The organism is Acetobacter sp. (assembly GCF_022483985.1).
In the GTDB taxonomy this organism is placed as follows: domain Bacteria; phylum Pseudomonadota; class Alphaproteobacteria; order Acetobacterales; family Acetobacteraceae; genus Acetobacter.
Map to the genome: position 1 here is coordinate 1 of NZ_JAKVME010000002.1, position 461,373 is coordinate 461,373.

Genomic DNA, 461,373 nt, shown 5'->3' on the forward strand with positions numbered 1-461,373 from the left:
GTCGCCAATGCTGAGCGCAGCCGTGATCGACACCTCCACCGAGGCCGGTCGGACCGCACCCGTGCCGGACAGGCCGACCGTCACAAGCATGGCATGGTACCCGATCATTTCCCGGCACGACCAGACCCACGCCGAGTGCCGGTATGGAAGAGAACCTGACCGCCATGGAGCGATCAGGTCCAAATTCTGACGATGTCATGCTCCCCGATGTGCCATCAGGGAAGCGATCAATGCGTCGGGCGCCTTGAAACGTCCTCGCCGGAGTGACGGCGGTAACACAGCCTCGACTGCTTCGAGTTTTTCGGATGGATCTATCCGCAGATAAACCTCGGTCGTTCGGATATCCGCATGCCCCAGCCAGAGCGCAACCTTGCGAATATCCCGCGTGGCCTGAAGCATGGTCACCGCGCAGCTATGCCGCAAGAGATGAGGTGTAATCACGCGATCTGATAAAGTGGGACATTGACTTGCGGCTGAAGCCGCATGTTTTTCCAGGATATATTCGAAGCCTGCGCGCGTCATCGTCCGGCCTTGTGCGTTGGTAAATAATTCCGGTGTTGGTGCCGTGCCTCTGACAGCGAGCCATGCCCGGATATCACGCGCGGTATCCTTCCAGAGTGGCAGACAGCGTTCACGTCGTCCCTTGCCCAAAACCGTGACGCTGGGTGCGGGATGCAGGACGACGTCTTCAAGGCGGACACCAACCAGTTCAGAAACACGTAATCCCGCTGCGAAGCAAAGATGCAGCATGGCCCGATCCCGTATTCCTGCGCGGGTCTTGAGATCGGGAGCATCGAGAACGGCACGTATTTCGATCAGAGTCAGATGTTGAACGAGCTTCTGCTCGTGCCGTTTGCTTGGGATCGCCCTGATCTGGGCAACCTGTTCCAGCGCTCTGGGATATTTCAATTCGACATAGCGCATAAAGGTCTTGATCGCCGCGAGCCGCAGATTCCGCGTGGAAACACTGTTGCCGCGCTCCCGTTCGATATTGGTGAGGAATGCTATGACCATGTCGGCATCGATCTGTTCGAGCATGATCTGGGATGGCTGCACACGTAATCTCGCAGAGACAAAAGCAAAGAGCAGCATGAAACTATGGGCATAGGCATCGCAACTATGCGGGCTGAATCCACGCTGATTGGGCAGATAGTCACGCAGAAAACCGACGATAAGAGGTGCAATCGGGGTCATGACAGCCTCTCCCCGATCAGGTATTCGGCCATTCCCGCGATATCCCTCATCAATTCGGGTGTCGCCTGTAGATACCAATAGGTATATCGGATATGTGCGTGCCCGAGATATGTCGACAGTGCGATAAAATCGCGAGCGACATCCTCCCGCCGGGCTGAGCATTGTTCGAGCACCCGTGTCGCGAAGGTATGTCGGAGATCATGGATGCGGGGGCGACGGGTGCGCCCCTGACCGATACCTGCTTTGCGCAGGATGACATGGAATGCTGCATACAAGGTTCCCACGCCCATCGGCTTTCCACCAACGGACAGAAACATATGATCGTCCTCCCCTGAGAACTGCTCACGGATAGCAAGGTAGTCGCGCAATGCGGCAGCGACGCTCGGATGCATCGGAACAAGTCGGCTTTTATTGAATTTCGTCTGACGGATATGCAGCACGTCGCCCAATAACAGATCACACAACCGAAGATTCAGCGCCTCGGAGACCCGCAGACCGGTCGACGCAAGCAATCCGATCAGCATCACGTATATGTGCTGCCTGAGCGGACTGGGCTTCTGCCGACGCAAATTACCTGCCGCAGCAAGCATGCGGGCAATCTCGTCCCGGGAATAGATATAAGGCGTCGGTCTCGATACCGGGCAATAGAATATGTGGTGGTCAGGAACTTCATGAAGAGGATCTTCCGCGCGCAGAAAACGTGCAAAATGCGCAAGCTCCTGAAGTTTTCGATATCGGGCGCGTTGGGTTGACGAAGTAGAAGACGACCAGTCCAGCGCGCTCTCGATACGAATATGGGTATCGGCGCGTTCCGCCGCATAGCGGGCAAATGCCTCGAGATGACGGGCTGTTTTTTCAAGTTTGAACCCCTGTGAGCGGCGCAGGGTTATATAGCGGTTCACGTCGTCAATCAGCATGGTGCCCTCCCACCCCAGGGCTGGGCAATGACAGAGAGAAGGGTCTGGTCGACCTTGGCATAATGGGCTGTTATCGCTGTATCGCGATGACGGAGCACTGAGCCGACATCAGCCAGGCTCACCCCATGACGCAACATGGCTGTTGCCGCCGAATGACGCAGAATATGTGCGCCGCGATGCGGGCTATCTATGCCGGCCCGCGTCAAGGCACGATTGACCAGACATTTTACGACGATCCGGTTAATCTCATGGACCGGAGCGACCACCGTGACGAACAACGCGTGTGTTGGCAGCGGCGGTCTTTGACGCGTCACATAGGCAATGATGGCGTCGCCTATTTCCTGAGTCAGGGGCAGCAGTTCAAGTCGGCGGCCTTTCCCATGGATCCGGATATGACCCTGACTCCAGTCGAGATCGTCAAACGTCAGGCGCGCGACCTCGCTGGCACGCAACCCGAGACGGGCCAGCAGCAGGATGATGGCCCGATCCCGGAGATACTGTTCGCCATCGCACGCATCGATAATGCGCCCAATCTCCGTGTCCGGAAGAAATCGCGGGATGGAGGTCAACTGCCAGTTTGCTGATCGGGGCAGTGCATGCACCAATCCCGACGGACAACGCCTTGTCGCAACCAAAAAACGCAGAAATGACCGTGTTGAAACAATGATGCCCTTTACTCGACACTGTGAGACATTCTGTCCCCGTTCCAGGACGAAGGCACGGATGGTGGCTGCCGTATAAGTGGTCGGATCTTCACCCATGTAGGCAACAAAAAGACGAATGACGTGAAGGTAAAAACCGAGCGTTGTCTCTGCCAGACCATGCTGTTCCAATGCCCAATGTCTGAATTCCACGAGGAGAGCAGGTTCGGCAGGAGCAGGCAAAGAATCCAGCACTTTGCATGTTTCCAAATAGATAATGAATAATTTGGCACATCCCACGACATCCTGACGGAGATCGCCGGGAAATCGCGCTCGATATCCCGACGCGATCAGCGTAGATGAAGCCATGTATGCTTGGCGAATGGTCGCGAGCGTATAATCTGCCGCGCGTGCCCAATGCGTCCAGCATGCCAGCAGCCGCTCCAATTCTATAACGGTCAAAGGTGTGTATTGCTTCTCGCGAAGCCACTGAAGAAAACCCTCGACATGATTTGCTGCAAGTCCAGCTGCCAGTCGTGCTTTAACCGAATTCTGGCGGATATAATTACCCGTTGGCATGATGCCTCCTCCTGTTGGGTGGAAGCAGAATTATGACCATGGGATCTATCGATCAGGACGACCGAAATGGCGTGCCGCGATATGATCGGGGACCATGTCATGCTTGTGACGATCGGCCTGTCCGGCACGGGTGCGGCCCGACCGGCCTCGATGGAGGTGTCGATCACGGCTGCGCTCAGCATCGGCAGCACCTGGTCGATCGTCCGTCACACCGGCATCGAACGGTCTGACCCCGCATCGGCGCTCACGTCGTGATCAGGTGACTGGTTTCCATCGTGCCGCACCTGCCCTGTCGTGACGTCTGAGCAGGGGACGGCCTGTCTGTTGCCACGGTTCAATGCGTCCGGCGACCGTCGTGCGGCATCGGATCCCCGGATGTCTGTTGCTCCCACCCCAAACGGCCTCTCTCAAAGGCGTGTCTGGCACCATGCCGGCTTTGCTCCCGCAACGGCTTGGCCAGGCTTTTTCCCCTGCGCTGACGCGCATTCCTCGCGAGGCAAAAACCCTGGCTGACGCCGTCCTCCGCTGCGCTGCGGCCCTGCGGGTGCGGGCCAGCCGTCCCGTTGCCTGCAGACCGCCATCGAGGCCGCATGGGGCGGCGTCGATACACTGACAGGAGATACGACAATGGCACAGATCGGCACCTTTACCCGCACCGAAGACGGCATCTTCAACGGCACGATCCGCACCCTCAACATCAACGTCAAGGCGACCATCCGGCCCGTAACCCGGGAGCATGACCGGGCTCCCGACTACCGGGTCGCCGCCAACGGGGTTGAACTCGGGGCCGGGTGGAGCCGGACCGCCAAGGACAGCGGTGCCGAATATCTCTCGCTCAAGCTCGATGACCCCTCCTTTAACGGACCGGTCTACGCGAGCCTCGTGCAGGGCGATAACGGCGAGCACAAGCTCATCTGGTCGCGCTGACCACCTCCCGGCGCCTCGCCCAACGCGGGGCGCCGGTCTCTCACCACCCCGATATTATGCGGAGCAGAAACCAGCCCAAACCCGCAGAAAACCGCCATCCCGGATCACCCGCTCCGCATAATCACGGACTCCACATAATCGACCTTATGCGGAGCGCCGCATAAGGTCGAGATCGGGGCGGCCTGGTCCCGGCGCTCCAACGAGGGGCGCGACTATCTGAGCCTCAAGCTCGACGATCCGAGCTTCAACGCCCCGATCTTCGCCAATCTCTTCGATGACGAGGACGGCGAGGGTTACAGCCTGATCTGGTCCCGCCCCAATGGTCGCCGCAACGGCGACTGAAGTGCCCGCGATCCCCGCCCGGCCGGTCCGGGCGGGGCCTTCGCATGACCGGTTGGAAACCAGCGGGCGTGCGCAGCAGTCGCGCTCCTCTCGATCTGCCGGGGTGCGGGCAAGAAAGGGGAACAGGGCTTCCCTCAGTCTTCCCATTATACCATGCCCGGCGTGAACCGCCTCAAGGACGCGCGGTCCCCCCAATTTTGCCCGGCGCACCCTACGGGCACACCGGACAAAATCGGCTCCCCCGGGCGCCGCTGGCGCGGTCGCCTGCGGCGATCCCTGACCCGGCTCCCGCGTGCATGAGGCGGAGTCCTGTCTTCGAGAAACGAAAGGAGCAGGACGATGACCACGCTACACGACCATATCCAGATGCTGCGCGCCGAACTGACCAGCTTTTACCTGAGCCACGGGGAGCGCCGACGGATCGAACGAGAACTGAAGCTGGCATGCGCGCAATTCGCGGCGGACCGATACGACGAGACCCCCCCCGCATAGAGCGGGGGGCTTTTCGTATGGTCGCCCGTGCCATCGGATATCCAGGCGCCGATTCCACTTTGCCATCCTCCTGAAAGAACGTTGTTGAATCTCTCTAACACGACTATTATAGTCGTATTACTGGTGTGCATGCCCCGCGTGTCGGATGTGATCATGGATGATCACTGGCCGACAGGTAAGGGCGGCACGGGCACTCCTGAACTGGACACAGGAGATGCTCGCTGAAAAAGCCCTCGTAGCACTGACCGCGCTCAAGCGCCTTGAATCCGAACGCGGTCTCGGCGTTCATGAGGGCACGACCGACCAGGTTCGCCGCGCGCTGGAAGCGGCGGGCATCCTGTTCATCGAGTCCGGACAAGGGCGTGGCGTCATGTTTCTTAACGAGACTTCCGGCATCGAAACGCGGCAGGCTAGGGTGCGTCGCGTTCGTTCTCCGACCTGATCGACTCCATCATGCAGAAGCCCCCGCTCGACCCGTCTGTCGCCGACAGCGCTCCGGAAGCGTCCTGTCTCACCGGCTACGACGAACAGCATCTGATTACCTATCTCCGCCTGCTGGATGCCGAGGCCGACGGCGCCGACTGGCGCGAGGTCGCCCGCATCGTGCTCCACCGCGACCCGGTGGTTGACCCCGAGGGCGTCCACCGCTGCTGGCACAGTCATCTGGCGCGGGCGCACTGGATGACCGAGCATGGCTACCAGCATCTGCTGCGCGGCGGCGCGCCCCACTGACACCCTGAATCGTTGCGTGACCTGCAAGACCTGTTGCAGGTGCGGGGCGTAGCGGGCAACGGGACGGTCTGGCATACTCTCGCGAGCAAGTACTTGCCCTGTTCCCACCCGTTACGCATCGGAGACGACGCCATGAGCCGCGCCAACTGGCGGTCGGCGGGCGCGTACGAGGGCCTGCGGTCGCTCGACGCTCCTGCCTTTGCCTTGCAGTTTGTCAGTCGCAATCGGGACTTTATCCGTGATCGTGCCGCCCTTCAGCGCGCCGCGCTCCGGGCCGCGCTGTCCACGTCAGACGCCGAAGCCTTCGCCCGGCGCTGGGGGTTGCGATTTCGAGAGTGTCCGCACGGCCCTCAATCCGCGTACCGCCCGCTGGACTGTTGCGGTATCGCCGGCCGTGATTGCGGTTGTCCGCCTGCCGACAGCACTGGCTGACGCGGCGTATCATCCGGTCTCCCTCGCTCGGGCAGAACTGCCGCCTGATATGGCGGGAGAAGTGCTGGTCGAGCAGGGGGAGATGATCCTGCGGCTGTACGTCTTGCCGCCTGACGGGGCTCAGCTCGGCGTGCTCCTGCCGCTCGACGCGCTGTTCGAGGTGCGTGTCCAGGCCGCCCTGCGGCTCTGGCGCGTGCTGATGGATCGGCGTCCCGGTCGTGATCCGGCCTGCCTGTCATCCGATCGCATCCGCAGGCTGATCCTGGCGCTCCGGACGCTCGATGGCCTGGACGACGGGGTGTCGCAGCGCGAGATCGCCGGCGTCCTGTTCGGTCGGGAGGTTTCCGCAGGGGACTGGCTCTCCCATGATCTGCATTTCCGCATGAAACGGCTGGTGCGTTTTGCGCGGGGACTGACTGACGGAGGATATCGGCGCCTGCTACTGCACCCGTTTCGGGGACGATAGTGGATGATGAATGTCTTGTAGGGCCGGAAGAACAGAACAAGGAGGCTGATAGTATCCATGGCCTCACTGCTGGCCGCTCCGGTGCTTTGTGTCGAGGAAAACCGAAAATGGTCCGCTATTGGAGACGCGTGACGGTTCGTTGAAAAGAAGAAGTGAGGCTTCAGATACATAAGGAGAAAATAGTCCATTCCTGAACATTATACGTCAAAAGATAACGTTGACACGAGCCATCGCATGTTTGCATCGGGAATGTTTCTGCAGGGGCAGTTATTTTGTAATCGAATACCGCAACCCAGATATGGAAAACCTGCCCGGAAAAATTGGCCTGACGGCGAATTTTTCCGGACATTTATTCGAAGTTTATCAGGTGGTCAGGAGCTTTTCACTGGTCAACCGCATGACGATGCCATGCCGGAGCGCATGCAAGCCCTCGATTTCAACTTCAATGTCGCGAGCCTTGAGTTTGGATACGATCTTCTCAATCATAGCCACCGAGGTCACGTCCCAGAAATGGGCGTTGTTCAGCCTGATGACGACCCGGCGCGCATTGGTCCTGAAGTCGATCTGATCGTGAAGAAGGTCAGACGAAGCAAAGAAAACCTGTCCCTCAACCTCGTAGATATCCGTACCCTCTTCTCTGATCTTTTTGACGTGCATCAAATGCGTCATAGACCAGGCAAAGAACACACCACTGAGCAGAACACCGACGAGCACACCTAGAGCCAGATCCGAGGATGCGACAGTCACGGCAACGGTTACGACCATGACGAGGCTTGAGAGCTTTGGAAAACGCGCAAGATCACGCAGGGATGACCACGAGAATGTGCTGATTGAGACCATGCACATAATGGCGACAAGGGCAGCCATTGGAATGCGGGCGACATAAGTATGCAGCATGACCATCAGAAACAGCAGGAAAGCGCCGGCAGTAAAGGTCGACAGACGTCCTTGGCCGCCGTACCGAAGATTGCCGACTGTCTGCCCTACCATACCGCACCCGGCGATGCCGCCGAACAGTCCTACAAACACATTCGAGACACCAAGACCTACGCATTCCATTCTGGGATCACCGTGCGTGTCGGTCTCATCATCCACGACACCTGCTGTCATTAGAGATTCAAGGAGGCCCACAGATGCCATCGCAAGGGCATAGGGAAACACAATTTTCAGTGTGGCCAGATTGAATGGTACGTGGGGGATCGTAAAAGCAGGAAGGCCTGTCGGCAGCGTGCCCAGATCAGAGACAGTGTGCACCGGCATTGGATACCACATCGTGATGCCTGTCAGAACTACGATACAGATCAGGGGCGACGGTATCAGGGTTGATATCCGTGGCATGAGATAGATGATGGCAAGCCCAAGGGCAATCAGTGCATACGTGTGCCACGTCACATGAAGCATTTGTGGTAACTGTGCCGAAAAGATCAGGATCGCGAGAGCATTCACAAAGCCGGTGCGGACCTCAGCCGATACGAAGCGCATAATGACCTGAAAGCCAAGCGCACCGAAAATGATCTGTAGTCCGCCAGCCAGTAATGTCGCGACGAGAAGGTATTGAAGCCCGTAGCTATGCACGAGGGCCGCGGCTACGAGGGCCACGGAACCCGCCGCCCCTGAGATCATTCCCGGGCGGCCACCGGTGATGGAAATGGCGACGCTAATGACAAATGACGCGAAAAGGGAGACGGCGGGAGAGACGCCGGCAACGTAGGAGAAAGCAATGACCTCGGGAATGAGGGCGAAGGTGCCGACCATTCCGGCCAGCACTTCGCGCAGCGGGTTATAAGCCCACTGCGACCGATAAGTCGCAAAGTTCATGGCGTTTTTTCGAAACCTCTCTAGGTAGTAAGCACGCTCAATAAGGTTTCGTCGTATTGTGGCCCGACGCGGCAATGGTGCTTGCAGGGTAGTCAGGTCGTGAGGTCGATGCAACCCGAGAAGACAGACCAGCCAACACAACGTTGACTGCTGCAATGGCGTGATCGTCTTGTGAGGACCGACATCCCAACGTCCCAGAACGTATGGACTGTAGACCGCTGCCCCACTGTTGAACCCGGCTTTCTTTCTCTGTTGGCTGAACCGGACGGCGACACGATGCAGTAAGCGGTCCAGGCCCCATGTCCTTGGCTACTGGGTCATGGGGCCCGGCATGGGCTAAGTTCGCAATTTGCTGAGAGCAGACCATATGGCATGGGTTATGGTTCAGAAACTGGCAGACTGGCTCGTGTCATCGCAGCATGATGTCCGCTTACCGAAACCTTCAGCAGAACTTTGTATGATTGGGACGAGGGCGAAAGCCGAAATCCAGTTGGTTCGGTCGCCCGGTTCGAGGCGGCCGCGTCGCCATCTCCCGCCAGTCAAGGACCGATCTCGCCCCCCGATGAGATCGGTCCTAGTCCCGGAAGACCTCGCTCCGCCACGCTGATCCCTGCTGGCCGCATCTGTCCCGCGGCCCCAGCCAGCGACCACGGAGCCACCTCATGTCCGCCAATTACAGCGATCTGCCGCCGCGCTATCTGCGCACGCCCGACGCCTCGCGCTTCGTCGGACTATCTATTCGCACACTGGAGAAACACCGGATCTACGGCACCGGACCGCGCTACTCGAAGCTCGGTGGCCGCGTGGTCTATCGGGTGGATGAGTTGCAGGCCTGGGTCGAGAGTGGTGCCCGCGCCCATACCTCGGACACCACTGCCGGCGTCGTGCCGGCGGCCGCGCGGCAAAGTCCGCTGATTCCGCCGACATCACGCGGGAGCCGTCGCTGATGCCTCCGCCCGGCAGGGCGCGCTCCGAGCGCGAGCAACTGGAACTCTTCCACGCTATCGCGGGAGATTTCGCTCCTCGTGACGCACAGGATCTGATGGCGTTTCCGTTCTTCAGCCTCGCCAAATCCCCCCGCATGGTCCCGATCGATTACCGGACCCCGGACGTCACCATCCGGGTCGAGGCGTCTGCCGAACATGGCATGGCCACGATCTGGGATGCTGACGTGCTGATCTGGGCCGCCAGCCATCTCGTTGCCGCGCGTGACGCCGGTCGGCGCACGTCGCGGCTGATGGTGGCCAGCCCGCGCGAGATCCTGACCTTCATCGGTCGGGGCGACAGCGCGCGGGACTATGAGCGGCTGGAAGCGGCCTTCGACCGGCTGCAATCCACCACGATCAAGACGTCGCTGCGGCAGACTGAATTGCCCCGGGTTTTGTGGAGACGTTTTTATCTGAACTACGCAGCTAATGCATGTGATTTCTGTTGTGCATAAAAGCGTGCCTCAGCTTCTGCTGGGGGGATGTTTCCAATGGAGGACAGGATCCGTCGATTGTTGAACCAGTCGACCCATTTAAGTGTTGCCAGTTCAACCGCTTCCCTGTTTTTCCATGGCCCCTGCCGATAGATGAGTTCGGTTTTGTAAAGCCCGTTAATGGTCTCCGCCAGGGCGTTATCATAGGAATCTCCGACACTGCCGACAGAGGCGACCAGTCCGGCTTCAGCCAGTCTTTGCGTGTAGCGAATGGACACATATTGACAGCCGCGGTCGGAATGGTGGGTCACTTTTCCCTCAGGCCGCCTCTGGCACAGAGCCTGCTCGAGAGCATCCAGTACGAAGTCGGTATGGGCAGTGGACGAGACGCGCCAGCCCACAATAACCCGTGCGAATACATCAATGATGAAGGCCACATAAACAAAGCCCTGCCATGTGGAAACGTAAGTAAAATCCGAAACCCAGAGCCTGTTGGGGGCTGGGGCATGAAACTGGCGCTGCACCAGATCCCGTGGACAGGGCCGTGCCGGATCGGGCCGTGTGGTTCTGATCCCCTTGCCACGAATGACGCCTTTCAGTCCCATCCGGCGCATCAGCCGCTCTACCGTGCAGCGGGCGACATCCAGACCTTCACGTCTGAGCTGATGCCAGACTTTGCGCGCTCCATAGACACAGAAATTATCGGTCCAGACCCTGCGGATTTCATGATACAGTTCTTTGTCTTTCTGGCTGCGCACACAGGGATTTTTCTGTCTCGCCCGATAAGCATAATAGACAGATGGTGCAATCGACAGAACCCTGCAGATTGACCCGACACCATATGTCTGCCGATGCTCCTCAATGAAGCGTGTCATGGCCTGAACCGGCGGTCGAGTTCCGCCTGGGCAAAATATGCCGACGCCTTGCGCAGGATTTCATTGGCCTGCCGCAGTTCGCGGTTCTCTCGCTCCAGTTGCCTGATCTTCTCTCGATCTGGCAGTTCACTCACCGCAGGCGCATTGGCACGTTCATGCAGACGGGTCCATTTTGACAGCGTGTCAGGATGAATATCCAGCTTTGGCGCTATCATCATCACCGCGGACCAGCGTGATGGATGGTTCTTCTCTTCCTCCAGAACCATGCGGGCTGCACGCTCGCGAAATTCAGGCGGAAAACGCTTCGATTTGTTGCTCATGAATTCTTCTTACCTTACGGGTCGTTCTGTCTCCACAAAACCCGGGGCAATTCAACGCGCCTTGGTTGGTTCTTCACCACGTATTTCGCAATACTCGGTGTTGGCACGTCAGTGGCGATTCATCCGGCGCCCCGGCTGATCTGGAATGCCACCGCCAGTACACCGGTCGGATTGTATCGCCTGCAATCGGTAAGCACCCTGCATGTCGACGACCTGATCGCGATCCGACCACCGGCCGACATTGCCACGATGCTGGCGCACGGCGGCTATCTGCCCCTCGGTGTGCCGCTGCTCAAGCCGGTTGCCGCACTGCCGGGGCAATTGGTCTGCCGGATCGGTACTGCTGTTTCGGTCGACGGCAAGGCGCTTGGCGAGGCACTCGCCTACGATCATCGCGGTCGTCCGCTGCCGATCTGGCAAGGCTGTCGGCACGTCCTGCCCGGCCAGATTTTCGTCATGAACGCAGCAGTCCCGACCAGTCTTGACGGTCGCTATTTCGGCATCCTGCCGGTCGCTGCGGTGCTCGGCCGCGCGCAGCCGCTGTGGCTCGTGCCGTCACCGATGTCTCCCACCCCCAAGCAGAAACGAGGCTGACATGGCCCAGATCGGAACTTTTACACGCACGGCTGACGGCTTCGCCGGTCGGCTGCGCACGCTCGCCCTCGACGTCGAACTAACGATCGTGCCGGCGACATCGTCGGACGCCGAGCATGCGCCCGATTATCGCGTCCATCTCGGTGACGCCGATGCCGGACCAGAGGTCGGCGCGGCCTGGAAACGCACCGGCGAGAAGGCGGGCACCTATCTCTCGCTGGTTCTCGACGACCCCATGCTGGCGCAGCCGATCCGCGCCAATCTGTTCCAGTCCGATCGTCAGGGGCGTGCCTTCCATCTGGTCTGGAGCCGCCCGGTGAAGCGTGATGACCGGCGGTAAGGCGGCGCTCCGTCTGCTCGGTGTCGTGCTTCCGGCCGTCGTTTCATTGACGGTGCCGACGCATAATGCGGTTGCCGATCCCTACGCCGACATGATCGCGGAAGCCGCCACGCGCGCGCAGATTCCGGCCTCATGGATTGCTGCCGTGCTGCACGCGGAGAGCAGGGGCGATGCGCATGCCGTGTCGTCGGCGGGTGCGATGGGGCTCATGCAGGTGATGCCCGGAACATGGGCCAGCCTGCGTACGTCGCTCGGCCTCGGCGACGATCCGTTCGACCCGCGTGACAACATTCTGGCTGGTGCGACCTATCTGCGCTGGATGCGGGATCGCTATGGCGAAGCCGGATTTCTGGCTGCTTATAATGCCGGTCCCGCGCGCTATGACGAGCATCTCGCAACCGGCCGACCACTGCCTGCCGAGACGCGGGATTACGTTGCATCGGTCAGCGCGCGGCTGGCTCTTCCGCCTGCCGATGACATCGTGATCGGTGCTTCGGAGACACCGTCCTGGCAGAGATCTTCACTCTTTCCGGCGTCATTCCTGCGCACAGGAAATGCCCCTCGGCATGGCGAGAGCGCGCATGATCCGGTGCATGCCGATGACGCTCGCCCGACAGACTGGACGGCACTCGCACCGCAGTCGGTCGGGCTGTTCATCGCCTCAGGGCATGGGGAAGCACGTCGATGACCCCCGTTCCGGTCCATCGGGCGTTGGCGGGCCATGGGTGCCTTTGGGAGGGGGCGCTGGGGGGAGGCTGGCAACGGAGGGAAGGACGGCAAGGTAAAAGCAGCGCCCGTTCGGGTCTGCATGTGGTTGGTTTGATTGGGGAATTTGTCCACTCACCACGAACCACCTGCGGCTGTCCACCCGATTTTCCCCATGTTTTCAATGCTTCGGGAGCCGTCAGGGGCAAAGCGGAGCGGAGAGCGGGCCATGCCGACACGCGATGACAGTCTGAATGTCCGGCCCGGACGCATCCGGCACGGCAATCAGGGCGCACGACCGAAATCCTTCGTCGGCGAGGTCATGCGGGCCGCGAAGAGAGCCGGTCATACCGGCACCCGCTTCGGAGCGAAGGGCAACGGCGGAGGTGGTTCCCGCTTCGGGCGGGGCCGACGCGCGGCGCTGTCCATGAGGATGCGGAGCAATGGCCGCCGTGTCGTGGTCAAGGCGCGTGTCGTTCGCCAGCAGGGCACACGCTTCCGCTCGGCACCGCTCGCCCGGCACATCGCTTATCTCAGACGAGAGGGCGTGACCCGCGACGGCGCCAAGGCTCATCTGTTCGATGCTGGCTCCGACGAAGCGGACAGCAAAGCGTTCGCGGAACGCGGCAAAGACGACCGTCATCATTTCCGCTTCATCGTCTCCCCCGAGGATGCCGCGAAGATGGAAGATCTGCGAGGCTTCGCGCGCGAGCTGATGCAGGACATGGAGCGCGACCTGGGCACAAAGCTGGACTGGGTCGGGGTGGATCACTGGAACACCGACAACCCGCACGTCCATATCCTAGTGCGCGGCATCGCCGACGACGGCAAGGATCTGGTGATCAGCCGTGCCTATATCAGCCAGGGGCTGCGCGACCGTGCGGCAGAACGGGTGACGCTGGAGCTTGGCCCGCGCAGCGAGCAGGAAATCCGCACCGCCCTGGAGACCGAGATCGGCGCCGACCGCTGGACCAGCCTCGATCGCGCGTTGCAGGACATCAGCGACGAGCGCGGCGGCATCGTCGATCTGCGGCCGGGCGCGGGTGCTGAAGATCCGGAATTGCGGCGCCTGCTGGTCGGAAGGGCGACCAAGCTGGAAGGGCTCGGCATGGCCGAGCGCGTCGGCGTGGCGCGCTGGACCCTCAAGCCGGGGCTGGAGGCCACGCTGCGCGATCTTTCGATCCGGGGTGACATCATCAAGACCATGCACCGCGCCATGTCCGGCGGCGGGACGGAGCCCGACATCGCGGGCTTCGCGATCCACGGTGAGAAGCTGGCCGATCCCGTCATTGGTCGGCTGGTGGAGCGCGGGCTGGATGACGAACTGAAGGGCTCGGGCTACGTGGTGATCGCCGGGACTGACGGGCGGACGCACCATGTCCGCTTCCCCGATCTGGATCTGACCGGCGATGCAAGGACCGGTGCGATCGTCGAGACCCGGAGCTGGGAGGACGCGAAGGGCATGCAGCGCCTGTCGCTGGCAACGCGCTCGGACTTCGCGCTGGCCGAGCAGGTGACAGCGCCGGGTGCGACCTGGCTCGATCGGCAGCTGCTCGCCAAAGACCCGGCCTTGGCCAATGCGGGGTTCGGCGCGGAGGTCCGCGAGGCGATGGCACGACGGATCGACCATCTGGCATCCGAGGGGCTGGCCCGGCGGCAGGGCGAGCGCGTTACGTTCGTGCCCGACCTGATCGGCACCCTGCGTAGCCGCGATATCGATCAGGCGGCGGCCAGATTGGCGGCGCAGACCGGGTTGGAGCACCGGCCCGCGAAGGACGGCGAGATCGTCTCGGGAGTCTATCGCCAGAGGGTAGTCCTGTCCTCGGGGCGGTTCGCGATGGTTGATGACGGCTTGGGCTTCCAGCTCGTGCCGTGGCGTCCGGCGCTGGAGCAGAAGCTCGGACGGCAGGTTTCCGGCACCCTGTCGCCGGGTGGATCGGTGGACTGGAATTTGGGGCGGAAGCGCGGGCTCGGGATTTGATAGCGGGCTAACGTGAAATCGGAATCTGAGCCGCCTCTATAGTGGAAGAGACTTGACACCACTGGAACGATTAATAGGAATCTCGAACAGAGCAGCACCCGAAATGCGAGAGATGAGTTGTTCCAGATCAGGCCAGCGCCATATCAGCACTGAGGCCGTCTGATGAAGCGGGGTCTTTTGGTATGCGGGAGCAAAGACAAATCCACGCAAATTAGCCCGTCGGAAGGCTTCTCGCTCTGGTTTGTTCTTATAGATCCGGCCGTCCCCGGTCATCACGATCCAAACGTCTGAGGATTCGCCCAACATCGATATCCATTCCAGATCGCTCGCGTGACGTCCACAGGGGAGATCCGCAATATGATCGACCGAATGGCCGAGGTGCTGGACGAAGCCGTTCAGCGTTCGCGCCAGAACCGGCGACGTGCAGTTGTCGAAGAAGACTCTCACGCCGCCAGAGCGGAAGCCGCGAGTTGCTTCTGGAATGCAACTGCCCGCTTGACGGCGCGTACAGGGACATCCCAAACGCGGGCCGCATGTTCAACGGAACCTTCGGCAATCGCGGCGTTTGCAAGCTGTTCTGCCGGCACAGAAGTTTCGTGCTCGATCGGCTTGCCGAAGGAACGGTGAGGATCGATCAAGACGCCAGCTTTTTGACCCTGTGGCCACCAAAGGTTGGGGAGCTTGTCGGTAAATTCGATATCACGAAGGCTTTCTCGAACAATACGCGCGAACGCATATTGGTTGCGGAAGAGATCGAGGCATTGAGGCTCGATCTCTGGGTCTTCGTTCGCGATCTGAAGGAACACGGACCGACCATCGGTTTTGAGCCATTCAGTCGAAAGGGGACGTTCCCCGACAATCGACTGGGCGATCTCGATTGCCCGACGAACCCGTTGCGGGCTCAGGCCAGCCTCAATAAACTCGGACGCGACGCGCGCTTCCAGCATGTCGCGGAAACCAAGGTAAACCTTATCGTCGCCCAGATCCACTTGGGGGTGCCAAAGAGGTTGGTAGCGGCGTTCACCGATCTGATATCCATGTAACCAGCGCCGCAGTTTCCCTGGCCGCACCCCGATCAGGAGACCAGCTTCAGCAGGCGTATAAAGCCCGATTCCCAGCAGTGTTTGTGTTGCCTGATTCACGTCAGTCACTTTCTCTCCTTTGCGGAGTATGCGCGGAAAACGGCTTCCTGTCACCGGCCTTGGACGTATGGGCTACGACCGCCGGGCCATATCGTGCGCCCGAGGTGAGCGAAATCGTATCTTCGATAATTTAATTCTCTATGGGCGAATAATATTCTTGACGGGACGGCGCGATCCAGCTTATCTGAGTTTGTCAGCAACTGAGGGGTATCTGTCATTATTGGGGTCGCTTGCGACCCGTGGGGAGCGGAAGCTCCCTCCCATCCGTCAGCGTCAGTCGGCGCAGACGGGGGCGCGGCCCGGAGGAAGCCGCGCCCTGTAGGATAATCGGGCTTAAAGCGTTGTCACCCGCGCAATCCGTCTCGGCGGGCCGCCACAATTCCGTGGCGGTGATGGAGAGCAAGCCGATGAGTGATCGGTCAGGTGTTGACAGGCAGCGTGGGGTTTCTAAGCGGGCACAGTCGAAAGTGACATTTTGGCGCTTTTTCTGTAATCCGCTCGTGTTGAAGGCGGTCATCGCAGTGGCTCAGATGATACCCGAGCTTCTGCGGTTCGTTGAGAGGCAGTGAGACCCAAGGCCCGATAATCCAACCTTTAGTCTCTAATCAATCAGGAGGAAGGCAATGATAGGAGACGCTCTGCGCATGATCCGAGTCTTCCATGATCTTTCGCAAAAAGATGCGGCGGAGAAACTTGAAATCGCGCCGTCGTTCCTTTCTGAAATCGAGAAGGGAAAGAAAAAACCAACGCTTGATTTGCTAAAACGCTATGCAAACGAGTTTAAGATGCCCGTCTCCTCGATTATGTTTTTCTCAGAGGAGATGGCTAATGCCTCGAGGTCAGAAAAACTTAGGTTAACTGTTTCTTCCAAGGTGCTCTCACTGTTGCAGATGGTCGCAGCTCGGGCGGGCAAGGACGCTGCCTGATGCCCCGTATGTCGCCGAAGAGGCACCCGCTCAATCAATCAAGGCTGTTTCGGATTCGCTCCCGGCGCCGATTGGCTGATGTGCTTGGCATAACGCCGCCGCTTCTCGAATCGGTTTTGGCGGTGGAACGCCCATATAGCGAACGTTCTGTGGAAACGGGTAGTGGTGAAAAGGTAAAAGTGCGAGAAATTCAGGAGCCGCGTGGCGCGCTGCGGCCGATTCATGAGCGGGTGGCCACGCTACTTTCTCGAATTGATCCCCCTGATTTTCTGTTTTGTCCGGTAAAACGCCGCTGTTATGTCTCCAATGCCGCTCATCACGTTGGCTCCAGGCACGTATCAACTCTTGATATAAAGACCTATTTCCCAGCTACGCCTGAACACCGAGTTTTTTGGTTTTTCAATCATGTTCTCCAGTGCGAAAGAGATGTGGCATCCATTCTTGGGCGATTGCTTACAGTGAATGGTCATCTTGCGACAGGAAGCCCCGTCAGCCCAATTCTGTCATTCTTTGCATTCTATGACATGTGGAACAGCATTGCTCGTGTAGTCGTCGAGAACGGCTGCAAGCTGTCTGTTTACATAGATGATATTACTATTTCAGGGGGCGTGGTACCAAACTGGTTGCTTTGGGAAGTTAAAAGGCAGATTCACTCGCGCGGGCTAATTTACCATAAAGAACATAGATATTATCAAGGAGTTTCTGAGATAACGGGGGTTATTGTTCAGAACGGTGGTCTAAGCCTGCCAAATAGGCAGCATCAAAAAGCCTATTTATTGCAAAAAGAATTGCGAAGACAGGCAGATGTAGAGGCGAGGGGCGTCCTTGAACGAAGGATTAAAGGTATGTCTGCACAAAGAAAGCAGATAGAAGGCATGATTATCTAAAAATTGTAACGACAACACTGAAATGTCGGGGCGCAACGTTCGGCACGCGACCGTTTTGCCGCCGCGTGGCCTTCCGCACCGTCGGAATAGACATGGGCATGGTAGCTGCCGGTGGGCGCTATCGGGCGGGTGGTGTCGATTCATGTTCATTCCCTGCGAATAGACCGTCCGTTTATTATCCGCTCCCGTCCGGCGGCCCGAGGCGCTTTAATTAGGCCTTGAGTATCGGGAAATCGAGCCGTTTCGTCGATTCCTATCATGAACCAGACCAAGATTCTCTGGGGTTCGGTGTTCGCTGTCGGCACCGTGATCCTCGCCTTCACCTGGGCCGCGACGCAATGGACCGCGTGGCGGCTCGGCTTCCAGCCGCAGCTTGGTGGTCCGTGGTTCACGTTGCTCGGCTGGCCGGTCTATTACCCGCCGGAGTTCTTCTGGTGGTGGTTCGCCTACGACGCCTATGCTCCGGACATCTTCGCCACCAGCGGTTATATCGCGGCGGCGGGCGGGATCGCCGCCGTCATCGTGGCGATCACGATGGCGGTGTGGCGTGCCCGCGAAAAGAAACGCGCCACCACCTATGGTTCGGCACACTGGGCCGACTCGCGCGAGATGCGTCGTGCCGGGCTGCTCGTGCCCGATGGCGTGGTGCTGGGCCGCTCGGCCGATGCCTATCTCCGTCATGACGGGCCGGAGCATGTGCTGTGTTTTGCGCCGACCCGTTCGGGCAAAGGTGTCGGGCTGGTGGTGCCGACGCTGCTGACCTGGCCGGGCGCGGCCATCGTCCACGACATCAAGGGCGAGAACTGGACGCTGACCGCCGGCTGGCGCTCCCGCTTCGGCCGGGTGCTGCTGTTCGATCCGACCAACCTTGCCAGCGCCGCCTATAACCCGCTGCTGGAGGTCCGGCGCGGCGAGCGGGAGGTCCGCGACGTGCAGAACATCGCCGATGTGCTGGTCGATCCCGAGGGGGCGCTGGAAAAGCGCAACCATTGGGAAAAGACCAGTCACGCCCTGCTGGTCGGCACCATTCTGCATGTCCTCTACGCCGAGGAGGACAAGACCCTGGCCGGGGTGGCCAATTTCCTGTCCGACCCAAAGCGCGCGATCGAGACCACGCTGCGTGCCATGATGACCACGCCGCATCTTGGCAAAAAGGGCGTCCATCCCGTGGTTGCCAGTTCCGCGCGGGAACTGCTGAACAAGAGCGACAACGAGCGCTCCGGCGTGCTCTCCACCGCCATGTCGTTTCTGGGCCTCTATCGCGATCCGGTCGTGGCACATGTGACCCGGCGCTGCGACTGGCGCATCCGTGATCTCGTCGCCGGCAGCCATCCGGCCACACTCTATTTGGTGGTTCCGCCTTCGGATATCAGCCGCACCAAGCCGCTGGTAAGGCTGGTGCTGAACCAGATCGGCCGTCGGCTGACCGAGGAACTGGAGGCGAAGCGGCGTCATCGGTTGCTGCTGATGCTCGATGAGTTCCCGGCGCTGGGACGGCTGGATTTCTTCGAGAGTGCGTTGGCCTTCATGGCGGGCTACGGCATCAAGAGTTTCCTGATCGGCCAGAGCCTGAACCAGATCGAGAAAGCGTATGGCCAGAACAACTCGATCCTCGACAACTGCCATGTCCGGGTCAGCTTCGCGACCAACGACGAACGGACCGCCAAACGGGTTTCCGATGCGCTCGGCACCGCGACCGAGATCCGGGATGCGAAAAACTATGCCGGGCATCGGCTGTCGCCGTGGCTCGGGCATCTGATGGTGACGCGCCATGAAACCGCGCGGCCGTTGCTGACGCCGGGCGAGATCATGCAGCTTCCTCCTGACGAGGAACTGGTGCTGGTCTCCGGCTGTTCTCCGATCCGGGCGAACAAGGCGCGGTATTTCGAGGATGCCGAACTGGCCGCGCGCATCCTTCCGCCGCCCCGGTTCGAGCCGCCGCCGTCCCCGGCGGGAACGCCGCCCATAGAGCCGCAGCCGTCAGGGGACTGGGCCGACGTGGTGCAACCGGCGACGCCAGACAGCGGGGACGACGACCTAGCCAATAGCGGTATCCGCCGCGAGCCGGAGTTGCCGGAACAGGAGGAGGTGGCACCGGAGCCGAGAAAGCCGGTGCATGAGTTCGAGCCGCCGGAGGATGAGCCTGAAGATGACAGGACACGGGCGCAGACCTTGCGGCGCGGGGCGCGTGCCTACGCGCGGCAGGTCTCGCTCGATCCCGGCGACCGGATGGGGCTATGACCGCGATACGGATCAAGCACACTGTCCGGCTACCCGCCGATCTCAGCGCGCGGCTGGCCGACTACGCCGCCCGCAAGAAGGTGCCGCAAGCGCTGATCGTGGAGACGGCGCTGACGTCATTTCTGTCGCCGGACGGGCCGGAGCGACTTGAGGCCGCGCTGGCCCGGCGGCTGGACCGGATGACGCGGCAGTTGGAACGTATGGAGCGACGTGTGACGATCGCCAATGAATCGCTGGCCGTGTTCGTGAAGTTCTGGCTCACCAGCACGCCGCCATTGCCCGACGCTGCTCTGGCTGCGGCGCAGAGCAAGGGGCGGGAGCGGTATGACGGCTTTGTCGAGGCTGTCGGCCGCAGGCTCGCGCGCGGGACGACGCTGGATGACGAGGTCAGGCTGGATATTCCGGCGGACGGTGATGGCCAGGATCTCTGACGCTCTGATCGGGACAGTCTGGTTCCCATTCCGGAGGCGCCATCTCGAAGCCGGAGAACGTAAAGCCCGGAGCAACCATACAGGCAACGAGTACCCATGCCGCGTCAGTGTCGGCAGCCTGCCATTCTCCGGGTTCGACGCCGGCCTGAAGAACCTCACCATTGGCGAGATCCTGCCCGAGACAGCGTGTTGTCACCTCTCCGCGGGACCATGTGTGCAGGCATAATGTGCCGCCAGCCTGATGCAGCCAGATCTCGGTCGCGTCGATTCTATGCCAGTGCGAGCGCTGACCGCGCTCCAGAAGGTAGTAGATGAGCGACGCATGTCCGCGCTCGTCGGCGTCGGCGGCCCGATCCCGCCAGGTCTCGCGATACCAGCCGCCTTCCGGATGGGGAACGAGTCCAAGCCTGTCTATCATGTCCTGCGCGATCATGTGTTTTCCGCTTCTCAATGGAAGTTACGGGATTTCACGAAAATGGGGGTGTCGGAACAATCCGTTTCCGCGGTCGCATCTCCTGCCGACCGGTTCCCGACATCCGCGAGCAGGGGAGAGCGATCCATGATCTCCAGCGCGATGAGATGCACGACTTCCCCCTCTTTCTGGAGCCGTCCCTTCACCGCCAGCATGGTCGCGGACAGAACGATGGAGCGGAATTTCTCGAAGATGTCCGGCCAGACGATGACATTCAGCGTCGCGGTTTCGTCCTCCAGCGTCAGGAAGATCACGCCCTTTGACGAGCCGGGACGCTGGCGGACCAGCACGATCCCGGCGGCGGTCAGGCGCTTGCCGTCTCTGGATGCCACAGCCGCACGGCAGGTCAGGATATTGTCTTGCCGGAGATCGTCGCGCAGGAAGGCAACGGGGTGAGCGCGCAGGGTCAGGCCGACGCGGTTATAGTCCCGGGCGACTTCGGCACCCGCCCGCATGGGCCGGAGCAGCACGTCCGGCTCCTCCGTCTCGCGCGTGACGTCGGCCGCAGCGAAAAGCGGCAGCGGTTCGTCCCGCAATGCCTTGATGGCCCATAGCGCCTCCCGCCGCGCCAGCCCGAAGGCCTCCCGAAAGGCGTCGGCCTCGGCCAGCGTTACCAGAGCCTCCTGCGGCACGGCGGCACGGCGCCATAGATCGTCGATCGAGGCGAACGGGCGACTTCGTGCGGCGACGATCGCGGCCGCGTGGCTATTCGCCATTCCCTTGACCAGACTCAGGCCCAGCCGCACAGGGAAATTACCCTGGTCGTTTTCCTCGCCTTCCAGATTGCTGTCCCAGCGAGACGCGTTGATACAGACCGGTCGAACTTCAATCCCATGAGCGCGAGCATCGCGGACGAGTTGCGCGGGGGCATAGAAGCCCATGGGTTGCGAATTGAGGAGTGAGGTCAGAAACACATCCGGGTGCCGGCATTTCAGCCATGACGAGGTGTAGGCGAGGATCGCGAAACTGGCGGCGTGGCTTTCCGGAAAGCCATAGGAGCCGAAGCCTTCGAGCTGCTGATAGATCCGCTGGGCGAATTCCTCCGGGTAGCCCTTCCGCGTCATCCCTTCCAGCAACCGGGTCTGGAAGTGCGACACCGTGCCGGTGTTCTTGAAGGTCGCCATCGCCCGGCGCAGCCCGTCCGCTTCGGCGGCGGTGAAATCGGCGCAGACCATCGCGACCTGCATCACCTGCTCCTGGAAAAGCGGCACGCCCAGCGTGCGCTTGAGCACCTCTTCCAGTTCCGGCGTCGGATAATCCGGCTCTTCCAGCCCCTCCCGGCGGCGCAGATAAGGATGGACCATGTCTCCTTGTATCGGACCCGGTCTGACAATCGCGACCTCGATCACCAGATCGTAATAGGTCCGGGGTTTCAGCCTCGGCAACATCGACATCTGGGCGCGGGATTCGATCTGGAACACGCCGATCGTATCGGCCTTGCGGATCATCGCATAGGTGCGCGGGTCCTCGGCCGGGATGGTCTGGAGCGTGAAATGCTGGCCCTTGTGCGCGGCCAGCAGGTCCAAACCCTTTTTCATGCAGGTCAGCATGCCAAGGGCCAGGATATCGACTTTCATGAATTTCAGGGCATCGATATCGTCCTTGTCCCATTCGATGATCTGACGGTCATCCATCGCGGCCGGTTCGATCGGCACCAGTTCGTCGAGCCTGTCACGGGTCAGCACGAAGCCGCCGGGATGCTGAGAGAGGTGGCGGGGCACGCCGATCAGGCAGCGCGCCAGATCCAGCGTCAGGCGGATACGCCGGTCGGAGAGATCAATTCCCGTCTCGGCGAATTTCTCCGCATCGACATTGCGTGACCAGCCCCAGATCTGCTTGCTCAATAGTGCGATGACATCTTCCGGCAGGCCCATCACCTTGCCGACGTCGCGCAGCGCGCCCTTGGCGCGATAACGGATCACCACGGCGGTCAGCGCGGCACGATCGCGTCCGTAATGGTCGTAGACCCACTGGATGATCTCCTCGCGGCGCGCATGTTCGAAATCAACGTCGATATCAGGTGGCTCAGCCCGTTCTTCGGAAATGAACCGCTCGAACAGCAGCGTGGTGCGCGAGGGATCGATGGCGGTAATGCCGAGCACGAAACACACCGCGCTGTTGGCAGCCGAGCCGCGTCCCTGACAGAGGATGTCACGCCGCCGCGCCTCCCGGACGATCGAGTGGACCGTGAGAAAATACGGTGCGTAATTCATGCGCCCGATCAGAGCGAGTTCGTGGCGAAGAACCTTTGCCACATCCGGAGGCGCGTCTGCGCCATACGTTTCCCGCGCCCCCTGCCAGGTCAACGCTTCCAGCGCCTGTTGGGGCGTCTGGCCGGGGATTTCGATCTCGTCGGGATACTGATAGGCCAGATCGTCGAGAGAAAACCGGCAACGCTCCACGATCTCCATCGCTCGATCGATCGCGTCCGGATAGCGGCCGAACAGGCGTGCCATTTCTTCCGGCGGTTTGAGATAGCGGTCGGCATGACGCTCGCGCGCGAAACCTGCCCGGTCGATCGTCGTGCCGCGCCGGATGCAGGTGACGACGTCCTGAAGGATGCGCCGGTCATGGGTGTGGAACATCACGTCGTTGGTTACGACGGTCTTCACGCCTCGCGCATGGGCGAGGTTGGCCAGTTCGTAGAGGCGCATCTGATCGTTCGGGCGGCGGCGCAGGGTGAGCGCCATATAGGCACGGTTGCCGAAGGCATCATGCAATTTCCGCAAATGCGCGGCACACTCGTCATCCGCGACATCCGGCACCAGCACGGCGAGCAGCCCTTCGCCCCACTCTAAGAGGTCGTTCCAGTGCAGCAGGCATTTCCCCTTTCCGGCCCGCGCCTTGCCGAGCGACAGTAGGCGGCACAACCGCCCATAGGCCGCCCGATCGGTCGGATAGACCAGCACGGGCGGCGCGTCTTCCAAGTCGAGCCGACAGCCGACGACCAGCCGGATGCCGGTTTCCTTCGCCGCAATATGTGCCTGCACGATCCCGGCCATGCTGTTGCGATCCGTGATCCCCAGCGCGGAGATGCCCAGCGCCTTGGCCTGCTCGAACAACTCGATCGGTGAGGACGCGCCGCGCAGGAAGGAGAAATACGTCGTGACCTGAAGCTCGGCGTAGGGCGCCGTTCGGGCACTCATGCGAAAAGCCCATGCAGAAACCACGCCTGCGATCCGGTCTCGCCATGCTCGCCGTCACCCTCGCGGAACAGCCAGAAGCGTTCCCCGGCCGTATCTTCCACCCGGAAGTAATCGCGTGCGATCGTCAGTTCGGCGTCACCTTTCCACCACTCGCCGAAGACGCGCTCCGGCCCGTCGGCGCAGCGTACCCGATGCCGCACACCTCGCCAGATGAAGAAAACCGGCGGCTGATCGGGCAGTTCCGCCATGGCCTGCACCGGCTCGGGTCGCCCCAGAAGGCGCGTCGGGCGCGGCCATTGCACGGGCCATGTCGCCCCGTCGTCGGGGGCGAGCGCCGGCACGCGGCAGACCGACCGCTCGGGGATGTCGCTTTCCACGGCGGCGAAGCGATAAAGCGCCTCGCTCCCGATGCGATTGGCGAGCGTGTCGATCAGCCCGGCAATGTCCGCCTCTTCCTCTTCGATCAGGGACGAGACGCGCTGCCGCACTTCCATGGGCTCCGCGAGGACGGCCACCAGTTCCATGCGCTCGATGCCGAAGCCGGGGTCGATGGTCTCGATCTTTTCGCGGAGAAGGCGGGTGAGGTGCTTCGGATCGCGCACCGGCCGGGCGGTGGCGACGCGGATCGCCTGAACGGCGTTGTCTACCCGGTGCAGGAGCAGGTCGAGCTGACGCACCCCGTCGCCCCGCGCGTCCAGCCCTTCGCAGAGGACGGGGACCAGCCTGCCGATGTAACGCGCGATGGTCTCGGCGGCGCCGATCGGCTCCGCGAAGTTGCGCGCGGCGGCAACCGGATCGACCGGACGCACGGCCTGGACCGGTTCGGCGATTCGCCCATAGGCCTGATCCAGCCGCCTCTCCAGTTCCGGACCGAAGCGCAAGGTCAGCGGGCCGCGCGGCATCGTCGCCAGTTTGCCGATCCGCGAGACGCCGAGCGTCCGCAATCCGTCCACGATGGATGCGGACAGCCGCAGCGCCTCGACCGGCAGATCGGTCAGAGCGTCGGCGGTCTCGCCCTGCGGCACGACGAGGACACGACCGCGCCCGTAGCGGGCCAGCGCATGTGCCGCGCCCCAGGTGTCGGCGACAGCGGCCTTGGCCGTGAAGCCGGACTCCGCCAGCCGCCGGACGATGGCGTCGAGCATCGCCGCCTCGCCACCATGCAGATGATCCGTGCCGGTCGTTTCCAGCACGATGCCGTTCGGCTGTCCGGAAGACGAAGATGAATCCACCGCGACGATCGGCGCGATCCGCTGCTGGAACCAGAGTGAATTGCCCCGGGTTTTGTGGAGACAGAACGACCCGTAAGGTAAGAAGAATTCATGAGCAACAAATCGAAGCGTTTTCCGCCTGAATTTCGCGAGCGTGCAGCCCGCATGGTTCTGGAGGAAGAGAAGAACCATCCATCACGCTGGTCCGCGGTGATGATGATAGCGCCAAAGCTGGATATTCATCCTGACACGCTGTCAAAATGGACCCGTCTGCATGAACGTGCCAATGCGCCTGCGGTGAGTGAACTGCCAGATCGAGAGAAGATCAGGCAACTGGAGCGAGAGAACCGCGAACTGCGGCAGGCCAATGAAATCCTGCGCAAGGCGTCGGCATATTTTGCCCAGGCGGAACTCGACCGCCGGTTCAGGCCATGACACGCTTCATTGAGGAGCATCGGCAGACATATGGTGTCGGGTCAATCTGCAGGGTTCTGTCGATTGCACCATCTGTCTATTATGCTTATCGGGCGAGACAGAAAAATCCCTGTGTGCGCAGCCAGAAAGACAAAGAACTGTATCATGAAATCCGCAGGGTCTGGACCGATAATTTCTGTGTCTATGGAGCGCGCAAAGTCTGGCATCAGCTCAGACGTGAAGGTCTGGATGTCGCCCGCTGCACGGTAGAGCGGCTGATGCGCCGGATGGGACTGAAAGGCGTCATTCGTGGCAAGGGGATCAGAACCACACGGCCCGATCCGGCACGGCCCTGTCCACGGGATCTGGTGCAGCGCCAGTTTCATGCCCCAGCCCCCAACAGGCTCTGGGTTTCGGATTTTACTTACGTTTCCACATGGCAGGGCTTTGTTTATGTGGCCTTCATCATTGATGTATTCGCACGGGTTATTGTGGGCTGGCGCGTCTCGTCCACTGCCCATACCGACTTCGTACTGGATGCTCTCGAGCAGGCTCTGTGCCAGAGGCGGCCTGAGGGAAAAGTGACCCACCATTCCGACCGCGGCTGTCAATATGTGTCCATTCGCTACACGCAAAGACTGGCTGAAGCCGGACTGGTCGCCTCTGTCGGCAGTGTCGGAGATTCCTATGATAACGCCCTGGCGGAGACCATTAACGGGCTTTACAAAACCGAACTCATCTATCGGCAGGGGCCATGGAAAAACAGGGAAGCGGTTGAACTGGCAACACTTAAATGGGTCGACTGGTTCAACAATCGACGGATCCTGTCCTCCATTGGAAACATCCCCCCAGCAGAAGCTGAGGCACGCTTTTATGCACAACAGAAATCACATGCATTAGCTGCGTAGTTCAGATAAAAACGTCTCCACAAAACCCGGGGCAATTCATTGCGCGCCGCCAGATCGGCGGCCGTAACGACGCGGCGGTTGCCGTCCCGCCCGCCGAGCGCCAGCGGCGCGTCAGGCGCGGGCGCGGCGTGCCCGAGCTTCCTGCGCAGCCGCTCCGTCGGCCAGAGAGGCAGGGTGAGCGACACCAGCCGGGCCGAGCCTTCCTTTCGCATCGCATCCCCCCACCTCGAAATCCGCGCACTCCCCCGAGCGCGCACGCAGCAGCTCCAGCAGCCAGCGCGGCCGCTCTACTCCCGGAACAGGGAGAGAGGCCGATGGCAGTACCGACACCCGCCAGCGCGTGGTGCTGGCCGTGGGCTGGCCGAAATCGGCGGCCTCCGTCTGACGGCGCCAGCGGCGCAGGGCGATACCGATCGTCCCGGTTCCTTCGGCAGCAATCTGCAACCGGCGTGAGGCCGTCATCGTCAGCCGTCCGACCTCGGCGACCACGATGCCAAGCCCGCCGTGCCGCAGCCCCTCCTCGAAACAGGCCAGCGCATCGGCCTCCGATCCCGCTTCGACATGGATGACGCGCCGTGCCGCCAGACCCGCCTGATCCAGCGCGGGCGCGAAGAGGTCCTGCCGCATGACGATCCAGAGCACTTTTCCCCGTGTGCGGGCCGCGATGCCTGCGGCGAACTGCCCGGCAGCGGCGGTATTGAGCGCGTCGTTGCCCCCGCCCGCGACCTCATGCAGCGCACCAAGCGTCAGGCCGCCGCCGGGCAGCTTCCCGTCGATCTCGCGCACACCGAACGGCAGCACCGCGCGCTTGCGGTCCTTGTGCCCTTCCAGCCGGGCGATCGTTGCCTGGAGCGCCTCGACGGCCGGTCTTCTCTTCGCCGGCTTGCTGTCCTCTGCGGTGGTCATCCCGGTCCTCTGCCCTGCCTCCCCGATCACCCTCACTTGCGATGATATGTTCGTGCTTTGTTCTGGATCGGCGGCGAGAGTCAAGGCATAATTCCGTCTTCCGTGCCATGATGGCCGACGAAGCGCGGGCCGGGCCGCGAACGAGGATGGCGTAAGGTTTTGACTCCAAAGATTTCCAGTGACGCGATCACGGACGATCCGCTCGCCCGCCTCAATCCCGCCCAGCGCGAGGCCGTCACGCATGGCGCCGGAGTCGCGGCCGGATCGCCCCCGCTGCTGGTCATCGCGGGCGCCGGATCGGGCAAGACCAACACGCTGGCGCATCGGGTCGCCCATCTGATCGCCACGGGCACCGATCCGCGCCGCATCCTGCTGCTGACCTTCTCGCGGCGTGCGAGCACCGAGATGACGCGGCGCGTGGCGCGCATCTGCCGCGCCGTCCTCGGCGACAGGGCGGCGACGCTGGCCGACGCGCTGGCGTGGTCCGGCACGTTCCATGCCATCGGCGCGCGGCTGCTGCGGGAGTATGCCGAGCAGATCGGCATGGACCCGTCCTTCTCGATCCATGACCGGGAAGATTCCGCCGATCTCATGAACCTGATCCGTCATGATCTCGGCTTTTCCAAAACAGAGAAACGCTTCCCCGCCAAGGGGACGTGCCTGGCCATTTATTCCCGCGTCGCGAACTCCGGCGCACCGCTCGGCGACGTGCTGATGAAGCATTACCCGTGGTGCGCGGGATGGGAGGCCCAGTTCAGGCAGCTCTTTGCTGGTTATGTTGCGGCCAAGCAGGAGCAGGGCGTGCTGGATTACGACGATCTGCTACTGGCCTGGGCGCAGACGGTCGCGGAACCCGTTTTGGCCGCCGATCTCGGCGGGAAATGGGACCATATCCTCGTTGACGAATATCAGGACACCAACCGGCTTCAGGCCGACATCCTGCTCGGGATGAAGCCCGACGGGCGCGGGCTTACGGTGGTCGGCGACGACGCGCAGTCGATTTACGCCTTCCGCGCGGCGACGGTGCGCAATATCCTCGATTTTCCGGCGAGTTTCGTTCCCCCGGCGCGCATCGTGACGCTGGACCGGAATTATCGCTCCACGAAACCGGTCCTCGCCGCCGCCAATGCGGTGATCGGCGAGGCCGTCGAGCGCTTCACCAAAGACCTCTGGACCGAACGGGACTCAGACGAACGCCCGCGTCTCGTGGCGGTGGCCGACGACACCGCGCAGGCGGATTATATCGCGACACGGGTGCTGGAAGAGCGCGAGGGCGGCACCGCGCTGAAGGAACAGGCGGTGCTGTTCCGGGCCTCGCACCATAGCGCCACGCTGGAGGTCGAGCTGACCCGGCGCAACATCCCGTTCGTGAAGTTCGGCGGGCTGAAATTTCTGGACAGCGCGCATGTGAAGGACGTGCTGGCGATCCTGCGCTTTGCCCAGAATCCGCGCGACCGGATCGCGGGGTTTCGCGTGTTGCAGCTTCTGCCGGGCGTGGGACCGACCTCGGCGCGGCGGGTGCTGGACGCGCTGGGCGAGACCGACCGGCCGTTCGAGGCGTTGGCAGGCACGAAGCCTCCCGCCCGCAGCGGCGAGGCATGGCCCGGCTTCGTGGAGACGCTTGCGGTGCTCGGCAGTGGCAAGACCGGCTGGCCGGGCGAGATCGCCGCCGTGCGCGCCTGGTATGAGCCGCATCTGGAGCGGCTGCATGAGGATGCGACCATGCGGCAGGCCGACCTGGTGCAGCTTGAACAGATCGCCGGGGGTTATCCCTCGCGGGAGAAGTTTCTCACCGAACTGACGCTCGACCCGCCGGACGCGACTTCCGATCAGGCGGGGGTGCCGCTGCTGGACGAGGATTATCTGGTCCTCTCGACCATCCATTCCGCCAAGGGGCAGGAATGGAAGAGCGTGTTCGTGCTGAATGTGGTGGATGGCTGCATCCCGTCGGACCTTGCCACCGGCGAGCGCGACGACATCGAGGAGGAACGCCGCCTGCTCTATGTCGCCATGACGCGGGCGAAGGACTCCCTCGACCTCATGGTGCCGCAGCGTTTCTACGTCCATGGCCGAGGGCTGGGCGACCGGCATGTCTATGCGACGCGGACTCGTTTCATTACGCGGGAGATGCTGCCACTGTTCCACCAAATCGCGTGGCCGGTCGTGGCGCCGGAGGAGCAGGCCCGGCAGGAGGCGGTGAAATCCGTGCGGATCGACATGGGCGCGCGGCTGCGCTCTATGTGGTCGTAGGAGAACGGGCGTGTGCAATCTCTACAGCATGACGACCAGCCAGCAGGCCATCCGCGAGGCGGCCGATGTCATGAACGACCGCACGGGCAATCTTCCGCGCCTGCCGGAAATCTGGCCGAACACGATGGCGCCGATCGTGCGGAATGCCGCTGACGGGCGTGAACTGGTCATGGCGCGCTGGGGCATGCCGACACCCCCCGGTGCGCTCAGGGGCCGGAAGGTCGATCGGGGTGTGACCAATATCCGGCATACGGTCTCGCCATGGTGGAGGCGCTGGCTGGGTGTGGAACATCGCTGCCTCGTGCCGCTGACGGCCTTCGCCGAGCCGGAGCGTCTGCCGGACGGCAAAACCCGGCAGAAATGGTTCGCCCGCGCCGACGGCGAGGAACTGGCGTTCTTCGCGGGGATATGGTGTCAATGGTCCTCCGTCCGCAAGCTGGCGGATGGAGAGACGACGGACGATCTGTTCGGCTTCCTGACCACCGACGCCAATCGCGAGGTTGCCGCCGTTCATCCGAAGGCGATGCCGGTGATCCTGACCCAGCCTGGGGAGTTCGACACATGGATGGAAGCGCCGGTGGCGGAAGCTCTGCGGCTTCAGCGGCCGCTACCGGATGAGGCGCTGATCATGGCGGCAGCGCCTTCGGCCGATGGGTGATGTCGGCAATCGGGGGGTAAGCGGGCTGTCTGCTTCGAAACACAACCCACCCGCGAGCAGACATATTCGCTAATTCCAAGGCTGTTTTTATCGCCGCGCCCGCCGGGATGCGGCTTTTGAAACGGGTCTGTCAGAAACACATTCCTGACGCTCTGCCCATGATGCTTCATTCTGGTGAGGGATGAAGATTTTAAGCCAAAAATTTAGCCATAGGGAGACGCAGATTTACCTTGAAATCGGTTTGGCCATCGGTCTAAGAAAGCTTGCTGTTTATGAAAACAGTATCAGTTCTTTATGAGGGTGAGCAGATATGATTAGCCCCGGACTAGGCTTAGGCTTTGGTATACACGCTGAAGTCACAAAAGAAATGTTTAATATGATGCCGAGAAGAGACCAAAACACTCTTCTTCAGAGGATATACGACAAAGGGTACACTGCCAAGGAAACTGGCGGTTTCTTCGGAATTCCGACCCCTACTGTCTACTCTAGAATCGATGCCCATAGAGGGCGTCAGGGCAATCCGGAGCCTGCTACCTGATCGAAATTTTTTATGAACTCCTCTTTTGGGAGAACCTTGAAAGGAGAGTTCATTACACGACAAATTGCCACTCATCTTGAGTGGCAATTTGTCGCGCAGAAAAGCATATCAGTTTCAAAAAGCTTAGGACTAACGCCCGCTCCGGCGATAAGGTCAAAGGTTGCGTTCGTCGGAATACTGTTTCCGGTGGGCCTCCTTCTTGACCCACTCTTGCGCTCCGCGCCGTTCTTGCACCCAGTCTTCCGTCGCTTTTGCTCAGCCCGTTCTTTTTACTAAATGTTGCCCGCCCCACTCCATCAGCCAAATCGGCAAACTGAACCGCCCCGGGATTAGCGCCAGCTCATCCCCGCAGTCCGCTTCAGGGAAGCAAGGAGCGACGTTCGGGCGTCCGCAAAGACGGCGGTTCCGGAAACCGTAGGAGCGCCCCTTCGTCCCGTCACCGCCCAAACGGCAGCCCACCCCTACGCAAGTTCTTCTATCCCGGCGCCCTACGGCCCCAGAGACTTGTTGCGCTCCCGTGTTTCTGCCTCTTTTTAATCAACCCCGCTGATCCACAGCCTCTCACGGGAGGCCAATCGCGGGGTTCATAGTGTCCGTCGCTCCCTTCCGTTCCGAAGCCATCGCCCGAGGCATGCGCATGCTGCGCACCGCGCTCGGCCCGGCGATTGCCGGGCATCTCGATGATCCGTCGATCGTCGAGGTGATGCTCAATCCCGACGGTCGGTTGTGGATCGACCGACTGGCCGGCGGGATGGAGGACACCGGCACCCGGATCGCACCTGCCGATGCCGAGCGGATCGTCCGCCTGATCGCCCATCATGTCGGGGTCGAGGTGCATCCCGGCAGCCCGCGCGTCTCGGCCGAACTGCCGGGAAGTGGGGAGCGGTTCGAGGGGTTGGTGCCCCCTGTGGTGGCTGCACCGTGCTTCGCCATCCGGCGTCCGGCGGTCGCGGTGTTCTCGCTTGACGATTATGTGGCTGCCGGCATCATGACCGCCGCACAGGCAGAGTTTCTGCGCGGCGCCGTCGGCGAGCGGAAGAACATCCTGGTCGCCGGCGGCACCTCCACCGGCAAGACCACGCTGGTCAACGCCCTGCTGGCCGAGATCGCACAGACCGGCGACCGGGTGGTGCTGATCGAAGACACGCGCGAATTGCAATGCACGGCCCCTAATCTGGTCGCCCTGCGTACCAAAGACGGCGCCGCCTCGCTCTCCGACCTGGTGCGCTCTTCGCTGCGCCTGCGCCCCGACCGGATTCCGATCGGCGAAGTGCGCGGAGCGGAAGCGCTCGACCTGCTCAAGGCCTGGGGCACCGGCCATCCCGGCGGTGTCGGCACCCTGCACGCGGGGTCCGCTATCGGGGCGCTGCGTCGGTTGGAGCAGTTGATCCAGGAAGCCGTCGTCACTGTCCCGCGCGCCCTGATCGCCGAGACCATCGACGTGATCGCGGTGCTGTCCGGGCGCGGCAGCGCGCGTCGGCTGGCCGAACTCGCCACGGTCCGGGGCCTGACCCTGGAGGGCGATTACATCCTCACACCCGCCGGAGATCCGTCATGACCCGCATGATCACTGTGCGCCGCCATCTCGCCATGGTCGGCTCGACTCTGTCGCTCGCCCTGCTGTCGGCCCCGGCCTACGCGGCAGGCTCGAACATGCCCTGGGAAGAACCGCTCAACCAGATCCTGGAATCCGTGCAGGGGCCGGTGGCGCGCATCGTGTCGGTGATCATCATCACTGTAACCGGCCTGACCCTGGCCTTCGGGGAAACCTCTGGCGGCTTCCGCCGTCTGGTGCAGATCGTCTTCGGCCTGTCGATCGCTTTTGCGGCGTCCAGCTTCTTCCTGTCCTTCTTCTCCTTCGCGGGCGGGGCGCGGACCTGATGGAGCCCGACGCCATCCCCGGCTTCACCGCCCCGGTGCATCGCGCTCTGATCGAGCCGATCCTGCTCGGCGGAGCGCCGCGCACGGTGGCCATCGTCAACGGCACACTGGCCGCCGCGATCGGGCTCGGCCTGCGGCTGTGGATCGCAGGCGGGATCTTCTGGTTGGTGGGTCATTTCGCCGCCGTCTGGGCGGCAAAACGCGATCCCGCCTTCGTCGACGTGGTGCGACGGCATCTGCGCTATCCCACCCATCTGGTCGGGTGAGGGCGCGATGATGAACCTCGCCGAATACCGCCATCGCCGCGACCGGCTGGCCGATTTCCTGCCCTGGGCGGCGCTGGTCGTCAAAGGCGTGGTGCTGAACAAGGATGGCGCCTTCCAGCGCACCGCGCGCTTTCGCGGTCCCGACCTAGACTCCTCGACCGCCTCCGAACTGGTCGCCATCACGTCGCGGCTAAACAACGCCCTGCGCCGGCTCGGCTCCGGCTGGGCGCTCTTCGTCGAGGCACAGCGCCGGCAAGCGCGCGGCTATCCGTCCGGCCCGTTTCCCGATCCCGCGTCCGAACTGGTGGATGCGGAGCGCCGGGCACAGTTCGAGGAAGAAGGCGCGCATTACGAGAGCCGTTATTTCCTGAGCCTGGTGTGGCTGCCGTCGGCGGACGATGCCGCCCGCGCGGAAGCGTGGCTCTACGAGAACCGCGCCCGCGGCGGCTCGGACTGGCGGGCGGTGGTCGCGGGTTTCATCGACCAGACCGACCGGGTGCTGGCCTTACTCGACGGCTTCATGCCGGAAGCCGACTGGCTCGATGACGGCGAAACCCTGACCTATCTCCATTCCTGCATCTCGACGCGCATGCAGCGGGTGCGGGTGCCGGAAATCCCGATGCATCTCGACGCCATCCTGGTGGACGAGGAACTGACCGGCGGTCTGGAGCCGCGCCTGGGTGACGCCCATCTGCGCATGCTCACCATCACCGGTTTCCCGACCCAGACCTGGCCGGGGCTGCTCGACGAGCTGAACCGGCTGGCCTTTCCCTATCGCTGGTCGACGCGGGCGATCTGCCTCGACCGCACCGATGCGACCAGGGTGCTGGGCAAGATCCGGCGGCAATGGTTCGCCAAGCGCAAATCCATCATGGCCATCCTCAAGGAGGTGATGACCAATGAGGCCTCGGTGCTGCTGGATTCCGATGCCGCCAACAAGGCTGCCGACGCCGATGCGGCGTTGCAGGAACTCGGCACCGATCAGGTCGGCCAGGCCTATGTCACCGCCACCGTCACGGTGTGGGACGAGGATCCCATCATCGCCGCCGATCGGCTGCGGCTGGTGGAGAAGACCATCCAGGGCCGCGACTTCACCTGCATGCGCGAGACGGTGAATGCGCTCGAAGCCTGGTTCGGCAGTCTGCCGGGCCATGTCTACGCCAATGTCCGCCAGCCCTGCGTTTCGACCCTGAACCTCGCGCACATGATCCCGCTCTCCGCCGTGTGGGCGGGGCCGGAGCGTGACGGGCATTTCGACGCGCCACCGTTATTTTATGCCCGTACTGAAGGCTCGACCCCGTTCCGCTTTGCACTCCACGTCGGAGATGTCGGCCACACGCTGATCGCCGGGCCGACCGGGGCCGGCAAGTCGGTGCTGCTGGCCTTCATGGCGATGCAGTTCCGTCGCTATGCAAACGCCCGGATCTTCGCCTTCGATTTCGGCGGCTCGATCCGCGCGGCGACCCAGGCAATGGGCGGGGACTGGCACGATCTCGGCGGCGCGCTGGCGCAGGACGGGAACGATCCCGTCGCGTTGCAGCCGCTGGCGCGGATCGACGAGCCGGGCGAACGGGCCTGGGCGGCGGAGTGGGTGGCGAGCCTGCTGGAGCGCGAGGGCGTCACTGTCGCGCCCGATCTCAAGGAGCATCTGTGGTCGGCACTGACCTCGCTGGCCTCGGCCCCGGTTGCGGAACGCACCATCACCGGCCTGTCGGCGCTGCTCCAGTCGCTGGCCTTGAAGCAGGCATTGCAGCCCTACTGCGTTGGTGGCCCGTGGGGCAGTCTGCTCGATGCTGAGCACGAGCGGCTGGGCGTCGCCGATATCCAGGCCTTCGAGATCGAGGGGCTGATCGGCTCACGGTGGAACTGCCTGCCGCGGTGCATCGCGATCTGGTCGAATACGGGCGCCTGTTGGCAAGTGAGAGCGGTCAGGCCGAAATCGTGCCGGCAAAGCTGATCCCACCGATGCTTTCACGCTTCATGGAAGGGGATAGGGCCTTTTCCAAAGCCAGACGTCTTCGAATCAGCGCTGCCGAACAAAATCGCGGATAAAGGCAACGAAACGGCCCGTAACCGCATCTTGGCGATCGGCATCCCAGCCGAGGCGAATGGGCAGGTGGGCATCACGTTCCCGAAGCGGTCTGAAAATGACGCCTGGAAAGCCTCGTTCCGCCTGACTCTGGACGGCAAGCGTCATGCCATATCCTGCGCTCACCAGCGCGAAAACGGATTGCTTTCCCGCAGGATGCGTTTCGATGGTCACATCCGTGCCAAGAATCTTCGTATAATGGTCCCTTACGCTATGATTGCGCCCCCAGTCCTGGACCAAGAAAATCTCATTTTGCAATTGTCCCGGCGTAATACTCTGATATCGATGCAAAGAATGTTCGCTCGACAGCGCTACCATCAAGCTCTCGCTGCAAAATGGAAGTGTTTCAATCGCTTCTGATTTAGCAAAAGGCGTAGAAAAAATCACGTCCACTCGACGACGAAACAAGGCGGATCGAAGATCGCATGTTCCCATCTCGTAAAAAATTACTCTTATATCAGGATTTTTCGACTTCCAGACCGATAGGGCAAGCCTGAACTGGACACCAACCGGAGGGAGTAGGGTACCGATCCGAACGATACCACGGCGACCTGCTCCAAGCATTTGGCATAAGGTCCTGACTTCGTCCAGATCATCAAGCAGGGTGACGATTCTTTGGAATAGCAAGTCACCAGCTACTGTCAGGCGAACACCGGCGTGGCTTCGCTCCAGTAAGGTAACACCAAACTCATCTTCGAGTTTATTGATGGCGCGAGCCAATGTCGAAACCCTCACGCCGTGAAGTCCGGCAGCCCGCGTCAGGCTGCCAGCCTCTACAGCTAATCGGAAATATTCAAGATTTGCGCTGTGCATGATTTGAGCAGAGCTTTTCGAAAATTTCTTCCCCACGGACAAGAAATACGATAAGCCCGCCCAGGAAAAACAAGCCAAGCTTCCCGCGTATTCGCCTGATCATCGTGGTCACGTAGGCCTCCTTTTTCTCTGTGCTGTATTTTATGTCTTTCACTGGACTGTCATCTGCGTCACGCGCTCGGATTTTTCCTACAGTCAGGCTGCTGTGAATTTGTTCAATGATTGCGATAATGGCTCTTCCACGGTCGTGTGTACGACTGTCTTATTCCCTAAATTTAATTTCGGCTTTTACGTTGTATTTTTATCTACTTTAAATTTCCTATAGATCCTGTTGATTCCTGAATATTTGTGGCTGGTTTCTTGGATAGGCTCTCCATTTTTCTGATGAGATGATGGGCTCCAATGCGCACGCCTTCTCGCGCCGCGTCCAGATAGCCAAAGCTTGCCGTGAAATCCAGAGCGTCTGGGGTTTGCAAAGTCACGTGAGCGTAGAGAAGGCGTGATGTCGCGGCATCATAAACCTCGACCGCATAATAAACCGCACCGTAGGCCGTGCCATTTTCACCGGCTGCCTGCAGGCCAGCGTTCGCAACAAGACCCACGCTCGATAGATGAGAAAGCGTCGAGAGAACGGGGATGCTTTTTTTGACGCCTGTCAGTGTGATGTGAAAACGAAGAGTATCGGGTCCAGGCGACTGCACCAGATTATAGTCCCTTGATATTTCCTTAGGGAATATTTTGTCGATATAATCAGCGATGTAACGCTGATCTTTTCCTGATGTGTCGCCAAATTGAGCATCGTCTCCATGATATATCTCAACCGGATCAATGATTGCCGACTTATATTTGGAGAAATCAGCGTCTGAAGCGGTATATTGGTATTTAAATTCCCCTTTTTCCTTGGGGGACAATTGGGAAGAGGATTGCAAACTGGTATATTTTACCGGATCAGCGGTTGTGCATCCGTCAAGCATTAGGACAGCACCAATTCCACATAGGGCCATCAAAGCGTGTCTATAGTGCTCTATATTTAATCTGTACCACATTTTTCGTTATCCTCTGAAGATGTGCCGCTATATCTGTTGCCGATGACAGGTCGTGAAAGATGGTGAGATTTTTGAATGCGTCGACGATCATACTTTCTGTTTGGGGAGCCTTTCCCGGCGTCGTGTATTCTGTTGCAGATCAAACTGACGGTGTTGACCCTGAAGCGGGGGCTCACGGGATCGCCGAAGTGCCGCCAGCTATCGATCACCTGTTCGGAGACCTGCGGCTGACGCTTGTTGTAATCGCAACGCGTCGATGCGCTGGCTCGCGATCAGCATTGAGATTCCCGTCAGTGCACTTGCGACAGGAACGACCAGCAGTCCAAACCCAAGCCCATTGGGCACTTTGGCCGCCGTCGCCGCATCACTCACCGCGCCGACGATCACGGGGCCGAGTGCCGGTCCCAGCAGGCCGGAGCCGATCAGCACGAGGCTGGACGCCATTGCCTGCCTGCCCGGTCCGGCAACCAGATGCGCGGCGCCGAAAGACCACGGCAGCATGAAGGCGAAGGACAGCATCCCCGGCACCAGCAGGGCGATGGACAGCCAGCCGGTTCGGACAAACAGCGCCGCTGCCGTCGTCACGCTGGCGATGAGCAACAAGAAAGCGGGGGGAGCGAGCACCCGTCCCGTGCCGGAACGGACCGCGCGGTCGAAGCCCGGTCCGCCTATGGCTGTCCCGATCAGGCCCATCAGCCCTTGTAGCAGCCCGAAGGTCAGTCCGACTTCGCTGGCGGTGTAGCCGTGGGTGCGCATGAGAAAGGGGGCCGCGAAGGCATAGAACGGCGTTGCGGCGAAGCCGACGATAACCGCGCCGATGAACAGCCAACGAAACCCCGGGGATGACAACAGGTGCAGGCTTGATTGCAAAAATGGCTCTCTGTCTATTGCTTCGCGCCTGAGCGGCTGCGTGGATCGCGTGATGGCAATCGTCAACATGACGAGCAATCCGCCGATGACGCCCGCTCCCAGCAACACCGCGCGCCAGCCCAGCCTGTCGCCGATCGTTCCGCCGCCGGCGAAGCCCGCCATCGTGCCGAGCGGAATGCCCATCGAGAAAATGCCGATCGCAAGCCCACGGTGTTCGGGCCTGATCCGGCGAGCAATCAATGCATGTGCTGCGGGAGTCGCGCCAGCCTCACCGAGAGCGACGCCGAACCGGGTAACTGCCAGAAAGAGGAAACTCGCGGCGAGACTACCGAGTGAGGACATGACGCTCCAGATGAGGATGCACAGGATCAGAACACGCCTCGGCGAGCCGCGATCGGAGGCACGCGCAAGCGGCAGTGACATGAGTGCATAGCAGACAGCGAAAGCGATGCCGGTGACGAGGCCAAGCTGGGTGTCACTCAGGCCGAGCTCGCGTTTAATCGGCTCCGCGAGGATGAAGGGAAGTATCCGGTCAATCTGGCAAAGCATGTTGACGATGAGCAGGATCGACAGCAGCGCCCAGCTTTCCCGACCGGAAGCATAACTTTCCGACGACGGGACGGACGCGGGAGGCGCGCGCTCCAGAGAAGGAGACGCCCAGGGCAGGAGATCGCCCTTCATTTGACGCCCCGCGCATCGCCGGAGCCGAACACCACGCCGGTGAGCCGTTCGGACTCGACCCACAGCCTTGCGGCGACGCTCTTGTCCAGCGCGCGGGGAGGCACCTTGGCCGGGCCGGGATAGCCGCGCGTTTCACTCACCCGGTCCGGCCCGTAATACCCGCCCGGCTTCGCATCGGGCGAGGTTGCGGCGAAGAGAGTCGGCAAGGCGCCCTGCCAGACGGGTTGCGTCATTACGGGGCGCAGGAGCCGCAGAAGAACGCCGATACGCCCGTTTCTACCCGGAGCACTAGCCAGAAGATCGGTGCGGGAAAGGCCGGGATGCGCGGCCATGCTGGTTACACCCCAGCCGCTGGCCTTGCTCCGTCGCTGCATTTCAAAGGCGAACATTAGGCAAGCGAGCTTCGACTGGCCGTAGACCTGCATGGGCCTGTAGCGCCGATGTGCCTGCAGATCGTCGAAATCGATCGCCCCGCCCCGTGCGGCGATGCTCGACAGCGTGACGACGCGCGCATCCTTTCCACTTCGCAGCAGCGGCAGGAGATGGGCGGTGAGTGCGAAATGGCCGAGATAATTGGTGCCGAATTGCAGTTCGAAGCCGTCCTCGGTTACCAAGCGCTTTGGCGGGTTCATTACGGCCGCATTGTTGACGAGCAGGTCCAGGCCGTCTCTCTGATGCCGCAGCCGTGCCGCGAACGCCGCCACGGATTTGAGGCTCGCGAGATCGACTTCTTCGAAGCTGATATTCGCCGATGGAATTTCGGCGCGGATAGTAGCGACCGCCTCCATGCCCTTCTGAGGATTCCGGCCCGCGAGGATCACCTCGCCGCCCGCTCGCGTCAGTGCCCGGGCCGTCTCTAAACCAAGTCCCCTCGTGCCGGTGATGACGGCCGAGCGGCCTTTTTGCGACGGGATGTCGGATACAGTCCATCGTGTCATGATCAGCCTTTCCACAGATTCGCACTTGGTGTAAAATGACACTACACCGAGTGCGTTTTTACACCAAGGGAAATTTATGACTCAAACCAAGGATAGGAGTCCGCCCGGCGAAGGGCTGCGGGAGCGCAAACGCCGCGAAACCGCTCGACGCATCAAAGAGGCCGGAATCCGCCTGTTCATTGAGAAGGGCTATGATGCGACGACGCTTGATGACATCGCGGCGGCTGCGGACATTTCGCGGCGAACGTTCTTCTATTATTACAAGTCCAAGGACGATATTCTGCTGACCATGCAGGCGGGCACGGGCGATATTCTTGCGGCTGCGGTGAGGGACGAACCACAGGACAAGCGCCCTTTGGACGCCGTGCGCGATGCGATCGTGAAGGTTTGTGCACCGATCCCGGCTGACGAGATGATTGTCCTCGATCGGTTGATGCGCTCCAGTGACGCTGTCCAGGCGCGCAAGGCGGTCATATATATCCAGCATGAGGGGACGCTGTTCGCGGCCCTGCGTGAAAAATGGCCTGAGCCGGGTCAGGGGGCTGCTCTCAGGCTGGTTGCCATGCTTTCCATCGGGATTATGCGTCTTTCGCTCGACACCTTTAGTCGAGAGGGGGGCAAGCGCTCCCTCGTGGCGTTGGTGCGTGAAGCATTCGACGCGCTGGAGGCCGAAGTCTGATTTTCGTTGGTGGCAATTTCCGGCAGACCGAGTGCTTCATCCTGAAACTAAACATAGTTTCTAGGTTGGGGCTTTTCTCGGACAGCGGTGCGATTTTCGGAAACGGTGTCGCACGATTGGACCGATGTAGCTACCAGTTTACCGGTTATGATGTGCTTTCGTGATCTGCCCCGAGGGGTCAAAGGCGTCGGAGAGAGATGCTGACACAAATATGAGGTAGGACGCCTTTAACGAGGATATCGATAGGCTTTGCACTTTGGTATGATTGTTAGGTTATGCGGCGAGACGGGGTATCTCGCGGTCCACCAATCGCAAGTATCGTTGGCTGCCTTCCCCCGCAACCATCTGAACTTGCGATGCGAACGCATCATGAACCCCAGTCCGGAAACGGCCTGGGGTTTTCGTTTGTCCGCCTGACGCGACCGTCAGGATGCCGGCAAGGTCGCCCCGGACGTCGATCTGTAGTCCCTTGTCGGATGGCGTGAGGATGATGGCTTCGATCAGTGAGCGGATCACCTCGGCCGCCTCCTGGCGCTTCTCGCCCAGTTCGGAATGCAGCATGTCGTGCAGGCGTGCGAGTTGCCGATGATAGAACTCCGCCATCTGGGGATGGAGCAGGGGCGGGGGCGCCTCGGCGGTCGCGAGGAAGTCCGTCAGTTCCACCTTCCGGGCTTCGAGTTTCGATCCGCGTTCCTTGACCGTCTCGATGGAAATAGCTTCCGAGAGGTAGAGATCCATCAGGCGCTGGATGTCGCGTTCCACCCGCTTCAGTTCTGACTCGCTCGCGCCGATGTCGGCCGATGCCTCCATGCGCAGCCGGTTCATCTCGGTGGTGAAGGCCGTGCAGAATTCGGCGAACAGGTCGGGGTTCATGAGATGGTGGCGCAGGGCGTCGAGGACGCGGCGCTCCAGCTCCTCGCGGCGCATATTGGTCCGGTTGTCGCAGGTGCCCTTGTTGCGCGCCGTCGAGCAGCCAAGCAATGCGCCGGAGATCATGGAATAGCCGCCACCGCAGCAGCCACATTTGCTCAGGCCGGAGAACAGGTAGCGCGGGCGGCGTTTCTCGCGGAAATGATCGGGCGAGGATGTGTCGCTTGTATTCCGGCTGGCGCTGACGCTGGCCTGTCGCGCCTTGACCGCGTCCCACAACTCCTGGTCGACGATCCGCAGTTCCGGCACCTCCTGGATCACCCATTCGGATTCCGGATTGGGTCGCGCCTGGCGCTTGCCGGTATCGGGATCCTTGATGAAACGCTGCCGGTTCCACACCAGCCTGCCCACGTACATCTCATTATTGAGGATACCGGTACCGCGCAGCCGGTTGCCATTGATGGTCGAGAAGCCCCAGGCACCGCTGCCAGGGGCAGGGATGCCTTCGTCATTGAGGCGGAAGGCGATCGCGCGTGGTCCCAGCCCGGCCGCGAAATCGCGGAAGATGCGACGGACCACGTCGGCTTCCGCTGGATTGATGGTGCGGTCGCCCCGGATCGGCTCCCCATTGGCGTCGAGCCTGCGCACCACGTCATAGCCATAGGCGTTGCCGCCGCCGGACTTGCCCTGTTCGACGCGCCCGCGCAGGCCGCGATGCGTCTTCTCGGCCAGGTCTTTCAGAAACAGGGCATTCATCGTGCCCTTGAGACCGACATGCAGATGCGACACCTCACCCTCGGAGAGGGTGACGATCCGCACACCGGCATAGTTCATGCGCTTGAAGACGCCAGCGATGTCCTCCTGGTCACGGGAGAGGCGATCCATCGCCTCGGCCAGCACGATCTGGAACCGGCTGCGCTGTGCGTCCGCGATCAGCGCCTGGATGCCGGGCCGCATCAGGGAGGCGCCCGAGATCGCGTGATCGGTATACTCCTCGACGATGCTCCAGCCCTGTTTTTCCGCGTGGGTGCGGCAGACCCGAAGCTGGTCGGCGATCGAGGCATCGCGCTGGTTATCGGAGGAATAGCGGGCGTAGAGCGCGACCTTCATGACGAGGCATCCCTTACGGTCCGGAGCGGCGGCGCTGCTCCTGTTGCTGCGACCGGAACCAGTCCCGTGCCGCACGACGGGCCATGAGGCGGACCAGCGTTACCAGGCGCGGGTCGGGGGCATTGGGCCTCAGGACGAGCCGTAATTCGGGCTCGGGCGGCCGATACGCCGGGGCAATGAACTGGCTGGGTCTGTCCGTCATCGTCGCTCTCTTCCGACCGCAAGGCAAGGAAAACAGACACACGATCCGGACAGATGACTGTTATTTCAATGGAAATACGCAATATGGAAAGTCGCGCTTGTGCGTGTTCCAGCGTACGGAATCGTAGTTATGGGTAGTCCCGGATACAGGCGCGTCGTACAAATACTGGTGTATGGCGGTGGCACGGAGAGAAAATTTGAACCCCTTCTGCTTTGGCCTGTCCATCGTAAATGATTTTGGAAGATTAGGACCGCCTGATATTGTGGCAGATGGGGGAGGGACACATGTACTACCAATGGTCTTTTTGCGAGTTGGCTGGTCCAATGTTCTCAGGTCATGAGGACCGTGAAATTATGGAAGACCTCAAGCTTCGGTCGCCGCCACCTGAGGATATTTTCTGCTTTCCTCTCGTTGACATTTGGCGTGCGCGTGTATGGAATTTGCTGAGTGACTACGTTACCGCTGATGTGAAAGCGGCATTCGTTCAAATGTCTCCTGAATGGATTGCGTCCGACGATCTCAGTTGGCTGGATGACCTGATCTTTGATGTTACTGGCAAAATCTGTCAGACGAAGGATCTACTCGGCAGTCGCTTACGCCAAGAATATCGTGCTTTCCGAGTTGGGCACGCGACAAGAACGAACGATTTGTCATCCTTCTATAAACATGGATTGCGCTTTCTCAGGGCGGGAGAAATAGAGGATCGTGCGCGATCAATTTTTCTTAATGGCCAGTCGCTAGATGCGACAGAGGACCGGCTTCAGAAGGCTATCGACGACCTTCATGCGCGTGACACACCAGGCGGCCGGGAAGGCCATCTTTACTTCTGCGCAAACGAGCGCAGTCTCATCACACGACCTGGTGGTTCCGGCCACTATCTCATCTATGGCAGCGAATATCTTTATTGCTTGGGCATGCGCATGGCCAGTACTTGGGAGACCAAGAGGTTATTAAAAGGGATAGGGCGACCGACAATGTTCGTCTGCGATATACCGATGGCGTTCATACCTGCCTCGACGTTGCAGGAATTCGCTGGGATAATCATCGCTCATCTTTTTTGTGAGCTTGTCGATGAGCTGAATTCGGATGCTCTACACTCCAGCGCAGGGTCTGCTTTAAGCCTTGCTGTGGATATCTCTGCTGACCATATTGTTGGCCATTACCATCCGCAAAAGATCTACGACCCATTGTGGTCGGCATAACAAACGGCCAAGAGATAAATATTCGCGCGGTATTTTGTGGGGCGATACTTCTTCTGTTGGGGAAGTTGGGCCATTTAGAGCTTAAATTCTAGGTGGCATATGCGCGGTGTCCAAACGACGATGAATCAGGGAAACCATGGTGAGCAGGTCCTCTGCATCTTCCTTCGACATGGACCAGTGGATCCGTGCCTCGTGTGCGGTGGGGTTGCGGAACATCCCGAACGTACCGCGCACCAAATTGGCAAATCCGCTCTGTTCGCTACGCTCGCTTGCAGTCGCCCGTGTATTGATCGCTAGAAGGGGAGGGTTGCCACCAAGCACACGATCCACCAGAACTGCGCCGTCGTCCGTCAGGCCAGTACGATTACGCATTTTATCTGCGACACTTTTCACGGCTTCCTGGACCGCGTGGAAATAATTGTCGGCGAGAAGTTCGCTTCGGCAAAATGCCAGCACGTCCGGGTGCAGACCTCGCCCTTCAAGGTCAGCTCTCAGCTCTCGTGCGCGACGTTGGGCTTCGGGCAAAGTCTGAGCGGCTTCTGTAGTGGTGAGTGTGCCACTCTGATCGACCACCAGTCCAGAAAATGCCAGAGCCCGATTTAGCAGGGCTCTCATTGGCTCATATCGTTGAGGTTCACGGCTGTAACGCGCTGGCTTCATCGCAAGGCGGATGAACTCCAGAACATTCGTTCGATTTTGCTTACGGTTCTGACAGTCGACGAAAGCATTGTAGATGCGGATGCGTTTCGTCAGTGGGCCGGGGTCAACCATCTTGCTGGATACGAGGAGGTGTTGGATTTCAGAACCTGAAAGGCCGTCGGTCGTATCGCCTAGGGCATCCGCGATAGCTTCTAATTGATCTTGAGAGAAAAGAGCCATGTTCAACCTTATAGATCACAGGCAGTGGGTGGTCCGATAATAGATTCTGCATTTGTGCAATAATTTCGTTAAATCGTAACGGGTTATGTAATGTAGCACAAACTTAAACGTCATCGAACTGACGATCCTAAAACAATAGAGAAGACTTGGGGCGCTGCCCCCGGCGCACTTCGCAACGTCTTCCGCCCAGCTTCCTTCGCTGCGCTCCGTGCAGCCGGTTCCCCGCGAAGCCGTCACTCCGTTTGCACCCCCGCTGCTCGCCGCGAGGCAGAGGAACAGCGGGGGCTGTTCCTCGCGGAACAAAGGGCAAAGACCATGACCGGCAACACGAACACGGCGACCGATTTCCGCAATACCATCCTCAACGGTGATAGCGTGCAGCTTATGCGCACACTCCCCCGCAATGCGGTGGATTTCATCCTGACAGACCCGCCTTACCTGGTGAACTATCAGGGCAGGGACGGGCGGAAGGTGCGCAACGACGATAATGCGCGCTGGCTCCGGCCGGCCTTCAATCAGATGCACCGTGTCCTGAAATGGGGCGGGTTCGCCGTTTCGTTCTATGGCTGGAACCGTATCGACCTGTTTGCCGATGCCTGGAAGGCGGCCGGGTTCCGCATGGTCGGGCATATCGTCTTTCGCAAGTCCTATTCATCTTCTTCCCGGTTTCTCCGGTATGAACATGAAAGCGCCTACCTGCTGGCCAAGGGGAACGTGACACCCCCGGCAAGCCCCATCCCGGACGTGATCGACATGCCCTATTCGGGCAATAAACTGCACCCGACGCAAAAGCCGGTGGCGGCGCTCCTTCCCCTGGTGGAAACCTTCTGCCCGGTGGGTGGGCTGGTTCTGGACCCGTTCGCCGGTTCGGGTTCATCTCTGGTGGCGGCGCAGCATATGGGGCGTGACTGGCTGGGTATGGAACTGGACCCGGACCACGCCGCGACGGCAATCCGCCGGCTAGCTTGGCACGGGACGGGGAGGGTAGCGGCGTAAGCTGCCCCCTTCTTCACCTCACCGAATGGCCGGAAAATCGCGCCGGTCCCGATGGACCGGCGGCGGGGCGCGCCGCTGCCCGGCGCGTGCGGCGCTCGCCAGCGGGGCCGGCTCGCAGATGGCCTGGCCGGAAAGACGGCATTTCTGGTACCGGGGCCGCAACGCTGCCTGGGCAACGCGCCGCGTCCACGGCGCGAGCGGAAGGCGCCAACAGGGGCGCCTCGGTCATAGTCCGGCGCGCTCCGCGCGCTGCCCTGATCGTGAAAACAGATCCAGAAACCCCACGTCTATTTGATGGATATTCCTGAATCGTTGCGGCATGTGTGTGGTGTTCCCCCTCGTGGAAAGGACGCGATCCATGCTGCTCGGTCTCGGTATTATCCTCGGCTTTGCCAGTATCGGCTTCCTGTGCTGGCTTCCTGTGCTGGCTTCTGTCTCTCTGCGCGGTGTATGCCGCGCCTCTGTTCGTGGCGGCGATGGTCTGCACCATGCTCTACGACCATGCCATGATGTCCGGCGCCCATGCTATCCTCGCGGGCATCGCCGCCGGGATCGTGGTGCTGGCGACCGGTCAGGCGATCCTCGCCTCCTCGCGCGATCCCGCCCTGCGGGTTTCCGTGTCCGCGCTGCTCGCCCTGCCGGCCGCGCTGGCGGGATTTGGCATGACGCTGGGTTTCAGTGGTGTGGACGATATGGGCACTATCCCGGCCTACCTTTTCGCGACCTTCGGGGCGCTGTGCGTCGGCGGGGCGGCGTGGACACGGCTCTGTGCCATCCAGCCCGCGTAAGTTGCCGGTGGCAGGATCCCTGATCCGACCGGGTCAAGAAGGTCAGCGTGGGGCGGTCAGTCCCCGTTGCGCGAGTACGGGCGGACCAGGGTTCAGGATAGGCAGCGCCTTCCTTTCAGCGAGAGATGCCCGGCACAGTCCCAACCGGAGTAAAACGGCGACCAGCTTCGGTGCGGAAAACGCATGTCGTTCTGCCGGCGTGACTGGCGGCCTAGCGTCAACGTCCGGTCTGTCGAGCAGGAAGGGCAGGGAACATGGTACCGGCCAGCGGGTTCTCCCGGCGACGGATACGGTTCGACCCGTATTTTGTCTGGAAACGGATGTCCCCCGACACCCTGAGCCCCTGTTACGGAACACGACGGACTGACCTGTCTCTCCACTGGGCTGACGGTGCCGCACACCATGGCCTCTCGATATGGCCGATCTGCCCGAAGACCGGCTGCGCCTCGCCCGGCTATGGCGCAACGGCGTCCCGCAACTTTCTTCCCCTGGGCTGCGCCCATTCCTCGCGCATCAACAAAGTTTCGTACCGCCGTCCTCCGCGTTGCTCCGGCCTGCAAGCAGGTGCGCCGCCGGTCGCCTCCGGGCTGTCGATGGCCATCGAGGCCGTGGTGGTCGCGGCCCGATACAAGCCAGGAGACAGGACAATGATCATCGGTTCTTTCAAAAAGGTCGGCGAGGGTTACGAAGGCGAAATCGTCACCCTGACACACAAAATCCGGGGTATCCGCTTCGTGCCCGAAGCCAACCGGGCCAGCGACAATGTTCCCAACTTCCGGGTCCAGATCGGCAAACTCGAAGCCGGGGCAGCCTGGATCAAACACACCACGGACTGGCGCGAATATCTCAGCGTGAAGCTGGACGATCCGACCCTTCCCGGTCCGATCTTCGCCAGCCTCTTCGAAGAGGAGGGCGGCGCCTACAACCTGGTCTGGAGCCGTCAGCGTCCGCGCAACGGGGACTGACCACTCCCGGCCCCTCCGGTTCGCCGGAGGGGCTTTCTTCTTCAGGCCAGTTATGGCTTCCCGCCGGTCGGTGCCTCTTCTGTCGCGACAACGTGGCTTTCATCCAGTAACGCCGCCGGCCGCACGCCCAGCGCCTGCGACGCATGCCACAGCGAGAGCAGCGTCGCGTTCTGGCGCCCGGTCTCGATCCAGCTGATATAGGCGCGGTCCACGCCCATCCGTTCCGCCAGGGCTTCCTGGCTGAGACCGGCGGCGCGTCGCAGGCGCCTCACGTTCGCGCCGAAAAGTCCTCGGATGTCCATCCGCAGGATAGGAACGATTTGTGTATTATCGCGCTACGTATTATAATACACGGATGGTTTCTCTCCCGCCGGAGTGATGTGCCGAGCGCATCACGTAATGCCGGAAAAACCGACATTTCCCGCCCGCGTAGCCTGAATCTTCCTCCCTCCTCCAAATAATCCCTATCTGGTCAAAGATTTTCGGGATCACCTCCCTGAGTCTTCGGGACTACCCGTTTCGGTCCTGCACCGGATACTGGGTCGAATCCATGACATATCGGGGGAGGGGGACGTGCCGACAATCCGGCCGTGGGATGCCGCACCCCTTCGTCGCGCCTACGCCGGGCTCGACCCTGCCGGTCTCGCCCAGGAATGGCTGCGACACAATCCGGCCTATCGGCGCGATCATGCAGCAACCATGACGATGGGCAAGGTTGACGCCGAGGCATGGCGCGCCTTCGCCCGTCGCTGGGGGTTGCGTTTTCCCTGTCGATCCTGATCTCCCCGCCTGGCTTGCCCCCGCATTCTGGGATCCGGACATCGCGCCGGAGGTCGCCGTGCGTGGCGACGGGGGTGACATCCTGTCCCGTCTCGCGCCATACGCGCGGGCACGACATGACGGTCCCGATGGTATCCATCTTGTGCTGGACAGCGCAGCGGGTCCGCTGCGCATCGTCATTGTCGTCGATCGGCAGCCTGATGTGGCGGGAACCTGGTTCGTCATCGATGATGGACACCTCGCGACCCGTCTGGCCTGCGTTGCGCGCTTCGGCCGCCTGCTTGTCGGCCAGGCGCCCGGTCCTCCTCCCTCCACCGTGCGCCTGAGCCCACCGAAGAAACTGCGTCAGGTCCGCATGCTCTGCATCGCGGACGGCCGGCGCATGGGTGTGACAGTGCGCCGGATCGCGGCGGGCATCTACGGCGAGCGCATCCTGCACCTGTCCCGCAACGAATGGCGTGCCAGCTCATGGCACCGGGCTTTCTATCGCGATCTCGACGGTGCCGCGTTCTACCAGAACGGCGGTCACATCGCCCTCCTTCAGGGGCTGAAGCAGGGGGGTGACATTTTGGCGGCCTGAACTTTGTCATCCCTCCCCAGAGCACGTCTTCCGGCAGCGTCCCCTCATGGGCCGCAGCATCCCGCCAGTGGCCCGATCCACCGGGAGGAACACCCCATGCGTGTCCAGCCGACACTGCCACCGCGCTATCTGCGCACCCCGGACGCGGCCAATTTCGTTGGCCTGTCGATCCGCACTCTCGAAAAACACCGGAGTTGCGGCACCGGTCCGCTCTACCGCCAGCTTGGCGGCCGGATCGTCTATGCCGTGGAAGATCTCTGTGCCTGGGCCGACCTGAACGTCCGGCTCTCCACGGGTGACGGTGGCGGCATTCCCATGCCGTCCGATCCCCGCGCTTATATCATCCGCTTGCAGGCGAAAGCCATTGAGTTTTCATACTCCCGAAAGGACTTCTCTCATGAGCCAGATCGGATTTTTCACCCGCACCCCTGATGGTTTCGCCGGACGGGTGCGCACCCTGTCGCTGGACGCGGAACTGACCTTCGTGCCGGCGGAAAACAATGGCGCGGAACATGCCCCCGATTACCGCATCCATCTCGGTAATGGCGATTCAGCATTGGAGATCGGTGCCGGGTGGAAACGCACCGGGGAACGTGCTGGCGAGTACGTGTCCGTGCTCCTGGACGATCCCTCGTTCATGCAGCCAATCCGCGCCACGCTGTTCCAGGCCGGGCGCGGCGGGCGTGAATGGCAACTGGTGTGGAACCGACCTACGAAACGTCCGGGAGGTCGGGAATGAGTCGCCGGTTTTCCATGTCCGCCGGCATGCTTGCCATGCTCGCGCTGCCGCTCTCGCCAGCCATCGCCCGCGCGCAGGATTTCGACGATCTGGTGCATCAGGCGGCGGAACGGAACGCGATCCCGCCAGCATGGGTGAGGGCCGTCCTCCATGCCGAAAGCGCTGGCGATCCGCACGCGGTCTCCAGTGCGGGCGCGATGGGCCTGATGCAACTCATGCCGGGTACATGGAAGGACGTACGGCGCACGCTCAATCTAGGTGCCGATCCCTTCGATCCGCACGACAATATTGCGGCCGGGGCAACCTATCTGCGATGGCTGCACGACCGCTACGGCGATGCCGGATTTCTCGCCGCCTACAATGCCGGTCCCGGTCGTTATGACGACCATCTGGCGACCGGCCAGCCATTGCCAGCCGAGACGGTTTCATATGTCGCGTCTGTCTCCCGGCTGATCAATGACCCGTCGTTCAGCGTGCATTTTTCCATCACTCCAGCACGTGACTGGGCCTCTGCTTCGCTCTTCATTTCCGGCAGCGAGAATGCGTTTTCATCGTCATCCCGGGGCATTTTTTTAAGCCGATCCGGGCAGGGGATTTTCACCCCGTCCGCGCTCTTCGCAGGTCATGTCCGTAGCGCGCCGGGAGTGGGTTCGGCACAGGGGGCGGTGCAGAGGAAGTGAATCACGAAAACCCCGGAAAAGGACTGAAAAAGTTAGGGCTGGATAAAAGGCCGCACATCGCGGCCCGGTCGGGGTGGCTGTTTTCCGGGGTTTTTGAGGTTTTGACGCGAGGTGCGTGGATTTCCCGCACCTCGCGTCAAGGTGTCATCTCTTTGATCCGACGTGATATTCCGCGCGGTGCAGGACATTTTTCATGAATAGGGGTGAGGAATTCCGGGTTCGACCGGGGCGCATCCGCTCCACCCGCGCCCGTCAGGCGCGGCCCTTCGTGACGCAGGTGCTGGCGTCGGTGCAGCGGGCCGGTGGCCGGGTGTCGCGTACGGGGAAAATCACCTCTGGCCGCCGCTCCAGTTTCGGGCGCGGCCGGGCCGCTGCTCAAGCCACCAATCGCCTGCTGACCAGCCGTTCGCGGGGCGTCGTGATCAAGGCCCGCGTCGTGCGACATGCGCCGCGCGCCACACCATTGGCGGCGCATCTTTGCTATCTCCGCCGGGAGGGTGTGACGCGGGACGGTGAGGATGCCCACCTGTTCGGGAAGGACAGCGACGACATACGGGCCCCGGACTTCGCCGAACGCTGCGACGGCGACCGCCACCATTTTCGTTTCATCGTCTCCCCTGAGGACGCACCGGAGATGTCGGACCTGCGGGCCTTCGCTCGCGATCTGATGAGGCAGATGGAAGCCGATCTCGGCACGAAACTCGACTGGGTCGCCGTCGATCACTGGAACACAGCACATCCCCATTTGCACGTCATCGTCCGGGGCGTTGCGGAGGACGGTTCCGATCTGGTGATCGCCCGTGATTATATCCGCGAAGGCATGCGCGCCCGTGCCCAGGATCTCGTGACGCTGGAACTCGGGCCGCGTACCGATCACGACATCCACCTGGCGGTCGAGCGGCAGGTGAATGCCGACCGCTGGACTCAATTGGACCGTCAGCTTCAGAGGGACGCTGGGGAAGATGGTGTCATCGTTCTCGGGCGCGCGTCGGGCAAAACGCCGGACGCTTTCGCCACCGTGAAGCTGGGTCGCCTGCGCCGTCTGGAGACCATGGGGCTGGCGCACCAGGTCGGGCCGGATCGCTGGCAGATGGACGAGAGCGCCGAGGCAACCCTGCGGGAGATCAGCGAGCGCAACGATATCATCAAACGGATCCATCGGGGGCTGGCGGAACAGAAGATCGACCGTGCCGCGTCATCCTGGGTAATGGCCGCCGAAGATACCACCGATCCCGTCATCGGCCGGCTGGTTGATCGCGGCCTTGATGATGAGCTGCGCGGCACGGCCTATGCGGTGATCGATGGGATTGATGGACGCACGCACCATGTCCGTCTGCCGCATCTCGAAGCCGCAGGCGACGGGGCGGTCGGTTCCATCGTGGAACTGCGACATTTCACCGACAAACAGGGACGTGACCGTGTCGCGCTGGCCGTCCGTTCGGACGTCACGCTGGAGCGGCAGGTGATGGCGCAGGGGGCCACCTGGCTCGACCGGCAGGCCATCGCGCGGGAGCCTCTTGCCCTGGCGTCCACGGGGTTCGGCGCCGAGATCAAAGAGGCGATGGAAAAGCGGACGGATCATCTGGTGGAGCAGGGGCTGGCCAGCCGCGACGGCGGAAGCATCCGCTACGCCCGGAACCTGATCGCCACGCTGCGCCAGCGGGAGCTGGAAACGCTGGGCCGGAGCCTCGCCGTGACGTCAGGGATGCCGTTCCGGCGGAGCAGCGAAGGCGATCCCGTCACGGGCACCTATCGTGAGCGTTTCAACCTGGCGTCGGGCCGGTTCGCCATGATCGACGACGGACTGGGCTTCGAGTTGGTGCCATGGTCGCCGTCACTGGAAAAACACCGTGGGCGGGAAGTATCGGGCATCATGCGCGGGGATGGAGGGATCGACTGGTCGTTTGCGCGGAAACGTGAGCTTGGGCTGTGATGACCATATGAAGTGAAAAAACAGTTATCAGAGAAAAGCCATTAAATTTTTATCATCAGGACCGAGTGCCTCAATTATTCTGCATTCCCTTATGTTTCCGCCATCGCATGAGTCGATCAGGATATGTAGTTCTCGTCGCAGGGCAGTGAGATCGGCAATCTTGCGATCGATTTCATCAAGATGCTCTCTGGCGATATGATCGACGCTTGCGCAGTCCTGGCTCCCATTGCTCGATAGAGTCAGAAGGTTGCTTACCTGATCAAGCGAAAACCCGAGATCCCGCGCCCGGCGGATAAAGGAAAGCCGCCCCAGTTCAGACGGGCCATAGACGCGGTAATTGCCAGCCGTGCGGGGAGGGGCCGGTAGCATGCCGATTTTCTCGTAATAGCGGATCGTCTCGACTTTTGTGCCGGTCGCCTTGCCCAGTTCCCCGATCGTCAGTGCCATCCCGTTGCTCCGCTGCTATTCCTGTCCGCCAAAATGGTAGCGGATCCCACCGTTGATGACCCGTCCGTCCAGCGGCGCCCAGGCTTCGACCGTCCAGGCACCATCGGGCTCCCGGCGGGACAACAGGAGCGGATCGTAATGTGTCTGGCGGACATTCAGCAGGTTCTCCGCGTTCACGAACAGGGTGACCCGGCCCAGGATCAGTTCCCCCATGGCACCGATCAGAACATAGGGATGGCCACGTGTGCGATAGGGATTGTCCTCAAGGAGTTGCGTGCCTGTGTAATAGGCCTCAAGACCGATCTTCCCGCGATCTTCCTTCTCCCACATCGCCGTGAGACCGCTGGTATGACGCGGCGTCAGGGGCACCATCCTGCGCCCGATTCCCGAAGGTGACGGTTCGGTCGCGTTGACATAGACATAATTGCCCGTGACCGAGAATCCCTCCCATCGATAACGCAGCAGCAATTCCGCGCCGCGTGTGCGGGTCTGGCCCGCCACGTTGACCAGTCTGGCCCGGTCTGCGCCGTCGTCGTCCAGCCGGACGGCATTCCTGATGTTCGAGCCGAACAGGGTAATGTCCCCCTCGAACCCTCCGGCTTTGTAACCGGCCTCGACGGAAGCCGTGTTGGCCGTTTCCGCCTTCAGTCTTGCCAGCGGTTCGAGGCGGGAAAGTCCGACTTCCTCGATTTCCTCGACAAAGGGTGTCGGCGCGTAAAAGCCACGGGCGACGGTACCCCTGAAGGTCCAGTGTCCGGGACGATAGAGCAGCGACAGGCGTGGGCTGACCCGCGAACCGTAACGATTATGATCGTCCCATCTGAGACTGCCGGCAAGCGTCAGGTTTCTGGTGATATCCTGCTCCACCTGCCCGAAAAGTGCCGGCACGGTGTAGCTGTAGTTGAAGTTCTGGAATTCGTGAGAACGGAACAGATCCGCCTGAAACGCCGCCCCGGCAAGCCATGATGTATGGCCGGTCCGGGCGGTGAAAGTGCCTTCGGTAAAGTAGCTTTGTCGCTGGTCGTGCTCGACGGTCTGGCCGAAGCGATAATCGCTATCCTGCGTCATTCCTGATGCACGCAGATGGATGGCACCTAATCCAAGTGGAATCTCCGCGACCATGCCGCCATCGATACGCCTGCTATCGAGTGTCTCCGCAAATGCCTGACCGTCCGGCGCGTCATGTCCCGGCATCGTGCCGCCCTTGCGCTGTTCGGTCATAGCGCCGAGCGTCATCAGCAGCGAGGCACCGCCCGATCCAGACCAGAAGAGGCGTGGTCGGACATTCCACCGGTCATAGCCCGGCATGTCGGCCCAGCCGTCATGATTAAGGTCCTGTCGTGCCTGCCGGTCATAGCCAGCGATGATGGAACCGCTCCAGTTCCACTTGAGTGGCGTGGCCGCATAGATGGCGGCGTCCTGGCCATTGCGGCTGGTGCCGTTGACGATCATGTCGGCTTCCGGCTTTGAGCCCGGCCGTTTTGCGACGAGATTGATCACACCACCCAGCGCGGACGGGCCATACAGGGCTGACGCGGCACCCTTGATGATTTCAACCTGTCCGAGATCAAGCGGCGGGATCTGAAGCAGGCCGATACCGGGCATCTGGCCGCCGTAAAGCGGCAGGCCATCGGAGAGAAGCTGGGTGTAGCGTCCCTTCAGGCCCTGGATGCGGATATTCGCAGCACCCAGGGTGGGGGAGGTAATCTGCGTTCTGATGCCCGGCGTCTCGCTGACCATCATGGCGATATTGCCCGGGGTCATCATCAGTTTCTCTTCGATTTCCTCCCGATCCAGCACCTCAACCTTGATAGGTTCCTTTTCCGCGCTGCGCCCGGAACGGGTGGCGTGGACGACAATCTCCTCGCTTTTCTCGTTGTCACCTTTTCCAGGTTCACCTGCTTCGTCCGCTCTTGACGGCTTTGTCGATAGCGTCAGTAGGGCAATAATGGCCCACAGCACCCGACAGTGAAAATGAGCGTTTCGTGCCAACCAGCTACTCCGGGACGAGACAGAGGGGGATCCCCGTATCGTAGAGGTTTTAAGGGTTGTAGCTGCTACAGGGTCAAGCGGGCGGGTTATTCCAGGTATTGACCTCTGAGTGGTTACAATTTTCCACGATGGCTACTCCCGTGGGGTCTGCCGCAGGCTTCGATCTTTCTGATGCGCGATGATCCCTCGTTTGACCGCCGCGAATATGTCTACCGGCAGGAAGCCCCAGGCAAAACAGTCGGGTTGATTGCGTGAAACGGGCCGCAGATCATAGCCCGGCCACACGAAGCGGTTGAGTTCGGCGGTTATGATCCAGGACGGTTCGTCATCCAGCCCAAGGCGTCGTTTGACGTTTGCCGGGAGTGCCACTGCATGTGGGTCGTCCGGTTGGGAATGGGTGATCGGCACGACATAAACCTGGCAGTCGCCGTCAGTATCGGCGGCAGCAACCACGATGGCACAGGGCCGGGCTTTCCGGCCTTCCTCGGCACCGGCGCGATGCTGGTCATGCCAGAGATAGGAATACGAGATGACCAGGCCAGGCGTCGGCTCGGGAATGGGCACGATGCGCGCTTACTGACCGACAGTGTAGCGGTGTTCCTCGGGGATCTCCGCAGCTTCGATCAGGGCAATCTCATGATCGTTGAGATCGGTCGCGGCGATGGCTTCGCGCTGGGCCTGTTTCAATGCGTGAAAGGTCTGGGCCGAGACGATATAAACCGTCTCCCGACCATACTTCGTGACTTTCACCGGTTCGGTGAGCGCACGGTCATGATAGGCGCCGAAATTCTTCTGCACGTCGGATGAGGTCACGGTCGTGGACATGGAAGCACCCTTCCTTTTTATCTATCTTCCGTAAGATACGGATTTCTGGTCGGGCGTGCAAGACCGGATTCCGCAACGCGCAAGTATTTCTTCGCTCCAGCCCGCTCTGGTACGATGGGTGCCGGATCATGCTTGCACGCGGGAAAACCCCGGTTCTTCGCTGTCTCCCATGACAAGGGGAGGGATCGATGGACCAGCCGGGAACACGTATCCAGTGGGGGCAGGCGCTCATGGTCCTGTCCATGATCGTGCTGTCCTGGTGGACGGCGACACAATGGACGGCCTGGGAACTGGCGTTCCAGCCAGAACTTGGCCGCCCGTGGTTCACCATCCTGCACCGCTGGCCGGTCTATGCCCCGCCGCTGTTCTTCTGGTGGTGGTACGAGTTCGACGCTTACGCCCCGGCGGTCTTCGCGCGCGGCGCCTGGATCGCGGGTTCGGGCGGGGTGCTGGCTTTTGCAGCGGCCGTAGCGCTGTCCGTCCACCGCGCCCGCGAGGCGAAGCGCGCCGCGACCTATGGGTCCGCTCGCTGGGCCGAGGATGCGGAAATCCGCGCGGCGGGGCTGCTGGGCGAGGACGGCGTCGTGCTGGGCAAATACCGCCGCTCCTATCTCCGGCATGACGGTCCCGAACACGTCCTGACCTTCGCACCGACACGCACCGGCAAGGGCGTGGGCATGGTGATCCCCACACTCCTGACCTGGCCGGGGTCGGCCATCATACATGACATCAAGGGCGAGAACTGGCAGATCACCGCCGGTTTCCGGAATCGCTTCGGGCGGGTGCTGCTGTTCGATCCCACCAACCCGGCCTCCTCGGCCTACAACCCGCTGCTGGAGGTCCGGCGCGGGGCGTCGGAGGTTCGCGATGTCCAGAACATCGCCGATATCCTGGTCGATCCCGAGGGGTCGCTGGAACGGCGCAACCACTGGGAGAAGACATCCCATGCCCTGCTGGTCGGGGCGATCCTGCATGTGCTCTACGCCGAGGACGACAAGACGCTCGCCGGGGTGGCGAAATTCCTCTCCGATCCGAAGCGGTCGATCGAGGCGACCCTGTCGGCCATGATGCGGACATCGCATCTCGGGAAGGCAGGGCCGCATCCCGTCGTGGCGTCGGCGGCGCGGGAACTGCTGAACAAGTCGGACAACGAGCGCTCCGGCGTGCTGTCCACCGCCATGTCGTTTCTCGGTCTCTACCGCGATCCGGTGGTGGCCACCGTGACCAGCCGCTGCGAATGGCGGATCGGTGATCTGCTGGAGGGCGATCAGCCTGTCTCCCTGTATTTCGTCATCCCGCCGTCGGATATCAGCCGCACCAAGCCGCTGATTCGCCTGATCCTCAACCAGATCGGGCGGCGGCTGACGGAGGATCTGTCTGGTCGGGAGGGGCGGCGTCGCCTGCTTTTGATGCTGGATGAATTTCCTGCCCTTGGCCGGCTGGATTTCTTCGAGAGCGCGCTGGCCTTCATGGCGGGCTACGGGATCAAGGCGTTCCTGATCGCGCAATCCCTCAATCAGATCGATAAAGCCTATGGCCAGAACAACAGTATCCTGGACAATTGCCATGTCCGGGTCAGTTTCGCGACCAATGACGAGCGCACCGCGAAGCGCGTGTCCGACGGGCTGGGCGTGGCGACCGAGATCCGGTCGCAGAAGAACTATGCCGGGCACCGGCTGTCGCCCTGGCTCGGGCATCTCATGGTCTCCCGTCAGGAAAGCGCGCGGCCCCTGATGACAGTGGGGGAGGTCATGCAGATCCCGGCACGGGAGGAAGTCGTCATGGTGGCGGGCTGCCCACCGATCCGCGCACGGAAAGCGCGGTATTTCCGGGACCGCCGTTTTGTCGAACGTGTCCTACCGCCGCCCGATCCGGCACAATTGCCACGGCCTGTCCGGCCTGATGACTGGAGTGGTCGCGCGCTTCCCGCCACCCTGTCACCGGAGAAAACGTCGGCGGCGGAGCCCGACAAGCCCGACGATGCCGATAGTGATGAATCCCTCGGCACAGGGCGGAAATGGTCGCGCGAGCATGACCCGGCGGAAACCGGCAAGCACAGGGCGCGCACCGCACCCGATCTGTTTGGTGAGGAACCGCCACCGGATCCGGAAGCACGGGACCGTGCCGACCTGACGCGGATCGCCCGGCAGGCCGGGCTCGACCGTGGCAACGATCTGGGTCTGTGAGGGCGTGATGAGGACATCCCCAAAGAAGGCGCGGCTGTCGGTCTATCTGGAACCGAAGCTGCTGGACGCCCTGACCGCTCATGCGGCGCGGCGCGATCTGTCCCTCTCCCTGGTGGCGGAAGCGGCCATCGCATCCTTCCTGTCGCCCGATGCTGACGAGCGACGGGAAGTGAATTGCCCCGGGTTTTGTGGAGACGTTTTTATCTGAACTACGCAGCTAATGCATGTGATTTCTGTTGTGCATAAAAGCGTGCCTCAGCTTCTGCTGGGGGGATGTTTCCAATGGAGGACAGGATCCGTCGATTGTTGAACCAGTCGACCCATTTAAGTGTTGCCAGTTCAACCGCTTCCCTGTTTTTCCATGGCCCCTGCCGATAGATGAGTTCGGTTTTGTAAAGCCCGTTAATGGTCTCCGCCAGGGCGTTATCATAGGAATCTCCGACACTGCCGACAGAGGCGACCAGTCCGGCTTCAGCCAGTCTTTGCGTGTAGCGAATGGACACATATTGACAGCCGCGGTCGGAATGGTGGGTCACTTTTCCCTCAGGCCGCCTCTGGCACAGAGCCTGCTCGAGAGCATCCAGTACGAAGTCGGTATGGGCAGTGGACGAGACGCGCCAGCCCACAATAACCCGTGCGAATACATCAATGATGAAGGCCACATAAACAAAGCCCTGCCATGTGGAAACGTAAGTAAAATCCGAAACCCAGAGCCTGTTGGGGGCTGGGGCATGAAACTGGCGCTGCACCAGATCCCGTGGACAGGGCCGTGCCGGATCGGGCCGTGTGGTTCTGATCCCCTTGCCACGAATGACGCCTTTCAGTCCCATCCGGCGCATCAGCCGCTCTACCGTGCAGCGGGCGACATCCAGACCTTCACGTCTGAGCTGATGCCAGACTTTGCGCGCTCCATAGACACAGAAATTATCGGTCCAGACCCTGCGGATTTCATGATACAGTTCTTTGTCTTTCTGGCTGCGCACACAGGGATTTTTCTGTCTCGCCCGATAAGCATAATAGACAGATGGTGCAATCGACAGAACCCTGCAGATTGACCCGACACCATATGTCTGCCGATGCTCCTCAATGAAGCGTGTCATGGCCTGAACCGGCGGTCGAGTTCCGCCTGGGCAAAATATGCCGACGCCTTGCGCAGGATTTCATTGGCCTGCCGCAGTTCGCGGTTCTCTCGCTCCAGTTGCCTGATCTTCTCTCGATCTGGCAGTTCACTCACCGCAGGCGCATTGGCACGTTCATGCAGACGGGTCCATTTTGACAGCGTGTCAGGATGAATATCCAGCTTTGGCGCTATCATCATCACCGCGGACCAGCGTGATGGATGGTTCTTCTCTTCCTCCAGAACCATGCGGGCTGCACGCTCGCGAAATTCAGGCGGAAAACGCTTCGATTTGTTGCTCATGAATTCTTCTTACCTTACGGGTCGTTCTGTCTCCACAAAACCCGGGGCAATTCAAAGCGGCGATGAGCCGCAGGCTGGATCGCCTTGACCGACAGGTCGCCCGCATGGAGCGCGATCTCGGGATCAGCCTTGAGACGCTGGCGCTGTTCATCCGCTACTGGATGACGGTCAGCCCGCCCTTGCCGGAACCAGCGGCAGCCGCAGCGCGGGCGCAGGGCGCGGAACGGTATGAGGCGTTCGTGGCGGCCCTTGGCCGACGACTCAGCCGGGGGCCATTCTTCCGGCAGGAGATCCCGGAGGATGTGCCTCCCACATCGGAATCATGATGTCCGCGATCCGCAAGTAAAAACCGCATCCGCTACGATCCTGCACGATCGCAGGAAAATGCTGTTGAAAACGGGAGAAAACAGCACTCTCTAATGATCCCCGTCGTCGTCCGGGCAGGCCGGACGGTCCGTAAAGACGGGGATTCCCATGGTGGTTATGCCGATCGAAAACGGCGCCCGGTTGCGCGGTATCTCCATGCTGCGCACGGCGATGGGGCCGGCGATCGTCACATATCTGGCCGACCCGGCTGTGGTCGAGGTCATGCTCAACCCAGACGGGCGGCTGTGGATCGACCGGCTGTCGCACGGACTGTCCGACACGGGCGACAGGATTACGCCCGCCGATGCCGAGCGCATCGTGCGGCTGGTCGCACACCATGTCGGGGCGGAGGTGCATGAAGCGGCACCGCGCGTATCGGCCGAACTGCCGACCAGCGAGCGCTTCGAAGGGCTGTTGCCACCCGTGGTGACGGCCCCGAGTTTTGCGATCCGCAAGCCTGCCGTGTCGGTCTTCACCCTCGACGATTATGTCGCCGCCGGGATCACGAGTGCGGGTCACGCCCGTTTTCTACGTGAAGCGGTTGCGGCCCGCAAGAACATCCTGGTCACAGGCGGGACCAGCACGGGCAAGACCACTCTGGTCAATGCCTTGCTGGCCGAGATCGCGAAGACCGACGACCGGGTCGTGCTGATCGAGGATACGCGCGAATTGCAATGCGCGGCGCCGAATTTGGTATCGCTCCGTACGCGCGACGGCATCGTGACCCTCTCCGAACTGGTGCGGTCCGCGCTGCGCCTGCGGCCTGACCGTATTCCCATCGGCGAGGTGCGGGGCCCCGAGGCGCTGGACCTGCTCAAGGCGTGGGGCACCGGCCATCCCGGCGGGATCGGCACGCTGCATGCCGGCACCGCCATCGGTGCCCTGCATCGCATGGAGCAACTGATCCAGGAAGCGGTGGTGACAGTGCCACGCGCCATGATTGCGGAAACCGTCGACGTGATCGCGGTCCTGTCCGGACGGGGCACGGCCCGTCGGTTGTCCGAACTCGCCACGGTGGACGGGCTCGATCCCGCCACAGGCGCCTATCGCATTCATCCAGCTCATACCGATGGAGATTTCCAATGAACCTGACGCTGTTGCGCATGCGTCGGCACGCGCCTGTCCTTTCCGCCATGCTGCTGCTTTCGGTCGCATGGTGCTCCTCGGCCCTGGCGTCCGGGTCCGATATGCCGTGGGAGGAACCGCTCAACCAGATTCTGGAATCCGTGCAGGGACCGGTGGCGCGCATCGTGTCGGTGATCATCATCACCGTGACCGGCTTGACCCTGGCCTTCGGGGAAACATCCGGCGGCTTCCGTCGCCTGATCCAGATCGTTTTCGGCCTGTCCATCGCTTTTGCGGCGTCCAGCTTCTTCCTGTCGTTCTTCTCCTTCTCCGGGGGAGCACTGATCTGATGGCGGGATATGACGATGATGCGGTGCCGGGCTTTCATGTCCCGGTGCATCGCTCCCTGACCGATCCGATCCTGCTGGGTGGGGCGCCAAGGACTCTGGCGATCGCCAACGGCACGCTGGGCGCTGCCATCTCGCTGGGTCTGCGGCTCTGGCTGATCGGGGCGGTGTTCTGGATCGTTGGCCACAGCCTCGCGGTCTGGGGGGCGAAGCGCGACCCAATGTTTGTCGAGGTGGGGCGGCGGCATCTCCGCTACCCCGCCTGGCTGCGGGCGTAGGGAGGGCAGGGCGATGATGTCCCTTGGCGAATACCGCAATCGGAATTCCCTCTTGTCGGATTTCCTGCCCTGGGCGGTGCTGATCGAAAAAGGTGTTGTCCTGAACAAGGACGGTTCCTTCCAGCGCACGGCAAAAATACGCGGTCCGGATCTCGATAGCGCCACGCCCGCCGAACTGGTGGGTGTCACGGGACGCCTGAACAATGCCCTGCGGCGTCTGGGCTCTGGCTGGGCGGTGTTCGTGGAAGCGCAGCGTGTACCCGCGACGCTCTATCCTGAGGGTGATTTCCCCGATGCGGCCAGCCAGATGGTCGATCTGGAGCGCCGGGAGCAGTTCGAGGATGAGGGCGCGCATTTCGAGAGCCGCTACTTTCTCACGCTGCTGTGGTTGCCGCCTGCGGAATCTTCCGGTCGTGCCGAGCATTTTCTCTACGAGGGTAGGGAGCGTGACGACCCTGACCCGCACGGCATATTGAATTCCTTCATTGATCGCTCCGACCGGCTTCTGGCCCTGTTGGATGGCTTCATGCCCGAGGCCGCATGGCTGGATGACGGCCGGACGCTGACCTATCTGCATTCGACCATTTCGACACGGAACCAGCGGGTCCGGGTGCCGGAGATTCCGATGCATCTGGACGCCCTGCTGGTGGACCAGCCGTTGTCGGGCGGTCTGGAGCCGAAACTCGGCGATGCCTTCCTCAAGACCCTGACGATCACCGGCTTTCCGTCACGGACCTTCCCCGGCATCCTGGACGACCTGAACCGGCTGGCCATGCCCTATCGCTGGTCGACGCGCGCCATCCTCCTGGACAAGATCGACGCCACGAAGGTTCTGACGAAAATCCGGCGACAGTGGTTCGCCAAGCGCAAGAGTATCTCAGCCATTGTCCGGGAAGTCATGACCAACGAGACCTCGGTGCTGGTGGATAACGATGCCGCCAACAAGGCAGCCGATGCCGATCTCGCGTTGCAGTCCCTTGGTGCTGACGATGTCGGGCAGGCGTATATCACGGCCACGGTCACGGTGTGGGATGGCAGCGCCAGCATAGCGGCGGAAAAACTTCGCCTCGTGGAAAAGATCATTCAGGGGCGGGACTTTACCTGCATGGCGGAAAGCCTCAACGCCGTTGAGGCGTGGCTGGGGAGCCTACCCGGTCACGTCTACGCCAATGTGCGTCAGCCCCCGGTCTCGACGCTGAATCTGGCGCATATGATCCCGCTCTCCGCCGTATGGGCCGGTCCTGAGCGGGATGTGCATTTCAAGGCGCCGCCGCTGTTCTATGGCAGGACGGCGGGGGCGACACCGTTCCGGTTTTCCCTGCATGTCGGGGATGTCGGCCATACGCTAATCGCCGGACCGACAGGAGCCGGCAAATCTGTCCTGCTGGCGCTGCTGGCGTTGCAGTTCCGCCGGTATATGGGGGCGCAGATCTTCGCCTTCGATTTTGGCGGCTCCATGCGCGCGACAACACTTGGCATGGGTGGCGACTGGCATGACCTCGGCGGTGGACTGGCTGACGGCGACACAGAAACTACCGCCGTTTCGCTCCAGCCGCTGGCAGCGATCGATGATCCGGATGAACGCAAATGGGCCAGTGAATGGCTGGGGCAGATTCTTGTCGGCGAAGGGGTAACGCTTACTCCCGAGGTGAAGTCTCACCTCTGGTCGGCGCTGAATTCCCTGGCGTCTTCACCAATACAGGAACGGACCCTATCGGGGCTGGTCGCGCTGCTCCAATCCAACGCCCTGAAGCAGGCGCTGGCCCCGTACTGCCTTGCTGGCCCCTACGGCCGCCTATTGGATGCGGACGCCGAGCGGCTGGGCGATGCCGATGTCGTGGTGTTCGAAACCGAGGGGCTGATCGGCTCCGGCGCGGCATCATCCGTGCTGTCCTACCTGTTCCACCGCATCGAGGGCCGTCTGGACGGTCGCCCGACGCTGCTGGTCATCGATGAAGGCTGGCTGGTGCTGGATGACGGGGACTTTGCCGGCCAGCTTCGGGAGTGGCTGAAAACCCTGCGTAAGAAGAATGCATCGGTGATTTTTGCCACCCAATCCCTGTCCGACATCGCCAACAGTCCGATTGCGCCGGCCGTGGTGGAAAGCTGCCCGACGCGGATCTTCCTGCCGAACGAGCGGGCGATCGAGCCGCAGATCATGGCGCTCTATCGGGACTTTGGCCTCAACGACCGACAGATCGCCATCATCGCCCGTGCGGCCTCGAAGCGGGAATATTACTGCCAGACGCAGCGCGGCAACCGGCTGTTTGAACTTGGCCTCGGGCCGGTCGCACTTGCCCTGTGCGCCGCGTCCGGAAAGGACGACCACCGGCTGATCGACACGGTGTTGGCGGAACACGGGCGGGACGGTTTTCTCCCTGCCTGGTTTGACGCGCGTGGCGTCAAGTGGGCTGCCGACCTTCTGCGGGAAGGGGGCGTGTCATGAGATATCGTCTGATTCCTACCGTTATGATCATTACTTTTACGGTTTCATCTTCTCCACCTGCTCAGGCGCAATGGGCGGTGTATGACGGCGCGAACCATGTTGAGAATGTGCTGATCGCGGCCCGGACGCTCCAGCAGATCGACAACCAGATCACCTCGCTGGCCAATCAGGCGCAGATGCTCGTCAACCAGGGTCGAAATCTGGCGAGCCTGCCGCTGTCGACCTTATCGACGCTGCAAGCAACGATTTCCCAGACGACGGCACTGCTCGCGCAGGCGCAGAATATTGCCTACAGCGTGCAGTCGGTCGAACAGCAATACCAGCACGCGTACACGTCAGTATCCTCCGGGATGTCCGACAGCGCCCTGTTCAGCCAGGCGCAGACACGCTGGCAGAATTCCGTCGGTGGGTTTGAAGATGCCCTGAAATTGCAGGCGCGGGTGGTGGGCAACATTCCGAGCGACAGTTCGGCCATGACGCAACTGGTCTCGGCCAGCCAGAGTTCCACGGGTGCATTGCAGGCGGCCCAGGCCGGAAACCAGCTTTTGGCCCTGCAATCCCGGCAGCTCTCCGACATCCAGGCCGAACTGGCCGCCAATGGTCGGGCCACGGCCATGCAACAGGCGCGCGACGCCGCAACGGAAGCGGAAAGTGACGCGCAGTATCAGCATTTCTCGCAGCATGACGCCTACGTGCCCGGCACCGTGTCCATGTTCGGCGGCAGCGGGAACTGACGATCATGGCCACGAACGATGTCGGCGTTATCGACACTTTCCTGAATACCTTCACGATCACGATCGACAGTGGCTTCGGTCTGCTGAAGGGAAATGTCGTTTCTCTGACTGGGTCGTTGTCCGTGCTGGACGTCACCCTTGCCGGACTGTTCTGGGCTTGGGCTGCGGATGAGGACATCATCCAGCGTCTGGTGAAAAAGACGCTCTATATCGGGTTTTTTGCGTTCCTGATCAACAATTTCGACCATCTCGCGAAGGTGGTGTTCGACAGTTTCGCCGCCATGGGTCTCAGGGCCGGTGGCGGCAGTCTGGCTCTGGGTGATTTCCTGCGACCCGGCCGACTGGCTTCCACCGGTTTCGATGCGGCCCAGCCCTTACTGGACTCTGTCCACAACCTGCTGGGTCCAGTCGCCTTCTTTACGAACTTCATCCAGATCTTCGTGCTCTGCCTGTCATGGCTGATCGTGCTGGCGGCGTTCTTCATTCTGGCCGTGCAGCTTTTCGTGGGGCTGATCGAGTTCAAGCTGACCACGCTGGCAGGGTTCGTGCTGATCCCCTTCGCCTTGTTTAACCGCACGGCCTTCCTGGCCGAGAAGGTGCTGGGCAATGTCGTATCATCGGGCGTGAAGGTGATGGTGCTGGCGGTGATCAGCGCCATCGCCTCCGTTCTGTTCAGGCAGTTCAACACCTCGTACGGCGATGCCGTGCCGACCATCGGCCAGGCGGTTTCGGTCGTGCTGGCGTCGGTGTCGATCGTCGGTCTGTCCATCTATGGCGGCAGCATCGCCAATGGGCTGATCTCCGGCGCCCCGCAGCTTGGTGCGGGAGCGGCCGTAGGGACCGGCATGGCCGTCGGCGCGATGGGCGCTGCCGCTGCGGCCGGTGTCGGGGCTGTCGCATCCGGTGGTGCCGCAGCCCTCGGCGCCACGGCTGCCGCCGCGCGGGGAGGGGCCGCGATCGCGGGGGCGGCTACGTCCGCCTATTCGGCCGGAGCCGCAGGCGCGTCTGGCGGCGCGGGTAGCATGGCTGCCGGGATCGGAGGCATGGGCCGGGCCGTCGGCGGGAACGTCGCGAATGCCGTCAAAGGGGCGGCCTCGCGTGCAGGCTCCTCCCTCAGAGAAAGCTACGCCGCCGGTGGACGCTGGGCCGAACGCGGGATGGGTGGAAACGACGCTGGGAATGGCGGTGGCGGTCGTGACCCAGGTGCTGGGCCAGGCGGCGGCAATCCCGGAGCCGGTGGCCCGGCTGGCGGCGGCGGCCCCTCGGGAGGCGCTCCCGAGGGCGGTGCCGGTTCCGCATCCGACGGCGCGCCACCGCGCTGGGCGCAAAAGATGAAGCGCCGCAATGCCGCTGCCCATGCCGCCGAGGCGGCGCATGTCATCCGCTCCGCCGATGGCAGGGGCGGAAGTTCGAGCATTGATCTCTCGGAGAAAGAATGATGTTCCGTCGCTCCACCTCACGCTACGGGATCACGCCCGAACCGGTGACACCCTATCAGAAAGCCGCCCAGGCGTGGGACGAACGGATCGGTTCCGCCCGCGTCCAGGCCCGCAACTGGCGACTGATGGCCTTTGGTAGCCTGTTCCTGTCAGCGGGGCTCGGGGCCGGGCTGGTCTGGCAATCCGCGCGCGGCACCATCACGCCGTGGGTGGTGCAGGTAGACAGGCTGGGGCAGGCGCAGGTCGTGGCCCCCGCGACAGCAGCCTATATGCCTGCCGATCCGCAGATCGCCTGGTATCTGGCACAGTTCGTTCATGACGTGCGCGCCCTGTCGTCGGACGCGGTGGTGGTCCGGCAGAACTGGCTGCGTGCCTATGATTTCACCACCACGTCGGGCGCGCAGGCGCTTAACGATTATGCCCGCCTGAACGATCCGTTTTCGCGGATCGGCCGCGAGCAGGTCGAGGTGGACATCGCCTCGGTGATCCGGGCCTCGCCCGGCAGTTTCCGCGTGGCCTGGACCGAGCGCCATTATCGTGACGGCGCGTTCACTGGCACCGAACGCTGGACCGCCATCGTCTCGGTCGTTCTGCGCACGCCACGCGATGCCGATCATCTCAGGAAAAACCCTCTGGGCATATACGTCTCCGCCATCAACTGGTCGAAGGAGCTTGGCCAATGATCCGTCGTGCTCTTCGTTTCCTCCCGCTGCTTGTGCTGCCCCTGTCCGCCTGCGCGGGGCAGTATCATCCGCCTGTCATTCACTACGATGACGCCGCGCAGGCGACACCTCTGCCGGACCCGCCGAAACCGGTGCGAGTGGTGGAGGTCGTGAAAGCGCTTCCCCTGCCTGGGCAACTGAAGCCGCTGCCGTCAGCGCGGCGCGTCCACCCTGCGCCTGAGGCGGTCGATCCGACAGCACGGGTCACACAGGCCAATCTGGCGGCCCGCATCCAGCCCACGCGGGCCGGGTTCATCAATGCGGTGCAGGTCTACCCCTACAGTCCGGGTGCGCTTTATCAGGTTTACACTTCGCCGGGCGAGATCACCGACATCATGCTCCAGCAGGGTGAAAAGCTGGTGGGCACCGGGCCGGTGGCCGCCGGTGATACGGTACGCTGGATCATCGGCGATACCGAAAGCGGGGCAGGGGCGACCAAGCGCATCCATATCCTGGTCAAGCCGACGCGGCCAGACCTGACTACCAACCTGATCGTCAATACGGACCGGCGGACCTATCTGGCGGAACTGCGCTCCACGCCCGCCACGTATATGGCGTCGGTGTCGTGGGATTATCCCGAGGATGACCTGATTGCCCTGCACCGGCAGGACAGTGCGGCCGATGACGCTGCCCCGGTGGATGTGGGGCTGGACCTGAACGCGCTGAATTTCCGTTATGCTATCCAGCTGGTGAAAGGGGGTACACCGCCCTGGCTGCCCGGCAGGGCCTTCGATGATGGTCACAAGGTCTATATCGCCTTTCCGGCCGGCATAGGGCAGGGCGAACTGCCGCCGCTGTTCGTGCTGGGGGCGGATGGTGGCCCGGAACTGGTCAATTACCGGGTCCGTCAGAACTGGATGATCGTGGACCGCCTGTTTGCCGCCGCCGAACTGCGGCTGGGTGATAAGCATTCCGAGCAGCGTGTGCGCATCGTCCGCACCGACGGGCGGCCGTCATGACCGGGCAGGCGCCGACAGCCGGAAACTACTCTGCAGGTGCTGCGCGTGAGTCACTCCCCCCACCCGATCTGCGCCTGCGGGCCGATCGGCCGCGCGTAGTACGTCTGTCGCGCACCGTGGTCTGGTCGCTGGGCGGGGTCGGCATGGTCGCGGTGGCCTTCGCTCTGGGTTACGCCCTTCAGGCAAGCCATCGGGCGCCGTCCACGCCTACAGCGCAGGACACCGATGTCCGTCCCTCAGCCGATGGACTGGCGGGGCTGCCCTCCGATTATATCGGCAAGGACGTGCCGAAGCTTGGTCCCGCGCTGCCCGGTGATCTCGGACGCGCCATCCTGCATGCGCAAGGGCAGGGGAAGGTGCCCGCCGGCACCGAAGACCACCGCGCCGCGCAAGAGGTCGAGGCGGCGATCGCGAGTCGGCTGTTCGTGCAGACGGGGGAACGTGACCGCGCCAGCGAACAGGCGATGCCGCCCGCGCCGGGCGCTCCTGCCACTCAGGGGCCGGCGTCCATCACGGCCGGACCACAGGCCGGAAACCTTGCCTTTCTGGAAGGGCAGCCGGATCGCGCGACAACCAGCCCCGATCGCATCATGCCGCTGGTCTCGCCCTACGTCCTCCAGGCGGGTACCGTGATCACGGGTGCGCTGAACACGAAGATCAGCTCCGACCTGCCGGGGCAGATCGTGGGGCATGTCACCCAGAACGTCTATGACAGCCCGACCGGCCGTTATCTCCTGATCCCGCAGGGCAGCACACTGTTCGGGGCCTATAACAGCAGCGTCTCCTTCGGACAGCAGCGGACCCAGATTATCTGGACGCGCCTGATCTTCCCCGATGGCGAGAGCCTCGTGCTGGAGAAACTGCCGGGCGCGGACGCTATCGGCCAGTCCGGGTTGTCCGACGAGGTCGACAATCATTGGGGCCAGCTTTTCAAAGCCGCCCTGGTGACGACCCTGCTCAGCGTGGGGTCAGAGGCGGGTACCAGCCAGAGCGAAAACAATCTCGCCCAAGCCGTCCGTTCCGGTGCCAGCAACGGCTTCTCCATGGTCGGCAACCGCCTCATCGATCGCAGCCTGAACGTGCAGCCGACGCTTACCGACCGGCCGGGGCTGCCGTTCACAGTCATTCTCAGTCGCGATCTGTTGCTCAAACCCTACCAGAATGGAGGAAATCCAAGATGACAGAGCTGAAGATCACGGAAATCCCCGACGAGAAACCGGTGAAAATGACCGTGGCGTTACCTCCCGATATCCATCGCGATCTGCTTGCCTATGCGGCACTTTTTTCCGGCAACGATGGGGCGATGGACCCGGCCCGGCTGGTCGCACCCATGCTCCGGCAGTTCATGATGTCGGACAAAGGGTTCGCTAGGGCACGGAGGCGGGTAAAAGCAGCACCGCCGAAAAAGTAGTCTCATGTCCACGGACGATGAGCTTCTACATATCGGGCGAAGCTCCGGGCGCAGGGATTTTCATTGTCGGGTCGCCAGACAATCCCGAACTCCAGATGGGAGGAACCGCCGGCGTCGCGGATTTCCGTGATCGCGATGTCATGGCCATGCCGATCGCGGATCAGCGGCAGCCATGAGGCGGGAAGCAGGGCGATGCCTTCGTGATTCTGGACGAGCGCGACGATCCTGTTGCTGCCGATATCATGACGCCGGATCTTCGGGCCGATATCTGTCTCCCCGAGCTTGCGCTGCATGAGCGTCTCGAAGTCCTGACCAGCGTTGTCTCGTCCGATCAGGAATATTTCATGACGCAGGTCCGCCCAGGACACTTCCGGTTGTGTCGCGAGAGGATGACCGGTGGGGAGTGCGGCTACGATGCGGTCGCTCCACAGAGGCGTGACCCGTAACGCAGGGACCAGATTGCGGCGGGTGACGACCGCGAAATCGATCTGCCCGTGCTGGAGGCGACGCAAAAGCCTTTTGCCTGTGCCCTCGGAATAACGAAAGACGATATCGGGATATGTGGTGCGGAACTCCGCCGTGAAGGCGGAAAGCCTTCCAGGCAGGACGCAGGTCTGGATGCCGACGGAGATCTGGCCGTTCTCGCCCTTGCCCGTTCGCCGTGCGCGGGCGTTCATGCCGGCCACATTGTCCAGGATCGTCTGGCTCCAGCGGATGAATTCCTGGCCGAACGCAGTTGGTGCGGCACCGACCGGGGAGCGGGTGAACAGCCTGACATCAAGCCGCTCTTCAAGGTTGTGCAGGGACCGGCTGATGGCCGATTGTCGGGTGTTCAGGAAACGCGCCGCGCCGTGGATACTGCCGTGCTCGGCGATCGCCCGCACGCACAGCAGTTGCCACAGATCGAATGGCGGGCGGCGCACGGCCCGTCACACCGTCTTGCTGCGGCGCGGCCTGATGACCGTATAGACCGAGGGCAGCACGAAGAGCGTCATGGTCGTGCCGACGATCATGCCGACGACGATCACCGTGCCCAGTCCGAAGCGGCTGTTGGCTCCGGCGCCCGACGCCATGACCAGCGGCAGCAGCCCCACCACCATCGCGCCGGTGGTCATGATGATCGGCCGGAAACGAATGCCGGCCGCAGTCCTGATCGCCGTCACCCGGTCCAGATGGTCGCGATGCAGAAGCTCGTTGGCGAACTCGACCATCAGGATGCCGTGTTTGCTGACGAGGCCGATCAGCGTGATCAGCCCGATCTCGGTGTAGATATTCAGCGTCGTCACGCCGAGGGCGAGCGGGATCAGGGCGCCAAAGACCGAGAGCGGCACGCTGATCAGGATGATGACCGGATCGGTAAAACTGTTGTACTGGACAGACAGGACGAGATAGATCGCGATCAGCGCGAATGCGAAGGCAAAGACCAGCGCCTTGCCTTCCTGCACATATTGCCGCGCGTCGGACTGCCAGTCGTAGCTGTAACCGGCCGGAAACTCCGCTGCCCGTGCTTTGAGGAAGGCCACCGCATCGCCCATCGTGGCCCCCTTCGCGAGAATGGCCTGGAACGTGGCGGAGTTCTGCTGGCCGAACTGTGGCAGGCGGTTGGGTTCGACATCGACGCGAATGCTCGCCAGCGCCGACAGGGGCACCTGATGTCTGTCCCTGTCGCGGACGTAGTAGGTTTTCAGCGCGTCGGGGGAGAGGCGCGCCCTTGGCACCGATTGCGGGATCACGTCATAGGAGCGGCCGTAATAGCCGAAACGGTTGACGTAGTTCTCGCCGATCATGGCGTTCAGGGCATCGCCGATCTGCTCCATGCGGATGCCCATGGCGTTCGCCTTCGTCCGGTCGACCGTGACCCGTACCACAGGGTTGTCGAAAGCGAGGTCGCTGTCCACCACTGCGAACAGCCCGCTTTTCTGCGCTTCCTCCCGCAGATGGGAGACGACGCCGAAGACGTTGCGGTAGGAGTCATCACTGCGGATGACCATCTGGACCGGCAGGCCACCGGTCGATCCGGGCAAGGAGGGGAGCTGGAACACGAAGACGCTGGTGCCTTGCAGGCCCGCCACGCGCTGCTGGAGGTCCATCTGGATCTGGTCGGCATTGCGTCGGCGTTCACCCCAGTCGTCGAGATTGACCCCGCCGACGCTGTTGGCGATCCCTTCGATGCCGTTCATCATCCAATGACTGTGCCCTTCCGGGATTTCGTCCATCTTGTCGTAGAGCGCCTGGGCGTAGGTCTCGACATAGTGGAGGTTGGCATATTGCGGCGCCTTCACCGCCGTCAGGACTAGGTCCTGGTCCTCGTTGGGCGCCAGCTCGCTCTGCGAGACATGCAGCATCACCGGGATCAGGAGGAAGATCACGGCGGCCGAGCCGAGGGGGATCCACCGATGGTGCAGCGAGAAATCGAGAACGGCCTCGTAGCGCGCGTTCATGAAGCCGAACACATGCTCCGCCATCCGCTCCATGAAGCCTTCCTTGTCCTTCGCTTTCAGCAGTTTGGCGCTCATGATCGGCGAGAGGGTGAGGGCGACCACGCCGGACACGACAACGGCACCAGCCAGCGTCAGGGCGAATTCCTTGAACAGTGTTCCGGTCAGCCCGCCCATAAAGGCGATGGGGGTATAAACGGCTGTCAGGGTGAAGGTCATCGCGATCACCGGGCCAGCGACCTCGCGCGCGCCGAGCAGGGCGGCGTCGAAGGGCGATTTGCCCTCCTCGATATGGCGGTGGACGTTCTCGATCACCACGATCGCGTCGTCGACCACCAGCCCGATCGACAGCACCATGGCCAGCAGGGTGAGCAGGTTCAGGCTAAAGCCGAAGGTGTACATCAGCCCGACCGCGCCAAGCATCGAGAGGGGTATGGTGGCGATCGGCACGATCACCGCCCGCACGGTACCGAGTGAGAGGTAAATCACAAGAATGACGATGAGCAGCGCCTCGATGAAGGTCTCGGTGACTTCGTCGATCGAGGCCTGAATGAAATGCGCGGTCTCGTAAGGAACGCGGACATCAATTCCCGGCGGGAGCGTCGCCTTGAGTTTCGGCATGATCTCGTTGAGACGCGAGATGATCGTCAGCGGGTTGCCCGTTGGCGACGGTTCCAGACCCACGAAGATCGAAGGACGTGGTGTCGGCTTGCCATTCGGTGGCCGAAGCGTGCTGGTCTGCGAACTGGTGTCCGTATTGTCCGGCCCCAGTTCTGCGCGCCCGATGTCCCGCACCCGGATGACCCGGCCACCAGTCGAACGCAGTACCATATCACGGAATTCCTCGACCGTTTTCAGATCCGTGTTGAGGTTGATATTGCTGATTGTATAGACGCCACGGATCCTGCCGGGTGCGGCCTGGAAATTGTTTTCCCGGATTGCCCGTGCCACGTCCTCGCCCGTCATGTCGTTGGCAGCTAGCTTCTCTGGGTTGAGCCAGAGCCGCATTGAAAGGCGCTGCTCTCCGAAATAACTGATCTCGGATACACCCTCTATGCCCGAGAGCATCGGTGCTGCGACCCGATGGATATAATCCGAGATTTCGTAGAGAGGCCGCGTCGTGCTGGCAAAACCGATATAGGCGACTGCGGTAAAGCCGCCCGATGTGCGTTTGATGACCGGGTCATACGCGCCTTCCGGCAGCCGGTATTTGACGGCATTCACCTTGGACATCACGTCGGTCAGGGCGCGCATGGAATCATAATTCAGCATCATGCGCACCGTCACTACGCTGAGGCCCTGCGTCGTGGTGGAGGAAAGATAATCAATGCCCTCGACGGACGCGACGGCCTCGCTGATCGGCTGGGTCACGAAGCCCTGCATGAGGTCCGACGACGCGCCCGGATAGCGGGTCGAGATCAGGATCGTGGAGGTTTCGAGGGTTGGATATTGACGTGTTGCGATGGAATTGAAGCCCTTGATCCCGAAGAGAACAATCAGGATCGTCACGACAATCGCGAGGACAGGCCGCCGAAGGAAGCGATCAGTAAAACTCATTGTGCCAGCTCTCCACTCCGGTGCGGATGAGAGAGCGGGCACGGGCGAGATCAGCTTCGGCCGCGCGCAATTCGCCGCTCTGGCGGATCAGTTCGCCCTGTTCCGGTGCGTCATTGAGGACCAGGAGCAGCTGGCCTTTCCGGACGATCGCCCCGGAATCGAAATCCAGCTCGGTGATCCGGCCGGCGATCTCGGGGGAGAGTGTTACCCCCTGGAACGGTTCGACCTGACCGATCGTCTCGATATGGGCGGCGAAAGGGACGGGTCTGACCGGCCAGACGGAGACCGCCGTTGCCGGAGTGTCAGCAGCCCTGCCGGCGGCGGGCAGGGACATCAGCACCGCGAGAGCGGTGGCATGGTGCCAGGGGACGAAGAAGCGTCGCACAGATATCTCCCGAAGTTATTGTTATACGCGGATATACGTACCTATAGGACTGGAAAGTCCGGACATTGGAGGCCGAACGTGCATTAGATGCCGGTCATCGCGCCGCGAGCCGGATGGATCGCCACTGATCGGGTGCGACATGGGCGTCGGCGAGGCCACCGCCCGTCGCCACCATGATCCGCACCGTCTGACGGAACATCTCGGTCTGTGCCCGCACTGTGTTCTGGCGCGCGAGCAGAAAGAGCCGTCGGGCGTTGATCGGCTGAAGGATGGTCTCCCGGCCCGCCTGATAACCGGCCTGGCTCAAGGTCAGCGCGTCATCGGCCGAGGTCAGGGCCTGTCGCTGGTTATCCAGTTCCGTCGAGGCGTTCTTCAGGCCGTTCAGGCCATCGGCGACTTCGCGGAAGCCGTTGATGACCACCAACTGGTAATGATCGAACGCGATCCGGTAGTCCTCTTCCGCCTGTTTTTTCCGGGCCATGAGGGTTCCCCCATGGAACAGCGGCAGAGCAGCCCCTCCGATCAGGCGCCACGCCGCACCGGCGGGGCCGCCCATCAGCCCCTCGGCGGCGACGGCCGCGCTGAGGGTCAGTCGGGGATAGAGGTCGGCGGTCCGGACGCCGATTTCGGCATTCGCCGCGCGCATCATGGCTTCGGCGCCGATGATGTCCGGGCGGGCATGAACGAGTTCGGATGGCACGACCACAGGGATGTCTGACGGAAGGCTGAAATCCGCGAGGGTCAAGGTCGGTGCGGTCCAGTTTGCCGGCGAATGCCCGGTCAGGACGGCCAGCGTCGTTCGCGCGGCTTCATGGGCATTGACCAGCGGCGGCAGGAGAGACTGGTCGTGCGCCAGTTGTGCTTCGGCGGTCACGACATCCAGCCGGGGCTTCCTACCCGCCTGCCAGGCGAGCGTCGCCAGTCGGAGCGTTTCCCGGTCGGTGTCGATCACGCTGCGGACCACGGCGATCTGGTCTGCTGTCGAGGCCGCTTCGAAGGCGGTCAGGACCGTGTCGCCGATCACCAGCAGCATCGTGACATCACGGCGCTCCCGTTCGGCATCCTTCTGTGCGCCGGCCATCTGGATCAGCCGGTGATTGCCGCCGAAAATATCGGGGTCATAGGAAACGTCGAGACCGGCCGAGTAGGCGGAAAAGGCCGGGAAGGTCCAGGCCCAGGGACCGAACAGAGCGGCCCCGTATTCCTGTCGCCCCTCGCTACCGGTGGCGTCGATCTGGGGCATCAGGCTGCCTTGGGCAGCATGGAGTCCCTCGGCCGCCTTGCGCAGGTTGGTCTGGGCCGCCTGGATCGACCAGTTGTTCCGAAGCGCCTCGGTGACGAGAGCGTCCAGCCGAGGCGAGCGAAAAAGACGCCACCAGTCGGAACCCGGCTTTCCGGCGGCCTGATACGGGAAGTTGGCCGAAGCGATGGTTACTGTGGCTGCTGTTTCCGACCGGGTTTCGCCGAATGTAGCGGCGTCCGGTGGCGGGGGAGCCTTGTAGGTCGGGCCGACTGTACAGCCTGCTAGGCCCGGTAACAGAGCGAGGAGAGCCAGCCAGGTCGGGCGTGGTGCGGCGGCGACCCGCTTTGGACTATGGGGATGGGGCAGGAAATTGGGTGGCAAGGCGGCCTCCGGTCGTCATGAACGAGTCTCATTGATACGAACATAGACGTACATACGGATTAAAAACCAGTCTTATTGAGACACAGGCTTACGACGGGGCTTGGAAGCAGCGTTTTCTTGACCCGCTCCCATGATACGCGTACCAATCCACGCATGATCGCACGCCATCCGAAACGCGAGGATATCCGGCTCGAAGCCGTGCTGACGGCATTGGGTAATCCCATCCGCCTGGCTGCGGTGCGGACGATTGCTGTGGGGGGCGAACATCCCTGCTGCGACGTGCTGCCGCAAATTCCAAAGTCCACCATGACCCATCACTGGCGCGCCCTGCGTGACAGCGGCGTAGTCTGGCAGCGCCATATCGGTCGGGAATACCGTCTTGAACTGCGACGCGAAGACCTGGACAGTCGGTTTCCCGGTCTGCTGGATTCCATCCTCAGCCCGCTTGTCAGCGACCCGCTGACGCAGGAGACGATCTCCGAATACGACCGGTCCCGCCAAGGCGCGCCTGCCTGACGGGAACACCGGCGGGACGGCTTTTGCTCAGAGAGCCCCGGAGCCGGAAGGCGGAATAATGCATCCCGTGCTGTCGCAGGTCATGCCGGTGGTGCGGTTCTCGGACGCCGTTTTGCGTGCCTCCTTCCATGACTGGCGCAGGGCGGCCAGCAATTGTGCTTTCGGCTGCGCCCCCGAAAGACCGTAGGCACCGTCGAAGACAAAGAAGGGCACGCCATGAACGCCCGCCTGTGACGCACGGGTTTCATCACGCCTGACATCTTCGGCGAAGTCGCTGCCCGTCAGCGTAGCGCGCACGGCGTCGCCATCAAGACCGAAATCCTGCGCAAGGCCGACAAGTATGTCATGGTCGGCGAGGGGGGAGTTGTCGGTGAAATAGGCCCTGAACAGCCGCTCCGTCATGTCCGCGCCGTGACCGTGCTGTTCGGCGAATTTGGTCAGCCGGTGTGCGTCGAAGGTGTTGGTGTAGCGGACCGAGGCATAGCGCATGTCGAGACCGCATCGCTCGCCCATGGACGTGATGTGGTCGATCATGGCCTGGGCATCGCTTCGGCTTTTGCCGTATTTCCGCATGATGCGGTCAAGCGTTGTGGTGGTCACTGCCGGACCCGATGTCGGATCGAGTTCGAAGGCCCGGAAGACGATCTCGACTTCGCGGGCATGCTCGAACTCGGCCAGGGCGGATTCGAGAAACCGCTTGCCGATATAACAATAGGGGCAGGCATAGTCGGACCAGATTTCGAGTTTCATGACAGCCTCCGCATGCTTGATAATGTACGATTATACCCGTACCATGGTTTCATCAAGCATTACGAACGCCGATGGTGAAGGGAGCAGGGGATGAAGCCGCTGAAAGCGCTGGAGGTCGAAACCGGGAAAAATCCCGTCGCGTCGATCATCCTCATTCACGGCCTGGGGGCGAGTGGCCGGGATCTGGCGCCCATGGCCCAGGCGCTCGACCTGCGCTCCATCGGCGCGGTCCGGTTCATTTTTCCCAACGCGCCCGTCCGGCCGGTTTCGGTCTGTGGTGGTGAGCGCATGCCGGCATGGTATGATCTTCTCGCGCCAGATTTGCTTCTGCAGGAAGATGAGCCGGGGCTACGTGATGCCCAGACCTATCTGGCGAGCCTGATCGACCAGGAAGTCGCGCGCGGCATTCCGTCCCGGCGCATCGTGATCGGTGGGTTTTCCCAGGGCTGTGCGATGTCACTGATGACCGGGTTGCGTTACCCGTTGCCCTTGGCTGGGATCGCCGGTCTGTCCGGCTATCTGCCGCTGGCCGGGCAGACGGGGAGGGAGGCAACGGAGGCGAACCGCGCGACGCCGGTCTTTCTGGGGCACGGTGAAGGTGACACGGTCGTGCCGCTGGCGGCGGCCCGCCTCGCGCGGGATTGGCTGCGTGCCGAGGGGCATGATGTTGCTTGGCATGCCTACCCGATGGCCCACGAGATCATCGGTGAGGAGATTGCCGATCTCAACGCATGGTTGGTGGAGCGCCTCGTATCGTAATGACTTTGAGCAAGGGGAAGCCGTGTGAGGTAATTTCAGACTTTGTAATGGTTCATCAGGCCGGGTTAGCAGGCAGGTTTAATATCGAGTTCTCAACTTCTAATGATTCCCTTCGGATTGTCCGGAACGTGGGGAGAGCGGTGAACGGAATGTCAAAGGTGGAAAATAACGGGCATCCTTTGATGGCTTGCCTGGCTGCGAATTGTCGGTTCCTGACATCTTTGAACAATAAGCTTCCCGGTTGACATGCAGCAAGACGACCATGCCAGAATACGGCAGCATCGACCATCTAGATAAATTAATAAAATATGATAAAATTATCTAAATAGAATCTACAATATTTGTTCATGAAGCCGGAATAATAGGCGTGTTCGGATCATGTGGGCCGGGAACATGGCCGGATGGTACTACGGTCGAAGCACTCAGAACATGTTTCTCTTGGTCGTCGAAGAAGATGTGTGCGCCGAAAGCGTGTAATACAGGCGCTTTATTCCAGATTCCTACGAAATGGGCTTCGTCGGCCGGCGTGTCCCAAGCGCGTAATGTGCGGACGACACGTTCATGGGCCGGTGCGTTCCGCGCCGTTACCAAGGCAATGCGAACCTTGCTGATATTTCCGTCATTGAGATAGACCTTACGCAACGCTGACAGCTTGTGGAGGAACTTGCCGAACGGTCCACGTTTCATTGGATTGGCCGCGTTCGTGGTTTCATGTGCCAGAAAAGCTTCAAGGCCATGTTTTTGATAAATCTCATCGGATTCCGGCCCGAAGACGACGGCGTCGCCATCGAACGCGATACGAACCTCGCCGACGCGGGCGTCTTCAACTCCCGGCGGCGCGATGCCCAGACGCGCAGCGGCGGCTCCACCCTTCACTGCTCCCCTGACGTCGGCGTCCTCGTTCGAGAGAAACAGATCGATCTTCCACGCCGGGATGTAGGGAGACAATGATCTCCCGCTGGTGAAGCTTCCGGTTTTGATGTCCAGCCCATAGCTTCTGATGGATTTGAACGCTCTGAGCGACAGGTCAGGCGAGTTCCGCGAGAGAAGCACGACCTCCACACACGGCTTCGCTCCTGCCTCATTCAAAGCTAGAAGCCGCTCCACCACATCGAAGCCGGCGCCTTTGTCGATGATGACGTCTTCCCGATCAAGTTGCATGGCGGCGTAGGCGTGAACGCCTTGTTCCCGGAAGACGTTGTGCTCCTCCTCGAGATTGAACAGCGCCCGGGTCGAGACACCGACCCTCAAGGGTTCGGCGCGGAGCATGTCGACGGCGGCCTGTCGATTAGGGAGCATCCGATTATATCTCCAGTCTCGGGAGGTCACGGACGACCCGTAGCGTTTCCAGGCTTACGGTGATGACGCGAAGGAAGAGGTCCAGCGGGTAGCGCGGGTCGTGCATGGTCTCGTTGGCCCAGGCGTTGGCGTTCTTGACGAGATGGCTTTTCGTGTCCGTCTTCACACTCTGGCGTTCCATGACCCATTCGAGCGCGGGCTTGCCGTTCACCACATATTCATAGGCTTCGAGCGGAATGCCGGTGATGGTGATGTTGGCGTTGTAGATCACGGTGGATTTGTCGAGCGTGGGGCGCTTGCCCGCGAATTTCATCTGCTCCACCCGGTAGAAGCGTTCGGGATCGGAAGGCGGCCCGAGCGACGGGCCGCCGTGTGTGAAGATGACGGGGTAAGGTTCCACCTGCTCATAGTTCACATGCAAAGCGGCCAAAGCACGGCCAGCCTTAGAAAAAGCCCAGAAATCGGAGGCGGTTTTCACGCGGGGAATGCGCGGCAACTGTTTGGACAGGTTGTCAGCGAAACGGGCGCGATAATCCTCCGAATGAAGTAAGCCGTAGACATAATAGAACAGGTCTCTTTTGGTAATCGCCTCTTCGGGATAGGCGGCCTGAAAATGGGCCAGCCCTTCATCCGTGATACCGTCGCGGCGAACGAGTCGTGATTGAGACGGTTTCTCTTCAAAGAGGCTGCCTTGCGGATCGTTCATTGTCCATGCTCCGTTTCGTAGAGAAACATCGGGAAGCATTGGCTGCCGTCGATATCCACCATGTGGAGGCTCGGAAGAGCGCTGCACATCAGCACACTGAAGGCGGCTTTCTGCCCTCCGCCTGACGTGCAAATCACCAGATTTTTCTCTTGATCTTCTGTTAATTGGCGTGTATAATTCTGCTCTGCTCTGCTCTGCTCTGCTCTGCTCTGCTCTGCTCTGCTCTGCTCTGCTCTGCTGAGTCAATCTCATAAAGATACTCTGGAAAGCACTGCGTTCCGCCATCGCTTTGCAGTTCGGGGATGCATTTACTCATCAGCGCAAACTGACTGTTCTTGTGCGGCCGTTGCTTGATCATGATGACTTGATTTTCTGCCTCGGCCTTATCTATCGGGAAAATTCGGGGCATCTGATAGACGCGCTCGTTTAGGCGGCGGCTAAAATACAGCCATTGTCGCGAAAACGGGCGGTAAATCGCCGGAACGAGGCAGTCCTCGAATTGCAGTTCTCTGTCTCGGGCCAATTCCTGTTTGAGATTGTGCGTCCAACTGATTTTTGTTGGATCGGTGTCGATAAATTTGTCAATCGCCGCCTCGCGCGCCTTCCTGGGAAGATCGGGAAAAGCCGCATTGAACCGCGCTCGTTCATGTTCATAAAAGCCGATCATCTCTCGCATGTTCCGGGCCAGCGTATCGCGGGATGGATCCCAGCACCAAACATCGCGATTGGTCACAACGCCAAGAGAGAAATTCTCGAATAGTGGTGTGCTTTCGCCCTTTTTTGCACCCAGTGGGATGAAGTTGGCAAAGTTATCGTCGCGCTGGCGGAGCCAGTCGCCATGCGCGTCCGGCGTGATTTTGGTCCAAAGACCGGCGTCGCGGATGCCCCGGATGCTCCCGAATTCCATCACGCGCGCCAGCTTTTGCTCCCGCGTGAGATAGTCGCCGATATCGTGGAACAGGATTTCGCCCTGTTTTGCGCTTTCCGGGTTTTTGACGAGGATGGAGATAGCGATCGGCGCGCGGCTGCCTGCGCCGAAAATCTTACCACCCTCACGGCGAGAAGTTTCGCCTGCCGTGCGCTGATTGCCTCGCAGGTGGAAGATGTGAAGGGAGGAGAACTCCTCCGCAAGGCATTTCCGCAATCCGTCCGCCGTATTCGCGTCCAGAAATCCGGCATTGGTAACGAAGCCGATCACGCCGCGATCGCGAATCCGGTCGCTTGCCCAGCGGATGGAGCGAACATAACTGTCATAAAGCCCTTTTGCGAGCATCGCATTGGACCTTGCCGCGTAAGTGTTCCTGATACGCTGGTCCAATGCGGGATATTCGACGTTGTCGTTATTGTCGTTTTCGCTCTTTTGTCCGACTGAATAGGGTGGATTACCCATGATGACGCGGATATCGAGCGTCTGCTGATGCCGCACGCGGGCGTTGTTGTCCGCCAGAAGCCGTGAGGCGAGGTCGTGACCCTCGTTGAGGCGGAACGTATCAGTCAGACAGATACCCTCAAAAGGCATGTAGTCGCCCTTCATCAGGTCATGATACGCAGCCTCGATATTGATGGCGGCAATGTAGTAAGCGAGCAGGACGATCTCATTGGCGTGAATCTCATGCCGGTATTTATGCGCCAGTTCGTCTTTCGTGATGAAGCCGCTCTGGAGCAATCGCGTGATGAAGGTTCCGGTGCCCGTGAACGGGTCGAGGATATGCACGCCGGGACTGCCGAGCGTCTGGTCGAATTCGTCCTCCAGCACGTCATTGACCGAGCGGATGATGAAATCGACCACCTCCACGGGCGTATAGACGATGCCGAGCCGCTCGGTCATTTTCGGGAAGGCGGAGCGGAAGAAGCGGTCGTAGAGCTCCACCATGATCTTCTGGCGGCCATAGGCAGTGTCGATCCCCTCGGCCCGCTCGTGGACGCTGCGATAGAAGGCGTCCAGCGTGTCGGTCTCCTTGCCGAGACTGTGCTCGTCCAACACGTCCAGCACGCGGCTGAGTGCTTTGGAGATCGGGTTGTCGGCGGCGAAGCTGTGGCCTGCGAACAGCGCCTCGAAGACCGGGCGGGTGATGAGATGCTGGGCCAGCATCTCGATGATCTCGCCGTCCGTGACGCTGTCGTTCAGATCGGCGCGCAATTCGGCGGCGAAACGGGAGAACGCCTCGTGGGATTTGGTGTTTTCGGGGTTGTCGAGGATGGTTTCGATGCGGGCGATATGGGTACCCGCGATCTTGGCTATGTCGTTCGCCCAGTCTTCCCAATGATGGCGGTTGCCGACCTTTTTAACGATACGTGCATAGATCGCGCGTTCGATCTCGCCGATCTGGAGCTGAAGCTCCTCCTGGCCGTCATCGCCGTCCGGCCCCCGTACCGTGCCAATCCCGTACGTCTTGCGGGCACGGGAGGTGAGACCGGTCGAGGAGGCGATCGTCCGTTGCGTGATCTTGTGCGTGATCGCGATGACTTCCATACGCGACGTATCGGGCTGCTCCCGAAGATCCATTTTGTTGACCATCGCGTCGAAGCGGTCGTCATGCGAGCGCAGGGCCTGAAGCACCTCCCAGACGACGCGGTAGGTCTGGTTGTCGTCCAGCGCCTCGTGCGGTTCCTTTCCGGCGGGGATGACGACTGGCAGTACGACATAGCCGCGCGTCTTGCCGAGGGCCGCGCGCATCACGCGACCGACTGACTGCACGACATCCACCTGAGAATTGCGCGGAGTCAGGAAGAGGACCGCGTCGAGGGCGGGTACGTCCACGCCCTCGGATAAGCAGCGAACATTGGAGAGGATGCGGCAGGTCTGCTCGGGAGCCTCTTCCTTGAGCCAGGCGAGCTTTGCTTCCTTCTCGGAGGCGTTCATGCCGCCATCCACATGCTCGGCCTCGCAGGTGAGGCGGGCTTGGGGCTCGATATCCTCCTGTTTCTGGTATTCCTCCACGACCTGTTGGAACATCTCGGCGATGCGGATGGAACTGACCTTGTGCTTCTTGCCGCGATACTCGGGCGCAATGACCTGACAGAAGGCGACGGCGCGCTTCATTGGAGCGGGGTCGTTCACGCCATCCTGCGAGAGTCCGATCTTGGCCAGCGCCTTCCAGCAGCCGACAATCTTCGCCGCATCGTCGACTTTCAGCCCGTTGCCTGAATCATCGAGCAGCTTCTGGAGTGTCGCGCTGATGGCCTTTTCCTCAACCGCGAGGACGATGACCTTGTAATCGACGAGCAGCTTGCGTCGCACGGCTTCGGAGAAAGTGATAACGTGAAGATCGTGGCCATAGATCGCTTCGTCATTCATGGAGCAGACGAGTGCGCCTTCCTTTCCGGCCTTCTCTTTCGCCACGTCGCCATAGATGCGCGGCGTGGCAGTCATGTAGAGGCGGCGGCGGGCGTGGAGATAATCCTGATCGTGAACGCGGACGAATGCGCTGCCGTCGCCATCACCGGGGAACGTCACGCCGGTCGTCCGGTGCGCTTCGTCGCAAATCACGAGATCGAAGTCCGGCATCCCGTATGCGTCTTGCGCGCGGGCGATGACGTCGATCGAGTGATAGGTGGAAAAGACGACGCTCATGTGGCTGTCGTCGTGCCGTTTGCTGAACTCCTCCGCCAGCCGCGCGGCGCTGGTCGTCGCCGGGTAGCGCAGCTCGTGCGTCTTGATCTTGATCTCGTCGTCATCGGCGCTTTTCTTGCCGACGTCGCTGTCCGAGCAGACGGCGAAACTGTGCAGCGGAGTCCGGCTCTCCTGCGTCCATTCCGTCAGGGTCTGGGACAGCAGTGACAGGCTGGGGACGAGGAACAACACTCGCCCGCCGCGTCCGGCCTGTGCTTCGGTGATCTTCAGGCTGGTGAAGGTCTTGCCGGTGCCGCAGGCCATGATGAGCTTCCCGCGTTCCTGCGTTTCGAACCCACGTAGAACGCGCTCGATGGCGGTTTTCTGATGCGGGCGTGGCGTCTTACGCGGGCGCAACGCGGGAGGCGTCTTCGGCTGGTAGCGTGTCCAGTCGATCAGGCTGCTGTCGAGATCGAACAGGTCGATCTTGCTGACCGGAGGATTTTGGTTGTCGAGTGAGGCTTCGGCGTTCTCTGTCCAGTGGTTCGTACTGGCGATGATGAGGCGGCGAGTGAAGTGGGTCTTGCCCGAGGCTGTGAAGAAGCTGTCGATATCCTTCTTAGCGATGACGTGATCGGCGGCATAGAGCTTGCACTGGATGGCGTGGAATTCGCCTGTGCCGCGTGTTCGGGCGACGAGGTCGATCCCCGTGTCCTTGCTGGTCAGACCCAGGTCGGTAGCCCATTCGCCGTAGGTCCAGACGCCGTCATAGAGGTCGGCATAGCTGGGCTCGGTCCGCAGATAGCAGACCGTCAGCTCCTCGAAATAGGTGCCCTTTTCGCGCTCGGTGACGGCAGCATTACGGAACGTGTCGAGTAGAGTGGTGAGAGCGGACATCAGACAACCGGATCAGCGCGTTACAATCTCGTTTCATCTTGCTCTCTAGCAGGAGCAGAGGCAAGCAATTGACAAGCATAACACTTGACCAACGGCACTGGGTCTGCGGACCTGTCGCGCACCATCATTACGCGGACTGGATATGATGGAGGGTTACGAATTCAAGTAATGTGGCACAAGTTCCGGACGCGAAGCGACTACGAATTCGGGCAGTCCGATGTCTGCTTCCAAGAACCGCAAACGACGGTTGATCGACCAGTGTGAGACGTAAGTGGACATAGTTGTATGTTTGATGCAAAAAAAATTCCCTTTGACAAGGATCGAGGCGATCAGGATGAGATTAGGCGCAAGCAGAAAAAAGTCTGTCGAAGCATATATTTAAAGCCATTTTGTTCTCAACTTGCGATTGTCGCAAGTTGAGCAGCAATCCTGCCCCCGCAACCACTTGCAATTTCTGAGACCCCGCTAAATCAAAGGCTTAACGGCGCTTTGCTTTGTGTAAATTGAGGTCATCTTCTGCGGAACTGTTTAATTTCAGAGCTTTAGAGAAAGTGGGTTCAAATCGGGGATGTCATAGCTCGCAACCACTTGCGATTAGCGGTGACGCAGTTGAAGGTTTACGCTGGGATGTAATACCACCGGTTATAGGGACTGACCTGTGTGAGCCCACTTTCTGAGACCGATGGATCGGATGGTGTCAGGCAGGGCGGCAAGATTGTTCCAGGCGGAACAGGCGGCGTCGATGATGTGATCGACGCCGTCGAAGACGGTGTTGGAGAGCCAGTTGGCGCGTAGGAACTGCCAGATATTCTCGACCGGGTTCAGTTCGGGAGCGCGGGACGGCAGGAAGATCAGGCTGATATTGCGGGGCAGCTTCAGCTTGTCGGTGGTATGCCATCCTGCGCGATCAAGCAGCACGACGGCGTGGGCGCCGCGGGCGCCGCAGCTTGAGATTCCCTCGATATGCAATTGCATGCTGGCGGTACCGATGAACGGTAGCGTCAGGCCGTCGGCTTTGCCGCGCGCCGGGCAGATCGCCCCGAACAGCCAGCCAGGCATTCTCGTAGCGCTGATCGGCCGGCTGGCGTGGCCGCGTGCTGCGCCGGGCCCATTGTAGGACGATCCCGTTCTTCTGGCCGATCCGGGCCTCGTCCTGGAACCAGATCTCGATCGGCTTGCCCTTGGGCAGATGGCCGATATGGGCGTTCAGGATGCGGGGGAAGTTTTTTTGAACGCCTCCATGACGCCAGTGTCCTGTCCCGGATGGCGTGGCCGGGCGCTGACATAGGAAAAACCAAGCTGTATCAGCAGGGTAGAAACGTGCCGCTCGTGATAGACGACGCCGAAGCGCCTCTCGCTCACGCGTTGCAGATCAACCCGGCGCCAGCGCACCACGCCATCGCGCTGCCGATCCGTGCCCGCCTCGACCAGGGCCTTCAATTCGGCCTGCTGTGCCCCGTTCAATCGGCAGGCTGGTCCCGCGTGCTGATGGTCGCGCACGCCATCGGGTCCTTCCGCATTGAAGCGGTGAACCCAGTCTCGCAATGTCTGGCGGTCCATGCCGCCTACCCGGGCCGAATCCGTCTGGCTGGCCCCGTCGCGGATCGCCGCCAGGGCCAGAAGCCGGCGCGCAGCGTTCGCATGCCGGTTGCTTACCGCAAGCCGCCTCAGCTCAGAGGCCGAATAGTCATCCCGTAGCTTCACTGTCCTCATCATCAGTCAGATCCTCCCAAAATCAAGAGAATCAGAGCCGACGGCGCTCGTCACTTCACACACGAGTCAGTGGCTGCGTCCTTTGGTATAACGTCTGAAACTGCGCAGAACGGCCAGCGTCGAATTGATGCAAGGTAATCAGAAATCGATGCTATAAGCATTCCGGCATGGGGTTTTGAGATTGGGCAATCTATTTGATGCAAGGTAAGAGATATGTGTATCAATAAATCTTCTAAAGAAGATTTATTTCTTATTATATGCTGCACGTTGTTGGGTACTGCCTTGATGTGATGACATATATTGCCAAATTTGGCTTTTCCAACTCCAGTATGGCTTGCATCGTTTCCTTTATCTGTAAGCGCATTTAATGGTTTTTTTTGCGAGTTCATCCGTTTGCGCATCTAACTGGAGCTAATCAATCGAATGCTAAACAAGGAAATTACAGGCATGGCTAAATTACAAAGATTCAACAATCGTAAAATTTGCAAATATAATGAAGTTGAAACCATATCAGATATGCCGTCTATGGTAGCGAAAATCTCGCCGTGGCATGTTTTTTTTCATAAACCCGGAGGAAATCTTTAGGACGATTTTCAATCGGCACCATTGCGGGTTGCTTTCATTGGCAACGCTTTACCCCGTCGCTGTGGTATTGCTACCTTTACCACCGATCTTGAATTGGCTGTCCGTAATCTTGATGACGTGACACAAGCGGCGATCATCGCCATGTGCGATCCGGGTAGTCAATATGCTTTTCCCCCGCACGTTTGTTGCTCGATCGAACAGGATGATCCCGGCAGCTATCTTGCGGCGGCGAATTTCATCAATGTGCATGGCTTTGACGTCATTTCGCTCCAGCATGAATTCGGCATTTTCGGCGGGGAAGCGGGCAATTATCTACTCAGTCTTATCGCATTAATCCGCGTCCCGCTGGTTACGACGCTGCATACGGTGCTCGACAAACCCACCGATGCCCAGCGAGACGTCATGCTGGCGCTTCTGGCAGCCTCTGTGCGCGTGGTGGTGATGGCTCAAAAGGGGCGCTCCATATTAATTGAGACCTATTCAGCAGATCCCGCCAAGATTATCGTCATTGCGCACGGCATCCCGGATGTCCCACTAGTCAGCTCCCAAAGCGCGAAAGAAAAGCTGGGCTTTGCCAACCATCGCGTCATCCTTACTTTCGGTCTGATCAGCCCGAACAAAGGCATAGAGACGATGATCGAGGCAATGCCTCAGGTTCTCGCGGCCGCTCCTGACGCGGTCTATGTGGTGATGGGTGCCACGCATCCCTCTCTGCTACGGGATGCGGGCGAGGCTTATCGCGATGGTTTGATCGCCCGCGTGAACGCGCTGGGTCTAAACGGGCACGTGGTGTTTCTCAACCGTTTTGTCGATCGACCAGAATTGCTCGAGCATATCGCCATGTGCGACGTTTATGTTACGCCTTATCTTGTTGAATCGCAGATGACATCAGGCACATTGGCCTATTCGCATGGACTGGGACGGGCAGTGGTATCGACCCCCTATTGGCACGCGATGGAATTGCTGGCCGATGGCTCGGGCGTGTTGGTACCGTTTGGAAGTCCCGATGACCTCGGCAAGGCGGTGGCCGCTCTGTTGATCAACGAAACCACACGGCTCGCTATGGGGCGCAAGGCCTATGTGACCAGTCGTGCAGCGACATGGACCAATATCGCGCAACTTTATCGCCATGTCTTTCGCATAGCGTGCCGGAAGCCGAAGCCCCTATTGTCAGGATTGCCCCTGAGTCATTTCGCCGCCATGTGCGATGATACCGGTATGTTGCAGCATGCGGTTTACGGTGTGCCTGATCGCAATCACGGTTATTGCGTCGACGACAATGCCCGGGCGTTGCTAATGTGCTGCGGCATCGACGCAAATACACGGCCAGAAATTATCGCGACGATGATGCCACGTTTTGCGGCCTTCATCCAGCACGCTTGGAACGCCGATACCGGCCGTTTTCGCAATTTCCTGAGCTATGATCGCCGCTGGCTGGAGGATTCCGGTTCAGAAGACAGCCACGGTAGAACACTCTGGGCATTGGGTGCCTGCAGCCATGATCCGAGACTCAAGCAATGGGCTACGGCACTGTTCGCACGGGCACTTGGAACGGTCGAGGCGTTTACCTCACCGCGCGCTTGGGCTTTCACGCTTCTTGGACTTGATGGTTACTGTGCCGTGTGCCCGGGGGATAACCATGCTCGAGAATTGCGACTTGTTCTTTCTAAGCGGTTACACAACCAGTTGCTGATCTGTGAGAGCCCAGACTGGGTGTGGTTCGAGGATCGGCTGACCTACGACAATGCTCGCCTGTGCGAGGCGCTGATTACGACAGGTATCGCCGTCGGCGTGCCCGACCTTGTCGATGCCGGCGTGCGCACCCTATGCTGGCTGCTAGATCAACAGACGTCGCCCGCTGGTCATTTCCGTCCGGTTGGCTCGGAGGGCTTTCTGTTGGTGTCGCGCGAAGCACCGCAATGCTTCGATCAGCAACCGGTCGAGGCTTGCGCCACCATTGCCGCTTGCCTGAGCGCTCTGGTTGTCGAGCGTGCGCCATTTTGGCTAGCCGAAGCGCGTAAGGCTTTTGCATGGTTCGTTGGTGCCAATGATTTGGGCTTGCCCATTGTCGATGCGATTACGGGCAGTTGCCGCGACGGGCTGCATCCGGATCGCGCCAATGAAAACCGTGGTGCCGAATCTCTTCTTGCCTACCTGCTCGCCCTGTTGGACATGGAGCGGCTGGGGCGTAACGAGTCTGATTCTGCTACAATTTGTCCACCGAGTGCGGTGTTATCCCACACCTTCATGGAAGAGAGGCATATCGTAGCCGATCAAGCTTATTAAGCTACAAGTTTATGTAATGTCTGTCCCAGTCGGTAACTTAAGATCGGGATCAGAACCAAGTCGAGTTTTGCCCTCATAAATAGGAGGGAGTTAATTGTGATATTTATGCCCGTTACGATGATTAATTAATCACATTGATATAGATAATTCGAATGTTGCAGCGACATTGATTTCAACAATGATGAGACGGTTTGGTCTTTCAGTTATAGATATAAATGAAATTTACTTTAGGTAGGAAAATTGTCTCGACTATGAAAGATGTCACCATCGGCAATTTTTTTCAAACCCCTGACCCAGTTTGTAGTCAGCTTTTTTCGGAGATGTAGCTACGATGGAGTGCGCGTTAGAGTGGAGGTAGGCCGTAAAGCTGAGTATGAGGAATAACCACATATTAATGATCATAAATAATTTTAGATTTATATTGAAGAATATAAAATTGACGCAGCGAAAATTTCGTCGTAATATAAATGTTCAGGAAAAAATTACTTAATTAATTTTACAATAATCGGAATTTCTTGGGCACCCGTCGAGGCGGGTGCATCACGATGCCCAAGCAGACGTCGCCGATATTTCTTCCTCCTCCTCCTCCTCCTCTAATCAAGGAATTTATATTATGGCCAAAGGCCAAAAGCGCGGTAATCGCGAGATCAAAAAACCAAAAGCAACAAAGAAACCGAGCATAGAAGCCCAAGTTGCCTTGCAGCAATTGCAAGGGAAAATGCTGCCTTCCAAAAAAGTAAAAAAATAGATGCATGTTTTCGTCATTGGTTGATTTATCTGAATATTTTCGCTTGATAGTCAAGACTGTTGGGTTCAGTCTCAAGTGCTGCGTGAACATGCTGGCGGATGCCGTCGAGGTTACACTCGGCCCGAAGGGACGAGCCGTGTTGATCGACAAAAAGTTTGGAGCCCCACGCGTCACGAAAGTTGACGTGACTGTTGCATGCGATATCGTGCTTGAGGACAAATGCACGGATATGGGGACACATCTTGTTCCCGATGTAGCGAAGCATGCCAATGATAAGGTTGCTGGCGACACCTCTACAGCATCATGCCTGCCCGCAGCACCATGCTTTTTGACAGAACAGCGATCGCAGGGGGTATTCCGCCGGCGGAACAGAAGCGCGGGATCAATGCGCACTGTGCACGCACCTGTAATTGAATTGACGCACCCGACCTAGATTTCAGTCTGGTTTAGAGGTAGTATGCGCCATTTAAACATAGGGATCGTAAAAAGATCAGATTCAGAAAAAGGCTTCGCCGTCTTCCCCAGACACTGGCTCGTCGAGTGGACATTTGCCTGGCTCAACCGTTGCCTACGCATCAGCTTCACTGATTTTATACTCAGAAAGCTATGCTAAAAGTCGTAATTTTTCTGGATAGAATCGTAGGAAAATACTCATGACATTACCTCAATCGATGACAAATCCATTATCTGCTGGTTATATTGGATTCGAGATCTTCGTCGGAACACGGCGTGTGAGTTGTGGTGTTTCGAATGATGCTTTAGACGCGATTTCCTGTTTAGCATTGCCTTCTACGCCTACGGCTCGAAACCGCTCTTTCAATAGATTTCGAGTTCTAATTCATAAAGCTGCAGAAAGAAAAGTGTTGGAATGTCATGATAATAGCAATGACTATATCTTGATTCAAAGCGAGGATCTTCGTCGTATTCCACCGGAAAGCGGCAATCCAGCTTTCACGACAGGAATCCGATAACCGGGTGACTATTTTTTTACGGTATGGTTTTGGAAGTCCGTCTTCAGAAGATGCCAAAATCTGGGTCGGGTAATTTTTGAGGTTTTATATATCGTGAGTTACCTCTCCAGAGGGATTTGTAATATGGAATTGTTATCTCGATTTGCGTTTAGTGTTGCAAGTATCATGCTTATGCTGCTCGCTCTTGGTCTTATGGGTTACGGTATTCTTGATCTTGGCTCCGCGTTGTTCAAATCTTGGCGTTCTGGTCGAGATGCGGTGATTCTTGCGATCAGTTACGTCGTCATAGCTGTTGCCGTGTTCGACGTCGCCAAATATTTTATAGAGGAAGAGGTGCTTCAAACTAGGAACAATATGTCTGCCACTGAAGCGCGTGCCAGCCTGACGAAATTTATCACGACTATCATTATCGCGATTTTCATTGAAGGACTCGTTTCGATATTTGAGGTCAGCAAAGAGGATATTGAGAAAATTTTCTACCCCATCGGATTGCTCGTTACGGCTACGTTTATGGTGTTGGCTCTGACAGTTTACCAAAAATTCAGTGTCAACACGGAGAGGTTATGAATAATGTTGATGGGCTGATCGGTTTATCAAGAGTGGTTTTCTATTTGAGTGTAATGGGTTTGCACGAGATACCGTAGGATGAGCATCGAAATTGAGGTGATCTGCCCCCTCAGAGTGGCTCAGAGACTATGACAGTCTGAAGCACGAAAGGGGCATTGAATGCAGCGCAGGAAACATACAGCTGAAGAGATTATTGGCAAGCTGAGAGAAGTTGAGATTGTCCTTGCACAGCGCGCGTCGGCTGCGGAAGCCTGCCGCCGGATATCGGTCAGCGAACAGGCCTATTACCGGTGGCGTAAGGAATATGGCAGCCTGAAGACCTACCAGGCAAGGCACATGAAGGATCTGGAGAAGCAGGGCCAGCGTTTGCGCTGGGCGATTTCGGATCTGACGCGGGACAAGCGGATCCTGCAGGAGGCGGAACGGGGATCTACGACGTACTGATCTCAGGCCGCCCTTAGCATCCGCGTGGAGCTCCTTCAGAAGACTCGCATCATAAACTAATGGCTCTACTTGAAAGTTCTAGTATAATTGACAATAGGCAGATCGCTCTTCTGGAGAAGCAGGCTGCAGCCGAAGATGTCCAGCATCTCAAGCATGAGGTCGATAGGTTATTGGCCATCAGGGCTGTTCTAATACCCGAGCTGATCCAGCAGGTCCGTATGGGTTGCCCCCCAGCGATAGAGCATCTCCAGGGGCTCGACGAGTTTCTGTCCCATTGAAGTCAGTCGATACTCGACGACCGGAGGCATGACCTGCATGACCTCTCGTTCGATGAGCTGCAGTCGTTCGAGTTCCCGCAAGGTCTGGGTCATCATTTTCTTGGACAGGCCCGGGATACTGCGTTGAAGCTCTCCAGGCCGGGAAGAGCCGCCAAGCAAGTGTAGCGTGTGAAGGATCATGGAGGTCCATTTCCCGGAGAACAACCGCAGTAGCCGTCTCGGCGCACAATCCTCCGCGAAAGGTGCCTGGCGGTAGTCATCAGGCAATCGGGCCAGTATCAGATCGTGCTTCATGGGAACCTTTTGGTATCCAGGGCACAAAATAGTGCCGGATTGTCATTTGTATCCGCGCCAGACAGGTTGTGAAGCCTGAGCATGGCTGTTTAGCGGAGGAACCAATGTCAAAAAGAGCTCTGATCGTTGGCGCAACAGGGATTGTCGGCCAGAACCTGACCAACAGGCTCGTTGCCGAAGGGTGGACCACCTATGGCCTTGTCAGGCGAGTGGAGAGCTTGCCTGGCTCAGTCATTCCCGTGGCGGCTGATACGTTGGATCCGTCTGCACTACGTGAGGCGCTCGCTGGTATCCTGCCGACGCACGTCTTCTTCACGACCTGGACACGCAGGGCGACCGAGAAGGAGAACCGTGTCGTCAATAGCGTCATGCTTCGCAATGTCTTCGAGGCGCTACCCAAGCCGGAAAGGCTGGTCCATGGCAGCCTTGTCACCGGATTGAAGCACTATCTTGGACCGTTCGAGGCCTATGCGGCCGGGGCGCCGCCCCAGACGCCATTTCGTGAAACGATGCCCCGACTGGATCTGGAGAACTTCTATTACGATCAGGAAGACGTCCTGTTTGGGGCTGCGGCAAAACATGGATTTGCCTGGACGGTTCATCGTCCACACACCGTCATCGGCCATGCGATCGGCAATCTTATGAATATGGGCACCACACTCGCGGTCTATGCGAGCCTTTGCCGGGAGACCGGCCTGCCATTCGTGTTTCCAGGGTCACCTACACAGTGGAGTGGTCTGACCGATGTGACGGATGCCCGACAGCTCGCCAGCCAGATTTTCTGGGCGGCAACCAGCCCTGCGGGGCGGAATGAGGCCTTCAACGTCGTCAATGGTGATGTATTTCGTTGGAACTGGCTCTGGCCAGAGATTGCGGGCTGGTTTGGTATCAAGGCCGCCCCCTATCTCGATCATGTCACGTCTCTGGAGCATATGCTGGCAGGAAAAGGGGCAGACTGGGCTGAGATCGCGAAGAAACATGGCCTCAAGGAGGAGCGCCTCGACCAACTGGCGTCACCCTGGCATACAGATGCGGATTTGAGCCGTCCGGTTGAATGCCTTACTGATATGAGCAAGAGCCGCAGGCTTGGGTTTACAGATTACCGCTATACGCCCAACTCATTCTTTGATCTGTTCGAGCGGCTGCGCGCCGAACGCTACATTCCCTGAGAGCACTCATCGGTTAGGCATGAGCAGAAAACAGATTGTCAAAACAATTAGTTAAACCCGCTTCATTCTGAACTTGCGGATTCCGCAAGTTCAGAAGCAATCCTGCCCCCGCAACCACTTGCAGTTTCTGAAACCCCGCTAAGTCAACGGCTTAGCGGGGTTTTGCTATACGTAAATTGAGGTCATCTTCTAGAGAACTGTTTAATTTCATAGGCTTAGGGGAAATAAGTTCAAAGCGGGGGTATCATACCGCGCAACCACTTGCGATTATCGTTATTGACGTGAGCCGCTGTTACAATCAGGCTCAGAAGCGAATGTAATCTTAGTTTCCGGATTGATGACCGACCTTATTCGAGACCTTATCCTTCGCTGGCGGGACGATCCGACAGGGACTTATCAGAGCTGGTTTCTGTGGGACGAGCGTATCAAGAATTTCCGGTCTATCCGCCGTGGTCTGCAGCAGGTCGTTGCCGAGATTACCGCTGGCACATTCGGGGTCGCTTATCGCGGCTCCTCCCTAGAAACGGTCGTCCATTCGATTGCTGAGCAGCGCCAGATATTCAAGGGAGCGGATCATGCGTTCCTGTGGAAGCCGAAGCTACGCATTCCCGATATCTACGAAAATCCCGCCAATCAGAAAGCATTCGGGCAGCTTCTTGATACCTGTCTGTGCTGCAATACCGAAGAGCATGTGGTTTCGGCCATTCATGCAATCGATGCCTGGAAGATAAAAGGACTAGGACCAGCCGTCGCCAATCTGCTGTATTTCCTGCATCCCACGATCATGCCGCCTTTCAATACGGCGATCGTGAAGGGCTATAACGCCTTGACCGGATCAAAGGTGAAGCTGGGGCGATGGGAGGAATATCTTGCCATGCGGCAGGGTATCCTGAAGCTGAATGCGACCTATCGTTCGCTGCTGTCCAATGATCTGGGCGCCATTGGAGGACTGCTATTTGACCTCGGAAGCGGACGCTATTCAGCGCCGCCTCTCGAGGATAACGAAACAGCACGGAAACTCTGGGAAGCCGATCTTCACCAGGTGAGGGAGCAAAGCGCAAAAGAGGCCCGAATCCTGGCAGCAGAGCGGGAAACGGATCACACCCATACCAAGATTCAGGGTTGGCTTCGCGATCTGGGGCTTTCCCTGGGTTACGATGTCTGGATTGCGGCCAATGATCGCAGTCGTCCATGGCGGGACGGTAAGCTGGGAGATGGCTGCCTGTCGGTGTTGCCTGGGTTCACAACAGAAACGCAAGGGGCGCAATCCGTGCGGCTGATCGATGTTCTGTGGCTGGACCGGGAAAGCCACAGGATTGTGGCAGCATTCGAAGTCGAGCATTCAACGACCATTTATTCCGGCATCGTGCGGATGCTGGATCTTGCTCTCGGGTCAGAGGCGCAGGCCTTGGATGGCCTGTTTCTTGTGGCACCAGACAAGCGGGAAGCTGATGTGCGGGAACAGTTGAGGCGGCCGGCCTTCAGCAGGATTGCAGATTTGAAAGTCCGGTATCTGTCTTATGGGGCGCTTGAGAAAGACCGCGAGGCAATCAGGCGCTTTGGTCAGGGATTGAAGCCTATCCAAGCCATATCCCATCTCCCATCTCCTTATCCCAGCATGACAGTGATGACAGGCATGGCAGGAGAGCGGGGTGTCTACTCTCGAGCAGTGATAAGGAAAAGCAACCATTCATACTGCCGGTACCTTTGACAGCATCATATGCACTGCCTCCGGCTGCAAGTCAGGTCAACCTAGAAGTGTTCTATAAATCATGGCCTTATAGACTCATTTAACTGTGCGTCTTGTACGCTCAGAACTACCTCTTTGGCCGAATGCTTTTTAAGAAGATATGATGATGGAAAACATTAACAATCAGGTTCTTTCGGTGCGTCAACTTTTGGCTTTGACGCGACTTTCTATTCCGACGTATCAACGCCCTTATCGCTGGGGAGCGCGGAATATCACTGATCTCCTTGCCGATCTGGTTATCCATCAGAACAAGAGCGCCTATCGATTGGGCTCTGTGGTGTTTCATCAGCACACAGATAAAGACGGAATGCTCGATATCGTCGATGGTCAGCAACGAACCCTGACTTTGATGTTGACTGTCAAGGCGCTGATTGAGGTGTTGGACGAAGAAAGTCGAGACAGAAAGGAGAAAGTAACCAAATGCCAGCGCCAAGATATTCGGCAACAACTTGAGGCATTAAGAGAGCCCATCCATGATTTTATGAAGCGGACGCATTTCCCTAGCCGCGCTTCAGAGGTAAACCTCCGACGAAATTATCTAGAGTTGCATCGAACAGTGGCCCGCTCCGAATTTGATGAGCAGAAAATCGATTTTCTACTCAATAAATGTCAAGTGGTCTGCTTTGTCCTCGAGGATATTTCCGAGGCATTTCAGTTCTTTGATTCGCAAAATGCCCGAGGGCGCGATTTGGCACCTCACGATCTGCTTAAAGCATTCCATCTGCGCGAATTTGCCGAGCATGAGGCGTGTCGCAAGGCAGAGGCCGTTGATCATTGGGAGCGCCTGCCCAGCAACGAACTGGCCCATTTATTTGCCTTCTATCTTTATCGAGTGCGTCAGTGGGCCGAGGGTAAGTCTGCGCGCTACTTTGGGAAAGAGGATGTGGATATTTTCAAAGGAGTCAATCTCGAACGCGTGGGTCAATTTCCTTATGTAAAATCACTTCGTATCGCCCACCATTTTGTTGATGATTACAATAACCAATATCAGCGCAAGATAGATGGCCAGCGCATGGTTTTCCCGTTTCATCTCGACCAGATGATTATTAATGGCCGGCGCTTCTTTGAGATGGCCGAGCACTACCAGAAGCTTGTGGCTGCGATCGCAGTTGAGGAGTCTGCCTCTAAACTGGCTATGCTGCACGATAAGGCCCTGACGACGAGGGCGGTCAAGATACTTTCTACCTTGAACATTTACAAAAATCGTCATCGCACAGGTGATCGCTACGTGCGTGCCATGTTTGACTGTGCTCTAATCTTCTATATCGACAAGTTTGGCAGCCAAGAACTGTCGCTGGCTATTGAGAAGTGCTTTATCTGGGCCTATCGCTGTCGTATTCGTCAGCAAGTGGTCCAACTGGCAACCATGGATAATTATGTGCTGGAGCACAATTTGATCCGTGCCATTCGTGATGCTCACCAGCCTGCTGATTTGCACGCGTTCTATTTGCCAAACATGAGCAGCAAAGAAAACAAGAATAATCGCACCGGCTCTAAAGATGAGTTGGTCGAGTTGTTTCGGGAAATGAATTACTATGTCTGAAGCGATTGTTCGTCCGCTCTCCATCCAAGCATTGTTGGAAGATAGTGCCCGTTATGTGGTCCCCATGTACCAGCGCAATTATGCCTGGGGTGAGGGGGAAATTACCCAACTGTTGCAGGATGTGATCGATTACCAGAGCAAGAAAAATAGCGAAGGTAAACATCAGACTTACTATATCGGCACCTTGGTAGTTTTCGCTCGGGCCGACGGCACCTTTGAGGTAATTGACGGCCAGCAGCGCTTCACGACCCTTTCCCTTCTGGCGATTTGGCTCAAAAACCAGAAGAATGGGGCGGTAGATATGAGTTGGTATCGAGATCTCAACCTCGGCTTCGAAAGTCGCTTGGTCTCGAGGCAAACTTTCGAGCGTTTATGGCAGGGTGCCGAGCCCTACTGCTTGCGTGGGAACACCTTCAATGAAGGGTTGGTGAACGGTTTTGAACTGATTGGTAAAGCTTTATCTGAGCTTGGGCTGATCGGCACAAAATTGATAACCTTTTGTGAATATTTATTCAAGCACGTGCAGATATCTCGTATCGAAGTGCCCAAGGATACTGACCTCAATCACTTTTTCGAAGCGATGAACAACCGCGGTGAGCAGTTGGAAAAGCACGAGGTGGTTAAGGCGAAGCTGATGGCGGTGTTGAACCAGATTCCTGAAGTGGAAACGCGTCGCCAGAACATCTATGTGCTAGGTCGGGTATGGGATGCCTGCGCCAATATGGAACGCTATATTCAATACGGTTTTACGCCTGCTGAACGTCATAGCCTGTTTGGCGAAAATGACTGGGGGCAGTTTATACCCCAGGATTTTGATCATCTATGTAATCTGCTGCCGTCCTCTTGTAGTGCGAACTCAGAGTTCAAAACGGAGGATAGTGTCTCCACTGGTAAACATGGACGAACCTTGTTGGCTATTTTGCACGACGACACGCTCGACGTGGTGAAAAATGTAGAACAGGAAAGTGCTGGCTCAGAGCGATTTAACAGCGTTATTAACTTTTCTAATTTTTTACTTCATGTATTACGGATCGTAAGTCGTCGTCCCGCTAATACGGAGGGGGTGCCGCTTGATGATAAACAACTGATCGATCAGTTTGAGTTGCGCGTAATGCAGCAGGCTGATCCGGTAGCGGCTGTCCAGTGTTTTACCCACGCCCTGTTGAAAACTAAATACCTGTTTGATCAGTTCATTATCAAGCGCGAGTTTGCGGATGGTAAGGATGCTTGGAGCCTTAAACGGTTGCATTGGTATTCAAAAGATAGTGTCAGCTATATCAATACATTTGATGATAAAGATGGTCAGTTTATAGGTATTAATAGGCGTATATTGATGCTGTTGTCGGCATTTCATGTATCAGCTCCTACTTTGGTTTACAAGCACTGGCTTAATGGTGCCCTACGCTATCTGTTCGATAACTTTAATCCGAAGAATACAGTAAGGGCAGATGCCTATCTTGGCTATCTGGAGTGTCAGGCGCAACGCTTTGTCTTCCAGCGTTTTTTGGTGCCAGGCGAATCAGCTTCCTATTACCAAATGATTTACGGCGATCTTTCTACTTTGCCTCAGATCGTAGTTGATGAGCAATGGCGGGAGATGGTCCAATCCAAATTATGTTATGGTCATATTGAAAACAATTTTGTCTTTAACTTCCTTGACTACCTTTTGTGGGTAAAAAAGCGTGGCAAAGATAAAAATTCCGATCAAGTGATTAATTTTTTTGAGTTCACTTTCCGAAGCTCGGTGGAGCACTTCTCACCCCAGCATCCTATGGATGGTTATAAAACGGTAGAGCGTGTTGCACTTAATTCTTTTGGCAATCTTTGCTTGATTAGCCATAGCAAGAATTCGCGCCTGAGTAATTTTCAGCCTCAACAGAAGCTGGAGCATTTTGAGGCAAGTCTTGGCAATGGTCAGATCGACAGTCTGAAACTGCTCTCGATGATCGAGTTGATGAAAGCAAGAGGACGCTGGCAAGAGGCCGAAATTGCAGAACATCAGGACAAAATGATTGACATACTGGCTGAGTCGCTCCGGCATTTGATATCATTCCAAACGACAGGGTCGCTTTGAGTCGATTAGAAAACAGTGCCTTGAGCGAGACAGAATGTCAGAAAAGCCACCTGACTATCCTTCGGGGCGTGAGCAAGAATATTTACTTCTGTTGTGAAGTGTAAGCGAACATGGCTCTGAATAAACAAACACTCCGTTTGACGAGGGCAGGGGGTATTGACTCCAGTGATGGAGTTAAGCGCAGGCAGAAAAAAGTGCATCAAAACAGCTTATTAATCCCGCTTTGCTCTCAACTTGCGATTGCTGCAATTTGAGAGCCAATCCTGCCCCCGCAACCAAAACTTATACAATATAATCAGCATGTTAAGCCGTCCGTAAGGGCGGCTTTCTGCGTTTGGGAAACACTCGCAGGATGCGTATAGGATGCAAATGGGAGTGAAAGCGCAGCGTAGGTTGGGCTGAAATCGGGGATATTCACGATAACGCGAGCTTTATCGGCGGCCTTATTGATCAGTGGAAATTACGCGATCTGACGACGATACGCTCACCGGCGGAATCGCTGTCATGGATGCTCTCAGCAGAGGAGCGATTACCGACGTCCGCGAGCAGCCCGGAAAGGTCGGTGATCTCTTTTGCTACCAGATGCACGACCTCTCCTTCCTTCTGGAGCATGCCTGTCACCGCCAGCATCTGCCCACCTAGCACCACACGTCGGTTCGCATCGAATAGATCCGGCCAGATGATGACGTTCATGTTGGCCGTTTCGTCCTCCAGCGTCATGAACACCACGCCTTCGGCGGAGCCCGGTCGCTGCCGGACCAGCACCAGCCCGGCCACGGTGAGACGTTTCCCATCCTTTGCCGCCAGTGCCTGCCGACAGGACATAATACCCCTTGCCTGAAGATCCTCGCGCAGAAAGGCCAGGGGATGGTCCCGCAGGGTCAGGCCAAGCCGGTTATAATCGCGCACCACTTCCGCACCGTCGCGCATGGGTTGCAGCAGCACATCCGGTTCCTCCGCTTCCCGCGTGACCTGCGCTGCCGCAAACAGGGGCAATGGCTCATCGCGCAGAGCCTTGATCGCCCAGAGCGCCTCGCGGCGTGCCAGCCCGAGCGAAGGACGGAACGCGTCGGCCTCAGCCAGATGGGTCAAGGCTGACGCTTTCACACTTGCGCGTCGCCACAGATCATCGATCGAGGTAAACGGGCGTGACGCTCGTGCTGCAACAATCCGGGCCGCATCGTCATTGGCCAGCCCTTTCACCAGACTCATGCCCAGTCGCACGGCAAACATTCCGTTCGTGCTTTCCGGCCCTTCCAGAGTGCTGTTCCAGCGTGAGGCGTTCACGCAGACAGGCCGGACTTCCACGCCGTGTTCCCGCGCATCACGGACCAGTTGTGCGGGCGCATAGAAACCCATCGGCTGGCTGTTCAGGAGTGATGCCAGAAACACGTCCGGATGGGTACATTTCATCCAGGATGATGAATAGGCCAGAATGGCGAAACTGGCCGCGTGGCTCTCAGGAAAACCGTAAGAACCAAAGCCTTCAAGCTGCTGGTATATCCGTTCGGCGAATTCTTCCGGATAACCGTTGGCGCGCATGCCCTCGATCAGCCGCGTCTGAAACTGCGAGACCGTGCCGGTATTTTTGAACGTCGCCATGGCCCGCCGAAGCTGATCGGCCTCGGCGGCTGTAAACCCCGCACAGATCATGGCGACCTGCATCGCCTGTTCCTGAAACAACGGGATCCCGAGCGTCTTTTTCAGAACCTTTTCCAGTTCCGGAGTGGGATAGTTTTCCGGTTCGATCCCTTCGCGTCTGCGGAGATAAGGGTGGACCATATCACCCTGTATGGGGCCGGGGCGGACGATGGCCACTTCAATGACAAGGTCATAGAACACACGCGGTTTGAGCCGTGGCAGCATGGACATCTGGGCGCGGGATTCAATCTGGAACACGCCGATCGTGTCGGCCTTGCGGATCATGGCGTAGGTGCGCGGATCCTCGGCCGGAACGCTCTGGAGGGTAAAATGCTGGCCCTTGTGCTCCGCCAGAAGGTCGAGTCCCGTTTTCATGCAGGTCAGCATGCCCAGGGCCAGAATATCGACCTTCATGAATTTCAGGACGTCAATATCGTCCTTGTCCCATTCGATGATCTGGCGGGCTTCCATCGAGGCCGGCTCAATGGGCACCAGTTCATCCAGCCGGTCATGCGTCAGCACAAAGCCGCCGGGATGCTGTGACAGATGGCGGGGCACGCCGATCAGGCAGCGTGCCAGGTCGAGTGTCAGGCGGATGCGCCGGTCGGACAGGTCAATACCCGTCTCATTCAGGGCGTCATCGTCCAGCTTGCGGCCCCAACCATGAATCTGGCCCGAGAGCGTGCGGATGAGATCTTCCGGCAGGCCCATCACTTTGCCGACATCCCGCAAGGCCCCCTTGGCGCGATAGCGGATCACCACGGCCGTCAGGGCCGCGCGGTCACGGCCATAATGCTCATAGACCCACTGGATGACCTGCTCACGTCGTGCATGCTCGAAATCCACATCGATGTCCGGCGGTTCGCCGCGCTCTTCAGAGACGAAGCGTTCGAACAGCAGGGAGTTGCGGGCCGGATCAATGGCCGTGATGCCGAGCACATAGCAGACAGCGGAATTGGCCGCCGAACCACGGCCCTGGCAGAGAATATCCTGACTGCGTGCATAGCGGACGATACTGTTTACGGTCAGGAAATACGGTGCGTATTGCATGCGCCCGATCAGGCCGAGTTCGTGGTACAGGCTTTTGCGAACCTCATCCGGAATCCCCTCGGGATAGGTGCGTGCGGCCGCTTCCCATGTCAGGGTTTCCAGAGCCTGTTGGGGCGTCTGGCCGGGCACGGACACTTCATCAGGATACTGATAGGCCAGATCGTCGAGCGAGAAGCGACAACGCTCCACAATGTCCATGGTGCGGGCTACCGCTTCAGGGTAACGGCTGAACAGCCGGGCCATTTCCTGCGGGGGTTTGAGATAGCGATCGGCATGGCGCTCGCGGACAAACCCCGCCTCATCGATGGTGGTGTTGTGCCGGATACAGGTGACGACATCCTGCAGGATGCGGCGGTCATGGGTGTGGAACAGCACGTCATTGGTCACGACGGTCGGTACCCGCGCCTGATGCGCCAGGTTCGCCAGTTCATAGAGGCGCATATGGTCATTGGGGCGGCGAAGGAGGGTGAGCGCCAGATAGGCCCGGTCAGCAAAGGCGTCCTTCAGCTTGCGCAGATGCAGGGCGCAGGCATCGTCCGCCGTATCCGGGATCATGACGACGATCAGACCTTCACCCCAGGCGACCAGATCCTCCCAGAGCAAATGGCATCTGGCCTTGCCGGCACGCGCCTTGCCCAGGCTGAGCAGACGGCACAGGCGGCCGTAAGCTGCACGGTCGGTTGGATAGACCAGCATCGGCGGGAAATCGGCCAGGTCGAGGCGACAGCCGACGACCAGCCGCAGCCCGATCTGCTTCGCCGCGACATGGGCCTGCACCATCCCGGCCAGAGAATTGCGGTCACAGATACCCAGTGCCTCAATGCCCAGCGCCCTGGCCTGTTCAAACAGTTCGATCGGCGAGGAGGCTCCACGCAGGAACGAGAAATACGTCGTCGCCTGCAGTTCGGCGTAACCCAGTGCCGCCGGGCCGTTCATCCGAAAATCCCGTGCAGAAACCAGCCCTGCGAGCCGGTCTCGCCATGTTCGCCATCACCGGCACGGTAAAGCCAGAATCGCTCGCCGCTGGTATCCTCCACCCGGAAGTAATCCCGGGCGATGGTCAGTTCCGCGTCATTCTTCCACCATTCGCCAAAGACACGCTCCGGGCCGTCAGCGCATTTCACCTTCCGTCGCACACCCCGCCAGATAAAGAACAGCGGCGGCTGATCCGGCAGTTCCGCCATCGCCTGCACGGGTTCCGGCCGCGCCAGCAGGCGTGTCGGACGTGGCCAGTGGTCTGGCCAATCCTTTGTTTCTTCCGGGGACAGCGCGGGCACGCGGCAGAAGGAGCGTTCGGGCAGATCGCTTTCCACCGGGGCAAACCGGTACAGCGCCTGCGTGCCGACACGGTTGGCCAGGGTGTCGATCAGGTCGGACACACCGGCCTCTTCCTCGGCAATCAGGGAGGACACCGTCTGCCGTCGGTCCATGGGTTCCGCCAGGGAGGCAACCAGCACCATGCGCTCAATGCCGAACCCCGGATCGAAGGTCTCGATCTTCTCGCACAGCAGCCGGGTCAGGCGTGTGACGTCCCGCACCGGCATGGCCGTGGCTACGCGGATCGCCGCGGTGCGGCTGTCGACCCGATGCAGCAGCAGGTCGAGACGGCGCACGCCCTGTCCGTGCTCGTCCAGCCCCTGACACAGTAGCGGCACCAGCTTGCCGATATAGCGCGCGATGGTCTCGGCCGCCCCGATGGGTTCGGCGAAATTCCGGCTGACCGCGACCGGATCAACCGGGCGGACTGGCACGATTGCTTCCCCGATGCGCCCGAACGCCTGATCCAGCCTGCGGGCCACATCCGGGCCGAACCGCAGCGCCAGAGGGGCGCGGGGCATGGCGGCCAGCGGCCCGATGCGCGATACCCCCAACGTGGCCAGCCCCTCGACGATCGTAGCGGGCAGGCGCAGCGCTTCAACCGGAAGATCGGCCAGAGCAGAGGCCGTACCCCCTGAGGGCACAACGGCAATCGGCGCCCGACCATAGCGGGCGATGGCGTGCGCGGCGCCCCACGTGTCAGCCACCACAGCTTTTGCCCGAAAGCCGGCGCCCGCCATGCGATGAACCATGTCCTTGAGCATGGGAAGTTCACCGCCATGCAGGTGATCCGCTCCCGTCGTGTCCAGCACCAGCCCGTCCGGCGTATCGACGGCCACGATGGGCGCGATCCGGTGCTGGAACCACAGCGCCAGCTTTTCCAGTCCCAGCCGGTCGCCTTCGGGATCGGCGTCCATCAGCACCAGATCGGGATACAGCGCCTGAGCTTTGGCGACCGGAATGCCGAAGCGCAGTCCCAGCTTGCGGGCAGCCAGATCGACCGACAAGACAACCCGTCGTCGCCCTTCACGCCCGGCCAGCGCCAGCGGCGTTTCAGGCGCGGGCGCGTCTTTGCCCAGCCGCTTCCTGATCCGGTCGGTCGGCCAGAGCGGCAGGTAAAGAGAGACGACCCTTGCCATCACAGGCCTCCACTTCAAAATCGGCACATTCGCCCGCACGGGCGCGGATCAGTTCCAGCAGCCAGCGCGGTCTTCCCACACCGGGCACCGGTAGCGGCACGGATGGCAGGACGGAGACCCGCCAGCGGGTAACGGAAGCCGTGGGCTGACCAAAATCCGCCGCATCCGTCTGCCGCCGCCAGCGTCGGATGGCGATGCCAAGCGAGCCGGACGTTTCGGCCGCCAGTTGCAGACGGCGTGAGGCGGTCATTGATAATCGGGCGACCTCGGCGACAACGGCCCCGAGCCCTCCATGCCGCAGCCCCTCCTCGAAACTGGCCAGCACATCGACGTCCGATCCCGCCTCGACAAAAATGGTCCGCCGTGCCGACAGACCGACCTGTTTCAGGGAAGGGGCGAACACGTCCTGACGGGTGACGATCCAGAGCACCTTACCGCGCGTGCGTGCGGCAATCCCGGCGCAGAACTGACCGGCGGCGGCACTGTGCAGGGCATCATTCCCGCCGCCCGCCACCTCATGCAGAGCCCCCAGCGCCAGACCGCCACCGGGCAGGCGGCTGTCGATCTCGCGCACACCAAAGGGCAGCGTCTTGCGGCGTCGGTCACTATGGCCTTCGAGACGGCTGATTGTGGCTCGCAGGGTTTCCAAGCCGGGTTTTTTCCAGGTTTCAGCGGTCATGTCACGGCTCGATGTCCCTTGTGCAGGCGGTTTTCCTGATTATATGTTCCTGATTTGTTCCGTGTAGTCTGTCGGCGTCAACATTTATCTGTCGGGAGAGCGTATCGCTTCAAGTTTGTGGTAATTCGCAATCCGGGAAGATACCGTCCTAAGAAATTGAAAACAGGAAGCTTTGTCGGAAGAGGACAGGCTGTTATCATCCGGCCCATAAAAAAGATCGCTGTCCGGGGAAACCGACAAACACGGAGTCTCCCTCATGCGGTCAGTCACGACGGGAGGCACAGGTGCTTGTTCACGAGGGAGCGGAGCGCAACGCCAGCATCGACAGGCGTCTGGGCTGCTCGCTGGCGGCTATCGCCGGTGCCGTGAACGCCGCCGGGTTTCTGGCCGTGGGCTATTATTCGGCCAATATGACCGGCAATGTCTCAGCACTGGCGAGTGGTCTGCATGAAGGCCATCTGGAACTGGTCCTGTCCTGCTGCGGTCTGATACTGGCCTTTGTCGCCGGCGCGGTGCTGTCGGCGCTGCTGGTCAATGCGGGCCGTCGCCACAACCTGCCCTCGATCTACGCACGGAGCATCCTGCTGGAAGCCTGTCTGCTCGGACTTCTGGGGACCGTGGATTTTCTGTTTTCGGCCCAGCCACGGGATCCGGTGCTGGCCTTTGGGCTGAGTTTCCTCATGGGGCTCCAGAACGCCACGGTCACACGCATTTCCGGGGCGCGTGTCCGCACCACCCATATGACGGGAATGCTTACCGATGTGGGGCTGGAACTGGCGGACTGGCTGGAGAGCTTTTTTCATCCGGTTGACCCGGCCCGGCGGACCGGTACGCGCGAGCGTCTGGGGCTGCATGCCGCCATCGTGCTGTCCTTCACGCTGGGCGGCGTGGTCGGCGCCTTTCTGTATGGCTGGTGGTCTGCTCTGTTTCTTCTGGCGCTGGCGGGGCTTCTGGCCTGCCTTTCCCTGCCGGGCGCGCTGTCGCATGAGTCTGTGTCGGCACAGGAACCGGCCTCGGTTCCGGCTTACGGGGAGAAGCATCCCTGATGTGCAATCTCTACGCCATGACGTCGAACCAGAAAGCGATCCGGGAGATTGCAATGGTTCTCGATGATCTGACGGGCAATCTCCAGCCTCTGCCGGAGATATACCCGAATACAATGGCCCCGATCGTGCGGAACGGCGGAAACGGTCGTGAACTGGTCATGGCACGCTGGGGCATGCCGACACCGCCCGGTTACCTGAAGGGACACAGGGTCGACCGGGGTGTAACCAACATCCGCAATCCGTCCTCGACATGGTGGAAACGCTGGGAGGGCGTGCAACATCGTTGTCTGGTGCCATTGACGGCGTTCTCCGAGCCGGAGCGTCTGCCCGACGGGACATCACGACTGGTGTGGTTTGCGCGGAATGATAGAGAGCCGCTGGCCTTCTTTGCCGTGATTTGGTGTCGATGGACGTCCGTGCGCAAGCTGGCGGACGGAGAGACGACGGATGATCTGTTCGGTTTTCTGACCACGGACGCCAATCTGGAGGTGGGTGCGATCCATCCGAAAGCCATGCCTGTGATCCTGACGCAACCGGACGAGCTGGAGCGCTGGATGACGGCACCGATAGCAGGGGCTCTGGCGCTTCAGCGGCCGCTCCCCGATGGGGTTTTGTGTCGGGTGCAGGCGCCCGCTCTGGCTGACTGAGGGGCGGGGTCAAACTGCCCTGTTCGTGACGTTTGATGCATCGCAACGACAGATCGGCTTATCGGGTGTTGTGTGGCTGAAGAGATTTCCCGCCATCAGCCCTTTCCACAAAAAGGACATGCGCCATGAGATATGCTCACAGCAATTACGAGGCTTTTGTTCACCCTCGAGCACCGCAGGGTATGGAAGGGCGGTCAGCATGGATCGTGGGCGGTGGACTGGCGGGCATGGCGGCGGCGGCGTTCCTCATCCGGGATGCGGGAATGACGCCTTCAGCCATCACCATTCTTGAGGCCTCGGGCAACGACGGTGGTGCGCTGGACGGAGCGGGGAATGCGGAGACTGGCTGGCTGATTCGTGGCGGTCGGGAAATGGAAGAGCAGTTCCAGTGTCTGTGGGATCTGTACCGTTCCATTCCCTCTCTGGAAATTCCCGATGCATCGGTGCTGGATGAAGTCTGGCAGGTCAATCAGGCCGATCCGTCCACAAATCCGGTCCGCGCCATGTGCAACCGTGGGCAGCCCCTCGCCGATCGTGACAGGCTGACACTCACGGGAAAGGCGCGGCGCGAGATCATTGCCCTCATTCTGACCGATGAGGATGAGCTGGCGGGGAAGACGATCGCGGATGTGCTGTCCGGCGATTTCATGGCGTCGAACTTCTGGCTGTTCTGGCGGTCGATGTTCGCTTTCGAGACCTGGCACAGCGCTATTGAGATGAAGCGCTACCTCGCGCGGTTCGTGCATCAGATTCTCGGACTGAAGGATCTGCATACGCTGAAGTTCACCAGATACAACCAGCAGGAATCCCTCAGCCGACCACTGGCCACATGGCTTGCCGATCAGGGGGTCGTGTTCCGTCATGGCGTGAAGGTGACGAATGTTACCGTTGATGTTTCTGGCGGAAAGAAAGTTGCGACCCATCTCGACTGGCTGGAAAATGGCGCGTCCGCCGGTGTTGACCTGGGTCCGGCGGAGCTGGTGTTCGTGACCAACGGTTCCATGGTGGAGAATTCACGCTGGGGCGATCACCATACACCAGCGCCGATTGACACGGTTATCAAAGAGGGGAGTGTCTGGCAGCTCTGGCGCAATATCGCAGCACAGGATGCCGCATTCGGGCATCCTGATGTTTTCTGTGGCGATACAACAAAATCCCGCTGGCTGTCGGCAACCGTTACGACCCGGGATGCGCGGATACCGGAGCTCGTAAAGCGGGTTACGGGGCGTGATCCGTTCTCGGGGAAGATTATCACGGGTGGTCCGGTCACGATCGCGGATTCATCCTGGCTGATGAGCTGGGTGGTCAGCCGTCAGCCCCATTTCAAGGGGCAGCCCGAAGGGCAGATGGTGGCCTGGCTCTATGGTCTGTTCAGTGACGTGCCTGGCGATTATGTGAAAAAGCCCATGCAGGATTGCACAGGGGGGGAAATCACCCGTGAGTGGCTGTTCCATATGGGCGTGCCGGTGGACCAGATCGACGATATGGCAGCAACAGGGGCGACGACGCATCCGTGCATGATGCCGTTCATCACGGCGCAGTTCATGCCGCGTGCACCGGCGGACAGGCCGAACGTGGTGCCGCACGGGAGTGTCAATCTCGCCTTCCTCGGGCAGTTCGCCGAGACGCCGCGTGATACGGTCTTCACCACGGAATATTCCGTCCGCACGGCGATGGAGGCGGTCTATACGCTGTGCGGCGTCAGGCGGGCTGTGCCGGAAGTGTCAGACGGCATTTTCGATGTCCGGATGCTGCTGCAGGCGGCAGCGGAACTGCGGGACGGAGAGAAGGTACCGGCGTCGGGGCTGATCAGGCACCTGACGCATGGAACGGAGATTGACGATCTGCTGGAGCGCTACGGGCTGGTTTGATTTTATTGTCAGAAGCCAAGGCGGACTACTGCTTTCGCCGTTAACTCAGACATTTGTGCATTCGGAAATGATTCGTATTATGGACACAGAGTGATCGATAGTCACGGTGTCATACTGCGTTTTCTATGATCGAATGCCTTGTCGACTAAAGTGTTGGCTATAATTTCTGAAGAAAAGAGGAAACAATGAACAGGCGCATCCTCATTATCGCTACTGCTATTTCACTAATCTCGGCAGGCTCGGCAAGTTTTGCACAGAGCCATAGCCATGACGGGGCAAAGGTTATTTCTACTCCCGAAGATGTTCAATGGCAGCCAGCACCAGCTATCTTTCCACAGGGAATGAAAATTGCCTATCTTTATGGTGATCTAGCGAAACATGAACCTTTCACTATCCGGGTCATGATGCCTGCCCGCAGCGTCATTGCACCGCACACGCATAATCTTGACGAAATGCTCACGATTATATCTGGCGATCTCGATCATTATACAGGTCCGAAAATGAATCCGTCAGAGGGACTTCATATGGAAGCGGGCGGGTTCGTGCATCTTCCGGTGAATATGGGGCACGCCCTGAAGGCTGGAGATAGCGGGGCTATTTTGCAGGTTTCCGGTGTTGGTCCTTTTGGCATGACCTATGTCGATCCAAAAGATGATCCGCGACACAAGTAATAGTCAAGGAACTGATGTTTGAGGCATACGGTGGCGCAGGCTGCCCGGGAGCTCGACGTTGCGGAGAGCGTGTTGCGCCGCTGGATATGGGAGCTGACCGCCACCCCAACTGTGGCGTCTTTCGGGAATGGGCAGATGGGGACCGGCCTGGCCGAGATTGCGGCTCTGAAGAAAGAGGTCGCCCGCCTCCGGGGGCCGAGCGTGATATGGGGACGCGCTCTAGCTCATGGATCATGGCCAACTGGTTCCAATCTTCTCGTTCCAATGAGAACAGTGGTCCACGTTCAAAGTGAACGAACCAGCGGCATACAGCCTACAGTTGCGGGAGCAGCCTCCGACTTTGCATCTGGCCAATTGTCCGACCAGAATGTTACGGAGTTCTCTCTTAGCCCGCTCGCGCGAGACCATTGAAGCGTCTACTCCTGCAGTAGGCGGCCAAACGCATCCTACTGCAAGCTTGAACATCATGGAACGGCCGAAGGCAGATATCAGTTTTTCGCATGTAGAACGTGCGTCTGATTGATCTGCTGCCCTGAAAACCAACAATACACTGATCAGCCTTTGATAATGTTTTTGCTAAGGTAAGGCTGCCACATTGGTATATGAACAATATTGATGTATTTATGAAATCAAATCATTTCTGCTCACAGGTTCGTTCAGGCATAAAACTGCCATGACGATGACCACCACCGCCTGAAAAACTCGGAAGCCAAACCTGGGGACGCCTTGTCTCCAGTGCTCGCATTCTGGCTTGAGGTGGTAAAAGGGACGCAGGACAACAATGATTCAGGACTCGACATTCAGCATCCATCGGCTCCGCTTCGATGAGAACTATCACCCTTCAGACAGAACGCGCCTTACGACCAATTTTGCCAATCTGGCGAGAGGGGAAAGTCGTCAGGAAAATCTGCGCAACGTTCTGCAGATGATCGACAATCGGTTCAATGATCTGGCGCATTGGGATAATGCCACCAGAGATCGCTACACTCTTGAACTTGAGATCGTGTCTGTCGAGATGGATCTCGCCTTTGCTGGCAAAAGCGGCAGCTTTCCTCTGATCGAAGTCCTCTACACAACAATTGTTGATAAAAACACAAACAAACGAATAGAGGGCCTCGCCGGGAACAGTTTTTCCTCGTACGTGCGGGATTACGACTTCAGCGTGTTGTTGCCGGCTTACAATAAAGAGAAAGCCGAATTCAGTGTCCCCCATAATTATGGAGACCTACATGGAAATCTCTTTAAAAGCGTCATGAACTCGTCTGCGTACAAACAGAACTTCAAAAAACTGCCTGTCATCTGCCTGAGTGTCTCGACTAATCGCACCTATCATCGGACGGAAAATCAGCATCCTGTTCTCGGTGTTGAATATGAGCAGCGTGAGTTTTCCCTGACAGACCAGTATTTTGAAAAAATGGGTATGAAGGTCCGCTATTTCATGCCCCCCAATAGCGTCGCACCTCTGTCATTCTATTTTTTTGGTGATCTGCTTTCCGATTACTCTACCCTTGAGCTTATTAGCGTCATCAGCACGATGGAATCTTTCCAGAAGATCTATCGGCCTGAAATTCACAATGCCAATTCTGCTGCGGCTGACTGTTATCAGCCGAGCCTGAAATATCAGGACTATTCCAACACCCGCATTGTCTACGACCGTGAGGAGCGTACACAGCTCGCGATTTCACAGGGGAAGTATACAGACGAGCATTTCATCAAGCCATATCACGATATTCTCGAAAAATGGTCTGCCAGTTACACCGCCTGAGCTATCAGAAACACAAGGTCATCTCTCATGAAAACACTGCTCCCCACCTCAACGGCTGGTAGTCTGCCCAAACCCTCGTGGCTCGCACAGCCTGAAACACTCTGGTCTCCCTGGAAATTGCAGGGGGAAGAATTGGTCGAAGGCAAACAGGATGCGCTTCGCCTGACACTGGACGATCAGGACCGCGCTGGCATTGATATTGTCAGCGATGGTGAACAGACGCGTCAGCATTTCGTCACGACATTTATTGAGCACCTTAGTGGCGTCGACTTCGAAAACCGTCAGACAGTTAAAATTCGCAATCGCTATGATGCGAGCGTGCCGTCCGTTGTGGGCGCTGTAGCACGTGAAAAACCGGTCTTTGTCGAAGACGCGAAGTTTTTACGCACGCTGACGAAAAAACCTATCAAATGGGCGCTCCCCGGTCCCATGACGATGATCGATACGCTCCATGATGGCCACTACAAAAGCCGCGAAAAACTCGCCTGGGAATTTGCGAAAATTCTCAATCAGGAGGCGAAAGAGCTGGAAGCGGCAGGGGTCGACATCATCCAGTTCGATGAACCTGCCTTCAATGTCTTCTTTGACGAGGTCAATGACTGGGGCATTGCCACGCTGGAGCGGGCCATTGAAGGCCTGAAATGCGAAACCGCGGTTCATATCTGTTATGGTTACGGCATCAAAGCCAATATCGACTGGAAAAATGCTCTTGGGGAAGAGTGGCGTCAGTATGAGGAAATCTTTCCCAAACTGCAGAAATCCAATATCGATCTGATCTCGCTTGAATGTCAGAACTCCCGCGTTCCGATGGATCTGATCGAACTCATCCGTGGGAAAAAGGTTATGGTTGGCGCCATTGACGTGGCCACCAAAACGATTGAAACGCCTGAGAAAGTCGCAGATATTCTACGAAAAGCGCTTCAGTTCGTGGATGCTGACAAGCTTTATCCCTGCACCAATTGTGGTATGGCGCCGTTGCCGCGTGATGTAGCGCGTGGCAAGCTGAATGCTCTTGGCGCGGGTGCGGCAATTGTTCGAAAAGAACTCTCGGCCTGACAGGCAGCCCGGCAAGTTTCTATCGTGAAGGACAAGACACAGGTCTTGCCCTCCACGATGCCAGAATTTCTGGAGACATCAGCAGTCTCGCCACGTCTTCCGCGCTGTATAAAGTCAGCGAGAAACGCCCACGATCCTGTATCATTTTCGTTCCAACTGGCCTGAGCTTGCCGTCGCGCGTCCATCTGATGCGCTCCCGACTGGAAATTCCCAAGGCGTCCTGAAGATTGGCCGGTGTGAAAGGACGTGTGCAGATTTGCTCCACCGTCATGATCAGCTTTTCAATATCGCGCGTCTTATTTGGCAGGGAGCAGGCTGTGCCCAGTATGTGGTTGAACCGACGCAGTCGCTTCCGACATTCCTGTTTTCGGCAACCGATAATCCTGTGACGGTCTGAAAGGAAATCCACAAAACGTGTGAGACTTTCACCCTTTGAGAAATTCAGACGTTCAGATGCCTGAAGATAAGAGAGAATATCCCTGACAAGGACATCGTACATAATTCGTTTCACCGTTTAAACAGCATAATGCCCGGATCAACGGAACCATGGGTTCATACAGCACGGGCAGCCGAACAGGCTTTCCTCATCCGGAACGCTGTTCTTCGGCGCATCGCAGGCCAGAGAGGTTTCGTGCTGCTTATGATCCCTTGTGGTGATGGGGATCGATGCATCGTCGGGTAAACAAGCTCTCTCATCTGGTGTGTGATCAGGCCTCATCATCAGTTCCATAATAGAGCTTGCCAAGCGCGATCGGTGGACGCCCCTGACTGCGGCGATGAGCATTGGTGTCACGCAGCGAATAGGCGCACCCGCAATATTCCTGCTGGTAGAACTTCTCCTGTTTGCTGATCTCGATCATCCGTGCGGACCCGCCGCCTTTGCGCCAGTTGAAATCCCAGTAAGATAGTCCTTCATAAGGAGATACAGCGCGCTGGCCGCAGTCATTGATCTGCGCCATGTTCTTCCATCGTGAAATGCCGAGCGAACTGGTCATCACGGGGAAATCATGTTCATGAGCGTAAAGTGCTGTGCGCTCGAAGCGCATATCGAAGCACATGGTGCAACGGACACCGCGCTCCGGCTCCCATTCCATGCCTTTGACACGGACAAACCAGTTATCTTTATCGTAATCGACATCGACGAAGGGAACGCCATGTTTATCGGCGAACCGGATGTTTTCGTCCTTACGGAGAAGATATTCCCGCTCGGGATGAATGTTCGGATTGTAGAAGAAGATCGTGTAGTCGATACCCGATGCGGTCATCGCCTCCATCACCTCACCCGAACAGGGTGCGCAGCATGAATGGAGGAGCACCTTCCTGTGTCCGTTCGGTGGCATTAAAATCTGCCGGGGTTTCTCGCTCATCGGGAATGTCCGTTGTTTCCAAAGGGTGTGTCAAATTATGAGATGCGCCCGTTTGTATCGGACGCACCCCAAGAATATGAGCGATCGCGTAAGTCAGGTCAGAGCGGTTCAACGTGGAGACATGAAACTCGTTAAGTCCATAGGTCTGCAAGGTGCGGATCTGTTCCACCGCCACCATACTGGCGACGATACGACGAAGTTCAGGATTTTTTGCAGTCCCATCGAACAGATGCCTCAGCCATCCTGGCACCGTGACCCCACACACAGCCGAAAAGCGCACGATCTGCTCGTAGTTCGAAACCGGCATAATGCCGGGAATGATCGGCGCAGTAATGCCAGCCGCCAGACACCGGTCCAGAAAACGCAGATAGATTTTACTATCAAAGAAATACTGCGTGATGGCCCGTGTAGCCCCCGCATCAAGCTTGCGCTTGAGATTGTCCAGGTCGGCTTCCGGACTTGACGCTGTCGGATGGGTTTCAGGATAGGCCGCCACACAGATATCGAAATCTGCGATGCGACGCAGACCGGCGACAAGATCACTGGCATAGGCATAGCCACCGGGCAGCGGACTGTAGTCAGCCGCACCTGCGGGAGGATCACCACGCAGGGCCACGATATGATTGACACCAGCATCCCGATAGCGACGGGCAAGGTCATCTACCTCATCTCGGGTCGCGCCGACACAGGTCAAATGGGCGGCGGGGGTGAGGTCCGTCTCCCGCTTCAGACGCAACACCGTCGAGAGAGTGCCCGCCTGCGTGGTTCCGCCAGCCCCATAGGTGACCGAAACAAATCGGGGTGCAAGTGGTGCCAGACGCCGGATGCAGTGCCAGAGCCGCTGTTCCATTGCATCAGTTCGCGGTGGGACAAACTCGAAGGACAGGATGGGGACTTCGAAAGTCCGCGACAACAGTCCGTCGGTACGTTTTTCCGACAGCCATTTGCTCAGCCTGTCTGTCATATCAGTCACAAACGCTCACAGCGTCAGATCTTTCCTTGAAAGTTTCGGGAGAGAGAGTTGAAGCCACATTCCAGTCCACAGTGAAAGCGGTCGTGAATGTCGTTGGAGACCATGGGCTTCGTCCGCATGAATGATTGGCCCTTCATAATAGAAGTTTATAAAAATGAACTGAAATGATATATTTTTATGGCTATATGAATTTTGTGCATTTATCGGGCAGGACATGGCCATTCTGGAACGCAGCCATCTGACAATCATTCGGGAAGTCGCACGGGAAGGTTCGCTGACGGCTGCGGGAGCGCGTCTGAACCTGACACAACCCGCGCTCAGCCATTCCATTCGCAAGATTGAACAGCAGCTTGGCGTCAGGATATGGCGGCGAGAGGGACGATCCCTTGTGCTCACTCAGGCCGGGGAGTGGTTTTTGTCCCTGGCGAACCGCCTGCTCCCGCAGTTTGAACTGGCGGAAAGCCGTCTGGAGCAATTCGCAAATGGCGGGCGTGGCACATTACGTATCGGGATGGAATGCCATCCCTGTTATCAGTGGCTTTTGAAAGTCGTTTCACCCTACCTGGAGAGATGGCCGAAGGTTGATGTGGATGTGCGACAGAAGTTCCAGTTCGGCGGGATCGGCGCATTGTTCAGTAATGAGATTGATATTCTGGTGACCCCTGACCCCCTTTATAAACCTGGTCTGAAATTCACGCCGGTATTCAATTATGAACTGGTGCTGGCTGTTGGTCCGGACCATCCTCTTCGGAAGGAAAAATTTGTTTTACCAGAGCAGTTGGCAGATGAAACATTGATTACGTATCCGGTTCCGTCTGAACGGTTGGATATTTACACCCAATTCCTACAACCGGCAGGTATCGGACCACGGCAGCAGAAGCAGATCGAGACAACAGACATCATGCTGGTGATGGTGGCCCATGGCAGGGGCGTTGCGGCGCTCCCACGCTGGCTTGTGGAGGAATATGCCGCACGTTTCGAACTTTATCCGGTGAAACTTGGCAAAACAGGCATTGCGAAACAGATATTCCTTGGTCACCGAGAAACAGATGAAGATATTAAATATCTTGAAGATTTTATAACGTTTGCTTCAGAATCAGAGCAATAGAGCGGGAAAAGTCGGATTACTATATCGTTGTATTGTCTCACGCCGAAAATTCGATGATCTGACGCACCACCTCGGCGGCATTCAGACAATCGAAGGCAGCGTTGATGTCCTCCAGCGCGATACGTCCGCTCAGCAGCTTATCCACCGGCAGGCGGCCCGCGCGGCGTGAAGCTGGTGGTGGCCGACGCTCATGCCGGGCTGCGCGTCGCTGCCGGTCGCGTGTTCAACGCGACCCTGCAACGTTGCCGGGTGGGGCTTGTTGAAAAATGTTGGGTGTAAGGCCGCATGCGCCTTCTGACGCTCAGCTTTTTGCGCGATCAGAGTGTTATTGCGGGGCAAGGCGTGGGAAGGCGCAGATTCGACAGTCAGACTCGCCGCATGCTGGTCTCATATGCGGCGCAAATTCTACGATCGGCACAAGGCAGGCTCTCCCAAGACAACCGAGGCGCTGTCCCGCGGTGCCGCTCTTTATACGATCGAAGCGGAAATCCGTGGGCAGCCGCCCGATGCACGCAAAGCCGTTCGTCAGGATCGGGCCGGGCCACTGGTGGAGGCGCTGCGATCACCATGGACTCTTGCCAACCAGAAGCCGTCTGGCCGAGGTCATACGCTACGCACTGAACCGGTGGCACGATCTAATCCGGTTTCTCGACGATGGACGGATCGACCTCGATACCAATCCTGTCGAGCGCGCCATTTGCCCCATCGCATTGGGTCGTAAAAATCCCCTGTTCGCCGGCAGTGAGGGCGGCGCCGACCGGTAGGCGGTCGTCGCCTCCCTCGTCGAAACCGCGAAACTCAACGGCATCGAACCGTTCACATGGCTGCGTGGCACCCTCGAAAGTATGGTTTCTGGGCATCATGCCGCACAACTCGCGGATTTACTGCCGATCAAACTAACCGGGCAGAACTAATCTGCATGGGCTTTGCAGACGTTGTGTGTCTCAGGCCCTACCTCACTGCAAGAGCGCATATCTCATGGGCAGATTCGCGCGGCGACAGTATCAAGCTGACGATCATAGGTGGCTCGTTCCGCTGCGCTCAGGAAACCTTGTTTGCGCGTAAAAACATCAGCGTCCGCACGGACCCGTTGCACTTCTTTCCATAGCTGATCCGCAGTAGGTTGGCTCACTCGGCGTGCCTTACGTGCGGTGCTGATATCCGCCTGGAGAATATTGGCACGCATGGAAATATGGGCTTGCCCCGGGTCTCTGATCGTTCCGCTGAGGTCCCCAGCCAAAGAGCGTTGCTCGGCAAGATTACAGCTCGGATAGGCATTCGCCGAAGGTTCCTGCGCATGCGCAGAGGAAAGACCAAAAGCCAGAACAATAAAACACAATATTTTCACCGATAAATCCTTTCCTACGCCGCGCAGGTTGAAATATATCACGTCAAGCGTGTCGTATCCGAACACTTACGATCATTCTTGTGACGGAAATGACCGATACGCCCAGCCTGCTGCTTCCGCTGCTTCCGCTGCTTTCGGGCAGTTTTGCCGCGATGTTCGTTGCCGACGGCATGGGTGAAGCGCCGATTTATGAGGCTTTGCTTACCCGCGCCGCGGCTGAAAAGCGTTAGGCTCAGTCTTTTCCCCGACTGAGCCTGAGCGCGTTGGCGACAACTGTCACGGACGACAGAGCCATCGCAGCGCCCGCGATCATCGGAGACAGAAGAAGCCCGCAGATCGGGTAGAGCACGCCGGCCGCGATCGGAATTCCGATCCCGTTGAACAGGAAGGAGAAGGTCAGGTTCTGCCGGATGTTGCGCATGGTCGCATGGGCGAGCCGTCTCGCCCGGACCAGTGCTTCCAGACTGCCATGCGCCAGAGTGATCCCGGCGCTTTCGATCGCCACGTCAGTACCGGTTCCCATCGCGACCCCGACGGATGCGGCCGCAAGGGCCGGAGCATCGTTCACGCCGTCGCCCGTCATGGCGACATGCGCGCCCTGCGCTGTCAGGTGCTTCACGATATCGGCCTTGTCCTGTGGCTTCAGACCGGCATGGACTTCCGCGATATTTCCCGCCTGCGCCGCCACAGCCTTCGCCGTCGCTTCGCTGTCACCCGTGAGCATGATGATCCGCAGACCATCAGCGTGGAGCGCCGCAAGAGAGGCCCGCGTATCCGCGCGCAGAGGGTCCGCCACGGCGATCAGTCCGGCGAGCCTGCCGTCCACCGCCACGAACATCACACCCGCTCCGGCTTCACGATGCGCCGTCGCGCTAGCTTCAACAGGGGAGACATCAGCACCGGCCTGTTTCAGACACTCGGCATTGCCCACGACGACGGCATGACCCTCAACACTGCCGCTCACGCCCAGTCCGGGCTGCGACTCGAAATGGGTAAGAGCGCCAGGCTCCCCATGGCGGTCTTTCAGGCCCTGAACGATAGCCTGCGCCAGAGGATGCTGGGAGCGTGTCTCCACAGAGGCGGCATAACGCAGCACATCGTTTTCCTGCCATCCGGTGGCCACCTCAACGGCGATGAGCTTCGGGTGGCCTTCCGTCAGCGTGCCGGTCTTGTCCACAACCAGCGTATCCACCCTGTCGAGCGCCTGAAGCGCTTCGGCATTGCGGACCAGAACGCCCTCGCGTGCACCCCGCCCTGTGCCGACCATGATTGACATGGGCGTGGCCAGCCCAAGCGCGCAGGGACAGGCAATGATCAGCACCGAGATGGCATTCAGAAGAGCATGCCCGAAGCGCGGAGCCGGTCCGACGGCGTACCATACGATGAAAGTCAGCACGGAAATGGCCAGCACCAGCGGGACGAACCATCCGGCCACCCGGTCGGCCACGGCCTGAATGGGCGCGCGGCTGCGCTGGGCGGAGGCGACCATCTTCACAATCCGCGCCAGCATGGTATCGCTGCCGACAGCCTGCGCTTCGATTTCGAGGCTGCCATTACCGTTGATCGTGCCGCCAGTCACCATGCTGCCGACCTTTTTGACAACGGGTGCTGGCTCCCCGGTAATCATGGCTTCGTCAACGCTGGACGTGCCGTCGAGCACCCTGCCGTCGACAGGGATCGACTCTCCGGGCAGCACCCGCAGTCGATCTCCGACCACGACAGCGTCCACAGCTATGTCTGTCGGCTGCCCGTTCTCTCCGATGCGGTGAGCCTGTTTTGGTGTGAGATCCAGCAGGGCGCGGATAGCGTTACCGGTGGCCGCACGTGCCCGGAGTTCCAGAACCTGTCCCAGCAGAACCAGCGCAACGACCACGCCCGCCGCCTCATAATAGACCGGCAGGGCTCCGTCGGGCATCCTGAAACTGGCCGGGAACGCACCCGGCGCAAGCGTCGCGGCCAGACTGTAGCCAAACGCGGCGCCGACGCCGAACATGATCAGCGTGAACATGTTGAAGTGACCGGTCCGCAGTGAGGCGAGGCCTCGCTGGAAGAAAGGCAGCCCCGCCCAGCAGACAATCGGAGTGGTCAGCGCAAGCTGAACCCAAGGAGACCATGAGCCCGGAACAAGGTGGAGACCGACATCCCCACCCATGGCGATGAGCATCAGCGGAACGGCGAGAAACACGGAGATGATCAGGCGATGTCTGAAATCATGCAGTTCGGGGTTTTCCGTCTCTGCTCCCGTCGGTTCCTCCGGCTCCAGCGCCATGCCACAGAGCGGGCAGTTGCCTGGGTGATCCTGCCGGATCTGCGGATGCATCGGGCAGGTCCAGATCGTCCCCGGCTTGCCCTCTCTGGCTGCGGAACGCTGTTGGGGCGCATGATGGCAGCTCATGCCCCGCATGGAGGGCGCAGCCTTTTCCTGCACTTCCTTCACAGGTTCCAGCGTCATGCCGCATTTGGGGCATGTGCCGGGATGCGCCTCCCTGATCTCGGGGTGCATGGGACACGTCCACATCGTGGGAGGCGTGCTGTCAGCCTTGATGAAGGAGGCCGGATCGGCCTCAAACTTCTTCTGGCAGTGGGCGCTGCAGAAAAAAGAGATGTGGCCATTGCGATCACTTTTGAACCGGCTGGTAGCCGGATCAACCATCATGCCGCATACGGGATCGCGTGTCTTCATGGTGGCTGACGGGTTCGTCGGCATTGTTTTCGTTCCGAACGTGAGAGGTGAATATCCTTTAGGTGTCGGCAAGCCGCCGGAAGATGCGCCAGCGTCTTTTTACGCTCTGATTCCCTGATGGGCGTGATTGAGAGTCTGAGCAAGCATAAATCCGAGAAAGACTGCGATCATGCCAAGCACGAGTGAAATCCCGACATTCAGGCAGGCCCTGCCGGGATGACCGTTCTGGAGCAGGTCAAAGGTCTGGAGGCTGAATGAGGAAAAAGTGGTATAACCACCGCAGATCCCGACCATGAAAACAAGGCGGGCCGTGTCAGAAACCTGCACCCGCCCTCCTGCCGCCGTCAGTGCTGCAAACAGGGCTATGGCGAATGAACCGGTGAAGTTGATGAAGATCGTGCCCCAGGGAAGACTATGGCTCCAGCGGGCAGTGGTGAGCCCCACCCAGTATCGGAGCAACGTCCCTGTGGCGCCTCCCGACGCAATCAGGAGTGTCGGCAGAATGTTGGGCAGCATGACGTATCTTACCTGCGGTCAATGATGGGTCAGGATAGGAAGCGTGGTGTGTGACAGGATATCCTGCGTCGGCCCGCCAAACAGCCACTCGATGAAATGGGGGCGGCTATAAGCCCCCATGACCAGCAGATCGCCTCCGGCCTTCAGGGCGTGCTGTCGGATTTCTTCTCCCACGTCGGATGAGGCAATGACAAAGCGATCAATGCTGACAGTCACACCTTTTTTCCGGAGTTCTTCCGCGATGGGCGGCTCCGCTACCTCGTTTTCACGATCCTCGCCGATTACAATGCTGACATGGGACGCCCGGTCCAGAAAGGGCTGAGCAGCGGCCATGGCCCGCTCAAGTGCTGAGGACGGATGCCAGGCGATCACCGGATGCCCCCCAACGGTCTCATGATGCTGAAGCGGTGCCACGACCACCGTGGCGCCCGCGTCATATAACGCCCCGCTGAACGCCTGTGAGACCGCCTCGGGGTCTGACGAACGTGGACGGCTGAGAACGGTCATATCAGCATTCATGGCCTCACGCGCGACGGTTTTGCGGATATCCCCTGCGATTTCGATCCATTCGGCAGCCTGCCCGCCGGTGAGTCCGGCTTTCCATTTCTGGAAGATATCGCGCAGAGCATCCGATTTTGCGGAGACTTCCTGCGCGAAACGTCTTTCTTCTTCAGGGCTGGGCATTCCCTCATCAGGCGTCTGATAATCGGGATTGTCCTGAAGTTCCGGATGGAGAACCCTGATCGGTGGATGGCCAAGGCGTGCGGCCAGTTCCCCGGCAGTTTCAAGGGTATAGGTCGCTGTTTCGATGCGATCGAGGATGGCAAGAATACGCATGGTCTTCCTCCTGAAATGATGGTGTTGCGTTCTCTGTCAGGGCGTTGACTGTGTGGCGAAATGCCAGGATTCAGCGGGTTTGAAATAAAGCGACGTATCTCTCAGCAGTGCCTCGTGGGAGAGGCAAAATGCCTGAAGCTGCTCATGGTCGCCCAGAATATCGACATAGACCGACAGAAGCGTATTGGGGATTTCCCCCAGTGTCTGCTGGATTTCCCCACTTCTCCAGAAGCCGTAATGTGCAAAGTGGGCATTCGAGCAGGTGAAGCCTGCTGCACGGGCCGCATGGACGATGTCACGATAGAGAGGACGGCGCTGGAACAGGCGGGCAAAAGGTTTCTGTTGTCCGCTTTGCGCCCGTGATGCGGACGTCATGAAAATCCGGAGAATACCGGCAGGTTCTGTCAGTAGGGTGGGCGTCTCGTGCATGGCTTATTTTCCGGTTTGTGTTGCTGGGTCAGAGGAGGTCTGGGTGCCGGTTTTCCGGACCCGCCGCCCGATGAAGCCACGGGCCTGCCGGAGCGCCATGCCCGCCGTAATGTAGGGATGTGCGGCCTTTGGAACGCCGATGCGCTGGGAAAGGTAGATCCCGGAATGACCGGAGCAGAGATAGGCAATGAAACAGCCCGTCGCGAGGTAAATGACGTCCGTGGCGCCAAACAGCTCGACCCCCATGAAGGTACAGGCCAGAGGGGTGTTGGCCGCTCCCGCGAAAACAGCGACAAATCCGACAGCCGCGAGAAGATCGGTCGGCACGCCGAGAAGGGTGGACAGCGTATGGCCCAGACCGGCGCCAATGAAGAAAAGGGGCGTGACTTCCCCGCCCTTGAAGCCGGTCGACAGGGCGGCGGCCGTGAAGACAAGTTTCCACAACCAGCTCCACGTATAGTCACCCGGATGGAAGAAATTGAGAATTGAAGCGCCATCCGGGGTGGCTGCCACCACACCGAAGCCGAGATAGTCCCGTGTTCCGGCGATGAAGACGAGCGCGATGGTCAGTACGCCGCCAATGGCGGGACGCAGCCAGGCAATGGGGCAAAGCGTGCGGAAAACCGGGCTGAGGCGGTGAACGGACTCTGCAAACAGCAGGCTGGTCAGGCCGAAGCAGACGGATGCCACACCGACCTTCAGCAGAAGCACCGGATCCGTATGAAAGATCTGGCCGGAAAGATCAGGATAACCGGCAAACGCGACCTTGTAAGGGACGTGATGAATGCCCCAGGCATGACACACCATATCCGCGAGGATTGCGGCTGCCGCGACCGGAACAAGGGCACGGTAGTCAATACGACCGATACTCAGCACCTCCATGGCGAACACGGCACCTGCGACGGGTGTTCCAAAGACCGCGCCAAATCCTGCCGCAATCCCGGCCATCAGGATGATGCGGACTGCACTGTCGTCCAGACGGAACAGGCGGGCAAACCCGGATGCGATACTGCCGCCGATCTGAACGGCTGTTCCCTCGCGGCCCACCGAGGCTCCGAACAGGTGGCTGATGACGGTGGCGATCAGGACAAGGGGCGCCATGCGCAGCGGCACACCGCCACCCGGTTCATGGATCTGATCGACGATCAGATTGTTACCCCCTTCGGCGGAACGCCCGAACCAGTGATACGCCAACCCAACAGCTACACCCGCCACCGGCAGGAACCACAGCAGGCCGGGATGGGCGAAGCGATAGTCGGTGACATGATCGAGCGCCCAGAGGAAGACGGCGCATAACGTGCCGACGCAGGCTGCCATAGGCAGCAAAAGCCCGCTCCAGCGCAGAACGGCGAGAATATTTACTACGATGGAATTCTGAAACAGCGGAAAACGACCCATGACCCTGAACACACTCCTCCCTCACGTGCCATTACGGCGAGGTAGGAGTCATCAGCCCTTCAGGCGGTTCGACTTCCAGAGGAAGTCAGGCAGAGTCCATTGCCGTTAAGCGATACTACGACTTATCTGTCGCCTCATGTCAATGATAAGTCTGTCAGTGGAAAAGAAATTTTGATAGCTTGACGAATAGGCCCAGACATTCCGCTTCCGCCCTCGTGTCGGACCACGGCAACTTTGTACAACCCTTTTGCAAAGCAGACATCGCAAGTTTGCGATTTGTGTGGCCGCTTGAGCCAAAAACTCCCTGTCTGCCTGTGAGCTGTCGCGCGCGAGATATCGACGTCTAAAGTAATACCAACCGTTGTTTGCTGAAATCCATATCAATAACGCGAACCTATTGGTTCTCCACATTGGCAGCAACACCCATATCCCCTTATGAGTTCGAGCAGTCAACAGTTGGTATAAGAATCCCCACCGCTGGAACCCGGCAACAGCAGCGAGGGAGAAACCTCTGTTTAAGAGTTTAAAATAATTAGATGACGAATTCGTAAGTATAAATCGCTTGTCCCCAGTGAGATAGTGGTTATACCTACTGTTCCTCTAGAATCTCGACATAGTTTGAAAGCTTTCGGTTCAAGTAGGTTTGTAGCGAGGGCAACGTAAGGTCCTTCGATGCGGTGAATTCGCATACTAATGACTTTCGCTTTATTGCTAGGTTGATTGAACTGTCATTATCGTTAGGACTTAGAGACAATTCGCATACGTTATAAGGTTCTATAACTAGGTCAGGACGATAAGAGAGAAAGCCCGTACTGTTGGTATTGTAGCCAGGAAAAATCTCTCTAAGTGCCTGCTCGTATTGCGATGAACGAGGCTGCCCTGCGGCCCAGAACTGCTCCAACGGAATGTAAGGGGTTCTACCGCAAATCGTCACCAAACCATCGAACTCGGCTCGATATGTATCAAGAGTTGTAATTTGGGTACCAGGGCCGTGATACTTAAGAGACTTCTCTATGATGGCTTTTGCATTCTCTGGTGACTGTTTAGACAATAGAAGCGAGGTGAACGGGTTCCCAGCGACAACAATTCTGAAATTCCATTCCGACTTGAGTAAGCTTGCTTTTCTTTGGTCACCCACATCAAAAAGATCCGTCCATCCATCTTTAAACGTTACAACATCAATAAATTGATTCTCGTTAACATTGTGCTCCACCTCTCCCAGTTCTAATGAATCGACGAGACCCCTTATATCGTCGCGGTTTGTTAGAACGAAAAGTGTTAATAGACACTTCTTGGGAGGTCGTCCAATTCTTGTTGGTGATGCCTTTTGAATGGCCTGATCTACTGCTTCAAATACTTCCTTGAATCCTTTTGCACTTAATATTGTATGAAACACATTCTTTTTTTCGGGGACGCCAGCACGATCTAAGCAATACCAGTAGGAAAATGGATTAAGACGGTTGGTATTGACTCGGACAACGGTTTCTTTCTCACGAGCTCCTGGCATGGGCATCTGTGTTGTTTCAACTAGCCCCTTGTGTTGTTTATTAACTTCTTCTTGGAACGCTAAAGCAAAAATATCGTCATTGGTAAACATGACAATTACAGCACCACGTAATTCTGTACGACATAGAGCAACAAAGCGTTGAGCGGACGCCACTATCATCTCTTGTGTCCGGCCAATTTGAAGAAACTGTTCGTCTGTCATTCCACGTATACCTTGGACGAAATAGTCTCTTTCGCAATTATCAGCAATAATTAGGCACGTTCTACTGGAATTATGTTTGCAGAATTCCTTTACTTTATTCACCCAGTTAGAGTCATCTTCAATCTGTATGAGTGCTGAATTTGTAGTATTTTCACGTATCAGATTGACATTTTTTCCGAACCCAGAAACAATTTGATGCCAAATGTTTCCTTCATCATAATCAATTGTAGTACCTTGAGATACTTGCGATGTTTTTATAAAATCTTGAGTGATTTTATTGGCAAAAAGAGTCTTTCCGCTACTCTGCTCCCCAAACACAATAAGTGTCTTACTTACTCTACGGAGAAGTGCTTCTTCGAAATTTGATTTTAATTTCGTTGATAAAGTTTGCCAATGGTTCAGGAATATTTTGTAGGATCTGAACGTGCCCTCATTCAAATATTCCGCACGCTCGGGATAAATAATTCGATTAAAATCCATTTCTTTTACACCCAAGTGAAAACCAAAATCTTAAGATTTCATATTATCGTGGGTATATAAATTAGGCAATAATTTGACCCTAATATCCAGAGAGCACTCGATCTCGCTATGAATCATTTCATAATTGTTGGGAACCTATTTTCCTGAAAAGTAGTGCCGATGATGTAAAACAGTGTTCAGACAGTTCGACTGTGGCGATTGATTCGGCGGCATTGGATACAAAGTTGTCGTGAATTTTGGAGGCACGAACGGCGGCTTGTCTACGTTATCTCTCTAACAGCAGACCTTCTCTTATCCCCCCATTGCCGTCGTTTCCTGCCGGGAAAGGGCTGCGGATTTCGGGTGCGTCCGGGGCCTTCAGAGTCAGAGGGCTGCGCGAATTTTCGTGACGGGTTAAGAGGATGGGAGAGAGTCTCCTGTCCGCCCGTCATGGAGTTTTCGCCATGGCGACCACTATTCCCAAAATCAGCCTGAGTTCGTCCCGTGACATCCCCTTCAACCAGCTGGTGCTGTCCCAGTCCAACGTGCGGCGTGTGAAGTCCGGCCTGTCGATCGAGGAACTGGCCCGCGACATCGAACGCCGCGGGCTGCTGCAGAGCCTGAATGTCCGTCCCGTTTTGAATGACGAAGGGACCGAGATCGGCACCTATGAAGTGCCCGCTGGCGGACGGCGCTTCCGTGCGCTCGAACTGCTGGTGAAGCAGAAAAAACTGGCGAAGACTGCACCGGTGCCGTGCGTCGTGCGCGAGGCCGGGTCGGCCATTCTCGCCGAGGATGATTCCCTGGCCGAGAATGTCCAGCGCGTGGCCCTGCATCCGCTGGACCAGTTCCGCGCCTTCCGTGACATGCTTGAGAAAGGCATGTCCGAGGAGGAAATCGCCGCCGCGTTCTTTGTCGCTCCGGCCGTGGTTAAACAGGCGCATCGAACACTGGCTGCGCTTCGGGCATTGCAGTGACGAGCAGATCCTTGATGACCGCCGTCGCATTTCCAGCTTTGCGCCAGGAAGTGTTTTCGCCTTCGTGCGCTGGGCGTCCAATGACCTCGGTATCACCGTCTCCCGGCTGGATATCGTGCGCGCGGTCAGGGCTGGCGAAGTGTTCCAGACTTTGCCGTTCGTGCGTCCTGGCGGGGAAATCCTCCTGCGTGTCGATAGCTGGCCGAGGGTCGAACATGTGCTCCGGGCGGTCGACGCCATTGAGGCACTGGGTCTCGACCCGGCGGACGCGGCGCCCGAATACTGGCGGCATCTCCACCATCGCATCACTGCCGGACATGAACGGAGCGGGCCTTGAATGCTGATGGATCGCTGAGCATCTCGGTCGATCGCAGCAACCTGAATTATTTACTAATGCAGCCGTACAGCTTCTACGCCTGCTATCATCTGCCGACGGATTCACTACGTATTTGCCTCGTTGACAGTGTCCTTCGCCAGTATGAACATGGCGGGCAAGTCTGGACCGAACAGCGGTCGGTCACGATCTCTTTCAAGGAAGAAATGACACTCGATCGTCTGTGTCAGGTGGCTGAACTGGCACAGTCGGGAGCAAGGTCCTTGCGCGACCGTCGGATCGTGCAAATCTCCGCAAATCCCAACGACCTCCCTAGGACGATCCTCGAGTCCGTGCCGGAGGTGCATGTCCCAACGGATCCACGCCAGGCCGCAATGCTCTTACAGCAGCTTTACGACACGAACGCCGATGATGTGATCAGCGCGAGCTTTGACCGGTTTGCCGCCGCGCTCGGGGTCGATCACGATTTCATGGGCATTGCGTACATGTCCGAGATCAATCTTGGTATGGCAGGCCGAAGCCAACTTCCAAAGCGTATAGAAGATGCCATCGCATTTTTTCAACTCCGGCTCAGTGCTGGCGGCCATATGCCGGGGAGTCTGCACTACACGATCGGCAACGCCTATTCTGCCATTGCGGACGACGAGAAGGCGAAGATCGGGGAACTGCTGACCAGCACTGCCGAACTGCTGGAGGTCGGCGTCCCTCTGATCGAAACAGCCCTCGCGCTGGAGCTGGAAGCGGGTGTCTGCGCATGCGCTGCGCCAGCGCAACGAGGGCTGGAAGCATGATCTACCGGATGATGAGGATGCGCTGTGGCGATGGATCGACGGCTTGGACGATGCCAGCCGTATGGCAGTGCTGGCCCATTGTTTACCCGTAGCGCCCCATCATGCTGGCAATGACGTGCAAGAGAAGAAGGTTATTGCGCCTTAGTAATGATCCAATCTTGCTGCATCAAGCTTGAACCTGCCAAACCAACAGTCGCGAATTTTTCCGGAATTATTATTCAGTAAAGGAGGACAGTTTCATTCTTCTGATAAAGCTGGGTCAGACCGGCATGAGCGACCCGGAATTGACTGCGCCGCTTGATGTCCGGCTTTGCCGACGAAGCCTTTTCGATTTTAACAGCCGGGTCATAATACACCGTCCCCGTCGAAAAAGCCTTGAGGAACAGCAGAAAATCGGTCTGCTCGCAAAGGAGAACCTGTGCCCCGTAGCTATATTCCGGCGGCGATGTTCGGGATAAGGAGGGCACGTAGGCCGCCTGCGCATGCTTCCGGTTCCAGTGTGCCATCAGGCTCTTGAAAGTCCACGACGCAGCAACAGCGTCGGTCGCACTGACCAGAACATAACTCGTCCCTCATCGCGAACGGTGAGGAGCTTTGAAGGTGCCCCCTTGCAGCCCTTTAGAAAGCCGGACATCCTCACTTCGGGATATTTGGGATAGAGGATCAGGTTTGCGTCGGGTGCGCGGTGCCTGCCTTCTTCATTGACCCAGTAAAATTCGACATCGGCCTTAGCGCGGTCGCGCACGCTGCCGGCCTTTTCAGAAGCGTCAGTGTAGACTTCGCCATGCGGAATGACATTCAGTGCTGCAAAACCACCACCCAGATATACTTGGTTCTTCGAGTTATCATTGGACGACAAATGTTTTGCATAAATACGATGAGCGCCATAGTAGCGCATCAGATCTAAAAGTTGCTCCAGTGATGCGACCAATTATCCGCCCCTAACAGTCATAGTCTTCTCCGCCGATCTTATCTAGGCGACCAAGTGCTGCATAGCCTCGGAAAAGTCGGGCCGGGTCCGGCCCTTTAGTGCACATTCCCAAACCGTGGCGACCCGCTAGCCAGAGGCCGGCAGGGCCCGGATTGCGCGGCTATCATTTTCCATATTCCGCTCGATCTTCGTCCGCCAGAAATCCTTCCGCGTGGACAGCCAACGCCGCTTAACAGATAACCAATGGTCCGGAACTAAACCGTGACACGTCCAGTATGCAGAACGCGGCGGGCATGCCGACATCCTGCCAACATATCTGATGGATGCTTGGTACCGTGTTGCCGCATTTGGAACATATAAGGAACATGGGTTGCTTTCGGGGACAGATTCTGCCATCAGGGCAGAGATAAACCTCGTGCGATCCTGATCTGAAAGAATGCCCATGCCATCGCGGACCGATTTCAGCCTGCTGCGTGATAGGGCGGGCCTTACGCTGCATCAGGCGGCTGAAGAGCTGGGGTTGGGGGAGCGGACGGTGTACCGTTATGAGAATACCCCCGGCACGGCGAGCCGGACGGCTCTCAATTTCCTGCGCCGCATTGCCGATGAACGCCTCCGGGCAAAAGAGAAAGACAGGGTCGATTTCCGTTTTATCGATCTGTTTGCCGGTATAGGCGGTCTGCGGATCGGTTTTGAGGAAATCGGCGGTCGATGTGTCTTTACATCCGAATGGGACAGGTTCTCACGGCAGACCTATGCCCTGAACTATCCGGACAATCACGAGATCAGTGGTGATATCCGTCCGTTTGCGGAGGATCCCTCCCTGATTCCGGAACATGATATCCTGCTGGCAGGTTTCCCCTGTCAGCCGTTTTCAATCGCAGGGGTTTCCAAGAAGAATTCGTTGGGGCGACCTCATGGCTTCCTGTGTGATACGCAAGGAACCCTGTTTTTCGATACAGCCAGAATCATTGCCCATCACCGGCCGGCAGCCTTTCTTCTGGAAAATGTCAAAAACCTTGAACGGCACGACAGGGGGCGTACTTTTGCCACCATCATGCACGTTCTCGAGGAAGAGCTTGGTTATCATGTGCAGACGCGCGTGATCAGCGCTGCATCATGGGTGCCACAGAAACGTGAGCGTATTTTTATTGTTGGATTCAGGGAAAAAACAGATTTTGATCTGAAATCTCTGGTTGTGCCACCGGTGGAAAAAGGCCCGAGACTGAACTCAATCCTTCTGCCGCATGCAGAGGTGGAGCCAAAATATACCCTTACGGAACATCTGTGGAATTATCTTCAGAATTACAAGGCCAAACATGCTGCTGCGGGTAACGGTTTCGGCTTCGGACTGTGCGGACTGGATGATGTCGCACGGACACTCTCCGCCCGTTATTTCAAGGACGGGTCCGAAATCCTGATCCGGCAGGAGGGTAAACGGCCACGTCGTCTCACGCCACTGGAGTGTGCGCGTCTTATGGGTTTTGATCGTGGTGACAGGCGGTTCCGTATCGGCGTTTCAGATACGCAGGCCTATCGCCAGTTCGGAAATGCGGTTGTGGTTCCGGTTATCGAGTTTCTGGCCAATGCCATGAAGCCCCATATACGCTCGGCCCTGGCACGGGAGTGTCGGGACAGCAGAGACGGGACTTCAGGCATGAGACCTGCTCATGATCAGAGCATGGCTGTTGCCTGATATCGTTTCACCGGAACAGCGCAGCCGGATGATGTCCGGCATCCGGGGGAAAGACACAAAACCCGAGATGATGCTGCGGCGGGGGCTGCATGCTCTTGGTTTCAGGTTCAGGCTGCATGACAGGAAACTGCCCGGAACCCCTGATTTGGTTTTCCCGAAATACCATGCTGTCATTCTGGTACATGGCTGCTTCTGGCATGGACATGACTGTCATCTTTTCCGTCTTCCCGGCAGCCGGACAGAATTCTGGCGGACGAAAATTGACCGGAACAGGGCTGTTGATGTGCGGACGGAGCTAGCTTTGCATGATGCTGGCTGGCGCGTGGGAACCGTATGGGAATGCACGATGCGGGGGAAAGGACGTCTTTCCATGGAAAACATCCTTGAAGTCTGTTCAGAATGGCTGAAATCGGATGCATCCGACCTTGAAATCAGAGGACAGTAACTGGTGAGACGGGGACAGCTTTCGGATCAGTTTGAAGGGGGCGTGGTAAAAAGACTGACCGAGGTTGAAACCCATCCGGAAAGATCCAATCAGCACGAACTGAATGGCTCTATCCGTCAGATGCTTGTCTCACTAGGGCCGCGATCGATCAGTCGCACCTCCCGATTGGTCCGCCTCAACGTGGTCCAATTCAGCCCGACCCTCTCTCTTCACGGCGCTCGCTAGTTATGATCAGCAGGCGACCGATCGGGCTCAACGGTTGCAGATGAGGCGTTTTCCCATCAACTGTCGTTTTCTCAATGGGAGGCTCTAGTTGGGTGAAAATTAACCATGAGCCTTTCATGGCTTGCCTCATTAGGAATTTGATATTGTACAATTATATTGCTGTTTGAAGTGAATGTGGGCATCGGTGCTTGCGTGTCCCCGCAACCAGAATTTATACAATATAATCAGTATGTTAATTCGTCAGGAAGGGCGGCTTTATGCGTTCGTGTCCGATGAAAGTTTCATGCCGTGTGTCGTTCAGTGGCGTAGACATAATTGTAAAATATTCAATTAAATATATAAGACGGATTGATCGATATTATTTCCATGCGTTCGTGGGGATAGTAAGGAACTGTCCTGAGCCCCACCAAAAGGTTACATTTCAATTTGAAAATTCTTTATCTAATTACGAGCCTTGAAAATGGCGGGACTCAGTTCGTTATTCCAAAAATTGTTGAAGTGTTTCAGCGCCTTGGGCATAGCGTCGAGATCGTTAGCTGTGAAGCGCGTGACATGCTGGGAGCGTGCCGTCTCGATGAAGCCGGACTTTCCTATACAGTTATGGCCAATCGAAAACGCAGCAAGATAAGAAATATCATCAGCCTCGTTCAGATGGTGCGTAAATCAAGGCCGGACGTTATCTGGACTTCCTTAAGCGCAGCTACTTTCGTTGGCCAGATTGCTGGTAAACTGACAGGCGTCCCTGTTGTGAGTTGGAAACATAGCGCGACTGTCCGTTCCTATACAAAAGCTATTCAGAATTTTTCAGAATTGTGGATAGCAGATTCCGCTACTGTCGCACGCTTTCTGGAAACCGATGTGGGTGTGCAGAAAAGCCGTATCATGACGTGGCCGCTTTATTGCTGCGATGTTTCGGTCATGGTGCCTGAATACTGGAAGGGTGATGGAGTGCTGCGGCTGGGCAGCATTGGCAGGCTGGCCGAGCAAAAGAATTATTTCGTCTTATTGGAAGGGTTGCGTCTCTTCAGAGAAAGAAACCCGGCCAGGGCGGAACGTGTGTGTCTGGCAATCGTCGGCGAAGGGCATCAGAGAAATGAACTTCAGAGCATGATCAATCGCCATGATATGCAGAGAGAAGTGTCTCTGCTTGGCCTTTTATCCAAACAGGATACGGCAGCTTTCCTCGGGAATCTGCACCTATATCTTCAGCCGTCATTATTTGAGGGAATGTGTCTGGCGGCGCACGAAGCCATGGCGGCAGGCCTTCCTGTCATGGCCACCCCGGTCGGCGAGCTTCAGAAAAGCGTGCGTGAGCATGAAACCGGGTTTGTCCTGACAGAGGCTTTGCCTGAAATGATATGCGCCAGCCTTGAAAAAATCTTTTCCGACCCTTCCGTTCTTGAACGTATGGGAAAGCAGGCCATGCATGAGGTGAGGACACTTTACGGCCCAGAGACGTTTCAGAAAAACGGTGCTCTCATTCTCGAAAAAATCAGCAAAGAGCTTGTTCGTGCTTGAGGTGGAGGTCGCCTCCACCTTCTGGAGACTGTCAGCCAGCGTGTAGTGACGTATCTCTTAAAATGAGAGAGCCATCACTACAGAGGCAGGAGCCCTGAACCCCAGTGGCGTGTGAGGTCGGGTCTCGTCGACATTCCCGCGTCACGTTTCAATCTTGCTTCTGCGGTTGCCGATCTGACCGTTAATGAGCCCGGCGAAAACGGATGATGCTGCGCGACATCCTGCCACCACCCCAGTTCGGCATTTTCCGCCACGGCGTGATGACGCTGGCGAACTCGCCTTCCACCGTTACAGTGCGGCGCTGTTCGGTGCCGACCCATTGTGGTGCCCAGGCGGTCTCTACCGTGGTGACCCACTGGTTCCCTTCAATACGGTAACGCCCGATATAGGCAACCAGCGTGTTCAGAAGCGCCATATGGTCGTCTTCTGTCTCTGCCGGTGCGCGGTTGCTGCCTTCCAGATTGAAGGCCACCCAGTTATCGGCGGTGAAGATGACGCGGCCACGTGGTGTGGCGCCCATCGCGTTGATGAATTCTCCGGTTTCCTGAAGCTCGACCTGATAGGAAACGAGCTGCCATGTGCCGAGCAGGGCCTTTTTGAGGTCTTCGCCAACCAGCTCAGACAAATGTTTGTTTTTTTCATCCGAAACGCTAGCGTCTGTCGCGGCATACCGGATATCTGCCGTTCTGGGACTTTTCTCCTGAGCGATATTCACGTCATAACTCCTCTGATTTGAGCGGAGTATGCGCTCAAGAAATGGTGATCCGGTAGCAGCCTTAAAAACAAAACGCTTTTTCATCTGACACAACAATGGACCAGTGACATGCAGGGTGAAGCCAGCGATCTGAGATTTTTCATCAACCTCGTCGATGCTGGAAGCATAACGGCTGCCGCGCGTGCCGTGGGCACATCACCGGCGGTCATCTCCCGAAGACTGGCCAATATTGAAGCCCGACTCGGCGTGACGCTCATCATCAGAACCACACGCGTCTTTCGTCTCAGCGAGGCCGGACAGGTCTATTATGAGCGGGCGCTGGTGATTGTCGCCGACATCGACACGCTTGAAAATGAAATCGCCTCATCCAGCAGCGAGCCGCAGGGCAGTCTGATCGTCGGGGCGCCGATGGAGCTGGGGCGACGACAGATCGCCCCGTTTATCGAGGCCTTCAGCGAACGTTACCCCAAACTTCAGGTCAGTCTCGTGTTGGCCAGTGAAGGCATACACGATCCCGGCGACGGTCTTCTGGATATCAATATCCGTCTTGGTCTGCCCGACACGCCCGGCTCGATCGTCACGCTTCTGGCCACCACGCGGCGGGTGCTCTGCGCTTCTCCCTCCTACTTCGAGAATCGGCCAACGCCGCAAATGCCGGATGATCTCACCACTCATGAATGTCTGTGTATCAGGCGGCAGAAGACAATGACCGTTCTCAACAAATGGGCCGTGGGCAACGAGAACGAGAAGCATGTGGTGACGGTGAACCCGAAGCTCTCCAGCACCAACTGTGAGATTATCCACGACTGGGCGGTCTCCGGACGGGGAATCGCCTATAAGCTGCTCAGTGACGTTTATCGGGACATCGCCAGCGGACGACTGGTCCGAATTCTGCCGGATTTTTATGGTGAGAAAGTCGATCTCTACGCCGTCATGCTGCCGCGTCAGCAGTCCAACGCCAATGTGCGGGCCTTTCTGGAACTGCTGCGGGAGTTTTTCCGTGACGCAGGTGGGTTCGGCGATGAACTGGCAACCGATCAGAGAGGCTGAAACGCGTCACCCTTTCGATTCTGCCGCAGTCGCGTTTCCCGTCATTGCGCTGTATGACGGCATCCGCTGTATCGAAAGACGCGGCCTCAACGCACGCCAAACACAATAAGGGGGGAGCCCGCACGCATGTCTGACTGTCTGTTCCAACGTTACCGCGCACATGTACTGGATGTTCTGCGTCGCATCGTGCCGGATATCGGCGAGGATCTTCTTGCCCGAGTGGAACTGACCCCGACACGCGACGTCGCTCATGGCGATATGGCAACCAACGCGGCGTTGATCGCCGCCAAGCCTGCCCGCCGCAAGCCTGCCGATATCGCCGCCGATATCGCAACATCCTTGCTCGGTGTCGAGGGTATCGCCTCCGCCGAGGCTGCTGGTCCTGGCTTCGTCAACATCACCCTCAACCATTCCGTTCTGCAGAACGTTATTCCCTCCGTGCTGAAAGCTGGCGAGGCCTTTGGTGACTCGCAGATCGGGACGGGTACGAAGGTCAATGTCGAATACGTTTCCTGCAATCCGACTGGCCCGATCCATGTCGGTCACTGCCGCGGTGCGGTCGTCGGCGACGCTCTGGCCAACCTGCTGGACAAGGCTGGCTACGCCGTCACCAAGGAATTCTATATCAACGACGCGGGCAATCAGGTCGCGGCGTTGGCCTGGGCCACCTACTGGCGTTACCTTCAGGCGATAGGCTCGACGCTGGATGCCGAGGCGTTCAACGCCATCACTCCGAATGGTCTGCAATATCAGGGCGAGTATCTGATCCCCATCGGGCAGGCTTTGGCCGAGACGCACGGCGCTTCGCTCGCAGAAGATGGCGCAAAGCCTGCTCCTGCCGAGAAATGGTTTGCGCTGGTCAAGGATTTCGCCGTCGCCCGCATGATGGACGGTATTCGCGAGGATCTGCTGACACTCGGTGTGAAGCATGATGTCTTCACCTCCGAAGCGAAGGTGCTTGCGGACGGCGTTACCGACCGCGCCATCAAGGCGCTCGAAGACAAGGGCCTGCTGTATGAAGGCGTGCTGGAGCCGCCCAAAGGCAAGCTGCCGGACGACTGGGAAGCCCGCCCGCAGACCCTGTTCCGCTCGACGGAGTTCGGTGACGACGTGGACCGTCCGCTCCGCAAATCGGATGGCACCAACACCTACTTCGCCAACGACATCGGCTATCATCTCGACAAGGTCGAGCGGGGCGAGCAGGTGCTGGTGGACGTGCTGGGCGCGGATCACGGCGGTTATGTCAGCCGCATGAAGGCGGCAGTGAAGGCGCTGACCGACGGCAGGGTGCCGCTGGAGGTGCCGCTGTGCCAGATCGTGCATATCGTACGCGACGGCCAGCCGGTCCGTATGTCCAAGCGCGCCGGAACCTTCGTGACGCTGAGTGACCTGCTGGATGAAGTTGGCAAGGACGCCGTGCGCTTTACCATGCTGACCCGCAAGAGCGACGCGCAGATGGAGTTCGATCTGGACGCCGTGGTCGCGCAGACCCGCGACAATCCGGTGTTCTATGTGCAGTATGCCCATGCCCGCTGCCGCTCGGTGCTGCGCGCTGCGGAGGAGATGCTCGGCGCGGATGCCGTCACATCGGCCGCGCTGGAAACGGCGTCTCTCAAGACGCTCACTGCCGATGCCGAGATTGCGCTGCTGCGTCGGATCGCGAGCTGGCCTCGTACGGTCGAGGGCGCGGCGGCGGCTCGTGAGCCGCATCGCATCGCCTTCTATCTGGGCGATCTTGCCGCCGACTTCCACGCGCTGTGGAACCGGGGTCGCGATGAGACAACCCTGCGCTTCCTGCAGGAAAACGACCGTGAAGGAACACTGGCCCGTGTGGCGCTGGTAGCGGCGACGGCCATGGCCATCCGCTCCGGTCTGGCTGTCATGGGTGTCGAGCCCGTCGAGGAAATGCGATGACCGAGACCGATTCACCACCACCCAACCCGCATGAAGACCGTCTCAGCCGCGCCCGTGAGCGCATGGCGACGGATTATGATGATGACGTCGCACCGGCCCGACGTCGGGACCGGAGCACAAAGACATTTGCGCTCGCCTCGCTTCTGCCAGCCGACAGGACAACCCGCGCGCTGACCTATGGCGCGGTGGGGCTTGGCGCCCTGCTGCTTGTCGGTGTGGGGGGCTGGTCGCTGATCGGGCATCATCAGAGCGGTATTCCCGTCTTTGGACCGCCTCCCGAGCCCATTCGTGAGAAGCCTCTCGATCCGGGCGGGATGGAACTCAATGACATGATGCCGCCGCCGATGGAGACGGAACAGCAGGGCGCGACACATCTTGCGCCGTCTCCCGAGCAGCCTGACCCGGCAGCGCTGGCGGCGCGTTATGGCGCGGCGGCGAAAGAGGACGCGATCAAAGAAGGAACGCCGAAAGACGCAGCATCAAAAGACGGGGCATCAAAAGACGTGCCCCCGAAAGATGGACCTTCGAAAGACGCCGCCCAGCCGGAAGACAGGGCAACTGCTGCCAGTGAGACCGCCGGGAGCGGGCAGTCTTCTGCACAGGAAGAATCCAGCACGCCGGTCGACCCGGAGAAAACGCCTCCCGGCGCTGCGCTGCCAAGCGAGGACAGCACAGCCAGCTCTTCCGTAGCTGACAAGGAAGCGCCAGCTTCAGAGGCCGCGAACGGCGCGATTGAGGAAGCTGCGCCGGAAACGAGAAAGCCGGTTGCGCCACCCACCAAATCCACCAGCGCTGAAGCAAAGCCAACCGTGGAGAAATCTGAAGCGTCGAAGGCGACCCGTGTCGTGCCTGCCGTGACGTCCGGGCCTTACGGTGTCCAGCTTGCTGCTCTCAACTCGCAGGACGCGGCCCTCAAGGAATGGGACAGGATCAGGAGCGTTTCACCCGACCTGTTCGCCGGACGCTCTCCGGTGATCGAGAAGGTGACTCACACCAACGCGGTTTTCTATCGCCTGCGTACCCGGGGGTTCGACAGTGTCGCGTCCGCAAGGGCGTTCTGTGACAGCCTGCGCGAACACGGACATGCCTGCAACGTCCTGCGCCCCTGAGGGATGTGTCTGGGAGATGCGTCTGACTGCGGAGCCCGTGGCGTGAGCAGCCCGGAAACCGGTGACGGAGCAGCGGAGACGCAACAGGAGGGGGGAGAACTTCGGTCTCCCCTGCTGCATCTGGAGGGATTCGAGGGGCCGCTTGATCTGCTGCTTGATCTTGCGCGGGCGCAGAAGGTCGATCTGGCCAGAATCTCGATCCTTCAGCTTGTCGAACAATACCTCGCCGTCGTGGAATCCGCCCGATCGATCCGTCTGGAACTGGCCGCCGACTGGCTGGTGATGGCGGCATGGCTGGCGTGGCTGAAATCACGCCTGCTCCTCCCGCCGGAAGATGGTCCCGACGAGGAAGCCGAGGACGCGGCGGAACTTCTCGCGGCGCGGCTGGAAGAGCTGGCCCGGATCGGGGCGGCGGCGGAGTGGATGGCGGCCCGCCCTCAGCTTGGACGCGATGTTTTCTCGCGTGGCGCGAGCGAGACGCTTGTGGAGATCGACCGGTCCGGTCTGGCGCTCGATGTGCCGCAACTGATGCGGGCCTATATGGCGGTCATCCGTCGTTCGGCGCGACACCGGGTCTACACGCCGCGTACCATCCGGTTCTGGTCCGTGCAGGACGCGCTGGCCCGCCTACGCAAGCTGCTGGGCAGTACGCCCCCCGGCTGGAACGCGCTGGATGATTTCATGCCGGACCTGCCTGATGGCACTGACGAGGTCGAAGGGGTGCGTATCCGCCGCGCGGCCATGGCCGGAACGCTGATCGCGGGGCTGGAACTGGCCAAGAGCGGTATGCTGGAATTGAAACAGGACGAGGCGTTCGGGCGGATCATGCTCAGGCCGCAGGGGGAAGAGGCATGAATGATACCGTGCAGCCACCGGATGAGGACAACGTCGCTTCGCCTGAAACGCTTTCTGAAAGCCAGCACCTGGCAGAGCGGACGGTTCCTGTTCAGGACCATGTGCTGACGGAAGAGAGCGCTTCAGGAGAAAATCTTTCTCCTGAAACCAACGGATTCATGGATAAAGAAGCTGCCGTGATCGCTGCATTCATGCAGGACGAAAGCCAGTCTGCGACTCCCATAACGCCGTCTGACGAAGCGGTTCGCCTTGTGGAGGCGATGATTTTCGCCAGCACCGATCCCGTGAGCGCCCGCGCCATTCTGGGACTGCTCGAAGGACAGGGACTGATCCCTGATGCGGTTGATGACATCGGGGCTTATGTCCGGGCTGTGGTGACGATCCTTGAGACCCGTTATGAAGGGCGTGGCGTCGTGCCGGTGGAAGTCGCCGGAGGCTGGCAGTTCCGCACCGCCGCCGATCTCGCTCCCCGGCTGACACGGGTCATGCCAAAGCCGCGGCGTCTTCAGCGCGCGACCATGGAGACGCTGGCGATCATTGCCTACCATCAGCCCTGCACCCGTGCCGAAATCGAGGAAATCCGGGGTGTCAGCGTCAATCAGAACACGCTGGATACGCTGATCGAGGAATCGCTGATTGCGCCGCGTGGCCGCAAGGAAGTGCCGGGACGCCCGGTGTTGTGGGGCACAACGCCCGATTTCCTGCGCCATTTCGGCCTGAAAAGTCTCAATGACCTGCCACGCCGGGAAGAGCTGATGGGCGACATGCCGACATCACCACGACACCCGGCGGAAAACACAGTCGATCTTCTGGCGCCTCGTCCGATGCCGGTCGAGGAGGCGGAGGGCGTTATTGTCGAAGAGGAAGCGTCTTCAGACGACGTTTCGGCGGACTTTTCCATCGGTCTCGCAGAAGACTGATACCAACGGCCCTTCTGCCTGATCTGTTTGCCGGGGAGATTGACGGGGCGCTGCCTCGGACCCCGCCAAAGGTGCGCCTTTGGAAACCGTTTGTTATCCATAAATCGGGATGAAGGGGCATACGGTCCCTTCCGGGTGCGGACAGCGCCCGCATCGACCTCTGCAAAGATCAGCGTCGGCGGCCAAGCGAGGCTTTCACGGCGATGGCGGCCAGATGACGACGGCACAGCAGGATATCCATTGAGCCAGTCTGTTTGCAGGCGAATTCGAACGCCTGTGTCCGGCTGGCCAGATCAAGCAGGGCCGGAAGCGACCAGACATCCAGCGCCCGTTCGAAGGACTGCTGCTTCTTGAAAAAGACAGGGGGGCGGAGCGTTTTCATCGCTTCCACCCGGCTCTGTCCACGTTCGAGCTCGGCCTTCACCCGGCGCAGCCGTCCGATGTGGCTGAGCAGGACACGCGCCACCGCCACCGGGTTCGCGCCCTCCGACAAGGCTCGTTCCAGTGCGAGATCAGCGCCCGCCTTGTCGCCTTCCATGGCGAGGAAAACGGCGTCATCAACCGAGGCTGATCCGGAATCGCCAATGCAGAGCATCAGATCGTCGAGATGCAGTTCGCCGTTTTCTCCGGCGTAGAGCGCCAGTTTCTCCACTTCATTGCGAACCCCGGCCCGGTCGGCTCCAAGTCGTCCGGCCAGCCAGGCCAGCGCTTCGTTGCTGATCCGGACGTGCCGTTCTTCCAGCATCCGGCGGACTGATCCTTCCAGCGCCCGGCCTTCTTCCGGATAACAACCGATCGAGGCGGAATCCGGCCGGGTTTCCGCCAGCTTGCGGAGCTTGCCCCGGGCGGGCAGGGCCCCGGCTTCCAGAATGATCAGGCTGTTGGCCGGACTGTCGAGAACGGATGTGACGGCGGCGGCCAGTCCGTCCGTCGCTTCCCGCACCCAGACAACCCGGCGACCGCCATCAAGGGACAGCGCGGTCGCCTCTTCCTCAAACCGGGGATGATCATCGCGGGCAAGCAGGGAGACCCGGAACGGATCGTCCAGCGAACCTGCGGCCTGACGTGTCATGGCAGCCGCATGTTCCCGGATAAGGCCACTATCGTCACCGTGCAGGAGCACAAAGCGCCAGTTGTCGGGCGCGCCCAGCACCTTGCCGACCGAGCGGGCGTCGATCTTCACCACGGCAGGAAGGGACGTGGCGACGAAAGCCTCGCATTCACCCGCTCAGGTGACGTCCGGTCGTCTGGCATTGGATCAGTTGGTCGGGTCGTCATTGTTGGGATCAAGACGCCCGGTGGCCATGGCCGGAACACCGTCCGGACCTGCCCGATCAACAGGCTGCTCCGTATCCGAACGTGGCATCAGGTCGGTGTTGGGATAGAACACCGCTGGCGGTTTGCTGCTGGACGCACCGGCTGTCTGTGTCTCGAACCAGATGGCAACCTGTTGCGTGACGCCTTCCGCCAGTGTTTTCGCGATGCGGGCCTGAAGCGTTTCCATGTTCAGGTTCTGGGTGAAATACTGTTCGAACGTGTTGTTCATGCCATCCATGGTGGTGGCTTCCCCTTCCGCGAGGAGGCGGGGCGACTGTTCCATCGTGTAGAGGGACCAGTGCGCCCGTCCGACAGCCCGCATCCGTCCGGTCGTATTGTCTTCATGCACATCGATGGATTCGATGTTGAGGCTGGGATTGACCTGCAAGGTATAGCCATCAGGATCTTCAGGCCCCGCGCCAGCAAATTCCTGCTGCAACGCCAGACGGGTCAGTTGTCCAAAGCGCTCGGGGATACTGGCGATATAGACCCGCTTCATCTTCTCGCTGACGCCGGGATGCTGTCGCGTATCCTCGTAAAGCGCATGGAAGCCGCAGCCACTCAAAAGGAGCGGGAGGCCAAGCAGGGCCGGAGCAGCCTGCCTGCGCAACCAGCGGGAGAGAGAACTGCGGTCGGTCATCATCCTGCCTTTGCCACCACGAAATTGACGATGCGGTTCGGCACATGGATGCGCTTGACGATCTTCTGGCCTTCCAGCAGCCGTGCCACGTTCGGCTCAGCCTCGGCGCGGGCGATTACCGCATCCGCCGCCTCGTCCGGCTCGGCCTCGATCGTGCCGCGCAGCTTGCCCATGATCTGCACCGCCATCTGTACGCGGGTCACGGCCAGCAGTTCCGGCAGCGCTTCCGGCCATGCCTGTTCCACCACAAGCCCTTTGCCGGACTCCAGTGTGGCGAACAGTTCTTCCGCCAGATGCGGCATCATCGGTGCGGTCAGCAGGCAGAGCGTGCGGGCCGCTTCCCGGCGGGCGAACGCCATGCCGTCTTCTCCGGCTTTCTTCTCGGCGTCGGCCAGAGCGGAGGTCAGTTCGTGCAGACGCGCGACGGCGACATTGATTGTAAAGGCTTCAAGCGCTTCTGTGACGGCGACGATGGTGCGATGCGTCGTGCGACGGAGCGTATCGACCGCTTCCGGCATGTCACCAACAGACGGCGCGGCATCGACCGGGCAGCTTGCTGCCACCTGCTTCACAATGCGGAACAGACGCTGCACGAAACGGCCGGACCCTGCGACCCCGGCCTCGGTCCATTCCATGTCGCGTTCCGGCGGGCTGTCGGACAGCACGAACCAGCGGGCCGTATCCGCGCCGAAACGGTCGATGATGGCGACCGGCGCGACCGTGTTGCGCTTGGATTTCGACATCTTCTCGATGCGACCGATGGTGACCGGCTCGCCCGTTTCGTGGTGCGTCGCACCCGCGCCGGTCCGGATGACCTCTTCCGGATAGAGCCACGCACCGTTCGCGTCCTTGTAGCTCTCGTGGTTCACCATACCCTGTGTGAACAGGCCGGAGAACGGTTCGGAAACGTCGAGATAGCCGGTGGCCTTCATCGCCTTGGTGAAGAAGCGGGCGTAGAGCAGATGCAGGATCGCGTGCTCGATGCCGCCGATATACTGGTCCACGGCCAGCCAGCCGTCAGCCGCCGCCTTGTTGGTCGGCGTCGCGGCGTGCGGCGCGGTGAAGCGGGCGAAATACCACGAACTGTCCACGAACGTGTCGAACGTGTCGGTTTCGCGCGTGGCGGGTTTGCCGCATTGCGGGCAGTTCACATGCTTCCATGTCGGATGATGATCCAGCGGATTGCCCGGACGGTCGAACGTCACATCCTCCGGCAGTTCGACCGGAAGCTGCTCGTCTGGCACGGCGACCGCGCCACAGCTTTCGCAATGGATAACGGGGATCGGGCAGCCCCAGTAACGCTGACGGGACACGCCCCAGTCGCGCAGACGCCAGTTCACCACACCGGTCCCGACCCCGAGTCCTTCAAGGCGCTGGATGGCTTCCTTACGGGCTGCATCCGTGGTCAGGCCATCGAGGAAACCTGAATTGATCATGGTGCCGTCGCCGGTCCACGCCTTCTCGGCGATGGCGAAGCTGTCCTGTGTCTCGCCGGCAGGCAGAACGACGGGGACGACCGGCAGGCCGTATTTGTGGGCGAAGTCGAGATCGCGCTGATCGCCGGAGGGGCAGCCGAACAGGGCGCCGGTGCCGTAATCCATCAGCACGAAATTCGCGATCCAGACGGGGAAGGTAGCGTCCGGCAGGAAGGGGTGGCTGACCTTCAGGCCAGTGTCGAACCCGCGTTTCTCGGCGGTCTCGACGGCTTCCACCGATGTCCCCATACGGCGACATTCGGCGATGAACTCAGCGGCTTCCGGGTTGGTCTCAGCCACTTTCGCCGCCAGCGGGTGATCCGCCGCGATGGCGAGGAACGACATGCCGAACAGAGTATCCGGACGGGTGGTGAACACCTCGACCGCATTCAGGTCTTCGTTGTAACCGGCAGGTGGATGGGCCAGCGGGAAGCTCAGGCGTGCGCCGTCGGAACGTCCGATCCAGCGTTCCTGCATGGTGCGGACACGCTCAGGCCAGCGATCCAGCGTCTTGAGGCTGTCCAGCAGATCCGGCGCGAACTGCGTGATCTTCAGGAACCACTGCGAGAGCTTCTTCTTCTCGATGGGCGCGCCAGAGCGCCAGCCCTTGCCGTCCACGACCTGCTCGTTGGCCAGAACCGTGTTGTCGATCGGGTCCCAGTTGACCCACGACTCACGGCGGTCAACGAGACCGGCTTTCAGGAAGTCGAGAAAGATTTTCTGCTGCTTGCCGTAATAATCCGGCAGGCAGGTGGCGATCTCACGGTCCCAGTTCAGGGAGAAGCCAAGGCGCTTCAGTGTCTCGCGCATCGCCGCGATATTGGCGAGCGTCCATTCCTTGGGGTGCACGCCACGCTCGCGGGCGGCGTTCTCGGCGGGAAGGCCGAAGGCGTCCCAGCCCATCGGATGCAGCACGGAAAAACCACGGGCACGCTTGTAGCGCGCGACGACATCACCAAGCGCGTAGTTACGGACATGGCCCATGTGGAGTTGCCCAGACGGATAGGGGAACATCTCCAGTACGTAATATTTCGGCTTGTCGGCAGGCGGCACGTCGGGGACGGCGAACACGCCATTCCTGTCCCATTCCTGTTGCCAACGGGTCTCCACCGAGCGGAAATCGTAGCTTGCGGGGGTATCGTCGGCAGTCATGATGGCATCGGTCCAGAATGGCGGAAAGAATGGAGGAGGAGCGCCCGGCTGGGCGTTCCACAGGGAAAAGCCGGACTCAGGAGAGCCCGGCGATAACGGACAACCGTCTGTAATCAGTTGTCGTTATTGCCGTTATCGGCGCGAAGCTGACGCGCCCGAGCAAGAATCTTGGAGGTGATGTCGGAGGAAGTGTTGGCGGCAGGCGGCACGTCGGCCCACTCGTCGCCTTCACGGACCTGACGGAACACGCTCACGCGCAGGGCGTCGGAGCGGAGACGCTTGTCCAGCACATAGGCCGTGATCTTGAAGCGTTCACCGTGGGCTGCGGGAGGGGTGTACCAGTCTGTCAGGATGAAACCGCCGACAGCGTCAGCCGTGGAAATCGGCATGAAGGACAGCGTATCCAGCGCGCCACGCCACAGATAGGCGTTCACACCGCCGCCCAACTGGTCGTCACCGCCCGTAGCGCTGCGATCTTCCTTGAGAAGCTGGTTCCGGGGGGCGGTCAGATCACTGGCCTTGTCACCAGCCGAGCAGGCGGTCAGCCCGAGCAGCAGGGCCATTGCAGGCGTCAGAAAAGCGATGCGGGTGGGTAGCGACAAGGACTGACGAACGTGCGTGGTGGCCATTTGGTGTTGCAACTCCTGAAGCAAGACCCGCCAGCCGCCCCCACCCGGTGCAAGACCTTCTGGTATTCAGGGCACGGAGGAACTGGGTACGACTGAGGAGCTTTCATATCCCGTTGAAGAGGTTCCGCCAAGCGCTGGCTTTGTCTGGGGCGTAAAGGGTCTGGGCGTTGAGGGAATTCCTGCGCGTTCCAGCAGCGCCAGAAGGGCCGAGAGCTGGGCCGGCGGGAGGCAGGCATAGTGAGCGCTCACGGTTTCAAGAGAAAAATCCGGCATCAGCCGCAGAATCTGGGAACGGACCTCGGCCTGTTCATCCACGCACGATTCAGTGTCGGTTTCCTCAAGCGCCGCAAGACCGGCCAGATGAAGCGTCAGCATGGAGAGGCGGGTCGGTGACATGCTGCAGGCGATGCGGGACCGTTCCACGGCTTCCCGGGCATTGTCTCCCAGCAGGAAGATCAGCACGATGTCCGTGTCGAACAGATCGATGAACGGATGTGTCGGATGACTTCTGCGGAACGTCTTCAGACTGGCTGCCGCCTCACGGGGCCTGTCTTTCACCAGCAGGGCATAGGCTTCCATGGTGATGGTGATGCCGAGTGACGGCGCGAAGGGTTTTGCTTCTTCAATCAGACGGAGCCCGGCTATCCGTTCCGCTGGCCGATCCAGCAGAAGGCGGGCCAGTATCAGGCGTCCGATAAGCGTTTCCGGAATGACACGGATCAGGCCGCGCGCCGCCTCGATCGCGGCTGTACGTTCACGGTCAATCCTTTCTGGCAGCCACTGTTCGTAGGATCGGATCAGGCCGAAAAGGGCGGTTGTCAGAAGCAGGAAAGGGTGCTGGGGATCACGCCGAAGGGCGCTGTGCAGCAACTTTTCCGTCGGAAGGAAGCTGGTAGGCTCCTTGCGATTGATGAAGGCGAACGCCCTCAGTCCGGCTTCCAGAGGTGTCAGCTCGTCAGCATGACGGTTCGCTGAATTCCGCGCCTCCGCCAGCGCGATTCGCCAGCTGATTTCGGATGTCAGCAGAGCGGCGATCGTGTCGGAGTTTTCGGGGAGAACCGGAAAGCGCTCTGCCCAGACAATCATGCCGTCCCGCCGCTGGTCGATCACGCGGACAATCAGCCGGATCTGATGATTGAGCGTGCCTTCCGTGGCGCCGGGTAGAAGGCTGGTCTGTATTTTGGTCTGGACCAGATAATCGCCGGAGGCTCTGGTTTCGAGCTTGGAGGATTCACGTAAGGGGGGTGTCTGAAAAGGCGGAAACACCGCCAGAAACCCCTGATTGGCAAGACCGACGGCTGTCTGGTCCAGAATGGTCTCAAGCGCTGGCGTGACGGCGGTCAGCAACTCGGGTTGCAGAGGCGAGAAACCGACGCTGGCGATGGTCAGACTGCCTGTGCCCCAGCCTTCCGCTGTGTGTGTGACGTTGTTCGGGACGCCATGAAAGGCGCGTTCGGACGAAAAACTGGCTTCGCGGGAAGAGCTTCTTTCCGACAGAATGTCGGCATGCGAGCCGGGGCGGCCAGCACCCTGAGAGGCGCGAAGTTCATCTATCAGCAGCTTGGTTGAGGCGGATGGTTCATTCGCAAGGGAGTCCCGGAATGTCGCAAGACATTGTTCTGCCGCAAGAAGCGCCGCACTGGTGTCCGCTGTCCTGACCAGCTCCCGCATCAGGGTTTTCCAGGCATTTTCATTCAGTCGGTCGAGGCGGAGCAGCCTGTTCGCGGCGGCAATCCGCTGCTCCGGATCGGGAAGCGATGTCTGGGCCTGCTCCAGAACCGTTGTCAGATGCTGCGTCAGGCGGGCGCGCTGCTGTGTCAGCCATTCATCCAGCGCGGGATCGACGGCCTCAAGATCGGTCAGAAGGGTGGAATCTGTTTCGGGAAGCTTCAGAATGCCGGAAGGAGAAGCGTTCAGGTAGCGCTCGGCGTCAACCGTGGTGAGAACGGGTTTCAGCGTCAGGGCATGGCGCTGGATATCAAGGATGTCCGTGCCGAGAGGGCTGAGAGCCTCCGAAAGTCTGTGGATTTCCTGCCGCAGGGATGCGCGCGCCTGTTCATCGGAGCGTCGGCTCCAGAGCAGGTGCGCAAGGGTTTTCCGTGTAACAGGGCGGCGATCCGACAGGGCGAGTATGGCCAGCAATCCGCGTGTCTTGGCGCCTGTTGGCGTCAGGGCTGTTCCATCAAGCATCTGGACAGCCATGGACCCCAGCAGATCAAGATGCAGAATGGCCGCCTGAGATTTCCTCAGTCCGGGTTTAATGGTGCCGAACAGACCCATGTGTCCCTGATCCCTCCTGTGTCGCCGACCCTTTTTTCCGGTTCGGACACGCGCCTCCGATAGTGGGGCTTCCGATAATGGGTAAGTGTGCAGCGAAACAGTTTCGCGGAAATGAACGTGACACGCAGGACTATGTTTTGACTGTTGCTCGGAAACTGATGGATAGGCTGTAAAAGAGGCTTTATTTTGGTAGGAATCATTTCATTACAAAAACAGCTTTGACTGCCCATGTCAGGCTGTGGGCGATTTCCTCCCGTTCTGCATAACGAAAGAGATCCCTATAAATACGAATCAGAAACAAAAAAAACCGTTTCAGGAAGAAAGGGTCGAAACCTGATTCGTCTCTTTCCTGAGAATATCGGTCAATAAAAAAAGGGAGGCAATGCCCCCCTTTCTCAACCCTGATCTTTGATCAGGGGTATGCCCGTCAGAAACTCCGGATCGGGTCAGGCAACCTGAACAGCAGCCTGTTCCGCATCCGCCGTGCGATAGGGGCCAGCCACCAGAACTTCGATTTCCACCATGCGGGCAAACAGGCCCTCACTGGCGGAACCCAGTGACAGAAGGGCATTGCCGGAAGTCCAGCGACCCACGCCACCTTCGTAAGCCTGCCAGCCGCTGATCTCGGTTTCGCTCAGATGGCTGGTCAGAATGGAGCGGTCACGACCATTGGTGACAACCACTTCACCCACGACCACGCCGAGATCACGACGGTCATCGCAGAAGGGACCAATCATCTCGGACGGACGTGCCGTGCGGGAGACGATGCGGACATCGGCGACGGTCGAGGGAACCATGAAGCTGTAGGTGTTGCCCGTGTGACGGACAGCGCGGATTTCACGGCCATCTTCGGCGACGAGGCGGATATCCGGGTCGTTGGTCGTTTCCGCAGCGTTGTCTGCAACGGACAGGCCAAGCGTCTCGGCGCGGGCGGCAACGGTCTTCCAGATCGGTTCGACGGTTGCCTGATCCGTCACCAGCGGCGCGCCGGCGTCGTTTTCCCAGGTCTTGCCGCCTGTAATGACAAAACCACCGGCGAAGTGGGGACGCAGTGCGCGGACCGTAGAGTTTTCAAACGTGCCGCGGTTGCCCGTGTCGAGATAGCTTTCCGTTTCCAGACCTTCGGAGACGATCACGCCATGCTGTGCAAGCTCGACATGATAGAAGTCGAAGGCGGTGATGGAGCGGTCGATCAGGATCGATGCGCCGTTGACCAGCATGCGGACCGGAACAAACTTGCCATCAACATGGACGCAATGCTCGGAGGTGACGAGCAGGTCGCGGTGCGGCGCGCCCTCACCGAAGGCGTCCTTGCGGATGCGGACCGGATAGGCGTCGACGTCGAAGCCGAGGGCGGCGACATCAGCGTGCGAACGGCCAAGCCATGCGAGCGGACGGAAAACGGTCTGGCCGTTCTCGATGACGGCGATTTCGTCGCCCTCGACCAGCGTCTCGACCGGCTTCTCTCCGTTGCGTGTCAGGATATGCGTGCCCGGCAGGAAGCATCCGTCAATGCAGTTTGTGCCGCTCTGCGGATAGAAATACTGCGTTGATGACGGGTTGGAGAACGTGCCGCCAACACCCGTGACGGACACACCGTAATAGCCGGATGCGTTGTTGCCGTGGGGATTTGAGTCGCTGGGGTTTGCGGGAATCGAGCTGCTCTGCTTCACAACCAGTGTGGAACTGTCTGTATAGCTGCCCTCAATACCGATGGTTTTGCCAAATCCGCCCGGAATGTCGTTGGTGCACAGGGAAGCGCCGGAACCGAAATTGGTGATCGTCGCGTTCTGAAGGGCAGGATAGGTGTAATACTGGTCGCCACCGGCGGAGATGTCTTTACCCACGAGATTGGCTTCGTAGGACCATTTGCCCGTGTCGTTGTTCAGAACCAGAGACGAGCCCTGACCGCTCATGTCGATCTTGCCAGCGACGCTGGTGCCCTTGCCGTCGGATTCGATCGTCAGATGAGCGCCGTTGACGTTGATACCGCCCGTGGAACCGGAAGCGTTGTACTCCTTGATGACGGCTGTGCCGATCGTCGCGCCGCCTTCGAGAACGTAGTATTTGCCGGTCTCAAGGGTAATGGTGCCGGAATTGGAAGCGAGCACATATGGATCGCTCTCTGTGCCGCTGCCTGCTGTGTATGCGGCGTACTGTGTCGTGGTCGCTGCTGTAACCATGATGTCTGATCACTCCTGATCGTTTGTCCGGTCGTGCCGGTGTTTGTTTTTGATTAACGACAAGGCGAAAAATCTGTCAACAAAATAAAACGTAAATGTTTGTAAAATACAAACATTCGTCTGACAATTTGTTGCTGCCCTCTGGAGGCGTAAGATGTGCGGATCAAAAGATTCACCAATATGCTGACGGTTTAAGGATTTATCTGATTTATTGTGGCGATGTAACAAAATGCGTTAACGGTTTTGTTAATGATTTATTCGCTGGAAGAAATGTTGAAAAAACATTAACAGAAAGTCAGCGTGATGGGCGGCGTGGCCTTGCATCGCTCTAGAACCGGTCGGAAAGGTCAGGCACAGCCCGGTCGCGGTCGGTTTCATTATTACGGAGATCGAATAGACATGCGTGAACTTACAACGACAGAAATGACCGAAGTGTCCGGCGGCTGCTGGAACTATAATCCCTGTGGTTACCAGCCGGTCGTTTGTGGTCCGAGCGCTGCCACCATCGCAGCCTATGCCGGTTATCTGGCTGGCGAATACAACATCCGCGCAGACATCTTCAACGGCGCAAGCTGCTCGACCATCCAGTCCGCGATCAGCAACATGTACGCTGACACCAAGCTGGGCTACACCGAAGGTCTGAGCATGACGGTCGCACAGGCGAAGACCCTGCTGGGCAATGTCCAGTCCGCGATTCGTGGCGCTGTGACCACAAACCGCTGGGGATGCATTACTGCAATGACCACAATTACATTCCCGCCTTCAGCCAGCGGCGGTCTGGGCTAAAAAGCAGACGCTATATGGGGAGGCTTCAGGCTTCCCCATATTTTTTGTGCATGATTTCTTTTTTTTGGTTTTTCTTTATTGTTTTGATGTGAGGTTGTAAGACCACCCCCTCGGCACCTTAAGGTCTCCTCTCTGTATGTCTTCTCTCTACCGTCAGGAAGCGCTTGACGCCCGTCGACAGGCGTGGCTGGGGCAGGTGCAGGCGAGCCAGTCCCTTTCCATACGCGTTATTTCCTGGGTCACGCTGGCGTTGGTCGTTCTGGCCATTCTTTATGTCTATTTCGGCCTTTATACACGTCGCGTCCATGCTACGGGCTACATGCTCCCCCCTACAGGGCTGATCACCATTGACGCCAGCGCGGCCGGTATCATCAGCAACCGGTTGGCGGAAGAAGGCCAGCATGTCAGCAAGGGCCAGAAGCTTTTTACCATTGATCTGGAAGCCCGCTCCTCAACCGGTCCGACGCAGGAACAGGTTCTTGGACAGCTCCGCAGACAGCGCGAGTTGCTGGAGCGTCAGAAAGAAATCCGTATTGCGGACGCGCCCGTGGAAAAGCAGGCGCTGATCAACCAGATACGCAATCTTCAGCAGCAGCATAATCTGACCGGTCTTCAGCTTTCCAACGACGCCAAGGTGCTGCCGGTGGTGGAAGCCGCCGTGAACCGCATGAAAAACGCCCAGAGCGCGCATCTCGTCACGGAAACACAGTTCCAGAGCCAGCTCTATACCTATGCGCAACTGCTCAGCAGCCATGCCCAGTTCATGCAGACCTATACGGATACTGAAGGCAAGATTTCAGACAACACGTCCAAGCTGATGCGCTACGACCGTCAGACGGCGCATGACATCAATGATCTGGACCGACAGATTTCCGATATCGACAAGCAGATCGACGAGAGCGAAAGCCATCGCACCATTATCGTCGAAGCGCCCGATGATGGCATTCTTTCCGCCGTGCGCGGCAATCTTGGCCAGCAGGTCTCTGCCGGAACGCCGCTTGTCACGCTTCTGCCGACGGGCCGGTCGCTTGATGCGGAACTGTATGTCAGCAGCGCTTCCATAGGCTTTCTGCGTGAGGGCGAGCCTGTGCTCATGCATTACGCCGCTTTTCCCTATCAGCGTTTTGGTCTGGCGCGTGGCCGGGTTGTGGAAATAACCAGAGCGCCGATTACGGAATCCCAGCCGGGCAAGGGGCAGCAGCAGTCCGCGTCCGGCGGTCAGGACAAGAAAGACAGTGGCGGTGGATCGGGTGGCAGCGATCTTTATCGTATCCGGGTCAAGCCGGATCAGCCCTACATCATGGCTTATGGTGAGAAAAAACCGCTGGAAGCCGGAATGGAAGTCGAGGCGGATATCGCCATCGATTCGCGTCGCCTCTATCAGTGGATATTCGACCCCGTGATCAGCATGCGCGAAAGCATCGTCGCCATCAGTGGGGGGCTCGTCGACAAATGAGCGAGGCCTTCAATTCCCTCCAGTTCGGTTTCGGCAAGAAAACACCGGTGATTCTTCAGGTCGAGGCCGCGGAATGCGGTATCGCCTGCCTCGCCATGATCATGGCCCATTATGGTCATCAGATCGATCTGGCGACCCTGCGTCGGCGTTACTCGGTTTCGATTCAGGGCGTGACGCTTCGCAGCCTTGTCCAGATTGCAGACCATATGGGATTCTCGACCCGCGCCGTCAGGCTCGATCTCGACGATCTCGTTAATCTCAAAAAGCCCTGCATCCTGCACTGGGGCATGAATCATTTCGTGGTGCTCACGCAGGTCAAGGGTGACAGGATCACCATCAATGATCCTGCTGTCGGAAACCGCACCATCACCATGGACGAGGTTTCCCGCGAGTTCACAGGCGTCGCGCTGGAAGCCACTCCCAACGAATCCTTCGAAAAGAAGGATGAGCGCGAGACGATCCGTCTGGGCGATCTGTTCCGTCATGTCGCGGGACTGCGCGGCGCGCTCATGGGATTGTTCTTCCTGTCCCTCGGGCTGGAAGTCATCGCGCTGATCTCGCCGATGGTCTCTCAGGTCATGATCGACGAGGTCATTGTCACAGCCGATCATGACCTGCTGAAAACCATCACCTTCGGACTGGCGCTGCTGCTTCTGTTGCAGATGTTCATCGGCTCTGTCCGTACATGGGCGGTGACACTGTTCAGCACCAAGGTCGGTCTGGAGTGGAACACCAGCCTGTTCGATCACCTGACCCGCCTGCCGCTGGATTACTTCAGCAAGCGTCATGTCGGCGACGTGCTGTCGCGCTTCGGGTCACTGGGCACCATCCAGCAGACCATGACGACGGACATGGTGCAGACCGTCATGGATGGCATCATGGGTGTCGGCATGGGCATCATGCTGTTTATCTATGGTGGCTGGCTGGGACTGGTCGCCTGTATCGCTCTGGCGCTCGATATCCTGCTGCGTCTGGTGACATACAGCACCTACCGCGAAGCTTCCGAGGAACAGATTGTCGTCAGCGCCAAGCAGCAGAGTCATTTCATCGAGACTTTGCGCGGCATGGCCAGCGTCAAGCTGCTCGGGCTGCGGGAGCGTCGGCGCGCTACCTGGCTGAACATCGTTATCGATAGTATCAACATCAAATTGCGGCTACAGCGCTTCGATCTGATCTATGGCCGTCTCGGTGACTTCATCTTCGGCGCGGACCGTCTGATCATGATGGTGCTGGGAGCCTATCAGGTCATGGACGGTTCCATGTCTGTCGGTATGCTGGTCGCCTTCCTGTCTTACAAGGACCAGTTTGCGAGCCGCGTCGGCTCTCTGGTCAACACAGGTTTCAAGCTGCGTATGCTGAATATCCAGACTGACCGTCTGGCTGACATCGTCATGACCGAACCCGAGCCTGTGTCGGAAACGACGCCCGGCACGCATTACGAGGGTTCCGCAGCACTTTCCAGTCGGGGGGTGTCGGTGCGGTATGCTGCTCAGGAACCCTGGATTTTCCGTGGACTCGATCTGGATGTTCCTGCCGGCTCCAGCGTCGCGATCATCGGTCCGTCAGGCTGTGGCAAGACAACGCTGCTCAAGGCCATGATGGGACTGCATGCGCTGGATGAAGGCAATATCTACATCGACGGCGTGGATACGGCGGTGTTGTCGATGGAAACCTACCGCGAGCGTATCGCGGGCGTGTTGCAGGATGATGGCCTCTTCTCGGGTTCCATTGCTGACAATATCAGCGGTTTTGCGGATGATCCGGATCAGGCCCTGATTGCCGACTGTGCGTCGAAGGCCGCCATTCTTGAAGATATCAAGCGTATGCCGATGGGTTTCGAGACTCTGGTGGGTGATATGGGCGGTGCCCTGTCGGGCGGCCAGAAGCAGCGTGTCATTCTGGCGCGCGCGCTCTACAAACGTCCGCAGATCCTGTTCCTAGATGAAGCCACCAGCCATCTTGATGAACACACGGAATCCATCGTGGCGCAATCCCTGCGGGCGATGAACGTTACGCGCGTCATGGTTGCACACAGACCTGCGACCATTGCCCATGCTGACTACATCTACTCCTTTGAGCCGGGTGGCACGCTGACGCTTCGCAAGGCTCCGCAAGAGCAGCCGGTCCAGCAGCCCGCGCCACAGGCGGAGCAGCCAGCACCGCAGCAGACAGCGCCCGTCGCTCCGCCGTCCTATGGCAGCTCGTTCGGCTATGGTGGTGGCTGGCCTGCGAGGCCTCAATAGGAATGGTTTGACCGGGCTGCTCTGATTTACAGAATATCTTGAAACCGAGAATCTTCCGTATGTCTTGGTTTTCGAGCAGGCGGTAGGGGCTGAGTGAAACGGTCGGGCATCCATCTGCCAGAACGGGATATGAAGTGTTCTGTTCATGGTTTTTAGGGTTTGGTGACAACCGCATGTTATGAAACGCGGATGACACAGTCGTCCCCACAGTCAAATCATATCTATTCAGTGGAGTTTCGTTTTTTTGGCGGTGATCTGGACCCCGCCGAAATATCCACGATTATAGGTCTTCAATCGACCAGGTCGTCGAAAGGTGAACTGATCGGCAGACGACGAACGCCCAGATTCTGGGGCTACAATGCAAGTGATGTTTCGCCGTTTCGGGATGAGTGGCATTCTCTGGAAGACGGTTTGATGCTGGTTTCCCGCCAACTGACGCCTTATCGAGCGATCATCATTGAATTATCGAAACGCTTTGAAGGGGTATGGTGGTGTGGTCACTTCCAATACAGTGCTGATGGCGGCCCAACGTTATCGCCGGAGGTTCTCGCCGCTATAGCGGGTTTTGGATGTCCGCTCTTTATTGACTGTTATCAATTCTGCGACGATGGCGATGAATAGGCTTTTCTGCTTTAGGCTATAAAAATTTCCATCGATGCCAGACGGAACTGCTTCACGGAGTCAGTGTGGAACATGGGCGGAAACCTTGCGCCCGCCTCCGCCAGCGTGATGCAGTGAAAAGCTAAAACATACCCGACAACTCAGCTCCTCCCCATAAAGCACAGGTCAGAACCGGTCTTTTCTGATAGTGAAGCCACATAACGGAAGAGAAGGCGGCGTGATGCGGTTTGTGCACAGTTCGGACTGGCAGATCGGAAAGACGTTCAATTTCGCAAGCGACGATGTGCTTCGTGTCCTTCAGGCCGAACGGCTTGAGGTCATTAACCGGCTTGGCGAACTGGCGCGGACGCAGGGGGCTGCGGATGTGCTCGTGGCCGGGGATATCTATGATTACGAGACGCCCTCCGACCGCACCCTGCGTCAGCCTCTGGAGCGGATGCGTCAGTTCCCGGACCTGCGCTGGCATCTGATCCCCGGCAATCACGATTTTCTCCAGCCCAATGGGGTGTGGGACCGTGTCAGACGCTCGGCGCCTCCTGAAAATATCCGTCTGTACCTGGAGCCAAAACCGGTTGCGATGACATCCGACAGGTCTGTCTGGTTGCTGCCGTCCGTGCTGAACCGCCGCCACACCATGAATGACCCGACTCTCTGGATGGATGCGGCGGAAACGCCGGAAGACGTCATGCGGATTGGACTGGCGCACGGGTCAGTCCGTGAGTTCGGAAGCCAGCCCGGCGAGCAGCCTAACCTGATCGCGCTCGACCGAGCCGCGCGTGCCGGACTGTCCTACCTCGCTCTCGGCGACTGGCATGGTTTCAACAGAATCAATGAGCGGTGCGCCTATTCCGGAACGCCTGAAATCGACGGGTTCGACAAGGGCGGTGACGGCGGCGGTTCGGCGCTGGTCGTCTCGATTGACGGGCCGAACGCCGTACCGACCATCACACCTCATCGGGTAGGGCGGTTTTCGTGGAAACGGATGCAGGCCACGCTCACGTCACGCGAGGAGATCGCGGCGCTGGAAAACCGGCTGCGCTCGCTTGACCCGCAGAATCTGAGTTCCCTGTTAGTCTGGCTGGACGCTGAAGGGCATCTGACGCTGGAAGACATGACGCTTTTCGACGAGATAATCCTGACCGGCGTCGAGGCCGCTCTCTGCCTGCTGCGTCTGGGCAGGCGTCCGGAACTGGTGGCGTCCGAAGCGGATCTGTCCACATTCGGCGAAGCTGGTGTCGTCAGTCGGGCCGCCGCCCGCTTGCAGACCCTGAGCGCAACGCCGGGACCAGAACAGCAGCACGCCATGGCGGCCCTGCAAAGGCTGGCGGTTCTCTGGCGGAGTGAGCGAAGCGCATGAGCACGAACGGACTGATCTTTACGGCTCTGGAAGTCGAAAACTTCCGTCGCTTCAGCGGAATCCACAGGCTCGATGGGCTGGGACCCGGGCTGAATCTGCTGGCTGCCTCGAACGAGTCCGGTAAATCGACCCTGCTCGCGGCTCTGCGGGCGCTGTTTCTCTACAAGCCGGGTTCTTCCACAAAAATCACCAGATCGTTCGAGCCATATAGTGGCGGCGCGCCCCGTATTCTGGCGGAGTTCATACTGAACGGTCAGGCCTATCGTTTTGAGAAACAGTTTCTGAAAAAAAGCTTTACCCGTCTGACAGGCCCCGCCGGACTGAAGGAAGGTGATGACGCGGACGCGGAGGTGCAGACGCTTCTCGGCCTGAGCGCCACGAAAAAGAATGAGACCGACGGCCTGCTTCCCGCGTTGTGGGTGGAGCAGGGGCAGAGTTTTACCCAACCTGAACTGGGCGATACGGCGCGGCAGAGCGTGCAGTCCTGCCTGAACGCTGATTTCGCGGAAATCACCGGAGGCGCGGACGCAGCCCGGATTCTGAAACGGGTTCAGGATGATCTGGGCAGGCTGGTCAACGGTCACAATAAACGGCAGGGCCGGTATGCCGATGCCGTGACGGGAGAGGAAACCGCCACCGTCCGGCTGACTGATCTGGAAAACAGACAGAATGCTCTCGATCAGGATCTGAAAGAGCTGGTTCACGCCCGTCTCCAGTTGGGGCGGGAGCAGGATCCCGTCCGCCAGCAGGCGGAACAGGCCGAGCTTGAGCAGGCCAGAACCCGGAAAAGCGACCTGTTGCGTTTTGGAAAGCGCGAGGCCGAGGCCAAGGCGACCGTCGAGGCTACGCAGCGTGACTGGAACCGTCTGCGGGACGAGCGCACGCTCCGGGCAGACCGACGGCAGCGTCTGGCGGACGCCCGGCAGAAGGTTCTTGAGGCTGAGGAAGAGCATCGTCAGGCGGAGGCGCGCCTGCAAAGGGCCGAGACCGCGCTCGCGGAGCGAAGCGATGCGCTCGGCAAACTCGATGAGCGTCGGATGGCGGCGGGCGGGGCCGTCAGCCGTGCGGAGCAGGCGCTCGTCTGTCTTCAGCAGCAGGAACAGCGGGATGAGGCTGTTCGTCAGCAGCAGCATCTTGAAAGCCTGATCACGCAGGTCGAAAAAACCCTTGCAGCTTTCACGGTCTTCCGGGTGGATGAAAAACGTCTCCGCGCCATTCAGGTGGCGGACAAGGCGGTGTTCGAGGCCGAGACCGCGCTGGGCGCTCAGGCGACAGGGCTGGAGGTCACTCTGGAGCCGGGTGCGGCGGATCGGGTGCGTCTCAATGGACGGGTGCTGGAGGCCGGACGTCTCGATCTGGTTGATCCGGCCGAACTGAAGATCGAAGGTGTCGGCACAATCCGCATTGTTCCGGCCATACGTGATCGCGCTGTCATGCAGGAAGCGATCGACCGGGCACGTCAGGTGTTCCGGGTGGCGCTGGAGGCGGCTGGCTGCGCGGATATGGCGGCGGCCCACGCGGATATGGAGCGTCGGCGTCAGGCTGAAGCGGCTTGCAGAGCGGCGGAAGAGGGGCTGAAGGCGGCGATGAAGGCCTTTCAGGCCGACACGCCCGAGCGTGCGTTGGCGATGCTGCGGCAGCGTATCGCCGATGCGGAAGCGGGGCTGGTTCAATGGCGGGAAGCGCGGGGGAAAGACGCACGGGGCGATGAAGCCGCTGCACTTCCGGCTTCCGTGGAGGACGCCAGAGCCGGACTGGCGGCAGCCCGGCGGACTTTGCAGGAGGTGGAGCAGGATATTGTCCGCACGCGGGAAGCCCTGCGTGATCCCCTCGCCGAACAGGAAGTCGCCCGGAAACTGCTGGAGGAACGTCGGTCTGACAGCCGTGTGCTCAGGGATCGGCAGGACAACCTGCAGGGCGAGGAAGACGCGGCGCAGGCGGGAGAGCCGGATGCGGTGCTCAATGAGCGCTTCGACAGGGCAGGTGAGGCGCTGAACACGGCGGAGCGGGTGCTGGATCGTCTGAATGAAGAACGGCCCGCCGAGCCGGAGGCTCTCGTCGATGCCGCCATCAGCCGTCTGGAGGCCCAGATTGCGGGGCGGAGGGAGCGTCTTGCCCGTCTGCAACAGGAGGTCGCGACCCGCGAGGTGCGGATTCAGGCGGCGGAAGGAGCCGGACTGGATGAGGCGATTGCCGCCTGCAAACGCGACATCGAGCGTCACCGGACGGAACGCGAGTCCTGTGAGCAGGAGGTCGCCGTTCTCCGACTGCTGAAGGAAACGCTTGTGGAAGCGGAAAGGGAGACGACCGAGCGCTATCTCGCTCCGCTGACCCGTGCGATCCAGCCGACGATCGAGATGCTGTTCCCCCGGGCGACAGCCAGCGTGCAAACCGATTTCACCGTGTCGGGTCTGACCCGTGGACGTGATGAGGAAAGGGTCGAGAATCTTTCGGACGGGACTCGGGAGCAGATTGCCGTGCTGGTCCGCTTGGGTTTTGCGGATATCCTGCATGCGCAGGGTCGCCCGGCCATGCTGATTCTCGATGATGCCCTGTGCTTCTCGGACGTGGTAAGGACGAGGACGCTTTTCGACATTCTGACAGATGCCGCCAGCCGGATGCAGATTATCGTCATGACCTGCCGGGAGGATCAGTTCGCTGAATTGTCGGCAAGGCCACTGCGTATCGTGCCGGATGGCGCTCCCGTGCTCCCGGCTGTGTGATCAGGACACACCTGATGCGAAATGGACCCATTCTGCCGTTGGTCGGATGACAGGAGGCCCCGGCGTTGCTAGAAGGCCCGGCAATACCCGGGTTGCGGGTCGTGTGGTGCAGTTTCACAGGAAAATCGGCCGATGAAGATCGTCGCTTGTAACAGCAACCTACCGCTCGCCGAAGCTGTGGCGGCTGAACTCAATATGTCGCTCTGCAACGCCTCCGTGCGTCGCTTCGCCGACATGGAAGTCTTTGTCGAGATTTTCGAGAATGTGCGTGGTGAGGATGTGTTCGTCGTGCAGAGCACCTGCATGCCGACGAACGACAACCTCATGGAACTGCTGATCATGCTGGACGCGCTGCGGCGTGGCTCGGCCCGCCGGATCACGGCGGTCATGCCGTATTTCGGTTACGCCCGTCAGGACCGTAAATCCGGTCCCCGCACGCCGATCAGCGCCAAGCTGGTGGCGAACCTGCTGGTCGAGGCCGGTGCTGACCGTGTGCTGACCATGGACCTGCACGCCATGCAGATTCAGGGCTTCTTCGACGTGCCGGTGGACAATCTTTATGCCGCGCCGCTGTTCGTGCGCGACATCAAGGAGCGGTATGGCGATCGTGACCTGATGATCGTCTCGCCGGATGTCGGCGGCGTGGTGCGCGCGCGTCAACTGGCGCAGCGCCTGAACACGGACCTGGCCATCATCGACAAGCGCCGCGAGCGGGCCGGTGTGTCCGAGGTCATGAATGTGATCGGTGACGTGAAAGGCCGTCATTGCCTGCTGGTTGACGATATCGTGGATAGCGGCGGCTCACTCTGCAATGCGGCGCAGGCGATCATCGACAATGGCGCGGCGTCCGTCGGCGCCTATGTCACGCATGGTGTGCTGACCGGAAAGGCCGTCGAGCGGATCGGTGCTTCTCCGATCGAGATGCTCACACTGACGGACAGCATCAAGGCGACGGAAGCGGTCAAGGCGGCCCACAACATCCGTCAGATCACGACAGCAGAGCTGCTCGCACGGGCCATGCGGGCCGTGTCCGACGAGAGTTCCGTATCGTCGCTGTTCGACTGAGAAAGCAGAGGACTGCCCTGTGATTACCCCCAAACGGTACTGGTATCTCCGTCATGGTGAGACGGACTGGAACAGGCAGGGTCTGTCGCAGGGTCGGACCGATATCCCGCTGAATGAAACCGGTCTGGAGCAGGCGCGACAGGCGGGGGGGCTGCTGGCGCAGGAAGCGTTGGGAGATCTGCGGATCAGCCGTATCGTGTCGTCCCCACTGGCCCGCGCCCTGCGCACGGCGGAGGTTGCGGCTGACGCACTGAAGGAGCGTTACGGCGTTCGCCCCGTGCTTACAATGGATGTGGGACTGGAAGAGGTCTGTTTCGGCGAGCAGGAAGGTTGCCCGATGGGCGACTGGTATGACGACTGGGTCGAGGGGTTTTACACGCCGCCCGGCGCCGAGCCGTTTACTTTTCTGCGTGACCGCGCTGTTGCCGCCCTGAATCGGGCGCTGACCGGGCAGGGTACGGTGCTGGTGGTTGCCCACGGCGCTCTGTTCCGCGCCTTGCGGTCAGCCATGCATCTCCCGGCGAATGTCCGGCTCCCCAACGCCGTGCCACTTGTGGCTGAGCCGCCCACTGCTGCGGGAACCCCCTGGAATCTGAAGCCGTTCGGATAAGGGAAGCTGATCTGTTCAGCCGAACAGGTCGACGGCTGCGGATTTTACGGTTTTTCCATCCTTGCCCGCGTTACTCTTGGTGAGAACATTGCCTGTGGCGTCGAGCCCGATTGAAAGACTGCCGCCATGAGAGCGCTGGCCGACCGCATTGATGTTGGTATCGGCGATTTTGGTTGGCGCGGCGGAGGTGCGGCCGCGATGCTGGAGAGCCAGCAGGGCGTAGCCGGTGCCGCTCAGGGATGCTGAACTCGTCATGACGATGTCCTTCAATAAATCGGCCTGATCGTAAGACGGGAGTGTTAGCGCACGGTAAATTTATGTGTGCTATCAAACAGAGACTGTTCTTCGGCGTTGTGCGCTGTATCGTAGCCGCCTCACGAACCGGAGATCAGCCAGATGACTTTCAAAAAAACGATCAGGAGCGCCTTTCTGGCCTCTGCTGTTTTTGCCGCCTCGACCTCCTTGGCGTCCGCTGCGGGAATGGATGGGATGTTTATGGGAAATTTCTCGCCTGAACATGGTGCGAAATCCCATCCCACCGGCATGATCGACGCCACCCTTGATGCCAAGACGCATGAACTGACCTACAGCATCCAGTGGTCCGGCCTGTCCGGTCCGGTAAATGCCGCTCACTTCCACGGCCCTGCCAACTTCGATCAGGATGCCGGTGTCGTCGCACTCATCGATGGCCCCTACACCAGCCCGCTGAAAGGCAAGGTCAAGCTCGACGGCAAGCAGATCGAGGCGCTTGAAGCCGGAAAAGTCTATGTGAACCTGCACACGGCCGAGCATCCCAATGGTGAAGCCAGAGCGCAGCTGATCAAAAACTGAGCCTCCGTCCGCAGGGAGTCATCCTCGCCCCTGTCGCGAGACGATGATCCCCTGTTGACTGGATGGGGTCCGGCAGGCGTCATCGTCATGCCGGATTTTTGTCTGCGGGCAGGATTTCACTGCACGGCCTGCCGCCAGAGCAGCGAGGACAGGTGAGATGTTTGACGCCGTCATCATTGAAAAGAACGACGGGGAACAGACCGCATCTTTTCGTCAGATAGCCCGGGACGCGTTGCCTGCGGGCGACGTGCTGGTGAAGGTTGAATGGTCCACCCTGAACTACAAGGACGCGCTCGCCATCACAGGCAAAGGGCCGATCGTGAAATCCTGGCCGATGGTGCCGGGAGTCGATTTTTCCGGCACGGTCGTTGAATCCCGTTCGCCGGCTTTTCGACCCGGAGACAAGGTGCTGCTCAACGGCTGGGGGGTGGGAGAGAAACACTGGGGCGGTCTCGCTGGTCTGGCTCAGGTTAGTAGTGACTGGCTGATAGCGCTTCCCTCGGCGTTCTCCACCCGACAGGCGATGATTCTCGGCACGGCTGGTTATACGGCCATGCTCTGCGTCATGGCGCTGGAAAAAGCCGATGTGAAGCCCGCCGATGGGCCGGTTCTGGTGACGGGCGCATCCGGCGGTGTGGGCAGTATTGCCGTGATGCTGCTTTCTGAACTGGGTTATGAGACCGTTGCTGTCACCGGGCGCATGGCGGAAAAGGACTATCTCGAAAGCCTTGGCGCCAGCCGGGTGATCAGGCGTGACCTGTTCGCTGGTAAAACGCGCCCGCTGGAAAAAGCCGAGTGGGCTGGCGCGGTTGATGTCGTCGGCGGGCAGGTGTTGGCGTCGATCTGCGCCGCCATACGCCTGCGTGGCGCCGTGGCGGCATGCGGTCTTGCCGGCAGCATGGACCTGCCCCTGACCGTTGCGCCTTTTATCCTGCGCGGTGTGAGTCTGCTCGGAATCGATAGCGCGTTATGTCCCCGCGAAGAGCGGATCAGGGCGTGGGATCGGCTTGCCGGTCTGATTGACGTGACGCGTCTGGAGGATGTTGTCAGCGAATATCCGCTGTCGAAGGCCATCGACGCGGCGCATGTGTTGATGGACGGTCGAACACATGGGCGAATACTGATCAACGTAGCGGGGTAGGGGAGAGCGGGGAAATGCGTTTCTGAAGCCTGTCCCCGCCCGGGGATATGTAAAGAGATATTTTCCCGTATCAGGAAATAACGGCGATCCCGGTGATTTCCACTTTCCAGTCCGGGTTCGCCAGCTTTGCCTCGACCGTGGCGCGTGCGGGCTTGTTGTCACGATCCAGCCAAACGTCCCACGCCCGGTTCATGGCGGCCATATCGTTGATATCGGCAAGGAAGATCTGCACGGAGAGAAGGTTGCTCTTGCTGGTGCCGGCTTCGGTCAGAAGTGCGTCGATCTGGCGCAGAATGTCGGCGGTCTGTCCTTCCGCGTCCAGCGTTGCGTCATCGGCGACCTGCCCGGCGAGATAAACCATATTTCCGCAGACGGATGCTCCGCTGAGACGTTCTTCGGGTGCAAGGCGCTTGATGGTCATGATGTCTCCTTTTGCCGTGTGTCTGTTGATCTGTCTGCAAGGATCATATCCGTTCTGATCTGGAGAATGTAGCCTTCTTGTATGCAGATCGTCTCTTTTGGGGACTGTCCTGTCTGTTTTGTCTGGCGAACGGTAATTTTATGCTGGCGCTGAACAGCATCATATTCATGGTTTTAAGGAAAGGCGCACCTTTGGAAACCGTTTGCTCTCAATAAAGCGGGGTTAAGGGGCCTGTGGTTCCTTGCGGGAGCGGGCAATGCCAGCACAAGAAACAGACCATGAAACCATTGGTCTTATTTTGCAAAAATCTTCGCCAGACCTTCAGAAAGAGCCATGGGAGTTACACCCAGCTTTTCTTTCATGGCCGTAATATCGAAATCCTTGTCTTCCGTCAGTCGGCGGATTTCAGCGTCTTCAATCCGAGGAACACCGGGAAGCTTTCGCAAAATACAGGCTGCCATTCTGATGCACCAGTCGGGGACGGAAATGATGCGTATTTTTCTGTTTTCAGAAAAATGAGCGATCATACTAACGAATTTTCTGTAAGTAATGGCTTCGGGGCCCGCGATAACCAGAGTTTCCGGTGTTTTGATCACGTCGGATAGGATCAGGGGAATTGCAGCGACAACGCAGCGTGTGACATCGCGCTGTTCGATGGGCTGCACAAGAAAGCGGCCTCTACCCGGCAGGGGAACAACAGGCAGTTTCCTTAAAAGAGCTGCGAGACGTTGAACATTGTTTTCACCCTGAGCGCCGTAGATCATTGTCGGGTGCAGCAGGATAGAGGGTCTCCCATCTTCCTTGAGCGCACGCTCTCCGGCAAGAACCCCGTTGCCGTGAGCATCCGGCCAGCGTGTGAATTTTCTGGTGCTGCCCAACGCCACGACAGGCGCAGGGGTAACGGCAAGGATCGAAGAAAGATACCGTGCGTGAGCTGTGTTTACGACGATGAGGGCGTCTTTCAGGGCTGCTGAAAGACGGTCACGGTCCGTAAGATCCGCTTCCCGGACTGCGTAACAGACCGTGGCGAGTTCAGGAGCGAGATTGTGCCTGTTTCTGACGACTGCGATCACTTTGTAGCCTTCCGAAAGAAGGCTGTGACACAGAACTGATCCAGACCGGCCACTTGCTCCGATGACGGCGATAATCACTTCAGATGCTGAGAACGGCATTTCATATCCTTTTTTATTGATATCATTTTGTGGAAAATATTACGGAGCGGACTTTGTGAGGATATCATCCAGACCGGAGATGAAACCGCTTGTGAAATCCGGACGCAGATGCATCTGATCCGCGAATTTTGGCGTGCCGTCCGGCATAAGTGGAAAACAGGTCTCGGCTGATCCGCAGATGTTCTGTGTTAGATCGAGAGTGGAACTACCCGTGTCCCGGGCCATACTTGCCAGAAAAGCGGCCATGTCTGCATGTTCGGCCATAAGGGGTGCGAGGGGAATGCCGTTCTGCAAGGCGTCCTTGTCCAGAGTCAGATGCGTGAAATGCCGTGTCACCATATGAGCAGGGTCGAAACGGATACTTGTCGGGGTTGGCATGATGAAAACAATCCTGCGTTTCCCATTGTCGGATAACGCTTTTATTCTCTCCTCGGCCCTGATTTTTTTCGTGGGCCATTCTGAGCGTGGATCGAAAACACGTTCCCAGAGAGCGCCCATGACAATTGTCTGTACCGGCCATTTCGTCAGAATATGATCCTGCACTTCAGACATCGCATTACAGTAGGTGAAGCTTTTGGCGGGTGTCTCGACGGGAAGAGGAGCACAACTCGGCCCGGATATAAAAATGATGGTTCGTTTTAAGAGACCTTTGGCAAAAAGGGCGTCCACGCGCGGAGCCCACTGGAACAAAAGGCTGTCTCCCGTAAACAGGATTGAATTTTGTGGACCGGAGCCGATGATGCCGACAGTCAGTCCTTGCATATGTTCGACACGCATATGGGTAGTGATCGGAAAAATTCCGTTCTGCTCGGCTAGATTTATTTTTTCAAGATTAATACCGGGGGTGTCGCTGCCCATTGCAGTGCTGTATCCGGGCCATGCCCAAAGTGTCAGGCCCAGAGCGGCAGTGATTGTCAGGGCGGTGAGTAGCCCTATGATGGTGCGTCGTTCGGGGGTTTTCCACCGGAGAGGGGCTTCTACAAAACGCGTTGTCAGAGTAGCAAGTGTTACGGACAGTGCGATGATGGCGTAGCCTGTGCTCCTGTGTGTGTGGCTGACGCCGTGGATAAGATGTTCATAGGCGATGAGCGGCCAATGCCAGAGATATAGCGGATAACTGATTGAGCCCAACCATCTAGCAGGAGTGGAGGACAGTATTCGCCGTGCCAGCAGAGTTTCAGGTCCGGCGGCGATCACCAGAGCCGCACCCAGCACAGGAAAAAGAGCCGAAGGTGAAGGGAAAAACCAGTCTTGTCTGAGCTGGAATACGGAAATCAGAAGGCAGAGCAGCCCTCCTCCATTGTAAGTGGCACGCTGGCGGATAGAGAGTTTTCCGAGCCTGCACTCGCCAAGAGCAAGAACTGCTCCGATCATGAATTCCCATATGCGGGAAAACGGTAGATAGAAATCTGCTGCCGGTGAGAAAAATGCACATCCCAGCCCGATAACGAAAGATGCCAGCCCTGTGGCAAGGGCTGTTTGTGTGAGGGAAAATGCTTTTCGACGGGACAGGGCAATGAGGGCAGGCCAGAAAAGATAGAACTGCTCTTCCACACCAAGAGACCAGAGATGTAGTAATGGCTGGAGGCTGGATGCGCGATCGAAATATCCCTGTGTCTGCCATGAAAAAAAATTGGACAGAAAAGTGGCTCCAGCGAAGCAGGCCAGACCGAGGGTGCTGAGTTCATTGGGAAGTAGAAAGAGCATCCCGGCGATGACTGTGGCGAGCAGTACGCAAAGAAGTGCTGGAGCGAGGCGGCGTAGTCGGCGGGTGTAGAATGACGCGAAACTGATGTCACGTTGATTGAGCTGACGTGTGATCAGAAACCCGGAGATGACGAAAAATACGTCCACACCGCAGAAGCCGCCGGGTAACCAGCGGGGAAAGACATGATATACCACGACGGCAATGACAGCGACGGCACGCAGGCCATCGATATCCCCGCGATATGGAAGGGTAGGAACTTTCATCCGGGTTAAAGAACTCATACTCATGCAGAAGACACTGGTGTCATGTCCTTTAAGACACAATCTGCACCTGATTCCAATTCTCCATGAACGGTTGCAAAGCAGATTGCTGATGTGGAGAAGTTGGACAGGACAGGTTGGTCCCATCGCTTTGCGAGCGTATGTGTTGATGGCGATGATGAACGGGTTCTATGGTTGATGGAGTATCATCTTCCGCAAGCTTCATCAGAGCGTTGCAAGTGGTATGAATCTTGCTGGCCCGTTTTGGAAGTGGCTGATGGTCTGATCAAGGTCTTTTTTCAGAACTTTCATGCTGTGCTGTTATTCGGACTGTGTTACGGCACCCGGATGCTCCCCCAAAAAGAGCGGGAGGCACCACCGAAAGCCTGATGGCACAAATCTCATGATCGTCGTGAGTGTGAGAGTCGGATGGGAACTCAATTGCTCGTGATCTTCCACGACGCTCGGGATGCGGCGCCCGTGGGCAATCTGTTCCCATTCCTTGCCGTTATGTCAGATGGTAGCGTTTCGCCTGAGGGATGATGCTGATTATCCAACTGTTCAGCTCTGACGCCCACATTCAGCGCTTGAATCGCGTTTGTTGATTTCCAACCAGAGGGTATAGTGCTCTCCAGAATATATGATTTTCAAGAGTCGGTGCATATAATCGTAATGCTCACAACATTTATATCAATATTTTTTGTTTGAAAAAACTTCCTTATTTCGTTTTTCAGGTTTTCATTTTTGGAGGTTATTTCTTTTTTTGTTTTTTGATTGACAAATAGAACCGGAAATTCTGACTGCGGTATTTCAGCAAGGCTGTATCGAAAAATACGATCTTCTCCCACCTCGCGCCAAATAAAGCCATGTTGCAGTAAAATATTCAGGGTTCTCTGAATGGAGGCAATGTTGGGTGAATGCGATTCAACCATTCCGATGATTGTTTTCCAAATATCGAGTGCGGTAGCTCTTGAGCCTGCCTGGAAAATACCATGGAATATCAGACTCCGGTGATCCGTTATTTTTATTCCACTTTCACGACAACGGCTTTCAAACTGGCGGATTGCCGTCTGACTGGCTCTCTTTCCGGGTCGAATTTGAGCTGTTCCGGAGACATGCCGCCGACGTTGATGATTGGGAGTTAAAAGAGTTTCCATCAAAGAGAATCCTCGAAAATTTGATAGCCTTCTCGACAGTCTGTTCCTCGTTGGATGCATCTTATTACTGGTGCATTCATAATTGTCATTTTTGCATCAAGTCATAATAAATATTGATCAACGAGAGCTAGTCGTTAAATAATGAGTCGAATGGGATCTGTGATACGCCCATTGATCTGTTCTGCGGCGACCAATTTCTTACGATAATCTGGTCTTCTCCACATGGACTGTGGAGAAGATACAGATGAAAAGTTCCAATTTTTCTAATAAGTTGCAGCAATATTGAACAGGAATGACCGGCCGATCGCAGGTGTCACCCGGTTTTGAAACAGATTGCTGTAATTCAGACGATTGGCAAGGTTGTATCCATTCATTGCTATACGCCAATGTTCTCCAAATTTATGGGCAACCATGGCATCGAAATCGAGAGTTGCTGGCACACGTGCCGTGTTCGGGGCGTCAAGCCACACACCTTCACGCCATGTGACTCCCCCGCCGATGCTCAAGTTGTAAGGTTTTTTCGGTGCTATATTGTAGGTCGTCCACAAGGTTGCCGAGTTCTTTGGCACAAACTGTATACGTTTTCCTACATCTGCCGCCGTTTGTGAACCGGTCACTCGGCTATCATAGAACGCATATGTGCCAATAATACTCCAGTTTGAGGTAATGTTCCCCGACGCGCTTAGTTCAAGACCCTGATTGCGTTGTTTGTCAGATGATGCAGAGACGTCGCCGGTTGAAGGGTCCGTAATCGTTGAATTGTTTTTCTCAAGACGAAATAGCGCCGCTGTAAAACCCATACGTCCCTTGAAAGCATTATATTTTGCGCCCACTTCGTACAAGCGGCTACGCTCTGGTGAATATCCTGATCCCGTTATGAAAGGCGCATTGCTATTTGTGACATATAAACTTGTTGGTGTAGTGGACTCCGCCCAGTTGAAATATACCATCAGATCATCATTGGGGGTATACATAAGATTCACTGTCGGATTAACAGTTGTTTGTGTTTGTTTGAAATGCGTATCTGGATTGGACTTTAGACCACCTGTCGCAGAATAAGAGCTATACCATTGATCAAGGCGGAAACCACCTTTAATCGCGAACCATTTGGTGAGCCAAATCTGGTCAGACAGAAAAACACCAATATCGGTGGCGCTCCCGTCCTTATAGCATTTACGTCCCACCCCGTTCGGGATCGAAGCCAGACCGGCCGGATTGTCTGCACAATTGACCCGTTCCAAACCGGGCACGTTCATTGAAGGATTAACCAGATTCGTTCCCTGACGGGTTTCATTGTATGGATAATTTTTTCTATGATCTTCGATATGTTCGATATCGAATCCACCGATCACTTCATGACGAAATCTTCCGGTATTAAAATGTGCTATTCCGGAAAATACATTCTGTATAGACCAGTCATCCTGTTTATAAGGGTTCGGTCCTCCCAGACCGCCATTTCTGCCTATGGACGCGGTGGGATCTCCCGCAAAATATTTAGTGACACAGGTGGCGTTACAGTTTGGCTGAGATGCTGAATAGTAACGATGGTAGATACCGCCTTTGGTGTCATTATACAGACTGAGCCAGGGAGCGACTTTCGCGGTCAAACGGCCAGTAAGCATGTCCGTGCTGATAGCGTCCTGATCAAAGGTCGTGCCATACCAGTTTTTACGATTGATACCGTATTCTGTAATCGGTTTTGCGATTGTGGTTCCGGGTTTTTGGACGACCCAGACGCCATAATCCGGTATCCGGTTATCATTTTGATGAAAATAGTCTATTGTATAAGAGATTTTCTTGTTTAACCCGAAAGTTATGGACGGTGCCACGCCCCATCTATGAGAATAGATATAGTCGCGGCCGACCATATTGTTCTCGTTGCCCATCGCGGAAAGACGAACGGCAATGCTGTCGCTGATCTGTTTGTTGATATCAAGCGTTCCGCGATAATAGGAGCCTGATCCTCCGGAAAAACTACCCTGGTATGAATCTCCTTTATGCGGTGTCTTGCTGACGACATTGATGGCGCCGCCAGTCGTGCCGTTACCGAAGACTTCGGAGGATGGTCCTTTGATGACAGAAACGTGGTCATAGTAAAAGCTGTCACGAGCATAGACACCGAAATCTCGAAGTCCATTCTCATAGATATCATTCTGTGCCTGAAAACCACGTATCAGAAACTGATCGCCCGACATGCCTCCCTCTCCCTCACCAACCGAGGCAGTGATGCCTGGGACGTTGCGTAGGGCTTCATCCAGAGATTTCACATTCTGCTGTTCCATCAGAGCGCGTGGGACAACATTTACTGTCTGTGGTGTATGCATGACATCCTGTGGCATGCGACTCAGTCCGATATCCTCATGCAGGATATTCATGCGGCTACCAAGGACAGTGATATGCTCCTCCGCCGAATTCACCGCCAGATGCGCATTGCGGGCTGATGGCCCATTGATGGGTTGGGCAGCGGTCTGGTTTTTGGTCTTATCCGTGGTTGCCAGCCTTTCCGATAGTTTGTCTTCCGTTTTGCGTGCCTTGGCTGGCTGCGGACGAGGCTTGGGTGTTTTGTCGCTCGCAGCATCAGCGCAGTTGGGATGCAGGCCTGAGCAAAGCAAGGCAAACCCTGCCATAAGGGGAGTTGATCGAACCCTGTGATGAATGTGTCTGACTGTCATCTCATTAGCCTTGTGACAAGAAATATCGGCCACAGAGAGCATAAATGCGAATTACTCACAATTGCATATATGGGATCCGGCATGGTATACTTAGGTATATATTCAAAATATACGATAGAAATGTTATGATAAAATTTTCATGTAAAAAATAATGTAGTTAGTGCGGTAGTGTGTTATTTCTTTGCGGGATATTGTTGGTTGGAAGTCGGAATATGAATTACCTTTCAACGGTCTCTATCATAACAATAATAGCTCTTGTGTTTCTTACAACGCTTATTCCTTCGCATAATGCGTTTGGAGTTCTGTATGTTATCGTTATTGTTTTTATCAATGAACGTTGCACCGCGAGAACGCTGCGTATCGTTGCGGCTGTTTGTCTGATGCTCGATTGCAGTGCTTTCCTTATCGTGCATTGGAGCACTCCCTATGGAGACGGCATCTCCCGTCTGTCATTAAGCGTTATTGCCATTATTATTGTTACTTTCATTATAGAACGGAGCAGAAGCGCGCGGGAAACATTGGAAAAACAATCGCAGATTTTGGCTCATGCTGATCGAATCAAAACTCTTGGTCAGATTGGCATTGCCATAGCGCATGAGATAAACCAGCCTCTCTCGGCTATTGCGACTTTTGCCCAATCGGGCAGTCGATGGTTACGACGCCCAAATCCGGACATCGAAGAGGCCTTGTCCTGCCTGAGGCAGATTGACGAAAATGCGAGACGTGCTGGAGACATTATCCGCAATTTTCGTGAACTGACCCGAATCGAGCAGGTTGAGCGTCGTACATCTCTCGATCTTAAGAAGCTGACGCAAGAGGCTATCGCCATTGTAAACTTTGGTGAATATTCAGGTAAAGTCGAGATCCAAAGAGCTATGGGGGGGGAATACCCTTAATATATGGCAACAAAATAGAGATACAGCAGGTCATAGTGAATCTGTTGCTGAATGCGATAGATGCAACGCTGGTCACAAAAAATCGACCTAAAATTATCATGATATCTATCTGTAGTGCAGAAAATAGTAGAAAATACGTTGATTTCTCGGTGAAAGACAACGGAAACGGGTTTCCGCAATTCGAAACGGAACAGTATTTTGAGCCCTTCTACACGACGAAAGAGAGCGGAATGGGGATGGGGCTTTCCATTTGTCAGACAATCGTCGAAGCGCATCATGGCATGATTAAAGCAGAAAATGTGGAACCCTATGGCGCTCTGGTTACCGTCCGTCTTCCGGCCATAAGAGCATCGTCATGACGTCGTTCCTCAGTGGGCTTGGTCATGTCATCATCGTTGATGACGATGCTGGTATTAGGGCAGCGTTGGACAGTCTGCTCAGGGCCGAAGGATTCTCGGTCAGGACTTTTGCTGATCCATTTGAATTTCTGGCATCGGAAATCCCGCAGGAACCAAGCTGTCTTCTCCTTGATGTGAAACTCGGGAATGTCAACGGGTTGGATATTCAGGATGAAGTGCGCATGAGAGACGGTTGCCTCCCTGTGATCATGATGACGGGTCATGGAAACATGCCAATGGCTGTCAGAGGCATGAAGGCTGGCGCGATAGATTTCCTGGCCAAACCTTTTTCTGATGATGATCTGCTACAGGCTGTAACAGATGCTTTGATGTTCTGGAAAAATGAAAAAGAATCAGTGCAGCTTTTGTCCATTGTGAAAAATAAATACTCAGCTCTTTCTGTCCGGGAGCAGGAGGTCATGATTTTGGCGATTTCTGGCCTCATGAACAAACAGATAGCAAGCCGCCTATCATTGAGTATCATATCTGTAAAAGTTCACAGGGCTCACGTTATGAAGAAAATGGGAGCACGATCTTTTGCGGATCTGGTCCGGTACGGAGAGTTGCTCGATATCAGGGACCCATCAGTAACGCGCTATCAGCAAGGATGATCTGAAATTTCATGAGTTTTACAAATTGTGAGCAGTAGAAAAACTCCCGAAATTGGGAAAATCCCATCTGAGAGTTCTGTCGAGATAAATGCGGTAATGCCTTTTTCTTTGCCGCTACGAGCCAGTCAGAGACTGCGCCAGATCATGTAGCTCGCGACACAGAAGATAACGCCCGAGAAAAATACGGTCAGCGCACCGGTCGTGCCGGAGAGCGCCTTGGCGGTCCGCATGCCCCCAAAACTGCCGATGATACCACCAAGAATGAACAGCAGAGCCAGATTCCAGTCGATCAGTCCGGAGAGCATGTAGCTGACGGCGGTGCTGGCGCCGAAAGCGGCGACCGCGACCAGTGATGTCCCGATGGCGTTCAGAATCGGCATCCCGGTGGAAGCGACCAGAGCCGGCACAATCAGAAATCCGCCGCCGATACCAAAAAAACCCGACAGCGCGCCTGTTCCCAGACCGTACATCATGACGCGCGGCGCATTCTGACGATTGCAGGCCGCCCCCACGCATCCCTGATTGTTTCGTCCTTTCAGCATCAGGACTCCCACCACGATCATCAGTAATGCGAAACACAGCAGCAGGCGTCCGCCGTCCATCGCCTTGCCCAGAGTGGCGCCGACAAATGCGCCCAGCACGCCGCAGGGTGTAAAGAGGCCGGCGCAGCGCCATTTGATCGTGCCGAGACGCGCATGTTGCGCCAGTCCCGCCAGCGCATTGACCGCGACAGCCAGCGCACTGGTGCCGATGGCGACATGCGGGTTCTTCACGCCGACGACATAGACCATCAGCGGCACTGCCAGAATTGATCCTCCCCCGCCGATCAGCCCCAGCGTGAAGCCGATGAGGGAGCCGGAGAAAAGCTCCAGCAACAGATGGGGAAGATCAATGGCCATGCTGCTCAGGCTCCCGGCGCTTTCCGAGGAGCAACCAGCAGTTCGTGACCACGTAGCATGCCGTTCCAGTAGAGTGGCGGCATGACTCTTTCCTTAAGGAACCAGGCAAGACGTGTCGGTTCCGTGCCGCGCAGGAGCCACAGCGGAAGAGTGGGTTCCAGTCTGCCGCCATAAGCGAATTCGGCCAGCACGATCCGTCCGCGTTCGACCGTCAGCGGACAGGCGCCGTAACCGTCATAAATAGCGGTGGGAGCCTTGCCGTCCAGAGCCGCCAGCGCATTGACCGCCACGACGGGCGCCTGCTTGCGTATGGCGGCTGCCGTCTTGGCGTTCGAGGTGCCAGCGACATCGCCCAATGCAAAGACATCGGTGAATGCGGTGTGACGCAGGGTCGCGGGGTCCACGGTCACGAACCCGTCGGCTCCGGCAAGCGGGCTGGTTCTGACCACTTCCGGCGCGACCTGTGGCGGGACGACGTGCAGCATGTCGAAGGAACGCTGGACCTGCGTCGTGCCGTTCTCCGTGACGCGCTCGAAAGTCGCTACACGCTGCGGCCCATCCACGGCGACCAGTTTCGAGCGCAGATGCAGGTCAATGCCGTAACGCTCGATATAGGTCATGAGTGCGGGCACAAAGGCCGCCACGCCGAACAGGGCTGGCGTCGTGGTGTCGAATTCGACGGAGATATCCTTGAGCACACCGCGTCGCCGCCATGCGTCACAGGACAGATACATCGCTTTCTGGGGCGCGCCAGCGCACTTTATGGGCATCGGAGGCTGGGTGAATAGGGCCGTGCCATGCGACAGATCCTGCACCAGCTTCCATGTATATGGAGCGAGGTCATAAAGGTAGTTGGACGTAACACCGTTCCTGCCGAGGGTCTCCGGCAGACCGGCTATGCCTGTCCAGTCCAGCGACAGGCCGGTCGCCACGATCAGGATATCGTAGGACAGGACTGCATCATCATCCAGCAGAACCTCCCGCTTGTCAGGATGGAACGCCGCGACCGACTGGCGAACCCAGGTCGCGCCCGCCGGAATCAGCTTCTCTTCCGATCGACATGTCTGTTCGGGTTTGAAAACGCCACCGCCCACCAGAGTCCAGCCGGGCTGGTAATAGTGAGTGGCTGAAGGTTCCACGATCGCCACCGAAACGCCCGGTCGGCGTTTGAGGATGCTGGCGGCTGTGGACAGGCCAGCCGCGCCGCCTCCTGCAATGATGACGTTGAAGCGTCGGGATGAGGCTTTTCCCATCGAAGGGAGGGAAGGATGCGAGGCCACGGTCAGGCGGTCCCCCAGCACGGACAGATCCATGCCTGCGGCCTTTCCCGCCGTCAGAATGGCGTCTTTCGAGAGGCTGCCTGCCTGAGCGAGCGCCCAGAGCCGGGCGGCCCGGTTCCCGCTCTGGCAATAGCCCAGCACCGGGCCCGGCATCTGTTGCAGCGCCGCACGCATGGCCGCCACGGCGTCTTCATCCGGCAGAGCGCCGGAGCGGACGGGGATCGCCACAAATTCCAGCCCCCGACAGCGGGCCGCCTGCTCGATCTCCGAGGAGGGTGTCTGCCCCGCACCTTCGCCGTCGGGACGGGCGCAGAGGATGGTCCTGAAGCCCTGTGACGCCGCGGCATTCACATCGGCGACGGAAATCTGAGGGGAAATGGAAAACTCAGGGGTCAGACAACGGAAGGACATGAGGTAGAGTTCCCGGTCTTTGAATGGGGGAGAGACGGATATCAGAGCGTGTCGATCGGGATCTTGATATAGCGTGTTCCGTTGGATTCCGGTTCGGGCATGTGTCCGCCACGGATGTTGACCTGCACCGAAGGCATGATCAGGTTGGGCAGGGACAGAGTGGCGTCCCGTGCGGTGCGCATGGTGACGAACTCATCTTCGCTGACGCCATCATGGACGTGAATATTTCCCTGTCGCTCCGCGCCGATTGTGGTCTCCCATGCGAATCGGTCACGACCGGGCGCCTTGTAGTCATGGCACAGGAACACGCGGGTCGCATCGGGAAGCGCCATGAGGCGGCGGATCGAGCGGAAAAGCTGACGGGCGTCGCCGCCCGGAAAATCCGCCCGGGCCGTGCCGTAATCTGGCATGAACAGGGTGTCACCGATAAAGGCGGCGTCTCCGATGATGAACGCCATGTCGGCGGGCGTATGGCCGGGCACATGCAGGGCGATGGCTTCGATGCCGCCGACTGAGAAACGATCGCCATCCTGAAACAGGTGATCGAACTGGGAGCCGTCGCGGGCGAATTCCGTTCCCGCGTTGAAAATCTTGCCGAAGACGTTCTGGACGCGGGTGATTTCGGCTCCGATGGCCAGCTTGCCGTCCAGTTGCTGCTGCAACCAGGGTGCGGCGGACAGGTGGTCCGCATGGGCGTGTGTCTCAAGTTGCCACTGCACCGTCAGACCTTCCGTGCGCACGTAGTCCACGAGCTTCTGCGCCGAACTGTGGCTGGTGCGCCCGGAGGCCGCCTCGTAATCCAGCACGCTGTCAATGATGGCGGCGTTCCGTGTAACCGGATCATGAACAATGTGGCTGGCGGTGAACGTCGCTTCGTCGAAGACGGTATGGACGACCGGAGCGCGCGCCTGTCCCAGCTCGACTTGACGGATCTGGGCGGTTACAGCGGCCAGGGCGGGATCGGAGGAGGAGACGGGATCAGACATTGCAGCCCCTATATTTAAGTAAATATATTAAGTATTGTCTGTCTGTTTATTTAATAATGAAACCTTGTTGCGTCAAGGCGGGAGTTGGATTTATAAGGCTGGCAATGAGCAGCTCCGTTTCGATGGCCCGCGATGAGGCCTCTGAAGTCTTTCCGCGCATTGGTGACAGGGCGCCGGATTTCGTGGCGCGCACGACGCATGGCCGCCTACAGTTGAGTTCGCTGCGTGGCCACTGGGTCATGCTGTTCTCTCACCCCGCGGATTTTACGCCCGTTTGCACCAGCGAGTTCCTCGCCTTCTCAGGGGCGTTTGGTCGTTTCAGGGCGCTGGACTGCGCTCTGCTGGGGCTCTCCGTGGATAGCTTGCCCGCGCATCTGGCGTGGATCGAGGCCATCCGTTCCCAGTTCGGGGTGACGATCCCTTTCCCGATCATCGAGGATCCGTCCATGGCGGTGGCCCGCGCTTATGGGATGCTCGACCTTACGGCGCAAAGCAGCGCCACGGTCCGCACGGTGCATGTGATCGACCCGGAAGGGATTATCCGCGCCATCACTTGGTATCCGATGTCCGTCGGTCGCTCCGTGACGGAGATGCTGCGTCTGGTGGCGGCGCTGCAGAAGGTTGCGCAGGATGATGTGCTGACGCCTGAGGGGTGGCAGCCCGGAGATGACACCGTTCTGCCGGCCGTGCAGACTCAGGAAGATGCGGCGGCGGCGGGTCCGGCCTGGTTCATGCGGGTCTGGCAGGAGGCTGGTTCGTGAGTGGCGGCATGACGCCGGAAGAGGCGCGGCGGCTGACCGAGCATCTGAAGCTTTTTGCCCAGCCGCAGAGGCTCATGATTCTGGCGCAACTGCTGAACGGCCCCTGCGCTGTCGGGCTGCTGGAAAGCAGCACGGGAATCGGCCAGCCGACACTCAGTCAGCAGCTCGGAATCCTGCGTCGCGCTGGTATTCTGCGTACCGAGCGTGAGTCGCGCACGATTGTTTATCGTTTTGCGGATGTGCAGGGAGAGAACTGGCTGCGCTCCCTGCTGGGCATGTGGAATACGCAACCCCATGAAGAAATAACGTCCAGTGTGAAGACGTCCTCGAATCATCGTGGGGGAGTGGAGGAAGCCGGGGCGGTGTTTGCCTGGGTTGGTCCTGCCGGAGGGCGGGAATAGCGCTTTTCCCCGCTTTGAGGCGCGTTAAGCCGGATTGTTTCCAGAAAAAACTGTGTTGATGGGAGGGCTTCAGGCCCTCTTTTTTTATGTCGCCTTCATGGAAGGCGCTGCGGTTGCGCGAACTCTGCGCTGCGTCGCTTGCAGATGGCTACTCTTGACGCTTAATAATTTCATAATTATTTTAAGTTATACTTTCATTTATATTGAAAGTAATTAAATCCCTGTCATGCGGCAGGTGGAGACGCACAGTCGATGCAGACGGAACAAGGACAGGCAGGACACGGAACGCTGAAAGGGCTGGCATCGCGCGCCGGGCTGTGGCTGGGCGTGGCGGTGAGTCTGAACGCCGCATCAGCGGCGTTTCTGGTGCTGCAACTGCTTGCTTTCGGTGGAATCGTCGATGACCTGACCTTCAGAGGGCGGGGTCTTCATGACGAAGCCGGACATCTCGGGTGGCTGGCGCTGCTGCTGACAGGGCGGGCGGTTCTAGTCTGGCTGGCTGACATGGCGTCGGCGACGGCAGGGATGAAAGTCACGACGGCTCTCCGGTCGGACGTGCTGTCCCATCTCCTGCGAACCGATTCCGTCCGTCTTGCCCATCGGGGCGCCGGAGAAACCGTGACGACCATGGTGACTGGCATCGACGCGCTGGAGCCCTACATCGCCCAGTATCTGCCGCGAGCCGCGATGATGGCCATCCTGCCCCTGATGATTCTGGCCTGCATCGCAGGGCTTGATGGCTGGAGTCTCCTGATTCTGGCCTGCACCGGCCCCCTGATTCCCCTGTTCATGGCGCTGGTCGGTTACCGCGCGCAGGCCATCATGGACCGGCAATGGACGCGGCTTCTCCTGCTCGGGTCCGGTTTTCTTGATTTTGTTCAGGGACTGACAACCCTGCGGCTTTTCGGTCACGCGCGTCAGGCCGTGGATGTGGTCGCAACCATGGCGGATGATTATCGGCGCTCCACCCTGTCGGTCATGCGTGTCGCCTTTCTGACCTCAGCCACGCTCGAATTTTTCGCAAGCCTGTCGATTGCCCTGATTGCGGTTGTGTTCGGCTCCCGACTGCTTGCCGGTCACGCGGATTTCCGCACGGCTTTTCTCGTGCTGCTGCTGGCTCCGGAATATTTCATGCCGCTTCGGGCATTTTCCGCCAGCTATCACGCACGGCAGAATGCCACGGTGGCGATGGAGCGGATCACCTCTCTCATGGCGCTCCCCGAATTGCCGAAAAAAGTGAGGACGCCGGAGGATGAGGTCCGGTCGATCAGTTGCCTCGTCTGTGATGATCTTTCCGCAGGGTATGACGACGCGGGCACGGCGGTCCTGACGCATGTGTCCTGCCGGTTTGCGCGCGATGAACTGACGGTTGTGGTTGGCGAAAGCGGAGCCGGCAAGACGACCCTGATGCGGACACTGCTTGGATTGCACGTCCCGGCGGCAGGGCGTGTTGTCGCACTTGATGATCAGGGACAAGAGGTTGAAAGCGTCTGGCCCCGGATGGGATGGGTGCCGCAGCGACCCTGCCTGCCTTACGGCACCATTGCTGAAATCCTGCGTCTTGGCGCACCGGATGCCGACATGGACTGTCTCCGTGCGGTGGCGGCGGAAGCGGACGCTCTCTCATTCATCGAGGCGCTGCCATGCGGTTTCGATACCGTTATCGGTGAACGAGGCGCGCGTCTGTCCGGCGGTCAGGTCCGGCGGCTGGCTCTGGCGCGGGCGTTGATCCGTGAGCCCGACATCCTGCTCCTCGATGAACCCACGGCGGGTCTCGACCCGGACAGTGAGCAGCGTGTGATGGATGCGATCCGACGTTGCGTGGAAGGGCGGATCGTCATCGTCTCAACGCACCGGCAGGTTCTGATGAAAGGCGCGGACCGTCTCCTTGCGGTCGAAGGCGGCACGATACGGGCTGTGTCCTGCGAAGAAAGAGTTGCGGCATGAAACAGGCTTTTTCCCTGCCGCCCCGTTCGACCGAACGGCAGATGCTGCTGGGGCTTGTTCTCGCCTCTGTCGCAGCACTTGCGAATTTCGGTCTGCTGTTTCTGTCCGGCTGGCTTCTGGCCAGCGCGGCTGTCGCGGGTTTGGCGGGTCTGGCGGCGCGGGACGCCTTCAACATGTTTCTCCCTGCTGCTGGAGTCCGTTTTCTGGCGACCCTTCGCATTCTGGCCCGTTATGGCGAGCGTGTGGTCACACATGATGTGAGCCTGCGGCGTATCGGACAGGTTCGCACATGGAGTTTCGGACGTCTGGTTGCGCTTCCTCCGCGCCTGCTGGCCCGTCAGCGCAGTGGTGAGCAGCTTTTCCATTTTGTCACCGACACGGAACGGGCTGGAAATGCCTGGCTGGATGTTCGGGTGCCGCGTGTCACGGCGGCGGTGTGTGGTGTCACCTGTGTCGCGCTCACGACATTCTTCGTGCCGCAGGCGGGAATTGTGCTGGCTCTCGGGCTGCTGCTCTCCGGTCTGATATTGCCGATGGTCACGGGATGGCTGTCGGACCGGGCCACTGCCCGCATCGCCGCGCATCAGGACGCGATGCACGGTGATCTGGTCGAGGTTCTGCAAAGTCTGGATGAAATCACCTTTCTTGGCGCGGGCGATGTCCTGTTGCAGCGTCTGGACATTCGGCAGGCAGCCGTCCGGCAGGCCCGGATGCAGCTTGCGATGATCGAGGGGGCTGCCCGGGCGCTGGTGGGCGTGCTGGCTATGCTGACCGCCGTTGGTGTTCTGGCCTGCGCCGCGACGGCCAGAGAGGGCGGCTTTCTGTCCGCCGCCTGTCTGCCGATGTTGGCGCTCGGTGCTCTGGCCGCGTTTGAAAACATGGCTCCACTGTCTGCGGCCCGGCAAATGGCGCGACAGGCTCATCTGGCGGAGCAGCGTATCATGACACTGTGCGCGCCGGTGCCGGATGCCGTGACAGACGAAAGACAGGCGTTACCACAGGCGCCTTTCGATCTTGAACTGTCTGATCTCGGCATGTGCTACGGGCCCGGTGAAGGCTGGGTGTTGCGTCACGCCGACCTGACGATCAGACAGGGCGAGCGCGTGGCGCTGGTGGGGCCATCCGGTTCCGGAAAAAGCACGCTCATCAATCTCCTTTTCCAGTTCAATGAGTATCAGGAAGGGGTGATGCGTTTCGGGGGCGTTGATGTCAGCCGGCTGAACGCGGATGCCCTGTCCCGGACGGTTGGTGTGCTGTCGCAGGATGCTCATCTGTTTCAGGGAAGCATCCGTCGCAATCTGGCAATGGCCTGCCCTGAGGCGGACGAAGCCGCGATGTGGACGGCTCTGGAGACCGCGCAACTGGCGTCCTTCGTGCGTCAGACGCCGGAGGGGCTGGATACTTTGGTGGGAGAAGCCGGTCTCCGCCTGTCAGGCGGACAGAGGCGACGGCTGGCTCTGGCCTGCGTGCTGCTGCGCCGTCCGTGCTGGTTGATTCTCGACGAACCGACAGAGGGGCTGGATGCGGCAACGGAACAGGCGCTGATGACCGCTCTGACGGATGCCCTGCCTCCGGATACGACGCTCCTGTGCATCACGCATCGTGAGCCCGTCCTGCCTTTTCTGGATCGGACGGTGGAAATTGTGAACCGCCAGTTCCGTGAAAACACGACAGATCGCGGGAGGCCGCGATGAAATGACGACGGCTGCGTGCCGAACGGCACGACCATGATTCCGCACAGGAAACGTGCGGGTCAGATTACAGAGATCAGGAGAAATGATCGTGGACCTTATCAATCCGGACGTCGTCGATCTGTCGCGATTTCAGTTCGCGCTGACGGCGTTATATCACTTCATGTTTGTCCCGCTGACACTGGGGCTGACTTTCATGCTGGCGGCGATGGAGACGGTGTACGTCGTCACCGGACGGCAGATCTACAAGGACATGGCCCAGTTCTGGGGCAAGCTGTTCGGTATCAATTTCGCCATCGGCGTCGCCACCGGCATCACCATGGAGTTCGAGTTTGGCACCAACTGGTCGATGTATTCCCGTTTTTTCGGAGATATGTTCGGCACGCCACTGGCCATTGAGGGGCTGATGGCCTTCTTCATGGAATCAACCTTTGTTGGTCTGATGTTTTTCGGATGGGATCGTCTGAGTAAGCAGGGGCATCTGGCGATCACCTATCTGGTGGCTCTGGGATCAAACCTGTCTGCGCTGTGGATTCTGGTGGCCAATGCCAGCATGAACATGCCCGAAGGCGGGCATTTCGATCCGGACACCATGCGCATGCAGTTCGACAGCGTGGTAAAGGTGATCTTCAATCCGGATGCACAGGCGAAGTTCGTGCATACATCGGTCGCGGGTTACGTTTCAGCGGCCATGTTCGTGATGGGAATTAGCGCCTTCTATATCCTGCGTGGGAAACACAAGGCGTTTGCCGCACGTTCGTTCCGCATGGCGGCGCTGTTCGGTATCATTTCGACTGTTGCCGTGATCACGCTGGGCGATGTGCTCGGACGTCTTGATTACGAACACCAGCCCACCAAGATCGCCGCGATCGAGGGACTCTGGCACACCAGCAAGCCCCCATTCGAGCCCTGGCTGGCGTTTGCCTTGCCTGATGACGCAAAACAGGAAAACCATTTTGAAATCGGTGTTCCTTTTGTATTGACGCCACTGGTGTCACACTCTTTCGAAACGCCGATCACCGGCATGATTGAACTGGAAGAGCAGGCCGGACCACATATTGTGTCAGGTATTCAGGCTGTTTCAGCACTGCATCAGTATGGCAGAACCCATGATGCTGTGGATCTGGAACGGTTCAGGGCGCATGAAGCCGATATGGGCTTTGGTTTTCTGGCCATGCGTCATGCCCCGAATCAGGATGTCACGAACATCCCGGATGACCAGCTCAATACTATCGTGCAGCAGACCAAGCCAGATATTCTTCCGAATGTTTTTGTCACCTTCTGGGCTTTCCGGATCATGGTGTTTCTGTCCCTGTGGTTCTTCGCTGTCTTCGCGCTTTCCGCCTATGTCAGTCTGAAGAACGAACTGGAAAAGAACCGGCTTTTGCTGAAACTGTGCATGTGGTCGATTCCGCTTCCCATTCTGGCAACAGAATTCGGGTGGATTACGGCAGAGGCAGGCCGTCAGCCCTGGACCGTGTTCAACCGTCTGCCGACCTTCCTGTCCGCGTCCAGCCACGGTGTTGGCTATATGATCTTTTCACTGGCCGGTTTCGCGCTGCTCTATTCCATCTTTATCGCGGCCGAACTGTTTCTGATGTTCAAATACGCCCGGCTTGGTCCCGATCATGACTCACACGCTACGCACGACGGACATCTGAGTGTCATCGCGGACAGAAAGGATGCTTTTTCCGCTGCATCCTCCCTGTCTTCGTAAGGGGTTATCTGAAATGGATACTTACGCGATTCTAAAACTTGTCTGGGCCGGTATTCTGGGTGTCCTGTTTATCGGGCTGGGCGTGATGGTCGGCATGGATATGGGTGTGGGCACATTGCTACGCTTTGTCGGTCGTAATGACGGTGAGCGTCGGACCGCGCTCAACATCATTGGCCCACACTGGGACGGCAATCAAGTCTGGTTCATTCTCGGCGGTGGCGCGATTTTCGCTGCTTTCCCGACACTGTACGCCACCTCGTTCTCAGTCTTTTACGTTGTCATGATTCTGCTGCTGTTCAGCATGATTCTACGGCCGGTGGCTTTTGAATATCGCTCCAAGGTTGATTGCAAACGCTGGCGTGCAAGCTGGGACGGTGTTTTCCTGATCTCGGGTGCTCTGCCGATGTTCATCTACGGCGCGGCCTTCGGTAATGTGCTTGAAGGAGTGGGTTATCATTTTGGCTGGACCGGTCAGTATTATCAGGATGAATCGTTTTTTTCCTATCTGATCAATCCGTTTGCGGTTCTGTGCGGACTGATGTCGGTGGCTCTCAGCGTCTATCAGGGCGGTGTGATGCTGATGCTGCGTTCCGAAGAGCCGATTCATGGCCGAGCCCGTCGTTATGCGATGCGCGGCGGCGTGGTTGCTGCCGCCCTGTTTCTAATCGGTGGTGTCTTCATAAGGCGTCTGAACGGTTTCCATCTGAATGACGCCAATCCCGGCATGCCCGCCAATCCGGTGCAGGGTCAGCATGTGACCGTCAGTGTCGGCGGCTGGCTGGATAATTTCCAACTCCATCCGATCCTGTGGCTTTTACCGCTGCTTGGCGTGTTCTGCATGCTGTTCGGTACGGCAATGGTGAAGGCCGATCGTCCTGTTGTCGCCTGGTGGACGGGTGTCGGTTCATGGATCGGCACGATTGGTACTGTTGGCGTCGCGATGTTTCCGTTTCTTATGCCCTCGTCCACGGCGCCTGATCAAAGTCTGACGATCTGGAACAGCACAGCCAGCGCCTATGGTCTGACCTGTATGCTGGTGGTCGCCTCAATCTTTGTGCCGCTGATCCTTTGCTACACATCCTGGTGTTATTACGTCATGCGCGGCAAGGTCCGGACTGCTGACATAATTCACGATAGTCATAGTTACTGAAAGGAATGTCATGAATATCATACGTCTGGCTGGTCTGGCTGCGGTTCTGGTCGTGGCGCTTCTGTTCGCCGTTTTCGTCGGCGATCAGGGGCCGTGGTATTTCGCATGGGTCGTCGGGACGGTGATGATCATTCTCATCTCCGGCGCTGGCGCTATTTTGCTGGATGCTCAGGATGAAAGCACTTCGGAAAAGGAAATCTGATCATGATGGGTGATCTGGAACGAATTATTTTCTTCATTCCCGCGCTCTATCTGACGTTTTACATTGCAGCGGTCATCTACGTACGACGGCTGTTTCCCTGAGAACTGAAGGAAGCGGGCGTATGAGCTGGATGCACATCCTTCAGGCAACGGGCGGCGGAATGATGATCGGTCTTTCCGCCGCGATCTTTCTTCTGCTTGACGGGCGTATTGTCGGCATCAGTGGTATACTCGATGGTCTGTTAGGTCCTCTTGACCGGACGACGCAGGCGAATATTGCATTTGTTGCAGGGCTTCTGGTGGCGGTTCCGCTCTGCTGTGTTGTGACCGGCATCTGGCCATCGGTCCATGTCGTGACGCCCTGGCCGATGCTTGTGCTCGCGGGGCTGCTGGTCGGTTTCGGCACGCGCATGGGTTCGGGCTGCACCAGCGGTCATGGTGTGTGTGGTCTGGCACGGCTGTCGCCCCGCTCGGCTGCGGCCGTCGCCACGTTCATGCTCACGGCCTTCATAACGGTTTTTATTGTTCATCACCTCGGAGGATAAGACCGATGAATATTCTGGTTGCTCTGGGGTGTGGCGTCCTGTTCGGACTGGGTCTTGTCTTTTCAGGAATGGTCGATCCGGTCAGAGTGCTCGGCTTTCTCGATCTGGCTGGCAAGTGGGATCCCACGCTGATCTTCGTGCTGTGTGGCGCGGTATCCGTTTCTTTTGTGGGGTACCGTCTGTCTCGGCGGATGAGCAAACCTGTTTGCGCCGAACGATTTAATCTGCCGACCGGAACTGCGATAGACAGCCGCCTGCTGGGTGGTGCTGCGCTATTCGGCATTGGCTGGGGGCTGGCGGGAATCTGCCCCGGCCCGGCTATTGTCATGCTGGCGATCGAACCAGGCCCTGCCTGCCTGTTTGTTACTGCCATGATAACGGGAATGCTTCTGCGAAGAGTGCTTGCCGATTCTTATTGAAGTATAATGGTGTAAATAGACTTTCTCCTGTGCTGATTTTCAAGGGCAACTGATACGTCTCTGGTATTGCTCCGGTTGCCATGACCTGAAATTATAGAGCAATCCATAGATCATGCTTTCATGCTTGCTGAGCATGGGAGACGAGGCAGCATTGACTACTATGGCAACGCACGCTAGGCCGATCCTGCTCGCAGAACAGCACGCTTTTTTTGAAGCTGATCCCTTCGGATTGAAAAAAGCGCAACAGCATCACCGTGCCGGCCTGAACGCCATGCGCGTCGCGCAGGCGGACCGACAGCGCCTCTACAGTTCAGAGAAAAATACAATAATAGTGGCAAAGAACGGTCAAATTTTTCTCATCGAGGCATAAAGCTCGAAGAGACGTTCGAAATGATGCTCCATGCTGCCAAGACGCAGGCCCGCTTGGTAAGCCTGTTCCGACAGCGATGTGCGCTCTCTGGCAGCAAGTCGGAGCAGGGCATTTGCGGCATCGGAGGCAGAGCCCGGTTTGTAGATCTCTGCCCATTGTGGAGAGGAGAGTTCACCAGCACCTCCTGCACGAGGTGTAATCACAGGAGTTCCAGAAACAAGAGATTCAGCAACAACAAATCCAAAGGTTTCTGAAGTCGAACCATGGAGAAGCGCATCGGCACTTGCTGTCATGCCAGCAAGCAATTCACGATCATCTACACGTCCCGCGATATGGACGTGTTTTGTCTGTGATGCTTTTCGACAAATGCGCTTGTGAAATAAACCATCTCCAATAATGAAAAGTCCAATCTGTCTGGTTCGCTGTGCCAGTGTCACAGCGTCTATCAGCATTTCCACCCGTTTTTCCGGATGATGTCGACCTATAATGATGACGAGAAGAGCTTCTGGTCCAAGACCGCATTGAGTCAGCATCTGTTGGCGTAAAGACTCGTTCCGGTAAGCCGGAGAAAAACGTTCACTGTCGATACCAAATGGTACAGTGTGCAGGTTTTTTAAGCCATATTTTGAAAACCGTGAAGCTAGCCATTGACCCGCAACGATACAACCATTGTAATGATCGTTCAGACGGCGGAGATAACGCCAGAAAAAGCTGAACATCGTATCAATCGTGTCGGGTGCAAAGTAACTCTCAAGCATCATCTGTGGATAGACGGCTACAGGATCAGCATGCATGAAAAGCGCACGTGGGGCAGATCCTGGCCACGTTCCGGCAATCCATCCTCCACGCCAGGGGGATGAGCCTTCCAGAAAGTCCGGTTTCAATTTATCAAGAATACGCCAGACAGGCGCTTTTTTTATGAACATATGATAATTGGTATCAAAGGGAAGTTGAGGGCTTTTAACCCATATCAATTGGCCCTCTCCCCGGCGTTCGATGCTGTCTTCCGGTCCGGGGGCGATAACAGCTAGGCTGTGGCCATTTCTTTCTGCGGCCTTGAACTTCTCTTCAACATATGTACGGACACCGCCACTCGTTGGTGAATAGAACTCTGAAATATCAACTATTTTCAATGGAATATCCGTACAATGGTTTTATATCTGGCTAGAAGGTTTTTCATGGTTTCATCCCATGAGAAGGTCAGCGCCCGGGCACGTGCGGCAGCACTCATGCGACCGCGTTTAATCGGGTCAAGGGCAAGATCAGCCACATGAGCGGTAAAATCCTCCACGTCGTGAGGTCTGGCAAGGAAACCCGTAAGGCCATCTTGCACGAGAGACTGGCTCCCTGTGGCGTTCGCACAGATGCAGGGCAGTCCGGACGCCATGGCCTCCAGAGTCACATTTCCAAAAGTCTCTGTTTCACTCGGAAAGAGAAATATGTCTGATGAGGCATATGTGGTTGCGAGATCCTGGCCCTGCTGAAAGCCAAGGAATATTGCGTCAGGAATTTCCCGTTCCAGTTCTGCGCGCGCTGGGCCATCTCCTGCAACAACGGGTCGAACGGGAATATTGCGTGCTCTGAGAGCCTTGATGGTGGCGGCGAAAATGCCAAGCTGTTTCTCACGCACAAGACGAGAAACAAACAGAACGATTATTTCATCAGGGGAAATTCCATGCATTGCTCTCCAGTCTTTTGAACGGTGGACCGGATTGAACATTTGCGGGTCAACACCGCGAGACCATAGAATGAGATTGCCTTTCTGATTGTCGGTAATAAGTGTGTCGATCATAGACTGTGTTGGAACGTAAATTTCCTGACAATTTGAATAATATTTTGAAAGATATCGTTTGAGGGGTGATTTGAAAATTGAAAGGCCGGGATAATATTTGAGATAAGTCTCGTAGCGCGTATGATAGGAAGCAACGAGAGGAATTTTCAGTTTTCGTGCAATCCTGAGTGCCGAATATCCGAGCGGATCAGGAGCCAGCGCGACATGCATTAAATCAGGCTTGAATTTTTCGATTTCTCCCCGAGGCAGACCAAAGGCGAGCCGGTATTCGTTTCGTCCCGGAAGGGCGACCGAAGGAACAGGAACGACGGTTCCTTTATAATCGAATGCAGGTTGTTTTGAAACAGGTGTATATATGCGGACTTCCACGCCCTGACTTTCCAGATAATCGACCAATCGATTCATCGTCAGCGCGACACCGTCTCGTATGTAGTTATATGAACTGGCCACAATTGCTACCCGAAGTGGCGACGATTTTACTTCGGAAGAAAATAGACCACATTCTGGTAATATTGTGTCTGGTTCCCGGATTGCCATGCGACGATGGGAAGTCATGACAGTGTTCATGCGTTTCAATCACCAGAGAGGTTGTGTCGCAACGCTATATCGTACGAAAATGGATGTTTTGAAGTTAAATTGCCACAATTTCATTAAATTATAACAATAGAGTTGACGAAATTCAATTACGTTGGCATGTCTTTAATAAGAACTTTGTGTGTATGCCCTGTATATATAGAGAGAAATTCGGAAAAAAGTGTTTTCGTTTATACAATCAATAATCCATCGCATTCAGCTCACAGTTCGGTGGATTATTCCCGTAATTTTTCTGATTTTGCTTGTCAGGAACCTGTCGAAGATTGGCTGGCTAGAGGTCTGGTATGCCCGGCCTGAAAATCCGTTTTTTTATCTTCTTCAGATTCTTGCCTATGTTCTTTTGCCGATTTCAGAGTGGATCATTTATAGACGGCTTTTGACAAGCGATTCTCGACTGACGCCGGCAGTATTTTTTCAGAAGCGCTATCTCAATGCGATGGTAGTAGAATATTCCGGTGAGGCATATTTCTTCCTATGGGCGAAAAATACTCTTGGAATAGAGACAAAAAAACTGATGCAGGTTGTCCGGGACTCCACACTGCTTTCAGGAGTGGCTGGTCTGGCTTTGTTATGTGTAGTCTTTCTATTTTTTATTTTTCTTGGTCACAATAATGTTCAGGAAATTTTGAGGAATTGGTACGGCTCAATCCTTGCTGTAGCCCTGCTGCCACTTGTTCCCTGTCTTGTCATCGTTTTCGGACGCAAACACCTTACATATCTGACGCATCGCGAAATGGCATGGACATTTTGTATGCATCTGTCGCGAAGTATCATCAATTTCTTTCTGGAGGTTCTGGCGTGGTGGTTGTCGGGAGCCCTGAATGGGCTGATATTGTGTTTTGATTTTGTTGCTCTGCGTTTCGTTCTGTCCCGTCTGCCTTTCATCCCCGGTAAAGAACTGATTTTTCTCGGGGCTGGCTTGGAGTTGTCTGGAGCGTTGGATTTATCCCGCCCGCACGTTGCAGCGGTTCTTATCATTATGACAGTTTTTCCGCAGATTCTGGACTTTCTGTTGGTTATGACGTCACGGGTCAGGGGAGCATGGAGGAGTCGAGGGCAGAATAAGCCTGGGCGTAGCCCTGAGACATTGTTTCGATCCGACCCTGATCTTCAATAAATGCTCTGGCTGTTTTTCCCATGCGGGCAATCAAATCCTGTTTATCGACGAGATGGGATATCTGTATGACGAGCGCCTGTGTTGTCCGATGATCGAGAAGCCAGCCGGTACTGCCGTTCTGCACGATTTCCGGAATGCCTCCACCTCTGAACGCGATGACGGGACGCCCCATTGAAAGGGCTTCCATGACGGACAAGCCCAACGGTTCATCATATGATGTGTTAACGGCCAGATGACATGAAGCGAGAACGGGACGTGGATCAGGCTGGTACCCCATAAAGGTGATTCGATCGTGCACACCGAGGGAGATGGCGAGTTTTTCGAGTGTCTGCCGTTGACTCCCATCGCCAGCAATTTTCAAATAAACCCCGGGTACACGGGCAACAGCCTTAATCAGAAGATGCGCCCCTTTCCATGGTTCCAGGCGGCAGATCAGGGCGAGAGTCAGGGGTGTTTTGTCAGATGGCGGGAGGTGTTCAGAGAAATACTCTGAGTCCACGCCGTTTCGGATGGTATAAAGATGCTTTCGGACGAAAGGCGCACGCAGAGCGACAAAATTGCGCACGTAATCACTGACCGCAACAATACTGTTTGTGTGGCGTAACGCCCAGTTTCTGAAAAGTGAGCAACTGATATCGGTATAATGCTGGATACCGTGCTCGGTTCTTAAAACAGGAAGGTGAAGTCGTCGTGCCGCCCTGACCCCAATAATATGGGAAGCGTAGGTATGTACATGGACAATGTCTGCGTTTTCTTCCTGCAGGATGCCTGTTAACCAACGGACATCACGTGGCCCAAAAGCGCGCCACAGATAGGATAAGGGATCGTCGTGTACGATGCCTCTATCCCTGACCCTTATGCCATGGTCGGTTAACATTGTCCGTAAAGCAGGATTGGATGTCATAAGAGCGACTGAATGCTGTGCATTACTCTCTGTTGGCCGGGTTGCCAGATCGACCAACAGTCGCTCGGCCCCGCCAATGGAACCTGCAACCACGACGTGAACGACTTTGCGTTGAAGAGTCATGTCTTTTCCTTCGCGGCAAGACTTAACAGAAGGTTCTGTATGGTCGTAGCGTGAGGCTGGGCATCAAAATCCCGCTTGATCCGCTGTCGTGCGGCCAGACCACGAAGGCGCCACTTTTCCGGCTCGACCAGAGCGTCGTGACATGCTCGTACCATGCCTGAAATATCGGCGGGTTTACCCTGAAGCAGTACACCATCCTGTCCGTTTCGGACCATTTCTCCAATACCGCCCATATCAAAACCGATAATGGGCTTGCCCATTGCCATTGCCTCCATGACAGACAGGGGAAGTGGGTCGGGATAAACACTTGGCACCATAGCGATGTCGAAGTCAGCCACATAAGGTCGCACATCCGCACGAAATCCGATGAAATGCATGAAGCCTTCCATTCCCAGCGCTTTGACTTTTTCCCGACAGAGAGTGAGGTGATCGAGAGGCGAATCCTGTGGTGTATCGCCCAGCACGACAAACTGACATCGTGAGGCTGCATCAGAGCCTAATGTCGTGAATAAGAGCCGAGCTACTTCGATCAGTTCATAAAATCCCTTATGCGGAAGAATGCGACCATGTGCGCCGAACAGCACGACGTTGTCGTCAATTCCAAGTTCTGCACGTAATGATCCTGTTGTGGCTAGGTCCGTCTCGGCTGACATGCCTGAAACGCCAAGATCTATGGCGTCATGCAGAACCTGAAGCTTTCTGTCCGAAATGCGAAACTGGGGTGTTACAGCCCGAGAAACACAGATGATCGCTTTGACGCCGCTTCGGGAGGCGAGCCATCGATGCACTGAGCGGAGGCAAGGTGGGACTCCCGGATAAAAAACGTGCCAGACAACAGGGGGGGATTTGGGTAGCACGGCAAGCAGCCCACCGATAAAACATGCTGTCGTTCCATTGCAGAAAATGACATTGTAGCCTTCTCGTCTGACACGACAGGCGAGCCGTACCATACCCAAAATGGCGCGTCCGATATTCCCGGCCGCTCTTGTCCAGCGCAGGATGAAGGGCGCTTCGAAATCATGACGTGTCATGACGCGGGAAAGAGGCTGGAAAAGATTTTCGAGCATCGCAGGCTCGATGATGATGATCTCGGCAGCTCCGTTTTCTCTGATCCGACGGCTGACAAGTTCTTCCTGCGGAAGCATCACGCTACGTTTTATCTTATCTGAATCGAGATATTTCAGAATATTGAGCAGTGTCTGTCCCGGACCGCCATTCCGGGATGTATCATTGATGAACAGGACGTTCAAAGGTCTGTCTTTTTCAGGAAAACAGGAGCGGAGAGCAGGATCTGGCACGGTTGCGATGGCTTCAGTTGACAGCGGGCTGGTCAAACAGAGGGAAGGTAATCAAAACACGAAGACCCGGCATATTGTCTTCCAGAATGAATACGCCTCCCAGATGCTCAGTGATAGCATTGGCCAGACTGATACCGAGACCTGTTCCCGGCGTGGAACGGCTACGGTCAAGCCGAAAAAAGCGTTCAGCCAGCTTTGGTAGCAGATTCACAGGAACTCCCGGACCGTTATCAGCTATACAGAGTTCTGCCTGGTTGGTTGTCCTAGTAACAGAAATGGAAATTACTGTATCAGGCGGGGTATGGATAAGGCCATTGTCCAGAATATTACATACGAGTTGTTGTAATAGGACAGCATCAGCACGGATCAGGATGTGAGGAGCAAAAGATGCCTGAATTTTGTGGTGACTGTCTTCAGCGATGGATTCGAAAATTTCGAGACATTTCTGGACCTGGAGGGTTCTAAAAACCTCTTGGTATTGAGGCCTACGCTGTGATTCCATTTTTCTGGTTCTGGTTGGAGGAATGGCGCTATGAAACAGGCGGGATTTTTTGACGTTGAAGAGCGGCTTGCTCGGTTAAGCGGTCTTGGCGACCAGCTTGAAGCGTTTTCCCGGACTGTGGATTTTGAGGTGTTCCGCCCGGAACTGGACAAGGCACTGGCCTATTCAGACGGGAGCAAAGGCGGGCGTCCACCGTTTGATCCGGTGCTGATGTTCAAGATCCTGGTGATCCAGACACTCAACAATCTGTCCGATGAACGGACGGAATACCTGATCAACGACCGTCTCTCCTTCATGCGCTTTTTAGGTCTGGGGCTGTCGGACCGTGTACCTGATGCCAGAACGGTATGGCTGTTTCGAGAGCGTCTGACCCAGGCTGGTGCGATTGGTGGTCTGTTCAATCGCTTTGACGCAACCCTGCGTAACGCTGGTTATCTGCCGATGTCAGGCCAGATCCTGGATGCCACGCTGGTAGCGGCTCCGAAGCAGCGCAATACCAATGCGGAGAAGGCGGATCTGCGTGAAGGACGGATCCCTCAGGACTGGCAGGACAAGCCGTCAAAGCTGTCCCACAAGGACAGGCATGCGCGCTGGACCCTGAAGTTCACGAAAGCGAAGCGACAGGAGGACGGGAGTATCCCTGCAACAGATCTGGCCATCCCGTTCTTTGGCTATAAATCGCACATCTCCATCGACCGGAAATTTCGGCTGATCCGCAAATGGAAGACGACAGATGCCGCCGCCAGTGATGGCGCGCGATTGAGGGAGGGCCTGCTTGATAAAAGCAATACAGCTTCAACGGTCTGGGCAGACACAGCCTACCGCTCAAAAGCCAATGAGGACTTCATGGAAAAGCAGGGCTTTGTCTCGAAGGTTCACAGGAAAAAGCCGCATCTCAAGCCTATGCCACGCCATATCCAGAGATCCAACGCAGGAAAGTCCGTTATCCGGTCGCGTGTCGAGCATGTCTTTGCCGATCAGAAATCACAGACGGGGCTGTTCGTCCGAACCGTAGGCATAACGCGGGCCACCATGAGGGTCGGGCTGGCCAATATCGTCTATAATATGCGCCGCTTTCTCCTCTTGGAGCGGATTAACGCCGCCGCGTAGCAATCCAGAGCAGGAAACCATCGCTCTGCTCAAAACCCAGAGTAAAAGTTAGACCAGGGAAGCAGCAGTCAACACGCTAAAAACCTGAAATCAGGCACAAGAGAAGTCAATCAAAGGTTTTTCGAACCCTCCACCTCATCGGATAGATCGACGTAGGAAAATGTTCTCGGGTCACAGATGGCTTCAATTTCTGCAAGCTGTAGTAATGATGAAAATATTTCAAGAGATACGTCCAGATCTCCGATCGCCAGTTGCGTTTCAGATTGCACGTCATCCTGCGGACCTGAAACAACCCGTTGCAGTCGATGCCTGAGCCGGGTGAGGGGGGTGCGCATATCGTGCGCTATGTTGTTGCTGACCTGTCGTATTTTTTCTATGAGGAGCTCGTTCTGCTTAAGAACATCGTTGAACATTTCGCAGAGATCGTCCAGTTCATCCCGTCCTGAAGCAACAGGCAGGCGTGCTGTAAGATCACCTTTCTTTATGTCCTGTAATGTCTGTCCGATTACGATCAGACGTCGGCGGACAAGCGCACCCATGAATACGCCACCGCCAAGGCCACAAAGAAGAAAGGCTGCGGAGCCTATGAGGGCGGTTTCCAGAATACTGTTTCTGAGTGTGTCGATTGATGTAGTGTCATGAGCAACAAAATAATAACCGCCGTCAACAAGCTTTATTCCCAGACCGTAAAGGCGCTGGCTGTGCCCAGAGTCTGCCCCGGGGTCTTCAATCCAGCGAAATCCTGCAACCGGGGGCAGCGGTGAGAGATTGCCAGCGATGGCATGTCCCTGACTGTCCTGAAGAAGATAGTGATACTCCCGGTCTGTCAAAGTAAAAATCTTAACATTTGGCGCAAGATGGGCGACGTCGTGCAATCCCACGTTGTTGCCGTACGCTTCAGTCACTTCACTGGTGAGGTTCTCATTGATCTGTCGCATGAAAACGGAGCGCATCTCGTATCCGAGCGAGAGTGTCACGCAGGTACCGAGCAGCAGAAAAAGCAGCGTGAAGATGTAAGCCAGCCTTACGGCTGACAGCTTGTTGATTTTCATGACAACCGTAGCGGTTTCAGGTTCCGAATACTTTATCTGGACGGTAGCTGCCGAGCACATACCCTTCGCCCTTGATCGTGTGGATCACCGGACCGCTCGGCTGCTCTGTTTTCTGCCTCAATCTGGAAATATGACTTTCGAGGAGATTGCTGCGTACGGGAAATTCGATACCCCACACGGATGAGAAGATCATATCACGTGTAAGAATCCTCCTTGGATGCTTCATAAAAAATTCAAGAATCTTGAATTCCTGTGGTTGGAGGTGGATGCGGTGTCCGTTCTTGCTCAATTTTCTGCTCACGACATCCAGCTCCAAGTCTTCAAATGTCAATTTCGTGCAGTCAGGCAATCTGCGTTCTGTTGACTGGAGCAGGATGTGCGCGCGGGCCGTCAGTTCACGCAGGTCGAAGGGTTTGGCGAGATATCCATCAGCTCCGAGGTTGAGACCGCGGACTTTTTCAAGAATACTGTCTATGGCAGTCAGAAGGAGCACTGGGTCTTTTCGTCCGATCCTCCGTAATTCGCACAGGAGGGAAAGCCCGTCGAACCCCGGCAGCATGCGGTCCAGAATGATAAGGTCCCAGAAGTTTTCCTTGAAAGCATTCAGTGCCTGAACACCATCAGATACAGATGTTGTGGCAATATTACTGTCTTCAAGACTGCTGCAAATCGCCGCTGCCGTGTGCAGGTCATCTTCAACGACCAGAATACGCGTTTTTTGCGAAGGAAGGCCAGTCATGTGAAAGACGATAGCGGACGTACCAGAAGATTGGTAGGTGGCGGATACGGGACTCACGGAAAAAGACATTCATGTTGTGAATATTTAATGAGAAGTCCGGGTCTTTCATCTGGTTTTTAGAGTATCATGATATATCCCGATTTCGGGGTTTATGCTTGATCAGAATATCGGGTTGCATGCTGTCGGCTTTCAGTCTTTCAAAGAATATTGCTGACCGGACGGTGGTAAGGGACATCAGTCTGGAAGTGGGGCGTGGGGAGATTGTTGGTCTTCTTGGCCCCAATGGGGCTGGAAAATCCACGACGTTCGGAATGCTGACAGGATTGTTGTCTCCAGATCTGGGACGCATAGAACTCGACGGATTCGATATAACTTTACTAACCGTTTATGAACGTGTTCGTCGTGGTATTCTTCTTTTGCCACAAAACAGTTTTTTGCCGGGTAATCTGAGCGTTCAACAGGCTTTGATGATTGTGATGGAAACACGCAAAGGAAGCAGGCGAGGGTGTCATGACGAAATCGTCCGTATCCTGAAGCAGTTCGGGCTTGCCTCATTGGCCGACAGCCGGATTTCTACCTTATCAGGTGGGCAGAAACGTCGATGTGAAATTGCCGTTACAATGGCATGCAGGCCGTCATTTACATTGCTTGATGAGCCGTTTGCTGGAGTTGATCCTGTAAATCTCTCCGAAATGATAAGAATAATTCGCAGAATCGTAGATTCAGGAACAGGGGTTCTGATTACGGATCACAGTGCGGTTGAACTCCTCCGTCTTGTGGACCGTGCTTATATCATTCACGACGGATGTGTACTGGCGCAGGGGACCCCAGCAGAACTCGTCAGGAATCCCACTGTTCGCCTGATCTACCTGGGTGAGATGTTTCATTTATGATTCGTGACTTCAGTTGGCTGCGGAGGTTATTTTCCGCGCGAATATGGCTTTTTGTGGGTGATGTGGCACGCATTACGGGCCTCGTCATGCTGCTGATTGAAGCGATGTTTCTGTCTGAACGGTTTCCGATGATATTTCGCGACGTTCTGCGGCATCACGCCGGATTCTATGAAGCATTTTTCATCTTTGTCCTCAATATACCACAGATTTTTGACCTCGCTCTTCCAATCGCTTTTCTCGTCGCGACTTACAGGGCCGTGATCGATATGCGGGAGGGGAGAGAGCTTCTTGTCATGGGCGCAGCAGGCATGGGGCCGCGGGGGCTGCTGGCTCCATGTTTTGGGCTCGCATGTGCGGCGGCGATGACATCTTTTTTCGTGGCGGGTGTCATCAACCCTCTGTCGCTTTATGCGCAGCGCGTGGTTCTGTTCAACGCGCAGAGTCTGGCGCTTTCAGGAGGAAGCGCCACAGGACAGTTTTATGTTTTGGAAAAAAATGTCGTTTTTGCGCCTGCGACACGTGAGAGGGCGGAACTTCCCGGACAAAAAAGGAATCTTTTTATTTATGAACCGAATGGAGACAGTTGCGTAAAAATTATTCTCGCAGGCAGCGCCAGATCGGAAACTCCTGAAATCAGGGGCGTGCTGTCTCTGTTTTTTGACAACGTATCGTGGCGTATTTTCGATATGAGGCTGAGTTCGGCAGCAGCCAGTCCCTGTCCGGTCGAGGCAGAGTCCTTCACTTCGGGTGACAGGCGGGTACGGTTGTCCGAGCTTCTGTCCTTTCAGCCTCGCGGCTTTGATGGCAGCGAACTGACATCTCCGGAACTGCTGGGGATGCCGTCGGAGCCCGGTTTGCCTGACGCAGGCAAACTGTATCAGATACAGGCGGAACGGATCGGGCGGATATTACTGTGTTTCATGGCGCCAGCACTGGCCTGCGCCGCAGTCTGTCTCACGTCGCGGCGGATGCAGTATGTGGTGTTGCCGGTTGCCTGTGGCGGCCTGATGTCGCTTGATCTTGGCTTTGAATGGATCGTGCATGCCGGGGCGTTTCTCCATGAAAAAAGGGTGATTGCAGAACTCGTTCTCATGACCATCGGGGGATGTGTTTCCCTGATTTTTCTGACATGGCGTTTGCAGAACACGCTGTTTCGCCCACAGTTTGGCAGGGCCTGAAAAAATGTTTCTGGCACCTTTCGGGTCTTACACACGCTATCTGTTGCGAACCTATCTCTGGCAGGTCGGCTCGATCCTCGCCATTCTCTGGCTTGTGGCGCTGACGATTGATATTCTGCCCCAGATCGGTCTTCTGCTGGATGGTGCACCGGCTCATCCCGTGCGCGTTATTCTATGGTTCTGCGTTTTGCGGACGCCGTGGCTTCTTGTGCCTCTCATCCCGTTTGCGACCTTTCTGGGTGTTCTGACTGCCGAATATCTTCAGACCCGTTCCGGCGTAAGGATTCTCATCTGGAACAGCGGTCGTTCACCGATGGGCTGCCTCATGCCGGCGCTTCTTCTCGGGCTTCTTCTTGGATCGGTCGATACGGTTCTGGATGCCTGGGTCGGGCCGGTTTCGATGGCGATTCAGGCGCGGGACAGGCTGGGGCGCGACGGTCAGCGTCTCGATCGCTCACGCGCAAGCGACTTTCAGTGGATCGCATTGCCTGAGGGCCTGCTGCGTACAAGGGTTTTTCAGGCAGACGGTATTGTCCATCTGAAAGATCTTTCATTTTTTCATTTTAAAGGTCCGGAAAAACTCGTCGAACTCGTTCATGCAAAAGAAGCAAGGCAGATTGAGGAGAGTTCTTTCTGGCGTGTGAGCGACGGTATGCTCTGGGGAGGTGGCGTGGATGATCCCAGGATGACTGAAAGCATTCTTTTCGGCGGTCCATCGACAGGATTTCTGAAGCATGATCTTCAACTATCTGTCGATACGATATGGCTCAGCGTGATCGGAATGGAGCCGCAATATGTGCCGTTCCGTATTGTCAGGACATTGGCCGATCGACCTTCGCGCGGTTATGACCCTGCCGTTTATCGGACACGTGAACAGGCAGTTTTTGCGGATGCGATGTTTGTGGTGATGATGGCTGTGGCGGCTAGCGTATTTTCGACTGTTCTGCTGACCGGTTCAGGCATGTTGACCAATGTGACAAAAATTCTACTGGTCGGCTATGCCGTCCATTCAATCGGACGCGCATGCATTCTTTTTGGCGAGAATGGTCTGTTGCCTGCTGCTCTTGCCGCATGGTCAGTGCCTGTCATGCTGTTTTGCGGAGTGACTGTTTTCCTGAAATGTCAAAAAGGAAGGCAGGGATAGGAAACGGTCTGAAACGCATCTTGGTGAGCGGTCCTGTGATGAATTTTCTTCTGATGTCCGGTCAGAAGTTACTCGATAAACAATGATTTAGAGCGGTATCCATGATCCAGCCTGAACGGATGCCGCTCTAAATCTCTTGTTTTGTAGAAGAAGCTGTCAATCAGGCGACGTTATTTATACAGCTTTTCAGGCATCGCTCATTGAGCGCCCGTCAGTAGGGGATATTCCATTCGGAAGCTGAGTGCCAAGCGAGAGACCGTGCGAATTCCAAGAAATTTCAAAAAATGAATATCAACTTTCTATGGTAAAACCGCCTTGATTACAAGGGGCACGGTATTGCGTGTCGTACGAGGGAGATTGTCATGACGTGCGAGGAACAGTTCGCTTTCGCCTCCCATCCACCGCCGAGCGCCTTTATCAGACTGACATTGGCAAGTAACTGGCGCATCCGGATATCACGCTGGCTTTGCTGCTCCTGAAGGAGAGAAGCCTGTGCCGTCACGACGTTGAGGTAGCTGTCGGCACCTTGCCGGTAAAGTGTCATCGCAGCATCAAACGTACGACGGGCGTCTTCAGCAGATGCGTTTCGGGCAGCCGCCTCCTGCTCAAGCCATCGTAGTTCGGCCAGAGCATCTTCGACATCGCGAACTGCCGCCAGCACAATGGAGCGGTAATTGGCTTCGGCTTCATGCAGCTGCGCGTAAGCGGCCGATTTCTGGGCGTTGAGCCGCCCACCTTCGAAGAGCGGGAGCGTCACCTTCGGACCGAGGGACCAGAGGGTATTATGCACGGAAAGCATGTCGATCTGGGCGCTCTGGAAACCGCCCACCACCCCCAAAGTCAGGCTGGGGAAAAAAGCAGCCTTGGCTGTCCCGACTACCTTGGCGGCTGCGGTGATCCTGTGTGCCGCCGCCGCAATGTCCGGCCGCCGTTGCAGTAGGGTCGAGGGCAGGCCGGCAGGCACGGCGGGTGGAGCGGAAATCTGCGTTGCCGGGGGGAGTGAAAAGCTGCTTGCCGCCGTGCCGGTCAGGACGGCAATGGCATGTTCTGTCATGGCACGTCTGGCAGCGATAGCGGCGCTCTGGGCGCGGGCGTCTTCAAGCTGCGTCCGGGCGCGAAAGACATCCATGCGGGGGATCAGCCTGGCGTCGAACAGGCGCTGCGTCAGGTCCCGGGCTTTCTGGTAGGCTGCGATGCTGTCATCCAGCACGGCCATCTGATCGTCGAGACCACGAAGCTGGAAATATATGGTTGCCAGCTCCGCCTGTAGGCTGAGGCGCATGGTCGCCAGATCGGCGGCGCTTGCCTGAGCGGAAGCTGTGCCCGCGGCGGCCTGATTGCGGATGCGCCCCCAGAAATCAACTTCATAGCCGACAGATGCTCCAAGCTGGTTAGCGCCATAATATGTTGGCTGTTTGCTGGGAAGGATGCGTAAGGGCCTGTTCAGCGACTGCTTGTTGTCGCTCAGGCTTCCCTCCGCAACGATTTGCGGCATCAGCCCAGCGGCAGCCTCGGCAGCGAGAGCGCGTGCCTGATCGTAACGCGCCACGGCTGCCGCCAGATCCGGGTTGGCGTTCTCAATCCGCGTTTCCAGACTGCTCAGGACCCTGTCGCCAAAGTGCTCCCACCATGGCCCACGTGCGGAATCCACCGCCGCTTGCGTTGGTTGCGCCGGTTGTCTCGTGTCGGCTTCCTTGTAGCTGGCCGGAATGTCGATTTTCGGTGGCCGATCATCAGGCGAGAAATTGCACGCCGGAAGGCTGCCACACAGCAGGACAGCAACGACAATACGGGGATATGGGGAGGGCACGTTTCAGTTCTTCCCGACCATCATACTGGCAAGCTGGACGGTATCGCCGTTCTGGATCGTCTCCGGCGGGTTGTCGATCACCATATCCGTAGCCGCGAGGCCGGACACGACTTCGACATGATCGCCGAAATCTCGGCCAAGTTTGATCGTCCGCAACGTGACCTTCCTGTCGGCGCCAAGCAACGCAACCTCAATGCCGTGATCCGATGGCATCAGCGCCGTCGCCGGTAGTTCCATACTGCCGGGATGGCCGGGGAGTTGCAGATGCACCTGACAATAGGAACCGGCGGACAGCGCACCGTCGGTATTGTCGGCCTGAAGCTCGACCGTCATGCTGCGTGACGCCGCATCCATGGCGTTCGTGCTGGCGGTCACCCGTGCGTCGAACTGACGGTCAGGATATTGCGGCAGATAGAATGTCGCTTTGCGCCCCGGCTTCACATCCGCCGAAAAAAGCTGAGGAACCTGAATATAGAGACGCACCCGGCGCAGGTCGGAAACCTCGAACAGTTCCTGTCCCGCGCTGCTGCCGCCGTTGATCAGGGCTCCGATATCGATCTTGCGCGCTGTGACGGTGCCGCCGAACGGAGCGACGACGTTTCTGAATACCTGCAAGGTTTGCAGACGCCCGAAATTGGCCTGAGCCGACGCGAGGGCGGCCTTTTTGGCCGCCGCGTCGCCCTGTTTTTCGTCGATCGTCTGTTGCGCCGCCGCGTCCGAGCCGACCAGACTGCGCCAGCGTCTGGCGGTCAGTTCCGCCAGATGGAAATTGGCCTGCGCCGCCGCCAGATCCGCTTGCGCCTGAGCAGCCTGTCTGTCGAGGTCCGGCGTATCGATCGTGGCCAGCACCTGACCCGCATCCACGTGCGTGCCAATATCCACGTTCCAGTTCTTGAGATAACCGGGAACGCGGGCGTAGATCGCCGCCTGCCTGATCGGCTGGATCGTGCCCGGCAGGACGAGCGGCACGGTATCGGCGGCTGGTGTTATTCTGGCCAGCGACACGATCGGCACGGCCTGCGCCTCGGTCCATTGCCTGCGCGAAACGGCGGCATTGCGCCGTTCGGCGAGGCCCGCCGCGACGATCAGGACTGCGCCGCTCGCAGCGGCTATGCCCAGCAGGCGCAGGCGTCTGCGGCGGGTCGTCGGCGAAAGGTTGGCGCGCATGTCGGACTCAGTCATGTCAGGAATGGGAAGGTGCTGTCGCACCTGATGCGGGGGGGCGTGTCCTTGGCGTGGATCAGGCTGAACAGAATCGGCACGAGAAACAGCGTGGCGCAGGTCGCGAAAAGCAGGCCGCCGATCACGGCCCGGCCGAGCGGTGTGTTCTGACCCGGTTCGAGCGCCATCGGCACCATGCCGATGATCATCGCGAGCGCGGTCATCAGGACCGGTCGGAAGCGTGTGGCGCCGGCTTTCATGGCGGCGGTGACGGCGTCATCACCTTCGGCCATGCGCTCGCGGGCGAAGGCGATCACCAGATTGGAATTGGCGGTGGCCACACCCATGCACATGATCGCGCCCGTCAAGGCTGGTACCGAGATCGTGGTGCCGGTCGAAAACAGCATCCAGACAATACCTGCCAGAGCCGTGGGCAGAGCCGCGACGATAATGAACGGGTCACGCCAGGACTGGAAGTTCACGACCAGCAGCAGGTAGATCAGAATGATCGCGAAACCGAGGCCGGTGAAGAGCTGCTGGTAGGCGCTGTTCATGGTGGAGACCTGTCCGCGCAGGTCTATCTCCGATCCGCGCGGCAGGTCTCTGGCCGTCATGGCCATGAGCGCACGGATGTCCGAAGCCACGCCGCCGAGGTCGCGGTCCTGCGTCGTCGCATAGATGTCGATGACCGGACGTACGTTATAGTGTGACGCCACGGCGGAAGCAGGTACGCGCGTGATCGTGGCCAGCCCGCCGAGCAACTGAGATGCCGCACTCTGAGAGCTCTGGGTGAGAGCGCCTGCGGTGAGGGGGATATTCAGGAGGCCGCTCATACTGTCGAGGTCGTATTGCGGGGTCTGTATTGCGACGGGGTAAGAGCCGCCGTTTGCGGGATTCAGCCAGTAGGTGGGATAGGTCTGCGTGCTTCCCGCCAGAGTGGTGAGCATCGCGGTTGCGGCATCGCGCTCGCTGAGGCCCACCAGTCCCGCCAGAGTGCGGTCCGTTTCTACGTGCAGCGTCGGCTGGCTGAAGGCCTGCTGAATCCGGGCATCGGCGATGCCGGGCACGTGGCGGATGCGGGCGAGCAGCGCGTTGGCATAGACCCGGTTCTCCGCCAGCCTGTTGCCGGCGATCTGTAGGTCGATCGTGGCGGGCGTGCCGAAATTCAGGATCTGGCTCACCATATCAGCCGGGAGGAAGGAGAAGGTCGCTCCCGGCAATTGTCGGGGCAACTGCTCGCGCAGGCGTTTGATGTAGTCCGCTGTTGCTCCATGCGATGGTTTGAGCGTGATCAGAATATCGGCATCCTCGACGCCGATGCTGCCGGAGTTATTGTAGGCGGTATTGATCGGGCTGATGCTGCTGCCGATGTTATCGACGATGCCCGCAAGCTCGGTTGCCGGGATAACGGTCCGCACGACAGCATTCACCCTGTCACAGAGCTTCGTGGTTTCCTCGATCCGGGTGCCGACCGGGGCGCGTACGTGAAGCTTGATCTGGCCGGAATCGACGGTCGGGAAGAAATTCTGACCAAGAAAGGGCATTAACCCGAAAGAGAGCAGCGAGAAGCCGAGGAAGCCGCAGACAAGGCGTATGCTTCGCCGCAGGCTCAGTTGCAGGAGTTCAGCGTAAACTGTCCGCACCCGCTCGAACCCGAGTTCGAACGTCTGCTGGAATCGCGAAAACCGGTTGCCGCCGCTGGTGTCATGCCCTGACGGACGCACCAGCAGGTAATTGGCCATGGTCGGTACCAGCGTGTAGGTCAGCAGATAGGATGCGGCCAGAGCGAAGATGAATGCCTCGGCCTGCGGACGGAACAGGTATCCGGCGATACCTCCGAGTGCGAACATCGGCATGAAAGCCGTGGTTATGCACAGAAGCGATACCGTTGCCGGTAGCATGATCTCGTGCGCGCCATGCAGAATGGACGTTTCCACATCTTCGCCGAGATCCAGATGTCGGTTGATGTTTTCGATGGTGACGGTCGCATCGTCCACAAGAATGCCGACCGCCAGCGCCAGCCCGCCAAGGGTCATGACGTTGATCGTCTCACCCAGCGCCGATAGGACGGTGATCGATGAGAGGATCGCAAGCGGGATCGAGACGACAATGATCAGGGTCGATCGCCAGCTTCCTATGAAGATCAGGATCATGGCGGCGGTCAGCAGGCCCGCGATCAGGGCTTCCCGCAGTACGCCCGTGATCGCTGAGGTGACATAGGGTGACTGGTCCCCCACTGCGCTCAGACGCAGGCCCGGCGGCATCGTCTGTGCGACCCGGGGGAGCAGCGCCTTGATCTGGTTGATGATGGTGAGCGTCGAGGCAGAACCGGATTTGACGATAGAGAGCAGCACCGCGTTCTTGCCATCGACGCGTACGATATTGAGTTGAGGCGGGTGGCCGTCATGCACGAAGGCGACATCCCGCATGGCGATCACCGCGCCATTGACGGTCTTGACCGGCAGGTCGTTGAAAGCCGCGATTGTGGCAGGAGAATCGTTAAGCTGGACCGTGTATTCGTAGGTTCCGATTTTCTGTGTCCCAACCGGTGTGATCATGTTCTGCTGGGACAGGGCCGTGATCACGTCGTTGGCCGAGAGGCCGTACGTGTGAAGCGCCTGCTGGTCGAGGTCCGCCTGAACCTGACGAACCTTGCCGCCATAGGGCAGGGGGATGGAGGCGCCGGCCACGGAGGCGAGCTGGGGGCGGATGAAGCTGGTTGCGTTGTCGAACAACGCCGTGTCGGACAGTGTGTCGCTCGACAGGGCCAGTTGCAGGATCGGCACGCTGGAGGCGTCGAAGACCAGAATGGTCGGCGGCATCATTCCGGGAGGAAACTGCTTGAGCACTGTCTGTGACATGCTCGCGACTTCCGCTTCCGCTGACTGAATGTTCACGGAGGGCTGGAAGAAGAGCTTGATGACTCCATAGTTTGGAATCGACTGTGATTCGATATGCTCGATATTATTGACGCTGTTCGTGACGGCCCGCTCGTAGAATGAGACAACGCGCCCCGCCATGTCGTCGGGCGGCAGTCCGGTATAGCTGAAGACGACGCAGATCACGGGAATTCTGATGTTGGGAAAGATATCCGTGGGTGTCCTGAGTGCCGACGCCACGCCAATGATCAGGATCAGCAGCGCCATGACGACGAAAGTATAGGGCTGCCGCAGCGCTATTCGTACGATTCCGATCATGGTTACTCCACAGTGCCCGGAGGGATGAAAGAGCGCGCCGCGGATATCTCGCCCCCGTCGCTTCCTTCGGGTCGGGCGTCGATTTCTCCTTGATGCTGGATTCCGGTCAGACTGAACCGATTGTCGTCAGCGCTGTGCTGGGTGGACCGGATACGCGCCATTTTCGATGGGAGAGGGTGACTGCCGACGCTACGATGATCCCAGCTTGATGACGGCGTCGTTGCGCCACCTTATGGTCTGGCTATGTGTCTTCATGGGATGGTGATCTCCTTCTCGCCTGAAAGATCGACCAGACAATGCCATAAAGCAAATGCATGTTTTGTGGTATTATATGCACAATATGAATACACAAAAAATGGGGTAATTTCTTGAAGCTCTCCAGTTTTGATCTCAATCTTCTGGTTGTTTTCGATGCGGTGCTGCGTGAGCGCAGTGTCACAAAGGGGGCGGAGCAACTGGGTCTCAGCCAGCCGGCGACAAGTCATGCTCTGAACCGTCTTCGGCAACTGATGAAGGATAAGCTGCTCATCCGCACGCCCAGTGGAATGACGCCCACCCCCCGAGCGGAAGAACTGGCCCGGCATCTCCACCAGACGTTGATCGCCCTTCAGGGGCTTCTTCAGCCGGATGTATTCGAACCGGCCACAAGCCAGCATAATTTCCGTGTTGCGATGAATAATTACGCCGCGGTGGTTCTGGCCGGTCCCGTTGTTCTGGAGTGTGCGGCGTCAGCGCCCGGCGTGACATTGTCCCTGCTGCCGAGCGGCACGCTTGACCTGCCGGGGTTGCTGGATCGTGGAGATCTGGATCTGGTTGTTTCGGATCGGCCCATTATCGGTGATCGTTTTTCGCACCAGACATTGTTGGAGGATCATTACGTGGTCGCGATGCGGCGAGGCCATCCGGTTAGTCCGAAGAAGCTTGATATGCGGACCTTCGCCAGTTTGCCTCATCTGGTCATTTCGTCGAGTGGAGAGGATATGCGCTTCGTGGATATCGAGATGGAGAACCGGGGCTATGTTCGTCACGTCGCTGCGGAAGCACCTTTTCTCTCAGCGGGGACGCTTCTGGTTCAGTCACAGATGGTAGCCGTTCTTGGTCGCCAGATTGCTCAGGAGTTCCAGAATAATTATCCGATCGAGCTTGCCGAACTTCCTTTCAAATCGCCATCCCTGCATTCCGTCATGACGTGGCACAAGCGTCTGGAAGATCAGCCAGCTCATTGCTGGCTACGGAAATATGTCGTTTCTGTTGCAGAAAATTTATAATTTGAGTGAATAATAATTAATTGGCGTGAGATTTTTTATCGGATTCAGAAATATTTTTAATACGAAAAAAGATTTTATGGAACCGGTTTGCGATCGTGCGGCAAGGCACGCTGCTGCGGCTCAATCGGTCGGGTCGTCATCGTGAGAAACTGTAGAATACGGCACGTCGAATGGGTGAACCGGCTCAACAGCCGCCGTATTCCTGAACCAACCGGTAACATCGCGCCAGCCGAGACCGGATAGCCGTTTTACGCCGCTCTGGGCTGTATCCCTATCGCCGCGCAGCTTACGTCACTCGGCTCCGCCACTTCTTGGGCGGTTCAGGTCAGGACGGAACGGTTCAAAATCCATGTCCGGGGGGAAGTTTCGCGTTGGCTGTCCAGCCCGTTTGGACGAGCAAGCTACTCCTCACCATCAAAGAAACCGCGCTGTTGCACGCCATTTCTCCAATCGAGGGAGGAAAAATGGAATCGCAGAGAGGCGCTTGAAACCGAGAGATTCTTCGCCCTTCCGCCCACCCGTTGTAACGAAACATTAATCAGTTGTTCATTTTTAATGTGGCTGGAATTTAACTAAGTGTGTCGTGACAAAGAGAGAAGGCGCTTGGTGACTTTGTGACACATAAGGCGAATTTTCGATTTGCTTCAATATCCGCTTTTCTGACTTTCCAGATTGTATCTCCGAAAACCATGATAACATGGAAGGTATCACAATGTCTGCTCCCGTGTGGAAGCGCCTGAGAAAGCCGCTGACGCGTTCAGTCGCTCATCTCACCGCGGCGTCAATGGCCGTGTCGCCTGTTATGGTCACGGCCCCGGCTTTCGCCAAGGTGTCAACCGTTAAAACGGCGACACCGATCGAACATATCGTCCTTATCATTGGTGAAAACCACTCCTTTGATAATCTGTACGGAACGTACATCCCGAAAAAAGGGGAGACGATCGATAACATTCTCTCGAAGAAGATCGTCAATGTAGACGGAACGCCGGGTACGAATTTCTCGAAGGCTGCACAGCGTCAGTCGGCCGGTTCCGATACATACTCAATCGCACCGCCGAATCCAAAGGGATACAGCAAGCTTCCTGCTCCAGCCCTGTCCGGCACACCGGCCAAAGCGTCCGACACTGATCCGGCGCCTTTCGCCACCCTTGCGGCTGTCGAGGCTTTCGAAAAACTCGTTGGAAATAACGGAATCAATCGCACAGACTGGGCGAAGCTGACCACCGGCGCCAGCGGACTCGGTTCATCCGGTGTCGACACGCGCATCACAAACGCGAACAACCTGCCCAACGGTCCCTTCCAGCTTACGGGGGCCTCGCTGCCATATGACTCCTATGTCGGAAGTCCGGTTCATCGCTTTTTCCAGATGTGGCAGCAGGTCGACTGTTCGACCGCGCATGCAACGACGAAGAATCCGTCCGGATGCCTGAACGACCTGTTTCCGTGGGTGGAAATCCAGAGCGGCACGGGTGGAAACGGCGGAGCTCAGGCGGCAAACTTCAATGATCTGAGCACGGGCGAAGGCTCGATCGCGATGGGCTTCTACAATATGGCGACGGGTGACGCGCCATATTTCAAATCCCTGTCCGACAAATACACGACCAGTGATAACTTCCATCAGTCCGTGATGGGCGGGACAGGCGCGAACCATATCGCGCTCGGCACTGGGCTTGGCATTTACTACACGGACGGCAACGGCAATATCGCCACACCGCCGGAAAGCCAGATCGAAAACCCGAACCGTCAGAGTGGCACAACCAACTGGTTCACCCAGGACGGCTATTCAGGTGGTTCCTATGTCAAGTGCGCCGATGACTCGCAGCCCGGCGTCAAGACAATCACCAGCTACCTGAAAGCACTTCCGGGTAAGCACCCGTCGCGCTGTAAGTCCGGCGCCTATTACATTGTCAACAACTATAGCCCCGGCTATTTCGGTGATGGCACCGTGAATACGGGAACGTTCGTTATCCCGCCGTCAAATGTCCCGACAATTGCCGACCGTCTGAACGACAAGAAAGTCACATGGCGCTACTATGGCGCAGGCTGGAACAACTACGTCAAGGACCCGACCAGCCAGCTTGGCGGCGTCTATTGCGATATCTGCAATCCGTTCCAGTATGAAACGAAGATCATGGCGGATGCCCGTCAGCGTCAGGAACACATCAAGGACATCACTGATCTTGAAGCCGACCTGTCCTTGGGCAACCTGCCGGCAGTTTCCATTGTCAAACCGGACACCTTGCTGGATGGTCACCCAGCTTCCTCCAAGCCTTCACTCTTCGAAGCATTTACCAAGCGCGTGATCGAGAAGATCAAAGCCAAGCCGGAAATCTGGAAAAAGACCGCTATTCTGATCACCTTTGACGAAGGTGGTGGTTCCTGGGATTCGGGCTATATCCAGCCGCTGGATTTCTTCGGCGACGGCACCCGTATTCCAGCGATCATGGTTTCTCCTTACTCCAAAGGCGGTCATATCAACCACACTTACGGAGACCATGTATCCTTCCTGAAATTCGTCGAGAAAAACTGGGGTCTTCAGGTCGTCTCCCCCACGGGTCGTGACAATCTGCCCAACCCGGTCACATCCGGCAGCAACCCGTATGCGCCGACCAATAGCCCGGCCATCGGCGACCTGATGGATATGTTCGATTTCTCATCCGCCTCCGACACAACCGGTAACGACAGTTCCACCACTGGTGGCAACTCCTCCTCCGGTTCTTCCGGTTCGGGTTCCTCGTCATCGGGTTCATCAGGCTCCGGCTCCACGTCGGAAACCGGTCTGGTCCAGCAGCTCCTGAAGCAGATTGAAACTGCGCTTCAGAACATCTGGTCCTCAATCTCGTCGCTCCTCTTTGGATAAACGAGCAGGAAGTATCATCCGGACCCGCGTGTCCGGATGATACAGCCACCATAACCGCCGTCGTCTTTCTCTTTGAAAGGCGGCGGCATTTTGTGTTTTCAGCCCTTGCAGTCACAGGAAGCCCCGATGCCCGTCCATATCGAAAAAATCCTGAATCCTGATGAAATTTCGGAATGCCGGAAACTTCTGGAGGAAGGGCGCTGGATCGACGGGCGCGAAACAGCCGGTGTGCAGGCCATCCATGTGAAAAAGAACCGGCAACTCGATGCGGAATGTGAAAAAGCAGCAAAAGCCCGGCAGATTGTCGTCGCAGCACTCGGGCGCAATCTTCTGCTGCGAAGCCTCGCCTTGCCGCGTATGATCTGCCCGCCGATGTTCAACCGCTATGAAACTGGCATGACCTATGGTGCGCATGTCGATAATTCAGTGCAGATCATCCCGGGAAGTAACGGTCAGATGATGCGTGCTGATCTGTCCGCCACCCTGTTTCTCAGTGAGCCGGACGAGTACGACGGCGGTGATCTTGAGCTTGAAATGAATGCGGGCGTCGAGCAGATCCGTCTTCCGGCGGGAGACCTGATCGTCTATCCCACCACTATGATCCACTCCGTGGCGACCGTTACACGCGGCGTGCGTCTGGCGTCGTTTTTCTGGATTCAGTCCCTCGTTCCGGAGGCGTCATGTCGCGCCATCCTCTTCGATCTCGACCGCGCAATCATTGACCTGCGTTCCCGCACGGAAGAGGGAGATCCGGCGATCCTGACGCTCACCAACAGCTATCACAACCTGTTGCGTACATGGTGTGAGATCTGACTGTGGCTTTCATAATATCTTAATAAACAACTCGGCTCCCATCCGTATAACGCAGAAAGATTTCTGGGCAGAGTGGAGACGTACGGTAATCGTGGCGGGATATGAAAGCCGAAAGCCGGAGTCCGTCTCCCAGATCAACGCAGCGCGGCGGGGTTTGCTCCTCACCGGCACGATAGCGTTCATCGTTCTGTCGCTTGTTTCAGGCATCGTTCTGGTTGCCCGCAGGCATGCAGCCAGCCAGACCAGCTTCGCAGCACTGCTTGCACAAACACCCCTGTCCGGCGTCCTGACCGCCGATCTTTGTCTGGTCATTGCAGGAGCCATCAGTACGCTGCTCTGCCTCCATCACCGACAGAATGTGACGCCTGATGCAATCGCTGCTTCCAACTGGCTCCCGGGCCTGTTGATGGCGCCACTCTCTCTCTCCGCTCTCGTGCTTGCTGGTCGTGCGACAGGAACTGTGGTCGATATGGCCCGGTTCAGTCACAATGCGCTCAGTGTTGCCTCAGGACTCAGTCTGCTTCTGGCTTTTATCGTCCTGTTTCAGGAACGGGCCCTTGCCACCACGCTACGCGACAGTATTCCGGAAGTGCGCGGTCTGGTGGCTCTTCTGCGGAGCGTTGTCAGCACTCTGGCTTTCGCCGGATTTCTCACCGGCTGTGCCGCAGGGGGCATGATGCTTCCTGCATGGTTATGGAAAATTCCCTGCTGGCTGGTGGTCTGCGCCGCCTGCGAACTTCTTGCCAGATATGTCATCCGCTGGTTCTTGCCCACCGGTCAGGCCCCAACCGCAGTCGGCAATCTGCTCTTTGATGACCCCCGCGTCCTGCATCCCGCTCACATTGCTCTGCTTCTGAAAACACAGTTCGGGGTGGATTTCGAACGAAGCTGGGCGCTCAGTTTCGTTCGTCAGGCTTTCCTGCCTGTGACCGTCACGATGGTCCTGCTCGTCTGGTCGTTCAGTGGTGTTGTGAAAATAGGTCAGAATCAAAGAGGTGTTTACGAATTTTTCGGAGCGCCTCGCGCGGTCCTGAGCCCGGGGCTCCATCTTATTGCGCCTCGCCCATTCGGTTATGTCAGACTGACTGAGTTCGGCACCATCCGTTCCATCATCATAGCGGATACGTCTGACGCCGCGAAAACCGTTACCGACAGCTCCACAGCGGAAGGCGAGGCGCCCGACAGCGCAAACCACCTGTGGGAAAACTCGCCTGACGACGCATCCTATCTTGTCGCGCGCAGCAATGACGGTCGCGCCGGGTTCGAGATTCTTACAGTCAACCTGCGTATTCTCTACCGTGTCCGCCTTTCTGATCAGGGTGTCATGGACGCGTTGTATAACGTCTCTTCGCCCGACGATCTGCTCCGCTCGCTCGCCCGACATGATCTCGTCACCTTTTTCGCGTCGGAGACTCTGGATGGGGTCATGGCGACGCGTCGTGATAAAATTGCCGAAATTATCTCGATGAAACTGCAACAGGCTCTCGACAGCCGTCACTCCGGAATAGAAGTCGTCGCCGTCCTGATCGACTCCGTGCAGCCCCCCGCTGCTGCCGCGAAATCCTGGCGGGCCGTACAGGCAGCGGAGGTCAGGGCGCGGATGAGCATCGCTGAAGAACGGACCCGAGCGGCAGGAACAGCAGCACTGGCGCGACGTGACGCCTACACCGCGCAGTCATTCTCTCTGGCGGAAGCAGAGACAATCCGGAACACCGCCCGCGCCGATGCGGCCAGAATGACAGGTGACGACAAAGCCTGGCAGGCAGGGGGGCGCGCTTTTTTGTTCGAATATTATCTCGCGGCCCTGAAAACCAACCTCCGTGACGCAGCCATCACCGTGGTCGACAGCCATATTCCCCGCAGCCTTCTGGATCTGCGTGAAACGCAATCCGGCCAGCTTCCTCCTGATGACAGAATGGCTCCGAAATGAACGCACCATTAACAGGTCTTCGCCCCGGAGCGGACGAGGCTCCTTTCTCTCATCTTCCCGCAGCCGGAACGGAGCCTGCGAAGAAAAAGACTCTTTCCGGCCTGATCACCCGCTTCGGCATCGCTGGACTGGTCTTCTGCGCCGCCCTGTCCACGGCCACATCCTTCACGGTCGAGACTGGAAAAGCCGTTGTCGTCACACGGTTCGGTGCGCCGGTCCGGGTTCGCACGGAGCCGGGTCTTCTCTGGAAACTTCCAGCCCCGCTTGAGTCAGGGCAGGTTGTCGACCTTCAGACACGCACCACTTCTGGCGGCTTGCAGGATGTTGGCACCCGTGACGGCCTGCGTGTGCTGATTCAGGCCTATCTGGCATGGTCCGTCTCCAGTGATCCTGAACATATCAGACATTTTCTGAGAGCAACCGGCAACGAACCGGATGAGGCAGCACGCCAGCTCAGATCCCTGCTTGGTTCGATGCTCCAGATCGTCGCCAGCGATTTTCCCCTGCGGAATCTCGTCAACACCGATCCGCATGAAGTCAGGATCGCCGAATTCGAGACAAAACTCCTGAACGCGCTTCAGACTCAGGCCGAAGCGATTTACGGCATTCATATCGACCAGATCGGGATCGAACGGCTGAGTCTGCCCGCTGAAACCTTGAGCGCGACAGTGGCCCGCATGCGGGCGGAACGTGAAACCGTCGCCGCCGCGCGTACCGCCGAAGGGTTACGTCAGGCGGCGGCTGTGAAATCAGACGCGGAGCGTGACGCCCGCATCATCGTTGCGCAGGCAAAAGCCGAAGCTGCGGCCACGGAGGCCCGCGCCCGTGCGGACGCAGCCCGGATTTATGCTGAAAGTTACGCCAGAAATCCGGATCTGTACACCAGCCTGCGCACACTCGACACGCTGAACAGCCTTGTCGGACGGAACACGCGCCTTGTGATGCGCACCGACGCCCCGCCATTCAATGCCCTGACCGGTCTGCAAAACGCGGCTCAGAGCATTCCGGCATCATTGTCCGCTCCCGCCGCTGGTCCACATCCATGACACCGGACAGCCCAGTTCTCTCCGATGTGAATCCCCCAGCGGACGGCGCGCTGGAACAGTCCGTCCGCCTCGCTTTCACAGTGCTGAGCGGTATTACGATCCTGCTTGGCCTGATCTGGCTGACGGGCAATATCCGCTCTGTCCCGGCTGACAGCAATGCGATTGTCGTGCGCTACGGAAAGATCGTCTCCGTCCGTCAGTCCGGTCTTGTCGCGGCGCTGCCAAAGCCCTTTGAAAATGTCTATTTCCTGCCAGCGCGGGACAAACAGCTTTCCCTGCATGTCACCCGCGACAACACCGATTACAACAGCGACGAAACGGATCTTGAACTTCAGGAATCCGATGATTTCTACCACATGGAAAAAAGTCGGGACGCGGCGAATTCCAGCTATCTGCTGACCGGTGACGGCAATGTCGTCCGTCTCGACGCAACGCTGTTCTACCGCATCGTCCGTCCGGTATCCTATGTGCAGGCCCGCAGCCATGTCCCGGCTGCGTTGAGACGCCTCTTTTACGCCGCCGCAACGGATGTCGCCGCTTCCCATCCCGTGGAAGATTTTCTCGTCGTGCATACGCCGCTCAACGCAACCGACGCCGACGAAGCCCTGTCGATCCGACGCACCGCCCTGCGGGAGCAGCTTCTTTCGGCGGTTAACGCACGTCTTGCCGCGCTACGCGGCCGCTATGCCGATCCCGGTATCGAGATCGCCCGCATCGACCTGATGGTCGTCCTGCCGCCCCGCGCCAAACAGGCGTTCGATCAGGTGCTGACCGCCGAGCAGGCGGCCGCGCAGAATATCGCCTCCGCCCGCACGGACGCGGAACGGATTTTACAGGAAGCCGGACGCGAACGGGACCGCATTACAGCGGATGCGACCGCCACCGCCGTTGAAATGGTCCGTCAGGCCGCCGGACAGACCGCAGGGATTACTGCCGTGGAAAGCGCCGCACGTAATGCCCCGGCGAACGCCCGCAACGCGGTCGCGATTCAGGCATGGCGCGGGAAAGTCACCGAGGTCTTCGCAAAGGCCGGTCAGATCACTGGTATCGCTCCGGATACCGGACAGATCATCCTGCCCGGCCCGGCCCTGACTCCGCCTTCTGCTCCACAGGACGGAGAAGCCAGCCAATGAGTGCAACCACCGCTTTTTCCTCCGCCCCCAGCGTCGGGCGCGGTCTCAGCCAGCATGCACAGAATGCAGCGCCGTCCGGGAACCCCGGTGCTCTGATGAGCCTCACCGAACGCTGGACGCTCGGGACGCAGCTTGTGCTGGCGATGGTGGCCTGCTGGCTGCTCATGATTGCGCTGGTCTGGAAATATCTGATCTCCGCCGGTAGCGCCGTACCCGACCTCGCCGCTACTGGCGCGGCCCTGCTCGTCGCGCCTCCGGTCCTGAGCGCCGCTCTGACCAGCCTGCGCCATCCCTCGCTGCACGGACTGACCGACCAGATCGTCGCCGTGGCCATGCTGGCCTCATGGGCGTCCGGGGATCTGCTCACTGCCGCCCTGCTGCCCATAGTGATGATCATCGGACACGTCTTCGAGGAGCGCTCCCTGCTCGGCTCGCAGGAGGCCATCCGGGCGTTGGAGCGTCTTGTCGACACCACTTCACTCCGTCTGAACCCGGACGGCACGACAGAAGACGTCACCGCCTCGCAGCTTGTCCCCGGAGACTGTGTCGAACTCCGTCCCGGCGACCGTGTGCCGGCTGACGGCCTGATTCTCGCCGGTCACTCATCGCTCGACATGGCGTCTCTGACCGGCGAGTCCGTGCCTGTCGAAGTCGTGCCGGGTGAGCGTGTTCTGGCTGGAACGATCAGTCTTTCGGGTGTGCTGACCGTGGAGATAACGCGCGTTGGCGGTGAGACGGCGCTCGGGCAGATCATCGCCCTGATGGAAGTCGCCGAAGAGGCCAGACCGCCGTTGACCCGCCTGCTCGAACGCTATGCGGGTCGGTACATGGCGCTCATCATGACCATCTCCGCCGCCGTGTGGTTCGCCTCCGGCTCCACTTCCGCGATGCTTGCCGTGCTCGTCGCCTCCTGTCCCTGCGCCGTCGTGCTCGCCGCCCCCGCCGCATCCATCGCCGCGATCGCCGTCGCCGCCCGGCACGGAATCCTCATACGCGGCACGGCGTTTCTCGAACATCTTGCCGATGTCACCTCCCTCGTCATCGACAAAACCGGCACACTCACTACAGGCCGCCTCTCTCTGGAACGCGTCATCACCGCACCCGGTGTTGCGGAGGCGGACCTCCTGTCCCTAGGCGCCACGCTCGGCAGCCTCAGCGCCCATCCCGTCAGCCGTGCGCTCGCCAGAAGCGCCGTCCCGCTGTCGAAATCCACTTTCAGCGACGTGCAGGAAGAGCATGGCCTCGGGCTCCGCGCCGTAGCACAGGACGGTAGTCTCTTTCTCATGGGTCGTCCGGCCCTGCTGACAGGGGAGGGAATCGATCCCGGCCCTACGCCGGATCATGACGGGCCGGTCGTCTGCCTCAGCAGGAACGGAGGTCTGATGGGCTGGTTGCTGCTGTCAGACACTGTCCGTCCGGAAGCTCCGGAAGCCATGCGGACGTTGCGCGATCTCGGTCTGTCCCGTCAGATTCTTCTGACCGGCGACCGTCTGTCCGTCGCGCAGCGTGTCGGCGAAAAAGTCGGGATCATCGCAATCGAGGCTGAAGTTCTGCCTGCTGGAAAAATGAGCTGTGTTCTGAATGATATAGAACAGGGTCATCTCCCGCTTGTCGTGGGCGATGGCATCAACGACGCGCTCGCGCTGCGCGCCGGGGCCATCGGAATCGCCATGGGGGCCGAAAGCACCGATGTCGCGCTCAGTTCCGCCGATATTGTGCTGATGCAGCCCGACCTCCGCCGTCTCGGCACCGCAATCCGGCTCAGCCGTCGCTGCCGCCGTACCATCCAGACCAATGTCGCCATGGGCGTCGGCTGGACCGGTATCCTCATCATCTGTGCGGCGTTCAATCTGCTCGGCGCACAGGGCGCCGTCATGGCCGCCGTGCTGCACAATGCGTCCACTCTGGCCGGACTGGCAAATGCTGGACGCCTGCTGCGGTTTGACGAAACAGGCCTGCCGGAACGAAAGCCTTCATCATGAAGATCGGCGTGCGGTCCGGACTGCTACCGATCCTGATGGTCGTGTTGCCTCTTGTCATGGCTGCTGCCAGCGCCCGGGCGCAGACTGTTTCTCCCTCAATGGAAACCGGTGAACAGAGCGGCTTGGTTCACAACATTCTTGCCCGTCCGCTATTCGAACCTGATCGCCATCCGAAAGAGGGGCCTCATTCAGAGGAAAGCGGTTTTCACATCTCTGGAATAGTAGGAAAAAATCAGGATTGGCGTGCGATTTTCAAACCTGAGAAAGAGGACGTGAAAAGCCGCGTCGTCAGGGTCGGGGATGAAGTGGATGGATGGTCCGTCACGGCCATCACCGCCGCCGCCGTCATTCTCGACAGATTCGGCGAAATCAAAAAAGTCGCACCGGCCTTTTCAAAATATATAGCGCCACAGGTGGCGCCAGTATTGTCGGAAAAAGAAAAAATAGACAGCGTTCATGTCCTCAGCCACAAGCGCGTGGACCCGCATCTCGCTTGGTGAGCAGCTCACCAATGTCATGGAAATCTCACTGATATCTTCACGCGGAAAACCAGACTGCTTTTATAAAACCTGCCAGTAAATCATACAGTCTCGTCCGTATCTCCTCTGGTCACACTGTCCATTCAGATGGACCAGAGAATATTCGACATCGAAGAGATTAGACGCCTCATTCCATCCTCCTCATGCAGGACAAGAAGGATGGAATTGCAGACAAATTTTCATGAACAAGAGGTTTTCGAATTATCGATCTATGCCGTAGTGACGTTCATCGATGAGAAATCCGGAATCGTTTCGATCACCCGTTTGACATGTTCCACAGTGATGAGGCGCGTGCATTCAAACTGTCGCCCTGTGCCTGCATGACGCGGACACCACAGAAAATCCTTGTGATCGAAACGACAGGCGGGATCATGCCAGCAGGAATTACAGGCATGCCAGTTGATGATGCGCCATGGGGTATGAAACTCGTTCGTTGGATGGGTGAAACCCGAAATCATGACCACCTTGCAGCGTGCTGCCCAGGCCAGCCAAGACAGACCACTGGACAGCCCCACGAAAAACGCTGCATGACGCAGCCATCGCACCCGTTCGGCCAGAGACCGGTTGCCCGTCTGGTCTTCTGCTCCGTAGGGAATATGATTCCAGACAATTCCAGTGCCATGCACCGGTTTCTGGTCAATGCAGATCACGCGGTAGCCGCTTTCTCGCAGAAACGCCACGAGCTGCCGCCAGCCATCGGGATTGTTCCAGTATTTGCACTGTGAACTGCTCTGCGCCGCAATGCAGACATAGGGCTCCTCGATCGGTCGTGACGGGTCCTCGTCCGGAGCAATCTCGGGCGGCTCTTCTGTCGGATCGACACCCAGAATATAACCCGCCGTGCGATGCAGACCGACAAGCCGGAAATCGCTCGGCTGCCACACATGCGCTGAATCCTCGAAAAACAGCCCGAGCGTATAGGTGGCGTAAAACGTCTTCAGACGATCGCTGCCTTCCAGTTCTTCAGGCGTGATGAAGACGATCTGCGGATAGGTCGCACGAAAGAGCGGAATGATCGGTGCCGCCATCACGCAGGTCAGACGGCAGCCGCGAACCTCGCCCAGACGCGCAACATAGGGAAACCAGCCCAGAGTGTCGCCCAGTGTGCCAACAGGAAGCTGCACCAGCACCTCACGGCCCCGGCAGTCGAACTCGTGCGTGAAAACAGTGCCTGCCGCGTCCTTCACCTCGATCCCGAAGCGGACATAAAACCGCTTGGCGCTGTTTACCGTCGCTTTGCCCGCCTTGGTCTCGAACAGAATGTTGCCCGTGTCCAGATCAGTCAGGCGGATTGTCCACTCTCCTTCAGGAAGCTGAACCCGACAGCCAAGATTGAAATCATACCGGATGCCGCCCGGCCCCTCCTGTGTTGGAAGCGTGGCTGGGTTCACGAACGCCTTCTTCTCATCTTTCGCGGCGGTGGATGCGGAAGGTTCTGTGGAGGGTGTCTCAGAGATTTCGCCGCTGACAGGGGAAGCGGGAGTGTCCGAAATCACATCATTTGAATCTGTCATGCTGTCCGTCTGCAAACCTGTTTATGCTGCAAGACAATGTCCTGCATGCGTTCCGAAAACCACCCAAGACCCCAGAGAGCGTCGATCCGCCAGTATCCCCGAAGGGGGTATCAGACTTCACGATGTCTTCCGGCAACAAAGGAACCTGGGGAACCGAGAAACCGACAGCGACCAAAAGTAAAGAGACAAAAAACAATGACATAAATCCGTCATTGAAACGTCACTTGCTGATGGGGCGCTGTCGAAAGTAGTTAACAAAAAGTTTCTGTGTGGCGTGATGTGTCTGAATCGTTAAACATCGCGTCAAAAACACAGCCGATCAAAAACGATGTTTGTCGATGGATTGAAAGCCGGATTGTCCGTTCTGGGTCGAAGTGGTTTCCGTCGCACACGGACAGCCAGTTCTTGCCATGCGGCCAATCCTGTCGAACACCATGCGGCCGGGTGCGCGGAGTAGACTGTTCATGACTTCCTCGACGCTTTCTTCAACGGAAAGTTCCGTCTCCATCCAGTCTGGAGACACGCTGACGCTCCAGTCCGGTGGTTCCATCCTCGGCGGTACGGTTGCGGGGGGAGGGAAACTTGTCATCTCCGCCAGCGGTAGCGCGGAAAATATCGTGATTGCATCAGGTGCAGTCGGAAGCGTCCTGTCCGGTGGCGTCATCGAGGACGCCCAGCTCACCGATGGCGGCAAGCTTTACGTCTATAACGGCGGCGTCAGCAGCGACAGTCTCGGCGCCCTCATAATCAGCTCTGGCGGTCTCTCCGTCTCCGCTTCGACAACCTCCGGCACCACCATCTACGTCTACAAGGGCGCGATCGCGTCAGACACCACAATTCAGGGCGTCTCAGGCATCGTGCGCGTCTCTTCCGGCGGCGAAGCCCTCGATACAACGGTGAAAAGCGGTGCCTATCTCTGGGTCTCTTCGGGCGGCTATGTCAGCGGCGTCGATGTCATAGAAAGTGGCGGTTACGTCGGCATCAGCGCCGGGGGCACCGCTTCGGACGTCACGATCAACGGCGGATCCGGACGCATCTCCGGCACCGGCGAGGATTATACGCTCACCAACAGCGCCTACCTCTGGATTTCCTCCGGCGGGCTGCTCACCGACGCCACATTCGACAACGGCGCCTACGCCATGATGAGTAACGGCGCCACCATCAATGACGCCACCGTCCTCAACAGTGCGGTCCTTTATGTTTCCGCAGGCGCCACCACCAGCAATGTTACCGTCAGTGCAGGCGGCCAGCAGCAGGTCGCTGGCACGACGGTCAGCGCCACCATCGCCTCCGGGGGGCTCGACATCCTCACCAGTGGCGCGACGGGCAGCGGTGACATCATCACTGATGGTGGTCTGGAAATCGTCAGCGCAGGTGCCAGTGTTTCGGGAGAAACCGTCTCGTCCGGTGGCGAACTCGTCATCGTGGCTGGCGCTCAGGGCACGGACCTCACCAATGCTGGCGGCACCATCGTCTCGGCAGGGGCCATCCTTGAATCCGGCGGTCAGTTCGTCAGCGCGATCGCGCTCGACAGCGATTTGAGCAGCCTCACTGTCGCCAGTGGCACAACCCTCGACGTCTTCTCCGGCATGACTCTCTCTGGTGTTAAGGACGCAGGCAGCGTCATCGTCGAAAGCGGCGCGGACATCACCAGCGCCGTCCTCACCTCCGGTGCCGAACTGGATGTCAGCGGCACCGCATCGGGCACTACCGTACAGTCTGGCGCGATTGAGAATGTCGGCTCGGGCGGCCAGTCCGTCAGCGCAACGGTGCAGACCGGGGGAATCGAAATCGTCACTGGTCAGGTCAGCGGCCTGACCATCCAGTCCGGCGCTTCCCTCAACGTCAGCGCCGGTGGAGTGGCCGAGAATGACACGTTCACTTCTGGCGCTGTCGAAATCATCTGGTCTGGAGGTTCGGCCAGCAACGAAACCCTTGAGGCTGGCGCTACCCTTGTCGTCATGTCCGGCGCTTCCGTTTCGGACATGGCTCTTGCCTCCGGCGCGCGGATCATCTCCGCAACCGTGGTTGTGACTTCCAACGGTGGGATCGTTGACGCCGCCGAAAACGTTCTCTCCCGCATCGCGGTCGGCAGCGGAGGCGAACTGACCGTCTATGACGGCGGCAACGCGCAGAACATCAATCTCGACGACAATGCCAGCGCCACGATCCTGTCCGGCGGCAAGGCCACGAACATTCAGGGCGGAACCCTCACCGTCCTGTCCGGCGGCCAGCTTTCGGGCGGCTCGGAAATGACCGGCTCCAGCCACATCTCTTCTGGCGGCGACGCCATCGGCGTCACCATCGGCAGCTCCGGCGTCCTTCGTATCTGGACAGGCGGCACCGGTGAAGATCTGACCGTCGAGGACGGCGGCAACATATGGGAACACTCCGGGGGCGTACTCTCCCACATCGTGCTTGAAGACAATGGCTATCTCGGCGTCAGCGCCGGTGCGACTGCCACTGACGTCGCAATCCACGGCGGCTCGGGACGCATCTCGGGCGTCGGTTCGAACTACGAACTCGATAGCGGCGGCTACGTCATCGTCTCCTCCGGCGGCATCCTGAACGGCGGCACCTTCTCCGGCTCGGCCTACGCCAATATGAGTGGAGGCGCCCTGATCGAAAGCGCCACGCTCACCGATGGCGGGACCCTCAACGTCGCCAAAAACGCCACAACTTCCGCCATCACGGTCGGCTCCGGCGGTGTTCAGAAAATCAACGGAACAACCATCAGCGGCATCGTGGAAAGCGGTGGTCTGAACATCGTCTCTGCCGGTGCGACAGCCGAATATGACGTGATTGAAAGCGGCGGTATCGAGGTCATCTCCTCCGGCGCGACCGCCATCGGTGAAATTCTTTCCTCAGGCGGGACCCTGCTGGTTCTCCCCGGCGCCAATGTCAGCGGTACGGTTGATGATGGTGGCAGCGTCGTGTCGGCTGGCGTGTTTCTCACTTCCAGCGGCGCTGTCGTCTCGGCCACAGCGGGAATCGTCTCCGGCATCATTCTCGACAGCGTCGCGGAAAGCGCCGTCGTCATGGCTGGTGGTGAACTTGACGCCGCTGTTCTCACGTCCGGCGGCACGCTCGACGTTCTGTCCGGCGGCACAGCAGTCGGCACGCAGGACGGTAGCGTCGTCAGTGTCGATGCAGGCGCTACGGCCAGCGGCACCATTGTCAAAGGCGCTTACGCTACACAGGATGTTTCAGGCACCGCCATCGGCACGCAGATCGGCAGCGGCGGCACAGAAATCATCGAGAGCGGCGCAATCGGCTCCGCCAGCACCGTGCTCTCAGGCGGCACGGAAAAGGTTGCGGGCTCTGTCACCGGTCTTGTGACATCCTCCGGAGGCATCACCGAATTCCTTTCCGGTGGCAGCGGCGTAAATGACACCATCGCTTCCGGCGCCTTCGAAATCGTTGACTCCGGCGCTACTGTCTCGAACGAAACCATAGAGGATGGCGGCACTCTCATCCTCCAGAACGGCGCCTCGGTCGCGGATATCACCCTCGCCAGCGGAGGCCAGATCATCAGCGCCGGTGTGCTCGTCCTCTCCGCAGGCCGCGTCATCTCCGGTATCTCCACCCTCGCATCCGGCCTCGATATCGAGGATTACGGTGAAAATGCTCAGGTTCTTTCCGGCGGTGCGATCGAAAATTCCACGATCGGGCAAGGAACGGTTCTTACCATCTCGTCAGGAGCCATCGCCGTCGCGACACAGGACGCAGGCGATGTCGAGGTTCTCTCTGGCGGTGTCGCCGCAGGGACCGTCGTCAGCGGTTACAGCGCCATCGAAGTCATCCAGAGCGGCGGAGGCGCTTCCGGCACGCAGGTCATGAGTGACGGTTACCAGATCGTCTCCGCAGGCGGTGCCGCAATCGAGACAACCGTTTCAGCCGGTGGCGACCAGATCGTCTACGGCGTCGCCAGTGGTACCGAGATCGAAAGCGGCGGTCAGGCCGAAATTCTGGGTGTCATCACCGGCGCCACGGTCGAAGACGGTGGTATTCTCAACGTGCAGATCGGTGGCACCGCCATCGGCGACACGCTCAATTCCGGCGCTATCGAAATCGTCTCTTCCGGCGCTCTGGCTTCCGGCGAGACCGTCAACTCCGGCGCAACCCTCGTGGTGCTCGACGGCGGTTCCGCCACCGACATCATCGAGGCCGGAGGCACCGTCGTCACTTCCGGCATGGTGATCTGGTCCGGAACCACCATCGTCTCCGCCGTCTCGGGCATCGCCTCCGGCGTTCTGCTTGACAGCGCCCATACCTCGGCGACTCTTCAGTCCGGCGGACAGGCCGCCGGCACCGTTGTCACCTCTGACGGTATTCTGACAATCGCGTCCGGCGCTGTCGCCGTGTCCGACGCCGTGACCGGCCTGGAAGACGTTCAGGCGGGCGGCACCACGGACCTCACCCTCGTCCTCGCTGGTGAACAGACCGTCGAGGGCGTCGCCAGCCGCACAGTCGTCAGCCTGACAGGTCAGCAGATCATCTCGCAGGGCGGCACCGCCATCGAGACCGCTGTCCTCGCCGGTGGCCAGATCATCGACTCAGGCACACTCACCAGCGCCCACGAAAAATCCGGTGGCGTCGTCACCGTCCTGTCTGGCGGCATCGCCAGCGCGGATACCATCTCTTCCGGAGCCATCGAACTCGTCAGCGCCGGCGGCACGGCCACTGGTGAAACCGTGGAAGAGGGCGGCACGCTCATCGTCATGGCCGGAGCGACAGTGACCGACACCGTCGATTCCGGTGGCGCCGTCATTTCCTCGGGCGAAGTCCTTTTCGACAGCGCTGGCAGGCCGCTCGCCGCTGTCGCCAGCCCCGTCAGCGGCTTCACGCTCGATGACGGCAGTTCCTCGCTCCTCATCCTCTCCGGTGGTGGCACGCTCTCAGCCACGATTGGCTCCGGCAATACGCTGGACGTCGCCAGCGGCGGCATCGCGGCAGGCACCACCGTCTCCGGCACGCTCACCCTTGAAACTGGTGCAGGCGCGAGCCTCACCACCCTGACCGACGGCGGCACCGAAACCATCGCGTCCGGCGCCGTGGACGCCTTCGCCACCATCGGCGAAGACGCCTTCCAGAACGTCATCGCCGGTGGGAAGGTCACGAGCGCCCACATCCTCGAAGGCGGCAACCAGTCGGTCTACGGATCAGCCACCAGCACCGTCCTCGAAGGTGGTAATCAGGCCGTCTATGGCACCGCCAGCGGAACCATCATCGGTTCGGGCAGCGAACAGACCATCGCCGCAGGTTCCGTCAGCGTGACCATCAACGCCGCCAATGCAGGCCTCACCGCAACAGGCGGCGGTGGTTCGGGTGACGCGGGCTATGCGGCCGATGTGGAAATCCAGTCCGGCGGCACCCAGATCGTCGGCGGCGCAACCTCCGGCGTCACCATCGATCAGGGCGGCACCCAGACCATCGGTTCGCGCGGTGGCGCGGTCAATGAAACCATCGCCGGTACCGTCAGCATCGCTTCCGGCGGCTATGTGCAGGAAGCCACCATCACATCCGGTGGCCTCCTCTCCCTCGCAAATGGCGCTTCCGCCGATGACGTGACGCTGCTCTCGGGCGGCATGATCGACCTTTCCGGTCTTGTCTTCGGCTCCGATGTCAGCCTGTCGCTCACCAGCGGCCACGACCTGAGCATCACCGGCGCTAACAGCCATATCGACATCACCCTCGATGGAACCTACGATCTTTCGCAGTTCTCTCTGTCCGATGACGGTCAGGGCGACACCCTGCTTACGGTCGTGCAGGACGGCACTCCCTGCTATGGTCGCGGCACGCTTATCCTGACCGAACGTGGCGAAATCCCCGTCGAACACCTTTCCATCGGCGACACCGTGCTGACGGCGGAGAATGGTCTCCGCGCCATCCGCTGGATCGGTCGTCGTGCCTATTCCGGCCAGTTCGCGCACGGAAACCGTGACATTCTGCCCGTGATCTTCCGCAAGGGCGCGCTCGGACAGAATCTGCCGCACACGGACCTCTCGGTCTCGCCACTGCACGCGATGCTGCTTGACGGCCTCCTTATCCCGGCCGTCACTCTCGTCAATGGCACGTCCATCCTTCAGGCCGAGCGCATGGACGAGGTGTCCTATTTCCACATCGAACTGGACAGCCACGACGTCGTCATCGCCAACGGCGTCCAGTCCGAAACCTTCATCGACGACAACTCACGCGGCATGTTCCATAATGCCGCGACCTACACCGCGCTTTATCCGGACGCAAAAAACGGCCCGGCCATTTACTGTGCTCCGCGCTGCGAACAGGGACTGGAACTTGAAGCCATCCGCACCCGTCTTGCGGTCATCGCCGGTCTGACCCTGCCAGTCAGCGAGGAGCAGCCCCTCGAAGGCTACATCGACACAGTCACCCGTACGGAAATCTCCGGCTGGGCGCGCACCCCAAACACGGACGACGCCGTGCGTCTGCAGGTGCTCGATCGCGGTGTGGTGCTGGGTGAAGTGACGGCCCGCCAGCTCCGTCCGGACGCAGGCGGAACGGTCGGCTTCTCCTTCACCATTCCCGGTGGGCTCTCACCCTTCGAACGTCACGTCATCGAAGTCCGTCGCACGACAGACCACGCCAGCCTCGGCAACAGCCCGTGGGTGCTCGACCAGACAGCTTCCGTCGCTCCAGCCACCATCACGCGCATCCTGCCCTCCACAGGCATGGCGGAAGGCAATGACACGCTCGAAGGTTATGTCGATATCGCCACACGTGACCGGATTGGCGGCTGGGCCTGGGAGCCGCAGACTCCTGACCAGCCGGTCGCCCTGCAAATCGTCGATAACGGCACGCTGATCGCCACCACCGTCGCCAACGGTCACCGTCCGGATGTCGCCACAACAGGGCGCGGCCTGCGCTGCGGCTTCGATGTGCTGCTGCCGGAGGGTCTGTCCCCCTTCAACCGTCACGTGATCGAGGTCCGCCGCGAACATGACGGCGTTCTCCTCGGAGCCCCGGTCGTCATCGAAGCCATTGCGGCTCTCGATCCGGAAGCAGAAACCGCCATCAGCCGCGTCATCGAGGCCGCCTCTGAAGCCGAAGATCAGGATCATGTCCTGTCCTTCCTGATGGGTCAGCTTGACCGTCTGACACGACAGCGCGCCGACCGTCTTGGTGGTGACACAGCCGCGGCGCTCACCGGCATCCGCCGTCGCCGTGGTCTGCCGGTGGCTGAGACTGCCCGACGCCCTCGCGCTCTGGTCATCGACGGACTGCGTCCGGACGCTCAGCGGGATGCTGGTTCCTGTGCTCTTCTGTCACACATGCGGGCTCTGACCGCCCTTGGCCACGACGTGTTCTTCATCGCCGCGGACGACATCGGACGCCAGGAAGCTCTCGAAGCCGCTCCGGACATCACCGTCCTTACAGCACCTTTCTACACCGGGGTTGAAGACGCTCTCCGCAAGCATGAAGACGCCTTCGCAATCGTTTATCTTCACCGCGAAGAGATGGCGACCCGCTATCAGGCTCTGACCCGGCGTTTCCAGCGCAATGCCCGTGTCGTCTACAGCATGGCCGACCTCCACTTTCTCCGCATGGCCCGGCAGGCTGTAGTGCAGCAGCGTCCCGAACTGGCGGCCCGCGCCCGACTGATGAAACAGGCGGAATATACAGCCGCCATCAACGCCGACACTGTACTGGTCCATTCAGGCGTTGAGGCTGACCTGCTGCGTCGTGACCTCCCTCAGGTCAACGTGCATGTCGTTCCGTGGGACATTGCGGCGGCTCCGGCCGTGCGGTCGTTCAGTGAACGGAACGGCGTTGTTTTTCTCGGAAACTACGCTCACGCTCCCAATGTGGATGCCGCCCGCTGGTTGATCGAAGAGATCGCTCCTCGCGTGCGTCAGCTCGACGCTTCGATCCACTTTCGTCTTGCGGGCGCTGCCATGCCTGAAAGCATTAAGGCTCTGGCTGGGGAGGGAGTTGAGATCATCGGGCACGCCCCGGATCTCGACGCTCTCTTCGCCTCGGCCCGTCTCAGCATCGCTCCTCTGCGTTTCGGTGCCGGCATCAAGGGGAAGGTGCTGGAAAGCCACGCTCGCGGCGTTCCTTGCATCATGACGCCGATCGCAGCTGAAGGTCTGGATCTGGCCGCAAACCTGACTGGTCTTGTCGCTAAAACAGCCGACGAACTGGCGAAAAAAATCGTAGAAATTCATGATAATTCTATTATTTATCATGAATTGTCTAAATATATAATTTACGAAAATCAGGACATTGCCACCGTCGAGAAGGCTCTGAGCCACGCACTCGCTCTTCCCACTGAGACAGGCTTCGAAAAAGCCCGATTGCTCCGTTAAAAAGGAGTGGTGTCCTCATACGGTTCTGGGTGGGCGCTCATCTGATGAGGAATGTCATACTGCGTCAAACGTTCTGGTCTGGAGGTAACTCCGGACCAGAGACCAACAACTCTGCTGTCAGAATGGCGGTATGACATCAATCGGGATAGCTACTCAACCTGTCAGCCATCTGGCGGATTATTACTGTCTCGGTCTTCGATAAGTGTGGTCGCGCGGCAGACCATCCCGGCACACTTGAAGGTCCTGATGAGCCTGTCCCTGCATCACCGTGACCTCTTTGATCATCAGCTTATGGCGCAAGCACTGAGTGAACAGATGTCTTGCCTGTGTAATGACGACAATACGTCCAATTATCAGTCCCCATCATCCGATGGTCTGGTTGACCATACCAACTGTATAACAAAGGTTATTTTTGCTGATGGCGTCACAATAAATATCTGACGGAAGAAGGAGATGGTGGAACAGGCAGGTCATTTCGCTTTTATGGCAGAGTATGCGCCAACACTGATCAGGCTGGACCTGCTCCACAGACGATGCACCCTGTAAAGGGAGCGGCGTGACCCAGCAAACAGGAGGAGCGACAACGCGTCATTCGGAATTACCGAAGGACGGTTGACAGCTCCAGTTACAGCATCGTCGAAATCTTCAGTCCAACGGAAGATATTTCAGAGCGGCTATCAGAACGCACCGCAGTTCTTTTAGGATTTTCCTTTCCGATACGGCACGCTGAAGATCCTCACGTTCAGATAGTTTCAATACAGCCATCGTGACTTCATCGGAATGCCGCATCAGAACGACAAGACTTGATCCGTTGGGTCCGTTCTTCGCGCTCAACCAGTTCCCGACCGTTCGCATGTTGGCGCCCGTTAGCCGGGCAATGTGTTTCACATGCGCCGGTGTGCTCCCGAAGTCGCGCCTGAGCGCATCCGCAATAATGACCGCGAACGTAGCTTCGGTATCGGCAGACGGGTCGACAGGAAAATTATTTCCGTCCTTCGCGTGAATTTTTCGGTCTTTGTTTGAAAACGACATTCCACTCTTCCTTGAAGTAGGAAGGAGAGTGTCGGGGCAGGACGGATGCAGGCCGAACGTGACTGGATCGTGGATCAAAATTTGAGCGGACGGAATTCCGTCCGAAGCGTAGAGCCGGGGATGACAGTGGAAGCATCTGGAGGGACAATCACGGTACGCGCTGCCCAATATGTGCGGATGTCAACAGATCATCAGAAATACTCAACGGAGAATCAGGCGGAGATCATCGCCGCGTATGCCGCGCGCCGAAATTTTCAGATCGTACGGAATTACGCTGACGAAGGGCGGAGCGGTCTCAATATCGCCGGGCGCGACGCGCTCCAACGTCTGATCGGGGATGTGCAAAGCGGAAACGCCGATTTCGAGGCTGTTCTCGTGTACGACATCAGTCGCTGGGGACGCTTTCAGGACGCCGATGAGAGCGCCTATTACGAGTTCATCTGCCGCGAGCGCGGAATTAACGTCCATTATTGTGCGGAGCAATTCGACAATGATGGAAGCCTCCCGTCGAACGTCATGAAAAGCATCAAGCGCGTGATGGCCGGCGAATATAGCCGTGAATTGTCAAGCAAGGTCTTCACGGGGCAATGCCGCCTGATTACGCTCGGCTATCGTCAGGGCGGCCCAGCCGGTTATGGATTGCGCCGTTTTCTCGTGAATGAGAACAATGAGCGAAAGGCCGCTCTTGCGCGTGGAGAGCATAAAAGCCTTCAGACCGACCGTGTCATCCTCGTCCCCGGTCCAGACGAGGAAGTCGGGACGGTGCTCCGGATTTATCGGCTGTTTGTTCTGGAACGCCGATCGGAGCGGGAGATCGCCACCATCCTGAACAGTGAAGGACGAGTGACCGATCTTGAAAAACCTTGGACGCATGCAATTGTCCGTCAGATTTTGACGAACGAAAAGTATATTGGAAACAATGTCTACAATCGTGTTTCCTTCAAGCTCAAGCAGAAGCGCGTGGTAAACGACGCCGATATGTGGGTTCGTGGCGACGGTGTCTTCGAAGCGGTCGTCGATCCCGCGCTATTCGAGGCAGCGCAGACAATTTTCGCCGAACGGTCGCGCCGTTTCTCTAATGATGAATTGCTCCGGATGCTGTCCGATCTCCTGTCCTTGCGGGGAACACTCTCGGGCATGATCATCGACGAAGTCGAGGATATGCCCTCCACGGCCGCCTATCGGCGCCGCTTCGGCAGTCTTCTGCGCGCCTATGAACTGATCGGCTATCAACCGGCCCGCGACTATCGGTATATCGAGACGAACCGTCAGCTTCGGTTGATGCATCCTGAGGTGGTCGCCAGCACCATAGCGGGCATTGAGGCTATCGGCGGAAGCGTCATCGCCGACCCGCGCAACGATCTGCTTTTGGTCAATCAGGAGGTTACGCTCGGGCTGGTCATTGTCCGGTGCCAGACGACCGCCGCAGGATCTCTTCGCTGGAAGGTCCGTCTGGATGCAAGCCTTCGTCCTGATGTGACGATCGTGGTCCGGCTCAACCCGGACAACAAAACCGTGAAAGACTATTACCTTCTACCGTGGCTGGATGTCGGCGACAGACCACGGCTTGGAATGGCCGAGGAGAACGGGATCGATCTGGATTCCTATCGGACTGACGATCTCTCCCCTCTTTTTCACATGCTGCGTCGCCATACGTTGGAAGAACCGCTTTGATGTCCGAAATCGTTATGATTCCTATTGCTGCGATCGAGGTTCTGAATCCGCGCTCCCGAAACCGGAAGATCTTCGACGAGTTAGTGGAGAGTATCCGCAGGGTAGGTCTCAAGCGGCCGATTACCGTCCGGCGCTCAGCGGACGGGACGCGTTACGAACTGATCTGCGGACAGGGCAGGATGGAAGCCCTGCTGAAGCTCGATCAGACAGAGATACCGGCCATGGTCATCGAAGCCACACGTGACGAATGTTTCGTGATGAGTCTCGTAGAGAATCTGGCACGGCGGAACCTCACGTCACTCGAACTGATCCGTGAGGTCGGCTCCCTTCGCGAGCGGGGATACAGCAATGCCGAAATCGCCAAGAAGATCGGTTTCAGCACCGAATATGTCTATTCTATCAACACTCTTCTGGAAAAGGGCGAGGAGAGATTGCTTGATGCCGTTGAGCGCGGGATCATCCCTCATACGATTGCAGCAGAGATCGCCCGCGCAACGGACGCCGAGGTCCAGAAGGCGCTGACCGAGGCTTATGAAGCCGGTGAACTTCCCGGCGACCAGATTCTGGCCATCCGTCGGATCGTGGATGATCGGAATGCTCTGGGCAAAGGGATCAAAGGGATGAGGTCAATCCGTGAAGGCGGTAAAAGGGCTCAACCGACGACTGCGGCTGCACTCGTTCGAGCCTATCAAAAGGAGGTCGAGCGACAGAAGATGCTGGTGAAGAAGGCGCATCTCACACAAGGCCGACTCACATTCATCGTTGGTGCGATGGGTAAGCTGCTCGCAGAGGATCACTTCATCCAACTGCTTCGGGCCGAAGGGCTCGCGCATCTGCCGCAGCCTATTGCCGCGCGTCTTGGCATTGAAGAGGCTCGGTCATGAGCAAGCCGATCCGCATTTCTTTCGAACGAAAAGTGTATCAACTGCCTCTCGGCGCGATCCTTCCGCTCAGACCGATGACGAAACGGATTATCGTTTCAAAACGTTATGAACGCATTGCGACGACCGTCGGCGTGGTCGGCGTCATCGAGCCGCTTGCTGTCGCCAAGGCCGATCGGGAAGGACGGCATATGCTTCTCGATGGGCATCTGCGGTTGCATGCGTTGCAGGAACAGCAAGCGGATAGCGCGCCCTGCATCATCTCGGATGACGATGAAGCCTTCACTTACAACAAGCGGGTCAATCGTCTGGCGACAGTTCAGGAACATTACATGATCTCTCGTGCAATCGATCGGGGGGTGCCACCAGCCATGATCGCCACCGCCCTCGGCATCGAGGAGAAAATGGTGATGCGTCGGCGCAGCCTGCTTGACGGTATCGCCCCCGGCGCGGTGGAGATTCTCAAGGATCGACCGGTTAACATGCAAGTGTTCGATATCCTCCGTAAGATGAAGCCATACAAGCAGACCGAGACGGCTGAATTGATGGTAGCGATGAACAATCTCACCGCCGCCTATGCAAAGGCGATCTTGGCGGCGACAAGGCAAACTGATCTCGCGAAACCTGACCGGCCAAAAATCACGGCTGGCATAACGCCGGATCAGATGGCCAGAATGGAACGCGAGATGGAGAAGCTCACGAAGGACTACCGCGCCATTGAGGCGACATTCGGCGATGATGTTCTCCAGCTTGTCCTCGCTGGCCGTTATCTTGAGCGGTTGATAGAGAACACGAAGATCATCAGCTATCTTGAGGCGCGCTATCCGGAAATTATAGCTGAGTTCCGAGTTATTGTGTCTGCAACATCGCTTGATGCGGGCTGATGTGTTTATTCCAGATGTAATATGGAATTACCAATTGCTGTTGCCTCAAATCGGGATTTACGCCTGACGCTGCTTTGGCAGGTTTTTGTTAGGCGGTTCGTTGGGTTTTTACCCGCAATGCGGACATGGTTTGTCTTGTCGTCTAGTGAAACGATCAATGATGGCCTTTCTGACGCACAGCCTGTGTCATCGTCCCAGTTCGCATGTGACCTGAAGAATCCAGTGTCATCACGCGGTGCAGATAGAGACGGAGAAGGCATCACGATAAACGCTTTTCTCCCAGCAGTGCATCTTGTCTACGCCATCATCGGTACTAACTGACGACATGCCCTATTGATATGATACTCAGGGATGCATATATTTTCTTTTAAGGAAAAATATTTTCCTTAAAAAGAAACGCTGCTGTCGCGGGAATCAGTAATGTGCGGAAAAATGTGACTACGCTGGCGGACTTGGCACAAGGGCATGTTACCGACCTTGCCATGCAGCCTTACTGGTGGCGATTGATGCCACCGGAGACTGCGGGGCTGGAACAGCTTCCGAAAAAAACTGATGTAGCCATTGTCGGATCAGGTTTCACTGGGCTGTCGGCAGCGTTGACGCTTGCGTGCGAAGGTCGTTCCGTGACTGTTCTCGAGGCAGGACGCCTGGGCTTTGGGGCTTCCACACGCAATGGCGGGCAGGTCGGATCAGGCAACCAGAAATTCAGAGTGGCGACGCTCATTGAAATGATGGGTATCCAAAAAGCGGAGGCCATGCTGCGTGAGGGCGTCGCGATGCTTGATCATATCGATGCGCTTGTTCACGAATTGAAGATTGAGTGTTTCTTTGTACGCTGCGGACGGTTTCGTGGCGCTGTAAGGCCCGAGCATTACGAAGCTATGGCTCGGGATATGGAAGATTTGCGACGGCATGCGCGGGTCGAGTCCTTTATGGTCCCCAGGTCTGAACAGCACAGGGAAATCGATACCGATTATTTCTTTGGTGGCTCGGTGCTGCCGCAGGATGCTTCATTGCATCCCGGTCTCTATCACGCAGGGTTATCGGAGGCAGCGGCAAAGGCAGGCGTACAACTTATCGGTGAGACACCTGTAAGGGCCGTACAACCCGAAACGAATGGGTTCAGTGTTCATACGGATCGGGGAATAGTGCGGGCACGCAATGTCATTATTGCGACCAACGGATATCGTCAAGATTTCAATACGTTCTGTCGCAAGCGGATTGTTCCGGTGACATCTTCTCTGATTGCTACAACGCCAATGAACAGAGAGCGGCTGGAGGCGCTTTTTCCGGCCGGACGTGTTTACGGTAATTCCGCCCGTGTTTTTTCTTATTTTCGTAAGGCGCCCGATGAACCGCGCATCATCTGGGGCGGTCGTGTGGGAAGGAACGCGGGGGAAATGGAGCCCCGGGCTTATGCGCATCTTGCAAGAGATATGCTCAAGGTATTTCCACAGATTGCGGATGTAGGTGTCGCCCACGCCTGGTCAGGGCGCATCGGTTATACATTTGACGAATTTCCTCATCTTGGCCGTACGCCAGATGGCATTCATTATGCGATGGGGTATTGCGGAACAGGGGTGTCACGCTCCACTTGGTTCGGCCGAAAGATCGCTCTGCAACTCATGGGGAAACCTGAAGGGTTTTCAGAATTTACCGGATTGCGATTTCCTTCACATTTCTTTCAGGCATTTGCGCCGATGGCCGTTCCATTTGTCGAACAGTGGTATCGGTCGAAAGATGCATTGGAAAAATAATCGGATAAAACAGTGATAATCTGAAATTTATTTTGTGAAACTGAAGCGGAAAGGGCCACATCACAGGATGTGGCCCCATGTCATATCAGACGTGAAGGGTTTCCCCATGTTCCGCGAGGTCAAGACCTTCAAGTTCGACATCGGGTTCAACACGCAACCCCATGGTCTTGTCGAGAATGAAGAGCAGAGCGCCTGTAACCGCCATGGTGTACACAGCCACAAGCAGGGTATCCTGACTCTGGACGATGACCTGTTTCCAGTTTCCGTAAAGCAGGCCGTTCTTGCCTTCTCCACCAATCGCCGAGGAAGCGAAGATACCGGTCAGGATGGCGCCAAGACCACCGCCTACACCATGAATGCCCCAGACATCCAGCGCATCGTCATATCCGAAGCGATGCTTTAGTCCGTTCACGGCCCACAGGCAGACCACGCCTCCGATTGCGCCCATGATCATGGCGCCCGTAGGTGTGACAAAGCCACATCCGGGTGTGATGATCACGAGCCCTGCAATGGCTCCCGAAATGGCTCCAAGAAGGCTTGGTTTGCCGTGCAGTTTCCATTCGGCCAGAACCCACGCCACAAGCGCGGCGGAGGCCGCGATCTGGCTGTTGAGAAGCGCCATGCCGGCCGTTGAATTGGCGCCCAGAGCGGAGCCGCCATTGAAGCCAAACCAGCCGCCCCAGAGAAGACAGCCTCCCAGCACGGTAAGGATCATGTTGCTTGGCGCCATACTGTTGATGCCATCGGATTTACGGCGTCCCAGCATGATGGCGGCGATCAAGGCCGAGGAACCGCTTGTAACATGTACGACAAGGCCACCGGCAAAATCCAGGGCGCCAGTGGATGCGAGGAAACCGTCTGGTCCCCACGCCATGTGGCCGACTGGACAGTAGATCAGGAGAGCCCAGAGAGCCATGAAAACCATGGAGGTGGAGAATTTGAAGCGTTCAACCGTAGCGCCAAGCACGATGACGGGCGTGATGGTGATGAAGGTCAGTTCGAACATGGCGAACACGACTTCCGGCAGATTGGGAACGCTGGGCAGGAAGGATGTGAGCGTCACACCCTGCATGAACGCTTTACCAAAACCACCAATGAAGGGGGTGCCTGCGGTAAAGATCAGGCTGTAGCCGCAGATAAACCAGATGAGACTGATGATTGCGCCAGCGGTGATACCCTGCATGCACATGCTCAGCACGTTTTTCTTGCGAATCATACCACCATAAAAAAGGCAGATACCCGGGAAGAGCATAAAAAAAACAAAAATTGTCGAGCTGAGAAGCCAGGCCATGTCACCAGCACTGAAAGCCGGTTCCGTATCAGCCGCGAACGCCGCCGGCATGAGGAGGAATGAACAGGACAGAAAGAACAGGAAAGATCGTAAGGGCATGGCGCGTCTGTGGTCCTATGTCTGGAAGGAATAAGACGTGACATCCTGATGCATGAAATGCTCAGGATCTGAGGGAACTGCATTATTGCTCACGAGAATTGAGAAGCCTCATGACTCATGAAAGGCGTCTCAATTCGTGAACGGAACATTCCTTATCTGCAACAATAAAAATACAGAACAGAAAAGAAAGTGCGGATTCAGGCAAGATGTTTCGTCGTAGAGTTTAAAAGAATGGAGGACAATCAGCAGTCGAGAGTTGAAGTGCGTTCCCATTCTGACAGATGACCACAATGAGCATTCCATTCGGCGGTTTTCAGTTTGAGATAAGGATCAACAAGACCATCATCCAGCATGGCGCGCAGTGCTGTTGATTTGTCGAGAGCCCTCATGGCGTCAAGAAGGTTCAAAGGCAGACGCTTGGCGTCCTTGATCTTGTGACCATCCGTATACATGTTGATGTCGAGTGATTTTCCCGGATCACGCTTGTTTTCAATTCCATCCAGTCCGGCGGCAAGAAGAGACGCCTGAAGCAGGTAGGGATTGGCGGCGCCATCGGGAAGACGCATTTCGAACCGTCCGCCGCCAGGCACGCGGATCATGTGAGTGCGGTTATCACCCGAGTAGGTGACGGTGTTGGGAGACCATGTGCTTCCGGAAACGGTACGCGGGGCATTGATACGCTTGTAGGAATTTACAACGGGATTGAGAATCGCACACAGTGCGTCGGCGTTGTGGATCAATCCGCCAACGAAATTGTATCCGCTCTCGGAAATTTCCAGGGGGTCCTGCGGATCGTAACAGATGTTTTTTCCCTCTTTCCACAGGGAAATATGAGCGTGGCAGCCATTTCCAGTCAGATGCATGAACGGTTTCGGCATGAAGGTCGCACGCAATCCATGCTTTTCGGCGATAGCGCGGGCCATGAATTTGAAGAAGACATGTCGATCCGCAGTAACCAGAGCGTCCGCATACTTCCAGTTCATCTCGAACTGGCCGTTGGCGTCTTCATGATCGTTCTGATAGGGCTCCCAGCCCAGTTGCTGCATGGCGTCACATAATTCTGCAATGATGTCATAACGACGCATGAGAGCAGAAGCGTCATAGCAGGGTTTGTTTGAGGCGTCATGCTCGTCCGCTACCTGCTCCCCATCCGGGGTAATCAGGAAGAATTCACATTCGACGCCTGTTTTTACTTCAATTCCACGTTTTGCCGCCCGGCTGATGAGGCGTTTGAGCGTATTGCGTGGCGCCTGAGTAACGGACTCTCCATGCATCATCAGATCGGAAGCCAGCCAGGCCACTTCCGGTTTCCATGGCAACTGTATCAGGGAATTGGGATCGGCCATCGCGATAAGATCGGGATCGGCCGGAGACATATCAAACGAGGCTGCGAAACCTGCGAAACCTGCGCCATTTTTCTGTGTGCTGGTGATGGCTGCGGCTGGAACGAGCTTGGCGCGTTGCGAGCCTAACAGATCAATAAAAGAAATAAGAAAATAACGGATGTTCTTTTCACGGGCAATTTCCGCAAGATTATCCGCGTTCTGCTGACTGTTGGTCATGGGGATAGTCCATTTCTTCTGACGGCCCCGCATTGACGGTTGCGGGGCGCATATATGTGGAAACTCCTCAGAAACCCGCTTTTCCGGGATACCAGTTGGTTCCCGCGAGCGGTAACTGCGTCATGGCGGCAGCTTCCATGTTGAGGGCGACGAGGTCTTCCGGTTCCAGATTGTGCAGGTGACTCTTGCCGCAGGCCCGGGCGATCGTCTGGGCCTCCATCGTCATCACGGACAGATAGTTCGCGATACGACGGCCGCCGAGGATCGGATCAAGCCGTTTGGCAAGTTCCGGGTCCTGTGTCGTGATACCTGCCGGATCGCGGCCATCCTGCCAGTCGTCATAGGTGCCAGGTTTTGCGCCGAGTTTTGCATATTCGGCCGCCAGATCAGGACTCTGGTCTCCCAGTGCGATCAGAGCAGCCGTGCCGATGGCCACCGCGTCGGCACCCAGTGCGAGCGCCTTGGCCACATCGGCTCCGGTGCGGATGCCGCCCGAGACGATGAGTTGCACTTTACGGTGCATCCCCAGATCCTGAAGCGCCTGCACGGCCGGACGGATGGCGGCCAGAATGGGCAGGCCTACATGTTCGATGAAGACTTCCTGCGTGGCGGCTGTTCCGCCCTGCATGCCATCGAGCACGACGACGTCAGCACCAGATTTTACGGCAAGGGAAATGTCGTAATAGGGGCGGCTGGCACCGACCTTGACATAAATTGGCTTTTCCCAGTTGGTGATTTCGCGGATTTCTTCAATCTTGATTTCAAGATCATCCGGTCCGGTCCAGTCAGGATGGCGACAGGCCGAGCGCTGGTCAATGCCTTCTGGAAGATCACGCATCTTCGCAACACGCGCCGAGATTTTCTGACCGAGGAGCATGCCGCCGCCGCCCGGTTTGGCGCCCTGGCCCACGACGATTTCAATCGCATCCGCCTTGCGGAGATCGTCCGGGTTCATGCCGTAACGCGAGGGTAGATACTGATAGACCAGTGTTGAGGAGTGACCACGCTCTTCCGGTGTCATTCCGCCGTCACCCGTCGTGGTGGACGTGCCCACAGCGCTGGCACCACGTCCCAGCGCTTCCTTGGCTTGGGCGGAAAGCGCACCGAAAGACATTCCGGCGATGGTGACGGGTGTCTTCAGGTGAATGGGTTTCTTTGCAAAACGTGTGCCAAGAACAACTTCCGTTCCACAACGCTCACGATAGCCTTCCAGCGGATAACGCGACATGGAGGCGCCAAGAAACAGCAGGTCGTCAAAATGCGGCAGTTTGCGTTTGGTGCCGCCACCACGGATGTCATAAATGCCGGTCGCGGCTGCACGCTGGATCTGGGAGATGGTGAATTCGTCGAATGTTGCCGAATACCTTGGAAAAGTCTTCGTCACATCATGATGATTTTCGGTCATGGCTGCCTCAGTAAGCGGATGCGTTGTCAACGCGGAAATGGTACAGCTTGCGAGCCGAACCATAACGGCGGAATTCATCGGCCTTGATGTCGATGACGCCACCTTTTGAAAGCAGCTTCGTGAGGTTCTGGATGTCTTCGGGCGTCATTTCCTTTTCCTCACAGTCCGCGCCGAGACTTTTTACCGCTCCTCTGACAAAGATATTCGTTTCGTAAAGAGAGTCGCCAAGCGCTTCGCCAGCGTCGCCGCACACGACCAGATTTCCGCTCTGGGCCATGAAGGCGCTCATATGGCCAACGGAACCCCGTACGACGATATCCACGCCTTTCATCGAGATGCCGCAACGCGCCCCGGCATCTCCGTCAATGACCAGAAGGCCGCCATGGGCGGTGGCGCCAGCGCTTGAACCAGCGTTGCCTTTCACATGCACGCTGCCACTCATCATGTTTTCGGCGACACCCTGCCCGGCATTGCCGTTGACTACGACGTTCGCGCGTTGATTCATGCCCGCGGCATAGTAACCGGCATGACCGTCAATGGTGACGGAAACGGGCTGTGTCAGCCCGACCGCCAATGAATGGCGTCCTGCCGGGTTATGAATTTCCCATGCCCCCTCAGCGCCTTCCTGCTGAAGCGTGCTGTTCAGTTCACGCAGGGTTGATGCGCCGAGATCAAAAATCCGGGTGTTGCGAGCGCAACTCATGCAGCGTGCTCCCAATGATAGACGCGCTGGGGTTCGGGTTCGAAAACCCTGGCGTTTTCAATGCCGGGCAGGTCAGCGAAGGCGCGATATTCCGATGCGAAAGCCACGTAATCGTCCGTTTCGGCCATGACGGCTGGCTTGCAGGCGACAGGGTCACGCAAGACCGCAAAACCTTCACGGGTTCCGACAACGAAAGTGTAGAAACCATCAAGTTCTTTCAGGGAGGATTCAAGAGCCTGATCGAGCTTGTCGCCCTGCGAGAGACGCCACGAGAGATAACCTGCGGCGACTTCAGAGTCGTTTTCTGTCTCGAAGGTCAGACCTTCATTGATGAGACGACGACGCAGCGTGTTGTGGTTGGACAGCGAGCCATTATGCACAAGGCACTGGTCAGGACCGGTGGAGAAGGGATGTGCGCCTGCAATGGTGACTGCGGATTCTGTTGCCATACGGGTGTGACCGATTGCGTGCGTGCCCTGCATTTTTTCAAGATCGAAGCGCGCCGCCACCTCTTCCGGAAGACCCACGCCCTTGTAGAGTTCGATGCTTTCGCCGCTTGCGGCGAAATGCACGCCATGCCCAAATCCGTTGACGAAGGCGCGGATGGCGGGTTCCAGATCGGAAGCATAGGTCAGGACGACGTGATCCTGATGTTTGACGACATTGGCACTTCCACCGGCAGCTTTGAGAAAACCGGCTTCAAAGTCACCAATATTGTCCGCTGAGATGCCACGGACAGTCATCTTGCGCTGACCTGAAGCCGGAGAGCCGTAGACGGCAAAACCGGCGCTGTCCGGCCCGCGTTCTGTCATGGTTTTGAGCATGAGGGACGTAAGACGTCCAAGTTCGGGCTGAAGAGCCGGGTTTTTAATGAAGAGACCGACGATGCCACACATCGTGAAAACCTCCGAAGAGTGTTTGATGATGGCGATCCTAAACAGAACGATTACGAAACTGTCAACTTAAAAGAATAAAGTTTTCTTATAAAGAAAGTATGTCTCTGTCAGTCGGTATGTCGGGAATAAGTAATAATGGAAAGATAGCTTATTGATCCTGTGAGAAATTTTTCAGGACCATGGGGAGCCTGACTGTCAAACATCAGGGTATCTCCCGGACCCATTTCGTAGGTCTGGTCACCGTGTCGATAGATCAGACGGCCGGTGAGCATGTAGATCACCTCGATTCCATCGTGGCGAAAACTGACGTAGGGTTCGGCGCCTTCATGGAGGCTGATGAGGTAAGGCTCCACCACGACAGGACCGCTGAGCAGATGACCCAGCAGATTGTACTGATGGCCGGCTTTCGTGCCGCGTCGTTCGATTGTCACGCCCTGACCCGAACGTACAAAGGAGCAGTCACGCTGTTCCTCCGCCGTGGCGAACAACTGACTCAATGAGATGTTCAGGGCGTGGGAAACAGACTGGAGCGTCGCGAGAGAAGGCGATATCTGGCCGTTCTCGATCTTGGAGAGCATCCCAAGAGAAATGCCCGCCGCATTGGCCAGTTCGGTGCCTGTCAGATCAGCCTTACGCCGTTTTTCCCTGATCTGTGCGCCCAGTGATTCCTCAAGAGTGAGTTCGCGCGCCGGAGTGGCGGAAGACCCTGTGGCAAGATCATCGGTCTGGGTAATTGCTGTCTTGCGTTGAGAGGTCCGACGGGGTGTTGCCATTAAGCTCAGTTCTCCAGCGACTTGGATCTATCAATCTCAGGATAGAATCCGTATCTGATCGCTGAATTCAGGAAAGAGAGCAATAAGATCCGTCATCATTCTTGTGTGCAGACGCTCCCGCAAATGGAGCATCAGATCAAGCGGAAGCCGTCCGAACTCGCGCCGTCGTCCGACAAGCGTCAGATGCCGATGGAAAGATCCAACTGGCAGAGGATGGCAGATCATGCCCGAACTGGCGCGGAAGCCGGCTTCATAAAGGCAGAGAGGGGTGGTAATGGCGACGCCTCCGGCCCGACACGCAGAGAAAACTCCATAAGGAAGATCGTATTCCTGCTGGAAGGGCACGTCTATCCGAAGCCGACGCAGATAGCGCTCCACTTCCGAACCGGTCCGTGACCGCTGTGAAAAACGGATAAAGGGATGGCTGAGAAGGAGCGCACGCATGTCTTCCGTCGTTTTTGGCGGGGCAACACCGTCCGGACACAGCAGGAGATAGGGCTCCTCGATCAGCGGCCAGCGCTCCAGCCCGGCGACATCTTCCATTTCATCGACACCGATCACGAGATCGATCTGGCGCGTGAGAAGGGATGTGCCGTGAGATTCGGTCAGCCCTGCATGCACGACGAGGCGACCGACCCGTTCATACATGAATTCCGAAAGATGAGGTAAAATGGCCCGTGAGAGTGAATCCACCACACCAAGCCGCAACTGAGGGACGCGGCCATGCTTCATTTCCTGAATGCCAACCGCGATATGGCGCATTTCGGCAAGGAGACCGGTCGCATTCTGACGCAGGACAGCCCCTGTGGCGGTCAGAGCGAGCGGACGCACATTGCGATCGAACAGTCTGGTGCCGAGACGGGTTTCCAGTTCGGAAATGGTTTGTGAAATGGCTGGCTGTGTCACGGACAATGCCCGGGCTGCTGCTGCCATGCTGCCGTTTTCACAGACCGCAAGGAAGACGTTCAGCGAAGAAAGATCGAAAGGCAGATCTCTGAGAGTCATAGCCTATTATAAGAAAAAATTATTCTATCACAAGCCATATCGTTTTCTAAACGATATGAAGCACAGAGCGTGGGACGATCATGCAGACCAACCGTTACTCCCTGTTTTCCCTGTTGAGGGAAGCGTGCCGTGGGAACACGGGCTGGAAACCCGCATGGCGCAAGATCGAACCGTCTGGCCCATATGACTTCGTCATCGTGGGCGGCGGCGGTCACGGACTGGCGACGGCGTATTATCTTGCAAAGCGCTACGGCGGCAAACGGATTGCCGTTGTGGAAAAGGGCTGGATCGGCGGCGGCAATGTCGGGCGCAACACGACGATCGTGCGTTCCAACTATCTGCTGCCGGGAAACGAGCCTTTCTACGAATGTTCCATGAAGCTCTGGGAAGGTCTTGAGCAGGACATCAACTATAACGCCATGGTCAGCCAGCGTGGCGTGTTGAATCTTTTCCATAACGACGCGCAGAAGGCGGCCTATATCCGTCGCGGCAACTCCATGATCCTGCATGGCGCGGACGCCGTGCTGCTGGATGTGGAAGGCGTGCGCAAAAAAGTTCCTTTTCTGAACTTAAACGACGCGCGGTTTCCCATAAAGGGCGGCCTGCTTCAGCCCCGGGGCGGCACGGTGCGTCATGACGCCGTGGCATGGGGTTACGCACGGGCGGCGGATCGTCTTGGCGTGGACATCATTGAAAACTGTGAGATGACGGGTCTCCGGATCGAGCAGGGCAGGGCTGTCGGTATCGAGACGACAAAAGGTTTTATCACGGCTGGAAAAATCGGTCTGGCCTGCGCGGGAAATTCCTCACGTGTCGCTGCGATGGCGGGACTGCGACTGCCGATCGAAAGTCACGTGTTGCAGGCGTTCGTCAGTGAAGGTCTCAAGCCCTTCATAGACTGTGTCGTCACTTTTGGAGCTGGACATTTCTATATCAGCCAGTCCGACAAGGGTGGTCTTGTCTTCGGAGGCGATATTGATGGGTACAACTCCTACGCCCAGCGCGGTAATCTTCCCGTGATTGAGGATGTCTGTGAAGGCGGCATGGCTCTGATGCCACGGATCGGTCGCGTCAGGCTGCTGCGTCACTGGGGCGGGCTGATGGACATGTCGATGGACGGGAGTCCGATCATCGACCACACGCCAGTAGATGGTCTCTATCTGAATGCCGGCTGGTGTTACGGAGGGTTCAAGGCCACTCCTGCCTCTGGGCTCTGCTTCGCTCACCTTCTGGCCCGGGACGAACCGCATCCCGTGGCGACGGCATACCGGCTGGATCGCTTCGCACGCGGCGCCGTGATCGACGAAAAAGGTATGGGCGCGCAGCCCAACCTGCATTGAGGTTCCTATGCGTCTGACCTGTCCTTTCTGTGGCTCTCGTGGCCTTGAGGAATTTACCTACCGGGGCGATGCCTCTGTCCGGCGACCGGCCGCAGACGCCAGCGAGCAGGCGTGGGTGGACTATGTCTATTTGCGTGACAATCCCTGCGGGCGTCATCAGGAGTTATGGTATCACGGTGCTGGCTGCCGCTCCTGGCTTGTGGTGACACGTGATACGCGGACCCATGAGATTTTCGATGTCCGCAATGCGCGAGACGTGGCTGTGGCTGAACGTCAGACAGAAGCAGGCAAGGGAGAGAACTCATGAGCGCTGCTCCTGTGCAAACTTTTCGTGTCAGAAGCGGCAACGGTGTCGATACCAGTCGATCCCTTCATTTCTCTTTTGACGGGAAAATCTACACCGGCCATCCCGGTGATACGCTCGCCTCAGCCCTGCTGGCCCATGGTGTGCGTCTCTTAGGGCGCTCCTTCAAATATCACCGTCCGCGCGGTCTGCTTTCGGCGGGACCGGAAGAACCGAATGCTCTTGTCGAACTTCGTGACGGGGCAAGGCGTGAACCCAATAGCCGTGCCACCGTGGTCGAACTGTTCGACGGTCTGAATGCCTCCAGCCAGAATCGCTGGCCCAGTCTTTCCTTCGATGCTCTGGGGATGAACGGTCTTTTCTCATCCGTGCTCGGAGCCGGGTTCTACTACAAGACCTTCATGTGGCCCGCGTCCTTCTGGGAAAAGCTGTATGAACCCATGATCCGCCGGGCGGCCGGACTCGGACGGGCTGCGGACGAGGCTGATCCCGATCTTTATGAAAAAGCCACGGCGTTTTACGATGTGCTTGTGGTTGGCTCCGGTCCCGCCGGACTTGCGGCGGCGCTGACTGCGGGGCGTTCCGGCGCACGGGTGATCCTGTGTGAACAGGATGCGCTGCTCGGAGGACGCCTGCGGGACGAAAGCGCGACGCTCGATGGTAAAGCCGGTTGGCAGTGGGCGGAACAGGTCCGTCAGGAACTTGCTGACATGCCGGACGTCCGGGTGATGACGCGCACCTGCGTTTTTGGCGCCTACGACGGCGGCACCTATGGCGCGCTGGAACGGGTGGCGGATCATGTGGCGATCCCGAAGGAGGGGCAGGCGCGTCAGCGGCTATGGCGGATCGTTGCCCGTGAATGTGTGATGGCGACGGGAGCGATCGAACGGCCTGTTGTTTTCCCGAATAATGACCGGCCCGGCGTCATGCTGGCGGGTGCCGTGCGCACTTACCTCAACCGGTTTGGTGTGGCAGCGGGACGGAAAGCCGTTCTGTACACCTGCAACGATGACGGTCTGCGCACGGCGCTTGATCTCCGGCGGGCCGGTGTGACCATCGCTGCCATTGTGGATTCCCGCCCTGCCGGAGTGGGTGATGGCGCTCAGGTGGCTGCTCGATGTGGCGCGGCCTTTTTCTCCGGCGGCGCCATTGCCGACTGTTACGGGCATTCCGGTGTAAAGGCCGTCCTTGTTCGGGATGCATCCGGAAAGACCATATCCATCACGTGTGATCTCGTCGCCATGTCGGGAGGCTGGTCGCCCAATGTGGCGTTAGCTACGCATCAGGGAAACCGGCCTGTCTGGCATGACGACCTGTGCGCGTTTCTGTCCTCGACTTTCCCGCCGGGTATGGTCGCCGCAGGGGCTGCCGCCGGCGTGTTCGACACGGCGGCAGCGCTTCATGACGGGGCCGTCGCCGGGCAGCGGGCTGCTGTCGCCTGCGGCTATGCAGCGACATTGCCGGTGCTGCCGGAAGCCGAGCCGACACGGTACGCCATCCGGGCGCTGTTTCATGCTCTCAAGGGAGTGCCGTCTTCGAAAAAAGCCAAGGCGTTCGTCGATTTTCAGAACGATGTCACAGCCAAGGATGTCGCGCTCGCGGCGCGGGAAGGGTTTGTCTCGGTCGAGCATCTCAAGCGCTACACGACGCTTGGCATGGCGACGGATCAGGGCAAGACCTCCAACATCAATGCTCTGGCGCTGCTTGCCGAAATCACGGAACGCACCATTCCTCAGACGGGAACGACTCTGATCCGGCCACCGGTTCAGCCTGTCGCCGTTGGGGCGTTGGCTGGCCCACATCGGGGAACACATTTCAAACCCACCCGTCTGCCGCCGACCCACCAGTGGGCGGAAGAGCAGGGGGCGGTGTTCACCGCGAACGGCCTGTGGCTGCGTGCACAGTGGTTCCCACGTTCCGGTGAAAAGGACTGGCTGGAGACGGTCAGCCGGGAAGTGCGCACGGTGCGTGAGGCCGTCGGCTTCTGCGACGTCACCACGCTGGGTAAAATCGACATTCAGGGCCCGGATGCTGCGGAGTTTCTCAATCGGGTCTACGTCAATGCGTGGCTGAAACTTGCTGTCGGACGTGTCCGATACGGGCTGATGCTGCGTGAGGACGGGTTCGCCTATGATGACGGCACCACGGCCCGTCTGGGCGAAAATCACTATGTGATGACAACCACGACCGCGAATGCGGGCGGGGTGATGGCTCATCTTGAGTTCTGTCATCAGTGGCTGTGGCCGGAGCTTGATGTGCAGTTCATCTCGGTGACGGATGAATGGGCGCAGATTGCCGTAGCCGGACCGAAGTCGCGTGCCGTTCTGGAAGAGATTGTCGATCCGCCATTCGATCTTTCCAACGAAGCCTTTCCCTACATGGCGGCGGTGGAACTGACGGTCTGCGGTGGCGTGACCGCCCGCTTGTTTCGCCTCTCCTTCTCCGGTGAACTGGCTTACGAACTGGCTGTGCCTGCCCGCTATGGCGATGCGCTGGCGCGGCTGCTGATGAAGGTGGGTGAACGCTTCGGGATTGCGCCTTATGGCACGGAAGCGCTGGGTGTGCTCCGTATCGAGAAAGGGCATCCCGCTGGCGCGGAGCTGAACGGTCAGACCACGGCGCATGATCTCGGCATGGGGCGTCTACTGTCCACGAAGAAAGACTTTATCGGTAACCGGATGGCGCAGCGGCCTGTGCTGACAGATCCGTCCCGTCCCACACTGGTCGGCATTCAGCCGGTCAATCCCGAGGACATGCTGGTCGCCGGTTCGCATCTTCTGCCACAGGGAGCGCCCGCCACAGCGGCCTCTGATCAGGGATGGTTGTCTTCGGTCGCATGGTCACCCTGTGTCGGATCGTGGATTGGTCTGGGTTTCCTGAGCAATGGTCCTGCCCGCAAAGGCGAGATCGTGTCGGTTCATAATCCGCTGGCTGGAACAATCATTGCCGCACGCGTCGTCGATCCGGTGTTTGTCGATCCCAAAGGAGAACGTCTCCATGGCTGATCAGTTATTGCCTGTGCTGCCTGTGAAATACGGCTCCCTGCGAGTGGGCGGCATGACATTCGAGCAATCCCCGCTCGCCGAGACTGTCAGTCTGGGCGCTTTTTCGGGGGACGGGCGAGACGCACTCGTCAATAGAATTCACGAGGCGTTCGGGGTCATGCTTCCTGAGCATCCTCGTGCAGTGCATACGATGGATGGTCGATGCGCCTTTCTCTGGAACGGACCCAGCCAGTGGCTGGCGATTGCCGAGGACGGTGCAGGTCTGCTGTCCCGACTGCGTGAAGTCTGTGAGGATGTCTGTGCGTTGACATCCCAGAGTGACAGCCGCGCCATCCTGAAACTGTCCGGTCCGGACAGCCGGGAAGCAGCGTCACGGCTTGTGCCGATTGACCTGCACCCGAGAGCATTCGGCAAGGATCATGTCGCGTCCACGCTTGCCGGGCATATTCCGGTCATCATGTGGCAGACAGATGACGTGCCGACTTATCTTTTTCTTGTCTTCCGGAGTCTGGCCGCAAGCCTGTTCCATGACTTCTCTGTCGTCCTGAATGGTTTTTCTTCTTCAGAAATGGATACCTGTGTATGACAACGCTCTCTCCTGACGCCAAAGGCTATATCCTGACGCTGAGCTGTCCGAACCGCCCGGGCATCGTGGCCGCCCTGAGCCAGACCCTGTTCGAGGCTGGCGCGAACATTACCGAAGCGCAGCAGTTCGATGATACGGGCAGCGGCAGCTTTTTCATGCGGATCATGTTCGATATCGTGAAAGGTGGACGCACGGAGGCTGATCTTCGCGGGATTGTCGAGACGCTGACGGGCCAGTTCCAGATGCAATACCGTCTGAACTGTCAGTCCTATCGTCCCAAGGTCATGATCCTTGTGTCGAAGTTCGATCACTGTCTGGTGGATCTTCTGTATCGCTGGCGGATCGGCGAGCTTCAGATCGACCCTGTCGGTATCATCGCCAATCATCCTGAAGAGACATACAGGGATGTCGATTTCTACGGGATTCCGTTTCATTATCTGCCGATTACCAAAGACACGAAGACGGAGCAGGAAGCCCGCATTTTCTCGCTCGTGCAGGAAAGCCAGACGGAACTCGTCGTGCTGGCGCGCTACATGCAGATTCTGTCCAATGAGATGGCATCGGCCTTTTCCGGACGCTGCATCAACATCCACCATTCGTTCCTGCCGGGATTCAAGGGGGCACGGCCCTATCATCAGGCGTGGAATCGCGGCGTAAAACTGATTGGCGCGACAGCGCATTATGTCACCAGCGACCTTGATGAAGGCCCGATCATTGAACAGGATGTCGAGCGCATCTCGCATGCGGACAGCCCGGAAGATCTGATCCGCAAAGGGCGCGATATCGAGCGCCGGGTTCTGTCACGGGCCGTGCGGTATCACATCGAGATGCGCACGATCCTGAACGGGAACAAAACCATCGTGTTCACTTCCTGACGGATACGGAGAGAGTCCTGTTATGGTCTCAGATGTCAAGCTGATTGATGGCAAAGCTTTCGCTCGCAGATTGCGTCACGACATTCGTGATCAGGCACAGGGATTGCATGCGCGACATGGCGTTTTGCCTACGTTGGCGGTGGTAATGGTGGGAGAAGATCCTGCCAGCGCCGTGTATGTTCGCAACAAGATCAGGGCGACGGAAGAGGCCGGGATGCGTTCAGTGTCACATCATCTGCCGAAAAGCACGGCGCAGGATGAACTGCTTGATCTGATCGCAGGGCTGAACGCCGATGAGTCGGTGCATGGCATTCTGGTTCAGTTGCCACTTCCTGAGCAGATCGATCGAGATGCGATTCTGGACGCGATAAATCCTGAGAAGGATGTAGACGGCTTTCATATCGTCAACGCGGGTCGTCTGGCGGTTGGCCGACAGGACGGGTTCATTCCCTGCACACCCATGGGCTGCATGATGCTGCTGCGCTCCGTTGTGCCGAACCTGAGCGGACTGCATGCCGTGGTCATCGGCTGTTCGAACATTGTGGGTCGCCCCATGGCGCGTCTGCTTCAGCAGGCGGGCTGTACGGTGACGGTAACGCACCTGAAAACACGTGATGTCGCCGCGGAAACACGTCGGGCGGACATCATTGTCGTGGCTGCCGGTCACGCGGGACTGGTGCGGGGAGACTGGGTGAAGGAAGGTGCCATTGTCATTGATGTCGGCATCAACCGCGTGGATACGGTATCGGGATCACGATTGGTGGGAGATGTGGCGTTCGATGAAGTGAGCCCGCGTGCGGCGGCAATTACGCCAGTGCCCGGCGGTGTTGGTCCGATGACCATTGCCTGTCTGTTGCAAAACACGCTTCAGGCGGCAAGACAGTTTGCGACGGGAGCGGTTGTTATTGAGTGAAATCAGCTCGACTGAAGGACACTGTTATGCAGTGGAGAATTTAACGAGTGAATTGATGTCAGAAAATAGTATGTATTTTTGAAGGTATCTGTCTGCAATGGCAGGATATTTTCCATAATCTTATAAAGTCATGAAGAATGATTCTGGATAAAGCATTTTTTGATCCAGTCTCTTCTTTCAGCCATTTATGGAACGGGAAAGATTGATAAGAGCTCGCTCGGAAGTTACGCCTGCTTTGCGGTACAGGCGGAGCCGGTGATTTTTGACGGTGCCCTTGCTGATTCCCAGATGCTGCGCGATTTCTCCTGTGCAACGACCCTCCAGAATCAGGTGCAGAAGGTCACGCTCGCGCGGGGTCAGATGCAGAGCTTTATGCGGCGGATCATCGGATACTGTGCGGGAGCGAGTTGGACTGAAAACCAGCAGCCGGCCTCCCGGTGCAAGCATGCAGTCTTCAGGAAGCGTCACAAGGCGTAGGACAAACTGTTCCGGTTCCGTGTGACAGGTCTGGCCGGGCGCACCCAGAAGTTTGTAAATGGCGTGGAGCAGGACGGGGCCGTGCTGTTTCTCGGCTTCTTGCCAGGCGGGATTACCGTACAGACGATTGCCGTGCCGGTCGAGCACCAATGAGCCACATGCCGAGCTGCTGTCTTCACGAGTGTTGCTGGTGCTGAAATTGCGAAGAGTCTGCGTGACATGAGCACGGTGCAGACCATTGAAAAGCGGCTGGATAAGATGGGCGAGGTGTAACTCATCACTTGTGAAAAGATTTTCCCCTTTCTGGAGAAAAAGCATCACACAGGCATTGTTCTGTACCGGAAGAAGAAGTCCGAGTTCATCGGAAAAATCATGTTTTTTCTGAAAGATTCTGGTGTATTCATCAGGCTTTATGGACGAATCAAGGGTGGAAAGAGTGACTGCCGAGGCCTGTGTCTGGCGGCGCCACAGGTGCCAGAAAGGGTCAAAACACCGGAAAGTGGAATTATAATCGGTCGTCACACTGGAGGCGACATCATTTGTATGCAGGACGTTCGGCAGTACTCCTGGCGCATAGACGATGATCCAGGCGGCCTGATTGGGGATGAGAGAAGCCAGCAGGCCGAGCATCCGTCTATGAAAGTCCGGTTGTCCGATCTGGGCTGCGACATCACCGGTGGCGGAAAGCCAGCTTTCAGGAAGCGTTACACATTCTGGGGTGTTTTCCAAAGGTATTGCCATAACGCTTCCTCCTTTCGTCGGCCGGTAGAGGATCCATCACGCTTCAGACAGCACAGGCTCACGTGGCGCCGAAGTCTTCATTGCTTCCAGACGATTGCCAGCAGCGCAAGTTTTCAGGATACGCACCGCTTTTTCTGCAATTATACTTCCGGCTTCCAGAGGCGGCAGACCACCGTCATAGATGTTCGAGATGACGGAATATTCGTAGCTCATGTCACTGTTGCCGCTATAGGCGCGTGCTTTTGCAAGCGACTCTTCATCGGCAAGCCGGTAGGCGAAGTAGGCCGACATGCTGCGGGACGCCCTTGCGTCTCCACCCGGTCGTTCTCCAATCAGGCTGATGACGAGCTTCGGCTGGAGCAGTTCGCCAACGGCTTCTGCGACCTTGACCCGCCCGAAAGGCAGAAGAATGGGTTGTCCGACAGACAGACCGTGCGCGAGCAGACCATCCAGCAATATAGGCAGAAGGTCGGGAATGTTGTGATGAATGGCTTCGGCGCTCAGCCCGTCGGAAACGACGATCTGTACGTCCATGCCTTCCGGAGCAAGGTCGACGATGCATTCTTTATCGAGATAAGCGCCAATATCGGGATTGCCGAGATGTGTCTGTTTGTCGGATGCGCGGGTTTTCAGGCGTCGGAATGTCAGATCGGGCAGACGCGCCTCATCAAGTTCGGCGGCGATGGCCTGCCGTCCGATGGCAAGATTGGCGCGGATTTCGCGTGAGACGTGATTGGCGGGTCTCGGGCCGGCGGAATCAAAGCCGTAAGCGGCGGGGACACGCTCCAGAAGGCGGTCGAATTCAGACTCCGAACCGCAGAAGATGCGGGGATTGCCCCAGTTCGGTCCGCGCTCGATCGTGCCGTCTTCCATCTCCGTGAAGATGCCACGCGTTTTCGCCCACGCGAGATACTCCGCCGCTGGCCGCGCATTGTGAATTTCACGCAGTGTCTGGTCATCGTGACCGGATGTGTCGAAATAGGCGAGCATGCGATCGACTGTCAGAAACACGTCCATGAAGTAGTTCGCACCAGCCGCCGCCAGCAGTTCGGTGGCGATCTGATGGCCTTCGATCGAGATGTCGGAATGCATGGTGTAACAGGGGGCCATGCCCATCGGGAGGCCCATCAGTTTGCCCATGAAATGATCCTGTAAGTTTGAAAGGATCATCTCGATATTGTCGAGATGGGTCTCGGGGCCGATGAAGCCCGTTACATTGTTGACCATGAAGGGGTCATACCGGCGGGCGAGGCCGTAACACAGCGCCTCGCAGGTGGTCATGTCCATGTCTTCATGCTTGGCGTAGGTCAGTTCGCTGCCCTGTCCGGTCTCGAAGTACATGAACTGGCTTGTCGTTTCACGAAGCGGCCCCTGTGTGGCCATCAGATGATAGGCTTCATCGAGAAGATCGACGGTTACATCGAACTCGTCCGTCAGGGTGCGTTCGGTGCCAGCCAGACTCTGGAACAGGATTTCCAGAGGCGCGCCATCCTGTAGACTGGCCATCTGGGTTTTCATGTGCGCCAGAACGCAGATCTGGGTGGGCGCTCCTGTCTCACGACGTAGACGGTCGAGATGGGTCAGTAGAGCCGTCACGTTCTCGACGGTGTCGATGGAGGGGTTGATACCCAGCAGTGCGTCGCCCGAGCCCATGGAAAGTCCCGTGTAGACAAGCGCGGATACACAGGAGAGATCGTCGGTTGGATGATTGGGCTGAAGCCGTGAGGACAGGGTGCCTTGCGCACCGACCAGAGTGCGGGCCTGCGCCGAACGCTTGGCTTTGCGCGCCACGAGAATCAGCTCGTGTACATCCATCAGCTTGGCGAGAGCCGCTGCCATCACGCCGGTAAGACCTCGCCCCAGACGGCGGACTTCAGGGGCTGCGGCCCGGAGCAGCAGATCCTTGAGTTCGCCGACTGTCAGCGTGGCGATGGTTTCGAACGCCTCCCGGTCAATGTCGTAATTCACCCGCATGATGGAATCTATGCGTCCATCGGTGGTGGTGAGTGGGTGGTCATGGATGTGCTGTAGCGTCAGACCGGAGAGGATGGCGCGTGCGGCCTCCCGTGTCATTTCATCCGCCGCAGTCAGAGCGGCCATACGGTCACCGGCCTTGGAAATGTCGGCGGCTCCCAGAAGCGCTTTCAGTCCATGAAAGGTGAAGGCGCGATCCATGAGACTGATTGTGTAGTCCTCATCGGGAAGGGGCGCTGGTACTGCAATGTCCGCGAGAGAAGTCAGCGTAGCCATGGGAGCAGTCTCCATTATCGGTTCGGTCAGCTCATGCCGTAGAAGGACACGGGAAACACGATGTTGTGTGGCCGCCCGATACGGACGAAACGGGCGTCGCGGACAGGCATTTCATCAAGGACCATCAGGTTGACGGGCAGCGTGCCCCAGCGGGTGATGTAACTGCCCAGTGTGTGACCGATATTGTGGTCGGTCAGGATGATCAGCGGGAGTTCGGACGGCAGCAGGGCTTCTTCCAGTGCGGTCGCGATGCGCTCTCCTGTTGCGCGAATGGTTGCGAGATCCGGAGGCGTGTCGCTGGTCAGTCGCAGGCACACGCCAGCGGGATGTCTGCGGGCGATGGTGAGAAGGTTGTTCAGACGACTGACGGAGGTCCGCATATCGAATGTGCCGAGGATCGGGAGATCCCGTAGTGGCAGGCCAATCTTATCGGAGTGAAAGACCGTCGCGCCTGAGATGTCGGTGCTGTGCATGGTCAGACCGTAAACGGTGGCCCGTCCCTGATTGGCCGGAACGGCCCGATGCAGATCGCGGGAAAGAAGGGGAGACGCCATGATCCCCCGCGCCAGATCGACCCCGAGATCGCCATAAAGGGCGCGTGGCGGCAGATTCTGTCCGTTCAGGGTGGCGTAAATCATTTCGCCGACGCCGCCGGAAAAGGTCAGCAGGGTGGAAGGGGGTAGGGACGGGGTGAACGGACAGTCTTCGTGGAGCGCTCCGCAGGCGCTGCTGAAACTGGCGCGTGATCCTTGGGCGATGTCTTCCAGCGCACGGACATACCAGTGCGTGATACGCTCGATATCCTGCTCGGAAACACTATCGCCCGGCACAAGCGATAAACCGAGGTGATCGCACAGGGCGGCGCCAAAGGGCGAGAGTGAGATGAGTGTGGTGCCGTCGCCGCCGAACTGGAAGTGGCGGGCACCGATAGAGTGACAGCCCGCCGCCATAACCTGTCCGTTCATGCCAAGCGCTGCATTGGTTGTGCCGCCGCCAATATCGAGATTGAGCACGCCGGTATTGGTTTGGTGCCACGACAGCTCGGCGCATCCCCCCATGAAGGCGAGCCAGGATTCCAGCATGGGGTCGCGCGTCGTGGCGACAACGGCTGCGCCAATGCGGGATTCCACGACTTCTGTCAGGGCGATGGCGTTGTCCTGTCGTGCAGCGAGTCCTGTAACGATCGCGCCGCCGGAAAAGATGCTGTCACGATCAGGCGTGATGGCATCCAGCCAGCTGTCGAGCAATGCGTCGATTGCTTCGATGTCGAGCTGCTGATCGTCCCGAAAAGGAGTGAAACAGGCTTCCGAACGGTAGCAGAGTTCAGGTTGGTTAAATTCCATGCGACCGGTGACGCAATTCAGGGAGAGACGCGCGTGCGCGGCCATCGCCCGACTAGTTGTCGAACCGAAATCGAAGCCTGCGAGAAGGACTGTGTCTCCGGCCAAGGTCATGCTCTGGCCCCTGCGGTATCAGTGGCGGCAACAATAGACTTATCATTATCATACTGCAATGAAAACCCCGTCGAACGATTGTTTCCGATTATAATATATTCAAAATTTTTCATGATGTTTCGTGTTATTGCGATAGAACTGGAAGCTGGAGTGAGACAAAATTTGTTCACCAGAAAGACCTACGAGCCGGGTTGCCGGATCGACTGTCGGATAAAGCGGTCGGAAATCATGCCGATGACCGCTACACATAGACCCGCGACCACGCCCTGCCCGACATCAGCTTTGGAAAGGGCGGCGTAAGTGACCTGTCCGAGATCGCGCGTGCCGACAAGCGCGGTGATGACCAGCATTGAAAGCGCCAGAAGGATCGTCTGGTTGAGGCCCAGAAGCATGTCGGGAAGGGCATGGGGCAGGCGGATGCGTCGGAGAATCTGCCCGCGTGTGCAGCCGGTCATGATCCCGGCTTCGATAAGGGAAGCCGGCACCTGACTGATCCCGTGCGCCGTGTAGCGGATGGCGGGAGCGATGGCGTAGAGCACGATACCGATCATCGCTGTAAAATCGCCGACACGAAACAGCATGACGATGGGGATGAGATAGACGAAGGCCGGGAGCGTCTGGAGCGTGTCGATGAACACTTCCACGCTTTTCATCAGCCAGGAGCGCTGTATGGCAAGGACTCCCAGCGGCACCCCGAGCAGCATGGCGATCATGACCGATACACCGCAGAGATAGAGTGTGATCATCGCCGGTTGCCACAGTCCCACGACAGCCATGAAACCGCACATGAGACCCACGGTCAAGGCGAGACGGATGCCCCCCATCCATAGTCCGGCCAGCGTTACGACCGCCACGACCCATGGCCAGGGCAAGGCGAGCATGAAGCGCTTCACCGGCATGAGGACGTGCAGCAGCATGAAAGTCTTGATCACATCGAGCGGATCGTGAAAGTGGATATTGATCCAGGAGACCAGATCATTCCAGAACGGGCCGGTAGAGAGACGTGCGCTGTCGGGATAATGGGCGATCGCTGGCCAGAGGGCGGCAGCGACCCAGAGCAGTCCTGCCAAGACGAGAGCACCTGTGACAGGAAAGCGCGGGTGTGAGCTTTTGGGGACAGCGCGTCGTGTATCAGGCACAAGCGCCTGTGCGAAACGGTCGAGCATCACCGCCAGAACCGTGATCGCCAGACCGGCTTCGAGACCACCGCCGATATCAAGCCGTCGCAGAGCGCCAAGTACGTCCCAGCCCAGACCACCCGCGCCGATCATCGACGCAATAATCACGACATTGAGCGAAAGCATGATGACCTGATTGACCCCCACCATCAGTCCGGGGAGGGCCGTTGGCAGAAGGATACGCCATGTCATCTGGCGACGGGTGCAGCCTGTCATGCTGCCCAGTGAACGCAACTCGTCAGGCACGCCCTGAATGGCGACAATCGTGACGCGGACCATCGGCGGGATGGCGTAGATAACGGTGGCGATCATGGCGGAGACAGGGCCAAAGCCGAACAGGATCAACATCGGCAGGAGATAGGCGAAGACCGGCATGGTCTGCGCGACGTCGAGCAGCGGAGAGAGAAAGCGACCAAAGATGGCCGACCGGACGCACAGAAGTCCGAGCGAGAGACCACCCGCAGCGCTGAGCAGGGCCGCCACCAGCACGGAGGCGAGCGTGACCATGGCGCTGGTCCATTGTCCGAAGACCACGAGATAGAGAAAGCCGATCGTCATGCCGACGGCAAGACGCCATCCGCGCAGCGTCCATGACAGGGCCGCGATGGCTATGATCAGGGCGAACCATGGTACGGGAGGAAACAGCATCACGGCTTCCGACCCTTCGCCTTTCAGGATGCCGGTCGCCAGCACCATGGAGGCCAGTTGCAGAGGCAGATCGAGAAGAAACGAGAGCGCGCGGGTGAAACCGGAAACAGTTAGCGGTCCCAGATGAGCCTCCTCTGTCAGCCAGTGCATGAAAGCGGAAATCCAGTCCGCCAGTGGCAGACGCCATTCGGTAGGGTATTTCTGCACCCAGCGAGGAAATATGGTGCGCGGCAGTTCGGCCAGAATGAAGCTCAGAATGATGATGATCAGCCACAGCAGGTGGCGCAGAGTGACCGGCTTGCCGGAAATGATACTGGTCGGGAAGGTCGATACTTTTTTCATGCGTCGACTGCCTGATCATCCGGACCGATGAGGATGTCGAGCAGCATGGTCCGGTCGATGGCGCCAACGATTTCATCGTTTTCAATGACGGCGAGAGGCAGGGAAGAGGCATCAAGCTGACGGACAAATGAAATGACCCGGTCTGTTGCGTTGACCTCACCACCAAAAGGACCGGCAGGAGGAGGGGCTGTCATGATGGATCGGGCGGTCAGAATATGGGCGCGCGGCGCATCCCGGGTGAAGGCGCGCACATAATCGGTTGCGGGACTGACGAGCAGTTCCTCCGCCGTGCCGATCTGCTCGACCTGCCCGTCTTTCATGATGGCGATGCGGTCAGCAACGCGCACGGCCTCTTCGAAATCATGCGTGATGAAGACGATGGTTTTTTTCAGCATGCCCTGAAGGCGCATGACTTCGGCCTGCATTTCGCGGCGGATCAGCGGGTCGAGGGCGGAGAAAGGCTCATCAAGGAACCACACGTCAGGATCGCCAGCAAGAGAACGGGCGATGCCGACACGCTGCTGCTGGCCGCCGGAAAGCTGGGCGGGAAACCGGTGTTCGCGGCCTTCGAGCCCCACCAGACGGATCATCCGCTGTGCGATTTCCTCGCATTCCGCGCGTGGTCGTCCCTGAATTTCCAGAGGAAAAGCGACGTTGCCGAGCACCGTAAGATGTGGCAGCAGCGCGAAATGCTGGAAGACCATGCCCATCTGGTGACGGTGTATCTGGATCAGGTCAGCTTCGGAAAATTCGAAAAGATTCTTGCTTTCAAAAAGAATCTGGCCCGCTGAGGGCGGAGTGAGGCCGGCCAGGCAGCGTAACAGGGTTGATTTTCCTGAGCCGGAGAGGCCCATGATGACAAAGGTCTTGCCCCGTTCAATGTCGAGATCGACATTGAAGATTGCAGGTGTAATACAGGCTTCCTGAAGCGCCTGCACGTTGTCAGTGGTCAGATGGCCGTCTGTGACGAATTCGGATGCACGTGCGCCATAGAGGCGGCTGACTTTCCGGCAAGCCAGTACAGGATGCTGCATCAGGTCTCTCTTCTGCGGAAAAGGGATTCCTCCGGCAGTGCCGATGGGACTGCGCGGAGGAAAGATGTTACTTACTGAGCCAGGTCTTCCACACGTCTTCGTGCTTGTTGACCCAGTCCTGAGCCACGTCCTCGACTTTCTCGCCGTTGAGGTCCACGCGGGCATCAAGTTCACCCATGGTTTTGTTATCGAACTTGTAATTCTTGATAATGGCGTAGGCGCCCGGCCACTTGTTTTTCATGCCTGACCAGACAGCTTTCCAAATGGGACCATAAGGCTTGCCACAGTCGTACTTGGCGTCCTTGTTGATTCCCCAACTGGGATCTTCGTAACACCCCGGTTCATAACGAGGGAATTCAACAAACTCACCTTTGTATTTGATAGGCACCCAATGCGGTGTGTAGATCCACAGAATGATGGGGGCCTTGCGTTCGTAGGCGCTTTTAAGCTCGGCGAAGAGCGCGGCGTCGGTGCCCGCATGCACGACTTCAAACGGAAGATCGAGCGCTTCGATACGTTCCTCGTCATGACCGCCCCAGGTCGAGGGACCGCCGAGATAGCGTCCTTTGGGGGCAGTTTCAGGAGTGCTGAAAATCTCGCTACATTTTTTCAGGGCTTCCCAGTTGGGCAGGCCCGGGCATTTTTCCTTCATGTATTCCGGAAACCACCACTCTTCACGAGCCTGCATTCCGGAGGAACCCAAATCTTCCACTTTGCCGGTTTTGACCGCAGCCTGAAGAGCTTCCTGCGCTGTCGTGGCCCAGACCTCAGGTGCGACAGTGAGGTCACCGTTTTCCATGCCACTGAACTGGGCGAGGTAATCGGCTGGTACATAGTCGATGTTGTATCCAGCTTTTTTCAGAATATCGCCCATGATGTGAGCAGTTATCAGTTCACCCGTCCAGTCATTGAGTGTGATCTTGATCGGATCGTGGGATTCTGGCGCAGCGACGGCGGAGCGGCCCATGAGGCAAAGACCGCCAAGCAGTGAGATGCAAAGCAGATTTCTGATCATCATTTCATGTCCATAATGATATTGGACAAACCCTAGTAAACGCAAGACAGAATCAGCAACAGGTATTTCTTATATAAGATATATTTATATTCGGGTTTAGATAATTCTTCTGTTCACAAGGCGTGATGTGGTGTTTTTTTATTTTAAAACAATGATGTAGAGAAAAGTTGAAAAACACGAAACCCGTGATGCATGTTTTTATCAGAAACGGATTCGCTCGTTTGCCCGGATAGAATCTTTGTTTGTTCTGTCAAAAGCTCTTTTTAGGAGATGAAAAGATGGAGTGTGATCGTTGTGCTCATATGAGAGGGGGATGCCTCTGTCGTTCAGGATGAATGGTGCCAAATGGCACTATTGTTATGGACCCCATCGCATGCTTGTTTTCATTTCAGATCGGAAACGTATCGAGGGCGACGATCATGACCGCGTTTCTTGTGAAAGCTCCGCAAAGATCTTCCCATCGGATCAACGGTGGGGACAGCGCCCGGAAGTTTCCGGTAGCAGCAGGTGAGCGTTTCGAAGTTCTGGGCGTTGATGGAGGACAGACGGCTGTCGTGTTTGCTCCACAGGGTATGCTGAAATGCTCTTCGGGAGAAGAAACCGCCCCCGCCTTTTCCAGTGAGGCATTGTCCCGGTTTCTGGATGGAGAAGAAATCTCCTTCGTTATACTGGACGCAGAAGCAGTGCCCGGAGAGAGTGTCAGTTTCACGGTGCTGCGGGATGGAGACATTGTCGTCGAAGTTCCTGCGGACGATATGCTGCCTGAAAATTCCGATGCTCCCGGGCGTGTGGATGTAGCGATTTATGCGGCTTCCGCCACGTCACGTCTGCCTGCTCCACTTGGACCCGTCCTGCAGGAAATCCACGTGCCAGCGGCCTCGGCTGTAAGTTATCGTGTCCGGGAGGGCGACTACATCCAGATCATCGATGTCGATGGTCGGCAATGCTCCGATTTTCTCGCGTTCGATGCTCTGGCTCTGGAAGAGGGGAGGACGTTCGGGCTGGATGCGACGGCCACCCGGACTGTGCAGGGAAGCGCCATGCCGACACCGGGACTGCATGCGAAGTTTCTGAATGAACACATGCAGCCGATGGTCGAGATCGTACAAGATACGGTGGGTCGTCATGATGCATTCCTTCTGGCCTGTACCGCCAAATATTATGATGACAGCGGTTATCCTGGTCATGACAACTGCACTGAAAACTTCAACAGGGTACTTGAAGTGGAGGGAATTGTTCCCCGCAGTGGGTGGCCGGCCATCAACTTCTTTTTCAATACGCAGGTTCTTGAATGCGGTACGATCGTGGGCGAGGAGCCGTGGTCCCGACCCGGAGACTATGTGCTGCTCAGGGCGGAAAGGAATCTCGTCTGCGCCTCTTCATCGTGCGCTGATGACGTGACGTCCGCAAATGGCTGGACGCCTACTGATATTCATATCCGCATTTACGACCGGAGCAACCGTTTTCCGAAGGGGGTGACGCATCGCATGACACCCGAATCTCCACCTGTCATGACACGCCAAAGTGGTTTTCACGATCGTCTTGAAGCGCTGGGCGCGAAGTTTGTCGAATATAAAGGCTTCTGGCTGCCATCCTGTTTTGAAGGCTACGGTCCGGTTTCCGAATACTGGGCCTGCCGGACAAAAGTCTGCGTAATGGATCTGTCGGCTCTCCGTAAGTTCGAAATCACAGGCCCAGACGCCGAACTGCTGCTCCAGATAGCCGTGACACGCGATATCCGTAAACTGGCTGTAGGGCAGGTAGTTTATACAGCGCTATGTTATCCGCATGGCGGCATGCTGGATGACGCAACCGTGTTCCGTCTGGCGCCGCAGGCGTTCCGGCTTGTTTGTGGCGATGATTATTGCGGTGAATGGCTTTGCAATCTGGCGGATGATCGAGGACTGAATGCCCGCATCCGAGCTTCCACCGACCAGTTGCATAACCTTTCTGTGCAGGGACCGGAGAGTCGGGAGATTCTGGCGTCGTTGATCTGGACCTGTCCCACACAGCCGGACATCGTGTCCCTGAAATGGTTCCGCTTTACCATCGGACGCATCGGTGGCCCCGAAGGCATTCCTGTTGTGGTTTCACGAACCGGTTACACGGGAGAGCTTGGTTATGAAATCTGGTGTCACCCCCGGCAGGCTTTCGCCGTATGGGATGCGATCTGGAAAGCCGGAAAACCGAAAGGGATGATGCCCCTCGGACTAGAAGCTCTGGACTGGCTGCGTATCGAAGCCGGACTGGCTTTTGCCAGTTACGAGTTCTGTCCGGAAACGGATCCATTTGAAGCAGGTCTTGGCTTTGCCGTGCCTGCAGCCAAGACCGAGGATTATGTCGGTCGTGAAGCTTTGGGGCGGAGACGTGAAAATCCGCGGCAGTGTTTGGTCGGATTGGAAAGCCACATGAATGACAGGCTTGATCATGGAGATCCTGTCTATTCAGGTCGAGCCAGGGTCGGTGTCGTGACAAGCTCATGTAGTTCTCCCGTTCTGGGAAAAAACATTGCGCTAGCACGTGTCGATGTATCGGTGACGGAAATCGGAAAGGAACTGGAAATCGGAAAACTTGACGGGTTTCAAAAGAGGATACCGGTGAAAGTTACATCTTTTCCGGCTTATGACCCGAAAAAAACACGAGTCAGATCCTGAAATATAGCCAGAAACAGGTTTGCGAGCCAGATCGTCCATTAAGGAGCATCCACGAACATGACAAGAAAGCGGGTAGCAGTCATTGGAGCAGGTCCAAGCGGACTTGCAGCGTTGAGAGCGTTCAGCACGGCGCGCAGGCAAGGACATGATGTTCCTGACATCGTCTGTTTCGAGAAGCAGTCATCAGCGGGCGGTATCTGGAATTATACCTGGCGTACAGGGCTCGATGAATATGGAGAGCCCGTGCATGGCAGCATGTATCGCTTTCTATGGTCAAATGGTCCGAAGGAAGGACTTGAATTCTCTGATTATTCCTTTGAAGAGCATTTTGGCCGTCCAATCCCGTCTTATCCGCCTCGTGCAGTGCTTCTGGATTACATTCTGGGCCGTATGAAGCGTGATGATCTGCAGGGTGACATGCGTTACAGCACACCGGTAAGGGATGTGCAGTGGGATGCAGATGCGGAACACTTCATCGTGACAGTCGAGGATCTTGCGAACGACCATGTTTATTCGGAATGTTTTGATTACGTCATCTGTGCTTCCGGTCACTTCTCTACCCCTAATGTCCCGAGCTTTCCGGGTTTCGATCTGTTCCCCGGTCGTATTCTGCATGCCCATGATTTCCGGGATGCGAATGAATTTGCCGGCAAGGACATTCTTCTGATCGGCAGTTCGTATTCTGCGGAGGATATCGCTTCCCAGTGTTACAAATACGGAGCGAAGTCGATCATCTTCTCCTATCGTTCCCGTCCTTTGGGTTTCAACTGGCCGGAAGGTTTTTCAGAGCATCCTCTTCTGGAGAAAGTCGAAGGAAATACAGCTTCTTTTAGTGATGGAGAAACCCGCAAGATAGACGCCATCATTCTGTGTACCGGATACAAGCACCATTTTCCTTTCCTGCCGGATACTCTGCGTCTGAAAACAAATAACCGCCTGTATCCACTGTCTCTGTACAAGGGTGTTTGCTGGATCGATAACCCGAAGCTGCTTTATCTCGGGATGCAGGATCAGTACTACACATTCAACATGTTTGATGCTCAGGCCTGGTTTGCCCGTGATGTGATCATGGGACGTCTTGAACTGCCCACGGCGGCAGACATGACGGCGGATACGCTTGTGTGGCGCAAGCGTGAAGAGGCGCTTGAAGACGCTTATCAGGAGATCGATTTTCAGACGGATTACGTACGCGATCTGATGAAATACACTGACTATCCGCCGTTTGATCTCGATAAGGTGGCGGAAATCTTCAAGGAATGGAAGCACGACAAGGTTGACGGTATCATGACCTTCAGAGACCGCAGTTATCCGTCCGTCCTGACCAGTACAATGGCGCCCCCGCATCATACGGTATGGATGAAGGCGCTTGATGATTCTCTTGAGGCCTTTCTATCTCCTGTGGCCGAACCCGAGCGCAAGGTCAGCGCGGGCTGATACGATTCAGAACATCAGTTGCATCTTGGCTGGTGTCCTGAAAATCTTCGAAAGATCGTTTCTGTTTATATGAAGATCTCGTGTAAGGAAAACTTATATATCCGATAATGCAATCGGACTGCATGATTTTCCCTATGGTATTTGTTGCGATGTCAATTCGAAATGAAGGCTCGGTGAGCCGGGAGAAGTTGCAAACATGACCACAAGCTGGCGTTCAAGCACCCTTGCCGATCGTCACCGTGTCCTCGGCTCCGGTCTTGAAGACTGGAACGGCATGGCGACGGCCTGGAGTTATTCCACTGACGTGCGGGATCATCACGTCGCCGTTCGTACGAAGGCAGGCCTGATGGATGTATCAGGTCTGAAGAAAATCCATCTTGTCGGACCGCATGCGACGGCAATTCTTGATTATACAACCAGCAGGAATCTTCAGAAGGTTACCCCAGGTCGCTCGGTTTACGCGACTGCCCTCAATGATTCCGGCAAGTTCATTGATGATTGTGTTCTCTATCGTACCGGACCCAATAGCTGGATGGTGGTGCATGGGGCCGGATCGTTGCATGAAATGTTGTCACAGGCGGTTGTGGGACGTAACGCCGCGATGCTGTTCGATGACGATTTGCATGATCTGTCGCTTCAGGGGCCGGTGGCGGTGGATTTTCTTGAGCGTCATGTTCCCGGAATCCGTCAGTTGAATTATTTTCACCATATGCAGACCACACTTTTCGGTGCGCCGGTCATGATCTCCCGCACGGGTTATACCGGAGAGCGCGGGTATGAGATTTTCTGCAAGGGCGTGGATGCACCACTGATCTGGGACAGCATTCTGGAAGACGGAAAGGGCGACGGAATCGTGCCGGTATGCTTTACCGCGCTCGACCTGCTGCGTGTCGAAAGCTGTCTTCTTTTCTATCCTTATGATAATTCGGAAATGTATCCGTTTGAGCAGGAACTGGCTGGTGACACGTTGTGGGAACTGGGCCTGAATTTTACCGTCAGCCCCGGCAAGACGTATTTCCGTGGTGCCCCGGCGCACTTCGCGCTCAAGGGAAAAGAACGTTTCAAGATTTTTGGTTTGCTGCTGGATGGTGATGTAGCGGCAGGAGAAGGTTCAGTTGTCTATGATGGTGAGCGCAAGGTTGGCGTTGTCACCTGCGCCATGGTTTCGAAACTGACGGGAAAATCGATGGCGCTGGCGCGGATGGATGTGCCCTACGCCATTCCGGGAAAACATATTGTGGTAATTTCCGGAGATGCGGAACTGGCGGGTGTGACGCACATTCTGCCGTTCGACGATCCCGAGAAAAAGAAACGGACGGCAAAGGGATGAAATCCCATTTCATCATGATCCTGTTGGAAAGGAAAAAGGTCTTATGGGAACAAGTGAGCTTCCGTATCGGCCTCTGACCTTTGATCCCGATGGACGACGCCATTTGTTTGTCCGTGAAAACGCGGTGCTGGCGTTGCCAGAGGGGGAACGGCCTTCCCTGTTCGAAATCTGGACTATCGAGCATAGTAGTCTGGTAAAAATTGATCCCAACACCTGCGATGTGCGGATGCGGTCCATCGCCGATCTTCTGGAAAGACTTGCATATCGTCTGGCTCGCGAAAAAGTGGGGCTCAGGCTGTATGCTGCGGGGCAGCCGGTTTTTCTCGGTCAGGTGGCAAAACTCGCCGATGACGCCGGTCTGTGTAGTAGCGAAATCCTTCTTGGTGTGCCCAGTGGCTCTGAACGACGGGTGTTCTGCGTGCATTGCGACACGCTTCATGATGGGGTGAGCGGCGACAAGCTGATGTGTCGCGGATGCGCCACGGAACTGTCTGTACGTGATCATTACTCCCGTTCTCTCGGCGCCTATATGGGAGCGGGTGAACCGGCTGTGGTTGTTGAAGCGATGGAGGTGATGACACATGGCTGAACGAGTGGGGTTTGCGGCATCCATTGAACGCGTCGAAAGTCTGACACCGACATTGCGACGGTTTGTGCTTGGGGTGCAGGAACAGACATTCCCACCTGTTTCACCGGGCAGTTATGCCGCCCTTGAATTCGGGGATGGTGAGAAGGTCTACAAGAACGCTTATTCCATCGTGGAATGTTCGGAAGATGGTCGGGAACTGACAGTGATTGTCCGTCTGGCGCCGCAGTCACGGGGAGGGTCTCGGTTCCTGCACGAAAAAGGGCGACCGGGACTGCCAGTGTGGATCGGAAGTGTAGCGAACCTCTTTCCAATTGTGAAAACAGCACGGCGGCACGTGCTTCTTTCCGCCGGGATAGGAATCACTCCCTTTCTTTCCTATTTAAAGAAACTGCACTCAGTCGGGGCGGATTACACACTGCACCATTTCTGCCGTGCAGAAGAGCGTCCGGCCTTTGAAGCATTGCTGGCCGGTCATGATCAGGCACGGGTTCTAGTGCATACCGGATTGCCCTCCGAAGTAGGTCTTGCCGACTGGCTGCAGGATGAGGCGATTGCGACCCATGTCTATTTCTGCGGACCTGAAGGGTTCATGAAATGGGTGGAGGAAACCACGTGCCGGTGTGGTTTTGCTCCGGAGAAAGTGCATTCCGAACATTTCTTCGTGCCGGAAGGCGGGCGGCCGTTTGAGGTCGTTCTTGCCCGTAGTGGCCGCAAGATAGTGGTCAAGGGGGATGAGACGCTGCTGGAAGCCCTGGAGCAGGCGGATGTGGACGCGCCCTGCATGTGCCGTGGTGGTGCCTGTGGCGCCTGCGCCGTGACAGTGCTCGACGGACAGCCGGATCATCGTGATCACGTGCTTACGGAGGCGGAACGTGCCTCGGGCAAAGTCATTCTTACCTGTGTGTCCCGTGCGAAAACGGACATGCTCACTCTTGATCTTTAAGGAGACCAGTCATGAGCGGCCAGGCGCATATCCGGGATAGTTACCGTCCTCCCTTCCATGTCGAAAATAGTGAGGAAACCATTCTCCGTTTCCCCTTTCCATTTCCAGAAGATACTTACATTTATTCGATGAATATCGAACCGCATGTGCGTGGCGGTCCGGTGGACTCTATGAGTCACACATTCGATGTCGATGAGCATTATTTTGGCGAGTGTGCCGAGAAAGCACGTATTCTTGCGGAAGATCCCAAACGTTGCATGGTGTTGCCGCATATGCGTGATGCGGAATGGGATTTTCTCGAACTCGGCATGGACAGTCTGTCAACAGACTATCCCGAGCATTTCACCCTGAAAAAAGAGGGCAATGACTGGCACTGGGAAAATCATCTTTTGGACATTAGCCAGTCCTTCGTGTTCGGCGATGAGACCACGCTTCCGCAACCCCCTTTCGAATATATGGCGCGTCAGATGCAGGGAGATTTCACACTTCAGGATCAGCGCGAAAACGACCTGTGGATGGACGGTGGTATGGTCACATCGCAGGCGGACTGGTCCCTGAAATTCGATATGGGCATGTCCTTTCGTCAGTGGCATGCGCCAGTGCCCAAAGCTTCTGAAATGGGAATTTTCGACCGTGGTCTCAGGTTTCTATTGATGCTTCAGTATGGACGACCTGTCAGGCGTCTGAACTGGACTATGACAATCAATCCCCGCCTTGATACCTCGCCGGAAAATTACATGATCTGGGGCGAGGATCGCGCCTCGGTCACACCTGAAAACGTGGCGGAAAAAGTGCATCTGCGTGTGGAGCTTCAGACGCTCTACCGTCTGCCGCGTTCAAATGCGATTCTCTTCGCGATCCGCTGCTACCTGCTACCGATAAAGGACATCATGACAGTGCCGAAGTGGCGGAAGCGTTTACATCGTGTGCTTCGTGACCTTGATCCGGCATTAGCTTCCTATAAAGGGTTGGATCTTTATCGTCTCACCATTGTCGAATTTTTGCGTTCGTATGATGATGGTGCGTCGTTATCAGTGGGCATCCAGTCTGTGTAAAATCTTGGTTTCAGGATGTGCCGTAATTTAAGCAAGAGAATTGCGACGATGGGTCGAATGGCTGCGAGAAAAGTTGATTTCAGCGTGTCGTAGCGAATTACGATGCTTCTGGGCAGCTTCAGTAATGTTCCCTTTCTGCTTCGGTGTCAGGGATAGGAGCGATCATCTTACCTGCGGAGTCGATGTTCGCATGGATTTTCGACGTCATACCGGCGGGTTCCTGTCTCTTCTACACCAGAAAGTGGAAGAAAATATCATATATCGAACAGGATTTATGGTGCCGTAGTATAAGCCGTAATATAACTTGTGCCAACGGTTATTTCTTTTGACCGATAGATGGTCGGATTGTCTGACATATAATCCACGCTCACCACGAGAAAGCGGAGAAATAACCGGCGCACCACTCTCCAGGCACTCGCTAATGTACTATAGTAGGCCACATACGATCTTGCCAGCGCGTATCACATCCTCCCAAACTCCATGCCGGACGTGCTGGTGGGAAAGGAGCCTGACGTAACACTGACCGATGATCAGAAGGCGCTGACCAAACGTGCCAGTCAGACGGTGTTCAATGAAATTTGAGTCTTGAAACATCCATCACCAGCGGCAAATCCCTGACCAAGACAGCAGTTTCAGGGGCACAGACTGACCTGGCATCCTTCACCGCCTGCTGGTCTGGATTGAAGCCGGGCAGACGCCCGACGCATGTTCGGAAATTGGAGAAAACTGATATGAACACAGCAGAAATCAGCGCACTCCTTGGCACTCTCGGCGCCGTTGTTTCTCTGGCCGAGAAATACGGACCGGAGGTCTACACGACCGTCATCAATGCTTTCGGGCAGACCAAGCGCGGCACAGGCCTGACTTCGATTCCATCTACCTGCCTGCTCACGATGCGGAGCGGCGGCTGATTGAAGTGGAACGTCGCGACATCGACCATCTCAGACGCGATCGTGACTGGTGGAGGGATTATGCCCGCGCCTGGTGATGGCAGGCGCGGCCGCTGGTCAGGGCTTATCCCCCGCCGGTTCCCTGATGTTTGATCTTGTCTCCATCCTCCTTGGCGCTGTCGGCGGTATTGTGTCAGTCCTCGGGTTGACATGGACGACAATCAGGGCGCGTCGGAAGGGTGATCCGTTTGGGTGAGATTAAGGAATGGAGAGATCGATGTTCAAATGAACATCTACGTAGCCTGTGGAGAAACCAAATTTCCTTGGAGTATCAATGGCGTCCCATAGGGGATATATCCCCAAATTACCTACAATATTGTAGATATAAGGAAAATTACCACAACATCCTGTGTTATCGACAATGTATACTCTCTATGTAACACACAGCACGAAAAACGAGAAATCTTTTCAGGTTCGTCTTTAAGCTGATGCTGAACCGATAGCGTCAAAAATATTACTCTGCACCATAAGCTCCCCCTGTTCCCTAGGGCGTGTCGTCAGTTAGGGGGCGGTGCCCTGAGGCTTGTACTTCCACCTGATCTGTGATGTTTTCTCTCTGTTTTTGGAGCGGGGGAGAGCTGTGGATGCGACGGTATGGTCTGAGCGATGGTCAGTGGGCTCGGATAAAAGACCTTCTCCCTGGTCGTGAAGGTCATGTCGGCGGTACGGCCGCGGATAACCGTTTGTTTGTGGAAGCGGTTCTGTATCGCTACCGCGCAGGCATTCCCTGCGTGATCTGCCGACCCGTTTTGGAGACTGGAAGAACGTCCACCGGCGACTGCGCCGCTGGTGCGAAAGCGGTGTGATCGAGCGCATTTTCCGGCATCTGGCGGCTGACCATGACAACGAATACATGATGATCGACAGCACGATAGTCCGTGCTCACCAGCATAGCGCGGGCACCCGTAAAAAAGGGGCGCGGATCAGGCCATCGGATGGTCCCGTGGCGGACTGACTACAAAAATCCACGCTGTTGTCGATGCCGCGGGAAAAGCTGTGACGCTATCCCTGACGCCAGGGCAGAGAGCGGATATCACGGAAGCAGGCCCCTTGCTGGACGAAGTCGGTCCCGAAGCCATTATTGCCGACAAGGCTTATGATGCTGACCCGCTTATCGAAAAGCTCGAAGAACGGCAGATCACACCGGTTATCCCATCAAGAAGAAACCGACGTCATTCACGGAAAATCAGCTTCTCACTTTACAAAAAGAGAAACGAAATCGAACGGTTCTTCGCCAGACTGAAGCAGTTCAGAGGCATTGCAACACGATACGACAAGCTGAAATCAACATTCCTCGCAGCAGTGCAACTCTCCCCACCATCATCGGAATTAAATGACAACACACCCTATGCTGTAGACTGTAAGCCGGCCGGTTGATTCAGGCTTGAGGAATATTGGTCTTTTGTGTTGGTGTCAGGGGGGAACTGTCGCTTTTTCCCTCAGTATCGGTCGTTTCGAGGATTTTCCAATAGCTAAGCCACGTTTTTATGGGTGCTTATCCCAGCGTTTGGTGCATCAGGTAATCGGGCTGTCGAGCAGAAATGACAGCCCGTCGATTTCTCCGAAGACTTTTATGATGAGGCATTCAGAGCGCTCAACCCCCACGGTATTTTTACACCGAGGTCGCTGATATAATACGATTTCTGACGCATATAGGCTTGAAGACCTTCAAGTCCTTTTTCCCGACCGATACCGCTTTCCTTGTCAGCTCCGAAAGGAGTCGAAATGGAAAATTGTTTATAGGTATTGATCCAGACAGTGCCAGCAGTAATCGCTTTGCCGACGTCCATGGCACGTCCCAGATTCTGTGACCATATCCCGCAGGCCAGCCCGTACTGGTTGTCGTTGGACATGGCGATCACATCATTCTCGTCGTCAAACGGCATGGCGACGAGAACAGGACCAAATACCTCCTCCCGACATATTGTCGCTTTATTATCGACCCCGTCTATGATCGTCGGCAGGTAGTAATAACCGCCTTTATACGCTTCTCCGTCAGGGACCATACCACCTGCGAGAACCCGACCACCTTCTGCGCGTGCGATATCCACCCACCGTGCGACACTGGCGACATGCGCAGGATGGATCAGTGGTGCGACCTGTGTGTCGGGATCAAAAGGATGGCCGACCTTCAATGCTTTTGTCGCGGCAACCAGGCGCATGAGAAATTCATTGTAGATGGAACGATGAATAAACAGACGAGATCCTGCAATGCAGGACTGACCGGACGACGAGAACATACCGTACAGGATGCCGGCAAGCGCCTGATCGATATCGGCATCAGGGAAAACGATGGTTGGAGATTTTCCCCCGAGTTCAAGCGAGACAGGCACGAGGCGCTGAGCGGCCTTGGATGCGATTGCGTGGCCGACCTTCGTGCCTCCGGTAAAGGATATCCGCCCTATTGCAGGATGGCTGACAAGACGATCGCCAATGGTCTGTCCACCACCGGGAAGAACGGACAGCAGCCCGGCCGGCAGCCCGGATTCCGCAATAATCCGGGCGAATTCCAGTCCTACGAGGGGGCTCCATGTGGCCGGTTTCAGGATTACTGCGTTTCCGGCGGCGAGTGCGGGAGCGACTTTCTGGGCATCGCTGGCGATCGGTGAGTTCCACGGCGTGATGGCTGCGACGACACCGATTGGTTCATAGCGGGAGAGTGTCATCCATGGTCCACGGGACGGCGTGATGGCCTCTTCCATGGTTTCCAGCGCCGCTGCGAAATAACGGAAAGTGCCTGCCGCACTCAAGGCCAGCGCGTAAGTTTCCCGAATTGTTTTTCCTGTATCCCGGCTCTGGATGTAGGCAATACGGTCGGCGTTTGCAGCGATGCCCTGACTGATACGATAGAGATAATCGGCCCGACGGTGTGGCAAGAGGTCTCGCCAGACTGGATCGGCAGCAGCTTTCTGTGCGGCAATCATGGCCTCATCAAGATCTTCCGGGCCAGCCTCTCGCATGACCCTGTTGAGGCTGCCGTCAGCCGGAAAACGGGATTCGATTTCCTCTCCCCGACCTTCCCGGAAAGCTCCAGCTACGAAAATGCGGCCATCGGGAAGATCGGCTGTCGTAAAATCCGTGGCAGAGGCAGGCATTACACTACATCCCTTGCGGCTGTCTGAAGTGCGGGTCTGATTGCATTCAGAATAACATTTGCGACACTGTATCCCGCTGTCAGCGAGGTTTTCGGATTATCCGGCGATGGTACGCCTTCCATACGGAAGCTGCCACGGGCACATCCTGAAACAAAGGAAATCTCATGAACATTACTGGCACATTCAGGGTCTGCGATCAGGAGAACTTGTGTATGATCAAAACCAAGCCCGGCCAGAGCCACTGTCGCGGCGACATTCGCGTTTTTGGGAAACTGTAAGGCGGCTTCCCGAGCGCTTCCCTTGAAGACGATGGCGTAATCTGTGCCTCCTGCGGGCCAGGAAGAAGGTGGCTTTCTTCCTGTATATATTACTTCGGTCAACCCGGAGAGACGTGCGGCTGAGAGGCCGTCCATTCCAGAAACAGCTCCTGTCGCAATATGGAGTTTTCCGGGATTTGTCTGAGAAAGGGATGCAAAAATATCCCGGTCTGCCAGAGCACCGACGGATGCAATCACTGTTTCGATTCCTGCTGCGAGCAGAAGGGGAACACAGGAGGCGACAGCCTGCTGTGAGGCGCATTCGCCAACAATGTCAGGTTCTGAAGCGATCAATTCTTCTAAAGTGCTAACAACCCTACTTGCAGCATCACCAGTTTTCCATTCTGTGATTGCAGTCTGTCCGGATGCTTCGCGACCCGGTCGTACCAGAACCGAGAGACGTTCTATGCGAACGCCTGCATCAGTCAGTGCCGCCACGACAGTCGCCGACATGGAGCCGGAGCCTATCAGGCCCAAATGCAGACCTTCTTTTTTCATGACACAGGTTTTCCTGCTGCGCCTGCGGGCGGACCGGCAAAGCTTTTAGCAAAAGGACCAATCTCGGTCATATCAACTTCGAGAAGAACCGGCCCTTCTGCATCAAGTGCGGTGGTGAATTCGTCACGGAATACCGAAATGTCCGAGATGCGATGATGAGGCAGTCCGACAGCAGCAGCAATCTGGCCAAAATCAGGGATTGTCGAAAGGGTGTAGCAATGTCGCCCTTCGTATTGCGCGTCCTGAATGTTCCGGATTACTCCATATCCACGATCATTCATAAGGATGAAGACAATACCAGCCTTTTCCTCAACAGCGGTTGCAAGTTCGCCGATGTAGAGCATTGCTCCACCATCGCCCACGAGGCAGACTGTGCGGGTTGCCGCACCGGAAAGTGCCGCACCGATCGCCATGGCAATCCCCTGACCGATACCACCCCCAAGGGCATGTACGCCGAGATTGGGTGAGGCAAGGTTGACGTAACGGTTGCCGAATGTGGAATTGGAAATGGTCACGTCACGGACAAAGGCCAGTCTGCGTTCGAAGACGAATTCCCTGAGTGTGTCTGCCACCGTAATATAGGGGCCAAGACCCTGCCGTAGAGCGTCCTCGCTTTTTACTCGTGCGGTGCTCGCATCATTGGCAAGAGCAGTGTCAACGTCGAGACGTTCCGGAAGTTTTTCAAGAAGCAGGGAGAGTGTTTTGGACGCATCCCCATGAATGAACAGATCGACGGGATAATTTCGGGCGCCCTGACTGGCGTCGGCGTCGATCTGGACGAGCGTACGACCAAGTCGCATTTCGTTGTTTCGGGTCTCATTGCCTCTGAGACGCGAGCCGACGATCACCATCAGGTCTGATGACTCGTAAAGCGCCTGCGCCTCCGGAGTCATATTGAAAGCACCGAGTGAACCTGCCGCATCTTCAGGGATGACTGCACGACCATTCGTGCTGGTTACCGTCGCAACACCACGTTGTAGCAGTGCGCTGGCCTCTGCGCCTGCCGCGCGAGCGCCGCCTCCAAACCAGAAAACGGGTCGCCGGGCTTTCCTGACCAATTCAGCGAGGCAGTCCACGGCGGCTTCATCCGGCGTAACACCAGCTTTTCGCGGTTTTGGCCAGACAAGAGGCACACGCGCCTCCTCTCTCTGTACATCGATTGGAATCTCGACCGAAACAGGACCGGACGGTGCAGTCAGGGCAGCCGAAGCGCCTGCCGCCAGCGTTGTAATAACGGAGGCTGCCGACCATGCGCGTAATACGTCCTTTGAAACGCCCCTCAGCATTTCAGGCTGATGGGGAACATCATGAATCGGTGCGCGATCGCGATCAACGAAAGGTCGGTCTATCTGGGTGGTGATGTGTAGCACCGGAGAACAGGCTGTCAGTGCTTCAACCTGGCTGCCGGCTGCGTTTCCTGCTGCGGTGCCTGTGCTGGTGAAGACGATACCCAGTCCGCCAGTCGTTCGGGCATAGGCATCCGCCATGTTCATGGCGCCAGCTTCACCACGCGCCGGAACGAAACGGATGCGTCCCTGACGGGCGATCGCGTCAAGCATCGGCATGTTGTGTATGGAAATCACACCGAAGACGACTTTTACACCAATTTCGGCAAGCCATCTGGCGACGAGATCTCCGACCGGCATCATCGTTGGTGTCATGCCGTTCTGTTTCGTGTCATGAATCATGCTGTGCATTCCATCAGATATGGCGGGAGAGGCCGCCGGAAATCTCGATCTGTGAACCTGTGGTGAAAGACGCTGCCGGTGATCCGAGGAAGGCGATCGCGTTGGCGACTTCTTCCGGAAGCCCAAGCCGCGCCAGGGGAATATTCTTTTTTCGGGCGAGATCAGAAAACCATGTGTCGCGGTCGTTTGATTTGTCTTCACGCGCCGCAAAGCGACGATCCCACTGTCCTGATTCAATTAGGCCTACGACAACCGAATTGACCCGGATATTGGGCGCGAACTCTCCGGCAAGAGATTTCAGAAGATTCTGCACACCGGCCCTTGCCGCTGATGTGCAGACCATATGTGGCTCCGGCTGGTAGGCCAGCAGAGAGTTGACCGCGACGATAGCCCCTTGTCCGGACGCTCTCAGCATCGCCTCAAAAGCACGAATTGTGTTGATCTGACTGAAAAATTTCAGATTCAGCTCTTCATGCCAGGCTTCATCCGTTGTGTCTGCAAACGTCGACACACGTCCCTGCCCGGCATTGTTGACGAGAAGGTCACATGCACCGCGCCAGACCGTGACGGTATGACACAGCTTCTGGACATTCGTTTTGTCCAGAATATCGCATTGCTGCGCGAGTACATCCCCATGACTGACAAGCGATGTCCGTGCCTGCTCCAGTCTGACGGGATCACGGCCACAGATTGCAACCGCCATGCCTTCATCAAGAAGCCTGCGGGCGGTCGCGAGACCTATTCCTGAACTTCCTCCTGTGACAACAGCGACTTTTCCTCTCAGGCCGAGATCCATTTTGTTCTCCTATGAGATGCTGTAAGATTTGTCGGAAGCATTTTCACGCCATCCAAGACGCACTGAAATTTCCCTGGCAGCATCCAGAACAGAGCCGACGATTTTTTTGCGGCGGCTGTCACTCATTTCAAAAAGTGTTGTCGGTCCGGTCACGTTGACGGAGGCGATCACACGATCCGATTCATCGAAGATCGGAGCTGCAATGGAGCTTACGCCGTCTGAATACAGCCCGTCGCTTTCGGAATATCCGATCTGTTGCTCACGATGCAGGGTTTCCTGAAGTGCGGTCCACGAAGAAGGCGTGCGGTTCGTGTACCGACCGAGCGGCCGGTCTTCGTACAGTTTTCTAACCTCGGCAGGATCCATCCATGCGAGAATAGCCCGTCCAAGAGTGGTGGCGTGTGCGCCGACACGTGATCCGACCGAGATGTTGCTTGCCAGCGGCACATTAGGCACACGCCGGGCCAGATAGACAGCCTCCCGTCCGTCGAGAATACCGAGATGAGCAGACAGTCCCGTTTTTTCAGCCAGTTTTGCAACAACAGGCAACGCAATACGAACAAGATCCTGACCGAAAGCGCTTTCTCCAACCAGACTGACCAGACCGATGCCGATCTGGTATTCGCCTTCACGCACAGGTTCGATGAAGCGTTCTGTCTCCAGTGTGTGCAGCAGACGGAGAAGTGTGGTCCTGCTGATGCCCAGTGTTGAGGCGGCTGAGCGGATATTAGCCAGAGATCCACCTTCTCCAATATACCGGAGAAGTTTTGCCGCACGTTGAACGGGAGGCGAAATATAGCTGCTTTCGTCGGTGTTATGTTCAGAATCGGACATACTGATGTGACCTTCCGCTGTCATTCAGATGAAAACAAAACCTGCGTTGACCGGAAGAGTCTGTCCGGTCAACGACAGAGCAGGTTCAGTCAACAGGAAGGCAACGACGCCGACAATGTCTTCAGGATTCTGTGGACCCGGTACAGCCCTGCCATTTTCATAAAGATCATGACGTTCCTGTGGAACATATTCGGTTGCTTCGGTCCGTATGATGCCCGGCGCGACGGCGCTTACGCCTATTCCACGTGGACCGAGTTCGCGCGCAAGGGAGCGCGTCATGGCGATAACCGCGCCTTTGCTGGCGATATAGGCCAGCAGACGTGGCGCCCCCCACAGCGCAGTATCAGAGGCGATATTGACGATGCGGCCGCGGGTGGAAAACAGTGGGCTGAAAGCGCGGGTCATCAGCCAAGTGCCGCGCACATTGACTGTTTGCACCCTGTCCCAGAGTTCGATTTCGATATTCTCGAAATCCTTGCCTCCGACATTGGTTGCGATGGCGCCGTTGTTCACCAGCCCGTCAATGCTGTCCCACTTGCTACGGACCGTTTCTGCAAATGCCGTAATTGACTCGGGGTCGGCCAGATCGATGCATGAGAAGTTGACTGGAACATTATATTTTGCCGCAATCCGGTCAGCAGTTTTTCCGCCTTCTTCAAGAATATCAGCCAACCATAACTCGGCGCCGGCTGCAGCGCAGGCTTCTGCGATGACTTCGCCCAGCCCGCGTGCGCTGCCGGTAATCACAACACGATGCCCGGCAAGACTGGATAATGAGACGTGCATGAAAGCAGTTCCTTTACGCCGGACCGATCTGATTTCGATTACAATATGATCATATATGGGCATATGATCCTTATTTGGGTTACTGAATCGTTTCGGTTGTGTCAAATGATCTGTGCATTGACAGTGCGACCATGACGGGCACTGATCGCGATATCGACCCGGATTCGAAACAATAAGGATTGAGGCACCATGCAGAGCGCTGATTCGGATGTCAGGAACGAGGCCTTCCGTACAACGGATACATCTTTTTCAAAAATGCCCGCTCTGCTGCCGGTTATTGCGCTGATGGCGATCACCTATGTTTTCTATGGCTGGGACCGTCTTGTCATGCCGGTCGAGCTTGTGGAATTGAGGAAATCCCTGAATCTCGATCAGCGGACAGCTGGGTTGATGGCAAGTATTTTCACACTTGGCATTGCGATATTGTCTCTCCCTGCTGGTCTTCTCGTTTCGCGTCTCGGTCTGCGTCGCGCCCTTGGATTCAGTACGCTTCTGTTTTCAACAGGAACGCTTCTTTCCGGAATTTCCTCGAATATTCGGACTCTTTTGATAGGGCGCCTCGCAACCGGTGCTGGCGAATCGGTTTTCAGCATCGCGTTGTTCATGTTCATTGTCGCGCTGTTCCCCCGCTGGCGCGGAACCGCGATTGGAGGCGCCACCACGATCTTCGGTCTCAGTATGTTTGTGGGGCCACGTGTCGTGCTTTTTCTTCAGCATCTGGGTGGTGGGGACTGGCGGTTTCCATTCAAGCTGATGGGGATGTTCGGAGTCGTCGCCGGATTTTGTCTGCTGTTTTTGGTTCCCAGACGATTGCAGGCTGAGCAGGTGGAAACTGCTACAGAGAAAGACTGGTCCTGGCTATTTACGCCTGGATTACTGTCGACCTATGGGCTGGCAGTTGTGAATGGTCTGTGTTGCTATGCCTATATGTCGCTGTTTCAGACTTATGGACGCATCGGGCATCATCTGACGCCGGAACAGGCTTCGGTGGCCTTCGGCTGCTTCGGCATCGGTAATATTCTTGGCGGCATCCCGATCGGCCTGCTGCTGGATCGCACAGACCGGCGTGCGGGGGTTGGAATCCTGTCCGTCCTAACCGGGGTGGCCGGTGCAGTCCTGTTCCTTTGGTCCCTGCACCCGCTGAGTGCGATTGTACTTTCCTTGATCTATGGTATCGGTGTGGGGGGTGTTTACGGCAACTGTTACGCCCTTTCACGTGAACAAGCTCCGGCGGCCAGAGCTTCTCTCGCTATTGGTGTGCTGCTCACGGTCTATTATATTGGGGCGTCAGTCTCGGGATATATCTTTGTCGCCGTGATGGGGGATGATTTCTCTTCCCACATGCGGGGTGCTTTGCTGATGTTTTTGGTGCCCTATCTTCTGGCGGGTCTGGTCATGCTGCTCGTTCGTTATCGGGCTGGTAAGACTGCTTTGGCCGGAGACTGAAAAGACAGATCCGGCCACGGTAATCATAACGAATTTCCGAGAAACATCTGGCTCGGACAAAGAAGCAAGATTCCTTTGTCCGGCTTGATGTGTCTCATGTTATTTGTGACCCCGAGAGCTATCCTCGGCTTTTATTTTCTGACGTCGTGTGGTGCCGTCTATGCCGCCTGCAACAGCCCATTCCGCGAAATTTTCCGGACGGCGTTCCCATATCCGCGGCTCCCAGGCTTCGGTGCAGTAATCTTCATCAGCATAATATTCGAGCGGTGCTGCCAGAGGGTTTTCAAAATACCAGAAATATGCTGATGAAATCGGGTGCCGTCCCGGTCCGATCTCGGTGTTCCAGCCTTTGTGCGACATTGCGAGACCGCCTCCAACGACTTCATGAATGTCGTTCAGGGTGAAGGCGACGTGATTGATGCCAGCCTTGCCCGGACGGTTCAGGATAAAAAGATTATGGTGTCCGCCCCGAATCTGACAGCGCATGAAGCAGCCGTGATTCGGATACTCATCGCTCACAACAAAACCGAGCTTTTCCGTATAGAATGCTCGCATGGCAGCGAAATCGGCGGCGAACAGCACGATGTGACCAATCTGGATCGGATCGGCCTGCGTAATGACCGGCCCGCGTTTATCTATCCGATGGTAGGCTCCGGGAGCGTTCGGCATTGTCGGCGTGCCTGTCACGGGATGACGACGCGTCACCCTGAACGCAAGAGACAGACCATTCGGGTCGGAAACACGAGGCAGCCCATCAATGCCGATGGAGACAGCATCGCCAAAACACATCAGGACTTTATCAAGTCCAGCCTGATTGCTTACACCCCACACGACTTCCCGAACAGTATTGCCGCCCTCGATTGCGGGGGGAAGATCCAGTGCATCAGCCGGTTTTACGATGACCTCGCAACCATCACGTGTTTCAAAAATGAGCTGATCTGGTGCTGTTGATTTCTCATGCAGTCCCCAGTCGCGCATAAAGCGCAATGAGGCGTCCATATTCTGCACACCGAAAATTACGGCGTCGATGCCATATAAAGCCATAACGATCCTCTTGAGTTTCATATATAAAACAAACGGAGGGTTTCTCTCCGGTATCTTGTGCCTTTACACTGATTACTGCGAAAATAATCGATATTACAGTTATATTTTTTCTTGAATTGCTGGAAACGTTTGTAATATGAAATGATCATTGCGAATAAAATATGGCGTGCGATGCGTCACCTCATCAGGAGCTTTCCATGTCGGGGCTTAAAGAAAACAACTCTTCACTCAATCAGGACTTTCGTCGTCATCTCCTGAAATTTACGGAAAAGACTTTTGACTGGGATGCGTTTCCGTCCAATCGTGGTTTTGCTGACCTTGAACGGGCGCAGATGCGGTTTATCGGATCAGGGGGTTCGCCGAAAGTCAATGACAGTGAAACGCTCAAGCCGGAACACTTTACGCTGAGCCTGATCTACAAACATCCTGGAAAATATGCTGCGTGTCACGCGCACGAGATCGAGGAAGCCTTCCTTGTGCTGGATGGCGTGCTCACCGTGGGTTGGGAAGAAGACGGGGTCGTGGTGGAAGCACCGCTCGGCCCAAAAGACATGATCCTGAACGCGCGTGAAATTCCACATGGATTTCGTAATGCTGGTGTCACACCAGTCACAATGTCGGTCATGGTTGGGGTCGGCAAACCTCTGCCGCCGCGTTATCTTTATCACCCGAAGGATGTGGACGCAGATCTGGCGGCCTCCTTTGGCGCACGGGATGGTCAGGTTCTGAGGGTTGATCCGGAAGGGCAACATCCTCTCCAGCGCATGATGGCGCATTATGTTGTCCGTTATGACGAGCAGCCCACCGAATGGACGGCTGCGGGTTTTGGCAGGAAAATCTATGTTGGAGAGGGAGGCGCACCACCTTCCACAGCCCGCAAGGAGATGTTTCTCATCCCGCCCGGCATCGGTGTGAAGCCCTATACGCGTACCTGTGAGGAAGCGTGGCTGGTGCTTGATGGTCATATCACCGTCGGCTGGGAAGAGGAGGGCAAGACGATCGAACGTCAAATCGGCCCAAAGGATGTGTTTGTTTCTCCCGCGGGCAGAACGCGTTATTTCCGCAACGATGAGGCGAATGCAGCAACTATTTTCGTCGCCATAGGCTCGCCCCTTGCCGGTGATCCGGATTATCAGCCGATCACGGCATGACCGCCCCGCATTCAGCCATATCGCACACGACCCCGTCCGGTGGCGTCCTGACCTGGCTGGCGGCAGGAAATCCTGACGCGCCCGCTCTGGTTCTGCTGCATGGGATCGGGTCGGATGCCATGCTCTGGCAAAAGCAGATTTCTGCCTTTGCTCCTGATATGCGCGTCTTGGCCTGGAATGCGCCGGGTTATGCGGGAAGCTCGCCGTTACCAGATGATGTTTCCCCCGGTGACGCGGATGTTTGGGCTGCTCAGCTGGCACAAGGGTTGGATGCGTTCGGTATCAGCCGGTGTGTGCTGGTGGGGCATTCGCTTGGAGCGATTACGGCGGCCCGTTTCGCCGTCACGTCGCCCGAAAGAGTTTCTACTCTTGCTCTGTCCAGCCCGGCGCGGGGTTATGGGCAGGAGCGAGGCACTGATCTGCTGCCTGTCCTGCAGGCGCGGATTGACGATATTCGTCAGTTCGGATCAGCAGGAATGGCGTCGCGCCGTGCTCCGCGAACTCTGGCTCCGGGAGCATCGACAGAGATGCTCGCGGAGGCGGAGGCGGCGATGGCGCGAGTCTCGGTGGCGGGATATTGTGATGCCGTGCACCTTCTTGCTTGTGGGCGTCTTGTTGAGGACCTCATTCACTGGACTGGCCCACTCCATCTGATAGGTGCTGCGGAAGACGTTATTGTTCCTGTCAAAATCGTTCAGGAATTGGCAATAGCTTTTCCCCAGGCCCGACTTCATGTCATCGAGGGCGCGGGACATGCTTCCTATCTGCAGGCTCCGGAACAATTTCAGGCTGCATTGACCGATGCGCTTTCTGTCTGAAGCCGCCTCATCCCTGATACCCCAGCGCCACCGAAATTTCTTCGGCTGCGTTTTCCACGCGCACGCGCACGATGTCCTCCAGCACCGCCCGATCATACGCCTCCAGCGAACAGATGGCATTGACGGCAGCTTCGGCGATTCCGGCGCGATTCCGGACAGGAGCAGCGATACTCGCGACATCCGGTTCGAAATAACCCCAACTCGCCAGACTACGTTGCGGGCGGTCGGCTTCAAGCTGGGCCACCAGCGCTCCCAGATCGGCAGGAGTTGCATCCGTGTAAATGGGGAAATCGTATCCATCGTAAAGGCGCACCACGTCCGCCAGAGGCATGTGCGAAAGCAGGGTGCGGCCAATGACGGTCGCGTGGGCCGGAAGTCGCGTGCCGACACCGATCAGACTGTCTACACGTGCCGCTCCCAGACAACGGGCGATATAAACCACATCCGTTCCCTCCCGCACGACGAGGTGAGTCGTGCAGCCCGTCTCGTCCCGGAGTCGTTCGAGAATGGGGGTGGCAATCTCCCTCAGGCTGCGGCCGGAGAGGGCATTGTAACCCAGTCGCAGCACGCGGTTCCCAAGCCGGAACGTCTTGCGTGCGGGGTTGCGTTCCAGATAGCCGGCTGCTTCCAGCGTGTGGAGCAGTCGGAAAACAGTCGCACGGGGAAGGCCTGTGTCGCGAGCGATTGCGGCGAGGCTCTGCTCCGGATTGTTTTCGGAAAACCCCTCAAGGATCGCAAGACCCCGGATCAGGCCGGGGACGATATAGCGATCTCCGTCCGGCGTTTCATCGGCGGTTTCATTGCTGTGGTCATGAATCATGGCATTCATTTTACGCAGGGATTTCCGTTCAGGAAAAGGTTGCATGATGACGCAAACGCAGCAGACGACTCTTGCCTTTTCTATTATGGTATCGTAACAATGACCTATATTGATCATGTAGACCATATATGGTCAAAAAGGTGTTCATGCTCGGTGGAGCAGGCCGGGATTACCCCGTTCAGGAGGACCGTACGATGAAAAAGCCTTTTGTTCCTTACAATGAAACCTGGCAGACTCGTACACACGAGCCTGATCCGTATGAAAACATGCTTGGTGACGTGCTGGAGAGCGCTTTTGTCCGCGGGGCGACAACGCTTGCGGAGATTATCTCTGTAATGACCGAACGCGATATTCCGGCACCCGATGGCGGCAGCTGGACCGAGCGTTCCCTTGCCGATGAACTCGCCCGGCTCGCGGACTGAGAGCCCATTTCAGGAACAGGAATCCGTCATGACCATTTCCGCTGACGCGCTCGAAACCAGACTACGCACCGGTCTGCGAAACCAGTGGTATGCTGTGATACCGTCAAATCAGGTTACAGCAACACCCGTTTCCATCTACCGCTGCGGTTTTCGCATTGTACTCTGGCGTGATCATGCCGGACGCGCCTACGCCCTGGAAGATCACTGCCCGCATCGCGGTGCGCCGCTTTCGCAGGGAACGCCTCTCGGTAACAAAATCGCCTGTCCCTATCACGGTGTACAGGTCGATGCGGATGGTATTGCCGTCAAGGTGCCCGGTGCTCCGGGATGCCGTCTGGAGGGCATGCACGCGACGCGTTCCTTCCCGGTTGAGGAACGCGGTGGTGCGGTCTTCCTGTTTGTCGGAGAGACGAAGGATACGCCGCCGACCCCGTTGCGTGTGCCGTCGGAGCTGGAAGATCCTGAATACAGCCATTTCCTGTGCTATACCGAATGGGGCGGCGATTATCGTTATGTGATCGATAACGTCATGGATCCGATGCACGGCACTTTCCTGCACCATCATTCTCATTCGATGTCGGAAGGTGAGGCGACTGCCAATTTCCAGATTGTGGAAACGGAACATGGATTTGTTTTTGAGAAAGATGGCCAGCGTGACGTCAATTTTGACTGGACCGAGTTCATCGATATTGGTTCCATATGGCTCAAACTTGAGATCCCTTATCCAAAAACAGGTGGTCCGGGCGGCAACTTCATGATTCTCGGAAGCTGTTCGCCCATGCAGGACGGGTGGAGTGCAGTTTTCTTCTGGCGACTGCGCAAGGTTTCAGGCTGGCAGCGTGATGCCTGGCGTTTCCTCTATCGGAACAGGCTGGAAGGACGGCACTGGCATGTTCTCGAGCAGGACCGGGTTCTGATTGAAGATTACGAACCGGGCGCCAATCAGCGGGAGATTCTTTATCAGCATGATGCGGGCCTTGTCCGTCTGCGTCGATATCTCAAACAGAAAGCTGAGAAACAGCTTGAGACATTAGCTCATGCCTGATCTTCTTCGCGTCCGTGCCTGTGTACTGAAGTGGGAGGCAAAGGATATTGTCTCCCTTGAACTCCGCGCGCTGGATGAAGGTCCGCTGCCCCGCTTTACAGCGGGGAGCCATATTGACCTTCATCTTCCGGCTGGCGTTATCCGCAGCTATTCGCTTAGTAATGATCCGGCGGAAACTGATCGCTATGTGGTTGGTATTGCGCGAGATTCTGCAAGCCGTGGTGGGTCGCGTTATATTCACGAGACGCTACGGATTGGTGCCGAATTCGATATTGGTGGACCACGCAATAATTTTGAACTGAATGAAACCGCACAGGATCATGTTCTGATCGCTGGCGGCATCGGTATCACTCCCATGATGTCAATGATGCGTCGGCTACATGCGCTAGGTCGCCGACCAGTGCTTTATTATGCTGTGCGAGACCATTCCCGTCTGGCCTTTTCTCGTGAGATCGATGCGATAAGTCGTGAGCATGTCTATCATATTGATAGCGAAACTGGCACGCCTCTCGATATCGCCTCTATTGTCAGCGCCCATCCTGACGCGGATTTTTATTGCTGTGGTCCGGCTCCGATGCTGGCCGCTTTTGAAGATGCGACAGCTCATTTGTCTGAGGAGTGGGTGCATCTTGAACGTTTCGCCGCGGCTCCTGTTGTCAAACCGGATACTGAAGCAGGTTTTGAGGTCGAGTGCGTGAAATCTCACAAGGTTTTTGAGATTCCTCCAGATAAGAGCATTGGTGATGTACTGGAAGGCGCCGGGATTCCGGTTGCACTTTCGTGCCGTGAAGGGATCTGCGGCAGTTGTGAGACGCGAGTTTTATCAGGTGTTCCGGAACACCGAGACAGTGTGCTGAGTAAAAGTGAAAAAGAAAGCAACAAGACCATGATGATCTGCGTTTCACGCTGCCGTTCTGGCAAGCTCGTGCTTGATCTGTAAATATTCCATGGGGACAGAGGAGAGACGCATTGTCTGCACTGACACGCCGTGGTTTTCTGTCCGGCACAGCTTCTGGTCTACTGGCCCGAACTTCTTCCGCCTGCGCTGAATCCCGCTCCGGCAATCTGACACTCCCTTTTCTCTGGGGGGCGGCAACAGCCGGCTATCAGACGGAAGGCAACAGCACGAATGCCGATATCTGGTTCCTTGAACGAATGGCGGGAACTGTTTTTAAAGAACAGAGTGGTCAGGCCGATGATTTCTATACCCGTTACCAACAGGATATCCTTCTTCTCGCCTCACTTGGTCTGAACTCTTTCAGATTCTCCATTGAGTGGTCACGCATTGAGCCTGAACCTGGTGTTATCTCTCATGAGGCCATCGCGCATTACCGAAACATGCTGCGGGTCTGTCATGAGCATAATCTGATTCCCTGTGTGACATACAGTCACTTTGCCTGCCCCCTCTGGTTTGCTGCCCGCGGTGGATGGGAAGCTCCAGATGCAGCAGATCATTTTTTACATTATTGCGAGCTTGCCTCACGGTCGTTCGGAGATCTGATCGGCACGGCATCTGTTTTTAATGAGCCTGATCTGCACAAGCTCATTCTTCATGGCAGCCCTCTGAGTGATCGGAAGAAGGTGACCATGCTGGCACAGGCGGCAAAAGCCTGTCATTCCCCGACATTTAGCTATTATCTCTCGGGAGATCCGCAGCGCGTAGAGATAGCGATGATCAGCGCGTATCTGCGGGCATATGATGTGATCAAAAGTGGTCCCGGTCGGTATCCTCTAGGCCTGACTCTTGCAATGACTGATGATCAGGCTGTTGGCGATCCGCTCATGCGTGACCGGAAACGCGCTGAAATTTATGACGCGTGGTTGTATGCCTGTCGAGAAAAGGGTGATTTTATCGGCGTGCAGGTTTACACGCGTAGCCTGACGGGGCCGAATGGTGCTGTAGCGCCTCCAGCGGGTTCACGCTCTACGACCATGGGATGGGAATTCTATCCGGAATGCGTCGAAGGGGCATGTAGCTATGCCGCGTCCGTTTCGCAGCGTCCTGTCATCGTGACGGAAAATGGCATTGCAACGGATGATGATTCTGAAAGGCAGGATTACATTCGTCGCGCAGTAGAGTCTCTTGATCTCGCGATCGCGGACGGAATAGATATTCGTGGATATTATCACTGGTCATTTCTGGATAGTTTCGAATGGGCAGCCGGGTATAGACCGCGGATGGGACTGGTTGCAGTCGATAGGCAGACAGAAGAACGGATGCCAAAGCAGTCTGCTTTTCTGCTTGGCAGTATGCGTCCCGACAGGTCTGTAGCCTGGAAGCTTTGATGCATCATGACGTAATCTCAGTAAACGTCATTTGAGTTCGTTTCTCTCTATGAGTTTTCAGAGCAATATCTTTTCATTCATATATGCATTGCGAATCCGTATCGTAATTTCTTCTGTGTCTTTTTGAACACAAAAGAAAGAAAGTCATTGAGGTGTATTCCGGGAGCGCCTTGTGAAAAGAGAAGATATTTCTTTGTCATCACAAGGTTTATATCGTTGTTGAGCTTTTCCTGCCCAGAAGATTTCTATGAACAGTGTCGGAAAATACTCCCGAGACACGACATTTCGTTGACAGAACGTTTTATCCAAATCTATCCTGTTATGGACATATGATCCAAATATGAACACGCGCACTTCACATCTTATTTGACGAGGCGATGATGACATTCCGCACACTGCCACGCCGCTCGCTGTTATCCCTGACAACAGGAGTGTCTCTTATCTTGACCGGTGCGTGCCTCGCCAGACCAGCCATCGGGCATGCTGCGACAACAGGAAAGCACCGCACGGTAAAAGCTGTTTCCAAATCAGGCTCTCAGGCGGCCCCTGCAGCTCGACCTGCCTCCCGTCCACGGAAAACATCCATGGAAGCACGGGGTGAAGAACAGATTGTCGTGAAATCGAATGTGCACCATACGCCGAGCGGCGTTACTGGTAGGGATGTTGGAGGTGGTCTGATGAAAAAGCAGACCTCCACCGTTGCCGTCAGCACGGTTACACGTGATTTCATTGCGGCTCAATCACCGGCATCATCATCTTATGAATTGTTGCGGATGGTTCCGGGTACCAATGTTGCCATGTCGGATCCCTACAACATGCAGTCAGGGAACTTTATTGTTCGTGGATTGAATGGTGATGAGATTGGCTTTTTGATGGAAGGCGCACCCCTCAATAATGTGGGCACTTATGTGACTCTTCCATCTCAGTATCCGGATGGTGATAATATTGATTCTGAAACGCTTCAGCCTAATACAGTCGATCTGACGGCTCCCATGATAGGCGCGGCTGGTGGTCTTACAAGTATGACGCTCCGTGCACCGTCCGATAAATTCGGGGGGCAGGTCAGCGCAACATTTGGATCCTATAACACGTACAGACAGTCGGTCCGTATTGACAGTGGTTTGATCGGCAACTCCGGTGTGAAATTCTATGTCGGATACTCACATCTTCTTGGTGATAACTGGAGAGGACCGTCTGCACCATATCACCGGGATCACATTGATTTTAAACTACAGAAAGACTGGGGTAAAATAGGAACATCAAAACTGGTTGTTTCCTATACCGATTACCAGCTTGATATGCTGACCACGCCGACCCTGGCTCAATACAGGGCTGACGGAAAAAATTACAATTACACCAATAAATTTACGGGAATAAACACTACATATTATAAGCTTCATGGCGAAGCGGCTGGCACTATTATCGTCAGCGCCCCGACCAACCTGAGTTTATTGAATAACTCACTCAAAGTCGATATCACTCCATACCTTTATCATTCTTGGGGTGGGTTTGCTTACGGAAGTGTACTGCCGAATTCAGGAAGTGCGTTCTATGGCAATATACCGGTCTCACTGGATATGTCCGGTGTTCCCTCTCATGGCGCTTCAACGGTGGTCAATGTCCCGACTGTTTTTGATATTGAACATCCAGGCATAAACACTGTGGTTGCATGGAAAAAGGGTATCAATACTTTAAAAGTAGGTTACTGGTTTGATTATACGCGTCAGAGCTATGAAACGACCTATGGCGGGGTGAGCGCTTCCGGTGCACCGCTTTCGCTTCTGGGCAGTTACAGCACCAATGCGCGTCTGAAGAATGGCACGGAATATAAGTCCACTGACTGGCTGACTACTACTTATACCCACGGACTTTATCTTGGTGATGAAATCAGAGCTTTTAATGACAAGCTTCTGGCCGAGGCTGGTGTCAAACTTGTATGGATCCACCGTCCAGGAGAAAATAATCTTCCGGGTCCCCAGTCTGATGTCGGTCAGAATGCATTCCAGGTTACGCCTCAGGTTGGGTTCCGTTATCAGTTTACGCCAGAGCATCAGATATTCCTCAGCGGAAATACGGCTTTTCGTATGCCAACTGCAAACTCCATGTTCAACAGCTATAACGGTGCGACCGGTAACCTGCTGATTGCTGGCAACAATCAACAGAAAAATGAGTTCTCGATATCTGAAGAAATTGGCTATCGCTATACAGGAAAAGAGATAATGGCGACAGTTTCTTTCTTTAATTACAATTTTACAAACAGACAGATTTCTACGGCTGCTATCATCAATGGTGGTTCCGTGAACACGTTCATCAATGCTGGTGGAGAAACCGGTCGTGGTGTTGATGTCGAGATCGGAACCCGTCCCTGGCATCATTTCCGTCCATATCTGTCAGGAGAATATCTGCGTGTGACGACAGACAATAATCTGCAGGTAGGCAATGATTATCTGCCAACAGCCGGAAAAATCGCGGTCCGAGCACCGAAATGGAGTGCGTCATTGGGTCTGAATTATGATGACGGATCTCTGTTCGGAAACGTCAACCTGAAATATATTGACAGCCAGTATTCAACATTTATGGATGACCAGTCTCTGCCAGCGCATACCAACGTGGACCTTGCTGTCGGATACCGTTTCCGTTCTTTCTCTTATATGAAACAGCCTGAATTTCGACTGAACATTCAGAATCTGGCGGGTTCCACCTATCTGAGCGGTAGCAACTCGGTGACCGGTGCAGCACATGCCACGCGTGGTATCCACGGTACTATGATAGCGGGTTCTGATCCTACTTATTATCTCGGAGCCGGGCGGGCATTCATTGGTACATTTACAGTCGGGTTCTGAAATTTTGTCTGAAAATTCCCTTTGTCGTCCGAAAATGAATAGCAGAGAGAATTTCATAGTTTTTCAGAAGTGGGATGGATTATGTCCCCTTGTCCTGTGCATGAAGGGTCAGATTGTTCGAAGACGCGATGTAAGTCTTCCATATATGTAGGTCGACTGCGGGAAGACTGAGGCGTGTCATCAGTTAACATCTGACGCTATGAAGCTTTTACTGCAACCTGATCTGTGATGTTTTCTCTTTTTTTGTCGCGTGGAAAGATATAAATGCAACGGTATGACCTGAGTAACAGCCAGTGGGAGCAGATACTTCCCTAAAATTGTTATGGTGATCCCTGAAGTCAGTTCCTAACACTTCAGCAGATCGCCGCTATCTATCCTTTCCCTTTTATGCAGTCCAGTATTTCGTCGTATAAAGCAGAATACTCTATCCCGCTCACAACTTTCCGATCTCCCGGCAGATCTGCTACAACCCGGCCATCCTCTGCTGAAGCACGGCGCCGAGCACCATCACCCCCTCCAGCAGCCTCGCCCCTTCGCTGTCAGCCTTCAGGCTTTCCAGCCGCCCGCGCAGCAGGGCATGCTCGATTTCGATCAGAAGCACGTCATGCAGTCCGGCATGGAGGTCCTCGAGACCGGGGGCGTGCGCGGGCGGTGGCAGGAGCGGATCTTCAGGCATGATAATCCCTTCGACAGAACGCCGTTTCTGTGCGAGGATCTGACCATGACGAGTGACGGGTCCCGCAACATTTCGATTCACAGAACTACGTTTTTCCGACTTACATATCAAGCGGAAATCCGTGTAGCGTTCTCATTTTGTGATGAGGACAACAGGCGTGGCCCGCAAACGCAGACAGAAGCGCAAGCTCATGGATGAACAGATCCGCCTGATGCGCGAGCGTGGCGAGCGTCTCCGTGAAGCCGCCCAGAGCATCGGCATCACCCACGCCGCAAAGGCCGCCGGCGTCCCCTACACGACCCTGCGGGATTATATGAATGGTGGCGAGATGAAGTTCTCCGCCATCGCCTCACTGGCCCGCGTCTGTGGCGTCTCCCTGGACTGGCTGGCCTTTGGCAACGGTGCCGGTCCGGGAACTGACAGTCCGGACGGAGCAGCCAGCATCACCCGACAGATTGTCATTCCCTGGCACGACAATCACGAGGACGGCCTGCGGATCAGTCGTGACTGGCTGCAGAGCGCCATCCCCCGTGATCTCTCGGCCCTCTGCCTGATGACCAGCGAGGGCGATGCGATGGAGCCCACGCTGGCCTCGGGCGATCTGGTGATCGTCGACCGTAGCGTGACGACCATCACGGCCAGCGCCCTCTATGCGCTGGAAAGCAGCGGCACGCTGCTGATCCGCCGTCTCGATCCCCGTCTGGGCGGTGGCGTACGGGTCATAGCCGACAACCACCGCTACCCGCCGCAGGATGTCGAAGAAAACCAGCTGGGCTGCTTCCGGCTGCTGGGTGAAGTTGTGTGGACCGGCGGCGTGCCCCGGCCGTAACGACCCAGCCGGAAACGACCGGCGAAGAGCTGACTGTCAAGAAATACGATATGTCGTATTGACGGCAGGCGATATCTCGTAAATTATCCCTCCCATCAGGCATGCAGGGCCAGTGCTTTCCGCCCTTCTGCCATCGGGAGGTCATGATGGTGTCTCTGTCAGTTTTCGATCGCACAGCCTGTCGGATCGCGTCGTTCAGCGTGCTTCCTGTCCGTTATGGCGCAGGAGCATCCTGACATGCTGCTTCTGACAGCCCTTGTCTTCGTCGTCGTGGTGGGCGGGATCATCCTGCTGGTGTACCTGAATAAATTCAGCGACTGGCTCATAACGAGTGATGTCCTCTCTCCGAGCCTCATCATGATCTGCTCCTATCTCGCGTGCATGTTTCTGTTCCACCGTCATGACTGACCGGGAGAGCACGATGCCCCTCAATGATACCATTCTGCAGCCCGGTGAGAGCGGCGTCGATAAAAAGGCTGCCCGCCTTGCCGCCTATGAAGAAGAATATGGCGCGGAAGAAGCCGCAAACCGCAAGGAGCTTCGTGACATGACGTTGTTCTGTGCCTGCGTCTGCGTCATCTGCGGGATCGTCATATCGATCCCCTTTCATCCGGTCATCGTGTTCTGTTTCGGGCTTGCCGCCTGGGTCTATCCCCGCAGGCCGATGCTGGAAAAATGCAGGACCGCAGAAGAACGACGGAAATTCTACGGGCTCGACTGAACAGGTCCGATTCAGAAACCACTTTTACTGACGAAATCAAATAAAGCCGCCCGAATACAGTTGATGAGACAGACACACATCCAACTGTCTCCAATATCTGGTCTTTCCATCATCTCACAACAAAGGAAAATACCTCCATGTCCTCACGCTCGCTCAAAATGCTCGGCGGTGCTGTTTCCCTGACAGCCATGATCCTGCTGTCCGGCTGCGCCACGGAAGGCAACGAAAGCCTCAAGAACGAAACAGTGACCTCCATCGACCAGAAGATTCAGGATGGTGTCACGACAAAGGCCCAGATCCGGGCTCAGTTCGGCGTTCCCCGTGAAAGCTCGTTTACCGACAGCGGCCACGAACAGTGGCGCTACTCCTTCACCAACGCCTCATCCGACGCGGCGAACTTCATCCCGCTGTATGGCGATCTCCATCAGGGCACACACGGCACCGAGAAAACCCTGACCGTTCTCTTTAACGGTGACGTCGTCTGGCATCACACGATGAATGCCTCGGCGGTCAAAACCGGAAGCGGCGTCTTCTGAGCCCTCATCCGGCATCCCGGATGCCGGGTGACATCTGCCTCCTCCATGAAACGGACTGCCTTCATGAAACCTTTCCTGTCCCTATCTCTGTTCACCGCCCTGTCGCTGCTCACTGTTTCTGCTCACGCTCAGGCGGCCAGTCAGAGCGACAGACAGATGATTGCGCACGCCCACTGGCTCAGCGCAGAGCAGGCCCGACCGGCCACATCCTCGGATACCGCCACCCTGAAGGCCGTCCTCGACCTCACAAAAACAGCTGGACAGTATCACGATCTGTGTGGGACACGCGTGACACCCAAAATCCTGTCTCTCGATGTCGGCGGTGCTTCCGGCATCCTCACGGCGGTCATCGAAGAAGATCCGGCCTGCTTCGGGGGTGATGGCGCCCGCTACACCCTTCTCGACAAAACACGTCATGTCGTATGGCAGAACTCTGCTGCCGCCATTGCCATTCTGGAAAGCCGTCATGACGGTGTTCACGATCTGAGTTTCGGTGGACCGGGTCCAAAGACACCTGTGTGGAGCTGGTCGACAGCCAGACACGCCTATCAGTTACGCGTCGTCATCGACACAGAATAAAAAGAACCCGTCATGGACAGGCACGACATCGATTTCGAAGGGATCAGGGCCCGGTTGGGTGTGTTCTGGAACACCCCGGATGAACTTGTTCTGGCTGCGCTGGGCAGCACCGTTCTGGCGGGGTTTCTGTCCTGTGCTTACCGCCATGTCGAACGCGGCATGAATTCGGTTCTCTTGCGTGTCGCCGTCGGGGATCAGGAGGGTTCTGGTCAGCTCGTGCAGGTGAACGGGGATTTTGGTGGGGGTCGGATTGGTGCGGGACACGGTGCTCCAGTGCGGATCCGTCCGCTTGTGGACATTCTGCAGGCCTGCGATGTGACGGCCGTGCATGTGCTGAAGATCGACATCGAAGGCTATGAAGATCGGGCGCTACTGCCGTTTTTCCGCGAGGCGCCAGCGACGTTGTGGCCCGATCATCTCATTATGGAAGACACCGAGCATGGCCGGTGGGCCCAGGACGTCTTTCCGGTGCTGCGGCGCTGTGGGTATGAACGCCGCTCCCGCAGCCGGGGGAATATCCTGCTCTCCAGGTTTTGAGGGATGCTGGAGGGGGAGAGGCTTGTCAGCTATGGGGGAAAGCGGACTGTCCGCTACAGAGTGTCAAGCGGCATTAGCAGACGCTCCGGTGCGGAGCGCGATTTCCCGGTTCAACGCAGAAAGATTGAGCTTCACTCCTCTTCGTCCAGAGCATTTAACATATTCATCTTGTGTCGATAGCGTGCAGGCAGCCACCCAGTCTGCTTGAGGAAGCCTTCCAACTCACCTCGCGATATGCATGTCACGTTAGGTGTCGGCTTACCATGGTATCGGTCGTTACTCTGGAATAAGATGACCGGGAAGGTCATGTTCTTATACTCATCGACGTTTAGGGAGGGGTTTCCGGTTTTTACCTGAACCTGTGCATGCTTGCCGGTCTCAGGAGAAATCACTTCATACTCGAAGGCCATCTTGTCTGCCTTCCGAGAATTCGGAACTACATACCAACGTTGCGATTGGAGATAAAGAAATACCAAGTCCTCTACCTCTTCTGAGTCGAGTAAAGAGAAGATGTCGGGGTTATCGATCAGTTTCAGGTCGAATTCATAGATCGCACCCCCTGCTTTCCGATTCCAGATGAACTTAGTATAAGCTACCGCCTTCGGATCGTGGATTGCCTGAATCGTCCGGTTTGGCCTAAAGCAGGCAACAACCTTCCCAGGCACTTCGTCTATAGTCAGACGCTCAAAGGTGACCCTGAAAATGTTGCCTATGTCGATCCCACTGCCCCTGGACTCGTTAGTGGTGAAGTACTCCCAGCCGGAGAGGACGCGAGCCAGATAGTAGTTTCCTTGGGTGTCGCGGGTCCAGACGAGATCGTCTTTCTGGACGTGGTCCCTGATGTAGGCGCAGGTTTTTAGATCTTTGTGGGTGTCTACGGCAACCTTATAGAACGTATTCCAGTCCGCCGTTTCTTTAATCTCATCCACCCGCCAACCAACGCCCAAGATGCCCTGTTTCAGGCAGTAAGCGAAGGTATCAGCCATCGACGCAAACCCGCCGCCAGGCCGAACGTGTAATCTAAATACGGACATCGTGTCGCACCTCAGATCAGATGGTGAAGGCCGGGGCCGCACAGTTTAAAACATTGACCCTGCTGCTTTCCTCTGCGCCTGTTGCCTTTGATTGGAAGGCAACAAACAGCACCCGGAAGGAACATCGAACCAACGACGCGAAAGGAAAATCAATGATGGTATGTCTGCTCACGGCGATGACATCAAGCAGCTTCGGCTCGCATCTGGCACGGTGGCGACTGCCGCCTGACCGCTCAAAGGCTATAGAGCGGATATAGGCAGCTCTGGGGGGGGAAAGGAATGTCGGCAATTGGGCAAGATAACCAGTCGACCGGACGTTCATATGAGCGAACGTCGCAACGGCTTCGTGCTCTATCGCGCCGTTAGCTGATTGGCAGCTTCAGGGAAGGTGATTGGAGAGAGCTGTCGTTCACGCACAACCTGAGGAGCACAGCGCGGCAGCGCCTAGACGCCACTGCAAGCAGTATGACCCAGAAGTCGATAGGCAGGCATTGCTGGGCGGCGAGAGATTTGCCGCCCACCGCCGCAGACGAGTGTGATTACGGATTAGCGCCACCATATCACGACCGGGATGGCACCGTCTTGACAGTCCCTCGTGCATGCAGGATGCTCAACCGGCGTTAGTAGCTCAAGTGGTAGAGCAACCGCCTTTATGAAGCTCAGGCTTACTCAGAGCGGATGATGTGCGTTCAAATCGCGCCGGCGCACCAAAATCGAGAAATGAATGACACTATACCTTGCGCGTAGCCAGCCTCGAAAAGCCTTCAAAGAGTTGCTGGGCAATGCCAATCATCTGATCATAACGGCCTTGGTCGGACTTGATGGTGTCGAGCGTGGCGTGGTGCATGAGGTGCCCAAAGACTTAAGGGCCGCATGGTCACCAAAGGATCCAGTCGTCTCCGCTAAACGGAGCAGACGCCTGATATTGGATATGGCTCTAATCCGGGCTATCGATGCGATCGACGTCTACCTCCGTGAAGCTGTGCGCAAGCCAGCGCTTATCCAGTCCGCCTCTTTTAGGAGTGATTTAGACGCCGCCAAGCTTAGTATCTTCGCGAAATTAAAGGCGGTCGAGCATCACTTCCCCAGTCTCGATCCACTCCCATTGGCGATCGTGTTTCTTTTAGTCGCTTGGCGGAACCGGGGCGCGCATACTGAAGCCGACCGAGACGCCCCTAAAAATCACCTCGATGTTCTGCGCTCGAGCGAGGATCAACTCGCAACGAGGTTCAGCGGGCTCGACGCAAAAATGCTTCTTGGCGGGTATGACGCCGTAAGGCCGGTCACGTTTAAAGAGGTAGCGTCACTTATCAATGCTGCGCATCACCTGGTCGCGGAACTTGATACGCATCTCCTAAAATCCCTCGATATGGAGCGATATATCAAAGACGTAATTTGGTCGTCGCTCGGTAATTCGAAAAAGCCAGATGAACTTATTGAGCAGGCGAGAAAGAGGCGTGCCGTTAGCGTTTGGGGAAAAGACCCGAGCGACCGAAATGACGTGATCGAGCGGCTTCTAAAACAAGGTGGATTCTCGACCACCGCACCGAAGCAATCCTCTGGAGCGACAGTTTCGCCACAGCTTCTAGCGATGCTGCAAGAGCATAATCCGAAATCGATATTGATCTGGGCGCGCATGGACGAATGAAACAATAGGCAGCCGGTCGGGGCACCGAGATGGTCGCGTAGCTAAGAATTGTAATCGATGCCTGAGCGTATGGTTATGACACGGACAGAAGTGCCGATCGAATAGACTCAGCTCCAACCATTCAAGGCGCCTAAAGCGCTCAGCTAAACCAGACTGTCGTTCAGCCTTCCGATTTGGGGGGAGAGCAGCCCGGCCGCTTTGGAGCGCCCAGACAATGCTTCCTGCCGTTCAATCACTTGCGTGTGACGGCACCTCTGATCTTATCCGCAAACTCCATGCCATAGTCTCTGTATCATGACCAACGACATTTTCGACAACACCTGCGCGGCTCTAAGGCCATTGTGGGAGATCATGCCTCCAGGGCCAACCGATCTTTCCCAACATCCTGCCTATCTCGTCTTCAAGGCATTCTGCAGCAAAGCTTTCAAAAGCGCCGACAAAGGCCTCGGTTTCGCGATTGCACTTCCCGCTGCCCTGAGGGCTGCAGGCCTGCCCTGCATGATGCGCGCGCCGGCGGTTGCCTCTTCGCTGCATACGGGCGCTCGCGCTTTTGTCGAGGCTTTTGCAGCAACTACGATACGGCGTCGTTATCTCTGTCCGTTAGATTTCGCCGATGCCATGCCCGAACTCGCCTTTGGCGGCGTGCGACTCTGCCGATTGACCTCTACGGAATTGAGCGTTTTGTCCGATCGGCGCCGTTTGGCGCGGCATTATCCCGACCAGCCATTCGACGATCGGCTGGCCGAATTCAATTGGCTCATTGTCGAAGATGAAATGCAGGCTCCGGCCAGCGTAGGGCAGCGCGCTTTGCCATTTCTTTACGAGGATATGCACCGCAACTTCGGGGAGATTGACCCACACGCCAGCGTGTATCCCGCAGCAGTGACCGATGCGCTGTTCGGACTGTTGCTTGCGCCATGGGAGGAATGGCACCAAGATGAATATGACTGGCGTGGCTTCTCGATCCCTTGGATCCATCTAACGACGGATGACATCTTCATTCGCCCCCAGCCTATGCCTACTGCGGACACGCTCAGTTGGGAGGAAGCTTCGTATCAGGAATGGGATGGCGAGGTCGTGGAATATGAGCGGCCGGTGTGCGGCTATCTCGATGCCGATGCGCAGGCGACCTTGACAGGATTCGATGGGGCATGGTGGTCACGCATCAAAGCTGCCCAGCGTACGGCGCTCTTCGACACGCCGGTTAAGCACTTTCTGGTCCGCGCGGCGCTGAGTAATGGCATGGACGAGCTCATGGCGCATATGACCACGATCGAGGCAGCTCTCGGGCTGCAGTCTGACTTCAGCAACAAAGGTCGGTCGAGAGCCGAACGGATGGGGGCTACCGAGCGCTTGAAAAAGCGAATAACAGCATTGCTTGGCGACCCACAAGCCGACATTGACTATGCCAAGCTGTTCGAGACGCGCAGTGCTTTTGTCCATGGCCGGTCACTACCCGGCGCGATCTCGAGCGCAGATCGAAAACGCGCTCGTAGTCTAGCGCGCCGCGTCGTGCTTGCTTTGATCGATGCCGCAACGGGACCAACCCCACCCTGCAGTCGTGATGATTATTTAACAACTCTTGCATGAGATTAGGGGAAAGAAGACAATCAGATATTGACGATTTATCTTCTATAAAAAGACCACATTGATAACAAAAATGGCAATATCTCCTTATTTTTCAATTCCAACCATGGAAATCATGAGTTCTCTATTTATATCTGTAATTATAGAATCAAAAAAATACTCAGTTGATGCCAATGTAAACAAATCTACGGATATTCTATCTCCTACCTTGTAGGGAAACATAGGGTTTCTTCCCATATCGCAAAAAGATGCAAGAGTTTCTGTAACAGTGTCACCACCGTGTGTTATTATATTCCGTAACTCTGATATGCAATTAATACCTTTTATCATCGATGTCATATGACTTGAAAAATGTTTATTATCTTTCAACCCAACATCACAAACAAATGCGTAAAAAACCTCTGACATCTTGTCGAATACTCTTTTTCTTCTCCACTTTTCTACACGCGCACTCAAATATTCATTCCAAGCTAAACGATTTTCGTCATTTTCACTCCTTTTTCTAAAGAGAGCCCGCGCATCTTTATGATCCTTTCCGACAATTAGCTTTTCTGGATAGAAATTTAAATATATTTCATACAAATCAAAAATAATTTCTTCAAAGCAGCCATATAAGTCAAATACGCCATAGGCCGATATTACATCAAGGCATTTATTCGTATTTTCTTTAGCTTTACTTGCATCCATTATAACTAGATTTTTCATTTCAAAATCTTTGTTTTCCACTCTCAGAAAACCAACGCCCAATCCCCTATCAGGGTGTTCTGAATAATATTTTTGAGATACATTGAGCGCGTTAATAGTAAGAGCCCATCTTATATAAGAACTACGAAATTTTCTTTTAAATTCATCTGTTTTGTTAATAATTTCAACGATCCCCTCTTTTCCATCAGGAGGAGTTCCTTCGTATAGAACAGAAAACAAATTTGGAATAACGTCTGGGCTTAATTCGGATGATTTAAGATTATCAATATAATTAATTCTATCTCTTATACTCATATCGCGCCTATATTTGTGCTGATTGGGTGATTGAGTTATACGCTATTTTATCATATCTTCAAATGGATTTAATGTCTCCTTGAAAGAACGCCTCGAAGTAATTTAAATGTCCGCTTGAGGGCGATTGTCGCCTGTCTGCTTACGACGGGCTAAGCAGACCTCCCGCTTACGCCTCATATCGGCCATACAGGAGATTGGAAGAGTTTCTTGGAAGCTGACATTCGCTAGGCATGTGTCAGCTAACCCAGTTTGGGACAAAGTCGTCACTCTTGATCGCTGTTTTGAGGGTCCGCTTTCGGCCGCATTGGACAACCGTATGGCTATGATGATCCTCCGTGAATAAGTGATATTGAGGTAACTCTCTTCATTACGAAGTCGGAATTCCGAAGTTATTTTTACTGGACTATATGGTTTCTTCCCCGGATTATCGTCACTAAACCGGGGGTTACATGAACGAAGACGGCGCGCGTCCTGCGCGAGATATCCATCTGCTTACGACCGAGGCTGTTCTCGCCGACCTGGTGGGGGGCCGTGAGGTATTAGTCCGTGGCATCGATCGGTACTCGCTCGATAGCGCCGGTGCACGTTCGGTGCTCGAATGGTATCGGGTGAACCGCGGAAAATGGACCGCGAACCAGAATGCTGCAGACATCGAGGCGATTGTCGATGCCGTCGACGCAACTCCGCCAGTCGTCGTGCCTGACGCTACCCCGGCGGCAACGGCTGCGAGACGCTGGCTGACCCTCAAACGGATGACCGCGCATCGCTTTGCGGGGCTGCACGTCTACGGTCGTGTAAGCGACGCGCCTGATGCCTTCATTTTCACGCCTACTGCCAGTGTTACGTTGTTCGAGGGAGCGAACGGTTCAGGGAAGACTTCAATCCTCAATGCGATTATCTGGTGTCTCTCTGGCTATCTGATCTGTCGAGGTTGCTGGGCGAGAACGCTGACATCGCATTCGCGGGCGAGGTGCCAACCATTGATGCCGTCGATGCGCAACAGCAGCTTGCAGATATCGCGCACCATTTCAGAGCTGCAAAGGCAGCCGGCCTGACAACTGCTCAGAGCGTGCTGGGCGAAGACTTCGACCCGCAGATAAAGGCGGCGCGTGACGATCTTGAACGCAGCATCCGTCCGGCCACCGAACAGTTGGCACGGGTGAAGGATCTGCCGTCGATCAGCCGACTGTCCGGCCTGTCGATCGAGATCGAGTACTGCGTGACCGGCGAGGTCGACGTGGAGCTGCAATATGGCTCAAACTCAGATGTCTCGCACGATATCGGCATGCGCTCAGACGACAGCTACCCCTACGAGGCAAGAGTTATAGCGGCGGCAGGCAAGCCGCTCGACATAGACGCGGAGGCAATCCAGCTCTCGGTAGATACCAGTAGCTTCTACGAATAGCAGCCCTGATCACCAGACACGGCCTTGTGTCGATCCCATTTCGGATTGCCTACAGCCTCGAAGTGGTCCGACGGTAAACCGACATTCCACTTTCCCCCGATTGTGTTGAAAAAGTCCCCCGTGAGCTTCTACTTGGCGTTTCAGTTCGGTATCATAACGTATAGAGCGTTGTAATAACGTAAAATTATCATTCCGAATTGCGTACGAAATCACAATTTGATAATTCAAACTGACTTTTTCAACACAATCCCCCCAAATAAGACGCCTGTGGCTTACCAACCACTCCCTGCCCATAGCGGTGCGAACTCCTCGGCCTGCCTGAGAATATTCTGCACCGCTTCATCCTGCATGTCTGGTGGGTAGCCATACTTCCGGAGTAGGCGTTTGACCACCGTGCGCATTCTCGCGCGTGTCGGGGCCATGACGTTCCAGTCTACCGTCGCATTCTCCCGGATGGTCTTGACCAGAGCCGCCGCGATGACCCGCAGGCCCGGGTCTCCCATAGCGTCGCGGGCACTGTCATTCCGGGCGAGGGCGTCATAGAACGCCACTTCCTCCGGCGTCAGACCGAGTTCTTCGCCTCGTGAGCGGGCCGCCGCCATTTCATGCGCCAGCCGGATCAGCTCATCCAGAATCTGCGCGGACGTCAGAGCATTGGTGTGATACCGGCCGACCGCCTGCTCAAGGCGCGTCGAGAAGGCCTCGGCTTCGGTCAGGTTGGACCGGCTGCGACTGCGGATCTGGCCTTCCAGCAGCTTTCGCAGCGCCTCGATCGCCAGATTGCGCTGGGGCATTTCCCGGACTTCCTGAAGAAAGCCGTCGGACAGGATGGAAATGTCCGGCCGACCAATCCCGGCAGCTTCCATAATGTCTATGATATCCGTGGACACCACGGCCCGGCTGACCAACTGCCTGATCGCCAGTTCGCGCTCCTGCGGGCTCTTCCTGTCCGCATCATCGCCGCTCTGCTTCACCAGAGCCGCCCGTACGGCCTCGAAAAACCCGACCTCATCGCGCAATTCCGCCGCTTGATCACTGGCTGATGCCAGCGCAAAGGCGACTGAAAGCGCCTTCACTGCGTCAGGAAAGCGTTTCTGTGCCGCCTTACGGGCCTCATCGCTTGTTGCCTGCGCGGCGTCCCGCTGCTGCTGGCCGAGCACATGGTCCAACGCTCCGGCCATGATCGTGAGCTTCACCTTGGCAGACGCGCCGGGAACGAGGGCAGGGCGGTAATCAAACCCGCTGGCCTGTTCGGGATTGAACATTGCCCGGATAATCTCATAGCGCTCCTGAAGAGCCCGGATCGCCTCGGCCTCATCAATGCCGACCTGCTCCCGGTCTCCGGCGGAGTATGCGCCAAGCGCGGTCTTCAGGTTCTGTGCGAGGCCGATATAATCCACCACCAGACCACCCGGCTTGCCTTTGAAAACCCGGTTCACGCGGGCAATGGCCTGCATCAGACCATGGCCACGCATGGGTTTGTCCACATACATCGTGTGCATGGACGGGACGTCGAACCCCGTCAGCCACATGTCCCTGACGATCACCAGCTTCAGCTGATCAGCGTTGTCCTTCATGCGCTTGGCCAGCAATTCGCGTCTTGCCTTGGGGCGCTTGCCGATATGTTGCTGGAACCCGGCCGGATCGGACGAACTGCCCGTCATCACGACCTTGATGACGCCTTCGTTGTCGTCGTCGCTGTGCCAGTCCGGACGCAGACGGATGATCTCGTCATAAAGCGCTACGCAGATGGCCCGGCTCATGCCGACGATCATGCCCTTGCCGTCCAGTGCCTCAAGCCGGTTCTCGAAATGCCGGACCAGATCTTCCGCAACGCGCTTCAGACGCGGCTCCGCTCCGACCAGCGCTTCAACCCGCGAGTATTTCTGGCTGAGCCTGTGCTCCTCGCTTTCCGACAGCCCCTCGACGATCTCGGCCAGTTCATCGTCAAGCTCTTCCTTGACGTCATCGTCGAGTTCGATGCGGACCAGGCGGCTTTCATAGTAGATCGGGACCGTCGCGCCATCTTCCACCGCTTGGGCGATGTCATAGATGTCGATGTAATCGCCGAAGATCGCGCGTGTGTTCACATCGGCTGTTTCAATAGGCGTTCCGGTAAAGCCGATGAACGATGCATTGGGCAGGGCGTCCCGCAGATGTTTGGCAAAGCCGTAGGAGACCTTGCCCGTCTCGCGGTTGAATTTCGCGTCCAGCCCGTACTGGCTGCGATGCGCTTCATCCGCCATGACCACGATGTTCCGCCGGTCCGTCAGCAGCGGCACGGTCTCTTCGTCACCTTCGGGCTGGAACTTCTGCAACGTGGTGAAGATCACGCCACCGGACGCCCGCCGGAGCAGTTTGCGCAGATCGTCCCGGCTGTCCGCCTGTTCCGGCGTCTGGCGCAGAAGCGCCTGTGCGCCGGAGAATGTCGCGAACAACTGATCGTCCAGATCGTTGCGGTCGGTCAGAACGACGATCGTCGGGTTTTCCATCTCGGGATGACGGGCGATGATCCCGGCATAGAACGTCATCAGCAGGCTCTTGCCTGAACCCTGCGTATGCCAGATGACCCCAGCCTTGCGGTCGCCACCCTGCGCCGTGGCCCGGACGGTCTGCGTCACGGCTTTGCGGCAGGCATGGAACTGATGATAGGCCGCCAGAATCTTGATCGGGCTGTTGTCCTTCTCCGTGAACAGTACGAAGTCGCGCACCATAGCGAGCAGCCAGCGCGGGGTGAACACGCCGCGCAGCACGGTTTCCATTTCCTGATGGTTCTTCGCTACCAGTTCCTCACCATCCACCGTGCGCCACGGCATGAACCGTTCACGGTCCGCCGTGAGCGAACCGACGCGGGCCTCGGCGCCGTCCGAAATCACCAGCACTTCGTTGAAGCGGAACAGGGAGGGGATGAAGGCGCGATAGGTCTGGAACTGATTCCAGGCGGAATCCAGTGTGGCGGTCTCGGAACTCGGGCTTTTCAGTTCGATGACGCCCAGAGGCAGGCCGTTGACGAACAGCACAAGGTCCGGCCGCCGGTTGGTCTCGTCCTTTTCCACCACGAACTGACGCACGGCGAGAAAGTCGTTGCGCTCGGGATGGTCGAAGTCGACCAGCCGCGCCCGGTCGCCAGATTGGGTGCCGTCCTCGCGCACCACGTCCACCGGCACGCCATCGACCAGATACCCATGCAGGCGACGGTTTTCGTCCACGACATCCGGCGTGTCTTCTCGACGAAGGGCTAGCAGGGCCTCATCCCGTGCGGTCTGCGACAGATGCGGGTTCAGGCGGTCTATGGCGGCCCGAAGGCGGGCGGTCAGAATGACGTCCGATAACGAGGCGCGTTCGGGATGGGCGCCGCCGGGGGAAATCTTCGGCCCGGTGGTGACGGTGTAGCCATATTCCCGCAGGATCTCGCAGGCCCAGTCCTCGATCTCATTTTCGGACAGGAAACTCATAGCGCGTCGGCCACCATCTTCTCGGCGTCACGAATGCGGATTTCACCGGACATCAGTTTGGGAAGGAGCAGGTCACGGAGTTGGGCGAGGCTTTGATTTTGTTTTTCTATTTGGCTCTGCCGATCAAACCACAAAAATACCTGTTCATGAAAAATATTTACCAGCGCTCGTTGTGGTAAAATGCATTGCTGTGCTCCAAGACTTGTTTGGGTCAAAAGTGGCTGCGTGGAGCCGCTGTTCAAACTTTGAAAATCTACATCCGAAAGAACGAAATATGCATATTCAAAAAGGGAATTTATTTTTGGGAATAAGCACAAAGCATTATCGGATACCCAGCATTCTTCGGAAACTCGAAATACTGTGCCTAGTGTTCCAACGCGACCGGTAATTAGAAATCTCTCATTAAAAAGAATATCTTTCGTAAACCAAGAGATACCATTTCCGCCATAAACGGGCACGGGGTTTTCTATGCTTGGCGATGAGACTTTGTTGGGGGGTCTTTTGCCGCTTGTAATGCTACACAACGAACTAATTGACGTCGTTTTCCACCCTTCCGGCTTTCCTTCATCGTCCAGCCTGTCAGGGAAAAGCTCCCAGATTTCGGGGGCGAGATAAGGCGTTTGCCCGGCCATTTTTGCCCGTGTCGGGCCGAAATCGACAAACCAGCCCCGAAACAACGCCCGCGCCATCGCCTCCAGCGTCTCGTTCGTCCGACGGTTGAGGTCGATCTTGTCGTCAAGAGCGCCGAGTGTTTCGGTTATTGTTTCTCTAGTCGCGATTGGCGGCCATGATATGGGAATTTTCTTTATATCACCAAGATTTAAGGTTCTTTGAACCGTTGTGTTGCACCAATTTCTTATTGTATTTTGCACGTCAGGTGAAGAAAAAGCATATCTAAGAAAACGAGCGTTTTTCTGTTCTGTAAGTCGTAAAACAGCAACTGCTCTCGCTACATTCCACCCAGCCATACTGTGAGGAACTATGGCTGGAATACCCGGAGTGCCGACGAGAGTTAACAGGCATTCTCCCCCTTCGAGGGCCGTTCGACGATACTCATAATGAACATTTTTCGAAATTTTGAGTGTCGGAGTTTCGGATATACGACCTTCACTAATATCTGCTGCCCGTATTAGTGGAATTCCTTGCTCATCGTGTGAGCCTGGATACATGACACCGACAGAAATTCCCCGATCTGTCGACAATATTTCTCCCACTGTTACAACCTCAAACACTATTCGTCTCCTGAAAGACTGGCACAAATATATAGAGTGTTTCTAAACCCAGCATCTACCTGCGACCAATCCAGCACATCGACTTTCCACGGCAGATCGGACTCCGAAAACGCCTCTTCCAGCCGCACCTGCGTCTCCAACGGCAACGGTTCATCGCCCATAATCGCCAGATCCAGATCGGAAAACGGTTTGGCTTTACCCGTCACGCGCGAGCCAAACACCCGCACCTCGCGGTCAGGCACAATCTCGTTGAGAATGCGCAGCACGATGGCCCGTTCTGCGGGAGTAATGTCGATCCGGTCCGTCACGCGGCCCGGTCTTTCAGAACAGCCAGCAGAAACGCCGCCTCGTCGATAAAATCCGGGATCGTCGCCACCACCTGCTTTGCGGAGGCTTCGTTATAGGTGTGGCTGGTCATGTTCCGCATCTTGCGAAACACGCTCCATTGCGGCCATGCGCTTTTGAGAAGCCCGGCTTCATTGGCGGAGCGGATCAGGTCCGGAAAGCCCATGCGGTCATATTCTTCCGGAGAGGCCGCGTTGGCTTCCAGAAACCGCTTCAGGGTTTTGTGGCTGAGTTCGTAGGTGAACTCGAAACGCTGGATCAGCCCGTCGCGCAACTGCTCGTCGTCCGGATGGGCCACATGCCGCGCCCAGCCTTCCTTCAGACGATCCAGCGCCCGTTCCAGTGGCGTGAGATAGAGGGTCATGAAGCCTCCTGCGGGACGATCAGTTTCAGAGTCGCGGTGATCTTCGCGTTCAGTTCCTCGCCCTGACGGAACTGTTCCTGCAGAGTTTTCTCCAGCGCCGCGAAGCGCTCGGCGAAAGGCACACTGTCTTCTTCAGCCTCTTCTGCACCAACATAGCGGCCGGGTGTCAGGACGAAGCCGTGCTGCTCTACCTCGTCAAGCGTGACGGACTTGCAGAAGCCGGGAACGTCCTCGTAGGGGGCCGCGTCCTGCTCGCCGCGCCAGGCATGGTAGGTGTCAGCGATGCGGGCGACGTCTGCATCCGTCAGTTCGCGGCGGGTGCGATCGACCATCGTGCCGAGCTTGCGGGCGTCGATGAACAGCATCTCCCCGCGCCGGTCGCGCCAGCCTTTAGGGTTTTTGGTGCGGGTCAGGAACCAGAGACAGGCTGGAATCTGGGTGGAATAGAACAGCTGACCGGGAAGTGCGACCATGCAATCTACAGTGTCAGCCTCGACCATCCGGCGGCGGATTTCGCCCTCGCTGTTCTGGTTGGACGACATGGACCCGTTGGCGAGCACAACGCCCGCCGTTCCGTTCGGGGCCAGGTGCCACAGAATATGCTGGAGCCATGCATAGTTGGCATTGCCCGCAGGCGGTTTGCCGTACTGCCAGCGGGGGTCGTCCTCCAGCGACGCATTCCACCAGTCTGAGATATTGAATGGTGGGTTGGCGAGAATGGTATCGAAGCGCAGGTCCTTGAGTTCGTCCCGCAGGAAGCTGCCTTCGTTGTTCCAGCGGATATCCGCGCCGATGCCCCGGACGGCGAGGTTCATTTTCGCCAGACGCCAGGTGGTGTGGTTGCTCTCCTGCCCATAAATGGCGATGTCGCCCAGCTTGCCGCCGTGGGATTCCACGAAGCGTTCCGACTGCACGAACATGCCGCCCGACCCGCAGCAGGGGTCATAGACGCGACCCTTATAGGGTTCGAGCATGGAAACCAGCGTGCGGACGACACTGGACGGGGTGTAGAACTCGCCCCCGCGCTTGCCTTCCGCGCCCGCGAAACCGCCGAGGAAGTATTCATAGACGCGCCCCAGCACGTCACGGGCCTGATCCTCGCTGCCGCCCATGCCGATCTCGGAGATGAGGTCGATCAGTTCGCCCAGCATGACACTGTCCAGCGCGGGACGTCCGTAATCCTTGGGGAGAACGCCCTTGAGCTGTTCAGGGTTGGCCTGCTCGATGGCCAACATGGCATCATCGATCATCTTGCCGATGCCGGATGAGCGGGCATTGGCCTGAAGGTGCGACCAGCGGGCAGTTTCTGGCACCCAGAAGATATTCTCGGCCAGATATTCATCCGGGTCCTCGGCAGCGGCCGGGTCATCATGCAGCAGAATGGCGTGATGAGCCTCAAACGCTGTGGAGATGTAGCGTAGAAAGATCAGCCCGAGCGTGACATGCTTGTAGTCGGACGGTTCGAGGTTCTTGCGCAGCTTGTCAGCTGCCAGAAACATCTGCCGTTCGAAGCCAAGGTTGGCGGCTGTTGTCTTCGCTTTTGTCCGCGTCGTCTTCTTGGGGGCAGGAGCGGCGTCCGGGTTCTTGCGGGGGCGACCACGGGGCATGGAAACAGGCTTTCAGGCTGACAGAACAGGTCGTTACAATCTGCCCGATCAGACCCTGAACGTCGAGGGTTGAGAGAAGCCTTGATGAGAGGTCCGGTTTCGAGGTGATGGTGCTGTTATGACACCTGTCAGGTCAGGCCTGACATGGTATTGACCGCCAGTATTTCCGGACCGTACGCTCGCTGACCCCGGTTTTTTCGGCCAGAGCCGTCTGTGTGATCTTCTTCCCTGCTGGCCACACGCGGACGGTGTCGACGAGCAGCTTAAGAAAACTTTCGGATCTGCGCCGTGCACTTTCTCGTCCTGCTGCCGCCTGTCGCTCCCGGCCCGGAATACTGTCGCGAGCATCCTTCTCGGCCTGAATTACCCGATAGGCCTGAATGCGCTCGCACATCTCACGGACATTCAGGCGCTTCAGCGGAGACGTGAAGCGGGCGTTGGTCTGGCAAGCAAAGCGTAAAATGGTCTCAAGAGGTGTTGCTTTCCGAAACCGGAAACGCACGATGTCAAAAAGCAGCCTGTTTCGCTCGGGAATCGACAAACCCTCGTCGAGAGGTTCATCAATGGTGGGCTGCTTTGCAAGAAGCTTCAGTAATGCACAATTGAGAAAATGCAGATCGACCGGTGCAGTTCCTGACGTAGTCTCGACATGTGTCCCCCAGGGCGCAGCGATGAGTGTTTCCGGGGGCTGAGGTGTGGCTCCTAAAAATTTTCCTATCAGGCTTTCCGCGAGGTCAGCATAACGCTGCGGTGCCTTTCTGGCCCTTTTTCCTAAAATGACGGGATCCTCAAGCCACAGGACTGCAAAAACCTTTCCGGTCACGCGATCTCTTATGATCCAAGGGCGGACAGAGATCGGGAGCAAGTCAACGCGCGTCTCCCAGCCCGGTTTGAGCAGCCAGATTAGACTATTACGTGCTTGCCGTGTATTCGCACACAAGTAGTTCTGATGAACTGCGTCTGGTAGCGGAACGCGGCTGACCTGCTCGCTGAATGCGCTACACGTCTCCGTCCAGCGCGGAAAGCGAGGCAACTGCGTTTGAGCGATGGTGTACTGAGCCGGTTTAAAATTTCTAGCTTCTGAGAGCGCGGCCCGCAGGATGTGAGGCGTCTCCATGTGCCAATGCGGGAGGCCGTCCAAAGGATTAGGATTGGCACTGCTTATAGCTTTGGAGGCGCTCATGATTGAAGCTTACACTTTCCGAGTGTTAACGTGGGCTTTTTTCAGGAAAACAAAAGACTGATCATCCATCCGGTAATAGCCAAGGCGAGCAGAAGTCCTGCCCTTGCATAGACGGAGACCGGCATGAGGACGATCTGGCCTGTGGAGCGTGGCCGACCTCTCTTGCGTTTTGTGGCGACAGGGTTTAGGTCAGACCCTGCAGAAACACCTTGGCCGTGACCCCAGTCGGAAACGCGAGCGTCGCACTGAACGCGCGAAGCAAGAAATGCGTCAAGGTCCTGCTTGCGAAAGCGCAGCCGTCTGCCAAGCGAAATAAAAACGGCAGGTCCCTGCCCGCGCGATCGCATTGTCCGGAAACCATCATACGAGATCCTAAGGTATTCCGCGGCTTCCCTTGAAGTCATGACCGTGAGAGAGGTTCTGTAATCTGGTCTGTCCATATCCGTGCCTCACTGCTTGTCGGTATATTCAACAGGGTAGAAAGGCGTATTTATAAATCAATCAGTAAATCGACCCTGAGATATTCCACCTCGTCACGAAATCTACTTCCGAAAAGCATTTCCGGTTTATGGCTAGAGAGATTTTCCGCGCATGGAGAAACATGACAAATGATGTCAGCGGAAATATGTCCTGTATTCGTATGAACATCTTGTGTGTCGCGTCTATGTGGCCGCGCTTTCATCCCGATCGTAGATGTATCCCAGCAGACGGGCGCGCTCTTCTGCGTCTTCCGCAAGGGTTGTCAACACGGGCTGGTAGTAGCGGTCCAGACTTTTGAGATCGCGATGCCCGGTGACCCTGCACAGATCCAGGGGATTGGGGAAAAATCTGGCAAGACGGCTGGTGGCTTCATGGCGGAGGTCGTGAAATGTCAGATCGGCGAGCCCTGCTTTTTTGACACGACGACCGTATCGCACTGAAAAAGCGCGTTCATCACCGATCTGGAAGATCAGGTCATCCGGATCAGGGGAAGCAGGAAGAGTATCCAGCTTGTCGTAGAGCAGCGCCCGTGCCCCGGGCATCAGCGGGCGTAATTCCGGTCCCATTTCCTCGGCAAGATGCAGGGTCTTGGTGTGTCGGAGCGAAATTGTTCGTGCCACAAGATTGACATCGCGCCAGCGCAGGGACGCCGCTTCGCTTAATCGGGTAGCTTGCTCGATGGCCCATCTCACAAACCAGACGTCGTCCGGATGGCTTGCGGACGTCACTGCGGCAAGCAGGCGGTCATATTCGCTGGCTTCTGTCATGTTGGGAGGAAGAGGGGGCGTTGGGATCTCCGGAGCGTCTTCCTGCAGTCGTCTGTTGCGCTTGCGATCGGCGCCTGCCGGCCGCTTGATCATGCGTCCCGAAGCCGGGTTCAGCGAGAGCGGGACATCCCATTCACTCATGGCATGATTGAGGATGGAGGCCAGAAGGTTGAGCCGCTTGACGACTGTCGCAGGGGCCAGTTCCTTGCCCTGCCGGTCGCGAAAGCCTCGAACTGCTGGAACCGTCAGGCGAGAGAGCTTCAGGTCTGCGATGGGATCGCGAAGCAGTGCCGGAATATGGCCTGTCCGGTCAGCGTCGCGGTGAGCCATGCATTCGTCACGGTAGCGCTCAATCAGGGTTCGGAGCACGAGGCCGTCCAAGGCCCGGACGTCGATATGGCGCCCTTCGCGCACTTTGACCGAGGTTTCCTCGAGCCAGGCACGGGCCAGACGGGCAGTGTCAAATGTTCTGATGATCCGCTGGCCATTGACCAGCTTGCGGGCCCGATACTGCTTTGGCCCCCGGCAACTCACGCCATCGGGCAGCGGACGTCCCGTGGCGGGGTCCTTAGCATTCTCGGCGGATTTTGTGCGGGCCATGAGACGAACTCCGAAGGGGGACGGAATCGTCATTGGTCCAGAATTGGTCCAAAATCACTAATTAAATTTTGGATGGAATCGGGCGATTCGCCAGTAATCCACTGATAACATTGCCAAATAAAATTGGTGTCCCATAGGGGATTCGAACCCCTGTTGCCGCCGTGAGAGGGCGATAAGTATAGGCTAAATGGCTGGGTTCTTCCGTTTAAATTGTTGATAATATGCTATTTAATATCACTGACTATCACTGACTATCACTGGATACAACTGGATCTCACATCATGGTGGGCCCAGAATGGGCCCAAAAAGTTACCGCCCTTTGGGGCTATCTAACTACATTTCTGTGAGTTGGTGCTGCGTCAATTGAGGGGGTGAGAGGGGTGCCATCCCGAGCGGATTGATTGCACGATAAGATGAAGACTGTGGATCGACTTGTTCAACTGTGTAATCCGCCCCGGCCCACTCAAGAGAAATCCAGCAGGCCAGAGCACATGTACCCGGAGCATAATAGAGCCGCATCGTGCATCCTTTCATGACAGGAGCAGGAGAAGCCTGCCTTACAGTTTATTCATCACGTTCCCGCTGAACATGCCGCCCTTATACGTCTGTGCCGACATGTCCGTCGTAAACAGAACCAGATCGCTCTGTCCTGTTGCCGTAATTGTCAGCGAGGTCTCGTCATCCAGAAGCAGGCTTTCGCCAGTCTGCAAACTGATCCCAGCCACCTCGACCTGGCCGTCGAAGACATAAAGAAGCCGGGCCGCCTGAAGCGCGCGCCGGGTCGGCAGGGCGAGCGACTGTCCAGCGTCGAGACGCACATCCTCAATCCAGGCATCCGCTCTCAGCAGCAGTGGGGCGCCTTCAGGACCAGCGACAAGGCGCCATGTATTGTGACTGTAGATCGTTTCGAACTCATGGAACTGAACCATGGGTTCCAGATCCGGCGCACGTGGACGCATAAAAATCTGCAACGCGGTAAGAGGCTCTCCGTCCGGGCGGGCCTGTTCCTCGTGTTGGAACGTATGCCCCGCGTTCATCAGCATTAGACGCCGCGGCGTGACCTGCTCCACATGTCCAACGGTATCGCGGTGCGTCAGTTCCCCGCTCCGCATGTAAGTCAGAATTTCATCATCCTTATGGGGATGCATGGGGATCACCGTCCCGGGTCTGATACGCGCCTGATCGATGCGACCAATGGCACCGATTCCACTATCGCTGATATCAACAGTCAGGCCCGGAAACAGGATCTCAATGCCAAAGCCGTCAACGTTATGGCCACGCTTGTGGGCTCGGGTCAGTTTCATCGGTGTGCTCATGACCGACATCCTCCTTTCAAGATCGACCGGCCGGGAGAGCCCCCGGCCGGGAACGGGTCAGAGCGTCGGATAGTCGGTGTATCCGGCTTCGGAGCCACCGAAGAAGCTGCTGTGGTCCGCGTTATTCAACGGGGCATCAGCTTTGAGGCGCGCGAGGAAGTCCGGGTTGGCCAGGATCATCTGTCCGTAGGCTTCCATGTCGGCCAGACCGTTGGTCACGTCAGCACCAATGTTTTCGCGCGGACGGCTGGGGCGGTTCAGGATCAGCTTGCCGGTCCAGAGCCTGCGGATGTCGCCGAGCAGTGCCTCGTTGCCCTGGTCCATAATATGGACGTAGGAGAGATGAAGCTTATCCAGTTCCGTGATCAGATAACGATACAATTCCGGCCCATCTGCCCCCTCGTCAATGCCCCACAGGGTGGTGCCAGGCGAAAAGCGGATGCCAGTGCGGTCGGCACCGATCTCTTCAGCGATCGCCTTCGCAATCTCGATGGCAAAGCGGGCACGATTTTCAATCGATCCGCCATAGGCGTCAGTACGTGTATTTGCACTCGTCGCCAGAAACTGCTGGATCAGATAGGCGTTCGCCCCATGGATTTCGACGCCATCTGCGCCGGCCTCGATGGCGCATTTGGCGGCGTGCCGGAAATCCTGAACGGTCTGGTGGATTTCCTCGACGCTCAGGGCGCGCGGCGTGGGAATGTCCTGCATCCCGGTGGCCGTGAACATGCCTGTGCCCGGTGCGATGGCGGAAGGCGCGACACCCTGCCGGTGATGCGGCGTATTGTCCGGACGTTCCTGAAATCACGGCCGCGATTGCGCTTCTACGAATCATGGACGCGCGCCGAGAATAAAAAACAAAGGCCGGGCGGAACTTACCGCCCGCCCTTTATTATGTTCGCAAAGTTTTTTTCGGTTTGTATTATTCGTTTTGTTTATTGGCCTTATAATTGTTTTATTTGTTTCGGTTTTTGTTTCGGGACTTTTGAGGCTCCGCACCCTAAATTCCCCAGAGGATTTTATTCTTTTCCGATTTGGTAGCGGTTTTTTTGCGTGTGGGTTCCTCGTCCCGCAATACTTTTAAACGAGAAAATCAATGTCAGACCAAACAACAATTTCCTCCGCCGTGGAGGAGGATCTCATGCAACTCGTAGCTTTGCACGGGTTGCTCGACTTTGCCTTGAGTCAGTCACTTGCCGGCAACACGGACGATCGCATTCTTGAAGGCGTCGTCATTCTGACGCGGATGATCGGGCGCAAGGTCCGGTGCCTGGCCGACAAACTGCTGGATGGCAAAAGCTTTGGCTACGACTGAGGCTCTCCATCGTTGCCCACACCCATACCCGTTTCTTTCATCAATAGGCGCGCTCATGTCGCGCCTGATTTCGTTTCATCAGGAAAATAAAGAATGTTTCTCTCTTCAGACGACGCTACGCCCTCCCGTTTTCACCCCACCGAAGCTGATCTGATCACCTATCGGGACCTGGCCCGTGCTCTCGGTGCTCCACCGAGCGAGGCCATCTGCCGGTATCTCGGCCCGGCCGGCCAGCATCTGGTCTTTATCGGTGAGTCCGGTCAGCGCGACTGGGCCCGCGTCGATGCCCAGGCAAGGGCTCGCTGGCCTGATCTGCCGCCGACAGGGAAGATCGCGTCCAATGGCAAGACACTGGAATCCCTTCCCGAACGTGTCGTTTACCAGATCCTTGAGTCTTTGAAGCACGACGATATGGAAATCGATCTCCATCAGCCGATCATGGCTGACCTCGGAACGGAGAAGGCGGACCTGACATTGCGCAGGAGAAGTTCTGCCTGCTTTATCGAGGTCATCGGTTCTTGTGGCCCTAACCGCATTACCCGGAACGACCACGAGTTGCGGGGGCTGGAGCGCTTCGAGCGGCGTGAAGCCTTTTACCGCCGTGTCGGCATCACCCCGGTCTGTATCTTTCTCGACCTGCTGGCGCGTCCGGAAGACCTGAAGGCACTGTGCCAGTCTCTGGTGGACCGGATCGCTGAAGACGGGCGTCACAGTGAGATGTCGCTCTAGGGACCAGAACCGATGCCTGAGGCGCGGGATGACCGGAACCGGAGCTCCCGCGCCCGGAATGGTAGCGCAAGACATCAGTTTTGGTATCCGAAGTGGAACCGAACGGTGTCAAAAATCGCGAAAAAGCCGTCTTGCTGTTTCATACAGGTCTCATACCCTGAACATAACAGTGGAACTGGTGGTTGATTCGATGCCCTGGCCCCGATCATCGAGTGAAGCCAGTTTCCCCTCATGGAGGTTGTGACGATGTCCAAAATAAAGACGGATGACGGGGATCTGATAGCGTTACCTTGCCGGATCCTATGTTCGATCGGGCTCTCAAAACCGGAGGATATGCATCATGTCAGCGGTTAAAAGCGAAGCTGTAGCACGAGAGTCTCGTGGGGCGTTACGTTACGCAGCAGCAGCGGCGTATACCGGTTTGGCTGAAGGAACACTACGGAACCAGCACGATACCCTGGGAATCCAGTCGGTGAAAATCGGTCGGGTGCGGTGTTTTCCGGTGGCGGGGCTTGATGATTTCCTTGAGCGGAAGCTCCTCGAGACTGAGAGAAAGCAGCTCCGGAAAAAGCGGCGGGGTCGCGGGGAGAGTCTGGTCTTCAGTCCGGATTTCAGTTTCTGGCTTTTGATCGTAGCACTATTGCTTGTGGCTCTGATTAGGCTGTCAGAAATGACAGCCTGACGGACGCGCTATTCTTTGTCGGCAGAGTTACGCTTCTCATATGCGATGGCTTTCGCGGCCAGATCTTCCGTGTGGGGCTGGTAGTAACGGTCAAGGGATTTGATATCCTTATGACCTGTCACACGGCGGAGTTCGAGCGGGTTGGTATAAATCTTTGCGAGACGGCTCGTCGCCTCATGCCTAAGATCATGGAAGGTGAGGTCTTTGAGGCCAGCTTTCTTTGTCATCCGGCCGAACCTCACTGAGAATGCGTCTTTGCTGCCGATGTCGAAGACGAGATCACCTGGTCGTGCTGATGTGCGTTGTGCCTGAAGCTCCTGCAGCACGCGGGCCGCACCGGGTGTCAGCGGACGGGTTTCCGGACCACGCTCCACAGCACGGTGCATTGTTTTCGTTTTCCCGAAGGATAGAGAGTGCCGGTCGAAGTCGATGTCGCGCCAGCGGAGCGTCAGGGCTTCTTCCCGTCGCGTTCCCTGTTCGATGGCGAACCGCACGAAAGCGACATCATCGGGCCAGGGGGACGTTGCCACGGTCTCCAGCAGACGTTCGTATTCGTCGCCGACGAGGCGTCGGTTGCGCTTCTTATCCGCGCCTGCCGGGCGCTTGACTGCGGTCGCGGCGGCCGGGTTCTTCGCAAAAGGTACATCCCATTCCGCAATGGCGTGCTGACAGATCGCGGCGAGCAGGTTGAGTCGTTTGACGACTGTAGCGCCGCTGTATTTCTCAGCCTGCCGGTCCCGGAAGCCACGGACTGCTGTCGGGGTCAGGTCGGCCAGCGCAAGCTGCGCGAGTTCATCCTGAAGGATGGCGGGGATGTGACCCTTGCGGTCATTGTCCCGTGTCTGCATTTCCTCGCGCACATAGCGGTCGACCAGTTCATGGACGGTCTGGCGTTCCAGCGGACGCGTGTCCTGAAACTGCCCAAGCTCCAGTTTGGCGGACGTCGTGTCCAGCCAGCGTCGGGCCAGCTTGGCCGAGGAAAAGGTCTGGTGGATTCTCTCGCCGCCTGCGATGCGCTTGCGGGCACGATACTGGCCCTTGCCTCGATACTCGACGCCTGCGGGAAGGGGACGGCCTGTCGCGGGATCTATTTTGGCAGAAGTGATTCGGTCTTTCATGGTGAGCCTCGCCTGGGCCCAGCATAGCCTTTTCATGGGCCCAAAAACGATCAATCGTTTCGCTTTATGACCGCTAAGTCATTGAAAAGATTGGCGTCCCATAGGGGATTCGAACCCCTGTTGCCGCCGTGAGAGGGCGGCGTCCTAGGCCTCTAGACGAATGGGACATTGGCCGTGGCGGCTTCTTACGGCAAGAAGCGTGCTAATACAAGCGTTCTGCTGAAAAATAATCAGGGCTGTGACCAGTCACTGCGCAAGGTTGATCTCGCCAACAGAACGTCCTGCGCCGGTATCCCACAGAACGATCCGATCCGGCCCGCCACCGCTGAGACGTATCGCCATGATTGGTCCATTGGACCAGACAATCTGCTCAATCCGGGTGCCTGCCGGTTCATGCAGAAGAAAAGTCTGGGACGGGATGGTCGCCGCTGTAGCCGACAAAGAAATGCCAGCCGGGGCTGCAACGGGCAAACGAGGGTGCGACATCCGGTGAATAATAACCGCCACCAGCGCGATCACCCCCAGAATAATCAGGATTCCCATGCCGATGACGGCGGCGAACAGTCCTCGTCGTGCGAAAGTGCCCTGCTCCATGACGTCATTCCTTCACAGTTGGTGCCATCGGCCTGTAAATGACACCCATGACAGATTCAACCCACGGACCACGCACCCTGATCATCACCGAGGAGTTTGCCGGTCAACGCACGGATCGCGTGCTGACGGCGTGCTTTCCGGACCTGTCCCGCTCCCGCATCAAAAGCCTGATTGATGAGGGGCGTCTGCTCCGTAACGGTCTCTGCCTGCGTGAACCGGCCGAGCCAGCCCGTGCAGGTGTGGAACTCATTCTGGACATTCCGGCGCCGACGCCCACCATCCCAGTGGGGGAGGCCATCAGCTTCCCCATCCTTTTCGAAGATGACGATCTGATTGTTCTCGATAAACCCGCTGGGCTCGTGGTCCATCCCGCACCCGGCAATGAAACCGGCACTCTTGTAAACGCCCTTGTCGCGCATTGCGGCGAGAGCCTCGTCGGCATTGGCGGGGAGCGGCGACCGGGAATTGTGCACAGACTGGACAAGGATACGTCGGGTCTGATGGTCGCAGCCAAGACCGAACGGGCGCATCGTGCGCTGTCGGAGGATTTTGCCGCCAGACGGATCGACCGCGCCTATCTCGCCCTATGCTGGGGCGTGCCCTCTCCCACCAAGGGAGAATATGAGGGCAATATCGGTCGTGACAAACGCGACCGCAAACGTATGGCGTTAGTGGGAAGCGGCGGAAAGACGGCTCTGACCCGTTACACCGTGCTGAAGGCGTTTGGCACCTATGCCGCGCTGGTGGAGTGCCGTCTCGCTACGGGGCGCACCCACCAGATCCGGGTGCATTTCTCCGCGAATGGTCATCCGTTGATGGGCGATCCGCTCTACCTGCGCCGGATACCCGCGATTGCGAAAACATGCCCTGTCGATGCACGCGACGTGGCTCTGGATTTTCCCCGTCAGGCGCTCCATGCGGCGCTGCTGGGATTCACGCATCCCGGAACCGGAGAAAAGCTTCTTTTTGAGACGTCGCCGCCAGAAGACTTCATGACTCTTGAAAGAATACTGGCGAGTGACTAACTAACATAATTTTTTGTTAATCTTGACTTTTTCGAAGATTTACTTTAAACGAAACCTATCTTTTCGACGCGCCGAGACGGCCGCCGGAATGGATGTCCCGGCATCTTCTGCCCGAGTGGGGGAGTTTGCCGGGGACATATCAAATCCACTCCCAGCGTCGCCCGATATCACAGGCTGATCACTCCGACGTTCAAAACCTCCAGAAGTCGGATTAAGACAGGCCAGTGACCGGGATGAAGGAGATTTCTCCAATGGCATCACCCTCCCTGACCCTTGGACCTGACGCCAGCCTTTCCCGCTATCTTCAGGAAATCCGCAAATATCCTCTTCTGTCACCGGAAGAAGAATCCTCTCTCTCCCGCCGTTGGCGCGACAAAGGTGATGTAAAGGCCGCTCATAAGCTGGTCACATCCCACCTCCGGCTCGTCGCCAAGATCGCCTTTGGCTATCGTGGTTATGGTCTGCCGCTGAACGAACTGATCAGCGAAGGCAATGTCGGCATGATGCAGGCCGTGCGCCGGTTTGACCCGGAGCGGGGCTTCCGTCTGGCCACCTACGCCATGTGGTGGATTCGTGCGGCGATTCAGGAATACATCCTTCACAGTTGGTCTCTGGTGAAGATGGGAACCACCTCTGCCCAGAAGAAGCTGTTCTTCAATCTGCGTCGTCTCAAGGGCGAGATGAAGGCTATTGATGACGGTGATCTGGCTCCGGAGCAGGTTGATCATATCGCCCGGACGCTTGGTGTGCCTGAACAGGATGTCGTGGCGATGAACCGCCGTCTGGCTGCGGGCGACCACAGTCTGAACGCTCCTCTCCGCAGTGAAGGGGACGGCGAGTGGCAGGACTGGCTCGTCGATGATGGCGATAATCAGGAAGATATGCTCGGGGAGCACGAGGAGCTTTCGGATCGCAAGGCGCTGCTCTCCAGCGCGATGGCATCGCTCAATGAACGTGAGCGTCACATTTTTGAAGAACGTCGTCTGAAAGACGAGCCTGTCACGCTCGAAGATCTGGCCCAGCATTACGGCATTTCACGGGAGCGCGTGCGTCAGATCGAAGTGCGTGCTTTCGAAAAAGTGCAGGCTCACATGAAAGAAGATATTGAGGCGCGTCGGCAGAAAGAAACTGTGACGCAGTGAGCGTCGGCGCATCGTTCCACTCGAAAGGAACGATGTCGCCATAGAGGTGCGTTCTTATTTCGCAGGTTTCTTGATTTACAGATATTCTGGTTTTTCAGAACTTTGCCCTGAACCCCGCAAGGGAGTGAGGCCTCTTTGCATGAACGGCGGAGCGCTACGCCACAGACTTCGCTTTCTTTTATCCCAGACACATTTCCCGGAATACTTCAAAAGCACGGGCCCGATGGCTGATGGCGTTTTTCTCGGTATCGCTCATCTCGGCGAATGTCCGTGTTTCGCCTTTCGGCACGAAAATCGGGTCATAGCCATGTCCGGCAGCGCCGCGTGGTTCCGGTGCAATGATGCCGTCGATACGTCCCTCAAAACATTCGGTCGTGCCATCAGGAAAAGCGAGGCACAGGACGGAGATGAACCATGCTTCCCGTTCATCACCATCAATGCCTTCCTCAATTCTTTGCATCGCGCCCGCGAAATCCTTGTCAGGACCGGCCCAGCGGGCAGAGTAGATCCCCGGCGCGCCACCCAGCGCCGATACGCACAGGCCGGAATCATCCGCGAGCGCAGGGAGGCCCGTCGCCTTCGCCGCAGCTTCCGCCTTGATCCGGGCGTTGCCTTCGAAAGTCAGAGCCGTCTCCTCGGGTTCCGGCAGATTCATCTCGCCCGCAGATATGACTTCCACCCCGTAAGGCGCCAGGAGAGCCGCAAATTCTGCGAGTTTGCCCTTGTTGTGGCTGGCAAGGATCAGGCGGCTGCCCTGTTTCAGTGGTAAATGTGCGCTCATGTGATCTCCTCTGCGTTGATGGGCGCGACCTGTCGGCCAGCCTGCAGGAAAGGCTTTATTGAAGCTGTTTGCCTTTTTTGCAAACAGTCCTTTCTCCGCTTCATGACTCCAGAACAGGTCATGCTCGAAACGACAATTTTTTGAGTATGATGTTGCAGCGTTCTTCTTCTTGCGACATTTGTTGTCGAACTTCGGAATCCCCTGAGAATTCTCCATCAGAAAGGTATGTCTTCCATTTCTGGCTCCAACGAAAAATCCAGCCTGACCTTTGGCCGCTCCATCGAACTTGCTGGCGCCGCGTCCGGCCTGAATTCACGTTCCGCCACCATCTTGCGGGAACTGGTGGAGCATTATCTGGAAACGGGCGATCCGGTCGGCAGTCGCACGCTGTCCCATCGTCTGCCCCTTGGCCTCTCTCCGGCGACGATCCGGAGCGTGATGGCCGACCTGACGGATGCCGGTCTGCTGTTCTCACCGCATACTTCCGCCGGACGTCTGCCCACTGAAAAAGGGCTTCGTCTGTTTGTCGATGGGCTGCTTCAGTTCGGCAATCTCAGCGAGGATGAGCGTGTGTCCATCTCCAGCACGCTGGAAATGCGTGGACGGTCTCTGGAAGACACGCTGACGGAGGCGTCCTCCCTGCTGTCGGGGCTGTCGCAGGCGGCCAGCCTCATCCTTGCGCCGAAAGGTGAGGGGGCGGTGAAGCATATCGAATTCGTGGCTCTGGGGGGAAACCGTGCGCTCGTCGTGCTTGTCGGCGCTGACGGGCAGGTCGAGAACAGGGTGATCGAAACACCGGCAGGGATGCCGCCTTCCACCCTGACGGAAGCTGCAAATTACCTGAATGCCCGTCTGACGGGTCGCACGCTTGTCGAACTCAGGGCACGGGTGAATGACGAGATGGAGGCGGACCAGACCCAGCTCGATCAACTCGCCACGGAGGTTGTGGCCAGCGGTCTGGCGACCTGGAGCAATGAGGGGCGGGGCGGCACGCTGATCATCCGTGGGCAGGGCAATCTGTTGACAGATATTACGGAGATTGAGCGTCTTTCGAGCATTCAGCGCCTGTTTGAGCGTCTGGAGAAGCAGGACGCCATGTTGCGTCTTCTGGAACTGGCCGAGAATTCTGACGGTGTCCGGATTTTTATCGGCGCGGAGAGCGGACTGTTTGGCGCGTCCGGCATGTCGATGGTTGTGGCACCAGCCCGGAATGAAGCCAGACGGATTGTGGGCGCCATCGGAGTCATCGGACCGACGCGGATCAATTACGGCAGGATCATTCCGGTCATCGACTATACGGCCCGTGTGATCGGACAGATGCTAGGGTAACGGATTACAGCCCTCCGCCTGAGGGTCGATAATTTAAAAAGGCTGTTTCTGACAGTTGATTTTCCGATGAGGCCCGAAGGGGCTTTTCGGACGGGGAAATGACCGTCCGTTTTGCGTCGATAAAATAGGAAGATCGCGCAGAGTTACTGCTGTTGTCTTCCGTTTTTGGAACATGTCATCCGGATTGATGCGGATGACATGTTTCTGATGTCGTGCTTATTTGGCCTGCGCTTCGTAGCCGAGAAGCTTTGTCTTGAGATCGACCGCGAGTTTTGCCAGATCCGCGTTGGTGGAAGCGCTGTTGCCTGCATCAATCGCAGCGCTCGTGGTCTTTGCGCTGCTTGCAAGATAGCGCGCATAGGCCCTGTCAAATGCGGAGCCGTGCAGATGCTGCATCTGACTTATGAGCTTCTGATTTTGTGCTGAAGGCTTCGCGACCAGTGTTGCCTTGCCGGTTGTCGCCAGTGCGGTCAGCTTGTCATGATTATCGGTGAGGTCTTTCGCGATTGTTTCGCCGAGTTGCGCGATATCGTTCCGGGCAGCGTTGGTTTTGGCGAGGCTGGCCAGAGCGATGTGGGTCAGATCCACGTCATTGATCTTTGCGGCCAGATTTGTGTCCGCGACAGAGAAGGGCGCTGCCTCTGTCAGCGCAGGTAAAGGAGGCGCGGGCGGCTGGCCTGGATTCATGCAGGCGCTCAGGGAGAAAAGTGAAATGATGAGAGAAGAGCAGGCAAGCACCTGATGACGGGACGGAAACAACATGATCAGCAAATTCTCCTTTGACCGCAGGCAGTGCGTGACTGCCCGGAGTCTCAGACAAACATAGTAAAGGACGTCAATGCCAGTAGTGTCTGATGGAGAGAAAAAGGCAAGACAGGTGGGGAGATACGCATTCCCGGTTTTTGTAAGCTATTGGGCATGGACGGAGGCGTGACGGGATCGCAGGGTAATATTCTTCCAGCGAAGTTTTAGAACGCGGGTCAGACTGGAGGTGATCCAAATGGAACTGTTGAAATCCGGGCGATTGCAGCGTTTTCCATGAGCAGGTGATGAAGGATGCATCCCATGGCTCTTCATCAGAGCGTTTTTCCGATTTCTTGCTTTGTATGCGAAGAACACAGTAACGTAACGGCCCTGCGCGTCTTGCTTGAAGCGTTTTGGACACGGTGTGAGGATAGTGAAATAAAATGAAGTGTCGTACCTGGGGTTTGTTTGCGGTCGCCTCACTCTCTGTCAGTTTAAGCGGTTGCGGATATTTTGATTCGCGTGCCGCCCACAAGGCGCAGATCACGATGATCGGGATGACATCCTACGATCTACAGGCCTGTGCCGGTCTGCCCTCAAGCACCAAGCAGCTTAATGATACGACGCAGATATTCACCTACACTGGCACGCAGGCGGCGCCGAGCTATGGGGGGTCCACCATTATTCCGGTTGGTGACATCGCAACACTCGTGAACACACTGGGCGGCGGCGGGGGCAACGGTTGTACGGCTGTGGTCCGTCTGGATAATGACCGTGTGTCCGATGTTCACTATACGGGTAACGATGATGAAATGATCGGCACGGACGGTGTCTGCTCGATCATCACCCGTGGATGCGCCCGTCAGCCGGAAGGCACGATGCAGCCTTCCGCTGGTGGCGTCTTCGGGCCGGTTTCAGCCTTCCACCCGCCGAGAACACCACAGCAATCCACTTCTGCGACCTATTCCAAGCAATCCGGCAATGCCGTGCTGAATACCGAGAAAAACTCTGCCGCGCCCGCTATCGTGCCGCGCACCCAGTAACTCCGCAGATCTGACAAATCTGGCTGACGCCATGAGGGGAGGGGGAATGTTGCCGAGGCAGCATTCCCCCTCTCTGTTTAGAGGCGCTGTCAGTGTCTTTGTGCGTTTGGCGTGGCCCATGTATGTCGAGATGCCTGAGAAAACGCCTTGTCCGTGACCCAGCGCAGGGTTGTCCGGCCTTCTTCCTGCGTCAAAAGCCCTGCATCCACATCCTTCCCGACCTTCAGGGACGCAAGATCTATTTGCAGAAGAAGGTTGGACTGCGTGCCCATGGCTTCTGGCCCATAACGAAGGTGCGCCTGATAGATGCAGTCGAAGCGTTGATAGGCTGTGCCTTTTGCAAAAGGATATTGGGCAAAACAGTCTGAAACAGCGGCGTGCATCTCTCCCTTGCCGTGATCATCCACACATCCCGACAACAGCATGAACGCTGAGAGCGTGAGCAGAGACCGTGTCCATAGAGCAACGATCCGATGCGGCGGATGCGTGCTGTTCCCGGAATGGGTAGATCGGGCTGTTGCGGAAAAATGTCTCATGGTCTGGAGCGTTATTTCAAAGGCGCGGCAAGGAACGGGGAGAGATAGAGAGACTGGCTTCGGAATGCCATAGATACCCCTGTTCTGATGAAGACAGGCCATGACGATTACACAATCAGCATGCGCAGGAGTTGCAGGCGGCAGCGGCTATGCCTATTAGCGTCCCACTTACCGCAGTAGGCGGTTGTGTTTGAATCTGCGACGGCTGATTGAGGTCAGCAACTCTTCAGCCGCACAAGCCGCTCACTATCTTCCGGGAGATGCCTTCATGAGCACGATTTCGACAAGCGAGATTTCACGCCTGCAAACGACCCTGCGCCGTCTGCTGGGAGCCAAAGGGCTGAGCGTCAATGCGCCGCCGCGTCCGGGCCTGTCCGTGGAACTGGCGGTGGACGGCGAGGTCATCGGCACGATTCACCGTGACGATGATGAGGGCGAAGTCTCCTACGCCATCAATATCATCCTGCTGGAAGAAGATCTGCCGCCAGCGGCTTGAGACGGACAGGCTGAAACAGAAAAACCTCCGACCCATCTCTGACGGGCCGGAGGTTTTCAGGCATGTCCGCCGACGTTTCCGCCTCGGCAGTCGTATGACGCTTCTGTCAGGCCTTGTGCTGGATGACCGAGGCTTCCATGACCGGATGGTGGATCGCTGTCGGGAAATCCACGCGGGTCAGTTTCCACTGCCAGCGTTCGATGCGGAGCTGAACCCGTAACGGGGTTTCGTTCTCATGTCCCGGAAGCACAACCTGCGCTTCAAAGCTGTTGGCGGACGTGAAGCGCACGAGAGCATGGCTGACGGCGGCCAGAACGGTGCCGGTGTTGATCGGAGCAGGGTTCGACGCCATGGCCTGATCGATCACGTTCCCCAGATTGGCCTGTGTCACGCGGGTATCGACAGCATTGGACACGATGTTTGTCGCGAAGGACGTTCCGAATTCTGGCAGTTCGTCAGACACCTCGGTCGCCGGACCTATATTGAGGCCATTCAGCACCTGTTCCTTGATGGAGGCGTCAAGAGACGACCAGTTGATCGTGTGTCCCAGCGTGACCATGTCGTGGTTTGAGACGGCGCCCGCAATCGTCCAGAGCGTCATGAAAGGCGAAAGGGCGTAGAGAGCCAGGGACATGGTGAGGGAGGTAAGGCAGATGACACGCGCCCGCTTCCGCGCGGGGCAGGCCCAGGCATCGGAATGGGGTGTTGTATCTGCGGCATGCATGGCGGCGCTCCTGCTATCCATGGTAAGGACTGTATCATACGCAATGCAGTCATGCAGTTAAGGTTTGTTGGCAATGACCGCAATCACGAAAAAGTGATCTCACTCTTTTTGTCGATTTCCCTGAATGACCGGAAAGACTCATGCCCCTCGACCTGACGGAAAACGAAATACAGAGGTACTCGCGTCACATCCTGCTGCCGGAAATCGGCGGTACGGGGCAGGTGCGTCTGCGTGATTCTTCCGTTCTGATCGTGGGCGCCGGAGGTTTGGGGTCGCCGGTCGCCTGTTATCTGGCGGCGGCGGGTGTCGGGCGGATCGGGATCGTTGATCATGACCGGGTCGAACTCTCCAACCTCCAGAGGCAGATTCTGCACACCACGGATCGGGTCGGCATGAGCAAGGCGGTCTCCGCCGGGCAGACTCTCCGGGCGCTCAATCCCGAAATCTGTATCGAGACGCATGAAACACGGCTGACGGCTGACACTGTCGCGGAGCTTGTCTCCCGCTACGATCTTGTGTGCGACGGATGCGATAATTTCGAGACGCGCTATCTGGTCAACGCCGCCTGTGTGCAACAGCGCAAAACGCTTGTGTCGGCAGCCGTGCTCAGATTTGACGGGCAGCTTTCCACCTTCCGTCCCCATCTCGGCGGCCCCTGCTACGAGTGTCTGTTTCCACGCGCTGGCGAGGACGGAGGAACGCCGAGTTGCGGCGATGCTGGTATTTTCGGTGCGGTGACCGGTGTGCTTGGAACACTTCAGGCGACGGAAGCGTTGAAGGAGCTATTGAATCTGGGCGAGTCCCTCGCGGGCAGGCTGCTGCTCTGGGATGCGCTGGCAACGCGGTTCACGACCATCAGCATTCCACGAGACCCGGACTGCCCGGTCTGCGGCAAGCAGGACTGACATGACGAGAGCAGACACGATAACAGACACGTCCGGGCGCGTATTCGAGAAAGATTTCGCGTTTCTCCTTTGTGACAACGATTTCAACCGGTTGCATGTGGCGTTCATGCTGGCGGCTTCGGCGCTGGCCATGAATCGGTCCGTGATCATCTTCGCAACCGGACCCGCTGTCCTGACGCTCTGTCGGGAGACGGAGGCGTTGTGGGAAAAGGAAGAGCGTCAGCTTGCCATGCAGGGTGTCGCGACCCTTGGCACGTTACGTGATGCGCTTCTCTCCATGGACGCAAGGCTGCTCGTGTGTGAGACCGGACTCCGGCGTACGGGAAAGGGAGCGGGCGATCTGATCGAGAAAGTCGAAGTGGTTGGAATGCCTACTTTTCTTGATCTTTCCGCCGGGTATAAACTGGTCACGTTCTAGGGAAGTTCCACTGAAACACAGGCTCAGCGGAATTGCTCCAGCTCGTTGTTCATCGGGCCTGTCCGCTTCCTCCTGCGGGTTGGGCAGGGGCTGTCTTTTTTCATGCGGTCAGGTCGTTCTGCCTGATCGTGATTGGTTCACATCGCATCAGGGTATTTCTGTGACGGGAATCCACGAACCTACTTGCCCACCGGCTCAGCTCTTGGCACGGATGCGGGCATGAAAACATCCATCCCCCTGCGCGTCGCCGCAACACTTGTGACTGTGGCAGCAACCCTGTCGGCAACTGCCGTCGCGTACGCCGCCACAGCGGACCAGCCTGCGCATCACCATAAGAGCCATGCCGCGACGGCTCACAAGGCAGCCAAAAAGGCGACGCATACGGAAGCCCATTCTGACAAGGCGCAGAAGGGCCACCATGCCGCGGAGGTGAAAGCGCACGGCACGGCTACGGCAGCGCATCACAGGAAGCATGAGGCGGCTGCGGCGACCAGAGAGGAAGCGCCGCACAAGGGCAAGACGACGCATAAGGCCCATCCGGCAAAGCATGTGCCTCATGGTGCGGCGCCGGCTGGCGCAGTCCGTCCGGTTCCCGCTCCGGCTGCTCTGCCTGCGGAGACCAATCCGACAGCGCCGCCTTCGCCGGATGATGCGTCCGCCGGTTCAAACATCAATGGACAGGACCCGACGAAAGGCAGCAATACCGGTCTGCCATTGCCTCGTTTCGCGGCCCTGCGGGCGGACGATGTGAACATGCGCGCCGGTCCGGGCCAGCGTTATCCCATTCAGTGGGTCTATCATCGTCGCGGTCTGCCGGTGCAGATCGAGCGGGAGTTCGATGTCTGGCGTCTGGTGGAAGATTCTGACGGCGTAAAAGGCTGGGTCCATCAGGCCACGCTCATAGGTTCGCGTGACTTTGCGATTCCGTCTCTGCCGGGCACGACGCCTCCTGCCGCTGAAACCGAAGCCAAACCCGCAGCGGACGCCGCTGTCGGGGGCAGTGCGGATGGGCAGAAAGCAGAGGCGCAGAAAGCCGGGACACAGAAGGCAGAGGCTCCGGCGGCCAACAGGCACACTGAATCCAAGATCATCAGCCGTGTCTCCACCAGCGCTGATGTGGCGAAGCTGCCCGGCGCGGTCATCCTTCATTCTTCGGCTGACAACGAATCTGCGGCCGTGGCTGTGCTGACGCCGGGCACCGTTGGAACCATCAAGGCCTGCGCATCTGGATCGTCATGGTGCAAGGTTGCGGTGCAGCGTTATGAGGGCTGGATTCACCGTTCCCAGATGTGGGGAATCGGACCGGACGAGGCCTATCCGCCATCCTGAAGCTGTGATCACCCTTTTTTGTCCGGCAGGAAGCGATGCGTGGTGATCGGATGACAGGTCTCCTTCGTTGAGTCAGTCTCGGGACATCCGGCTCGCAACAGGAGACTGCAACCATGGTCGTCGCTCAGTGCCGCACGAAAATCGTGGCCACACTCGGACCTGCTTCCTCAACACATGAGGTGATCAGGGGGCTGGCGCTCGCTGGCGCGGATGTTTTCCGGTTCAATTTTTCCCATGGCACGCACGACGATCATGCCGCCCGTTACCGGATCGTGCGGGAGGTCGAACTGGAAGTCGGACGGCCTCTCGGCGTTCTGGCGGACATGCAGGGTCCGAAGTTGCGGGTGGGTCGCTTTGCGGACGGGAAAGTCCTGCTGGAAACGGGTCGGCCCTTTCGGCTGGATCTCAGCGAAACGCCGGGTGACGCTTCACGGGTCGGCCTGCCGCATCCGGAAATCATTTCCGTGGCGAAGGAGGGTTCCATCCTTCTGCTGGACGACGGTAAGCTGAAGCTTGTCATCAGAAAAGTCGGCGACGATTTCCTCGAGACGGAAGTTCTGGTGGGTGGGCCGCTCAGCAACCACAAGGGGGTGAATGTCCCGGACCTTGTGCTGCCCATTCCCGCCCTGACCGCAAAGGACAGGGCCGACCTCGCCTTCGCGCTGGAGATGGGAGCGGATTTCATCGCCCTGTCCTTTGTGCAGCGCCCGGAAGACGTGCTGGAAGCGCGGGAGCTGGTGCAGGGTCGCGCCTGGCTGGTGTCCAAGCTGGAAAAACCGCAGGCGCTGGACAATCTGGCGGCCATCCTCGACGCCTCCGACGCGGTCATGGTGGCGCGGGGTGATCTCGGCGTGGAACTTCCGCCGGAGGTCGTGCCGCTGGCCCAGAAGCGGATCATCCGGGAGGCGCGTCTGCTCGGCAAGCCGGTCATTGTGGCGACGCAGATGCTTGAAAGCATGATTGCGGCCCCGACCCCCACCCGCGCCGAAGCCTCGGACGTCGCTACCGCTGTTTTTGATGGTGCTGACGCCGTTATGCTCTCCGCCGAGTCTGCGGCAGGCCAGTATCCGTGTGAAGCCGTGACGATCATGAACCGGATTCTGGAGCAGGTGGAATCAGATGAAGGCTGGCGGATGATCATGCAGGCCAGCCGCCTCGCTCCCGAGCATTACATTGCCGACGCCATTGCCCATGCCGCCCAGCAGGTCGCCACGACGCTGGGGGTTCCGGCCATTGTCGCCTACACCCATGCTGGCCCGACGGCTCTGCGCATCGCCCGTGAGCGTCCCATCGCCCGCGTCCTCGGCCTGACGCCGACCATTGCCACCGCGCGGCGGCTGGTTCTGGTCTGGGGGGTGCAGTCTTTCGTCACGCCTTCCGACAAACCGGTCCGTGATACGGAAGCGATGGTGTCGCTGGCGCTGGAAGCGGCGCTTGAAAGCCATGTCGCCGGTCCGGGAAACATGATCGTCATCACCGCTGGCGTGCCATTCGGGATCAGCGGATCGACGAACACAATCCGGGTTGCGAAAATTCCTGAAGCCTGAAGTGATCCCTTCACCCTCTGGTCCCGGCCGAAGGGGAAGGGTAAAGAAGATGCAATAAACGGATGTTCCGTTTCCACAGCGACTTACGCAGGCGACTTCAGGCACGGCATGAGCAAGACACGACAGTTTTTCGGGACCGACGGCATCCGGGGGAAGGCGAACACTTCTCCCATGACTGTGGAGATTGCTCAGAAGCTCGGTCAGGCGGCTGGTCTGCATTTTCGGCGAGGTAGCCATCGTCACCGCGTGGTGGTCGGCAAGGATACGCGCCTGTCGGGCTACATGATCGAATGCGCGCTGGTGGCGGGATTCCTGTCGGCGGGGATGGATGTCACGCTTGTCGGGCCGATGCCGACGCCCGCCATCGCCATGCTGACACGCTCCCTCCGTGCTGATCTTGGCGTGATGATTTCCGCCTCTCATAACCCTTTCAGCGATAACGGCATCAAGCTGTTCGGACCGGATGGTTTCAAGCTGTCCGATCAGCAGGAAAGCATCGTCGAAGGGCTGATGATGACGGATCTGACGTCGCAGCTTGCGTCGCCTGCCGAAATCGGTCGCGCCTCACGTCTGAATGATGCGGCTGGTCGTTATATCGAGCACGCCAAAGCGTCCCTGCCCAAGGGATGCCGTCTCGACGGGTTGAAGATCGTGATCGATTGCGCGAACGGGGCGGCGTACCGCGTTGCGCCGACCGCCATATGGGAGTTGGGGGCCGAGGTCATTCGTCTGGGCTGTGATCCTGACGGCGTGAACATCAATGAAGGGTGTGGCTCAACCCATCCGCAGGCGCTCTGCGAGGCGGTCGTTCGCCACGGAGCTGATCTCGGCATTGCGCTGGACGGTGATGCGGATCGTATGCTGCTGGTTGACGAGACCGGGCATCTGATCGACGGAGACCAGATTCTGGGTCTGATCGCCCGCTCGTGGGCAAAGGCCGGTCGACTGGCTACGTCTTCGGTGGTGGCGACGGTCATGTCCAATATGGGGCTTGAGCGTTTTCTGGCTGATGGCGGGCTTACGCTTGAACGTACAGCGGTTGGTGACCGTTATGTCGTCGAGCGGATGCGTGAAAACGGAGCCAATGTCGGTGGTGAACAGTCGGGGCATATGGTTCTGTCCGACTTTGCGACCACAGGCGATGGTCTGCTCGCCGCGCTTCAGGTTCTGGCCGTGCTGATCGAGGATGGGCGTCCGGCCAGCGAGGTCTGTCGGGTTTTCTCGCCTTATCCGCAGCTTCTGAAAAACATCCGGTTTTCCGGACCAAGTCCGTTGCGTCTGCCGGAAGTGCAGGCGGCGCGTGATGAGGTGATGGCGCAGCTCGGAGAGAAAGGCCGTCTTGTCCTGCGTGAGAGCGGGACTGAACCGCTGGTGCGTGTGATGGTGGAAGCCGAACACGAATCGGATGTGCATCGGGCGGTGGACGCGATGTGTGACGCAATCAATTCAGCCCATGTGGCGGCCTGATCCATGCGCGGACGGGTTCTGAGCATAGCAGGTAGTGACTCCGGTGGAGGAGCCGGTATTCAGGCGGACATCAAGGCGATCACAGCGCTTGATGGTTTTGCGATGACGGCGATTGCCGCCCTGACTGCCCAGAACACGATGGGTGTGGTCGATATTCTTGACGTGCCGCCCGAATTTCTTCGGACCCAGATTCGGTGTGTGCTGGACGATCTCGGCGCGGATGCGTTCAAGACCGGTATGCTCGGCCGTGCCGAGTGCATTCATGTGGTCGCGGAGGAAGTCAGCCGCTACCGGAAAATACCGTTTGTGCTTGATCCCGTCATGGTTGCGAAGGGTGGCGCCGCCCTTCTGGTCCCGGAAGCCATCTCGGCCCTGATGGATGCGCTCCTGCCTCTCTGCTCGCTTCTGACACCGAATATTCCGGAAACTGAGGCGCTTCTCGGGGTGCGGATCGAGACCGAGCAGGACATGATCGACGCGGGACATGCCTTGCGCGCCAAGGGTGCGCCTGCGGTTCTGGTAAAAGGGGGGCACATGAAAGGCCCTCATCTCGCTGATATTCTGGTGGACGGTGAGACGGTCGAGATTTTCACGTCCCAGCGTATCGATACCCGGCATACGCATGGCACGGGATGCACACTGGCCAGCGCGATTGCGACGAGGCTTGCACAGGGACGTTCCCTGAGAGATGCCGTGAAGGAAGCGCGGGCCTATCTTATCAGCGCCATTACCCACGCCCCGGGCTACGGACATGGAGCCGGTCCGCTGGATCACGGCGTTACGATTGCCGCGAACTGGACTGCCTGAAGGGAAAAATCTGACAGGGTGTTTCCCAGCCCTTACGGAATAGAAAACACCCTGTCAGGCGCGACGTTCTGATGGATGTGACGCTCAGGCTGCGACGGTTTCCTGCTGTTCGGCGTGCTGCGCTACGACTTCATTCGTGTCCAGACGCTGGAACTGTTCGCGCAGCATGTAGCCCCGACCCCAGACGGTGGTGATGAGGTTGCCCGCGCCTGCTGCCTGAAGCTTTTTCCGCAGCTTGCAGATGAAAACGTCAATGATCTTCATCTCCGGTTCATCCATGCCGCCGTAAAGATGATTCAGAAACGCATCCTTGGTCAGAACCATCCCCTTGCGCAGGACGAGCAGTTCCAGAATGGCATATTCCTTACCCGTCAGATGAACAGGAGCCTCGTTCACCATGACTTCGCGGCTGTCGAGGCTGAGTTTGAGCGGTCCCACACGCAGGGTCGGTTCGCTGAAGCCCTTGGAGCGCCGCAGGATAGCCTGCATCCGTGCGACCAGTTCGTCCGGATCGAAGGGTTTCGTCATGTAGTCGTCTGCGCCGATGGAGAAGGCTTTCACCTTTGCCTGCGGGCGCGTCAGGCCGGAGAGGACCACCATCGGGGTTGTGACGCGTGCTGCGCGGGCCCGGCGGACGACCTCATATCCTTCGATATCGGAGAGCATCAGTTCCAGAACCGCGAGGTCATAATCATAGTGTCTGAGCATCTCGACGGCTTCTTCGCCGGACTGGACGTGATCAACCGTAAAGCCAGCCCCTTTCATGATCTGGGTGATTTCACCGACGGAAGAAAGATCGTCTTCAACGAGCAGAACGCGCATGATGGTAACCCTTGGTTCGTTGTTGATCATTAGTTACCACCTTGGGTTGTATTGGTCTACGGAAATTTCACGTAAAGATTGTATAAAGATTCTTGTTAACCGTCATAAAAACGTAAATTGTCTTTTTTTTTATCTATTCCCTCCAGAAACATCGGACCTGAATGGTCCCAACCGGAGAAAATCTTATGAAACCGGATTTTCTCACGCAGGTTAACGCAACCTGTGCGAGCATTCCTGCAGCCATTGCGACCGGACGCGTGACATCTCTGTCCGGTCTCGCCGTGACGGTGACAGGCCTTGGAAGTCTGGCGTCGGTCGGTGACCGGATATTCCTGATGCGGCGCAACGGCGCGCCGATTCCTGCGGAAATCATAGGTTTCTCCAATACCCACGCGCACGCCATGGCGTTTGGAAGTCTTGATGGGCTGGCAAGCGGCAGCGAAGTCCAGTTCCCCGTTTTCATCGGGTCGCGGGCCCCGAAGCCCGGAGGAAGCCTGCCTGTGTCAGCCGGATGGATCGGGCGGATCATTGATCCCCTTGGTCGTCCGCTCGACGGCAAGGGGCCTTTGCCACCGGGGCCCGTTGCCCGCCCGGTCCGCACCGCTCCTCCGGATGCGACACTGCGCGCCCGTCTGGGACCAAGAATCGACCTTGGCGTCCGGGCCATGAATCTTTTCACCACATGCCGGGAGGGGCAGAGACTCGGGCTTTTTGCCGGGTCCGGCGTGGGAAAATCTACTCTGATGTCGATGCTCGCCCGTAATACGGCGTGCGACGTGGCCGTGATCTCTCTGGTTGGCGAACGTGGCAGGGAGGTCCGGGAGTTTGTCGAGGACGATCTGGGACCGGAGGGACTCGCCCGTTCCGTCGTCATTGTCGCGACATCGGATTCTCCTCCGCTCATGCGGCGGGAGGCGGCCTATGCGGCGCTCACCGTCGCCGAGTATTTCCGTGATGAAGGTCAGTCCGCGCTGCTGTTGATGGATAGCGTCACACGATTCTGTCAGGCGCTCCGTGAAATCGGCCTTTCCGTAGGGGAGCCTCCTGCGACACGGGGGTATCCTCCTTCCGTTTTCGCGGAACTGCCCCGGTTACTGGAGCGCGCCGGTCCGGGTATAGTGCGTCCTGACGGCTCCGCCGGGCAGATTTCCGCTCTCTTTTCGGTTCTCGTGGAAGGCGATGACCAGAACGAGCCGGTCGCCGATGCGGTGCGTGGTATTCTGGATGGGCATCTGGTGCTTGATCGTCGGATTGCGGAGACTGGCCGTTATCCGGCTATCGACATTCTGCGTTCACTGTCCCGCACTGTGCCCGGCTGCAATTCGGCTGATGAAAATGCCCTGACCCGTCGCGCCCGCGCCATTCTGTCCACGTATGCCGAGATGGCGGACATGATCAGGCTTGGCGCCTATCGGCCCGGAGCCGACGCCGCCGTTGATGAGGCCATCAAACTACGCCCGGCTATTGAAGCTGTTCTCTCACAGGGCCGCCATGAACACTTCACGCTGGAGCAGAGTTTTGCAGCATTGAGAGAAGCTCTTGCTGAAGTGCCCGTACAGGAAAACTCGGTCGCGGCCACGATGGCCGTTTCCTGATCGTTTAACGTAACTCCATACAGACCGAGACCCATCCAATGCCGTCCTCACAGCTTGATTCCCTCCTGAAAATCAGAAAACAGGAACTCGACGAAGCCAAGAAACTGCTTTCGGAAGCACTGGCGCGCGCCATGACAGCCTCCGACGCCGTAAAGGCCGCCGAGCAGAACATGGTCCGCGAGAGGGATATGGCGCTGGATTTTTCGGCTGACGATCAGGTGGTTGAAGCCTATTCGCGGTGGCTGCCAATCGGTCGTGCGGCCCTCGACAAGGCGCGGCTCAGCGAACAGGACGCCTCCATGGAAGTGGAGTCCTGTCGCACACGGGTCAACATGGCCCGGTCGGCGCTGGAGGCCGCGGAAAAACTGGCAGAAATGCAGGCGAAAGAGCGACGGGAACTGGCGCAGAAAAAGGAGCAGGCCATGCTGGATGATCTGGCCATGCGTCGGGCGACTCAAAAGAAACCAGACTGAGGGCGTCAGAGCGGGGCGCAGGACTATTGTCAGGTTCCTCAGGGTGGGCGTTTCCCCGCGGGAACGGGTTTCGTGCATACCGACCTTGCCGTCTGCCCGGTTCAAAAGAAAAATCGTGACAGGAATACGGAGACACAGGAAATAATGGATTTCTTTCCTTTCCTGTAATCGCCCGGATTTGATTCATGACCTCCCGTAACCTGATGCTGAACACCCGGTCCGAGACCGAGGCTCTTGCCCGCAGGTTGGCTGGTTTGACCCGTTCGGGGGACGCTATCCTGCTTTCGGGTCCGCTCGGCGCGGGGAAAAGCGTTTTTGCGAGAGCTTTCCTGCGGGCCCTGTGTAATGACCCGACGCTGGACGTCCCAAGTCCCACCTTCACGCTGGTTCAGCCCTATGATTCGCCACAGGGAGGCGTGTCACATTTCGATCTCTGGCGGTTGCAGGGCCCGGAAGCGCTGGAAGAACTGGGCTGGGATGATGCCCGCACGGGGATCGTGCTGGTTGAATGGCCGGAACGTCTGGAAGATCTGACTCCGGCCGATGCCCTGCATGTCACGCTGAAACCGCGCCCCGTCGCCGGACAGGATCCCGACGTGGAAGACCTGCCCCGTGAAGCTGTTCTGACAGGCTGGGCTGACCGGCTGTGAACGGGAGGACGGTTCTCTTGCGGCTCTCTTTTTGACGGATCATCCTTCTCCGATGAACGCTTTTTCCGCTCCCGGTCTCGCCACCATACCCGCTCATCTGCGCTTTCTTGATGAGGTTGCGGCCCGCTGGACCGCAGGCGTGGAGGAAGACCCCGAGCGGATTGGCGATGGTACACTGGTTCTGCCGGGTCGTCGCGCCGCCCGTGCTCTGACGGAAGCCTTTCTGCGACAGGCGGATGGGCGGGCGATTCTTCTGCCCCGTATCATTCCCATAGGCGGGCTGGATGAAGCGGAAACGGCGCTCGCCAGCCCCGACGCCCTGCTTCTGCCTCCCGCGGTTCCGCCCATGCGGCGGCTGGCCATTCTCACGCGACTGGTGCTTCAGGCGGAAACGGCTTTCGGCACCCGACCGATGCTGGATCAGGCATGGCCCCTGGCGCGGGCGCTCGCTGATCTGATGGATGAGGCGGAGCGCTCAGGCATCAATCTGGCCGAGACGCTGCCGAATGCCGTCGATGAGGGTTTCGCCACGCACTGGCAGAAGACCCTTACCTTTCTCGGCATCATCACCCGCATCTGGCCGGACTGGCTGCGCGAACAGGGACTGATGAATCCTGTCGCGCGTCAGATCGCGCTGCTGGATGCACAGGCGGATTACTGGGCGCATCAGGTCGATGGAACATCGCGGCTCTGGGCTGTCGGTTTCACCGATGCGCTGCCGTCCACCGTCAACGCGTTGCGGGGAGTGCTCCAGCATCCACGCGGGAGGCTGGTCATGCCCGGTCTGGATCGGGACATGGATGACGAGACATTCGCCGCACTTCCGGATGGCCATCCGCAGGCAGGTCTGTCCCGGCTTCTGGCCAGTCTCGATTCTCGACGGGACGATGTGGAGACATGGGCTTCCGTCCTGGCCGACGGGGAAAGCCGCTCTGTCCTCGCAGCCCGTACCCACACCATCGCGCGGGCGCTGCTGCCCGCCGCCGCTCTGTCCGACTGGGCTGGGAATCCCGAGCGTGGCGAATGTGCCGGTCTGCATCGTCTCGCCAGCGCTGATCAGCAGGAGGAAGCTGCTGCCATTGCCCTGATCCTGCGGGCAGGTATCGAACAGAAAAACAAGAGAGTCGCCCTTGTCACGCCGGACCGCGCACTGGCGGGAAGGGTGGCCGCTGAACTGGCCCGCTGGGGCATCCTTGCGGACGACAGTGCGGGCGAACTGCTCATCACCACGCCCGCCGCAGTGCTGCTGCGCCTGCTGGCGCAGGCCGTGGATCAGAATCTTGCGCCTGTTGCGTTGCTGGCGTTGCTGAAACATCCGCTGGTTGCGTGCGGCATGTCGTCGGGCACAGCCCGCGCCTCGGCCCGTCTGCTGGAGCGGAGGCTTCTGCGGGGTCCGGCTCCTGCGCCCGGTATCGAAGGGCTACGGCAACATCTGGAAGAGAAGCAGAAAAGAGAGGGAGCCTCTCTTGATGGCGCGTCGGCAGACCGGCCAGATGAACCGCAGCCGCTCGACCTGTTCCTGACGGCCATTGAACGCTGCCTTGCACCCGCACTGGAAAGCGCTCGTGAGGAGCGGAAACTGCCAGAACAGCTTACGGCGCTGCTCAGGGCTGCGGAGGCGCTTGCCTCTACCGATGACACGCCGGGTGCGGAAAAGCTCTGGCGAGGTGAGGACGGCAATGCCCTCGGTCACCGTTTCTCCGATCTGCTGATGGTTACGGATGTCCTGCCTCCCCAGCCGTGGGCAGTGCTCGACGGACTGCTGGCTGCCGTCTTTACCGAAGAGCGTGTCCAGAGTCGTCGTGCGCTGAGAGGACGAGGCGAGACGACCATCACGCTGCATCCCCGCGTGTTTATCTGGGGTCTGACCGAGGCGCGTCTTCAGACCGTCGATCTCATGGTGCTGGGTGGTCTGGTGGAGGGTGTCTGGCCTCCCGCCACAGATCCCGGTCCATGGCTTAGCCGTCCCATGCGGGCTCGTGTCGGCCTGCCTTCGCCTGAGCAGGCCATCGGGCAGGCGGCGCATGATTTTGCATCCTGCCTATCCTCCGCTGCCGAGATTGTGCTGTCCACACCAGGCCGCCGTGATGGTGCGCCTGCTGTGCCAGCCCGCTGGCTGGTGCGGCTGGATGCGTTTCTCGCCGGACGGGGGCAGAAGCTGGTGGAGCATCCGGCGCAGTCATGGCTGTCGCAGATCGATCGTCCGGTTGGGGCCGCACAGCCGGTTACGGCCCCTGAACCACGGCCGCCTGTCAACAGGCGTCCGCGTCGCCTGAGTGTCACCGAGATTGAGACATGGATGCGTGATCCATATGCCATCTATGCCAGACATGTGCTGAATCTGCGTCCGCTCGATCCGCTGGAGCAGTCCGTCGACGCGTCCGATTACGGTATGCTGGTGCATGGCGCGCTGGACGCATGGTTCCGGAAATATGGTGCGGAGTGGCCGCATGATGCCGTGACGTCCCTGCGTCAGGCTTTTCTCGACAGTCTGGATGCCGCCAGTCTGCGTCCGGCGCTGGCTTCATGGTGGCGGCCGCGTCTGCTCCGCATCGCCGACTGGGTCGTGCAGGCCGAAGCTTCTCGTCGTGAAAGCGCTTCTCCACGCGCCATTCTGACGGAAGCCAAAGGCCGCGCCACCATTACAGACGCACCCGGTGGAACGTTCACGCTGACAGGACGTGCTGATCGTATCGATCTGTTTGACGATGGGAAAATGGCGCTGCTGGACTACAAGACCGGCACGGTGCCTTCCACGAAGGAGGTGGTTGCCGGATGGAGTCCGCAGTTGCCGCTCGAAGCCGCTATGCTGACACTGGGTGCATTTCCTGAAGCGACGAAGCATTTTTCTGTTGATGAGAACAGCAATTCTGAGGTGGGTGACCTGATTTACTGGCGTCTGACGGGCGGTGCGGAACCCGGGTCCGAGACGGTGGTGAAAAGCAAGGAGATCAGCATCACCGAGCTTGCCCGGCAGGCATGGGAAAGTCTCCGTCAGCGCGTAGAAGCGTATGACAGCAAGGCGCAGCCTTATCTTTCGCATCCTCATCCCGGTAAACCACCGCGTTTTGCGGATTATGCCCAGCTTGCCCGTGTGACGGAATGGAGCACGGCGCGCGAGGAGGGGGGAGAATGAAGAGGGCTTCGCTGTCTGGAGGTTTTGCCCCGCTCCCCACAAAGGGATGTAGTCCCTTTGAACCCGATTTCTGTTTCAGGACAGAGGGAAGCGACTTTTTTCCGGCAAGGCATACAATCAGTTTTCCTCTGATTTTTTCAGTCATTATTATGAATTATTCAGAAGAAAACGTAGGTTCTGTTCAAATCCGGAAGGGATCGAAGCCCCCTTCGCTTCGATTAATTGATCATTCGTCGGTTTCCAAAGACATAGCCTTTGGCGGATCAAGGGCAGGGCTCTTCGACAGACACGCAAGATTATCGGCATGACTCTTATCACCAGCGCCATCGACCTCGCCAATGTGCAGCAGAATGATGCGTCCGATCCGAATGCGTCCGTTTTCGTGTCGGCTTCCGCTGGCAGCGGCAAGACCAAGCTACTGATCGACCGCCTGCTGCGCCTGATGCTGCCGCGTCAGAACCCGGATAATCCCGCAGGACCGCTCATCCCCGGCACATGGCCCGGACGCATCCTCTGTCTGACATTCACCAAGGCAGCAGCGGCAGAAATGGCGATCCGCCTCCAGCGCACGCTCGGTGAGTGGGTCACGCTGCCGGACGACAGGCTGGATCAGGCGCTTGGCAGGCTGAATGTTCCGTCTTCGGCCCGTGCGGAAGCGCGTGCCCTGTTCGCACGGGTGCTTGATCTGCCCGGTGGTATGCGGATCGGCACGATTCACGCTTTCTGTCAGTCACTTCTGCGTCGTTTTCCGCTTGAGGCCGCGACCAATCCGCATTTTACGCTGATGGAGGATACGGACGCCTCTCTGGCTCTGTCGGAGGCGACGGAGGCTGAACTGGGGCGTCTTCCTGCCAGTCTGGTGGAACCGCTCGCGGCCCAGATTTCGCTTGTCGATCTGCTGGGTCTGCTGACCGAACTCCGCTTCAGCGGCAAGAGCGGGGAGGTGCTGGCGCTCGCGCAGACTGACAGGGAAACGTTGTGGGCAAAGCTGCTTGGAGCGCTCGGCGCGAAGATGGTTCCGGACGGAGATCCGGTTCTTGCGGCCTGCACGGCTATTCCGGATGAAGACACGCTGCGCGAGGCCCTGAAAACGATGCTGGAAACGGCGCCGGCGTCAGCGCAGAAGCGTGCTACCGAAATGCTGGACTGGCTGTCGTATTATCCGCCGAAGCGGGCGGCGAACTGGTCGGCATGGCAGGGGTTTTTCCTGACCGGAAAAGGTGAACTGCGTAAACACGCTGGCACTAGCGAGAAATATGCTAAAAATTTTGAGTCCACAGTTGATCGGATTCAGGAAGAGGCCAGACGTATTCTCGCTGTCGAGGAAACCCGCCGCGCCATTATCCTCTCCAACCTGACACTTGCTCTCCTGCGAACAGCGGCTCCGGTTCTGGAAACCTACAGTACCGGCAAGGCTTTGCGCGGACAGGTAGAGTATGACGATCTCATCCGTCGCACGCTTAGCCTGCTTCGTGACCCCGGCGCGGCATGGGTCCTTTACAAACTTGATGGCGGTATCGATCATCTTCTTCTTGACGAGGTTCAGGATACCTCCCGCGAGCAGTGGCGCATTGCGGGTGATCTGACAGAAGAATTCTTTTCTGGCGCCGGCGCGCACGATGAAAATACAGGGCCGCGTACGGTCTTCGCAGTGGGGGATTACAAACAGTCGATCTACGGATTTCAGGGTGCTGACCCAGAAGCTTTCCGTGAATGGCGTCAGACTTTCGAAAAGCGTGCTCAGAACGCCGGGGTGATCTGGCGTGAACCCCAACTCACCGTCTCGTTCCGTTCCACCACACCGGTTCTGTCTCTTGTCGATGCGGTCTTCAGTCATCCGCTGGCGGCACGGGGCGTCAGCGAACCGGGTCAGTCGATGCCACGCCATGAATCCGCCCGTCCGGGGCAGGGAGGACGTGTCGAACTCTGGCCGCTCGTGCCTCGTGCCATCGAGGGTGAGGAGGATACCGAAGAACCCGATCCATGGGCGGCGACCCGCAAGAATGTTGGGCAGATTTCACCACAGCAGCGTCTTGCGGACACGCTGGCCCGCTGGATCGCCGGGCAGTTGCTGCAACCGTCCGCGCCCGGAGAAACGCAACTGACACCGGGTGATGTCCTGATCCTTGTGCCGCGCCGTTCCGCTTTTGTGCGGGCGCTGATCCGTGCGCTCAAAACCGCTGATGTGCCGGTCGCGACACTCGTGCGCACGGGGCTTGCCGATCAGACGGTGGTTCAGGATCTGATGGCGTTGTGCGACGCGCTTCTGCTGCCTCAGGATAATCTGACACTGGCCTGTGTACTGACTTCACCGCTCGGTGGTCTCAGCGATGACAGTCTGATGGCGTTGGCGATGGATCGTGATGGCGAACCGCTCTGGACGATGCTGCGTGAGCGTCACGCCGAGCGACCGGACTGGTCGGCCGCGTGGAGTTATCTGTCAGCCCTGTTCCGTCGCGTGGATTACGCCTCGCCCTACACGCTGTTGTCCGAGGCGCTCGGTGTGCAGGGTGGTCGCGCCCGTATCCTTGCACGTCTTGGTCCGGAGGCGGCCGAACCGATTGACGAACTGCTCTCCGCAGCGCTTCGCTATGAGGAAAACCACGCGCATTCCCTACAGGGTTTTCTACACTGGCTTCGTAACTCGAATGAAAGTGTCAAGCGGGAAGCGGAGGCGACAGGACATGCTGTGCGCGTGATGACGGCGCATGGCTCCAAGGGATTGCAGGCGCGTCTGGTCATTCTTCCCGATACGATCGGGACGCCCCGTTCAGACAGTCGGCTTCTCTGGCTTCCGGCGAAGGGTGATGATTTCGGCCTGCCGGTGTTCGTTCCCCGCACGGATGCTGCGACAGAGGTCACGAAAGCCGTGCGTGAGAAACTGCGTGAACAGGCGGCGGAAGAATATAATCGCCTGCTCTATGTCGCCCTCACCCGAGCCAGTGACCGGCTGGTCGTCTGTGGCTGGGAGACGGGCCGCGCGCTCAGTGATGAAAGCTGGTACGCGCGTTGTGCGGATGGCTTCATTGCGGGAGAAGCGGTGTGCGAGCCGTTCGATCTCGGATGGGATGGGGCGAGGCTGGTTTTGCAGGAGCCTGTGACCGTCAGCCGCCCCACGTATGCGGAGACATCCGTGTCACCATCCGCCCCGCTCCCGGCATGGACAGGACACGCGCCAGACTGGACTCCCGTGCCTCCGCCGGAAGAAGCGGCATTGTCGCGCCCGCTGTCACCAAGCCGTCCTGATGATGCGCCGTTTGGTGAACAGCCCTCCACACGATCTCCGCTTGATATTGCAGCGCTTACCCCCAATGCAGCGCGTGAGGCGGCTTTCCGGCGGGGTATGCTTGTCCACGCATTGCTCCAGTTCCTGCCAGATCGACCGGAGGCGGATCGAACGGATGTCGGCTATGGCTGGCTGCTTCAGCCCGGCAATCAGATGGATGAACGGGAGGCGGCCCGGTTGGTTGCGCGTGTTATTGAAGTGATGGAAACACCTGTGCTGGCCCCATTATTTGCACAAGGCAGCCGCGCGGAGCAGAGGCTGGCGGGCGTTGTCGGGGAAACAGTGATTGTTGGTCAGGTCGATCGCATGGTGGTCCTGCCTGACCGTGTGCTGGTCTGTGACTTCAAGACCAATCGCCGTCCACCTTCATCCGTTGAACGTACTCCTGTGATGTATCTGCGCCAGATGGCCGCCTATCGTGCGTTGCTGCAATCCCTCTATCCGGGACGTGTAGTGGACTGTTGTCTGGTCTGGACGGAGGTTCCGACGGTGACAATGCTGCCTGGTCGTTTGCTGGATGAATACGGACCGAGATAATTTCAACTTTTTTGAAAAACTTTATGCTTGGTCATCTGGTTTTTATGTCGGCTATACGGTTTTCCGATTAGATGATTTATGTCGCTCATCAGTTATCTGATCGTATTTTTTCTGCTGCTTCCAGAGACAATCCGGGACATGCCTGTTTATGGTCATGGCAGCATTTTTTACCCGGTAATGGTGTCTGGCGACCATCGGATCATGATTCTTTGCGTTTTGATGCGAGGATACTGGGCAGCCGTGTCTCAATCCAATCGGCGAGCGCAGAGACTTTCTCTGCGGCTTCCTTCCCAAGTGGGGTCAGGCTGTATTCGACATGGGGCGGTACCACATTGAGCGCCACACGGTCTACAAGACCATCGCTTTCCAGCCATTGAAGCGTCTGGGCTAGCATGCGTTCACTCACCCCGCCGATAAGACGACGTATTTCTCCAAAACGATGTGTCCCGCCTTGCAACACAATCAGAACCAGAACGCCCCAGCGACTGGTCATGTGTTTGAGGACGTCACGCGAGGGACAATCAGCGACCATCAGGTCACCTCGACGAAGCCGCGCCGACAGGGAGGTGCCACGGACTTTTGGATTTTTCTTCATACTTACATTTATGTACGTACTTACGAATAGGAAGCAATGCTTCTATCTCTGGACATGTCACGAATGATGATCAGGGAGAAAAGTCATGACGATTGCGGTTACCGGCGCCAGCGGTCAGCTCGGCCATCTTGTCCTCAATGCCCTTGCGGGCCGGACGAGCGCGGGAAACATTGTCGCTCTTGCACGCACACCGTCAAAAGTAGCGGCTGAGGGCATTGAGGCGAGAGAATTCGATTACACGAAAATCGAAACGCTGGCCTCTGGTCTGGCGGGTGTGGAAACCCTGATCCTGATTTCGTCGAGCGAAATCGGTCAGCGTATCGTGCAGCATCGCAATGTGATCACAGCGGCGAAATCGGCCGGAGTGAGAGCCGTTCTCTATACCAGTGTGCTGCACGCGGATACGTCGGTTCTGTCACTGGCGGACGAACATCGTGTGACGGAGGCCGACCTGAGACTGTCCGGTCTGTCTTTCACAATCCTGCGCAATGGCTGGTATACTGAAAATTACACGGGTTCCGTGGAAGCCGCCCTGAAGGGAGGGGCTTTTATCGGGAGTGCCGGAGACGGCCGTATCTCGTCTGCCGCCCGCGCTGATTATGCAGAAGCGCTTGCCGTCGTTGCAACAGGTGTGAATCATACCGGTAAAACCTATGAACTCGCAGGCGACGGGGTCTGGACGCTTTCCGATCTGGCGGCTGAGGTTTCACGACAGACCGGCAGAGACATTCCATACCGTGATCTGAGCGATGCCGATTACGCCAGAGTCCTTGTCGGAGCAGGTCTACCCGACGGACTGGCACACGCTATCGCAGGCTGGGATATCGCCGCTTCACAGGGCGCGCTTTTCGATGCCGGACGACAGCTTTCGACGCTGATCGGACGTCCAACGACGTCTCTTTCGGAAAGTGTTGCGGCAGCACTTAGAGCGGTATCCGTCCAGACTGGATCACGGATACCACTCTAATTCATTGTTTATCGAGCAACTTTATCCGACCAGATGATTCCGTCTGATCAGATGTTGCTCTAAATAACCTTCCGATGATGTGAAACACCATGCAGTTTGCTTTCAGAGATTTCTCTTTGAAAGCAGACTGCATGCTGCCTTAACTTATTCCGGCATAACCACTGAACGTAACAAATATCTGCTCTTCACGCCCTGACAGCCAACTCAAACAGATAACAGCTGATGTTGACGGATTTCACGCGATTTCCAGCCTACTTGACCATACTTAGCTGTGTGTAAGTATGATCCGGAGCAATCCGTTCATGATTGGACCACGCAGTGTCAGAAGTTTTAGGGTGCCATTGGGGATGGTAAACCGAAACGAAGGTAATGCAGGTCACCCGAGCAGCTTTGTTTCCTGTATCATTCGCGGTTGATCAGGAGGATGTCAGGAAGTTTCATGCTGACCCGGATCATATGACTGGGTCGATGTGATTTTAAAGCTTTGGTTACAGGTGAAGTGTCGGAAGTCGATGTTCAGTTTTTTAAGTTATAAACGTAATTTATGGAAAAAGGGGGCTTTGAAATGCCCCCATGAAATCAGACGCGCTGCATTGTCCAGACGACGCGACCGATAATGGTCATGGCATGGCCGTCAGGCGATCCGAAACTGGCCTGATCCGCAGGGAAGGTTGCTGACTGATAGGCTGGGTTGTCGGACTGGACAAGAAAATCGCCGCTGGCTGTCCGGGAAACCCTTTTTACGAACAGACCGCCGTGCATCACGACGGCATAAACACCCTCTATTCGTGTTGAGGGCTGCGTATCAACCAGCAGGCGGTCCCCGCTATGGATGGTCGGCAGCATGGAATCGCCATCAGCCGTGATCATGATCAGGCCCGAAGGCTGTAGTCCCAGTTCTTCCGTCAGGAAATTTCGTGGAAATTGTATGGGGTGACCGACGCTTTCCTCGCAGGTTCGGCCAAAACCGGCAGAGGCTCTGGCGTCGTAATAAACAACGGCGACTGAGGAAGAGAGCTTGGTCTCCCCTGTCCAAAGCCATTCGGGAGAAACGCCAAGTTCTCTGGATATTTCGTCAATTTTTGATGGTTTCCAGTCTGCTCCCGGTTTCTGGTATTTCCCGATCATGGACTCGGAAATCCCCGTAGAAAGATGCAGTTGCCGTGCTGAGCCGTAACGCTGGATGGCCTGCGTCAGTCTACCTTCGCGGGTAGAAAGATCGGGAGCTTCCTTCAGGGAAGGTCCACGGCGGCGGCGGAAGATTTTCTTTTCTTCCATCATGACAGGCTATGAGTTTGTTCAGGGAGGATGTCTCTATAATAACATCTCTTTTGTGAGGTTTTTTGCTTGCATATATGATTAAAATAGCTCATATTTCTCTCCGAGGGACGGTTGGAAAATCGTTAAAAACTCATAAAAGTCTAAAAATGGCAAAAGTCCTTACTCAATGGATGGTTTATGTCACAGATTGATCGTGAAAAACAAGCTCATTCGCGTTCGTATAATGGTCCAAATCCCATTCGTATGAATGATCAGGATTGGAATGTGATGATTTCAGCTCTTTCGAATGAGCAGAAAGAAGAGCTGAACGAACTTCGTCATCAGGCGCGGTGCTGTGCCCGGATGGCTGTTTCGGGGGCACAGGCCACGGCTGTAACGCTGGAAGTGGCTGAAACAGCCATGGAAGTTCTGCTGCGGACGTTAACGGAAATGGAAATCAGTTTTCCATTCGATGGTTTTTCTTTTTCAGGGAGCTACGCCTGATGGTCAGGAAATTTGAAGCTGGACGTGCGGAAGATCTGGGGAAGGCAGCCCAGACGCTGTACGCAAAAGGAAAGAGTATCCGTGCTATTTCAGAACAGATTGGCGCTTCACGGTCCTATGTGCATAGGATTTTGATGCGGGCGCGAACAGAGTATCTCGCGACGATGGTGAGTCAGCGTCGCATTGCGCAAGGCAATGATCCTTTGCCTCCGGGCAACATTATCAGCATGGGAGCGATAAGTTTACATAATAGAAGGTGTGTTCATTGAATAATACGTATTAGTTTCTTTGTTAAAATATGCAATTTAAATAATTTTTAATACGATTGATTGATGTTTATGCAAATGATGCTGAGTATACAGCTTTGGTGAGCTATTTGCAGCCTGTGTCTCAAAGTGTATTCAGCCGTTTAAACGTTTCTCAGAAATTAGGTATAGAAATTTTTCTTCCATCTTCAGCTGATTTTCCGGTCGCCATATGGGAACATTATAAACCATATTTTTATTGCAATTGATAATTGTTATCATTTATAGTTCTTGGAGGATATGCATATTCTACCCATGATACATTGTGAAGTTGCAGAATGAATCAGCTTTTCTGTGAAAAAACGGGTATGATAGAGTTGGATCCGGACTACTTTGATGAAATTACCGGTGGTGTAAACGCATCATTGGCGGGACAGGCGGCTGTATATGGCATTATTGGAGCCGCTGCCGTTACGGCGGCTGCCGGAACGGCGCTGGTTACGGGGGCAAGTTATCTTGCAAAATGGGCATTCCTTCCACCGCTTCCTCCGGGACAGGAAGAGGAATACTATAGAAACAGTTTAACCAGATAACAGGTAGGGTTTTCGGGTCGCGTATATGTTGAATATACACGGCCTGATATCGGATTTTCAAAAACAGGAATTGTTTTTCTATTGGAGAGAGTGTTTGCTGATGAAAATAGAAAAATATTCTCTATATTTGTTCATAATTTCTGAATTGATTCTTGTATTCAGTATAATGACGTATGAAAATTTTCAGAAGCAGGATAAATTTCTGTTTTCTGCAATGGCGATAGTTTTTCTGATATTTCCGTTCGGACTTTTGAAGGCGGACAGGCGCTTTAAATTGTTCTTTGTTGTAGGGATATTATATTCTTTTTTATGTCTGTGGGTTTCTTTTTCCTGAATCTGAATCTGATAACTCCGCTTTCTTACCTTGATATTTCAAGAGATTTATTGATCGTTCTGTTTTTCGTGCTTATGTTTTTTATTGCAAGATTTAAGAAATCCGAGATGTAAAAAGGGAGATTGTCATGCAAGCGATCATTCCGCTTTTTGGCCGTCTCATTTTACATGGAAAGAAGGGCCTGAAGAACGCTCAGGCCCATAAATGTCGATCCGTAATCAGCCGCCCGCTTTTTTCGCCGCATCAAATGCGTCCATGATGCGGGTCGAATAGACAAGAGCCGCTCCCGCATTCAGGGCGATGGCGACGCTGAGAGCTTCACCAATCTCCTCACGGGTCGCGCCTGCCTTCACCGCTTCTTCCGCGTGAATGGTGATGCAGCCGTCACAACGGGTCGTGGCCGCGACAGCAAGTGCGATCAACTCCCGCGTCTTGGCATCCAGATGGCCGCTTTTCGCGCTGGCGCCGTTCAGGGCAAGGATACTTGCGACAGTGTCCGGCGCCACGGAATTGTAGGCGCCGATGGCCTTGCCAAGATGCTCGCGCCGCTCATTCCAGTCTGTCCAGTCAGTCATGGCCTGAATTCCTCTGCCTTGGGTGAAATCACCCCACGATAGGCCGAGGTCCGGATAATGCCTCTTCACCACCGCGTGAGTATGTTGTCACGAGCGAGTGTGGCCTATTGTCACTCTCTTGCTGGTCACAGCAGGCATCGCTATCGGCAGAACCATGGATACCATGAACAGACAGCCCCATTCCGCCCAGTCCCGGACTTCTGGCCAGCCTCAGGCTTCAGGTCCATTTGCGCTGTATGAGGAACGCGTTGCCAGCGGCACGCTGCGGCGTGATCCGGATCAGGAGCGCGTCGCCAGACGTCTCGACCGTCTGTGGGTCGAACTGGAGGCTTATCGCCCGGTCCCGGTCAGGCCGCAGGAAGAGCGCAAGGGGCTGCTCTCGAAACTCGTCAGCAAACTGCCGGACCTGTTGAATCGGCCTGAGGAGCGCGCAGGCGACGGTATTCCGCGGGGGGTGTATATCGTCGGTCGTGTCGGTCGCGGCAAGACGATGCTGATGGACCTGTTCTTTTCCTGCGTCACGATAAAGAAGAAGCAGCGTATCCACTTCCTGACCTTCATGCAGGAGGTTCATCAGCGCCTGAGGGCGCTCAAGGCGGCCAACCCGGGGATGAGCGATCCGATCCCGCCTCTGGCCCAGACCATCGCCCAGGATGCGACTCTGCTCTGTTTTGATGAGTTCCAGATCAACGATATTGCTGACGCCATGATTCTGGGGCGTCTGTTCGAGGCGCTGTTCGCGGCGAAGGTCATCATCGTCGCCACGTCGAACACCGTTCCCGGTGATCTGTTCCAGAATCGTCCCGGTGCGGACGCCTTCAAGCCGTTCATCGCCATCATCCAGCGCCATCTGGATACGGAAGTGCTGGATTCGGAAACCGATTATCGCCGTGGACGCGAACAGGACGACACGACATGGATCGTGCCGGCCGACGAGACGGCCAGACGGCGTCTCGACAGGATCACGGCGCGTTATGGGGAAGGTCATCCGGTGGAAAAGGTGACTCTGGAATTCAGTGGCCGGTCCCTGCCGGTGGATCACAGTCAGGGACCGGTAGCGCGTTTTGATTTCACTTCTCTGTGTAGTAGGCCGCTGGGACCAAACGATTATTTGGCAATTGCCAGAAAATTTCCCGTTATTGTGATGGACGATATTCCACCCCTTGGACCCGACGATGCGAACGTCGCCAGACGCTTCATCACATTGATCGACGCCTTGTACGACAACGGCAATTTGCTGTTCGTCTCCGCCGATGACTCCCCGGATAACCTGTTCCCGTCAGGGGAGGGAGCGGACGCATTCGCCCGTACGGCATCCCGTCTCATGGAGATGAGCAGCGAAAGCTGGCTGGCCCGCGCCCATGGTCCCGGAGGTGTCCTCTCCAGACCGTGACAGCCCGATGGCTTGTCGTGTGTTTTTCGGCGGTCTAGCAAATTCGGCAGTAACCCGGCCGCGACCGGGTATGGCCGGGTCATCCGGTCGTGGAATGGAGACAGGCAGGTCATGGAGATATTTGCAGACACGCAATCCTTCCGCCTGAAGTCGATTTTCTGCGATCAGGTGACCACTTCTTCAGCTTTGGACGTAACAGTCATGTCGAAACGGCCTATCGACCGGTTTGGGGAGGTGTCACACAGGAACATCTCAGCGAACCTGAGAAGAAACACAGGAGCGTTCTGAAAATGGCGGGCAGCGATCTTCTTACGACGGCACTGAGTGGTAGCAATATCGCTTATGTGGCCGACCTGTACGCACGGTGGGCCGAAGACCCCAATAGTGTCGACTCCTCCTTCGCCGACCTGTTCGGGGCTATGGACGATGAAACGGCCTCCATTCTTCAGGATGCCTCCGGCGCTTCCTGGGCACCGCGCAAATCCATCATCACGGGCGACGAGCCCGCTCCGGCTCCCGCGACCGGCAAGGCCTCCGGTCTGGCTGCGACCGACAGCCTCGCCATCGCGCAACTGATCCGGGCGTTCCGCGAATTCGGGCATCTGGAAGCGCAGATCGACCCGTTGGGTCTCAAAGTTCCGGCTCCGGCCGTCGAGCTGGACCCTGCGACCTACGGCTTCGGCCCAAAGGATCTCGATCGTCCGGTCTATATCGGCAAGCTGCTGTCTCCGATCCTGCCGGGCCGCGAGACGGCCAGCGTCAAGGAAGTCGTAACTGCGCTGCGTCAGGTCTATTGCGGCGCGATCGGCGCGGAATACATGTATGCGCGTTCCGAAGAGCAGCGCGACTGGTTCCGCTCCCGTCTGGAAGGTGACAACTGGCAGAGCAGCGTTACGGTCGAGGAACAGAAATCGATCCTCAAGAACCTGACGGAAGCCGAAGGTTTCGAATCTTTCTGCCAGAAGCGTTATGTCGGCGCGAAGCGCTTCGGTCTTGAGGGCGGTGAGGTCTCCATCCCGGCGCTGCATGCCGTGATCGATCAGGTCGCTCAGCAGGGCGTAAAGTCTGTCGCCATCGGTATGGCGCATCGCGGTCGCCTGAATACGCTGGTGAACGTCGTCCGCAAGCCCTATGTCGCGATCTTCAACGAGTTCGGCGGCGGCTCCTTCAAGCCCGATAACGTGGCCGGTTCCGGCGACGTGAAATACCACCTCGGCTCCTCCACGGATGTCGAGATCGGCGGTCACTCGGTTCATATCTCGCTCCAGCCGAACCCTTCTCATCTTGAGGCTGTTGATCCGGTCGTCTGCGGCAAGGTCCGCGCCGCACAGGACGATGACGGCGATACCGAGACCCGTCTGTCGCACATGGCGATCCAGATTCATGGCGACGCGGCCTTCGCCGGTCAGGGTGTGGTCTATGAGACGATCTCCATGTCCCAGCTCAAGGGCTATCGGACGGGCGGATCGGTCCATATCATCGTGAACAATCAGGTCGGCTTTACGACCAATCCGGAAAATGGCCATTCCGGCATCTACGGGTCCGACATGGCCAAGGCCATCGAGGCGCCGGTTCTGCACATCAATGGCGACAATGCGGAAGCCGTGGTCTACGGCGCGCGTCTGGCGGCCGACTATCGCCAGAAATTCGCCAGCGACATCATCCTCGACATCGTCTGCTACCGCCGTAACGGCCATAACGAGACCGACGAGCCTGCCTTCACGCAGCCGGTGATGTACAAGGCCATTGCGGATCATGAGACGCCGCATACCGTTTACGCCAGTCACCTCGTGAAAACGGGCGTGGTCACGGAAGAGGACGTCAAGGCGCAGTGGGATGCGTTCCACGCAAAGCTGGACGAAGATTTCAAGGCCGCGCAGTCCTACAAGGTAAACAAGGCCGACTGGCTGGAAAGCAACTGGTCCGGCCTGCAGGCGCCTCCCAAGGCAGGTGAAGTCACGAAGGTCGAGACCGGCGTGGCAAAGGCTGTGCTGGCGGAGATTGGCGCGGCCATTACCCAGGTTCCGGAAGGCTTCGATCTCAACAGCAAGATAGCCCGCCAGATGAAGACCAAGGCGAAAGCCGTCGAGACGGGTGAGGGCATTGATTGGGCAACCGGCGAGGCGCTTGGCTTCGGCTCGCTTCTGCTGGAGAAACATCGTATCCGCCTGTCGGGTGAAGATGTGCAGCGCGGCACCTTCAGTCAGCGTCATGCGACGGTGATCGACCAGACCAGCCAGCAGCCTTACACGATGCTCAACCATATCAGGGAAGAGCAGTCCCAGATCGATATCTGGAACTCGCATCTCTCCGAGTTTGCGGTGCTGGGCTTCGAGTATGGCTACACCATGCACAACCCGAACAACCTCGTGTTGTGGGAAGCGCAGTTCGGCGACTTCGCCAACGGCGCACAGGTCATCATCGACCAGTTCATTGCGTCCGGCGAGACGAAATGGCTGCGTATGTCCGGCCTCGTGCTGCTGCTGCCGCATGGCTATGAAGGGCAGGGACCGGAGCACTCCTCAGCCCGTCTGGAGCGCTATCTCCAGCTCTGCGCCGAAGACAACATGTTCGTCTGCAACATCACGTCTCCGGCCAACTATTTCCACGCGCTGCGTCGTCAGTTGAAGCTGCCGTACCGCAAGCCGCTGGTGTTGATGGAGCCGAAGTCGCTGCTGCGCCACAAGCTCGCCGTGTCCACACTGGCCGAGTTCGAGACAGGCACGAGCTTCCGTCCGGTAATCGGCGAGATCGACCCGTTGGCGGACAATGCGGTCGAGCGTGTCGTTCTCTGCTCGGGCAAGGTCTATTACGATCTGCTGGAAGCCCGCCGCGACCAGAAGCTGGAAAAAGTGGCGATCATCCGTCTTGAGCAGCTCTATCCGTTCCCGGAAGCAGAGCTTGCCGTCGAACTGAAGCGTTATCCGAACGCGAAAGAGATCGTGTGGTGTCAGGAAGAAACCCGTAACGGCGGTGGCTGGCACTTCGTTGATCGTCTGATCGAAGGGGCGCTGGGTGTGGCCGGCCACAAGGTCGGTCGTCCGGTCTATGCGGGCCGCGCTGCTGCGGCCAGTCCGGCGACGGGTCTGGCGAAGACTCATGCCGCCGAACAGGTCGCGCTGGTGCAGAATGCGCTGGGACTGAACTGAGTGTTGAACAGACCGGGTCACCCGCAAGGTGGCCCGGTTTTGGTTGTACGCTTTTTACACCTGTCTCGCAGACGTGATGAGCTGGTGCGGGAAGCGTGAGTTTCGAAGACCTCCGGTTGGGGGCATAACGGAAGGGTCGCTGTTGACGGTCTGAAACCGCAACAGGTCGATTCGAAAAGGAAAGTGGGAAGCGAGATGTCAGTCGAGATCAAGGTGCCGACGCTGGGCGAGAGTGTCACGACGGCGACTGTTGCGAAATGGCTGAAGAAGGCCGGAGAGCAGGTGGCGGCTGATGAACCCGTTGCCGAGCTGGAGACTGACAAGGTGACGGTCGAGGTTCCCGCCCCGCAGGCCGGTGTTCTGGGGCAGCCTGCCGTCCAGGAAGGCGATGAGGTCGAGGTCGGCGCGCTGCTGACAACGCTTGAGGCAGGTGCAACGGCGAAAGCGGCCCCGAAAGCTGAGGCTCCCAAGGCAGAAGCCCCGAAGGCTGCGGCCCCTAAAGCGGCTCCTCCACCGGCTGCGAAATCCGCTCCCGCTGAGAAGACGGACGCTGCCGCAGCTTTCCCGGCTGCCCGCAAGATCATGGCCGAACAGGGTGTCTCCGCCCAGCAGATCGGTTCCGGCTCTGGCAAAGATGGCCGTATCACGAAAGGCGACGTGCAGTCTTTCCTCGCGCAGCCGCCCGTGAGCGCGCAGGCTCCCGCCAAGCCGCCACGTCAGGATGATCCGCGTGAAGAGCGCGTGAAGATGACACGCCTGCGTCGCACGATCGCCCGTCGTCTGAAGGACGCGCAGAACACGGCAGCGATGCTGACCACGTTCAACGAGATCGACATGACCGCCGCGAAGGAAATGCGCGTCGAGTTTCAGGATCTCTTCGTGAAGAAGTATGGCGTGAAGCTGGGCTTCATGTCGATCTTCTCGAAAGCCGTGATCGCAGCCCTCAACGAATTCCCGGCCATCAATGCCGAGATCGACGGTGAGGACGTCATCTATCGCAACTTCGTCAATCTTGGCATCGCCGTCGGTGGCCCGAACGGTCTTGTCGTGCCGGTCATCCGTGATGCGGAAAATCTGTCACATGCCGAGATCGAGAAGAGGATCGCAGGATTCGGCAAGGCCGCTCGCGAAGGCACGCTGAAGATCGACGATCTGTCAGGCGGCACGTTCTCCATCACCAATGGCGGCATTTACGGCTCCATGCTGTCCACGCCGATCTTGAACGCACCGCAGTCCGGCATTCTGGGCATGCACAACATCGTTGATCGTCCGGTCGCGGTGAACGGCAAGGTCGAGATTCGCCCGATCATGTATGTGGCGCTGTCCTATGACCACCGCATCGTGGACGGGAAGGAGGCTGTGAGCTTCCTTGTCGCGCTCAAAAAGTATGTCGAAGAGCCCCGCAGCCTGCTGCTCGGCCTCTGATACTGATATCAGGCTCTTCCGTCGCAGGACGGAAGAGCCTGTTGCTTTTCGGAAGCTGTCTGTTGAAGCTTTCATGCCTCCAATAGAGAGGCGGACATAGACGATGGACGTGAGACGCCTTTCCGGGCAACGGTCAGCGTCGATCGATATTCAATCGGGACGGGAAAAAATGGCAATCGAAATCAAGGTTCCGGCGTTGGGCGAGAGTGTGACGTCTGCCACGGTCGGCAAATGGCTCAAACAGCCGGGTGATGCGGTCGCTGTCGATGAGCCGGTTGTCGAGCTTGAAACAGACAAGGTGAGTGTCGAGGTTCCCGCTTCCGCTGCCGGCGTGCTGGAAAGTCAGGCCGTCAAGGAAGGCGATGAAGTGGAAGTCGGCGCTGTGCTGGCCATCCTCGCTGAAGGTGCGAAAGCGGCCGCCAAGCCTGTCGCTTCCAAACCTGCCGAAGCACCGAAGAAAGAAGCCACTCCGGCTGCTGAAAAGAAACCGGCTCTGGCAGCGACAGAAGCTCCTGCCGAGACGGATTATGATCTGGTCGTGATCGGTGCTGGTCCGGGCGGTTATGTCTGCGCCATTCGCGCCGCCCAGCTTGGCTTCAAGGTCGCCTGTGTCGAAAAGCGCGCCACACTCGGTGGCACCTGCTTGAATGTCGGCTGTATCCCGTCCAAGGCGCTGCTTCAGTCGTCAGAAAACTATCATGCCGCAGCGCATGATTTTGCGACACATGGCATTGATATCGCCGGTATCAAGCTGAATCTGGCGCAGATGCAGAAGCGCAAAGCCGGTATTGTCGAAGCCAACGTCAAGGGTGTGGAGTATCTCTTCAAGAAGAACGGTATCACCTGGCTGAAAGGGCTCGGCAAGGTTGAGGGCACGGGACGCCTGACGGTTGACGGCAAGCCTGTCACGGCGAAGCACATCGTGATTGCGGCTGGCAGTGACAGCGCCGGTCTGAAGGGTGTGGACGTCGATGAGAAGGTGATCGTCACCTCCACCGGCGCTCTTGAACTCTCCGCCGTGCCGAAGAAGCTGGTTGTCATCGGCGGCGGCGTGATCGGCCTTGAACTGGGCAGCGTCTGGCACCGTCTGGGAGCGGATGTGACTGTCGTCGAGTTCCTTGATCGTCTGGTTCCGGGCACGGACAACGAGGTCGAGGCGGCTTTCCGCAAGATCCTGACGAAGCAGGGTCTGACGATGAAGCTTGGTCACAAGGTGACCAAGGCCGAGAAAACCGGAAAAGGCGTGACCCTGACAGTCGAGCCTTCACAGGGTGGCGCTGCTGAAACGCTGGAAGCTGACGTTGTGCTTCTGGCCATCGGTCGCACGGCGGCGAGCAAGAATATGGGTCTTGAAGAAGCCGGTATTGCGCTCGACAATCGTGGCCGTATTGAAGTCGATGAGCATTTCGCGACCAACGTGCCGGGCGTTTATGCCATCGGCGACGTCATCCGTGGCCCGATGCTGGCGCACAAGGCCGAGGAAGAGGGTGTCGCTATTGCGGAAATCCTCGCCGGTCAGGCTGGTCATGTGAATTACGACGCCATTCCGGGTGTGATCTATACATGGCCTGAAGTAGCAACCGTCGGCTTTACCGAAGAACAGCTCAAGGAAAAGGGTGTCGAATACAAGGTCGGCAAGTTCCCATTCATGGCCAACGGTCGTGCGCGCGCCGTGGGCATGACTGATGGGTTTGTGAAGGTGATTGCTGACGCAAAGACCGACCGTGTTCTCGGCACGCATATCATTGGGCCGGGCGCTGGCGAACTGATCGCTGAATGCACGATGGCGATTGAGTTTGGTGCCTCGTCCGAGGATATCGGACGTGTCTGCCATGCTCATCCGACTCTGAGCGAGGCGGTGAAGGAAGCCGCTCTTGGTGTCAGTGGTCACTCGCTGAACATCTGAGGGGATAACCCGATCAAAGAAAACGCCGCTGAGTGATCAGCGGCGTTTTTTGTTTGCGCAGAGATATTGTGGTGAGGCTCCGTGGCCTGAAATGGGAATGTTTTCGTTGCGTAGGCATGAATTCTCTTTTCCGTTTGGATCGTCGGTTGTGGTGTTTATCCAGAACTGCTCGGAAAATTCATGATGAAACCGGCCACGGAATGTAGACGAAATGTATCGATTTTAAATTTAAATGAAAATTAAATAGTATTGTTATTACATTTTATCGCCGGTTTCTGAACGGAAGCTCATTGTCGGAAATCAGAGCGGTAGAGTGGGCCGGAAAGGCCATTTGTTATTTCCGCCAATGGCATATAACCCATCCTGTGATAAACGGTCAGAACAACGAAGCAGACCCGCGAACGCGGTTATGGAGGAGTAAGCTCAGGATGAGGGTTTGGACGACAACGCTGGCACTGACACTTGTGGCTTCTGTTGCGTGTTCCTCGCCTGCCTCCTGTCAATCTCCCGGTGTTGCGCCGGGTACGCCGCCTGAGGCCGTTCCTCTTCCGGCACCGCAACCGACCGTAGATGATCCTAGCCCGCCTGTGGTGATCCCGCCTTTGCCGTCTCTTGATGATACCGAGGCGCGTGCTGAAGCAAAGAAGCTTGTCGTTGCCCTGCACAAGGAAGTGCCCGGTCTTCTGCCGCTCAGTGATGCCCAGAAACTGCATTGGATCAAGCTGGGACAGGAAATGATCGCCCGTTCAGACTTCCGTATCACACGGGCGCAGGTGATTGTCGTTGTCGATCGTAACGTCAAAGTCCAGAAACTGGCCCTTGTGCTGGCGCTTCCCGACAGCGCCGACTGGCAGGTTCTGGGCAGTGTAAAGGTCTCGACCGGCAATACAGGCCGCAAATACTACTACATCACGCCGACTGGCGTGTTTCCGAATACGGCGGATCGTCTGGGCTATCGGGCCGAAGGCACAAAGAACGAGAACGGTATTCGCGGTATTGGCGCAAAAGGAATGCGGGTCTGGGACTTCGGCTGGCATAACGCCGTCAAGGGGTGGCTGGCCTCAGGTGAAACCGGTGATATCCGTCTTGAGATGCACGCTACCGACCCTGATTTTCTGGAAAGCCGCCTTGGTCATCCAGCGTCCGAAGGCTGCGTGCGTATTCCCGCCGCCTTCAATGTGTTCATGGACCGTCACGGTCTTCTGGATGTCGAGTATGAACAGGCCGCCAGTTACGATGGCCGTTTCAAGGCGCTTCTGAGGAAAGACCGGGTGCCGTCACCCATCGCGGGTGAGGCGCTGGTGGTGGTGGATTCAGGAGCGAAGCCGACTGCTCCTGTGCCTTTGACGACGGCGCAGAAGTCGTGACGGCTTGGAACTGAAGTTTTTTGTGGCGGGTGAAGTAAGTGACCGCTTCCGCCTTCATTTTCGCGAGAAACTGGCCGTTCAGACGAGTTTAAGCGCAGATATTGTAATCCATCTGCATGCTTGGACACCCGGAAGGTGAACGTGGTGGAGTGTGACAGAGCTTCCTGTAGGAGAATCGGCAATAAAGGCCATTCTGATTACGTTTGCGCACTTCTGGTTGGAAAAGGTTTTGGCTAATGCGTATTATATGGCTGGCAGCAATGGGAGCAATTGTGTTACCTCAGCAGGTGTCAGCTGCGAGCTTCAATTGCGCTTCAGCCTCTGCACCAAAAGATAAATTTATCTGCCAGACACCAGAATTGTCCGCAATCGATGATCAGCTTGCTCATGTTTACAAGCAGAAATTAGAGAGTTTAAGCCCTTATGGTGCGGATTTACTACGGAAATCCGAACGAAACTGGTTGCGATATGTAGAGATCGTTTGTCCGATTACTCCCCCTTCAGAAAACAACTCTCGTGCAGATCAGGTCAATTGTCTAAAGCAGGTCTATCAGGACCGATTGCACGGCCTTGATGCAGTCGCAAGAAAAATCGGGCCTTTCCTGTTCAACCAGATCGATTCATTCGCTGCAGAGCCATATAGTAGCTGGGACAATGTTCCGAAATTATACGTCCAACATCTCTCTTATCCTCAAATTGACGGCCCAAAATCGGCCAATACAATCACTTGGAACAAGATTTTCGACAAAGGCCAAGTCTGCACAGATACCGAATGTGATGGTGACAAAGATATTAGTTATGACGTCAGTTATGTGAATGATCACGTCATAAGTGTTGCATGGTCTGATTACACGTACTCCGACGGTGCTGCGCACGGCTTTTTCTCGTCTGGAAGTGACAATCGCGTTTGGGACCAAGGCTTGCGAGAGTTGACTCCGGCTGACGTTTTCGCAACTGGATGGCAAGCAAAATTACAGCAGCTTTTTTGGGATGCCTTGCTCAAAAAAAGCTGGAAGCCGAGCGACGATAAAGTAAAGCGCGCGGTTTTGGCTACAGTGATTGAACCGAAGAAATGGTCATTCACAAATGATGGTTTGAGTGTATCATTTGGTGCTTATGAAGCCGGGTGTTACGCGTGCAATCCCGGCACTACAACAGTACGCTGGAGCAATCTGAGACCGCTTCTCACTGAGAGTTCTTTGTTGCCTTAGTTGTTTCTTAATAATTCATCAAATCTGTGTGGGTCCATTGCTTTTCGATGGCATATTTATAGTGGTGACCATAATGGCATAATTGAATGACCGTATTTTCTCGCAGTCATCGTATTCCATCGTTTAAATGAATGACTGCTTTTTTTAATATTTTATTTGACAGCGGACAACTTTCCTTACTCATTTAGTAGAGCCGCCTCATCCAAAATTACTACAACAATCAAAAAAAGCCGCCCCACAGCAGGACGGCTTCACAACTTATAACAAAAGAAGCAGGCTTTACTCAGCCAGCAAGGATTCCGGCTCGCTTCTGGTCCGCTTGACCAGCAGCTTGTTCAGAGCGTGGATGTAGGAACGGACAGCGGAAACAACCGTGTCAGCGTCAGCCCCCTGACCATCGACCATCTTGCCGTCTTCCTCCAGACGGACGGTTGTGCGGGCCTGCGCATCCGTGCCTTCCGTGACAGCGCCGACGGAGAACAGGGCCAGACGCGCATCGTGCGGGAAGGCGCTGCGGATGGCGTTGAAGGCCGCATCGACCGGACCGTTGCCGTTGGCCGTCGTTTCCACAGCCTCGCCGTCGATTTCCAGAACCAGAGTGGCTTCGGCGGCGCGCTGTGAGCCGGAGGACACATCCAGTGACAGGAAACGGATGCGGGCATGATCGCGGACTTCATCGTCAACCAGCGCGATGATGTCCTCGTCGTAGACAACCTTCTTGCTGTCAGCCAGATCCTTGAAGCGCTGGAACGCCTCGTTCATCTTTTCGTCGCTGACCGTGTAGCCCAGCGCCACCAGCTTGTCGCGGAACGCCGCGCGACCGGAATGCTTGCCCAGCACCAGCGAGGTCTTGGACCAGCCGACGCTTTCCGGCGTCATGATCTCGTAGGTTGCGGCGTTCTTCAGCACGCCATCCTGATGGATGCCGCTTTCATGCGCGAAGGCGTTGCGTCCGACGATGGCCTTGTTCGGCTGAACGTCAAAGCCTGTTGTCGTGGACAGCATCTTTGACAGCTTCAGCAGCTTCGTCGTCTCGATGCGGTTGGTGTAGGGATACTGGTCGTGACGGGTGCGGATCGCCATGACGATCTCTTCCAGCGCCGCGTTGCCCGCGCGTTCGCCGATGCCATTGATCGTGCATTCGATCTGGCGTGCGCCACCGCGCAGGGAAGCCAGCGTGTTGGCGACGCCCAGTCCCAGATCGTTATGATTATGCGCCGAGAAGATCACCTGATCCGCACCCGGCACACGCTCCTTCAGCATGGAGAAAATGCGCTCCATATCCTCTGGCGTAGCGTAACCGACCGTGTCGGGGATGTTGATGGTCGTAGCGCCGGCCTTGATCGCGGCTTCAACGCAGCGACACAGGAAATCCGGCTCGGTGCGGGAGCCGTCTTCCGCCGACCATTCCACGTCATTCGTCAGGTTGCGGGCGGCTTTGTTGCCGGTGGTGATGATTTCCAGAACCGTCTCCGGCTCCATCCGCAGCTTGTATTTCATGTGCAGCGGGGAGGTGGAGATGAAGTTGTGGATACGGCCGCGTTCGGCGTGCCGGATGGCGTCGCCTGCTGCCTGAATGTCGTTCTTGCCGCCGGAACGGGCCAGAGCGCAGACAACCGAACTCTTCACGACGCGGGCGATTTCGGCGACGGACTGGAAGTCCCCCTTGGAGGCGACAGGGAAACCTGCCTCGATCACATCGACGCCGAGATCGGCCAGTGCTGCGGCCATCCGCAGTTTTTCTTCCAGATTCATGGAGAAGCCGGGCGACTGTTCGCCGTCACGCAGCGTTGTGTCGAAGATGAAAACGCGGTCGTCGGTGACGCGGCCGAAGGAAGGATGGTCGAAGGTCATGAAAGCCTCGGAATGACGTGTCTTGGTCCCTGTTTCGCCCTTTCTAGGCGCGAAACGCTCTGCTGACGATATCCCCTAAGCGTTATCGGCACGCATACATGCCGATGGGCGCGCTCAGGGGCGGATAAGTCGAAGGAGAAGCTGGGAGAGGCCGCGCGCGGTCGTGGCGCTGATGCGCTTCATCGACTCGGAACGGGCGGCGGCAATAGTCATATGTGGGACCATACAGATTTAAGAAAGCAATGCAAGCAGGAGAAAGAGTTGGCAGCGGGAGATCGCGGCGGGACAGGAGGGCGAATGAAATCGGCGTGATCTCGATAAACTTAATTTGTAAATAGGATATATTTGTTTTTCGTTGAAATGGAGGGCGGCGTGTGACATTGTTCGTTTGTCGGATAAAAATAATAAGAAATGGCGGCGACCTTCGGGTCGCCGTTTCTGTTTCCGCAGGTCGCCTGAACGGGCGGTCCGGCAACCGACAGTCAGTCGGCCCGGCTTGCATGTCCTCCCACCTTTGCTGAGAAACCACCTGCCAGTCGCAGATGGCCGTCCACAACCGCGATCGCTGCGAATGGAAGAGGGAGAGGCGCAGGCCCGCCGACAACCGCGCCGTCATGTTCCACATCATAGACCGATCCATGACAGGGGCAGGTCAGGCGATGGGTTTTGCTGTCCCAGTCGGACACAAGGCATCCGGCATGCTGGCAGATGACGGAATAACCCCGGAAGCCTGCTTGTGTTCGCACCACCCAAAGGCGGTTGTACGGTGTTTCCATGCGAGGCTGGTGTGTCTGCGCGGAAACCGGCCAGCACATGATGGCGGTGTCGCCGTTTCTGATCTGGCTTTCAGTCAGGAGAGCGCTGTCCTTTCCTTGTGCAGGCATGAGAAAGTCGCCGACGGCGAGGGAAGGAGCATGGCCACGAGCATGGGAAGGAAGAGAGGCCAGACAGCACAAACTGGCCGCACCGGCTGCGAGCTGTCTTCTGGAAAGGGGAGAGGAGGTCTCTGATTGCATCCTGCTGGAGTCATCTCTTCTGAATGGGTTTAGAACACACCATGTCCGAAGTGACAGGCAGGTGGTTTGAAGCTCCTGTTAAATTTCATGGTGGTGGCTGACCGTGTGTATTGGTCGCCGGTGGAAAGAATGGCGGCTTGGGCGATCAGGTGTTCTGCCGGACCGTCGATCAGGGTATCTCGTCTGACGGGCCTTTTGCTTCATGAACGGAGGAGTTCGACACGTGCCAGAGAAGACAATTCAGCCGACGGCGGTTTTCAAGGAAAACCTTCAGAAACTGCCCTCAATCGAAGGCGTGCAGCGTATTGACCTGATCAATGGCGACGGGACGGTGGTCGCCACCATTGAAAATCAGCCGGGCAAGCAGGGATCTCTGGCCCTTTACCAGTATCTCGATCAGGTTTTCGGCATGCTGGACAAGGCAGCCGCCGAGCATGGTCTGGCCGTGTTCGGTGAACACACTCTGGACGCCCGCGCTCGTCCCGGAGCGCACCCGAATATTGACCGGTTGCTCGGCATCGTCGCGGGCGAAGCGCCACTCAGGATCGACATCGTTGCGGCATAAAGGCTGAGGGTGACAGATGCCGCAACGTTTCGGGAAAGGAGCGTCGCGGCACATCCCTAAATCGAAAACGGCCTCAAGCGGGGCACTTGTGGGACACGGCGAGTGTCTCCTGCTTTCCCACCCTCCTGCCTTACTTCGCCGGATAAAACCGGCGCACGACCCGCTCCATGGTCAGGCCCTGCACAATGATCGTGAAGACGACCACCCCGTAGCAGACAGGCAGGATCAGATTGCGCAGCTCGCCTTCCGGCAGGCCGAGCGCAAGAGAGAGGGAGATGCCGCCCCGCAGTCCACCCCATGTCAGGATGCCCAGCAGCCTTCCCTTGTCCCAGTTTCTGATATGCAGCGGCAGTGTCGAGAGAAAGACGCTCAGACCCCGGCCGCAGATGGACAGGGGAACAATGACCAGCATGGCGGCCAGTGACGACAGATGCAGCGGGACTTCAAGAATCTGGAAACCGATCAGCAGGAACAGCAGCACGTTCAGCACTTCATCGATCAGCGACCAGGCGATGTTCAACTCCTTGCGGGAGTGTTCGCCGAAAATGGACTGGCTGTAGCGCGTGCTGAGACAAAGTCCGGCGGTGACCACGGCAACCGCGCCGGACATGCCGAAACAGGTGGCGACGCTGTATGTGCCGGTGGCCAGCGCGAGGGAGGCGATCAACTGGGTATGGGCATCCCGGCTGGCGCGCAGGAGAAACAGCGTCAGCCAGCCCGTGGCCAGACCCAGAAGACCGCCGCCGAAGGCCTCCCAGAGGAAACCTTCGGCAATCTGGGCAGACGTCACATGGCTGGCGTCCCCGACGGCGAGGCCGATGGTCACGCCGAAAATGACGATGCTGATACCATCATTGAACAGGCTCTCACCGGCAAAAATCGCCTGAATGTCCTGCGGCAGACCCAGACGGCGCAACATGCCGATGACGGAGACCGGATCGGTCGGCGCGAGGATCGCTCCCAGAACCACACACCATGAGAAGGGGGCGGCAACCCCCAGAAGCGGGAAAATCAGCCACGCCGCACCGGCCAGCAGCAGAACCGCAAGAATCGTTCCCAGAACCGCCAGCGCCGTCACGGATTTCAGTTTCGAGCGAAAGCAGCCGAGATCGACACCCAGCGCGCCTGCGAACAGCAGCAGTGACAGCGCGCCGTTCAGCAGGGCTTCCGGCAGATTGATGGTTCCCAGAACCGCGTGGGCGAACAGGCGGGGATCGTAGGCCGGGCAAAGCAGGCCGGTTGCGATAATCAGCAGGGAGGCCGCAATCGAGAGCAGCATGACGCCGATTGTCATCGGCAGCCGGAGCCAGCGATCATTCAGGATGCAGAAGACCGCGGACAGGGTCAGGAGAAGCGCCAGAAGACCGAGAGTATTCATATCTCTCGGTCGCTTTCCGAAGCACTGGATGTCAAGAATAATGCGCCAGACCGGGCGCTCCGCCATCTTTCGTCACAGAACGGGCGGGTATCAGCCCTCGACAAGTTCCGAGGCGTGATAACCCTGAGCGAACAGCGCGGCGCGGAGTGTGCCATGTTCGATCCGGTTCACGATTTCCTTCCGCACGACCGGCTTGGCATGAAAGGCGATGCCAAGCCCCGCGGCCCGCAGCATGGGCAGATCGTTGGCGCCATCACCAATCGTCAGGGCGGCGCTCAAAGGTGCGCCGGCAGTGGCGGCGATACGGATCAGATGCTGGAGCTTGGCGTCCGGACCGAGAATGGGTTCGCCAACGGTGCCGTTCAACGTGTCATCGGTGACATTCAGGATATTGGCATGGTTTTCGGCAAAGCCGCAGGCCGCGCCCACACGGGCGGTGAACCATGTAAAACCGCCGGACACCAGCGCCGTTGCCGCGCCGTGCGCCTTCATGGTCTGTACCAGCGTGCGTGCGCCCGGATTGATCATCACGTCGCTCCACGCCTCTTCGAGCAGGGAGGCTGGAAGATCGAGCAGGAGCGCCACGCGGTTACGCAGCGAGGTCTGGAAGTCAATTTCGCCATTCATGGAACGGCGGGTGACGGCGGCGACTTCCTCGCCGATGCCGGGACGGAGGCGCTCAGCGTGGGCCGCGATATCGTCCAGCGTCTCGTTGGCGACCATGGTGCTGTCCATGTCGGCCACGAGAATCTTGCGGCGACGGTTTCCGGTCGTGCTGCTGTACAGCACATCGACGGCGCGATCGGCCAGCGCGAAGCGGATCGCGTCGATCTGCGCTGGCGTGAGCGGCGCGCAGGCGATATCGACAGCCTCGTCCGGCGAGAGGATGGTCGTCTCGCTCCCCGCAGCCAGAGTGCTGGCCAGCGCGATGTCCTGCGGCGTGAGGGATGTGGCTTCGCGGTTCGCGACGAGTGTCAGAATAGCGCTCATGATGCTGCTGCGTGTGACAGGGTTGATGGCTGGAGGCAAGCGACAGGATGATGAAGAAAACGGACAGCGGGCGTTCGGCGCTGATTGTCGCGGGTCCGACATGTTCCGGCAAGTCCGCGCTGGCCCTCGCTCTGGGCGAGCAACTCAACGGCACTGTCATCAATGCGGATTCGATGCAGGTCTATCGGGAACTTCGTGTCCTGACGGCCCGTCCGACGCCGGAGGAGGAGGCCCGTCTGCCGCACAGGCTCTATGGCGTCAGTCCGGCAGGCGAAGCTCGAAGCGTAGCGTGGTGGCGGCTGGAGGCGCTCGCTGCGATGGAAGAAGCGTGGGCGGAGGGACGGCTGCCTATCCTCTGCGGCGGCACCGGGATGTATCTGCGCGCCCTGACCAACGGACTGGCTGAGGTTCCGGAGGCCAGCGCTGAGGCCCGTGAAGAGGCGCGGATGCTCGCGGCTGACCCGGCGGTTTTACATGACCGGCTGATGGCGGTGGACCCGGACACGGCTGGAGGTCTGCGTCCCACTGATCCGCAGCGGCTGGCCCGCGCATGGGAGGTCTGGCGCAGCACGGGCAAGGGGCTGGCGTGGTGGCGTGTACAGCCCGGTCTTCCCGCTGCGGGCTGCCGGTTCGTGGCCGTTCGTCTTGACCCGGCGCGGGATGTGCTGCGTGCGGCGATTGCCCGTCGTTTCGGCCTGATGATTGAACTGGGCGCGATTGAGGAAGTGCGTGCGCTGCTGGAACAGCATCTCGATCCCGCGCTTCCCGCCATGCGGGCGCACGGCGTGCCGGAGCTTTCGGCCATGCTGCGGGGAGAGATCAGCCTTGCCACGGCGGAGGAGCGGGCGGTGCTGGCGACAGGCCGTTACACCAAGCGTCAGGCTACATGGTTCAACCATCAGCCTCTCGTCAGTTCGGATCACACGATTATTATCGAAAACAGAATCACTATAAATGAGCAACTTTTGAAAAGAAAAATACCGGAAATTATATCTTTCATGCAAAATCAGGTTGACGCTCCGGCGGACGAGGCTTAAACCACCCCTCCACCGTCCGGCATTGACGCCGGAGGTCCAGCCCTGCCGATGCGCGAAACGCGGTCGGTTCAACACAGCAAACCCGGGTGAGAACAGGCTCCACGGCAACCGGAGCCCACCTTGCGGGAGACGACGATGAACGCCACCACACAGACGATTGCGACCCAGTCCGACGCCAGCACCACGCTGACCGGCGCCGAGGTGCTCATGAAGGTTCTTGTGGATCAGGGCGTCGAGGTCGTCTTCGGTTATCCGGGAGGCGCGGTCCTTCCGATTTACGATGCGCTGTTCCAGCAGGACCGCATCCGCCACATTCTCGTGCGCCACGAACAGGCCGCCGTGCACGCCGCCGAAGCCTACGCCCGCTCGACTGGTCGCGTGGGTGTGGTGCTGGTGACCAGCGGTCCCGGCGCGACCAACGCCGTGACCGGTCTGCTGGACGCGCTGATGGACTCCGTGCCCGTCGTCTGCCTGACGGGACAGGTGCCTGTGGCGCTGATCGGCAATGACGCGTTTCAGGAGGCCGACACCACCGGCATCACGCGCCCCGCCACGAAATACAACTATCTGGTCAAGCGCCCGGAAGAACTGTCCCGCGTGGTGAACGAGGCCTTCGAGATCGCTCGCTCCGGTCGCCCCGGCCCGGTGGTGGTCGATCTGCCGAAGAACATCACCGTCGGTCCCGCGCCTTACGCCCCGCCGAGCCGCACGCCCCGCGCCTCCTACCAGCCGCGTATTGAGCCGGATCGCAAGGCCGTCGCCCGCGCCGTGGCCGCCATGAAGTCGGCCAAGCGCCCGCTGTTCTATGTCGGCGGCGGCGTGATCAACGCGGGCAAGGACGCCTGCGCCGACCTCACGCGCTTCATCCACACGACCGGCTTTCCGTGCACCGCCACCCTGATGGGCCTTGGCGCATTCCCGGGCAGCGACAAGCAGTTCCTCGGCATGCTGGGCATGCACGGCACCTATGAAGCCAATCTGGCCACGCATGATTGCGACGTGCTGATCGCACTCGGCTCGCGGTTCGATGACCGCGTGACCGGCCGTGTCGATGCGTTCTCGCCGAACTCCTTCAAGATTCATGCCGATATCGACCCTTCGCAGATCAACAAGATCATTCGCGTGGACGTGCCGATCGTCGGTGATGCCGGACGCATCATCGCCATGATGATCGAGGAATGGGACGCGCAGACCGCCAAAACCGACGCGAAGGCGCTGGAGACGTGGTGGTCCCGCATCAAGGCATGGAAGGCGCTCGACTGCCTGCGTTTCACGCAGGACCAGTCTGCCGACGCCGTCATCAAACCGCAGCAGGCCATCAAGCGTCTTTATGAACTGGCTGTTGAGACGGGCCGTGAGACCTTTGTGTCCACGGAAGTCGGCCAGCACCAGATGTGGGCGGCGCAGTTCTTCAAGTTCGAAAGCCCGAACCATTGGCTGACTTCGGGTGGCCTCGGTACGATGGGTTACGGTCTTCCCGCCGCCGTCGGCGCACAGGTCGCGCACCCCGACGCGCTGGTGATCGACGTGTCCGGCGAAGCCTCGGCGCTGATGAACATTCAGGAGCTGGGAACCATCGCCCAGTATCGCCTGCCGGTGAAGATCTTCCTGATCAACAACCACTACATGGGCATGGTTCGTCAGTGGCAGGAACTGCTGCACGGCTCGCGTTACTCGGAGAGCTACAGCGACGCGCTGCCGGACTTCGTGAAGCTGGCCGAAAGCTTCCACGCCAAAGGCTTCCGCGCCACGAAGATGAGCGAACTGGACGACACCATCCGCGCCGCCCTGGCTTATGATGGCGCGGCGGTGATCGACATCTGCGTGGCGGAGGGCGAGAACTGCTTCCCGATGATCCCGTCAGGTGCTGCTCATAACGAGATGATCCTCGGGCCGGAGCAGGAACAGCAGGGCGCCGAAATCACCGACGAGGGAAAGATGCTCGTCTAGAGATTTCATTCCCGCGTGAGGCGCTGCCTGACTGAAGGAAGCGCCTCGCATTGCTCCCCGCTCTTCCCTTTTGCGCCCGGCGCGGTTACAGCCGCCCGGACGTCGTAACGGATCGGACTCCGGATTCACTCGATGAAGCATTTTTCTGACCTGTCGATCCCGACAGCCGCCTTCTCTCCCGATGGTCTTTCTGCCGGTGGTGACATCATCACCCGCGCCGTGATCTCCGTGCTCGTGGACAATGAAAGCGGCGTCCTCGCCCGTGTGGTCGGCCTGTTCTCCGGGCGCGGCTACAATATCGAGAGCCTGACCGTGGCCCCCGTTGAAGGCGGCGGCACCCGCTCGCGCATCAACATCGTGACCTCAGGCACGCCCGAGATCATCGAACAGATTCGCGCCCAGCTCGACCGGCAGGTTCCCGTCTGCCGAGTTGCCAACCTGACAACGCTTGGTCCACATATCGCCCGCGAGATGGTGCTTGTAAAAGTCGTCTCCACCGGTGAGGCCCGCACAGAGGCGCTCCGCATTGCGGAAGCCTTCCGCGCCCGCGCCGTGGACACGACCGCAAGCTCCTTTGTGTTCGAGCTGACGGGGGCAAGCGACAAGCTGGACAGTTTCATCGAACTGATGCGGCCAATCGGGCTCGCTGAAGTTTCCCGCACCGGTGTCGCCGCGCTCACCCGTGGCTGCCGGACGCTCTGAGTTTCCTTTTCGGGGTGGACTTCCGGTTTCGCCCCGTATTTCTGCACTGAAAGGCATAATCCATGTCCATGCGCGTCTATTACGATCGCGATGCCGACGTTAACCTGATCAAGAACAAGAAGGTCGCGATCATCGGTTACGGCAGCCAGGGCCACGCCCACGCCAACAACCTGAAAGATAGCGGCGTCAAGGAAATCGCCATCGGCCTGCGTCCGACGTCCTCAGCCGTCGCCAAGGCTGAAGGCGCTGGCTTCAAGGTGATGACGCCTGAGGAAGCCGCCAAGTGGGCCGATGTCGTCATGGTTCTGACACCGGACGAAGGGCAGGGCGCTCTCTACAAGGAGTCCCTTGAGAAGAACCTGAAGCAGGGCGCAGCTCTTGCGTTCGCTCACGGTCTGTCCATCCACTTCCGTCTGATCGAAGCCCGTCCTGACCTCGACGTGTTCCTGATCGCACCGAAGGGCCCGGGTCACACGGTTCGTTCCGAATACCAGCGTGGCGGTGGCGTTCCGTCCCTCGTCGCCGTGGCGCAGAACGCTTCCGGCAACGCTCTGGAGATCGCTCTCTCCTATGCTTCCGCCAACGGCGGTGGCCGTGCAGGCATCATCGAGACGACCTTCAAGGAAGAAGTCGAGACCGATCTGTTCGGTGAGCAGGCTGTTCTCTGCGGTGGCCTTGTCGAGCTGATCCGCGCCGGCTTCGAAACGCTGGTCGAGGGCGGTTACGCTCCCGAGATGGCCTACTTCGAGTGCCTCCACGAGATGAAGCTGATCGTTGACCTCATCTATGAGGGCGGCATCGCGAACATGAACTATTCCATCTCGAACACGGCTGAATACGGCGAATACGCCACCGGCCCGCGCATCGTCACGCCTGAGACGAAGGCAGAGATGAAGCGCGTTCTGACCGACATTCAGGACGGCACGTTCGTACGCAACTTCATCCTTGAAAACCAGTCCGGTAACGTCGGCTTCAAGGCCATCCGCGCCCGCAACGACGCTCACCCGATCGAGGCGACCGGCGAGAAGCTGCGCGCCATGATGCCGTGGATCGCGAAGTCCAAGCTGGTGGACAAGACGAAGAACTGATTATCGCGTGAAGCTCCGGCGTGGATGACTGCGCCGGGGTTTGTGTGTGAGAGGCCTTCCGCTCGGTGTTGCCGCCGGGTGGAAGGCCTTTTTTTGTTAGAGTATGCATGGGGCTTTGCCCCGTGCCCCACAAAGGGACGCGGTCCCTTTGATCCCGGTTTGACTGTTGGAAAGGAGTTGTCAGCTTTTACCAACAGGGCTCTACCCCATGCTTCGCCAAAAATATACTTTTGGAAATCTTTTTTTATCAATGACTTGAGTTAAGTGAGGCCACGCGCCCCGGCAGTTGTCTGGTTAGCCCGGTATGGCCTGCGTGCGCGGCATAGAGAACGCTGAATTGTCAGACATAGGATAATTCAATAGTGTGTCTGATTTAGAACTATATTAGTACATTTTCGGTCAAAGTTTTGAGAAAAACGATAATGAAACCATTTGATGAAAACGGCAAAGAGTTAGATTCACTTTTTTCTGTTGAACTTCAGGTTTATGGTTTTGATCTGATTATTGAGTCTCGTGGGGGCTCTGATCACGGCCCCAATCGTTCTAGAAATAAACAATATGTTCCTGCTATGAAACTGTATCTTTCGAGAATGCGTTCATTCGGAATGATAATTCAGGATATTGAGATAGCTAGTAGGGTTGCCGCAAAACTGCTGCAACAGGAACGTCGGGTCGGATTAGATAAGTTTTCTTTGCCATTAGACCTGTCAAAAGTATCTGACATCGGACAGTTACGCTTATCGATTGGTCGGGCATCTGCTGCTTTTGGACGTGCCGACGGTCTGCCGCGGGGAAACAATACCAAACGTCTTCGTTTAAATATACGATGGCCTCAGGCTGCAATGATGACATCCGATCAAATTGAGCATTTACTCGCCAATCCCATAGATATTTCTACGCATCAATTTCCTCCCAAAAAGCTAAAGAAGACTACGTTTGATGACCGCCAACAGTCTATAAACGAGATCAAATTATCTGTTGCAAAAACGACTTTCAATTCAAACGGTCAAATAGTCTCTCGAACTGTAAAGGATAAAGAACTCCGAATGACAGAAGCACAACTGGAATTGAAAATTCGAGAGCTTTTCGAAATACAAGGTGATCGCTGCGCTATAACAAATTTGCCTTTTCAATTTCACAACGCGTGTGAAGACACAAATTTACTTCCATCACTGGATCGCATCGATAGTAACGGCCATTACGATATAGACAACCTTCAGCTAGTTTGTCGTTTTGTCAATTTCTGGAAACAAGCTTCTGACGATAAGGAGTTTCGTCGATTAATTATGCTCATTAGGGATGCATAAATACAATTTCACAATATAAATAAAATAGACGCCTTTCTATTCCAACGAGGAAATGGGCAGCATAAGGCCGTTTTAACCCACTCTGACCACGAGTCGACTTTCCGGATTCCTGCAAAGCCGCCTCGGTTGCATCACCTTGAATACAGAAAAAGTTTTTGGTGAAGCTTTTTACAAGAAACTTCAAAAGCGCCCCATCAAAGCAAGACGCACAAAACCCTCAACGCTAAAAGCGTTGCAGATTCATAAATCAGATTTTCAGGAAAATAACTGGCGCACCCGAAAGGACTCGAACCTCTAACCCCCAGATTCGTAGTCTGGTGCTCTATCCAATTGAGCTACGGGTGCGTCGTGGCGGCCTTATAGAAAGGATGCGGACGACGCGCAATCCCCCTAATTCATTTTTCTGAAATTTTTTCCGCATCCCCCGGAAAACCCTCGTTTATCACGGAAATCTCTCCACGCCCGCAGAAGGCATCTTCGGTGAAAAGAGCGCCGGATATCTCGGATGACAGCCGGATTGCACCGCGCTGGAGCGCGGAGAGCGGTGCCAGTGCGGCGGCCTCACCGTGCTGGAGGGCCTGAAGTACCGAGGGACCGTAGCTGTCGAGCAGATCAGTCAGATAGGCTTCTGCGCCATCAATGATGCGCTCCAGTATCGGAAAATTCTGCTGACTGAGCCCACCGGAGGCAAAGCGCGGGCGAGGGGGCGTGACGGAGGTGTCGTAGCCGGTGACCTGCCCATGTGGCGCGGTGAGAATGGCCTCAAGGAAAATCGACGCTTCATGCCGGAACGCAAGCGCACGCTCACCACTGGCCAGCAGCCCGAAAGCGAGGCCGCCGGTTTTTTCCACACGCCTCATGCCCGGTTCAGCAGCTATGTAGAAGCCGGTGAATGACACATCCAGCGCGGTCTGGAGGTGGCGCTGGATGGTGCCGCCATAGCCGACATCGACCACACCGCGCCTGATCTCTGTGTCCCCATCAATCCCCTGTGACGCCGCCCATGCCTGTAACTCGTCCCGCGTGGTGCGAGCCTGCTGGAGGATGGTCTCGCGCAACAGCAGCGTCAGGTTCCGCACGGTGCCCCGGTCTTCGGGGAGCGCCACGATCAGGTCGTGCAGAGGATCGGTCGCAGGGACGACCACGCCAAGCCGTGCTGCGAGCAGGTCGGCCATGCTGCCACGATAGCCGTCACCGGCATGGAACAGGCTTCCCGGGTCGAAGCGTGCCGCCTGAGAAGCGGAGATCGCAACACGGCGCGAGATCGGGAAGACCGACGCTTCCGGCAGGTGCGGCAGCCAGTGCGTGCGGAGATGCGTGTAAAGGCGGCACAGGAAATGTCCTTCACGCGACAGGAAATGCAGATGCTCAAGCCCGGCAAGAGCGGGATGCAGCGCCAGACGCGCGAGGAAGGTCGTCAGAAGCGGTCCAAGCAGCACGCGCCCCACGGTTTCGGGTGAGGTCAGCGTTATGGGAGTGGTCAGGCTGGCCGCGTGACTGCCGGGTGTGCCCGGTTCGAGGAAAGGCGAGGCAAAGAGCTCGGAGACCAGCGGTCCAAGCAGAATATCCCCTGCGAGCCGTCGTTGTTCCGTGTGACGGGGTGATGTGCCCGGTGGGCTAGCGAGACTGTCAAATACATGAGGTGCCAGCGGTGACAGACGCAGCATGTTGAGGCCGGACAGCACATGGTGGTGGCGTATCCGCAGGTCCGCCGTGCGCTGGATATCGGCCTGCTCGTTGTCGCCGATATGCAGGAGCGTGTCGGTCTGTTCCGTCGCGCGCAGAAGATCCCACATATCCCCGCGATCCTTGCGGGCAAGGCGTTCGGACGACAGATAGATCCCGTCGATCAGAGGCAGGATGCCGGTTCGGTCCAGAACGGGATCAAGCTCGGCGCGGGTCAGATAGGTGTCGCTGACAAGCAGCGTCCGCCTGCCTTCCGCACGCGCCAGTCTGAGCGCGTCCATCACGGCCGGACGAGGACGCAGCACGTTCTGGTCGATCCGCACTTCCTCGGAACGGGCCAGCGTGAGCGCCTCGTCCGGCCAGCCTGTCAGGGTGGCGAGCGCCGCGTAGATGTCATTCAGTGTCACGTCATCGGTACCGAACAGGGCTTCGCGGGCAGCGTACTCGGCCTGTTTTCGGAGCGGCAGAAAATCCTCTCCGGACGGGGAGAGTGTTGGAAAGGTGCGGACCAGACGGTCGGCGACGGCATGGTGGATCGTGTCAGGTGTCAGCGCGATGCGTGTCAGCAGGGTGTCGAACAGATCGAAGGAAACAGTCTCCGCATCGCGGATGGCGGCGGCGAGGTCTTTCAGAGTCAGGCGTTCATACAGATCGAGATTGCGGCGTCCGTAGCCGACGCGAATAAGCCCGGCGCTCCGGTCATATTCATCAAGACGGTGACCCGTGGAATGCGCGACGAGGCCGATGCAGCGCTCTATGGCATGAGCGACTGTGCCGTCCGTCTGCCCACTTTCTTCCGGAAAATCGTCCGGTGACCAAGGGAGTTCCAGAAGAGGCGCCAGAGCGCGGGACCGCGCCCAGAACATGCCACCCGCCGGATAATCGAAATAGCCGTCGGGAGGCGTGATGTTCAGGCGTTCGAGCAGCGGTCGGGCGGCGTTCTTGTTGGTCAGCCAGGTCCATGCCCACCACGGCACTGTCGGGCCGGGTGCGGGCTGAAGCACGCCCAGTTCTTTATCATCGACGAAGCGTTGGATGATCCCGGCGATGCCCTGCTGTGTCGGAAGCAGAGTATCCAGTAGCGTATCGCGCCATTCCTGCTGCTCCGAGCCTGTATAGAGCGATTTCTTGGTGTGGAGATGCAGGAACAGGTCGTGTTCGAGCAGCGCATTCCGCCAGCAGGACAGGAAAGGACCGAAATTGCGTCCGCGGTTCGGTGTGACGCGGATAAAGCGCTGCGCGTCAGGCAAACCGTCTGCGATCAACTGTTCGATATGGGTGGCTTTTTCCTCGCTGTCGGTGGTGATCAGCAGGGAGTGCGCGCAGCCGAAATGCTTCAGGCGCGGCAGGATGTCGTGTTCCAGAACGTCAGGGTAAAACACATGGATGGCCACGGCGATCCGGGGCAGGGGGGCTGGAAAGGGACACAGGCAGGTGGGAACGGTCATCCCCCGATCGTTCTGTCGCAGGCGGTCATGCACGCCCTCGACAGAACGTCCTTCCTGCATGCCGTGTGTGAGGTAATGCACCAGTGCATTGTCCATGCCGGGGCGGAGATGCCAGCACTGTTTCAGGTAACGGGTGGTGTTGAAGAGCGGACCTGGATCGAGCTGACGGAGCGTTCCCTTGGTCAGAAAATGCTCGATGTGGTCGCCGTCATGCCGCTCAGAAGGGGAGAGGCGACTGACATACCACGCCGCATCGAACAGGCTGGAACCGGCGACAAGTCTGTGGAGAAGGCTGTCCCGGTTATTCGGGTTTTCTCTGCTCATGGAGAAACTTGTCTCATGGTCGGTGTAAACCGGCAACACGCGATCTGTTCGTGGCGTTTCGACCATAAGGCGTAGGGCTGTCTGGTTGTTGCTGTGTATGCTGTTGAAGCCCGGAAATAAATCATATTCATGTATTTTGGGTGCAAAATAATTCTGACTGGTTTGTGTGTTTTTTCTGGTGGAAACGATGTCGTGATCTCTGGAAAACAGCTTGTTACAGCGGCTGTTCGGGATAATGAAAACTCTTTCTTTTTCTATCTTATTTGTAAAATCTGAAGGAGTGGAATGAAAAATTCATTATGACTGTTGTGAGTTTTCATATTGATTGAATGTCAATAAAGACAAAATACATTGATATCTTGACGTTGTATTCGCTGCATGAAATACCGACAATATTGCTTGGAGCATCTCTGTGGAAAGAAAAATCCGTGGACGAACTTGTTTATAAAAATGAAAAAACACTCGACAAAATTATTCTCGTGCTGGGGATATTCTTGTGGGTGGTTCTGCTTGTGGGAACATTCGGCATCGTTCTCCTTTTTCTTCTGCTTGCATATATAGCGTACCTTTTTGTGCAATCCGGAATAATCTCTTATATAAAGGGAAATGGCGTCGTGCTGACGGCCCGCCAGTTTCCTGACCTGTATGAACAGTTCACTGATTGCTGTGGAAAGCTGAATATCAGCTCTCCGCCGAAAACCTATATTCTGCACGGCAATGGCGTGATGAACGCGTTCGCAACCCGTTTTCTGGGTACGCAGTATATTGTGCTCCTGTCGGATACGGTCGACGCCATGAGCACCAACCCGGACGGAATCCGGTTCTATCTCGGGCACGAGCTTGGACATCTGCGGATGCGCCATCTCGGCAAGACGTTTCTGCGCTGGCCGGCCTTGTGGCTGCCGCTCCTCGGCGCTGCCTATTCCCGCGCACGGGAAACGACATGTGACCGGCACGGCAGGGCCTGCTGTCAGTCTTCGGAGAATGCGGCTCGCAGTCTGGTGGCTCTGGCGGCGGGCTCCAGACGCTGGCAGACGACAGATCTTGCCGAATATTGTGCGCAGGTTCAGGAGACATCCGGTTTCTGGATGTCCTTCCACGAGCTTCTCGCAGGCTATCCCTGGTTGTCCAAACGTGTTGCGCGGGTCATGGGGCAGGATGCTTCCATTCCCGGCCGCTCGAAGCTCGCTTACCTGATGGCGCTGCCTTTACCGTATAGTGGACGGGGTGGTTTTATTTCCGTTCTGCTGCTTTTCTACATGGCCTTTCTGGTCGGCACCGTCGCTGTGACTTTTTACAAGGAGCATCGGACCGGCTTCCTCGATCGTTTCGCCAGAGTGGAGACGTCCAGTATGGTGCGCGAGGCGGAACCTGCCTGTCAGGCGGCGGCGACGTTTTTCAAAACACGACATGTTATTCCGCAGTCTCTGGAGAGTCTGGGCATCAACGCGACCCTTCAGAATGGTGATCGTCTGTCCCTTGACCCCGACAACATGACCATTACTGTCGCGGCGCATGCAAGGGCGCTGGCCCTCGCGCCCCGCCTGATGAGCGACGGCAGTATCGTGTGGCGCTGCAAGCCTGTAACGGGAATTCTGGCTTCCCAACTGCCCGCCTCCTGCTCTGGTCCGGAATAGGATATCTGTCGGAATTCCGCCGCCAGTGCTATCTATGGGCTGGCAGCGGAGCCAGTTTTTTTGCGGACACTGTGTCTGGAGAAATCAGGGCGTGTTAGAAGAGAAGGTGTGACGGAAAAGCGGATTGATTACAGTGAACAGGAAGGCCGAAGCCCAGTCGCCTGACCGGCGTGGCGAGATTCTTGAAGTGGCGGCGCAGCTTTTTGCCGAGCGCGGTTACCGGGGTACGTCCATCCGCGATATTGCGGATCGCGTCGGCATGCTGCCGGGCTCTCTCTATTATCACATCACGTCCAAGGAAGCCCTGTTCGTGGAAATCCACGACAAGGCGATTGATGCGGCCGCTCATCGTGTCATGAAAGCGATGGAGCCGTTTTCCGATCCGTGGAAACGGCTGGAGGCTGCCAGTGGCGAGATGCTGGATCTCCAGTTGAGCCCGGACCATCTGACGCTTCCGATCATGAACAATCTGCATGCCGTGCCGGATGATGTGCGTGAGGCGCTGGTACGCAAGCGCGATGATTACGAAACGATCTTCCGGCGTATTGTCGATGATCTGCCGCTGCCAGCCGAGATCGACCGCAGCGTCTACCGTATTCTCCTGCTCAAGATTCTGAACACGGCGGAAAGCTGGTATCGCGAGGGCAGGCTCAGCCGGAAGGAAATCACGGCGCAGATTGTCGCGATCTTCCGGCACTGAACAGGCGCTGTCTGTCTGATTTTTGCGTGTCCGCCAACAAGGAAGCATCTCAAGGATATCTGGCTGAGTGAGAGCGCCGGGCGTTTTTCTGAGCCGTTACGCAATGCCGCAACGGACTTCATACGCAGATCAGGCTGCCCAATACCTCGTCAGTAAGAGGGAATATGGCATTGCTGTCTGTCACGGGTATCAGGTGGAAGCATGTTTGCATGCAGTAATTATCCACCTGTCGTGCATCACCTATATCGGAAAATGCTTGCCGCTTTTTAGGCCAGCCCGGCCCGTTTGAGTTTCTGGTCGGTGTTGTACTGGCTCAGGGCGTAGACCGCCCAGATCGCGGCGGGAATCCAGCCAAGCACGGTAATCTGTAGAAACAGGCAGAATATCCCGGAAATCGGGCGGCCGATCGTGAAAAATGTCAGCCAGGGCAGAAAGAACGTAATCAGCAGGCGCATGGATGACTCCGGACAGAAAAAAGCCCCGCACGGATTGAGTGCGGAGCCTTTATTGTGACCTGACTGGCGCCGCACTGTCCAGTTCCGGACAGGACGGTATGGTTCAGGTGGCCTGTCCGAGCGCCTGACGTAGCTTGCCCTCGGTTTCCGGGGACAGGGACGTCTGGATGATCTTCGCGTGACCTTTCAGTTCTGAAAGATGCGCAATCACCTTTTCCGGCTCAGCCTTCCGGATCAGGATAAACAGGGCCGACGTGCCCGGTGTCAGGGTGGCACCGAGATTTTTCATGAAATCATCATTGATTCCATAATCACTGTTCTTGCCGTCCAGTGCGCCGATACCCGCTCCCGCGACACTGCCGACGATAAGACCGGCCAGCGGGTTAAGGAACAGGAGACCGACAAGCGCTCCCCAGAAACCACCGGACAGAAATCCCCACGAAGCGCCGATCTTCTCAAGATTGTAGCTCTGGTCCAGATGGGTCTTGCCGTCAGCCGTGCGTCGCACGACCACCCCATCCTCCAGATCCAGAAGATATTCCTTTTCAAGTTCACGGCATTCCGTCAGCGCATTCTGCGCTCCGTCCAGACTGTCGAAACCGACAACAACGAGCGTGCTCATGATAATGCCTTCCGGATCATTCAGCCGCCTTGCGACCCAGCACGTAGCTGATCGCAGACGCCGCCACGAGAATCAGAAGGCCGAAGACCTTGCAGTTCGTCGGAATTGTTTTCTTGTGGAGTCTGGTCTCGCTTTTGAAATCAGCCAGATGTTCTGAAATCTGCTTGTGGAGTTCGTCCTTGTGCTTGTGCAGGGACTTGTCGAGGCCCTTTACAATTTCTTCCAGATCTTCCGGGGCGAGTTTCCGCAGGATGTCGGTTGCGCTCATATCAGCAGCACTCCTGAAAATTCATGACCGTGACCCGTGCAGTCACAGCTCTAAGAAAGATATTGGCCCGTCATTCCTGTATTTCAAGAGTTGCTTTCCTTAACTCGCGTCCATCAAAGAATGGGGCCGATCATGGCCAGCGTATTGTTCCACAGCACGCGCGTTCTGGGCCAGTTCGCCACTTCCTCAAGCGACACTTCATCCGAGGCGTCGATATAGGTCTGCTGACGTTCACGCACCGCCTGCGTGAAAGCTTCATCGACAAGCTGGATGTTGTTTTCGAAATTCAGATCGAAGCTGCGCCGGTCAAGATTGGCCGAGCCTATGAGTGTCATCTGCCCGTCCACGGTCATCGCCTTGGTGTGCAGCAGGCCGTGCGGGTATTCATAAATCTTGACCCCGGCTTCCAGAAGATCCCGGTAATAGCTGCGGCTCGCGCCAGCCACGATCCATGAATCGTTCTGTCGCGGCATGGTGAGGGACGTTTTCACGCCTCTTCGCGCCGCAGCGCACAGGGCGGCCTGTATCGGCTCGTCCGGCACATAATAAGGCGTTGTGACCGTCAGTTCCTCCGCGGACGCGTTCATGATCGACACGAAGGTCTCGGGCATGGCGGCATAGCGCACAGCCGCGCTGGTGCCGATGACCTGCGCCACGAAACCGTCTCCTTCCCGCATTTTCGCGGAGGCCAGAAGTGAGGTCAGATCCTCATTGGTGTGGGCCATCCAGTCCGTGGCGAACAGATGCTGGTTCTGCAACACCACCGGGCCTTCAAACCGAGCCAGCAGATCCACCCACGGCGCGAACTTGGCTTTCACCCGAAATTCCGGGTCGGCGCAGTTCTGGCTGCCGCAATAGGTCACGCGATTGTCAATCACCACGATCTTGCGATGGTTGCGCATATCGAACCGCCCCCGGAAGGGACGCAGCAGCACGCTGCCCAGCGGCAGGGCGCGGACAAGAAACACGCCTGCACGCTCCATATCAGCCCAGTGACCGCTGTGAATCAGCCGACGCGAGCCGAGGTCATCCGCCATCACGCGACAGACAACACCGCGTCTGGCAGCCCGCATCACGGCGTCGGCCACCTTCATGCCGTTGCCGTCCGCCAGCCAGATATAGAAGCAGATATGCACATGCTCTCTGGCGGCGTCGATATCGGCGACCATGGCGTCGATCGCCGTGTTGGAATCCTTCATCAGATGCGCTGCGTTGCCGCCCATCGGCGGATAGCCGCTGATCGACTGCCCCACCTTGAACAGGGGGGCGAGGCGAGGTGGTAGATGGAATTCCTTTTCAGCGTCGATCAGGGTTTCGGCGGCCTTTCCCGGCACAGGCAGCCGCTTCATCGCTTCCCGGATGCGCAGCACGCGGTGTGGATTCAGTTTGGTTTCACCGAGAAAAAGATAGGCCAGTATGCCGCCGATCGGCAGGGCGCCGATGATGGCGACCCACGCCACACGGGAAGCGGGTTGACGATGACGACGCAGGAGCGCCCGTGCGATGAACAGCGCCTGTAGCGGCGCGGTCAGACCCGCCGCATACCAGCTCCATTTCACAGCGCGTGCGTCCAGCAGGACGCGACCGCCGGAGCGACGCAGTGAAAAAGAAAATTTTCGGCCTGATGGTTGCGTCATAAACTTTGCTGATCCCGGTCGTGATGACATCACGAGAAGACGTTACAGCCGCCTCCCCATTGGAACAACCGGCGCGCCCAGCACCGTGACGCGCCGCCTGATGGACGCCCATCCCGTGCCTTGTTATACCGCCAGACCTGAACTTTCCGCATGAAAGCGGAGCCACAGACCGTAGAAACCGGGCAGCGGAGACACCAACAGTCATGACAGACGGCGTAAGAGCAGACAGCCTGCCAAACAGCCTTCGAAACGGCCCCAACGCTTCCGGCCATTTCGGCGACGGGTTGGGCGGGCGGTTTGTCGCGGAAACGCTCATGCCCCTGCTCCTTGAGCTGGATGAAGCCTACAAGGTGGCCAAGGCCGATCCGGCCTTTCACAAGGAACTGGCTTTCTACCTCAAGGACTATGTAGGCCGTCCCTCTCCGCTGTGGTTCGCGAAACGCCTGACCGACGAACTCGGCGGCGCGAAAATCTACATGAAGCGCGAGGAGCTGAACCACACCGGCTCCCATAAACTCAACAACGTGATGGGTCAGATTCTGCTCGCCCGTCGCATGGGCCGCACACGCATCGTCGCCGAGACCGGCGCAGGTCAGCACGGCGTCGCCACGGCCACAGTCTGCGCGCTGTTCGGCATGAAATGCGTGATCTACATGGGCGCGACCGATGTGGAACGGCAGATGCCAAACGTGTTCCGCATGAAGCTGCTCGGCGCGGAAGTCGTGCCGGTCACGGCGGGCGCAGGCACGCTGAAGGACGCCATGAACGAGGCGATGCGTGACTGGGTCGCCAACATAAGCGACACCTATTTCCTTGTCGGCACGGTTGCCGGTCCGCACCCGTATCCCGCCATGGTGCGCGACTTCCAGAGCGTGATCGGTGACGAAGTGAAGGTGCAGATGCAGGAAGCCGAGGGCCGCCTGCCGGATGTGATCGTCGCGGCCATTGGTGGCGGCTCGAACGCAATGGGCATCTTCCATCCGTTCCTCGACGACCCTTCCGTCAGGCTGATCGGTGTTGAAGCTGCCGGCCACGGTCTGGACAGCGGCAAGACAGCCGCCTCCATCGAGCGCGGCTCGCGCGGCGTGCTGCACGGCAACCGCACTTATCTGTTGCAAGACGAAAACGGCCAGATCACCGAGGCGCACTCCATCAGCGCCGGTCTGGACTATCCCGGTGTCGGTCCTGAGCATTCCTGGCTGTATGAAATCGGTCGCGCCGAATATGTCGGCATCACCGATGACGAGGCGCTGGAGGCGTTCCAGGCCTGCACCCGCGCCGAGGGCATCATTCCCGCGCTGGAATCCGCCCATGCTGTCGCCCACGCGGTCAAGATCGCGCCGACGCTGAGCCCGGAGACCCTGCTCGTCATCAACATCTCGGGCCGTGGAGACAAGGACATCTTCACTGTCGCCGAACATCTGGGAGTGAAGCTGTGAGCCGCATCGCCCGCCGCTTTGCGGCGCTGAAACAGGAAGGGCGCGGTGCGCTCATTCCCTATCTCGAAGCCTGCGATCCCGATTTCCAGACGTCGCTCGATCTGCTGAAGGCGATGCCGGAAGCCGGTGCGGACCTGATCGAGATCGGCATGCCGTTCTCCGATCCTTCCGCCGACGGTCCGGTCATCCAGTTTGCCGCCCGTCGTGGTCTGAAGGCTGGCGCCACGTTGCCGCGCCTGTTCGAGATGGTGAAGTCCTTCCGCGAGCAGGATAACGACACGCCGATCATCCTGATGGGCTACCTGAACCCGATCGAGGCTTATGGTCTCGACAGGTTCTGCGTGGATGCGTCCGCCGCTGGTGTGGATGGCCTCATCATCGTGGACATGCCACCGGAAGAAGCTGGGCCGATGCAGAGTCCGGCCAAAGCAGCCGGTTTGGACATCATCCGCCTGATCGCGCCGACAACAGACGATAACCGCCTGAAGCTGGTGCTCAGTCATGCTTCGGGCTTCGTCTACTATGTGAGCATCACCGGCATTACCGGCACGCGCTCGGCCAGCGACGAGGATCTGCGGGCGGCGCTGCCCCGTATCCGTGCTGCGACGGACCTGCCGATTGCTATCGGCTTCGGTATCCGCACGCCGGAGCAGGCGGCGTCTGCCTCGCGTATTGCGGATGGCGCAGTGGTGGCCTCGGCTCTGCTGGCTACGCTGGCGCAAACGCTGGACCCAAGCGAGCAGGCAACCCCGTCTACGCTGCCATCCGTTCTGACCCAGTTGCGGGAACTGGCAGCGGCTGTTCGGGCCTGAAAAATCATGACGCTGGCGGGTGATTTATAAACCAGCCAGCGTTTGTTTGTTGCGGTCTATCTCTCTTTTTCATGTTCAAACCGGGATCAAAGGGACCGCGTCCCTTTGTGGGCACGGGGCAAAGCCCCCGGAAACCGTCGTGCCGATTTCAGAATCGCGGAGGCCGCTCTTCCGCATGGCACGCATGACAAGCCCGAACCGGTCCTGAAGCCCGCTTTTCCCGCTTTAGCTTCAGGTGACAGCCTTCACATTGCTGATGAAACTGTCGCTCGATGATCGGGGCCAGTTCTGGCGTCTTCTTGTGGCATTCAATACAATGCTGAAATGGCCATGACGCCAGTTTGGGCTCGGTATAATTATGGTGGCAGACCACGCAGTTGAATGCGCCATGATCCTGATGCGTAAAGGTCAGCGGCATCAGAGGCAGTGATTGCGCTGAGTACGGAGCCCCGCTGACGCTCCACCAGACCGCACCGCCGACAATGCTGGCTGCGGCACAGACTGCCGCGATGCTTAATCGCGCGTTGCGTCGCATTATCTGTTGAGCCACATGGCGCATAATACCGGCACAAGCAGCCCGACACACCCCAGAATGATGACCACAGGCACGGCCAGCGCGGCCGTATTTCTCAGACGCTTCTCGCCCCGGCGACTCTGAACCGGCAAGGCCCGTACCAGCAACGGTACAGCCAGAGCCAGCGCACTCATCCCGACCAGGCTGAATGTCAAGGCAGGTGTGGCGATCCGAAAACCCGCCTGCCATGCATGAAGGCCGGTCACACACAGCAGGATCGCCGCCAGACCGTAATGGCAGTAACGGAAGATGCGGGCGTTACGGAAAACAGCCAGCTTCCAGCGGGGTTGCGACACAACAGCAAGAATGACAAGAAGCAGGCTGGCGAGAGCACCCGTTTGCATGACGGGCAAGACGGGCGGCCAGATGTCGCGCCAGAGCAGAGGTTCCGCCCACACGCCTCCGATCACATGCGCGATGACCAGTAAAAGGATCAGGTAGGCCGTATATTCATGCAGGCGGAGGAAGAACCTTCCTTCATACACAGGCCTGTCAAGTGGTCGACCTGTGAGAAAAAACATCTGGAAAAGCGCGAATAGGGCGGAATAACCGCCGATCATCGTAACATCCCATAGGCCTGCTGTGCCGGGTTGTCCCGCCGCAAAGACGCATACCAGCAGGAATGCGGTGCAGAGCAGCGCGAGCAGTGCAGCGAGAGCGATCCATCCCGGCATGATTTCCGTTCTTGTTGCGGTATCATTTCATTGAAGAGCGATACCGCAAAGGTCAGAAGGAGGGAATGAGGGTAGACATAGCTCGTTTTGTATTTTGAGAAATCGTCACGATTTTCGTTTGCAGCAAGATTGCGGAGACAAGGAACAACACAATGGCGAAGATGAGATCAGGGTGGTAAGCTCAGTAGTAAAAAATATCTATATGTAGAAAACGGGCCTTTACAGGTGATCTATAATTATAGAAGTAACATTTTATGGTGGTGCGAACTGCGGGACTCGAACCCACTGAAGTAAATCGCACAGCCCATAACATCCTGTTTTCAAAAAAATTCTGAATACTTGTGTAAGAGTCTGTGTAAGACTTTGTGTGAAATCGGTCAAGGATTTTGAGGGTGGCAAACTGAGCTATCTCAATACCCCTGAGGCGTTCCATAGAGTGCTCAGGTTGCTCCAGTTCTCGCCAGCAGGTTACAGTCTCAGGAGGGTATGTGACTACGGAGTAGCGGTAAGTGTCTTGAATTGACCTTGTGGTTCCTTTTGCTGAGAAAGACGAAGCCAAGGCTCTCGGTGCCAGATGGGATGGCGTTGCTCGCGTCTGGTATGTTCCGGCTGGCAAAGACTCCGCTCCATTTAATCGCTGGCTTCCAAAAGTCATTGAGCCGGATGTCAGGGCGCAAAACTACTATATCTCCCAGTCGTCCACACCGTGCTGGAAATGCGAAGGCATTACCCGCGTCTATGGCTTCATCCTCTCCGGTTCCTATGAAGTTAGCGAGTGGATTGAAGGGGAGGACGATAATGACGAAGGAACCATTGTATGGGACGAATGGACTGATACGACGGTCCTGTCATACCTGAGAGGTTTGCCGGACGCTGTTCTTCAGCGAGTCAAGCAAGTCAGTCCTCATTGGTATATGGATAGTTCCAGGACCGTCTCTGAACCCTATCTGATGAACCATTGCGAGCATTGTAAAGCCAAGCTGGGTGATTTTGAGACCATTGAGGAATCTGATTCACCTCTGCATCCGATATACCCGGAGTCAATTTCCCGGATGAGCATCATGGAGGTAGGTGAGCCGTTTTCGGCTTCAGCTTCCTACGGTATCAGCACCGGGCCGGATTTGATTTCTGTGGGTGCAAAACAGGTTTGATAAATTTTCTATAAAGTTGGAAGGTTTTTGAGTTTAAAATGAATGGTAAACAGAAAAAAGAATTGGAGAAAATTTCGTCAGAAATAGAAAGGAAAATTTCTGAGATATCTTCTGATTGCCAGTCTATTGTGAGGGATTTTATCGAATACATCGGTGATGATGTTAAAAAAACATTTTCTGACAATATGAAAAACTGGACAGTATCGTCCGGAAGTATTATGTGGGTTATTTTTATCTATATACTATATAAATTTATCCCTCAATTATTTGGTTTTAGTTATAAAACTGTTAATGATGTAAATGGTTCTGAGGGCGTATTATTGTTTTTAATAACTATATGTTCTGCTATGATGCTTTTATCTCAATTTTATGTATTGGTTAGTAAGGCGGTTCCTTATTCTATAGGATGTGTTGTTGATCCAATTTTGAATGAAATAGAAAATATAAAAAAATATAAAATAAATGATGATGACGCAAAAATACTAATTGATAGTTGTGTGAAAAAGCAAAGAATATTTATTATAATGTCTTATGAGAAAACATTGAACTCTATGTTTTCGAAAAAGGAAAATATTCTACTTTTCGATTTTGTGGTTTTAGCTGTCATCATGATTTCTATGGCTGCTTTTGTATCAAAAAGAGAAATGATATCGGCCTGTTATCCTAAAACTATGGATGAATTGATCCTTGATCCCACAGGAGAAAAATGTTCAAATGAAATTAAAGCATGGAAATTAAGAAAAACTCCTGAAAAAATCAAAAAGAATGCCGACAAAAAATCTTAATCGCCGGTTCTGTTGTTCTGTCCCAAAATCACCTGGTTTTGTTACACTGTTCCTGAGACCACCAACCAACACGGATGGAATGCATTCAATGCACCAGAAACAGGACAAAAATCACCATGGAACGCTATGGATATATGAGGGTCAGCACATCGAAACAGACCACTGACAGCCAGTTCACCGACCTCACCAAGGATGGCGTTGTGCCGGACCACATCGTCGCGGAAACCCTGTCCGGTTCCCTGCCATGGAGGTCACGTCCTCGGCTTCGGAAACTGATCAGACGACTGAAACCGGGTGACTCTTTGACCGTCGCAAAAATAGACCGGCTGGGTCGCAATGCCATTGATGTCCTGACACTGGTGGAGACCCTGAAAAAACGAGACATTTCCGTCAGAATACTGAATCTCGGTATAGATACCTCCGGTGCAGGCGGGAAGCTGTTTCTGTTGCTTCTGGCCGGGTTCTCGGAGTTCGAACGCAATATTATTCATGAACGGATTATGTCCGGTCTGGAAACCGGAAGAGCCAAAGGCAAACGCCTTGGCAGAAAACCCATCCTGTCCCCGGAAGAAGTCTCTCACATCCACCGTCTGAGGGATCAGGGGCTGTCCATCAGAGCTATCAGTGACACCGTTCAGGTATCAAAGATGACTGTCTGGAGAGCACTCAGGACACCCACAGCGGTCTAACTATGTTCAGCATCATATATTCATATTATGCATTAAACACATATTCCGGAATCAGGTGATTCAGAGATAACGTCCGGGGAACATATCTTATTTCCGGGGACTCTGTTCATCATGACCGCCAGTATAAGAGCCTGTTTTTGGCTTTCTTCCGTGATTCTATAGTCAAATGGACATCACGATTTTTGGAAAACCGTTCTGGATATACGGAATCGAAGGAACGGTTTACGGATTACGAAAATGGACTTCCACATCCGTCGAGACCACCGGAACAGCCACGACCTATGAAATTGCTCCGGGCGTTTACCGAACGGATGGCCCCAAAGCCACGAGCACCATTAACCAGTACCAGGAGTGCTGGATCAGGTCGCCCGGTGGTCGGGAAAAACAGCTTCAGGGCGTCTATCCGGTAGCGGATACGCAGACTGTCCGGGTTGTGTGGGGAGCCCCGAAAGGTGTGAGCGCTGGTCCTGATCTTGTTGTTCAGAACGTCGGTACTGGTGCGGGTTGGACCGTGAACGGTAGCCTACCGTTTGCTGTCACTGGCCATGGTGTATGGCGTCTGACGCGCCAATATATCGTGGCGATTCTAATTCTTATCGCCGTGATCGATGCGTTCTGGTGGATGATTGGTCTTCCGCAAAGACGCGCTGTGTTCGTCGGCCAGCCTGATGTTCCGGAGTATCAGGTTCTGTTCGTTGGGGCTTTCGGTATAGCCCTTCTTCTGGGACTTGCAGGCTTCATTCATCGCAACAGACTGATGAACAGCAATCACCGGAAAGCCATGGCCATTATCCTGAAGGCTATTTCAGATAACCCTGACTTCCGGACAAGTCTTCAGAAATGAAAAAGTCCCTTAAAATCCTGTCTGTTTTCGCAGGAATTCTATCCTGTGGAACAGCAATGGCTGACGACATCCACAAGGCACAGACGCGTTTTGGTCTGGTGGATGGCCCTGACAATATCCTGAAAATCAATGGCCGTCTGACGACACCCGAGATTGACGGCAATAACAGTCTGTTTGTCGAGAAAATCACCCGGACAGAGGACGCTGACTACCTGTTGCTGACGAATGGAGGCGGAACAGCCTGTCCAGCCCTGTTCTCCATTGTGAAAGTCACAGCATCATCCGCGACCCCTGTTTCGTTCTTCGGAAACTGTGCTGATGAACCCAAAAGAACAGTCGCGCCCGGAAAAAGCATCACACTATCATTTCCGGCGTTCCGTCCCCTGAAATTCAAGGGGGCACCGGCTACCACTTATGTCTACGACATTCCGACCGGTCATCTGACGCGGGATGGAAAATCTGTTTCGACTGCCTGCAATGGGAAGTGTCAGTGACACCTTCCACAACCTGGATATCCCGATGAAAAATATCAGAACTGTGATCGCATTGACGATGCTTGCGAGTGTGTCTGCCTGTGCTTCCGGTGGCAATGCGTCCATCAGGAACACAACGATCACCGAGGTTGATCAAAACATTCATGATGGTGTCACGACTTCCGCTCAGGTGCGTCAGATTTATGGTGAACCATCGGAGACGACCTACGAAAATGGCCATGAGGTCTGGACATACAGCTTCTCGTCCGACAGGTCAGATGGTCTCTCCATCGCTCAGAATGTGGTTGGACTTGGTGTTCTGGGAACGAAATCAAACAGCAGGACCAAGGCTCTTTCCATCACGTTCCGCAATGGTGTCGTGCTGAAGCACAGCTTCTCCACTGCGAATAGCAGTATCGGTAGTGGATTGAGGCAATAAGATTATGAGCGGAACCATGCAGGCGAAACCGGAAGGTTAATCCTGATTTACGGGTTTCTCTCTCCCGCCTCTCTTTACATCCCGTCCAACCCTGTTGAGCAATGCCACAGCATTTTTTGACAGGGAAACCGGGATTTCAACCCCGGCACCTGCCAGTGTAGCAATCATACCCACGAATTCATTGGCGTCCTGCATGCATACCGGGGCCTTCCCTACAATAGTCAGAGACCGAGCACCGTTCCGGTCGGACTTGATCTTCTCCCGAATGGCCTGCTCAATATACTGACCCACAGGAATACCGGCCTTTTTCGCCTGGGTTGATACAGCTTGCCGGATGTCTGGGGAAACGCCTCTGATGCTCCACGAACCTTTTTCTGTATTAATATCCTCTACCATTGCCATACATTCTCCGCACTATGTATGACATTATAGCTGAAATGTCTGACATCTTTCCGAAAGCGTCAGACATGGCAATTTTGTTTCGAAAATGGCTTCACGGCACCACCGTCCAGCTTTCCGTTTCTTTTGGTGCAGATATTGACTTGTGCAAGGCTATGGCACGGAAGCCATAGGTGGAGTTCCTGATTTCATTCTGGATTTCAGCAAGCCTGTTCGTCACATCATCAGACAGATTAAGCGTGTCTATTTTCTCAATGATACCTCCCAGTTCAGAAAGCGCAGAAACAGCGTCAGTCCAGTCACGCTGTTGTTTTTGTGTCTTGCGTTGCTGGCGTTCCTGGTTAGTCATGGCTCTGGAATGAATAGGTGGACGACCTCTTTTTCTCATAATAATAAAATCCTTCAATGCATATAATATATCATACATTTCGTGTTTAACGAAAATAAAAAACACTATGTATTACAGATAATCTGAAATGTATGACAATTTACCGGAAATATCAGACAGAACACGGAATCCTGTACAACAGAAATGCAAAAACCGTCAGACACAGACAGGTATTGCGTCATACAGCGTATGACATAGAATTTCGTGACTAACGATATTCTGTATTTTCGTGTTACACAAAAATCTGGAATTATGTGTCACACGAAATTCGATTTCTATTTGTATTATGCAAACATAAAAATATGGATTGCGCGCAACAGTGTTGTTTCTGCATGAAAAATGCGCCGGATAACCATGGCGAATATCATTGGATGACTTTACGAAAATAGCAGAAAACAGCTACTTTCATCGTGTCTCTCTGATTATAATTTTTCGAGAACAGGAAAAGTCTGTGCGGAAATGTGTGACATATCGGCACAAATGCGCCAAAAGCTGTGTATATACATACAGATTTTTGTGAGACGCGAAATTGCGAAATTATGTGTCACACAATATTCTGCTTTTCGTGTCTCACGAAATTCTCAGGCGTAATTTTGCTCAGAATTATGATTCAGAATGCAGTAGACATGGGTTTTTGAAATACCTGTCTGTCGCATGATTTCAGCGACACCACGCCCCTGTGCCTTCAGGACTTTCACGCGGTCATGATCCAGCATCTGTTTTCGACCTTTATAGACACCTTTTGCTTTAGCAATTCCTTCGAGCTGACGTTCCCGCCGGAGTTCATTTTCGAATTGAGCAAACACCCCAAGCATATTCAGGAAAGCTTTGCCAATCGCATTGCTGGTGTCGATAGGCTGTTCCGTGCAGATCAGTGAGACATTCTTCTGTTCCAGCGTTCGCATGATGTCCTGAAGGTCACTGATTGACCTCGCCAGCCGGTCAATTCTGGTGACAACAAGGGAATCACCGGGGCGAAGAAACTGAAGCAGGATATCGAGTTCATTTCTGCCGGTGCGTGATGACCCGGAGACTTTTTCTCCTCTGATGATTTCACATCCTGCTTTCCGGAGTGTTTCTTCCTGGAGTTCCAGGGACTGGTCAGTCGTGCTTACTCGCGCGTATCCATATCGCATCCTTTGTGTTCCTTTTGAATCATAGGGACGACGGTTCTCATCGTTCCCTGTGACTGATTATAATTTAAAAGGAACACGGATTCCGGGAATTGCCCGAAATCATATGGGACTACCGATGAGGACCATGGAAATTGCTCTCCCAGATAGAGGCGAATATTTTTGTGAGTCACGTAAATGAGTTCGGGAACTGCTTCCCAGACCTACAGAGTCTGAATGCGTGAAATCGTTCTTCTGTCATTCAGCGGAATGGTATTGCCGCGATGGTCAAGGATGATAGACAGATGCAGAAGTTGCCAAACCGCATGAACGCGGACATCGCGCTATTTGGTAACTTCTGAGATCGTGGCTTCAGTCAATTTCCCACTGACATTTCTGGATAAAAGACCCGGTGAATCTTTGTGACTTCATTCCACGATCATGAAGGGAAGTCACAAAGAACGACCTCTTTCACTCTGGAGAACCTGCTTTGTGCAGAATGGGGAACAGCCCATATTGGAGGTGGCGTCCGATTGCCTGCCTTACAGATTCCTCAATACTGGTATCTTCGTCGAATTCAATGCCTGGACCACTACCCAGAGTAAACGTTTTTCCGGTTACGTCCTGAGCTTTGCTGACAAAAACGTAATCATCGTCAAAGGCAGAATCAGACAGACCTTCAAAGTGATTTTTCTGGCGGTAAAAATCAATATCCAGTTTTTCGATTCCGCCCGGAATCTGACTGGCTATATCGGGAAAAAGATTTTCCAGATCATTGCGACTGAAATGAAAAGTTCTGCAATGCTTTGCACTACCAAAGTCTCGAGAATTGCTCTCTGAAACATCTTGGCTCAAAGACATGCTTTTAATTGTGTCGAAAATAACTCCCATTGTGAAACCTCATTGCGCCCCTCTTGTGGGGTCTGTCACTCTCATAGCACAGCTCAAATTTTTGTCAAGTAAAAAATGAAATTTATGATGATATTCGTATCATAAGTATAAGTATATATGTCACATTGCGACTCTGTATATAAGGTAAGTGGTATACTGCATCCTCAGTCCACTTATATACTGCCAGGCGTGGCATCCGGCTACACATTGCATGTGTTTCCTCCTGTCAAAGCTGGCCAGGGGCTTCGCCCCGTGGACCCCACAGGAGACATGCAACCATGAGAAAGGATACCCGTATTTCAGTCAGATGCACCCGTGACCAGCTTGAGCGATGGAACACGGTTGCCAGACAGCACGGGCATCAGACCGCCTCATCATTCTTCCGGGAACTGATGGCATCTGCTGATTTCGTTACTCACGAAAAGAAACAGCTACTGGGTGAACTGGATCAGGCCACCGATCAGATTGCCAGATGCGGGAACAATCTGAACCAGATCGCTCATCACCTGAATGCGGGAGGGCATGAGGACGCCTCTGTCGCTGTCAGTGAATGCCGGTCGCTCCTGAAGGACATGAAGCGGATCGTCAGGGATATCCGGCAATGATCATCCAGTCAGCACGCATGCTGACATCATCCGGTCCGGGAAAGACCTGTGCTCATGTATTCCGGGTTGCGAAGAACGAGAGCATCGAAGTCATTCAGGGTTCAGAATTCCAGGTGATGGAGGAGTATGATGAAGCCGGTGTCCGGGGTGACAGATATGCTGTCCGGCATTTCAAGATCAATCCGCAACATGACCTGAGCCGTGAGCAGTTTCTGGAATCCGTTTCCATGCTGGCTATCGAATTCGGCTTCGATCCGGATGCCTGCACTATCGTTGAACACACGAAGGCCAAAGCCACAGGGAAAGCTTCAAAGCATATCCATTTTTATGTCAGGGAACGGACAGCAGACGGGAAGGCTCTGGACAGCCGGTTCATGAAAGTCCGTCAGGAGAAGATTTCCCGGACGTGTGAGGTTCTGTTTGGTCATGACATCGTGCATGGACGCCATCAGCAGGTCGTCATCCATCAGCTTCATGATGAGGGAAAGCATGACATTGCGGATGCCATCCAGAAGGCCACACCTGACCTGAATCAGTCTGTTGAGTCATCGTTTACGCTGACACAGCAACGCATGGCCGAACGGCATGGCATCAGTCTGCCGGATATTCGCCAGCATCTCAAAGACCTGAGAATTTCGTGTGACACGTTTTCCGGCATGATTGAGCAGATGAAGCACATGGGGCTTCATGTAAAAAAAGGAGATAAAGAGAATACCTATATTATCGTGAGTGACGATAATCATTTCATAGGTTCAGCAAACCGCTTGCTCGGGATGAAGAAAGGCGAGTTCTGTCAGCAGTATGAATCCTATGTCGCTGGCACGGATACCCAATATGAACCTGTTGAAGGGGGTTCTTCGCCAGCGGTCCCGAAAATAGCCCCTAAGATGCCCGTACAGCAAATTTCTGAAGAAATCGGACCCAACATCCATCAAAAGGACAGACTCCCTTCAGAGGTCCGGAAATCCTCTCCTGTTCCTGAGACCGGGACTATCGGCCATGTTCGTGCGGACCTTGGCAACGATACCAGCGAGACAACTGAGGCCATGAGCCGGGAAGAGAAAACCGCCATCCATGCTCAGAACGCTGATCGCATGCAAGCGAGCCAGACCATCCGGAAGATGCTGGCGGATCAGGAGGAATTTCATCGAAAACTTCTCGAGCTTGATAAGCAATTCCAGAGCCGGTGGAGCCATATCAAACCGGAACCGTTTCCGGATGAAGCGGAACGTAATTCCTTCCTTGTCCGTCAGAAGCACGAAGAAATCCTGAGACCGCTTCGGGACAAATATCTGACCGAAAAAGAAAAGTGGTTCAATGGATCATCAACTCGCAAGGCTCTTCAGGAGTTTCAGAGTGCGTTGAAGAAACTACGCTATGACCGGGGTGATTTTAAGGCTCTTGATATGGCGAACAATGAGGCGGACTTCAGTTACTGCCTGAACTGGATGGCAGACTTCTATGTTGCCGGACGTGAACGCACCCGAAAAGAATGGTCATCGGACTTATCTGTCCAGAGCTACCTCAAGGCAAAGAAGGATTTCGATGAACTTCTGAACTACATAAAGAAAACCGGGGATGTCACGGTTCTTGAAACAGCGATGAAAAATCCGGTTCATGCATTACAGATGATACGGAAAATGAAGACGCCGGAAACTGGTTCCAAAATAGGCGGACAGCCCGGTCCTTCAGTTAAAATATCCTTTGATAGATAGGGAAGATTTATTTCCTGCGGAATCCTGAAGTGAAAACTTTCATATTGTGCTGATGTCCGCCATATTATTCGCAGTGCCATGATGATTCATACTGTATATACTTTGTATTTTTCTATTTATTCTTGATTTTGATCTATAATATTGATAGATACAAAAAAGCCCCAGAGAGACGGCAAATCTCTCGGGGGCGGGATTGCAGGGATGAGATTAGAAAGAAAACCTCCCTACGAGGTTTGGAGCGAGATTGTAGATAGCGTTATTATAACACGAAGTCAACAATAAAATATATTTTCTTTCTTTTTTATTTCTGTGGTCTCCAGAATGGAGCAATAGAGATGAGAAATATATGTATTAAAGATATTGAAGACAGTAATGGCCAGAAGGACAACGACCTGTCCACCTTCTGGGACATTTCCAGATTCCCGAAAAACCGCGATGGTTCTACGTGTTATGTCAGTATCCTTGGTTTCTGGAAGGATTTTTGGTGTCCAAAGTTTTACGATCCCCATGCAAAAGAACACAGACCCGGAAACAGGGTTTTCAGAAGATATTTTCCTGCCACTGAAGAGGGGATGAGCGGAATCAGGGAACTGATCGACAGCAATAAATTCGAAGCCCTGTATCGTTCTCAGGCATTCTTCCCGAAGATCAGGAAAACTCAGCGGAAAGAGGATATTTCCGCCATATCCCATGCGTGGCTGGACCTGGATATCAACAAGATTGGCGAGAAACGCAGACTCATCAAAGGGGATAAATCCAAGGGATTACCAGATAGATGGGTGGATAATAACCATTATCGTCCGGACCTGTTTTCTGAATGGCAGGCTCTTGACGATGCAGGTAAGGCGGAGTGGCTGGTTCAGTATTGTGTGACTCACGAAATTCCGGAGCCTACCGAAGTCGTGTTGTCTGGTGGTGGTGCCTATCTGCTGTGGCAGTTCACTGACACCGTGTTCATCAGCAGACGACGCAGGAAGGCAGGTCAGACCAATCAACCGAGGTCATATATTGATGTCATTGAAGATATTCACAGGAATCTGCGTAATCGTCTGGATTACCTGATGGCTGCTGGAATAGGTGCGGATAGGTTCATCGCCATTGATTTCAATCCACCTGCGATAGACGTTGGCCATCATCGCCAGTTCACTGTTTGGCTTGGTTTTAATGTCTTTCGACGAGATGAAGGCAGAGACTGCTTCGGAGAACAGGGGAGAAGGTTTCACCTCCAGTTGCCGGAAGACAGGGGAAAGCGTTTCTCTCAACAGAGCGGACTGGTTCTCGAAGACCTTGATGGTTTCCTGATGCCCCTGGACCCTGGAAGCAAGGATTTCACCAGAATGGATGACCTTTTCGATAGCGGGTCCGGCTGTATCCTTCAGATACCCTGTCAGAGCAGTCATGCGGTCTGCTTCTTTGACATGAGACAGGAGATGTTCCGCATTGATGGCTTTATATTGAGCGATCAGCGATTCAATTTCGAGCCGATATGACCGGATCACTGAATCAAGGAATTCCCTGGCGTCATTGTTTTTGAGATTTGACCGGACGTAATCCGTCAGGTTGTCTCTTGTTTCTTGGGCGTTGTCGGTTTCGGGAGGAAGGGCGGAACGCCTGAGAAGGTCAAGATAATCCCGTTTATCGTCGTCCGAAATGATCCACGGTTCGTTAGCCATCGCGTGTTCGATCTTTGCAAAGAGTGCCTGTGTCCGTTCGTATGCCGTTCCAGCACGAATGAGGGCGACTTTCCTTGATCTGGTGAACAGCGAAAAGCAGATTTCATTCTTTTTCAGAATCTCACAGAAATGTGAGGGAACTCGTGTCCTGAAATAGAAACCTGTTGCCCGGCACTGGAGCATGTTCCTGCCTTGTTCATCTGCCCCCTCATCGGTCTGTGTAAGACCTTGTGTAAGAGTTTCGGGGGTGTGTGTTTCCGGAAATCCAGAATCGTGAACAAAAACAGTAAGTTATTGTGGTGCGAACTGCGGGACTCGAACCCGCACGCCCTTACGGACTCGAGATTTTAAGTCTCGTGCGTCTACCATTCCGCCAAGTTCGCGTTGGTGGCGGGCTTCTAGCATGTCACAAAGTGATCGGTAAGAGCCTTTTACGTGGGCTTGTCAGCCCGCTCGCATGAGCGAAAGACCTTGATTTTTGAGCCAGAGCTCCGCCCCATTGCGGGTCGGGCACATCTGATCGACCAACGCCCAGAAAGCAGCGCTGTGATTGTGGTGCTTCATGTGCGCGAGCTCGTGCAGAATGACATAATCCTGCACAAAATGCGGCGCCATGATGAGACGCCAGTTCAGCATGATCCGTCCCGCCGTGCTGCAACTGCCCCAGCGGGAGGTTGCGTCACGCAGAGCGAATGTTTTGGGCGCAAAACCTGTTCGTCCGGCAAGGTCCTGTAGCCGCTGGCCCAGTTGTTTGTGTGCCAGTGTCTGAAGGAAATCGCGCACCCTGCGCCCAAGAAAGGCGACATCCCCGCTGACGTGCAGCTTGTGGTCCGCACCCTCCCAGGCTCCTCCACGACCGTTCGGTGTGTGATGGATTGTGTGCGCAACACCATTGATGGGAATAATGCTCCCCGCAGTAAAGCTGATCGCCGTCGGTTGCCGCTGCAATTGCCGGATGATCCAGTCGCGGTGCGCGTTGAGAAGCGACAGCCCGGTTTGCGGCGAAACACGGGGCGGCAATGTCACAACCACACTGTCACCAGCGCGGGACAGGCGGAGGGACAGGCGCCGCGCGCGCGTTGAGCGTCGCCATGTGATCGGGAAAGGGCCGGAAGGAAGCAGGATGCTGTCCGGGAGCGTATCCTCGGATGAAGAGGGTCGGGGGACCCGAGGCTTCATTCGGCAGGCTCATCCTTTGGGTCGAGTGCGGGCCATTCGACGACATAGTCTTCGAGATTGCCAGCCCTGCGCTCGCTGATACAGCGATCACCGGCAGAAATACCGGCCTCGCGGACGCTATCCGGATTGCCGGTCAGCAGCGGGTGCCAGTCGGGCAGAGGCAGACCATCCGACAGGCGCTTGTAAGCGCAGGTTGACGGGAGCCAGTCGATGGTTTCCAGCATGGGAGCCGTCAGTGTGATGCAGTCCTGCACCTTGCGGTGACGACCGGCATAATCCGTGCAGCGACATGTGTGAGTGTCCAGCAGGCGACAGGCGACGTTCGTATAATAGAGGCTGCCGTCATCTTCATCGCGCAGCTTGTGCAGGCAGCAGCGTCCGCAGCCGTCGCAAAGAGATTCCCACTCTTCGGTGGTCATCTGCTCAAGGGATTTGGTTTCCCAGAAAGGAGTGTCGGTGGCCATGACGAAAGATACCCTCAACGCGCTTTTGGGGAAAGATGCGGGGCGATGGTCTTTCAGGGCCCAGCCAGCGGACGCCAGAGCAGGGCGAACGTCATGATGACCGCAAGCAGTGCTGTGGCGACGCTGCCCAGAATCATCCGGCGACGTAGCAGAGGCAGCCACAACAGCGACGCCCGGCTGGACCAGTTCGCACCAAGGGAGCGCGCGGTCCGAGTGACATCCGGCTGCGCGTTGACCAGAGCGCCCATCAGGGGAAGCGTCAGGGAGGGGCTGATGAGGAATCCCTGAATGATGGAAATGAGGGTGGGAATGGGTTCACGCGGAAAGAATTGCGACGACAGGACCAGAGAAGGCAGCAGAAAAGCAGCAAGGATATCCGGTATCCAGAAGGCGATCGTCAGAAAATACCAGATCTGGGAACGGGATGTCGCCAGACAGAGAGCCGCCATCAGTATCGCGGCGACAAAGGAGATGATCGCATGCGTCGCAACAACACCAGGAGGGAAGCCGGGAAGGGGAATCATCTTGCCATTCTCTCAGCGCTGGCTGAGCCATTGATCGAAGCGGGTTTTGATCGCAGGCAGGTTCCTGCGCCAGAAATCGACATTCAGAGGAAAGGCCGGCGGTAGCGTTCCGACACGCGGCTGGGCTGACTCCGGTGGCGCAATGATCAGACGTGCGTTGAGAGCATTCTGCTGCTCGGACGCGGCAGCCCACGTGGCCAGCCCCAGCGCTGACGTTACGTCTCTGCTGCCGTTGGTGGGAATGACCCAGTCGTAATTGACCCGCAGAAGGGGAAACCAGAGGTTCCTGAAGCGCGGTGTCGGCAGACCGGCGTTGGCGGCGGCGATCTCACTGGTTGGCGTGACGCTCATCAGCGCAGCGCCCTTGGTGAGGATATGCATGGCTTCGGCGGAGGTCGTCCACCAGACGATATAGGGCTTTAGCTGGGAGAGACGCCTGAAGGCCCGGTTGAGTCCGGCAGGCGTAGCCAGAGTGCTGTAAATGGCATCGGGAGAAACGCCATCAGCGAGAAGGGCGATTTCCAGAGTGATGCGGGGATCGGCGCGCAGCCCGCGCTTGCCGGGGTGTCGGGCGACATCCCAGAAGTCCCGCCAGCTCGGTGTATCGGCGAACCGAGAGCTGTCCCATGACAGCGCGTAGTCCAGCGAAAGCGCGGTCACACCGCAACGGGCCGGATCGGCATTGCTGCTCTCGGAGGCCGTCGCGGGAAAAGGCAGGAAGAGTCCCTCAGTACACCCTGTTTCGGCGTCATCATCCTGTATGAGCAGGAGAGACCAGTTCTGTCTGCCAGAGCGGAGCAGGGTGTAGTTGGCGTCAGTCAGATCGGACCAGAGCGTGGTTCTGACCTTCTGATGGGTCAGTTGGTAAAAGGGTTTCCAGACGACTTCGTTCAGTGTGGCGTTCAGGGAACCGCCCTGGGTCGCAACCACGAGAGGGCGCGTGCCGGTCCGCCTGACATGGGAGGCGGCATCCGATTTCTGAACAAGGCAGCAGGTCGAGAGCAGGACGGCCGACAGCCCGGCCAGCAGACGGCCAGGCATTTCATTGAGCCGGAACGACTCACCCTTGCTCGGTGAAGAAGAAAACAAGATACGCCCTTGGGTTAGCCTAGACTGGTCCGCAGACTAGCCTTCTTTGTCCTGTGACGGGAAGACCACCGCTGCCGAGGGGCCCCAGGCCAGCAGAACCGTCTGTCCAACGGCAGTGCCGGGTGGCAGCGAGCCTGCCGGTCGATGTACGACCATCTCCGTGCTGTCTGCGAGTCGCACGCGGAGAAGAAGCAGGTCTCCCACGTTGCGGATGTCACTCAGGGTCGCGGAAAGACTGCCTGCCTCGCCATCCGTATTGGCCGCTCCTCGTGGAAACATCAGCGCAATTTTGCCGGGGCGGATGCACAGCTCTACAAGATCGCCTTCCGCGACATCACCTTCGGCAAGCGCTTCCATCGTACCACCACAGGCGAGACGCGTTTCCACAATGTCATCCTCGACCGTGAGGGCCAGCCCGGTGAGGATATTGGCGTCCGTCATGGCGGATGCGAGCCGTGCGGAAGCGGGCCGGTCAATCAGCTCTGCGGCTGAGCCGATCTGCAAAAGCGCGTCATCTGCAATGACGCCAATGCAGGTGGCGGCAGCCAGTGCGTCACTCCGGTCACGGGTCAGGAGCAGAAGGCTGGTCTCGCGCGCCCTTTGCAGCCTGATCAGGCGGTGGTGGATATCCGTGCGGGTTTCACTGTCCAGCCCGGCGAAAATATCCTCCAGAATGAGGGTGGCCGGGTCCGTGGCCAGCGCCCGGGCCAGTTGTGCCCGCAGTCGTTCAGAGGCTGTCAGGGCTGATGGTGGCGCGTCGGCCTGCTGTTCCAGCCCGAGAAGCGCGAGAAGCTGGGCAATCTTATGTGCCGCCTGATCCTGCGACAGTTTTCGCGCCCGTAGAGGAAAGGCCAGATTCTGCCGGATGGACAGATGTTCGAACAGAGGATCACGTGCGCCAACGACAGCAAGGCCGCGCTGGCCGACAGGGCGGTGTGAGATATCCTGATCCAGAAGCGTCAGATGGCCGCTACCGACAGGTCGGTGCCCGGAGAGGATATCGGACAGCGCCCGCAGAGCCTGCCCCGAATCATTCAGCATCAGGAGCGCCAGACATTCTCCCGCATGCAGCGCAAAAGAAAAGGCAGGGCCATCTGGGGCAAGGCTGATAGTGTTCACTCTCAGTGTGGTTGAACGGGTGCATGATGTCATGCCGACAGGGAACCACAACCTGACGGGAGAGTTAAGATGGGTGCTGGAGTCCGGGATAACCGGACAGAACTGACAGTCAGGTCAGCAAACAGGAGCGAGTGAATATGTCCGCAGAAAAGATCAGGAAACAGGCACAGGCAGCAGTGGACGAAGCCTCAACGACGGCGCGTGATGAACTGGAAGCGCTGAAGAGTCAGCTTGAACATTTTCTGAGCACCCATGTTGTTCCACCGCTTTCCGATGCGGCGAACTCGGCGGTTTCCAATGCGCGCGAGATTGCCGAGCATCAGAAGGCAAGCGTTGCGACCAATGTCAGCGCGAAGCCCTTCCTCTCCATCGCGATTTCTTTTGTCGTCGGATTTGTCGTCGGACGCCTGTCGCGTTAATGTTTTGTCTCAGGAACCTGTCATCAGGGCGCCTGAGGCCAGATCAAGAGTCTACCTTCCTGTGAGGTGTTCTGCTCCTGCCTCGGTTGCTTTATGGATGAGGCAGGGGTCATAACAGGTCGCCGGTTCATCCTCGATGCCGGCTTATGTGAGGTAGACGGGGATCCAATGCACTTTTTCGATGTCGGCAAATCCGCGGCTCAGGCGGAAGTTCAGCTTCTTCAGCAGAAAGCGATGCGGATCGGGCGTCAGGTTGCCCTGTTGCTGGTTGCGGCGCTCCTTGGCTTTTTCTCGCTGATTACCGGTCATGCGCTGCTCTGGGCCATCTTCCGTTATGAATTCGGGTTGGGTCCGGTCCTTTCACCGGCTCTGGTCTTCTTTGCCGACATCTTTCTGGCTCTGGTGTTCGCGTTCTTCGGACGGCGTTCCTATCTCTATCCGGCTGAAGTGGAAGCGCATCTCAACCGGGATCGTCGCCTCAACGAACTGCGGCAGTCCCTCAACATGCTTTCGCTGGCCACTCTCTTAGCGGGGCCGCTGGGTCGTTATCTCGGATCGAAGCTGCGGCGGCGGTAACGGTGCTTTCTGATGTGCGCGGAAAAACGGGCCTTATGGCCCGTTTTTTTTTGAGGATTCCATCACATACAATAATGAATTACGAATAAAACCCATCGAACCAGTAGCGGCATGGACTCTGCTTCGTCTGAAACGGGCTTCTCTTCTGCATATTCTGGAGGACTGTATTTTGGCTGCGGAATGCGCGCTACTGACAGTTACGCATCATGCTTATAATAATCCTAGCGGCACGATGGGCGCGGTGCATGTGCTGGGTGGCTTTGTTTACTGTCATGATAGTATGTTCTGTCGCATTGCATGTGTGGGTGGAGCGCCCTTCGCACAGACTGGCAAGGCGATTGGCAGGTCCGCGTATCGTGGCATAATTCGTATCCGATGGGAGGCGGAACCTGTCTGTTTTCGCATCTGCATATTATGGTTTTACGATAGATGGTCTTTCTTAAATAAACGAGGGTGTTGGTTGTGTGGCGTAAATTTCTGGACAAACGAAAACGTGCGTCCGGAAGGAGAAAACGGGTCGAGCAGGCCGGAGAGGGGTCTGTCGACGCCATGTTTTCCATGGGCGAGGCCTATCTTGCCGGCGAGGAAGGTGTGGCGCCCCATGCCGGACACGCGGTCTGGTGGATGGAGCGGGCTGCGAGAGGAGGTCATCCGCAGGCTTGCGTGCATGCTGCGCGTCTGGCGTGGGACGGTTTTCTGCCGGATGAACAGGCGCTGGGCCAGCCTGTAAGGCGGACGCCTCGCAAAGAGGACGCCCTGATGTTCGCTCGGTTGGGGCATCAGAGAGGTGATCCGGAAGCTTCACTCTTTCTCGTCTGGCTGCTGGACGCCGCCGGAATGGAAGAGGAAACGGAGCGACTTGAAGCATTACAGGCGGCTGCTGCGGAAGGCCTGCCCCTGGCGCTGGTCGGGTTGGCGGACAGGGAGGCGCGTGCCGGAGCATCGGCTGAACGCCTCATGGATATGCTGTCGGTCCCGTTGGAGAAAAAACTTGGTATTGCCCACCATATGGTTTCCACATGGTACGGGCATGGGATCGTGCTGGCTCAGGATGAGAAAAAAGCCCGGCATCATCTGGAGATCGCTGCGGGAGCGGAATATGTACCCGCCATGGCGCTGCTCGGGGAATGTTTGATGGTGGAAAATCACCGTCAGGGTGTGGACGAGCAGGAAAAAGAGCGTTTGCGCTTTCTGACGCGAGGTGAGAGCCTGCTGCGTAAAGCGGCAATCAGTAATGGAAGAGCCGCCTGTGTTCTGGGAGATTACTGGTCGGGTATTGCTGAAACGCCTGATATCGGCCAAGCGGTCCAGTGGTATGAAAAGTCGGTTTCCTTGGGATTCCCCGGTGCTTTTTTCATGTCGGCCTGCCTTGTTCTGGAAGGCCGTTCCAATCACATGACGCAACAGGATGCCTGGACACGAATGGAACAGGCTGCCGGAGCCGGTCATGCGGGAGCTGAGAAGGCCTTGTCAGAAAGAGTCTTGCCCTGAGAAAGGTTTTCCGTTTCTCATGCATGCTCTGATGTTCCCATCATTCGATAGGGTTCTTCTACTTTTCAACTCTCCGGAATCAAGCCTCTTTTCGACGCAGGATCGTACATCATGGAACAACCTCGCCCACCGTGCCCGCCTTTTCTGACGACAGCCGATGCGGCCAGAAAAGTTCGGCTGGCCGAAGATGCATGGAATAGTCGCGATCCTGAAAAGGTCGCGCTGGCCTACACGGCTGGCAGCATCTGGCGAAACAGGGTCTGCTTTCTGGAAGGACGTGAGAAAATCATCGAGTTTCTGGAGAATAAATGGAGAAGGGAGCAGGAGTATCGGCTGATCAAGGAACTGTGGGCGTTTCACGAAGACCGTATTGCCGTCCGCTTTGTCTATGAATGGCATGATGATCGGCAGAACTGGTTCCGCTCCTATGGAAATGAGTTGTGGGAGTTTGATGCGGCGGGCCTTATGCAATGGCGTGTCGCCAGCATCAACGACATGCCGATTGCGGAAAATGAGCGCCGGTTTTTCTGGCCGCAGGGACGCCGTCCTGACGATCATCCGGGACTGACGGAAATGGGGCTGTAGCCCGAGCAGGCAAATGGGGACGCCGCGAGGCTGAACGCATCGGAATATTGCCTCCCGCCGCTGGCTGGCGCACAACGTCCTCAGCGATAGTCAGCAGGAGGAACGCGGTCGCATGTCAGGCGCCACAGTCAGCACGGATGTTGTCATCATTGGCGCGGGTCCAACCGGACTGTTCGCCGCTTTCCAGTGCAGCATGCTCAGGATGAGCTGTGTTCTGGTCGATGCGCTGGATGAGATCGGTGGCCAGTGTGTGGCGCTCTATCCCGAGAAGCCGATTTACGACATTCCCGCCTGTCCCGCCATCGAGGGTGGTGAGTTGATCGAAAAACTCTCCGAGCAGATCGAGCCTTTCTCCATTCCAAGGCTTCTGGGTCGGCGTGTCGAGGGGCTGACGGGGTCGGCTGGCGATTTCCGTCTGGAAACCAGCAAGGGTGACGTGATCCACGCAAAAGCTGTGGTCATCGCGGCTGGCGCGGGAGCGTTCGGACCGAACAGGCCCCCGCTTGAAGGGCTTGAGCAGTATGAGACGACTGGCGCGGTCCGCTACAGCGTTCGGCGTAAGGCTGATTTCGAAGGCAGAAGTCTGGTGATCGCCGGAGGTGGCGATTCCGCGATCGACTGGGCGCTGTCCCTGTCGAAGGTCGCCCGCAAGATTTATCTGGTTCATCGCCGCGACAAGTTCCGTGCCGCTCCGGAAAGCCTGAGTCAGCTTGAGGAAGCAATTGCCGGAGGGGTGGTGAAAAAGATCACGCCCTATCAGCTTAAGGGACTTCGGGGCGCGGAAGGTCAATTGACGGGTGTGGACGTCGCGACACTGGAAGGCGAGGTGCGAACGCTGGAGGCCGAGCATCTGCTGGCTTTCTTCGGCCTTGCCACCGACCTCGGGCCGATCGCGCAATGGGGTATTGACCAGACGCGCTCGACGATTCCCGTCACGCCATCATCCTGTCAGACTTCTCTTGCGGGCGTATACGCCATTGGCGATATCGCCTCCTATCCCGGCAAACTGAAGCTGATCCTGCAAGGTTTCAGCGAGGCTGCCATGGCGGCGCATGCCATTTACAGCATCGTCAACCCTGATCAGGCGCTTCATTTCGAATACTCAACGAGCAAGGGCGTGCCGGGCTCGGCCTGAAGCGGCTTCGTCCTGTCGGGTGTCAGAGAATCTACAGGGAAAGAAAGCAGGTTTGTCAGCAATCTTTCTCTGTCAGCCGGTTTTCAACCTGCCCCATGATGCTCTATCTCTATAGCTGAGAGCGAAATGATCAGTGGCGGAGATATGAGGTGATGGACGTGGCGGCGCAGTGGGCTGGCGGCATTCTGAATATCGATCTTCAGGCCGTCGCGGACAATTATCGCACGCTGTGCCACGTCATTCAGCCGTCGGGCCAGACATCCGTTTCCCGTCCACTCTGCGCCGCCGCCGTAAAGGCGGATGCTTACGGGCTGAACGCGTCCCTTGTCGCGCCTGTCCTTGAGGAAGCCGGTTGTCGGCATTTTTTCGTCGCGCATCTGGCCGAGGGCGTGGCGTTGCGCCCCTTTGTCAAAAATCCTCAGTCCTCGATCTTCGTGCTGCATGGACCGCCTCCCGGCACAGCGCGTGATCTGCTGGAAGCCGGGCTGGTGCCGGTCATCAACAGCATGGAGCAACTGGTCGAATGGCGTGAGTTGAGCCGTACGCTGGAACGACGGCTGCCTGCGGTGTTGCAGGTTGACTCCGGCATGGCCCGGTTTGGCATGAACGCCGATGAGGTCTTGAAAATCGCAGCCGATCCCACGTTTCTGGACGGCATCGAAACGGTTCTGGTGATGAGCCATCTTGCCTGCGCCGATACGCCCGAGGTCCGAAGCAATCGGGCGCAACTGGAAGAATTCCAGCGTCTGGGCGTGATGTTGCCGAAAACGCCGCGCAGTCTGGCCGCTTCCTCGGGCATTTTTCTCGGGTCGGACTGGCACTTCGACCTCGTTCGGCCCGGCGCCGCGCTCTATGGCGTCAATCCGACACCCGGTAAGCCCAACCCCGTGAAATCGGTCATCCGTCTGCAGGCGCGCGTCATCCAGACCCGTTCAATTCCGGAAGGACAGGCCGTTGGTTATGGCGGCGGTTTCATCGCTGCCCGTCCGAGCCGTATCGCACTGCTTGGCATCGGGTATGGCGACGGTTTTCTGAGAAGTATTTCCGGGCAGGGCACCGCCATTCTGCCGTCACAACCCGCTATTCCCCTGCCGGTTATCGGGCGGGTCTCGATGGATTCGCTGGCCGTCGATGTCACTGATCTTCCTGAGGGCAGCGTCCGTGCGGGCGATCTGGTCGATTTGATCGGGCCGCATAACTCTCTGGATGCCGCCGCGACTGCTGCCGGGACCATCGGTTACGAATTTTTGACCGACCTCGGCAGACGTTACCATCGAACCTATGCGAGAAATGAATAATTTCCATAGCGATAATGAAGAAGCGAAAACTGACGGTTTTCAGACCGTGAAGTAGGTCCGCTTTACCTGTGTATGTGAATTTACAACGTTTTCATTTATGTAAATATGTGCCGTAAAAGCTGCAGTTTTCCGGGAACTCTGTGGTCTGGATAATATTTTACTTGTCCGTCTGGCGGGAAAGCGGTCAGTATTGGTGCAGTGACTGGTTTCGGCGCTGAATTCAAACTCTCTCACCAAAAAGAAGAAGACTGCTCCATGTTGTCCACGCCCCGTTTGACCCCTGAATCTTACAAGCGTTTGGTTGAAACGGCCCGAAACGATCCGGAAGCTTTCTGGCTCAGGGAAAGCCGGCGTCTGGAGTGGTCCGCCGTGCCGACCGCATCGGTCGATGCGGGCTCCGGCTGGTTTGCCGATGGAAAGCTCAATGCGAGCGTGAACTGCCTCGATCGCCATCTGGCGATGCGTGGTGATCAGACGGCGGTCATCTGGCAGGGGGAGGAGGACACCAATGTCCTGCGTCTGACCTATCGGGACCTGCATGACCGCGTCTGTGCTCTGGCCAATGTTCTGCGGGACAGCGGCGTAAAGCGCGGCGATCGCGTGGCGATCCATCTGCCCGCCGTGGCCGAAGGCATCGTCGCCATGCAGGCCTGCGCCCGGATCGGCGCGATGCATATGGTCCTGTTCGGTGGTTTTTCCGCGGAGGCCATTGCTGACCGTCTGGCTGACAGCGGCGCGGTTGTCGTGATCACGGCCAATGTCGGGCGGCGCGGCGCGAAACGGATTCCGTTCAAGACCACGATGGACGCGGCCATCGCCCTGCGTGGCGAGACTTCAACGGTCCGCCGCGTGCTGGTGGTCGAGGTGACGGATGACGCAGTGCCCCTGACAGAGGGGCGTGACGCGCTGCTGACACCTCTGCTGGAAGCGGCTGCGACGACATGCGAGCCGGAAGCGATGAATGCGACCGATCCGCTGTTCCTGCTCTACACGTCCGGCAGCACCGGCAAGCCGAAAGGCATCGTTCACGGCACCGGTGGCTATCTCACATGGGCGTCCTACACCCATGAACTGATCTTCGATCATCAGCAGGGGGACGTGTTCTGGTGCACAGCCGATATCGGCTGGATTACGGGCCATACCTATCTGGCCTACGGTCCCCTCGCCAATGGTGCGACGCTGCTGCTGTTTGAGGGCATGCCGTCTCACCCGACACCCGGCCGCTGGTGGGATGTCATCCAGAAGCACGGGGTCACGACGTTCTACACGTCGCCCACCGCCATCCGCGCGCTGATGAGCGAAGGCAACGAGATTCCTGCGGCCTATGACCTGTCGAGCCTCCGGGTGCTGGGGTCGGTCGGTGAGCCCATCAATCACGAGGCATGGACGTGGTTTCATGATGTGATCGGCGCAGGGCGTTGTGCGCTGGTCGATACATGGTGGCAGACGGAAACCGGTGGCGCGATGATCTCGTTGGTGCCTTACGCCGTCGAACCACGTCCCGCGTCGGCCACTCTGCCGCTGCCGGGTGTCAATCCCGTACTGCTGGATGAGAAGGGAACGCCGCTCGACGGCGCTGTCGAAGGCATTCTGTGCATTGACGGCTCATGGCCGGGGCGCGCCCTGACCATCTGGAACGACGACGCCCTGTTCCAGACGACCTATCTCAAACCCTATCCCGGCCACTATTTCACGGGTGACGGCGCGCGCCGCGACGCGGATGGCTATTACTGGATCACGGGGCGCGTGGATGACGTGATCAACGTGTCCGGTCACCGCATCGGCTCAGCGGAAATCGAGGACGCCATATCGGAAGTTCACGATATTTCCGAGAGTTCCGCCGTGGGTATTCCTCATGACATCAAGGGGCAGGGTCTTGTGGTCTATATCGTGCCGCATGAGGGGCTGAACGAAGAGCAGATGGCTGGCCTGAAGGATCAGGTCGTCAGGATCATCGCCAGCAAGGTGGGGCGTTATGCCGTGCCTGAGGCAGTCTATGTCGTGCCGGATCTGCCGAAGACACGGTCAGGCAAGAATGTCCGCAGGCTCATGCGCAAGATCGCCTGTGGGGACACGGAGGGATTTGGCGATCTGTCCACGCTGGCCAACCCGGGAATTGTCAACGATCTGATCAGGATCGTCGGCAAAGCGTGATTTGATGAAGGGCAGGCTTATGTCCTTCATTTCTGACGCCAGCGGTTCTGAGGATTGATGCCTATGCGGGCGCTGCCTCGCGCCCGCGAGGGATAACGGGGCTCCTTGACCCCAGCCGTTTGATATAAATGGCTTCCAGAGGCACGCCTTTGGACGGGATTCGGGGTGGAGTGCCAAACTGTCTCCCCGGACAATGGGCGCTCCATAAGACCGCTGGCATGAGATGTTCACAGCAAACGTGATCAGATGAGCCGTGTCCTTTTATGGGGCACGGCGTAAAACCCCTCAAACTGTCGCTTATTTGGCAGCCGCTTCCTCAGCGACCTTCCTGCGGAAAACATCCACCGAGATGGCGGCGGCTTCCAGAATATGCTCCCGGGTCAGACGGGCGCACAGTTCCGGATCGCGGGCGCGGCAGGCCTCCAGTATGGCTTTGTGTTCACGATCGGTAATGGCCTTGCGTCCCTCGATCACCAGATGCCCGCGGATGTAACGATCCAGCTTGAAGTGCAGATCCTCGATCATTTCCAGCAGGCGAGGCTGTTTGGCGGCGGCATAGATGGCGTTGTGGAACGCCCTGTTCAGACTGCCCGAATGGGCCACCCCATCCTGCACAAACGCTTCGTAGGCGTCCTCGACATGGGCGAGATCGACCCGCGTCATGTTCCGCACGCCCTCTATGGCGGCCTGTTCTTCCAGCAGGGCGCGGATGCGGGAATATTCGAGAATGTCCCCCTCATCGAGACCAATGACCACCGCGCCGCGATTGGGCAGGCAGGTGACGAACCCTTCTGCCTCCAGCCGCTTCAGGGCTTCCCGGACAGGGATGATGCTGACGCCAAAGCCATTGGCGAGTTCGGACTGGGGAAGAGCCTGTCCAGTCTGGATGATATCCGCGAGGATGGCGTTTCGCAGGGCGATGCAGATCGTTTCCGCTGCGGTGCCATGCGCGATGGTTTCCACACTGGCAAAAAGTCGGGTCGGCAGCATTTCGGCGGCATTCCGGTCAGAGGAAGGTCTGTGAAGAAGAGTGTATCATACCACAATCGTAATGTTTGGTCAGGCCTCAATCCGGATGGGAGGATCGATCGCAGGAGAGGGGCCGTCAGAGCGGGTATCGGTCATATAATATAATATATTGCAGTAATTATATTTCTATGACATGGGAGAAATTATCATTGTGATACCGCAACCAGATAGGTCAGCATCGCATCAGGGCTGACACTCTGGCCGGCCTTTTGGAATGTCGGTCCCATGCCAGCAACGCGCTCTCCCGATTCAGTCTCCGCCTCTGACTTTTCCTCCCTGCCGCCGTTGAGAAAGGCCATCATCAACGCCTTTCGGCAGCCTGAGAGCGCGTGTATCGAGGCTCTGACACCCGCTGCGACCCTCTCGGACGAGCAGAACGCCGCCGCGACCGGCATCGCGTCCCGTCTGACGGAGACCCTGCGCGCCCGCCGGAATCCGGGACTCGTTGAAACGCTGGTGCAGGAATTCTCCCTGTCCACGGTGGAAGGCGTGGCGCTGATGTGTCTCGCCGAGGCGCTGCTGCGGATTCCGGATACGGCGACACGCGATGCGCTGATTCAGGACAAGATCGGGGAGAGTGACTGGCTCTCGCATGTCGCGCGTGGCAAGCCGATGTTCGCCAATGCAGCGGCATGGGGGCTGGCGCTGACCGGACGGCTGATGGGCGAGCATGACGAGAAGCGCCTGTCCGGTGCGCTCATGAGCTTTGTCGAACGCAGCTCCATGCCGGTGGTCCGCAGGGCCGTCGATGCGGCCATGCGTCTGATGGGCGAGCAGTTTGTGCTCGGACAGACCATCGAACAGGCCCGCAGGAACAGCCGGAAGCTGGAAGAGCTGGGTTTCAGCTATTCCTACGACATGCTGGGAGAAGCGGCTTTTACCGCCGCCGATGCCGAACGTTACCGGCAGGATTACATCAAGGCGATCGACGTGATCGGGAGCAGCGCCAGTGGCGCGAATGTTTACGAACGGCCCGGTATCTCCATCAAGCTGTCGGCGCTGCATCCCCGCTATTCCCGCGCCCAGCGCGATCGGGTGATGAACGAGCTGTTGCCGATCGTACAGGATCTCGTGCTGCGGGCGCGGCGCTATGACATCGGGATCAATATCGACGCCGAGGAAACGGAGCGTCTCGACCTCTCGCTCGATATTCTGGAAGCGCTGTGCGCCACGCCGGGGCTGGAAGGCTGGAACGGCATCGGCTTTGTGGTGCAGGCATATGGAAAGCGTGCGCCCTTCGCGCTGGATTTCATCATTGACCTTGCGCGCCGGACGAAGCATCGCATCATGGTGCGTCTGGTCAAAGGCGCTTACTGGGACAGCGAGATCAAGAAGGCGCAGGTTGAGGGGCTGAGTGACTTTCCGGTCTATACCCGCAAGTGCCACACCGACATCAGTTACATTGCCTGCGCCCGCAAGCTGCTCGACGCACGGGATGCGATCTTTCCCCAGTTCGCCTCGCACAACGCCCGTACGATGGCGACCATCTACACGCTGGCAGGCCCGGACTTCCATGTCGGGTCCTACGAGTTTCAATGCCTGCACGGTATGGGCGAGCCGCTCTACCGTCAGGTGGTCGGCGCGGACAGGCTGAATCGTCCGGCCCGTATCTATGCGCCCGTCGGCACGCACAAGACGCTGCTGGCCTATCTCGTGCGTCGTCTGCTGGAAAATGGCGCGAATTCGTCGTTCGTGAACCAGATTGGCGACAGCGCCATTCCGGTGGCGCGACTGGTTGAAGACCCGCTGGACGTTGCACGACGTTATACACCGTATGGCGCGCCACATTCGGAAATTCGTAGGCCGCAGGACATGTTTGCGCCGGAACGCGCGAATTCGGCTGGTGTTGATCTGGCGGATGATCGCGTTCTGTCCGAACTGGATGCGGGTATCCGCAGTGCTCCCCGCACGCTGGAGGCTGGCCCGATTGTCTCAGGCAGGACGATCACCACTGGACCGAAGCAGGATGTGACCAATCCGGCTGACCGACGCGATGTTGTGGGAGCGGTCGTCTGGGCGACGCCGGAGGTGGTGACACAGGCTGTGGATGCCGCCGTGAACGGTCAGGCGGCATGGGCGGCAAAGAGTCCTGCCGACCGGGCTGCTGTTCTTGCAAAAGCCGCTGATATTCTGGAAGAACGTCATCCGGCGCTGATGGCTCTTCTCGGGCGTGAGGCGGGAAAATCCCTGCCGAACTCCGTGGCTGAAGTGCGCGAGGCTGTCGATTTCCTGCGTTACTATGGCGCGACCATCCAGCGTGATTTCAACAACGACACGCACAGGCCGCTGGGCGTGGTGACGTGTATCAGCCCGTGGAATTTCCCGCTGGCGATTTTCCTGGGACAGGTCTCGGCGGCCCTTGCGGCGGGCAATGCCGTGATTGCGAAACCGGCTGAAGAAACACCGCTGATTGCAGCCGAGGCCGTGAAGATCATGCACGAGGCAGGCGTACCTGTGGATGTGCTGCATCTGCTGCCGGGCGAGGGCGATGTTGGAGCCGCAGCCGTGGCCGATGAGCGCGTGATGGGCGTGATGTTCACCGGTTCGACGACGGTGGCCCAGCTTATCAACCGTCAGCTTGAGGGGCGTCGCACGGCCACAGGGCAGCCTGTTCCGTTTGTTGCTGAAACGGGCGGTCAGAATGCGATGATCGTTGATTCATCCGCGCTTGCGGAACAGGTGGTTGTCGATGTGCTGGCGTCCGCTTTCGACAGCGCTGGTCAGCGTTGTTCGGCGCTGCGTGTTCTCTGCGTGCAGGAAGACTGTGCCGACCATATCCTGACCATGCTGCGTGGGGCGATGGACGAGCTGCGGATTGGTAATCCGGCGGAACTGTCCTGTGATGTCGGGCCGGTCATCACGGAGGAAGCGGCGGCGGGAATCACGAAACATATCGAGATGTTCCGCAAGCGTAAAGCGCCGGTTACGTCCCTGAAACTGCCGGAGGAATGCGCGCATGGCAGTTTTGTTCCGCCAACCCTGATCGAGGTTCACAGTCTTCGTGAAATCGGTCCGGAAGTCTTCGGTCCTGTGCTGCATGTTGTGCGTTATCAGCGTGACCAGTTGGATGCGTTGCTGAATGATATCAATGGCACCGGGTATGGTCTGACATTTGGTCTGCACACACGTCTGGATTCCATGGTGAAACACGTGCTGTCACGGATTGATGCTGGCAATCTCTACGTTAATCGTAACACCATTGGCGCTGTCGTCGGTGTGCAGCCGTTCGGTGGGCGCGGACTGTCCGGGACGGGACCGAAAGCAGGCGGCCCGTTGATCCTGCGCCGTCTGCTGTCGGGCGTTCCGGCTGTCGAAAAGACGGCTGTCAGTCAGGTGACGCCGGAGAAGACGATGTGGACGGACTGGCTGTGTGGCCGTGGCGATGTGCGCGCCCAGAAAGTGTCGCATGACTGCGCCAATCAGTCGCTTCTTGGCGTAGAGCGTGTTCTGCCGGGTCCAGTCGGTGAACTGAACCTCTATCGCCTGACGCCGCGAGGGGCGGTGCTGTGCATTCCCGTCACGCAGGAAGGACTGTTTGACCAGATTTCTTTCGCCCTGTCAGGCGGAAACAGGGTGCTTGTTCTGGCGTCTGCCGATCTGACGGGATGGATCGAGACGCTGCCTTTCAGGCTGAAGCCAGCGATCCGTCTTGTGACAAGCGCGACCGCCGAACCCTGTGCGGTTCTGCTTGGAGAGGAAGATAATGCGGTCTTCCGGCAGGCGCGCAAGGAACTGGCGGAGAGCAATGGGCCGATTGTCCCGGCCTATCTGACTGGAGTGTCCCTGCCGCACTCTGAAAATGTGCTGGAGGAGCAGTCCCGCAGCACCAACACGACGGCGGCAGGTGGAAACGCCAGTCTGATGACGCTGGGGTGAAAACTTTTTCACAAAAAATCATTAAATTGTAAGAAAGTTTTTGGTGAAGTTTTTTTCAAAGAAGCTTCAGAAACGCCATCTTTTTGGAAAAAGGCGGCATCCAGAAACTTTGATAGTTAATAAGATGATTCGGACAGGTGCCTCAAAAGCGAAAAACCGGAAGCGCAGCCTTTCCGGTTTTTCGCTGGTCGTGAACCCGGGGCGGGATATGGTGCGAGACTGAAAACGTCGGATGGACCAGAGCCCCGTCGGGTCGTCTGGGTCCGACTTGCTGACAGGTGATCGCGATGACCAAGGTTCTCGTTCTGTATTATTCCTCTTATGGCCATATCGAGACGATGGCGCACGCCGTGGCGGAAGGTGTGCGCGCTGCTGGAGCGCAGGTCGATGTGAAGCGGGTGGCCGAACTGCTGCCGGAAGATGTCGCGAAAAGCAGCCATTTCAAGCTGGAACAGTCCGCGCCTGTAGCGACCCCGGCCGAGCTGGTCGAATATGACGCCATCATCGTCGGCGCTCCGACGCGTTTCGGTCGTCTTCCTTCCCAGATGGCGAATTTCTGGGACCAGACCGGTGGACTGTGGGCGAAAGGCGCGCTGCTCGGCAAGGTTGGCGCGGCGTTTACGTCGACGGCCAGCCAGCATGGTGGTCAGGAAACCACACTCTATTCCATCCTCACAAACCTGATCCACCACGGCATGGTGATCACCGGCCTGCCTTACAGCTTTCAGGGTCAGTTGACGCTGGATGAAGTGGCGGGCGGCTCGCCTTACGGCGCCACCACCATCGCCGCGGGGGACGGTTCGCGTCAGCCGAGCGCTGTCGAACTGGATGGCGCGAAATATCTGGGCGGTCATGTCGCCGGTATTGCGTCCAAACTGCTCGGCTGAGGACTGCACGGCTATATAACCGGACGGGGCATGAACGATCATGCCCCGTCTGTCAGTCAGAGGCTTTGCTCTCCTGTGCCCATGGCATGGTGGTGAAAGCCTGCATCAGATAATCCATGACCGTGGTGACACGCAGTGGACGACGCGTGCTCGGCGGCGTGATCAGGTAGATGCCGATCGCGGGCAGCCCCCAGTCCGGCAGAAGCGAGATGAAACGGCCATCCCGTAATCCCCGCCAGACCATGAATTCAGGAAAAAACCCGTAGCCGAGACCGGCTTCCAGAGAAGGGAGAAACGCCTCCGCATTGTTGGCGCGTATCAGGGCCTGCTGGGAGAGCGCGAAAACATCACCGTCCTGATGGATGAGTTTCATGCTGCCGGGCGTATTCGTGTTGGTGTAGACAAAGCCTTTAAGCTTTGAGAGTTCTTCCGGATGCGTGATGGGTCCGACCTGACCGCACCATGCCGGAGTGGCGACGAGCATCAGCCGCACCGAGCAGAGTTTTCTGACTTTCAGAGTTGAATCCGCAAGGGATGTGATGCGGATCGCCATGTCGAACCCGTCCGCGACGACATCTGTCAGCGCGTCGCTGAAGTGGATGTCGAGTTCAAGATCCGGGTGACGCTCCAGCAGGGCAGGCAGCATGGGAGAGAGGTGATCGACCCCGAAGGTCATCGGGGCCGCAATCCGGACTACGCCGGAGGGAATCCGCGTGCTGTCACGGGCTTCGCTCTCCGCGGCTTCGGCGTCGGCCAGCATGCGCCGGGCATGAAGCAGCGTATCGCGCCCGGTCTCGGTCAGTGAAAGCTGGCGGGACGTGCGGTTGAACAGCGCAATACCGAGATGCGCTTCCAGTCGGCTGACGGCCTTGGAGACGGTGGGGGTGGAAAGCTGGATGGCCTCAGCGGCTCTGGCGAACGAACCATGCTCGGCAACCTTGACGAAAATGGCCCAGGCTTCGAAGTCCGGCAGGCGCATGGCTGTTCGCATCCTTGTTTGTGGCCATCACAGAGAGGTGTCCGTGATGGCACTCATGGGAAGATGCGTCCAGCGACCAGCCGGGCGATCCACTCTGTCAGGTCGGTCCCCATGCAGTGGAAAACAGGCCGGTCGGGGGCTGTATGCCGGTTATGGCGTCGGGAGTTTCAGGAAATTGATGACTGCTGCCGAGAACAGCTCAGGATTCTGTAGAAAGGCGAAATGGCTTACATTCGGCAGGATCAGCAGCCCGGCCTGAGGGATCACATGCGCGATGTGCTGGATGTGGGGAAGATGGATCATCTCGTCATGATCGCCGTCCACGATCCACATCGGCGTGGTGATGGCGGCGACCTGCGCGTCGCTCCAGTTTGGCTGATCCGACCACATATGCTCAATGCTGGACTCGAATTTTCCAAACCGTCCCGGCGAGGGGGAAAGGTGACGATATTCCTGTTTCGTGCGGGCGATGAACGCCTGCACTGTCGGCGTGCTCTCCGCCGAGGTGTCCACGCCATCCGTCGTGATGTTGGGCGCGAAGGAGAAGACGCGGGTGATGTGGTCGGGGTGACGCAGCGCCAGATCGATGCCCTGTATCCCGCCGTCACTCCAGCCAACAACCGCCGCCCGCCCGATCTTCAGGTGTGTGAGCACGGCTACGGCGTCGTCCGCCATGCGGTCATAGCCGATGGGCGTCCTGCCGAGCGAGCTGCGTCCGTGTCCACGGGAGTCCACGACGATCACCTGATAATGCGCCGCCAGCAGGGCGCGGGCCAGTCCACTCATATAATCCGAGTTTGCAAGGCCGCCATGCAGCAGCAGAACCGGCTCACCGTCTCCGGCCTGTGCGTAATAGATTTTCGCACCATCATCCGTTCTGACATATCCGCTCTGGACCGGCAGGCCATTGGCGTCAGCGGATAGGGGGGAAGGCGTCGGAGGCAGGGTTTTCCACAAGGGCGTACCTGAGGGCACATCTGGAGCGGCGACAGTCTGGGCGCAGGCGCCAGAAGAAAGGGTGAGCAGCACGGTTCCTGTCGCAAGCAGGTTGCGCATGGACGTGCGGACGGTCTGAAGGAACATGGCGTTTCCTGTCTGGTTGCGTGATGGAACAGGTAACGCATCACAGATGTTTCCGTCTGACAACGGTCCCTTCGGCATGTCGGCAAACAGACATTTCAGGGGGAAACCACGATAGTTGAGTCATCGTGAAGTGACGCTTCATGAAAAGTTTCTTGCTTTTTCCGTATACAGGCCCACATAGTTGCAGACGTTCTCAGGGCGGGGTGCAATTCCCCACCGGCGGTAATCGCTTCCGAAAGGAAGCGGAAGCCCGCGAGCGCCTGCCTCTCACGGGGCAGGGTCAGCAGATCCGGTGTAATTCCGGAGCCGACGGTATAGTCCGGATGAAAGAGAACAGCGGAGCAGAACAGACGCCCTTGGTGTGTCCTGTGACTGCGGCCGTTCGTCCGCCCTGATTCGACGTGTGTGCTGTGTCGTAGTGGCGGACGAGGTGAATGACCGACCGTTCTGTATTCCATCAGGTGGGAAAAGCGTTTCAGACCGCGCTGGCGGAGGCGCGCCGTTTTGTCGGCGCGACTGCCCCCAATCCGCCGGTCGGCTGCGCCCTGCTTGACGCGGAGGGGACCATCCTCGCCGTGGCCGCCCATCATAGGGCCGGAGCGCCGCACGCCGAAGCCAACGCTCTGCGGGTCTGCGCTGAACGCGGCCTGACTGACCGCATTGCCACAGCCCTTGTCACTCTGGAGCCCTGCAATCACACGGGCCGGACGCCGCCCTGCTCGGAAGGTCTGCTTGCGACACCGGTCAAAACCGTCTGGATCGCCTGCGCTGATCCCAACCCGAAAGTGGCTGGTGGCGGCGCAGCAAGACTGGAAGCGGACGGTCGTGAAGTGCGCTGGCTTGAGCGTGAACAGCACCATATTCCTGATGGCCGGATTCTGGTCGCCCAGTGCCGGGGGCTGATCGCTCCCTTCATTCGCTGGAGTGTGGACCAGCGTGCGTGGCTGACAGTGAAACAGGCCGTCAATATTGACGGGCTGATGGTGCCGCCCACGGGCAGGACCACCTTCACCTCCAATGCCGCCCTGAATCTTGCTCACCGTCTGCGTCGTGCGACAGATGCCGTTGTCACGGCTGGTGGAACCGTTCGCGCTGATCTGCCGGGGCTGGATGTAAGGCGTGTTGACGATCACATGGGCCGTAAGCCCCGCATGCTGGTTGTCTGCTCCCGCACTCAGGACGTGCCGCGGAACTGGCTGACCATGGCCGAGCGGCGTTTCGACGTGATCTTTGCTGATTCCGTCGAGGATGTTCCCCGGCGTCTGGCGGAAGCCGGTGTGCTGTGGGCGCTGGTTGAGGCAGGCCCGACCCTGCTCGGTGAACTGCGGGCGCGAAGTCTGTGGGACGACTGGCTGCGTATTGCCGTACGTCCTGACGGCAACGAGGATTTTTCAGTTGAACGGCGTCATGGCGCAACACCTCTGGCGCTCTTTGACGAGCTTGCCGGGGCCGTGGTCGCTGGCCGTAGTGAATCTGTGTGAGAGGACGTATGTTTTCAGGAATCATTGAACATCTCGGGACAGTTGCGGCCGTGCAGCCGGGAGACGCGTCCTGCATCCTCGATATAGACACGGGGATGACCGATGTGATCCTCGGCGAGAGCATTGCCGTGAACGGGGTCTGTCTGACCGCGACGGAATTCGACGAGGCAGGGAGGGTCCGCTTTTTCGTCAGCGCCGAAAGCCTCGCCCGCACGGCGCTCGGACGGCTGACGGAAGGCTCCCGCGTCAATCTGGAACGCGCCGTCACACCGGCCACGCGCCTGTCAGGTCATATCGTGCAGGGGCATGTGGATGGCGTGGCGACATTCTGCACGGCGGATCTGGTGGGCGAGGCGCGGAAGCTTGTTTTCGCGGCGCCGGCGGCCCTGCGCCGTTACATGGTCGAGAAGGGATCGATCACGCTGGATGGCATCAGCCTGACGCTGAACGCCGTGAGCGAGCCGAAAGATGGGGAATTCACCGTCGAGGTGATGATCATTCCTCACACATGGGATCACACCACGCTCGGAGCGCTTTCATCGGGTGAGCCGGTGAATGTCGAGGTCGACGTGATTGCAAAATATGTGGAGAGCGTATGTCAGTATCGTTGAAAGACAGGATGCCTCTCTCGCTGTTGCGGGCGGTCGAGGCGATCCGCGAAGGCCGCATGGTCATCATGGTCGATGACGAGGATCGTGAGAACGAGGGTGATCTCGTGATGGCCGCCGAGTTCATGACGCCTGCGGCGATGAACTTCATGGTGACGCACGGACGCGGCCTTGTCTGTCTGCCGCTCACGTCGGAGCGTGTCGAGCAGCTTGCCCTGCCGATGATGGTGAAGGTCAACAATGCTCCGCGCAGCACCGCTTTCACGGTGTCCATCGAGGCGCATGAAGGCGTGACGACCGGCATTTCCGCGCATGATCGTGCCCGCACCATTCTGGCGGCTGTCGCACCGGATGCGAAACCCGCTGATCTGGTCTCGCCCGGTCATATCTTCCCGCTGCGAGCAGCGCCGGGCGGCGTGCTGGAACGCGACGGTCACACGGAAGGATCCATCGATATCGCACGTCTGGCCGGATGTGCGCCTGCCGCTGTGATCTGCGAAATCCTGAGTGAAGACGGCACGATGGCGCGGCGTCCGGAACTGGAAGTGTTCGGACGCAGGCACGACCTGCCGATCGTCTCCATCGCCGAACTGACGGCATGGGTGCGCCAGCATGGCACGACGCCGATCTCGGAAGAAACCGTCACGGTTGATCCTGTGACCAGTTCCGTCGTGGCCGAACTGGCCGAGGCTCATCTGCCGAGCATCTATGGCGGTGAGGACCTGATGATCCACGCTTTCCGTGATGCGGAAGGCGTCGAGCATGTGGCGCTGGTGAAAGGCAACCCGGCCGCGAAGGGCGCTGTGCCGCTCGTGCGGATGCACTCCGAATGTGTGACGGGGGATGCGCTGGGGTCGATGCGGTGCGACTGTGGCAACCAGTTGCAGAAGGCGCTGCGCGAAATCGGACAGGCGGAGAGTGGCGTGCTGCTGTATGTCCGTGGTCACGAGGGACGAGGCATCGGTCTTGGCAACAAGATCCGTGCCTATGCGCTTCAGGATCGCGGGTTGGATACGATCGACGCCAACCACGAACTTGGCTTTGATACCGACCAGCGTGACTGGTCCGCCGCCGCCGCCGTTCTGCGCGATCTGGGCGTGACGGTGCTGGACCTGCTGACCAACAATCCGGCCAAGGTGAAGGCGCTGGAGGAACGCGGCTTCACCGTTCGCAAACGTGTCGGGCTGGAAGTCGCGCCGAACCCGTTCAACCGCGCCTATCTCGACGCCAAGCGGAAACGGATGGGGCATACCCTGCTGGCTGAATCCGTTCCGACTCCTCTTTCCGTTCGCTGATTTTTACTGAAAAGGTTCTTTCCTGATATGAGCACACGTTCTCCTGAATCTATGCCTTCTCTTCATCTGACCCCGGCACCGCGTCTGGCGCTGGTCGTCAGCCGTTTCAATGAGGACGTGACAGGCGGTTTGCGGAACGGTTCCATCGAGTGGCTGGGTGAACACGGCATTTCCGTCGCGGACGAGGATGTGTTCCTCGCGCCGGGCGCATTCGAACTGCCGCTTCTGGCCCAGACGCTGGCGAAGACCGGTAAATATGAAGGCGTGATCTGCCTCGGTTGTGTCATCAAGGGTGATACGGCGCATTTCGAGTTCATCAGCCTTGGTGCGACGATTGGCATCCAGCAGGCATCACTGACGACGGAAACACCGATCGCGTTCGGTATTCTCACGACCTATACCGATGTTCAGGCCGTGTCCCGTTCGCGTGCGGATGAGCATAACAAGGGCCGTGAAGCCGCTGCGGCCTGTGTTGAATCGATTGCGCTGCTGCGTCGTATCAAAGGCTGAGGCAGGGAGCGGAGCATCATGACGGGCGACCCTGTTTTGAAAAACAGCTCTTTGCCAGTGCTGGTTTCATGTCTGGTCCTGTTTTTTGGCGTGATGCTTCAGCCCGATGTCGCGAAGGCGCAGAGCCGCTATAATGGACGAGCTTCCTCGACAGCCAGCCGCATCGAAGGCTACCGTCAGAGCGGCACATCAAGGACATTGTCCAGAGTTGGTGCGGTTCCGGCCGCGCCTTCCGATGCTTTGGAAAAGAGCAGTACACGCTCCTCTCGCCCGGAACGGATTGGTGGCCCCTATCGTTCAGTGCTGACGCCGCGCACTGCGCCGACCGCGCCCACTCTGCCGCATATCGCAAAGGCTGTTGAGCCGCAGTCCTATAAAAGCGAGCACGTTCCGACCTCGACCGCAAAGCGGTAAGCTGAGAGTTGTAACAACGCTCTTTCCGTCTGATCCTGTTTCTGGAAGAGATTTTCTTGGCGTGGTTCCGAATCTCGTCAGGGGCTCGTCTGTGAAAACAGTTTGATCAACGGATCGGGATCAGGGGGCGTGGCCCCTTACAGGTGCGGGCAGAGCTGGCATAAGCGTCACTTCACAGCGCTGTTGGTTTTGCGTGGAGTTCGCGGGACGTTTCCTGTTCCTGTGAAACCATTCAGGAATCACTTCAAAGCGTCAGTGTCGGAAAGAAACGAGACTCGAAACTCTTTTGGTGCCCAGACATTGTTGCGAAACCGGCTCCTTACAGCAGAAAGAGACCATTTTCACATATCTGCCGGAAGGGCGCTCCAAGCATGGCGGCGCGCTGTGCGTAACGCGCCTGAAGCGTTGCGATGATTTCCCCTTCCCTTATCAGGGGGGCGGCCATGATCACGTCCGCGGAAGACGGCAGGGAGCCGACGTGCTGGTCGTAATTGTCGAAACCACGGCGTGACGCATCGTCATCGGTCAGGGATTCCGTCGCCACACCTTCAGCAAAAATGATGTTCTGGACGCCGATGTCGAGATGGTAATACTCCATCGCGGAACCGCTCTGTTCGATAAAAATGGTGCGGTCGTTGACGAGGGCCGCCGCCGGAACAAGCAGTTCGTCAATATAGAGCATATGCAGTTGTGAAACACGTAGATCCCGACAGGGGAGACCATGCCCCAGCGCATCAGCCCTGATGACCAGAGGTCGCAGGGCTGCGCCAAGAACCATTTGCCTGCGGCTGTATCGTCTGACGGCTTTCCAGCGTAACGTGACCATACGGCCATCAAGAGTAAGAATTCCTGTTCCTTCAAGGATATTTTCGATCAGCATCGGTCCGAATTCTGTGTCGATCCGGGTGCCCCGACAGAAACAGGCCACAGGCGCGAGTGTTATGAGGATATCGTTGCTGTTGGCGTAAAGCGGGTCCGTATCGGCCCGTGACAGGACGAAATCCCGGGTGAGATAGACATCGTCGGCCGCAGACAGATTGATCGTGATGATTCTGCCATCATCGTCAATGGTCAGAATATTGTCGGCGAAACTGACTGTGTCCGTGTCCGACCATGATGTGTTCAGCAGTTCAATGGAGCCGCCGGATGTCAGATACGTATCGCTGCTGGTTGCGGCGCTGTCGATCTGGAAAAGAGCGCCGCTGCTGATTGTCGTGTCATCAACCGTGGCGCCCGCCACACCCAGCAGGATTGCGCCTGACTCAAGGATCGTGCCCTGTCCGGTGCCGCCGGAACTGACCGTAAGACGCGTGCCGGACTGAAGCGTCACGGCGGAAACCGTGCCGCCGGAGGTGGCGCTCGTCTGTGCGGTTCCGGTGAGGATGGCGCTTTCAAATGTGCCGCCGCTCTGCGCCGTTATCGCTCCGGCGTCGTAGCTGGAGCCGCTGAGAACAGCCCCATCGGACAGGGTGATCTGGCCCGCTGTGTCCAGTGTCACGGACCGGACGGAGGCATGCGCTCCACTGAGAGACAGCGTACCGTTTTCGACCGCGATCGTGTCGGCCTGCGCATTATCGAGAACGGTGAGGGTGCCGCCGCCCGCGATAGTGGCGTCAGAGACGCTGCCGCCGGACGAGACGATTTCCTGTGCGGTCGCGCCGCTGATCGTATCCGATACTGTGGAGCCGGAGATAAAGGCGATACTGTGGTCTTCGATCAGCGTGGCGCTGGCGATGCCGCCGTCTGCCACGACGAGTGTGGAGGGAGAGGACGCATCGCTCGCCAGCGTGACGTGGATGGCGGAGCCGCCGGAACTGATGGTCAGGAGGCCGCCGCTGACCGTGCCGCCGCTTTCGAGGCTTCCGGAAAAGACGGTTTCCTGTCCACCGGATTCTACAACTGTGTTGCTGCCGATGCCGCCGGACGAGACGGTCATCACACCACCGGAGGAGACGACCGCATTCTCGCTGATGGAGGGATCACCGACTGCGAGCAGCCCACCGGAGAGAATCTCGGTCTGCCTGGCGTAACCGTCGTCATCGATTTCCATCGTGCCGCCTGAAAGCGTGACGCTGGAAACCTGTCCGCCATAAATATGGATATCACCATTGTCAGTGACCGTCGCGGCGCTGAGAACACCTCCTCCCGAGACGAGGAGTTGTCCGCCTGACACCGTCAGATCGTAGCCTGAGCCGGTCGAGACGATGGTGGTAACGGTGTTGGAGGATAGCCGGGTCGCGCTGAGAACCGCCTGATCCGTCACACTGATGAGCGTGCCGTCTGTCAGTGTCAGATTCTGGGCTATTGCGCCGGATGTCAGGGTGAGGGTGGCGTTGTCCGATAGCGAGCCGCCCGAAAGGATCGCTGCGCCAGTGAGTGTGATGGCGCCGCTCCGGGCGGTGATGCTGTCGATTTCGGCGCCATTTTCCACGGTGATCGCACCGTTGACGGTGTTCAGTCCTGAAACAGCGGCACTGTCCGTCGCCTCCAGCGTGCCGCCGTCGAGCAGACTGATCTGCCGACCCAGCGCACCTGCGCCGCTGAGCAGAAGAGCGCCGCTGATCGTGCCGCCGCTTTCGAGACCACCTGCGGAAACGGTTTCCTGCCCTCCGGCTTCGACCAGCGTGTTGCTGCCGCTACCGCCCGAGGAGAGGGTCATCACGCCACCGGACAGGACGGTGGTGTTTTCGCTGAGGGAGGAACTGCCAACCGTGAGCAGGCCGCCCGACAGAAGCTGTGTGTCGGTGGCGGAGCCGGTACTGTCGATACTCATCAAGCCGCGGACAGTCGCTCCGCTGGCTACGGCGTTTTCCGTGACCTGAAGCTGCCCACCGGATTCAACAGTCGCGGAAAGAACGGAGACATCGGCATCCTGAGCGGAGAGCAGACCGCCCGAGAGAATGGTGGCATCGTAGGACGTTGCGCCACCGCCGGTCGAACTCAGGAGATGTGCTGTGCCGTCGCTTCCGATCGTGGTGCTGTGGATCGAGCCGCTGTTATAGACTTCGATATGGCTCTGCGAGAGGACGACGCCCGAAGCCGTTCCGCCATTGATATAGGCTCCGTGATCATAAACACCGTTTGTGCTGCCTTGGGAATTGACAGTCAGATTATCGACCGTGCCTTTGACAATGATGCTCGCGTCATTGAGCGTGACGCCGGAGGCGGTGGCGTCCGCATTCACCACCATGCCATCGTTGAACACGGTCGTATCGTAGGCAGCTCCGCCCGAACTGACCAACATGAGGTTGCGGCCTGCGCCAGCGTCCGACGGGCCGCTGAGGATCGTACCGCTGACCACACCGTCAGAGGAAACCGTAACAAGGGCGCTATCCTGAATGGTGGTGGCGACGGCCGAGCCGGCAATCGTCACGGTGGCCGACCCTTTGACGGTGACGCCGGATGTAAAGCCGCCGTTTTGCACGAACAGTGACAGGGTCGGCGTGCTGGCCTCCACGCTGACGCTGACGGCGGACCCACCGGCGCTGATGGTCAGGGTGCCGTCGCTGACCGTGCCACCGCTTTCAAGGCCACCGGAGGAAACGGTTTCCCGTCCGCCGGAACTGACCTCCGTGCCGCTGCCCACGCCGCCGCTGGAAAGCGCCATTCTGCCGCCGGACGAGATGATCGTATTCTCACTGAAAGATGAAGCAAGAATCGTAAGCAGGCCGCCCGACAGAATCTGTGTGTCGCTGGCGGACCCGGTGCCGCTGACGTTCATGGTGCCGATGAGCGTCGTGCCGCTGGCGACGGCATGATCGTTGATCTGAAGCCTGCCGCCGGTTTCTACGGTCGCGGAGATGACGCTGGCGTCGGCGTTGAACGCGGAAAGCCGTCCGCCCGAAAGGATGTCGGCCGCATACGATGCCCCGCCGCCTCCGGTCGAACTCAGGACATATTCCACGCTGCCGCTTGCGATCGTGTCGTTATAAATCGAGCCGTTGTTATAGACTTCGATGTGGCTCTGTGAGCCGACAACGCCGGAAACCGTTCCGCCGTCGATGAACACGCCGTAAGGCAGGATAGCCGGATTCTGATAATTGACCGTCAGGTTTTCAAGGGTGCCCTTGACGGTCATGCCCGCGTCATTGAGCGTGACGCCCGAGGCCTGAGCGCCTGAATCGATGACAATGGTGCCGTGCGTGACGGTAGTGTTGTAGGCCGCGCCTCCGCCATAGACCCAGAAACCGTTGCTGACGCTCTCGGAACTATCAGGACCGATAACCGTCGTATCCCGGGCCACTCCTCCCGAGGAGACAATGATCTGGCCGCCATCGTAGATGGTCGTGGCGATGGCTGAACCTGAAATCACTGCCGAGGCGGACTGTTGCACGACAGTACCGGAGACGACGCCTCCGCTTTCCACACGCAGCGCTGGAGCGGCTGTTCCGGTCGCCAGCGTGACGCTGACTGCCGACCCGCCGGAACTGACGGTCAGCAGACCACCGCTGACCGTGCCGCCACTTTCGAGGCTGCCGGATGAAATGGTTTCCTGCCCCCCGGTTTCTACCAGCGTATTGCTGCCAGTTCCCCCGGAGGAGAGAATCATGACGCCGCCGGAAGAGACGATTGCGTTCTCGCTGAGGGAAGGATCGCCGACCGTGAGCAGACCACCAGACAGAACGACTGTGCTGGTCGCGGACCCGTTGCTGTCCACGTGCATCGTGCCGCTGACGACCGTGCCGCTCGCGACGGCGTCCTGAGTGACCTGAAGCAGTCCGCCTGCTTCGACTTTTGCCGACATGACCGTCACATCGTCGTTGTAGGCGGAAAGCAGCCCTCCCGAGAGGATGTCAGTATTGTATGATGTCGCGCCTCCTCCGTTGGAAAGAAGCAACTCGACACTGTTGCTTCCAACAGTGTCGTCGTAGATCGAACCGTTTCCGTAAACGGCGATGCCGCCAGCGCTGAGTGTCGATATACCCGACACGGTTCCGCCAACGACCAGCACGGCGTAATAGTTGTTGCCGCTGGGATTGATCGTCAGACCGTCAACTGTCCCGTTGATGGTCATGCCGGCCTGATTCAGCGTCACATCCGAGGCGTAGGCGCCCGAGCCGACGGTTATCTTGTCGTGGAATACGGTCGTATTGTAGGCCGATCCTCCGGAGCCGACCGTGAGGACGGTGTTCTGCAACTGGGAATCAGCTGGACCGGAGACGTTCGTGCCGCTGATGATCCCTCCGGCGGAAACCACTGCGGAAGCGCGGTCGTAGAGAGTGGTTGCAAAAGCCGAACCGGAAGAGACAACCATCGTGCCGCCGGAAGAAACGACGGTGTTTTCGGCGGTGGAAGCGCTGCCAACCGTGAGTTGGCCACCGGATCGAACCTGCGTGCCGGTGGCGGAGCCGCTGGTGCTGACAGCCATCGTGCCGCTGACAATCGTGCTGCTTGCCTGAGCAGTCTGGGTTACCTGAAGCGATCCTCTGGCTTCCACGGTCGCGGAGATGACTCGGGCATCGCTCAGATAGGCGTAGAGTGTGCCTTTGATGTCGGCGTTGTACGATGTTGCGCCACCATTGTCGCCGATGACGAATTCCTTGCCGTCGCTCCCTATTGAATCATTATAAAGCTGGCCGCTGTTATAGACCTGAATGACGCCGCTTGTTGTGGTGACGCCTGACACCGTCCCGCCGTTGACATAGGCTCCATAGATGCTCCGGGAGGTGAGGGTCAGGTTATCAAGTCTTCCGTAAACGGTCAGACTTCCGTCATTGAGTGTGACGCCGGAGGCATAGGCGCCCGAATCAACGATCATGCCTTCATGAAACAGGGTCGTATTGTAGGCCGCGCCCCCGGCGCTGACCCAGAGGAGCGTGTCGTTCAGGCTTTGATCTGTGGGACCGACGATGTTTGTGCCGCTGATGACGCCGCCGGAGGAAATCACAACATGGCCGCCAGAGGAGATGGTGATGGCGGCAGCCGAGCCGGAAATGACAGCGATGGCGGATGCCGCCACGACTGCGCCGGACACAACGCCTCCGGCTTCCACGATCAGTGAATTGGCCAGAACGTCAGTTTCCAGCGTGACGCTGACTGCGGAGCCACCGGAACTGACGGTCAGCAGACCACCGCTGACCGTGCCGCCGCTTTCGAGGCTTCCGGACGAAACTGTTTCCTGTCCTCCGGATTCCACCAGCGTATTGCTGCCAATCCCTCCGGACGAGAGGGTCATTGTTCCGCCGGAAGAGATGACTGCGTTCTCACTGAAAGAAGCGGCACCGACCATGAGAAGCCCTCCCGAACGCAACTGTGTGCCGGTTGCGGAGCCATTGCGGTAGACGTTCATCGTGCCGTTGACGCCGCCGACGGACGCGTCGCTCGCTACGGCGCCGCTGATGATTTCCAGCAGGCCACCTGTTTCGACAGTTGCTGAAATGACCTGAACATTGTCGTAATAACCGGAGAGCTTTCCGCCGGACAGGATGTCGGCGTTATACGATGTCGCGGCCATCCCTCCGTCACCGACCACGGCTTCCGTGCCGCCGCTGCTGATGATGTCGTTGTAGATAGTGCCGTTGTCGTAGACGAGCGTGCGGACGAGGTTCGAGGTTGTGACGCCTGATGCCACGCCTCCGTTCGCAATGCGTACCCTGTAAGCCCCGTTCTGGGAATTGGCAGTCAGGTTATAAGCTATTCCCTGAACGACTATACCGGCATCATTGAGCGTGATTCCGGACGCGGAGCCTCCCGCGCTGATGACCATGACGTTGTGAAATAGGGTCGTATCGTTGGCAGAACCGCCCGAGCTGACGATCACGCTATAGTTCGTGCCGGGGCCACTCGTGGTGCCGCTGACAAAGGTTGTGGGACCGCTGACATAGGTGCCGCTGGCGATCCCTCCCGAGCCGATCCGGAGAGCGCCGTTGTCGTTGACAGTCGTGGAGATGGCCGAGCCGGAAATCACAGCGACGGCGGATGCCGCCACGATCGCGCCCGATACGACGCCACCGCTCTGCACGGATAACTGCGTTGTGGACGAAGCATCGGCGGACAGCGTGACGCTGACTGCGGAGCCGCCGGAATTGACAGTAAGCAGACCACCGCTGACCGTACCGCCGCTTTCGAGGCCGCCGGATAGAACAACTTCCGTGCCGCCGGACGAAACGACAGTCGCCGACCCGATGGTGCCGATGATGGCCGAGCCCCCGGCCATGATCTGTGTCGCCGTAGCGACGCCGCCATGCTGGGAGTCGATTCCGCCAGCCTGCGAAAGCACACCACCGGAGGAGATGATGGCGTTTTCGACAAAGCCGCCATTCTGCAGGACCAGCCCACCAGACTCGACAAGATCGTTTACAGCCGAAGTCTGTTTGTAGAGTGACGTGCCGACACCCATGACGCTCTGCACGCCGCCGCTTGAGATCGTCAGGCCGCTGACAGCGCCATACAGGGTCTGGTGCGCACCGTCTTTGACGACGCCACCGTATTCCGTGGCATGAACATCAATGTAGAGAGTCGCCAGATTGCCGGAAGCCGTGGGATTATAAACCGCGACTGCCGTTCCCGTCTGACCGGCATTGAGAAACCCGTTCTCCAGAACCTGCACATCGTAAGAGACGCCACCCTTCATGACCTCAAGGGCCTGTGTCGTCGCGGTGCTGCCACCGATGATGGTGCCGCTGTCGATAGCGCCACTTTCTATGAAAACGATTGTGCCGCCATTGATCAGCGTGCCGACAGCCGTTCCGCCGCTGGTGACATCCATGAACGCGGCAGCGCTGCCGCTCGACGTCGCGGCAGCCAGAATGGTCGCGCTGGCCAACCCGCCTGACAGGACGACGACGTCCCCTCCGCTGGAAATGGTGGTGGCGTGAACCGTCACGCCTGAACTGAGGGTCAGGACGGCGCCACTGGCGACCGTGACCTGATCCGCCATATAGCCGCCGCCGGGAGAAAGGAAGAGGGAACCTCCCTGTGAAATGACCGCGCTGGAAATGAAAGCGCCGGACGTCAGAACCTTTACGACGCCGCCACTGCTGATAATCACGCCAACGGCCAGAGAGTCGGTCTCCGCCAACTGAACCAGACCACCGAACCCGACGAGTGTGTTGGACGCTGTAAAACCGCTGTCCAGAAAAAGATAACCGTTGTTGAAATAGCCGCTGGTGTCGGAAGCGCCATAAACGGTCGTGTCGATGAAAGTCCCTGAACGACCGGCTGCGCCTGCAAGGCCGGTGGCCTCGGCGCCGGAGATCAGGGCGCCCACCACCTGTCCGTTATCCAGAGTGATGCTGCCCTGGCTCGTCAGGACAGCGCCGCTGAGATAGCCGCCGCTGTCGATACGGATCGAGTAATTGTCTGCATACACGGACAGCAGCGTGCCACCGACAACACTGACTGTGCCGTGCGCCGTGACATTCCCGGCCGTTCCCCCGGAGGACACGGTCAGCCCTCCACCACTGACAACCGTGATGGTGTCGACCGTTCCTCCAGAGGAGATGGTCAGTCCCGCGCCGCTGGCAACCGTGATATCCGACAGATTCTGTCCGGAAGACACAGTGACTGTCTGCCCGGAGGCCACAGTTGCCGTCATTGTGAGTTCCTTTTGATTTTATAAGGTTTTTTCATAATTCAAGGCGATGTATTTGCGATGTGGCCCGACGGCGGCTGGGTGACGGATGGTCGTTGATCTGTACTGGACGGAAATGTCTCGGGATCAGACCGGTCCCGTGTGTCGCTGGTCCGGCCGTGAGAGGGGGCATGATCCATATGTCTGAAAGGTATCTGGTGGCGCGATGTGATCTTCAGAGCCTCTGCCCGGATATCGGCGGCGGCTGATCCGCCTCCATCTCTGCTCAGGCTCTGGTTGCGAGCGTTTTTCGCACACCGGAACGCCCGGATGCTGGTTCACAGTGCTGCTTCTGATCATACGGAAAAATTATTTTTCCTGAATAAAGATACAGTTAATCAGCATGGGGCTCGATGGTCCTCCTGTCGGACAAAGCCTGCTTGCATGAGCCATGACGAACGGGCCGGAGGCAGTCGTTCGTGACAGGCCGGTGCAGCGCCTCCGATGCGGTCCGTCACGCCGTTTTCCTGACAATAATCCCGGAAATACGGCTCGTGGTCTCAGCGCGTGAGGGGAAACAGCCGTCGCCCTTACAGCCGGACGTGCTCTGTGCTATCAGCAGGCTTCTTATTCACAGCAGGCCGTGCAGGCCGTGACATGACGGAAGAGCCTTGACCGAGAACTCAGACCTGCCCGCTTCGCCCTCCGACCTCGTTCCGGTTGCCATCGAGGAGGAGATGCGCTCCTCCTATCTCGCTTATGCGATGTCCGTCATCGTCAGCCGCGCCCTGCCGGATGTGCGGGACGGCCTGAAGCCGGTGCATCGTCGCATCCTCTACGCCATGCGTGAGAGTGGGTTCACGGCGGACAAGCCCTACCGCAAATCGGCCCGCGCGGTCGGTGACGTGATGGGTAAATATCACCCGCACGGCGACTCCTCGATCTATGACGCCATGGTCCGCATGGCGCAGCATTGGTCGATGCGCGTGAAGCTGATTGACGGGCAGGGTAACTTCGGCTCGGTTGACGGTGATAGCCCGGCAGCCATGCGTTATACCGAAGCGCGTCTGGCCAAGTCCTCTTCTTTCCTGCTTGATGACATCGACCGCGACACGGTCGATTTCCAGCCGAACTACGATGAGAGCGAGAACGAACCAACCGTTCTGCCCGCTTCCTTCCCGAACCTGCTGGTCAACGGCGCGACCGGCATCGCCGTCGGCATGGCGACCAACATCCCGACGCATAATCCGGGTGAGGTCATCGACGCGACGCTGGCGATGATCGCCAATCCGGAGATCACGCTCGAAGAGCTGATGGAGATCATTCCCGGACCGGATTTTCCGACCGGCGGCATCATTCTCGGACGGTCCGGCATCCGCTCGGCGTTCGCCACGGGCCGTGGCTCGGTCGTCGTGCGGGCCAAGGCGGACATCGAGGAAATCCGCAAGGACCGCAAGGCGATCATCATCACCGAGATTCCGTATCAGGTGAACAAGGCGACGCTTCAGGAGAAAATCGCCGAACTGGTGCGCGACAAGACCAGCGATCGCCATATCGAAGGCATCTCGGACATCCGTGACGAATCGGATCGTTCCGGCATGCGCGTGGTGATCGAACTCAAGCGTGACGCCACACCGGAAGTCGTGCTGAACCAGCTCTATCGCTTCACACAGCTCCAGAGTTCCTTCGGTGTGAACATGCTGGCCCTGAATGGCGGCCAGCCGCAGCTCATGGGCCTGCGCGACGTGCTGTCGGCCTTCATCGCTTTCCGCGAGGAAGTGATCATGCGCCGCGCCCGGTTCGACCTGAACAAGGCGCGGGATCGCGGGCATATTCTCGTCGGTCTGGTGATCGCCGTCGCCAATATCGACGAGGTGATCCGCATCATCCGTGCGGCTCCGGACGCCGCCACCGCCCGCGAGCAGCTCATGGCCGCCGAGTGGGACGCCGCCGATGTCGAGCCGCTGCTGGCGCTGATCCATGACGAGGGCAATATCGTCGTGGGCGGCAAGGTCCGTCTGACCGAAGCGCAGGCCCGCGGTATTCTGGAACTGCGTCTCCAGCGCCTGACCGGTCTTGAGCGCGAGAAGATCCAGAACGAACTGTCCGAAGTCGCCACGAAGATCAATGAACTGCTGGAGATCATCGGCAGCCATATCCGCCGCATGGAAGTCATGTGTGAGGAACTGCTGCTGGCGCGCGCTGAAATCGCCACGCCTCGCGCGACCGAAATCTCTGATTACGCGGGCGATCAGGACGATGAAAGCCTGATCGAGCCGGGTCTGATGGTCGTGACCATCACCCGTGACGGCTTCATCAAGCGCACGCCGCTTGAAATCTTCCGCGCCCAGAACCGTGGCGGTCGTGGCCGCACGGCGGCCGGGCGTCGTGGTGACGATATCGTCGTGCGTTCCTTCAACGCGCACACCCATCAGTGGGTGCTGTTCTTCTCCTCGGGTGGCAAGGCCTATCGTGAGAAGGTCTGGCGTCTGCCGGAAGCCAGTCCGACCGCGAAGGGCAGGGCGCTGGTCAACCTGCTGCCGGATCTCGGCGGCGACGAGATTACAGCCGTTCTGCCTCTGCCGCAGGACGAGGAACTGTGGGACGCCCTGCATCTCGTGTTCGCCACGGCGAGCGGCGGCGTGCGGCGTAACCGTCTCAGCGACTTCCAGAACATCCGGTCTTCCGGCCTGATCGCCATGAAGCTGGATGAGGGCGATCGCCTGATCGGTGTGGCGACCTGCCGCGAGGGTCAGGACGTGTTCCTCGCCACCCGCAAGGCGCGCTGCATCCGCTTCCAGATCACGGACGAGACGTTGCGTGTGTTCGCGGGACGCGGCTCGACCGGCGTGCGTGGTATCAGGCTCGCCAGCGGTGATGAGGTCATCAGCCTGTGCGTTCTCAACCATGTCGAGGCGACGGTCGAGGAGCGGGCGTTGTATCTGCGGGCGGCCAACGCCAAGCGTCGCGCCGAAAACGCATCGGACGAGGCGGACGCCGAGGAAATCGGCGCCGAGGCGGAAGAGGCCGTTCTCACTGAGGATTCCGCGCTTTCGCCCGAGCGTTTCGCCGAGCTTGAAGCAGCCGAGGAAATTCTCCTTACCGTCAGCGATGGCGGCTTCGGGCGTCGTTCATCGGCCTATGATTACCGCGTCAGCGGACGCGGTGGTCAGGGCATCGCCAACATGACCTTCTCCTCCAGCAAGCGCGGCTCCGAAGTGGTGGCCACGCTCCCTGTGCTTTCGGGTGTCGACGTGATGCTTGTCACCAATGCCGGGCGTTTGATTCGCGTTCCGGTCGATCAGGTGCGAGTCATGTCGCGTCAGGCCAGTGGCGTCACGCTGCTGCGTCTGGACGGCACGGAAGCAGTGACCAGCGTGTTCCCCGTTCTGGAGGATGATTCTTCCGACGGTGATGGCGATGCTGGCGCGGATGGAGAAAGCGCGGGCAATGAAGACTGAGAGACCCGCACGGGTCGGATTCTATCCGGGCACGTTCGATCCTGTGACATTCGGGCATCTGGATGTCATCGAGAGAGCGGCTCGGCTGGTTGACCGGCTGGTGATCGGGGTCGCGGTGAATGCGGGTAAAAACCCGCTTCTGCCGATCGATGAACGGGTCATCTCCATTCAGGAAGCCATCCCGCCTCTGGCGGAGCGAACTGACTGCGAGATAGAGGTTGTTGCGTTCAATGAGCTTCTGGTGGACGCGGTAAGGCGTTCCGGCGCGACCATGATCGTGCGGGGTCTGCGACTTCTGGTGGATTTTGACTACGAGGCGCAGATGCTGGGTGCCAACCGCCGACTGGCCCCCGAGATCGAGACGATTTTCCTGATGGCGTCGGAACGGACCCAGTTCGTTTCCTCGCGGATGGTGCGTGAAATCGCGAATTACGGTGGAGACATCAGGGAATTCACGCCGCCCGGCGCTGCGGAGCGGGTGACGGTGCGTCTGGGACGTTGATTCCGGAACTTTGCGTTTCTGACTTTGTGCCGTAAGCCGTTCGGAGCCGGTGCTTCTGTCTGTGCGGAGCACCGGGTTCCTGTACGTGACTGGATGGGCACATGACTGACACAAATGATATTCTGAACATGGATCTGGCAAGTGGGCGCGTCGTTATCCGCCTGCGTCCGGATATCGCACCTCTGGCTGCCGAGCGTCTCCGCACGCTGTCCGCCGAGGGTTTTTATGACAACACGCCGTTTCACCGTGTGATTGAAGGCTTCATGGCGCAGGGCGGAGATCCGACCGGCACCGGCACCAGCGGCAGCAGCCTGCCGGACCTGAAGGCCGAATTCACCCGTGATGCGAAGTTCGAGCGTGGCACGATCGGCATGGCGCGCACGATGAATCCGGACAGCGCCAACAGCCAGTTCTTCATCATGTTCGAGCCTTCCCCACACCTGAACGGCCAGTACACCATCGTTGGTGAAGTGACCGAAGGCATGGACCTTGTTGACAAGATCAAGCGCGGTTCCGGCGCTGGCGGCACGGTCAAGGATCCGGACAAGATTCTGAAGATGCGTCCGGCTTCCGCAGAGGCCTGAATCACGGTCTGATTTCAGGTTTTTATGGCGATGGCTGTTGACATGAGCGGCAGCCATCGCTACCCGGTTGCCCGTGGCGAGCCGGTAGCTCAGCTGGTAGAGCATTCGACTTTTAATCGAATGGTCGTGGGTTCGAGTCCCACCCGGCTCACCAACACATCAGGAAAATGGCAGCTATCAGGCATTTTCCAGCAGGTTGACAGAGCCTGCATCTCCTCATCAGCAAGATGCGTTTTGTTCACGGCTCTCGTGTAGCGGTCCACGTTCTTCAGTGTCCATTTGATGCAGGTGTCAGCCTGCTCCTGCGTGGCGGTGTGCGACGGCTTTTTCAGGCTGTGGTGAGGGGATGGTCCTTTCGGGATCGACGCTTCCTCGCACCATTTGATTGTAGAGCCCGTTCGATGCTGGGCATATAGCCGTTGGTCGTGCGGACGCACGTCTCCTCATGGAGTATTGAGAGACGCGCTCAGGCGTTGGCGCACGCACGAGACCACGCCAACGGTGAAGTTTGGTCGATTCCTGCCTGAATCCTCATTTGTGGCGTCCATCCCACGAAATTAGATGATTCTTAAGCCTCCCGCCTTACCTCTTGATCCCATAGCCGACTGTATCGACAGAGCCTTCTGTTGGTGAAACAGGGACAACGCCTGCCTGTGTGCGGACGTGTCCTGTCGGAAATGAGGTTACGCAGTTTCGGGGAACGGATGGCGGAAGAAGCTGAGACGGCTGGTGCTGAGGCAACGCCTCCCAAAAAGAGCAAAAAGAAGCTTGTGATGCTTGTGGGAGCATTGCTGGGCATCGTGCTGCTTGGCGGGGGTGGGTGGTATTATAAACAACATGCCGCACAGGCCGCGAAAAAAAATGTGCCGGTTGTGCAGGAGGAGCCGTTTTTCGTCGATATTCCGACTGTCATCTCCAATCTCGAAAGTTCATCGGGGCGGCCGGTCTTCGTGAAGCTGACAGCCAAGTTGCAGGTCAGGGGGGCGACCCAGCAGCAGGTTCTGGCGCAGATGCCTCAGGTCCAGAATATCTTTCAGACCTATCTGCATGAAAGTTCGCAGGCGGACCTGAACGGCAATGGAATCTATCGTCTGCGTGAGGCGTTGCTGGCGCGCATCGCCCTGCAACTCGCTCCGATTGAAGTGAGAGACGTTCTCTTCACGGAGTTTCTGATTCAATGAGTGGCGCACAGGACACGACCAGCACTTCCATTCCGCGTCCGGAGCCGACGGCAGCCCTGAACGAGCTTGGCCGGGGAGAGGATGCCGCGGCATTTGAGGAAAGCGAAGCCGGGCAGGATGGCGGGGATGAGGATGCTTTCGAGCGTCCTCTGGACCAGTCCGAGATCGACAACCTCCTTGGCAGTGTTCTCATGTCGGATGAGGACAAGGGGCCGGTCAGCGGACTGGAACGGATCATCGGCGCGGGGCTGGTGGCCTATGAACGGCTGCCGATGCTGGAGGTGGTCTTTGACCGTCTCATGCGGATTGTCTCCACATCACTGAGGAGTTTCACGAACGATAACGTGGAAGTCTCTCTTGATGGAATCAGTTCCCTGCGTTTCGGTGACTATCTGAATTCGGCGAGGACATCCTCCATTTTCGCGGTCTTCAAGGCCGAGGAGTGGGAGAATTACGGGTTGATGGTGATTGATTCATCACTGACCTACTCCATGGTGGATGTGCTTCTGGGAGGAGCCAGAAACCCCAGGCCGCTGAATGTCGAAGGGCGGGCCCACACCACGATTGAGCGCGCGCTCGTCGAGAAGATGGTACGGATCGTCCTCGCGGACCTGAGCGCGGGGTTCGATCCGATCTGCGCTGTCAATTTCAAGTTCGAACGTCTTGAGGTGAGCGCGCGGTTCGCAACGATCTGCCGGACTTCCAACGCGGTTTTCATGGCGCGCATGCGGGTGGAAATGGATGATCGCGGCGGAAACATTGATGTCATCCTGCCTTACGCCACTCTGGAACCGGTGCGTGAGCTTCTGGTGCAGCAATTCATGGGAGAAAAATTTGGCAGGGACCCGGTGTGGGAAACCAACCTCATTGATCACCTGCAGGACACGGATATCGTTCTTGACGCGGTTCTCTCTGAACAGACCATGAAATTTTCCGAAGTCTCTGATCTGAAGCCGGGGTCTGTCCTGATGCTGGAACAGGAAGTCGGAGCGTCCATTGATCTTCGTTGCGGATCGGTTTCACTCTTTATGGGAAAATCTGGCCGGAAAAAAGAGCAGATGGCCGTGAGAATTGAAGAAGACCTTCTGGTTGCCCGAACAATGTTTCAGTCCCCGGATGGGGTGTACTCCTGATATGGAGGGTCTATTATGACTGCATCTGAATATACTATTGAAATAGCTCTTTGCATTCTGCTTGGTTTTGGAATTTTTTACAGTATTCATCTGGGGCGTGCTCTGGCTGTGCTCCGTAGGGATCGTCGGGAACTGGCTGATCTGGTGGCGCGTCTGGATGAGAGCGGCAGACGTGCTGAAGACGGTGTGGAGAAACTTCAGACAGCCGGAGAAGTCAGCGGCCGTTCACTCGGACGCATGATCGATCAGTCCAGATTATTGCAGGGTGAACTTGAAGTTCTCTCCACAAGAGCGGATACGATTGCCGAACGTCTTGAAACGCTTATTCGTGAAAACAAGTTTCCTGAAAAGGAAAAAACTGTTGTGGAAACGATTGCGCCCGTCCCGGTTCCGGCTCCGGTCGTGCCGTCTGACCAGATGGTGGGTGCCGACCGGGCAGGTCTGCCTTCCCTGCCAGCCAGCCCCACTCCGGGAGTTCGTCCTTACGAACAAAGATTGCGCCAGCGGACGGCAGCCGAACAGGATCTGATCCGCGCGTTGCGGATGAGCTAGTCGAATGCCGAAACTGCCTTTTTCCCGTATTTTTCAGCTTTCGTCCTGTCTTATGGGAGGATTGCTGTCGCTTAAGCTGTATCTTCTGACCAGTTCGCTACTGTTCGCCAATACGCCTGACGGGGCAGCGGCGATCGCAGAGCAGGGAAAGAGCCAGACCGCGAAACCGACAGATGCTGCGCCTTCATCAGGTGACGCCGCCAGTCCTGCGCCTTCTTCTGACGGTAAAGTTTCAGCAAACGCAGGAGCCGATAAGGCTCAAGCCGCAAAGTCGCCCTGTTTGGATGGGATGACCTGCATAGGTCAGCAGAACAAGCCTGAACTCGATGTGGATCATAATGCTGATGAGGCCCGGACGGCATTGTTGCAGGATCTGGCCGGACGCACGAAGCAGCTTGAGCAGGAGAGCCAGAGTCTTGAGGAATTAAAGAGAAGCATTGATGCATCGCAGGCGGTTCTGGAGCAGCGGATGCAGAAATATTCCGAACAACAGGCCGTCGTTAAAAATCAGGCAAAACAGAAGCAACAATTAAGCGATGCTGATGTTGATCGTTTGGTAAAAATTTATGAGGCGATGGCGCCACGTGACGCCGCATCTATTTTCAATGTACTTGATTTTCAAGTAGTGGTGCCTGTGATGACAAAAATGAACCCGAGAAAAGCTTCTGCGATTCTCGCGGGAATGGTGCCTGAACGGGCGATGATGGCTACTCAGTTGTTGGCAGGTGTACCGCGCAGGTCTCCTGTGGTTCGGATTGGAACAAACGGCTAGACCGTTTGAAACTGGATTATAAGGCTGCGGTTTCTGTTGTGCAGGAAGTCGTATGGCGGAGCGGGAATAAGGCGTGCGGATCAGATTTTCTTTGACGTTATGGCTTGCAACGTGCCTGACTTTTCCCGTTTCTTCTTATGCGGAAGAGTCGAGTGCTGCGGCGCGTCTGCTGGTGCCACATGACAATGGGGCGGTAACGCAGCCGGCGGCTGGAACTGTCGCCGCTCCAGAAGGGCATGTTGCCCGGCACTCTGTGCGTCGGCGCAAGAACAGGAAGGAAAAGCCTGCCGTTCCGCCGGTCCCGGCATCGTCCGCCCCTCAGACCCCGCAACCCCCGGCGGCTGCGGGGAGTCTGCCGGAAGGATGGCAGGCGGAGCGTTTCAGTACGCAGTCCGATGTCGGAGCGCAGAAATCGACAGACAGCGCGGCTGCGAAGACGGATGGATCCGTGGCGTCGCCGAAAGCCGCCACGCCATCACAGCCGGAAGAAAACGGCTCAGCCGCCGTTAACAAAATCTTCCTGCCATTTGGAGACGGCGCGGGGATCGGCGCGTTCTGGAGTGGAAACGATTTTATCATCGTCTCTGATCGCGCCACGCAGATGGATACCTCGGCGTTGCAGGGAACAGGCGTGTTTTCGGCTGCGACAGTGCAGACCATAGGCAATACGACGGTTGTCGCCTTTCACTTCAATCAGGTGATCCCGTTGCAAATACAGAAACAGCCGGGTGGCTGGATTCTGGCAGTCAGGGGTGAAAACGAAGCAAGGCGTCATGCTGTGATTACGCCGGAGATGAAAGATGGCGGTCTTCTTTATCCCATGCCGCAATCGGGGCGTGTGATTGAACTTGCCGATCCATCGTCGGGTGCCCGTCTGCTTGTGGCGACATCCGTGGAGGAATGTCCGGGACCGCTGCTGCGCCGCCATAAACTTGGTTACGAAATCTGGCCCTCCATGCAAGGGCTGGTTTTCGCCATTGAGTCCGACCAGATCGAAGTGCGTAAAGGAAACGGGGGCGCGTTTCTCGATGTTCTCGGCAAGGGCGACATTCCCGTGGCGTCTGGTGCGGAAGGGGCTGTGGCGGATGACCGGGTGGACTGGTCCTGGCTCGGATTACGCGCACTCAACCAGACGGTGCTGAAGGAGGACTACCGCCGTCGCTGGACGCAGGCAGCGGTGCAGTCTCCGGAAGACCGTGGCGAAGCGAGGCTGGCGGCTGCCAGAACCGCCTTCGCGATGGGCGATGCGCGGGAAGCTCGGGCGATTCTCGGGACTGCGATTGAAGACAATCCGGAACTGGCGCTTCAGCCCAATGTGACCTTTCTTCAGGCGGCGTCGAATCTGATGGCTGGCAACACAGATGCCGCCTCCGCTCTGGCGAATCCGGAGGCGGGTGCGGACGGGGTGCTCTGGCGCGGACTCTATATGGCCCGGAGCGGAGCAAATCCGGCCAAGGCAGCGACCCTGATGGCGCAGGGTTTCTCAAATCTGCAAAGCTATCCCGACCCTTTGAAAAAGCAGATACAGCCGGAAGTGGCGACTTTTATTGCACGTTACGGCTCGGATGAAGACCGCACGGCGCTTGAACCGCTGCCAGATGACGGACGTTTTGATCTTGCCCGTGCTTTCATGACCCAGAAGGCGGGTGATCAGGACAAGGCGCTGGCGATGTTTTCGCATCTTGCTTCTGACAGAAAGCCGGAAGTCTCTGTTGTGGCTGCGGAACAGGTTCTCGGCGCGAAGCTTGCCGCCGGTCAGATTCGCCCGGAAGAAGCTGTGTCCGGCTACGAGAAACTGCTGTTCTCAGCCCGTCAGGCGGGAGTTGAGAAAGAGGTCCGGCATAATCTGATCGCGGCCCTGACGCAGGCGGCGGAGTGGCCCAGGGTGCTTGTCGCGGTCGATGATGATCTGCGACTGTTTCCGGAAGACCGTATTGCTCTTGCACCTCAGGTCGAACAGATTCTGGAGCATCTCGCGGAGTCGGACGCTCAGACAGGTGGAGCGAAATCTGTTGAACTGATCGATGCGGTCGCCATGATTGAGAGCCACATCGACCAGATACCGGATGGGCCTGCCAAGGGGAGGATTCTGGCCGGGCTTGGACGCAAGTTGCAGGGGCTTGGCTTGCCGGGGAAGGCCGCGATCGCCTTTGAGCGCGCCCTGCCGCTTGCTTCTGACGACGCACAACGTTCGGCGCTGGGCGCTGAACTGGCGCAGGCCGATATTGATGCGCAGCGTCTGGGGCAGGCGCGTCGTGCTCTGGATGAAACACAGGACTCGGGGGCGGACGCAACACTGGCGTCGCGCCGACGTGTGATTACGGCTGGTCTGCTGGCGCGTGAGGGCAGCCGTGATCAGGCGCTTCAGCTTCTGGCGCAGGATGAAAGCGATGCTTCTCTCGATCTGAGAGGTCGTATTCTGGAAGAGCAGCGCAACTGGTCTGAAGCGGCGCTCGTGGTTGGGCGTCTTGCGACGAAAAACCTGCCGGAAATCGGCACTCTGACATCGGAGCAGCAGCAGCTTGCCATTCGTCTGGCAACCGATGCGGCTCGCGCCAATGACTGGAGCACTCTGGATCGACTGCGTGAATGGGTGGGAGGGCGACGGATGAGCCCCGAGCGCCAGAGGATATTCACGTTGCTTGTGACCTCCCCGGAAGATGAACTGCGTAAGCGCTCTCAAGTCCAGTGACGGTCAGGGTCTTTGGAAACTGCCGGACATAAGAGTTTCTGTCTGCGCGCCTGTTCGTGAATCAGTCCTGTGCGGGGTGCGGGACCATAAGAAATCCGGTGTGTTGCCGTGAAGACGACTCACCGGGTTTTGTGTGACTGCGTGAGCATCAGGTGTTTAACACCACTGACGGCATGTGTTTTTTACGCTATTCCTGTTGTCCCTCTGTGGAACTGGACAGTGTGAAGTGAGTCCAGCACTCTGGATTTTGTCTGAAAGTCGTGTTTTGCCTGAAACTGTCTTGTCTTCCGGAACCCGTGGTGACGTTCCGGTCCTCTCCCGTCGTGAAGAACGCAGACAACAGACCCAGAACGCCTTGATCGAGGCCGCGATGCGGCTGCTGGCCGAGAAAGGATTCGAGGGAACGACAACCGACGAAATCGCTGTGGCGGCCGGGATTTCCAGACGCACCCTGTTCCGCCATTTTCCGACCAAGGCGGATCTGGTTACGGCATGGACCCAGCAGATGACGGATGTTCTCAGTGAACGGGTTCAGGCCTGTCCTCCGGAAATGTCTCCGCAGGAGGTCATCCGGGTCGCGCTGGAGGCAGTCGTTCCTCACATGGCCAAAACCCGGGAAGAAGCGCTGGCCTTTGTCCGCCTGATTGAAAGGGACCCGGGCCTGCGTTCCGTCAGCCTGCATAAATATTCATGCTGGGAGGACAGTCTGGCGACCGTGCTGGAGCAGCGCCTTCCCGACATCGAGGGAAGAGCGCTGGCGGCACGAGTGGCCGCCCGTTCCGGCATCGCTGCTTTCCGGACTGCTGTGGATGAGTGGATTCGTGTGAAGGGACGCGTCGGACTGGTCACCCTTATCCGGCGCGTGTTCGCCTTGCAGATCGCCTGCTTCAGAGAGGACTGAGGCGCATTGAACGGAGATTTTGGGGAGTCGTCCTGAATCCCGTCAAAGACGGCGCCTCTGAAAACCCGTTGAATATCAATGAATCGCGGTCAGGGAGGCTGCGCCTCCTCGCGGATATGGGCTGAACCCACACGGGAAAGCCTCGATCCAGAGAGCCCGTAAAGCCACGGAGGCGCTCTGGATGCGAGCTCTTTTCTTTCAGGCAGTCGGCCCGAATCAGTCGAGCCTGACGGAGGGGCGGACAAGAGAGTCTATCCAGTCCGAGAAGCAGGACATCAGCCCGCGTGTTAGGCCGTAGAGTTCAATCTGATGCTGGCGGTAGAGCGCCAGATGGCCCAGACGCGCGGACAGGCCGTTGAAAATACCGCCGCCAAACACGGTGCCGCCCGGCAACGTGCCCCAGCCGTTATAATTGCCGAGAGCGACGATTGCGCCCTTGTTGTTGAATATGCAGGACGGAATCTCACGCCCGTCACGTAGCCATGCGGGCAGATGACGCGCCAGATGATGCGCCTGCTGACGGGCGACCTGCGCGGTCGGAGGCAGTGGGTCGTTTGCGATATAGCTGCAATCACCCATGGCGAAGATGGCTGGATCATCGACGCTCTGGAGAGTCGGGTTGACCAGAATCTGGCCAGACCGGCTGAGCGACAGGCCACCGAAACCGCTGGTCACTTCCGGCGCTTTCACACCGGCCGCCCAGACTCGGAGGGTCGCGGGCACATGGCTGCCGTCTTTCAGGCTGAAACCGTTTTCATCGGCGCCGGACACCATGGCGGAGGTGCGGACTTTGACCCCGATACGCTCCAGTTCCTTCTGCGCGGCTTCTGAGACCGGTTCCGGGAAGGCTGGGAGAATGCGGGGGCCAGCTTCCAGCAGGGTGATGTTCAGGGCGGGAGGCGTCTGGGAGAAACTGTGCAGGCGAACCAGTTCCAGCGCCTTGTGCAGCTCAGCGGCAAGCTGGGTTCCCGTGGCGCCACCGCCGACGATGGCGATATCGAGCGCGCCGTCGCCCGCATAGGCGCGCAGCAGCTCCATGCGGAATTTTTCGTTGAATCCGTTGGCTTCGACAAGATTGTCGATGAACAGACAGTGCTCGGCGACACCGGGTGTGCCGAAATCGTTGGCGCAACTGCCGATGGACAGGATCAGGGCATCGTAAGTGACCGTGCGGCCTTCCAGAACCACGGTGCCGTCCGAGCCGTGGAGCGGTCCGAGAACAGCCTCCCGCTGACCCCGATCAACCCCAATGACCTCGCCGGGCCAGAATTCGAAATGATGCTCATTGGCCTGCGCCATGAAGCTGATACGGTCGTTCTCATTCTGGGCTGTACCGGCGGCGAAGCAATGCAGCATCGGTTTCCAGACATGGGAAAAGCTCTTGTCGATCAGGGTGATCCGCGCCTGCCCCTGTTTGCCAAGGGAATTGCCCAGACGTGTGGCCAGAGCCAGACCTGCGACACCACCGCCAACGATCAGGATTTCGGATTTCTTGCTCATGCTGCTTTCCTGTACTGGCCGTGGAACGTCGTATGAAATCTCATGAAACGGGAGAGCGCGCGGACACGCTCTCCCTGTGTTGTATCAGAAGAAACCAAGCTTCTTTTCGGAGTAGCTGGTCAGGATGTTCTTGGTCTGCTGGTAGTGCTCAAGAACCATCTTGTGTGTTTCACGTCCGATTCCGGACTTTTTATAGCCACCGAATGCGGCACCCGCAGGATACACATGGTAGCAGTTCACCCAGACGCGACCGGCTTCCAGACCTTTGGCGACGCGGTGGCAGATATTGCCGTTACGCGACCAGACGCCTGAACCCAGACCGAACTCCGTGTCATTGGCGATGGCCAGTGCTTCGGCTTCGTCCTTGAAGGTCGTGACCGTCAGGACGGGGCCAAAGATTTCCTCACGGAAAATCCGCATGTTGTTGTCACCGCGGAACACGGTCGGCTGAACGTAGAAACCATCCTTGAACGCACTGCCAAGATCGGGTTTCGCACCGCCGACCAGAAGCTGCGCCTTGTCCTCGTTGCGTCCGATATCGATGTATTCCAGAATCTTGTTCTGCTGCATCAGCGAGTTCTGGGCGCCCATCATCGTCTCGGGGTCAAGCGGGTTGCCCTGCTTGATGGCCTTCACGCGCGGAATGACGCGTTCGATGAACTTGTCGTAGATGGATTCGTGCACCAGCGCGCGGCTCGGGCAGGAGCAGATCTGGCCCTGATTGAGCGCGAACAGGGTGAAGCCTTCCAGCGCCTTGTCGAGATAATCGTCATCCTGATCCATGACGTCGGCAAAGAAGATGTTCGGCGACTTGCCGCCCAGTTCCAGCGTGGCCGGGATCAGGTTTTCGGCTGCGGCGTGCGCGATCATCTTGCCGGTCGGGGTTGAACCCGTGAAGGCGATCTTGGCGATACGGGTGCTGTTGGACAGCGCCGCACCGACATCACGGCCCAGACCGTTGACGATGTTCAGGGTGCCTGCCGGGAACAGGTCGCCGATGATTTCCATCAGCACCAGCATGCTGGCTGGCGTCGTTTCGGCGGGCTTCATGACGACGCAGTTGCCTGCGGCCAGAGCCGGAGCCAGCTTCCATGCGCCCATCAGCAGCGGGAAGTTCCAGGGGATGATCTGGCCGACGACGCCGAGAGGCTCGTGGAAGTGGTAGGCGACCGTGTCTTCGTTGATATCGGTGATGCCGCCTTCCTGAGCGCGGATACATCCGGCGAAGTAGCGGAAATGATCGATCGCCAGCGGGATGTCGGCGTTCATCGTCTCGCGGATCGGCTTGCCGTTGTCCCAGGTCTCGGCGCGCGCCAGAAGCTCAAGATTGGCCTCCATGCGGTCAGCGGCCTTGAGGAGGATGTTGGAGCGTTCAGCGATGGAGGTGTGGGCCCAGCCTTTGAACGCCTTGTGCGCGGCATCCAGCGCCAGTTCGACATCTTCAGCCGTGGACTGCGGCACTTCGCACAGTGTGCGTCCGTCCACCGGCGAGATGTTCTGCATGTATCCGCCCTTTACGGGCGCTTTCCACTCACCGCCGATATAATTGCCGTAGCGGGATTTGAAGGGGGGTTCCTGGTTAACCGACATGGGTCACTCCGTATGTCTGGCGTGCTGCCTGGGCGAGAGATAGCAGAAATGTAATCAGGACTGTATCGGTCTTGATAACTATATTCTGAAATATATGAATGCAGCGGGAGCGGCAACGTGCGGGCAGATAACATGATTGTGATTTTTGACACTGAGTGTCATAATTGTTTTAAAAATATAATTATATTTCAATGTGATATGATGTGTTTCGTTGCCTGAAAGAAATTTTTGATGCGACCGGCCTTATCGGGCGCACTCCGTGCAAAAGATGTATCCAGTCTTCCGGACTGATAGAAAGCGCCGGTTCTGAAGTGAGGAATCCCGTGTCCGGGACATCGTTTCATGCGCTGTGAAACATGTGTCTCGCCGTTGTCCGGACATGAAGCAGAACATCTATTCCGTGTCGTCGCCACACGTGTCATTCTGATTCCGTTATTATCTTGTGGGAGCGACGCATATGGACACAGCCTCCGCCATCCAGTCTGTTGACCTGCCCCGTCACTGCACCTTCGATGCAGCAGACTGGACTGTTCTGGCCGCCTGCTGGCATCCCGTCGCGCTTTCACGCGAACTGACCCGCACTGCGCCTCTTGGCGTCACCCTGCTGGATGCGCCGCTGGTGCTCTATCGCAGCGGAGACGCCATTGTCGTGGCGGACGATCTCTGTCCTCATCGGGGCGTGCCGCTCAGTATGGGGAAATGCAAAGGTGATACGCTGGCCTGCGCCTATCATGGGTTTCAGTTTGGAGCGGAGGGGCAGTGCGTGCACGTTCCGGCCCACCCGGACAGCGCGATTCCCAAAAAGCTGAATCTGCGCACCTATCCCGCCGTTGAGCGATACGGGCTGGTCTGGACCTGTCTGCGCCCGGATGGAAGCGGGCCGAAGATTGCCGACATGCCCCACTGGGATGATTCTGAAGGCGGTCAGGGGGATACTCCGGCCTATCAGCGGATCACCTGCCCGTGGATTGATATTGCCGGGTTCGCCGGACGACAGGTCGAGGGGTTCATTGATGTGGCGCACTTTGCTTTCGTGCACACGGCGACGTTCGCTGACCCGGAGAACCCTGTTGTTCCCAGCTATATGCCAAAGAGAACGGTATACGGTTTTGAAGCGGAATACCGGAGTTCCGTCGCCAATTATCCGCATGAAATAGAGAACTCGGCCCCCGAGGGATTTGAGTGGCTGCGTCATTTCCGTGTGCATGTGCCGTTTACGGCCACCCTGGAAATCCACTTCCCGAACGATGAACGGCTGGTCATCATGAATGCGGCCTCGCCGGTCTCGGCGCGTATGACCCGGATGTTCGCGCCGATCTGCCGCAACTTCGATATCAATGGCGATGTCGAGGCGGTTTACGAGTTCAACCGCCGGGTGTTTGAAGAGGATCGTGCGCTGGTGGAGGCGCAGAAGCCGGAGAACCTGCCTCTGGACCCGACACTGGAGGCGCATGTCATGGCGGACCGGAGTTCAATCGCCTATCGACGGGCGCTGCGGGATATGGGGCTGAGTCACTTCTTCACGGCGTGAGGAAGGGCTTTCCGCCTAGCAGAAGCAACCGGGGGACCAAAGGGCTGGATCATCTGTAGAACGAAAAGCCCTTTTGATCCCGGAGCGTTATTTTTTCTTGCGGTCGAGCATTCTTGTAATGGAGCGCTGCACGGAAAGACGCTCTCCCACATCAAGGCTGCGGTAGAGTCGCAGCAGGTCGATCTCGTCAATCGTCAGTTGCACGACAGCTTCCTGCGTGGCCATGCCCGTCAGAAAAACCTCCACAGGAACCTGAAACAGTTCGGCAAGGCGCGGGAGATATTCCCTGACGCGCCCGTCCCGATCCGTCTCCCAGTGAGCTATGGCGCTACGTGACAGGCCAAGGGCCGCAGCGACGGCCACCTGAGTCATTCCGGCATAGTGCCGTAACGCCCTGATCCGCTGACCCAGGGTTTCCTGACTGCCCAATCGTGCGCCGAGACTTGAAGGCGCCTTTGTCATTGGTCCGATTATCCCGAAAAAGCTCCAGCATAATGCATTTATTCAGATTTCAACTCACAGATATACGGAAAGTTCCGGGCAGGAGCAGATCAGATTGCGGTCACCGTAGGCATTGTCAATGCGTCCGACCGGCGGCCAGTATTTGGTCGCAGGCGCAACACCCGCCGGAAAGCACCCTTCCGAACGTGTATAAGGCCGGTTCCACTCCGTGACGGCCAGATCACGGGCCGTATGGGGAGCATGACGCAGGGCGGAGGCTTCGACGGCGATCACGCCCGTTTCGATCTGCCGGATTTCCTCGCGGATCGTCAGCATCGCATCGCAGAACCGGTCCAGCTCGCGTTTACCCTCGGATTCCGTCGGCTCGATCATGAACGTGCCGGGAACCGGAAAGCTCACGGTCGGCGCGTGGAAACCGAAATCCACCAGACGCTTGGCGATATCATCCACGGTTACGCCCGTCTCATCCTTGATCGGACGCAGATCGACGATGCATTCATGCGCGACCCGTCCATTCACGCCGCGATAGAGGATGGGGTAGGCGTCTGACAGACGCGCCACGATGTAGTTCGAGTTCAGGATGGCCAGAGTGGTCGCGCGCGCCAGTCCTTCGTCGCCCATCAGACGGATATAGGCCCACGAGATCGGCAGAATCGAAGCCGAGCCGAATGGTGCGGCTGATACGGCAAGACCTTCGCCCAGTTCCGGACGCCCCGGCAGAAACGGTGCGAGATGTGCGCGTACGCCGATCGGCCCCATGCCCGGTCCACCACCGCCATGCGGGATGCAGAATGTCTTGTGCAGGTTGAAATGGCTGACATCCGCGCCGTATTTGCCCGGCTGCGAAAGGCCGACCTGCGCGTTCATGTTCGCGCCATCGAGATAGACCTGACCGCCTGCCTCATGCACCAGCGCGCAGATATCGCGTACGGATTCTTCAAACACGCCGTGTGTGGAAGGGTAGGTGATCATGATCGCCGCCAGCGTGTCGGCATGTTGGGCGATCTTCGCTTTCAGATCGTCCATATCGACGTTGCCGTCATCATCGCATTTTACGACGACGACTCTCATGGCCGCCATCTGCGCAGAAGCCGGATTGGTGCCGTGCGCGGAAGCCGGGATCAGGCAGACGTCGCGCTGTTCCTGACCACGCGCACGGTGATAGCCGCGAATGGCCAGCAGTCCCGCATATTCTCCCTGCGCACCGGAGTTCGGCTGGAGCGACACGGCATCATAGCCGCTGACAGCGCAGAGCCATGTTTCAAGGTCGCTGAACAGTTCGGCGTAACCCTCCGTCTGATCAACCGGTGCGAACGGATGCAGATCACAGAAGCCGGGCCATGTGATTGGCGTCATCTCGACGGTGGCGTTCAGCTTCATCGTGCAGGAACCGAGCGGAATCATCGTGCGGTCCAGCGCCAGATCCTTGTCGGCGAGGCGACGCAGATAGCGCAGCATGTCCGTCTCGGAATGATAGGATGAAAAGACGGCCTGCTGTAGAAAGGGTGTTTCCCGGCATAGCCCGTCGGGAATGTCGGAGGACAGGCCCGGCCTCGGGTCTGCCGCCGCAGCGAGCGCTTCCGTCGGACAATCCGGATCAAAGCAGCGCCAGACCGCTTCAATCACTTCCGGTGTGGTGGTCTCGTCGAGGGAAAGACCGATCACACCGTCTCCCACGCGACGGAAATTCATACCCGCAGCAATGGCTCTCTGGTGAATCTCTCCGGTTTTTTCAGGAGCGACACGAACTGTCAGCGTGTCGAATACGGCTGTGGTCTGTACCTCTACACCCAGCGCGCGCAGGCCGGACGCCAGAGCCCCGGTCAGCCCCGCCACACGTTCCGCGATGGCTTTCAGACCTTCCGGACCATGATAAACGGCATACATGGCGGCGATATTGGCAAGCAGAACCTGAGCCGTGCAGATGTTCGACGTCGCCTTTTCGCGGCGGATATGCTGCTCGCGGGTCTGGAGCGCCAGACGGTAGGCAGGTTGCCCCGCGGCATCGACCGACACGCCGACCAGACGGCCCGGCATGCTGCGTTTGTAGGCGTCACGCACGGCCATGTAGGCGGCATGCGGGCCACCAAAGCCCATAGGCACGCCGAAACGCTGCATGGAGCCGATGGCGATATCCGCCCCGAGTTCACCGGGAGATTTCAGAAGGGTGAGCGCCAGCGGGTCGGCTGCGATGACCGCGATCGCGCCCGCTTCATGCAGGGCTTCGATGGCCTCACGCGGGTCACGCACCGCACCGGATGTGCCGGGATAGGAGAACAGTGCGCCGAACACGTTGGACGCATCCAGATCACGCTCGGGACTGCCAACGACAATCTCGAAACCGAACGGTTCCGCACGGGTCCGCAGAACAGTCAGTGTCTGAGGATGCGTGTCGGCATCGACAAAGAAGATGTTCGACCTGCTCTTCGCCACACGTTTGGCCAGCGCCATGGCTTCCGCCGCCGCCGTCGCTTCATCCAGCAGAGAGGCGTTTGCGATATCGAGACCGGTCAGTTCCGTCACCAGTGTCTGGAAGTTCAGCAGCGCTTCAAGACGACCCTGACTGATTTCCGGCTGATAGGGTGTATAGGCTGTGTACCACGCAGGATTTTCCAGAATGTTGCGCTGGATCACTCCGGGTAGAACCGTGCCATAATAGCCCTGACCGATCAGGGAAGTCATGACCCTGTTACGTCCGGCCATTTCGCGAAGACGCGCCAGCACCTCGACTTCCGACCAGCCGCGCCCGATCCCCATCGGTTCTTTCGAACGGATGGAGGCTGGCACTGTCTCTTCACGCAGCGCTTCTTCGCTGGACGCGCCGACAGCCTCCAGCATGGCCGTGATCTCGGCCTCACGTGGGCCGATATGACGGGAGGCAAAGGCGTCGGAAGGCGGCAGAAGGCTGGACCAGGATGGCACGGATCGTCCCCGTATCAGAGAAAAGGTTTCAGAATTGAGTCGCCGAAGAAGCGGCCGTGAATCAGCCGATCAGCGCGGCGTAGGCTTCGGCGTCCAGAAGGTCCGCAAGCTGCGCCTTGTCTGTCAGCGTCATCTTCAGCATCCAGCCGTTGCCTTCCGGATCGCTGCTGATCAGGTCAGGGTTGTTCGCAAGGTCAGGATTGCCCTCGATGACCACGCCATTGACCGGCGCATAGACATCGGATGCGGCTTTGACGGATTCCACGACGGCGACAGAGTCACCCTGCTGCAGGTCATTGGCCGAGCTGTTCAGCTCGAAGAATACGATTTCACCCAGTTCACTGGCGGCATGTTTCGTGATGCCGACAACCGCGACATCGCCTTCAACGCGCAGCCATTCATGCTCTTTTGTAAAGTAAAGCGTCATTCCACTGTCTCCACTGTCTCCGGACGTTCAATGTCACGGAAAAGAAAACTCTTGTATCTGTCAGGAATGATCCTGATCCGGTTTCAGCGTTTGAAACCCGCCGGGACGAACGGCATCGCGGCGACCGTCACCGGAATGCGACGACCGCGCAGTTCAGCGAAAATCTTTGTGCCTGCCAGCGCAAAGGCCGTCTCGACATAGCCCATGGCGACAGGCGCCTGAAGCGTCGGGCCGAAAGCGCCGGACGTGACCACACCGATGGGAGAGCCGCCTTCGCCTTCCGCGAACAGTTCGGCGCCGTGTCTGACAGGAGCACGTCCTTCCGCCAGCAGTCCGACACGCCGACGGCTGACGCCCTGCTCAAGCTGCGCCAGAATCAGGTCGGCTCCGGGGAAGCCGCCTGCGCGTGCGCCACCGTTTCGGCGGGCTTTCTGGATCGCCCATTCCAGAGCGCCTTCCACGGGCGATGTCGTTTCATCAAGGTCCGAGCCGTAAAGGCAGAGACCGCCTTCAAGGCGCAGACTGTCACGGGCGCCGAGGCCGATCGGTTTGACTTCAGGCTGCGCCAGCAGGGCTCTGGCAACCTGTTCTGTCCTGTCTGAGGGAACGCTGATCTCGAAGCCGTCCTCGCCCGTGTAACCGGAGCGGGTGACGATTGCCTCAATGCCGTCCAGAGTGACGGTTTTCGCATCCATGAACGTCATGGTCGAAACATCCGGTGCAAGCCGCGCGAGGGCTTTTTCGGCTTTTGGTCCCTGTAGCGCCAGAAGAGCGCGGTCTCCCAGTGGCTCCACCGTGCAGTCCGTGGAGAGTTCGCGCTGCATCAGGGCGATGTCCTGCGCCTTGCAGGCTGCGTTGACGACAACAAGAAACCACGTTTCCATGTTGACGATCATCAGGTCGTCAAGGATTCCGCCAGCGTCGTTTGTCAGAAAACCATAGCGCTGGCGTCCGGGCTTCAGTCCCAGAACATCGACGGGCACGACCCGTTCCAGTGCAAGCGCCACGCGCTTCATGTCGCCGTCGAATGGGCGCAGCGCGACCTGTCCCATGTGAGAGACATCGAACAGACCGGCGTGAGAGCGGGTGTGCTGGTGCTCGGCCATGATGCCGTCGGCGTACTGCAACGGCATAGCGTAACCTGCGAAGGGCACCATTCTGGCGCCGCACTCTCCATGCAGGGAGAAGAGGGGGGTGTGAAGAAGCGTTTCGTTCATGAAACAACTCGGGTAACAGGGAGGGAAACGGTTGGATATGACATTAAGAACGCTCTCCACTTCCGGATCGACCGGTTCAGTCCAGCGCCCCTTCTGTCCGTTTGCCTGAGATCGCTATCCCGTCGGCGGGCGCTCGCAGCGCCACTCTCCAGAATGTCCAGTCACAGGGTCCTTTTGCCTGAGAGTTTCCAGGGCGGTTGCTCCTTCGGCGCCGGTTCGGAACCGGTCTCTCCCTCTGTGACGTCTGACCCTCTCGCATTCCGGCCTGTCGCTGTCAAACAAATCCTGACGGTTGGGCGATAGTTCCGGAAGGAAGGAGGCGGTTGTGCGTCTATTACGGATTATGCCTGGCTGGCTGCGGATGAAGGGTTACGTTATCCTCCGGAGACAGACCAATGAGCGGGATGCGCCGGGAATATCTTCCTCGATTTTTCAAAATATTCTGGCCGGTTATGTGCTGCCTTCAAAGTGTCACGAAAATAAAAGCAGAATTTTCTTGCGTGTAAGGAATAAACACCCTATCCACCGCGCTTCTTGGCCCAAGGGGGCAATTTCTGCCCAACAGGCTGTCTACTGGTTTTGGGGTACGTCATGAACGCACTTGCTCAACTGGGGATGGTCTCGGAACTCCCGAGCAATAACCAGACTGTCGCTAACGCTGAGTCCTGTGAGGATGAGCGCAAGGATTATTTCGTCGAACGCGACGGCGAAAAATTTGCAGGTACGCACCTGCTTGTGGATTTGTGGGAGGCTACGAACCTCGACGATCCGGAAAAGATTGACGCCACGCTGTGCGAGGCGGCTGTCACGGCGGGAGCTACAATCCTGCACAGCCATTTCCATCACTTTTCGCCGAATGGCGGCGTGTCGGGCGTGGTGGTGCTGGCGGAGAGTCATATCTCCATCCATACGTGGCCGGAACGCAATTTTGCGGCTGTGGACATTTTCATGTGTGGCGCATGCGACCCGCATCTGTCCATTCCGGTGATGCAGCGGCTGTTTCAGGCCGGGCGTGTCATGGTTGACGAGCAGCGTCGCGGCCGCGTTTCGGTCTGACCGCTTTCCCGCAATACATCATGGTTTCAGCTTTAGGTGGTGCGCCGCTCAGGTCTTCGGCCTGAGCGCGCGTGGCTGCGGCTGTCGTGAATCTATGGAGGCTGCATGTCTGAGCAGTGGCTGAACGAAGGACTGTACGAGAGCTGGGGGCAGAGATTCCGGGTTCGTAAAGAGCTTGCCCGTGTCAAAAGTCCTTTTCAGGACATCGTCGTGTTCGAGAGCGATTCTCATGGTCGCGTGCTCATGCTTGATGGCGTGGTGCAGATCACGGAAGCGGATGAGTTCGTTTATCAGGAAATGCTGACGCATGTCCCGCTGTTCACGCATCCCGATCCCCGTCGGGTGCTGATCATCGGCGCGGGCGATGGCGGCGTTCTGCGGCGTGTGCTTGAGCACCGGGCTGTGGAGAAGGCTGTCATGGTGGAGATCGACGGCGCGGTTATCGAACTGTCGAAACAGCATCTGCCCGGAATTGCCGGCGACGCATGGAATGACGCCCGTGCGGAAGTCATCGTCGGAGACGGTATTGCCTATGTCGAGGCGGCGTCAGATGCGTCCTTCGATGTCATCATCGTCGACAGCACCGATCCAATCGGTGTGGGTGAAGTACTGTTCACCGATTCTTTCTATGAGCATTGCGCCCGAATTCTTGGACCGAACGGCCTGATCGTGAATCAGTGCGGCGTGCCGTTCATGCAGGCGGATGAGCTGCATGAGACGAGTCTGCGCCGGGCGAAGTTCTTCCCGCAGGTGTCGGCCTATGTCGCGGCTGTTCCGACCTATGTGGGCGGGTTCATGACGCTGGGCATCGCCTCCAAGGGTAATGATCCGACACAGCAGGATGTCGGGACAGTAAAGGCGCGCGCTGAAAAGGCGGGTGTTCTGGGGACTACGCAGTATTGGACCCCGGAAATTCACGTGGGCTCCTTTAATCTTCCACCCTATATCGCGAAGCATCTTCCGTCCGGAAACTGACGCTTTCGCGTGCGTGGTTCGGCAGGCTGCTCCTCTTCCCGGAGTGGCCTGTCTCGCGCATTCACATAATAAAATGTTGGGACGTCCTGTCCGTCGTGGTGTCGGGTTCACGCCTGTCAGCGCGACGAATCGTAACTTCTGCAAGGCAGGAGGTGGGGACGGCTGTCCGGTGCTCTTGGCGTTCTGAATGAATCGTTTCAGCAGGTTCCTGAAATCAGGGATGGGCATCGTTTCCTCTGAAAGATTGATGAAGAAAAACCTGAGATGGGCAGGCTGACCGCCTGTCAGATTCGATGGTTTCATGCCACGCTCTCTTGAATCTGGAGGGGCGAAACGGGTTGAAATCGGGACGGGCGTGGCACGAAGCGGCTGGCGAAGGTTTGGGGGATTTTGATTGTAAAAAGCCGGAGATTGAAAAGAAAATTGTTCCGGTGTGGATTTGATAGTGTATTTAATGTATTTTAATTATGTTTTTTGAGAATTTAAATGTATATTTCTTTACAAGTAAAGGGATTTTACAGTAAATTTTAACTATTTTTACTTATTATGTTTAATAATTTACTTTTTATTTTTGAATTTTTGTTCTGTTGTTCATGTTATTATATCTTTATGAATTTGATAAATAGTCGGCGTATCTTGTTTGTGACGCTTTTTTTTTGATCGGCCCGACTTTTTTTTGTTGCCTGCCTGTCTTTCTTTTAATACAAGGAGCATGGACAGAATACTGCCTACGTGAGTTGCTGCGACGGGTCATGTGGGTGCAACAAAGGAACTGACGTATGCCATTGATGACCGTTCAGGGTGCATCTGCCGGGGCGCATGTAGTCGTCACCGTTGATGGGGCTCTCACAGACCAGCTCGCTAGCCTGGTTACAGATTTCAGCAACACACTTGCCGGAGAGATTGGCGCGGTTGAGGGTATCAACCTTGTTCCGGGATCCACTCCGTTCAGCGCAAACGGCGTTGGCTACGGCGTCGCTACCGTGGCTGGTTCCTACTCCGTAACGGGCAGCGTCGGCGCGATCGTTTTCGGCGGCGCAATCGGATCGGGCATTCCGAGCGTTCACACGCAGATTGACGCGACGGGTGTAACCTCCAGCTTCGTCAGCGTCGAAGGCGGCACGACCGGCGGCGTCCAGTTTCAGGCTGGCAGCTCGGCAGGTCTCTTTATCGCAGGCACGGGCAACAACGCCTTTACCGGTGACCAGCTTTCCAACGCTGGCAACTGGATGGTGCTGACCGGCTCCGGTAACGACACGGTTGTCGCCGGTGCGGGCCAGAACACGATCAATGCGGGTACGGGCGATAACTTCGTCAACGTCAGCAATGGCACCAACACGGTTTATTCCTATGGCAACGACACCATTTATGGTGGTGCCAATGCCAACAATCAGACTGTCTCGCTTTATGGCGGCAGCTCTTTCGTGACCGTCGGCGAAAACTCCTACATCGAGAATGTTGCTGGCGCAGGAAGCAACAACGCGATCACGGTCGGCGGTGGTTCCACTGTTGTCGGTGGCACCGACGACACGATCTCCCTGAACGGTGGTGTTTCCACGGTCCTTACGGGCGTGGGTGACACGATTTCCGCCAGCGGAGATGCCTGGATTCAGTATGCGGTCAACGCGAACGTCAGTGTCGCTGGTTCCCTGACCTTCGTCGGCGGCTATGGCACGAGCACCATCACGGCTGGTCAGAGCACGATCTACGGCGCTGACTCGATGAACATCATCCTGAATGCTACCCAGCCGGGCTCGGGCAAGACCATCTTCTCCGGCGGTTCGGGTAACGAGACGCTCAATGCTTCCGGTTCGACCTACGGTGTGGCTGCTTACGGCAATAATGCCGGCACGACAGGCACGCAGGTGTTCATCGGCGGAACAGGTTCCGACACGCTCGTCGCCGGTGTGGGCGATGCGACGATGACGGGTGGTTCGGGTGCGGCCAACACCTTTGCATTCCGTGACGGTGTTGCTGGCGGTAACTATGTTATCACCGACTTCAACTCCGCTATCGGTAACACGGTCGGCCTGCTTAACTACTCCGAGAGTGAACTGCAGACCGCGCTGGCCAATCAGGTCAGCTCGAACGGTTCCACCACGCTCAAGCTTGACGATGGCACCACAATTCTGTTCCAGAATGTTAGCAGCCTGAATTCGGGCGATTTCCAGGTTTGGTAATTTCCGGATTTTGAGTAGAGAAGCCGGACCTGAAAAGGTCCGGTTTTTTTTTGTTCTCTCGATACGCTGAATATTTCTGACGCAGGGTGTCTGCGTCTCCTGAAACGATACGGTCCTTTTGAGAATGGACATGATGGGTTGGATGCGAGAAACGATATAAAATGTTAAAACACAGTGACTGTTTGATTTTCGTATGAGAAAGCGGCCGGATTATCGTGACTGAAAAGCAACCTCAGGAAGTTCTCGAAAAACGTCTTCGTCATGCTGAGGCGCTGCTGGAATGCTATAGGGGGGCGGCTTTTCTCCATAGTGTGAGAGCTGACGTAAATGCTGGGGATGCCGCGCATGTGCGTCATCTTCTCTTCGGATGGAACAGAAACCCTCTCTCCCGTGTCGGGCGTGTTCTTCGTGGTGGGTGGCTACTTGTGCATGGGCAGACTATAGAAGGGCGTCCCCTGAAGGAGGCTGGTCAGAGAGCCCGGGAAATTGTGGAAAAGGATGGCGTAAAGAGCCTCTATCGACGTGTGAAAAGACGTCTGGATACGCGGTTTCAGGGTCGTCCAAAAATAAAGAGAAAATCTGGGAAAAGTGGTGGAGTACCAGCGGAAAACGCAGAAACGGTCGTGAATCCCTACCGGGAGCCAGTGCCCTCTGCGCGGGAACTCGGTCTGACACCCAAAATACTGATAGTGGCCGAACTCAGCATACCGCAATGCGCGAAGTATCGTGTATGGCAGAGAAAAGAAGAGTTGGAACTGCTGGGCTGGCAAGTCGAGGTCATAAGCTGGCATGATCCGCAGAGCGCCTTGTCAGCCATGCAGACAAGCTGGGAGGTCATTTTCTATCGCACCCCGGCAGCTTCTGTCATCAAGACGCTGATTGCGGAAGCAAAGCGCTTTGGCATCGAGCCTTGGTGGGAGGTCGATGACCTCATTTTTGATCTCGAACTTTACAGTCAAAATAGTAATCTGCTTTCTTTAAGTAAATCCGAGCAGGAAGTTCTGCTTGAAGGTGCGGAGCTTTACCGGGAGTGCCTGCAACTTTGCGGCAGGGGCATCGCCTCGACCCGTGTGCTCGGTGAGATTATGCTCAGGGCAGGCGTCAAGGATGTCTGCATCATCGAGAATGCTCTGGATGGCGAAACTCTGGGGATTGCCGACCGGCTTCTGGAAGAAGAAGCATTTCCGGTCGTAAACGATGAAATCGTCATTGTTTACGGGTCGGGAACGCGCACACATGATCAGGACTTCGTGGAGTGTGCGGCGGGACTGGCTGCCGCCATGGATGTGGAGCCGCGGCTGGTTCTGAAAATTATCGGTGAACTTACGCTTCCTGATGACTTCCAGCGATTCGGTGCTCGGGTGGAATATCTCGAAGGGCGTGATTATGCCGGATACATGGCTGTGCTCGCGGGGGCGGACATAGCCATCGCGCCGCTGGAACCATCAATCTTCAATGACGCCAAAAGTAATATCAAATTTCTGGAAGCGGCTATTCTTCAGGTTCCGGCGGTCTGCTCACCCTGCGATACTTTCCGTGATGTAGTTGATGACAGTAAAAACGGTTTTCTTGCTAAAGATGAAATGGCCTGGCGGGACGCGCTTCTTGCACTGGCGCGTGATGAGGCCCTCCGTGAACGTATTGGGCAACAGGCCCGTCAGGACGTGCTGGAGCGTTATCGACCCGAGGCCATAGCCCGACAGCAGGTTGCCACACAGTTTCCGCCGTCGGAGCATCGCCGCGAAACGGACCGTCTGCGGGTCATGGCCGTCAACATATTCTTTAAACCGCGTTCTTTCGGTGGCGCCACGCTCGTCGCGGAAGAAATGGCGACTCACCTGTCTGCTCTTGAAACTGACATTTCAGTTTTCACGTCCTATGAACCGATTGCCGAGCTGTTTTCCTCCTCTCTGCGTTATGAAATCGAAGGATTGCCAGTCGTCGGCTCACCTCTGTCCACTCATATCGACCCGATTGCAGGGCTCGATAATCCCCGCTGCACAGCCCAGTTTGTCTCGTGGGTGAAAGCATTTCGGCCTGATGTCGTGCATTTTCATTCGATACAGGGGCTGGGACTGGGGATGTTGCAGGCCTGTCTGGAACAGGATGTTCCTTTTGTGGTGACGCTTCATGACGCCTGGTGGCTCTGTGAGCGACAGTTCATGGTCAAGCCAAACGGACGTTATTGCTTCCAGCGTCACATTGATCTTAACGTCTGCCGGTCCTGCCTGCCCGGAGCGATGCATCTCAAGGTGCGTCAGGACATGATGCTCTCGATGCTGAAAGAAGCCTCGCTACTTCTGGCCCCGAGCGAGTCCCATCGTGCTCTTTACCTTGCCAATGGGTTTGCGCCGGAACTGGTGAAAGTGAACAGAAACGGCTTCAGTTGGCCGAAAGCGGCGCGTAGCCCACGTCAGCCGGGAACACCGCTTCGGTTCGGTTTTGTCGGTGGACAGGAAGCCGTGAAAGGTTTTCCGTTGGTCCGTGAGGTGTTCGAGGGACTCGAAAGCGCCGATTGGGAACTGGTGCTGATCGATAACACGCTTAATCTCGGTTTTGCCTCGATGGATGTTTCGGGTTGGGAGGTGAAGGGCAGGATCACCATTCAGCCGGCCTATGGCGATGCGACACGGGACGCCTTCTTCAATTCCATCGATGTGCTGCTGTTTCCCTCGCAGTGGATGGAAAGCTACGGATTGACGGTGCGGGAGGCTCTGGCGCGTGATGTATGGGTCATCTCAACATCTCCCGGTGGTCAGGCGGAAGATATCGTGGATGGCGTCAATGGCGACCTGATCCCTCTGGATGGGCGGCCTGACCCGCTGAAAACGGCGGTGGAGGGACTTCTGGCGCGTCCTGACAGGCTGGATTCCTATGTGAATCCCATGAAAGACAGACTGCCGAATTTTCATGGGCAGGCCGAGGAACTGAAACAGTTCCTGCAATCAGTGGTCCATTAGGGTCGCATCCGATCAGACGGAATTGTCTGGTCGGATAAGGTTGCTCTGTAAACAATGAGTTAGGGCGATATTCGATCAGATGGGTTTGTCTGCTCGGGCGGGTTGTCCGACAGACAATGAGCAGAGTGGTATCTGTGATCCTGTCTGAGCGGATACCGCTTCAGGCTCCCGTGCTGTGGTTCTGCGAGTCCTGAAACCAGTGATGATGACGGATGAATTTACTCTCCGTTGAGAGGTGCCCGATTACTCTCGGGTCATGCTTGATCTCGCTGAATTCTCCAATGATCCGCTACTTGCCCGTGACACTCTGCTTGCCCGACTGAAAGCTGCCGGGACAGTAGGGGAACAGGCGCAACTCCATTACCGTTTATGGGAAATGTGCCAGGTCTGCGGCGATGAGGCCGCGGCTCTGTGGCATCTCGACAGGGCGATGCATCTGGATCCTGTCCAACGACCCGATGCGCCGGATGCCGGGGCCGTCCGGCGGATTGTCGCGCTGAATGTACCCGGAACCTTTCAGGCCAATGCGCCGCTTGCCATGCTGCTGGATGACAGCACTGCTCTCTACACGATGTGGGTATCCGGAGAGCCGCACAGACGGCAGGAACTGGCGGAAAGAATCAGAAAACTGCGACCCGATGCGGTTGTTCTTGCGATGGGAGAAGATGCCCGTCAGAAGGCGGCAATTCTTGAAGCAGAGGCGATTGGCAGGGAGGCCGGTTTTCCTGTGCTGAATGGAGGGGAGCGCATCATGCACATGGCGCGCTCGCTTGTGCCGGAAATACTGGCGGGTATCCCCGGACTTCTGGTGCCGTCCTGTCGTGTGGTATGTGCGCCCTTCGACAGGCTTCCGGATTTTCCTCTGCTTGTCAGACCGGTCTCGTCTCATGCGGGAAACCAGTTGAAACGTATCGACAATCGTACGGATTTTGAGCGCTATGTTCATGAGGTCGATGCGTCTGGATTCTATTATGCAACCCATTTCATCGATTATGTGAGTAAAGATGGCCTCTACAGAAAATACAGGGTCGTTTTTGTAGACGGCGTTCCATACCCTGTTCATCTGGCCGTCCATGATGACTGGGCGATCTGGTATTACAATGCGAAAATGGAGCTGTTCCCGGAAAGGCGGGCGGAAGAGTCCCGGTTCATGCAGGACATGACCGGATTTTTTCCATCTCAGGTAATGAAGGCGCTTTATGGGATGCCGCCACGTATAGGTCTGGATTATTTCGGGCTGGACTTTGGTGTTTTACAGGATGGAACGCTGGTCGTGTTTGAGATAGAGACCGCCATGATCGTGCATGACCGTGATCCCGCTGATGTCTTTCCGTATAAAAGTGACTGTATTGCACGGATCAGGCAGGCGTTTGACCGTATGATCGACAGACATGCCCATACCGGCAAGGTTTTGGAAGAAGAGATAATCGGCGGTATGTCCTGACGGGGTGGGCGGCATCCGTTCGGACTTGGATCACGGATGCCGCCCTAACTCGTTGTTGGTCCGGCAGCTTTATCTGACCTGCTGATGCCGTCTGGCCGGATGGTGTTTTAAGGTGCTCTTCCAGTAATCTGTTCGACAAGATTGTAAAGCAGCCGACCCTTCAGGTTGATCTGTGGTCTATTGGGGCGCGGTGGGTTCTGTTTCAGGTAATCTTCGATCCATTGTGTTTGGAAGGTGCTCTGTTCCGCAAGAGCGTCTTTCCAGTGTCTGACTGACATGAGCCGAAAGGGATTGTCGCGCAGCAATTCGGTTTTGATGAATGGTATGGCTTCTGTTCGCAGGAGCCGCCGCCAGTGTGAATGCATTATATTGGTCTTTTTTATCGATCTGGACAGGATACCTTGTCCGTCGCTCCAAGCGGCTGCTGTTTGAAGTTTTTCTGTCCGACAGGCCACAGCCAGCCCCAGTTCGCCATGCCAGATCAGTTCTTCTCGCGTCATCTGCGTGAAGTCCTGAAGAAACACGCGCTGGATGGCGGGTGCGTGAAAGCTATGCTGTTCGAAACAGATGAACCATGACTGAAGGTGGGGCAGGACATCAAGGGATTCTGCAATACCCCAGACGTCAGCCTCTTTCTGTTCCATACGCGCAAACAGTGTCGGGAGTGGTGAAAAAGGGCCGAACACACTGTCATTCGCCAGCAGAATCCGGGAGGCCTGTCCAGCGCAGCCCCGCAGGATCAGGTCTTTCCATGCACCGAAATCATGTCCCGAATTCGGGCGGGACCAGGGGGTTATTCCAGTCCGCTGGCAGAAGTCGAGCGTGTCGTCCGGGATATTCTCGCAACCGGACAGGGCGAGGTGAATAGTGAAACCGCAGCGGGTCAGTTCGGATAAGTAATAAGCGGTATGAGCGGGAATATCTCCTGTCGGCGCGTATGAGGCAAAGAGACAGATGGCGTCGGGCACGAATATGATCCTCATACGAAAATGGCCGTGCGGGATGTCTGATATCCCCTGTAAATCGTGACGTCTATGCTACGCGATGGGCTTTTCTTTCGATTTTTTATGGCGAGTTGGCGTTTTCCGGTATTTTTTTCTGGTTTCTTTAAAATGTCCACGCTAATAACCGGCTTATTGGCCAGTGGCGTTTGGTGGATAGCTGTGATCCACGCCATTGGTCTTGGTAAGCATCCCAGGAGCGTGAGTGGTCCATGAGTAAAGCTTTTATTGCTGCGGTCATCCAGGATTCGATCAATTGCACAGGGGTGGCCGCAAATAAGGCTGCTGCTGATCTTATGGATGCAATTGTGAAGGAACTGAAGCGGGACGGCGGGTTTACGCTTCCGTCTTTCGGCACCTTTACGGTCAAGAAGACCAAGGCCCGCAAGGCTCTGAACCCGCGTACGGGTGAGCCGGTCAAGGTGAAGGCCGGAAAGACGGTGCGTTTCAAGGCAAGTCCGAACCTGAAGAAAGCCGTCTGAGAGAGGTCTGGTATGGCGGGTTCATCAACCGTCATACCGCTTTCTGGCTGGGGTGGGAGGGATCGAACCTCCGTATGGCGGAATCAAAATCCGCTGCCTTACCGCTTGGCTACACCCCAAAAGCAGTTCGTGGAGATGTTCTAATCTGGCTCCACGCCTGCGTAAAGAGTGATTTTGTCTTATTTCCCGTCCTGAAAATCGTTGAAACTGGCGTCGCCGGTTTCAGATGTCAGGAGGTTTGACGCTCCGTTATCGTCTGCCTCGGATTTCAGGGTCGTAGCGTTGCGGAAAAGCCCCAGCCGCTCGGCGCGATCAAGTCCTGTTTCAAGGGCGACCATCGTCAGACCGAGATCTTCGCTCTCGTCTTTTTCCCATGAACGAAGCGCGTATGCCCACAGGGCGACAACACCCTGAACACGCAAAGCCCCCTCGACGCCGCTGGTCTGTATGCCCGCTGCCCCGGCGATCCAGCGCATGCTGTCAACCGTGGCGCCTCCCAGAATGATTGTGACCAGCGGATCGAACGGCAGGGTTTTCAGGACGGAGAGCACGCCGGGGCGATATTGCTGGAAAACATCGAAGCGCCGCATCATCAGGTCGAAAAGCATTTCCCTGGAAGTGCCGAGCGAGCCATCGTCGATCAGGGCCGAGCGATCCGCCAACTGGCCTAGAAGCAGCAGGACAGAGGTCTTGAAAGGATAGCGGCAGCGAACCTCGCCGACATCCAGCCCGGCATGCCGGGCGATCTCGGGCATTGAGACTTTGTTCCAGCCCTTGCTGCCAGCGAGAGACATCGCGGCTTCAAGCAGGGTGGAGTCGAACTGGTCTTCTTCTTCCATAGGCATGGGAAAGGCTCTTGATTTCGGAGAGGTTCAGGAAGCCAGTTCGCGAGCGCGCCGGGCGGCGGCTGTGACGGCTTCGGGGATGGCGGAAGGCCAGTTTGCCGGTGCGTTGAGCACGGCGAGCGCGGCAGCCGTCGTTCCTCCGGGACTGGTCACGCGACGACGGAGTTCGGCGGCGTCTTCCGGGCTGTGATCAAGGAGCGCTCCAGCGCCGGAAACGGTCTTGCGGGCCAGTATGCGGGCGATATCAGTCGGCAGCCCGAGTTCGGCGGCGGCCTTTTCCAGCAGTTCGGCCAGCAGGAAGACATAGGCGGGGCCGCTGCCGGAAACGGCCGTGACCGCGTTGATCTGATCTTCCTCGGAAACCCAGACGGTCGCACCGACCGCCGAAAGCAGCCGGTCGCAGAGTTTTTCCTGACGGTCTGTGACGCCTGGTGCCCTGTAGAGCCCGGTCATCCCCTGTCCGATGGAACTGGGCGTGTTGGGCATGGCCCGCACGATGGCTGGGGTGGCATCCGATGCCTTGCCGCGCAGGCATTCCGCGATCGAGCCTGCGGTCAGACCGGCCATGACCGACACAATGACCGAGCGTGCGACAATATCGGGGCGCAGCGTCGCGAGTTCCTGCATGACCGGCGCGGCTTTCTGCGGTTTGACCGCAAGAATGACCGCCTCGGGCATGAAGTCTTCAGGGATTTTCGACAGGTCCCTTACAAGGGTGTGTGGCGTCGCCACCACATCCCGGTGACGGTCCATGATGACTGAAGGCGCGAGACCGTTTGCGATCCATGCTTCGAGAAGAGCCCCTCCCATCTGGCCACATCCGACCAGAAGGAGGGGAGGGAGAGGCTCTGTCATCAGGCTTCGCCCATACAGTCGAGCATGGCGGCTTCAAGCGCTTCGGCTGGAGCCTTGCCACCCCAGAGCACAAACTGGAATGCGGGGTAGAACCGCTCGCATTCGGTGATGGCGATGTCCACCATGTCTTCCAGACTCTCCATGGAAGCGCCCGGAGCGCCGCGCAGCAGAACGGCGTGGCGGAACATGGGAGTTCCGCTTTCGACATCGAGCGCGAAATGACCGATCCAGAGCCGTTCATTGGCCAGAGCGATCAGTTCGAAAAGAGCCTTGCGCTGCGGCTCGGGCACTTTCAGGTCGAAGGTGCAGGTGAAATGCATGGCGCTGAGTTCGGTCGACCATGAGAAATACAGGCCGTAATCGCACCATTTGCCGGGTGCTTCGGCCGCCATCTCGGATGAATTGCGCCGGTCGAACGCCCATTCATAACCGCAGACGATCTGTTCCATCAGATCGATCGGGTTGGAGTTGGGAGTGGAGGTGGTCATCGTCAGAGCAGGCATGCTGGCCTCCCAAGCCATGAAACGCGTCCCCGTTACGGGGTGGTTTCGTCTGCGAATCAATGGCGAGCAGTCACCCGACTCGCCACACTGTTCAGCCTATGGACCCGCGCCGTTCCCGGCAAGATGAGCCGTGACTGTTTTTGTGACACTCCGGCCTTCTACTCTCAGTTCGGAAAGGCGGCGCTGTCTCCGCTCCAGCCGGAACCCTGATCATCGTGACCGGGAGCCGTGCTTGTTTCCTCAAGATCGGCGACGCGCTTTTCCAGAGCGGCGATGCGCTGCTCGGCTTCTTCTCCGGCCATGCGGGCGTTGGCGGCGAGTTCCTTGACGACTTCAAATTCTTCGCGGCGTACGACCTGTAGCTGGCCGAGGACTTCGTCAACGCGGGAACGGACCAGCGCGTTGATTTCTTCCTTCACGCCGGCAAAGGCAGAGATCGCGCCACCGGCAACACCGGCTAGGTCATCAAAAATACGCGGTCTGTCAGCCATTCCGGTGCTCCTCGGTGTGGCAGGGCTGTCCGAGCCAGCCCTGTTGTGAAGTTTTGCTTATAAGCGTTGAAAGAGGATTAATCCAACCCACGCCCCCTGTCCTCTGCGCATGCTCATCGTTATAAGACTGAATTCATGATTATCGTCACCGGCGGCGCCGGATTCATCGGATCGTGTCTGGTCGCGTCGCTCTGCGCACGCGGGCTGGATGTCGTGGTTGTCGATCGTCTCCGGGATGGAGAAAAATGGCGCAACCTGAAACGTCATGTTCCTCTCCGTATCGTGGCCCCTGACGATCTTGAGACGCTTCTGGACGACGACACCGTCACGGTGGAGGCCGTCTTCCATATGGGGGCGATCAGCACGACAACGGCGCGTGACGGAGATCTCGTCTGGCGCACCAACGTCTCTCTGTCCGAGCGGCTCTGGGCATGGTGCGCGCAGCAGGGTGTACGGTTTTTCTATGCGTCATCCGCCGCGACTTATGGCGCGGCGGATCAGCCCGCTCTGTTCGCCGATGATCCGGCCCTGCTCGCCACGCTCGCGCCGCTCAATCTTTACGGCTGGTCGAAGCAGGCGTTCGATCTGAACGTGATGCGGTCTCTGGATCAGGGTGGCGCACGCCCTCCGCAATGGGCCGGTCTGAAATTCTTCAACGTCTACGGCCCGAACGAATATCACAAGGGCAACATGATCTCCGTCGTGAAGGTGAAATACGACGAGGTCAGGCAGGGCCATCCGGCCCGGCTCTTCCGTTCGGATCGCGCCGACATTGCCGATGGTCAGCAGAAGCGTGACTTCATCTGGGTCGGCGACGTGGTGAAGGTCATGCTCTGGCTGTATGACAATCCGACCGTCAATGGCCTGTTCAATTGCGGCACGGGGGAGGCTCGGACCTATCTCGATCTGGCCAACGCCGTCTGCGATGCGGCAGGCGTGAAGCGGGCTGTCGAGTATATCGGCATGCCGGACAGCCTGCGCGGGCAGTATCAGTCGTTCACGCAGGCGGATATGTCGCGACTGCGCGCCGCCGGTTACGCCGCCCCCTTCACCAGTCTTGAGGACGGCATTCACCAGTATGTCCGGGATCACCTCTCGAAGGCCGACCCTTACCTCTGACACTTTACTCCATCACGTTGAGGGCCCGCGCAGGGCTGGATTTCAGGAAAATTCCCGTATGCTGCCAGTGCTCATGTTCCCGCAGTTCGACCCGGTGCTTGTCCATCTCGGGCCGCTGGCAATCCGCTGGTATGCGCTGGCCTATATCGCGGGCATCGTCATAGGCATCCAGCTTCTGAAAAGGCTGGTCACATGGGCGCCACGTGTTGCAACGCCTGAACTGGCCGATGATTTTCTCGTCTGGGTGACGCTGGGCGTCGTGCTGGGCGGGCGCATGGGATATGTGCTGTTCTATCAGCCTTCGGCCTTTCTGGCGCATCCGGCACAGATTTTCGCCGTCTGGCAGGGAGGCATGTCCTTCCATGGCGGAACGATCGGCGTCATTCTGGCGATGCTGCTGTTCTGCCGTCGCTACGGGCTGAAATTTCTGGCCTTCGCGGACCGCGTGACGACCATTGTCCCGATCGGACTTGGTTTCGGAAGAATGGCCAATTTCATCAATGGCGAACTCTGGGGGCGCTATGCCGATCCGAGCCTGCCGTGGGCGATGATCTTCCCCGGCACGGATGGTCATCCACGCCATCCGTCGCAGCTTTATGAGGCGCTGACTGAAGGGCTGCTTCTCTTTCTAATTCTGTTATTTGCGGCGCGCCAGCCGAAGCTGCGTGAACGTCCCGGTTTTCTGGCTGGTCTGTTTCTGGTGGGATATGGTTGCGCCCGCATTTTTTGTGAGTGTTTCCGTGAGCCTGATGCGTTTCTTGGCTATTTCTCCTTTGGCGTCACCATGGGGCAGATTCTGAGTATTCCGATGATTCTGGCCGGTGTGCTGCTTATGCTGCACGCATTCCGTGCGCCGATTTATGCGGGACGGAGTGTTGAGGAACAGGAAGGCGCGTGAGTGTGTCGGGTTCGCAGGGCGGGGAAAGACTGGATGCGTTCATGGGGCGCGCCAACGCTGCCTATTACGCCCGGCTCGACCCGTTCGCGGATTTTGTGACGGCTCCCGAGATTTCCCAAATTTTCGGCGAAGTGCTGGGAGCATGGTGCGCGGTTGTCATGCGCGGTCTACCGGTGGCGCCCGGTTCTTCCGTCCGTCTGGTGGAAGCGGGTCCGGGACGCGGCACCCTGATGGCGGATATGCTGCGGGTTCTTGCTCGCCTCGCACCCGACTGTCTGACTGGTCTGTCCGTGCACCTGATCGAGACTTCAACGCGTCTGAGGAAAGCGCAGGGGGAAGCGCTGGCGCAGTGTGGAGTGTCTGTCTGCTGGCATGATGTCCTGTCAGATGTGCCGCCGGGTCCGATGGTTCTGGTCGCTAACGAATTTCTCGATGCTCTGCCCATTCGTCAGTTCGTCCGCACGGAGACAGGCTGGCAGGAGCGTTTTGTCCAGAACGGACAATGGAGCCTGCTGGAGTGCGCCGACGTGCCGCCGGAGGTGACCGGACGTGGCGAGGTTGCCGGAGATGTTGTCGAAATTTCGCCCGCTTCGGCTGGTTTTGTGCGGGATGTGGCGGAGAGACTGCGCAGGGAGCCGGGTGTGGCGCTGTTCATTGATTACGGTACGGCCACGTCCTGTGTGGGTGAGTCCCTGCAAGCGTTGCGGCAGGGGCGTCCGGTCTCGGCTCTGGTCGAGGCGGGCACGGCGGATGTGACGGCGCATGTCGATTTCGCGTCGATGGCGCGGGCCGCGCAGGAGGCGGGAGCGGTGTGTTATGGGCCGGACGGGCAGGGCGATCTGCTGCGGGCTCTCGGCGCCGTCCAGCGGGCGGAAGCCCTGTGCCGGAGTGCGCCGGAACAGGCCGGGGCACTCCGGTCCGGTCTGGACAGGCTGATCGGCCCGGACCGGATGGGGCGTCTGTTCAAGGCTCTGGCCATAGCCTCGCCGGAGGTGGCGACTGTGCCGGGATTTTCAGAAAAAACAGCGGGAGAACAGCAATGAGTGTCGGGCTTACGCCAGACTCGGTTGTGCAGAGTCCTTATCTGTCCTTTGTACGCCATGGATTTTTCACGCGTCTCGGAGGCGCTTCGGAAGGGCCGTATGCCAGCCTGAACTGTTCGACCCGGTCGGAAGACGATCCTGCCGCCGTGACGGAAAACCGCTGTCGTGTCGCCGGTTTTTTCGGTCTGCCGAATGAATCGCTTCTGGGCGTGTCACAGGTGCATGGTGACGGCGTGATCACCGTCACCGAACCGTGGAAACCCGGTGAGGGCGGCAAGGCGGACGCGATGGTGACTTCCCGTTCCGATGTGGCGCTGGGGGTCATCACGGCGGATTGCGGTCCGGTCCTGTTTGGTTCGAAAGATGGAACGGTTGTGGGCGCGGCTCATGCGGGCTGGCGTGGCGCTGTCGGCGGCGTGCTGGAGGCGACGGTCCGGGCAATGGGGGCGCTTGGCGCGTCGGCTGCGGAAATCGTGGCCGTCGTCGGTCCCTGCATTGCGCGGGTGAGTTATGAAGTCGGGGCTGACATGCGGGATGCTGCGCTGGCAGCGGATACGCAGGCGCAAGCATTTTTTGTGACGGGCCAGCGGGAAGGTCATTTTCATTTTGATCTGGCCGGATATTGCATGGATCGCCTGCGTCGCGCCGGAGTGACATCCGTGGCGTCCGTGGGGCTGGATACGCTTGGAGACGAACGACGCTTTTTCAGTCATCGCCGTCGCACTCTGGCGGGCGGTGGTCCCATCGGGCACCAGATTTCGGTGATTGCGGCAGGAAGCGGGGTTGGGCCGGGTTGATGAAACGGATTTTTTCAAGGCTTCTTCCGCTTTCAGCGACCTGCCTGTTGACCGGCTGTCTCTCGGTGCCGCACCCCTTCGAGCATGATGGCAAAGCGCAGAAGGGCGGCATGGCGACGGCGCCGACATCCCGTCTCGATATTCCTCTACCGACCGACAGAAGCCTGAGTCCGGAGGGTGAAAAGCTCTGGGCGGCGCAGGTGACACAGGCGCTGCTCGATCAGTCGATCCCGGCGATGGCTCAGCCTGTCCGGCCCGGCGACTGGTGGGTGAAGCTGCATACCGAGCAGCGGGGTGATGCCATCGTGCCGCTTTATTCGCTGATGACGCCGCAGGGTACTGTCCGTGCGACGCAGGAAGGGCCGGGTGTTCCGGCGGCTGTCTGGTCGGCGGGTGGTCCGGAAGTGTTGCGTGAGGCGGCACAACAGGGCGCGGGGCAGATTGTCAGTATTCTGACCGGTGTCATGGCTGAAAGCATGGAGGAAGATCCGAAAAGTCTGAAGCATCGGGGCGCGCGGATTTTCTTTCAGGGGGTGACGGGCGCGCCGGGCGACGGCAACATTTCACTGGCGCGCGCTTTTGTCGTGTCGTTCAAGGAAATGAAGGATACGATACAGACGTCCCGCACCGATGCCGACTTTACCGTGACGACAACGGTCAAGGTGACGGATGGCCCTGAGGGCACACGGGGGCATCCGCAGCAGAACATCCGCATCGACTGGCGTGTGACTGACAAGGATAACAAGGAAGTCGGGATTGCGACCCAGCTTCATGACATCCCGGCTCATTCGATGGACGGCATGTGGGGCGATGTCGCCATGGCGGCAGCGGAAGAGGCGGCGGGGGCGGTTGAGGAAATGATCACGCGCTATTCGAGCCGGGACGCCACACCGATACCGAAGCCGCAGGAACCCGCGAAAAAGAAATAGTTGCCTGCTCCAGCAGATATTCCAGCAAGGAAAGTGAAGAACGCATGTCAGTCAGGATAGACCGGGTCGTCACGCGGGGCGGAGACAAGGGGCAGACGTCCCTTGGAGACGGAACGCGGCTGAGCAAGGCTGATCTTCATGTCGAGGCGATCGGCGTGCTGGATGAGGCCAATGCCGCTGTGGGTGTGTTGCGGAGTCATGTCGTGGACCCGGATCTGTCCGGAAAGCTGATGGCGGTCCAGAATCTGCTGTTTGATATGGGCGGTGATCTCTGTATGCCCGAGGGCAGCAAGCATGCGAAACGTCTGACAGACAGCGTTATCGTGCCGCTTGAGGCCGAGATCGAAAGACTGCGTGTCCTTCAGGTGCCTCTGACCAGTTTTATCCTGCCGGGTGGATCGGTGTCTGCGGCCTGGGCGCATATTGCCCGTACAGCGGTGAGGAAAGCGGAGCGCGCGGTTGTGGCGCTGTCCGGGCAGACAACGATCAATCCTGTTCTTATGCCGTTATTGAACAGGCTCTCAGATTACTTCTTTGTACTTGGACGACATCTTAATGATGACGGCAGGCAGGATGTGCTCTGGCAGCCCGGCGCCACCCTGTTTGCAGACACACACTGAATTTCATGTTTCTTGATAATTTGTATCAGTTGGTTGCTGCAATTCTTGCCGGATGACCATGTAAGCTTTCATGGCAAAAAGAATATCTGCGGGTTTCTTGTAGTAGTGAAAGCTTCGTGCTACCTGTCATCCCAATCTCGTAAAAGATGATTGTCGGCTCAGTTCTGTCCCGGCGAAATCCCACAGATCATGGGCACTCAGAGTTATATCTGGCGATGCGTCACGTCGGCGGTCTCTGCTTCTGCAGGATCTGTTTCTGTGATGGCCGGAATGACTTGAAATTTGAAAGTATAGTAGTGGATAGTGGATTATTGAAAAGATCCTCTCAGGCTGACCTGCTGGAGGACAACCTTACGGATCATGACGCTGAAGAAGCAGCCCTGCGTGCGCTGAACCGCATGGGGTCACACAAGGCGAGCGCCCCGACGTCCGGTGGCAATGTGCCGCGCCAGAATGCGCCACGCCAGAACGATCAGCAGCTTCGTCTGTCGCCACGGGCCGGTCAGGATGCGGCGGGGCAGTTCCGCAAGCGCCGCTTTGTGCGTGATGGAGATGTGCAGGTAGAGCATAATCCGTTCTCACGGCCTGCTGCCCGCACCACGTCCGCGCAGTCCGGTGATAGCGAGACGAAGCTTGCCAATCGCGCTCTTGAGGCGGAAAGACGCGCCCGCAATGATGCCGAGCGTCAGGTGCAGGAACTTGAAACGCATCAGCGTTCGCTTGAGACCCGTCTTGGCCACGCGCAGGTTCTTGTGGCCGAGCTTAAGGAAAACCTTGCGACACGTGAGGCGGAACTGGCTGCGATGAGACTGGAACTGGCTGGCGAGCAGCTTGCCTTGCAGCAGGCTCGCGCTGACATCAAGGCGCTACGGCAGCAGACCCGTTCCGTTCCTCAGAAAAACGTCGCCAGTCCGCGCGATGTGGAAATGGATGAAGAAGGCCAGCAGCCTGTGAAGTGGTGGAAAGACTGACTGTTACTTCTTCGGTCTGTTCTTTGACTCACGGAAAAGAGCATCTGGGATTGCTGCGTGCGATCGTTGTGCTCTCCTGCGTCTGCCAGCTTGCGGCCCTGCTGGTGCCAAATCTGATTTCAGGTTTTCTGGTTCTGCTACAGAGCGTCATGGAGGCGCTGTTTCTGCCCTTCCGCCTACTGTTTAATCTCGCCCTGTGGCTGACAACAGGGCGTCAGATCAGTGAGGCAGTGTCCAGTGTGGGACATGCCATTCCGCCACGCGATTTTTCCGATGTTTTCTATCATGATTATGCGCCGGCGGCTCTGCTGGTCGCTGGTCTGCTTCTGTTTGTTCTGGCGGTCGGTCAGCGGAAAAAATGGTTTCTCTGGCCGTGTTTTCTGATGCATGGGCTGGCGGGTTTTATGATCGGACTGCCGGAGGCCGTTCTTCTGTTTCCGTCTCTGATGGCAGAAATTGTCGCGTTCAGAAAGATGGATGTCGAGGGGTAAGGGAAGTCAATTTCCTTTGTTTTTAGGCAGATTTTGCATGTTGCTCACCTGATCGGATACTGTTTCAGGACCGGCAACGTTTCGGATTGACCTGTCCGCATCCGCAAGGGAAGCTACTTCATTGTCTTCACTCTGTTGATAGTAAATCAGTTTTCAAAAACGCCGTTTGGGGGCGCGTTCAGGAAATCTTTCCGCAAGAAGAAACACTTTATAAAATCGTTGGTATAGACGGCTTGTCTCAAGGAATTCTTGTGATTGTCGAAATTCCACGTAATGGAAAGATATGTTCTGTAATACGAAATTGAAAAATGATCTGATTTTATGAAGTGAATTTTCAGGAATTATGGTGTTATGGAATATTGTTTTCGGTTTTTTAGGAATGAATTTCCTGTGGCAATCCTCCCGAAAATACAGAATTTTCGGGAGGCGGCGCACATGCTGGAGATCAGTGCGTATGGGCGTGGCGCTTGCCGCGATAGACGCCCGGATGACCTTTATGACTCTTCAGGGCTTCTGCGGCTTCCAGATGCGCCTGCGCTGTCTGCTGGAAATCGGTGGCAAAGCTCTTGAGATCGGCATCGGATGTAGCGGCTGCCTCATCGCCTGCCAGCTTCACGGCGCTCGTATGTGACTGGATGGCGTTGGCAATGTAGCCCTTATCGAATTTCGCGCCTTTGACGCCGCCGAGATCTGTAATGATTTTCTGGTCGTCATCATTGGGTGATGTGGGCAGGGTAATGCCATGTGCCGACGCAATGCTGGCCAGACGGTCTTCGGCGCTTGTATGTTCGGAAATGGCATGCTGGGCGAAGCTCTTGACGCCGGAGGTGCCTGCGTTGGTCAGAGCGATCTTGCCAAGCGCCACTTCGGTCAGATTGGCTTCGGCGACCGTCTGCACGAAGGCTGTATCCGCTGCTGAAAGAGACGGAGGCGCTGGTGGTGCCGGTGGCTGCGTTGCTGAGCATGCCGCCAGACCGCCGAGGGCTGCAACAGCAGTTATTTTTTTGAAGATATTCATGAATCTACTCTTTTATTGCGGGTTTCCCCGATGGTGGAACCAGGGCACGGAGGTTTGTTTCTTGCCGGTTTCTCTTCTCGCGGTTACCACGGCGTTTGTGACTTGGCCAATCATGGAAACGGTAGCGGGCCAGAAGCCGAACGCACGGCGTCCCGCACAGTTCATCAGAGTGTTCAGGAAAGGACTGACATGATTATAGCTCGTCTTTGGCGTGCGGCTGCCGCCTTTCTGGCGGCTGTTGCCGTGGCCATGGGAGCTGTCGCCGCCCATCTCCCGATTGAGCGGTTCGGGCTGCCGGAAGGACGGGAGATCGTTCGTGAGGCGGTGCAGATGCAGATGTGGCACGCGCTGGCGTTGCTGGCATTGGGGGTGGGACTACGCTCGCCTTCACGTTTGCAGGCGCTGGCTGGCTGCATGATGCTGCCCGGTCTCATGCTTTTCTGTGGCGCGCTCTATGTGACGGCCTTTTCTGGCCATCATCTTGGAAGCGTTGCGCCGACAGGAGGGTCTCTCCTGATCCTGTCGTGGATTGTGCTTGGTGTAGGATTTCTTGCCCGTCATGACTGATGATATTTCTGTTGGTAGCGTCTATGTCGCGGCTCCGGGATTTGAGGACGTTCTACAGAAGGAACTGGAACGGTCGGGAGTGACGCTAGCTTTCTGGCATGGGCGTCTGGTGGTCTGTGAGGCGCCTCCCATGGTCAGTGTCTGGGCGCTTGATGTCTGGACATCCCCTGAAATCCACACGATTGTTTCAATTGGAGAAGCGGCGCGCCTGCTGAAAGGCAGGCAGCGAAACTGGTCGCTGGCGCCGGTGGAGTTCTTCCGAAGGACGTCGCTGATTGTCGATAAACTCCCGCCCGTCAAGGCGGCGCCGCTGGTGTTCCCGCAACTGCCACCGACAAGTCCATTGGGGGGCTGGACGCTTCTCGCTCCCGACAGGATTCTGTTTTCCCAAGCCAAAACAAGCCCTTTCCCGATGGGTGAGGTGAAATTCGTTGAGGATCGGGAGGGGCCGCCCTCACGCGCCTATCTCAAGCTGTGGGAGGCCTGTACCCGGCTGGGGCGCTGGCCTGTGCCGGGGGAAACCTGTCTGGATCTGGGGGCGACGCCGGGTGGATGGACGTGGGCTATTGCGAAACTTGGAGCCAGTGTAACGGCAATCGACCGTGCGCCGCTTGCTCCATCCGTCGCCGCCATGCCCGGTGTGAGGTTCCGGCAGGAGAGCGCCTTTGGTCTGGAGCCGAGCAATGAAGAGCGTGTGGACTGGCTTTTTTCGGATGTCATTGCTTATCCGGAGCGTCTTCTGACGTTGGTGAAACGATGGATTGAAGCGGGACGGGCGGCAAGGATTGTCATGAGCGTGAAGTTTCAGGGTGAGACCGATTTCGCCATTCTGGATCAGTTCGCGGCCATTCCCGGAGGACATCTCGCGCATCTGTTCCACAACAAGCATGAGGTGACCTTTTTCTGGTCGGAAAACGGAATCTTCTGAAATCTGCATTCTCTTGTTGCGAATGTCTTTTGTGACAGTGAAAACACGACATCACGGATCCACTTGAGGGGAAGGAGATGTGATGCGTTTTCTGAAATTAGGGTTGTGCCTGACGTGCTGTGTCGCGCTGGCTGGTGTGATGTCCGAGGCTGCCATGGCCCGGACAATGACGACGGCGCCTGTCGTTGGCGATGATCCGGTGCATCCGGTTGTGGTGCCGTATCCTGTGCCGGAAATGGCTCAGGCGCAGCTTCAGGCGGCGATTGCGCGCGCCAAGGTGAGCGGCAAGCCGGTTCTGCTGGATTTTGGCGGAAACTGGTCTCCCGACTGCTGGTCTCTGTCGGGTGTTCTGGCGATCCCGGCGGTGTCGGCATGGATTGCCCAGAACTTTGAGGTCGTGGTGGTCAATGTTTCACGCCGCAACACGAATCTTGGTATCGGGGAGAATTATGGTGTCGAGATTACGGCGGTGCCGTCCGTCCTGATCGTGTCGTCTGACGGAAAAGCCCTCAACGCAGGCACCATTGGGGCCCTGTCCAATGCGAGCAAGATGACGCCCCAGTCGATTGTCGATCAACTTGCGGCATGGGGCAAATTGAACTGATTCATTTCAATCAATAGTTTTTAAAAGATTATTTTATCTGTCTTTAAACCGGAATGGCCGTGCGCCTAGCGGACCAAGGGCACGAAATTATTTGCAGGTGTGCTGACCCGGTCATTTCGGTCCGGTTGCTCCGGACATTATTTCAGTCAGATCGCCCGTTCCGGATGAAAGCCTGCGGGGTTCATTTCGGACGTTCCGGCGAATTGTAACGCATGTCGGGTGAAAGACGCGGCACTTTCCGCCCGCTTTACAAAAAGTGTAATTCTGGAAACAGACAGGCCGGAGGAATTACCCTCCGGCCTGTTTTTTTGTGGCTCAGGCGGATTTGAGCTGAGCTTCGGCAAACTCGTAGTTGGCGAGCTTGTCGAGATAGTTGGTGATGTAGTCAGGACGACGGTTACGGAAGTCGAGGTAATAGGCGTGCTCCCAGACGTCGAGGCCGAGAAGCGCCGTGCCCTGACCTTCGGCGAGCGGGTTGCTGCCGTTGGCGGTCTTGGTGACGGCCAGCTTACCGTTCGGGTTCAGAACCAGCCATGCCCAGCCGGAGCCGAACTGGGAGATCGCTGCCTTCTTGAACTCTTCCTTGAAGGCTTCGACACTGCCCAGATCTTCCTTGATCTTGGCTTCGAGAGCCGGCGGGATTGCGCCGCCGTTGGAGGACAGGTTCTGCCAGAACAGGATGTGGTTCCAGTGCTGACCCGCGTTGTTGAACACAGGAGCCTGAGCCGCATCACCTTTGACGGCGAGAATGATCTCGTCGAGGGACTTGCCCTGAAGCTCCGGCTTGGCTTCCACGAAATTGTTCAGGGCTGTCACGTAAGCCTGATGATGCTTGTCGTGATGAAGCTCCAGAGTCTCCTGGCACATGCCTTTGGCGGCAAGGGCGTTATAGGAGTAAGGGAGGGCAGGCAGTTCAAATGCCATGATGATGGTCTCCTTGGATTGCAATCTCGGACACAGGGCACGAATACAGGGCGAAACGATGCCGCCCTCAACAGCTATGGTCCACCCGGAAAAGCGTCAAGGGATGCCTGCGTGATAGATGGCTGACAACTTCCTGAAAGGTTCAACGCAGGTATGGCGGAAAGAGATCCATTAAAAATGGAAAAGCCTGACTGTGAAACGACAGCACGTTTATGTGATCCCGATCGGTTTTTCTGTGCGATGCTCCTGCCGCAGACCATCAGGGTGGCGGCCTTTACGCTCATTGCGCTGAACTGTGAGCTGTCGAAAGCCCTTGTTCTACCTGTGTCGGGCACGGTGACCGGCCCGATGGCGGGTCTGATCCGGCTCCAGTGGTGGCGGGATGTGGTTGAAAGTCCTGAGCAAGGGCGACAGTCCCGTCATGAGATCGCCGTGGCGCTGGCGGGCCTGCTGGAGGGCGGCATTGTCCGTAAGGCCCCTCTGCTGACACTGATTGACGCGCGGGAGGCGGAGTTGTGCCGTTTCCCGGACTGGACGGCGTGGCGTTCGGCCATGCTGGATGGCGCCGGCATGATGCAGCGGATGGTCGGTGAACTGCTGGGAATCGCAGATGAAACGATTCTGACCGCTGTAACCCGTACCGGTGCGGCTTTTGGCACCGGGATTCTGGTGCGGTATCTGCCGCAGGTTCTGCTCAGTGGACGCATGCCTCTGCCGGAAGAGGTGTTCGCGAATGTTGGACTGTCTGTTCACGCTGACGGCGAGGCGCTTCTGGAAGGCACGAGACTGGAGACAATCGTAAGCCTTCTGCGACGGGAAGGGCTGGCATTTCTGCCGGACCGTCAGGAAATCCGGCAGGCAAGACTGGCCATGCTGCCTGCGATTCTGGCCCGCAGGGATCTGGCCCGTCCGCCCGTTGCGACTGGCGCGGCAAGGGGTGTTGGCGACCGGCTGGCTGTGATGGCGGCGGGAGTCATGCCGACGGTTCTCTGGAATGGTCCCCATGCGGGCTCTGCCCACGCCCGCAAGGGTTCACGGGCCCCCTGACTTGCCGATCAGGGCTTCCGGAGGCGGGAGGTGGGCAGCACCTCCTTGACCTTTCTTCAAGAAAAAGGGCCGTGAAGAAAATTGGAGAGATCAGGGGCGCTGACCCCTCCTGTGTTGCCCGGTTTAGCGATCGTTGGCGATGGTGTTTTCCATGACCCGGATGAGCGAGGAATAATCCTCGTCGGGTGACAGGCGACGGGTCAGGGAAAGTTGCTGTGTGGCGGCCGCCAGTGTCGGAACCGGCACGGCTTCACGTGCCGCCGCATCCAGCAGCAGGCGCATATCCTTCTGCATGAGACGGGCCGGAAACT

Annotated in this window: 395 protein-coding genes, 5 tRNA genes, 13 pseudogenes, 3 riboswitches and 3 other annotated features (1 of these 419 only partly in view); of the genes and pseudogenes, 249 read left to right on the forward strand and 164 right to left on the reverse strand. The window is 57.6% G+C overall.

The window, feature by feature from the left end:
• Nucleotides 1-195: 195 nt before the first annotated feature.
• Genes LKE90_RS11710 through LKE90_RS11720 form a run of 3 tightly spaced genes read right to left on the reverse strand, consistent with a single transcriptional unit; the run spans nucleotide 196 to nucleotide 3,331 of the window.
• The gene (locus LKE90_RS11710; RefSeq protein ID WP_291501472.1) at nucleotides 196-1,194 is read right to left on the reverse strand and encodes a tyrosine-type recombinase/integrase; all 999 of its coding nucleotides are present in this window, start codon (nucleotides 1,192-1,194) and stop codon (nucleotides 196-198) included.
• Entirely contained in the window at nucleotides 1,191-2,111 is a 921-nt protein-coding gene (locus tag LKE90_RS11715) for a tyrosine-type recombinase/integrase (RefSeq protein ID WP_291501473.1), read from the reverse strand. Before LKE90_RS11715 ends, LKE90_RS11710 begins: the two co-directional genes overlap by 4 nt.
• A complete protein-coding gene (locus LKE90_RS11720; RefSeq protein WP_291501474.1) occupies nucleotides 2,105-3,331 on the reverse strand; it encodes a tyrosine-type recombinase/integrase in 1,227 nt (408 codons plus the stop codon). The genes LKE90_RS11715 and LKE90_RS11720 overlap by 7 nt, the downstream gene beginning before the upstream one ends.
• A 66-nt stretch (nucleotides 3,332-3,397) precedes the next feature.
• Between LKE90_RS11720 and LKE90_RS11725 the strand changes: the two genes are divergently transcribed.
• From LKE90_RS11725 to LKE90_RS11760, 8 genes and pseudogenes are all read left to right on the forward strand, one after another.
• The gene (locus LKE90_RS11725) at nucleotides 3,398-3,586 is read left to right on the forward strand and encodes a hypothetical protein (RefSeq protein WP_291501475.1); all 189 of its coding nucleotides are present in this window, start codon (nucleotides 3,398-3,400) and stop codon (nucleotides 3,584-3,586) included.
• 372 nt (nucleotides 3,587-3,958) lie between these two features.
• Entirely contained in the window at nucleotides 3,959-4,258 is a 300-nt protein-coding gene (locus LKE90_RS11730; protein WP_029329699.1) for a DUF736 domain-containing protein, read from the forward strand.
• Between the two features lie 162 nt (nucleotides 4,259-4,420).
• Nucleotides 4,421-4,600: pseudogene (locus LKE90_RS11735) on the forward strand (DUF736 domain-containing protein); the annotation flags it as partial.
• Nucleotides 4,601-4,939: 339 nt separating this feature from the next.
• Entirely contained in the window at nucleotides 4,940-5,092 is a 153-nt protein-coding gene (locus tag LKE90_RS11740) for a hypothetical protein (protein WP_170213666.1), read from the forward strand.
• Between the two features lie 157 nt (nucleotides 5,093-5,249).
• Nucleotides 5,250-5,534: an XRE family transcriptional regulator gene (locus LKE90_RS11745; RefSeq protein WP_026200050.1), complete on the forward strand. Its 285-nt coding sequence runs from the start codon at nucleotides 5,250-5,252 to the stop codon at nucleotides 5,532-5,534.
• A gap of 11 nt (nucleotides 5,535-5,545) precedes the next feature.
• Nucleotides 5,546-5,824 (forward strand): DNA -binding domain-containing protein, encoded by a 279-nt coding sequence (locus tag LKE90_RS11750; protein ID WP_010669065.1) that lies wholly within the window; start codon nucleotides 5,546-5,548, stop codon nucleotides 5,822-5,824.
• A 132-nt stretch (nucleotides 5,825-5,956) separates the two neighbouring features.
• A pseudogene (locus LKE90_RS11755) lies at nucleotides 5,957-6,097 on the forward strand (transcriptional regulator domain-containing protein); the annotation flags it as partial.
• A complete protein-coding gene (locus LKE90_RS11760) occupies nucleotides 6,063-6,722 on the forward strand; it encodes a DUF2285 domain-containing protein (protein WP_261766023.1) in 660 nt (219 codons plus the stop codon). The pseudogene LKE90_RS11755 and the gene LKE90_RS11760, both read left to right, overlap by 35 nt.
• Nucleotides 6,723-7,085: 363 nt before the next feature.
• On the opposite strand, the gene LKE90_RS11765 is transcribed toward LKE90_RS11760, so the two are convergent.
• A complete protein-coding gene (locus LKE90_RS11765; RefSeq protein WP_003618757.1) occupies nucleotides 7,086-8,540 on the reverse strand; it encodes a SulP family inorganic anion transporter in 1,455 nt (484 codons plus the stop codon).
• A gap of 662 nt (nucleotides 8,541-9,202) precedes the next feature.
• Here LKE90_RS11765 and LKE90_RS11770 point away from each other — a divergent pair.
• Both LKE90_RS11770 and LKE90_RS11775 read left to right on the forward strand, forming a co-directional pair.
• A complete protein-coding gene (locus LKE90_RS11770) occupies nucleotides 9,203-9,487 on the forward strand; it encodes a helix-turn-helix transcriptional regulator (RefSeq protein ID WP_003618758.1) in 285 nt (94 codons plus the stop codon).
• Nucleotides 9,487-9,927: pseudogene (locus tag LKE90_RS11775) on the forward strand (replication initiator protein A); the annotation flags it as partial. The gene LKE90_RS11770 and the pseudogene LKE90_RS11775, both read left to right, overlap by 1 nt.
• Nucleotides 9,928-9,944: 17 nt before the next feature.
• Here LKE90_RS11775 and LKE90_RS11780 read toward each other — a convergent pair.
• Nucleotides 9,945-11,155 (reverse strand): IS3 family transposase gene (locus LKE90_RS11780; RefSeq protein ID WP_291501409.1). Its coding sequence is split into 2 segments (ribosomal slippage): nucleotides 9,945-10,870 and nucleotides 10,870-11,155, totalling 1,212 coding nucleotides; the frame shifts between segments, so codons are not numbered across the junction.
• Nucleotides 10,761-10,877, reverse strand: a sequence feature (AL1L pseudoknot). Its footprint overlaps the gene before it by 117 nt.
• A gap of 90 nt (nucleotides 11,156-11,245) precedes the next feature.
• Between LKE90_RS11780 and LKE90_RS11785 the strand changes: the two genes are divergently transcribed.
• The 3 genes from LKE90_RS11785 to LKE90_RS11795 are packed head-to-tail and all read left to right on the forward strand — an operon-like array spanning nucleotide 11,246 to nucleotide 12,777.
• Nucleotides 11,246-11,749, forward strand: coding sequence for a S26 family signal peptidase (locus LKE90_RS11785; RefSeq protein ID WP_408737096.1), 504 nt, complete (start codon nucleotides 11,246-11,248; stop codon nucleotides 11,747-11,749).
• A gap of 1 nt (nucleotide 11,750) precedes the next feature.
• Entirely contained in the window at nucleotides 11,751-12,089 is a 339-nt protein-coding gene (locus LKE90_RS11790; protein WP_003618772.1) for a DUF736 domain-containing protein, read from the forward strand.
• On the forward strand, nucleotides 12,076-12,777 hold the full coding sequence (locus tag LKE90_RS11795) for a lytic transglycosylase domain-containing protein (protein WP_003618774.1): 702 nt from the start codon (nucleotides 12,076-12,078) through the stop codon (nucleotides 12,775-12,777). Before LKE90_RS11790 ends, LKE90_RS11795 begins: the two co-directional genes overlap by 14 nt.
• Before the next feature lie 216 nt (nucleotides 12,778-12,993).
• Here LKE90_RS11795 and LKE90_RS11800 read toward each other — a convergent pair whose 3' ends face one another.
• Nucleotides 12,994-13,368, reverse strand: a complete 375-nt coding sequence (locus LKE90_RS11800; protein WP_291501476.1) for a hypothetical protein — start codon at nucleotides 13,366-13,368, stop codon at nucleotides 12,994-12,996.
• On the opposite strand from LKE90_RS11800, the gene LKE90_RS11805 reads away from it, so the two are divergent.
• Complete coding sequence (locus LKE90_RS11805) at nucleotides 13,342-14,775, forward strand: relaxase/mobilization nuclease domain-containing protein (RefSeq protein ID WP_291501477.1); 1,434 nt, start codon at nucleotides 13,342-13,344, stop codon at nucleotides 14,773-14,775. The genes LKE90_RS11800 and LKE90_RS11805 overlap by 27 nt on opposite strands.
• A gap of 36 nt (nucleotides 14,776-14,811) precedes the next feature.
• Here LKE90_RS11805 and LKE90_RS16520 read toward each other — a convergent pair whose 3' ends face one another.
• Both LKE90_RS16520 and LKE90_RS11810 read right to left on the reverse strand, forming a co-directional pair.
• The gene (locus LKE90_RS16520) at nucleotides 14,812-15,222 is read right to left on the reverse strand and encodes a hypothetical protein (protein WP_367117430.1); all 411 of its coding nucleotides are present in this window, start codon (nucleotides 15,220-15,222) and stop codon (nucleotides 14,812-14,814) included.
• Entirely contained in the window at nucleotides 15,219-15,926 is a 708-nt protein-coding gene (locus tag LKE90_RS11810; protein ID WP_291501478.1) for a hypothetical protein, read from the reverse strand. The genes LKE90_RS16520 and LKE90_RS11810 overlap by 4 nt, the downstream gene beginning before the upstream one ends.
• Before the next feature lie 614 nt (nucleotides 15,927-16,540).
• Here LKE90_RS11810 and LKE90_RS11815 point away from each other — a divergent pair.
• The 4 genes from LKE90_RS11815 to LKE90_RS11830 all read left to right on the forward strand — a co-directional run bounded on the left by LKE90_RS11815 (nucleotide 16,541) and on the right by LKE90_RS11830 (nucleotide 20,402).
• Nucleotides 16,541-16,843, forward strand: coding sequence for a helix-turn-helix transcriptional regulator (locus LKE90_RS11815; protein WP_291501479.1), 303 nt, complete (start codon nucleotides 16,541-16,543; stop codon nucleotides 16,841-16,843).
• Between the two features lie 71 nt (nucleotides 16,844-16,914).
• Nucleotides 16,915-17,730, forward strand: a complete 816-nt coding sequence (locus LKE90_RS11820; protein ID WP_291501480.1) for a reverse transcriptase family protein — start codon at nucleotides 16,915-16,917, stop codon at nucleotides 17,728-17,730.
• Nucleotides 17,731-17,988: 258 nt separating this feature from the next.
• Complete coding sequence (locus LKE90_RS11825) at nucleotides 17,989-19,971, forward strand: conjugal transfer protein TraG (RefSeq protein WP_291501481.1); 1,983 nt, start codon at nucleotides 17,989-17,991, stop codon at nucleotides 19,969-19,971.
• Complete coding sequence (locus tag LKE90_RS11830; RefSeq protein WP_291501482.1) at nucleotides 19,968-20,402, forward strand: CopG family transcriptional regulator; 435 nt, start codon at nucleotides 19,968-19,970, stop codon at nucleotides 20,400-20,402. Before LKE90_RS11825 ends, LKE90_RS11830 begins: the two co-directional genes overlap by 4 nt.
• Here the strand turns inward: LKE90_RS11830 and LKE90_RS11835 are convergent.
• Genes LKE90_RS11835 through LKE90_RS11845 form a run of 3 tightly spaced genes read right to left on the reverse strand, consistent with a single transcriptional unit; the run spans nucleotide 20,359 to nucleotide 25,423 of the window.
• Nucleotides 20,359-20,835 carry a cupin domain-containing protein gene (locus LKE90_RS11835; RefSeq protein WP_291501483.1) on the reverse strand — a complete coding sequence of 159 codons (477 nt, stop codon included), beginning with the start codon at nucleotides 20,833-20,835 and terminating at the stop codon, nucleotides 20,359-20,361. The two genes, LKE90_RS11830 and LKE90_RS11835, sit on opposite strands and share 44 nt — an antisense overlap.
• A gap of 14 nt (nucleotides 20,836-20,849) precedes the next feature.
• Complete coding sequence (locus LKE90_RS11840) at nucleotides 20,850-24,020, reverse strand: error-prone DNA polymerase (protein WP_291501484.1); 3,171 nt, start codon at nucleotides 24,018-24,020, stop codon at nucleotides 20,850-20,852.
• The gene (locus LKE90_RS11845; RefSeq protein WP_291501485.1) at nucleotides 24,017-25,423 is read right to left on the reverse strand and encodes a DUF6504 family protein; all 1,407 of its coding nucleotides are present in this window, start codon (nucleotides 25,421-25,423) and stop codon (nucleotides 24,017-24,019) included. The genes LKE90_RS11840 and LKE90_RS11845 overlap by 4 nt, the downstream gene beginning before the upstream one ends.
• On the opposite strand from LKE90_RS11845, the gene LKE90_RS11850 reads away from it, so the two are divergent.
• A protein-coding gene (locus LKE90_RS11850; RefSeq protein ID WP_291501409.1) for an IS3 family transposase occupies nucleotides 25,343-26,553 on the forward strand; the annotation gives its coding sequence in 2 pieces (ribosomal slippage) (nucleotides 25,343-25,628 and nucleotides 25,628-26,553; 1,212 coding nt in all). The genes LKE90_RS11845 and LKE90_RS11850 overlap by 81 nt on opposite strands.
• Nucleotides 25,621-25,737: a sequence feature (AL1L pseudoknot), on the forward strand. (Overlaps the previous gene by 117 nt.)
• 111 nt (nucleotides 26,554-26,664) lie before the next feature.
• Here the strand turns inward: LKE90_RS11850 and LKE90_RS11855 are convergent.
• Nucleotides 26,665-27,459: an ImuA family protein gene (locus tag LKE90_RS11855; RefSeq protein ID WP_291501486.1), complete on the reverse strand. Its 795-nt coding sequence runs from the start codon at nucleotides 27,457-27,459 to the stop codon at nucleotides 26,665-26,667.
• 159 nt (nucleotides 27,460-27,618) lie between these two features.
• Here LKE90_RS11855 and LKE90_RS11860 point away from each other — a divergent pair, with 159 nt between their 5' ends.
• The 7 genes and pseudogenes from LKE90_RS11860 to LKE90_RS11890 all read left to right on the forward strand — a co-directional run bounded on the left by LKE90_RS11860 (nucleotide 27,619) and on the right by LKE90_RS11890 (nucleotide 35,104).
• Entirely contained in the window at nucleotides 27,619-29,709 is a 2,091-nt protein-coding gene (locus LKE90_RS11860) for an ATP-dependent helicase (RefSeq protein WP_291501487.1), read from the forward strand.
• A 10-nt stretch (nucleotides 29,710-29,719) separates the two neighbouring features.
• Nucleotides 29,720-30,367, forward strand: coding sequence for an SOS response-associated peptidase (locus LKE90_RS11865; RefSeq protein ID WP_291501488.1), 648 nt, complete (start codon nucleotides 29,720-29,722; stop codon nucleotides 30,365-30,367).
• 1,127 nt (nucleotides 30,368-31,494) lie between these two features.
• Nucleotides 31,495-32,463: a P-type conjugative transfer ATPase TrbB gene (trbB, locus tag LKE90_RS11870; RefSeq protein ID WP_291501489.1), complete on the forward strand. Its 969-nt coding sequence runs from the start codon at nucleotides 31,495-31,497 to the stop codon at nucleotides 32,461-32,463.
• The gene (locus tag LKE90_RS11875) at nucleotides 32,460-32,786 is read left to right on the forward strand and encodes a TrbC/VirB2 family protein (protein WP_291501490.1); all 327 of its coding nucleotides are present in this window, start codon (nucleotides 32,460-32,462) and stop codon (nucleotides 32,784-32,786) included. Before trbB (LKE90_RS11870) ends, LKE90_RS11875 begins: the two co-directional genes overlap by 4 nt.
• Nucleotides 32,786-33,052 (forward strand): VirB3 family type IV secretion system protein, encoded by a 267-nt coding sequence (locus LKE90_RS11880; RefSeq protein ID WP_291501491.1) that lies wholly within the window; start codon nucleotides 32,786-32,788, stop codon nucleotides 33,050-33,052. Before LKE90_RS11875 ends, LKE90_RS11880 begins: the two co-directional genes overlap by 1 nt.
• A gap of 7 nt (nucleotides 33,053-33,059) precedes the next feature.
• Nucleotides 33,060-34,910: pseudogene (gene trbE, locus LKE90_RS11885) on the forward strand (conjugal transfer protein TrbE); the annotation flags it as partial.
• A gap of 2 nt (nucleotides 34,911-34,912) precedes the next feature.
• Complete coding sequence (locus LKE90_RS11890; protein WP_291501492.1) at nucleotides 34,913-35,104, forward strand: DUF2274 domain-containing protein; 192 nt, start codon at nucleotides 34,913-34,915, stop codon at nucleotides 35,102-35,104.
• On the opposite strand, the gene LKE90_RS11895 is transcribed toward LKE90_RS11890, so the two are convergent.
• The 4 genes from LKE90_RS11895 to LKE90_RS11910 all read right to left on the reverse strand — a co-directional run bounded on the left by LKE90_RS11895 (nucleotide 35,076) and on the right by LKE90_RS11910 (nucleotide 39,489).
• On the reverse strand, nucleotides 35,076-36,032 hold the full coding sequence (locus tag LKE90_RS11895) for a LysR family transcriptional regulator (RefSeq protein ID WP_291501493.1): 957 nt from the start codon (nucleotides 36,030-36,032) through the stop codon (nucleotides 35,076-35,078). The genes LKE90_RS11890 and LKE90_RS11895 overlap by 29 nt on opposite strands.
• Before the next feature lie 227 nt (nucleotides 36,033-36,259).
• Nucleotides 36,260-36,928 carry a DUF3313 domain-containing protein gene (locus LKE90_RS11900; protein WP_291501494.1) on the reverse strand — a complete coding sequence of 223 codons (669 nt, stop codon included), beginning with the start codon at nucleotides 36,926-36,928 and terminating at the stop codon, nucleotides 36,260-36,262.
• A gap of 270 nt (nucleotides 36,929-37,198) precedes the next feature.
• On the reverse strand, nucleotides 37,199-38,551 hold the full coding sequence (locus LKE90_RS11905; RefSeq protein WP_291501495.1) for an MFS transporter: 1,353 nt from the start codon (nucleotides 38,549-38,551) through the stop codon (nucleotides 37,199-37,201).
• The gene (locus LKE90_RS11910; protein ID WP_291501496.1) at nucleotides 38,548-39,489 is read right to left on the reverse strand and encodes an SDR family oxidoreductase; all 942 of its coding nucleotides are present in this window, start codon (nucleotides 39,487-39,489) and stop codon (nucleotides 38,548-38,550) included. Before LKE90_RS11910 ends, LKE90_RS11905 begins: the two co-directional genes overlap by 4 nt.
• A 76-nt stretch (nucleotides 39,490-39,565) precedes the next feature.
• Here LKE90_RS11910 and LKE90_RS11915 point away from each other — a divergent pair, with 76 nt between their 5' ends.
• Nucleotides 39,566-40,168 (forward strand): TetR/AcrR family transcriptional regulator, encoded by a 603-nt coding sequence (locus LKE90_RS11915; RefSeq protein WP_291501497.1) that lies wholly within the window; start codon nucleotides 39,566-39,568, stop codon nucleotides 40,166-40,168.
• A 273-nt stretch (nucleotides 40,169-40,441) separates the two neighbouring features.
• On the opposite strand, the gene LKE90_RS11920 is transcribed toward LKE90_RS11915, so the two are convergent.
• Nucleotides 40,442-42,148, reverse strand: coding sequence for a recombinase family protein (locus LKE90_RS11920; protein WP_291501498.1), 1,707 nt, complete (start codon nucleotides 42,146-42,148; stop codon nucleotides 40,442-40,444).
• Between LKE90_RS11920 and LKE90_RS11925 the strand changes: the two genes are divergently transcribed.
• Together LKE90_RS11925 and LKE90_RS11930 are read left to right on the forward strand one after the other, a co-directional pair.
• Nucleotides 42,147-42,293, forward strand: coding sequence for a hypothetical protein (locus LKE90_RS11925; RefSeq protein WP_291501499.1), 147 nt, complete (start codon nucleotides 42,147-42,149; stop codon nucleotides 42,291-42,293). The two genes, LKE90_RS11920 and LKE90_RS11925, sit on opposite strands and share 2 nt — an antisense overlap.
• A gap of 341 nt (nucleotides 42,294-42,634) precedes the next feature.
• A complete protein-coding gene (locus tag LKE90_RS11930; RefSeq protein ID WP_291501500.1) occupies nucleotides 42,635-43,552 on the forward strand; it encodes a hypothetical protein in 918 nt (305 codons plus the stop codon).
• An 81-nt stretch (nucleotides 43,553-43,633) separates the two neighbouring features.
• Here the strand turns inward: LKE90_RS11930 and LKE90_RS11935 are convergent, their stop codons facing one another.
• Entirely contained in the window at nucleotides 43,634-44,431 is a 798-nt protein-coding gene (locus tag LKE90_RS11935) for a TIGR02391 family protein (RefSeq protein WP_291501501.1), read from the reverse strand.
• A gap of 315 nt (nucleotides 44,432-44,746) precedes the next feature.
• On the opposite strand from LKE90_RS11935, the gene LKE90_RS11940 reads away from it, so the two are divergent.
• The 3 genes from LKE90_RS11940 (at nucleotide 44,747) to LKE90_RS11950 (ending at nucleotide 47,180) form a co-directional block, all read left to right on the forward strand.
• Nucleotides 44,747-45,427 (forward strand): DNA methyltransferase, encoded by a 681-nt coding sequence (locus LKE90_RS11940; protein WP_291501502.1) that lies wholly within the window; start codon nucleotides 44,747-44,749, stop codon nucleotides 45,425-45,427.
• A gap of 389 nt (nucleotides 45,428-45,816) precedes the next feature.
• A complete protein-coding gene (locus LKE90_RS11945) occupies nucleotides 45,817-46,215 on the forward strand; it encodes a hypothetical protein (RefSeq protein WP_291501503.1) in 399 nt (132 codons plus the stop codon).
• Between the two features lie 647 nt (nucleotides 46,216-46,862).
• Nucleotides 46,863-47,180, forward strand: coding sequence for a DUF736 domain-containing protein (locus LKE90_RS11950; protein WP_291501520.1), 318 nt, complete (start codon nucleotides 46,863-46,865; stop codon nucleotides 47,178-47,180).
• Nucleotides 47,181-47,230: 50 nt separating this feature from the next.
• Here LKE90_RS11950 and LKE90_RS11955 read toward each other — a convergent pair whose 3' ends face one another.
• Complete coding sequence (locus LKE90_RS11955; RefSeq protein WP_182975229.1) at nucleotides 47,231-47,482, reverse strand: helix-turn-helix domain-containing protein; 252 nt, start codon at nucleotides 47,480-47,482, stop codon at nucleotides 47,231-47,233.
• A gap of 271 nt (nucleotides 47,483-47,753) precedes the next feature.
• Here LKE90_RS11955 and LKE90_RS11960 point away from each other — a divergent pair, with 271 nt between their 5' ends.
• The 6 genes from LKE90_RS11960 (at nucleotide 47,754) to LKE90_RS11985 (ending at nucleotide 51,892) form a co-directional block, all read left to right on the forward strand.
• Nucleotides 47,754-47,960, forward strand: a complete 207-nt coding sequence (locus LKE90_RS11960; protein WP_291501504.1) for a transcriptional regulator domain-containing protein — start codon at nucleotides 47,754-47,756, stop codon at nucleotides 47,958-47,960.
• Between the two features lie 58 nt (nucleotides 47,961-48,018).
• Nucleotides 48,019-48,540, forward strand: a complete 522-nt coding sequence (locus tag LKE90_RS11965; protein ID WP_291501505.1) for a DNA -binding domain-containing protein — start codon at nucleotides 48,019-48,021, stop codon at nucleotides 48,538-48,540.
• Between the two features lie 96 nt (nucleotides 48,541-48,636).
• Entirely contained in the window at nucleotides 48,637-48,972 is a 336-nt protein-coding gene (locus LKE90_RS11970) for a helix-turn-helix transcriptional regulator (RefSeq protein WP_291501506.1), read from the forward strand.
• Nucleotides 48,938-49,279 carry a DUF736 domain-containing protein gene (locus LKE90_RS11975; RefSeq protein ID WP_291501507.1) on the forward strand — a complete coding sequence of 114 codons (342 nt, stop codon included), beginning with the start codon at nucleotides 48,938-48,940 and terminating at the stop codon, nucleotides 49,277-49,279. The genes LKE90_RS11970 and LKE90_RS11975 overlap by 35 nt, the downstream gene beginning before the upstream one ends.
• Nucleotides 49,276-49,959 carry a lytic transglycosylase domain-containing protein gene (locus tag LKE90_RS11980; protein ID WP_291501508.1) on the forward strand — a complete coding sequence of 228 codons (684 nt, stop codon included), beginning with the start codon at nucleotides 49,276-49,278 and terminating at the stop codon, nucleotides 49,957-49,959. Before LKE90_RS11975 ends, LKE90_RS11980 begins: the two co-directional genes overlap by 4 nt.
• A gap of 193 nt (nucleotides 49,960-50,152) precedes the next feature.
• Nucleotides 50,153-51,892 (forward strand): relaxase/mobilization nuclease domain-containing protein, encoded by a 1,740-nt coding sequence (locus LKE90_RS11985; RefSeq protein WP_291501509.1) that lies wholly within the window; start codon nucleotides 50,153-50,155, stop codon nucleotides 51,890-51,892.
• Between the two features lie 27 nt (nucleotides 51,893-51,919).
• Here the strand turns inward: LKE90_RS11985 and LKE90_RS11990 are convergent, their stop codons facing one another.
• The 4 genes from LKE90_RS11990 to LKE90_RS12005 all read right to left on the reverse strand — a co-directional run bounded on the left by LKE90_RS11990 (nucleotide 51,920) and on the right by LKE90_RS12005 (nucleotide 55,156).
• Nucleotides 51,920-52,339: a MerR family transcriptional regulator gene (locus LKE90_RS11990; protein WP_291501510.1), complete on the reverse strand. Its 420-nt coding sequence runs from the start codon at nucleotides 52,337-52,339 to the stop codon at nucleotides 51,920-51,922.
• 15 nt (nucleotides 52,340-52,354) lie between these two features.
• Nucleotides 52,355-54,331: a TonB-dependent receptor plug domain-containing protein gene (locus LKE90_RS11995; protein ID WP_291501511.1), complete on the reverse strand. Its 1,977-nt coding sequence runs from the start codon at nucleotides 54,329-54,331 to the stop codon at nucleotides 52,355-52,357.
• Nucleotides 54,332-54,463: 132 nt separating this feature from the next.
• A complete protein-coding gene (locus tag LKE90_RS12000) occupies nucleotides 54,464-54,895 on the reverse strand; it encodes a hypothetical protein (RefSeq protein ID WP_291501512.1) in 432 nt (143 codons plus the stop codon).
• A 9-nt stretch (nucleotides 54,896-54,904) separates the two neighbouring features.
• The gene (locus LKE90_RS12005) at nucleotides 54,905-55,156 is read right to left on the reverse strand and encodes a type II toxin-antitoxin system Phd/YefM family antitoxin (RefSeq protein ID WP_012222748.1); all 252 of its coding nucleotides are present in this window, start codon (nucleotides 55,154-55,156) and stop codon (nucleotides 54,905-54,907) included.
• A gap of 188 nt (nucleotides 55,157-55,344) precedes the next feature.
• Between LKE90_RS12005 and LKE90_RS12010 the strand changes: the two genes are divergently transcribed.
• The gene (locus LKE90_RS12010) at nucleotides 55,345-57,342 is read left to right on the forward strand and encodes a conjugal transfer protein TraG (RefSeq protein ID WP_291501513.1); all 1,998 of its coding nucleotides are present in this window, start codon (nucleotides 55,345-55,347) and stop codon (nucleotides 57,340-57,342) included.
• A gap of 7 nt (nucleotides 57,343-57,349) precedes the next feature.
• Nucleotides 57,350-57,511: pseudogene (locus tag LKE90_RS12015) on the forward strand (ribbon-helix-helix protein, CopG family); the annotation flags it as partial.
• A 40-nt stretch (nucleotides 57,512-57,551) separates the two neighbouring features.
• Here LKE90_RS12015 and LKE90_RS12020 read toward each other — a convergent pair.
• A protein-coding gene (locus LKE90_RS12020; RefSeq protein WP_291501409.1) for an IS3 family transposase occupies nucleotides 57,552-58,762 on the reverse strand; the annotation gives its coding sequence in 2 pieces (ribosomal slippage) (nucleotides 57,552-58,477 and nucleotides 58,477-58,762; 1,212 coding nt in all).
• Nucleotides 58,368-58,484, reverse strand: a sequence feature (AL1L pseudoknot). It overlaps the preceding gene by 117 nt.
• Before the next feature lie 53 nt (nucleotides 58,763-58,815).
• Here LKE90_RS12020 and LKE90_RS12025 point away from each other — a divergent pair.
• From LKE90_RS12025 to LKE90_RS12075, 11 genes and pseudogenes are all read left to right on the forward strand, one after another.
• Nucleotides 58,816-59,088 (forward strand): annotated as a pseudogene (locus tag LKE90_RS12025) (CopG family transcriptional regulator); the annotation flags it as partial.
• A gap of 148 nt (nucleotides 59,089-59,236) precedes the next feature.
• Nucleotides 59,237-60,214, forward strand: a complete 978-nt coding sequence (trbB, locus tag LKE90_RS12030; protein ID WP_291494693.1) for a P-type conjugative transfer ATPase TrbB — start codon at nucleotides 59,237-59,239, stop codon at nucleotides 60,212-60,214.
• The gene (locus tag LKE90_RS12035) at nucleotides 60,211-60,543 is read left to right on the forward strand and encodes a TrbC/VirB2 family protein (protein WP_291494694.1); all 333 of its coding nucleotides are present in this window, start codon (nucleotides 60,211-60,213) and stop codon (nucleotides 60,541-60,543) included. The genes trbB (LKE90_RS12030) and LKE90_RS12035 overlap by 4 nt, the downstream gene beginning before the upstream one ends.
• A complete protein-coding gene (locus LKE90_RS12040) occupies nucleotides 60,543-60,818 on the forward strand; it encodes a VirB3 family type IV secretion system protein (protein WP_291494695.1) in 276 nt (91 codons plus the stop codon). The genes LKE90_RS12035 and LKE90_RS12040 overlap by 1 nt, the downstream gene beginning before the upstream one ends.
• Nucleotides 60,819-60,831: 13 nt before the next feature.
• Nucleotides 60,832-63,264: a conjugal transfer protein TrbE gene (trbE, locus tag LKE90_RS12045; protein WP_291494696.1), complete on the forward strand. Its 2,433-nt coding sequence runs from the start codon at nucleotides 60,832-60,834 to the stop codon at nucleotides 63,262-63,264.
• On the forward strand, nucleotides 63,261-63,998 hold the full coding sequence (gene trbJ / locus LKE90_RS12050; RefSeq protein WP_291494697.1) for a P-type conjugative transfer protein TrbJ: 738 nt from the start codon (nucleotides 63,261-63,263) through the stop codon (nucleotides 63,996-63,998). Before trbE (LKE90_RS12045) ends, trbJ begins: the two co-directional genes overlap by 4 nt.
• 5 nt (nucleotides 63,999-64,003) lie before the next feature.
• Nucleotides 64,004-65,437, forward strand: coding sequence for a P-type conjugative transfer protein TrbL (gene trbL / locus LKE90_RS12055; RefSeq protein WP_291494698.1), 1,434 nt, complete (start codon nucleotides 64,004-64,006; stop codon nucleotides 65,435-65,437).
• Nucleotides 65,437-66,120 carry a conjugal transfer protein TrbF gene (gene trbF / locus LKE90_RS12060; RefSeq protein ID WP_291494725.1) on the forward strand — a complete coding sequence of 228 codons (684 nt, stop codon included), beginning with the start codon at nucleotides 65,437-65,439 and terminating at the stop codon, nucleotides 66,118-66,120. Before trbL ends, trbF begins: the two co-directional genes overlap by 1 nt.
• Nucleotides 66,117-67,118: a P-type conjugative transfer protein TrbG gene (trbG, locus tag LKE90_RS12065; protein ID WP_291494699.1), complete on the forward strand. Its 1,002-nt coding sequence runs from the start codon at nucleotides 66,117-66,119 to the stop codon at nucleotides 67,116-67,118. The genes trbF and trbG overlap by 4 nt, the downstream gene beginning before the upstream one ends.
• Entirely contained in the window at nucleotides 67,115-68,299 is a 1,185-nt protein-coding gene (locus tag LKE90_RS12070) for a TrbI/VirB10 family protein (RefSeq protein ID WP_291494700.1), read from the forward strand. The genes trbG and LKE90_RS12070 overlap by 4 nt, the downstream gene beginning before the upstream one ends.
• The gene (locus LKE90_RS12075; protein WP_255031413.1) at nucleotides 68,296-68,529 is read left to right on the forward strand and encodes a DUF2274 domain-containing protein; all 234 of its coding nucleotides are present in this window, start codon (nucleotides 68,296-68,298) and stop codon (nucleotides 68,527-68,529) included. The genes LKE90_RS12070 and LKE90_RS12075 overlap by 4 nt, the downstream gene beginning before the upstream one ends.
• Before the next feature lie 2 nt (nucleotides 68,530-68,531).
• On the opposite strand, the gene LKE90_RS12080 is transcribed toward LKE90_RS12075, so the two are convergent.
• The 4 genes from LKE90_RS12080 to LKE90_RS12095 form a co-directional block, all read right to left on the reverse strand.
• Nucleotides 68,532-69,452, reverse strand: coding sequence for a LysR family transcriptional regulator (locus tag LKE90_RS12080; RefSeq protein ID WP_291494701.1), 921 nt, complete (start codon nucleotides 69,450-69,452; stop codon nucleotides 68,532-68,534).
• Nucleotides 69,453-69,458: 6 nt separating this feature from the next.
• Complete coding sequence (locus LKE90_RS12085; RefSeq protein WP_291494702.1) at nucleotides 69,459-72,524, reverse strand: efflux RND transporter permease subunit; 3,066 nt, start codon at nucleotides 72,522-72,524, stop codon at nucleotides 69,459-69,461.
• Nucleotides 72,511-72,909, reverse strand: a complete 399-nt coding sequence (locus LKE90_RS12090) for a biotin/lipoyl-binding protein (RefSeq protein ID WP_291494703.1) — start codon at nucleotides 72,907-72,909, stop codon at nucleotides 72,511-72,513. Before LKE90_RS12090 ends, LKE90_RS12085 begins: the two co-directional genes overlap by 14 nt.
• Before the next feature lie 94 nt (nucleotides 72,910-73,003).
• A complete protein-coding gene (locus tag LKE90_RS12095) occupies nucleotides 73,004-74,533 on the reverse strand; it encodes an efflux transporter outer membrane subunit (protein ID WP_291494704.1) in 1,530 nt (509 codons plus the stop codon).
• A gap of 117 nt (nucleotides 74,534-74,650) precedes the next feature.
• Here LKE90_RS12095 and LKE90_RS12100 point away from each other — a divergent pair, with 117 nt between their 5' ends.
• Complete coding sequence (locus LKE90_RS12100) at nucleotides 74,651-75,049, forward strand: ArsR/SmtB family transcription factor (RefSeq protein ID WP_291494705.1); 399 nt, start codon at nucleotides 74,651-74,653, stop codon at nucleotides 75,047-75,049.
• Between the two features lie 27 nt (nucleotides 75,050-75,076).
• Here LKE90_RS12100 and LKE90_RS12105 read toward each other — a convergent pair whose 3' ends face one another.
• Entirely contained in the window at nucleotides 75,077-75,799 is a 723-nt protein-coding gene (locus LKE90_RS12105; RefSeq protein WP_291494706.1) for a DsbA family oxidoreductase, read from the reverse strand.
• Between the two features lie 90 nt (nucleotides 75,800-75,889).
• On the opposite strand from LKE90_RS12105, the gene LKE90_RS12110 reads away from it, so the two are divergent.
• Nucleotides 75,890-76,558, forward strand: coding sequence for an alpha/beta hydrolase (locus LKE90_RS12110; RefSeq protein ID WP_291494707.1), 669 nt, complete (start codon nucleotides 75,890-75,892; stop codon nucleotides 76,556-76,558).
• A 345-nt stretch (nucleotides 76,559-76,903) separates the two neighbouring features.
• Here LKE90_RS12110 and LKE90_RS12115 read toward each other — a convergent pair whose 3' ends face one another.
• The 5 genes and pseudogenes from LKE90_RS12115 to LKE90_RS12130 form a co-directional block, all read right to left on the reverse strand.
• On the reverse strand, nucleotides 76,904-77,857 hold the full coding sequence (locus tag LKE90_RS12115; protein ID WP_291494708.1) for a 5'-nucleotidase: 954 nt from the start codon (nucleotides 77,855-77,857) through the stop codon (nucleotides 76,904-76,906).
• 4 nt (nucleotides 77,858-77,861) lie between these two features.
• On the reverse strand, nucleotides 77,862-78,563 hold the full coding sequence (locus tag LKE90_RS12120) for a type ISP restriction/modification enzyme (RefSeq protein WP_291494709.1): 702 nt from the start codon (nucleotides 78,561-78,563) through the stop codon (nucleotides 77,862-77,864).
• The gene (locus tag LKE90_RS16525) at nucleotides 78,560-78,700 is read right to left on the reverse strand and encodes a type ISP restriction/modification enzyme (RefSeq protein WP_367117433.1); all 141 of its coding nucleotides are present in this window, start codon (nucleotides 78,698-78,700) and stop codon (nucleotides 78,560-78,562) included. Before LKE90_RS16525 ends, LKE90_RS12120 begins: the two co-directional genes overlap by 4 nt.
• A 23-nt stretch (nucleotides 78,701-78,723) precedes the next feature.
• Complete coding sequence (locus LKE90_RS12125) at nucleotides 78,724-83,013, reverse strand: DEAD/DEAH box helicase (protein ID WP_291494710.1); 4,290 nt, start codon at nucleotides 83,011-83,013, stop codon at nucleotides 78,724-78,726.
• Between the two features lie 642 nt (nucleotides 83,014-83,655).
• Nucleotides 83,656-84,729, reverse strand: a pseudogene (locus LKE90_RS12130) (IS630 family transposase).
• Between the two features lie 603 nt (nucleotides 84,730-85,332).
• Here LKE90_RS12130 and LKE90_RS12135 point away from each other — a divergent pair.
• From LKE90_RS12135 to LKE90_RS12155, 5 genes and pseudogenes are all read left to right on the forward strand, one after another.
• Nucleotides 85,333-87,597, forward strand: coding sequence for a glycosyltransferase family 4 protein (locus tag LKE90_RS12135; protein WP_291494711.1), 2,265 nt, complete (start codon nucleotides 85,333-85,335; stop codon nucleotides 87,595-87,597).
• A gap of 613 nt (nucleotides 87,598-88,210) precedes the next feature.
• Nucleotides 88,211-88,345 carry a hypothetical protein gene (locus LKE90_RS12140; protein WP_291494712.1) on the forward strand — a complete coding sequence of 45 codons (135 nt, stop codon included), beginning with the start codon at nucleotides 88,211-88,213 and terminating at the stop codon, nucleotides 88,343-88,345.
• A gap of 671 nt (nucleotides 88,346-89,016) precedes the next feature.
• Nucleotides 89,017-89,316 (forward strand): DUF1488 family protein, encoded by a 300-nt coding sequence (locus LKE90_RS16530; RefSeq protein ID WP_367117439.1) that lies wholly within the window; start codon nucleotides 89,017-89,019, stop codon nucleotides 89,314-89,316.
• 123 nt (nucleotides 89,317-89,439) lie between these two features.
• Complete coding sequence (locus LKE90_RS12150; protein ID WP_291494713.1) at nucleotides 89,440-89,883, forward strand: hypothetical protein; 444 nt, start codon at nucleotides 89,440-89,442, stop codon at nucleotides 89,881-89,883.
• A 159-nt stretch (nucleotides 89,884-90,042) separates the two neighbouring features.
• A pseudogene (locus LKE90_RS12155) lies at nucleotides 90,043-90,312 on the forward strand (transposase); the annotation flags it as partial.
• A 203-nt stretch (nucleotides 90,313-90,515) separates the two neighbouring features.
• Here LKE90_RS12155 and LKE90_RS12160 read toward each other — a convergent pair.
• Nucleotides 90,516-90,899 (reverse strand): winged helix-turn-helix transcriptional regulator, encoded by a 384-nt coding sequence (locus LKE90_RS12160; protein ID WP_291494714.1) that lies wholly within the window; start codon nucleotides 90,897-90,899, stop codon nucleotides 90,516-90,518.
• A gap of 104 nt (nucleotides 90,900-91,003) precedes the next feature.
• Here LKE90_RS12160 and LKE90_RS12165 point away from each other — a divergent pair, with 104 nt between their 5' ends.
• The 4 genes from LKE90_RS12165 (at nucleotide 91,004) to LKE90_RS12180 (ending at nucleotide 97,435) form a co-directional block, all read left to right on the forward strand.
• Nucleotides 91,004-92,068, forward strand: coding sequence for an SDR family oxidoreductase (locus LKE90_RS12165; RefSeq protein WP_291494715.1), 1,065 nt, complete (start codon nucleotides 91,004-91,006; stop codon nucleotides 92,066-92,068).
• 337 nt (nucleotides 92,069-92,405) lie between these two features.
• Nucleotides 92,406-93,779, forward strand: a complete 1,374-nt coding sequence (locus LKE90_RS12170; RefSeq protein WP_291494716.1) for a type II restriction endonuclease — start codon at nucleotides 92,406-92,408, stop codon at nucleotides 93,777-93,779.
• Between the two features lie 139 nt (nucleotides 93,780-93,918).
• Nucleotides 93,919-95,361 (forward strand): DUF262 domain-containing protein, encoded by a 1,443-nt coding sequence (locus LKE90_RS12175; protein WP_291494717.1) that lies wholly within the window; start codon nucleotides 93,919-93,921, stop codon nucleotides 95,359-95,361.
• The gene (locus tag LKE90_RS12180) at nucleotides 95,354-97,435 is read left to right on the forward strand and encodes a DUF262 domain-containing protein (RefSeq protein ID WP_291494718.1); all 2,082 of its coding nucleotides are present in this window, start codon (nucleotides 95,354-95,356) and stop codon (nucleotides 97,433-97,435) included. The genes LKE90_RS12175 and LKE90_RS12180 overlap by 8 nt, the downstream gene beginning before the upstream one ends.
• 450 nt (nucleotides 97,436-97,885) lie before the next feature.
• On the opposite strand, the gene LKE90_RS12185 is transcribed toward LKE90_RS12180, so the two are convergent.
• Genes LKE90_RS12185 through LKE90_RS12195 form a run of 3 tightly spaced genes read right to left on the reverse strand, consistent with a single transcriptional unit; the run spans nucleotide 97,886 to nucleotide 103,261 of the window.
• Nucleotides 97,886-101,062 carry an error-prone DNA polymerase gene (locus LKE90_RS12185; RefSeq protein ID WP_291494719.1) on the reverse strand — a complete coding sequence of 1,059 codons (3,177 nt, stop codon included), beginning with the start codon at nucleotides 101,060-101,062 and terminating at the stop codon, nucleotides 97,886-97,888.
• Entirely contained in the window at nucleotides 101,059-102,582 is a 1,524-nt protein-coding gene (locus LKE90_RS12190; RefSeq protein WP_291494720.1) for a DUF6504 family protein, read from the reverse strand. The genes LKE90_RS12185 and LKE90_RS12190 overlap by 4 nt, the downstream gene beginning before the upstream one ends.
• On the reverse strand, nucleotides 102,497-103,261 hold the full coding sequence (locus LKE90_RS12195; protein WP_291494721.1) for an ImuA family protein: 765 nt from the start codon (nucleotides 103,259-103,261) through the stop codon (nucleotides 102,497-102,499). The genes LKE90_RS12190 and LKE90_RS12195 overlap by 86 nt, the downstream gene beginning before the upstream one ends.
• Before the next feature lie 284 nt (nucleotides 103,262-103,545).
• Between LKE90_RS12195 and LKE90_RS12200 the strand changes: the two genes are divergently transcribed.
• From LKE90_RS12200 to LKE90_RS12225, 6 genes are all read left to right on the forward strand, one after another.
• Nucleotides 103,546-104,307 (forward strand): YoaK family protein, encoded by a 762-nt coding sequence (locus LKE90_RS12200; RefSeq protein WP_291494722.1) that lies wholly within the window; start codon nucleotides 103,546-103,548, stop codon nucleotides 104,305-104,307.
• Nucleotides 104,307-104,954 (forward strand): SOS response-associated peptidase, encoded by a 648-nt coding sequence (locus tag LKE90_RS12205; protein ID WP_291494723.1) that lies wholly within the window; start codon nucleotides 104,307-104,309, stop codon nucleotides 104,952-104,954. Before LKE90_RS12200 ends, LKE90_RS12205 begins: the two co-directional genes overlap by 1 nt.
• Before the next feature lie 125 nt (nucleotides 104,955-105,079).
• Nucleotides 105,080-106,825 carry an oleate hydratase gene (locus tag LKE90_RS12210; RefSeq protein WP_291501514.1) on the forward strand — a complete coding sequence of 582 codons (1,746 nt, stop codon included), beginning with the start codon at nucleotides 105,080-105,082 and terminating at the stop codon, nucleotides 106,823-106,825.
• Nucleotides 106,826-107,010: 185 nt separating this feature from the next.
• A complete protein-coding gene (locus tag LKE90_RS12215) occupies nucleotides 107,011-107,496 on the forward strand; it encodes a cupin domain-containing protein (protein WP_291494769.1) in 486 nt (161 codons plus the stop codon).
• Nucleotides 107,497-108,277: 781 nt separating this feature from the next.
• Nucleotides 108,278-109,261 (forward strand): DUF1852 domain-containing protein, encoded by a 984-nt coding sequence (locus LKE90_RS12220; RefSeq protein WP_291494770.1) that lies wholly within the window; start codon nucleotides 108,278-108,280, stop codon nucleotides 109,259-109,261.
• 27 nt (nucleotides 109,262-109,288) lie between these two features.
• Nucleotides 109,289-110,317, forward strand: a complete 1,029-nt coding sequence (locus LKE90_RS12225) for a methionine synthase (RefSeq protein ID WP_291494771.1) — start codon at nucleotides 109,289-109,291, stop codon at nucleotides 110,315-110,317.
• A gap of 707 nt (nucleotides 110,318-111,024) precedes the next feature.
• Here LKE90_RS12225 and LKE90_RS12230 read toward each other — a convergent pair.
• A complete protein-coding gene (locus tag LKE90_RS12230; RefSeq protein WP_291494772.1) occupies nucleotides 111,025-111,582 on the reverse strand; it encodes an epoxyqueuosine reductase QueH in 558 nt (185 codons plus the stop codon).
• Between the two features lie 13 nt (nucleotides 111,583-111,595).
• Nucleotides 111,596-112,648: a methylenetetrahydrofolate reductase [NAD(P)H] gene (gene metF, locus LKE90_RS12235; protein WP_291494777.1), complete on the reverse strand. Its 1,053-nt coding sequence runs from the start codon at nucleotides 112,646-112,648 to the stop codon at nucleotides 111,596-111,598.
• A gap of 223 nt (nucleotides 112,649-112,871) precedes the next feature.
• On the opposite strand from metF, the gene LKE90_RS12240 reads away from it, so the two are divergent.
• From LKE90_RS12240 to LKE90_RS16565, 4 genes and pseudogenes are all read left to right on the forward strand, one after another.
• Nucleotides 112,872-113,765 (forward strand): LysR family transcriptional regulator, encoded by an 894-nt coding sequence (locus LKE90_RS12240; protein WP_291494773.1) that lies wholly within the window; start codon nucleotides 112,872-112,874, stop codon nucleotides 113,763-113,765.
• Between the two features lie 153 nt (nucleotides 113,766-113,918).
• Nucleotides 113,919-114,017, forward strand: a pseudogene (locus LKE90_RS12245) (transposase); the annotation flags it as partial.
• A 139-nt stretch (nucleotides 114,018-114,156) separates the two neighbouring features.
• Nucleotides 114,157-114,529: pseudogene (locus LKE90_RS12250) on the forward strand (IS66 family transposase).
• 60 nt (nucleotides 114,530-114,589) lie between these two features.
• Nucleotides 114,590-114,679: a hypothetical protein gene (locus tag LKE90_RS16565; protein WP_407066119.1), complete on the forward strand. Its 90-nt coding sequence runs from the start codon at nucleotides 114,590-114,592 to the stop codon at nucleotides 114,677-114,679.
• Between the two features lie 62 nt (nucleotides 114,680-114,741).
• Here LKE90_RS16565 and LKE90_RS12255 read toward each other — a convergent pair whose 3' ends face one another.
• Nucleotides 114,742-115,179, reverse strand: a complete 438-nt coding sequence (locus tag LKE90_RS12255; protein ID WP_291494774.1) for a hypothetical protein — start codon at nucleotides 115,177-115,179, stop codon at nucleotides 114,742-114,744.
• A gap of 23 nt (nucleotides 115,180-115,202) precedes the next feature.
• Here LKE90_RS12255 and LKE90_RS12260 point away from each other — a divergent pair, with 23 nt between their 5' ends.
• Nucleotides 115,203-115,343 (forward strand): hypothetical protein, encoded by a 141-nt coding sequence (locus tag LKE90_RS12260; RefSeq protein ID WP_291494775.1) that lies wholly within the window; start codon nucleotides 115,203-115,205, stop codon nucleotides 115,341-115,343.
• 2 nt (nucleotides 115,344-115,345) lie between these two features.
• Here the strand turns inward: LKE90_RS12260 and LKE90_RS12265 are convergent, their stop codons facing one another.
• The 6 genes from LKE90_RS12265 to LKE90_RS12290 all read right to left on the reverse strand — a co-directional run bounded on the left by LKE90_RS12265 (nucleotide 115,346) and on the right by LKE90_RS12290 (nucleotide 123,179).
• Entirely contained in the window at nucleotides 115,346-117,820 is a 2,475-nt protein-coding gene (locus tag LKE90_RS12265) for a heavy metal translocating P-type ATPase (RefSeq protein ID WP_291501515.1), read from the reverse strand.
• 75 nt (nucleotides 117,821-117,895) lie between these two features.
• A complete protein-coding gene (gene crcB / locus LKE90_RS12270; RefSeq protein WP_291494387.1) occupies nucleotides 117,896-118,312 on the reverse strand; it encodes a fluoride efflux transporter CrcB in 417 nt (138 codons plus the stop codon).
• Between the two features lie 18 nt (nucleotides 118,313-118,330).
• Nucleotides 118,331-119,149, reverse strand: coding sequence for a universal stress protein (locus LKE90_RS12275; protein ID WP_291494385.1), 819 nt, complete (start codon nucleotides 119,147-119,149; stop codon nucleotides 118,331-118,333).
• A 36-nt stretch (nucleotides 119,150-119,185) separates the two neighbouring features.
• The gene (locus tag LKE90_RS12280; RefSeq protein WP_291494383.1) at nucleotides 119,186-119,578 is read right to left on the reverse strand and encodes a hypothetical protein; all 393 of its coding nucleotides are present in this window, start codon (nucleotides 119,576-119,578) and stop codon (nucleotides 119,186-119,188) included.
• A 3-nt stretch (nucleotides 119,579-119,581) separates the two neighbouring features.
• Nucleotides 119,582-120,976, reverse strand: a complete 1,395-nt coding sequence (locus LKE90_RS12285) for a voltage-gated chloride channel family protein (RefSeq protein ID WP_291494381.1) — start codon at nucleotides 120,974-120,976, stop codon at nucleotides 119,582-119,584.
• A 35-nt stretch (nucleotides 120,977-121,011) separates the two neighbouring features.
• Nucleotides 121,012-121,089: riboswitch (Fluoride riboswitch) on the reverse strand.
• A gap of 476 nt (nucleotides 121,090-121,565) precedes the next feature.
• Nucleotides 121,566-123,179, reverse strand: coding sequence for a hypothetical protein (locus LKE90_RS12290; protein WP_291494379.1), 1,614 nt, complete (start codon nucleotides 123,177-123,179; stop codon nucleotides 121,566-121,568).
• Between the two features lie 428 nt (nucleotides 123,180-123,607).
• Here LKE90_RS12290 and LKE90_RS12295 point away from each other — a divergent pair.
• The 3 genes and pseudogenes from LKE90_RS12295 to LKE90_RS12305 form a co-directional block, all read left to right on the forward strand.
• Nucleotides 123,608-124,096 (forward strand): annotated as a pseudogene (locus LKE90_RS12295) (ParB/Srx family N-terminal domain-containing protein); the annotation flags it as partial.
• Nucleotides 124,056-124,457 carry a DUF2840 domain-containing protein gene (locus tag LKE90_RS12300; protein WP_291494377.1) on the forward strand — a complete coding sequence of 134 codons (402 nt, stop codon included), beginning with the start codon at nucleotides 124,056-124,058 and terminating at the stop codon, nucleotides 124,455-124,457. The pseudogene LKE90_RS12295 and the gene LKE90_RS12300, both read left to right, overlap by 41 nt.
• A complete protein-coding gene (locus LKE90_RS12305) occupies nucleotides 124,454-125,245 on the forward strand; it encodes a DUF4365 domain-containing protein (RefSeq protein WP_291494375.1) in 792 nt (263 codons plus the stop codon). The genes LKE90_RS12300 and LKE90_RS12305 overlap by 4 nt, the downstream gene beginning before the upstream one ends.
• 218 nt (nucleotides 125,246-125,463) lie before the next feature.
• Here the strand turns inward: LKE90_RS12305 and LKE90_RS12310 are convergent, their stop codons facing one another.
• Nucleotides 125,464-125,751: an MvaI/BcnI family restriction endonuclease gene (locus tag LKE90_RS12310; protein WP_291494374.1), complete on the reverse strand. Its 288-nt coding sequence runs from the start codon at nucleotides 125,749-125,751 to the stop codon at nucleotides 125,464-125,466.
• A complete protein-coding gene (locus LKE90_RS12315; protein ID WP_291494372.1) occupies nucleotides 125,751-126,176 on the reverse strand; it encodes a hypothetical protein in 426 nt (141 codons plus the stop codon). Before LKE90_RS12315 ends, LKE90_RS12310 begins: the two co-directional genes overlap by 1 nt.
• Before the next feature lie 442 nt (nucleotides 126,177-126,618).
• On the opposite strand from LKE90_RS12315, the gene dcm reads away from it, so the two are divergent.
• From dcm to LKE90_RS12330, 3 genes are all read left to right on the forward strand, one after another.
• Complete coding sequence (gene dcm / locus LKE90_RS12320; protein ID WP_291494370.1) at nucleotides 126,619-127,872, forward strand: DNA (cytosine-5-)-methyltransferase; 1,254 nt, start codon at nucleotides 126,619-126,621, stop codon at nucleotides 127,870-127,872.
• The gene (locus LKE90_RS12325; RefSeq protein WP_291494368.1) at nucleotides 127,847-128,317 is read left to right on the forward strand and encodes a very short patch repair endonuclease; all 471 of its coding nucleotides are present in this window, start codon (nucleotides 127,847-127,849) and stop codon (nucleotides 128,315-128,317) included. The genes dcm and LKE90_RS12325 overlap by 26 nt, the downstream gene beginning before the upstream one ends.
• A 651-nt stretch (nucleotides 128,318-128,968) precedes the next feature.
• Nucleotides 128,969-130,060 carry a glycosyltransferase family 4 protein gene (locus LKE90_RS12330; protein ID WP_291494367.1) on the forward strand — a complete coding sequence of 364 codons (1,092 nt, stop codon included), beginning with the start codon at nucleotides 128,969-128,971 and terminating at the stop codon, nucleotides 130,058-130,060.
• Between the two features lie 181 nt (nucleotides 130,061-130,241).
• Here LKE90_RS12330 and LKE90_RS12335 read toward each other — a convergent pair whose 3' ends face one another.
• Nucleotides 130,242-130,685 (reverse strand): lipocalin-like domain-containing protein, encoded by a 444-nt coding sequence (locus LKE90_RS12335; protein WP_291494365.1) that lies wholly within the window; start codon nucleotides 130,683-130,685, stop codon nucleotides 130,242-130,244.
• A gap of 198 nt (nucleotides 130,686-130,883) precedes the next feature.
• On the opposite strand from LKE90_RS12335, the gene LKE90_RS12340 reads away from it, so the two are divergent.
• The 5 genes from LKE90_RS12340 (at nucleotide 130,884) to scpB (ending at nucleotide 136,623) form a co-directional block, all read left to right on the forward strand.
• Nucleotides 130,884-131,825: a LysR family transcriptional regulator gene (locus tag LKE90_RS12340; RefSeq protein WP_291494364.1), complete on the forward strand. Its 942-nt coding sequence runs from the start codon at nucleotides 130,884-130,886 to the stop codon at nucleotides 131,823-131,825.
• A gap of 126 nt (nucleotides 131,826-131,951) precedes the next feature.
• On the forward strand, nucleotides 131,952-133,739 hold the full coding sequence (gene argS / locus LKE90_RS12345) for an arginine--tRNA ligase (RefSeq protein WP_291494363.1): 1,788 nt from the start codon (nucleotides 131,952-131,954) through the stop codon (nucleotides 133,737-133,739).
• Complete coding sequence (locus LKE90_RS12350; RefSeq protein ID WP_291494361.1) at nucleotides 133,736-134,848, forward strand: SPOR domain-containing protein; 1,113 nt, start codon at nucleotides 133,736-133,738, stop codon at nucleotides 134,846-134,848. The genes argS and LKE90_RS12350 overlap by 4 nt, the downstream gene beginning before the upstream one ends.
• A gap of 3 nt (nucleotides 134,849-134,851) precedes the next feature.
• Entirely contained in the window at nucleotides 134,852-135,703 is an 852-nt protein-coding gene (locus LKE90_RS12355) for a segregation and condensation protein A (protein ID WP_407066107.1), read from the forward strand.
• Nucleotides 135,704-135,894: 191 nt separating this feature from the next.
• Complete coding sequence (gene scpB / locus LKE90_RS12360; protein WP_291494402.1) at nucleotides 135,895-136,623, forward strand: SMC-Scp complex subunit ScpB; 729 nt, start codon at nucleotides 135,895-135,897, stop codon at nucleotides 136,621-136,623.
• A 169-nt stretch (nucleotides 136,624-136,792) separates the two neighbouring features.
• On the opposite strand, the gene holA is transcribed toward scpB, so the two are convergent.
• The 6 genes from holA to LKE90_RS12390 all read right to left on the reverse strand — a co-directional run bounded on the left by holA (nucleotide 136,793) and on the right by LKE90_RS12390 (nucleotide 146,299).
• On the reverse strand, nucleotides 136,793-137,806 hold the full coding sequence (gene holA / locus LKE90_RS12365; protein ID WP_291494401.1) for a DNA polymerase III subunit delta: 1,014 nt from the start codon (nucleotides 137,804-137,806) through the stop codon (nucleotides 136,793-136,795).
• Between the two features lie 75 nt (nucleotides 137,807-137,881).
• Complete coding sequence (locus LKE90_RS12370) at nucleotides 137,882-138,580, reverse strand: LPS assembly lipoprotein LptE (protein ID WP_291494399.1); 699 nt, start codon at nucleotides 138,578-138,580, stop codon at nucleotides 137,882-137,884.
• Nucleotides 138,580-141,207: a leucine--tRNA ligase gene (gene leuS / locus LKE90_RS12375; protein ID WP_291494359.1), complete on the reverse strand. Its 2,628-nt coding sequence runs from the start codon at nucleotides 141,205-141,207 to the stop codon at nucleotides 138,580-138,582. Before leuS ends, LKE90_RS12370 begins: the two co-directional genes overlap by 1 nt.
• Before the next feature lie 113 nt (nucleotides 141,208-141,320).
• On the reverse strand, nucleotides 141,321-141,836 hold the full coding sequence (locus LKE90_RS12380) for a DUF3576 domain-containing protein (RefSeq protein WP_407066106.1): 516 nt from the start codon (nucleotides 141,834-141,836) through the stop codon (nucleotides 141,321-141,323).
• Nucleotides 141,837-141,902: 66 nt separating this feature from the next.
• On the reverse strand, nucleotides 141,903-144,116 hold the full coding sequence (locus LKE90_RS12385) for an AfsR/SARP family transcriptional regulator (protein WP_291494357.1): 2,214 nt from the start codon (nucleotides 144,114-144,116) through the stop codon (nucleotides 141,903-141,905).
• A 446-nt stretch (nucleotides 144,117-144,562) separates the two neighbouring features.
• Nucleotides 144,563-146,299 (reverse strand): Hint domain-containing protein, encoded by a 1,737-nt coding sequence (locus LKE90_RS12390; protein ID WP_291494355.1) that lies wholly within the window; start codon nucleotides 146,297-146,299, stop codon nucleotides 144,563-144,565.
• A 399-nt stretch (nucleotides 146,300-146,698) separates the two neighbouring features.
• Between LKE90_RS12390 and LKE90_RS12395 the strand changes: the two genes are divergently transcribed.
• The 8 genes from LKE90_RS12395 to LKE90_RS12430 all read left to right on the forward strand — a co-directional run bounded on the left by LKE90_RS12395 (nucleotide 146,699) and on the right by LKE90_RS12430 (nucleotide 157,160).
• Nucleotides 146,699-147,085: a hypothetical protein gene (locus LKE90_RS12395; RefSeq protein ID WP_291494353.1), complete on the forward strand. Its 387-nt coding sequence runs from the start codon at nucleotides 146,699-146,701 to the stop codon at nucleotides 147,083-147,085.
• A 136-nt stretch (nucleotides 147,086-147,221) separates the two neighbouring features.
• A complete protein-coding gene (locus tag LKE90_RS12400; protein ID WP_291494351.1) occupies nucleotides 147,222-148,541 on the forward strand; it encodes an HlyD family secretion protein in 1,320 nt (439 codons plus the stop codon).
• Entirely contained in the window at nucleotides 148,538-150,784 is a 2,247-nt protein-coding gene (locus tag LKE90_RS12405; RefSeq protein WP_291494349.1) for a peptidase domain-containing ABC transporter, read from the forward strand. Before LKE90_RS12400 ends, LKE90_RS12405 begins: the two co-directional genes overlap by 4 nt.
• Before the next feature lie 189 nt (nucleotides 150,785-150,973).
• Nucleotides 150,974-151,405, forward strand: coding sequence for a DUF4279 domain-containing protein (locus tag LKE90_RS12410; protein WP_291494348.1), 432 nt, complete (start codon nucleotides 150,974-150,976; stop codon nucleotides 151,403-151,405).
• 220 nt (nucleotides 151,406-151,625) lie between these two features.
• On the forward strand, nucleotides 151,626-152,762 hold the full coding sequence (locus tag LKE90_RS12415) for a metallophosphoesterase family protein (RefSeq protein ID WP_291494394.1): 1,137 nt from the start codon (nucleotides 151,626-151,628) through the stop codon (nucleotides 152,760-152,762).
• The gene (locus tag LKE90_RS12420) at nucleotides 152,759-155,485 is read left to right on the forward strand and encodes a hypothetical protein (protein ID WP_291494346.1); all 2,727 of its coding nucleotides are present in this window, start codon (nucleotides 152,759-152,761) and stop codon (nucleotides 155,483-155,485) included. Before LKE90_RS12415 ends, LKE90_RS12420 begins: the two co-directional genes overlap by 4 nt.
• Before the next feature lie 132 nt (nucleotides 155,486-155,617).
• On the forward strand, nucleotides 155,618-156,550 hold the full coding sequence (locus LKE90_RS12425) for a ribose-phosphate pyrophosphokinase (RefSeq protein WP_291494344.1): 933 nt from the start codon (nucleotides 155,618-155,620) through the stop codon (nucleotides 156,548-156,550).
• Between the two features lie 19 nt (nucleotides 156,551-156,569).
• Nucleotides 156,570-157,160 (forward strand): histidine phosphatase family protein, encoded by a 591-nt coding sequence (locus LKE90_RS12430; protein WP_291494343.1) that lies wholly within the window; start codon nucleotides 156,570-156,572, stop codon nucleotides 157,158-157,160.
• Nucleotides 157,161-157,175: 15 nt separating this feature from the next.
• Here the strand turns inward: LKE90_RS12430 and LKE90_RS12435 are convergent, their stop codons facing one another.
• On the reverse strand, nucleotides 157,176-157,415 hold the full coding sequence (locus tag LKE90_RS12435; protein WP_291494342.1) for a hypothetical protein: 240 nt from the start codon (nucleotides 157,413-157,415) through the stop codon (nucleotides 157,176-157,178).
• Between the two features lie 141 nt (nucleotides 157,416-157,556).
• On the opposite strand from LKE90_RS12435, the gene LKE90_RS12440 reads away from it, so the two are divergent.
• The gene (locus tag LKE90_RS12440) at nucleotides 157,557-157,991 is read left to right on the forward strand and encodes a CHRD domain-containing protein (protein WP_291494340.1); all 435 of its coding nucleotides are present in this window, start codon (nucleotides 157,557-157,559) and stop codon (nucleotides 157,989-157,991) included.
• Nucleotides 157,992-158,148: 157 nt separating this feature from the next.
• Nucleotides 158,149-159,132 carry an acrylyl-CoA reductase (NADPH) gene (gene acuI / locus LKE90_RS12445; RefSeq protein WP_291494338.1) on the forward strand — a complete coding sequence of 328 codons (984 nt, stop codon included), beginning with the start codon at nucleotides 158,149-158,151 and terminating at the stop codon, nucleotides 159,130-159,132.
• A gap of 70 nt (nucleotides 159,133-159,202) precedes the next feature.
• On the opposite strand, the gene LKE90_RS12450 is transcribed toward acuI, so the two are convergent.
• The 5 genes from LKE90_RS12450 to LKE90_RS12470 all read right to left on the reverse strand — a co-directional run bounded on the left by LKE90_RS12450 (nucleotide 159,203) and on the right by LKE90_RS12470 (nucleotide 166,522).
• On the reverse strand, nucleotides 159,203-159,553 hold the full coding sequence (locus tag LKE90_RS12450) for a RidA family protein (RefSeq protein WP_291494335.1): 351 nt from the start codon (nucleotides 159,551-159,553) through the stop codon (nucleotides 159,203-159,205).
• Nucleotides 159,554-159,846: 293 nt separating this feature from the next.
• Nucleotides 159,847-160,725: an SDR family oxidoreductase gene (locus LKE90_RS12455; protein ID WP_291494334.1), complete on the reverse strand. Its 879-nt coding sequence runs from the start codon at nucleotides 160,723-160,725 to the stop codon at nucleotides 159,847-159,849.
• Between the two features lie 39 nt (nucleotides 160,726-160,764).
• A complete protein-coding gene (locus LKE90_RS12460; protein ID WP_291494332.1) occupies nucleotides 160,765-162,696 on the reverse strand; it encodes an acyltransferase family protein in 1,932 nt (643 codons plus the stop codon).
• A 644-nt stretch (nucleotides 162,697-163,340) separates the two neighbouring features.
• Nucleotides 163,341-163,850, reverse strand: coding sequence for a Fur family transcriptional regulator (locus LKE90_RS12465; RefSeq protein WP_291494330.1), 510 nt, complete (start codon nucleotides 163,848-163,850; stop codon nucleotides 163,341-163,343).
• Between the two features lie 263 nt (nucleotides 163,851-164,113).
• Nucleotides 164,114-166,522 (reverse strand): TonB-dependent receptor, encoded by a 2,409-nt coding sequence (locus LKE90_RS12470; protein WP_407066105.1) that lies wholly within the window; start codon nucleotides 166,520-166,522, stop codon nucleotides 164,114-164,116.
• A gap of 620 nt (nucleotides 166,523-167,142) precedes the next feature.
• Between LKE90_RS12470 and LKE90_RS16570 the strand changes: the two genes are divergently transcribed.
• Genes LKE90_RS16570 through LKE90_RS12485 form a run of 3 tightly spaced genes read left to right on the forward strand, consistent with a single transcriptional unit; the run spans nucleotide 167,143 to nucleotide 168,427 of the window.
• A complete protein-coding gene (locus tag LKE90_RS16570; RefSeq protein WP_408737097.1) occupies nucleotides 167,143-167,418 on the forward strand; it encodes a hypothetical protein in 276 nt (91 codons plus the stop codon).
• Nucleotides 167,419-167,438: 20 nt separating this feature from the next.
• Entirely contained in the window at nucleotides 167,439-167,777 is a 339-nt protein-coding gene (locus LKE90_RS12480; RefSeq protein WP_291494393.1) for an ATP-binding protein, read from the forward strand.
• A complete protein-coding gene (locus tag LKE90_RS12485) occupies nucleotides 167,774-168,427 on the forward strand; it encodes a response regulator transcription factor (RefSeq protein WP_291494325.1) in 654 nt (217 codons plus the stop codon). The genes LKE90_RS12480 and LKE90_RS12485 overlap by 4 nt, the downstream gene beginning before the upstream one ends.
• A gap of 125 nt (nucleotides 168,428-168,552) precedes the next feature.
• Here LKE90_RS12485 and LKE90_RS12490 read toward each other — a convergent pair whose 3' ends face one another.
• Genes LKE90_RS12490 through LKE90_RS12500 form a run of 3 tightly spaced genes read right to left on the reverse strand, consistent with a single transcriptional unit; the run spans nucleotide 168,553 to nucleotide 172,003 of the window.
• Complete coding sequence (locus LKE90_RS12490) at nucleotides 168,553-169,326, reverse strand: sulfite exporter TauE/SafE family protein (protein WP_291494323.1); 774 nt, start codon at nucleotides 169,324-169,326, stop codon at nucleotides 168,553-168,555.
• 5 nt (nucleotides 169,327-169,331) lie between these two features.
• Nucleotides 169,332-171,017, reverse strand: a complete 1,686-nt coding sequence (locus LKE90_RS12495; RefSeq protein WP_291494321.1) for a bifunctional protein tyrosine phosphatase family protein/NAD(P)/FAD-dependent oxidoreductase — start codon at nucleotides 171,015-171,017, stop codon at nucleotides 169,332-169,334.
• A gap of 41 nt (nucleotides 171,018-171,058) precedes the next feature.
• A complete protein-coding gene (locus LKE90_RS12500; protein WP_291494320.1) occupies nucleotides 171,059-172,003 on the reverse strand; it encodes an MBL fold metallo-hydrolase in 945 nt (314 codons plus the stop codon).
• A 104-nt stretch (nucleotides 172,004-172,107) separates the two neighbouring features.
• On the opposite strand from LKE90_RS12500, the gene LKE90_RS12505 reads away from it, so the two are divergent.
• The 10 genes from LKE90_RS12505 (at nucleotide 172,108) to LKE90_RS12550 (ending at nucleotide 181,205) form a co-directional block, all read left to right on the forward strand.
• Complete coding sequence (locus tag LKE90_RS12505; protein WP_291494318.1) at nucleotides 172,108-172,764, forward strand: peroxiredoxin; 657 nt, start codon at nucleotides 172,108-172,110, stop codon at nucleotides 172,762-172,764.
• Complete coding sequence (locus tag LKE90_RS12510) at nucleotides 172,761-173,165, forward strand: ArsR/SmtB family transcription factor (RefSeq protein WP_407066104.1); 405 nt, start codon at nucleotides 172,761-172,763, stop codon at nucleotides 173,163-173,165. Before LKE90_RS12505 ends, LKE90_RS12510 begins: the two co-directional genes overlap by 4 nt.
• 252 nt (nucleotides 173,166-173,417) lie before the next feature.
• Nucleotides 173,418-175,112: a thiol reductant ABC exporter subunit CydD gene (cydD, locus tag LKE90_RS12515; protein ID WP_291494316.1), complete on the forward strand. Its 1,695-nt coding sequence runs from the start codon at nucleotides 173,418-173,420 to the stop codon at nucleotides 175,110-175,112.
• Nucleotides 175,109-176,806 (forward strand): thiol reductant ABC exporter subunit CydC, encoded by a 1,698-nt coding sequence (gene cydC / locus LKE90_RS12520; protein WP_291494315.1) that lies wholly within the window; start codon nucleotides 175,109-175,111, stop codon nucleotides 176,804-176,806. The genes cydD and cydC overlap by 4 nt, the downstream gene beginning before the upstream one ends.
• Before the next feature lie 82 nt (nucleotides 176,807-176,888).
• Nucleotides 176,889-178,520: a cytochrome ubiquinol oxidase subunit I gene (locus LKE90_RS12525; protein WP_408737095.1), complete on the forward strand. Its 1,632-nt coding sequence runs from the start codon at nucleotides 176,889-176,891 to the stop codon at nucleotides 178,518-178,520.
• 13 nt (nucleotides 178,521-178,533) lie between these two features.
• Nucleotides 178,534-179,670, forward strand: a complete 1,137-nt coding sequence (gene cydB, locus LKE90_RS12530) for a cytochrome d ubiquinol oxidase subunit II (protein ID WP_291494311.1) — start codon at nucleotides 178,534-178,536, stop codon at nucleotides 179,668-179,670.
• A gap of 10 nt (nucleotides 179,671-179,680) precedes the next feature.
• Entirely contained in the window at nucleotides 179,681-179,872 is a 192-nt protein-coding gene (locus LKE90_RS12535) for a hypothetical protein (protein WP_291494309.1), read from the forward strand.
• A 121-nt stretch (nucleotides 179,873-179,993) separates the two neighbouring features.
• On the forward strand, nucleotides 179,994-180,416 hold the full coding sequence (locus LKE90_RS12540; RefSeq protein ID WP_291494307.1) for a YeeE/YedE family protein: 423 nt from the start codon (nucleotides 179,994-179,996) through the stop codon (nucleotides 180,414-180,416).
• A gap of 5 nt (nucleotides 180,417-180,421) precedes the next feature.
• Nucleotides 180,422-180,835, forward strand: a complete 414-nt coding sequence (locus LKE90_RS12545) for a DUF6691 family protein (protein ID WP_291494305.1) — start codon at nucleotides 180,422-180,424, stop codon at nucleotides 180,833-180,835.
• A gap of 160 nt (nucleotides 180,836-180,995) precedes the next feature.
• Nucleotides 180,996-181,205 (forward strand): hypothetical protein, encoded by a 210-nt coding sequence (locus tag LKE90_RS12550; RefSeq protein ID WP_291494303.1) that lies wholly within the window; start codon nucleotides 180,996-180,998, stop codon nucleotides 181,203-181,205.
• On the opposite strand, the gene LKE90_RS12555 is transcribed toward LKE90_RS12550, so the two are convergent.
• Nucleotides 181,181-182,338, reverse strand: a complete 1,158-nt coding sequence (locus LKE90_RS12555; protein WP_291494301.1) for a glycosyltransferase — start codon at nucleotides 182,336-182,338, stop codon at nucleotides 181,181-181,183. The genes LKE90_RS12550 and LKE90_RS12555 overlap by 25 nt on opposite strands.
• Nucleotides 182,335-183,552, reverse strand: coding sequence for a glycosyltransferase family 4 protein (locus LKE90_RS12560; RefSeq protein WP_291494299.1), 1,218 nt, complete (start codon nucleotides 183,550-183,552; stop codon nucleotides 182,335-182,337). Before LKE90_RS12560 ends, LKE90_RS12555 begins: the two co-directional genes overlap by 4 nt.
• A 199-nt stretch (nucleotides 183,553-183,751) precedes the next feature.
• Here LKE90_RS12560 and LKE90_RS12565 point away from each other — a divergent pair, with 199 nt between their 5' ends.
• Nucleotides 183,752-184,708 (forward strand): hypothetical protein, encoded by a 957-nt coding sequence (locus tag LKE90_RS12565; protein WP_291494298.1) that lies wholly within the window; start codon nucleotides 183,752-183,754, stop codon nucleotides 184,706-184,708.
• Here the strand turns inward: LKE90_RS12565 and LKE90_RS12570 are convergent.
• From LKE90_RS12570 to LKE90_RS12580, 3 genes are all read right to left on the reverse strand, one after another.
• A complete protein-coding gene (locus tag LKE90_RS12570) occupies nucleotides 184,623-185,735 on the reverse strand; it encodes a glycosyltransferase family 4 protein (RefSeq protein ID WP_291494297.1) in 1,113 nt (370 codons plus the stop codon). The genes LKE90_RS12565 and LKE90_RS12570 overlap by 86 nt on opposite strands.
• Nucleotides 185,732-186,985 (reverse strand): glycosyltransferase, encoded by a 1,254-nt coding sequence (locus tag LKE90_RS12575; protein ID WP_291494296.1) that lies wholly within the window; start codon nucleotides 186,983-186,985, stop codon nucleotides 185,732-185,734. Before LKE90_RS12575 ends, LKE90_RS12570 begins: the two co-directional genes overlap by 4 nt.
• A 61-nt stretch (nucleotides 186,986-187,046) precedes the next feature.
• Nucleotides 187,047-187,535: a sensor histidine kinase gene (locus LKE90_RS12580; protein WP_291501516.1), complete on the reverse strand. Its 489-nt coding sequence runs from the start codon at nucleotides 187,533-187,535 to the stop codon at nucleotides 187,047-187,049.
• 30 nt (nucleotides 187,536-187,565) lie between these two features.
• Between LKE90_RS12580 and LKE90_RS12585 the strand changes: the two genes are divergently transcribed.
• A complete protein-coding gene (locus LKE90_RS12585) occupies nucleotides 187,566-188,645 on the forward strand; it encodes an IS5 family transposase (protein WP_011252003.1) in 1,080 nt (359 codons plus the stop codon).
• Nucleotides 188,646-188,755: 110 nt separating this feature from the next.
• Here LKE90_RS12585 and LKE90_RS12590 read toward each other — a convergent pair whose 3' ends face one another.
• A complete protein-coding gene (locus LKE90_RS12590; RefSeq protein ID WP_291494619.1) occupies nucleotides 188,756-189,583 on the reverse strand; it encodes a HAMP domain-containing protein in 828 nt (275 codons plus the stop codon).
• A gap of 130 nt (nucleotides 189,584-189,713) precedes the next feature.
• The gene (locus LKE90_RS12595; protein ID WP_291494620.1) at nucleotides 189,714-190,493 is read right to left on the reverse strand and encodes a response regulator transcription factor; all 780 of its coding nucleotides are present in this window, start codon (nucleotides 190,491-190,493) and stop codon (nucleotides 189,714-189,716) included.
• 119 nt (nucleotides 190,494-190,612) lie between these two features.
• On the opposite strand from LKE90_RS12595, the gene lptB reads away from it, so the two are divergent.
• The 3 genes from lptB (at nucleotide 190,613) to LKE90_RS12610 (ending at nucleotide 193,651) form a co-directional block, all read left to right on the forward strand.
• Complete coding sequence (lptB, locus tag LKE90_RS12600; protein ID WP_291494621.1) at nucleotides 190,613-191,329, forward strand: LPS export ABC transporter ATP-binding protein; 717 nt, start codon at nucleotides 190,613-190,615, stop codon at nucleotides 191,327-191,329.
• A 62-nt stretch (nucleotides 191,330-191,391) separates the two neighbouring features.
• Nucleotides 191,392-192,507, forward strand: coding sequence for an LptF/LptG family permease (locus tag LKE90_RS12605; RefSeq protein WP_291494622.1), 1,116 nt, complete (start codon nucleotides 191,392-191,394; stop codon nucleotides 192,505-192,507).
• A gap of 4 nt (nucleotides 192,508-192,511) precedes the next feature.
• Nucleotides 192,512-193,651 carry an LptF/LptG family permease gene (locus LKE90_RS12610; RefSeq protein ID WP_291494623.1) on the forward strand — a complete coding sequence of 380 codons (1,140 nt, stop codon included), beginning with the start codon at nucleotides 192,512-192,514 and terminating at the stop codon, nucleotides 193,649-193,651.
• Nucleotides 193,652-193,970: 319 nt separating this feature from the next.
• On the opposite strand, the gene LKE90_RS12615 is transcribed toward LKE90_RS12610, so the two are convergent.
• The 3 genes from LKE90_RS12615 to LKE90_RS12625 are packed head-to-tail and all read right to left on the reverse strand — an operon-like array spanning nucleotide 193,971 to nucleotide 199,819.
• A complete protein-coding gene (locus LKE90_RS12615; RefSeq protein WP_291494624.1) occupies nucleotides 193,971-195,461 on the reverse strand; it encodes an efflux transporter outer membrane subunit in 1,491 nt (496 codons plus the stop codon).
• 3 nt (nucleotides 195,462-195,464) lie between these two features.
• Nucleotides 195,465-196,628 carry an efflux RND transporter periplasmic adaptor subunit gene (locus tag LKE90_RS12620; RefSeq protein WP_291494625.1) on the reverse strand — a complete coding sequence of 388 codons (1,164 nt, stop codon included), beginning with the start codon at nucleotides 196,626-196,628 and terminating at the stop codon, nucleotides 195,465-195,467.
• A gap of 11 nt (nucleotides 196,629-196,639) precedes the next feature.
• Nucleotides 196,640-199,819 carry an efflux RND transporter permease subunit gene (locus LKE90_RS12625; RefSeq protein ID WP_291494626.1) on the reverse strand — a complete coding sequence of 1,060 codons (3,180 nt, stop codon included), beginning with the start codon at nucleotides 199,817-199,819 and terminating at the stop codon, nucleotides 196,640-196,642.
• Between the two features lie 368 nt (nucleotides 199,820-200,187).
• Between LKE90_RS12625 and LKE90_RS12630 the strand changes: the two genes are divergently transcribed.
• The 8 genes from LKE90_RS12630 (at nucleotide 200,188) to LKE90_RS12665 (ending at nucleotide 211,351) form a co-directional block, all read left to right on the forward strand.
• On the forward strand, nucleotides 200,188-201,087 hold the full coding sequence (locus LKE90_RS12630) for a LysR family transcriptional regulator (RefSeq protein ID WP_291494627.1): 900 nt from the start codon (nucleotides 200,188-200,190) through the stop codon (nucleotides 201,085-201,087).
• Nucleotides 201,088-201,799: 712 nt separating this feature from the next.
• The gene (locus LKE90_RS12635) at nucleotides 201,800-203,947 is read left to right on the forward strand and encodes an alkaline phosphatase family protein (protein WP_291494628.1); all 2,148 of its coding nucleotides are present in this window, start codon (nucleotides 201,800-201,802) and stop codon (nucleotides 203,945-203,947) included.
• Between the two features lie 126 nt (nucleotides 203,948-204,073).
• Nucleotides 204,074-204,760, forward strand: a complete 687-nt coding sequence (locus LKE90_RS12640) for a Fe2+-dependent dioxygenase (RefSeq protein WP_291494629.1) — start codon at nucleotides 204,074-204,076, stop codon at nucleotides 204,758-204,760.
• A gap of 91 nt (nucleotides 204,761-204,851) precedes the next feature.
• Nucleotides 204,852-206,690 (forward strand): SPFH domain-containing protein, encoded by a 1,839-nt coding sequence (locus LKE90_RS12645; protein ID WP_291494630.1) that lies wholly within the window; start codon nucleotides 204,852-204,854, stop codon nucleotides 206,688-206,690.
• On the forward strand, nucleotides 206,687-207,736 hold the full coding sequence (locus LKE90_RS12650; protein WP_291494631.1) for an SPFH domain-containing protein: 1,050 nt from the start codon (nucleotides 206,687-206,689) through the stop codon (nucleotides 207,734-207,736). Before LKE90_RS12645 ends, LKE90_RS12650 begins: the two co-directional genes overlap by 4 nt.
• Entirely contained in the window at nucleotides 207,733-208,869 is a 1,137-nt protein-coding gene (locus tag LKE90_RS12655; RefSeq protein WP_291494632.1) for an SPFH domain-containing protein, read from the forward strand. The genes LKE90_RS12650 and LKE90_RS12655 overlap by 4 nt, the downstream gene beginning before the upstream one ends.
• The gene (locus LKE90_RS12660; protein ID WP_291494633.1) at nucleotides 208,866-210,851 is read left to right on the forward strand and encodes a heavy metal translocating P-type ATPase; all 1,986 of its coding nucleotides are present in this window, start codon (nucleotides 208,866-208,868) and stop codon (nucleotides 210,849-210,851) included. The genes LKE90_RS12655 and LKE90_RS12660 overlap by 4 nt, the downstream gene beginning before the upstream one ends.
• 98 nt (nucleotides 210,852-210,949) lie before the next feature.
• Entirely contained in the window at nucleotides 210,950-211,351 is a 402-nt protein-coding gene (locus LKE90_RS12665; RefSeq protein ID WP_291494634.1) for a hypothetical protein, read from the forward strand.
• 248 nt (nucleotides 211,352-211,599) lie between these two features.
• Here LKE90_RS12665 and LKE90_RS12670 read toward each other — a convergent pair whose 3' ends face one another.
• Nucleotides 211,600-212,904 carry an autotransporter strand-loop-strand O-heptosyltransferase gene (locus LKE90_RS12670; protein ID WP_291494635.1) on the reverse strand — a complete coding sequence of 435 codons (1,305 nt, stop codon included), beginning with the start codon at nucleotides 212,902-212,904 and terminating at the stop codon, nucleotides 211,600-211,602.
• 464 nt (nucleotides 212,905-213,368) lie between these two features.
• On the opposite strand from LKE90_RS12670, the gene LKE90_RS12675 reads away from it, so the two are divergent.
• Nucleotides 213,369-221,231 carry a Hint domain-containing protein gene (locus LKE90_RS12675; protein WP_291494636.1) on the forward strand — a complete coding sequence of 2,621 codons (7,863 nt, stop codon included), beginning with the start codon at nucleotides 213,369-213,371 and terminating at the stop codon, nucleotides 221,229-221,231.
• A 645-nt stretch (nucleotides 221,232-221,876) separates the two neighbouring features.
• On the opposite strand, the gene LKE90_RS12680 is transcribed toward LKE90_RS12675, so the two are convergent.
• Complete coding sequence (locus LKE90_RS12680) at nucleotides 221,877-222,263, reverse strand: hypothetical protein (RefSeq protein ID WP_291494637.1); 387 nt, start codon at nucleotides 222,261-222,263, stop codon at nucleotides 221,877-221,879.
• Between the two features lie 120 nt (nucleotides 222,264-222,383).
• Between LKE90_RS12680 and LKE90_RS12685 the strand changes: the two genes are divergently transcribed.
• From LKE90_RS12685 to LKE90_RS12700, 4 genes are all read left to right on the forward strand, one after another.
• Complete coding sequence (locus LKE90_RS12685; protein ID WP_291494638.1) at nucleotides 222,384-223,937, forward strand: recombinase family protein; 1,554 nt, start codon at nucleotides 222,384-222,386, stop codon at nucleotides 223,935-223,937.
• On the forward strand, nucleotides 223,937-224,821 hold the full coding sequence (locus LKE90_RS12690) for a plasmid partitioning protein RepB C-terminal domain-containing protein (protein WP_291494639.1): 885 nt from the start codon (nucleotides 223,937-223,939) through the stop codon (nucleotides 224,819-224,821). The genes LKE90_RS12685 and LKE90_RS12690 overlap by 1 nt, the downstream gene beginning before the upstream one ends.
• Nucleotides 224,818-225,702, forward strand: coding sequence for a plasmid partitioning protein RepB C-terminal domain-containing protein (locus LKE90_RS12695; RefSeq protein ID WP_291494640.1), 885 nt, complete (start codon nucleotides 224,818-224,820; stop codon nucleotides 225,700-225,702). Before LKE90_RS12690 ends, LKE90_RS12695 begins: the two co-directional genes overlap by 4 nt.
• A gap of 434 nt (nucleotides 225,703-226,136) precedes the next feature.
• Nucleotides 226,137-227,459: an NAD(P)/FAD-dependent oxidoreductase gene (locus LKE90_RS12700; RefSeq protein ID WP_291494641.1), complete on the forward strand. Its 1,323-nt coding sequence runs from the start codon at nucleotides 226,137-226,139 to the stop codon at nucleotides 227,457-227,459.
• 85 nt (nucleotides 227,460-227,544) lie between these two features.
• Here the strand turns inward: LKE90_RS12700 and LKE90_RS12705 are convergent, their stop codons facing one another.
• Nucleotides 227,545-228,801 (reverse strand): ammonium transporter, encoded by a 1,257-nt coding sequence (locus LKE90_RS12705; protein WP_291494653.1) that lies wholly within the window; start codon nucleotides 228,799-228,801, stop codon nucleotides 227,545-227,547.
• Here LKE90_RS12705 and LKE90_RS12710 point away from each other — a divergent pair.
• Entirely contained in the window at nucleotides 228,749-228,883 is a 135-nt protein-coding gene (locus LKE90_RS12710; RefSeq protein ID WP_291494654.1) for a hypothetical protein, read from the forward strand. The genes LKE90_RS12705 and LKE90_RS12710 overlap by 53 nt on opposite strands.
• 208 nt (nucleotides 228,884-229,091) lie before the next feature.
• Here LKE90_RS12710 and glnT read toward each other — a convergent pair whose 3' ends face one another.
• From glnT to LKE90_RS12740, 6 genes are all read right to left on the reverse strand, one after another.
• On the reverse strand, nucleotides 229,092-230,411 hold the full coding sequence (gene glnT / locus LKE90_RS12715; RefSeq protein ID WP_291494642.1) for a type III glutamate--ammonia ligase: 1,320 nt from the start codon (nucleotides 230,409-230,411) through the stop codon (nucleotides 229,092-229,094).
• Nucleotides 230,412-230,478: 67 nt separating this feature from the next.
• The gene (locus LKE90_RS12720; protein WP_291494643.1) at nucleotides 230,479-231,816 is read right to left on the reverse strand and encodes an FMN-binding glutamate synthase family protein; all 1,338 of its coding nucleotides are present in this window, start codon (nucleotides 231,814-231,816) and stop codon (nucleotides 230,479-230,481) included.
• 7 nt (nucleotides 231,817-231,823) lie between these two features.
• On the reverse strand, nucleotides 231,824-232,519 hold the full coding sequence (locus LKE90_RS12725; RefSeq protein ID WP_291494644.1) for a protein glxC: 696 nt from the start codon (nucleotides 232,517-232,519) through the stop codon (nucleotides 231,824-231,826).
• A complete protein-coding gene (locus LKE90_RS12730; protein ID WP_291494645.1) occupies nucleotides 232,516-233,415 on the reverse strand; it encodes a class II glutamine amidotransferase in 900 nt (299 codons plus the stop codon). The genes LKE90_RS12725 and LKE90_RS12730 overlap by 4 nt, the downstream gene beginning before the upstream one ends.
• Nucleotides 233,416-233,522: 107 nt before the next feature.
• Entirely contained in the window at nucleotides 233,523-234,188 is a 666-nt protein-coding gene (locus tag LKE90_RS12735; RefSeq protein WP_291494646.1) for a helix-turn-helix domain-containing protein, read from the reverse strand.
• A gap of 36 nt (nucleotides 234,189-234,224) precedes the next feature.
• The gene (locus LKE90_RS12740; RefSeq protein ID WP_291494647.1) at nucleotides 234,225-235,193 is read right to left on the reverse strand and encodes a LysR family transcriptional regulator; all 969 of its coding nucleotides are present in this window, start codon (nucleotides 235,191-235,193) and stop codon (nucleotides 234,225-234,227) included.
• Between the two features lie 80 nt (nucleotides 235,194-235,273).
• On the opposite strand from LKE90_RS12740, the gene LKE90_RS12745 reads away from it, so the two are divergent.
• From LKE90_RS12745 to folD, 6 genes are read left to right on the forward strand one after another with little or no spacing between them, the layout of a single operon-like run.
• A complete protein-coding gene (locus LKE90_RS12745; RefSeq protein ID WP_291494648.1) occupies nucleotides 235,274-236,533 on the forward strand; it encodes a sarcosine oxidase subunit beta family protein in 1,260 nt (419 codons plus the stop codon).
• A gap of 7 nt (nucleotides 236,534-236,540) precedes the next feature.
• The gene (locus LKE90_RS12750) at nucleotides 236,541-236,840 is read left to right on the forward strand and encodes a sarcosine oxidase subunit delta (RefSeq protein WP_291494649.1); all 300 of its coding nucleotides are present in this window, start codon (nucleotides 236,541-236,543) and stop codon (nucleotides 236,838-236,840) included.
• Nucleotides 236,837-239,842 carry a sarcosine oxidase subunit alpha family protein gene (locus tag LKE90_RS12755; RefSeq protein WP_291494650.1) on the forward strand — a complete coding sequence of 1,002 codons (3,006 nt, stop codon included), beginning with the start codon at nucleotides 236,837-236,839 and terminating at the stop codon, nucleotides 239,840-239,842. Before LKE90_RS12750 ends, LKE90_RS12755 begins: the two co-directional genes overlap by 4 nt.
• The gene (locus LKE90_RS12760) at nucleotides 239,835-240,428 is read left to right on the forward strand and encodes a sarcosine oxidase subunit gamma (RefSeq protein WP_291494651.1); all 594 of its coding nucleotides are present in this window, start codon (nucleotides 239,835-239,837) and stop codon (nucleotides 240,426-240,428) included. The genes LKE90_RS12755 and LKE90_RS12760 overlap by 8 nt, the downstream gene beginning before the upstream one ends.
• Nucleotides 240,425-241,303, forward strand: a complete 879-nt coding sequence (gene purU / locus LKE90_RS12765) for a formyltetrahydrofolate deformylase (RefSeq protein ID WP_291501017.1) — start codon at nucleotides 240,425-240,427, stop codon at nucleotides 241,301-241,303. The genes LKE90_RS12760 and purU overlap by 4 nt, the downstream gene beginning before the upstream one ends.
• A 22-nt stretch (nucleotides 241,304-241,325) precedes the next feature.
• The gene (folD, locus tag LKE90_RS12770) at nucleotides 241,326-242,216 is read left to right on the forward strand and encodes a bifunctional methylenetetrahydrofolate dehydrogenase/methenyltetrahydrofolate cyclohydrolase FolD (RefSeq protein ID WP_291494759.1); all 891 of its coding nucleotides are present in this window, start codon (nucleotides 241,326-241,328) and stop codon (nucleotides 242,214-242,216) included.
• Nucleotides 242,217-242,393: 177 nt separating this feature from the next.
• On the opposite strand, the gene LKE90_RS12775 is transcribed toward folD, so the two are convergent.
• The 6 genes from LKE90_RS12775 to LKE90_RS12800 form a co-directional block, all read right to left on the reverse strand.
• A complete protein-coding gene (locus tag LKE90_RS12775; protein WP_291494758.1) occupies nucleotides 242,394-243,434 on the reverse strand; it encodes a helix-turn-helix transcriptional regulator in 1,041 nt (346 codons plus the stop codon).
• A gap of 36 nt (nucleotides 243,435-243,470) precedes the next feature.
• On the reverse strand, nucleotides 243,471-245,684 hold the full coding sequence (eutB, locus tag LKE90_RS12780) for an ethanolamine ammonia-lyase subunit EutB (RefSeq protein ID WP_291494757.1): 2,214 nt from the start codon (nucleotides 245,682-245,684) through the stop codon (nucleotides 243,471-243,473).
• A 26-nt stretch (nucleotides 245,685-245,710) separates the two neighbouring features.
• Nucleotides 245,711-247,138 (reverse strand): ethanolamine ammonia-lyase reactivating factor EutA, encoded by a 1,428-nt coding sequence (locus LKE90_RS12785; RefSeq protein ID WP_291494756.1) that lies wholly within the window; start codon nucleotides 247,136-247,138, stop codon nucleotides 245,711-245,713.
• A 179-nt stretch (nucleotides 247,139-247,317) separates the two neighbouring features.
• Nucleotides 247,318-249,306: an ABC transporter permease gene (locus LKE90_RS12790; protein WP_291494755.1), complete on the reverse strand. Its 1,989-nt coding sequence runs from the start codon at nucleotides 249,304-249,306 to the stop codon at nucleotides 247,318-247,320.
• Nucleotides 249,303-250,340 (reverse strand): ATP-binding cassette domain-containing protein, encoded by a 1,038-nt coding sequence (locus LKE90_RS12795; protein WP_291494754.1) that lies wholly within the window; start codon nucleotides 250,338-250,340, stop codon nucleotides 249,303-249,305. The genes LKE90_RS12790 and LKE90_RS12795 overlap by 4 nt, the downstream gene beginning before the upstream one ends.
• 67 nt (nucleotides 250,341-250,407) lie before the next feature.
• The gene (locus tag LKE90_RS12800) at nucleotides 250,408-251,307 is read right to left on the reverse strand and encodes an ABC transporter substrate-binding protein (RefSeq protein ID WP_291501517.1); all 900 of its coding nucleotides are present in this window, start codon (nucleotides 251,305-251,307) and stop codon (nucleotides 250,408-250,410) included.
• Nucleotides 251,308-251,774: 467 nt separating this feature from the next.
• Here LKE90_RS12800 and LKE90_RS12805 point away from each other — a divergent pair, with 467 nt between their 5' ends.
• From LKE90_RS12805 to LKE90_RS12845, 9 genes and pseudogenes are all read left to right on the forward strand, one after another.
• On the forward strand, nucleotides 251,775-254,009 hold the full coding sequence (locus LKE90_RS12805; RefSeq protein WP_291494752.1) for a DUF1989 domain-containing protein: 2,235 nt from the start codon (nucleotides 251,775-251,777) through the stop codon (nucleotides 254,007-254,009).
• A gap of 57 nt (nucleotides 254,010-254,066) precedes the next feature.
• On the forward strand, nucleotides 254,067-255,443 hold the full coding sequence (locus tag LKE90_RS12810) for an NAD(P)-binding domain-containing protein (RefSeq protein WP_291494751.1): 1,377 nt from the start codon (nucleotides 254,067-254,069) through the stop codon (nucleotides 255,441-255,443).
• Nucleotides 255,444-255,639: 196 nt separating this feature from the next.
• Nucleotides 255,640-256,773 carry an aminomethyltransferase family protein gene (locus LKE90_RS12815; protein WP_291494750.1) on the forward strand — a complete coding sequence of 378 codons (1,134 nt, stop codon included), beginning with the start codon at nucleotides 255,640-255,642 and terminating at the stop codon, nucleotides 256,771-256,773.
• 43 nt (nucleotides 256,774-256,816) lie between these two features.
• Nucleotides 256,817-257,362, forward strand: coding sequence for a dimethylamine monooxygenase subunit DmmA family protein (locus tag LKE90_RS12820; RefSeq protein ID WP_291494749.1), 546 nt, complete (start codon nucleotides 256,817-256,819; stop codon nucleotides 257,360-257,362).
• Nucleotides 257,355-258,305: a PDR/VanB family oxidoreductase gene (locus tag LKE90_RS12825; RefSeq protein ID WP_291494748.1), complete on the forward strand. Its 951-nt coding sequence runs from the start codon at nucleotides 257,355-257,357 to the stop codon at nucleotides 258,303-258,305. Before LKE90_RS12820 ends, LKE90_RS12825 begins: the two co-directional genes overlap by 8 nt.
• A gap of 11 nt (nucleotides 258,306-258,316) precedes the next feature.
• Nucleotides 258,317-259,360 (forward strand): heme-dependent oxidative N-demethylase family protein, encoded by a 1,044-nt coding sequence (locus LKE90_RS12830; protein ID WP_291494747.1) that lies wholly within the window; start codon nucleotides 258,317-258,319, stop codon nucleotides 259,358-259,360.
• Nucleotides 259,361-260,091: 731 nt separating this feature from the next.
• The gene (locus LKE90_RS12835; RefSeq protein ID WP_291494746.1) at nucleotides 260,092-260,271 is read left to right on the forward strand and encodes a hypothetical protein; all 180 of its coding nucleotides are present in this window, start codon (nucleotides 260,092-260,094) and stop codon (nucleotides 260,269-260,271) included.
• Between the two features lie 76 nt (nucleotides 260,272-260,347).
• The gene (locus LKE90_RS12840) at nucleotides 260,348-260,506 is read left to right on the forward strand and encodes a hypothetical protein (protein ID WP_291494745.1); all 159 of its coding nucleotides are present in this window, start codon (nucleotides 260,348-260,350) and stop codon (nucleotides 260,504-260,506) included.
• Nucleotides 260,507-260,894: 388 nt separating this feature from the next.
• Nucleotides 260,895-261,687: pseudogene (locus LKE90_RS12845) on the forward strand (IS5 family transposase).
• A 194-nt stretch (nucleotides 261,688-261,881) separates the two neighbouring features.
• On the opposite strand, the gene LKE90_RS12850 reads toward LKE90_RS12845, so the two are convergent.
• The 6 genes from LKE90_RS12850 to LKE90_RS12875 are packed head-to-tail and all read right to left on the reverse strand — an operon-like array spanning nucleotide 261,882 to nucleotide 268,324.
• Complete coding sequence (locus tag LKE90_RS12850) at nucleotides 261,882-263,405, reverse strand: aldehyde dehydrogenase (protein ID WP_291494744.1); 1,524 nt, start codon at nucleotides 263,403-263,405, stop codon at nucleotides 261,882-261,884.
• Nucleotides 263,405-264,220: an aspartate dehydrogenase gene (locus tag LKE90_RS12855; protein WP_291494743.1), complete on the reverse strand. Its 816-nt coding sequence runs from the start codon at nucleotides 264,218-264,220 to the stop codon at nucleotides 263,405-263,407. Before LKE90_RS12855 ends, LKE90_RS12850 begins: the two co-directional genes overlap by 1 nt.
• The gene (locus LKE90_RS12860; RefSeq protein ID WP_291494742.1) at nucleotides 264,217-265,908 is read right to left on the reverse strand and encodes a thiamine pyrophosphate-binding protein; all 1,692 of its coding nucleotides are present in this window, start codon (nucleotides 265,906-265,908) and stop codon (nucleotides 264,217-264,219) included. The genes LKE90_RS12855 and LKE90_RS12860 overlap by 4 nt, the downstream gene beginning before the upstream one ends.
• 13 nt (nucleotides 265,909-265,921) lie before the next feature.
• Nucleotides 265,922-266,704, reverse strand: a complete 783-nt coding sequence (locus LKE90_RS12865; RefSeq protein WP_291494741.1) for an SDR family oxidoreductase — start codon at nucleotides 266,702-266,704, stop codon at nucleotides 265,922-265,924.
• Nucleotides 266,705-266,713: 9 nt separating this feature from the next.
• Entirely contained in the window at nucleotides 266,714-267,538 is an 825-nt protein-coding gene (locus tag LKE90_RS12870; RefSeq protein ID WP_291494740.1) for an IclR family transcriptional regulator, read from the reverse strand.
• 24 nt (nucleotides 267,539-267,562) lie between these two features.
• Nucleotides 267,563-268,324, reverse strand: a complete 762-nt coding sequence (locus LKE90_RS12875) for an SDR family oxidoreductase (RefSeq protein ID WP_291494739.1) — start codon at nucleotides 268,322-268,324, stop codon at nucleotides 267,563-267,565.
• A gap of 189 nt (nucleotides 268,325-268,513) precedes the next feature.
• On the opposite strand from LKE90_RS12875, the gene LKE90_RS12880 reads away from it, so the two are divergent.
• Entirely contained in the window at nucleotides 268,514-269,770 is a 1,257-nt protein-coding gene (locus LKE90_RS12880; RefSeq protein ID WP_291494738.1) for an MFS transporter, read from the forward strand.
• A gap of 99 nt (nucleotides 269,771-269,869) precedes the next feature.
• Here LKE90_RS12880 and LKE90_RS12885 read toward each other — a convergent pair whose 3' ends face one another.
• On the reverse strand, nucleotides 269,870-270,814 hold the full coding sequence (locus tag LKE90_RS12885; protein WP_291494737.1) for a VOC family protein: 945 nt from the start codon (nucleotides 270,812-270,814) through the stop codon (nucleotides 269,870-269,872).
• 197 nt (nucleotides 270,815-271,011) lie between these two features.
• Here LKE90_RS12885 and LKE90_RS12890 point away from each other — a divergent pair, with 197 nt between their 5' ends.
• Nucleotides 271,012-271,965: a cupin domain-containing protein gene (locus LKE90_RS12890; protein WP_291494736.1), complete on the forward strand. Its 954-nt coding sequence runs from the start codon at nucleotides 271,012-271,014 to the stop codon at nucleotides 271,963-271,965.
• Nucleotides 271,962-272,783, forward strand: a complete 822-nt coding sequence (locus LKE90_RS12895; protein WP_291494735.1) for an alpha/beta fold hydrolase — start codon at nucleotides 271,962-271,964, stop codon at nucleotides 272,781-272,783. The genes LKE90_RS12890 and LKE90_RS12895 overlap by 4 nt, the downstream gene beginning before the upstream one ends.
• A gap of 7 nt (nucleotides 272,784-272,790) precedes the next feature.
• Here LKE90_RS12895 and LKE90_RS12900 read toward each other — a convergent pair whose 3' ends face one another.
• Entirely contained in the window at nucleotides 272,791-273,612 is an 822-nt protein-coding gene (locus LKE90_RS12900) for an IclR family transcriptional regulator (RefSeq protein WP_291494734.1), read from the reverse strand.
• A 185-nt stretch (nucleotides 273,613-273,797) separates the two neighbouring features.
• Here LKE90_RS12900 and LKE90_RS12905 point away from each other — a divergent pair, with 185 nt between their 5' ends.
• The 5 genes from LKE90_RS12905 to LKE90_RS12925 all read left to right on the forward strand — a co-directional run bounded on the left by LKE90_RS12905 (nucleotide 273,798) and on the right by LKE90_RS12925 (nucleotide 280,199).
• Nucleotides 273,798-274,025 carry a recombinase-like helix-turn-helix domain-containing protein gene (locus LKE90_RS12905; protein WP_291494733.1) on the forward strand — a complete coding sequence of 76 codons (228 nt, stop codon included), beginning with the start codon at nucleotides 273,798-273,800 and terminating at the stop codon, nucleotides 274,023-274,025.
• A gap of 28 nt (nucleotides 274,026-274,053) precedes the next feature.
• Nucleotides 274,054-275,070, forward strand: a complete 1,017-nt coding sequence (locus LKE90_RS12910; RefSeq protein ID WP_291494732.1) for an aromatic ring-hydroxylating oxygenase subunit alpha — start codon at nucleotides 274,054-274,056, stop codon at nucleotides 275,068-275,070.
• A gap of 187 nt (nucleotides 275,071-275,257) precedes the next feature.
• On the forward strand, nucleotides 275,258-276,010 hold the full coding sequence (locus tag LKE90_RS12915) for a PDR/VanB family oxidoreductase (protein WP_291494731.1): 753 nt from the start codon (nucleotides 275,258-275,260) through the stop codon (nucleotides 276,008-276,010).
• A 29-nt stretch (nucleotides 276,011-276,039) separates the two neighbouring features.
• A complete protein-coding gene (locus LKE90_RS12920; RefSeq protein WP_291494730.1) occupies nucleotides 276,040-277,356 on the forward strand; it encodes a glycoside hydrolase family 1 protein in 1,317 nt (438 codons plus the stop codon).
• 584 nt (nucleotides 277,357-277,940) lie between these two features.
• The gene (locus LKE90_RS12925; protein WP_291494729.1) at nucleotides 277,941-280,199 is read left to right on the forward strand and encodes a TonB-dependent receptor; all 2,259 of its coding nucleotides are present in this window, start codon (nucleotides 277,941-277,943) and stop codon (nucleotides 280,197-280,199) included.
• A 463-nt stretch (nucleotides 280,200-280,662) separates the two neighbouring features.
• On the opposite strand, the gene LKE90_RS12930 is transcribed toward LKE90_RS12925, so the two are convergent.
• A complete protein-coding gene (locus tag LKE90_RS12930) occupies nucleotides 280,663-280,875 on the reverse strand; it encodes a hypothetical protein (protein ID WP_291501518.1) in 213 nt (70 codons plus the stop codon).
• A 190-nt stretch (nucleotides 280,876-281,065) separates the two neighbouring features.
• On the opposite strand from LKE90_RS12930, the gene LKE90_RS12935 reads away from it, so the two are divergent.
• The 6 genes from LKE90_RS12935 to LKE90_RS12960 all read left to right on the forward strand — a co-directional run bounded on the left by LKE90_RS12935 (nucleotide 281,066) and on the right by LKE90_RS12960 (nucleotide 284,077).
• On the forward strand, nucleotides 281,066-281,704 hold the full coding sequence (locus tag LKE90_RS12935; RefSeq protein WP_291494761.1) for a LexA family transcriptional regulator: 639 nt from the start codon (nucleotides 281,066-281,068) through the stop codon (nucleotides 281,702-281,704).
• Nucleotides 281,705-281,941: 237 nt separating this feature from the next.
• Nucleotides 281,942-282,112, forward strand: a complete 171-nt coding sequence (locus LKE90_RS12940; RefSeq protein WP_291494727.1) for a hypothetical protein — start codon at nucleotides 281,942-281,944, stop codon at nucleotides 282,110-282,112.
• A 13-nt stretch (nucleotides 282,113-282,125) separates the two neighbouring features.
• The gene (locus LKE90_RS12945) at nucleotides 282,126-282,425 is read left to right on the forward strand and encodes a hypothetical protein (protein WP_291501519.1); all 300 of its coding nucleotides are present in this window, start codon (nucleotides 282,126-282,128) and stop codon (nucleotides 282,423-282,425) included.
• A 137-nt stretch (nucleotides 282,426-282,562) separates the two neighbouring features.
• The gene (locus LKE90_RS12950) at nucleotides 282,563-282,961 is read left to right on the forward strand and encodes a hypothetical protein (protein ID WP_291492042.1); all 399 of its coding nucleotides are present in this window, start codon (nucleotides 282,563-282,565) and stop codon (nucleotides 282,959-282,961) included.
• Nucleotides 282,962-283,024: 63 nt separating this feature from the next.
• On the forward strand, nucleotides 283,025-283,540 hold the full coding sequence (locus LKE90_RS12955; RefSeq protein ID WP_291492041.1) for a hypothetical protein: 516 nt from the start codon (nucleotides 283,025-283,027) through the stop codon (nucleotides 283,538-283,540).
• 12 nt (nucleotides 283,541-283,552) lie between these two features.
• Nucleotides 283,553-284,077, forward strand: coding sequence for an FkbM family methyltransferase (locus LKE90_RS12960; protein ID WP_291492039.1), 525 nt, complete (start codon nucleotides 283,553-283,555; stop codon nucleotides 284,075-284,077).
• 131 nt (nucleotides 284,078-284,208) lie between these two features.
• Here the strand turns inward: LKE90_RS12960 and LKE90_RS12965 are convergent, their stop codons facing one another.
• A complete protein-coding gene (locus LKE90_RS12965) occupies nucleotides 284,209-285,063 on the reverse strand; it encodes a hypothetical protein (RefSeq protein ID WP_291492038.1) in 855 nt (284 codons plus the stop codon).
• A gap of 772 nt (nucleotides 285,064-285,835) precedes the next feature.
• Here LKE90_RS12965 and LKE90_RS12970 point away from each other — a divergent pair.
• Nucleotides 285,836-286,759, forward strand: coding sequence for a hypothetical protein (locus tag LKE90_RS12970; protein WP_291492037.1), 924 nt, complete (start codon nucleotides 285,836-285,838; stop codon nucleotides 286,757-286,759).
• Between the two features lie 294 nt (nucleotides 286,760-287,053).
• Nucleotides 287,054-288,349: a hypothetical protein gene (locus tag LKE90_RS12975; protein WP_291492036.1), complete on the forward strand. Its 1,296-nt coding sequence runs from the start codon at nucleotides 287,054-287,056 to the stop codon at nucleotides 288,347-288,349.
• A gap of 84 nt (nucleotides 288,350-288,433) precedes the next feature.
• Here the strand turns inward: LKE90_RS12975 and LKE90_RS12980 are convergent, their stop codons facing one another.
• Nucleotides 288,434-289,345 carry a hypothetical protein gene (locus LKE90_RS12980; protein WP_291492035.1) on the reverse strand — a complete coding sequence of 304 codons (912 nt, stop codon included), beginning with the start codon at nucleotides 289,343-289,345 and terminating at the stop codon, nucleotides 288,434-288,436.
• 449 nt (nucleotides 289,346-289,794) lie between these two features.
• On the opposite strand from LKE90_RS12980, the gene LKE90_RS12985 reads away from it, so the two are divergent.
• Nucleotides 289,795-290,400, forward strand: coding sequence for an ATP-binding protein (locus LKE90_RS12985; protein WP_291492034.1), 606 nt, complete (start codon nucleotides 289,795-289,797; stop codon nucleotides 290,398-290,400).
• Nucleotides 290,401-290,414: 14 nt separating this feature from the next.
• Nucleotides 290,415-290,750 (forward strand): hypothetical protein, encoded by a 336-nt coding sequence (locus LKE90_RS12990; protein ID WP_291492033.1) that lies wholly within the window; start codon nucleotides 290,415-290,417, stop codon nucleotides 290,748-290,750.
• A gap of 272 nt (nucleotides 290,751-291,022) precedes the next feature.
• Here the strand turns inward: LKE90_RS12990 and LKE90_RS12995 are convergent, their stop codons facing one another.
• The 10 genes from LKE90_RS12995 to LKE90_RS13040 form a co-directional block, all read right to left on the reverse strand.
• Nucleotides 291,023-294,205, reverse strand: a complete 3,183-nt coding sequence (locus LKE90_RS12995; RefSeq protein WP_291492032.1) for a type I restriction endonuclease subunit R — start codon at nucleotides 294,203-294,205, stop codon at nucleotides 291,023-291,025.
• A complete protein-coding gene (locus LKE90_RS13000; RefSeq protein WP_291492030.1) occupies nucleotides 294,202-295,437 on the reverse strand; it encodes a restriction endonuclease subunit S in 1,236 nt (411 codons plus the stop codon). The genes LKE90_RS12995 and LKE90_RS13000 overlap by 4 nt, the downstream gene beginning before the upstream one ends.
• On the reverse strand, nucleotides 295,437-295,745 hold the full coding sequence (locus LKE90_RS13005; RefSeq protein ID WP_291492029.1) for a nucleotidyltransferase family protein: 309 nt from the start codon (nucleotides 295,743-295,745) through the stop codon (nucleotides 295,437-295,439). The genes LKE90_RS13000 and LKE90_RS13005 overlap by 1 nt, the downstream gene beginning before the upstream one ends.
• The gene (locus LKE90_RS13010) at nucleotides 295,742-296,146 is read right to left on the reverse strand and encodes a nucleotidyltransferase substrate binding protein (protein ID WP_062458453.1); all 405 of its coding nucleotides are present in this window, start codon (nucleotides 296,144-296,146) and stop codon (nucleotides 295,742-295,744) included. Before LKE90_RS13010 ends, LKE90_RS13005 begins: the two co-directional genes overlap by 4 nt.
• The gene (locus LKE90_RS13015) at nucleotides 296,143-297,753 is read right to left on the reverse strand and encodes a class I SAM-dependent DNA methyltransferase (protein ID WP_291492028.1); all 1,611 of its coding nucleotides are present in this window, start codon (nucleotides 297,751-297,753) and stop codon (nucleotides 296,143-296,145) included. Before LKE90_RS13015 ends, LKE90_RS13010 begins: the two co-directional genes overlap by 4 nt.
• 133 nt (nucleotides 297,754-297,886) lie before the next feature.
• Nucleotides 297,887-298,936, reverse strand: coding sequence for a hypothetical protein (locus tag LKE90_RS13020; RefSeq protein WP_291492027.1), 1,050 nt, complete (start codon nucleotides 298,934-298,936; stop codon nucleotides 297,887-297,889).
• Nucleotides 298,937-298,977: 41 nt separating this feature from the next.
• Nucleotides 298,978-299,376: a helix-turn-helix domain-containing protein gene (locus LKE90_RS13025; RefSeq protein ID WP_367117435.1), complete on the reverse strand. Its 399-nt coding sequence runs from the start codon at nucleotides 299,374-299,376 to the stop codon at nucleotides 298,978-298,980.
• Nucleotides 299,377-299,598: 222 nt separating this feature from the next.
• Entirely contained in the window at nucleotides 299,599-300,783 is a 1,185-nt protein-coding gene (locus LKE90_RS13030; RefSeq protein WP_407066062.1) for a tyrosine-type recombinase/integrase, read from the reverse strand.
• A gap of 557 nt (nucleotides 300,784-301,340) precedes the next feature.
• On the reverse strand, nucleotides 301,341-302,099 hold the full coding sequence (locus tag LKE90_RS13035) for a pirin family protein (protein WP_291492023.1): 759 nt from the start codon (nucleotides 302,097-302,099) through the stop codon (nucleotides 301,341-301,343).
• Nucleotides 302,100-302,156: 57 nt separating this feature from the next.
• On the reverse strand, nucleotides 302,157-302,828 hold the full coding sequence (locus LKE90_RS13040) for an oxidoreductase (protein ID WP_291492022.1): 672 nt from the start codon (nucleotides 302,826-302,828) through the stop codon (nucleotides 302,157-302,159).
• Nucleotides 302,829-303,240: 412 nt separating this feature from the next.
• On the opposite strand from LKE90_RS13040, the gene LKE90_RS13045 reads away from it, so the two are divergent.
• Together LKE90_RS13045 and LKE90_RS13050 are read left to right on the forward strand one after the other, a co-directional pair.
• Complete coding sequence (locus tag LKE90_RS13045; RefSeq protein WP_291492021.1) at nucleotides 303,241-303,414, forward strand: hypothetical protein; 174 nt, start codon at nucleotides 303,241-303,243, stop codon at nucleotides 303,412-303,414.
• A gap of 93 nt (nucleotides 303,415-303,507) precedes the next feature.
• A complete protein-coding gene (locus LKE90_RS13050; protein ID WP_291492020.1) occupies nucleotides 303,508-304,143 on the forward strand; it encodes a hypothetical protein in 636 nt (211 codons plus the stop codon).
• Nucleotides 304,144-304,833: 690 nt separating this feature from the next.
• On the opposite strand, the gene LKE90_RS13055 is transcribed toward LKE90_RS13050, so the two are convergent.
• The 3 genes from LKE90_RS13055 to LKE90_RS13065 form a co-directional block, all read right to left on the reverse strand.
• Nucleotides 304,834-305,943 carry an integrase gene (locus LKE90_RS13055; protein ID WP_291492019.1) on the reverse strand — a complete coding sequence of 370 codons (1,110 nt, stop codon included), beginning with the start codon at nucleotides 305,941-305,943 and terminating at the stop codon, nucleotides 304,834-304,836.
• A gap of 91 nt (nucleotides 305,944-306,034) precedes the next feature.
• A tRNA-Glu gene (locus LKE90_RS13060) sits at nucleotides 306,035-306,110 on the reverse strand.
• Between the two features lie 79 nt (nucleotides 306,111-306,189).
• Entirely contained in the window at nucleotides 306,190-306,537 is a 348-nt protein-coding gene (locus LKE90_RS13065; RefSeq protein WP_291492017.1) for a hypothetical protein, read from the reverse strand.
• A 47-nt stretch (nucleotides 306,538-306,584) separates the two neighbouring features.
• On the opposite strand from LKE90_RS13065, the gene LKE90_RS13070 reads away from it, so the two are divergent.
• Both LKE90_RS13070 and rpoH read left to right on the forward strand, forming a co-directional pair.
• Nucleotides 306,585-307,562 (forward strand): RluA family pseudouridine synthase, encoded by a 978-nt coding sequence (locus tag LKE90_RS13070; protein ID WP_291492016.1) that lies wholly within the window; start codon nucleotides 306,585-306,587, stop codon nucleotides 307,560-307,562.
• Nucleotides 307,563-307,813: 251 nt separating this feature from the next.
• On the forward strand, nucleotides 307,814-308,704 hold the full coding sequence (gene rpoH / locus LKE90_RS13075) for an RNA polymerase sigma factor RpoH (protein WP_291492015.1): 891 nt from the start codon (nucleotides 307,814-307,816) through the stop codon (nucleotides 308,702-308,704).
• 178 nt (nucleotides 308,705-308,882) lie between these two features.
• On the opposite strand, the gene rdgB is transcribed toward rpoH, so the two are convergent.
• A complete protein-coding gene (rdgB, locus tag LKE90_RS13080) occupies nucleotides 308,883-309,485 on the reverse strand; it encodes an RdgB/HAM1 family non-canonical purine NTP pyrophosphatase (RefSeq protein ID WP_291492014.1) in 603 nt (200 codons plus the stop codon).
• Between the two features lie 201 nt (nucleotides 309,486-309,686).
• Here rdgB and hrcA point away from each other — a divergent pair, with 201 nt between their 5' ends.
• The gene (hrcA, locus tag LKE90_RS13085) at nucleotides 309,687-310,814 is read left to right on the forward strand and encodes a heat-inducible transcriptional repressor HrcA (protein ID WP_291492060.1); all 1,128 of its coding nucleotides are present in this window, start codon (nucleotides 309,687-309,689) and stop codon (nucleotides 310,812-310,814) included.
• 216 nt (nucleotides 310,815-311,030) lie between these two features.
• On the opposite strand, the gene LKE90_RS13090 is transcribed toward hrcA, so the two are convergent.
• A complete protein-coding gene (locus LKE90_RS13090; protein WP_291492013.1) occupies nucleotides 311,031-311,576 on the reverse strand; it encodes a DUF4142 domain-containing protein in 546 nt (181 codons plus the stop codon).
• Between the two features lie 530 nt (nucleotides 311,577-312,106).
• Between LKE90_RS13090 and LKE90_RS13095 the strand changes: the two genes are divergently transcribed.
• Nucleotides 312,107-312,601 (forward strand): hypothetical protein, encoded by a 495-nt coding sequence (locus LKE90_RS13095; protein ID WP_291492059.1) that lies wholly within the window; start codon nucleotides 312,107-312,109, stop codon nucleotides 312,599-312,601.
• Between the two features lie 89 nt (nucleotides 312,602-312,690).
• On the opposite strand, the gene LKE90_RS13100 is transcribed toward LKE90_RS13095, so the two are convergent.
• Nucleotides 312,691-313,137, reverse strand: coding sequence for a hypothetical protein (locus tag LKE90_RS13100; RefSeq protein WP_291492012.1), 447 nt, complete (start codon nucleotides 313,135-313,137; stop codon nucleotides 312,691-312,693).
• Between the two features lie 268 nt (nucleotides 313,138-313,405).
• On the opposite strand from LKE90_RS13100, the gene LKE90_RS13105 reads away from it, so the two are divergent.
• Complete coding sequence (locus LKE90_RS13105; protein ID WP_291492011.1) at nucleotides 313,406-313,633, forward strand: DUF3126 family protein; 228 nt, start codon at nucleotides 313,406-313,408, stop codon at nucleotides 313,631-313,633.
• Between the two features lie 106 nt (nucleotides 313,634-313,739).
• On the opposite strand, the gene LKE90_RS13110 is transcribed toward LKE90_RS13105, so the two are convergent.
• On the reverse strand, nucleotides 313,740-314,357 hold the full coding sequence (locus LKE90_RS13110) for a DUF2939 domain-containing protein (RefSeq protein ID WP_291492009.1): 618 nt from the start codon (nucleotides 314,355-314,357) through the stop codon (nucleotides 313,740-313,742).
• Between the two features lie 140 nt (nucleotides 314,358-314,497).
• Between LKE90_RS13110 and LKE90_RS13115 the strand changes: the two genes are divergently transcribed.
• From LKE90_RS13115 to thiD, 6 genes are all read left to right on the forward strand, one after another.
• Nucleotides 314,498-315,262 carry a HesA/MoeB/ThiF family protein gene (locus LKE90_RS13115; RefSeq protein WP_291492008.1) on the forward strand — a complete coding sequence of 255 codons (765 nt, stop codon included), beginning with the start codon at nucleotides 314,498-314,500 and terminating at the stop codon, nucleotides 315,260-315,262.
• 1 nt (nucleotide 315,263) lies between these two features.
• Nucleotides 315,264-315,680, forward strand: a complete 417-nt coding sequence (locus tag LKE90_RS13120; RefSeq protein ID WP_291492007.1) for a DsrE family protein — start codon at nucleotides 315,264-315,266, stop codon at nucleotides 315,678-315,680.
• A gap of 219 nt (nucleotides 315,681-315,899) precedes the next feature.
• Nucleotides 315,900-317,009, forward strand: a complete 1,110-nt coding sequence (locus LKE90_RS13125; protein ID WP_291492006.1) for an SH3 domain-containing protein — start codon at nucleotides 315,900-315,902, stop codon at nucleotides 317,007-317,009.
• A gap of 113 nt (nucleotides 317,010-317,122) precedes the next feature.
• Nucleotides 317,123-318,556, forward strand: coding sequence for a pyruvate kinase (pyk, locus tag LKE90_RS13130; protein ID WP_291492005.1), 1,434 nt, complete (start codon nucleotides 317,123-317,125; stop codon nucleotides 318,554-318,556).
• A gap of 108 nt (nucleotides 318,557-318,664) precedes the next feature.
• The gene (glmM, locus tag LKE90_RS13135) at nucleotides 318,665-320,023 is read left to right on the forward strand and encodes a phosphoglucosamine mutase (RefSeq protein WP_291492004.1); all 1,359 of its coding nucleotides are present in this window, start codon (nucleotides 318,665-318,667) and stop codon (nucleotides 320,021-320,023) included.
• Nucleotides 320,024-320,026: 3 nt separating this feature from the next.
• On the forward strand, nucleotides 320,027-320,830 hold the full coding sequence (gene thiD / locus LKE90_RS13140) for a bifunctional hydroxymethylpyrimidine kinase/phosphomethylpyrimidine kinase (protein WP_291492003.1): 804 nt from the start codon (nucleotides 320,027-320,029) through the stop codon (nucleotides 320,828-320,830).
• 84 nt (nucleotides 320,831-320,914) lie between these two features.
• Here the strand turns inward: thiD and LKE90_RS13145 are convergent, their stop codons facing one another.
• Nucleotides 320,915-321,652 (reverse strand): response regulator transcription factor, encoded by a 738-nt coding sequence (locus tag LKE90_RS13145; protein WP_291492058.1) that lies wholly within the window; start codon nucleotides 321,650-321,652, stop codon nucleotides 320,915-320,917.
• Between the two features lie 185 nt (nucleotides 321,653-321,837).
• On the opposite strand from LKE90_RS13145, the gene fliI reads away from it, so the two are divergent.
• The 5 genes from fliI to addA all read left to right on the forward strand — a co-directional run bounded on the left by fliI (nucleotide 321,838) and on the right by addA (nucleotide 331,329).
• The gene (fliI, locus tag LKE90_RS13150; protein WP_291492002.1) at nucleotides 321,838-323,247 is read left to right on the forward strand and encodes a flagellar protein export ATPase FliI; all 1,410 of its coding nucleotides are present in this window, start codon (nucleotides 321,838-321,840) and stop codon (nucleotides 323,245-323,247) included.
• 38 nt (nucleotides 323,248-323,285) lie between these two features.
• On the forward strand, nucleotides 323,286-323,720 hold the full coding sequence (locus tag LKE90_RS13155) for a flagellar FliJ family protein (protein WP_291492000.1): 435 nt from the start codon (nucleotides 323,286-323,288) through the stop codon (nucleotides 323,718-323,720).
• A 185-nt stretch (nucleotides 323,721-323,905) separates the two neighbouring features.
• The gene (tsaE, locus tag LKE90_RS13160; RefSeq protein WP_291491999.1) at nucleotides 323,906-324,370 is read left to right on the forward strand and encodes a tRNA (adenosine(37)-N6)-threonylcarbamoyltransferase complex ATPase subunit type 1 TsaE; all 465 of its coding nucleotides are present in this window, start codon (nucleotides 323,906-323,908) and stop codon (nucleotides 324,368-324,370) included.
• A 52-nt stretch (nucleotides 324,371-324,422) separates the two neighbouring features.
• Nucleotides 324,423-327,506 (forward strand): double-strand break repair protein AddB, encoded by a 3,084-nt coding sequence (addB, locus tag LKE90_RS13165; protein ID WP_291491998.1) that lies wholly within the window; start codon nucleotides 324,423-324,425, stop codon nucleotides 327,504-327,506.
• A gap of 304 nt (nucleotides 327,507-327,810) precedes the next feature.
• On the forward strand, nucleotides 327,811-331,329 hold the full coding sequence (gene addA, locus LKE90_RS13170; RefSeq protein ID WP_291491997.1) for a double-strand break repair helicase AddA: 3,519 nt from the start codon (nucleotides 327,811-327,813) through the stop codon (nucleotides 331,327-331,329).
• A gap of 199 nt (nucleotides 331,330-331,528) precedes the next feature.
• Here addA and LKE90_RS13175 read toward each other — a convergent pair whose 3' ends face one another.
• Complete coding sequence (locus LKE90_RS13175; RefSeq protein ID WP_291491996.1) at nucleotides 331,529-331,924, reverse strand: winged helix-turn-helix transcriptional regulator; 396 nt, start codon at nucleotides 331,922-331,924, stop codon at nucleotides 331,529-331,531.
• A gap of 85 nt (nucleotides 331,925-332,009) precedes the next feature.
• Here LKE90_RS13175 and LKE90_RS13180 point away from each other — a divergent pair, with 85 nt between their 5' ends.
• Nucleotides 332,010-332,891 (forward strand): SDR family oxidoreductase, encoded by an 882-nt coding sequence (locus LKE90_RS13180; RefSeq protein ID WP_291491995.1) that lies wholly within the window; start codon nucleotides 332,010-332,012, stop codon nucleotides 332,889-332,891.
• Between the two features lie 579 nt (nucleotides 332,892-333,470).
• Here LKE90_RS13180 and LKE90_RS13185 read toward each other — a convergent pair.
• Nucleotides 333,471-334,172, reverse strand: a complete 702-nt coding sequence (locus tag LKE90_RS13185) for a LexA family transcriptional regulator (protein ID WP_291491994.1) — start codon at nucleotides 334,170-334,172, stop codon at nucleotides 333,471-333,473.
• 177 nt (nucleotides 334,173-334,349) lie between these two features.
• On the opposite strand from LKE90_RS13185, the gene LKE90_RS13190 reads away from it, so the two are divergent.
• The 3 genes from LKE90_RS13190 (at nucleotide 334,350) to LKE90_RS13195 (ending at nucleotide 335,493) form a co-directional block, all read left to right on the forward strand.
• A complete protein-coding gene (locus LKE90_RS13190) occupies nucleotides 334,350-334,655 on the forward strand; it encodes a hypothetical protein (RefSeq protein WP_291491992.1) in 306 nt (101 codons plus the stop codon).
• Nucleotides 334,655-334,924 (forward strand): helix-turn-helix domain-containing protein, encoded by a 270-nt coding sequence (locus LKE90_RS16575; RefSeq protein ID WP_407066061.1) that lies wholly within the window; start codon nucleotides 334,655-334,657, stop codon nucleotides 334,922-334,924. The genes LKE90_RS13190 and LKE90_RS16575 overlap by 1 nt, the downstream gene beginning before the upstream one ends.
• A 314-nt stretch (nucleotides 334,925-335,238) precedes the next feature.
• Nucleotides 335,239-335,493, forward strand: a complete 255-nt coding sequence (locus LKE90_RS13195; RefSeq protein WP_291491991.1) for a hypothetical protein — start codon at nucleotides 335,239-335,241, stop codon at nucleotides 335,491-335,493.
• A gap of 552 nt (nucleotides 335,494-336,045) precedes the next feature.
• On the opposite strand, the gene LKE90_RS13200 is transcribed toward LKE90_RS13195, so the two are convergent.
• The gene (locus LKE90_RS13200; RefSeq protein ID WP_291491990.1) at nucleotides 336,046-336,402 is read right to left on the reverse strand and encodes a carboxymuconolactone decarboxylase family protein; all 357 of its coding nucleotides are present in this window, start codon (nucleotides 336,400-336,402) and stop codon (nucleotides 336,046-336,048) included.
• A 163-nt stretch (nucleotides 336,403-336,565) separates the two neighbouring features.
• Here LKE90_RS13200 and zapE point away from each other — a divergent pair, with 163 nt between their 5' ends.
• The 6 genes from zapE (at nucleotide 336,566) to LKE90_RS13230 (ending at nucleotide 346,853) form a co-directional block, all read left to right on the forward strand.
• Nucleotides 336,566-337,795, forward strand: coding sequence for a cell division protein ZapE (gene zapE / locus LKE90_RS13205; RefSeq protein ID WP_291491989.1), 1,230 nt, complete (start codon nucleotides 336,566-336,568; stop codon nucleotides 337,793-337,795).
• 290 nt (nucleotides 337,796-338,085) lie between these two features.
• Nucleotides 338,086-340,944: a 2-oxoglutarate dehydrogenase E1 component gene (locus LKE90_RS13210; protein ID WP_291491988.1), complete on the forward strand. Its 2,859-nt coding sequence runs from the start codon at nucleotides 338,086-338,088 to the stop codon at nucleotides 340,942-340,944.
• Nucleotides 340,945-341,139: 195 nt separating this feature from the next.
• Nucleotides 341,140-342,369 carry a 2-oxoglutarate dehydrogenase complex dihydrolipoyllysine-residue succinyltransferase gene (odhB, locus tag LKE90_RS13215; RefSeq protein WP_291491987.1) on the forward strand — a complete coding sequence of 410 codons (1,230 nt, stop codon included), beginning with the start codon at nucleotides 341,140-341,142 and terminating at the stop codon, nucleotides 342,367-342,369.
• A 169-nt stretch (nucleotides 342,370-342,538) separates the two neighbouring features.
• Entirely contained in the window at nucleotides 342,539-344,275 is a 1,737-nt protein-coding gene (gene lpdA / locus LKE90_RS13220) for a dihydrolipoyl dehydrogenase (protein WP_291491986.1), read from the forward strand.
• 428 nt (nucleotides 344,276-344,703) lie between these two features.
• Nucleotides 344,704-345,642, forward strand: a complete 939-nt coding sequence (locus LKE90_RS13225) for a L,D-transpeptidase (protein ID WP_291491985.1) — start codon at nucleotides 344,704-344,706, stop codon at nucleotides 345,640-345,642.
• A gap of 236 nt (nucleotides 345,643-345,878) precedes the next feature.
• Nucleotides 345,879-346,853, forward strand: a complete 975-nt coding sequence (locus tag LKE90_RS13230) for a lysozyme inhibitor LprI family protein (protein ID WP_291491984.1) — start codon at nucleotides 345,879-345,881, stop codon at nucleotides 346,851-346,853.
• A gap of 279 nt (nucleotides 346,854-347,132) precedes the next feature.
• On the opposite strand, the gene LKE90_RS13235 is transcribed toward LKE90_RS13230, so the two are convergent.
• Together LKE90_RS13235 and LKE90_RS13240 are read right to left on the reverse strand one after the other, a co-directional pair.
• Complete coding sequence (locus tag LKE90_RS13235; protein WP_291491983.1) at nucleotides 347,133-348,707, reverse strand: 2-isopropylmalate synthase; 1,575 nt, start codon at nucleotides 348,705-348,707, stop codon at nucleotides 347,133-347,135.
• Between the two features lie 482 nt (nucleotides 348,708-349,189).
• The gene (locus LKE90_RS13240) at nucleotides 349,190-349,723 is read right to left on the reverse strand and encodes a ubiquinol-cytochrome c reductase iron-sulfur subunit (protein WP_291491982.1); all 534 of its coding nucleotides are present in this window, start codon (nucleotides 349,721-349,723) and stop codon (nucleotides 349,190-349,192) included.
• A gap of 223 nt (nucleotides 349,724-349,946) precedes the next feature.
• Here LKE90_RS13240 and LKE90_RS13245 point away from each other — a divergent pair, with 223 nt between their 5' ends.
• The gene (locus tag LKE90_RS13245) at nucleotides 349,947-350,288 is read left to right on the forward strand and encodes a DUF2322 family protein (RefSeq protein WP_291491981.1); all 342 of its coding nucleotides are present in this window, start codon (nucleotides 349,947-349,949) and stop codon (nucleotides 350,286-350,288) included.
• Between the two features lie 130 nt (nucleotides 350,289-350,418).
• Here LKE90_RS13245 and LKE90_RS13250 read toward each other — a convergent pair whose 3' ends face one another.
• Nucleotides 350,419-351,666 carry a cation:proton antiporter gene (locus LKE90_RS13250; protein WP_291491979.1) on the reverse strand — a complete coding sequence of 416 codons (1,248 nt, stop codon included), beginning with the start codon at nucleotides 351,664-351,666 and terminating at the stop codon, nucleotides 350,419-350,421.
• 90 nt (nucleotides 351,667-351,756) lie between these two features.
• Nucleotides 351,757-352,656 (reverse strand): phosphoserine phosphatase SerB, encoded by a 900-nt coding sequence (serB, locus tag LKE90_RS13255; RefSeq protein WP_291491978.1) that lies wholly within the window; start codon nucleotides 352,654-352,656, stop codon nucleotides 351,757-351,759.
• Nucleotides 352,657-352,706: 50 nt separating this feature from the next.
• Here serB and miaA point away from each other — a divergent pair, with 50 nt between their 5' ends.
• The 5 genes from miaA (at nucleotide 352,707) to LKE90_RS13280 (ending at nucleotide 358,740) form a co-directional block, all read left to right on the forward strand.
• The gene (gene miaA, locus LKE90_RS13260) at nucleotides 352,707-353,693 is read left to right on the forward strand and encodes a tRNA (adenosine(37)-N6)-dimethylallyltransferase MiaA (RefSeq protein WP_291492057.1); all 987 of its coding nucleotides are present in this window, start codon (nucleotides 352,707-352,709) and stop codon (nucleotides 353,691-353,693) included.
• 135 nt (nucleotides 353,694-353,828) lie between these two features.
• Entirely contained in the window at nucleotides 353,829-355,643 is a 1,815-nt protein-coding gene (gene ilvB / locus LKE90_RS13265) for a biosynthetic-type acetolactate synthase large subunit (protein WP_291491977.1), read from the forward strand.
• 132 nt (nucleotides 355,644-355,775) lie between these two features.
• Nucleotides 355,776-356,345 carry an acetolactate synthase small subunit gene (gene ilvN / locus LKE90_RS13270; protein WP_291491976.1) on the forward strand — a complete coding sequence of 190 codons (570 nt, stop codon included), beginning with the start codon at nucleotides 355,776-355,778 and terminating at the stop codon, nucleotides 356,343-356,345.
• A gap of 68 nt (nucleotides 356,346-356,413) precedes the next feature.
• Nucleotides 356,414-357,433, forward strand: coding sequence for a ketol-acid reductoisomerase (ilvC, locus tag LKE90_RS13275; RefSeq protein ID WP_291492056.1), 1,020 nt, complete (start codon nucleotides 356,414-356,416; stop codon nucleotides 357,431-357,433).
• Nucleotides 357,434-357,855: 422 nt separating this feature from the next.
• The gene (locus LKE90_RS13280; RefSeq protein ID WP_291491975.1) at nucleotides 357,856-358,740 is read left to right on the forward strand and encodes a hypothetical protein; all 885 of its coding nucleotides are present in this window, start codon (nucleotides 357,856-357,858) and stop codon (nucleotides 358,738-358,740) included.
• Between the two features lie 268 nt (nucleotides 358,741-359,008).
• On the opposite strand, the gene LKE90_RS13285 is transcribed toward LKE90_RS13280, so the two are convergent.
• Nucleotides 359,009-359,085 (reverse strand) — tRNA-Arg (locus LKE90_RS13285).
• Between the two features lie 50 nt (nucleotides 359,086-359,135).
• Nucleotides 359,136-362,198 (reverse strand): rhamnan synthesis F family protein, encoded by a 3,063-nt coding sequence (locus LKE90_RS13290; protein WP_291491974.1) that lies wholly within the window; start codon nucleotides 362,196-362,198, stop codon nucleotides 359,136-359,138.
• Between the two features lie 614 nt (nucleotides 362,199-362,812).
• Between LKE90_RS13290 and LKE90_RS13295 the strand changes: the two genes are divergently transcribed.
• Both LKE90_RS13295 and LKE90_RS13300 read left to right on the forward strand, forming a co-directional pair.
• Nucleotides 362,813-363,835 (forward strand): M48 family metallopeptidase, encoded by a 1,023-nt coding sequence (locus tag LKE90_RS13295; RefSeq protein WP_291491973.1) that lies wholly within the window; start codon nucleotides 362,813-362,815, stop codon nucleotides 363,833-363,835.
• Between the two features lie 133 nt (nucleotides 363,836-363,968).
• Nucleotides 363,969-364,535, forward strand: a complete 567-nt coding sequence (locus tag LKE90_RS13300; RefSeq protein ID WP_291491972.1) for a TetR/AcrR family transcriptional regulator — start codon at nucleotides 363,969-363,971, stop codon at nucleotides 364,533-364,535.
• 266 nt (nucleotides 364,536-364,801) lie between these two features.
• Here the strand turns inward: LKE90_RS13300 and LKE90_RS13305 are convergent, their stop codons facing one another.
• The 4 genes from LKE90_RS13305 to cls all read right to left on the reverse strand — a co-directional run bounded on the left by LKE90_RS13305 (nucleotide 364,802) and on the right by cls (nucleotide 367,517).
• A complete protein-coding gene (locus LKE90_RS13305; RefSeq protein WP_291491971.1) occupies nucleotides 364,802-364,990 on the reverse strand; it encodes a YqaE/Pmp3 family membrane protein in 189 nt (62 codons plus the stop codon).
• 103 nt (nucleotides 364,991-365,093) lie between these two features.
• A complete protein-coding gene (locus LKE90_RS13310; RefSeq protein WP_291491970.1) occupies nucleotides 365,094-365,612 on the reverse strand; it encodes a DUF1269 domain-containing protein in 519 nt (172 codons plus the stop codon).
• A 16-nt stretch (nucleotides 365,613-365,628) separates the two neighbouring features.
• Nucleotides 365,629-365,880, reverse strand: a complete 252-nt coding sequence (locus LKE90_RS13315; protein WP_291491969.1) for a hypothetical protein — start codon at nucleotides 365,878-365,880, stop codon at nucleotides 365,629-365,631.
• Between the two features lie 113 nt (nucleotides 365,881-365,993).
• Nucleotides 365,994-367,517, reverse strand: coding sequence for a cardiolipin synthase (gene cls / locus LKE90_RS13320; RefSeq protein WP_291491968.1), 1,524 nt, complete (start codon nucleotides 367,515-367,517; stop codon nucleotides 365,994-365,996).
• Between the two features lie 203 nt (nucleotides 367,518-367,720).
• On the opposite strand from cls, the gene trpB reads away from it, so the two are divergent.
• Entirely contained in the window at nucleotides 367,721-368,956 is a 1,236-nt protein-coding gene (gene trpB, locus LKE90_RS13325; RefSeq protein ID WP_291491967.1) for a tryptophan synthase subunit beta, read from the forward strand.
• On the forward strand, nucleotides 368,953-369,768 hold the full coding sequence (gene trpA, locus LKE90_RS13330) for a tryptophan synthase subunit alpha (protein ID WP_291491966.1): 816 nt from the start codon (nucleotides 368,953-368,955) through the stop codon (nucleotides 369,766-369,768). The genes trpB and trpA overlap by 4 nt, the downstream gene beginning before the upstream one ends.
• A 148-nt stretch (nucleotides 369,769-369,916) precedes the next feature.
• On the opposite strand, the gene LKE90_RS13335 is transcribed toward trpA, so the two are convergent.
• Together LKE90_RS13335 and LKE90_RS13340 are read right to left on the reverse strand one after the other, a co-directional pair.
• Nucleotides 369,917-370,303, reverse strand: a complete 387-nt coding sequence (locus tag LKE90_RS13335; RefSeq protein ID WP_291491965.1) for a cytochrome c3 family protein — start codon at nucleotides 370,301-370,303, stop codon at nucleotides 369,917-369,919.
• Nucleotides 370,303-371,016 carry a ferric reductase-like transmembrane domain-containing protein gene (locus tag LKE90_RS13340; protein ID WP_291491964.1) on the reverse strand — a complete coding sequence of 238 codons (714 nt, stop codon included), beginning with the start codon at nucleotides 371,014-371,016 and terminating at the stop codon, nucleotides 370,303-370,305. Before LKE90_RS13340 ends, LKE90_RS13335 begins: the two co-directional genes overlap by 1 nt.
• A 527-nt stretch (nucleotides 371,017-371,543) precedes the next feature.
• Here LKE90_RS13340 and LKE90_RS13345 point away from each other — a divergent pair.
• The 6 genes from LKE90_RS13345 to LKE90_RS13370 all read left to right on the forward strand — a co-directional run bounded on the left by LKE90_RS13345 (nucleotide 371,544) and on the right by LKE90_RS13370 (nucleotide 375,397).
• Nucleotides 371,544-372,167: a DUF5710 domain-containing protein gene (locus LKE90_RS13345; RefSeq protein ID WP_291491963.1), complete on the forward strand. Its 624-nt coding sequence runs from the start codon at nucleotides 371,544-371,546 to the stop codon at nucleotides 372,165-372,167.
• A 38-nt stretch (nucleotides 372,168-372,205) separates the two neighbouring features.
• Nucleotides 372,206-372,952 (forward strand): hypothetical protein, encoded by a 747-nt coding sequence (locus LKE90_RS13350; RefSeq protein WP_291491962.1) that lies wholly within the window; start codon nucleotides 372,206-372,208, stop codon nucleotides 372,950-372,952.
• Nucleotides 372,953-373,068: 116 nt separating this feature from the next.
• Nucleotides 373,069-373,641, forward strand: a complete 573-nt coding sequence (locus LKE90_RS13355) for a recombinase family protein (RefSeq protein ID WP_291491961.1) — start codon at nucleotides 373,069-373,071, stop codon at nucleotides 373,639-373,641.
• Between the two features lie 166 nt (nucleotides 373,642-373,807).
• Nucleotides 373,808-374,485 carry a hypothetical protein gene (locus LKE90_RS13360; RefSeq protein ID WP_291491960.1) on the forward strand — a complete coding sequence of 226 codons (678 nt, stop codon included), beginning with the start codon at nucleotides 373,808-373,810 and terminating at the stop codon, nucleotides 374,483-374,485.
• Between the two features lie 56 nt (nucleotides 374,486-374,541).
• Nucleotides 374,542-374,979 carry a hypothetical protein gene (locus LKE90_RS13365; protein ID WP_291491959.1) on the forward strand — a complete coding sequence of 146 codons (438 nt, stop codon included), beginning with the start codon at nucleotides 374,542-374,544 and terminating at the stop codon, nucleotides 374,977-374,979.
• A 25-nt stretch (nucleotides 374,980-375,004) separates the two neighbouring features.
• Nucleotides 375,005-375,397, forward strand: a complete 393-nt coding sequence (locus LKE90_RS13370; protein WP_291491957.1) for a hypothetical protein — start codon at nucleotides 375,005-375,007, stop codon at nucleotides 375,395-375,397.
• Nucleotides 375,398-375,433: 36 nt separating this feature from the next.
• Here LKE90_RS13370 and LKE90_RS13375 read toward each other — a convergent pair whose 3' ends face one another.
• From LKE90_RS13375 to LKE90_RS13390, 4 genes are all read right to left on the reverse strand, one after another.
• On the reverse strand, nucleotides 375,434-375,793 hold the full coding sequence (locus LKE90_RS13375; protein WP_291491956.1) for a hypothetical protein: 360 nt from the start codon (nucleotides 375,791-375,793) through the stop codon (nucleotides 375,434-375,436).
• A gap of 97 nt (nucleotides 375,794-375,890) precedes the next feature.
• Nucleotides 375,891-376,145: a hypothetical protein gene (locus tag LKE90_RS13380; protein ID WP_291491955.1), complete on the reverse strand. Its 255-nt coding sequence runs from the start codon at nucleotides 376,143-376,145 to the stop codon at nucleotides 375,891-375,893.
• 620 nt (nucleotides 376,146-376,765) lie between these two features.
• Nucleotides 376,766-377,320, reverse strand: a complete 555-nt coding sequence (locus LKE90_RS13385) for a recombinase family protein (protein WP_291491954.1) — start codon at nucleotides 377,318-377,320, stop codon at nucleotides 376,766-376,768.
• A gap of 447 nt (nucleotides 377,321-377,767) precedes the next feature.
• Nucleotides 377,768-378,187 (reverse strand): hypothetical protein, encoded by a 420-nt coding sequence (locus LKE90_RS13390; RefSeq protein ID WP_291491953.1) that lies wholly within the window; start codon nucleotides 378,185-378,187, stop codon nucleotides 377,768-377,770.
• Between the two features lie 278 nt (nucleotides 378,188-378,465).
• On the opposite strand from LKE90_RS13390, the gene LKE90_RS13395 reads away from it, so the two are divergent.
• The 3 genes from LKE90_RS13395 to LKE90_RS13405 all read left to right on the forward strand — a co-directional run bounded on the left by LKE90_RS13395 (nucleotide 378,466) and on the right by LKE90_RS13405 (nucleotide 381,997).
• The gene (locus LKE90_RS13395) at nucleotides 378,466-378,792 is read left to right on the forward strand and encodes a plasmid mobilization protein (protein WP_291491952.1); all 327 of its coding nucleotides are present in this window, start codon (nucleotides 378,466-378,468) and stop codon (nucleotides 378,790-378,792) included.
• Between the two features lie 227 nt (nucleotides 378,793-379,019).
• On the forward strand, nucleotides 379,020-380,507 hold the full coding sequence (locus LKE90_RS13400) for a helix-turn-helix domain-containing protein (RefSeq protein WP_291491951.1): 1,488 nt from the start codon (nucleotides 379,020-379,022) through the stop codon (nucleotides 380,505-380,507).
• Nucleotides 380,508-380,842: 335 nt separating this feature from the next.
• A complete protein-coding gene (locus LKE90_RS13405; protein ID WP_291491950.1) occupies nucleotides 380,843-381,997 on the forward strand; it encodes a hypothetical protein in 1,155 nt (384 codons plus the stop codon).
• 204 nt (nucleotides 381,998-382,201) lie between these two features.
• On the opposite strand, the pseudogene LKE90_RS16535 reads toward LKE90_RS13405, so the two are convergent.
• The 7 genes and pseudogenes from LKE90_RS16535 to LKE90_RS13435 form a co-directional block, all read right to left on the reverse strand.
• Nucleotides 382,202-382,363, reverse strand: a pseudogene (locus tag LKE90_RS16535) (DUF6538 domain-containing protein); the annotation flags it as partial.
• A 114-nt stretch (nucleotides 382,364-382,477) separates the two neighbouring features.
• A tRNA-Leu gene (locus LKE90_RS13410) sits at nucleotides 382,478-382,563 on the reverse strand.
• Nucleotides 382,564-382,624: 61 nt separating this feature from the next.
• Nucleotides 382,625-383,359: a M48 family metallopeptidase gene (locus tag LKE90_RS13415; protein WP_291491948.1), complete on the reverse strand. Its 735-nt coding sequence runs from the start codon at nucleotides 383,357-383,359 to the stop codon at nucleotides 382,625-382,627.
• Nucleotides 383,356-383,823, reverse strand: coding sequence for a YcgN family cysteine cluster protein (locus LKE90_RS13420; protein WP_291491947.1), 468 nt, complete (start codon nucleotides 383,821-383,823; stop codon nucleotides 383,356-383,358). Before LKE90_RS13420 ends, LKE90_RS13415 begins: the two co-directional genes overlap by 4 nt.
• A 53-nt stretch (nucleotides 383,824-383,876) precedes the next feature.
• A complete protein-coding gene (locus LKE90_RS13425) occupies nucleotides 383,877-384,347 on the reverse strand; it encodes a hypothetical protein (RefSeq protein ID WP_291491946.1) in 471 nt (156 codons plus the stop codon).
• A gap of 12 nt (nucleotides 384,348-384,359) precedes the next feature.
• Nucleotides 384,360-385,388 carry an extracellular solute-binding protein gene (locus tag LKE90_RS13430; protein WP_291491945.1) on the reverse strand — a complete coding sequence of 343 codons (1,029 nt, stop codon included), beginning with the start codon at nucleotides 385,386-385,388 and terminating at the stop codon, nucleotides 384,360-384,362.
• Nucleotides 385,389-385,472: 84 nt separating this feature from the next.
• The gene (locus tag LKE90_RS13435) at nucleotides 385,473-386,588 is read right to left on the reverse strand and encodes an ABC transporter ATP-binding protein (RefSeq protein ID WP_291491944.1); all 1,116 of its coding nucleotides are present in this window, start codon (nucleotides 386,586-386,588) and stop codon (nucleotides 385,473-385,475) included.
• Nucleotides 386,589-386,692: 104 nt separating this feature from the next.
• Between LKE90_RS13435 and LKE90_RS13440 the strand changes: the two genes are divergently transcribed.
• The 7 genes from LKE90_RS13440 (at nucleotide 386,693) to acs (ending at nucleotide 394,213) form a co-directional block, all read left to right on the forward strand.
• Nucleotides 386,693-386,974, forward strand: a complete 282-nt coding sequence (locus LKE90_RS13440) for a hypothetical protein (protein ID WP_291491943.1) — start codon at nucleotides 386,693-386,695, stop codon at nucleotides 386,972-386,974.
• Nucleotides 386,975-387,142: 168 nt separating this feature from the next.
• Entirely contained in the window at nucleotides 387,143-387,550 is a 408-nt protein-coding gene (locus tag LKE90_RS13445; RefSeq protein ID WP_291491942.1) for a hypothetical protein, read from the forward strand.
• A gap of 549 nt (nucleotides 387,551-388,099) precedes the next feature.
• Entirely contained in the window at nucleotides 388,100-389,041 is a 942-nt protein-coding gene (locus tag LKE90_RS13450; RefSeq protein WP_291491940.1) for a sel1 repeat family protein, read from the forward strand.
• A gap of 111 nt (nucleotides 389,042-389,152) precedes the next feature.
• Entirely contained in the window at nucleotides 389,153-389,626 is a 474-nt protein-coding gene (locus LKE90_RS13455; protein ID WP_291491939.1) for a nuclear transport factor 2 family protein, read from the forward strand.
• 112 nt (nucleotides 389,627-389,738) lie between these two features.
• Nucleotides 389,739-390,761 (forward strand): NAD(P)/FAD-dependent oxidoreductase, encoded by a 1,023-nt coding sequence (locus tag LKE90_RS13460; protein ID WP_291491938.1) that lies wholly within the window; start codon nucleotides 389,739-389,741, stop codon nucleotides 390,759-390,761.
• A gap of 152 nt (nucleotides 390,762-390,913) precedes the next feature.
• Nucleotides 390,914-392,059: an alanine racemase gene (gene alr / locus LKE90_RS13465; RefSeq protein ID WP_291492055.1), complete on the forward strand. Its 1,146-nt coding sequence runs from the start codon at nucleotides 390,914-390,916 to the stop codon at nucleotides 392,057-392,059.
• A gap of 255 nt (nucleotides 392,060-392,314) precedes the next feature.
• Complete coding sequence (gene acs / locus LKE90_RS13470; RefSeq protein ID WP_291491937.1) at nucleotides 392,315-394,213, forward strand: acetate--CoA ligase; 1,899 nt, start codon at nucleotides 392,315-392,317, stop codon at nucleotides 394,211-394,213.
• Between the two features lie 297 nt (nucleotides 394,214-394,510).
• Here the strand turns inward: acs and LKE90_RS13475 are convergent, their stop codons facing one another.
• The gene (locus tag LKE90_RS13475; RefSeq protein ID WP_291491936.1) at nucleotides 394,511-395,203 is read right to left on the reverse strand and encodes a GntR family transcriptional regulator; all 693 of its coding nucleotides are present in this window, start codon (nucleotides 395,201-395,203) and stop codon (nucleotides 394,511-394,513) included.
• Between the two features lie 264 nt (nucleotides 395,204-395,467).
• Here LKE90_RS13475 and putA point away from each other — a divergent pair, with 264 nt between their 5' ends.
• Nucleotides 395,468-399,118, forward strand: coding sequence for a bifunctional proline dehydrogenase/L-glutamate gamma-semialdehyde dehydrogenase PutA (gene putA / locus LKE90_RS13480; RefSeq protein ID WP_291491935.1), 3,651 nt, complete (start codon nucleotides 395,468-395,470; stop codon nucleotides 399,116-399,118).
• A 287-nt stretch (nucleotides 399,119-399,405) separates the two neighbouring features.
• Nucleotides 399,406-400,005 (forward strand): NAD(P)H:quinone oxidoreductase, encoded by a 600-nt coding sequence (gene wrbA / locus LKE90_RS13485; protein WP_291491934.1) that lies wholly within the window; start codon nucleotides 399,406-399,408, stop codon nucleotides 400,003-400,005.
• Nucleotides 400,006-400,057: 52 nt separating this feature from the next.
• Here the strand turns inward: wrbA and LKE90_RS13490 are convergent, their stop codons facing one another.
• Together LKE90_RS13490 and LKE90_RS13495 are read right to left on the reverse strand one after the other, a co-directional pair.
• Nucleotides 400,058-400,984, reverse strand: a complete 927-nt coding sequence (locus tag LKE90_RS13490) for a LysR family transcriptional regulator (protein WP_291491933.1) — start codon at nucleotides 400,982-400,984, stop codon at nucleotides 400,058-400,060.
• 150 nt (nucleotides 400,985-401,134) lie between these two features.
• On the reverse strand, nucleotides 401,135-402,067 hold the full coding sequence (locus LKE90_RS13495; RefSeq protein ID WP_291491932.1) for an alpha/beta fold hydrolase: 933 nt from the start codon (nucleotides 402,065-402,067) through the stop codon (nucleotides 401,135-401,137).
• A 185-nt stretch (nucleotides 402,068-402,252) separates the two neighbouring features.
• A riboswitch (FMN riboswitch) is annotated at nucleotides 402,253-402,406 on the forward strand.
• 95 nt (nucleotides 402,407-402,501) lie between these two features.
• Between LKE90_RS13495 and ribD the strand changes: the two genes are divergently transcribed.
• The 5 genes from ribD to LKE90_RS13520 are packed head-to-tail and all read left to right on the forward strand — an operon-like array spanning nucleotide 402,502 to nucleotide 406,375.
• Nucleotides 402,502-403,548 carry a bifunctional diaminohydroxyphosphoribosylaminopyrimidine deaminase/5-amino-6-(5-phosphoribosylamino)uracil reductase RibD gene (gene ribD, locus LKE90_RS13500; RefSeq protein WP_291491930.1) on the forward strand — a complete coding sequence of 349 codons (1,047 nt, stop codon included), beginning with the start codon at nucleotides 402,502-402,504 and terminating at the stop codon, nucleotides 403,546-403,548.
• 8 nt (nucleotides 403,549-403,556) lie between these two features.
• Complete coding sequence (locus LKE90_RS13505) at nucleotides 403,557-404,159, forward strand: riboflavin synthase (protein WP_291491929.1); 603 nt, start codon at nucleotides 403,557-403,559, stop codon at nucleotides 404,157-404,159.
• Nucleotides 404,160-404,167: 8 nt separating this feature from the next.
• Nucleotides 404,168-405,451 carry a 3,4-dihydroxy-2-butanone-4-phosphate synthase gene (gene ribB / locus LKE90_RS13510; protein WP_291492054.1) on the forward strand — a complete coding sequence of 428 codons (1,284 nt, stop codon included), beginning with the start codon at nucleotides 404,168-404,170 and terminating at the stop codon, nucleotides 405,449-405,451.
• 27 nt (nucleotides 405,452-405,478) lie between these two features.
• A complete protein-coding gene (gene ribH / locus LKE90_RS13515; RefSeq protein ID WP_291491928.1) occupies nucleotides 405,479-405,961 on the forward strand; it encodes a 6,7-dimethyl-8-ribityllumazine synthase in 483 nt (160 codons plus the stop codon).
• An 18-nt stretch (nucleotides 405,962-405,979) separates the two neighbouring features.
• Complete coding sequence (locus LKE90_RS13520) at nucleotides 405,980-406,375, forward strand: hypothetical protein (protein WP_291491927.1); 396 nt, start codon at nucleotides 405,980-405,982, stop codon at nucleotides 406,373-406,375.
• 319 nt (nucleotides 406,376-406,694) lie between these two features.
• Here the strand turns inward: LKE90_RS13520 and LKE90_RS13525 are convergent, their stop codons facing one another.
• On the reverse strand, nucleotides 406,695-414,911 hold the full coding sequence (locus LKE90_RS13525) for a Hint domain-containing protein (RefSeq protein ID WP_291491926.1): 8,217 nt from the start codon (nucleotides 414,909-414,911) through the stop codon (nucleotides 406,695-406,697).
• A 647-nt stretch (nucleotides 414,912-415,558) separates the two neighbouring features.
• Here LKE90_RS13525 and gyrA point away from each other — a divergent pair.
• The 10 genes from gyrA (at nucleotide 415,559) to LKE90_RS13575 (ending at nucleotide 426,665) form a co-directional block, all read left to right on the forward strand.
• Nucleotides 415,559-418,348, forward strand: a complete 2,790-nt coding sequence (gyrA, locus tag LKE90_RS13530; protein WP_291491925.1) for a DNA gyrase subunit A — start codon at nucleotides 415,559-415,561, stop codon at nucleotides 418,346-418,348.
• Nucleotides 418,338-418,850, forward strand: a complete 513-nt coding sequence (gene coaD / locus LKE90_RS13535; protein ID WP_291491924.1) for a pantetheine-phosphate adenylyltransferase — start codon at nucleotides 418,338-418,340, stop codon at nucleotides 418,848-418,850. Before gyrA ends, coaD begins: the two co-directional genes overlap by 11 nt.
• Nucleotides 418,851-418,951: 101 nt before the next feature.
• Nucleotides 418,952-419,434, forward strand: coding sequence for a peptidylprolyl isomerase (locus LKE90_RS13540; RefSeq protein ID WP_291491923.1), 483 nt, complete (start codon nucleotides 418,952-418,954; stop codon nucleotides 419,432-419,434).
• Nucleotides 419,435-419,512: 78 nt separating this feature from the next.
• Nucleotides 419,513-419,588: transfer RNA gene (locus tag LKE90_RS13545), tRNA-Lys, on the forward strand.
• A 550-nt stretch (nucleotides 419,589-420,138) separates the two neighbouring features.
• Entirely contained in the window at nucleotides 420,139-420,615 is a 477-nt protein-coding gene (locus LKE90_RS13550) for a flagellar basal body-associated FliL family protein (RefSeq protein WP_291491922.1), read from the forward strand.
• Nucleotides 420,612-421,748, forward strand: a complete 1,137-nt coding sequence (gene fliM, locus LKE90_RS13555) for a flagellar motor switch protein FliM (RefSeq protein ID WP_291491921.1) — start codon at nucleotides 420,612-420,614, stop codon at nucleotides 421,746-421,748. Before LKE90_RS13550 ends, fliM begins: the two co-directional genes overlap by 4 nt.
• 15 nt (nucleotides 421,749-421,763) lie before the next feature.
• Nucleotides 421,764-422,300: a DUF6468 domain-containing protein gene (locus LKE90_RS13560; protein ID WP_291491920.1), complete on the forward strand. Its 537-nt coding sequence runs from the start codon at nucleotides 421,764-421,766 to the stop codon at nucleotides 422,298-422,300.
• A gap of 4 nt (nucleotides 422,301-422,304) precedes the next feature.
• Nucleotides 422,305-423,072: a MotE family protein gene (locus tag LKE90_RS13565; RefSeq protein ID WP_291491919.1), complete on the forward strand. Its 768-nt coding sequence runs from the start codon at nucleotides 422,305-422,307 to the stop codon at nucleotides 423,070-423,072.
• A gap of 73 nt (nucleotides 423,073-423,145) precedes the next feature.
• The gene (locus LKE90_RS13570; protein ID WP_291491918.1) at nucleotides 423,146-425,764 is read left to right on the forward strand and encodes a hypothetical protein; all 2,619 of its coding nucleotides are present in this window, start codon (nucleotides 423,146-423,148) and stop codon (nucleotides 425,762-425,764) included.
• 280 nt (nucleotides 425,765-426,044) lie between these two features.
• Complete coding sequence (locus LKE90_RS13575; RefSeq protein WP_291491917.1) at nucleotides 426,045-426,665, forward strand: TetR/AcrR family transcriptional regulator; 621 nt, start codon at nucleotides 426,045-426,047, stop codon at nucleotides 426,663-426,665.
• Between the two features lie 216 nt (nucleotides 426,666-426,881).
• Here the strand turns inward: LKE90_RS13575 and LKE90_RS13580 are convergent, their stop codons facing one another.
• A complete protein-coding gene (locus LKE90_RS13580; protein ID WP_291491916.1) occupies nucleotides 426,882-428,165 on the reverse strand; it encodes an NAD(P)/FAD-dependent oxidoreductase in 1,284 nt (427 codons plus the stop codon).
• Between the two features lie 84 nt (nucleotides 428,166-428,249).
• Nucleotides 428,250-429,755: an aldehyde dehydrogenase family protein gene (locus LKE90_RS13585; protein ID WP_291491915.1), complete on the reverse strand. Its 1,506-nt coding sequence runs from the start codon at nucleotides 429,753-429,755 to the stop codon at nucleotides 428,250-428,252.
• A 457-nt stretch (nucleotides 429,756-430,212) separates the two neighbouring features.
• Here LKE90_RS13585 and LKE90_RS13590 point away from each other — a divergent pair, with 457 nt between their 5' ends.
• The gene (locus tag LKE90_RS13590) at nucleotides 430,213-431,286 is read left to right on the forward strand and encodes an aromatic ring-hydroxylating oxygenase subunit alpha (protein ID WP_291491914.1); all 1,074 of its coding nucleotides are present in this window, start codon (nucleotides 430,213-430,215) and stop codon (nucleotides 431,284-431,286) included.
• A gap of 87 nt (nucleotides 431,287-431,373) precedes the next feature.
• Here the strand turns inward: LKE90_RS13590 and LKE90_RS13595 are convergent, their stop codons facing one another.
• From LKE90_RS13595 to gcvT, 4 genes are all read right to left on the reverse strand, one after another.
• The gene (locus tag LKE90_RS13595; protein ID WP_291491913.1) at nucleotides 431,374-431,748 is read right to left on the reverse strand and encodes a helix-turn-helix domain-containing protein; all 375 of its coding nucleotides are present in this window, start codon (nucleotides 431,746-431,748) and stop codon (nucleotides 431,374-431,376) included.
• A 54-nt stretch (nucleotides 431,749-431,802) separates the two neighbouring features.
• Nucleotides 431,803-434,670: an aminomethyl-transferring glycine dehydrogenase gene (gcvP, locus tag LKE90_RS13600; protein WP_291491912.1), complete on the reverse strand. Its 2,868-nt coding sequence runs from the start codon at nucleotides 434,668-434,670 to the stop codon at nucleotides 431,803-431,805.
• Between the two features lie 61 nt (nucleotides 434,671-434,731).
• Nucleotides 434,732-435,097: a glycine cleavage system protein GcvH gene (gcvH, locus tag LKE90_RS13605; protein ID WP_291491910.1), complete on the reverse strand. Its 366-nt coding sequence runs from the start codon at nucleotides 435,095-435,097 to the stop codon at nucleotides 434,732-434,734.
• Nucleotides 435,098-435,180: 83 nt separating this feature from the next.
• Entirely contained in the window at nucleotides 435,181-436,314 is a 1,134-nt protein-coding gene (gcvT, locus tag LKE90_RS13610; protein ID WP_291491909.1) for a glycine cleavage system aminomethyltransferase GcvT, read from the reverse strand.
• 156 nt (nucleotides 436,315-436,470) lie between these two features.
• A riboswitch (glycine riboswitch) is annotated at nucleotides 436,471-436,560 on the reverse strand.
• Between the two features lie 345 nt (nucleotides 436,561-436,905).
• Here gcvT and speD point away from each other — a divergent pair.
• From speD to LKE90_RS13635, 5 genes are all read left to right on the forward strand, one after another.
• Nucleotides 436,906-437,370 carry an adenosylmethionine decarboxylase gene (speD, locus tag LKE90_RS13615; RefSeq protein WP_291491908.1) on the forward strand — a complete coding sequence of 155 codons (465 nt, stop codon included), beginning with the start codon at nucleotides 436,906-436,908 and terminating at the stop codon, nucleotides 437,368-437,370.
• A gap of 105 nt (nucleotides 437,371-437,475) precedes the next feature.
• Nucleotides 437,476-438,345 carry a polyamine aminopropyltransferase gene (gene speE / locus LKE90_RS13620; protein ID WP_291491907.1) on the forward strand — a complete coding sequence of 290 codons (870 nt, stop codon included), beginning with the start codon at nucleotides 437,476-437,478 and terminating at the stop codon, nucleotides 438,343-438,345.
• A gap of 779 nt (nucleotides 438,346-439,124) precedes the next feature.
• Nucleotides 439,125-440,525 carry a beta strand repeat-containing protein gene (locus LKE90_RS13625; RefSeq protein WP_291491906.1) on the forward strand — a complete coding sequence of 467 codons (1,401 nt, stop codon included), beginning with the start codon at nucleotides 439,125-439,127 and terminating at the stop codon, nucleotides 440,523-440,525.
• Between the two features lie 815 nt (nucleotides 440,526-441,340).
• Nucleotides 441,341-443,485, forward strand: a complete 2,145-nt coding sequence (locus tag LKE90_RS13630) for a glycosyltransferase (RefSeq protein ID WP_291492053.1) — start codon at nucleotides 441,341-441,343, stop codon at nucleotides 443,483-443,485.
• Between the two features lie 256 nt (nucleotides 443,486-443,741).
• Entirely contained in the window at nucleotides 443,742-444,929 is a 1,188-nt protein-coding gene (locus LKE90_RS13635) for a hypothetical protein (RefSeq protein WP_291491905.1), read from the forward strand.
• 107 nt (nucleotides 444,930-445,036) lie between these two features.
• Here the strand turns inward: LKE90_RS13635 and LKE90_RS13640 are convergent, their stop codons facing one another.
• Nucleotides 445,037-445,897, reverse strand: a complete 861-nt coding sequence (locus tag LKE90_RS13640; RefSeq protein WP_291491904.1) for a rhamnan synthesis F family protein — start codon at nucleotides 445,895-445,897, stop codon at nucleotides 445,037-445,039.
• A 245-nt stretch (nucleotides 445,898-446,142) separates the two neighbouring features.
• Between LKE90_RS13640 and LKE90_RS13645 the strand changes: the two genes are divergently transcribed.
• The gene (locus LKE90_RS13645) at nucleotides 446,143-446,412 is read left to right on the forward strand and encodes an HU family DNA-binding protein (protein WP_010666022.1); all 270 of its coding nucleotides are present in this window, start codon (nucleotides 446,143-446,145) and stop codon (nucleotides 446,410-446,412) included.
• 44 nt (nucleotides 446,413-446,456) lie between these two features.
• On the opposite strand, the gene LKE90_RS13650 is transcribed toward LKE90_RS13645, so the two are convergent.
• From LKE90_RS13650 to LKE90_RS13670, 5 genes are all read right to left on the reverse strand, one after another.
• Nucleotides 446,457-446,531: transfer RNA gene (locus LKE90_RS13650), tRNA-Gln, on the reverse strand.
• A 60-nt stretch (nucleotides 446,532-446,591) separates the two neighbouring features.
• On the reverse strand, nucleotides 446,592-447,257 hold the full coding sequence (locus tag LKE90_RS13655; protein WP_291491903.1) for a TetR/AcrR family transcriptional regulator: 666 nt from the start codon (nucleotides 447,255-447,257) through the stop codon (nucleotides 446,592-446,594).
• Between the two features lie 27 nt (nucleotides 447,258-447,284).
• Complete coding sequence (gene proC / locus LKE90_RS13660; protein ID WP_291491902.1) at nucleotides 447,285-448,112, reverse strand: pyrroline-5-carboxylate reductase; 828 nt, start codon at nucleotides 448,110-448,112, stop codon at nucleotides 447,285-447,287.
• Complete coding sequence (locus tag LKE90_RS13665; protein WP_291491901.1) at nucleotides 448,112-448,615, reverse strand: YbjN domain-containing protein; 504 nt, start codon at nucleotides 448,613-448,615, stop codon at nucleotides 448,112-448,114. Before LKE90_RS13665 ends, proC begins: the two co-directional genes overlap by 1 nt.
• A 164-nt stretch (nucleotides 448,616-448,779) precedes the next feature.
• Nucleotides 448,780-449,106 carry an accessory factor UbiK family protein gene (locus LKE90_RS13670; RefSeq protein ID WP_291491900.1) on the reverse strand — a complete coding sequence of 109 codons (327 nt, stop codon included), beginning with the start codon at nucleotides 449,104-449,106 and terminating at the stop codon, nucleotides 448,780-448,782.
• A 135-nt stretch (nucleotides 449,107-449,241) separates the two neighbouring features.
• Between LKE90_RS13670 and rfaD the strand changes: the two genes are divergently transcribed.
• The 8 genes from rfaD (at nucleotide 449,242) to LKE90_RS13710 (ending at nucleotide 455,974) form a co-directional block, all read left to right on the forward strand.
• On the forward strand, nucleotides 449,242-450,225 hold the full coding sequence (gene rfaD / locus LKE90_RS13675; protein WP_291491899.1) for an ADP-glyceromanno-heptose 6-epimerase: 984 nt from the start codon (nucleotides 449,242-449,244) through the stop codon (nucleotides 450,223-450,225).
• Between the two features lie 58 nt (nucleotides 450,226-450,283).
• A complete protein-coding gene (lgt, locus tag LKE90_RS13680) occupies nucleotides 450,284-451,123 on the forward strand; it encodes a prolipoprotein diacylglyceryl transferase (RefSeq protein ID WP_291491898.1) in 840 nt (279 codons plus the stop codon).
• Entirely contained in the window at nucleotides 451,120-452,166 is a 1,047-nt protein-coding gene (locus LKE90_RS13685) for a class I SAM-dependent methyltransferase (RefSeq protein ID WP_291491896.1), read from the forward strand. The genes lgt and LKE90_RS13685 overlap by 4 nt, the downstream gene beginning before the upstream one ends.
• Nucleotides 452,163-452,963 carry a peptidoglycan editing factor PgeF gene (pgeF, locus tag LKE90_RS13690; protein WP_291491895.1) on the forward strand — a complete coding sequence of 267 codons (801 nt, stop codon included), beginning with the start codon at nucleotides 452,163-452,165 and terminating at the stop codon, nucleotides 452,961-452,963. The genes LKE90_RS13685 and pgeF overlap by 4 nt, the downstream gene beginning before the upstream one ends.
• Nucleotides 452,963-453,892, forward strand: a complete 930-nt coding sequence (locus LKE90_RS13695; RefSeq protein ID WP_291501001.1) for a hypothetical protein — start codon at nucleotides 452,963-452,965, stop codon at nucleotides 453,890-453,892. The genes pgeF and LKE90_RS13695 overlap by 1 nt, the downstream gene beginning before the upstream one ends.
• 44 nt (nucleotides 453,893-453,936) lie before the next feature.
• Nucleotides 453,937-454,512 carry a cob(I)yrinic acid a,c-diamide adenosyltransferase gene (locus LKE90_RS13700; RefSeq protein WP_291491893.1) on the forward strand — a complete coding sequence of 192 codons (576 nt, stop codon included), beginning with the start codon at nucleotides 453,937-453,939 and terminating at the stop codon, nucleotides 454,510-454,512.
• A 311-nt stretch (nucleotides 454,513-454,823) separates the two neighbouring features.
• The gene (locus LKE90_RS13705) at nucleotides 454,824-455,483 is read left to right on the forward strand and encodes a hypothetical protein (protein WP_291491892.1); all 660 of its coding nucleotides are present in this window, start codon (nucleotides 454,824-454,826) and stop codon (nucleotides 455,481-455,483) included.
• Between the two features lie 50 nt (nucleotides 455,484-455,533).
• Nucleotides 455,534-455,974, forward strand: coding sequence for a hypothetical protein (locus LKE90_RS13710; protein WP_291491891.1), 441 nt, complete (start codon nucleotides 455,534-455,536; stop codon nucleotides 455,972-455,974).
• A gap of 445 nt (nucleotides 455,975-456,419) precedes the next feature.
• On the opposite strand, the gene LKE90_RS13715 is transcribed toward LKE90_RS13710, so the two are convergent.
• Complete coding sequence (locus LKE90_RS13715; RefSeq protein WP_291491890.1) at nucleotides 456,420-456,992, reverse strand: DUF4142 domain-containing protein; 573 nt, start codon at nucleotides 456,990-456,992, stop codon at nucleotides 456,420-456,422.
• A gap of 189 nt (nucleotides 456,993-457,181) precedes the next feature.
• On the opposite strand from LKE90_RS13715, the gene LKE90_RS13720 reads away from it, so the two are divergent.
• The 3 genes from LKE90_RS13720 to LKE90_RS13730 all read left to right on the forward strand — a co-directional run bounded on the left by LKE90_RS13720 (nucleotide 457,182) and on the right by LKE90_RS13730 (nucleotide 459,091).
• Entirely contained in the window at nucleotides 457,182-457,559 is a 378-nt protein-coding gene (locus LKE90_RS13720) for a DUF423 domain-containing protein (protein ID WP_291491889.1), read from the forward strand.
• Nucleotides 457,552-458,487, forward strand: a complete 936-nt coding sequence (locus tag LKE90_RS13725; RefSeq protein ID WP_291491888.1) for an SAM-dependent methyltransferase — start codon at nucleotides 457,552-457,554, stop codon at nucleotides 458,485-458,487. Before LKE90_RS13720 ends, LKE90_RS13725 begins: the two co-directional genes overlap by 8 nt.
• 82 nt (nucleotides 458,488-458,569) lie before the next feature.
• Complete coding sequence (locus tag LKE90_RS13730; RefSeq protein WP_291491887.1) at nucleotides 458,570-459,091, forward strand: thioredoxin family protein; 522 nt, start codon at nucleotides 458,570-458,572, stop codon at nucleotides 459,089-459,091.
• Between the two features lie 315 nt (nucleotides 459,092-459,406).
• Here LKE90_RS13730 and LKE90_RS13735 read toward each other — a convergent pair whose 3' ends face one another.
• A complete protein-coding gene (locus LKE90_RS13735; protein ID WP_291491886.1) occupies nucleotides 459,407-460,015 on the reverse strand; it encodes a superoxide dismutase in 609 nt (202 codons plus the stop codon).
• A gap of 177 nt (nucleotides 460,016-460,192) precedes the next feature.
• Here LKE90_RS13735 and LKE90_RS13740 point away from each other — a divergent pair, with 177 nt between their 5' ends.
• Entirely contained in the window at nucleotides 460,193-461,062 is an 870-nt protein-coding gene (locus tag LKE90_RS13740; RefSeq protein WP_291491885.1) for a squalene/phytoene synthase family protein, read from the forward strand.
• Nucleotides 461,063-461,185: 123 nt separating this feature from the next.
• Here LKE90_RS13740 and LKE90_RS13745 read toward each other — a convergent pair whose 3' ends face one another.
• Nucleotides 461,186-461,373, reverse strand: the final stretch of a protein-coding gene (locus tag LKE90_RS13745; protein ID WP_291491884.1) for an NAD(P)-dependent oxidoreductase. It continues 703 nt past the right edge of the window; only the last 188 of its 891 coding nucleotides appear in the window; the start codon falls outside the window, past its right edge; the stop codon is at nucleotides 461,186-461,188.

Excerpts from the sequence above, each read along its gene's own strand:
- LKE90_RS11835 (WP_291501483.1), bottom strand. The coding sequence starts at position 20,835 with ATGATCGCGCAGGACATGATAGACAGGCTTGGACTCGTTCCCCATCCG.
- LKE90_RS13505 (WP_291491929.1), top strand. The coding sequence starts at position 403,557 with ATGTTTTCAGGAATCATTGAACATCTCGGGACAGTTGCGGCCGTGCAG.
- LKE90_RS12275 (WP_291494385.1), bottom strand. The coding sequence starts at position 119,149 with ATGCGTATTCTTGCCATCCTCGATCGCATCGAAACAGCGACCTATACC.
- LKE90_RS13720 (WP_291491889.1), top strand. The coding sequence starts at position 457,182 with ATGATTATAGCTCGTCTTTGGCGTGCGGCTGCCGCCTTTCTGGCGGCT.
- LKE90_RS12590 (WP_291494619.1), bottom strand. The coding sequence starts at position 189,583 with ATGCGACAGATCAATGAGAACCTCACCAGTGAAGTGACTGAAGCGTAC.
- LKE90_RS13045 (WP_291492021.1), top strand. The coding sequence starts at position 303,241 with ATGCAACTCGTAGCTTTGCACGGGTTGCTCGACTTTGCCTTGAGTCAG.
- LKE90_RS12810 (WP_291494751.1), top strand. The coding sequence starts at position 254,067 with ATGACAAGAAAGCGGGTAGCAGTCATTGGAGCAGGTCCAAGCGGACTT.
- LKE90_RS13180 (WP_291491995.1), top strand. The coding sequence starts at position 332,010 with ATGACGATTGCGGTTACCGGCGCCAGCGGTCAGCTCGGCCATCTTGTC.
- LKE90_RS13665 (WP_291491901.1), bottom strand. The coding sequence starts at position 448,615 with ATGCCTGCTCTGACGATGACCACCTCCACTCCCAACTCCAACCCGATC.
- LKE90_RS13195 (WP_291491991.1), top strand. The coding sequence starts at position 335,239 with ATGAATCAGCTTTTCTGTGAAAAAACGGGTATGATAGAGTTGGATCCG.
- fliI (WP_291492002.1), top strand. The coding sequence starts at position 321,838 with ATGAAACCGGATTTTCTCACGCAGGTTAACGCAACCTGTGCGAGCATT.
- LKE90_RS13565 (WP_291491919.1), top strand. The coding sequence starts at position 422,305 with ATGCCGAAACTGCCTTTTTCCCGTATTTTTCAGCTTTCGTCCTGTCTT.
- LKE90_RS12985 (WP_291492034.1), top strand. The coding sequence starts at position 289,795 with ATGAACGAAGACGGCGCGCGTCCTGCGCGAGATATCCATCTGCTTACG.
- folD (WP_291494759.1), top strand. The coding sequence starts at position 241,326 with ATGGTCTCAGATGTCAAGCTGATTGATGGCAAAGCTTTCGCTCGCAGA.
- LKE90_RS13040 (WP_291492022.1), bottom strand. The coding sequence starts at position 302,828 with ATGTTCACGGCCACCGGGATGCAGGACATTCCCACGCCGCGCGCCCTG.
- LKE90_RS12815 (WP_291494750.1), top strand. The coding sequence starts at position 255,640 with ATGACCACAAGCTGGCGTTCAAGCACCCTTGCCGATCGTCACCGTGTC.
- metF (WP_291494777.1), bottom strand. The coding sequence starts at position 112,648 with ATGACAGACAGGCTGAGCAAATGGCTGTCGGAAAAACGTACCGACGGA.
- LKE90_RS12785 (WP_291494756.1), bottom strand. The coding sequence starts at position 247,138 with ATGACCTTGGCCGGAGACACAGTCCTTCTCGCAGGCTTCGATTTCGGT.
- LKE90_RS11950 (WP_291501520.1), top strand. The coding sequence starts at position 46,863 with ATGATCATCGGTTCTTTCAAAAAGGTCGGCGAGGGTTACGAAGGCGAA.
- LKE90_RS12440 (WP_291494340.1), top strand. The coding sequence starts at position 157,557 with ATGACTTTCAAAAAAACGATCAGGAGCGCCTTTCTGGCCTCTGCTGTT.
- LKE90_RS12325 (WP_291494368.1), top strand. The coding sequence starts at position 127,847 with ATGATCAGAGCATGGCTGTTGCCTGATATCGTTTCACCGGAACAGCGC.
- LKE90_RS12895 (WP_291494735.1), top strand. The coding sequence starts at position 271,962 with ATGACCGCCCCGCATTCAGCCATATCGCACACGACCCCGTCCGGTGGC.
- LKE90_RS11745 (WP_026200050.1), top strand. The coding sequence starts at position 5,250 with ATGATCACTGGCCGACAGGTAAGGGCGGCACGGGCACTCCTGAACTGG.
- LKE90_RS11765 (WP_003618757.1), bottom strand. The coding sequence starts at position 8,540 with ATGAACTTTGCGACTTATCGGTCGCAGTGGGCTTATAACCCGCTGCGC.
- LKE90_RS12620 (WP_291494625.1), bottom strand. The coding sequence starts at position 196,628 with ATGCGCGCCAACCTTTCGCCGACGACCCGCCGCAGACGCCTGCGCCTG.
- LKE90_RS13280 (WP_291491975.1), top strand. The coding sequence starts at position 357,856 with ATGAAACCATTTGATGAAAACGGCAAAGAGTTAGATTCACTTTTTTCT.
- lgt (WP_291491898.1), top strand. The coding sequence starts at position 450,284 with ATGCTGCCAGTGCTCATGTTCCCGCAGTTCGACCCGGTGCTTGTCCAT.
- LKE90_RS12935 (WP_291494761.1), top strand. The coding sequence starts at position 281,066 with ATGGATGAACAGATCCGCCTGATGCGCGAGCGTGGCGAGCGTCTCCGT.
- LKE90_RS16530 (WP_367117439.1), top strand. The coding sequence starts at position 89,017 with ATGACAAATCCATTATCTGCTGGTTATATTGGATTCGAGATCTTCGTC.
- LKE90_RS13355 (WP_291491961.1), top strand. The coding sequence starts at position 373,069 with ATGGAACGCTATGGATATATGAGGGTCAGCACATCGAAACAGACCACT.
- alr (WP_291492055.1), top strand. The coding sequence starts at position 390,914 with ATGGACGTGGCGGCGCAGTGGGCTGGCGGCATTCTGAATATCGATCTT.
- LKE90_RS13380 (WP_291491955.1), bottom strand. The coding sequence starts at position 376,145 with ATGACTAACCAGGAACGCCAGCAACGCAAGACACAAAAACAACAGCGT.
- glnT (WP_291494642.1), bottom strand. The coding sequence starts at position 230,411 with ATGACCAACAGTCAGCAGAACGCGGATAATCTTGCGGAAATTGCCCGT.
- LKE90_RS12005 (WP_012222748.1), bottom strand. The coding sequence starts at position 55,156 with ATGTCCACGACCGTGACCTCATCCGACGTGCAGAAGAATTTCGGCGCC.
- LKE90_RS11845 (WP_291501485.1), bottom strand. The coding sequence starts at position 25,423 with ATGGTTCTTCTCTTCCTCCAGAACCATGCGGGCTGCACGCTCGCGAAA.
- LKE90_RS12105 (WP_291494706.1), bottom strand. The coding sequence starts at position 75,799 with ATGAAACTCGAAATCTGGTCCGACTATGCCTGCCCCTATTGTTATATC.
- LKE90_RS12660 (WP_291494633.1), top strand. The coding sequence starts at position 208,866 with ATGAGTGCAACCACCGCTTTTTCCTCCGCCCCCAGCGTCGGGCGCGGT.
- LKE90_RS12885 (WP_291494737.1), bottom strand. The coding sequence starts at position 270,814 with ATGGCTTTATATGGCATCGACGCCGTAATTTTCGGTGTGCAGAATATG.
- leuS (WP_291494359.1), bottom strand. The coding sequence starts at position 141,207 with ATGACTGCCGACGATACCCCCGCAAGCTACGATTTCCGCTCGGTGGAG.
- LKE90_RS13655 (WP_291491903.1), bottom strand. The coding sequence starts at position 447,257 with ATGCCTATGGAAGAAGAAGACCAGTTCGACTCCACCCTGCTTGAAGCC.
- LKE90_RS12425 (WP_291494344.1), top strand. The coding sequence starts at position 155,618 with ATGAAGATCGTCGCTTGTAACAGCAACCTACCGCTCGCCGAAGCTGTG.
- LKE90_RS12975 (WP_291492036.1), top strand. The coding sequence starts at position 287,054 with ATGACCAACGACATTTTCGACAACACCTGCGCGGCTCTAAGGCCATTG.
- trbB (WP_291494693.1), top strand. The coding sequence starts at position 59,237 with ATGGTGGTTATGCCGATCGAAAACGGCGCCCGGTTGCGCGGTATCTCC.
- LKE90_RS13385 (WP_291491954.1), bottom strand. The coding sequence starts at position 377,320 with ATGCGATATGGATACGCGCGAGTAAGCACGACTGACCAGTCCCTGGAA.
- LKE90_RS13520 (WP_291491927.1), top strand. The coding sequence starts at position 405,980 with ATGACGGGCGACCCTGTTTTGAAAAACAGCTCTTTGCCAGTGCTGGTT.
- LKE90_RS13115 (WP_291492008.1), top strand. The coding sequence starts at position 314,498 with ATGCCCCTCGACCTGACGGAAAACGAAATACAGAGGTACTCGCGTCAC.
- LKE90_RS13550 (WP_291491922.1), top strand. The coding sequence starts at position 420,139 with ATGGCGGAAGAAGCTGAGACGGCTGGTGCTGAGGCAACGCCTCCCAAA.
- LKE90_RS12940 (WP_291494727.1), top strand. The coding sequence starts at position 281,942 with ATGCTGCTTCTGACAGCCCTTGTCTTCGTCGTCGTGGTGGGCGGGATC.
- LKE90_RS12500 (WP_291494320.1), bottom strand. The coding sequence starts at position 172,003 with ATGTCTGATCCCGTCTCCTCCTCCGATCCCGCCCTGGCCGCTGTAACC.
- LKE90_RS13155 (WP_291492000.1), top strand. The coding sequence starts at position 323,286 with ATGCCGTCCTCACAGCTTGATTCCCTCCTGAAAATCAGAAAACAGGAA.
- LKE90_RS11940 (WP_291501502.1), top strand. The coding sequence starts at position 44,747 with ATGACCGGCAACACGAACACGGCGACCGATTTCCGCAATACCATCCTC.
- LKE90_RS12120 (WP_291494709.1), bottom strand. The coding sequence starts at position 78,563 with ATGAACGATCCGCAAGGCAGCCTCTTTGAAGAGAAACCGTCTCAATCA.
- LKE90_RS13035 (WP_291492023.1), bottom strand. The coding sequence starts at position 302,099 with ATGAGCACACCGATGAAACTGACCCGAGCCCACAAGCGTGGCCATAAC.
- LKE90_RS13475 (WP_291491936.1), bottom strand. The coding sequence starts at position 395,203 with ATGCTGCCGACCCGACTTTTTGCCAGTGTGGAAACCATCGCGCATGGC.
- LKE90_RS12560 (WP_291494299.1), bottom strand. The coding sequence starts at position 183,552 with ATGACTTCCCATCGTCGCATGGCAATCCGGGAACCAGACACAATATTA.
- LKE90_RS11710 (WP_291501472.1), bottom strand. The coding sequence starts at position 1,194 with ATGACCCCGATTGCACCTCTTATCGTCGGTTTTCTGCGTGACTATCTG.
- ribD (WP_291491930.1), top strand. The coding sequence starts at position 402,502 with ATGACCGACCGTTCTGTATTCCATCAGGTGGGAAAAGCGTTTCAGACC.
- LKE90_RS12900 (WP_291494734.1), bottom strand. The coding sequence starts at position 273,612 with ATGAATGCCATGATTCATGACCACAGCAATGAAACCGCCGATGAAACG.
- LKE90_RS12225 (WP_291494771.1), top strand. The coding sequence starts at position 109,289 with ATGAAAACACTGCTCCCCACCTCAACGGCTGGTAGTCTGCCCAAACCC.
- LKE90_RS12370 (WP_291494399.1), bottom strand. The coding sequence starts at position 138,580 with ATGACCGACCGCAGTTCTCTCTCCCGCTGGTTGCGCAGGCAGGCTGCT.
- LKE90_RS12930 (WP_291501518.1), bottom strand. The coding sequence starts at position 280,875 with ATGCCTGAAGATCCGCTCCTGCCACCGCCCGCGCACGCCCCCGGTCTC.
- LKE90_RS13230 (WP_291491984.1), top strand. The coding sequence starts at position 345,879 with ATGCGTATTATATGGCTGGCAGCAATGGGAGCAATTGTGTTACCTCAG.
- LKE90_RS12855 (WP_291494743.1), bottom strand. The coding sequence starts at position 264,220 with ATGAAAAAAGAAGGTCTGCATTTGGGCCTGATAGGCTCCGGCTCCATG.
- LKE90_RS12405 (WP_291494349.1), top strand. The coding sequence starts at position 148,538 with ATGAGCGAGGCCTTCAATTCCCTCCAGTTCGGTTTCGGCAAGAAAACA.
- LKE90_RS12910 (WP_291494732.1), top strand. The coding sequence starts at position 274,054 with ATGACCATTTCCGCTGACGCGCTCGAAACCAGACTACGCACCGGTCTG.
- LKE90_RS13030 (WP_407066062.1), bottom strand. The coding sequence starts at position 300,783 with ATGGCCCGCACAAAATCCGCCGAGAATGCTAAGGACCCCGCCACGGGA.
- purU (WP_291501017.1), top strand. The coding sequence starts at position 240,425 with ATGACAACGCTCTCTCCTGACGCCAAAGGCTATATCCTGACGCTGAGC.
- LKE90_RS12890 (WP_291494736.1), top strand. The coding sequence starts at position 271,012 with ATGTCGGGGCTTAAAGAAAACAACTCTTCACTCAATCAGGACTTTCGT.
- LKE90_RS12825 (WP_291494748.1), top strand. The coding sequence starts at position 257,355 with ATGGCTGAACGAGTGGGGTTTGCGGCATCCATTGAACGCGTCGAAAGT.
- LKE90_RS12525 (WP_408737095.1), top strand. The coding sequence starts at position 176,889 with ATGATCGTGGACCTTATCAATCCGGACGTCGTCGATCTGTCGCGATTT.
- LKE90_RS12195 (WP_291494721.1), bottom strand. The coding sequence starts at position 103,261 with ATGACCGCTGAAACCTGGAAAAAACCCGGCTTGGAAACCCTGCGAGCC.
- LKE90_RS13490 (WP_291491933.1), bottom strand. The coding sequence starts at position 400,984 with ATGCGCCTGCCGGACTTCGAAGCCTGGGCCATTTTCGTCAAGGTTGCC.
- LKE90_RS12735 (WP_291494646.1), bottom strand. The coding sequence starts at position 234,188 with ATGGCAACACCCCGTCGGACCTCTCAACGCAAGACAGCAATTACCCAG.
- LKE90_RS13120 (WP_291492007.1), top strand. The coding sequence starts at position 315,264 with ATGACGAGAGCAGACACGATAACAGACACGTCCGGGCGCGTATTCGAG.
- LKE90_RS12280 (WP_291494383.1), bottom strand. The coding sequence starts at position 119,578 with ATGCACGAGACGCCCACCCTACTGACAGAACCTGCCGGTATTCTCCGG.
- LKE90_RS12390 (WP_291494355.1), bottom strand. The coding sequence starts at position 146,299 with ATGGTTACAGCAGCGACCACGACACAGTACGCCGCATACACAGCAGGC.
- lptB (WP_291494621.1), top strand. The coding sequence starts at position 190,613 with ATGCTGTCGGCTTTCAGTCTTTCAAAGAATATTGCTGACCGGACGGTG.
- LKE90_RS13055 (WP_291492019.1), bottom strand. The coding sequence starts at position 305,943 with ATGAAAGACCGAATCACTTCTGCCAAAATAGATCCCGCGACAGGCCGT.
- LKE90_RS13630 (WP_291492053.1), top strand. The coding sequence starts at position 441,341 with ATGCAGACAAGCTGGGAGGTCATTTTCTATCGCACCCCGGCAGCTTCT.
- ilvB (WP_291491977.1), top strand. The coding sequence starts at position 353,829 with ATGAACGCCACCACACAGACGATTGCGACCCAGTCCGACGCCAGCACC.
- thiD (WP_291492003.1), top strand. The coding sequence starts at position 320,027 with ATGCGCGGACGGGTTCTGAGCATAGCAGGTAGTGACTCCGGTGGAGGA.
- LKE90_RS11825 (WP_291501481.1), top strand. The coding sequence starts at position 17,989 with ATGAACCAGACCAAGATTCTCTGGGGTTCGGTGTTCGCTGTCGGCACC.
- LKE90_RS13645 (WP_010666022.1), top strand. The coding sequence starts at position 446,143 with ATGAGTAAAGCTTTTATTGCTGCGGTCATCCAGGATTCGATCAATTGC.
- LKE90_RS13700 (WP_291491893.1), top strand. The coding sequence starts at position 453,937 with ATGTCAGTCAGGATAGACCGGGTCGTCACGCGGGGCGGAGACAAGGGG.
- LKE90_RS13350 (WP_291491962.1), top strand. The coding sequence starts at position 372,206 with ATGAATGGTAAACAGAAAAAAGAATTGGAGAAAATTTCGTCAGAAATA.
- LKE90_RS13450 (WP_291491940.1), top strand. The coding sequence starts at position 388,100 with ATGTTTTCCATGGGCGAGGCCTATCTTGCCGGCGAGGAAGGTGTGGCG.
- LKE90_RS12285 (WP_291494381.1), bottom strand. The coding sequence starts at position 120,976 with ATGGGTCGTTTTCCGCTGTTTCAGAATTCCATCGTAGTAAATATTCTC.
- LKE90_RS12125 (WP_291494710.1), bottom strand. The coding sequence starts at position 83,013 with ATGTCCGCTCTCACCACTCTACTCGACACGTTCCGTAATGCTGCCGTC.
- trbE (WP_291494696.1), top strand. The coding sequence starts at position 60,832 with ATGATGTCCCTTGGCGAATACCGCAATCGGAATTCCCTCTTGTCGGAT.
- LKE90_RS12400 (WP_291494351.1), top strand. The coding sequence starts at position 147,222 with ATGTCTTCTCTCTACCGTCAGGAAGCGCTTGACGCCCGTCGACAGGCG.
- LKE90_RS11970 (WP_291501506.1), top strand. The coding sequence starts at position 48,637 with ATGCGTGTCCAGCCGACACTGCCACCGCGCTATCTGCGCACCCCGGAC.
- LKE90_RS12140 (WP_291494712.1), top strand. The coding sequence starts at position 88,211 with ATGGCCAAAGGCCAAAAGCGCGGTAATCGCGAGATCAAAAAACCAAAA.
- LKE90_RS13590 (WP_291491914.1), top strand. The coding sequence starts at position 430,213 with ATGGACACAGCCTCCGCCATCCAGTCTGTTGACCTGCCCCGTCACTGC.
- LKE90_RS12690 (WP_291494639.1), top strand. The coding sequence starts at position 223,937 with ATGTCCGAAATCGTTATGATTCCTATTGCTGCGATCGAGGTTCTGAAT.
- LKE90_RS13540 (WP_291491923.1), top strand. The coding sequence starts at position 418,952 with ATGACTGACACAAATGATATTCTGAACATGGATCTGGCAAGTGGGCGC.
- gcvH (WP_291491910.1), bottom strand. The coding sequence starts at position 435,097 with ATGACGCTTTACTTTACAAAAGAGCATGAATGGCTGCGCGTTGAAGGC.
- LKE90_RS13225 (WP_291491985.1), top strand. The coding sequence starts at position 344,704 with ATGAGGGTTTGGACGACAACGCTGGCACTGACACTTGTGGCTTCTGTT.
- zapE (WP_291491989.1), top strand. The coding sequence starts at position 336,566 with ATGAACAGACAGCCCCATTCCGCCCAGTCCCGGACTTCTGGCCAGCCT.
- LKE90_RS12760 (WP_291494651.1), top strand. The coding sequence starts at position 239,835 with ATGGCTGATCAGTTATTGCCTGTGCTGCCTGTGAAATACGGCTCCCTG.
- LKE90_RS13025 (WP_367117435.1), bottom strand. The coding sequence starts at position 299,376 with ATGGACAGACCAGATTACAGAACCTCTCTCACGGTCATGACTTCAAGG.
- LKE90_RS12570 (WP_291494297.1), bottom strand. The coding sequence starts at position 185,735 with ATGACTCTTCAACGCAAAGTCGTTCACGTCGTGGTTGCAGGTTCCATT.
- LKE90_RS12755 (WP_291494650.1), top strand. The coding sequence starts at position 236,837 with ATGAGCGCTGCTCCTGTGCAAACTTTTCGTGTCAGAAGCGGCAACGGT.
- LKE90_RS11935 (WP_291501501.1), bottom strand. The coding sequence starts at position 44,431 with ATGGCTCTTTTCTCTCAAGATCAATTAGAAGCTATCGCGGATGCCCTA.
- LKE90_RS13240 (WP_291491982.1), bottom strand. The coding sequence starts at position 349,723 with ATGCAATCAGAGACCTCCTCTCCCCTTTCCAGAAGACAGCTCGCAGCC.
- LKE90_RS12670 (WP_291494635.1), bottom strand. The coding sequence starts at position 212,904 with ATGACAGATTCAAATGATGTGATTTCGGACACTCCCGCTTCCCCTGTC.
- LKE90_RS12385 (WP_291494357.1), bottom strand. The coding sequence starts at position 144,116 with ATGGGTCTGTTCGGCACCATTAAACCCGGACTGAGGAAATCTCAGGCG.
- LKE90_RS12535 (WP_291494309.1), top strand. The coding sequence starts at position 179,681 with ATGAATATCATACGTCTGGCTGGTCTGGCTGCGGTTCTGGTCGTGGCG.
- LKE90_RS12460 (WP_291494332.1), bottom strand. The coding sequence starts at position 162,696 with ATGAAAGTTCCTACCCTTCCATATCGCGGGGATATCGATGGCCTGCGT.
- LKE90_RS11790 (WP_003618772.1), top strand. The coding sequence starts at position 11,751 with ATGGCCCAGATCGGAACTTTTACACGCACGGCTGACGGCTTCGCCGGT.
- LKE90_RS12450 (WP_291494335.1), bottom strand. The coding sequence starts at position 159,553 with ATGACCATCAAGCGCCTTGCACCCGAAGAACGTCTCAGCGGAGCATCC.
- LKE90_RS12850 (WP_291494744.1), bottom strand. The coding sequence starts at position 263,405 with ATGCCTGCCTCTGCCACGGATTTTACGACAGCCGATCTTCCCGATGGC.
- speD (WP_291491908.1), top strand. The coding sequence starts at position 436,906 with ATGAACGCACTTGCTCAACTGGGGATGGTCTCGGAACTCCCGAGCAAT.
- cydD (WP_291494316.1), top strand. The coding sequence starts at position 173,418 with ATGCAGACGGAACAAGGACAGGCAGGACACGGAACGCTGAAAGGGCTG.
- LKE90_RS13310 (WP_291491970.1), bottom strand. The coding sequence starts at position 365,612 with ATGAGCACGCTCGTTGTTGTCGGTTTCGACAGTCTGGACGGAGCGCAG.
- LKE90_RS12970 (WP_291492037.1), top strand. The coding sequence starts at position 285,836 with ATGACACTATACCTTGCGCGTAGCCAGCCTCGAAAAGCCTTCAAAGAG.
- LKE90_RS11955 (WP_182975229.1), bottom strand. The coding sequence starts at position 47,482 with ATGGACATCCGAGGACTTTTCGGCGCGAACGTGAGGCGCCTGCGACGC.
- LKE90_RS13445 (WP_291491942.1), top strand. The coding sequence starts at position 387,143 with ATGCACTTTTTCGATGTCGGCAAATCCGCGGCTCAGGCGGAAGTTCAG.
- LKE90_RS13430 (WP_291491945.1), bottom strand. The coding sequence starts at position 385,388 with ATGCCTGGCCGTCTGCTGGCCGGGCTGTCGGCCGTCCTGCTCTCGACC.
- LKE90_RS12580 (WP_291501516.1), bottom strand. The coding sequence starts at position 187,535 with ATGGAATCACAGCGTAGGCCTCAATACCAAGAGGTTTTTAGAACCCTC.
- LKE90_RS11900 (WP_291501494.1), bottom strand. The coding sequence starts at position 36,928 with ATGCTTGACGGATGCACAACCGCTGATCCGGTAAAATATACCAGTTTG.
- cls (WP_291491968.1), bottom strand. The coding sequence starts at position 367,517 with ATGACGCAACCATCAGGCCGAAAATTTTCTTTTTCACTGCGTCGCTCC.
- LKE90_RS13670 (WP_291491900.1), bottom strand. The coding sequence starts at position 449,106 with ATGGCTGACAGACCGCGTATTTTTGATGACCTAGCCGGTGTTGCCGGT.
- LKE90_RS12640 (WP_291494629.1), top strand. The coding sequence starts at position 204,074 with ATGCCCGTCCATATCGAAAAAATCCTGAATCCTGATGAAATTTCGGAA.
- LKE90_RS13695 (WP_291501001.1), top strand. The coding sequence starts at position 452,963 with ATGAAACGGATTTTTTCAAGGCTTCTTCCGCTTTCAGCGACCTGCCTG.
- LKE90_RS12675 (WP_291494636.1), top strand. The coding sequence starts at position 213,369 with ATGACTTCCTCGACGCTTTCTTCAACGGAAAGTTCCGTCTCCATCCAG.
- LKE90_RS12720 (WP_291494643.1), bottom strand. The coding sequence starts at position 231,816 with ATGACCGAAAATCATCATGATGTGACGAAGACTTTTCCAAGGTATTCG.
- LKE90_RS12950 (WP_291492042.1), top strand. The coding sequence starts at position 282,563 with ATGTCCTCACGCTCGCTCAAAATGCTCGGCGGTGCTGTTTCCCTGACA.
- LKE90_RS13455 (WP_291491939.1), top strand. The coding sequence starts at position 389,153 with ATGGAACAACCTCGCCCACCGTGCCCGCCTTTTCTGACGACAGCCGAT.
- LKE90_RS11990 (WP_291501510.1), bottom strand. The coding sequence starts at position 52,339 with ATGGCACTGACGATCGGGGAACTGGGCAAGGCGACCGGCACAAAAGTC.
- LKE90_RS11730 (WP_029329699.1), top strand. The coding sequence starts at position 3,959 with ATGGCACAGATCGGCACCTTTACCCGCACCGAAGACGGCATCTTCAAC.
- LKE90_RS12110 (WP_291494707.1), top strand. The coding sequence starts at position 75,890 with ATGAAGCCGCTGAAAGCGCTGGAGGTCGAAACCGGGAAAAATCCCGTC.
- LKE90_RS13585 (WP_291491915.1), bottom strand. The coding sequence starts at position 429,755 with ATGTCGGTTAACCAGGAACCCCCCTTCAAATCCCGCTACGGCAATTAT.
- LKE90_RS11920 (WP_291501498.1), bottom strand. The coding sequence starts at position 42,148 with ATGAAGGTCGCGCTCTACGCCCGCTATTCCTCCGATAACCAGCGCGAT.
- LKE90_RS13715 (WP_291491890.1), bottom strand. The coding sequence starts at position 456,992 with ATGAATATCTTCAAAAAAATAACTGCTGTTGCAGCCCTCGGCGGTCTG.
- LKE90_RS12190 (WP_291494720.1), bottom strand. The coding sequence starts at position 102,582 with ATGGCAAGGGTCGTCTCTCTTTACCTGCCGCTCTGGCCGACCGACCGG.
- LKE90_RS12495 (WP_291494321.1), bottom strand. The coding sequence starts at position 171,017 with ATGTCCTTCCGTTGTCTGACCCCTGAGTTTTCCATTTCCCCTCAGATT.
- LKE90_RS12960 (WP_291492039.1), top strand. The coding sequence starts at position 283,553 with ATGGACAGGCACGACATCGATTTCGAAGGGATCAGGGCCCGGTTGGGT.
- LKE90_RS12685 (WP_291494638.1), top strand. The coding sequence starts at position 222,384 with ATGACAGTGGAAGCATCTGGAGGGACAATCACGGTACGCGCTGCCCAA.
- LKE90_RS12035 (WP_291494694.1), top strand. The coding sequence starts at position 60,211 with ATGAACCTGACGCTGTTGCGCATGCGTCGGCACGCGCCTGTCCTTTCC.
- LKE90_RS12230 (WP_291494772.1), bottom strand. The coding sequence starts at position 111,582 with ATGACCGCATCGGGTATCGACTACACGATCTTCTTCTACAATCCGAAC.
- ilvN (WP_291491976.1), top strand. The coding sequence starts at position 355,776 with ATGAAGCATTTTTCTGACCTGTCGATCCCGACAGCCGCCTTCTCTCCC.
- LKE90_RS13365 (WP_291491959.1), top strand. The coding sequence starts at position 374,542 with ATGGCTGACGACATCCACAAGGCACAGACGCGTTTTGGTCTGGTGGAT.
- ilvC (WP_291492056.1), top strand. The coding sequence starts at position 356,414 with ATGCGCGTCTATTACGATCGCGATGCCGACGTTAACCTGATCAAGAAC.
- LKE90_RS13635 (WP_291491905.1), top strand. The coding sequence starts at position 443,742 with ATGCTTGATCTCGCTGAATTCTCCAATGATCCGCTACTTGCCCGTGAC.
- LKE90_RS12945 (WP_291501519.1), top strand. The coding sequence starts at position 282,126 with ATGCCCCTCAATGATACCATTCTGCAGCCCGGTGAGAGCGGCGTCGAT.
- addB (WP_291491998.1), top strand. The coding sequence starts at position 324,423 with ATGAACGCTTTTTCCGCTCCCGGTCTCGCCACCATACCCGCTCATCTG.
- LKE90_RS12750 (WP_291494649.1), top strand. The coding sequence starts at position 236,541 with ATGCGTCTGACCTGTCCTTTCTGTGGCTCTCGTGGCCTTGAGGAATTT.
- LKE90_RS13145 (WP_291492058.1), bottom strand. The coding sequence starts at position 321,652 with ATGCGCGTTCTGCTCGTTGAAGACGATCTTTCTTCCGTCGGTGAAATC.
- LKE90_RS11750 (WP_010669065.1), top strand. The coding sequence starts at position 5,546 with ATGCAGAAGCCCCCGCTCGACCCGTCTGTCGCCGACAGCGCTCCGGAA.
- LKE90_RS11795 (WP_003618774.1), top strand. The coding sequence starts at position 12,076 with ATGACCGGCGGTAAGGCGGCGCTCCGTCTGCTCGGTGTCGTGCTTCCG.
- LKE90_RS13390 (WP_291491953.1), bottom strand. The coding sequence starts at position 378,187 with ATGGGAGTTATTTTCGACACAATTAAAAGCATGTCTTTGAGCCAAGAT.
- LKE90_RS12925 (WP_291494729.1), top strand. The coding sequence starts at position 277,941 with ATGGAAGCACGGGGTGAAGAACAGATTGTCGTGAAATCGAATGTGCAC.
- LKE90_RS12955 (WP_291492041.1), top strand. The coding sequence starts at position 283,025 with ATGAAACCTTTCCTGTCCCTATCTCTGTTCACCGCCCTGTCGCTGCTC.
- LKE90_RS12205 (WP_291494723.1), top strand. The coding sequence starts at position 104,307 with ATGTGCAATCTCTACGCCATGACGTCGAACCAGAAAGCGATCCGGGAG.
- LKE90_RS13560 (WP_291491920.1), top strand. The coding sequence starts at position 421,764 with ATGACTGCATCTGAATATACTATTGAAATAGCTCTTTGCATTCTGCTT.
- LKE90_RS13370 (WP_291491957.1), top strand. The coding sequence starts at position 375,005 with ATGAAAAATATCAGAACTGTGATCGCATTGACGATGCTTGCGAGTGTG.
- LKE90_RS11975 (WP_291501507.1), top strand. The coding sequence starts at position 48,938 with ATGAGCCAGATCGGATTTTTCACCCGCACCCCTGATGGTTTCGCCGGA.
- LKE90_RS13335 (WP_291491965.1), bottom strand. The coding sequence starts at position 370,303 with ATGCGACGCAACGCGCGATTAAGCATCGCGGCAGTCTGTGCCGCAGCC.
- rdgB (WP_291492014.1), bottom strand. The coding sequence starts at position 309,485 with ATGAGCGCACATTTACCACTGAAACAGGGCAGCCGCCTGATCCTTGCC.
- LKE90_RS12795 (WP_291494754.1), bottom strand. The coding sequence starts at position 250,340 with ATGCAGCATCCTGTACTGGCTTGCCGGAAAGTCAGCCGCCTCTATGGC.
- LKE90_RS11815 (WP_291501479.1), top strand. The coding sequence starts at position 16,541 with ATGATAGGAGACGCTCTGCGCATGATCCGAGTCTTCCATGATCTTTCG.
- LKE90_RS13740 (WP_291491885.1), top strand. The coding sequence starts at position 460,193 with ATGGAAAAGCCTGACTGTGAAACGACAGCACGTTTATGTGATCCCGAT.
- LKE90_RS13440 (WP_291491943.1), top strand. The coding sequence starts at position 386,693 with ATGTCCGCAGAAAAGATCAGGAAACAGGCACAGGCAGCAGTGGACGAA.
- trbF (WP_291494725.1), top strand. The coding sequence starts at position 65,437 with ATGTTCCGTCGCTCCACCTCACGCTACGGGATCACGCCCGAACCGGTG.
- LKE90_RS11740 (WP_170213666.1), top strand. The coding sequence starts at position 4,940 with ATGACCACGCTACACGACCATATCCAGATGCTGCGCGCCGAACTGACC.
- LKE90_RS13065 (WP_291492017.1), bottom strand. The coding sequence starts at position 306,537 with ATGGAGCAGGGCACTTTCGCACGACGAGGACTGTTCGCCGCCGTCATC.
- trpB (WP_291491967.1), top strand. The coding sequence starts at position 367,721 with ATGACAGACGGCGTAAGAGCAGACAGCCTGCCAAACAGCCTTCGAAAC.
- LKE90_RS13185 (WP_291491994.1), bottom strand. The coding sequence starts at position 334,172 with ATGATGGAAGAAAAGAAAATCTTCCGCCGCCGCCGTGGACCTTCCCTG.
- LKE90_RS13235 (WP_291491983.1), bottom strand. The coding sequence starts at position 348,707 with ATGACCTTCGACCATCCTTCCTTCGGCCGCGTCACCGACGACCGCGTT.
- LKE90_RS11925 (WP_291501499.1), top strand. The coding sequence starts at position 42,147 with ATGACGAGGCATCCCTTACGGTCCGGAGCGGCGGCGCTGCTCCTGTTG.
- LKE90_RS13495 (WP_291491932.1), bottom strand. The coding sequence starts at position 402,067 with ATGTTCCTTCAGACCGTCCGCACGTCCATGCGCAACCTGCTTGCGACA.
- LKE90_RS12995 (WP_291492032.1), bottom strand. The coding sequence starts at position 294,205 with ATGAGTTTCCTGTCCGAAAATGAGATCGAGGACTGGGCCTGCGAGATC.
- rpoH (WP_291492015.1), top strand. The coding sequence starts at position 307,814 with ATGGCATCACCCTCCCTGACCCTTGGACCTGACGCCAGCCTTTCCCGC.
- LKE90_RS16575 (WP_407066061.1), top strand. The coding sequence starts at position 334,655 with ATGGTCAGGAAATTTGAAGCTGGACGTGCGGAAGATCTGGGGAAGGCA.
- rfaD (WP_291491899.1), top strand. The coding sequence starts at position 449,242 with ATGATTATCGTCACCGGCGGCGCCGGATTCATCGGATCGTGTCTGGTC.
- proC (WP_291491902.1), bottom strand. The coding sequence starts at position 448,112 with ATGACAGAGCCTCTCCCTCCCCTCCTTCTGGTCGGATGTGGCCAGATG.
- LKE90_RS12380 (WP_407066106.1), bottom strand. The coding sequence starts at position 141,836 with ATGGCCACCACGCACGTTCGTCAGTCCTTGTCGCTACCCACCCGCATC.
- LKE90_RS13105 (WP_291492011.1), top strand. The coding sequence starts at position 313,406 with ATGAGCACGATTTCGACAAGCGAGATTTCACGCCTGCAAACGACCCTG.
- LKE90_RS11715 (WP_291501473.1), bottom strand. The coding sequence starts at position 2,111 with ATGCTGATTGACGACGTGAACCGCTATATAACCCTGCGCCGCTCACAG.
- LKE90_RS13050 (WP_291492020.1), top strand. The coding sequence starts at position 303,508 with ATGTTTCTCTCTTCAGACGACGCTACGCCCTCCCGTTTTCACCCCACC.
- LKE90_RS12790 (WP_291494755.1), bottom strand. The coding sequence starts at position 249,306 with ATGAAAAAAGTATCGACCTTCCCGACCAGTATCATTTCCGGCAAGCCG.
- LKE90_RS12350 (WP_291494361.1), top strand. The coding sequence starts at position 133,736 with ATGACCGAGACCGATTCACCACCACCCAACCCGCATGAAGACCGTCTC.
- LKE90_RS11880 (WP_291501491.1), top strand. The coding sequence starts at position 32,786 with ATGGAGCCCGACGCCATCCCCGGCTTCACCGCCCCGGTGCATCGCGCT.
- lpdA (WP_291491986.1), top strand. The coding sequence starts at position 342,539 with ATGGCAATCGAAATCAAGGTTCCGGCGTTGGGCGAGAGTGTGACGTCT.
- LKE90_RS13405 (WP_291491950.1), top strand. The coding sequence starts at position 380,843 with ATGAGAAATATATGTATTAAAGATATTGAAGACAGTAATGGCCAGAAG.
- LKE90_RS13725 (WP_291491888.1), top strand. The coding sequence starts at position 457,552 with ATGACTGATGATATTTCTGTTGGTAGCGTCTATGTCGCGGCTCCGGGA.
- LKE90_RS12310 (WP_291494374.1), bottom strand. The coding sequence starts at position 125,751 with ATGGCACACTGGAACCGGAAGCATGCGCAGGCGGCCTACGTGCCCTCC.
- LKE90_RS12215 (WP_291494769.1), top strand. The coding sequence starts at position 107,011 with ATGAACAGGCGCATCCTCATTATCGCTACTGCTATTTCACTAATCTCG.
- LKE90_RS13210 (WP_291491988.1), top strand. The coding sequence starts at position 338,086 with ATGGCGGGCAGCGATCTTCTTACGACGGCACTGAGTGGTAGCAATATC.
- LKE90_RS12775 (WP_291494758.1), bottom strand. The coding sequence starts at position 243,434 with ATGGCAATACCTTTGGAAAACACCCCAGAATGTGTAACGCTTCCTGAA.
- LKE90_RS13525 (WP_291491926.1), bottom strand. The coding sequence starts at position 414,911 with ATGACGGCAACTGTGGCCTCCGGGCAGACAGTCACTGTGTCTTCCGGA.
- LKE90_RS13435 (WP_291491944.1), bottom strand. The coding sequence starts at position 386,588 with ATGACATCATGCACCCGTTCAACCACACTGAGAGTGAACACTATCAGC.
- LKE90_RS13250 (WP_291491979.1), bottom strand. The coding sequence starts at position 351,666 with ATGAATACTCTCGGTCTTCTGGCGCTTCTCCTGACCCTGTCCGCGGTC.
- LKE90_RS13125 (WP_291492006.1), top strand. The coding sequence starts at position 315,900 with ATGAAAACATCCATCCCCCTGCGCGTCGCCGCAACACTTGTGACTGTG.
- LKE90_RS12545 (WP_291494305.1), top strand. The coding sequence starts at position 180,422 with ATGAATATTCTGGTTGCTCTGGGGTGTGGCGTCCTGTTCGGACTGGGT.
- LKE90_RS13420 (WP_291491947.1), bottom strand. The coding sequence starts at position 383,823 with ATGGCCACCGACACTCCTTTCTGGGAAACCAAATCCCTTGAGCAGATG.
- LKE90_RS11725 (WP_291501475.1), top strand. The coding sequence starts at position 3,398 with ATGGCGTGCCGCGATATGATCGGGGACCATGTCATGCTTGTGACGATC.
- LKE90_RS13070 (WP_291492016.1), top strand. The coding sequence starts at position 306,585 with ATGACAGATTCAACCCACGGACCACGCACCCTGATCATCACCGAGGAG.
- LKE90_RS12625 (WP_291494626.1), bottom strand. The coding sequence starts at position 199,819 with ATGATCGGAATCGTACGAATAGCGCTGCGGCAGCCCTATACTTTCGTC.
- LKE90_RS12725 (WP_291494644.1), bottom strand. The coding sequence starts at position 232,519 with ATGAGTTGCGCTCGCAACACCCGGATTTTTGATCTCGGCGCATCAACC.
- acs (WP_291491937.1), top strand. The coding sequence starts at position 392,315 with ATGTTGTCCACGCCCCGTTTGACCCCTGAATCTTACAAGCGTTTGGTT.
- LKE90_RS12435 (WP_291494342.1), bottom strand. The coding sequence starts at position 157,415 with ATGACGAGTTCAGCATCCCTGAGCGGCACCGGCTACGCCCTGCTGGCT.
- LKE90_RS12410 (WP_291494348.1), top strand. The coding sequence starts at position 150,974 with ATGACACAGTCGTCCCCACAGTCAAATCATATCTATTCAGTGGAGTTT.
- LKE90_RS12695 (WP_291494640.1), top strand. The coding sequence starts at position 224,818 with ATGAGCAAGCCGATCCGCATTTCTTTCGAACGAAAAGTGTATCAACTG.
- LKE90_RS11720 (WP_291501474.1), bottom strand. The coding sequence starts at position 3,331 with ATGCCAACGGGTAATTATATCCGCCAGAATTCGGTTAAAGCACGACTG.
- pyk (WP_291492005.1), top strand. The coding sequence starts at position 317,123 with ATGGTCGTCGCTCAGTGCCGCACGAAAATCGTGGCCACACTCGGACCT.
- LKE90_RS11840 (WP_291501484.1), bottom strand. The coding sequence starts at position 24,020 with ATGAGTGCCCGAACGGCGCCCTACGCCGAGCTTCAGGTCACGACGTAT.
- LKE90_RS13625 (WP_291491906.1), top strand. The coding sequence starts at position 439,125 with ATGCCATTGATGACCGTTCAGGGTGCATCTGCCGGGGCGCATGTAGTC.
- LKE90_RS12010 (WP_291501513.1), top strand. The coding sequence starts at position 55,345 with ATGGACCAGCCGGGAACACGTATCCAGTGGGGGCAGGCGCTCATGGTC.
- LKE90_RS13375 (WP_291491956.1), bottom strand. The coding sequence starts at position 375,793 with ATGGTAGAGGATATTAATACAGAAAAAGGTTCGTGGAGCATCAGAGGC.
- serB (WP_291491978.1), bottom strand. The coding sequence starts at position 352,656 with ATGAGCGCTATTCTGACACTCGTCGCGAACCGCGAAGCCACATCCCTC.
- LKE90_RS12875 (WP_291494739.1), bottom strand. The coding sequence starts at position 268,324 with ATGCACGTCTCATTATCCAGTCTTGCCGGGCATCGTGTTGTGATTACC.
- eutB (WP_291494757.1), bottom strand. The coding sequence starts at position 245,684 with ATGGCTACGCTGACTTCTCTCGCGGACATTGCAGTACCAGCGCCCCTT.
- LKE90_RS12355 (WP_407066107.1), top strand. The coding sequence starts at position 134,852 with ATGTGTCTGGGAGATGCGTCTGACTGCGGAGCCCGTGGCGTGAGCAGC.
- LKE90_RS12040 (WP_291494695.1), top strand. The coding sequence starts at position 60,543 with ATGGCGGGATATGACGATGATGCGGTGCCGGGCTTTCATGTCCCGGTG.
- LKE90_RS12240 (WP_291494773.1), top strand. The coding sequence starts at position 112,872 with ATGGCCATTCTGGAACGCAGCCATCTGACAATCATTCGGGAAGTCGCA.
- LKE90_RS12585 (WP_011252003.1), top strand. The coding sequence starts at position 187,566 with ATGAAACAGGCGGGATTTTTTGACGTTGAAGAGCGGCTTGCTCGGTTA.
- LKE90_RS12465 (WP_291494330.1), bottom strand. The coding sequence starts at position 163,850 with ATGGAAACTCTTTTAACTCCCAATCATCAACGTCGGCGGCATGTCTCC.
- LKE90_RS12830 (WP_291494747.1), top strand. The coding sequence starts at position 258,317 with ATGAGCGGCCAGGCGCATATCCGGGATAGTTACCGTCCTCCCTTCCAT.
- LKE90_RS12210 (WP_291501514.1), top strand. The coding sequence starts at position 105,080 with ATGAGATATGCTCACAGCAATTACGAGGCTTTTGTTCACCCTCGAGCA.
- LKE90_RS12965 (WP_291492038.1), bottom strand. The coding sequence starts at position 285,063 with ATGGCTGATACCTTCGCTTACTGCCTGAAACAGGGCATCTTGGGCGTT.
- LKE90_RS11800 (WP_291501476.1), bottom strand. The coding sequence starts at position 13,368 with ATGAGCCTTGGCGCCGTCGCGGGTCACGCCCTCTCGTCTGAGATAAGC.
- LKE90_RS12415 (WP_291494394.1), top strand. The coding sequence starts at position 151,626 with ATGCGGTTTGTGCACAGTTCGGACTGGCAGATCGGAAAGACGTTCAAT.
- miaA (WP_291492057.1), top strand. The coding sequence starts at position 352,707 with ATGAAGAAAACGGACAGCGGGCGTTCGGCGCTGATTGTCGCGGGTCCG.
- LKE90_RS12610 (WP_291494623.1), top strand. The coding sequence starts at position 192,512 with ATGTTTCTGGCACCTTTCGGGTCTTACACACGCTATCTGTTGCGAACC.
- glmM (WP_291492004.1), top strand. The coding sequence starts at position 318,665 with ATGAGCAAGACACGACAGTTTTTCGGGACCGACGGCATCCGGGGGAAG.
- LKE90_RS12160 (WP_291494714.1), bottom strand. The coding sequence starts at position 90,899 with ATGAAGCACGATCTGATACTGGCCCGATTGCCTGATGACTACCGCCAG.
- LKE90_RS12635 (WP_291494628.1), top strand. The coding sequence starts at position 201,800 with ATGTCTGCTCCCGTGTGGAAGCGCCTGAGAAAGCCGCTGACGCGTTCA.
- LKE90_RS12710 (WP_291494654.1), top strand. The coding sequence starts at position 228,749 with ATGTCACCAGCACTGAAAGCCGGTTCCGTATCAGCCGCGAACGCCGCC.
- cydB (WP_291494311.1), top strand. The coding sequence starts at position 178,534 with ATGGATACTTACGCGATTCTAAAACTTGTCTGGGCCGGTATTCTGGGT.
- LKE90_RS13020 (WP_291492027.1), bottom strand. The coding sequence starts at position 298,936 with ATGAGCGCCTCCAAAGCTATAAGCAGTGCCAATCCTAATCCTTTGGAC.
- putA (WP_291491935.1), top strand. The coding sequence starts at position 395,468 with ATGCCAGCAACGCGCTCTCCCGATTCAGTCTCCGCCTCTGACTTTTCC.
- LKE90_RS12115 (WP_291494708.1), bottom strand. The coding sequence starts at position 77,857 with ATGCTCCCTAATCGACAGGCCGCCGTCGACATGCTCCGCGCCGAACCC.
- LKE90_RS13190 (WP_291491992.1), top strand. The coding sequence starts at position 334,350 with ATGTCACAGATTGATCGTGAAAAACAAGCTCATTCGCGTTCGTATAAT.
- LKE90_RS12420 (WP_291494346.1), top strand. The coding sequence starts at position 152,759 with ATGAGCACGAACGGACTGATCTTTACGGCTCTGGAAGTCGAAAACTTC.
- LKE90_RS12805 (WP_291494752.1), top strand. The coding sequence starts at position 251,775 with ATGACCGCGTTTCTTGTGAAAGCTCCGCAAAGATCTTCCCATCGGATC.
- LKE90_RS12150 (WP_291494713.1), top strand. The coding sequence starts at position 89,440 with ATGGAATTGTTATCTCGATTTGCGTTTAGTGTTGCAAGTATCATGCTT.
- argS (WP_291494363.1), top strand. The coding sequence starts at position 131,952 with ATGTCTGACTGTCTGTTCCAACGTTACCGCGCACATGTACTGGATGTT.
- LKE90_RS11830 (WP_291501482.1), top strand. The coding sequence starts at position 19,968 with ATGACCGCGATACGGATCAAGCACACTGTCCGGCTACCCGCCGATCTC.
- LKE90_RS13110 (WP_291492009.1), bottom strand. The coding sequence starts at position 314,357 with ATGCATGCCGCAGATACAACACCCCATTCCGATGCCTGGGCCTGCCCC.
- LKE90_RS13200 (WP_291491990.1), bottom strand. The coding sequence starts at position 336,402 with ATGACTGACTGGACAGACTGGAATGAGCGGCGCGAGCATCTTGGCAAG.
- LKE90_RS12265 (WP_291501515.1), bottom strand. The coding sequence starts at position 117,820 with ATGCCGACGAACCCGTCAGCCACCATGAAGACACGCGATCCCGTATGC.
- LKE90_RS13095 (WP_291492059.1), top strand. The coding sequence starts at position 312,107 with ATGATCGGGATGACATCCTACGATCTACAGGCCTGTGCCGGTCTGCCC.
- LKE90_RS12170 (WP_291494716.1), top strand. The coding sequence starts at position 92,406 with ATGACCGACCTTATTCGAGACCTTATCCTTCGCTGGCGGGACGATCCG.
- LKE90_RS13175 (WP_291491996.1), bottom strand. The coding sequence starts at position 331,924 with ATGAAGAAAAATCCAAAAGTCCGTGGCACCTCCCTGTCGGCGCGGCTT.
- wrbA (WP_291491934.1), top strand. The coding sequence starts at position 399,406 with ATGACCAAGGTTCTCGTTCTGTATTATTCCTCTTATGGCCATATCGAG.
- LKE90_RS13100 (WP_291492012.1), bottom strand. The coding sequence starts at position 313,137 with ATGAGACATTTTTCCGCAACAGCCCGATCTACCCATTCCGGGAACAGC.
- LKE90_RS12880 (WP_291494738.1), top strand. The coding sequence starts at position 268,514 with ATGCAGAGCGCTGATTCGGATGTCAGGAACGAGGCCTTCCGTACAACG.
- LKE90_RS12180 (WP_291494718.1), top strand. The coding sequence starts at position 95,354 with ATGTCTGAAGCGATTGTTCGTCCGCTCTCCATCCAAGCATTGTTGGAA.
- LKE90_RS12680 (WP_291494637.1), bottom strand. The coding sequence starts at position 222,263 with ATGTCGTTTTCAAACAAAGACCGAAAAATTCACGCGAAGGACGGAAAT.
- LKE90_RS11985 (WP_291501509.1), top strand. The coding sequence starts at position 50,153 with ATGAATAGGGGTGAGGAATTCCGGGTTCGACCGGGGCGCATCCGCTCC.
- LKE90_RS13090 (WP_291492013.1), bottom strand. The coding sequence starts at position 311,576 with ATGTTGTTTCCGTCCCGTCATCAGGTGCTTGCCTGCTCTTCTCTCATC.
- LKE90_RS12745 (WP_291494648.1), top strand. The coding sequence starts at position 235,274 with ATGCAGACCAACCGTTACTCCCTGTTTTCCCTGTTGAGGGAAGCGTGC.
- tsaE (WP_291491999.1), top strand. The coding sequence starts at position 323,906 with ATGACCTCCCGTAACCTGATGCTGAACACCCGGTCCGAGACCGAGGCT.
- ribB (WP_291492054.1), top strand. The coding sequence starts at position 404,168 with ATGCCTCTCTCGCTGTTGCGGGCGGTCGAGGCGATCCGCGAAGGCCGC.
- LKE90_RS12550 (WP_291494303.1), top strand. The coding sequence starts at position 180,996 with ATGGCAACGCACGCTAGGCCGATCCTGCTCGCAGAACAGCACGCTTTT.
- LKE90_RS12340 (WP_291494364.1), top strand. The coding sequence starts at position 130,884 with ATGCAGGGTGAAGCCAGCGATCTGAGATTTTTCATCAACCTCGTCGAT.
- dcm (WP_291494370.1), top strand. The coding sequence starts at position 126,619 with ATGCCATCGCGGACCGATTTCAGCCTGCTGCGTGATAGGGCGGGCCTT.
- LKE90_RS13010 (WP_062458453.1), bottom strand. The coding sequence starts at position 296,146 with ATGACCCTCTATCTCACGCCACTGGAACGGGCGCTGGATCGTCTGAAG.
- LKE90_RS12740 (WP_291494647.1), bottom strand. The coding sequence starts at position 235,193 with ATGACTCTCAGAGATCTGCCTTTCGATCTTTCTTCGCTGAACGTCTTC.
- odhB (WP_291491987.1), top strand. The coding sequence starts at position 341,140 with ATGTCAGTCGAGATCAAGGTGCCGACGCTGGGCGAGAGTGTCACGACG.
- LKE90_RS13595 (WP_291491913.1), bottom strand. The coding sequence starts at position 431,748 with ATGACAAAGGCGCCTTCAAGTCTCGGCGCACGATTGGGCAGTCAGGAA.
- addA (WP_291491997.1), top strand. The coding sequence starts at position 327,811 with ATGACTCTTATCACCAGCGCCATCGACCTCGCCAATGTGCAGCAGAAT.
- LKE90_RS13400 (WP_291491951.1), top strand. The coding sequence starts at position 379,020 with ATGCTGGCTATCGAATTCGGCTTCGATCCGGATGCCTGCACTATCGTT.
- LKE90_RS12395 (WP_291494353.1), top strand. The coding sequence starts at position 146,699 with ATGCGTGAACTTACAACGACAGAAATGACCGAAGTGTCCGGCGGCTGC.
- LKE90_RS13015 (WP_291492028.1), bottom strand. The coding sequence starts at position 297,753 with ATGCCCCGTGGTCGCCCCCGCAAGAACCCGGACGCCGCTCCTGCCCCC.
- crcB (WP_291494387.1), bottom strand. The coding sequence starts at position 118,312 with ATGCTGCCCAACATTCTGCCGACACTCCTGATTGCGTCGGGAGGCGCC.
- LKE90_RS12730 (WP_291494645.1), bottom strand. The coding sequence starts at position 233,415 with ATGTGTGGCATCGTCGGTCTCTTCATTAAAAACCCGGCTCTTCAGCCC.
- LKE90_RS12220 (WP_291494770.1), top strand. The coding sequence starts at position 108,278 with ATGATTCAGGACTCGACATTCAGCATCCATCGGCTCCGCTTCGATGAG.
- LKE90_RS12820 (WP_291494749.1), top strand. The coding sequence starts at position 256,817 with ATGGGAACAAGTGAGCTTCCGTATCGGCCTCTGACCTTTGATCCCGAT.
- LKE90_RS13340 (WP_291491964.1), bottom strand. The coding sequence starts at position 371,016 with ATGCCGGGATGGATCGCTCTCGCTGCACTGCTCGCGCTGCTCTGCACC.
- LKE90_RS12665 (WP_291494634.1), top strand. The coding sequence starts at position 210,950 with ATGGAAACCGGTGAACAGAGCGGCTTGGTTCACAACATTCTTGCCCGT.
- coaD (WP_291491924.1), top strand. The coding sequence starts at position 418,338 with ATGAAGACTGAGAGACCCGCACGGGTCGGATTCTATCCGGGCACGTTC.
- LKE90_RS13315 (WP_291491969.1), bottom strand. The coding sequence starts at position 365,880 with ATGAGCGCAACCGACATCCTGCGGAAACTCGCCCCGGAAGATCTGGAA.
- cydC (WP_291494315.1), top strand. The coding sequence starts at position 175,109 with ATGAAACAGGCTTTTTCCCTGCCGCCCCGTTCGACCGAACGGCAGATG.
- LKE90_RS13290 (WP_291491974.1), bottom strand. The coding sequence starts at position 362,198 with ATGAGCAGAGAAAACCCGAATAACCGGGACAGCCTTCTCCACAGACTT.
- LKE90_RS11855 (WP_291501486.1), bottom strand. The coding sequence starts at position 27,459 with ATGACCACCGCAGAGGACAGCAAGCCGGCGAAGAGAAGACCGGCCGTC.
- LKE90_RS12165 (WP_291494715.1), top strand. The coding sequence starts at position 91,004 with ATGTCAAAAAGAGCTCTGATCGTTGGCGCAACAGGGATTGTCGGCCAG.
- pgeF (WP_291491895.1), top strand. The coding sequence starts at position 452,163 with ATGAGTGTCGGGCTTACGCCAGACTCGGTTGTGCAGAGTCCTTATCTG.
- fliM (WP_291491921.1), top strand. The coding sequence starts at position 420,612 with ATGAGTGGCGCACAGGACACGACCAGCACTTCCATTCCGCGTCCGGAG.
- LKE90_RS13360 (WP_291491960.1), top strand. The coding sequence starts at position 373,808 with ATGGACATCACGATTTTTGGAAAACCGTTCTGGATATACGGAATCGAA.
- LKE90_RS12865 (WP_291494741.1), bottom strand. The coding sequence starts at position 266,704 with ATGGATCTCGGCCTGAGAGGAAAAGTCGCTGTTGTCACAGGAGGAAGT.
- LKE90_RS11910 (WP_291501496.1), bottom strand. The coding sequence starts at position 39,489 with ATGACACGATGGACTGTATCCGACATCCCGTCGCAAAAAGGCCGCTCG.
- LKE90_RS13735 (WP_291491886.1), bottom strand. The coding sequence starts at position 460,015 with ATGGCATTTGAACTGCCTGCCCTCCCTTACTCCTATAACGCCCTTGCC.
- LKE90_RS12485 (WP_291494325.1), top strand. The coding sequence starts at position 167,774 with ATGACGTCGTTCCTCAGTGGGCTTGGTCATGTCATCATCGTTGATGAC.
- LKE90_RS12505 (WP_291494318.1), top strand. The coding sequence starts at position 172,108 with ATGAGCAGCTCCGTTTCGATGGCCCGCGATGAGGCCTCTGAAGTCTTT.
- LKE90_RS11930 (WP_291501500.1), top strand. The coding sequence starts at position 42,635 with ATGTACTACCAATGGTCTTTTTGCGAGTTGGCTGGTCCAATGTTCTCA.
- LKE90_RS11905 (WP_291501495.1), bottom strand. The coding sequence starts at position 38,551 with ATGAAGGGCGATCTCCTGCCCTGGGCGTCTCCTTCTCTGGAGCGCGCG.
- trbL (WP_291494698.1), top strand. The coding sequence starts at position 64,004 with ATGGCCACGAACGATGTCGGCGTTATCGACACTTTCCTGAATACCTTC.
- LKE90_RS12905 (WP_291494733.1), top strand. The coding sequence starts at position 273,798 with ATGAAAAAGCCTTTTGTTCCTTACAATGAAACCTGGCAGACTCGTACA.
- LKE90_RS13425 (WP_291491946.1), bottom strand. The coding sequence starts at position 384,347 with ATGATTCCCCTTCCCGGCTTCCCTCCTGGTGTTGTTGCGACGCATGCG.
- LKE90_RS13415 (WP_291491948.1), bottom strand. The coding sequence starts at position 383,359 with ATGAAGCCTCGGGTCCCCCGACCCTCTTCATCCGAGGATACGCTCCCG.
- acuI (WP_291494338.1), top strand. The coding sequence starts at position 158,149 with ATGTTTGACGCCGTCATCATTGAAAAGAACGACGGGGAACAGACCGCA.
- LKE90_RS12075 (WP_255031413.1), top strand. The coding sequence starts at position 68,296 with ATGACAGAGCTGAAGATCACGGAAATCCCCGACGAGAAACCGGTGAAA.
- LKE90_RS12260 (WP_291494775.1), top strand. The coding sequence starts at position 115,203 with ATGACCGATACGCCCAGCCTGCTGCTTCCGCTGCTTCCGCTGCTTTCG.
- LKE90_RS12860 (WP_291494742.1), bottom strand. The coding sequence starts at position 265,908 with ATGATTCATGACACGAAACAGAACGGCATGACACCAACGATGATGCCG.
- LKE90_RS11980 (WP_291501508.1), top strand. The coding sequence starts at position 49,276 with ATGAGTCGCCGGTTTTCCATGTCCGCCGGCATGCTTGCCATGCTCGCG.
- LKE90_RS12175 (WP_291494717.1), top strand. The coding sequence starts at position 93,919 with ATGATGATGGAAAACATTAACAATCAGGTTCTTTCGGTGCGTCAACTT.
- speE (WP_291491907.1), top strand. The coding sequence starts at position 437,476 with ATGTCTGAGCAGTGGCTGAACGAAGGACTGTACGAGAGCTGGGGGCAG.
- LKE90_RS12870 (WP_291494740.1), bottom strand. The coding sequence starts at position 267,538 with ATGTCCGATTCTGAACATAACACCGACGAAAGCAGCTATATTTCGCCT.
- LKE90_RS12540 (WP_291494307.1), top strand. The coding sequence starts at position 179,994 with ATGAGCTGGATGCACATCCTTCAGGCAACGGGCGGCGGAATGATGATC.
- LKE90_RS12800 (WP_291501517.1), bottom strand. The coding sequence starts at position 251,307 with ATGGGCCGCTCCGCCGTCGCTGCGCCAGAATCCCACGATCCGATCAAG.
- gcvT (WP_291491909.1), bottom strand. The coding sequence starts at position 436,314 with ATGAACGAAACGCTTCTTCACACCCCCCTCTTCTCCCTGCATGGAGAG.
- LKE90_RS13395 (WP_291491952.1), top strand. The coding sequence starts at position 378,466 with ATGAGAAAGGATACCCGTATTTCAGTCAGATGCACCCGTGACCAGCTT.
- LKE90_RS12705 (WP_291494653.1), bottom strand. The coding sequence starts at position 228,801 with ATGCCGGCGGCGTTCGCGGCTGATACGGAACCGGCTTTCAGTGCTGGT.
- LKE90_RS13730 (WP_291491887.1), top strand. The coding sequence starts at position 458,570 with ATGCGTTTTCTGAAATTAGGGTTGTGCCTGACGTGCTGTGTCGCGCTG.
- trbG (WP_291494699.1), top strand. The coding sequence starts at position 66,117 with ATGATCCGTCGTGCTCTTCGTTTCCTCCCGCTGCTTGTGCTGCCCCTG.
- LKE90_RS12980 (WP_291492035.1), bottom strand. The coding sequence starts at position 289,345 with ATGAGTATAAGAGATAGAATTAATTATATTGATAATCTTAAATCATCC.
- trbJ (WP_291494697.1), top strand. The coding sequence starts at position 63,261 with ATGAGATATCGTCTGATTCCTACCGTTATGATCATTACTTTTACGGTT.
- LKE90_RS11875 (WP_291501490.1), top strand. The coding sequence starts at position 32,460 with ATGACCCGCATGATCACTGTGCGCCGCCATCTCGCCATGGTCGGCTCG.
- scpB (WP_291494402.1), top strand. The coding sequence starts at position 135,895 with ATGCAGGACGAAAGCCAGTCTGCGACTCCCATAACGCCGTCTGACGAA.
- LKE90_RS12655 (WP_291494632.1), top strand. The coding sequence starts at position 207,733 with ATGACACCGGACAGCCCAGTTCTCTCCGATGTGAATCCCCCAGCGGAC.
- LKE90_RS13305 (WP_291491971.1), bottom strand. The coding sequence starts at position 364,990 with ATGCGCCTGCTGATTACGTTCTTTCTGCCCTGGCTGACATTTTTCACG.
- LKE90_RS11915 (WP_291501497.1), top strand. The coding sequence starts at position 39,566 with ATGACTCAAACCAAGGATAGGAGTCCGCCCGGCGAAGGGCTGCGGGAG.
- LKE90_RS12835 (WP_291494746.1), top strand. The coding sequence starts at position 260,092 with ATGAACACAGCAGAAATCAGCGCACTCCTTGGCACTCTCGGCGCCGTT.
- LKE90_RS11770 (WP_003618758.1), top strand. The coding sequence starts at position 9,203 with ATGTCCGCCAATTACAGCGATCTGCCGCCGCGCTATCTGCGCACGCCC.
- ribH (WP_291491928.1), top strand. The coding sequence starts at position 405,479 with ATGAGCACACGTTCTCCTGAATCTATGCCTTCTCTTCATCTGACCCCG.
- LKE90_RS12650 (WP_291494631.1), top strand. The coding sequence starts at position 206,687 with ATGAACGCACCATTAACAGGTCTTCGCCCCGGAGCGGACGAGGCTCCT.
- LKE90_RS12070 (WP_291494700.1), top strand. The coding sequence starts at position 67,115 with ATGACCGGGCAGGCGCCGACAGCCGGAAACTACTCTGCAGGTGCTGCG.
- LKE90_RS12085 (WP_291494702.1), bottom strand. The coding sequence starts at position 72,524 with ATGAGTTTTACTGATCGCTTCCTTCGGCGGCCTGTCCTCGCGATTGTC.
- LKE90_RS12185 (WP_291494719.1), bottom strand. The coding sequence starts at position 101,062 with ATGAACGGCCCGGCGGCACTGGGTTACGCCGAACTGCAGGCGACGACG.
- LKE90_RS12455 (WP_291494334.1), bottom strand. The coding sequence starts at position 160,725 with ATGCCGTTCTCAGCATCTGAAGTGATTATCGCCGTCATCGGAGCAAGT.
- LKE90_RS12470 (WP_407066105.1), bottom strand. The coding sequence starts at position 166,522 with ATGACAGTCAGACACATTCATCACAGGGTTCGATCAACTCCCCTTATG.
- LKE90_RS13580 (WP_291491916.1), bottom strand. The coding sequence starts at position 428,165 with ATGAGCAAGAAATCCGAAATCCTGATCGTTGGCGGTGGTGTCGCAGGT.
- LKE90_RS12490 (WP_291494323.1), bottom strand. The coding sequence starts at position 169,326 with ATGGCCATTGATCTTCCCCATCTGTTGCTGGAGCTTTTCTCCGGCTCC.
- LKE90_RS13460 (WP_291491938.1), top strand. The coding sequence starts at position 389,739 with ATGTCAGGCGCCACAGTCAGCACGGATGTTGTCATCATTGGCGCGGGT.
- LKE90_RS12840 (WP_291494745.1), top strand. The coding sequence starts at position 260,348 with ATGGCAGGCGCGGCCGCTGGTCAGGGCTTATCCCCCGCCGGTTCCCTG.